Genomic DNA, 461,373 nt, shown 5'->3' on the forward strand with positions numbered 1-461,373 from the left:
CTTTGTACCGTAATATTAGCTAAAAATTGTTCATATAAAACGCGTTGATGTGCTTTGTTTTGATCTACAACCAACATTCCCGATTTAATAGAACTTACTATATATTTTTTATGAATTTGATAAGTTGTAGTAGTCTTTTCTACTTCAGTTTCATCAAACAACGAACCTGTTACTTCTTCGCTTTCAAATGAAATGGAAACAACTTCCTCTGTATCCGACTTTAAATCTACATACAAACTTTCCCACGAAGCCGATTCGCGTTTAGGAAAATTACTTTTAAAACCAAACGAACTAGAGCTAGATGTAGTCGTAGTAGCTTTAGTTGAAACTTCCTCAGCAAATGGATTAAAATTAGCATCGACTTGAATAATAGGCATCGACGAATCTTTATCTTTATACTCATAGGGAGTATCTAGATTAGGATCGCGTTCAAAATCTAAAACTGGAGCTACATTAAACTGACCTAAACTATGTTTTACTGATGCTCTTAAAATAGCATACAACGATTGCTCATCGTCAAACTTAATTTCCGTTTTAGTAGGGTGAATATTAATATCTATGGTATGTGGTGGTACTTGTAGATATAAAAAGTAACTAGGCTGATTTCCTTCTTTCAATAAACCTTCATAGGCACTCATTAAAGCATGATGCAAATAACTGCTTTTTATGAAACGATCGTTTACAAAGAAAAACTGTTCGCCTCTACTCTTTTTTGCAAATTCGGGCTTGCCTATAAATCCGCTAATTTTTACAATCTCCGTTTCTTCAGTTACTGGAACTAACTTTTCATTTGATTTTCCTCCTAAAATGTTTACAATTCTTTGTCGGTAATTAGAAGCTGGTAAATTAAATACTTCACTTCCATTATGAATCAAGGTAAAATAAATATTAGGGTGTGCCAAAACTACTCGTTGAAACTCATCAATAATATGACGCATTTCTACCACATCTGATTTTAAAAAATTGCGTCTTGCCGGAATATTAAAAAATAAATTCTTAATTAAAAAAGAAGTGCCTTTTGGTAATACTGCTACTTCTTGAGAAACAAACTTGCTCCCTTCAATTACTAAATGAATTCCTAATTCTTCTTGATCTTGTTTTGTTTTTAATTCAACATGAGCAATTGCAGCAATTGATGCTAGAGCTTCTCCTCTAAATCCTTTGGTATGCAAATCAAACAAATCTTCGGCATGGCGAATTTTTGAAGTTGCATGACGCTCAAAGCACAAACGAGCATCGGTAACATTCATACCAACACCGTTGTCTATAACTTGGATTAGAGTTTTACCAGCATCTTTAACTACTAGTTTAATATCTGTTGCTTTTGCATCGATACTATTTTCTAGTAATTCTTTTACTACTGAAGCTGGTCGTTGCACCACTTCTCCAGCAGCTATTTGGTTCGCTACATGATCTGGTAATAGTTGAATTACATTAGGCATTTATTTTCTTTTGAAGATCGATAAATCAAAATCAATTATAAATAAAAAAATCAATAACAAGATTCCAATAATAATTAAAATTCGGTTATTTGCTTCTTTGTTTTTATTGTATTTATAATCATTTAGTGCTTTTATAAATTTAGTTTTCAAACCTTTATTAGAGCCAATAGTAACACGATAATCGTCGAATTTTTGTTTAATTTCAAACGGACTACCTTCTCCATCTTGTTCGTAATACCTTGGTTGGTAACTAAACTTTTTATTTTTTCTTTTTGCCAAAAGTCCCATTTTGTTCAGTTTTAATTAATATACATGTCTAATGCATAAATCCCAAGCAATAATAATACCAATAAAAGTAGTAACGACCACATGGGCAAAACCGATTTCACTTTTCTGTTTTGTTTATGCTCTTCTTTCCATTTTGAAACAAAATCATTTTTCGATTCAGAATCGCTGGTATTCAAACTCTTATTTTCACCAGAAAACCTCGGTTGATAGTTAAAAGTTCTATTTTTAGACGACTTTATTAATTTCATTCCAAACGTAAAAATATGATATTGGTAAAGATTTTCAAAAATACGGATTTTTGAGCGTTATTCTCTCAATTATTTGTTAACAAAAAATCCCGAACAAGTCGGGATTTAGCGTTTTGAAAACGAATATTTTTTAAATCGACTTATTTAAAGCTACCATTTTAATTGCAGCGATAGCCGCTTCAGTTCCTTTGTTACCGTGTTTACCACCACTTCTATCGATAGATTGTTGCATGTTGTTATCGGTTAACACACAAAAGATTGTGGGAATATCGTATTTAATATTCAAATCTTTAATTCCTTGTGTTACGCCTTCACATACAAATTCGAAATGCATCGTTTCTCCTTTAATAACACTCCCAATAACAATAACGCAATCTACATTTTGAGTTTGAATCATTCTGTTAGCTCCAAAAGTTAATTCAAAACTTCCAGGTACATTCCAACGCACAATATTTTCCTCTAAAGTACCGCAATCTAAAAGTGCTGCTTTAGCACCATTAAACAATCCTTCTGTTATGGTTTCATTCCACTCTGAAACAACAATCCCAAACCGAAAATCTTTCGCGTTTGGGATTGTGTTTTTATCGTATTGTGATAAATTTTTATTTTCTGTAGCCATTATAGCTTATTTTGTCATTTCAATATAAGCATCAACATTCATTGATTCTCTCATACCTTCATAATTTTCTTTAATTTGAGTGTATAATTTATGAGCTTCTTCTTTTTTATTGTTTAAGAATGCCAATTGAGCCGCTTTTAATAAGAATCTTGGAGATGTATAATCATTCTCGTTCATTGAAGCCGCTTTTTTATAAGCTTCAATTGCATCTTCTACTTTATTTAATTCTGAATACACATCACCTAAAGCTCCTTGTGCCATTGCTCCTAAAACTGCATCGTCTGATTTAAATTTCAATAAAAATGTTTCAGCATTTTTGAAGTCTTTTAATTGTAAATAAGACATCCCAGCGTAGTAATTAGCTAAGTTTCCAGATTTTGTTCCAGAATATTGTTCAGCTACACCAACAAATCCTAATTTACCTTCACCACCTTTAAGTGCTAAATTAAATAATGAATCTTTAGCCGTATCTGTAGCAGCCAATGCATCATTAAAATAAGTTTGTGCTTGGTAAATATCGTTTAAAGCTTTATCTTCTTTAGGTTCTACAGCAAACTTGTTGAAAAAGAAGTATCCCAATGTTAAAATTGCGATTGCTCCAACAACTCCTAAAATAACTTTTTGATTTTTAGCTACCCACTCCTCTGTTTTGTTAGCAGTTTCATCTAATGTATCAAAAACCTCTGCAGTAGTACTTTCACCAGTTTCTACAACTTCTTCAAATTCATTGAACTCATTTTCAACGTTTTCATCTTTCGGTTTTGGTGCTTTATACCCTCTTTTGTTATATGTTGCCATTTATTAGAAATTTATTGAGGTGCAAAAATATAATTTTTATTGAAACTCGCACAAAAAATTAATTCAAAATTCAAAATCAAATTAAATTTAAATCAAATAATTATATAATCTGTTACTTTTGCATTTAAAATCGCATCATTTTGTTTTTAAAAGAACTCCATTTAATTAATTATAAAAATATAAGCCAACAAGATTTTATTTTCGACAGTAAAATAAATTGTTTTGTAGGTAAAAATGGTATTGGTAAAACCAATATTTTAGATGCTATTTATCAATTAGCTTACACCAAAAGTTATTTTAATCCGCAAGCCGTTCAAAACATTAAACACGATGAAGATTTTTTTGTTATCGACGCTGCATTTAACAAAGAAAGTAAAGAAGAAAAAATAACGTGTAGTTTAAAAAGAGGGCAAAAAAAAGTTATTAAGCGCAACAACAAGCCCTATGAAAAATTATCAGAGCACATCGGATTAATTCCTCTTGTTATGATTTCTCCTGCCGATAGTGATTTAATTTCAGAAGGAAGTGAAACGAGAAGAAAATTTATAGATGGCGTTATTGCTACTTCAGATAATTTATTTTTAAACGAACTATTACAATATCAAAAGCTTATTGCTCAACGCAATGCATTATTAAAATATTTTGCTGTAAATCATGTTTTCGACCAAGATAATTTAGCGATTTACGACGAACAAATTATTCCGTTAGGAAATCAAATTTTCGAAAAAAGGAAAAGTTTTTTAGCTCAATTTGTTCCTATTTTTAAAAAATATTACGCAGAAATTTCAAACGAAGCCGAAGAAGTCGATTTAGTGTATCAAAGTCAGTTATTAGAAAAATCTTTTGACAACCTTTTAAAGGAAAATCTAAACAAAGATCGAGCACTTCAGTACACGAGTTCAGGAATACACAAAGACGATTTAAACTTCGAAATAAGCGGTTATCCAGTTAAGAAATTTGGTTCTCAAGGTCAACAAAAATCGTTTTTAATAGCATTAAAGTTGGCACAATTTGAATTTTTAAAACAGAAAAGTGGCGCTGCTCCTATTCTACTTTTTGACGACATTTTTGATAAATTAGATGCTTCAAGAGTAGAAAAAATTGTAACTATGGTAAACAATGATGTTTTTGGACAAATTTTTATTTCAGACACACATGAAGAACGTACTGAAACCATTGTAAAACAAACACATCAATCTTATAAAATATTTAGACTTTAGATTGTTAGATTTAGAGATTGAATGATTAAATAATAAAAAATATAATTTTAATTCCAACTTGTCACTTCGAGCGGAGTCGAGAAGTAAAAAAATAAAAAACATGAACTACCAACATAATTTCTCTTTAAAAAGCTACAATACCTTTGGAATTGAAGCTTCGGCGCAATCTTTTATTGAAGTTACAAATGAGCAAGAATTAGCAAAAGTTTTAAAGGAAAATCAAAATATTTTTGTTTTAGGAGGCGGAAGTAATATGCTTTTAACTCAAAACATTAATCAATTAGTTGTTCATGTAAATTTAAAAGGTATCGAAATTGTTCAAGAAGATGCAGATTTTGTTTGGGTAAAAGGAAATGCTGGCGAAAACTGGCACGAATTTGTACAATGGTGTATTACAAAAGACTTTGGTGGTATCGAAAATTTATCGCTAATTCCTGGAAATGTAGGCACTACTCCTATCCAAAATATTGGTGCTTATGGTGTGGAAATTAAAGACACCATGTTTAGTTGCGAAGCTATGGAAATTGCAACTCAAAAAATGCGAATTTTCACCAATGCGGAATGTGAATTTGCTTACCGCGAAAGTATTTTTAAAAACGAATTAAAAGGACAATTTATCATTACATCGGTAATTTATAAATTAACAAAAAAGAACCACAACCTCAACACTTCTTATGGTGCTATTGATGCCGAATTAGTAAAAATGAATGTTGAAAAACCTACTATAAAAACAATTAGCGAAGCGGTAATCGCCATTCGTAGTAGTAAATTACCAAACCCTAAAGACCTTGGAAATAGCGGAAGTTTCTTCAAAAACCCAATTATTTCTAAAGCACAATATGACAAAGCTGTGGAACGATTTCCTGAAATGCCACACTATAAAGTTTCAGATAATGAAGTTAAAGTTCCTGCGGGTTGGCTTATTGAGCAGGCTGGTTTTAAAGGAAAACGTTTTGGCGATGCAGGAATTCATAAAAACCAGGCTTTAGTTCTAGTAAATTATGGTGGCGCTACAGGAAAAGAAATTTACGATTTATCGAAACTGATTCAAAAAACGGTTTTAGAACAATTTGGAGTTGCTATTGAAGCCGAAGTGAATATTATTTAAATAATAAGCAAAACGTTATTGTATAAAATTTTTTATTATTTTTATTGGCAACATATTACCTGTGAAAACTATAAAAAACATTTATTTATATCTATTACTCTTCCCTATTTTAAGTCTTTCTCAAAGTTTTCAGTGGATTCAAAATGGAGGAGGCAATAATACAATTAGCGGGAGTTTCTACTATCAAAAAGAACAAGTAATTGATATAGCTACAGATAGTCAACGAAATGTTTACATTATTTCAATTGTTAGTAAGGATGGAGCATTAGTTAATGAAAATCCTATAACAACGTATGAAGCAAATTCAAACAATTATGATTTTTTATTAGTCAGTTATTCCTGTGATGGAAACTATCGTTGGCATAAAGTTTTTGGAGGTGGAAGCTCAGAATATCCTTCTTGTATTGAAGTTGATAGCCAAGATAATATATTCATAATTGGTTTTTTTGCAGAATGTGACTTACCATCGGACTTGTATTACTCTACAGCTCGAATAGGAGATAATAATGGTATTGATTATACATCACCTAATACCCCTACTTCTTGTCAAAGAACATTTTTAGCTAAATTCAATTCAAATGGTACTTTTCAATGGATACATTTTCCTTATTCTGCAATAGATAATTTCCCTTATTCCTCACATCCGTTCTCTAGTAGAAATTTTTATATCATAGACGATGAAATTTATTGGATAGCTAGTATTCCTCCAGGTAGTTATGAAGGAGGCTCATTTAGTAATACTAACAATAGTTTTCCATTCTTGTATTATCTATTAAAATATGATACTTCTGGTAATTTTATAAGTGCTACTCCTTTTGATTTAGAACTTTCAAACTATACTTCGGCAGAGTTACGATGGTATCGAAACCCTTATAATGGGTATTATTATGCTTTATATTTAAACAACTCTAGCAATAACATTACAGTATCAGCTGGCGGTAATAATCTCGATTATACTTTACCTAAAATAATTTGTTTTAATGAACTAGGACAATACCAATGGCATAGAGAATCAACAGGTACAAATTTCAATTTTTTAGCAATTGATTTCGATTCTAGTAATAATGTTTTTATATCCGGAGCTACAAAAGGCACAACTACTGACAGTTTTTTAGGTTGGACATTAAATGGTTTATTTACAGGTGCATCTTCTTACATAATGAAATGTAACCCAAATCTTACTGCATATAATTGGGTAACTTATTATACAACCCCAGGCTTTATTGCAGGATATATTCAACAACCATTAACTTCAATATATTACGACACATTTAATAATGAGCTTGTTTTTGGTGGTAGTATTGCTACTTCAACATTTTCTTGGAATCCTGTAACATTAACTGGGCCCGGATCGAACAATAGTAGCGATCCTTTACTTGCAAGATTTGACCCTTCAAATGGTAGTTGTTTAGGTATGCATAGAATTATTGGCACTAATGGTTATCAAGATGCTTTTACTTCTATTGAACAAGATATAGCAGGCGATTTAATTGTTGGTGGTTATATGGGTTTAGATTTAACAGACAGCTATGGCAATACTAGTTTTACTAGTGGTGGAAACTCCGATTTTTTTGTAACTAAATTTGCTAATCAAGTTTGCCAATCGTTAAGTAATGAAAGTTTTGAGAGTGACACCATTGAAATATATCCAAATCCGACTAAGAACATTCTGAATATTATTAATCTATCTGAAAACTGTGAATATACAATTTTCAATATAATGGGTTCAAAGGTGCTTTATGGTAAAGTTACTCGAGAATCAAATTCTATCGATTTATCTGAACTTCAATCTGGATATTATATTTTAAATTTAAATAAATCAAATGGTTTGAATAAAACTTTAAAAGTTATAAAAGAGTAATTTAATTTGAATTTTAAACTATACATAATAGTAGTAATCTTTCCTCTTTGTTGCTTTTCCCAAAGTTTTCAATGGTTGCAAAATGGAGGAGGAAATAATTCGGTTAGTAGCAACAAAAGAGAAGAAGTGATTGATATTGCGACAGATAGTCAACGAAATGTTTATATTGTTTCTAAAATTAGTAAAGATGGTACTATGTTAAACAGTTCTTTGCCTATATCAGTATATGAATTAAACTCAAATGATGTTGATGTAATTTTGGTTAGTTATAGTTGTGAAGGTAATTATCGTTGGCATAAAGTTTTTGGAGGAGGAGATAATGATAATATTGTAGGTGTTGAAGTGGATACACAAGATAACATTTTTGTAGTTGGAAGTTTAGCACAATGTAGAAATGATGACGGTTCTTATCCTTCTTATTCTATACCCAGAATTGGCGATAATAATGGAGTAGATTTTATATCTAGTAATACTCAAGACTTTTGTAATCGTAGTTTTATAGCTAAGTTTACTAGTAATGGAGTTTATCAATGGGTTCATTTTTTTCATGACCCCGTGCCTTATGACCAACCAACTTTATTTATGATTCGCAATACATATATAGTTAATGATAATTTATTTTGTATTGCAAGAATTGCCCCAGGAAGTTATGAAGGAGGCGCATTTAGTAATACCAATAATAGTTTACCTTTTTTACATTATTTATTAAAATATGATACTTCTGGTAATTTTATTAGTGCCACACCATTTGAATTAGAACTCTCAAATTATACTTCAGCAGAGTTACGATGGTATCGTAATCCTTATAATGGGTATTATTATGCAATCTTTTTGTATAATTCTAATACTATTACTGTAAGTGCAGGAGGAAACAATTTAGATTATACTTTACCTAAAATTATTTGCTTTAATAATTTAGGTCAGTATCAGTGGCATAGAGAACCAAGTGGAAGTCAAATTAATTTTACCTCATTAGATTTTGATTCAAGTAACCATTTGTATCTATCTGGAGTAGGGAATAGTTTTATTAACGACACATTTTTAAATTGGTCAGTACCTTCAAATACAGGAGTAACTAGTTATATAATGAAATGTAACTCTGAAGTTACATCGTATGAATGGGTAACAAATTTTTCTGTACCAGGTTATCCTGTAGGATACAGTCAACAAAATAGGGTTTTATTTTTTGATCAATTCAATAACGAATTAATTTTCGCTGGAGATATTGCAGGAAATAGTTTGTACTGGAGCCCAATTACACTTACAGGTCCTGGAGTTAATAATAGTGGTGACCCATTACTTGCGAGATTCGATTCTTCTAATGGAAATTGTTTGAGCATGCATAGAATTGTAGGGACAAATGGTTTTCAAGATTCATTTACTGCAATTGAACAAGATGTTGCTGGCGATTTAATTGTAGGAGGATTTATGGGATTAGATTTAACAGATAGTAATGGGAATACCCATTATACAAGTGGAGGTAATACTGATTTTTTTGTAACAAAATTTGCTACACAAGCTTGTCAATCGTTAAGTAATGAGAATTTTGACCATCTTAAAATTGATGTTTTTCCAAACCCCACAAGAGATATTTTAAATCTAAATAATGTACCAGAAACAATGCAGTATATTATTTATAATCTTATGGGCGCTAAAATGCTAGAAGGGAATATTTCATCTGAATTAAGCAGTATTGATGTTTCAAAACTTTCTATGGGTTGTTATCTATTAAGTTTAAAAAACGAAAAGGGTTTAATAGAAACTTTTAAAATAGTAAAAGAATAAATATTGAATTTTAGACACTACATACTTGTTCTAATTTTTCCATTCATAGGCTTATCCCAAAGTTTTCAATGGTTGCAGAATGGAGGTGGAAATAATTCGGTTAGTAGCAACAAAAGAGAAGAAGTGATTGATATTGCAACAGATAGTCAACGAAATGTTTATATAGTTTCTAAAATTAGTAAAGATGGTACTATGATAAACAGTTCTTTGCCTATATCAGTATATGAATTAAACTCAAATGATGTTGATGTAATTTTGGTTAGTTATAGTTGTGAAGGTAATTATCGTTGGCATAAAGTTTTTGGAGGAGGAGATAATGATAATATTTTAGGTGTTGAAGTGGATACACAAGATAACATTTTTGTAGTTGGAAGTTTAGCACAATGTAGAAATGATGACGGTTCTTATCCTTCTTATTCTATACCCAGAATTGGCGATAATAATGGAGTAGATTTTATATCTAGTAATACTCAAGACTTTTGTAATCGTAGTTTTATAGCTAAGTTTACTAGTAATGGAGTTTATCAATGGGTTCATTTTTTTCATGACCCCGTGCCTTATGATCAACCAACTTTATTTATGATTCGCAATACATATATGGTTAATGATAATTTATTTTGTATTGCAAGAATTGCCCCAGGAAGTTATGAAGGAGGCGCATTTAGTAATACCAATAATAGTTTACCTTTTTACATTATTTATTAAAATATGATACTTCTGGTAATTTTATTAGTGCCACTCCATTTGAATTAGAACTCTCAAACTATACTTCAGCAGAGTTACGATGGTGTCGTAATCCTTATAATGGGTATTATTATGCAATCTTTTTGTATAATTCTAATACTATTACTGTAAGTGCAGGAGGAAACAATTTAGATTATACTTTACCTAAAATTATTTGCTTTAATAATTTAGGTCAGTATCAGTGGTATCGTGAAGTAACTGGATCTGCAACATTAAATACCTTAACTTTTGATGATCAAAATAATATTTATGTAGGAGGTTTTCCAGGTAATCAAATCTTACCAGGTAGTTTTAATAATTACTCCTACACTTCTGGTTATGATGGCAATTATTTTATAATGAAATGCAATTCTGATATTACATCCTATGATTGGGTTACAAGATATTCAACTCCAGGTAATATTGGAGGTTATGGGCAACTAGCATCATCATCCTTACATTATGATAGAATTAATAGTGAAATAATTTTTGGAGGTCAAATAATATTAAATACAACATGGGGAACACAAAATATTTTAGGTCCTGGAGTTAACAATACAGGAGACCCATTACTTGCGAGATTTGATTCTTCTAATGGGAATTGTTTGAGCATGCATAGAATTGTAGGGACAAATGGTTTTCAAGATTCATTTACTGCAATTGAACAAGATGTTGCTGGCGATTTAATTGTAGGAGGATTTATGGGATTAGACTTAACAGACAGTAATGGAAATACCCATTATACAAGTGGAGGTAATACTGATTTTTTTGTAACAAAATTTGCTACACAAGCTTGTCAATCGTTAAGTAATGAGAATTTTGATTATCTTAAAATTGATGTTTTTCCAAACCCCGCAAGAGATATTTTAAATCTAAATAATGTACCAGAAACAATGCAGTATATTATTTATAATCTTATGGGCGCTAAAATGCTTGAAGGGAATATTTCATCTGAATTAAGCAGTATTGATGTTTCAAAACTTTCTGTGGGTTGTTATCTATTAAGTTTAAAAAACGAAAAGGGTTTAATAGAAACTTTTAAAATAGTAAAAGAGTAAATTTTACCCTATACAAATAACAATTCATTTTTCTTTTGTAAATTTGCATCAAAATAGAATATCATGAAACTAGCATTACTTACCATAGGATTATTATTATTAGCAGTTGCCGGAATTGCCATTAAAATTTGGGGTAAAAAAGATGGTAAATTCGCAGGAACATGTGCTAGTCAAAGTCCGTTTTTAAACCAAGAAGGCGAAACTTGTAGCTATTGCGGAAGAACTCCAGAACAATACAAAGATTGTAACGAACCTTCACACTCTTAAGTTTTTCTTCTTTTATGGTTTTTGAAATTCTACTCATTGCTTTTGCAACAGTAACTTTGTTGCAATTCCTTTATTATATCGTTTTTTTCGGAAGGTTTAGTTTTGCTAAAAAGCACGAAGCTAAAACTAAGAAAATTCCTATTTCAGTTATTGTTTGTGCTAAAAATGAAGCCGAAAACGTAAAAAAGTTTGTTCCGCTACTTTTAGAGCAAAATTATCCCGATTATGAAGTTGTCCTTATCGATGATGCTTCAAGCGACGAAACTAGAGAACTTTTTGAGTATTTTGAAAAACAAAACACAAAGGTTAAACTAGTTAAAGTAGACAACAATGAAGCTTTTTGGGGTAATAAAAAATATGCCTTAACATTAGGAATTAAAGCTGCTAAAAACGAATATTTACTTTTTACTGATGGCGATTGTTACCCAAATTCAAACAATTGGATTACGGAAATGACGGCGCATTTAACCATGCATAAAACTATAGTTTTAGGTTATGGTGCTTATGAAAAAGTTAAAAATTCTTTCTTAAATAAAATTATTCGATTTGAAACTTTATTAACTGCTACGCAATATTTTGCTTGGGCAAAAATGGGGCAACCCTACATGGGAGTTGGTCGAAATTTAGCCTACAAAAAAGAAGAATTTTTTAAAGTTCGTGGTTTTATGGATCACATGAAAATTCGCTCTGGAGACGATGATTTATTTATCAATCAAGCAGCAAATAAACAAAATACCACAATTTGTTTTTCAGAAGATAGTTTTACTTATTCGGAACCAAGAAAAACTTTTAAAGAATGGTTTAACCAAAAAAGACGTCATGTTTCTACGGCTAAACACTATAAAGCTTTCGATAAATTTCAATTAGGCTTATTCTTTTTTACACAAATTAGTTTCTTTTTACTAGCTGTAATTCTTTTAGCTTTTCAATACCAATGGATGATTGTGTTACCAATTGTAGTTTTTCGCTACATTTTCACTTGGTTATCTTTAGGTTTTGCCGCTGGAAAGTTGAAAGAAAAAGATGTAATGTATTGGTTCCCATTTATTGAAATATTCCTTATATTCACACAATTAAACGTTTTCATTACTAACATTTTTTCAAAACCAGTACATTGGAAATAACATCCGAAATCATTCAAAGTAATATTGAAAAAGCAAAAAATGGCGACCAAGTTGCTTTTACTTTTTTGCTCGATTTTTATTGGAATGAAGTGTATGGTTTTATGCTAAAAAGAACTGAAAACGAACACGATACCGATGATATTGTTATTGAAACTTTTGCAAAAGCTTTCGACAAATTAAACAGTTATAATCCCGAATTTGGTTTTAATACTTGGTTAATTACTATTGCAAAAAACGTTCATATCGATATGTTGCGCAAAAAGAAATCCTCTCTATTTGTTGACCTATCAAGTGAAGATGATGAACGCGCTTTTGATGTCGTTGATGAAAGTCCTTCAGCCGAAGATGATTTAATTACAGAACAAAATCTTTCGCAATTATTGCAATACATCAAGCAACTAAAACCAGCTTACCAAGAAGTTATTCAAATGCGTTATTTTCAAGAAATGAGCTATCAAGAAATGGCAGAAAGTTTAAACGAACCATTGAATAACATTAAAATTAAATTACTGAGAGCTAAAAAATTACTAGCAGAAGTAATTACAAAAAAGGAGAAAAAAAGAAAGTAATTCTAAACTTTTTCTTTTTTCAAGGCTTAAATTCTTTTAGTAGAAATTTATAATTTCTAACTTCTAATTTCTAATTTGCATATCGTATCTTTGCATTTCGAAAAAGAATTATTATGGAAAATGTAGCTGAAAATGTATTTCCTCCTAGAGAGCCTAAACCAAAATGGTTAAGAGTTAAATTACCAACTGGAAAAAACTATAGTGATCTTCGCGGATTAGTAGATAAATACAAATTAAATACTATTTGTACTTCAGGAAGTTGTCCTAATATGGGCGAATGTTGGGGTGAAGGAACGGCTACATTTATGATTCTTGGAAATGTTTGTACGCGTTCGTGCGGTTTTTGTGGTGTAAAAACAGGACGACCAGAAACTGTAGAATGGGACGAACCAGAAAAAGTAGCTCGTTCAATCAAAATAATGAAAATTAAACACGCTGTAATTACTTCGGTAGATAGAGACGATTTAAAAGATGGCGGTTCTATTATTTGGGCAGAAACTGTAAAAGCTATTCGTAGAATGAATCCGGAAACTACTTTAGAAACATTAATTCCAGATTTTCAAGGTATTCATAGAAACATTGATCGTATTATTGAAGTTGCTCCAGAAGTTGTTTCGCACAACATGGAAACCGTTCGTCGTTTAACTCGTGAAGTGCGTATCCAAGCAAAATATGATAGAAGTTTAGAGGTTTTAAAATACTTAAAAGATCAAGGCATAAAAAGAACCAAATCGGGTATCATGTTAGGTTTAGGTGAAACTGAAGAAGAAGTTATCGAAACTTTACACGATTTAAAAGCTGCCAATGTCGATATTGTTACTATCGGTCAGTATTTACAGCCTAGTAAAAAACATTTACCTGTAAAGGAATTTATTCGTCCAGAACAATTTGAAAAATACGAAAAAATAGGAAAAGAACTTGGTTTCCGTCATGTAGAAAGTGGTGCTTTAGTGCGTTCTTCTTATCATGCCGAAAAACATATTCATTAAAACGTCAAATCGAGTGTTTTTTTGATTCGGTTCTCGATAATTTTCTTTAGAAAAACTCGAACTGACGAACCAAAAAAATGTATCGAGAATAAATTAAAGTTAGAATTTAGAACACTAAATGACGAAAATAAAAGTTGCTATAAATGGATTTGGTAGAATTGGCCGAAATGTTTTTCGCTTATTACTAAATCATCCTTCTATTGAAGTTGTTGCTATAAATGACATTGCCGATAATAAAACTATGGCACATTTATTAAAATACGACAGCATTCATGGCATATTACCACAAACTGTAACTCACGATGAAAACGGAATTTATGTTGAGAATCAGTTTGTGCATTTTTTTCATGAAAAGGAAATTAGCAATTTAAATTGGAACGATTTACAAATTGATTACGTTGTGGAATCTACAGGTAAATTTAAAACTAGAGCCACTTTAGAAAATCATATTAAAGCGGGTGCTAAAAAAGTTATTTTATCTGTTCCACCTGAAGACGATTCCATTAAAACTGTAGTTTTAGGTGTTAACGATTCTATTATTGATGGTACCGAAAACATTATTTCAAATGCAAGTTGTACTACAAATAATGCCGCACCTATGATCAAAGTTTTACAAGAACTTTGTAAAATTGAACAAGCATACATTACAACCGTACATTCTTATACAACCGATCAAAGTTTACACGACCAACCTCATAAAGATTTAAGAAGAGCGCGTGGAGCTGCACAATCTATTGTTCCTACAACAACTGGAGCTGCAAAAGCTTTAACAAAGATTTTCCCTGAACTTGATGGAAAAATTGGAGGTTGTGGTATTCGTGTTCCTGTTCCAGATGGTTCTTTAACGGATATCACATTCAATGTAAAAAAAGAAGTTACGATTGAAGAAATTAACGCTGCATTTAAAAAAGCTGCCGAAACAGATTTAAAAGGAGTTTTAGCTTATACCGAAGATCCAATTGTTTCAGTAGATATTTTAGGAAATACAAATTCTTGTTTATTTGACGCCCAATTAACATCTGTAATCGACAGAATGGTGAAGGTTGTGGGTTGGTATGATAATGAAATTGGTTACTCTTCTCGAATCGTAGATTTAATTTTATTCTTAAACAATAAATAATTTTTACTATTTTTATAACAAGTTACTCACCAACTTCACAAATAGTAAAATTGCATTGAAGAAGAAGATTTCATTTCAAATACTTTTATTCTTTTTAGTAACCTTTTCGGGTTATTCGCAATCATTGTACAAAGAAGTTGCCGAAATTAATGACAGTGTCGATTACTATTTAGAAATTGCAATTTTCAACAAAGAAGATAAAAAATCGTTTAACAAAGCAATTGTTTACACCGAAAAAGCGATTGATTTTGCTATTAACAACAAATTAGAACACAAACTTGCCGATTGTTATTTAGTTCTAGGTGGCATTTATTACGATTTAGAAAAACCAGAAACCGCAATTGAACATTTTATTCGAAGTATAAACATTTATACAAAAGAAGACGCAAACTCAAATTTAGCACTCGCCTATTATAATCTTGGAAAATGTTATTTAGAGAAAGATAAACCTGAATTATCGGAAATTTATTTTAAAAAAGCGACTTCCATTTATCAAAGTCTAGAATTTGATGATGCTATCGAACTCATAAACCTGCAAAAAGGAATACTTCAAAAAAACAAAGGAAATATTAATATTGCCGAAGAAATTTTTAAAAAAGTAATTGCTAATATTTCGGATAGTAATGCTTTAATTGAAACCAAAATTGAAGCTTATTATCAACTTGGAGAAATTTATTTTACGAAACTCAATTATGATGCCGCTATTGATGCTTTTGAAACTGCACATAAAATAAACCTCAACAACAATAAAAATATTGTACTTCAAAAAAGGTTCTTAAGAAGTTAAGTGAGGTTCTTGCAGAAACTAGCGATTTTAAAAGATCAAATATTTATCTAAACCGATACATAACAATTTCTGATTCTATTGGTGAATATTACTCAAAATATTTATCGGATAATACTTTTGAGAAGATTGAATTTGACAAACAATTAAAAACTATTGAATTACTCGATAAAGAAAAAAAGAACCAACAAAAAACGCTACGTTTTTCTAAGCTTATCAGTATTTTAAGTATTGCTTTAATTTCCATTTTATCGTTATTAAGTTTGTCTTTATACAAAAACAACAAAATAAGAATTTCGACCAATAAACTTTTAAAAGAGAAAAACTTAGAACTCACATTAGAAAAAGAAAGAGCAGAAAAAGCATCGAAAGCAAGAGCTGAATTCTTAGCAACTGTGAGTCACGAATTAAGAACTCCATTAAATGCTATTAACGGAATTACCTATCTTTTACTTCAAGAAAAACCAAGAGCTAATCAATTAAATTATCTAAAATCATTAGAGTTTTCAGGAAGTTACTTACTCAATTTCATTAACGATATCTTAGAAATTAACCGATTAGAATCGGATAAAGTAATGGTAGAAAATATTAATTTCTCCCTAACTGAACTTCTAGACAATATTAAAACTTCTTTTAAAGAATTTATACTTTCAAACAATATCAATTTCCATCAAAGTATAGATTCTAATATAAATTATAACGTTGTTGGCGATCCTACAAAACTTTCACAGGTTTTAATCAATTTAATTAATAACGCTATAAAATTCAGTAAAAATGGTGATGTTTGGTTAACCATTAATGAAGTAGAAAATGATGGTGAAAATGTAAAATTATTTTTCGAAATAAAAGATAACGGAATTGGAATTCCAAAAGACAAACAAAAAGATATTTTCGACAGTTTTAGTCAAGGTTCAGTAGAGATAAATAGAACTTACGGCGGAACTGGTTTAGGACTTTCTATTGTAAAGAAAATTTTAGAAATTCTAGGAAGCGATATTCATTTAGAAAGTGAAAGCAATCATGGAACTAAGTTTACTTTTACTTTAGATTTCAAAAAAGGAGCATCTATAAAAACAGAAAATTTACAACAATCTACAGATGAAACTATTTTTATAGACAAAAACATCCTTTTAGTTGAAGACAACAAAATTAATCAAATGATTACCAAAAAAATGCTTGAGAAAAAAGGCATGGAGTGTACAGTTCTTGAAAATGGTGAAGATGCTATCGAAAATTTAAAGGAAAATCAGTACGATTTAGTTTTAATGGATGTTCATTTACCAGGAATTAATGGAACTGAAGCCACTGCAATAATTAGAAAATTTGATTCTAAAACTCCAATTATTGCGCTTACTGCTATTTCTTTAAATGAAAACCGAGAAATGCTACTTTCTTTTGGTATGAATGATGTAATTACAAAACCATTCATCCCAGAAGAATTTTATAACACTATTTCAAATCATCTTACAGTTTCACAATAAGATTTTTAATTAAGTTTCGCACAACAGGTTCCGCTTTCTTAGCAGCTTCTAAAACCTCATCGTGATTCACTTCTTCAATATTATCTTCATCACCCATATCGGTAATTACAGAAACACCAAAACAATCCATATTCATGTGTCGTGCTACAATAACTTCAGGAACTGTTGACATTCCTACGCAATCGGCACCAAGAACTTTTACCATTTTGTATTCTGCCAAAGTTTCAAACGTAGGACCTTGTAAGGCTAAATAAACGCCTTCTTTTAAATCGAACTGAAATTCTTGGGCAATTTGTCGCGCAACTTTCATGATGCTTTTAGAATAAGGTTCGCTCATGTTTAGGAATCTTGGCCCAAAACGCTCATCATTTTTCCCACGAAGCGGATGCTCTGGCATAAAATTAATATGATCGGTAATCATCATGACATCACCCACTTTAAAACTCGGATTTACTCCGCCAGAAGCATTTGAAACCACTAATCTTTGAACACCTAAATATTTCATTACGCGAACAGGAAAAGTCACTTGTTGCATGGTATAACCTTCATAATAATGAAAACGCCCTTGCATGGCTACAACTTTTTTATTACCAATTGTTCCAAATAACAAAGCTCCTTTATGCCCTTGAACAGTCGAAATAGGAAAATTTGGTATTTCGTTATACGAAATTGCATATTCTACTTTAACATCATCTGCAAATCCGCCTAAACCAGAACCTAAAATTACTCCAAATTCTGGTGAAAAATGATTGGTTTTTTCGTTTAAAAATTGAACAGTTTCTTGAACTTTATCCCACATATTCTAAAATCTTTTTATCAAATTCTTGTTTGTTGTTTATCGCAACTTTTATTGGTAAATAATACAAATATTCCTTACTAATTTTTCCTTTCAATCGCATAAAATCTTTTTCGGTAGTAATAATTTTTTTACCATTTGCTTTCGTAATGATATTCTCAATTTCACTCTCCGAAAATTCATGATGATCAGGAAATAACATTACTTCATCATTTTCTTTTTCAAGAAATCGACAAAGCTTTTGGGTTTTGCAATTCCAGCAACTATTAATTTAGGTTCGTTTACAGCAGAAATAGTAACAGCAGATTCGCCATTATAAATTTGTTCGTCGTAAACAATGTGACTAAAAAATACCGGAACGCTAACTTTTAATTTCTTAATAATATTTTGCTGCGCAATTTCAGAAATATCATGCGGACATTTTGTGACAATTATCACATTAGCTCTTTTTTTACCAAAAGAAGGTTCTCTTAAATCGCCAAAAGGCAAAATATAGTCTTCTGAAAAAAGATTGCTATAATCGGTTAGTAAAACGGTAAAGCCAGCCGTAACTTTTCGATGTTGGTATGCATCGTCTAAAAGAATAATTTCAGGTTGTACCAATTGCATCAATTGTTGTACACCATTGGTTCTATTACCATCAACCGCAACGGAAATATTTTTAAACTTTGTAAAAAACTGAAACGGCTCATCTCCTATTTCTGTTGGTTTTACTTGTTCATTAGCTAAAATAAATCCTTTAGTTTTGCGACCATAACCTCTACTTAATGTTGCTATCTTTTTATTTTGAAGCAAGCGAATTAAATACTCTATGTGAGGTGTTTTACCAGTACCGCCCACACTAAGATTCCCAACAACAATACTCTTTACAGGAATTTTATAACTTTTAAAAATTCCAATATCATAAAATACGTTACGTAGATAAGTAATTATCCAATAAAAGATTCCGAAAGGAAAAAGTAATTTTCGTACCAATTGCATAACACGAAAGTAATTATTTTAATACAAATTCAATCTATTTAAAACAAATAAAACACTTCAAATCGCTATTAAAATAGTATATTTGATTTGTCTTTTGAGTTTAAATTGAAATTCGTCAGTTCGAGTGATTTTTGTCAATTCGAGTGAAACGAGAATAAAAAAATCTTATCGAGAACAAGAATTTAGAAAATAACATTAGTTCTCGATACAAAATTCTTTCAGAATTTCACTCGAACTGACGGACGGTTATAATAGAAATACTACTCAAAATGGAACTACACAAAATTCTTTCTGTTTTAGAAGAAATGGCGCCACTACAATACGCCGAAGACTTCGATAATGTGGGTTTATTAGTTGGAAATCCAAACGATAACATCACTGGTGTTTTGGTTTGCCATGATGCTTTAGAAAATGTAATTGACGAAGCTATAGAAAAAAAATGCAATTTAGTAGTTTGCTTTCACCCTATTTTATTTAGTGGTATTAAGAAAATTACGGGTAAAAATTATGTCGAAAGAGCTATTTTAAAGGCTATTAAAAATGATATTGCTATTTATGCCGTTCACACAGCACTAGACAATCATAAAAAAGGTGTGAACAAAATATTTTGTGATGCTTTAGGTTTAACAAATACAAAAACATTGGTTCCAAAGGCAAATTACATTAAAAAGCTGGTAACGTACACTATTTCCGAAAATGCTGAAAAATTAAGAAATGCTTTATTTGATGCGGGTGCTGGAAAAATTGGCAATTATGAAGATTGCAGTTTTAACAGCAAGGGAATTGGCACTTATTTAGGAAACGAAGAATCGAATCCTGAAATAGGCGAACGTTTTGAATTTGTAGAAAACGAAGAAGTTAAAATTGAAGTTACTTTCGAAAAACATTTGGAAACTAAAATTTTAAAAGCGCTGTTTAAAAATCATGTGTACGAAGAAGTAGCTTATGAAATTTATTCTTTAGATAATTTACATCAAAATATTGGTTTAGGAATGGTAGGCGAATTTGACACAGCACTAACTGAAACCGATTTTCTAAAATTTGTAAAAGAAAAAATGCAATGTGGTGGTATTCGTCATAGTGCTTTTACGGGAAAAACTGTTAAAAAAGTGGCGGTTTTAGGCGGTTCGGGAAGTTTTGCCATTAAGCAAGCCATCGCTTCTGGTGCCGATGCTTTTTTGACTGCCGATTTAAAATATCACCAGTTTTATGAAGCTGAAGGAAAACTACTTTTGGCCGACATTGGACACTTTGAAAGTGAAAGATTTACAAAAAATTATATTGTTGATTATCTTAAAGAAAAAATCACTAATTTTGCAATCATTTTATCAGAAGTAAATACAAACCCGGTTCAATATTTTTAAATATGGCAAACACTAAAGAACTAAGCGTAGAAGACAAGTTAAGAGCAATTTACAGCTTACAGTTAATCGATTCTAAAATTGACGAGATCAGAAGCGTAAGAGGAGAATTACCACTAGAAGTTGAAGATTTAGAAGACGAAGTTGCTGGTCTAACTAAGCGTTTAGAGAAATTTAAAAATGATTTAGACACAATTGATGCTCAAATTAAAGAGAAGAAAAATGCTATAGACGAGCATAAAGCTACTATAAAAAAATATTTAGAGCAACAAAAAAATGTTCGCAATAATAGAGAATACAACTCTTTAACAAAAGAAGTTGAGTTCCAAGAATTAGAAATTCAATTAGCAGAAAAGCACATTAAAGAAATGAAAGCTTCTGTGGAGCATAAAAAGAATTGGTTGCCCAAACTAAAGAAAAATTAGATGGTAAACAAAACCACTTAAAGCACAAAAAAGCGGAATTAAAAGATATTATGGCTGAAACTGAAAAAGAAGAAAACTTCTTAATGGAAAAATCGGCTGAATATGAAAAACAAATTGAGGAGCGTTTATTAGCTGCTTACAAAAGAATTAGAGGAAGTGTAAGAAACGGTTTAGCGGTAGTTTCTATCGAGCGTGGTGCTTCTGCAGGTTCTTTCTTTACTATTCCACCACAAACGCAAATGGAAATTGCAGGTCGCAAAAAAATTATTACTGACGAGCACAGTGGTCGTATTTTAGTAGATAATGTTTTAGCTGACGAAGTGAAAGAAGAAATGGAAAAATTATTTGCTAAGTTGTAAGAACTGGTAAATTATAGATAAAAAAAATCCCAACTCTACGAGTTGGGATTTTTTATTATGGTAGCATAGATTACGAATCTATGTTAGATAGAATAATTTTATTAATAATTTATGAACTTTACATTAGTTAGCTTTTTTTATTTTACTAAATAATAATAGAGAAAAAACAAATTGTAGAATAAAATTAATTATATAATTGTAAATTGATTTATTCATAATAGGAATTGTATAAAACAAAAAAGTCAAAACAAAAGACATAAAAAGCAAAAAGAAAAATCCATAACGGTCCCATGTCCTCCTAAACCCGTTTTAACCCTATAAATTGATAGAATAAAAAGTAAAGAACCTGATGATAAATACATCAAAATAAAAGATCTATTGTCAGTAATTTTACTTGTATTCGAATTCAAATTCTGATTTGAATTATCATTTAATAACACTACATTTTTTTTAAATTCATTTAAAAATGACAAATAATGTCTTGAAATAAGAATTTCATTTTCCATATTTCTTAAAACTCTAAGCTTATCTTCATCTTCATTATAGTTGTTTTTTAATTTATTAATCATTTCCAATTGATTTAACTTATTATTTAAAAAATAATTAAAAGTAAGATTAAACGAAAAATCAATAAACAGTAAAAAAACTAATAGACTAATAAAAAATGTAAATTTTGAAATTACTGAATTAGTTTTACTCGTAAAAATATCATAGAAAGATTTAATACCTTCAAACATTTTAAATTATAGTTTTTATTATTAACAAATATAACCAAATCAAACTTCTAATTACTTACCATAAATTTAAAATTATTTATAACTACTAAAAAGTTTATCTTTGCGATATGGAAGAAAACAAAACACGTATTAATAAATTTCTCTCGGAAAGTGGATTTTGTTCGCGTCGCGAAGCTGACAAATTAATTGAACAAGGTCGTGTTACTATTAACGGACAAATTCCTGAAATGGGAACTAAAGTTGGTCCTGATGATGAAGTACGCGTAAATGGAAAATTGATTCAAGAGAAAAAAGAAAACTTTGTGTATTTGCTGTTCCATAAACCTGTTGGTATAGAATGTACTACGAACCAAAGCGTAAAAGGAAATGTGGTAGATTACATCAACTATCCCGAGCGTATTTTTCCTATTGGTCGTTTAGACAAAGCCAGTGAAGGTTTGCTGTTAATGACAAACGATGGTGATATTGTAAATAAAATTCTTCGTGCAAGAAACAATCACGAAAAAGAATATATTGTAACAGTAAATAAACCTATTACCGATCGTTTTATTCAGCGTATGAGTAATGGTGTGCCTATTTTAGATACGATAACGCGTAAATGTAAAGTGGAACAAATTAGTAAATACACATTTCGTATTATTTTAACGCAAGGTTTAAATCGTCAAATTCGTAGAATGTGTGAATATTTAGATTACGAAGTAACGGCTTTAAAACGCATTCGCATTATTAATATTTCGCTTGATGTTCCGGTTGGAAAGTATCGTGAATTAACGAAAAAAGAACTTGCCGATTTAAATAAATTGATTGAACCGTCGAGCAAAACAGAAGAAGCGAGTTTACCTGCAAACAATAAACAAGGTTTTTCGGGAAAACGCAATTATGGAACGAGGAATCGTTAATAATGAGCAGTAACCCATTTTAGAAACTTACGCAAAATGGACCAATACGAAGAAACATTTAAAACTTGGAACAAAGTAGCGTCGTTATACGAAGAAAAGTTTATGAGCTTAAATTTGTATGATGAAACTTATGATTTTATTTGTAAATCGGTTGCTAAAAACCAAGCAAAAATTCTAGACATTGGTTGTGGTCCGGGAAATGTTTCTAAATATCTTTTATCGCAAAGAGCAGATTTTAATATTTTGGGCATTGATATTGCGCCAAATATGATTGAATTGGCGAAAAAGAATAATCCAACAGCTGATTTTTTGGTAATGGACAGCCGAAATATTAATGAAATTCAAGCAAAATTTGACGCTATTGTTTGTGGATTTTGTTTGCCTTATTTATCAGATTTAGATTGCAAAAAATTTCTTGCAGATTGCTACCATTTACTTCATGAAAATGGATTGATTTATTTAAGTTTTGTAGAAGCTGAATCGTATAAATCTGAGTTTAAAACTTCAAGCACAGGCGACCGCGTTTTCTTTTATTTTCACAACTTAAATGATTTAAAAAACCAACTTACAGCAACAGGTTTTGGAAACCAAATTGTTTTTAACGTCGATTTCAAAAGATCTGAAAGTGAAGTGGAAATGCATACCATCTTGATTGCTGGGAAGAAATAGAAACTCATCAAAATCAGTTATATCATAAAGCTATTTATTTAATTTTGAGTCCATTTAACAAATTCATTCATAACTTCTTGCCAATGTTCTTTTTCATAATTAATAGTTCCATCATTATTAATCTCAAAAAAGTTATGCTCTAAGTTTAGATATCTTTTATATGTTAGATTTTCTTTAGAATTTTGAATATAAAATAATGGTACTAAATCACATAAATCAGAAGCAATATCATTTGTACCATATGCTAAATAAGTTGGTATTTTAATTATTAACCAATCATTTATTAACGGTCTTGAAAATGATTTCCACGCAAGTAAATTAGGGCTTTTAGCTAAAGAATCTTTATTAAATGCATTTTTATACATTTCATATTTTTCCTCAATTTTTTTATCTGCTTCTTTCCAAGAAATTTGATTAAACTCTGCTTCTTTTCTATATTCTCTAATTAATTGGTCAATTCTGCCAAATGGATTAGCTGCAAAAAGACCAAGATGTGTTACTTTTTTATTATTTAACGCGATCAGAGTTGCAACTTTAGAGCCTTGAGAGTGTCCTGCAACAACTAATTTTGAATTATCTACCCATGTTTGTTTCTTTAAAAATTTCAATACTTTATTTGCTCTTCTTTCATAATTCTCTAAAAATCAGATTTAACGTATTCATCATCAAATTCATCTGGTTTATTTGAATTTGGAACAAAACAATACGATTTATTTAGATTAATTTCATTAACAATTACGGGCGTTTTTGGCATTGAAATAACAATTAAATGATAGGTTTTTCTTATTTCACTTACATCAAAATTATTTATACCTCCACCAATCATCCAAATATCTCCTTTTTCCAGTTTTACAAATAAAGGCATTGGTAAAGAACCTTGACAAAATAAAAATATAGGTTTTTTCTCGTTTATCTTTTTATCTATTAAAATGAAATCAATAGTATTATTCTTTTGTTTAAGACTAAAATGTATTGCTTCATTATTAATTATATCTTGACTTTGCGCATTTGCTTTAAAAACAAATATTATTAGTAATAACTTGATATAACTTTTTTTCATCTAATTTTTTAATTTTCCCAATTAACTTCTTTTTTAAAACTTTCTAGGAATTCCTTGTCTTCGATTGGAATTTCATTTCCATTCTTCCTAAAACTTGGCGGAATTTGATTGATTTTAAAACTATTGAATTTTTGAAACCCATTTTTTAAGTAACAATAAAATCAAAGTCTTGAAATATAACATTTGTAATCTGATTTTTCATGTAAGATTTTTTGATATATGGAAATAACAAATTCCAAGTTTTATTAGTATTCTCTCTGAAATTATGAATCAAAACCGTTCTATAATTTTGAACCAATCCAAGATTATAAGTACTTGGCAATTCATCGTATTTTTTCGAAATATAAAGTAAATCATCAATGTTTTTAAAGTAGTAGTTTGCTGTAATTTCTATAAATTTATTCTTTTGAATAGAATCTAAATTTAACTGATTTTGCAAATCGGCACTATATTTAGCAATAACTTGATCTTTAACGGGAAGTTCATTTAAAGTTTTGATATCTAATTGTTTTTCAAAATTATGCTTTAACCAATACAAATGATTTTTCAAATACATTTTTTTAAACCATTTAGAAAGCTTTCCAAACATAATTGAATTATAATAACTTTCATTTTCATTCATAAATGTTACTTGAAAACCATAATTTTTAACTAAAATTGAAAGTTCTTCTTTAAAAAAATCAAAATCTTCAAACAGAAAACTTTTATCAATCAACTTATATTTAAACTCAGGTTCATAGCCATATTCTTTTTCAAGTTTTAAAACATTTGACTTCAATATTTCATATTCCAATTTTGAAATCATTTTATTATTGATTGTGTTTAATATTGAATCTTGAATAAAAATATCTCGCTTGTTTTGGGAATAACATATAAATGTAAAAAACAGTAGTATTATATATCTCATTTAGTTTATAAATTTAACTGTTAAATCAATTTTTAACCGATCGTAAAATTTTCCTTTGTTATCATTTCCTAAATAGGAATTAAAATTCCAATTTCCCGAATTTCTATACCGAACCCAAGATTCTTCATTTTTTGATTTTCGTATTCTTTCAAAATTGATTGATGGAGCAGTAAAAGCACCCGCTAGTTTAGGTTTTTTGTATTTTGTATTAATCACTTCTACTCCAACACATATTCCGTTTTCCAAGAATGGAATATTAAAAGCTTCTACATCAATATTTAAACTATAGGTTTTATTCTTTGGCTCAACAAATATTGGTTTTGAATAAATTTCATTCCCTGGCTTTTTATTTTTAACATCATATTCATAAAACTTAATATTAAAATCGGTTATATAATCGACTTTGCAATTCCTACAATCTTTAGTTCCATCTTTTACTTCTTTTAAATCTAGTACCAAAGATTGAATTTTCCCTTTTATGCGAGAATTATTTGGAATATAAATGCAATGTTCTGTTCCTAATTGAAATGAGAAATAATTTGTCTCTTCTGCTTTTAAGTTTTCTTTTATTTTTTTGAAGAAGCGTATTCTAACTTTTCACCCAAAAGAACTATTTCATCTAATTTTTTCTTTGTTTCGGCTAAATAAAATTCTTTTGTTGATACGATATCAGAAATTCTAAATTTTTGAATTTTGTAACCAATTGTTGAAAAATATAAAGTATCATTTTCATTACTGAAATCTAATTTAAATTCACCTTTATCATTAGTAAAAGTTCCATAAGTTGTTTTCTTAAAAAAAACATTTACAAATTCTAATGGTTGTTTTGTTTCGGAATCATAAACTTTACCTTCTAATGTTTGAGATTGTAAAGTTGTAGAAAAGAATAACAAAAAGATGAGTTCCACTTGCTTCATTTAACTTATAATTTTAATTCTAAATCAATCTTTATGCAATTGTAAATTTTACTCTAATGATTTTAATTTTCTACACTTTATTCAAAGCGTTCAAAATTTGTTGGTACAATTCTTCTGCTTCAGAAGGTTTTTTAGTTGAAGGTAATACTAATTCTCCTTTTTCATTGAACAATAAATACCTAGGAATGTAAACACCATTAGGTTCGTTCAATAATTCTTGTAATGATTGCTGAATTTTATCAGAAGCAAAGAAATGATTTCCTTCTAAATTACTCCCTTTAATATTAGGATACCATTTTTTTATATTTTTTTCACTATCAATATTAATGTAAAGCATTTCAATTTTGTGTTTCATAAAGAATTCAAACAATTTTTCTGAATATGAAAATTCTTGAAAACATGGACCGCAATAAGAAGCCCATAAATCAACAAAAACTGGCTTTCCTCTAAAATTCTCTTTAATAAGATTACTTATATTTTCACTTTTAAGATGAGTTTTTATTTCAAACTTTCCATTAATATAATAACCAAAATCAAATGGTTGATATTTTATAGCTTTTTTGTCATCAATTTTATGCTCAATATAACTTGAGTATTTACTTTTTGGGAATGTTTTTTTGAATTGTAATAATTCTTCTTCTTTAAGTGCATCAACTAAAAACAAATAAGCAGCGTAATTTTCTTGATATTTAAGAGGTAGATAATTCAAGTAACTGTCTTGTTCCCATAAATTTGAAATATTGATTTTTTCGTTTCTTTTAGATTCTTTGTAAATTCTAGCAATGTTACTCAAATTCAATAAAGAAGTTAGTGATGAAAATTTTTCGTATTCTTCTTCATTCGGGTACAAAAAATCTATGTTTTGATTTAAAATCCACAAAAAATCATCTTCTGTCAATTTTGTTTCTTTATATCGTTCTCTTCTAAAATTATCTTCAATAATCGAATTAAAATTAAACAAAGCAATTGCTTGTAAATTTAAAATTGAAACTTTATAAATTTCTTCTGTAATCTTGTTTTTATCGTGAAGTTCATTTATTCTATTCAATTCTTTATCATATTCTTGCAAACAGAAATTAAACACTTCTTCTTTGGTCTTCGCATTTGTTATAATTGGAGAAAATTTTCTATTTAATAATTGATATTTATAAATGGTATCCTGATTTATGGGAATTAAAATAGAACTACTTTTCCCTCCATAATGAATATGGTATTTATTGTTATCGTTTTTTGAAACATTTAGCACTATATTATCATTAGGCTCATATAAAATATTTATACCTGGATTAGCTCTTGAAACTGAAAAATATAAATAACCTGCAGAAATTGTTGCAAAGTTTAAGACAGCACTATTATTTTTAGTGTAAATTGTATCAGTATCTTTTTGAAAATAAGCTGGATTTTCATTTATAGATTTAGAAATTAATATTGGAATCGAATCCTGTACATTCTCAAACTTTAGTTTAATAGAAACATTTTGAGAAAAACAATACTGAAACAATAAAAAAACAATAAAAAGAACTCTCATGATGAATTATGTATTAAATACAACTAACGGTTTTGAGACATAATTATTGTAATTTATTTCGTATATAAATTAAATTTTCACTTCCATAACATAATCATCCATAACATAACCGCGACCAATATCTATAACTTCTTCTTTTACGATTTTAAAATCTAATTTATTGTAAAAATGTTGGGCGTTGTTGTACTTGTTTACGTTTAAAAAAATAGCTTTTTGATTTGCTTTTAGAGCTTCTTCCCTAACCTTTTCAAATAATAATTTTCCTAAACCTATACCTTGTGTTTCGGGTAACACATATATTTTATGAATTTTGGTTTTGTGCAGTTCGCAATTCAATTCATACGAAACGAATCCTAAATAATCACCCAAATTGTTTTGGACTAAATAAAAAACATGTCCTTTTTCTAATTGCGAAATCAACGCTTCTTCAGAATAAAACATAGTGAGCATGTATTCTAATTGTTCTTGACTTAAAATATCTGCATAAGCAACTGGCCAAATTTTTCGTGCTAGTTGCTCGATTATAGAAAGAAGATTGGAATTAGCTTTTATTAACTGCATAAAATAATGTCATTCTGAACTCGTTTCAAAATCTATCAAAGATAATTATTCTAAAAGAAACTGAAACAAGTTCAGTTTGACAAAATAAATTTATTAAGCTTGTCCAGTTGGACCAAAATTTAAAGGAATATTTGGTGCTTCCCCTTCAGAAATTTCACCATGTTGTGCTTCAAAACGTTTTACATTTTCAGCTAATGCTTTTAATAAACGTTTCGCATGTTGAGGCGTTAATACAATTCTAGACTTTACCTTAGCTTTAGGAACTCCTGGCATAATAGCAATAAAATCTAAAACAAACTCGCTATGCGAATGATTAATTATCGCCAAATTAGAATAAATTCCTTCAGCCGTTTTTTCGTCAAGTTCAATATTAATTTGTCCTTGTGGGTTATTGTTGTTATTGTTATCCATAAGTTTCAAAGTTAAAAAAACCTAACAGATAACTGTTAGGTTTTTTATTATTAGACTAAAAATTAGAAATTGAATTCTTCTTTTGTAGCCATTAATTCATTGTATTCTTCTTTCGATCCAACGATTGTATTATCGTAATCTCTCATACCTGTACCAGCAGGAATTCTGTGACCAACAATAACATTCTCTTTCAATCCTTCTAAGGTATCAATTTTACCAGCAACAGCTGCTTCATTTAATACTTTAGTTGTTTCCTGGAACGATGCAGCAGAGATGAATGATTTCGTTTGCAACGAAGCTCTTGTAATACCTTGAAGAACTGGAGTTGCAGTTGCAGGAACTACGTCGCGTGCTACTACTAAGTTTTTATCTTCACGTTTTAACAATGAGTTTTCATCACGTAATTGACGAGGTGTGATAATTTGACCTGCTTTTAGGTTTTGAGAATCACCAGCATCTTCAACTACTTTCATTCCGTATAACTTATCATTTTCAACAATAAAGTCAGATGTATGAGCCAATTGATCTTCTAAGAATAGAGTATCTCCTGGATCTTGAATTCTAACTTTACGCATCATTTGACGAATTACAACTTCAAAGTGCTTATCATTAATTTTTACTCCTTGTAAACGGTAAACCTCTTGAATTTCGTTTACTAAATACTGTTGTACAGCAGAAGGTCCCATAATTCTTAAGATATCTTCTGGAGTAATTGCTCCATCAGATAACGGCATACCAGCTTTAACGAAGTCGTTCTCTTGAACTAAAATTTGGTTAGAAAGTTTTACTAAATATTTCTTCACTTCACCAAATCTTGACTCAATTGAAATCTCACGGTTACCTCTCTTGATTTTACCAAAAGTTACTACACCATCAATTTCAGAAACAACTGCAGGGTTAGATGGATTACGAGCTTCTAATAACTCGGTAATTCTTGGTAAACCTCCTGTAATATCTCCCGCTTTCGAAGAACGACGAGGAATCTTAACTAAAATTTTACCAGCTTTAATTTTTTCTCCATCATCAACCATTAAGTGAGAACCTACAGGTAAGTTGTAAGAACGAATTAATTCTCCATCTTTACCATAAATATGTAATGTAGGAATTAATTTTTTATTACGAGCTTCAGAGATAACTTTCTCTTGGAAACCTGTTTGCTCATCAATCTCAACTAAGAAAGATTCACCTTGCTTAATATCTTCATATTCTACTTTACCTGTAAATTCAGAAATGATTACACCATTATATGGATCCCATTTACAGATTGCAGTTCCTTTTTCAACAACATCTCCGTCTTTTACATAAATGTAAGAACCGTAAGGAATGTTGTGAGTATTTAATAATATACCAGTTTTAGCATCAAATAATTTTAACTCAGTAGAACGAGAAATCACGATATCTACCTCATTTCCTTCATTATCTTCGCCTTTAACAGTTTTTAATTCTTCAATTTCTAAACGACCAGCAAATTTAGTAACAATGCTTGACTCTTCAGATAAACCACCAGCAACCCCTCCAACGTGGAACGTACGAAGTGTTAACTGTGTACCTGGCTCACCAATTGATTGTGCTGCAATAACTCCAACTGCTTCACCTTTTTGAGTCATTTTACCTGTTGCTAAGTTTCTACCGTAACATTTAGCACAAATACCTTTTGTAGCCTCACAAGTTAATGGAGAACGCACTTCTACCCTTTCGATAGGAGAATTCTCAATTTTCTTAACAATTGCTTCAGTAATTTCTGTACCAGCAGGAACTAAAACTTCTGTTGTTAACGGATCGATTACATCATGTAAAGCAACACGTCCTAAAATTCTTTCTCCTAACGATTCAACAACTTCTTCATTTTTCTTAAGAGCTGTTACTTCGATTCCTCTTAATGTACCACAATCAACTGAATTAACAATAACATCTTGAGATACATCATGTAACCTTCTTGTTAAGTAACCAGCATCGGCAGTTTTAAGAGCCGTATCGGCAAGACCTTTACGAGCACCGTGTGTAGAAATAAAGTATTCTAAAATTGATAATCCTTCTTTAAAGTTAGATAAGATCGGGTTTTCAATAATTTCTCCACCAGCTGCAGTTGATTTTTTAGGCTTAGCCATCAAACCACGCATACCTGTTAACTGACGAATCTGTTCTTTTGATCCCCTCGCTCCAGAATCTAACATCATGAATACTGAGTTAAATCCTTGTTGATCTTCTCTAATGTTCTTCATTGCTAATTCAGTCAATAAAGCATTTGTTGAAGTCCAAACGTCGATAACTTGGTTATAACGCTCATTATTTGTAATAAGCCCCATGTTATAGTTCATAGTAATACCTTCTACTTGCTCATTTGCATCAGCAATTAACTGACCTTTTTGATCAGGAATTTTAATATCACCTAATGAGAATGAAAGTCCACCTTGGAAAGCGAAACGGTATCCCATATTTTTAATATCATCTAAGAATGCAGCTGTCGTAGGAACATCAGTTACTCCTAAAATTTTACCAATAATATCACGTAAAGATTTTTTAGTCAATACTTCATTGATATAACCAGCTGCTTCAGGAACTACTTCATTAAATAATACTCTACCTGCAGTTGTTTGGATAATTTTATAAACCAACTCACCGTTTTCGTTAAAATCTTTAGCTCTTACTTTTACGCGAGCATTTAAATCTAAACGACCTTCATTTATAGCAATATGAACCTCTTCAACTGAATAGAAAGTTTGTCCTTCTCCTTTAATTTTCATATCTGGAGTAGATAAACGTTCTTTTGTCATATAATATAAACCAAGAACCATGTCTTGAGAAGGTACTGTAATAGGAGCACCATTTGCAGGGTTCAAGATATTATGAGAGCCTAGCATTAATAACTGAGCTTCTAAAATAGCTTCAGGTCCTAATGGTAAGTGAACCGCCATCTGGTCACCATCGAAATCGGCGTTGAAAGCCGTACAAGTCAATGGGTGTAACTGGATTGCTTTTCCTTCAATTAATTTTGGCTGGAACGCTTGAATACCTAAACGGTGAAGCGTAGGAGCACGGTTTAGTAATACTGGATGTCCTTTAATTACATTTTCTAAGATATCCCATACTACTGGTTCTTTTTTATCGATAATTTTCTTAGCCGATTTAACTGTTTTTACAATACCTCTTTCAATTAATTTACGAATAACGAATGGTTTGTAAAGTTCAGCAGCCATATCTTTTGGTAAACCACACTCATACATTTTTAATTCTGGTCCTACAACAATTACAGAACGAGCAGAATAATCAACACGTTTACCTAATAAGTTTTGACGGAAACGACCTTGTTTTCCTTTTAATGAATCAGATAAAGATTTTAATGGACGGTTTGATTCTGTTTTAACAGCAGAAGCTTTTCTAGTGTTATCAAACAATGAATCCACTGCCTCTTGTAACATACGTTTTTCATTACGTAAAATTACTTCAGGAGCTTTAATTTCCATTAATCTTTTTAAACGATTGTTACGAATGATAACTCTTCTATATAAATCATTTAAATCTGATGTTGCAAAACGACCACCATCTAGTGGAACTAATGGACGTAATTCAGGTGGAATAACCGGAACTACTTTTAAAATCATCCATTCTGGACGGTTTTCTCTATTTTCATTAGCTTCACGGAAAGACTCAACAACTTGTAATCTTTTTAAAGCTTCTGTTTTACGTTGCTTGGATGTTTCATTGTTAGCAGCGTGACGTAATTGATATGATAATTGATCAAGATCAGTACGTGCTAATAAATCCATAATACACTCTGCACCCATCTTAGCGATGAATTTGTTCGGATCTGTATCATCTAAATATTGGTTCTCCATAGGAAGCGTATCTAAAATATTTAAATATTCTTCTTCTGTTAAGAAATCCATTGCATTTAATGTATCTCCTTCTGGATTTTTAGCAATACCTGGTTGAATTACTACGTATCTTTCGTAGTAAATAATCATATCTAATTTCTTAGAAGGTAATCCTAAAAGGTATCCAATTTTGTTTGGAAGTGAACGGAAATACCAAATGTGTGCGATAGGCACCACTAAATTAATATGTCCAACACGGTCTCTACGAACTTTTTTCTCCGTTACTTCAACACCACATCGGTCACATACAATTCCTTTATAACGAATTCTTTTGTACTTACCACAAGCACACTCATAATCTTTAACAGGACCGAAAATACGCTCACAGAAAAGACCATCACGCTCAGGTTTGTGAGTACGATAGTTAATCGTTTCAGGTTTTAAAACTTCCCCTCTAGATTCTGCTAAAATAGACTCGGGAGATGCTAAACCTATCGTAATTCTATTGAATCTTTTAATGGTATTTTTATCTTTTAATCTTGTCATTTTCTTTTAGTTTAAAGTTTCAAGTTTAAGGTTTCAAGTTCAAGGTTTAAGATTTTTCCTAAACCTTGACTTTCAACTAAAACTATTCTTCTAATCTGATGTCTAAACCTAGACCTTTTAATTCATGCATTAATACATTGAATGACTCAGGTAATCCTGGTTCTGGCATTGGTTCACCTTTTACGATTGACTCGTAAGTTTTAGCTCTACCAATTACGTCATCAGATTTAACCGTTAAGATCTCTCTCAAGGTACTTGAAGCACCATAAGCTTCAAGAGCCCAAACCTCCATCTCTCCAAAACGCTGACCTCCGAATTGAGCTTTACCTCCTAATGGTTGTTGCGTAATTAAAGAGTAAGGTCCGATAGAACGTGCGTGCATCTTATCATCAACCATGTGACCTAATTTCAACATGTAAATTACACCCACAGTTGCTGGCTGATGGAAACGCTCTCCAGTTCCACCATCATATAAATAAGTATGACCGAATCTTGGAATACCAGCTTCATCAGTTAAAGCATTGATTTCATCTAATGTAGCACCATCAAAGATTGGAGTTGCAAACTTTTTACCAAGTTTTAAACCTGCCCAACCTAAAACAGTTTCATAAATCTGACCAATGTTCATACGAGAAGGTACCCCTAGTGGATTCAATACGATATCTACTGGTGTTCCGTCTTCTAAGAAAGGCATATCTTCTTGACGAACAATTTTCGCAACAATACCTTTATTACCGTGACGTCCCGCCATTTTATCTCCTACTTTAAGTTTACGTTTTTTAGCAATGTAAACTTTAGCAAGTTTTAAGATTCCAGATGGTAACTCATCTCCTACAGTGATGGTGAATTTTTCTCTTCTTAACCATCCTTGTAAGTCGTTTAACTTGATTTTATAGTTATGAACAAGTTCGTTGATTAATTTATTTGTATGCTCATCAGTAGTCCATTGACCTTTTGTTAAGTGAGCAAAATCATCAACTGCTTGTAACATCTTTTTAGTGAATTTTTTACCTTTTGGTAATACTTCTTCACCTAAATCATTGATAACACCTTGAGAAGTTTTTCCGTCAACGATGATAAATAATTTTTCAATTAATTTATCTTTTAATTCGTTGTATTTAACGTCAAACTCCATTTCTAGTTTATCAACGTCTTCTTTATCTTTAGAACGTTTACGTTTATCTTTTACAGCTTTAGCAAATAATTTTTTGTCTAAAACTACACCGCTTAATGATGGAGAAGCTTTTAATGAAGCATCTTTAACATCACCAGCTTTGTCACCAAAGATTGCACGAAGTAATTTTTCTTCTGGTGTTGGATCAGACTCTCCTTTTGGAGTAATCTTACCAATTAAGATATCACCAGGTTTTACTTCAGCACCGATACGAATCATACCGTTTTCATCTAAGTCTTTAGTAGCCTCTTCAGAAACGTTAGGAATATCGTTAGTTAACTCTTCGTTACCTAATTTTGTATCACGTACTTCTAATGAATAATCATCAATGTGAATTGATGTAAAAATATCATCACGAACAACTTTTTCAGAAATTACAATTGCATCCTCGAAGTTATATCCTTTCCAAGGCATGAAGGCAACTTGTAAGTTTCTACCTAAAGCTAATTCTCCGTTTTGAGTTGCATAACCTTCACAAAGAACTTGGCCTTTAACAACTCTATCACCTCTTCTTACGATTGGTTTTAAGTTGATAGAAGTACTTTGGTTGGTTTTTCTGAATTTAATTAAGAAATAAGTTTTATCGTCTTCGTCAAAACTTACCATTCTTTCTTCTTCAGTTCTATCGTATTTAATAGTTACTTTTTCAGCATCTACATAAGTTACAACTCCATCCCCTTCAGCGTTAATTAAAACTCTTGAATCTGAAGCAACTTGTCTTTCTAATCCAGTTCCAACAATTGGAGCTTGAGGACGTAATAAAGGAACCGCTTGACGCATCATGTTTGATCCCATCAACGCACGGTTCGCATCATCATGCTCTAAGAACGGAATTAATGAAGCCGAGATTGAAGCAATTTGGTTTGGTGCAACGTCAGTATAATGAACTGTATTTGGTTCTACAACTGGGAAATCACCTTCTTCACGAGCAATTACTCTTTCAGCAGTGATTTGACCTTCAGTAGTCATTTCAATGTTAGCCTGAGCGATTAATTTACCTTCTTCTTCTTCAGCACTTAAATAAATTGGATCGTTTTTAAGATCTACAACACCGTTTTCAACTTTACGATAAGGAGTTTCGATGAATCCCATTCCGTTTACTTTTGCATAAACCCCTAAAGATGAAATCAAACCAATGTTTGGTCCCTCTGGAGTTTCAATTGGACATAAACGTCCGTAGTGCGTATAGTGAACGTCACGTACCTCGAAACCAGCTCTTTCTCTAGATAAACCTCCAGGTCCTAAAGCAGATAAACGACGTTTGTGAGTAATCTCTGCTAATGGATTCGTTTGGTCCATAAATTGAGATAACTGGTTTGTACCAAAGAATGAATTGATAACTGATGATAATGTTTTAGCATTAATCAAGTCGATTGGTGTAAACACCTCATTATCACGAACGTTCATTCTCTCACGAATAGTTCTTGCCATACGTGCTAAACCAACACCAAACTGAGCTGATAATTGCTCACCTACTGTTCTTACACGACGGTTTGATAAGTGGTCGATATCATCAATCTCAGCTTTTGAATTGATTAACTCAATTAAATACTTAACGATAGTAATAATATCTTCCTTAGTTAATACTTGTTTATCCATTGGGATATCTAAGCCTAACTTTTTATTCATTCTGTAACGTCCTACATCACCTAAATTATAACGTTGATCAGAGAAGAATAATTTATCAATTATTCCTCTTGCTGTCTCCTCATCAGGTGGTTCAGCATTACGTAATTGTCTATATATATGCTCAACAGCTTCTTTTTCAGAGTTTGTTGGGTCTTTTTGTAATGTATTGTGAATAATTGTGTAATCAGCTGCATGATTATCTTCCTTGTGTAATAAGATAGCTTTTACATCTGCTTCAATAATTTCCTCTACATTGTCTTTATCTAAAATTGTATCACGATCTAAGATAATTTCGTTACGCTCGATAGATACAACTTCTCCTGTATCCTCATCAACGAAATCTTCATGCCAAGTATTTAAAACACGAGCAGCTAACTTACGACCGATATATTTTTTAATTCCTGATTTAGAAACTTTGATTTCCTCAGCAAGGTCAAAAATTTCTAAGATATCTTTATCACGTTCAAAACCAATTGCACGGAATAAAGTAGTTACAGGTAATTTTTTCTTTCTATCAATATAAGCATACATTACGCTATTGATATCTGTTGCGAATTCAATCCAAGATCCTTTAAAAGGAATAATTCTTGCAGAATACAACTTAGTACCATTAGCATGGAAAGACTGTCCAAAGAATACACCTGGAGATCTGTGTAACTGAGAAACTACCACACGCTCAGCACCATTGATAACGAATGTACCACTTGGCGTCATGTAAGGTATTGTTCCTAAATATACATCTTGAACAATAGTTTCGAAATCTTCGTGCTCTGGATCAGTACAGTATAATTTTAAACGTGCTTTAAGAGGCACACTGTAAGTTAAACCTCTATCGATACACTCTTCAATAGTATAACGAGGTGGGTCGATAAAATAATCAAGAAACTCTAATACGAATTGATTTCTTGTGTCTGTGATTGGAAAATTTTCCATGAAGGTATTATAAAGACCTTCATTGCTTCTTTCATCCGATTTCGTTTCCAACTGGAAGAAGTCTCTAAACGATTTAATCTGAATATCAAGAAAATCCGGATAATTCGGAATGTTCTTTGTTGAAGCAAAATTGATTCTTTCAGTCTGATTAGCAATCATCAATGGACAATTTTTTGATTTAAAAAAAGTAATTTTGTGTTTAAAAACACTAATTTATTTATACTTCCTTTTATACATAATCAATACATCTTTAAAAATAAACCAGGAAAGTTAGTTTATTTTCTTTCTTCGTATTGACTACTTTTTTTGTATTTAAAATACGATATTTTTATATATGCAAAATGGTTTAGGCCTTTGGGAAAGATTCCCAAGGCCTAAACCTAGCTTTTTGCTTTGTTTAGCTTATTTAAGCTCAACTACAGCTCCTGCCTCTTCTAAAGCTTTCTTAAGACCTTCTGCCTCATCTTTAGAAACTCCTTCTTTTACGTTAGCTGGAGCAGCATCTACTAAATCTTTAGCTTCTTTTAATCCTAATCCAGTTAATTCTTTAACAGCTTTAACTACACCTAATTTAGAAGCACCAGCATCTTTTAATACTACTGTAAATTCTGATTGCTCAGCAGCAGCATCACCACCAGCTGCACCACCAGCTACAACTACAGCTGCAGCAGCAGGCTCGATACCATACTCGTCTTTTAATATTGTTGCTAATTCGTTAACTTCTTTAACTGTTAAGTTAACTAATTGTTCTGCGAATTGTTTTAAATCTGCCATTTTTTCCTATCTTTTAATGATTTTGTAAAATATAATAATTTATTTGTGCGTTCTTTTCTAAAAGAAAATTATTCTGCAGCGTCTTCTTTTCCTTCTTGGTTTTGAAGAGCAGCGATAACTCTTTGCGCTGGAGACTGAAGTAATCCGATGATTTCTGCAATAACTTCTTCTCTAGATTTAATAGCTACTAAGCTATCTAATAAGTTATCTCCAATATAAATTTCTTCGTTAATAAAAGCTCCTTTTAATAAAGGCTTATCACTTTTTTTACGGAATTCTTTGATAATTTTTGCAGGCCCATTAGCAGCTTCTGCAATCATAATTGAAGTATTTCCTTTTAAAACTGAAGGTAATTCACCATAGTTTGTTTCAGAAGCTTCCATTGCTTTTTCAAGTAATGTATTCTTAACAACCTCTAATTTAATACCCGCTTTAAAACAAGCTCTTCTTAAGTTTGAAGTAGTTTCTGCATCTAGTCCTGAAGTGTCTGCTAAATAAATAACATTCACACCCGCTAACTTTGCAGTTAAATCTTCAATAGCAATTGCTTTTTCTTCTCTAGTCATGATACTAAAAATTTTTAACTACCAAATTATACTGCCTTAGGATCTAAAGCAATAGCAGGACTTTGAGTACTTGATAAGTGAATAGACTTAATATAAGTACCTTTAGCTGCAGTTGGTTTTAATTTTATTAATGTTTGAATAATTTCGTGAGCGTTGTCATAGATTTTGTCAGCTTCGAAAGAAACTTTACCTATACCAGCGTGAACGATACCAGTTTTATCAACTTTGAAATCGATTTTACCAGCTTTTACTTCTTGAACAGCTTTAGCAACATCCATAGTTACTGTACCTGTTTTAGGGTTTGGCATTAAACCACGAGGACCTAATACACGTCCTAATGGACCTAATTTACCCATAACAGCAGGCATAGTGATGATTACATCAACATCTGTCCAACCATCTTTAATTTTTTGTAGATAGTCATCTAAACCTACGTGGTCAGCACCAGCAGCTTTAGCTTCAGCTTCTTTATCTGGAGTAACAAGCGCTAAAACACGAACATCTTTACCAGTTCCGTGAGGTAACGTTACAACACCTCTTACCATTTGATTCGCTTTTCTAGGATCTACACCTAATCTTACAGCGATATCTACAGACTCATCAAATTTTGCAGAAGCTACTTCTTTAATTAATGCAGAAGCATCTTTTAAAGTATATAGTCTGTTCTTTTCAATTTTTGATGCAGCCTCTTTTTGTTTTTTTGTCAATTTTGCCATTTGTCTAATTCATTTAACGATTAAAAAGGAGCATTTCCTGTAACTGTTATACCCATAGATCTAGCTGTACCAGCAACCATACTCATAGCTTTCTCAATCTCGAAAGCATTTAAGTCAGCCATTTTGTCTTCAGCAATAGTTCTAATTTGATCCCAAGTAACGTTCGCTACTTTTTTACGATTTGGTTGACCTGAACCAGACTTGATTTTAGCTGCCTCTAATAATTGAATTGCAGCTGGTGGCGTTTTAACAACAAAGTCGAAAGACTTATCTTTGTACACAGTAATTTGTACTGGTAAAACTTTGCCAGGTTTATCTTGTGTTCTAGCATTAAATTGCTTACAGAACTCCATGATGTTAACCCCAGCAGCCCCCAAAGCAGGTCCAACCGGTGGCGACGGATTCGCAGCACCTCCCTTAACTTGTAGTTTAACTACTTTACTAACTTCTTTTGCCATTTTAAAAAAATTTAGCACATCTATCAATTGGAAGCGATTGATGTGATTTATAATGTAACTTATATTATACTTTTTCTACTTGCATAAAACTTAACTCTAATGGCGTCTTTCTTCCAAAAATTTTCACCATCACTTCAAGTTTACGCTTTTCCTCATTTACCTTTTCAATAGTTCCATTAAAACCATTGAAAGGACCATCAATTACTTTTACTGTCTCACCAACAGAATAAGGTATTGCAACATTATCAACTTTAACCGATAATTCATCAACCTTACCTAACATTCTATTTACCTCGGCTTGACGCAAAGGAACTGCATCACCTCCTTTTGTTTCACCTAAAAAGCCGATAACACCAGGAATTGATTTTATAATATGAGGAATTTCTCCAGTTAAGTTAGCTTCAATCATAACATAACCTGGAAAATACACTCTTTCTTTAGTAATTTTTTTACCTTCTCTTACTTGCACCACTTTTTCAGTTGGAACTAGAACTTGAGAAACATAATCTGACATGCCCAGACGCGCAGTTTCAGTCTCGATATAATTTTTAACCTTATTCTCTTGACCACTAACAGCTCTTACAACATACCACTTTTTAACATTATTGTCTGCCATAACAAGAGACTATTTTATTAAATTAAAAAAACCTTCCAATGCTTTAACAAACAACTGATCAACACCCCAAGTTAATAAAGCAAAGATTACTGAAAATAGAGCAACAATAATAGTTAACTTTTGAACTTCCGACCATTCTGGCCAAGAAACATTATTTTTCAATTCCTGAAAAGCTTCCGTTATGTAAGAAACAAATTTTGTCATTTTTCTATCATTTGCACGGGCGGAGGGATTCGAACCCCCATCAATGGTTTTGGAGACCACTATACTAGCCCTTGTACTACGCCCGTTTGTTAAAAAACCAGCAGCTTGACTGCTGGTTTTATTTATTATTGACTTATAATTAGTCTAAAATTTCAGTTACCTGACCAGCACCTACTGTTCTACCACCTTCACGAACAGCAAAACGTAAACCTACTGATAAAGCGATTGGACTTAATAATTGAACTTCAATAGTTAAGTTATCACCAGGCATAACCATCTCTACACCAGCTGGTAAAGAAATAGTACCCGTTACGTCAGTTGTACGTACGTAAAACTGTGGACGGTAGTTATTGTGGAATGGAGTGTGACGTCCACCTTCTTCTTTTTTCAAGATATAAACCTCAGCTTTGAAATGAGCGTGTGGCTTAACAGAACCTGGCTTAACAATAACCATACCTCTTTTGATATCAGCTTTGTCAATACCACGTAATAATAAACCTACGTTATCACCAGCTTCTCCTCTATCAAGGATTTTACGGAACATCTCAACCCCTGTAATAGTAGAAGTTAATTTATCAGCCCCCATACCAATGATTTCAACAGCATCACCTGTATTAGCAACTCCAGTTTCGATACGACCTGTAGCAACAGTTCCACGACCTGTAATTGTGAATACATCCTCAACTGGCATTAAGAAAGGCTTATCAACATCACGAGCAGGTAATTCAATCCAGTTATCAACAGCTTCCATTAAAGCTAAAACAGTATCAACCCATTTTGGCTCACCATTTAAAGCTCCTAAAGCAGAACCTTGAACAACAGGACCATTATCACCATCATATTGATAGAAAGATAATAAATCTCTAATTTCCATTTCTACTAACTCTAATAACTCAGCATCATCAACCATATCCACTTTGTTCATGAATACAACCATTCTAGGCACACCAACTTGACGACCTAATAAGATGTGCTCACGAGTTTGAGGCATAGGACCATCAGTAGCAGCAACCACTAAGATAGCACCATCCATTTGTGCAGCACCAGTAACCATGTTCTTAACGTAATCCGCGTGACCTGGACAGTCAACGTGAGCGTAGTGACGGTTAGCTGTAGAATATTCTACGTGAGATGTATTAATAGTAATACCTCTTTCTTTTTCTTCTGGAGCATTATCAATCTGATCGAATGATTTAGCTTCTGATAAACCAGCATCTGCTAATACTTTAGTAATCGCAGCAGTTAAAGTTGTTTTACCGTGGTCAACGTGTCCGATAGTACCAATATTTAAATGGGGCTTCGAACGATCAAAGGTTTCTTTTGCCATGACTTAATAATTTAATCTTAGTTATATATTAGTGTTCAAATTTAATACTTTTTATAAGAGCCAATGACGGGATTTGAACCCGTGACCCCTTCCTTACCAAGGAAGTACTCTACCCCTGAGCTACACCGGCTTAAACCTGTCATCGACAGGAAAATAATAGTGGGGAGAGCAGGATTCGAACCTGCGAAGGTGAAAACCAGCAGATTTACAGTCTGCCCTCGTTGGCCGCTTGAGTATCTCCCCAATCCATTAATTTTCAATATTTTATAGAACTTGAGCCGATGGAGGGACTCGAACCCACGACCTGCTGATTACAAATCAGCTGCTCTAGCCAGCTGAGCTACACCGGCGGCTTTCAATAAAAAAGTCCGCTATTTCTAACGGACTGCAAATGTATATAATTTATTTTTTATTCAAAACTTTTTTTGATTTTTTTTTCTATTAAACATGTGCTCTTATTTTTTCTTTGTATTTAACAAGCATTCTTTCTAGCGATTGTTCTGCCGAATCCACTGCTTCTTCAAAAGTTTTACATGTTTTTTTGATTACCAATTCATCTCCTGGAACCTGAACTTTAATCTCTACTTCTTTATTTTCTTTGTCACTTGTATTTTCAACCCTCAAATAAACATTCGTCGATACAATTTTATCAAAATACTTTTCTAATTTACTTAATTTTTCTTCAACAAAAACGACTAATTTTTTGTCAACATTAAAGTTAACCGCCTGAACATTTACTTTCATAATAAAAAATGTTTTGTATTAAACAATAGAACTATTAACCTCTTGGGTGCGTCTCTTTGTATACTTTTTGCAATTCAGCTAAACTGCTGTGCGTATAAATTTGAGTTGACGACAAACTTGCGTGACCTAATAGTTCTTTTACTGAATTTAAATCGGCTCCATTATTCAACAAATGCGTTGCAAATGTATGCCTAAGAACGTGTGGACTCTTTTTTACTTTTTGAGACACACTACTAAAGTAATAATTAATCAAACGATAAACAAAAGATTGACTCAATTTATTTCCTTTTTTGGATAAAATTAACACCTTATCGTCTTTAATTATATCTAGCTTGTTTCTGAAATTTAAATACTCTAAAATTAATTTTTTAGTTGACAATAGAATAGGAATTACTCTTTCTTTATTTCTTTTACCCAAAACCTTAATTTGATTTAATTCAAAATCTACATGATGTAATTGTAATTCAATTAATTCACTTTTTCGAATTCCAGTCCCATAAAATATTTCAACAACCAATCTGTCTCTAATTCCATCGAAGTCATTTGGGAAATCATTAAAATCAAATAAATCACTAATTTCTTTTTCAGAAAAAGAGACCTGAACTTTTTTAGACACCTTTAAAGATTTATGCTTTACTAAAGGATTAACTGAAATAACTTTAACTTTTAGCAAAAATTTAAAAAAGGATTTTAAAGAGGATATCTTTCTATTTATTGATTTATTCGCAATTCCTGCATCAACCAAACTTACAATCCAATTTCTAACAAAAACATATTGTGTTTCTTCTAACTTAATTCCACAAGAAACTTCTAAAAAATCATTAAACTCTAATACATCTTTAATATAAGCATTAATAGTATGGATAGAATAATTCTTTTCTTTACTTAAATATTCTTTAAACGAATCAAGATTTGACATATAAAAAATCAAGTTTAATCAAATATATAAAAAAAAGCCGCTAACAAAAGTTAACGGCTTCTTATAATATAAGTAACTAAGATATTAAGACTCTACAGAATCCTTTAATCTTTGAATATACTGCGCTTTTTGAATTTCAGCTCTTCTAGCAACAGAAGGTTTTGTAAACTGCTGACGAGATCTTAATTGACGTACAGTTCCAGTTTTATCGAATTTTCTTTTGTAGCGTTTTAACGCTTTATCGATGTTTTCACCGTCTTTAATTGGAATAATTAACATAATTTAGGCACCCCCTTTCATTTAGGTTGCAAACTTATAAAATAATTTTGAATTACAAATTACAAATTACGAATTATTTTATTTTTTGCTTTTAGCCCTGATGGCAGCGGCATCCTGTTATTGCGATTTTAAGATTGCTTTGTCCCTCGCAATGACAGATACAGCGAACAGCAGGAATAGCTTCTAAAAATTATTTTACAGCAGGCTCATAATCTTTATTATCGATTATCATTTTAGACAAAATCTCTTTTAGAATTTCTGAAGTACCTCCACCAATTGGTCCCAAACGACTATCTCTAAACAAGCGCGCTAACGGATATTCTTCCATATAACCATATCCACCTAACATTTGCAAACAATCGTATATAGCATCATCAGCAACTTTAGTTGACTTTAATTTAGCCATTGTAGCTTCTTTTACCACATATTCTCCTTTATCTAATCTATAAACAGCAGCATAATTAAACAACTTACAGTGTTCAATTTCAGTAGCATGTTCTACTATCTTGTGACGTAAAGCTTGAAATTTATCGATTGTTTTTCCAAAAGCTTCACGTTGCGACATATATTCTAACGTATAATCGATAGCATATTCAGCTCTTGCATGTGCATTGATTGCCATAATTAATCTTTCTAGCGCAAAATGCTGCATAATGTACGCAAAACCTTTACTTTCTTCTCCCATTAAATTTTCTAATGGAATTTCTACATTATCAAAAGCAATCTCAGCAGTATCAGAAGCTCTCCATCCTAATTTATCTAATTTAGTAGCGGATACCCCATTACTTTTACTATCTACAAGAAAAATACTAATTCCTTTGTTCCCTAAATCAGGATTTGTTTTTGCTGCTACAACATAATAATCGGCATACACACCATTTGTAATAAATGTTTTAGAACCATTAATTACATACTTATCACCTTTTTTGATAGCTGTAGTTCTCATACCAGCCACATCACTCCCACCAAAAGGTTCTGTAATACACAATGCTCCAATTAAATCTCCAGAAATACTTGGTGCTAAATATTCTTGCTTAATTCGTTCATCTCCTTCTGCATTTAAATGAGTCATCGCTAAATAAGAATGTGCCCACATAGCTGCAGCAAAACCTGCAGATTTAATTTTTTGAAGTTCTTCTAAGAATATTACGGTATAAAATAAGTCTAAGTTTAAACCGCCATAAGCTTCAGGATATCGGATTCCAAAAAAGCCCATTTCTCCGAATTTTTTCCAAATAAAGCGCTCGATAGTTCCTGTTTTTTCCCATTTTTCGATATGGGGAACCACTTCTTTATTTAAAAAGTCACGTAAACTTTCTCTAAATAGTTGATGTTCTTCTGTAAAATATAACGAATTCATAGTTTGTATTGAAGTTGATTATTTGGTTTTTACGCTTTTTTAATCAAATTCCAAATATAAAACTATTATTTTTATTTTATCAACAGAAATTCCTTTAATTTTTGTTAAATCCTCAATGTTTCTAATTTCGCCATTCATACTTCTATAAGTAACAATTTCTTTAGAAATAGCATAATTGAAATATGGAAATTGAGAAAGTTCTCTAGAAGATGCTGAATTTATTTTAATCTTCTTTAATTCGCCAGAAATTGGCTTAACAAAAAATTGCTTTTTTACATTTTCAAATGTTTCTGGAGTAATGCCCCACATCCAAGAAATTTGATCAATAGAAACAAATTCTCCTAATTTACTCTTTTCATTTAAAATATTATCAGAAAGTTTTTCGCCTATTCCATAAACTTTCATCAACTCTTCTTTTGTCGCAGAATTTAAATTGATTTGAACAACTGATTCTTTCTTAACAAAACTATGGGCAGTACGAGTTGAATTTTGCTTATTAACTACCCAATCTGGAAACTTAAAAAACGGGGAAATCTTAGCTAAAAGTTCGTTTGAAACTTTTGTTACTTGTTGAAACTCTTTAGCAGAATTTACAAATTTATTTTGTGAACGAAATTTATGAAGCCTATCAATTTCTTCAATTGACATTCCTAACATATAGCCTTTATAATCGGTTATATAATTAGGATTAAACGGATAAATTTTATTGGTACTTGTCTCTTTAACTTGAAGTAAACTATCGACTTCTTTTTTAAATTGGAGTTCCGCTTGAGATCTACTCACGTCAGTTTTATCATCAAAAAAATTATAAATTCGATTAAAATTCAAAATTATAATTTGAAGAAAAACTATTATTCCCAATAATAAAAAAATCCCATTTCGGTGCTCCGATGAAAACACGAAATAGGATTTTATTTTTTTCATTTTATATAATAATTAGTCTTGTTGTCTTACTAGTTCATCATCATTCTCGCTGTAAGAATCTGGTTCTTGTTTAGGCGGAATAGTAAGTACTTTATAGAAAAAAATGATGCAAAGGCAATAACAATACCTTGAGCACAAACCATAGTTATAATTGCTGTTGAATTCATAATGTTGCTCTCCCTTCTTTAACTCTTTTTTTGTAGGCTAATAATACCACGATTGAAATAAATATAAACAATGCTAATAATAACATTCTACCTAAGAATTTGTATAAAGTATTGTTTGTAAACTTACCGGTAGCAATTTTATCTGCTGGAGAAATTATTTGATCTACCTTAACTATTACTTCTTGATTATTTTCAGCTTTGAAATTATATTCTTTATAATCTGTAAATGGCACTTTTACAACTTCCCCAGTTGCTTTATCAAAAACTTTTTTCTCATTATCAAATGCAATTTTTAAATATTGAGAGGTAGCTTCAACAACTTTGCCAGTCACTTTACCCGTTGATTCAAAATTTTCTGCAAAATAAGCATCTGCAAACCATTCTTTGTTATGAGTGTCGTTATCTTTTATCTTATCAACCCAATCTGGAATACTTGATATTAAAACCCATCCTAATAAAGCTGGAGTAACAATTAAAATTATATACTTATAAAAACCTGGAAGCTTAATATCGGCACCTTTATTGATTTCAGCCCAACCTTTCTTAATCCCAAATATATAAGAAAATAATATAGTTTCTAAAAACGCAAAAACTACCAAACTTACTGTACCTGCCCAATAATCGTACTGATCAAACAATCCTTCATTAAAAAATATTACTGTTGGCAATCCCATTGTTAATGCTAAAAATCCAAAAGACCAAGCTCCTTTGTTTTTACTCCAATTGAACTCATCTCTCATAAAGCCCATCCATGGAGTTCCCATTGCTAACGAAGAAGTAATACCAGCAAAGAACAATAATCCAAACCAAAATACTCCAGCAAAAATTGCTAATACTTCACCCCATTGTTGAAATAAATAAGGCATTGTTTGGAACGCCATACCGAAACCAGCATTTTGAATAACCCAGTCTAAACCTAAATAACCCGCAGCAATTGGAATAACAATTAAACTTCCTAAAACCACTTCTACGAATTCATTCATAAAACCAGCAGAAACAGCATTTAAAGCAATATCATCTCTCTCTTTTAAATAAGCAGCATAACAATGAATTGTTCCCATTCCTACAGAAAGTGTAAAGAAAATTTGTCCGGCTGCCGCTAACCAAACTTTAGGATTACTTAAAGAATCAAATTGTGGTGTCCATAAAAAGTTTAAACCATCCCAAGCATTAGCATTAGGGAAAATATCTGATGCACCTGAAGTCCCTAGTGTTAACCCTCTAATTGCTAATACCACACCAAATAATATTAATAATGGCATACCAATTTTAGCTACCTTTTCTATTCCACCTAAACCTTTAGACAAAATATAAGTATTTAAAAGTAAACATATTACATAGAAAACAACTGCTTCATAAGGAATTCCTGTAGTTGAATGAGCTACGTCAACATAAGAATTGAAAAAATTAGCAACATCACCCTGAGACATTCCATTAAAAGTACCAACGATTGAATGGTATACATAAGACATTGTCCAAGATTCGATATAACAATAGTAGGCAGCAACAGCTATATTGGTAAAGATTCCGAAAACACCAATGTATTTCCAAATTCTTCCTTTTGCCATTGTGTCTAATATATATGGTGTACTATGGTTACCAAATTTACCTCCATATCGACCTGTAGACCATTCGATAAACAATAGTGGAATTCCCATTACTAGGAAACAAACTAAATATGGAATAATAAATGCTCCTCCTCCATTTTGAACTGCTTGAACCGGAAATCTTAAAAAATTCCCTAATCCTACAGCATTTCCAGCCATAGCTAAAATAAGGCCAACTCTTGAACCCCAAGATTCTGTTTTTGTAGACATAAGTTAATTGGTTGATAATTTTCCAAAGATAAGAAAAGTAACCTAATTACAAAGAAAAGTTAAAAAATGCCGCTATTACAAATCAAAAACTGAGCTTCTCTTAGTATGGATCATATCTTTTAAGCGTAAAAGAAAAGCCAAAGTAAGATAAAAGCCAAAACCTAAACCAATTGTTATAAACGAAATGTAAATAAAGAACAAACGTACATTTGTTGCTCTAATTCCTAACCTTTCTGCTAGTCTTTGTGCAACAAAAAATCCGTGTTTTTCAAAAAAATGTAAAAGATTTGTAACCATTTATTTTTTTTCAAATGTATTAAATTTTACCCAAAACATCTAATCCAATTGAACATTTCAAACATTCATTTTTATTACAATAATTTTGTTTCAGATGTAGTAAAGCTTGCGAATCGAAAGCATTTTCATTTGAAACACCAATTTCTTCAAAACGAGAAGTAATTGAATTTCTTTCACTTTTCAATTCTTTTATTAAATTTAAAGAATCGTCATTAAAATCTAAACCAAGTTGTTTTGCATAAACATACTTCAAGGGCAAAATTGTATTGATAATTACCAATTGAATAAATTCTTTAGATAATTTCCGTTTATTTGAGTTTTTTATTGATTTATCAAAATTAAAATGATTCAGCCAATATTCAGAAACTTCAATTTCAAAAATTTTATAAAAGTTTTCTAAATTATTGCTTTCTATAATTCGTGCAAAAACATCAACACATTTTACATACAAAGCACATAATTGAGCAATTCTAATAGTAGGAAAATTATCAGGTCGCAATTTATAAAATTGAAAAGTCGCGTTTTTATATTCGGAAATTCTGTATTTCGCTTTTTGATAATTCCAAATATCCTGAAGTTCTTTCGCGTAATTATCTTCAAAATGAGCATTTAAAAAATTTCCACTTCCAAAAAATAAAGCTTCAAGATTTTTACTATTAACTGCCTCTTTTCTTATTATTGAAAATGGTATTTTAGAAAACAATTCGTAAAAAGAGTTCCCATTTATATTAAGACCAAAATTCTTTGCTAGCATTACAAAACAAGTAGCTTCCCAATTTTTTTCTTGATTTTCAAAAACTTCTAAAATAAATTTTGATTTCTCTTCTAAGCGTTCAAAAAATAATCTTTCTTTCCAAATCGCCAACTTTAAATTAGGAACTTCACTAATTTGATTTTCACAATTAATCCAAGATTTACTTACAAACAAAGTATCTATTTTGAGAAGTAAATCCGAATCTACACTATTTTTTAGTTCTAAAACGGGAATTTCATTATTATTGGTATAAAAAACTTCCTGATCGTGTTCCCAAACCACATGAAGAATAACATTATTATAAGCCAAATCTTGTTCGTGATGATGCACATACCAATCTGAAGACTTAACATGCATTTCTACATTTCCAGCCCATTTTTGATTACCAATAACAATTTGGGCATTAAAAAAATCAGGACCTGCAGTTTCTAAATATTGACCGAAATTTAAAATTTGGAGACTTTCTCCTTTTGTAGTTACTAATTGACGAGCATCAATTTTCTTATGCAACCACAAATAATGTAATACATTTTCTTTCATAAATTAATTTGTATGGCGTATATAATTGAAAAACAAATATAAAAAAATATATATCTATATAAACTTGTTATTTATGAAAAAATCAAAATCCTTAAAATCATATTTTATTTTCAAATGAATTAAATAATAAAAAAATTAAAAAAGGAATAAATGATAAATAAAAAAAGACGTTCAAATGAACGTCCTTTTTTAGAAACTGAAATTACTTCAGTTTGACAAAAGTATTATTTTATCGAATTGATAATATCGTGTTTTGTAATAATGTGATGTTTACCATTTCCTAAATCAATTAAAACAGCTTGATTATCTTTTGTAATTAATCTTGAAACATCTTCAATTGGAGTTCCTAATTTCACAATTGGAAAAGGTTTACCCATAACTTCTCTAATTGGTCTTTCCGCTGTGTTTTTATCGGTGATATAACTTTGGAATAAATCAGACTCATCTACAGAACCTACAAATCCGTTTACATCAACTACTGGAATTTGAGAAATTTTATATTTTCTCATTCTTTCGATAGCGTGCGATACTAATTCTTCTGTACGAACAATTACTAATGGTTTTTCGATATGTTCTTTGATTAAATCTTCTGCTTTTGTGATTTCTTCTTCAAGGAAACCTCTTTCGCGCATCCAATCATCGTTAAACATCTTTCCAACATAACGGCTTCCAGAATCGTGAAATAAGACCACAACTACATCGTCTGGACCAAAATGTTCTTTTAACTGCAGTAAACCCTTTACAGCGGCTCCAGCAGAGTTTCCAACAAAAATCCCTTCTTCTAAAGCTATTTTTCGAGTATAAACCGCAGCATCTTTATCAGTAACTTTTGTAAAACCATCGATTAATGAAAAGTCAACATTCTTAGGTAAAATATCTTCACCAATACCTTCAGTGATGTAAGAATAGATTTCGTTCTCGTCAAAAATTCCAGTTTCGTGGTATTTTTTGAAAACTGAACCATAAGTATCGATTCCCCAAATTTTGATGTTTGGATTTTTCTCTTTTAAATATTTTGCAGTTCCAGAAATTGTTCCTCCAGTTCCAACACCTACTACAAAATGCGTAATCTTTCCTTCTGTTTGTTCCCAAATTTCAGGACCAGTTTGTTCGTAATGGGCTATAGCATTACTTGGATTATCGTATTGGTTAACATACCAAGCATTTGGAGTTTCTTCTGCTAAACGCTTTGAAACTGAATAATAAGAACGAGGATCGGTAGGCTCAACATCTGTAGGACAAACTACAACTTTTGCGCCAACAGCTCTAAGAATATCCATTTTCTCTTTAGACTGTTTGTCCGAAATAACACAAATTAGTTTATAACCTTTAACAATAGCAGCTAAAGCCAAACCCATTCCAGTATTTCCCGAAGTTCCTTCGATAATTGTTCCACCTGGTTTTAAACGACCATCTGCTTCTGCATCTTCAATCATTTTAACAGCCATTCTATCTTTAACAGAATTTCCAGGATTAAAAGTTTCCACTTTTGCCAATACCAAAGCATCAACTTCAGATGTAACTTTATTCAATTTAACTAATGGCGTATTTCCAATAGTTTCTAGTATGTTTTTAGCGTATTTCATTAAAATTTAGTTTAAAAATCGGTATAATTCCGATTAATACGTAATTATCGACAAAGGTATTTATATTTTTTGGAATAATTATCTAGGGTAATTACAAATAAGAAATTTATAGTTACCAAACAATCAAAAGTAAAACTACTATCTGAAGAAATTCCAAACTAATCCGAAACGCACTATAAAATCGCGGTAAGGATAATTTGGAGCTGAATAAAAGTTATAACCTGTCCAAGCCGAATTAAAATGTTCAGCTTTTAAAAATATTCTTGCTTGGCGCACTTTAGCATTTACAAAGAAATCAAACATTGGGAAACCACCAATTTTAGTCTGATTTTGTACGTAAAACTCACCTAACAAAGGGTTATAATCATTAGCATAATATTCGGTAAAGTAATTGAATATTACACCAGTTTGTAAAAACATCGCTTTCTTAAATACGTGATCGCTAAAATACAAGGTATTTCGAGTAACAATTTGTGGAACATTAAGAATGTTATCACTTTGTTCTACATTTTGGTAAAGAATTGTATTATCTAAAGCAAATTTCCAAAGTTTAATTTCTTTATTTGCTTTAACTGAGAAATAATTGATTGTATTCGAATATTGTGCTGGAGCTACTAATAAATTTTCAATATCATTTGTAGTATTATAAAAATACAAATGATCGTTAAGCACTTTACAATTCGCTTCAACATTCAACCATTTGGTATCCACTTTAAAAAGAAAGCATTTAGTTTTTCATTTTTAAAATTATTCTTCCAATTATAAAACACATAATCACTTTGATATAAATTATAATTTAGATTTGGAAGAGAATTGAGTTTCTGATATTTAAATTCGAATTTAATATTATCGTTTAAAGCATATTTAGCAATTGCTTCTATATTAGATACAGATTGATTTGTAATTGAATTTGAAACATTTAAAAACATGTTAATTCCATTCAAATTATAATTATAGTTAGCACCAAATGAAGAAATTTGATCATTAATTGAATTAGGAACTAAAACTCCTGAGGTGCTATAAAGAACATTTCTATAAAAATAATTATAGTTGTTATTTTCCACATAAGCGATTATGTCACCAAACTTCTTTGTTGTAAATCCAACACCAATTTTATTATATAGATGATTGTATCTTGTTTTATTATTTATTTTATTACGAAATGCATCACCAAACCTTTCACTAACCGTAGGTTGGTTAAACTCGAAGAATTTATATTCATGATTAAATTGATGGTAAATCATTAAACTATTTGGGTTCGATTTACTCAACTTATAATTATGATCTACAAAAAATCGATTCCCTTTTAATAAGGAAGTAGCATCTGTAAAATAAACTTCTAAACGATTTCTTTCTTTATAAGGATCTTCACTAGATTCAAATAAAGAGGCATCAACAATACCTCCATTTTCTTGATTAGAGATATCTTGACCTGTAAAATGAGCATTTATATGGTAACGTTTATCTTTTGTAAAATAACTCGTTGTAAATCTGAAATTTCCAGAGCTTGTTATATTATTGATATACTTGCCATTCGAACGTAATCCTTTATATGCAATAGAAAAATTTAAATTTGGTTTGGTATTAACTGTAAGAAAGGCATCTAATGATTGACCTTGTTCCATAACTGTTTTAAAATACAAATCAGTTAATGGTGTAGGTACATTATAATAGTTAATATCATTAAATTCTAAATAATTGAAGTGTTTAGCAGTAAATCCCATTTTTGGAAATGTACTACTTTTATACCAATTATAATCAAGTGTATTATATGTATGCCCTTCATTAGCAAAAGCAATCAAACCGAATATATCTTTTCTAAGTAGATTGTATTTATATTCTTTTTGAATAGATAAAGTAGTATCAAGAAATGTAGTATCTCTTTCTAAAGTATAGATTTTATATAAATCTATTGGAGCTTTATTATCTCCTAAAGATTTTCCTTTAAATACTTTTGTAGTATCATTAATATTGCCAGAAGATTTAGTAATTAATTTACTATCATCAATATCCTTAGCAGGCTTTTGAGCAAATGAACTAACAGTTATAAAAAATAAAATGAAGCAAATAAATAATCTCATTATCAAAAAATATCGACAAATGTAATGAGAAATAATAGATAAAAAAAACCCTCTCAAATTGAGAGGGTTTTACGTTTTAAAAAAATAATATTAATATTATTTTTTTAAACTTTTTGCTCTAGCATTTGCAAAAGCAGCTTTAATCTTATCGTGGTTTACTGCAAATCTAGCAGAACCTAAAACAGAATTATTACTATCTAAAACAGAGATAACACCACTGTTTATTTCTATTGTTAAAACATAGTCTTCAGCTCCTGAACCATATGTAGAATCAGGAATATAAGCACTTTCTTGATCGAAATTAAGTGGATTTAATAGACCTGGTCTATAAAATTCAACTGAAGTAGGTATAGTAAATACATCGTGATATAAACCTGAAAGACCTCCATCATCCCAAACACTATAGAAAATATAATAAGTCCCATCTGGTAAATAGTTAGGGTGTGAAGGATCAACAGAAACTGATAAACTTTCTGTAGGACAAGCGCCAGTTGCACCATCATAAATTCCAGTATCATCAAAGTTTGAATCAAAAACTAAATAGTCCATATCATACTCAAAATCACAAGTAGTTGTCATTTCTCCTTGATAATAAAACTCTTTACCATAATTTAATTCAAAAATCATTTCTGAACTATCGTAATCTTCGATAGCAAAATTTACTACTTCATACTGCATCGTAGCATTAGCCAAAGATTGATTACCTATTTGAATTGATAAAGTTTTAGTATCTTCTACATAAATATCACTCAAGATTTTAATTTTACCTGAAACAGTTGTTTCTCTAGCTGGAATATCTAAGAACTCTATAGATTCATCACTAAGGTTTAAGATTTCATAATCTTCACCTAAAACAGCATCTCCGCCAATTTGCACAATTCTAAAACGAGTAGCAATCGAAGAAGGTTTATTTAATGTGATTGTAAAAGGAAATTCCTCTTCATCGTATTCATTAAGTGTAATGGTAGCTGAATTATCAAAATCTGTGGTTACTGATGCAACTACACCTTCCGTTACTTCAAATACCGAATCACCTGTTGCGTCATCTTGATTATCACAAGATACAAAACCTAAAGCTAGAGCTAAAAGAGATGACATTAAAATTTTATTCATATTATTTTTTCTCATACTATTAATAATTAAATTTTGATTAAAGTATATGCTCTGCCTGAATAAACATCCGATACAAATACATCAGTGAAAGTAATATTACCATTTGGTTGAACCGTTCCAGTTCCACCAATATCATTAGAAAACTGCCAGTCATTCAAAATTGTACAAGTACCACACAAATCTGTAATTTTTACTTTGTATCCAGCTGTTGGCCATCCAAACATTGAACTCATTTCATATAAACCATCTCCAATCTCTGTTAAAGTATGAATTTGAGGACCACTTAAATAATTAACATAATAGTTACCTGCTAAATATGAACCACAAGCTACATTTACTTTAGTAAAATTTCTATTTAAATGAACCGTTGTTCCATCAGTAAGATAAGCAACATAAGTTAATTTCCAATAATCTCCAATATTTAATGTTGAATCGTCTAATGGAAGAGAACCTCCATTAAAAGTTAAACCTTCAATAAGATCTGTATAGTCAAATTGATAAGATTTACTTTCATATTGATCAACTAAAGGCATATCAAAAGAGAAAAACAATAAATTGTTAGATGAAATCATTTCTTCTTGATCGGTACCTACATTTATTAAGCCAAAATATTGCTTGTAAACTTCTACTTTTTCAATCTCATCACGACCTTGAAATACAGAAAAGTTTACTGACATAGTTTCATCATTAGGTTGACCTTGTTTGTAAGTAAGAGAAGAAGTCATCTCCGCTACTAGTCCACCTGTATTTTTGTTCCCTGTTAAAGTATCTTCATCATCAGAACATGCAAAAGACAAAAATAACAAAGAAAATAAAGATAATTTTAATAAATTTTTCATATTCTATTTTTTTTTAGTTCATCCACCAAACTTTCGATAACATAGTATCTCCTTGATCTAATGTTGCTACTGCAGCGGCATAACTTGCTTGGTTAAAGTTTTGCTCATCAGTAGAGTAATAAAATCTTCTTGGAATTGCTGAAATAGCAGCATTAGCAACTGGAGATAAAGCAGGGTATCCTGTTCTTCTCCACTCAGTCCAAGCTTCAATACCTTGACCGTAAAGTGCTAACCACATTTGAGTACCTATTTTTTCTCTTGCATCAGCCTGAGTATTAAAATCTACCACAGAATTTGACAAATAAGCTGGACTAACTGATAAACCATTAAAAGAAAAATTAGCAGCTATACCTTTATTATAGTGAATCTTTGCTTCAGCAAGACCACCAGAAATAATACCTTCATTAGCTGCTTCTGCTAAATAAAATTCAACTTGAGCATAAGATAACATTACACCTGGTAACTCAGGATCTAAATAAAACTCACCTGGTGATGAAAAATTATTATAACTACCAGAATTCTCAGTACCAGGTACATTACCTACATAAGCTCCAGAATTATTAACTTGAGCAAATACCTCTAATCTATCGAAATCAAATAACGAATTTAATTTATCAACTAGAACCGAGCTTACTTTATACTCATTTCTTGTACTGAAAACAATTGTTTCATAAATTGGATTAGCATCAGGTTGAGAAGCTGTGTATGCTAACTGAGCACTGTCATCGTTAGAAGACATTAATAAACCAGAATTTACTAAAGCCTGTACATCAGTAGAAACATTTCTAACTTTAGAAATTCTCATTAAGGCTTTTAATTTTAATGAAGCGGCTAATTTTCTCCATTTAGCAACATCACCACCATATAATAAATCTGCAGAAACCGTTATATCACCAGAACCTGAAGCAAATAAATTCTCAGCTTGATCTAACAAATCTAAAATTCTATCATAAACTTCTTCTTGTGAATTATATGCAGGCTTAAAAACTGTAGGAATACCAACTTCATCAAAAGGTACAGGACCATATAAATCAGTTAAAATTTGGAAAGCATTTGCTTGCATTACTAAAGCAGCTCCTTGTAAATTAGTATTACCCTCATCTCCAGCTAAAGTGTAGGCAGCTTTTGCCTCACCAATGACACTAGCATACATAGATGTCCATACTGAGTTCATTAAAGCTCTACGAGGAATATATTTTTCTTCATCGTTATATTGAACTTTTGACCAATGTTGTGCCCAACATAATCCCATATCACCACCAACTTGAGCATTATACAATACATTCTGAGTTGAAATTATTGTAGTAGCTAATAATAAGTTAGGGTCTGTTACTTGTGAGTCATTCGGCGATTGATTGATTGACTCAAAGTCTTTGTCACAACTAACAGTTAGCGCTGCTAAAGCTGTAACAAAAAATAAACCTATTCTCTTCATAGTAATTTAATTAAAATTTAACATTAATATTAAATCCGTAAGTTCTAGCAGACGGTAATTGACCAAATTCTTGACCTTGCTCACCATTTGAACTACTGAAACCAGTTTCAGGATCAATATGAGGAACTTTAGAGTATAATAATGCAAGGTTTCTACCTACAACAGATACTTTAAAATCTTGAATAAATGTTCCTCTTAACCAGTTTTTAGGTAAAGAATAACCTAAAGACACTTGTCTTAACTTAACATAAGATGCATCAAAAATTCCAGATTCAGTAAAGTTAGAATAGTTGTAAGCATATTGGTTGAAAGTTTTAGCATCCACAACTACGTTGTTTGGTTGCCATCCTCCGTTTCCGTCAGACATTACACCATTTCCAACTACTCCTGTTTCTCTACCAATTGTAGTTTCAGCTAAAGTACCAGCATATCTACCCCACATGTAAGTCATTGAGAATAACTCTCCACCCATTTTAGCATCTATTAAAGTACTTAAGTCAAAGTTTTTATATTTGAAAGTAAAGTTAGCACCACCTGTCCAATCTGGAGTAATGTTACCTAATACAGCTAATTGCTCATTATTTGTAACTGGCAATCCATTTTCATAAACAATTTGACCTTGATCATTACGTAAATAAGGAAAACCAACTATGGCACCATAAGCTTGTCCTGGAATAGCTTGTAATTCCATACCCCATTGACCACCTAAAACATATGAATCTTGTCCACCTAAATCAACAACCTCATTTTTGTTTTTAGCAAAGTTTAAATCAACATCAAAACTAAAGTTCTCATTTTTAACAACTGTAGCTCCTAATTGTAATTCAATACCTTTATTTGTCATTGTAGCAGCATTTAACCAAGCATTTGTAAAAGTTGAAGCAGAAGATACCTGAGTTGGTAAAATTAAGTCTTCACCTTTTTGGCTATAATAAGTCGCAGCAAATCTAACACGGTTTTTAAACGCATTAACATCTAAACCAACTTCAATACCTGTAGTAGATTCTGGTTTAATATCTGGATTCCATTGTGTATTAGGAACACTTGAAATAGTACCAAAATTATTATTAGATAATCCATAAGTAGTATTTAAAGAGTACTCAGATAAAGGACCTACACCCCTACTTTAGACCATCCACCTCTTACTTTTGCGTAATTGATAGTTGAATTACTGAAACCTAACATATCTGATAAGATAAATGATGCAGTAACTGATGGATAGAAGAATGAGTTATTCTCAGGTGAGAATAATGAAGACCAGTCATTTCTAGCAGTAAAATCTAAGAACGCATAATTTTTGAATGATAATTGACCAAAACCAAAAACACTGTTGATTCTTTGCTCGTAGTAGTTACTATCAATAACTGGAGTAGTTCCAGATTTAACGTTTGATAAAGTAAATAAACCTGGTAACTCTAAACCACCTGTTAATTCTCCGATAGCATTTGAACGAACTCTTTTTAAACTATTTAAACCTCCGTTTAAAGTTAATTTAAAACTTTCAGACAAATCTTTATTCCAAGTTAAAATAGTTTCAGCATTTATTTCAGAATATCTTCTGTTAATATCTGCATAGTAACCATCTTGATACTCATTAGTACCAATTTCTTTTCTTAAAGTCTCTCTTTGAGAGTATTGATCTAACGAAACTTTTCCATTAATAGACCAGTTATCATCAAATTTAAAGTTTAATCCAAAACTTCCAACAATTCTATCTTGATCTAATGTACTTCTATTTGTTTCTAAAGCCCAATAAGGGTTATTTTGGAATACTGTATTCCAGTTTAACGGAGTACCTTCTGCAGCAGTTCCAACAGCAGCTAACGGCAAGTTTCTCCAATCTCTTAAAGCTGGGAAATTAACGTTTCTTGCAGACCATAAAAACTGTTGAACTGGATTTTCAGAAGTATAACCCACGTTAGGTAAGTTATTACTTTTATTATTGAAATAGTTAACATTAACATTTGCAGTTAATTTATTACCCAATTTCATACTTCCATTTAAACCTACATTAAATTTTTTGAAGTCAGTAAAAGGGATCATACCTTTTTCACTTGTGTTACCAATTGACATTCTAAAGTTAGAAAACTCATCACCTCTTGACAACGTTAAAGTATTACTTTGAGACAAACCTGTATCATAGAAATTTTTAACATTATCCTTGTAAGATCTCCAAGGAAGTGGAGCACCACCAACTTTGTAAGAATCCCATTGAACAAACTCTAAACCTCTGTCTAAAGCAGGCCCCCAACTCTCATCAACACTGTCATTGTATCCACCACCTGCACCATCAACGAATTCGAAGAAATCACTAGTAGCTCCTTGACCGTATGAATTTTGATAAGAAGGTAATCTTAAAGGATTTGAAAAAGTTGTATTATTATTGAAAGCAACTTCAATTTTACCATTTTTATTTTTACCAGATTTAGTGGTAATTAAAATAACCCCTTTACTAGCACGGATACCATATAAAGCAGCAGCAGTTGGCCCTTTCAACACAGTTACTGATTCTACATCATCAGGATTGATACTTGCAGCACCATTTGGCAAATCACGTCCACCACTAGACCCTGCATTACCATAACTTGTATTATCGTAAGGAATACCATCGATAACAAATAACGCTTGATTATTACCTGTAATTGTTGAAGCACCTCTTAATACAATTCTTGAAGAAGCTCCTACAGCACCTGAAGAACTCGTAACTTGTACACCCGCAATTTTACCAGATAATGAATTAACAATATTTGACTCTCTAGCCTCTGTTAAATCTTCACCTTTTACTGATTGCGCAGCATAAGTCACCGCTTTTTCAGATTTTTTAACACCTAACGCAGCAGTTACAACCACCTCTTCAAGTTGAGCCGCTTTAATTGTAACATTGTAAGAGCTAGCCGCGCCCACAGTTACTTCTTGGTTAGCATAACCAACATAAGAGACAACTAAAACATCTCCTTGTTTAGCACTGATGGCATAATTACCATCAAAATCTGTAGTAGTACCACGTGTTGTTCCTTTTACAACTACGTTAGCACCAGCAATTGGGCCTAGTTCATCAGACACAACCCCTGTAATAGTTTTCTCTTGAGCAAAAGAAAACTGCATTGTTAACGCTACTAAAAGCGTAAAAATCCATTTAAACTTCGATCTCATATTAAATTTATTTGAGTTAGTTATTCCGCAAACTTCTTAATTATTTCTTAAATAAACAAATAATACTTCGGAATATTACTAATTTATTTATGTTAAATTTTTCACCAAATAATTTAAGTTTTGCAAATAGTTCTCTTCTAAGAGATGCATTTTTATCAAAAAGGTTGCGTAAAAAATTATATTTTTGATAAAAAATTCAATGTTAAGTAAAAGTTACGGCAATTTTAAATTAGAGTGCGGAACCGATGAAGCAGGCCGAGGATGTTTAGCTGGTCCAGTAACAGCAGCAGCTATCATTTTAGATACAAATTTCGAGAATCAAACTTTAAATGATTCTAAACAGTTATCAGAAAACAAGCGCTTTCAACTTCGTCCAGAAATAGAATCGCAAGCCATAACTTTTGCCGTTACTCATATATATAATGAAGAAATAGACGAAATCAACATTCTCAACGCTTCCATGAAAGCCATGCAGGAATGTATTTTAAAACTGTCTCAAAAACCCGAACATATTATAGTAGACGGCAACCGAGGTATTTTTAGAAAACTTGGGATTCAAAATACCGTTGGAAAAATTTTCACTCAAGAAGAAATTGAGTATTTAAAAGATATTCCCAACCAAAGTATTATAAAAGGAGATGCTAAATTTTTAAGTATTGCCGCCGCTTCGGTACTAGCCAAAACGTATCGCGACGAATTTATGGACAAAATCCACGAAGAATATCCGATGTACAACTGGAAAAAAAACAAAGGTTACCCCACAAAAGAACATCGCGAAGCAATTGCCAAGTATGGCCCATGCAAATACCACAGAATGAGCTTTCGATTATTGCCCGAACAGTTGATTTTGGATTTATGATTGAAGATTTCAGATTTAAGAAATAACACCTCGAGTTCTGAATAGCATTTGAAAGTGATTAAAAGGTAAAACTCGAAAATCACAATAAATCCCCATAGAAAATATATGAGATATGTACGGGATATGTACGGGATATGTACGGGATATGTACGGGATATGTATGGGATAACTATACCATTTCTGCTTCAAATAAATTTTGAAAATGTTTAAGAATTTTTTCGCGCACTTCGTTTTCATCTACTTCCCTACCTAATTCTACATGCAAAGATGTTACTCCTTTTCCACGAATACCACACGGAATAATATTATCAAAATAACCTAAGTCTGAATTTACATTTAATGCAAAACCATGCATGGTTACCCAGCGACTCGCACGCACACCCATAGCACATATTTTTCGAGCAAATGGTGTTCCTACATCTAACCACACTCCGGTTTCCCCTTCACTGCGTACGCCTTTTAAACCATAATCGGCTAAAACCAAAATAATAGTTTCTTCAAGCAAACGTAAATACTTATGTATATCGGTAAAGAAATTTTCTAAATCTAATATAGGATAGCCTACAATTTGCCCAGGACCGTGATAGGTAATATCTCCACCTCTGTTAATTTTATAAAAAGTAGCTCCTTTATCTGCCAGTTGCTTTTCGGAAAGCAACAAATTAGAAACATCTCCACTTTTCCCTAAAGTATATACGTGTGGATGTTCTACAAACAAAAAATAATTATCGGTTTCAACATCGGGGTTTTCTCTTTTTTGCTTTTTTTGTTCCACAACTTTAGCAAATATTTCTTCTTGGTAGTCCCAAGTATCTTTATAGTCTTTAGTTCCTAAATCTTGAAGGAACACTTTTTTATTTTGAACGCTTACCATAGCATCATTAATTAGACTACAAATATACAAATAGTTTACCGTTTAGCCCTGATGGAAGTGATATCCTTTTTTGTTCCCGATTCTACTCAAACTAACAAAAAAGATAAAACGAACAGCAGGAACACCGCAAGCAAAAAAACGCTAGCCATTCGCTTCAAATGGCACTAAAAATTTCAAAATTGTAAATTGACTCATTATCAAATTATAACTATCTTTGCCGGCTTAAAATAAAAATGTATGCAACTTTCAGAACAAGAAATCATTAGAAGAGAGAAATTGACCAAGTTAAGAGAGCTTGGCATTAATCCGTATCCTGCCAATTTGTATCCTGTTAATCACACTTCGAAACAGATAAAGGACGATTTCTCTGAAGGCAAGCAAGTTACTATTGCCGGACGTTTAATGAGTGTTCGTGATCAAGGGAAAGCTTCGTTTGCTGAATTACAAGACAGCGAAGGTAGAATTCAGTTGTATTTTAACCGCGATGTAATTTGCGAAGGCGAAGACAAAACATTATACAATACCGTTTTCAAGAAATTAATTGATTTAGGTGATTTTATTGGTATTGAAGGCGAATTGTTCACGACTAAAGTAGGCGCAAAAGCCGTTCGTGTTTCCAATTTTACTTTCTTAAGCAAAACCCTTCGTCCGTTACCGTTACCAAAAACTGACGAACAAGGTCATGTTTTTGACGCTTTTACCGATGCTGAATTGCGTTACCGTATGCGTTATGTAGATTTAGTGGTGAATCCGCAAGTAAAAGACGTTTTTGTAAAAAGAACTAAATTATTCAACGCTATGCGTTCTTTCTTTAACGACAAAGGATACATGGAAGTTGAAACTCCAATATTACAATCGATTCCCGGTGGAGCTGCTGCCCGTCCGTTTATTACGCACCACAATTCGTTAAACATTCCATTGTACATGCGTATTGCTAACGAATTGTACTTAAAACGTTTAATCGTAGGTGGTTTTGAAGGTGTTTATGAGTTTTCTAAAAACTTCCGTAACGAAGGAATGGACAGAACACACAATCCGGAATTTACCGCTATGGAAATTTATGTAGCTTACAAAGACTACAACTGGATGATGGAGTTCACTGAGAATTTATTAGAACATTGTGCCTTAGCCGTTAACGGAACCACAGAAGCTACTTTTGGCGAACATAACGTAAACTTTAAAGCGCCTTATGCTCGTGTTACGATGACTGACGCTATTAAACAATTCACTGGTTTTGATATTACCGGTAAAAGCGAGGACGAAATTCGTGCGGCTGCAAAATCAATGGGAATTGAAGTAGATGATACAATGGGTAAAGGAAAATTGATTGATGAGATTTTTGGTGAAAAATGCGAAGGAAACTTCATTCAACCGACTTTCATTACTGATTATCCAAAAGAAATGTCGCCTTTATGTAAAGAACACAGAGATAATCCGGAATTAACGGAACGTTTTGAATTGATGGTTTGTGGTAAAGAAATTGCGAATGCGTATTCGGAATTGAATGACCCAATTGACCAAAGAGAGCGTTTTGAAGCGCAATTAGCTCTTTCGGAAAGAGGTGATGATGAAGCAGGACAATTTATTGATGAAGATTTCTTAAGAGCTTTAGAATATGGTATGCCACCAACTTCTGGTTTAGGAATTGGAATGGACCGTTTAATTATGTTCTTAACAAACAATCCGTCTATCCAAGAAGTATTGTTTTTCCCGCAAATGAAACCAGAAGCAAAACCATTAGCCATTAGCGATGAAGCAAAAGCTATTGTGGAACTTTTAAAAGCAGAAAACAATCAGGCTTTGGCACAATTAAAAGAAAAAGCAGGATTGAGCGGTAAAAAATGGGATGCTGCAATGAAAGAATTAGCAAAACACAATTTAACTAAAGTAATTGTGGAAGGTGATAATAAAACAGTAGAGCTTATAAAGTAATTTAAATTATTTGTTTATTTTAGCGTCTGTTAATTTTTACATAAAAAAAACTATTGGTTTTAAACCTTCTATTTTTTTTAATGTCTTAAGACTATAAATCAAAAAAATATAAAAGATGAAAAATTTATTAATCATTGCAGTAATGCTAATCAGCACAATTTCTTTTTCTCAAAATGAAAGAAAAGGAAAGCTTTCTAAAGAAGAGCAAGTTGAAGTTCAATTAAAAAAAATGACAACTGATTTAAATTTAGACACTAAACAACAAAAAGAAGTAAAAGCATTTTTAGTTGAAAAAGCAGACAAACGAGAAGCTAAAAGAGCTGAAATTCAAGCAAGAAGAGAAGCTGGAAAACCAAGACTTTCTGAAGAGGAAAGAGAAGCATTAAAAGCTGAACTTCAAAATGAAAAAGCTCATGATAAAGAACGTCTTGGAAAAATTTTAAGTGAAGACCAAATGAAAAAATGGGATCAAATTCAAACTGAAAAGAGAGAAGAAAAAAAGGCTCATTTAAGAGAAAGAGAATGTCTAAAAAATAAAATGGGTTAAAAAATTTGCCAAAACAATTTTTTTAATTTAGATTTGGTAATATTTTAAACCTTTTAACTACTATGAAAAAACTTTTATTAGCATTAGTATTTATATTTTCAGTAAGTTTTGCTTCTAACGCGCAAGAGAGCGATGTAAAAGCAAAAGAAACTACTTATAAAATTAAAGAATATTTAAGTTTAGACGACACAAAAACTCAGGCTGTTTATGAAATTTTGGTTCATAAAAACAAAACTGTAGCTACAGAGCCTAATTTAGATGAAGAAAGAAAAATCTTGATTAGAAGAAAATTTGACAAAAAATTGGAATCTGTATTAAGTGAAGCTGAATATAAAAAGCTAAAAGCAAACAAGACATTATGTTTTGAAATTGAAAATTAAAAAAAAATCCCAGTTTAAAACTGGGATTTTTTTTACCATTATTTAGTGACTTTTTCAACAGCTTTAACGGTATTATCTAAATCTTCATACGTTAATGCATCGGTTAAAAACCAAGTCTCATAAGAAGATGGCGCTATATAAACACCATTATTTAGCAAGCCATGGAAAAAGTCTTTGAATTTTTGATTGTCTCCATTTTTAGCGGTTTCAAAATCGACAACTGGATTTTTATCAAAATGCACAGAAATCATAGAACCTACTCTATTGATAGTAAACTCTACTTTATTTTTTTCTAGTACACTGCGCATTCCTTTTCTAAATAAGCTGTTTTTTCTTCCAAACGCTTGTAAATATCTAGATCTGCATTTAAAGCTTTCAACATTTCATATCCAGCAGCCATTGCTAATGGATTCCCTGACAACGTTCCTGCTTGATAAACCGGACCAAGAGGCGCTAAGTGATTCATAATTTCTTCACCACCTGCAAATGCTCCAACAGGCAAACCACCACCAATAACTTTACCAAAACAAACTAAATCGGCTTTTACGTTATATAGTTCTTGAGCTCCTCCTTTTGCTAAACGAAATCCCGTCATTACTTCATCAAAGATCAACAAAGTATTATTATTAGTACAAACTTCTCTTAATTGAGCTAAAAAGTTATTCAAAGGCGGTATACAACCCATATTACCCGGAACAGGCTCCACTATTACAGCAGCTATTTCGTTTTTATTTGCCTCGAAAATTGATTTTACATTTTCAATATCATTAAACTTAGCTAACAAAGTATCTTTAGCAGTTCCTTGTGTAACTCCGGGGCTATTTGGCACACCAAAAGTACTCAATCCACTTCCAGCTGCAATCAAAAATGAATCGGAATGACCATGATAACAACCCGAAAATTTAATAATCTTATCTCTTTTTGTATATCCTCTTGCTAAACGAATAGCACTCATACATGCTTCAGTTCCTGAATTTACAAATCTAATTTTATCAATATTAGGTACCATAGAAACTGCTAATTCAGCAATTTTAGTTTCTAATTCTGTAGGTGTACCAAATGAAGTTCCTTTTTTTGCTCTTTCAATAACTGCATTTACCACAGGTTCAAAAGCATGGCCTAAAATCATTGGGCCCCATGAATTGATATAATCAATAAATTGATTACCATCTTCATCATACAAATAAGCACCTTTAGCTTCTTTGATAAAAATAGGCGTACCCCCTACTCCTTTAAACGCTCTAACAGGCGAATTAACGCCACCAGGTATAACTTTTCCTGCTTCGATAAACAAAGCACTACTTCTAGTGTAATTCATTATTTTACTTTAATTATTTGCCCAATAGACAAACTATTATCATTTAATTTATTTAATCGTTTAATTTCTTCTACAGTTGTATTGAACTTCTTTGATAATGAGTACAAAGTATCCCCTTTTTGAATGGTATACATACTTGCATCAGCAACTGAATTATCTACTACAACTACTGTATTACTTCTCCCAGAAGTTCCTGTAACTTCTTCGTCAAACAAGTTTAACTGATATCTTTCTATTAAACCAATTAATTTAGAAGGATATTTTGGATCTGTAGCATAACCCGCTTTTTTAAACCTTCAGCCCAACCTTTATAATCTAATTTATCTAATTGAAACAAACTATTGTATCTGCTTCTTGAAGTTAAAAACAAAGCATGATCGTGATAAGAATCTGCTGGATCAGAATATTTTCTAAAACATTCCTGAGCAGCATCGTCGTCATGAGTAATTGTTGGACCCGTCCATTCTTTATGACATTTAATTCCAAAATGATTATTTGCTTCTAAACACAATCTTCCTTTTCCTGCACCTGATTCTAATATACCTTGTGCTAAAATAATACTCGCCGGAATTCCATAAGTTTTCATATTTCCTTGTGCAACTCCCTTAAACTGATTAATATATTCCGTTACAGTTATTGTTGTAGCACTAACTTTTGAAGTTGCCTCCAGCGTTTCATTACTACTCTGTGTACTCGATTTTACAGGTTCTGTTTTCTTTTCTGTTGTAACTACAGGTTTATGAGTAACAGTCCTTGTAGTTTTCTTGTTGGTACTTGTTGTTCTCACAACTTTTTTAGACGAACCACAACTTGTTATAATTAAACCAAATAGTACTATTGCAAAAAATTTAATCTTCATAAATAATAATCTCTTTATTTTTTTCTTTTAGAATCTTGTTAACTCCTTTAATTCCTTGTAAACCTCCGGTATGAATAGCTAAAATTTTAGAACCCGATGGAAAATAATTCTTGGCTATTAAATCTATTATACCGAACATCATTTTACCATTATACAATGGATCTAATGGAACATTTGTTTCTAAATAAAACTTATTTAAAAACGTTATCAATTCTGGCTTTATTTTACCATATCCACCGAAATGATAATCTAAAATCAAATCCCAGTTATTTTGATGGACAAATTTACGAATATCGTTGTATAAAAAATCACCTTTTAATGCAGGAAAACCTAATATTTTTTGATTTGTTTTTGAAGCATTAATAATTCCAGAAATTGTTCCCCCAGTTCCTACTGCACAACATACAAAATCGAAACTAGAATCATCTTCTTCTAAAATTTCTTCACATCCTTTTATTGCCAATTCATTTGTTCCTCCTTCAGGAACCAAATAAAAAGAACCGAACTTTTCTTCTAATTCTTTTAAAAAAACCTCAGAGTCTTTATTTCTATAAATTTCTCTTGAAATAAAATAGAACTTCATCCCAAGATTACGTGCCTCACGCAAAGTTGGATTGTCGTCAATTTGATTGATTAATTCCTCACCACGAATAACTCCAATAGTTTCAAAACCAAATTCTTTTCCAGCGGCAGCAGTTGCTAGAATATGATTTGAAAAAGCACCACCAAAAGTTACAATTTTAGAAAAACCTTTTTCGCTTGCTTCAATTAAATTGTACTTTAATTTACGAAGTTTATTACCCGAAATAAGCGGATGATTTAGATCGTCTCTTTTGATATACAATTCAATATCAGTTCCAAAATCTAATGCAATTTTCTGATTCACATTACAAAGTAAGGGAAAAATCAGATAAGGACATTGCCTTCTTCTCAAATCTTCTCTTACTTCCAGAGTAAATTTATGGTTAAAGTTAGCTGAATTTAGGTCGAAAAATTGCTTTTCTTACAACTTAAAAGCGATTTTATAACAATTCATTAACATTTTATCAGCAAAAAATCGATTTTGCATCATTTTTATCAAAAAACAAGGCTTGTTCGGATATAAATTCAATAAAATACAATAAAAAAGCTTTTTTACCAAAAATAAATCATTAAAATTTGCTAAAAAACTAAATATCTTGCAAAATTCCCATTAAAAAACAAAAATATTGACTTACAAGTAGTTAGCTTAAAAATCGAGTTTTGGTTATTTCATCATAAAAAAAAAACTATTATGCAAGCATAGCATTTCATAATCAGCAATTTATCTTTGCATCAAAATTCGGAATAACTGTATTGGTTTTCGGAATAACTGTATTTTAAAAAGAACTCTCTATTAAATTATGAAAAAAATTACTTTACTTCTCTTAATTATTTTCCCTGCATTATTTTTTCACAATCAGTTTCTTTAACCAATAACGTTACTTGGGGTAACAATTGTGGTAATGGAAATACTCAAACTATCATAATTGATGGTGACTTAAATTTGAATGGTAAAAATTTAACTCTAAAAAATGTAAGTATAATCGTTACTGGAAACTTAAATGGTGGGGGTAAAATTCTGAATCACTGTAATAACAACCCATCCACTTATTGCGTTAGAGGTGCTGTTCAAAACAATCCAACTATTTCTGTAACTAGAAACTATGATTGTGTTCCTCCTTCTTGTACCAAAACTTGGAATGGTTCTGTAAGTACTAATTGGAATGTAGCAAACAACTGGACGCCATCTGGTGTACCCACTATTAATTGTGATGTTCTAATTAACAACACGGTTCCTTGTATTATTAGTACAAACAATGCAGAAGCTAAATCTATTACGGTTTCTAATGCAGGTTCTTTAAATATCAATAATTCTGGTATTGCCAAAGTGAAAGGAAAAATTGATGTTGCTGCTACTGCTAACTTTATCTTAGAAAACGCTTCTAGTTTAATTAAAATTGATGATGTGGTCAATGAAGGTTCTATCACTATGAAGCGAACCACTTCTATTACTAAAATGGATTATGTGTATTGGTCATCGCCAGTTGAAAGTTTTAATGTTTCCAATGTTTCTCCCAATTCTAGTTTAATCTACAAATGGATTCCAACGATATCAACCAATTTGAATGGATTTGGAAACTGGGCAGGTGCTGCTAATGAGGTAATGGTAAAAGGAAAAGGATATATCGTAAGAGGTCCAAATAACTTTAGTACTACTACACCACAAAATTTTACTGCTATCTTTACAGGAAAAGCAAACAACGGAACTATTTTAACACCAATTGCAAGAGGTACTTACAGCGGACCTAACTACTTTAACGGAGGAACTAAAGTAACTAGTAATGATGACAACTGGAACTTAATAGGTAATCCGTATCCATCTGCAATTGATGCAATTGACTTTTTAACGGCAAATCCCTCAATTGATGGATACATTATGTTATGGACACACGGAACATCACCAAGTAGTGCTTATTCTGACCCATTTTATGAAGGATTTGTTTATAATTATTCCATTGCAGATTACATTAGATATAACAATCTTGGAGCTTCAAACGGACCTGACGTATTTAATGGATATATTGCTGCTGGACAAGGTTTCTTTGTTTCAATGCTTGATGGTGGTCCAGATACTCAAAACTTAAACTTTACAAATGCTTTAAGAAGTAATACTTACGACAACGGTCAATTCTACAGAAACACTAATAATAGTGTTACATCAAACGAAAAGCACCGTATTTGGTTAGATATTATAAATACAACAAACAACTCTTCAATGACAGCTCTAATTGGTTATGCTGATGGTGCGTCAAATAGCAGGGATCGTTTATATGACGCTGAAACCGATAACAAAGTAACTTTAAATTTATTTTCTTTAATTGACGATGTAAAATTTGCTATTCAAGGAAGACAAACACCTTTTGATGATAATGATGTTGTTCCTTTAGGATTTAGAACTCCAAGCAGTGGTATTTATTCAATAGGAATTAAATCGATTGATGGTCTATTTGAAACAACAGCTCAAGCAATATTTTTACACGATTTAGAGTTAAATATTATTCATGATTTAAGAAGCATGCCTTATTCTTTCCAAGCAAATGAAGGAACTAACAACAATCGTTTCAATTTAATTTTCAAAAATACTTTAAGCGAAAATACAACAGAACTTAACGATAATTCTGTTTGGGTTTCTTCGTCAACTGGATTAACTGTACATTCTTCTATTGAAAATATTAGTTCAATTAAAGTTTTTGATATTCTAGACCGAGTAATTACAAATAAAGAGAAGGTTACTTCTAAAACTATTGTATTAGACCAAATTCTAAAAACAAATAGTGGTTTAATTTTAGAAATCACTCTTGAAAACAATAAAGTTTTATACAAAAAAGTAGTTTATTAATTCTATAACTCTTTAATCTTTTAGAAAAGCCTTCAAAATTTTGAAGGCTTTTTTTGTTACTAAACACTTTAACAAAAATACAACTTACTAAAAAGCAATATATTAGAAAATATTTTTGTAGATGAAAAATATCCTTTAAAAGTCTTCATTCAGCTAGAAGGTGATTGTAATGGTGTTTTTGTAACCAACAAATCAGCAAATGGTTTTACAGTAAAAGAATTGCAAAATGGAAATAGTAATGTTTCCTTTTATGCAAATTGTTGCTAATAGAGCAGACACTAAAGATGATAACGGAGAAATTATTTCAAATTTTGAAAATTTAAGACTCCCAATTGGGCCTACTTCTTTAAAAGAAAAACAGTTAAGTTCAAAGAAAATGGAAAGAAAGGAATAAGACTAAAAATATTTCAAAAAACTCCAAAAAGACCTCTTCTTTAAATAGTCGAAGTTTTTTTCATTTACATAAGCTTCACGTTCAAATGAAATGTTTCGGTATGCCCTACTCCAATTTTTATATTGTAACAATCGAATTAAAAACTCTATTCCATACCAAATGAAAAAAGGAAGAACCAATAACTCTAATTGTTGTCTTATGTGAATTTTTTCATGATTTATTAAAACTTCATTTCGCTTATCTTCATTTCGCAACAAGAAAATAAATGGAAACAAAGTTATTCCTCTGTAACCTTTTGGTAATAAATATTTGAAAACAATTATAAACATTTACTGCAAAGTTGCTAAATTTCTTCATAACAAACTATTTAATCTTAGGAAAGAAGTAATCTTGGTCAAAAATATTTATTTTTGTAAAACTTAAAATAACTATTTTTAAGTCGATTTGTAGTGATGAATAACGAATTAAATCCGAATAATTTAAAAGAAGGCGAAGATTTCTATTACACGCCCGAAGGGTACAAGTGTTTTACAGAGAAATACCACTTAAAAAGAGGTTATTGTTGTAAAAGTGGCTGTCGTCATTGCCCCTACGGATTTGATAAAAATACGGGAACTGTTTCAAGAGAGAAAAGAACAAAGAGAAAAGAATAAAGAATAAAGAATAAAGAGAAAAGAAGAAAGATGCAAGAGTTTATCGAAATTTTCATACTGAGCCTCTCAAAATTATCAAACTGAGCTTGTCGAAGTAACTTTTTTTTTAAACTATAAACAACCAAGAAATAAAATGGATATCCATTTACAAAATTACCGAATCAAAATATACAAGTCTTACCATAGGTCAGACATTCGTTATCCATAGTTTTTAGTTTAGGGCGTGTCCACGAATTTCGTGGTCGGGCTGTCCGTGCTACACGGTAGCTCACTCCCATCCCTCACGCAAACAATAAATTAAAAACAAGCGCTTATTGCTAAATGCATAAAGCTTAAAGCACAAAAAAATGACATTTAAAGAACAAATATTAGAAGGAATTCCTTCAGTTTTACCACAGCCAAAAGTTTACGAATCGCATATTAATCATGCGCCAAAACGCAAAGAAATTTTAACCGACGAAGAAAAGAAATTAGCATTAAAAAATGCATTGCGCTATTTCGAACCTCAACATCATGCTACTCTAATTCCTGAGTTTAAAGAAGAATTAGAAAAATACGGGCGTATTTATATGTATCGTCTTCGTCCAGATTACGAAATGAAAGCAAGAAACATTAACGATTATCCGGGTAAAAGCTTACAAGCTAAAGCCATTATGTTAATGATTCAAAATAATTTAGATTATGCTGTGGCGCAACACCCACACGAATTAATTACCTATGGTGGTAACGGAGCCGTATTTCAAAACTGGGCACAATATCGCTTAACGATGAAATACTTGGCCGAAATGACTGATGAACAAACATTAGTTATGTATTCGGGGCATCCCATGGGATTATTTCCTTCGCACAAAGAAGCGCCAAGAGTTGTAGTTACAAACGGAATGATGATTCCTAATTATTCTAAACCAGACGATTGGGAAAAATTCAATGCTTTAGGTGTAACACAATACGGACAAATGACTGCCGGAAGTTATATGTACATTGGTCCGCAAGGAATTGTTCACGGAACAACCATTACTGTCTTAAACGGATTTAGAAAAATAAAGAAAAATCCTAGCGGAAGTTTATTTGTTACTTCTGGTTTAGGCGGCATGAGTGGCGCCCAACCAAAAGCAGGAACTATTGCAGGATGTGTTACCGTTTGTGCCGAAGTTAATCCTAAAATTACCAAAATTCGTCACGAACAAGGTTGGATTCATGAAGTAATTGAAAACATCGACGAATTAGTTACAAGGACTAAAAAAGCTTTAGAAAACAAAGAAGTAGTTTCCATTGCATATTTAGGAAATGTGGTAGAGGTTTGGGAAAAATTTGATCAAGAAAATTTACATATCGATTTAGGTTCCGATCAAACTTCTTTACACAATCCTTGGGCTGGTGGCTACTACCCTATCGGATTTACCTTTGAAGAATCGAACGAAATGATGGCTAACAATCCTGAACAATTTAAAGTTGAAGTTCAAAAAACATTACGTCGTCATGCAGATGCTATTAATAAACACACGGGAAAAGGAACTTATTTCTTTGACTATGGCAATGCTTTTTTATTAGAATCTTCAAGAGCTGGCGCTGATGTGATGAATGACCATCCAACACTAGGTAGAGAATTTAAATACCCAAGTTATGTTCAAGACATCATGGGACCAATGTGTTTCGATTATGGATTTGGTCCATTCCGTTGGGTTTGCGCTTCAAACAATCCAGAAGATTTAGCTAAAACTGATAAAATTGCTTGTGATGTTTTAGAAGAAATGATGCAAAGTGCTCCAGAAGAAATTCAGCAACAAATGGCGGATAACATTCAATGGATTAAAGGGGCACAAGAAAACAAATTAGTTGTAGGCTCACAAGCTCGAATTTTATATGCCGATGCCGAAGGAAGAATTAAAATTGCAGAAGCGTTTAATCAAGCAATTGCTAAAGGTGAAATTGGTCCGGTTGTTTTAGGGCGCGACCACCACGATGTTTCTGGAACCGATTCACCATATAGAGAAACTTCAAATATTTATGATGGTTCTCGTTTTACAGCAGATATGGCGATTCACAACGTAATTGGAGATAGTTTTAGAGGGGCAACTTGGGTTTCTATTCACAATGGTGGTGGCGTTGGTTGGGGCGAAGTAATAAACGGAGGATTTGGCATGCTTCTTGATGGTAGTAAAGAGGCGTCAAGACGCTTAGAATCAATGCTTTTCTGGGATGTAAACAACGGAATTTCTAGAAGAAGTTGGGCAAGAAACGAAGGAGCTATTTTTGCAATAAAAAGAGCTATGGAGACGCAACCTTTATTAAAAGTTACCATCCCTAATATAGTAGACGAAAATTTATTATAATTTCAAGTTAATTTATTTGAAGTTTTTCAAACTTAAACTTGGAATCACTAACTTTAAATAAAATTGTATTATGAAAACAATAAAATTAGTATCGCTATTATTTTTATTTGCACTTGCTTCATGTAGTTCTGTTCGTGTAAATGCTGATTATGATAAGAAAGCCAGTTTCGATTCTTATAAAACTTTTGCTTATCTAAAAAGTGGTGTCGATAAAGCTGAAATTTCAGATTTAGATAAAAAACGAATACTATACGCCATTGATGAAGTAATGCAAACTAAAGGTTTTTCAAAATCAGAAAATCCAGATGTTTTGGTTAGCATATTTACTAAAGAAAGTGAACGCGTAGATGTGTACAACAACTCAGGTTTTGGCTGGGGATACGGTTGGGGTGGTCCATTTTGGGGAATGGGTTATAGTAGTGTTTCAACAACACCTGAAGGTGTACTTTTTATTGATATAATTGATGCAAAAACAAAAGAATTAGTTTGGCAAGGTCAAGGTGCTGGATATTTAACAACTAATCCAGAAAAGAAAGATGCCCGAATTAAGGAGTTTGTATCTAAAATTTTGGAGCAATATCCTCCAAAAATACAATAACAATAAAAATCATGTTTATTTTTATCAATATTTAAAATAAAAATCAATTTTACTGATTATTTAATAAAAACAATATTTTTTTATTCATTAAACAAAAACATTAATTACATTTGTCCCTACGAATTTAAAGAAAGAATGAAAAACTTATTTATCATTATCGCTGCGATTATTATTGTGATTCCTCAATTGCAGCGGATTGGTATATAGTTATATAAAATATTTAAAAACAATAAACCTTCCGCAAACCGGAAGGTTTTTTTTTGCAATAAAACTAACTTATAGATATTATGTATTTTGATGACAAAACCATTTTGTATTTTGATGGCCAATTCACAAAAGCTGTAGAAGCCACAACTAACTTATACACACAAACCATGCACTATGGTTACGGAGTGTTTGAAGGTATAAGAGCTTATGAAACTGCAAACGGAACTAAAATTTTCAAAGCAGAAGAACATTTTGAGCGCTTAAAAAATTCGTGCGAACAAATTCACATTCCTTATAAATACAATAATGAAGAACTCATTCAAAAAACGTACGAAGTTCTAAAACTGAATAATCTCACCGACGCATATATTCGTCCATTGGTTTTCTGTAGCCCAAACATGGGAATCAGTCGTCCAAACGAAGTTTCTATTATGATTTGCGCTTGGGAATGGGGTGCATACTTGGGCGAAAAATTATTAAATCTCAGCATTTCTTCCTATTGCCGACCTCATCCTCGTTCAACAAAAGTTGAAGCTAAAGTATGCGGACATTACGTCAACTCAATTTTAGCATCAGTAGAAGCCAAAGACAAAGGTTTTGACGAAGCTTTACTTTTAGATTCTGATGGCTTCTTAGCAGAAGGTCCAGGTTCTAATCTTTTCTTCGAAAAAGATGGTAAATTATTCACACCGCAAAGAGGCAACATTCTTCCAGGAATTACTCGTGCTACTGTTATCGAACTTTGCAAAGAATTAGAAATTTCCGTCGAAGAAGGTTTATTTAAACCTGAAGATCTTCAAAATGCAGACAGCGCCTTTTTATGCGGAACAGCGGCCGAAATCATTGGTGTTTCTTCTTTAGACGGAAAAGATTTTCCAATAAAATGGGAAAACTCTTTAGGCAAAAAATTACAATTGACATATAAAAATTTAGTATTGGATAAACCACTGCTTCAAACACAATTCTAATGATTTTAAACAAACACAGTAGAATAGTAACTCAAGATCCCACGCAACCAGCCACACAAGCTATGCTGTATGGAATTGGTCTAACCGAAGAGCAATTGAATTTACCTTTTGTCGGTATTGCATCTATGGGATATGACGGAAACACCTGTAACATGCACCTTAATCATTTGGCTACTTACATCAAACAAGAAGTAAACGAAGCCGAAATGGTTGGTCTTATTTTTAACACCATAGGAATCAGCGACGGAATTACCAACGGAACTGATGGTATGCGTTATTCCTTAGTCAGCAGAGAAATTATTGCCGACAGTATAGAAAGTGTTGTTGACGGACATTATTACGATGGTGTCATTGCTATTCCGGGTTGCGACAAAAACATGCCGGGAAGCATCATTGCCATGGGACGTTTAAACCGACCTTCAATTATGGTGTATGGCGGAACTATCGCTCCGGGAAAATACCACGGAAAAGACCTAAATATTGTTTCCGCTTTTGAAGCTTTAGGCGAAAAAATAGCAGGTAAAATAACCGAAGAAGAATACAAAGGTATCATTAAAAATGCTTGTCCGGGTGCAGGTGCTTGCGGCGGAATGTACACTGCTAATACTATGGCTATTGCTATCGAAGCTTTAGGAATGAGTCTTCCCTACTCGAGCAGCAATCCAGCTGTAAGTCATGAAAAAATAGAAGAATGCAAACAAGCAGCGCATTACATGAAAATTCTTTTGGAAAAAGATATTTGCCCCAAAGACATCATGACTTTTGAAGCCTTTGAAAATGCGATTACAACTTTAATTGCTTTGGGCGGAAGTACAAATGCGGTACTGCATGTTATTGCTATGGCAAAAAGTGTGGACATCAAAATAACCTTAGAAGATTTCCAACGCATTAGCGATAAAACGCCATTGATTGCCGATTTTAAACCGGGCGGAAATTACTTAATGCAAAATCTTCATGAAAAGGGGGAGTTCCCATGGTTTTAAAGTATTTGTTATCCAAAGGAATGTTACACGGCAATTGTTTAACAGTTACCGGAAAAACATTAGCCGAGAATCTTGCAGCAATAGAAGACATCGATTTTGAAGCACAAAACATCATTAGTCCTTTAGAAAACCCAATTAAAGTAAACGGACATTTACAAATGCTATATGGTAATTTAGCAGAAAAAGGTTCGGTAGCCAAAATAACCGGAAAAGAAGGCGAATTCTTCAAAGGTCCTGCGAAAGTTTTCAATGGCGAAAAAGAACTGATAAAAGGCATAGCCGATAAAAAAATAGAAAAAGGAGATGTTGTGGTTATCCGATATGTGGGACCGAAAGGCGGTCCGGGAATGCCGGAAATGTTGAAACCTACTTCGGCTATCATAGGTGCCGGATTAGGAAAAAGCGTGGCCCTTATTACGGACGGAAGGTTTAGCGGCGGAACCCACGGATTTGTCGTCGGACACATAACACCCGAAGCGTTTGAAGGCGGAACTTTAGCTTTCGTTCAAAATGGCGACTTAATTGAAATTGATGCCGTCAACAACACTTTAACGCTTCAAGTTAGCGAATCTGAATTAGCAAAACGAAAAGAGAATTGGGTAAAACCGTCTTTAAGTGTTAACCGAGGCGTGCTGTACAAATACGCAAAAATGGTTAAAGACGCATCAGAAGGCTGTATTACTGACGAATAAAAATCTAAAGTTATGGAAACAATCAAACAACATACCAAAACAACAGAAAACCAAAAGGCTCATCAGGCTTCTGGAAGCATTGCAGTAATTGACGCACTACTTTCTGAAAACGTAGCTACCATTTTTGGCTATCCCGGTGGCGCCATTATGCCTATTTATGATGCTTTATACGATCATAGAGATAAACTTCATCACATTTTAGTTCGTCACGAACAAGGTGCTATTCACGCAGCGCAAGGTTATGCTCGAGTGAGTGGAAAAACCGGAGTTGTTTTTGCAACCAGCGGTCCAGGCGCAACTAATTTGGTTACAGGTTTAGCAGACGCCATGATCGACTCGACTCCTGTTGTGTGTATTACAGGACAAGTTTTTGCACACCTTTTAGGAACCGATGCCTTTCAGGAAACCGATATTGTAAACATTACAACACCAGTGACCAAATGGAATTATCAGGTTACGGATGCTCATGAAATTCCAGAAGTTTTGGCCAAAGCTTTCTACATCGCCAAATCAGGAAGACCTGGTCCAGTTTTAATTGATATTACCAAAAATGCTCAACTTCAATTGTTTGAATATAGCGGTTACAAATCGTGTATTCACGTTAGAAGTTACAGACCGAAACCTGTTGTTAAACCGGAATATATTCAAGCAGCTGCTGATTTAATTAATCAGGCAAAAAAACCACTTGTTGTTTTCGGTCAAGGTGTAATTTTAGGCAACGCCGAAAAAGAATTTCTTCAATTTATTGAAAAAGCCAATTTACCAACAGCTTGGACCATTATGGGAATGAGTGCTATTCCAACTAATCATCCGCTTGGTGTAGGTATGGTGGGCATGCACGGCAATTACGGCCCCAATTATTTAACTAACGAATGTGATGTTCTAATTGCTATTGGAATGCGATTTGACGACCGAGTTACCGGAAGATTGGACAAATATGCCAAGCAAGCAAAAATTGTTCACTTAGACATCGATCCGGCTGAGGTAGACAAAAACGTACTCACAACCGTTCCAGTTTGGGGCGATTGTAAAGAAACGCTTCCTCTTTTGACTGCTGTTTTAGAACCAAAAGAACACAAAACTTGGTTGCAAGAATTCCAAGACAAAATGAAACATGAAGAAGAAGTTCTGATTAGTAAAGAACGTTTTCCAGAAACCGAAGAACTAACTATGGGCGAAGTTTTATTTGAACTTAACGAATTAACGCATGGCGAAGCTGTTTTCGTTAGTGATGTAGGCCAACATCAAATGGTGGTTTGCCGCTATGCTAAACAAAATCAGACCAGAAGTAACATTACCAGTGGTGGTTTAGGAACCATGGGATTTGCTTTACCCGCAGCCATCGGAGCAAAATTTGGTGCTCCCGAAAGAACCGTTGTCGCCATTATGGGTGACGGAAGTGCGCAAATGAATATACAAGAATTGGGAACGATTATGCAATTCCAACCCAATGTAAAAATCATTATTCTGAACAATCAATTCTTAGGAATGGTACGCCAATGGCAAGAATTATTTCACGAAAGAAGATATTCATTTACGGATATTACCAGTCCCGATTTTGTTCAGGTAGCCAAAGGATATCACATCAAAGGTCAAAAAGTAGCTGAACGTTCCGAACTTAAAAAAGCTTTAACAGAAATGCTAGCTTCAAACGAATCGTATTTACTTGAAATTATGGTAGCCAAAGAAGACAACGTGTTTCCAATGGTGCCACAAGGAAAAGGAGTTTCAGAAATTGTATTAAGTAAAGACCAAATTTAAGAACTCATGAAACAGGAATATACCATAACCGCTTACACGGAAAACCAAGTGGGATTGATTAACAAAATCGCCATTATGTTTTCTCGTAGAAAAATCAGTTTGGAGAGTTTTAACACGTCTCCTAGCGAGGTTGAAAACATTTACCGATTCACAATTGTAGTTCAAGAATCAGAATCTGTTATTAAAAATTTGGTCAAACAAATTAGCAAAATAGTCGATGTTCTTAAAGTATATGTCAATACCAACGACGAAATTATTTGGCAACAAATTGCACTGTATAAAGTTCCTACCGAAATCATTATGAAAGAAGCAAAAGTGGAACGCTTATTAAGAACATACGGAGCCAATGCAGTAGTAATCCGAAACGATTATACAGTTTTTGAATCTACAGGTCAAGATGAAGAAATCAATAAATTATTATCCGAATTACACAAATACGGCTTAATCGAATTCGTCAGAAGTTCAAGAATTGCCATTATGAAAGCCAGCGAAGGAATTCATAAAAGCATTTTGGAACTCGAAAAAAATGATCCTACCAAAGATCCGATCAACAATGAGTTCTTAAGCCTAAAGAGCAAAATATTTCAAATGTAATTAACAAACCAAAAAATAAATAAATTATGGCACAAATCAATTTTGGAGGTGTAGTAGAAAATGTAGTAACTAGAGAAGAATTTCCATTAGCAAAAGCATTAGAAACCTTGAAAAACGAAACTGTAGCAGTTATCGGTTATGGTGTTCAAGGTCCAGGACAAGCGTTAAACTTAAAAGACAATGGTTTTAAAGTAATTGTAGGACAAAGAAAAGGCGGAAAAACTTGGGACAAAGCAGTAGCTGACGGTTGGGTTCCGGGCGAAACATTATTTGAAATTGAAGAAGCTTTAGAAAAAGGAACTATCATCCAATATTTATTGTCTGATGCCGGACAAATTGAACTTTGGCCAACCGTTAAAAAATATTTAACTCCAGGCAAAACGTTATATTTCTCTCACGGTTTTGGTATCACGTACAAAGAAAAAACAGGAATCATCCCTCCTGCTGACGTTGACGTTATCTTGGTAGCTCCAAAAGGTTCAGGAACTTCATTGAGACGATTATTTTTAGAAGGAAAAGGATTGAATTCGTCTTTTGCAATTGAACAAGACGCAACCGGAACAGCACGCGAAAAAGTAATTGCTTTAGGAATTGGTGTAGGTTCTGGGTATTTGTTTGAAACTAATTTTTACAAAGAAGTAACTTCCGATTTAACCGGAGAACGTGGTACATTAATGGGGGCTATCCAAGGAATTTTTGCTGCCCAATACGAAGTATTACGCGAAAACGGTCACACACCATCTGAAGCTTTCAACGAAACCGTGGAAGAATTAACGCAAAGTTTAATGCCCTTAGTTGCTGAAAACGGTATGGATTGGATGTATGCCAATTGTTCGACTACTGCGCAAAGAGGTGCATTAGATTGGTGGAAACCATTCAAAGAAGCGACTAAACCTGTTTTTGAACAATTATACAGCGAAGTAAAAGCCGGAAACGAAGCTCAAAAATCTATTGATTCGAACAGTAAACCGGATTACCGTGAAAAATTAGAAGCCGAATTAAAAGAATTAAGAGAAAGTGAAATGTGGCAAGCCGGCGCAACGGTTCGTCAATTGAGACCCAAAAATTAACAAAATGAACTTATACAATGAAATTCTAAAAGCCAAAGAACAACTTAAAGATGTGGTACCGTCGACACCTTTGAGTGAAAACATGAATTTATCAGAAGAATTTCAGGCTAAAATTTTATTAAAAAGAGAAGATTTACAAATTGTGCGCTCCTATAAAATCAGAGGAGCGTACAATAAAATCAAATCGCTTACTAAAGCGGAAAAACAAAATGGAATTGTGTGTGCCAGTGCAGGAAATCACGCGCAAGGTGTGGCTTATTCGTGCAACTTATTGAAAATTGAAGGTCGCATTTACATGCCTAAAACCACTCCAAAACAGAAGATTAAACAAGTACAGTTATTTGGAAAATCTTTTGTGGAAATCATTTTAACAGGCGACACTTTTGACGATGCGTATGCAAGTGCCAAAAAAGACGCCGAAGAAAATCGCAAAACATTTATCCATCCGTTTGATGATGAAAAAGTAATTGCCGGACAAGGAACTGTGGCCATAGAAGTTTTGGAACAATGCAAAGAACCTATTGATTATGTTTTTGTGCCAATTGGCGGCGGCGGGTTGCTTTCGGGCGTGTCAACCTATTTAAAAACGGTTAGCCCTAATACTAAAATTATTGGCGTAGAACCACTTGGCGCTCCTTCAATGAAAACTGCTTTAGAAAAAGGCGAAAATATAGCTTTGGAAAGCATCGATAAGTTTGTAGATGGTGCAGCTGTAAAACAAGTGGGAAACTTAACTTACAACATCAGCAAAAATTTGGTTGACGATATCATTTTGGTTCCCGAAGGAAAAGTGTGTTCTACCATTTTGCGTTTATACAACGAAGAAGCAATGGTTGTAGAACCTGCCGGCGCTTTGTCTATTGCTGCATTGGATTTTTACAAAGATCAAATTCAAGGAAAAAATGTTGTTTGCATTGTTAGCGGAAGTAACAATGATATTTTACGAACCGAAGAAATCAAAGAGCGTTCGCTTTTATACGAAGGATTGAAACATTATTTCATGATTCAGTTTCCGCAGCGTCCGGGTGCTTTAAAAGAGTTTGTCAACGAAGTTTTAGGCGAAGAAGACGATATTACTTATTTTCAGTTTGCTCAAAAAAACAACCGCGAAACCGGACCTGTAATTGTAGGATTGGAAATTAAAAAACAAGAAGATGTAGTTCCGTTAAAAGAGCGAATGCTTCAAAAAGGCTATCAATATCGCTATTTGAATGAAAAAGAAGATTTGTTTACCCAATTGATACGTTAAACTTGAAGAGGCTTTTGAGCCTCTTTTTTTTTGAACGTTAACTAATTTTTTAAAACTTTATACCTTTCTACGTTGTAACTTTGCACACTAATAAAGAAATTTCGGATGAAATCATCTAAAGAAAAAATTGTGAAAATTGTAAAAATTGCAGCTATTAGTATTTTATTATTAATAGCTTTTACTTTATCACTTCCATTTATTTTTACTGATACTATTACTCAAAAAGTGAAAGCAACAGCTAACACTCATCTAGATGGTGAACTCAATTTCAAAGAAACTAACTTGTCTTTTTTCAAGCATTTTCCTTCTTTAACGCTAACGTTAAACGAATTAAATTTAAATGGATCTGCTCCTTACAAAAAAGAATCTTTGATTAATGCGAAAGAAGTTTCTTTAGGAATCAATGTCTTCAGTTTAATTTTTGGAAGTGAAACCGAAATTGACGAAATTTATTTGGACAACGCAAAAATCAACATTCAAGTCAATCGTTTTGGTGAAGCGAATTACAATGTGTACAAATTGAATGGTGATACGACGAAAACATCATCAAATGAAAGCCAATTAAAGTTAGAACGAATCATCATAAACAACAGCGAATTGGTATATTTTGACCGTTCGGCTAAAATTGAAATTAAATTAAAAGGTCTGAATTATAGAGGAACCGGAGATTTACAAAATTCAAATTTCGATTTAAAAACCAGAGCTCAAATTGACCAACTTTCATTGACATATGATAAAAACGAATATCTGAAAGACAAAAAAGTTAAAGCCGATTTAATTACTAAAATCAACACCAATTCCCTTTCGTTTATTTTCGAAAAAAATGATTTGATCATCAATAAATTACCGATAGAATTCAGTGGATTTTTCGACTTTATTGCCAACGGTTACAAAATGGATTTCAAAGTCAAAACCACAAATAGTAATTTAGAAGATGTTTTTTCGGCTTTACCACCCGAATTTGGAAATTGGGTTAAAGACACCAAAACTAAAGGAAAAACAGATGCTTCTTTTAATTTAACTGGCGATTATATTGTTTCTGAAAACAAACAACCCGAAGTCAATTTTGCTATTAAAGTTCGTGATGGTTATGTAAAGCATAAAAATGCACCGTTTCCTATTGAAAATTTGTATTTGAATTTGGAAACCAAATTACCGAATCTAGACGTTACCCAACTACAAGTTAAATTAGATTCGCTCTATTTTGATGTTAACAAAAACAACCTGAGTGCTATTTTAAAATCGACTGGTTTTGGCGATGTCATGCAAGTAGACACTAAAATTAAATCGAATTTAGATTTAGGATTTGTTTCTTCTGCTTTGCAAATTCCGAACTTTGAATTGGGTGGGAAATTAAATGCCGATGTAGTGGCCAACGGAACTTACGACACTAAAAAGCGACTATTTCCAAAGGCTAAAGGAACTTTTAATTGGGAAAACGGAACTATCAAAACGGCTTATTACCCAAATCCTATACAAAATATTCAGCTTGATGCTAAATTAGATAACCCTAGTGGTTATTTTAAAGACGCTTCTCTAGACATTACAAAAGGTCATTTTACTTTTGAAAACGAACCGTTTCAATTGGCTGCTCATTTCCAAAACTTTGATGACGTTGCGTATAACATTGTAGCAAATGGAACGTTGAATGTAGGCAAAATTTATCAAGTTTTTAAAATAGATGGAATCGATGTCAACGGAAAAGTTTCGGCTAATGTTCATTTGAAAGGAAAAGAAAGCGACGCAACCAGCGGAAATTATGCCAACTTAAATAACAGCGGAACGATTTCGGTTCAAAAAATAGCGACTAAAACTTCGTTTTTCCCTTTGCCATTTGTTATTGAAAACGGAACTTTCACTTTTCATCAAGATCATTTAAATTTTGAGAATTTCGTTGGAAAATATGGAACTTCAGACATTAACATGAATGGATATTTCCAAAATGCTATCAACTTTTTCTTAGCCGATAAAGAAATCTTAAAAGGAAATTTCAAACTGAATTCGTCTTTATTAAACACTAACGAATTCTTTTTCACGAAAGAAGTTCAAGTTGAAAAAGAAACCGGGAAAACGGTAGAAAACACAATTCACCAAGTAATGGAAGTACCTACAAATCTTGATTTAGGATTTGATTTGGATGCCCAAAAATTGGTTTACGAAGATATTAATGTGAAAAATATTTCCGGTAGAGTTACCATTGAAAACGGAAAAATTTCATTGACTAATGGGAAACTCAACATTATTGATGCCAGCGCTTTAATGAATGGTTCATATGAAAATATGGGTACGCAAAAAGCGAATTTCAATTTCAAAATGAAAGCTGCCGAATTTGACATTAAACGAGCGTACAACGAAATCAAAATGTTCCGTGAACTAGCTTCTAGTGCCGAAAATGCTGAAGGAATTATCGGAATGGATTACGACATTAAAGGTGTTTTGAACAACAAAATGGAACCTATTATGCCTTCGTTAGAAGGTGGCGGAACGATTTCGGTAAAAAAAGTAAAAATGAACAACTTTAAATTAATGAATGTTGTTTCAGAAAAAACAGATTTTGACAACTTAAAAGATCCAGATTTGTCGGAAATTACTATAAAATCAAACATAAAAAACAACATCATCAATATCGAGCGTTTTAAAGCAAAAGTGTCATTATTCCGTTTACGCTTTGAAGGACAATCTAGTTTTGATGGTAACTTGAATTTAAAAATGCGTGTAGGTTTACCGCCTTTAGGAATTATTGGAATTCCAATTAAAGTAACCGGAACTCAAGATGAGCCCAAAATTCAATTAGGTAAAAAATCTGAAGATTTGGAAGAAACGGTGTATGACGAAAATGCAACACCAACTGATTCTATTTCAACACAAACAATTGATTCAACTTCGGTAACAAAACCTATAATAAAAGATACTATTAGCGCATCGATTCCTGAAAATAAAGAAATTATTTCAGATAGTATTACACCAGCACCAGCAATTGAAGTAAAAAAAGATAGTATTCGTTAAGAAGATCATGGTATGGATTCAAAAGGTTTCAAAATAATATTTTGGAACCTTTTTTTTCGGCACTACGTAATTTGAATATTTAAAAAATAGAAAACGAATCTAAATAAATTATCACCTATTTTATTTTTATTGAACATTTCATAAGAAAAAACAAAATACACATTTTTTTTTAACAAATACATAAAAACTGTTTAGAATTACTGAAAAAACTATAATACCTAATTAAAATCACGAGTTAATTTTGTAGTTTTACAAAAGCAAACACAACCAAAAATTATAATTATGTCTTTTGAAAGTAATCCTTTGATTGACAGGCTACCTGCTCATCTTAAACAGTTTATAAAACCTCAAAATTACGAGGAATACACCCCAATAAATCAAGCGGTTTGGCGCTATGTAATGCGTAAAAATGTGGACTATTTGTCTAAAGTAGCTCATGAATCGTATTTAGAAGGATTGAAAAAAACAGGAATCGATATTGAATCTATTCCTAGTATGTATGGCATGAACCGAATTTTGAAAGAAATTGGTTGGGCAGCAGTTGCTGTAGATGGTTTTATTCCGCCAAATGCTTTTATGGAATTTCAAGCCTATAATGTGTTAGTAATTGCTTCTGATATTCGTCAATTAGAACATATTGAATATACACCTGCACCTGATATTATTCATGAAGGTGCTGGCCACGCTCCTATTATTGCCAATCCCGAATATGCTGAATATTTGCGTCGTTTTGGTGAAATTGGCTGTAAAGCAATTTCATCAGCTCGTGATTATGAATTATATGAAGCCATCCGTTTATTATCTATCTTAAAAGAAGCTGAAGACACTCCTGATGCAGAAATTAAAGCAGCTGAAAATCAAGTAGATTTTCTTCAAAATAATATGGGAACTCCTTCTGAAATGGCTCGCATTAGAAACCTACATTGGTGGACTGTAGAATATGGCTTAATTGGAACCGTAGAAGAACCTAAAATTTATGGAGCTGGACTTTTATCATCAATTGGTGAAAGTGAATGGTGTATGACTGATAAAGTTAAAAAATTACCTTACGATATAACGGCAGCAGATGTTAGTTTTGACATTACAAAACCGCAACCTCAACTTTTTGTAACTCCTGATTTTGCTCATTTAAGCATGGTTTTGGAAGAGTTTGCAAATAGAATGGCTTTACGTACTGGTGGATTATCTGGAATTAAAAAATTAATCGATTCTAAAGCGCTTGGAACTATAGAACTAAGTACAGGATTACAAATTTCAGGAGTTTTCACTAATGTAATAGAAAATGAGAGCAAACCTGTTTATGTTCAATGCAGTGGAAAAACAGCACTAGCTTATCGCGAAAAAGAATTAGTGGGACACGGAACTGAATATCATGCTGAAGGATTTGGATCTCCAATTGGTAAACTAAAAGGAATTAATCTGGCAATTGAAGATATGAGTCCGCGCGATTTAAGTGCTTATGACATCTATGAGGGAGAACAAGTTACTTTAGAATTTGAAGGCGATATAAAGGTTACAGGCGAAATTATTACTGGAACTAGAAATATTCAAGGAAAAATTCTAATTATCAAGTTTAAAAATTGTACTGTTACACATGGCAATACCATTTTATTTCAACCAGAATGGGGAATTTATGATATGGCTGTTGGTAAAGATGTAGTTTCAGCATTTTCAGGACCTGCAGATGTGAATAGCTTTGATATGATTAATCATGTACCCTCTTCTCAAACTATAAAACAAAAAAAATCGGCAGAAAGAGAAGAACTAGAAACTTTATACCGAAATGTTCGTTTAATTAGAGAAAACAAACCGGCTGAAATTACTTTAAAAGAAGCTTTTGGTGCTGTTAGTGGCAATCATCCAAATGATTGGTTACTAACAGTTGAAATAGCAGAATTAGCTAACTTACAAGGTAACGAGGAATTATTAGAAAAATCGTTATTACATTTAGAAAATCTAAAATCGAAACGTCCGGAAGTTGTACACTTAATCACGAATGGAATTGAATTAATTATGCGTGAAAATGAAGCTGTTTAATTAGGTAACTTTTGTTACTTACAATACTAATTAACCACGCTAAATTTGTATAAAAATTATAAACTATGGGAATTTTAGATGTATTAGGTTTTGGAAACAAATCGAATGAAGTACAAGAATATGTTGCAAAAGGAGCAGTAATTCTAGATGTAAGAACTCCAGAAGAATTTGCAGAAGGACATATTCCTGGCTCAAAAAATATTGCTTTACAAGTTTTAAATGGTAGAGTTTCAGAAATAAAAAAATGGAATAAACCAGTTATTGCTTGTTGCAGAAGTGGAATGAGAAGCGCTCAAGCAACTTCTATATTAAAGCAAAATGGTATTGATTGTATTAATGGTGGCGGTTGGACATCACTTTCAAATAAACTTTAAACCAAAACAAAAAACGCTGATTGTGAATCAGCGTTTTTTATTTCTTATAATTTCTTAGTAAATTCAGTATCACTTTCTATCGTATTTCCATTATACTTAAGTTTCCAACCCATTGTATTCGTTAAAACTAATATCTTTGAAAGTTCAGACAGAAAACGATTTTCAGCATTTGTTTTTAAAGTCGATTTTTCCACTTTTGCTTTAATTACTTCTTTTACTTTTTTTTGAATTTTATTGTAATCAGCAGCTCCAAAAGGATTAAATCTACTTTGATTGACATCGTAAAAATTCAAATCTTGATTGATTTTCAGTTCGGGTTCGGGTAAATTGGTAATGGTAATTGTTTTATTTACTTCGTCTATTTTATATTCGAGTTGGCGCATATCGTAAGTTATAAAAACGTCTGCATTTGCTACAATGAGTGCTTTTTTCTCGAACGAAATAAGATCGAGTAAATATTTTTGTTGGTCTTTATAGGTTAAAACCTCAGCATAATGGCCTTCAGTTACAATTGACTTACTTACATTTTTAATTTGTTTTTCAATTAAACTCGAATTAAACTCAATGTTTTCTTGTTTATTCTTTGAGAAATATTGGTAACCAAAATAAAGTAAAACGCCAATTATGATGATATACACCATTTTACCAGATCTAAAAATAGCTTGAAAAATGGGAACTAAAATATTTTTAATTTGAGTTTCGTTTGAAGAACTGCGTGCCATGCTTAAAAAATTACAACACGAAGATATGAAAAGTTAAATCAAATTATTTTTTTAGCTTTTTGAATAGCCTCTAATTTAGAGTGCACCTGAAGTTTGCTGTAAATATTTTCGATATGTTTTCGAACTGTTGAGGGCGATAAAAATAGATTTTCGGCAATAATGGTATAACTTAATCCTTTACTTAGTTGTTCTAATACATCTATTTCTCTAGCCGAAAGTTTTATTTCTTCGGTTTCATTTGTGTTTTCTTCGGATTGAAACGGATTTCGTAATAATTTTAATGTTTTCATGGCAATTGATGGCGTCATAGCTGCACCACCGCTTAATGTTTCTTGAATTCCTTGATATAAGGAATTAGGATCTACATCTTTTAATAAATAGCCGTCGGCTCCCGCTTTAATGGCATTAAAAATATTTTCATCGTTATCGAAAACCGTTAGCATAATAATCTTGATTTGTGGATAACGTTGTTTGATTTCTAAAGTTGCATCAATTCCGTTCATTATGGGCATTTCAATATCCATTAGAATAATGTCAAGATTTTTATCTTGTTCTAATTTTTGAAGCATTTCTTTTCCGTTATTGGCTGCATATTTAAACACAACATCTTCAAAAAAAGACAACTTTTCTTTTATAGCATTAATTAAAAAACTATTATCATCTACAATCGCTATTTTTTTTGGATTACTCATTATTCTTCGGTTACCATTTTTAAAAATTGAATTACTTTTTCTTCTTCTAACCTTTTATCTTCATTTTTTTTATAATCTTTCATAAAAAAGTCGACTGCTTTTTGAAACATTCTTTCATCATTTTTAATTTGAGAAAGAAATATATCAACAATTGTTCGTATTAAAATTAAAACAATCGCTACAGCCAATCCGCCATTTCCAAATATGATAAAAAATCCCGGAACAATAGCTACAAACTGCTGAATAATAATTCGCACATACGGTTGAAACATATATAAACCAATTTCAACATTTTGATAGCGTTGATTATTATAAAAATTAAACCAAAATTTAAAGATATGAGAAAACAACATTAAAACCAAAGCAACTTGAATGCCTTCGAATTGCAAAACAGTTATAATATTTGAAAGTCCAAAACTATCTGAAATTCTGTCATCACCCATTGATAAAAACACAAAAAGAAAGTCGTTTGAATGAATACAAAAAATCCATAATGCACTAAAAAAAACAATGTTAATCCAACTCCTTTAGCTTTATCATTTTTCATGTAATTTGAACCAAATGTTATAGTTAACATCTTTATTGCATGAAAAATTCCAATTATAATTGTTTCTAAAGCGTAAACAATTACAAATTCTGTTGCACTTAACCGACCAATTACAATTAAAGCAATGTAAAATAAAGCTGTTAGCCAAACATTTTTGTTATCTAAAGTAAATAAGTCTTTTAATTTCATTTTATAACTCAATAATTACAAACTCTACTCTTCTATTTTGTTGTTTTCCTTCTTCGGTTTCGTTTGTAGCAATAAATTTAGTTTCTCCGTAACCTTTTGAAGTTAAACGTTCTTTTCCTATTCCTTTTGTTACTAAATATTGCATTACGGCATTAGCTCTATTATTAGAAAGTGTCATGTTATTAGCATCGGAACCCACTGTATCAGTATGACCTGCAATTTCAATTTTAAGTTTTTGATTTTCTTTTAAAACGTTATACAATCGATCTAACTCGGCATTTGATTCTGGCAACAAATCATATTTTCCGGAGCCGAAGAAAATATTGTTTAAGCGAATAGTTTGTCCTTTTTCAATTGGATTTAAATACAAATCAACTACTATTTCCTTATAATCTGTTAAAGATGAGACATCTACATTTTCAGTTACTGCGTAATAGCCTTCTTTTTGAGCCATAAAACTGTAACGTTGACCGTAAGGCAATACTATACTATAAGCACCCGTAGTAGGATCTGAAATTGCAGTTCCTAACTCTTTATTGGTTAACAAATTATTATAAACGATTGGCGCCGATAATACTTTTTTAGTTTTACTATCGAAAACTTTCCCTTTAATTAAAACTACAGGATCTTGTTTTACGGTATTATCAATTTCCCAAATATCCATTTCTTTTCCAATATATGCCTTGTCTCCTTTTGCTGATAAAAAAATACTTAGTTCCGTTTTGTCAGAATTTATAACATTACCTAGATTTTTAGGTTTTGACCAATTTTGCCAAGTATCGTCTAAGCGTTTAGAAACAAACAAATCATAATCACCATAACCGGGATGCCCCTTTGAAGCAAAATAAAGTGTTTTACCATCTGATGCTAGAAACGGATTGGTTTCGTCTTCAAAAGAGTTTACAGTATTTCCTAAGTTTTTTGGTTTAGACCAAATACCTTCTTCATTTAAAAAACTTACGTATAAATCTTTTTTCCCTTCTCCTTGATCTGTACGTTCAACTGACATTATTAAATATTTGTTGTCATTTGCCAAAAAACAACCTAAATGCTTGTTTACATTTTGATAATTTTGAATTTCAACATCTTTAGGAATTTCCCATCCATTTTCTGTTCTATTTGATATAGACAATCCATTCCCTTTTGAACTAACACCATCAGAACTATATTTATTTCCTAAAAGTAGTGTGTTATTATCTGGAGAAACTGAAATAACAAAGTTATAATCCTTATTATTTAATGGTCTTCCTATATTTTCTGCGGGTTTCCAATTTCCATTTTTATCTTTCTCAGAATACCAAATATCATCTTTGTTCGTTTCAATATTTAATTCACAATCTTTTCTGACAAAATAAAGTACTTTACCATCTGCTGAAATTACTGGATTAGTTTCTTCAAACTTTTCAGTTGAAATTGTAATTGGCAATTTTTTCATTTTTAAATTTGGGTTGAAAGAATCGACTACATCTAATGAAAACGGGTATTCTTTAACTGTAAACTCATCTACAGCAATTTTCATATTCGCATCTAAAATAAATCCAACTTTTGAGCCATAATAACGATTCCATTGTTCCTGATACACAAGGGTTTTATTAACAAAAATTTTTAAAATATTTGCTCTTTTTTGAACTAAAATAATATTTGATTTTTTCTTTTTATTTATTTCCTTTAGTTCTTTCCAATCAACATATTTATTAATTACTGCCCCTCCAAAACTCATTTCATATAGTTGAACTTTTTGTTCGTTATTAAAATTAACAACATCATAGTATTTATGATTATTGTAGCATGACCACACTAAACCAAATGAAGATTTATCATTTTTTGTACCTAATAGCGTTATTGTGGCTTCTACATCAAAATCGACTTCATCTGGTGTTTCTATAATTTTTTTTAATAACCATTTCGTTTTGGTTTCACTGTTATTCTCTATTATAAGTTTACCATTTTTTACATACGCCGAAAAATCTTCTTCCTTTAAACTCCAATTGTTATTATCATTATCAAAAGTATCGTGATGAATTGTTTTTTGAGCCGACAAAGTGTTGACCAATACTACCAATAAGAAAAGTAATTTTAACTTTTGCATAATTCTATGTTTAGAAAACAAAAATGCACTAATGTTAACTCTAAATCAATACGACAAATGCCCTATTTTAATATACCAAAGAAACGGTAGTTCCCGATGAATTAGAATCAATTTTTAATTCACAATTACTTTCTAACGCTCGCTTTTTAATAGAATTTAATCCATTACCGAATGAGCTATTTTCAATATCAAAACCATTTCCGTTATCTTTGACAATTACTTCAATTTGTTGATTTACTTTGCTCACAACGACTTCAATTTTTGTAGCTTTTGCATGTTTAATTGCATTGTTTACACTTTCTTGAATGATGCGGTAAATATTCATACCGTCTTTTGAGTTGAATGAAGTTTCTTTTGGTAAATGACACGTAAATTCGAACGAAATTCCTTGTAGAGAAACTTTTGCTTGTTCGATAAAATTAGAAATTCGGGTTTTGAAATCTTCTACTAGAATTTCATCTTTATTCATCGCCCAAATGGTATCGCGTAGTTCGGTTATGGTTTCTTTGGTAAACTGACTAATGTTAGATAATTTTTGAACTACTTTTTCTTCGCCATTGGTTAAAAACATTTTTAAACTATCAATAGATGAAATAATAAAAGTTAATTGAGCCCCAACATTATCGTGCAAATCTCTTGAAATGGCCAAACGTTGTTCTTGTAATCTATTATTACTTTCAATTTTCAATAAGGCTTCCGAAAGTTCTTTCTCTTTTTGTAACTGCTTGTTTTTAAACTTTTGTTGGCTTAAAAACAACCACGATATTAATAAAATATTCAAAATTACAAAACCTGATATCAACAATAAATTATTCTTATTTTTTATGCGAAGTTCTCGTTCGGCAACCTTAACTTTTTCTTGGGCCAAATCTTTTTCTTTTTTTTCCGTTTCGTATTTCACTTCAAGTTCTTGAAACGATTTAGCACTTTCTTCTTTAAATTTTTCGGTAGTTTTTTTATAGAATTCTGCATTATAAAACGATCCTTTTTCGATATTGCCAATCAAATAATACGCTTCGGCTAACGATTTGTAAACCTCAACTTCATATTCTTTGTTTTCGCTTGAAAGTTCTAGTTCACTTAAACACAATTCACCATATCGAATCGCTTCTTTGGGTTGTTTTATATTTACATAAACAGCAGCCAAATTACTATACAAATGAACTTTTTCTTTGGAATTAAGTGGTATTTCTTTTGGGCGATGTAACGATTGTAAAAATAAATCGAGAGCTTTTTTATAATTTCCCTCTTTATATTCAATGGAAGCCAAACCTTCTATTGCGATATAATATTCATTACCTGGATTGATTTGATTAGCCAGAACAATTGATTCTTCGAAAGATGCTTTTGCTTTTTGCATTTGGTCTAACTCCTTGTAGCAAATTCCTAAATTATTGTAGCTATGAATTTGAGCCGAAATATACTTTCTTTTCTTGCGTAATTCCAAGGCTTTTAAATGATAGGTTATAGCTTTATCAAACAGATGCATTTCTTGATAAATGAGACCAATATTATTGTAGTTTGCATCTAAATTTCCCTTTTTTTCTTCGGGAATTTTTTGGTTCACTTTTATCGATTCGAAGTAATATTGAAGTGCTTTTTCGAAGTTACCTTGGTTCCAATTATACATTCCAAGATTAGTGAGCGTATGTTCTTCGTGCACTAAAAAATGATGTTTTTTACTGTATTCCAGAGATTTTTCAAAAAAGTATTTAGCAGAATCCGAATTTCCGTTTACATCATAATAAATTCCTTTAATTCCTAATAGCGAATTATAGCCGAATTTTTCATTTGAAGCGAGTGCAACTTTTTCTGAGATATCGATTAACTCTTTAGCTTTATTTTTATCGCTAAACAAATACTTCCAAACTAATTGATTATAAACTGCAACTTTTGTAGAGTCGTTTTTGGTTGTTTTTATAATTTGATACAAACTATCAATTTTAGCTTGTTGCGAAAAACTAAAAGTAAAGCAAAATAATGCTAAAGTTAAAAACCGAAACCTCATCGCTGTAATTCTTAAAATAATGTTAAACGAGGTTAAAGTAGTTATTTTTCTGCAATAAATCAATTTGAAAATTTATTTTTATAACAGTTGCTTCTTTAAGTCAAGTGAAACAGTTGTTCCTTGATGATTGGAAATCATTTCAAGATTTCCGTTTAATTCAGAAGCTCGTTTTTGAATTGAATTTAAACCATTTCCTTTTTCTACTTCTTGAATATTAAAACCGCTGCCGTTATCTGTTATTTCGACTAAAATTCTTTTATTAACTTCTTGAATTGAAACTTCAATTTTAGAAGCATTTCCATGTTTTATTGCATTATTTACACTTTCTTGAATGATGCGGTAAATATTCATTCCGTCACGTGACGAAAACGGTTTTAAGTCGGTTGAATTTAAATTACTTATAAAATTAAATTGGGTTCCTGTTAATGAAATTTTAGCATTTTCAATAAAATTTGAAATGCGAGTTTCTAAATCTTCAACCGTAATTTCTTCTTTATTCATGGCCCAAATGGTATCGCGAAGTTCTACAATAGTTTCGCGTGTAAACGAACTTATTTTGGTTAACTTCTCATCCACTTTTGGATTTTGATTTCCCAGCGCAAATTTTAAATTATCGATAGATGAAATAATAAATGTGAGTTGGGAACCAATGTTATCATGCAAATCTCTGGAAATTTGCAAACGTTGTTCTTGAAGTTTATTTTGGGTTTCAATTTTCAATAAAGCGTCTTGCAACTCGCGTTCTTTTATGAGTTGAAGGGTTTTCATTTTTTGTTTGCTATAAAGAAAATAACCTAGAAGTACACTTAATAATAACAACGAAATGACACTAATTATAATGGTGTTTTTCTCGGCTATTTTGGCTTTTTGGACTAAAATTTCTCTTTCTTTTTTCTCGGTTTGATATTTAACTTCTGTTTCATGAAGAACATTTAAATTATTTCTATTGAGAATACTATCATTTACTTTTATATATTCTTTATAATATTTACTTGCTTTTTTATAATCTTCTATACTTTCATTATAAGCTATATAATTATTAAGACTAGTTAATAAATCTTCAGAAACTTTATACTTGGTTGCGTAAAAATAAGCGCTATCAATATATTTTATTGCTTGTGAAGATTCTTTAAAATCTAAAAATACCTGAGCAATATTATTGTATGTTGAAGCAACTCCTCCATAATTTTTTATTTCTTTTTCAACATCTATTACCTTTAAAAAGCTTTCTAAAGCTTTATCTAAATCCCCTTTGTAATAATAAATACCACCAACGTTATTTAAAGATTCTGAAATTCCTTTTTTATCATTAAGAGATTCTTCAATTTTTAGAGATTTATTGAAATAATTCAATGCTAAATCTAAACTATCTTGATTAGCTGAGGCAATTGCATAGTTATTGTATGACTCTGAAATTCCTTTTAAATATTTAATCTTATCAAATTTCTGTATTGCTTTTAAATTGTATTCTTTTGCTCTTTCATATAGTTCCATTGATGTATACACCATTCCTATATTATTACAAACTGTTCCATACTCTTTTTCATTACTATTTTTCTCATAAATAGACAACGCTTTTAAATAAAATTTAATTGATTCTTCATACAAACCTAAGGATCTATTACATGCTCCAATGTTATTATATGCAGAAGATAAAATTTTTAAATCTTTGGTTTGTAAAGATTTTAATGAAAATTTTTTAGCCTTTTCAAAATCATTTAAAAAACGATAAACAATACCAAAATTATTATTAGTTAGTTCATAATCAATTTTACTATTACTTTTAGACAATGCTTCCTCAAGTAATTCAATTGCTTTCTCTGAATTTTCTCTGTAAACATTAATTGCATTATCATTTAATTTTTGCACTTTGCTACTTTGAGAATTCATTTGAAAACCAAGCAAAAGAAAAAACACTACTAAATATTTCATTATAAAAATTATTAAGTACAAATTTTTTTAAATTATAGTACAAAAAAAATACGGCAGTTGCCGTATTTTAATCTTATCGTCCATTGTAAAGAAATGGCGCCCAAAACTGTGGATGTTTAAATTCTGATCCAAAATCTCCTTTTATAAACGATCGTTTAATTTGATTTAAAGTTTCGGTAGTATTACCATTTTGTTGCACTACTTTTTTAAACAAATTTTGCATGGTTAAAGCTGTTCCGGCATCGCTTACTGGCCATAAAGACAACATTGTTGCATTTGAGCCTGCTACTAAAAACGCCGAATTTAATCCGTTTATTCCTTCTCCTCCATATAATTTACCGATTCCGGTATCGCAAGCACTTAAAATGACCAAATCCGTATTTAAACTTAAAATTGAAATTTCCGGCACTAATAAAAAAGTGTCTTCATTTCCATCACCTCCATTGGGTTGAGAAAACATTACCCCGCTAAACTCAGGAATAATATCACTGGTAAATCCGTGGGTAGAAATTAATAGATTTTTATATTGCTTTAATTCTCCTGAAGCATTTGCTTTTTTAAAATTACTTTCACTCATATCAAACCCTTTATAGACTTTAATATCGCTAGACAAGTTGCCTACAAATTCTACTTCCTGTAATGTTCCTGCCAAATAATTAGCGCCTCCAAAACCTAGTGCTTCTAATTCGGGTTTAAAATTGTAAATTCCTTTGCTAATTTTTTGATTTACAGCATCAGAAACTTTATAGAAATCTTCAATTCCTCTGACCCTTGGTTTTACATTTCCGGATGGTTGATATTTTGCTCCTCCAAATGCTAAAACAGATTTTCGATTAGACGAATAATTTCTGTTTGCAATAATTTTCCAAATAGTGGTATTAGGAATATATCGAACGTCATGAGTTGAAACAAAATACTGATTTTTGGGTGATAAAAAGGTTTCAAAAGGTAAATAATTTAACTCGGCTGAAGCGCTAATTATTACTTTAGAGTAGTTGTTTAAAACATCTTGAACCGGTTGTAGAGTTAAATCGTACCAAAGATGTAGAAAATCGTTTTGAACATTTTGCAACTGTGGATTTTCCTGTTCTAATAATTGACGTGTCCATTCGACAAGCATCACAAAATCATCTTTTTTATACGCGGATTGCTTAGATGCATAACGCACTAATTGACCGTCTTTATAATCGACTTGTAAGTCTTTCATATAAGGATTTAGTTGGGCTGGTATTTTTTTAACTTTATCAGTATATACTTTTTTTAATGCCAGTAGCTGGTCAATTGGATAGTTGTAACGAATTTCAGCTTTGTTTTTTGTAATAACGGTAATAATAATTTCACCCGGTTGACCAATAGTATAGGTTAACAAAACCTCATTTGGTTTTAAAAGATTTTGAGCATCAACAATAGTTGCTGTAGTTAGATTACTATTTAACATTTCTTTTAAGTAGCCGCTTCTGCTCTGCTCTTGTAATTGAAATAGTTTTTCTACATTATTGGTTTGCTTATAACTCATTATCAGCCCGGTGTAAACTCCCGAAATATCATTCATATATTTCAGCTTTTGTTTAGAATTAAGTGTACTTTTAACTTTTTCGGCTAAAGCAATGCTTTTTTCAAACTGGATAATGGCGTTCTTATAATCTTTATTATTGTAAAAAATAAAACCCAAGTTATTGTATAAATTTTGTGCATGATCAAATACCTTGTCGGAGATATAACCTTGAGCAGTTTCTTCCGTAATTTTTGCAGCATCAGTATATAAACCCTGTTTTGCTTTTATAATGATATAATTTGAGTTAACTTCTCTGCTTAAATCTTTATCGTTAATACTTTTTGCTAAATTGAAAGCTTTGGTAAGATATTCACCTGCTTTATTCATTTCGGGTTGTGGTCCGTCTAACAAATAATGTGCTCCGATGGAGTTGTAAGCTTTCGCTTTATAATAGTTATTGTTTAAAGCGTTTGCCGTTTGTTCTAATTGATAAGCCATTTGTAGCTTTTCTTGTTCTTTATCTCCAAAATTATCTAAAACATGAATTTTATGCAATTGCATGTTTGCTAATTGGTAAGAAGAAAAACCTAAATTTTGATATTCCTCTAAAGCAGCATTAATGTCTAAAAAAGCACCTCTTTCGTCAAAACTATCTCTTTTTAAAATAGATAAGAACCAATAAGCATAACTTCGTTGCCAATATAATGCTTGATTTGCTTTTGAGTTATTTAAAAAGGTTTCAAATTGCTTTTTACACTCCGTTATATTTCCTTTAGCATAAAAACTTGTAGCTTTTACCAATGGAGCTAACTTTGAAATTAAGGGATTTACAGGTTGTAACGTATTGTATTTTGCAGCCAACTGATCTATTTTATCACAAGGTGTTCCTTTGATAGCTTCATTGAAACATTGATCGAATTGTAAGGCTAAATCTGGATTATTATACGTATGAAATATTTTGCTGTATTTTCCTTTTAAAGACGAAATATCTTTACTCAGGAAATAGCCTATTACATCCATATCTTTAAAAATCGCATCCGGATTTTTATCTGTATTCAATTGAACTGCAAAATTCAAACTCTTTTCAGCTTCGCTTACATTGTTATTAAGGTAGTGAATATAGGCTTGCGTATAATAAGAATAAGGTAACAAAGGCTGGATATTAAGCGCTTTGTTAGATTCAACTTGTGCTTGTTTTAAATTTCCTGAACATATATGGTAATATGAATTTAGATAATATCCAGCAAATTCATCCGGAAAGTTCAGTATTAACAATTCACTACCTTCTTTCATTTTTGGAAGGTTTTTATTGTTGTAACCTTCCATAAAAACAGCATAATAATCATTAAAACCATTGGGCTGTGCAAAAGAAAAGCACACAACCAAGAGAAATATTGAAGCTAAAAAAGATTTCATAAAATTAAAGTGGCGTTTTAATTACATTATCCTCATAATATCCTTTTTCAATAATATTTCCATTTTTATCAATTTTGAAACCTAAGCCTTCTTTGTAATTTTTATGCCAAAAACCTACATATTTACTTCCGTCTTCATAAAAATATACGCCAAATTCTTTTCTTAAACCTTGAATATGTTGTCCCATGTATTGTTCCCCATTTTTCCAAACTTGAATTGCAGGAAATGATCTTTTTGAAAACAGAAAGTAGCCAACTGCATAAGAGCCATTATCGTACTTTTCCACATTAAATCCGTTAAATCCATTTGAATTTTGACCATAACCATAATCGGTCACTTTTGCTTTATAACCATTTGGATCTTCCTTATCATTTGCAAATTGCTTTTTCCATTCCACATTTCCATTTGCAATTTTAAAAGCAGGTCCGTCTTTTTGATCTTTTCTATAGGTATACAACTCAATTGTTCCTTGTTGTTTGTTCATTTCAACTAAAGTCCCGTCTTTTTGATGATCTTTATTATAATTTACATAAGTAGTTTTACCGTCAGTATGTAAAATCATATTAGGACCTACTATGAGTCCGTCCATTCTAAAACCATAGGATACATCTCCATTTTCTGCAGTAAAAGTTTCAAATGAAATTAATCCTTTTTTACCTCTTTTTTTCCGGCTTGGTTACCAAAATTTTGCTGTGCAAAACAAAATGAGGTAAAAACTAAAACAACTAATTGAGCAAAATTTTTCATGTTTTCTATATTTTCTATTTAATGATAAAACTATTCCAGAATGAATTAAAAAAAATAGGGCAAATGCCCTATTTTCAATAGTCTCACAATTAAATTGCAAGCCCAAACCACTTATAACTATTGTAATTATTTATGAAAACTATTATTTTAAATTGTATGTATAGATTGTTTTATCGTTTGCTTTATAGAATAAATATCCACCTGTTTCATCAACTTCATATTCTGGTTTTTTATCGTTCAAAATAATTTCTTTTTCTACAACTCCAGAATCTTTATTCACTTTTACTAACCCAACACCATCATTTAATTTTGTTAAAATAAATTGTGAATTTTCTGTGGCAGCAGTTGCTTTAAAACGTTTTGATAAATAATCGAAAGAAGCTCCTGCAATTCCAGAGAACATGTCGGCAGCACGTTTAGCCTCTTTCCCATAATCGTTATAAGAATCCAAATCATTCATACTACCAAAACCAGTACGATTTGCTCCTGCAGCAGCACTCATAGAAACCGCCATAGTTGTTGACGCTACCGCCATTACACCTCCCATAATCTTGCCGAATGTACTTCTTCCTGGCGATTTATGATATACTTTATAGCTTTCTGAACCATTGAAATCGTACATTGCCATGTTTTGACTAGAAGAAAGGAAAATTCCGCCATTTCTTATTTGCATTGAACTTGGATCTTCTTTTTCTTCAAAATTACATTGCGCAAAATCAGTAACATTACCAGAGTTTGCATCAATTGCCATTATTTTACCATCGGCCGCAATCATATAACGATTGTTTTTACTATCGTATGTTGAAGCTACAGATGAAGCTCTTTTATATTTTAATGGTTTAGACCAAACTTGGTCTCCAGAAGATAAATTCACAATATTCGCATCTTCTCCCGTTATATAGAGTAACCCTTGAGGTGTGTGAGCCATTACCATAATGTTTTCGCCTGTTTTTAAAGGCTTTTTAAATAATGGGGTTCCGTTAAAAGCAATTTTATTAATCCCACCTTCATACAAACCAAATAAAATTCCGTCATCCATAATGTAGAAATGTTGAACATATCCATTTGTTTTTGGTGCTTTTTCCCATAAATCTTCTCCAGAAGATGCACTTAAAAAAGCAATGTGACTTTGTTCTTTTGCAGCCATTAGTTTGCCTAAACCTTTCTCTCCAGAAGGCTTAACATTACTCACAACTGCAATTCCTTGTGGTAAAATTTCAAAATTAGAAACAATCCCTTTTACTTTTCTATCATCTGCCCATAAAGCCGCACCATCTTTATCTCCAATTTTGTGAATTCTTGTATTATTGCCGTTATTTACACTTTCAAAAGCATAAATTTCTTTACCTGTTTCGTCGGCAACCATCCAAGTAACATCTTTTATTTTGCTTTTCCATAATTCAGCTCCTGAATTTGACATCGCAATAATACCTTGTGCTGTAGGAACTAATATCGAGTTTTTTAACAATAATGGTGTTCCAGTAACACTAAAATCTTTAGCCATTCCTACGCGACCAGGTTTGTCTAAGAAAAATGAAAAATCGTTTTTACCACTATCTAAATCATACACCGCTACTTTAGGAACTTGGCTTTCAAATTTTGCATCACTTTTTTGCAATCCACTTACAACTAATTTATTCTGCGGCAACATTACATTGCAAGTATAAATTTGAGTCCATTTTAAATCTTCAGAATTGAATAAAACTTTTCCTTTTACATAATCGAAAACAGCTCTTTTTGTTTTACCAATTCCCGAAAAACTACCAGTAGCTCCTTGTGAAACCACTATGTAAGGAGTCATTGGAATAAACTCTGTTTCTTCAGGTTTTAATTGACCAAAATTGTTGAAAGTGAATATAGGTTTAGATTCATTAGGGTTTATACCTGCTAATCCATCGTTTGTAGCTACAACTAAGATACCTCCAACAGTTAACGTCATTTCGTTAATTTTTGCTCCTAAATTATAAGTATTTTCAGGAGCCTCAGCTTTTTGTGCATATGTTGTACAAATTGACATCAATATTGAAAAAAGCATTAATTTATACCATCTATTTTTCATAAAATACAAGTTTATAAATTGTTAAAATTGATTTAATAGCATTATGTAATTGTAAATATTCAATAATAAGAGAACTCCAATAAAAAATATTAGAATAATTTTCCAATTAATTTTATTTATGGAGTTCATAATTTATTTGATTAACATTTCAGTATCTTTTGCTAAACTTAAATTCAAAGCATTTTTGTATAATTTTAATGCTCCTACTAAAGATTTTTGGGTAAAACCTCCTTCAATGAAGAAATAATAATAGTAACCAATATTATTGGCTTTTTCAGAATATACAATTTTAATAAGCGCTACTTCTCCATTAATCTTATTCATTAATTCTAATACTTTTTCTTTACTAGCGCCGTCAACAATTTGGTAAACACCAGAAAGAGTAACATATCTTTTACTTGGATCAATATCTACAAATACAGAATAAGAATCTTTTACTTTTATATAAGTATCTGCTACTTGTTCAACTTCAATATACGCATTTTCAAAAGTCTCTTTTAAAAATTGAGGCGTTACTTCATTTGCTTGAACCAATCGTTGAGCAGTTGCTTCAGTTGATAGTAAAGCAATTATAAAGAATGAGAAAATAATAACTTTTAAAGTTTTCATAATGTTTAAGTTTATAGGTTTTTATAATTTTAAGGTAATCGGCTTTATTTAAAAATATTAATAAGTGGTAATATCTACGTTGAAAGAACCTTCTGTAATGTTCTTTATAGAACTGTCATTAGGGTTTTTACAAGTAAATTCAAAAGTTCCAATAGCTTTAGAATCTGTTAAAGTTGATATTTTTACCTCACCTCGAGCCGAATTGTCATCATAAGGTGCAGTCCAAGTTTGCGTGTCCATAGGACTTGTTGCATTACCTTCAATATAGCTCACAACATTGTAAACCAAAGCACTTCCTCCTATTTCATAAGTTCCTTCTCCATCAACAGCATTTAAAGTAATTTGAAATCCTTTACCATCCATGTTTGTTCCTTGAAGGGTCAAAGCAAAAGTGCCAGTACCATTATTAACTTTTGAACCTACTGTTAACATTTCTGTAGATGTTAGCCTTGTTCCATTAACTTTAGCAGTTATTGTTCCAGATGCAGCATTACCTCCAGAACCGCCATCATCATCTTTTGAACAAGAAATTATTGATACCGATAATGCCAATAATAAAGTAATCCCAATGTTTTGAATTTTTTTCATAATTTATAGATTTTGTTAAACTTTTCAGTATCACAAAATTTGTTTAAATTAAATCATGAAAAAATAAGGCAATTGCCTTATTTTGATTCAAAAGACAATTGAGGCAATGAAATTTGAAGGTTTTGTATTTTATTTTGAAGATTTTTTAAAAACTTTTGATGCGCTTCAGCATCGGGATTAGATGGTCGATGTGCCAAACCTTTTTGGATCTCTTCAACTTGTTTCATTACAGCAATGGTTTCCGAATGGAAATAACTTTGTGAAAACTTTTCCCAGATATAATCTACTGCTTGCTGATTAGGATGTAACATATCGGTTTCAAAAAAACGATAATCACGAAGTTCATCCATGACAATTTCGTAGCTCGGAAAATAGCCGAAAGTCGAAAGTTGAAAGTCGAAAGAATTGTGCAATGCAGAAAACAAATTTCCTTTACTCACATTATTTTCGAAAAAACCATCTTTTGTATGTCGAACAGGCGAAACTGTAAACACAAATTTCACATGAGGATTTATAGATTGAATAAGTGAAACTATATTTTGTAAGCTTTCTTGTATTTGTTGTGTTGAAAGTAGTTCTTTTGTAAATTCTTTTTGAGGAACTTTATGGCAATTAGCAATAATGCTACAATTGTCAGACTGAGCTTGTCGAAGTCTATATACCCAACTTGTACCTAATGTTATTAAGCAATGGGTTAAGTTGTTTATTTGTTTATTCGTTAAGTCTATTATTTGATTTAAATTATCTAAAAATTCATCTTTATTCAAATTTGATAGTTTTGAATGCACTTCATAGCTATGCCATAAATCATTGTGAAAGAAAATATCTTTTTCGGTAAAATAATTCTTTTCTACTACTCTTTTAATCAACTTTTCTAAAGAAACTGCATTAAAAATAATTCCGAAAGGATTTATAGTTGCTTGGAATTTATAATACTGAAATTTTTTACCAATATTCTCTGAAAAACAAGAACCTAATAACAAAATTTTTGAATGATAATCAATTGGAAAATCACTTTTTAAAATTGGTATTTCAGTTCTGAAATTCATTTATTTTAGACTTTAGATTTTTAGATTCTAGATTTCAAAAATAGTGATAAAAAGAAAACCCGATAATTAAAAATTATCGGGTTTCTTATATTTTTTAAATAATTTATTGATTATAGAAATATTGTGCATTTGTTACTTCAAAACTAGTTTCTACTGAAGTTGCAGGATAGTCATTACTATTATATGTATAAGTAGTTGATATATTCTCAGAAATATCAGTATAAACTTCTTGAGTTACATTATGGAAAACTCCAGACCCTTCTTGATTACAAATATTTATTTTATCAAAACCTGTTACATTCTTAAATGGATTATTCATATTGTCATATGTATATGTAATTGTTTGTCCATCCGAAAATGAAAATTCGTTTACTTCACCATTTAAAAAAGTAACTGTTGCAGTTTTGTCAAAATTTGTTTGCGAAACAGCATCACCATAATAATAATTTATCAACACTGTTCCATTAGAGTTATAAGTATATGTTTCCCTATTTCCCCAATCTGTATCAATATTATCAACAATAATATAAGTGGTTACTCTTCCACTCGCATCATATTGATAAGTTTCTGTTTGTAGCAAAGTATTAGATTCATAATATTTTACTTGTGTTATTAAATCATTTGTATAAGTAAATTCGAAACGTCCCTCATCATCAGTCATTCTTATTAATTTGGTTCCTGAATACTCATATTCTGTAGTTAAAGTAGAATTATCTTCAAAAGTTTCTATTAACTTAGTTAATAAAACAGGAGTTGAAGCACTTTTTGAAGAATCATCACTAGAACATGATGTCATAAACATTGCCAAACCGGCAGCTAATAGAAGAATTTTTTTCATAATTTTAAAAAAGTTATTTTATGCGAATTAAAAGAAAAAAAGTATTTAATAAAAGTACTGTATTTAATTATCTGTATCTAAATAATAAACTTCCACAGAATAATTAGTCCCATCAGTAGATTGTTGAACTGTCATGGAATGTTCTTCAACATCAGTAAACTTTAGCCAAACTGTTGGAATAGTTTGTCCTAAACCTGTTAAATTTTCTATTTTAAGAATTGAATTCTGCTCTATCCAAGTCCAACTACCTGATCCTGGTATGTTAGTTCCTAACAAATTTACAACTTGCTGATATTCTCCATTAGAATTAAAATAAATATTTCCAGCGTAATTGTTGGAATCATACCACCATTTATCTAAAATGGAAATAGAAGAAGGAGTTGAGTTGTTGTCATCATCACTAGAACATGATGAAAAAAATAAAACCAAAATGGTTGTAGCTAATAGTAACGTTTTTTTCATTTTTATTAATTAATTATACTTTGAAAATGTTGTACGATAAACGTACGTTCCTTCGCTAGTTTGAATTGTTTGTTTTAGAATTAATTCTGTAGTTGTTAGTTTCTCAACTATATAAATATATTCATATATAGAAGGATCAAAATTTGTATTTGAAATTGTTAATTGATTTCCCTGTAATTCCCATAATGATGGTTCAACTTCAACCAAATTACAAGAATAATCATATCTATTAAAAGTAAGACTTCCATTATCAAAAAACTCCTGAAAATCTTTTCTATCATTACAATCATGCTCATAAAACTCAAAACTATTTCCGTTTACTGTTCCTCCAATTATTTCCCATTTCCCAAGTAAATTCTGTTTTGTAATTCCTGAATTAGAATCGTCACTTGAACAAGAAATGAAAAAACAAGAAATAAATAATAGAAAAAATATTTTTTCATAATTTATAAAAAGTTGTTTTTTTTACAAATTAAAACAAAAAAACGGGAATTTAAAATTCCCGTCTCAATTAATTATTTTATAAATTGGATTGCTTTTTCTAATGCTTCCTTAATTCCATCAACATTTTTACCTCCAGCAGTCGCAAAAAATGGCTGTCCGCCACCGCCACCTTGGATATATTTTCCAAGTTCACGAACCACTTGTCCTGCGTTTAGGTTTTTGCTAGCTACTAATTCTTTAGAAACATAACATGTTAACATTGGTTTTCCTTCTTCAGCAGTGGCTAAAACTAAGAATAAATTAGTTTCGTTATTACCTAATTCATAAGCCAAATCTTTTGCTCCTTCAGGATTTAAATCTACTTGAGTTGCTAAGAATTTAACTCCGTTTACTTCTTGTATTTGAGAAGCTAATTCACCTTTAAGGTTTTTCGCTTTTTCTTTTAATAATTGCTCAATTTGTTTTTTCAATTTAGCGTTGTCGTCTTGTAAAGCAACAACAGCTTTCATTGTATCTTGAGGATTTTTTAATACTTCTTTGATTTCAGCTAATGTGCTTTCCTGATTTTTATAGAAATCTTTCACCGCATCACCAGTAATTGCTTCAATACGACGAATTCCGGCCGCTACAGCTCCTTCTGAAATAATTTTGAAATGCCAAATATCAGCGGTGTTTTTCACGTGAATACCACCACATAATTCTTTGCTATCGCCAAATTCAATCATACGAACAGTATCGCCATATTTTTCTCCAAACAAAGCCATGGCACCTTGCTCCATTGCTTGTTGAATTGGAATATTTCTATGTTCTACCAGTTGCAATTGCTCTTCAATTCGAGCATTAACAAAAGCTTCCACTTGACGTAATTCTTCGTCTGTAACTTTAGAGAAGTGTGAAAAGTCGAAACGCAAATAATTTGGATTTACCAACGAGCCTTTTTGTTCCACATGTGTTCCTAAAATCGTTCTTAAAGCCAAATGCATCAAATGCGTAGCCGAGTGATTTTTAGAAGTCGATGTTCTTAAATCGGTATTTACTTTTGCCACAAATCCTGCTTCAACATTCTCAGGAAGTTGTTTTGCGAAATGTAATATTAAGTTGTTTTCTTTTTAGTGTCGATAATTTCGATGGTTTCATTAGCCGAAACTAAAGTTCCTTTATCACCAACTTGTCCACCACCTTCTGGATAGAATGGTGTAGCATCTAAAACGATTTGGTATAAAACCCCATCTTTTTTAGAATCAACTTTACGAATACGTGTGATTTTAACATCATTTTCCGTTTTGTCATAACCAACGAAAGTTTGCTTCGCCTGTTCGCTATCGCTCGAGTCAACATTTCCTTGGTTTAAAAAAGTCCAATCATCAGTCGAAACTTCTGAAGCCGCACGAGAACGTGCTTTTTGTTTTTGTAATTCGGTTTCGAATTCCGTCTCGTTAAACGAATAGCCTTTTTCTTTTAAAATTAAAGCCGTTAAGTCTTTCGGGAAACCAAAAGTATCGTACAATTCGAATACTTTTTCTCCCGAAACTTCTTTTCCAGCTGTTTCAGCAACTACTTTATCTAATAATTGTAATCCTTGTTCTAAAGTTCGTAAGAAAGAAGCTTCTTCTTCACGGATTACATTGGTAACCAATTGTTGTTGCGATTTAATCTCTGGGAAAAATTCTCCCATTTGGTTCGCTAAAACTTCTACCAATTTATTGATGAAAGGTTCTTTCGTTCCTAAAAACGTAAATCCGTAACGAATCGCACGACGTAAAATACGACGAATTACATAACCTGCTCCCGTGTTTGAAGGTAATTGTCCGTCAGCAATTGCAAAAGCTACTGCACGAACGTGATCTACAATTACACGAATCGCAATGTTCGTTTTGTTTTGTTCTTGAGATTCTTCACTTTCGTTCAGAATGACATTATTAGGTGTATATTTTAATCCAGTAATTTCCTCAACTTTCGCGATAAGCGGTGTGAAAACATCTGTATCGTAATTTGAAGTTACGTTTTGCATTGCCATACACAAACGCTCAAATCCCATTCCGGTATCTACGTGTTGTGCTGGTAATTTTTCTAACGAGCCATCGGCTTTACGATTGAATTCCATGAATACGTTGTTCCAAATTTCCACTACTTGCGGATGATCAGCATTTACTAAATCTCTTCCTGAAACAGTTGCACGTTCTGCATCGGTTCTCAAATCGATATGGATTTCTGAACATGGACCACACGGACCTTGATCTCCCATTTCCCAGAAGTTATCTTTTTTATTTCCTAAGATAATTCGGTCTTCAGAAACGTATTGTTTCCAAATATCAAATGCTTCTTGGTCAAACGGAACATTCTCAGCTGGATTTCCTTCAAAAACAGAAACATACAAACGGTCTTTGTCTAACTTTAAAACTTCTGTAAGAAATTCCCAAGCCCAAGCAATAGCTTCTTTTTTGAAATAATCGCCAAAAGACCAGTTTCCTAACATTTCGAACATCGTGTGATGGTAAGTATCAAAACCTACATCTTCTAAATCGTTGTGTTTTCCTGAAACACGAAGACATTTTTGCGTATCGGCTATTCTTTTACTTTTTGGTGTTCCGTTACCTAAGAAAAACTCTTTAAATTGAGCCATACCTGAGTTATTGAACATTAATGTAGGATCGTCCTTTAATACAATAGGTGCTGAAGGCACAATTAAGTGACCCTTACTTTCAAAAAACTGTAAAAACGACTTGCGAATATCTTGTGATTTCATCTATAAACTTTGTTTATTAATTTTCCTAAAAACCTTGTTTTATAAAATATTTCCCAATTTCATTAAAAAATAGTTTCAGAATGAAACATTTCTTAAATTTGTTCGTATAAGTATTATAACAAAATTTTTGCAAAAATAGTAAAATTAGAACATGTCTAAGGTAAAATATTATTACGATTCTGAAAATTTAGCCTATAGAAAAATTGAAACGAAACGACGTAAGAAGTTTGCCTACATTATGCTTTTTTTACTTTCTTCGGCTTTGTTTGGCTTTTTGTGTTTGGTAGCGCTTATAAACACGCCTTATTTTGAAACTCCAAAAGATAAAATTTTAACGAGTGAATTAGAAAACATGAAAATTAACTACCAACTTTTAAATAAAAAAGTTGAAGTTATGGATGAAGCTTTGACAGCAATTGAAGAAAGAGATAACAATATTTACAGAATTTACTTTAATACTTCTCCAATTTCTGACGAAGAACGTAAATCGGGTTTTGGTGGAATTAATCGCTATAAAGATTTAGAAGGTTTTAATAATTCTGAATTGGTAATTAATACATCTAAAAAAGTAGACCGATTGATGAAAGAATTGGCCATTCAATCGAAATCGTTAAATGAAATTGTAGAATTAGGAAAACAAAAAGAAAAACTTTTGGCTGCAATTCCTGCAATACAACCTGTAAAAAATGAAGATTTAAAACGAATGGCCTCGGGTTATGGATACAGAAGTGACCCGTTTACTAAAATTAGAAAATTCCACTACGGAATGGATTTTACTGCTAAAACTGGAACTCCGGTATTTGCTAGTGGAGATGGCGTTGTTTTAAAAGCCGACAATTCATTGTCGGGCTATGGTAATCATATAGAAATAAATCATGGTTATGGCTATGTAACTTTGTATGCCCATTTAAGCAAATATAATTGTCGCCCTGGACAGCGTGTAAAGAGAGGAGATATAATAGGCTATGTAGGAAGTACTGGTCGAAGTGAAGCTCCACATTTACATTATGAAGTAATTAAAAATGGAGAAAAAGTAAATCCGATTAATTTCTATTATGGAAGTATTTCGGCTGAGGAATATATAGCAATTTCAAAACTTGCCAACCAAGAAAACCAATCTTTAGACTAATGCATTTAGACTTACCAGAAGGAAAATTATACTATAGTATAGGAGAAATTGCTACTGCATTTAATGTAAATGCATCGCTAATACGTTTTTGGGAAAAAGAATTTGATATTTTAAAACCAAAAAAGAACGCAAAAGGAAATAGAAAATTTACACCCGAAGATGTAAAAAATCTACAATTAATTTATCATTTGGTTAAAGAACGTGGTTTTACTTTAGAAGGAGCAAAAACTCATTTAAAAGAAAATCAGAAAAAAACTTTAGACAAGTTTGAAATCATTAGAAAATTAGAAACAATTAAATCACAATTAATAGAACTTAAAAATCAACTTTAAATTTATAACTATGAGAAAATTTGCACCATTATTAATAATCTTAGGTTTAGCTGCAATTTTATTTTTTTGGTATATTGGAATAAAAAATGGAGCGGTTCGTGAAAACCAAGCCGTTTCTAAAGAATGGGGTAATGTAGAAACTGCTTACCAACGTAGAAATGACCTTATTGGTAACTTAGTTAAAACTGTTAAAGGAGCTGCTGATTTTGAAAAATCGACTTTAGAAGCTGTAATTAACGCTAGAGCAAAAGCTACTTCTACAACAATCGATCCATCTAATATTACACCAGAACAATTGCAACAATTTCAACAAGCTCAAGGAGGTTTAAATAGTGCTCTATCTCGTTTATTAGTAACTGTAGAAAAATATCCTGATTTAAAAGCAAATCAAAATTTCTTAAAATTACAAGACGAATTAGCAAGTACAGAAAATCAAATTTTAACAGCTCGTACTCGTTTTAATGAAGCGGTTCAACAATACAACAATTACATTTTAATTTTCCCTAATTCAATGTTTTTAGGAAATTATAAAGAAAAACCATATTTCGAATCTGAAAAAGGTGCTGAAAAACCTGTAGATGTAGAATTCGATTTTGGTACTAACGAAAAAGCAGCTACAGAATAATGTCGCAAACCGAAGATTTTTTAACAAAAGCTGAAGAACAAGCCATTGTTGAAGCCATTGTTGAAGCCGAAAAAAACACTTCGGGTGAAATTCGTGTGCATTTAGAAGAACATTCAGAAAAAGATCCTCTTGTGCGTGCGCAAGAGGTTTTCTTCACTTTAAATATGCAAAACACTAAAGCTCGAAACGGAGTTTTAATTTACATTGGAGTAAAAGACAAAAAACTAGCTATTCTTGGCGATGAAGGCATTAACAACTTAGTGGAAGCCGATTTTTGGGATTGCACTAAAGATGTTATTATTACTCATTTTAAAGAAGGAAAATACAAACTTGGTTTAGTAGAAGGTATTTTAAAAGCTGGGGAACAATTAAAAAAATATTTCCCTTATCAGTCTGATGATACTAACGAACTTTCAAACGAAATATCTAGAGGATAATGATTAAAATTATAATAAAATTTGTTCAAATACTATTTTTGATATTATTCCTTTTATTTCAAAATTTAGGTTGGGCACAATTTGATATTCCGAAAAAACCTAGCTTTCAAACATCAGTTTACGACTATGCTAAAGTATTAAGCGCATCAGAATTTAAACAATTAGAAGAAAAATTAGTTCGCTATTCTGATACTACGACAACTCAAATAGTTTTTATTTCGATTGATGACTTAAAAGGAGAAGATATTGGAATTTTAACTCCAAAATGGGCTCACGAATGGGGAATTGGTCAAGAGAAAGAAGACAATGGCGTTTTAATTTTATTAGCTAAAACGATAGAAAGATTTGGATTTCTCCTGGTTATGGAGTTGAAGACAGATTAACTGCTGGAATTACGGGTGAAATTGTGCGAAATATTATTATTCCCGAATTTAAAACAGGAAGTTATTATAATGGTTTAGACAAAGGAACCGATGCAATTATTGATGCTTTAAAAGGTAAATATCAAGGAACTCGAAAAAGTAACGATGGTAGCATTTTACCTTTTTTAATTTTCATTGGCGTATTCATTTTAATCATAATACTCGCTGCAAAAAACAACAAAGGTGGCGGAAATGGTTCAGGTGGAAGATTCTCTGGTCCCGATTTAGCTGATATGATTATCTTAAGTCGTATGGGACGTTCTGGTGGATTTGGCAACAGCGGAGGATTTGGTTCTTCTGGTGGTGGTTTCGGCGGAGGCGGCTTTGGTGGTGGCTTCGGTGGTGGAGGTTTCTCAGGAGGAGGAGCTGGCGGAAGCTGGTAAACCCAAAAATTATCAATTATCAATTATCAATTATCAATAAACAAAATTAAATGGCTTCAGGATTTTTTGCCGTATTAGATGACATTGCTTCTTTAATGGATGATGTTGCTTCGGCAAGTAAAATTGCAACACAAAAGACAGCGGGAATATTAGGTGATGATTTGGCAGTAAATGCTGAAAAAGCAACTGGATTTTTAGCATCAAGAGAAATTCCTGTATTATGGGCAATTACAAAAGGTTCTTTTTTAAACAAAATTATAATAGTTCCTTTAGCTCTAACACTAAATGCTTATTTCCCAATTGCAATTAAATTTATTTTAATTTTTGGCGGAATTTTCTTGGCTTATGAAGGTGCTGAAAAAATTATCGAATTTCTTTTTCATAGAAATAAAGAGGAAGAAACAACAGTATTAGTGGAAACTACAAATGCTGAAGACGAAGAGAAGGCAAAAATTAAATCGGCAATTACAACTGATTTTATATTATCGGTAGAAATTGTAATCATAGCTTTAGGAACAGTTTTAGACCAAAGTTTAAATGTTCAAATTATAACAGTTTCTGTGGTTGCTTTCTTAGCTACTATTGGTGTTTACGGAATTGTAGCACTAATTGTAAGAATGGATGATTTTGGTTTTAAATTAATCAAACAATCAAACAACACAGGTTTTCTAACTTCTTTAGGTAACACTTTGGTTAAAGCTTTACCTTATGTCATTAAGTTTTTAGGTTTTATAGGAACTATTGCTTTAATACTAGTTGCAGGTGGAATTTTTGCTCATAATATTGATTATTTTCATCATTTTTTACCGCAAATTCCTGCTACATTAAAAGAAGTAATTTTAGGATTAACCATAGGAACATTAGCTTTCTTAATTATTAGTCTCACAAAAAAGACAATTCAATTAGCAAAAAAATAAATTATAAAAAAAGCTCGAAAAATCTCGAGCTTTTTTTATTACTTCTGTCTGAAATAAATATCAATTGGTACCCCCGAAAAATTATAAATATCACGTAATTTATTTTCAATAAATCTTTTATACGGATCTTTAACATACTGAGGCAAGTTAGCAAAAAACACAAACTGAGGTGTTGGTGTTGGCAATTGCATACAATATTTAATTTTAATATATTTTCCTTTAATTGCTGGCGGCGGAGTGTGTTCTATAATAGGCAACATTGTTTCATTGAACTTAGAAGTAGCAATACGTTGCTTTCTATTTTCGTAGACTTCAACTGCCATTTCTAAAGCTTTTAATAAACGTTGTTTTGTTAAAGCAGAAACGAAAATAATAGGCACATCAGTAAAAGGTTCTATTTCTTTTCTAATTATTGCTTCATATTCTTTTGCACTATTGGTGTCTTTATCTACTAAATCCCATTTGTTTACTAAAATAACAACACCTTTACGATTCTTTTGTGCCAACCAAAATATATTTTGATCTTGACTTTCAAATCCTCTTGTTGCATCAATCATTAAGATACAAACATCAGAATGTTCAATAGCACGAACCGATCGCATTACCGAATAGAATTCTAAATCTTCTTTTACTTTTGCTTTTCTACGAATTCCTGCTGTATCTACTAATTTGAATTCGAAACCAAAACGGTTATAAGTTGTATCGATAGCATCGCGAGTTGTTCCTGCAATATCAGTTACTACAAAACGATCTTCTCCAATTAAAGCGTTAATAAAAGAAGACTTACCTGCATTTGGTCTTCCTACCACTGTAAATCTTGGTAACGGATTTTCTTCTTCTTCAACTTCAGGCATTTCTGGTAAAACCTCAACTAATTTATCTAAAAGTTCACCTGTTCCACTTCCGTTCATTCCAGAAATTGTAAAATATTCTCCTAAACCTAAAGAATAAAATTCTACCGCATCTGCTGCACGCATAGCATTATCAACTTTGTTAACTACCAAAATAACAGGTTTGGTAACTTTACGCAATAATTTTGCAACAGTATCATCCATTGGTGTAATACCTTCTTCAACATCTACAACAAATAAAATAGCATCTGCTTCGTCAATAGCTAATTCTACTTGACGGCGGATTTCTCCTTCAAAAACATCATCAGAACCTACGATATATCCACCAGTATCAATTACTGAAAACTCTTTTCCATTCCATTCACTTTTTCCATAATTACGATCTCTTGTAACACCACTTACCGAGTCTACAATGGCATCGCGACGCTTAATTAATCGGTTAAAAAAAGTTGATTTTCCAACATTAGGTCTTCCTACTATGGCTACAATATTGTTCATCTTGTTATTTTTGAGTCTGCAAAGATACTTTTAAAATTTTAAATTATGAATTTTGAATTATGAGTTTTAGGTTATTAGTTAAGTTATGGAGTTGTTTATGCGTTAATTTGTTAGGTTTTTCACTTTTTACTTTTCACTTTTTGTTTCAATTCGCATTAGCGATTGAGCCAAATACCATGTATTAGCGAAAGCGCGACCCGAAATATTTTGAGGGAAATGCCAACAATTTAAAAAATTTAGTATTTTAGTCTTAAATCTATTTACATGCAACCCGAAAAAGAACTTCAATTAAGATTACGTTTTTATAAAACTAGTACGAAAAGTGTTGAAGACATTATAAAAACTTGTGATGCTTTGAAAGATGAAGTGGCTCCCGATTTTCATATTAAATACATGGAAAACCATATTTGGTTAAATATTGGAGCTCGAAGAAGAGAAAAGCATTCACCGCATTTACATGTTGAACTCGACAAAATGGAAGATGGAAATACTGCTGTTAATGGGTTATTTGGTCCTGATCCTGTTTTATGGACAATGTTTATGTTTTTACATTTTATTGTTGCGGGTGTCTTTATCATTTTTTTAATGATTGCTTATTCTAAATGGACATTAGAACAAAATTTTGGATTTGATATTGTGATAATGACACTTATGATTGGTTGCTGGGCAGCATTATATTACATTGCGAGAACAATGAGAAGAAAAGGAATTCCGCAAATGCATGAACTTGAGGATTTAATGGATAGAATTTTAAGTTAGAGAAAAAAAATATTTCTTTTTTAAGAATTTTATTTAATACATTTGGAGGTTATATAACAAGCCTCAATTTTGATAAAAAAATACACCATATTCTTTTTAATTGTATTTATACTACTTCAAACAGTGGGCATGTTTTATTTTGCTACGGTTTCGCATAAAATTTTTAAAAAAATTGCGGAATCTAATAAAAATCCTCATTTAGTTGTAACAAAAACAATTTCTAAAAAGATTATTTCGCAATGAAAATTGCTGATCATGAAATTGTTATGGATGAAGAACTTTATGACATCTTAGAAGAAACTTTTGTAGGTGATTTTATAAAACTAAAATTATATAAAGACAAAAAGAGAAAAACTTTGCTTTAAAAATTAAAAATATTCAGAAGAAAAATCAGTCTTCTAAAAGTAAAAGTATTTTCAAAACCAAAATTGCTTGTTTAGAACAAACTAAGTATTTTATTTCAAAATCTACAAAAAATGAATCTTTAAAAAAGATGCCATTTAGCTTTATTCATATAAAAGAAATTTACCTTTCAATTATAGTTCCTCCTCCCGAATTAGTTTAATAATTTCAATTTTATACTTAGGTGTACTTTTCAGTTCACCCTATAGTTGCTATTATTAATCTAAATAAAAAATAAAATGAATTTATTCAATAAAATGGTAGTTCTTGGAGCTATCGTTAGTTCGGCTGTGAGTTATAGTCAAGAAATAAAAAACGACACGGTTACTAAAGTAAACTATTTAAAAGAAGTTGAAGTAACTGCCACTTCAAATACAAATAAAACTATTCTAAGTCAGCCACAATCTATTTCTAAACTTGGAGAAAAAGAGTTGAATAGAAGTACTGGTTTGTTCTTAGATGATGCTATCAATACAAATGTTCCAGGAGTAAATATGCAAAGAAGAACAGTTTCTGCTGGTCAACAATTTAACATTCGTGGATATGGTAACGGAGTTAGAGGTACAAATGGTACCAATAGTAACTTTGACACTCAAGGAACAAAAGTATATTTAAACAATATTCCAGTAACAGATGCAGAAGGTATTACGTTAATGGATGATTTAGATTTTTCATCAATTGGAAATGTAGAAGTTGTAAAAGGACCGTCAGGTTCATTATATGGTTTAGCTATTGCTGGTGTTGTAAACTTAAAAACAATCCAGCCAGAGTTAAACAAATTCTCACTAGCTCAAAATACTTTATTTGGTAGTTATGGATTAAAAAGATTAACTACTCAAGCTCAAATTGGAGGAAAAAATGGCGCTTTGTTAGTAAATTACGGAAACCAAAAATATGATGGTTTTATGAAACATACTGCTTCAAGCAAAGATTTTGTAAACATTTTTGGCACTACTACTATTAGCGAAAAACAAAAAGTTAATGCTTATTTAGGATATAGTGATAGTTATGATGAAAGAAATGGTGAGTTAACAAGAGAACAATACGAAGATTTTGATTATTCTGGCAATCCAAATTACATAAAAAACGACGCACATTCGCATGTAGTAAGCTTTAGAGGTGGTTTAAACCACGATTATCAATTTACTAAAAACATTGGAAATTCATTCTCTGTTTTTGGTTCAAGTGTAACAAGCGACGTAAGTTCTGCTGGTGGTTGGACAGATAAATCGGCATTAAATTATGGGTTTAGAACTGCTTTCAATTTAAATTTTGACTTAGGAACTGCTTTTAAACTTTCTGGAATTACTGGAACTGAAATGCAACAACAAAACTCACAAGCTATTAGTTATGCCATGACAACTAATACAGCAGATCCTGACGGTTATAATATTATTGGTACACAAAGAAGTAACAGATATTCTATTTCAAAAACGAATCATTTGTTTACAGAATGGACATTAAATATGCCTTATGATTTTTCTGTTACTGCAGGAGTTGGAAGCAGTTATATGGGAATTGAATCGCAAGACAGAATGAGTCCAAGTACTTTAACTGCGTCTTATAAAGATATGATATCGCCTAAGTTTGCAATTAATAAAGTTTTCAATAAAGCTGTTTCTGTATATGCTTCATTTAACAAAGGTTACAAAGCTCCAGTGAGTTCTTATTTTTACATTCCTTACACAGGAGAAGTAAATAAAGATTTAAAAGCAGAGGTTGGAACTCAATTTGAAATTGGTTCGAAAGGTAATTTATTACACAACAAATTGACTTACGAATTAGCAGTTTTCCAAACAAATTTCAAAGACAAAATGACTTCAGTAGCTGTGCCAGATGCTACTAATACAGCAACTTTATATTCTTATGTTGTAAATGCTGGAGAACAAGTTCATAAAGGAATAGAAGCTTCTGTAAAATATGAATTAATTACTGCTGAAAATGGATTCTTTAAAAGTGTAAGTCCGTTTGCAAATGTTACTTATTCAGATTTTAAATACAAAGACTACATCTATCAAAGAGCTTATAATACTTCTTTTGATTTTTCAAATGAAAAAGTTTTAGGAACACCTCCAGTAGTTTTTAATGCTGGTGTTGATTTTGCTATTAAATATGGTTTATATGGAAATGTAACTTATAATTATAGAGATGCTATGTTCTACAGTTATGTTCCAGAATCAAACGCTACTGATCCATATACAAAAGTTCATTATGAAACAGCTAGTTATAGTTTGTTAAATGCTAAATTAGGTTACCAAAGAAATATTACAAACCACTTATCATTAGATGCTACATTTGGTGTAAACAATATTACTAATACGCAATATTACCAAATGGTATTCTCTAACCAGTTACCAGATGCTTATATACCAGCACCTTATAATGCAACTTTCTTTGGCGGATTAAATTTAAAATATACATTCTAATTAATAAAAGAGCGGTTTTATGCCGCTCTTTATTTTGATAATATGAAAACTATAAAATATTTAGTATTGTTGCTTGTTGTTTCGAGTTGCGAAAGGTTTTCTAAGGAAGACAAAAAGCAAGAAGCTACTACAAGAATTGTTTGTATTGCAAAGCAATATAATGAAATTATTTGTGCATTAGGCGCTCAAAAAGATTTAGTTGCTGTAGATGTATCGAGTACTTATCCGGCTGAATTAAAAGAATTACCAGCAGTTGGTTATCATAGAGCATTGAGTTTGGAAGCTATTTTAGCTAACAAACCAACTATTATAATTGAAGATGATAATATTGGTCCGGAAACTGTGGTTGATCAATTAAAGAAGTTGAAAGTTCCGATGAAGCAATTTGGTAAGTATGAACAAACCATTGCAGGAGCCGATTCTCTAATTCATGAAATGGGTCGTTATTTTAAAAGAGAAAAAGCGGCTGATTCTCTTTGTGTTAAGTTGAAAAAAGAATTTGATGCAGCTATTGAAAAAACAAATTCTTTTACAAAAAAACCTAGAGTATTAGTAATTCATTACGGACAAGCTTCAAATGTGTATTTAGTAATGACTAAAAATAGTACTGGTGGTAAAATGTTAGAATGGGCTGGTGGCGAAATTGCTATTGATGAAGAAAAAGGAATGAAACATCTTTCTCCTGAACTTGTAGCAGCTGCAAACCCTGATGTGATTTTAATTACCGATTTTGGTTATGATAAACTGGCTGGTTCTTATGAAAAAATAGGAGAACTTCCTGGAGTTTCAAGTACAAAAGCATACAAAGACAAGAAAATTTACAGAATAGAAGAACATGATTTGGTGTATTTAGGTCCAAGAACAGGTCAAAACATTCAACTTATTCAAAAATTAATTCATCAATAATGTTTTTTACAAAACGAGATAGCTTTTTATTGATTACGCTACTATTATTGCTAGTTGTGGTTTTCTTATTATCCATAGGATTGGGAGCAGTTAAAATTTCACTTGATGAGATTTTATCCTCGTTTTCTAATTTCTTTTATGGAAATGAATTTACAACCTTGAACGAACGAATTTTTATTGATATAAGATTACCAAGATCAGTTCTAAGTGTTTTAGTTGGTGCTACATTAGCAGTAGGAGGAATTTTGGTTCAAGCACTATTTAGAAATCCAATCGTAGAACCTGGCTTAATAGGAACTTCAAGTGGAGCAGCTTTTGGCGCTTCATTTTTTATTGTATTGGGAAATACTTTTGCTTTTGCAACTAACAATATTTCGTTACCATTAATTGCTTGTATCGGTGGAATAATTGGAACATTTTTGGTTTTTTCGTTATCTAAAATTAACGGAAACAACAACTCGGTAACAGTTTTGTTATTAATTGGAGTTGCTGTAAATGCATTGTTTTTAAGTGGAATTGGATTTCTGTCTTATATAGCTCGTGATCCACAAGCACGTTCTATTACATTTTGGAATTTAGGAACACTTTCAGGAGCTAATTGGCAAGCAGTTCAAATGGTGGCTGTTTTTTCTGTTTCAGGTTTAATTTTATCCTATTTTTTAGGAAAGAAATTGAATACTTTAATTCTTGGAAACGATGAAGCTAGCTATTTAGGAATCAACGTGAATTCATTAAAATATCAAGTTTTAATCATTAATGTTATTATGGTTTCGGTAGCTACATCATTTGTTGGAGTTATTGGTTTTGTGGGATTAATTGTTCCTCACATTATACGAATGATAAGTGGTTCCGATATTCGAAAACTTATTATTTTCGGTTCCTTATTTGGTGCTATTTTTCTTTGCTTTGCCGATTTGGTTGCACGACTATTATTAAGTCCGGCTGAATTGCCAATCGGAATTGTAACTTCATTTGTAGGAGTTCCAGTATTTATTATTTTATTGCGAAAATCTAATTACTTTTTTTAATATGCTTACAACTAAAAATTTATCTGTTGGTATTGCCAATAAAGTAATTCTAGAAAATGTTTCGGAAGCATTTGAAGCTGGAAAAATATCGTTAATTATTGGTCCAAATGGCGCCGGTAAATCAACTTTTATAAAAGCAATTTGCGGTCAGTTGAAGTTGAACCAAAAAGGAACAGTGGATTATGATACTGAAGTTTTATCTATTTCGGAATTAGCAAAAGTAAGAGCTGTTTTATCTCAAAATAGTAAGTTGAACTTTCCATTAACCGTTCGTGATATCGTAATGATGGGAAGATATCCGCATTTTAATAATTATCCATCGGAAAAAGATAAACGAGCTTGTAACGAAGCTATTCAGTTTTTTGAATTGGAAAATTTTATAGATAGAAATTACTTGACTTTAAGTGGAGGCGAAATGCAACGCGTTCATTTTGCTCGAGTTTTGGCTCAAATTTGGTTTTCCGAAGAAAATAAAACACGCTATTTAATTTTAGATGAACCTCTGACATTTCTAGATGTGCATTTTCAATATAGTTTTATGTACAAAATGCAAGAATTGGCAAAAGAAAATAATATTGTAATTATTGGCGTTTTACACGATTTGAATTTAACTGCAAAATTTGCCGATAAAATTATGTTGCTTAGCCAAGGAAAAGTAATTGCATCTGGAAATAAAACCGAAGTCTTGACTAAAGAAAATATATTGGAAGCTTTTAAAATGGAAGCAAAAATCCATACAGTAGAAAACGAAATCTTCATTCATTTTTAAAAAATAAAGCCTGATAAATTTATCAGGCTTTATTTTTATTTTTTTTGATTGTAACCAAAACGTTTTAACTGTCTTTCATTGGTACGCCAATCTTTATTTACTTTCACGTAAGTTTCTAAAAAGATTTGTTTTCCAAAGAATTTCTCTAAATCTTCTCTTGCTTGAATTCCTACTTTTTTAATAGCTGCACCTTTGTGACCAATTATGATTCCTTTTTGAGTATCACGCTCTACCATAATTACGGCACGAATTCGGATAATATCATCATCTTCCTTAAATTCTTCCGTTTCAATTTCTACGGCATAAGGAATTTCTTTATCGTAGTTTAATAATATTTTTTCACGAATAATTTCATTTACAAAGAAACGCTCTGGTTTGTCTGTTAAAGCATCTTTCGGATAAAACGGTGGCGATTCTGGTAATAAATCGATAATTCTATCAAAAACGGTTTGTACATTGAATTTTTCTAAAGCCGAAATAGGAATAATTTCTGCATTTGGCACTTTTTCTTTCCATAAATTAACGTGCTCTTCTAAATGCTCTTGATTCGATTTATCAATCTTATTTAATAATAATAAAACTGGAATATTAGCATGAATAATACGCTTAAAAAATGCTTCATCTTTTAACTCCTTCTCTCCTATTTCAACCATATAAATTAAAACATCAGCATCCTCAAAAGCATTCTTTACAAAATCCATCATGGAACTTTGTAACTCATAAGCGGGTTTTATAATTCCTGGAGTGTCGGAAAACACAATTTGAAAATCGTCTCCGTTTACAATTCCAAGAATTCTATGACGAGTTGTTTGTGCTTTACTAGTAATAATAGACAATCGTTCGCCCACTAATGCGTTCATCAGGGTTGACTTTCCTACGTTAGGATTGCCAATAATATTTACGAAGCCTGCCTTATGCATGATTTTTAGTTTTTAAGGTTAACATTTTAAGCCGAATGTCCACTGGACATTCTCCTCTTAATATCAAATCTATAATATTAACAAAACCTGCTTTGTGATTCATAATCTATAATTTATAATGCAAAGGTAGTTCAAATATTACAACAATGCTAAAATTAGAAGTAGAGTATCATGTAATGTAATTTTAATTTGAAGCTCAGTAAAATAGTTGTTTTTAAATTTCTTAACCTAGATTAACTTTTTAATTAAACTCAAATTCCGTAATTTGCAATCATAAAACTTAAAAAATAATTAATATTAGGACTATGAAAAAAAATGGTTTATTCGCTTTAGTAGCAGCTGGTTTAATTTTGGCATCATGTGGTGGTAAATCTACTGAAACTACAACATCAGCAGAACAAGAAGTTGCCGCAACTACAGAAAATGTATTTGCAGTAGATACAACTGCTTCAGTTGTAAAATGGAAAGCATTTCACAAAGGTGGTTTTGCACCACGTTGGGGTACTTTAAGTATCCAAAATGGAGAAATTTCGGTGTTAGGTGATGCCGTTAATGCAGGTAGTTTTGTAATTGATATGCAATCGTTAAAAGTTGATCCAGCTTCTGTAACTGAAGAAGGAAAAAAAGCTACTGATCTTGAAGCACACTTAAAAAATGCTGATTTCTTTGACGTTGAAAACAACAAAACTGCTGAATTTAAAATTACTAAAGTTGAAGATTTAGCTGCGCCTTTAGCAGAAGGTGAAGGTGTAAAAGATGCAAACAAAATGTTAAGTGGTAATTTAACATTATTAGGAAATACCTTAAATGTTTCTTTTCCAGCTAAAATTGATGTAGTTGATAACACAGTAACTATTCTTGCTGATTTTACTGTAAATCGTGCTGAGTGGGGAATCAAATTTGGTACTACTGAAGCAGATCCAGCTGAATGGATGATTAGTAAAGATATCGAAATTAGTGTTGATGTAAAAGCAACAAAATAAGTTTTTAAAACAACTTTTTCTTACTTAAAAAGGTGCCTTTCGGCACCTTTTTTTAATTAAAAATCATTGAACCATTGAAAATTTGATTTAATAATTAAAGATTTATTTTCTTTTAAATGCTCTAAAAATGCTTTTGCTACTGGAGCTAACGATTTTTGGCTGTTCCAAATTAGGTTCCAATTTGTGTTAAGGGGTAATTCTTTTAAATTGATAATTTTTAAATCTCCGTTAAGCATTTCATTTTTAATACCAATTAGCGGCATTAACGAAATTCCTAAACCTGCAATAACTGCTTGTTTAACAGCTTCGTTTGAAGTGAGTTCTAGTCGTTTATTTATTTTAATTTTATTAACATCAAAAAAGCGTTCCATTTTAAATCTTGTACCTGAGCCTTCTTCTCTAAAAATAACGGGTAAATTTTCTAAATCTTTTAATTTTAGATTTCTTAAATTTTTGTACATATCATCATTACATACAAGAAAAATTTTATTCAGTAAAAGTTCTTCATTAAATACCATTGGCTTGTCCGGAATAATTGATACAAAACCAAAATCAACTTCATTCTTTTCTACACTATCAATTACTTTTGACTTGTTTGTTACATCTAAAATTAGCTCTATACCTGGGTTTTCAGTAATGAATTTACTTAGAAAATAGGGGATTACGTATTTTCCTGTAGACACTGAGGCAATTTTTAATTTACCAGTAATTAATCCTTTATAAGAATTGGTTTTGTTTTTTATGTCTTCTGTTTTTTCGAAAATTTCTTTAGCAATGGAAGCAATATCATTTCCGAAATCGGTTATAAATAATTGCTTTCCAATTATTTCAGTTAATGGAATTTCAAACTGATCTTGAAAGTTTTTTAATTGAATTGAAACTGCAGGCTGCGTTAAGTTTAACTCTTCAGCTGCCTTTGTTATATTCTTAGTTTCTACAATTTTTAAAAAGATGCTTAGCTGATGCAACGTATAATTCATAAAATATTTTTATGATAAAAATATAAAATATAAATAAAAATATATGATTATTTGATTGGATATTTGTAAAAAAATAAATCACAATGAAAAAAGTAACTATTGCAAAAGGGGATGGAATTGGTCCTGAAATAATGGAAGCAGTTCTTAGAATTATTAAATCGACAAACGCTAGTATCGATTTTGAAGAAATTGAAATTGGTGAAAAAGTGTATTTATCAGGAAATAGTTCTGGTATTTCTGATGCTTCATGGGACATTATTAGAAAAAATAAAGTGTTGTTAAAAGCACCCATTACTACTCCGCAAGGTGGCGGTTATAAAAGCTTAAATGTAACCATGAGAAAAGCTTTAGGATTGTATGCCAACATTCGCCCATGTGTTGCCCTTCATCCATTTGTAAAAACTAAATTTCCAACTCTAGATGTAGTTATTGTTCGTGAAAATGAAGAAGATTTATATGCTGGTATAGAACACCAACAAACTGATGAAGTTGTTCAATGTTTAAAGTTAATTAGCCGACCAGGTTGTGAGAAGATTATTCGCTATGCTTTTGAATATGCTAAAAATTATGGACGCAAAAAAGTGACTTGTTTTAGCAAAGACAACATTATGAAGCAAACTGATGGTTTGTTTCACAAAGTGTTCAAAGAAATTGCAGTTGAATATCCTGAGATAGAATCAAATCATATGATAATTGATATTGGTACGGCCTATTTAGCCGATCATCCAGAAAAATTTGATGTTATTGTAACCTCAAACTTATATGGTGATATTATATCGGATGTAGCGGCTCAAATTGCGGGTTCTGTTGGGCTTGCAGGTTCTGTAAATATAGGAAACGAATGTGCCATGTTTGAAGCTATTCACGGTTCGGCTCCAGATATAGCAGGCAAAAACATTGCTAATCCTTCTGGTTTATTACAAGCCGCTGTCTCAATGTTAAACCATTTGGGATTTGTAACTGAAGCTACAAAAATTCAAAATGCTTGGTTAAAGACAATAGAAGATGGAATTCACACTGCCGATATTTATGATGAAACTACGAGTACAAAACTTGTGGGCACGAAAGAATTTGCTGCTGCTGTTATTGCAAATTTAGGTGAAGTACCTCAACAATTAAAGCCTGTTCTTTCTCCTAAACAAAGCCTTATTCAACTTCCTAAATATGAAAGAAAGAAACGTTTACAAAAAGATTTATTAGGAGTTGATTTGTTTGTTCATTGGGACGGATACAATGCGGATACTTTGGCAACAATTTTACAAAAAATAGAACAAGAAAACTTAAAACTTGTGATGATTACTAACAGAGGTGTAAAAGTTTGGCCCAATGGATTTGACGAAACGTTTTGTACTGACCACTGGAGATGTAGATTTCAAACTCAGGATGGTTCTCCAATAACTTCTTTGACGGTTGTAAAACTGCTAACTGGTGCGATAGATTTTGGTATCGATGTTATCAAAACTGAAAATTTATATCAGTTTGATGGTGTGAAAGCTTTTTCAATGGGACAAGGACAATAAGAGTTGGTTAAATTTAAAAGTACTGAATGATGCCTATTATAATGGAACAATTGATCTTATCTGGATTAATCATTTTAATTCTTTTATTATTATTGTTAATCTCTAAAAAGAAGTGTTATGAAAAAAGGTAGTTTTAATCTCTTAAACGGTACTTTTTCTGTTAAAGAGGCTTTATATATTTTAATGGAATTATATTCTAATAAAATAACTTTTCACCAAAGGGATGTTTTTAGTAAAGAAGAACGTAACCAGGGTGATGTAACCCATTCAAAAAATAGAATTATAGAATTGACAGAAGATAAAAATAGAATTCGCGAAATTTTGACTTCTTCTGAAAATCTAGAACGTAAGGTTAAAATTAATGGGGAAATATTTTTAGAAATAATTGATTAAAAATTGAGATGTTTAAAGGTAGAACGTTACTAATTGCAACAATTCACGGTAAAGAAAAAGTTATGCAACCGCTTGTTGAGCGCGCACTTGGTGTTAAGGTTGTAAAAAATACTGCATTCAATACCGATACATTAGGAACTTTTACTGGAGAAGTTGAGCGAAAAGGAAGCGCCATAGAAACTTTAAGAGCGAAGTGTTTGATTGCTATGAGAAAGAGTCAGGTTGATTTGATTTTAGCTTCGGAAGGTTCTTTTGGCGCTCATCCTTTTTATTTTTTTACTGCTGCCAATGAGGAATTTGTTATGCTTAAAGATTTTAAAAACGACATTGAAATTGTAGCGAAAGTTTTGAGCACTACTACTAATTTTTCTACAAAAGAGATAGATGACTTTAATTCGTTGCTAACTTTTGCAGAAGCAGTACAATTTCCCTCTCATGCTATTATTTTAAAATCGGATTATACAAATTTTAAATATTGTTTTAAAGGCATTACCGATACCAAAACCCTGAAGGATAAATTTGATTTTTTACAACTAAAAGGTACAAAAATTATTGCTGAAACCGATATGCGAGCCCAATATAACCCTAGTAGAATGCTCGTAATTGAAGAGGCTACAAAGCATTTAATTACAAAATGCAAATCGCTTTGTCCAAATTGTAATTTTCCAGGTTTTGATGTTGTTGAAGTGCTTTCGGGGTTGCCTTGCAAATGGTGCTCCTCTCCTACTGAGAGTACATTAATGCATTTATACGAGTGTAAAAAATGTAGTTTTAAATTGGAAAAAAAATATCCACACGATAAAAAATTTGAAGACCCTATGTATTGTAATACTTGTAACCCATAATGATGAGAATTGGTAACGATATAGAAGAAGCTGCTTACTGGCTTAGAAAAGGAGAAGTTGTAGCTATTCCTACAGAAACTGTATATGGTTTAGCTGCTAACATTTACAACGAAAAAGCCGTTGAAAAAATTTATACACTAAAAAATAGACCCAAAAACAATCCTTTAATTGTTCATTTAAAATCGGATAAGGAATTGTCTAAATATGCCGTAAATATTCCTGTAAAAGCAAAAATTTTAGCTCAAACTTTTTGGCCTGGCCCCTTAACCCTAGTATTGGAAAAATCAGCACAAATACCATCTCACATAACGTCAGGAAAAGACACAGTAGGTTTAAGAGTGCCTGCAAAAAAAATACTTTTAGAACTGTTGCATGAACTTGATTTTCCACTTGCTGCACCGAGTGCCAACCCATCAAATAGAACAAGTGCAACTTCTACCGATCATATTATTGAATATTTTAAAGGAAAACCTTTAGCTTATGCTTTAGAAGGTGGAGCCTGCGAAAAAGGTTTAGAATCAACCATTATAGGATTTGATAAAGGCGAACCTGTTATTTATAGACTGGGTGCCTTATCTATTGAATTAATTGAAAAAGTAGTAGGCAAAGTAACTGTTTTTAATAAAGCTACTGAAATAATACTTGTACCGGGAATGTTTTCTAAACATTATGCTCCCAAAACAAAATTGCTTCCCGTTGAGGATTGGAAAGATTACTGCAAAAATAATCCAAATAAAAAATTGCTTTATTAACCTCGGGTACACTTTTAGAAACAATTCCAAATTATGTTAGCCTTTTTAATCTTTCTGTAACCCATGATTTAGATGAAGTGGCTCGTAATTTATACAAAACACTTTTTGAAATAGATCAACTAGAATTTGATGAAATTATATTTCAATATTTCCCTGAAAATCAATTAGGAACTACTATAAATGATCGTTTAACTAGAGCTTCAAATATATGAATATCGATTTATTAATTGAGAACCTTAAAAATCCTGCTTTATTATTTTTATCTTGGGATTTATTGCCATTCGACTTGAGAGTGATTTGAGAATTCCTGAAAATTCTTCCAAATTTATATCGATTTATTTACTTTTCTCCATAGGATTTAAAGGAGGTCAAGAGCTAGCACATAGTACGTTTGATATGGAAATTGTTTGGAGTGTTATTTTAGGAATTTTATCGGCTGTAGTAATACCTATTTACTCATTTTTCTTATTAAAAAGGAAACTTTCTATTGAAAATTCGGGAGCCATTGCAGCCGCTTATGGTTCTGTGAGTGCAGTTACCTTTGTAACGACCATTTCATTTTTAGAGTTACAAAATATTTCTTTTAGCGGACATATGGTTGCTGTTATGGCACTTATGGAAGCTCCAGCAATTATTGTAGGTGTCATTTTAATTCGTTTGTTTTCTCAACAAAAAACAATTGAAAACTATTCTATTTTAAAGATCTTTAAGCATTCTGTTACAAATGGAAGTGTTTTGTTAATAATAGGTAGTTTAATTATAGGTTTTATCTCTAGCGAACAACAAGCGATGGGTATTAAACCTTTTACAACAGATATTTTTAAAGGATTTTTAGCAATTTTTTTATTGGATATGGGGATATCTAGTGGAAAAAATTAAAAGATCTAACAAAATTTGGAAGATTTACATTTTTATTTGCAATTATTTTCCCACTGCTAAATGGTTGTATAATGGCAGTTTTAAGTCAATTTTTTCTTAATGAAATAGGCGATAGGTTATTACTTTCAATTTTAGCTGCAAGTGCATCATACATAGCTGTTCCTGCAGCTATGAAAATAAGTGTACCTTCTGCAAATCCTGGACTATACATACCTATGGCTATAGCAATTACTTTTCCTATCAATATAACCATAGGGATTCCAATATATTTTCAATTGATTTTGTAATTTAAATTATACTAGTAATGATATAAAAAAAGCCACTCAGTTTTGAGTGGCTTACTTAGTAGCGGGAACTGGACTCGAACCAGTGACCTTCGGGTTATGAGTTTAAAACTCATCAATTGTTAATTTTTAAAAACCTGAAAATCAATAACCTAATATTTTATTTTCCACTATAAAAAGTAAAAACGTTTACGTTTTTGTTTACTTTTATTTGTGCAAATATAGTTTTTTATTTCTAATTTCAAAAAAACGACTCACTTTTATGCTAGTTTTTTTTAAAAAAAGAGCTCTTTTTGTAGCTCTTTTTCTTTAAAAATTAGCACCTTTTGCACACCTTTACCTCTTTAACCCTTATAAATAAAGAGAAGTAAAATATTGTATCAGCAAAATAGAAAGGTTTTCTTACAAAAAAGTTTATAATACAAATGTTATATCAGTTTGTTTTTCTATAACTCCAAACTGCTAATCCATTTATAGTAATAGCAAATGCAGTAATTATTGATAAATTTATCAAAACCTCTTGTAAACCTGCTCCTTTAAGGAGAACCATTCGAATAAATTCAACAAAATAACGAATTGGATTAAAGAGTGTTATATTTTGAGCCCATTTAGGCATACTTTCAATCGGTGTAAATAAACCGCTCATTAGAATAAAAATCACCATAAAAAACCAAGCAATAAACATAGCTTGCTGTTGTGTTTCGGTATGGTTAGAAATAAACAAACCAATTCCTAAAATGAGTAATAAATAAATTGCAGTAAATAAATACACTAAAAATATATTTCCTAACATAGGAACGTTAAAAACTAATTTTGCAATTAACAACCCAATTGTTAAAATAACCAATCCTAATACCCAAAAAGGAAATAATTTACCAATTATGAATTGATGTTTTTTTATTGGTGTAACGTTGATTTGTTCTAAAGTTCCTAATTCCTTCTCTCTAACAATATTCATTGAAGAAAGGAATAAAGTAAGCATGGTAACTAATAACACTAAAATACCTGGAACCATAAACGTTTTATAATTTAAAGTATTGTTGTACCAAAATGAAGGAATTACTTCTATTCTACTCAGATTTTTATTGCCAGTAAGTGATTGATTCTCAACTAATATATTTTGATTGTATTGTTGCACAATTTGAGCTATATACACATTTTGAACTCCTGCTGTTGCTCCGTCAATTGCATTAATAAGAACTTGAATTGACGTTTTGTTTTCGTTTGTTAACTGTTTTTCAAATTGTTTCGGAATTTCAATAACTGCATCTGTTTTTCCTTTATTTATGTATTCAATTCCTTCATTTGAAGAGTTTAAAAGTTTCGTTTCAGCAAAATATGAATTTGTTTGAAATTTTTCGATTAAGGCTCTCGATTGCATGGAATGACTATGATCTACAATCGCAACTTTAATGTTTTTTACATCGAATGTAGCTGCATTTGACAATACCAAAAGTTGAAAAATTGGCAAAATGAAAATTAATCGAAGCATACCTTTATCTCTAAAAATTTGCTTGAATTCTTTTTGTATGATATAACGAATGATTCTCATTTTACTCTAATCTTGTTTTGTATTTTTTTATACTTAAACCAATGAAAACTGATGTCATAACTACTAAAATCATGGTTTCTTTGGCAATATATTGTAAGCCAACTCCTTTAAGCATAATCGATTTCACTATAATGATGAACCATTTTGCAGGAATAATGTTACTCATTACTTGCATGGGTAAAGGCATTGAGGCAATAGGAAAAATAAATCCTGAGAGAATGATAACAGGAAGCATTAATCCCATTAAAGAAATCATCATGGCGGTTTGTTGCGTTTTAGAAATCGTAGAAATAAAAATACCTAATGAAAGAGCGGTAACAATAAATAATATACTTTCAAATGCTAATAAAAAGAGACTTCCGTTTATTGGCATTCCGAAAATAAAATAGCCCATACTAACAATTACAATAGCATTAATTATTGATAAAAATACATATGGAAAAACCTTGCCAATAATTACTTGAAATGGTTTTAAAGGCGAAACCAATAAAACTTCCATTGTACCTAATTCTTTCTCTCTTGTAATAGAAATTGAAGTCATCATTGCAGAAACCAGCATTAAAATAACTGTCATTACGCCTGGAACAAAATTGAAAACACTCTTTAATTCTGGGTTGTACAACATTCGGGTTTGAATATTTATCCCAATATTGTTTGCACTAGAATTTTGATTTTGATAATTTAATAGAATTGATTGTGTATAATTAGCGATTGTATTGGCAATATTAGGTTCAGTAGCATCTGTTATTACTTGAATAGTTGCCTTTTTTTCGGTTTGCAGTTTTTTTGTAAAATCTTTCTCAAATAGTAAAACGGCTTTTATTTTTCCTTTTTTAAATTCAGAGGCAATTGCTTTTTCGTTTGTTATTTCATTTTCAATATTGAAATAATCTGAAGCTTTTAACTTTTCAATAATTTTTTCAGATTCTGAATCTTTCGCATAATCTAAAATGGCTACTTCTACATTATTAATTTCATTAGTAATGGCAAATCCAAATAATAAAATTTGAGCAATAGGCATTCCGAAGAGAATAAAAAGTGAACGTTTATCTCTAAAAATGTGAAAGAATTCTTTTTTTACAAAACCTCTAAATCGCTTCATTACTATTTAATTATTCTATGTTACGAGCCAACTTTAAAAACACTTCATTCATAGATTCAACACCAAATTGTTTTTTCAAATTCTTTGGCGAATCTAAAGCTTCAATAACACCTTCAACCATTATCGAAACTCGATTACAATATTCGGCTTCATCCATGTAATGTGTTGTAACAAAAATGGTTGTTCCTTTATGAGCTTCGGCATAAATTAATTCCCAAAATTGTCTTCTCGTAATTGGATCAACGCCTCCTGTAGGTTCATCTAAAAAAACAATTTTAGGTTCGTGTAATAGTGCAACCGAAAACGCTAATTTCTGTTTCCAACCTAATGGCAAATCGCCAACTTTAGTTTTTGTGATATTTCCCAATTGGAGATTTTCAATTAAAGTTTCTGTTTTTAATTTAATTTGATTTTTTGATAAACCATAAATACCACCAAAAAATGTAATGTTTTCTTGTACCGATAAATCGTCATAAAGTGAAAATTTCTGGCTCATATAACCAATACTTTTTTTCACCAATTCACTTTGTGATTGCACATTATAACCTGCAACAATTGCGTTACCACTTGTAGGATTTGAAATACCAATTAGCATTTTCATAGCCGTAGTTTTTCCAGCACCATTTGCACCTAAAAATCCAAATATTTCGCCTTTGTTTACGTGAAAAGAAATACTTTTTACAGCTGTAAAATCTCCAAACTTTTTGGTTAGGTTTTCTACTTCTATGATTTTTTGTTGGTTCATTGTCTGTTCCATTTATAAATCCATAAAAACATCTTCAATACTTGTTTTTGCTTTTTGAATGGTAATATTTTGATGCCCTTTTTCGGCTAAATAACTCATTAAGTTTTCAATTTTAAATAAATCGCCTTTATCAGTATAATGAACAAATTCACCAAAAGCATACACGCTATAACTTGATGGAAATGCTTTTAAATCTTCAATTAATTGATACATCGTATCTGATTTTACTTCGTAAATTGCTTTTTCATACGAATTCACAATGTTTTCAGGCGAATCTATTTTTAATATTTTTCCTTCTTGAATTAAAGCAATTCTATCACACAAAGCGGCTTCATCCATATAAGGAGTAGATACTAAAATTGTAATTCCTTTTTGTTTTAATCGCTTGAGCATTTCCCAAAATTCCTTTCTCGAAACAGGATCAACTCCAGTTGTAGGTTCGTCTAAAAACAAAACTTTAGGTTTATGAATCAAGGCGCAGCATAATGCCAATTTTTGTTTCATTCCACCTGATAAGGCTCCAGCTCTTCTATTTTTAAAAGGTTCAATCTGCACATAAATATCTTCGATTAAATCGTAATTTTCTTCTACAGTTGTACCAAAAATGGTTGCAAAAAACTCTAAATTTTCTGCTATGGTTAAATCTTGATATAAAGAGAATTTACCTGGCATATAACCTACAGCATTTCTAATTTCTTTTACATTTTTTATAATGTCATATTCGGCTACTGTTGCATTTCCTTCATTAGGAATAAGTAAAGTAGTGAGTAAACGAAAAAGAGTAGTTTTGCCCGCTCCATCTGGACCAATTAATCCAAAGAGTTCCCCTTCATTTACTTCAAAACTAATGTTTTGTAGCGCCTGAACCTCTTTGTAACTTTTGGATATATTTTGAACCGAAATACTCATAAATTATTTTATCAATAAAAAATTACTTTTTTCATGTGCATCTACCCAATGTTTTACATTTACAGGAATATTGAAATAATCTCCCGATTGTAATTGAACAGATGTTCCATTTTCGTCATTATAAGTAGCATTTCCATTTACACATACTAACAAAGCTGGAACTTTTGTTATGTGTTCTTTTAATTGTTCGTTTTTAGCAATTTGCAATGAAATCACTTTAGCTTCACTTGGTTGAAACAATAGGTTTGTTTGAACAGCTTTATCTTCGGTATGTAAGTTGTTTAAGTTCATAGTTGTTGATTTTGAATTTGTTTTGGTTGATTTGCATCCAATTGCAATAGATAACATTGCGATAAATAATACTTTTTTCATTCTGAATCTAATTATTAATTAAGCCATACTTCAGCTGGCATTCCTATTTTTAAACTTCCGTCGTTTTTTACTTTTACTTTTACAGCGTAAACTAAATTGGTTCTTTCTTCTTTGGTTTGAATTACTTTTGGTGTAAACTCGGCTTGCGAACTTATCCAAGAGATTGTTCCGTTGTAGGATTTTGTGCTATCATTAGAATCGATAACAATTTTTACATGCTGACCAATTTTTATTTGTGGTAACTGTGTCTCTGAAAAATACACACGAAGCTCCATTTCATTAAGATTGGCAATTTTATAAAGTGGTTTTCCAAAGGCCGTAATTTCTGATGCTTCGGCATATTTTGTTAAAACTGTTCCGTCAATTGGATTAATAACTTGCGATTTTTTTATCTGGTCTTCTAATTTTGCAATTTGAACTTCAATAGATTTGACTTCATTTAAAATAGGTGCATTTTGCGTTTGAACACTATTAATTTGTTTGTTGATTACATTAACTTTTCCTTCAATTTCATCTACTTGTCTTTTTGTTGCTGCATTTTCGTTGAACATGTTTAAAATTCTATTCTGTTCAATTTTAGCGGTTTTTAATTGTTCGTTTAAAACAGATATTTGTGATAAAACCGAAGCTGATTTGGATTGAACCGTTGCTATAGAAGCTTTAAGTTGTTCTTTATTAAAATGCAATTGAAGCGTATCGATTAAAGCTACAACTTGACCTTTTTTGATTTCATTTCCTTCTTCAATATTTAAAAACTCAATTTTACCGTTTGCTTCAGAGGAAACGGTAACTTCGGTAGTTTCAAAATTTCCGTATGCATCAGCATTTTCGTTGTTTTTATTACAACTTGACAATACTATTGAAACAAAAATTATTTTTATGAATGTTTTCATTTTATGTCGATTTAATTTCCTTTAATAATTTGATAATTCGCTTTTGCCAATTCTAATTGAACTTTATGTGTTTGTTCGTTGATTTTAGCTTCAAAAAGTTGAGTAACTTCATTCAAATAATCTGATGAAGTAATAACACCATTTTTCATTTGCGCTTCGGCTGAAAGAACAATTTTTTCTCGTAATTGAATAATCTCAGCATCACTTATAATTTGTTGCTCAATTCGCTCTATTTCAAAATTAACTTCTTGTAATTGGCTATTGATATTTAATTCAAAAGTTTCTTTTTCGGTTTCAATTAGTTGTTTTGAAATCTCTAAAGCCTCTTTTTCTTTTTTGGTTTTATTCCAATCGAATAATGTCCAGTTTAATCGAATTCCAGCCATGTAAAAAGTTTCAAATGAATTATTCAACATATTTAAAGCAGGATTTCCATAGCCACCTTGTGCAAAAGCATTCACTTTTGGGTAATTAGTTTTAGAAATAAGGCTTTTATTCGCATCTATTTGTTGATTTTGCAATTCAAATAATTTGTATTCTGGACGACTACCTTCTTGACTTATAATTGATTTTTCTACTACTAATACAGTATCTTCATTAAAGTTTGAATCAGTTAATTTATTTAGATAATTGAAGAGTTTTAATTTTTCGTATCGAATATCGTTAGATTGCTGATTAATTTTAATAATCTCAGCTTCAATTACTTGTTCAGAAGAAGGCAAAACGGCATCAAACTTAACAGCCGCTTGAATTTCTTTAATTTTCTCGAGAAGTAATACTTTTTTTGCCGTTACTAATTCTTGTTTTTTCTGTAACAATAAGATTCCAAAATAATATTGATTTACAACACTTTTCAATTGATATAATGTAACTTTTACCTGTTGCTGTTGCGTTTTGGTTTGTGCTGTTTTTAAATTAGTTTGCGCTTCTATAACATTTCCGTTATAAATAAGTTGGTTCACATCTAAAGTTGCACGATATTGATCTTTGTTTAGTGGTTCAATTGTAGCGTTGGGTAAAGAAAAAGGAACTTGAGTAACTTCCGATTGATAAGTAGCTTGAGCATTTAACGAAATTTTTGGTAATTTATCTTTATTAAAAGCTTCTGTTTGAACTTCAAGCTGATTTGCTAAAATTGAATTTTGTTTCGCTAATGGATAATTAGTTTCCACCAATTGATAACATTTTTCTAATGTCAATTGCTCTTGAGCAGTAACTATTTGGAAAAGAAAAAAACTTATTATTACTATTTTATACTTCATCATTTTTAATTGCCATAATTATTTGATTACTTATATGTTTTTTACGTTCAATCATTAGATATTTAAAATCTTCTTCTGTTAGCTGTAACATGCCTTTTACTAAACCTTGTGCTGCAAATGAGAAAATTGTCATGGAGAAAATATCTAATAATAATTGTTTAGGATTGATTGGTTTTATTATTCCCAATTCAATTTCTTTTTCAATTTGAGCGATAAGTTTAATAGGATTAGGTCGGTTTTCAACATTTAAAAACTTAGATACAAATTCACTATTATTATTCATTTCTTGGACAATGAATTGTGGTAAAAATGGATATTCAAGAACAAAATTGATGTAGCTTTGTGTAAACTTTTCAATCTTAGCAAAAACTGAATCTTCAGAGTTAAAAATAATATTAACCTGTGGTGCCAATTTTCCAAAAGCATTTAAGAATACGGCTTCAAATAGTTTTTCTTTGCTTCGAAAGAAATAATGAAGCATGGCTTTATTAATCTCAGCTTCATCAGCTATTTCTTGCATTCTTGCACCACTAAACCCTTTTCTTTGAAAAACTTTAAATGCAGCTTCGAATATTTTTTCTTCAGTTGACATAAATTAACTTTTTAGATTAACCAAATGGTTAACAAAGATAGGAACTTTATTATAAAACTTTTTTTATTTAGAAAAGTTTAACATTTTTTTTCAAAAATGATATAAATCATATTAAAAGACATTTTTGTCCTTTAAATTTGTTGTATCAATAATTCTAAAAAAAATGAAATCAAATTTAAAATTTTTCGTAATGAGTGCATTGTTAGCATTTGTTGTTTCGTGCAAGAAGGATCAAACATTAAAATTGACTCCTGTAGATATGAAAGTAAACGGAGAGATGGTAGCAGAATTAACAGCCCCACCATTTGTACCTAAACCTGTGGGAAACAGACCTGCTAAAAAGCTAATTGTTAAAATGGAAATTAAAGAGCAAGAAGGTGAAATGTCAGACGGTGTTAAGTATGTTTACTGGACTTTCGGCGGAAGCGTTCCTGGTAGCTTTATTAGAACAAGAGTTGGTGACGAGGTAGAGTTTACACTAAGTAATCATCCTGATAATAAGTTACCGCACAATATCGATTTACACGCAGTAACAGGTCCTGGTGGTGGAGCAACATCTTCATTAGTAGCGCCAGGTCAAGAAAAAACATTTAATTTTAAATGTATTAATCCTGGTTTATATGTGTATCATTGTGCCACAGCTCCAGTTGGAATGCACATAGCAAATGGTATGTATGGTTTAATTTTAGTTGAACCAGAAGGTGGTTTACCTCCTGTAGATAAAGAATATTATGTAATGCAAGGAGATTTTTACACTAAAGGAAAGTATGGAGAACCAGGTATGCAACCTTTTGACATGACAAAAGCGGTTGATGAACACCCAGATTATGTTGTATTTAATGGTAAAGTTGGGGCTTTAACAGGTGATGGGGCTTTAACAGCAAAAAAAGGAGAAACGGTTAGGCTATACATGGGTAATGGTGGTCCAAATATTGTGTCTTCGTTCCACGTTATTGGAGAAATATTTGATAAAGTACATGTTGAAGGAGGTGATTTAATTAATGAAAACGTTCAAACCACTTTAATTCCTGCAGGAGGCGCTACAATAGTTGAGTTTAAGGTAGATGTACCTGGTACTTTTATATTAGTTGATCATTCAATTTTCAGAGCATTTAATAAAGGTGCTTTAGGAATGTTAAAAGTTGAAGGTGATGAAGACAAAAAAATCTATTCAGGAACAACTCAGGAAGGTATATATCATCCAGAAGGAGGAACTATTCAAAATATGCCTTCGGTTAATGGTAAAGAAATTATTGTAGCCAAAACTTTAGAACAACAAATTGCAGATGGTAAAAATATTTATGGCAGAACTTGTTTTGCTTGTCACCAATCTGAAGGACAAGGAATACCAGGTGCTTTCCCTCCTTTAGCAAAATCAGATTATTTAAATGCTGATTCCAATCGAGCAATTAGTGCTGTTTTACACGGATTAACAGGAGAAATAACTGTAAATGGAAACAAATTTAATTCGGTAATGACTAGTCAAAATTTAACTGACCAAGAAATTTCCGATGTATTAACTTATGTGTATAATAGTTGGGGTAATAATAAAACGAATGTAACTCCAGAAATGGTTAAAACTGAAAGAGCGAAACCAGTTAAAAAAGCTAAAGATATTCACGAATAATGAACTAAAATTATAAAGAGATGGAATTACATAATTTAAAAAAATATCTTTACGCCCTTTTATTATTCTGTTCTTCTGTCTCTTTTTCTCAAAAAAACAACAATAAAATGGTACAAATAAATGAAGGCACATTTATACCATTATATGGTTCAACAGAAGACAAAACAGTTAAGGTAAATACTTTTTTAATTGATATTTATCCAGTTACCAACAAAGATTATTTAGAATTTGTAAAAACTAATCCAACTTATTCGAAATCCCAAATAAAACGATTATTTGCAGATTCAAATTATTTGTATCAATGGAAAAATGATTTTGATTTTGGAGTTTTAAATCCAAATGCACCGGTTACAAATATTTCGTGGTTTGCAGCAAAAAAATATTGCGAATGTCAAGATAAAAGATTGGTTACACTAGACGAATGGGAATATGTTGCCATGGCAGATGAAAAACGAAAAGACGCTCGCCCACGAGAAGAATTTAATGAATACATTTTAAGTTGGTACGAAAAAAACAACTCTTCAAATCAAGCTGTAGGAAGTACTTTTAAAAATTACTGGGGCGTTTATGATATGCACGGACTAATTTGGGAATGGACATTTGATTTTAATAGCATTTTTCTTTCGGGAGAATCTAGAAAAGATAAAGATACCGACAAAAATTTGTTTTGCGGCAGCGGTTCTGTAAATGCAACTGATTTAATGAATTATGCCGCATTTATGCGCTATGCTTTTAGAGGCAGCATAAAAGCAAATTATACCACAAAAAACTTAGGTTTTAGGTGCGCTAAAACAATAAATTAACTATTAACAATGAGAAAAATTATCATATTACTCGTTACTTTTTGCATTTTTGTAAGTTGTAAAAAAGACCATCAATCTCAAAAAATAAAAAATGGTGTTGAAATTGAAAAACCAATCTCAGATATGTCTATTTACAATTTACCCGAAAACTGGACAAATCAAAATGGCGAAAATATAGAATTAAAAGATTATAAAGGAAACGTTCTTGTAATGGTAATGATATATACATCATGCAAAGCTGCTTGTCCAAGATTAGTAGCCGATATGCGAAACATTGAAGAGCAAATTAGTACTGAACTAAAACAAAATGTAAAGTTTATTTTAGTAAGTATTGATCCAGAAGTTGACACTCCAGAGCGTTTAAAAGAATTTTCAATTGAGAATAAAATGACAGATGATCATTGGGTTTTTCTTAGTTCAAATGAAAATCAAACTAGAGAATTTGCAGCTGTTTTAGCGGTGAATTATAAAAAAATTTCACCTATAGATTTTTCTCATTCAAATATTATAAGTGTATTTAATAAAGAAGGAGAAATGGTTTATCAACAAGAAGGATTAGGCGTTAGCTATGATAAAACTGTTGAAACAATAATAGCAGAAGCTAAAAAATAATTTAATATGAAGAACATATATAGAATTGTATTCAGTTTATTCTTTTTAAATATGTCTATGATTTCATTTGCCCAAGAATTTGACGCAAGTATACAATTTAGACCAAGATATGAATACAGAAATGGATATAAAGAATTAATACCAGATAATGAATTACCCACATCTTTTATCTCGCAACGTTCTAGATTAAACTTAAATTTTAAGCACGAAAAATTATCGGCAAATATAAAACTTCAAAATGTTAGAGTTTGGGGCGATGTTAAAACTACCACTACTTCCGATAAAAACGGTGTTATGCTATTTGAAGCTTGGGGACAATACGATTTCAATTCAAATTGGAGCGCACGTTTTGGTAGACAAGTTATAAGTTACGACAATCAAAGAATTTTAGGCGAAATAGATTGGGCTCAACAAGGACAAAGTCATGATGCACTTGTGGTTTCATACAAAAAAAATAAAATGAAATTAGATATAGGTACGGCGCTAAATGCCGATGCCGAAAATTTGTATCGCGATTTGTACACTACTAATTATAAAAACTTGCAATATGCTTGGTTTCATACAGTTGTAAAAGATTTTCAAGTAAGTCTTTTAGCTTTAAACACAGGTTTTCAATATGAAGATTCTGTAACCAATGAATTAGAAACTGATTATTTGCAAACTTTTGGAACATTTTTAAAATATAAAAAGAGTAAGTTTAATACCGATTTAAGTTTCTATACACAAACAGGAAAATCGTCAAGTAATACTGTATTTGCTTACAATGTTGACTTAAATATGAATTATAATTTTACAGCAAAGTTTAGCACTAGTTTAGGTTATGAAATACTTTCTGGAAAAGCTCAAAACGATTCTAGCAACAAAGTAAAATCGTTCGCACCACTTTTTGGAACAAACCACGGATTTAATGGATATATGGATTATTTTTATGTAGGAAATCATAAAAATTCTGTAGGATTGCAAGACCTTTATTTGAAATTGAATTATACAGCTAAAAATTGGAAATTTAGTTTAATTCCACATGTATTTATGACGGCGGCAGATGTTATTGAACCTTTAAATGTAACTCAAACTATGGATTCTTATTTGGGAACCGAAATAGATTTTACAACATCATATCAATTGCATAAAAACGTTGGATTAACTGCGGGATATTCACATATGTTTGCAACCAAAACTATGGAAGTTTTAAAATCAGGAAATAGAAACAATAATAATAATTGGGCTTGGGTAATGCTTTCATTTAACCCTCAAATTCTATCATTTTCTAAATAATTCAATGTTTTATTAATTCAAAAAGGAGATTATTTTCATAATCTCCTTTTCTTTTTGACAACATAGTTGTCACCAACCTAAAAACTAATTAAACTTTGATTGTAAATCAATCGCCTTTGGAAATAAAATGTTATTTTCAAGATGAATATGAGTATGTAAATCTTGTTCAAACTCTTCTAACATTTGAAAAGTAACTTTATATGTGCTGCAAGCATCTGCAGGTGGATTATAATTATTTGATAGAGCTTTAATTTTTTCATAACGCTCCCCTTCATTTTCATGTTCATGTTTCATCATAGCAATTGGATTTTCAACAGAACCAAAACCAGGCATTTCAAGCGTAGTATTTTTTTTATTTGCTGAAACCATATTCTTTATAAATGGGAAAAGAATTAATTCTTCTTTTTTCATATGTTGAGCTAATTCTCCTGCTCCTTGATAAAAAAGTTTATTAATTTCAAATAATTCAGGATGTTTTGTACCATGCACTTTTGTAAGTTTGTCTAAAAACGCTAACAATACAGGCGTTTTTTCTTCTACATAACGATGGTGTTTTTTCTCAATATAATCAATTAACAAATCTAATTCCCATGATTTAAAATCAATTTCTTTATTGTTAATGTTAGCCGTCACACGTTCTAATTCGTCCAAAAGCGCATATTTATCGATGCCTTTTTTTGTACATACTTCATCTATTGTTCTATTTCCTTTACAGCAAAAATCAATACCTAATTGACTAAAAACACCTGCTGTTCTAAAATCATTAGCTACAATATCTCCTATAGTTTTATTATTATCTATTACCATATTTTTTATTTATATAAGATTAAAGGACAAAATTATCTTTAATTATTTTGTTTATCTATGATTCAAATCATATTAAAAATTATTTATTGATGTTTATTTTGCAATAAATAAAAAAGGATAAAAATATCCTTTATAATTTCTAACTAACACCTAAAATATGTTATCAAAATCACAAGCACGAGCATTTTTTTTAGGAGGAACTGTAGTAACCTTTTTAGTCTTTATAGGCTTAACCGTTTATTCGTTCATGCCTAAAAATGATCAAACTTATCATGATAAGATTGATGCAAAAGTTATTCGAGGAAAGGAAATTTGGGAATCGAATAATTGTATGGGTTGTCATACCATACTTGGGGAAGGAGGCTATTATGCTCCTGAACTTACAAAAGTAATCGAACGTCGAGGCGAAGGTTATGTAAAAGCAGTTTTACAATCACCTGTACCGTGGGCACCGAAAGGACGAAAAATGGTAAAATATCAAATGAACGATGCCGATGCAGAAGCTATGATTGCTTACTTTAAATGGATTGGTAATATAGATTTGAATGGTTTCGACCGTGTAGTATCACCTTTAGCGAAAGATAAATAATAATCCAAAAAATATAGAAAGATGAAATATAAATCACAAAAAGTAGCGTATTGGTTCTTTGGATTGTGTATGTTATTATTTGCATTACAAATTATCTACGGTTTTATAATGGGCTTTGCCCGTATTGGAATGGATGGTCTTCACGATTTTATACCGTTCAATACAGCGAGAGCCGTTCACACAAATTTATTAGTAGTTTGGTTGTTAACTGGTTTTATGGGGGCAGCTTATTACATTATTCCTGAAGAAGCACAACGCGAATTAATCAGCGTAAAATGGGCGTATGTTCAGTTAATTTCCTTAGCTGTTGTTGGTGTTTTAGCCATCGTTGGCTATCATTTTAATATTTGGGAAGGAAGAAAATTTCTTGAGATTCCAAGAGAATTAGACTTTTTAGTTGTCGTAAATGTACTATTGTTTTTAGGACTAATTTTAGGGACACTCTTTAAAGCAGAAAGACGAACAACAACTGCTTTAGTACTCTCAATGGGATTGCTTTTTGCAGCCTTGTTGTATTTACCAGGAATGATTTGGTTCGATAGCCAAGTAACCGATTCATTTTTTCGTTGGTGGGTAGTTCACTTGTGGGTAGAAGGTGTATGGGAATTGATTATGGGCGGTATTTTATCGTACTTATTAATCAAATTAACCGGAGTTGACCGTGAGGTTATTGAAAAATGGTTATATGTAATTGTAGGTTTAACTTTCCTTTCAGGTTTATTAGGAACAGGACATCACTATTATTATATCGGAGTAAACAAAATTTGGTTAATTGTCGGTGGAATCTTTTCGGCATTAGAACCGTTAGCATTCTTAGCAATGGCATTATTTGCAGTATATATGTATAGAAAAGGTGAAAAATCGCATCCAAATAAAATTGCTTTATTCTGGACAATTGGTGCTTCAATTGTATCTTTCATTGGAGCTGGATTATTAGGATTTGCGCATACTTTACCACAAACAAATATTTATACACACGGAACATTAGTAACCGCTATGCACGGACACTATGCGTTTTGGGGAGCTTATGCTATGATTGTTTTAGCAATTATTAGTTATGCACTTCCAAATATAACAGGGCGTAAATTATACGATAGCACAAGAGGTCATATGGCATTTTGGTTGTCAAATATCGGAATGTTAGGAATGACTGTAGCCTTTGGTGTTGCTGGTGTTGCTCAAGTATACATGGAACGTAAAATGAAAATGGATTTCATGGATGTACAAAACGAAATCAGTATTCACTTTGTAGTATTGTTGCTTTGTGCCACATTATTTACAACCGGAATTACCTTATACATCTTAGAGTTTATCAAATATGGTAAACCTACAGATGAAGCTCTAGTAAAAGAATAGTAAAGGTTAGTTTTTAATCTTTGATTAGCGTTTAATAACTAACCCTGCCGAAACCAATTGCCCAGAGTTGTCACTGCCCGCTTTTGGTTTCGGTTTTTTTAAAAATAAATTGCCATGAAAGTAGCTGAAAAAACCATTTTTTACAAAGCAGTTTGCTCTGAAATTGAAATTTTTAATCAAATCAACCAATTGCGATTGCCTTTATTATTGAAAGGACCAACAGGCTCTGGAAAATCTCGATTTATCGAATATATGGCAAATGAAGTTAACAAAACATTAGTCACTGTAAGTTGTCACGAGGAAACTTCTGCAACCGATTTAATAGGACGTTTTATTATTAAAGGAAGTGAAACGGTTTGGATTGACGGACCATTATCTATCGCTGTAAAAAACGGTTATATTTTATATCTAGATGAAGTTGCCGAAGCACGTCCAGATGTTATTGTAGCCATTCACTCTTTAACCGATCATAGAAGGGAACTTTTTATTGATAAATTAGGTGAAACCATTAGGGCACATTCTGATTTTCTACTAGTAGCCTCTTTCAATCCAGGATATCAAAAAGGTTTTAAAGAATTAAAACCTTCAACACGTCAGCGTTTTGTTGCGCTTTCATTCGATTATCCAAAGCCTAAAATTGAAGCAGAAATTTTAGTGAATGAAACAGGAATTCAAGCAGATATTGCTCAAAAATTAGTCGCAATCGGAACTAAAATCAGAAATCTTACCGAATTAGGGCTAACCGAAACCGTTTCCACTCGATTATTAGTGGACGCCGCGAAACTTATCAATAACGGATTACCAAAACGATTAGCCGTTCACGTTGCCGTTGTTGAACCTTTAACAGATGAGCAAGAAACCATTCAAGCTTTAAACGATTTGTGCGATTTAATGATTTAAAGATTTGAGATATGGGCTTAGAATTAGACGAGATTATCTATAAAAGAGTACTCAAGTACTTTAAAAATAAACGACTCAATGATGCCGAAATTCTGAGCCGTCAAATCAACTTATCTGATATCAAACCGCGATTGACTCTTTTTGCAAGAGCGATTTGTGGTGCGCCAATCGAAATTTTTCCAGCCGAACGAGAAGGTGGTTATAAAAACAAAAACTTCTTTCTTCCAATAAATTGTTCGCTTTTTCCAACAAAAGAGGAAAATCTGAAATTTTATTTTTTCAGAACGGTGTATTTGAGTATTCAGAAACAACTGAATTTGAATTGGGATAACCAAGATAATTCACCAGAACTTTCTTTGGAAAAAGCCTTTGAAACAGCGCCATTAGTCATTGGTGAAATGTTTGAAAAATATCCATCCATGCAAGAGTTTTATTATGATGCGGTTCCAAAATTACCCGTTAATAAAAAAGACCAATCCATTGATTATTCTTGGCTGTACGGAAAATGGATGAAAAACACTCAAGAAATTGAAGATGAAAATGTGTTACAAAACTTTGATGACAATACTAAGAAAATAAAAAATAATGTTGTAGCCGAAACTACGCTTCATGCAAAAGCTGTTGAAGAAATTGAGTCGCTTACTATTGACAAAAAACAACAAGAAGATTATGTGCTTATGCACAGTTTCGAGAAAATTGAAACTGCAGAAGAATTCAACGGAAATTGGCGCGATTTTGATGGAAAAGATGATTTAAAAGATCATCAAGAAGCCTTGGAAGAAATGAACATGAAGTTTACGGTTCGGGTTGATGATATGGTGCATTCTGTATATCAAGCAGATTTTGTTGAAAACACTTCTATAGCCGAAAGTGCTGAAATAGATGAAAAGGGTTTTCATTTAAAATACGACGAGTGGGATTTTAAAAAACGAAAATACTTAACAGATTTCTGTAAAGTATATCCGAAAACCCAACTTAAAACACATTCGCCTTATTATAAAAACACGATGGCGAAGTACAAAACCACTTTAAATGGTTTACGAAAAATGCTGACCAGTGTCAATAATAAAATGCAGCAACAACGAAGACAATCACAAGGTGACGCTTTCGATTTAGATGCATTAACCGATTTATATACCGACATTCATTCTGGAAAATCGCCAGACGAACGCATTTATTTATCTCAAAGAAAGAAAGATAAAGACCTTACTATTTTGGTTTTGCTAGATATTAGTCTTTCAAGCGATGGTTATGCCGCAGGAAATCGTGTGATTGATGTAGAAAAAGAAGTTTCCATTTTATTTGGGGAAATCCTGCACGAGTTCGATATCGATTTTGCTATTGACGGATTTTATTCCAAAACTAGAAATTTCACAACTTATCTCACTTTGAAAGATTTCAACGAAAGTTGGAACAAAGCCAAACATAAAATCGGAGCTGTTGAGCCTAATGGATATACTCGAATTGGTCCCGCTTTACGTCACGCTGGAGCAAGAATGGATCAATTGGATGCTAAAAATAAATGGATTATCGTGCTTTCCGATGGAAAACCAAACGATTACGATAAATACGAAGGACAACATGGCATTCAAGATATTAAACAAGCATTACGAGAATTGAACGAGCGAAAAATTAATTCGTATGCCTTAGCTATTGAAGCACAAGCCAAATATTATTTACCGCAAATGTTCGGTCAAAATCATTATCAAATACTAACATCTCCCGTAGCTTTACTAAAATCATTAGTAAAACTATATGAGAAAATCAAACATCAATAAAATGTCAACATCAGAAACACATACAAAAGTGATTGAAGGACATCCTATTCATACTTATTTTGTAGAAACCGATTTGATTCATCAATTATTAGAAGAATTAAATAGTATTAATCCAAAAGAAGAATTTCAGAAATTTTATAACATTTTCAATCATTTAGCAACTGTTGAAAGACGATTTGAACGAAAAGAAAATCAATTATTTCCGTTTTTAGAACAAAAAGGCTGGACAGGACCTTCTCGAAATATGTGGTCGTTTCACGATACGATTAGAGAAATGTTTCGAATTGTTAGAAAAAATTTAGAAGACCAAGATTTTACTTCAGCCAAGCATAATACCAATTTGATTTCTCAAAATTTATATCGTCTATTAGAAGTAGAAGAAAACGTTTTATTTCCGAATGCTTTAGAAATGTTATCAGATGAAGATTGGATAAAAATGCGAAAAGGTGAAGACGAAATTGGTTGGATGTTGACAGAAACTCCACCAAAATTTCCAAAAGAATCAGAATACATTCATCCTTCTCAAGATACAGAATGCAGAACCGATGTGGTTTTCAACGAAAACGCAACGCATTACGATGAAGGCTTTATGACTGTTGAACAAGTGAACTTACTATTCAAAACATTACCAATTGATTTAACGTATGTAGATGAAAACGATAAAGTAATTTTCTACAATCGCGGTGAAGAACGTGTTTTTCCGAGAAGTGCTGGAATTATTGGTAGAGAAGTTCGTTTTTGTCATCCGCCTAAAAGTGTGGATACCGTTTTGCAAATTTTAGAAGCGTTTAGAAAAGGCGAACAAAACGAAGCTTCTTTCTGGATTAACTACAAAGAGCGTCTGATTTACATTCGTTATTTCGCAGTTCATGATGCTCAGAAACATTACAAAGGCGTAATCGAAATGTCACAAGATATTACCGACATCAAGCAAATTAATGGAGAAAAAAGATTGTTAGAATGGAGATAAAAGAAAAATCAATATACTATCCGCCAGGTGGCATTTTAATTTGGATTATTACTTATTTGGAGCTTATCACTTTCGGAATGGCAATTTTAGCATTAGCGTATTACGGTTCAGAAGAGCGTGAATTATTTCATAACAGTAGTTTAAAACTGAATAAAAAAATTGGAACAATAAATACGATTTTGTTGTTAACTAGTGGTTTTTTTGTAGCCAAAGGAATTCATTTTTTTAAAGCCGCTAATATCAAAAAGACGTTGTTTTATTTCAATTGTGCAATGGTTGGAGGTCTTGGATTTTTAGTTTTAAAATCATTTGAATATTACGAAAAATTAGACGCCGGATTACACATGGATTACAATTCGTTTTTTAGATTTTATTGGCTATTAACGGGTTTTCATTTTATACATGTAGTTGTTGGATTGGTAATTTTATTAGTAATTACGTTTTCCATTAGAAAAAAACAAACAGAAGCAACCTTTGAAAACATCGAAGCTAGCGCCAGTTTTTGGCACATGTGCGATTTAATTTGGTTGCTTTTATTTCCAGTACTTTATTTACTTTTTTAAATGATAGATTATGAAAGATACAATTTCTTCTACGTTTATTTTGTTGTTGGCACTAACTGTAATTGCTGCTTTTTTAGCATTAAATGTAAGTGCAGAGATTATGGCAACAACGGTTGTGACTTTAGCTTTAATTAAGTTTTGGTTGGTAGCTTTTCAATTTATGGAATTAAAAAAAGCGCATCCTTTTTGGAAATATATGATTTTAGGTTTTGGTAGTTTAATGATGATAATTTTGATCATTTTACTTTAATGTTTTGAGTGATGATAATAATCATATATCAAACTAACTAATTTAATTCTATTTGTAATTGGTTTTTATTAAGTAGATAGAAATTAACAATTAAAACAATATGACTTTACAACAAAACGTACACACTTTTCACATTCCTGTTATGGGATTGGCTTTTACTATTGATAGTCCAATACGTGTGGCACAATACGGAATTGATTCTGTAATTTCGATTATGGATGACGATTTGATTGAAAAAATGACTGCTTTTTATGCTAAAAAATTCAAGCAACCTTATGAAGAAATCTCGCAAAAAGTAGAAGATTTTAGAGCGATAAGAATTACCAATTATTTGAATTTACTCGATACAGTTGTTACTCAAAAGTTCGAAAGTTTCAAATCTGAATTAATTGAAAAAAGAACCCAATTAGAAGATTTCATCGCCATTTTGCCAACAACATCAGAATTGAAACTCAAATTAGAACATTTAATCGATTCAAGAAAAAACAATATGGTGGAATTAAAAACAATTCTTGACCATCATTTTGCACCAGGAAGTATCGATGTGAATATCATGACTAAAATTGATAAAGATAATTTTAGTGAAGACGAACAATTGCCAGTAATTTATAACGATGCGCATGCCGCTTTACGAGGTTTTGTAAACAGTACCACAAATTCATCGATAGTTTTTTCTGCCGGAATGAACCCAAGATTGTATAGTTACATGGAAACTTTCGATGCATTTTACCCCAATGCAAACGGACAATTTCAAAAGAAAATCATTTTGAAAGTAAGCGATTTTCGTTCGGCAATGATTCAAGGAAATTTTCTAGCTAAAAAAGGACTTTGGGTTTCTGAATATCGAATCGAATCGGGACTAAATTGTGGTGGTCACGCTTTTGCCACGGATGGATTTTTATTAGGTCCAATTTTAGAAGAATTCAAAAACAAAAAAGACGAGTTGATTCAATCGGCTTATTTGCTATTGATAAATGCTTTAACTTCAAAAAATAAGGAAGTACCAAACGAACCACCTATTTTAAAAATTACAGTTCAAGGTGGCGTAGGAACAGCAGAGGAACATCAGTTTTTATTAGACCATTATCAAGTGGATGCTGTAGGTTGGGGCTCACCATTTCTTTTAGTTCCAGAAGCTACTTCAGTTGATGCTGAAACTAGAAAATTATTGGCTGATGCGAAAGAAAAAGATTTGTATTTGAGTAACATTTCGCCTTTGGGAGTTCCGTTCAATACGATTAAAGGCATGACAAATGATTTCTTTAAAAGCCAACGCATCGCTTCGGGAAAAGCAGGAAGTTCTTGTCCAAAGAAGTATTTAGCGTTAAGTAAAGAATACAAAAAAGAAGGCACTTGTACCGCATCTAAAAAACATCAAGATAAGAAAATAGAAGAATTAGAAGCAAAACGCAATAGCATTACGTTCGAAGTTTACAACAAAGAATATAATTCAATTACAGAAAAATCATGTTTGTGTGTGGGATTAGCAAATGCAAGTCTTATCGAATTAGGAATTCCAATTAAGGGTCAAGCACAAGGCGTTGTGATTTGTCCTGGTCCAAATATGGCTTATTTTTCTAGAGAATTTTCATTGAAAGAGATGATTCAGCACATTTACGGCAAGAAGGAAATCGAAAAAAATACCAATAGACCTAATATGTTTGTGAAAGAATTAGGTTTGTATGTTTCCTATTTGTCCAACCAAATTACTGATGCTTTCGAAATAACACCCCAACAAATAAAAAAATGGGAGGCTTTTCAAAATAATTTAATTCAAGGGATTTCGTATTATGAAAGCTTGTTCAAAAATAAATTCATTCAAAGCGCAAACGAGATACAGAATGATCTTTTGGTTTTAAAAGAGAAATTAAATAATTTACAATTAAACACATTTAAATATGGAAAAGCATCAATATAATTTAGATTTAGAGTGGATTGGAGAGCGCAAAGGAGTACTTTCATCTCCTGAATTTTCATCTACAATTGAAGTAGTAACACCGCCAGAATTCGATAAAGGAATTGCTGGATTTTGGTCGCCAGAACATTTATTTACTGCAGCAGTTCAAAGTTGTTTTATGACTACTTTTTTAGCAATTGCCGATTTTTCAAAATTAGAAGTTTTAAATTTTAACTGTAAAGCAACAGGTATTCTAGAAAAAGTTGAAGATAAATTTCTCATGACAGAAGTAATTTTAGAGCCTTCACTAAAATTAAAAAACAATGAAGAAAAAGAAAAGGCTAATAAAATCATCGCAAAAGCAGAAAAGGCATGTCTTATTTCTAATTCAATATTAACAAATGTTATTTTAAAAGAAACAAAATTCTAAATTCAATTTCTTTTACTGTTTTAAACCTTCAATAATTACATTGAAGGTTTTTGTGTTTATGATTGTAATCATACCACAATTTGTTTAATTAAAGGAACTTTGTATTATAATTTATTAAAATCAAATTCAATTATGAACAAATTAGTATTATTAGCATTAACGTTTGCAATGTTTATTGCTTGTGGTAAAAAAGAAAATCAAGATGATTTTTCAAAACCAGCTGCATCAGAATCTAATGAAACAACTACTGAGACAAATTCTTCTTCTGATTATGATCCACATCGAGGAGAAGGGAAATTTGAAAATGTAGACTTAGGCACTGGTTTAAATGGTGCAATGGCAGATGCTGGACAAAAAGTGGCTGAAGTTAAATGTACTTCATGTCATAAATTAACAGAAGAGAAATTAGTTGGACCAGGTTGGAAAGGAGTAACTGAAAGAAGAAAACCAGAATGGATTATGAACTTTATCACAAACCCCGACCCAATGATAGACAAAGATCCAGAATTACAAGCTCAATTAGAAATTTGTTTAGTAAGAATGCCTAATCAAGGTGTTGGTGATGATGAAGCAAGACAAATTTTAGAATTTATGCGTAAAAATGATGGCGTAAATTAAAACTAACAATTTATTGTAATTGTAAATTGGGTGAAAGCGGTTTACAATTAAATAAAAAAATAAATTTTATAAGTATGAAAAATAGTTTTATTAAATTAAGTATGTTTTCCTTGCTTACACTAGCTTTTCTAGATTCTTGTAAGCCAAAAAACACAAGTGATGCAGTTACAGGAGATGCCGCTTCAAAAGTATATGTGGCTCCTGGGAAATATGATGAATTTTACAATTTTGTATCGGGTGGATTTAGTGGACAAATGAGTGTTTACGGTTTGCCTAGTGGAAGAATGTTAAAAGTTATTCCAGTTTTTTCACAAGATGCGGAAACAGGTTGGGGATATAGTGAAGAAACCAAAGCGATGTTAAATACTTCTTATGGCTATATTCCTTGGGATGATGCTCACCATCCGGAATTATCTCAAACAAATGGAGAGGTTGATGGGCGTTGGGTATTCATCAATGGAAATAATACGCCACGTATTGCAAGAATTGATTTAAAAAGATTCAAAACTGCTGAAATAATAGAATTACCGAATTCAGCAGGTAATCACTCTTCTCCTTTTATAACAGAGAACACAGAATATGTGGTTGCTGGAACTCGTTTTGGAGTCCCAGGTGATTATGAAAATGGTGATGTGCCTATTAATACGTATAAAGAAAATTATAAAGCACACGTAAGTTTTGTAAAAGTTGAAGACGACGGGAAAATGGATATTGCTTTTCAATTACGCTTGCCAGCCGTTAATTTCGACTTGTCACATGCTGGTAAAGGTAAATCTCATGGTTGGTTCTTTTTCTCTTGTTACAACTCTGAGCAAGCAAACACTTTATTAGAAGTTAACGCTTCTCAAAAAGATAAAGACTTTATCATGGCAGTTAACTGGAAAAAAGCCGAGGAATATATTAAAGCAGGTAAGGGTAAAAAGAAAAAGCTAAATATGCGGTTAATAGATGGAATGATGAAACTCATTCTGCAACATCTACTATAAAAGAAGAAGTTCTAGTTTTAGATGCAACTGAGTTTGAAGATATTTGTTACATGATTCCTTGTCCAAAATCTCCACATGGTTGTGATGTTGACCCTACTGGTGAATATATTTGTGGAAGTGGAAAACTTGCTGCATTAATTCCTGTTTTCAGTTATACTAAAATGTTGAGTGCAATTGAAAACAAAAATTATGAAGGTGATTATTTTGGATTACCAGTTCTTAAATATGACGCAGTTCTACATGGTGAAGTACAAAAACCAGGTCTAGGACCTCTACATACTGAATTTGACGGAAAAGGTAACGCTTATACAACAATGTTTGTTTCTTCAGAAGTTGTTAAATGGGATATTAAAACACTTAAAGTATTAGATAGAGTGCCTACTTATTATTCAGTTGGTCACTTAACTATACCAGGTGGTGATACAAAAAAACCATTCGGTAAATATTTAATTGCTTATAACAAAATAACTAAAGATAGATATCTGCCAACTGGCCCGGAATTAACTCAATCCGCTCAATTATATGATATAAGTGGTGATAAAATGCAGTTGCTTTTAGATTTCCCTACTATTGGAGAACCACATTATGCACAAGCTGCCCCTGCCGATTTAATCAGAAATAATGGACAATTAAAATTCTATAAATTAGAAGAAAACAAACATCCATTTGTAACTAAAGGCGAAAAAGAATCTAAAGTTGTTAGAGAAGGTAATAAAGTTCATGTTTACATGACCTCAGTTCGTTCTCACTTTGCTCCTGATAACATTGAAGGAATTAGAGTTGGAGACGAAGTTTATTTCCACGTAACAAATTTAGAGCAGGATTGGGATGTACCTCATGGTTTCTCAGTAAGAGGAGCTAAAAATGCTGAGTTACTAATTATGCCAGGTGAAACATCTACTTTAAAATGGATTCCAGAACGTGTAGGAACTTCTGTATTCTATTGTACAGATTTTTGTAGCGCTTTACACCAAGAAATGCAAGGTTACATTAGAGTATCTCCTGCTGGCAGTAATGTGCCACTAACGTATAGTGTTGGGACTAACCTTCCTAAAGCTTCAGAATAGATTAAATAAGATTTAAAGGGAGCTAGTGCTCCCTTTTTTAAACCAATAAAACAAACGATTTCATTTAAAAAAATAAATTTAAAAAATTATGAAAAAAATAGTTTATCAATAATTACAAAAGTTGTATTAGTAATTATTGCCTTATTGTTTGTTGGCTCTCTCTTTTATCCAATGTGGCGAATTGAATTAGATGCGCCTCAATATCCTGAAGGGTTGGTTCTTCAACTTCATGCTAATAAAATTGCAGGAGATGTAGAAATAATTAATGGTTTAAATCATTATATTGGAATGGCAACTTTGCATACAGAAAACTTTTTTGAATTTAAAATTATACCATATATAATGGGCTTTTTTTCTTTACTGTCTTTAGTAATAGCTTTTCTTAATAAGAAAAAAGGGTTAATTGTTTTTGGAGTTGTGTTTGTACTGTTTGTAATTTTAGCTGGAATTGATTTTTACAGATGGAATTATGAATATGGACATAATTTAGATCCAAATGCAGCTATTAAAGTTCCAGGGATGGCCTATCAACCTCCAGTTTTAGGATATAAAGAATTATTAAATTTTGGGGCGTACTCAATACCAGACACAGGTGGTTGGCTTTTGGTTACAGCTGGTTTCCTCTTATCTTTAATTATAATTAAAGAATATAAATTTTCAAAATAATTAATATGCGATATTTAATTTTATCATTTTTTCTAATTACTATTGGTTGTTCTAAAAAGAAGCCGAACCAATAAAGCTTAATGTTGATCAATGCGAATTTTGTAAGATGAAGATTTCAGATGGTAAATTCGCTTCGGAAATTATCACAACTAAAGGAAGAGTTTATAAATTCGACGACATAAGATGTATGGTTTCTTATAATAATGAAAATAACATTTCCGTTGATAAATCTTATGTAAACGACTTTTCACAAGAAAATTCTCTGATTTCAATTGATGAAGCTTTTTTTTTAAAAGGAGGAAATATTTCAAGTCCCATGAGAGGAAACATTGCTGCATTTAAAGATGAGTTAGAGTTTGAAGAATACATAACAAAATTAAATGCTACTAAAACTAATTGGAGTGAAATTAATAATCTCTTTAAATAAAGTAATTTAAATGACGCGCTTTATTATTTTAATACTATATATTAATCTAACTTTTACTTATGGGAATACTATTAATGTAGGTTCAAATCATGCCATAAAATCATTAACTAAAGCTATTTCATTTGCAAAAGATGGTGATACAATATTTGTCCATAAAGGAATTTACAGAGAAGGGAATATTATAATTAATAAAAGACTCATTTTAATTGGTAAAGGCTATCCTACATTTGATGGGGAAAAAAAAGTTGAAGTTTTTTCCATAAAACATGATAGTGTAATTTTTAAAGGTTTTAAAGTAATAAATGGTGCTTATGGAACGATCACAGATCCTGCGGCAATAAAAACTTACACAGTTAATAATGTAATTATAGAAAATAACATCCTCGACAATAACTTTTTTGGCATATATATTCAAAATGGAGACAAATGCATTATTAAAGACAACCAATTAAAAGCTTATGGAAAAGAAGAACAACAATTAGGAAATGGAATTCATTGTTGGAAAAGTACTAATATTCAAGTAATGAATAATAAAGTACAAGGTCATAGAGACGGAATTTATTTTGAATTTGTTTCTGAGTCGTTAATTTGGAGAAACATAGTTGAAAATAATATTAGATATGGATTACATTTTATGTTTTCACACAACAATTCTTACATTACAAATGTATTTAGAAATAATGGAGCTGGAGTGGCAGTTATGTACACAAGAAATGTAACCATGATGAATAATTTATTCGACGAAAATTGGGGACAATCAGCTTATGGTCTTTTGTTAAAAGAAATAACCGATAGTAATATTTTAAATAATTATTTTGTAAAAAATACTACAGCGGTATATATGGAAGGATCAAGTCGAATAAAATTCAAAAATAACGATTTTAAAGATAATGGTTGGGCTGTAAAAATTCAAGCTAGTTGTGATGATAATACTTTCAATCACAATAATTTCATTAATAATACTTTTGATATGGGGACTAATGGAAGTTTGGTGCTTAATAACTTTAATTATAATTTTTGGGATAAATATGAAGGTTATGATCTAAATAAAGATAATTTAGGTGATGTCCCTTTTCATCCTTTAAGTTTATTTTCTGTTTTAACCGAAAACACCCCTTCAGCAATGTTACTTTACAGAAGTTTTATGATTACCTTATTAGACAAATCAGAAAAAGTATTACCAAGTATAACCCCAGATAATTTTGCTGACAATTATCCATTAATGAAGCCAATAAAAAGATGATAGAAATTCGACAATTGAATAAAAGTTTTGGAAAATTTCAAGTTCTAAATAATATAAATTTAAGCTGCCATTCAGGCGAATGTATTGCTCTTATTGGGCCTAATGGTTGTGGGAAAACCACAATAATTAAATCTATTTTAGGAATGGTTTTACCTAATTCGGGTACAATTACAGTTGATGGAATCAATATTAAAGGTCAAAATGAGTATAGAAACGATATTGGATATATGCCACAGATAGGTAGATATCCCGAAAATATGACTATTGGACAAGTTATAGAAATGGTAAAGACTATTCGTAATCAAAATGATAATTTAGATACAGATTTGTTAAAAGCATTTAATCTTGAAAATATGTTTCAAAAACAAATGCGTACACTTTCTGGTGGAACTACTCAAAAAGTAAGTGCTGTTTTAGCTTTTTTATTTAATCCTAAAATATTAATCTTAGATGAACCAACAGCAGGATTAGATCCTTTAGCTTCTGAAATTTTAAAAGAGAAAATAATTAAGGAAAAGCAAAATGGTAAATTAATTTTAATTACATCTCATTTACTTAGTGAATTAGACGATTTAATTACTGAAATTATTTTTATGCAAGATGGGAATTTACATTTTCATAAAAAAATTCATGAATTAAAAGAGCTTACAAATGAAGATAAAATATCAAAAGCAATAGCTAAAATTTTAAAAGAAAATAACAATGAAAAAGCTCATTAAAATAATTTTAATAGACATTCTTAAGAATAAAATTGTTATTGCTTATACATTTATTATTGCAATATTAGCATGGAGTTCTTTTTTATTAGAAGATAATAGCTCAAAAGGACTGTTAACTATTTTAAATATTATATTATTTACAGTTCCTTTAGTTACTATTCTTTTTGCTACTATTTACATTTATAATAGTTCAGAATTTATAGAATTAGTTGTAAGTCAGCCCGTTAAAAGAAGTAAAATTTGGACAAGTTTATTTATTGCTGTAACAACTGCACTTGTAATATCATTTCTAATAGGTGCGGGTTTACCTTTACTAATATATTCATCTAATTTTGTAGGTTTTATGATGCTCATTGTTGGAACTTTAATCACATTAGTTTTTACAGCATTAGCGTTTTTATCATCTATATTAACTAGGGATAAAGCAAGAGGAATTGGTTTAGCTATTTTAACCTGGTTATTTTTTGCTTTAATTTTTGATGGCATCGTTCTATTTTTACTCTTCCAATTTTCAGATTATCCAATAGAAAATGCAATGGTAGGAATTACAGCTCTTAACCCTATAGATTTAGCTCGAATACAAATCTTACTTCATTTAGATGTTTCTGCAATGATGGGATATACTGGGGCTATTTTTAAAAATTCTTTTGGAACACAAACAGGATTATTTATATCTTTTTTCTTATTGATTCTTTGGGCTATAATTCCTTTTCTTATTTCTCTTAAAAAGTTTAATTCTAAAGATTTATAATTATGAATAATAAAACAGATATTGCTAATAGAGATGATATTATTTTATTAGTAAATACTTTTTACGATAAAATTAAAAAAGATGATGTAATAGGTCATTTTTTTACTGATGTTGCAAAAGTAGATTGGAATAAACATTTGCCAATAATGTATAATTTTTGGGAGAATATTCTGTTTTATACTGGAAATTATTCAGGTAATCCCATGCAAGCACATAAAAAAGTTCACAACTTAAGTCCTATGAACCAAAAAGATTTTAATCATTGGGTTAAAGTCTTTACTAAAACTGTCGATGAACTATTTGAAGGAAAAAAAGCTGAAGAAATTAAAGAAAGAGCCACAAATATTGCACAAGTAATGATGTTTAAAACGCTTTCTCATTAAAATGAGGCATCATATATTATTAATAATTCATTTAATTACTGCAACTATTTGGGTTGGCGGCCATTTAATTTTATTAATTAGATATGTTCCAAAATCATTAAAATTAAAAAAAATCTATCCTATAAATAATTTTAGAAAAAACTTTGAACCTATTGGTATGCCTTCATTAATTATATTGTTTTTTACTGGAGTTTTATTGGCAAATGATTATGATATTACATATACAAAATGGTTCAGTTTTAATGGTGGAATTGAAACTATTATTAGTCTTAAATTATTTTTATTTCTTATAACTATAATTTTAGCCTTAAGTGCAGTCAAATTTATTTTTCCAAATTTAAAAGGAAAACCAACATTTTTGCTAATTGTTTTTATAACAATTGTAACTCTTATCGCAACTACAATGTTAATTTTAGGTTCATTTGTAAGACTAGGTGGTTTTTAAAAAAAAGAGATTATTTTTTAAAACAATCTCTTTTTCGAATTAAAAATCAACCTCAACTTTTATTTTGGAAGCAATACATCGTTAATTACTAGTATTAACCCATTTGAAGTTTCTATTGTTGCTGTTATTTCAGAACCATTAACAAAAGTTTTGTCTCCATCTTTTGTGATTTTTACTTTTTTAGGCGTTACCATTTCGTATTCTCCTCCATCTTGCATATATTCTGGTTTCAATACACCTACATAAGTATGGTATCCTAAAATATCTACTAATTTATCTTTGTTTTCAGGCTTTAATAAATCTTCTACCGTACCTGCTGGAAGTTTGTCAAAAGCTGAATTTGTTGGAGCAAAAACGGTAAACGGACCAGCATTACTTAATGAAGTTACTAATCCAGCTGCTTTAACTGCAGCAACTAATGTAGTATGATCAGGGCTTCCAGATGCCACTTGAACAATATTTGGATTAGAAACCTCATCTTGAACGCCTTCTTGCCCAACACTTAAATCGACTGATTCTTCAGTTGTATTAGAATTTTGGTTTTCTGTACTTGAATCAGTTTCACTTTGTTTACAACTAATTTGAAATAATAGTAACAAAGCAACTAAAGTTTTAATGGTTACTTTCATAAAAATCTATTTAAATTAACTATAACAAAGTACTTGAAAATCAAACATTGTTTTTATGAGTTCAATCATAAGCTATACTTTTTTTTGAAAAAAGTATAATAAAAATGCACCGACAACTAATATTATAGCTGCAATTAATAGAAATTCATTTATAAATGGAATTGAAATGTATTCTATAGATGCAAAACCTTGAGTAGCAAGTAAAGTTTCATTTAATAAAACTCCAGATGAAAAATTGTTAGGCTAATTTTTATTTTCTTTTGATTATTTAATAAAAATTCATCAGCTAGTAAAAATAATAATGAGAGTGTAATAATTGCTAATAAAACTAAATGTAAATAAGCAATAATTACGGGTCTTGTACCAAAAGCAAATTTACTTAAAGCAGGTATAGTTGAAAGTGTCTGTAAAATGAATTTTATACTTATTGAAAACAAAACGAATTTTAAAATAAGATTTAGAAAATGTTTTTTTAAAGAGATGTTCTTTTTTACTTTAAATAGAAATAGGAACCAAAAAATAGTTTGAATTGAAATAGCTATAATTGAAATAAAATATATACTTGAAGGAATTTTTAACCACAATAATGAAAGCACATAGATTGGGATGCAAGTCCAAATCGTAATTTTCTGGAATAAAACTAAAAATTTTGAACTGGAGATTTTAAAATAATCAAAAAACAAACCAAAACACGCTAGTATAAACCAACCATTGTATTGAAAATGGAGATAATAGTAAATGGAGGATAGATATAAATCTTGATTGAAATTTTTACTTGCCATCATGTAAGCTAAATAAAAAGTACCAAAAGAAGAAATTATATTATAGAATAAGGCTGCCTTAAACCAGTTAGTTACAATTTTGTTTGTATTGAGAACTTTTAAATCTTTATAAAAATAAATTGCAAAAAGAAAGAAATAAAAATTGAAGCAGTTGAAAAAAATATTGATATAAAATCATAACCATTAGTTGTAAAGGATATTAACATTCCATAAGCGCAAATTAAATTTAATAGTAGTAATTTTTTATACCGTTTAAAAACATTTATTTTTAAGTTTCTTTTATCTAAATAATTAACTAAAAGAAAGAAAAGAGTTTGAGTAACCCAGCCAGCAAATGCAAAGTGTGAATGAGCATGTTGAATATTTTTTTGATGCAATAGCGGGAATTCAAAACTAATTTTATATCGCATTAAAACCCCTAAAAAAGCAACAATAAATAAATTAAATAATGAAATTCTTATCCAAGACTGTTTTGTAATTAACATTAATAATATAATTTATGATCAATAATATCTACAATTTTGTTTTTTTTCATTTTAGACAATTCTCGAATTACTGTTTCAACTCTCAACCCTGTAAAATTTGCGATTTCTTGTCGAGTATAAGGGACAAGTTTCTTTTCAATAGAATTTTCATCTTTCTTAGATTCTAAAAAGCAAATGATTCTATGCTCGGGTGATTGATTAATAATGTCGCGAGATGTTTTTGCTTTGGCTAAATTTCTTTGCGCCATCAAATTCAAAAACTTTTTTTGATACGAAGGATATTCTTCTAAAATTTTTAAAAATTTATCTTTAGATAGCTTAATAATTTTTGAAGATGTACATGTTTGGGCTGTCGATGGATAGAAGTCATCAACAAAAAGAGGAGGCTCTCCAAAGCTTTGGCCATCAAAAAAAACACCTTGTGTAAATTCTTTCCCTTCTTCATTCAAATTAAACATTTTTACACTACCTTCTATTAATTGATAATAAAAATTGGCATGCTCCCCAGCTTCAAATATAATTTCATTTTTTTCATATTCTTTAGCTATTGCGCCCCAAGTAAAAAGCAAATCGATGTCTAAAAACATATCTTTAAATCTTAAGCAAAATTATTTTTATAAAAATATAAAAAATATGACTACAATCATATTCAATCAATTTAAGCTATTGTAAATTTACACCATGAAAAGTTTTGTATTCATAATTGCTTTTTTATTCTTGGTAAGACCACTTATTCCAGTGATTGACTATGTAGTTAATTATGAATATATATCAACTAAATTATGTGAAAATAAAGATAAACCAGAGTTAAATTGTAACGGTAAATGTCATGTAGCTAAAAAAATTAGTGAAAGTACAAATTCTGATAATACAAATAAATTAAAATCTAATTCTGAAGTTGAAATATTATTTTTTCAGACAGATAATTTTGATTTTAGAAAGTTTATTTTTCATACTAAATCTATTACAAAATTTCACTACGAAAACCTATACTTTCACATGAGTAGTAGTGATTATTTTCATCCTCCTTGTTAATTCGATTAATTTCAATTTTATACAACTAATAAATTAAATCGAATAATCAAAATTTTAAAAATGAAAAATATATTAAAATTGCTCTTATTAGGGCTAGGAATTCTTATGTCTTTAACATTGGGTTCATGTTCAAACGATGATAATGAAACAACTATTAACGAGTTAGACAGTCTTGTTAAATTTAAAGAGATTGTTAATAATAATCATACCATTGAATTATTTTCTGTCAAAGGAACTTTAGAACAAGGATATAATGAAATTAATTTAAGAATTAAAAACAATACTTCAAACGAATATTTTAAAAATGCTGAAATTTCTTGGACACCAATTATGCACATGACTTCAATGTCACACTCTTGTCCATTTTCTTCAGTAAATAAAATTACTAATGAAGGGACATTGTATAAGGGTTATATAATGTTTCAAATGGCTCAAAATGATACGGAATATTGGGATTTAAAAATAGATTATACTATTGATGAAATTGATTATTCGGTAACATCTGTTATAGATGTGCCTGCTTCAGAAAAGCGAGTTGTAAATACTTTCATGGGAACTGATGGAACAAAATATCTTTTAGCTTTGATTGAACCATCCAATCCTAAAGTTGCAATTAACGACATCAAAATTGGAGTATGGAAAATGCAAAATATGATGACTTTCCCTATAGTTGATGGTTACACGGTTAAAATTGATCCAAGAATGCCTAGTATGGGTAATCATAGTTCTCCTAATAATGTTAATGCAACGCAAATGAACTCAAATTCATTTTATGATGGTAAATTATCATTAACTATGACAGGTTATTGGAAAATTAATTTACAACTAGCTAATACAAATGGAGATATTTTAAAAGGAGAAGAAATTTCTGATACCGTAGAATCGAGCAGTATCTTTTTTGAAATTGAATTTTAAATTATCTTAAAAAGGTCGTTATGAAAAAAAAACGACCTTTTTAAAACTTACATGAGTTGAATTTTGCATTCAACAAAAATCCTGTATACTTAATAGAAACCAAATGAAAAATAATATTGTCATAATACTATTAGTATTTTGTTTTGGAAATTTATTAGCTCAAGAACAAGATTCTATTATAAAAAAAGAATTAAAGGAAGTAATTTTAATAGGCACAAAATCTCAATTACACGAAAAAGAATCTAAAACATTAGCTACAGTTGATGAGTTTTTACAAAAAGCATCTAAAGTAGATTTAATTAAAAGAGGAGCTTACGCCTGGGAGCCAATTATAAATGGAATGGCTACAGAACGAACTGTAATTACAATAGATGGAATGCGAATCTTTGGTGCTTGTACAGATAAAATGGACCCAGTTACGTCTTATGTTGAAATTTCAAATTTATCAGAAGCTACCATTTCTTCTGGTCAACAAGGTAGTTGTCATGGAAATACTATTGGAGGTACTTTGAATTTAAAAAGAAACCAGCAAAATTCTGCTAACAAAGGTTGGAATTTTGGAATAAATTCAGGATACGAAACAAATAATAAGCAAAAAATAGCAGGTTCTTCAATAAATTATGCGGATAGTTTGTTTTATGTAGATACTGATGTTATGTTTCGAGATGCTGAAAATTTTAAAGCAGGAAATGATAAAGAAATTCAGTTTTCCCAATTCAGAAAACTTAACCTTTCCACTACATCTGGTTTTCAATTAACATCAAATAAAAATTTTGAAGCTTCTATTATTTATGATAAAGCAACAGACGTTGGTTACCCAGCATTACCTATGGATGTTTCGTTGGCGGAAGCTTTGATTACTTCAGTAAAATTTAATTACAAACCAAGTTTTGAATCAATCGATAACTGGGAAACAAAATTATATTTCAATACCATTACACACATTATGGACGATACAAAACGTCCAAATGTTCCAATACATATGGATATGCCAGGTTGGAGTGATACTTATGGTTTTTACTCAAAAATTAATGGAAAATTAAATGAACATCATTTTTTGGCTAATATAAACGGATTTTATAATCGTTCACTAGCTGAAATGACGATGTATCCTTCTGATCCAAGCGAAAACTTAATGTTCATGTATACTTGGCCTGATGTTCGTACGTTGTATTCTGGAATTTATTTTGAAGATAACGTGTCATTAAATTGCCACTCTGGTTTAAAAATTACTACTACTTTAGGAATGCATAATAATAAAGTTGCGAGTAATTTTGGATTAGAAAGTTTGCAAATATTTTATCCAGAATTGGGATCTATTAAAAACCGATTTTTAAAAAGTTTCTCCGCAACTTATTCATCAGATAAAAACGGATTTCAATATGGCCTTGGAATTGGATATGGAGAAAGAGCACCATCAGTTTCTGAAGGTTACGGATTTTATTTATTTAATAGCTTTGATAATTTTGATTATATCGGAAATCCTAATTTAAATAATGAACAATCGCTTGAGGCAAATGCGAATTTGGGCTTAAAAAAAGATAAATGGAAAGTGCAGTTTACTACATCATACTTTCATATATCAAATTATATCATAGGAATTCCAGACGAAACAATTGCTCCTATGACAATTGGAGCTAATGGAATTAAAATTTATACAGCTTTAGATTATGCAACAATTTGGTCTAATGATGTATCTGTAAATTATAAATTCCACGCTAATTGGAGCTGGGATGGAAAATTTGGATACAATTTAGGAAAAGATAATAAAAATGATGGCTTACCATTTATGAGCCCAATGCGATATTTATCTAGCATACGTTTTAATCAAAGAAAATTAAATGCTGAATTAACAATTAAAGGGAATACTACTCAGACTGAATTTAATTCTTTCTATGGCGAAGACAAAACACCTAGTTATGCAATCTTAAATCTTAATTTGGGATATAAATGGAATCTTGAAAAAACCAAGATATTGTTCAATTGTGGAGTAGAAAATGTATTAGATGCTACCTATTCAACTTATACTGATTGGAATAATTTACCACGAATGGGAAGAAATGTATTTTTGAATGTATTATTTAAAATATAATTAAAAAGGTTTTAGGAATTAATATTTGAGAAAAGTTTCTCCAGATTTAATTCCTAAAGCCAATTCTTCTAAATTAGTGGTTTCAAGCATATTTGATAATGCATTTCTGATATCTTTAAATTTATCATGAACAGGGCAAGGATGATCTTCCGAGCAATGAGAAAGTCCAATACCACATCCTTTAAAAACAGCATCGCCATCTATCGCACTTACAATTTGAGATAAATAAATGTTTGAAATTCTTTTTTTAGGAATATAAAATCCTCCATTTACTCCTTTAGCCGAATCTATAATTCCTTCTTTTACAACTAATTGCAAAATTTTTGCAGTAAACGCTTGTGGAGAATCTATTTCTTTTGAAATATCAATAAAACCTACTTTTTTATCTTCTAAAGATTGTTTAGCAATAAAAATACATGCTTTTATAGCATAATTACAAGATTTTGAAAACATAAATTTTATTACTTTTTATCTATTGTTATTTCGTAAAATTAAGAATTTATCTTTTTCCAAGATTTAATAAATAGATAAATAACAAAATATCCTAAAGTAAACATTAAAATTGTTCCAAATAGAATAAACAATGTTGTCCAAAAACTGTTCTCATTCATCATTTCTGAAAAAGTATTATCATCTAATCCAGCTTGCCATAATGCTTTTTTTATTCCCATAGCTACTAAAGAAATTAAAAAGAATAATAATGTATATTGTACTATCCAGAATATTAAAGAATTAAAATTTAAAACTTTATTGGAAATAAAAGATGGCTTTATAAAATAGAAACAAGCTGCTAAAATTATCATAGTGTTAATTCCAATTGTGGTTCCCATTGCGTGAGCAACAGTAATATGTGTTCCGTGTGTATATAAATTTATAGCAGGAATAGATATTAATAAAGCCAATCCTAAATTTAGCATAACCCAATAATCTGCTGCCATTAAAAAGCGATACGGGAAAAAATTATAATACGTTGTATTTTCTTTAAGTTGATTATTCCAATTGTAAAATATTTTGATGAATATTATCCATTCAGTCATGCTCACTGCATAAGCTATATAATGAATTACTTTTTCTGTTGGAAGTAAATAAATATGATGTCCCCAATTGAATATTAGATTAAATAAACCTAAAAAATACATCGCAAATGATAGTTTATGGAAAGACGTTTTAGTGTCTTTGCTAATTTTTTCCATTAAGTAAAAAGCAATACCATATATAATTTGATTAACAGCTCCTACCAAAGCACCGTTTGCTTTCCATTGAATGGTCATATCTGTTATAAAATGAGAACGAAAGTATGAGAAAATCCATAAATAATTTTCAATGAAAGTAAAGATGAAAAAGAGAATTCCTGTGAGCCACATCCAATAATATACTGGCCATTTTTCTTTAAATCCCATTTGGTGTAAATAATAAATAAGATATACAATAAATGAAATGAGAATAGGTAATGCCCAAAATGGGTTAAATTCCCAATATTCTCTTCCTCCGAAATCACCTGTTAAATAACTATAAAAAATACCAAATAAAGCAATTATCCAAAGTGAAAAATGAAGATATTGTAAAAGTGTCCCAAATAGAGTAGTCTTCCTCTTCGCAATAATCAAAGTTAGAAAACCAAGACCAGCAGTAATAATACTTAAATAAACGCTGCTTACATGAAGCGGACGAAGTGATAAAAATCCCATGACGCCCGATTTGGGTTCGGTAATACGATAACTTTCGGAAGCTAAATGACCAAAAACAAGCCTAAGAGAAGAAGAATTAATGCAATTCGTATTAAATATATTCCGTGATTCTTCATTTTGTTTCTAAATTAAAAGTTCCAGTAATTTCAGGAGAATATTTTTTAACATCAGCCGTTCCAGAAGTATCTATGTTTTTTAGAAAAGAGATTAGTGCTTTCATTTCTTTTTCATTTAAATTAAAAGCGGGCATTTGTTTAACACCAGATGTTATTATGCCTTTTATGTATGATTCATTTTTACCTGTCCTAGAAAACACATTAGTTAAATCGGGGCCTAAATATCCACCTAAACCATATAATTGATGACAAGTATGACAATTGTTTTGTTGCCAAACTAATCGACCTTTATTACTTAGTTCAATATCTTGATTATTCGTATGATTGTTAGAAAATAAAGGCAATAAATAAATTGATAGACTATATAAGATGAAACTTAGGATTAAGCCTATAAAGACATATTTAGGATAGTTAAAAATATTTAATATTGAACTTAATTTATTTTTTAGTAGTTGTTTCATTCATTTTATCCTTTAAAATAATTAATGCTGTTTGAATTAAATTATAGGTTTCACATAAGTATGGATGGAAATTATAATCTTTAAATTTTTTTAAAAATCTATTTTCAATTTCGATTATTGATTGATATTTACTTTCAAGATTTTCAGTTGCTCTAAAGATTGTATCATACGTCATAAACTTTTGAATTAGATTTCTAAACTCTAATATATCTTCATGACGAATGTACTTATTAACTATTTTAATGTTGTTAGTTGTTTTTATTCTTGTTTTGAGAATGTTATTTGTTAAATAATTTGCCAAACTATGGGAATAAACCATTGCTTCTAATAATGAATTCGATGCCAACCTATTTGCACCATGAAGTCCAGTATGTGAACATTCTCCAATGGCAAACAATTGTTTAACTGATGTTTTTCCATTACTATCTACATCAATTCCTCCGCATTGATAATGTGCTGCTGGAGCAATTGGTATTAAATCTTTAGAAATATTAATCCCATTTTCAAGGCAATAATTATAAACCTTTGGAAACTTCATTTTAAAAGTTTGTATTGGTAAATGCCTTACATCGAGCCAAACGTGATTTGAATGTTCCTTTTTCATTTGATCAGAAATGGCTTTCGAAACAACATCTCGTGTGGCTAATTCACCATCAGGATGGTATTGAGATACAAAACGTTCCATTTTATTATTCAAAATATGAGCTCCAAATCCTCGAATTGCTTCAGTGATTAAAAAAGCCTGACTTTTATTTGGTTCGTATAGAGCTGTAGGATGAAATTGAATATATTTCATATTAACTAATTTAGCTCCTGCTCTAAATGCCATAGCGACTCCATCACCTGTAGAAACAAAGGGATTGGAAGTTACACCAAATACTTGTCCCGAACCTCCTGTTGCTAAAACTACTGCTTTTGTATAAATTGTTGTAGGTTCATTTTTATCATCAAAGCCTACAACTCCAATGCAAGTATTGTTTTTAATTAATAAATCTGTTGCAAAAAAAGAAGTCTTAATTGATGTATTAGGAAGATTTTTTATTAATGGAACTAATTTGGTTTCGATTTCATATCCTGTTTTATCTTTATAATGGACAATGCGGTTTTGAGAATGACCGCCCTCTAATCCCAAATCTAATTCACCACTTTGATTTTTATCTAATTCAATTCCCCATGAAAGTAATTCTTTTAATCTATCAGGAGCTTGTTTAACCACACTATTAACCACATCAACATCACAAAATCCTTTTCCAGCTTTTAGAGTGTCTTCAATATGTTTTTCATAACTATCCTTAATAAAATTATGTACAACAGCAATTCCGCCTTGAGCATAAAAGGTATTACATTTATCAATTGATGTTTTAGTAAGTAAAGTAATTTTAATTTTAGGATTTATTTCATTTATATATTTTGCTAATGATAAACCTGCTAGTCCGGTTCCTAAAATAAGTATATCGGTTTTTAAAATTTGCATTCTTATTTTATTTTAAATCCAACATTTTATAAATTGGTATTCTTGCTTTTTCAATTATTTCATTATTTAGTTTTACTTCTGGACTTTCATCTTTTAAACATTGATAGAGTTTTTCTAAGGTATTGACTTTCATAAAAGCACACTCGCTGCACGCACACGTATTGTCTTCTTTTGAAGGTGCTGGAATTAATATTTTGGTTGGATTATCCAATTGCATTTGGTGTAAAATTCCAGCCTCTGTGGCTACGATGAAAGTGTCGTTTGAACTGTTTTTTACATGATTCAACATGCCAGAAGTCGAACCTATGTAATGTGCTACCTTCAAAATATGCCTTTCCGATTCTGGATGTGCAATGATAGTAGCAGTAGGATGTTTTTTATATAAATCGATTAATTTTTCTAAAGAGAATGCTTCATGAACAATGCAAGAACCTTCCCATAAAACCATCTCTCTTCCAGTTTCTGAAATTAAGTATTTGCCTAAATTTTTATCAGGAGCAAAAACAATAGGTTGGTCATCAGGAATAGATGTGATTACTTTTTTAGCATTGGAAGAAGTACAAACTATATCTGTTAAGGTTTTAACTTCGGCTGTGCAATTGATGTAGGTTACAACGATATGATTCGGATAATTTTCTAAGAAAGTTTTGAATTCATCTGGCGGACAACCATCGGCAAGAGAGCAACCTGCTTTTACATCGGGAACTATTACTTTTTTATTAGGGTTGACAATTTTAGCGGTTTCTGCCATGAAATAAACACCAGCAAAAACGATAATATCAGCATCAACTTGTGATGCTTTTCTTGATAATTCTAAACTATCACCCACAAAATCAGCAATTTCTTGAATGGCTTCTTCTTGATAGTAATGAGCCAAAATAACTACATTCTTTCTTTTTTTCAATTCAAGAATTTTCTCTTTTAAATCCGAAGTTGTTTTCATTAGAGGATATTTTTGTCTTTTATTTAATTAAATTTTTTAAAGCTTAAGGAAAGTCTCTCCGGTGTTGAATTCACTAATTAAATCCAAGAGAGAGGTTTCTTTCAGCGTTTTCTTTAAATTTTCACGTAATGGTTTGTACTTATGATGAAAAGGACACGGTTGTTTGTCGGAACAATTATGAAGTCCTAAACTACATCGGTCAAATAAGTCATTTCCGTCGATAGCTTTTACGAGCTGTTCCAACTTTATGTGTTTCAATTGTATCTTATCTATTTCAAATCCTCCGCCATTTCCTTTAATCGATTTTATGATGTCGGTTTTTACCAAACGTTGTAAAATTTTAGCTGTAAAAGGTTCTGGCGATTCAATTTTTCTGGCAATGTCTCGAATACCGCATCGCTTGCCCGCAGAGGATTCTGAGGCAATGTAAATGGTAGCTCGTATGGCATATTCACAGGTTTTTGAAAACATTGATAAAATTTGCACAAAGTTAGTCATTTTAAATTATCGAAATATGATTTTAGTCATATTGTGATGGATATCCTTTTCAGAAATTAATTGCGAATCCGGTAGTGGTACAATCGTGTTTTGATAATTTCTGAAATTTTGAATGTAATAGTTTTTATCGTAACCTAATTCTAATAAAACGTTTTGCATAGAAGCAATATCATCAAAATTTAATAAAGAGGAATGATAAGTAGTTCGAACTTCAAACGGAATAGAACTCGCTTGAAGCAATTCCAAACAACTTAGAAATTGGGCATAAAAATGAGCTTTTGTAATATCAAAAAATTTCTCTTTCGGACCTTTAAAATCCAAAGCCACATAATCGATGAGCTGTTCTTCTATTAGTTTTTCGAGCACTTTGGGCTGACTTCCGTTGGTGTCCACTTTGATTAAAAAACCTAAACTTTTGACGAATTTGATGAATGGAATAACGGCTTTGTGAATCAAACATTCTCCACCGCTAAAAACTACTGCATCCAACAAATTTCTTCTCGATTTTAAAAACGAAACAATTTCGGAAAAGTAAAAAGAGCCTTTTCCGAAAACTATTTCGGGATTGTAACAATAATCACATTTCATGTTACACCCTGCAAACCATAAGATACAAGCCGATTTATCGGGATAATCTAACAGTGTGAAGGGTGTAAAACTATGAATGGCTTTTTTGTTTAGAAAATCAAGATTTACATTCTCTAAAGTGGGTTCGTTGTTTATGTTCACCTTTTTTTCCAATATTAAAACTTTCTACGGGTCTGTGATAGCCCATTACTCGTGTGTAGACCAAACATTTGGTTCTTTTTTCATTGTATTGAAGCAAAGCTTCAGTGGTTTGTGTTTGCATAATAAGTTGTATTTAAGGTTACTAATAATTCTTCGTCGCATTTTGGACAATATTCGTGTTCGCCATTCAAATAGCCGTGTTTCGGACAAACGCTGAAAACTGGGGTTACCGTGATGTAAGGCAATTTAAAATTCGTAATCACTTTTTTAATGAAATTACGACACGCTTCTACCGAACTCAATTTTTCATTCATATACAAGTGTAAAACTGTTCCTCCAGTGTATTGACATTGTAAATTGTCTTGTAATAACAAAGCTTCGAAAGGATCCTCGGTGTAATCAACTGGCAATTGCGAACTGTTTGTATAGTAAATATTTTCGCCTTCTCCCGCTTGAATAATATCGGAATAACGTTTTTTATCTTCTTTAGCAAAACGATATGTAGTTCCTTCTGCTGGAGTTGCTTCTAAGTTGTATAAATTGCCTGTTTCTTCTTGATAATTTCTCATTTTGGTTCGAATGTGTTCCAAAATTTCGGTTGCGAATGCCATTCCGTAATCCGAAACGATATCTTCTTTTCCATCGGTGAAATTTTGAATCATTTCGTTAATTCCGTTCACACCAATTGTAGAAAAGTGATTTCTGAAATGAGGCAAATAACGTTTGGTATACGGAAATAATCCTCTATCATACATTTCCTGAATGAAAACGCGTTTTTTCTCTAAAGTTGCTTTCGAAATTTCTAACAAACGATCTAAATCGGAATATAATTTGGCTTTATTGCCTTTGTTCAAATAACCCAAACGCGCCATATTAATAGTTACGACACCGATACTTCCGGTCATTTCTGCACTTCCGAATAAACCGTTTCCTCTTTTTAATAATTCGCGTAAATCGAGTTGGAGACGGCAGCACATGCTTCGTACGGCATTCGGTTTGTAAGCATTTGGATTTTCAACTTTATTGCCGTTTTCATCATATGTATATTGACTTCCGATGAAATTCTGGAAATAAGACGAACCAATTTTCGCTGTATTTTCAAAAAGAATATCGGTGTTTTCTCCGTACCAATCAAACTCTTCAGTAATATTAACTGTTGGTATAGGGAAGGTAAACGGTTGTCCATGCGCATCGCCTTCGGTCATAACCGTATAATAGGCTTTGTTGATGAGATTCATTTCTTTTTGAAAATGTTCGTAACGCATTTCGGTTATGTCTGAAACGCCTCTTTCTTTGGCTCTTTTTATAAAATCTTCTGAAGTATTGCCCTTGAAAAGATGCTGTTCGTTTCGAGTTGGGATTTGCTCTTTTAAGTCGTCAGGAACTACCCAATCTAAAGTAATATTCGTAAACGGCGATTGTCCCCAACGTGCTGGGACATTCAAATTGTAAACAAAACTTCGAATCGCTTTTAAAACATCCTCATACGATAAATTATCTTTGAAAACATAAGGCGCCAAATACGTATCAAATGAACTAAACGCTTGAGCTCCGGCCCATTCGCTTTGTAAAATTCCAAGGAAATTCGCCATCTGTCCTAATGCTTCTCTAAAATGATTAGGAGGACGACTTTCCACTCGGCCACGAACACCGTTAAACCTTCATTTAATAAAACGCGCAAACTCCAACCCGCACAATAACCTGTCAAGCAATCTAAATCGTGAATGTGAATATCGCCATTACGATGCGCATAGCCTTCCTCTTTCGAATAAACTTTGTCTAACCAATAATTCGCAATGATTTTTCCAGCGACATTATTGACTAAACCTGCGTTGGAATACGAAGTATTAGCGTTGGCATTGATGCGCCAATCGGTTTGGTTGGTGTATTCTTCTATGGTTTGAGTGCTACCGACATAAGTGGTATCGTCATTTAATCCTAAAACGTGTTCGCGCTGCAGTTTTCGAGTATGACGGAACAACATGAAAGAACGCATCACTTCATAATGACTGTATTCGTAAAGCGTTTTTTCAATCTTATCTTGAATATCTTCAACTGCCCAAGTGTCCTCATGCGATAACAGTTGGAACACCGTTTCAATAACTTTTAGATTTAAAGTTTCGCTTACACTGGCAAAAGCTTTTGTGATGGCTTCTTCTATTTTGAAAGGTTCAAATGGTAAATACGTGCCATTTCTTTTGATTACAAATTTGTTCATACTGCTGAATTTTAATTGTGGTATTTAACAAATTTAAATATTAAAAAGACTTTTTAGTCTTGTTTGAATAAATAGTAATCAACAATTTAAACTTAAATTTTGTTAATAAATATATTTAATACGATTTTAATTAGTAAATTATTTATTCAAAAGCTATAAACTTGTTATTTTGAATTAAATAAATTAGCTTCAAAATTTAAATAGTTGTAAAGCTAAGTAGTCAGTATGAAATTATTTAGGAGATTTTTTAACTTATTTTATCAAAAACTTAGGAAAAAATATAACTTTATAAGAAGTGATTGCTAATAGGTATTATGATTTTATTTAAAAATATAATTATTAACTATTTGAAACCAATTTTTCAAAATCTACTTCAAATAATTCCGCAAATTTTATAATAGTAGATAATTTTGGCTCCTGAAGCCCCTTTTCATATTTTCTAATATTTTCCCTATCAATTCCTAAAGCAGCTCCCACATCCATCTGTGACATCTTCCTTTCTAAGCGTAATTCTTTTATTCGTTTGCCAAATAAAACTACAATTTCAGGTATTGGATTTTTTCTTGTTCTAGACATAGAACAAAAATCAACAAAAAACATTGTTTACAAGTGATTGTATTTTAGGGGTTGTTTGCAAGGCATTTTTTATTATATTTGAAAATATAAACTTCAAATATTTTCATCATGTTAGAATTTATTCACATTAATTACAAAATAGTAGAACCCATAATTAATCAAATCTTATTTGACAAATTTGATGAACCAAAATTTGAAAATGGAAAAGCAGATTTATGTAAAGGTTTTCTAGATACAAAGAAGAATACTAAAGCTGATTTTACATTGGTTGAAACATATATAAATGATCATTCAGAAAGTATTTTAAAGGATTTTGATCTAAACGATCGATATACAGTAATCCAAATTATTTTAAGTAATGATGCATTTATTGGAACTATGATTTATGATGTACAGCATGGAGTTTCTAATTATGATATCAATTATATTTCAGCAATTAGAAATGGTATAATGGATAAAATTGCAGAATATTATACTCAAAATGATGTCAATTATTTCGTTAAAAAGTTTTTCGCTATCTTTTTATCAGACCTATTTTTAACTAACTTTATAAATGATAGCGAAATCACTGAGAATGAATATTTAGATATACTTTCCCAGTGCACAAGAGACAAAACTTTGGTTTAATATTAAGTTGAAACATATGATTACGGTAGATGAAAAATTAATTGTTACTAAACAGATTAATGAAGTATTATGTAGATACGCAAAAAGAAATTTAATAAAAGAGTTTCTATTCACTTTTTCATTTCCCAATTGTTCTAAAGAAAATTCAAAACTTAAAGCAAAACATATTAATCCATTACTAGAAACAATATATTATTACCAAGGAGATATTTATCCAGACACTTTAGTAGAAGTTGAAAATTATATTAATACATTTTTAAATGAATTAGATGAAAATGATTTAACAGCACTTCAGTTTTTAACTTTAAATGAAAACTACCTAATTCATATTGATGATTTTGAAAATGAAGATGGCTCTAAATACACTAAAGAAGAGTTCGAAGAAAAGCTAGGAAGATATTTTGCTCATAAGTTATATGAGCCTGAAAAAAACGGTTTGAATGAAGAGCTACAAGAAATGTTACAAAATCAAATTTCAAGATTAGCAAACGAAATTGATTTAAGCGTTCTAAACAAAGAATCAATTTCAGAAATCTTAGATGCAATAGAACTAATTACAGAGTAATTTCCTATTCGTTTTAAATACAATCAAATGACCAAAACTGAGGAACTCCAAACTTTCGGGTTGTCATGAAGCAAGCCATGTTTTCGCTAGCGAAAACGTGCTCCCTTCAGTCGCAGGCTTGGCAGGGTTGCACCCCACACCCCAATATTTTTAACTTCTATAAATTCAAACAAGTAGATGTTGAATTTTCGCTGTTTACATTTTGAAATTAGATACTATTTTCATTTCAATTAAAAAAAATCAGAAAAAAATTATTTGATTTTTACAAGGTTTTATTTACACACTTTTATCTAGTGCTTATTCCTAAATAATTGATGCTTAATTCTTTATTTAAAAAGTATGTCTTTATGCTTTTAAAAGATATATAAATATTATTTATATTTTAATTTTTTTATAAACATTTTATATATATGTATTTGATTTTCAGGTTTTTATATTTAAAATAATTATTTATTTTTGATTTAAAATCTATTTATATGCATGTAAAATTATTAGAAAGTAAAGACTACAATCGAGTTAGTTATAATGAAATTTCAACTCGATTAAAAGAGCAAAATTCAACCTCAATTCGATTGAATTTGGATGAGTTGAAATCTATTATTTCATTAATTTTTTCTTCACAATTTCATTTTTTAGAAGATAGGGAAAAATGGGATGAACTTAACGATTTTATTGCTTCTGAAAGATCTGAAATAATGAATACCACCAGAGACTTCGGAAGACAAATATTAGAAAATCTTGACGGCTTTAAAAAGGATTGGCTGGAATCTTTTGCAGAAATGAAATATGATCCAAATTATGTTTTCAATCATCCAGAAATACATGAATTCATATCCGTTGCCATGTTAGATTATATGCCAATTAGAAGTTTTGAATATGGTGAACTTTTTATAAAAAATTTTTCTAATGTCATTATAGATGGTAGAGAATTAAACTTTTATGGTACTAAAATTCAAAATGCTTTGAAGAAAGAAGAAGATCCTATGGAGAAAATAGCGCAACAAATAATGAAGGCAGATGACTATAATTTTCCACTTTCGGAACAGTTTTTAATTGGGTTGTCCTTAAAAGAAAGATTGACAAATTCAAAGGGTAATAAAATGGAATACGGTTTGGTAACTAATGTAGCTAGAGAAAAAATGCATAAGCTAATAATCAATCAAAATGTATACAAAAAGATCCTAAATAAATCTTTCACGCTACGTTGGAACAACAATAAAGGTATGGGAGGGCCAAAATTATAATGGACTTAGTAACACTTTTTGAAGTTTTAAAAAAATATGATGTAGAATATCATTCAATAATTAATGGTGATTCTTCGTTTAACTTAAAACTTCTTCAAAAATTTCTTTCAGAACTTAAAGATGCTGCAAACAGGCTTGACGGTTTTACTATTAAATCATTTTTATCAAGACGAAGAGCTCTTGTTGTTATACTTCAAGAACGATATTATAAATTAAAAAGCTACGATAAAGAACAGATAGTTTTTAACGATATTGAAGAAGAAGCTAAACGAAGGTTTAAGATAAAAAACAGAGCTAAATCAAAATTTAATACGCCACAAGTGACACATCCAAAAAATCCATTAAATTATTATGGTAATGATAAGAATTCCTTAAATGAATATCGAGAAACAATAGGATTACTAGCAAGTATGCCAGATTTTTATATTGTAGGTGATGAAGCTCAAGATGACATTAAAAAACTTTATCATAGAATAGAGGAATAGAATTTGACGTACAAACATCTGTACGGCAACTATAGTATACAAATGATAGCCCATTTAAATTTGTTCTAACGAATGAATTTAGATGGGTTTTCTTTTTCATGTTATTGCTATCGAAAACCTGAAATTTTAAAACTAATAGTATGGCAAGACCAAAATCTGATGTAGAAAATTTAAGAGTATTTCAGGTCAATATCCGCCTGACTTTTGATCAGCAAATTCTGATTGAAAGTCTAGCTCAAACCTACGGTCTATCTGTTGTGGAATATGTTCGAAAAAGAGCATTGAATAAACAGTTACCCAAGCATGCTTTGTCTCCAATTAATCGTGAGTTATTGATTGAACTTAGTCGCATTGGAAATAATGTAAATCAGCTAGCGAAAAAAAGCAATCAAAACTTTTTGGATAAATACGTGTTCAATCGTGATTTAAGAGAATTGAAAGAAATTTTAAATCAAATTAAAACAGAACTTTTAGAATGATAGCAAAACAAGGAAAGGGCAAGGATTTTTTTCATGTTTTGAAATATAATCAAGGTAAAGTCAAAAAAGGTTTTGGAGTTGTTTTAGAGACTAACTTAGCTTCAGATAAAGTAGTTATGCAAACAAAAGAATTTAATGTAGTTCGACAATTACGACCAAATTTATCTAAAGCAGTTTATCATACATCGCTTAGTTTACCCTATACCGATTCGCTTTCAGATAAGGGATTCACAGACCTAGCTCGAGAGTATTTAGAAGGAATGGGGTTTGACGATAATCAATACATCATTTACAAACACACCGACCAAGATCATGCCCATGTTCATATTGTGGCGAATCGCGTGAAGTTCTCTGGTGATGTAGTAAGTGATTCACAAGATTATAAACGAAGTGAAGCATTGGTAAGAAAGTTGGAGTTGAAATACAACTTAACTGTTTTAGAAAAAAATAAAGAATCGAATGTACTTTCTAAAGGAGAGATTGAAAAGTGTTTACGAACAGGCGAAGTTCCTGAAAGATTAGAACTTCAAAGAATCATAAATGAAATTATAAAACATAATCTCTCCATTTTTGAATTTGAGAAGAAGCTTAAAGAGAAAAAAGTCAATATAAAACTTAATGCGAGCCTAGAGGGAAAAATATCAGGTATTTCCTTTGAGTACAAAGGAAAAACATACAAGGGAAGTCATGTAAATCGTAACAACCTATCATGGAATAAACTTAAAACAAAATTATATGAACAAAACAGAATCGATCCAGTTATTCTCAAAAATACTGGAAGAATTAAAGAAAATCAACGAGAAACAACAAGATTTGTCCAATCAGTTAACAGAAACAGCCAAAGTTTTAATCAAGAATCAACACATACTTTTAAAGAAAATCGAGGAAATGAAATAAAGAAAAATCCTAGACCAAGACGATAATTAAACAAAAACAATGAAAGCCGAAACAGCATACAACGTAATACAAGCACTTCCTCAACAGGAAGTCGAAAGGCTGTATAAAATGTTGGGTGTTGTTTCAGCTTCTTTTACTACAACAAAAAAAGCTAAAAAGAAACCGCTAATCTCCGATGCGGAAGCTACTGAATATCTTTTGAGGAAATTGAGGAAACTATAGTATTCATTTTTTAGTTTAATAATCTTCTTAAATAGTTTGCATTTTAGAATTCACTCAATATAATTAATTGTTTTATTACATAATTGATCAAGCTCTTTAAAAAGTTCAACGAAATTAACGAATCTCTCCTTCTTTCCAAGCCTTAGAATTTTATCATTAAAATCTGATTTGGAACCTGTAATTTCAAATACACCTGGAATTGAAGTTTGTGTTACCATATTGTTTTCTTGGAGAATTTCTATAGGAAAGTAATGTTCTATCTCGAAAAATTTGAATGCTTGTTTTTCTTGATGATATGCTTTGTATGTCTCTTGTTCGGGGATAGGTAACATTATAGCATAAATATTCATATCTTTTACTTTTTTTACTATCCCATTTGTAGTTTCAAAAATTTTAGGTAAACCATTGAATTCTTGGTATCCTTTTGCATCGTTGTCAAATATTCCAATAACTGTTTTACTTTTGTCAAAATCAGTTTCTAAGTCTTCAGCTAATCTCATTAAAAATGCTGAAAGTTGTTGTGCGCCTCCAGCTTTTGCACTTAAGATATTTTCAATTGCTGTTATGCTCCAATATGGCTCATCATTCATGGTTAAAACTCTAAAAGCATGGCTAATTATGGAAGCATCAGTCTTACCTTCAGTGAATAATTCTACTTGTTTTATTGGATTTAACCTTTCAAACGTTGTATGTCTTAAATTTTCTGATGGATTTTCAAGTAAAAATCTAATACTTCTTGTATATTTTTTCTTCTTTGATGCTAATTTGTAATCTTTACGCATTTTAGCTTCATTACCATACTCAAGAATATCAATCGCTTCATCAAAAAGATATACAAATAAAGGAATTGTTAGAAGCTTTTCTTCTTCAAATAATATATCCAGTTTGGTTGTGTCTTTAACCCTTCCTGTATTCAATGTAGCAGCTATGCAGAAAAGTTGATATAGTCTTGTAAGTTTATCTTTTTCAAATTGAGTCCCTTGGAGGTTTTTCATTTCTGAATGCAATTCATCAAACGCTAATTGTAAAGGATCTCTAAGAGTTATCGAATTGTAATGTATAAAAAACCAAGCAAGATTCGCGACAGCAATATCTGTATCCTTTATTCCTCGGAAAAAAGGAAACTTCTGTTCTGCTAATTGTTTAACTCCAGAGTCAGCTCTTATTAATAAGTCTAATGCAGCTAGTACTGCATTTTTACGATTATCAGAATGTGTCATCCATAGTGATTGAAGTATATATCCCAAACCAGAAACAGCTAATAAATGCTCATGAAGCAACTTGTACTTTTTGACTCTCACTACGAGTGAATCTAAGAAATTTTTCATGTTCTTGGTGCGTCCAGTATAGAAAATCGCTGTATTTTGCCAGTTATATTCACAGAATTTTTCAATTATTTCCTTTTCAAGGCCCTGTCTATCTTCATCGTCAAAAATCTCCCTTGACGCATAATACTCTAAAAAATGATCGTGTTGATATGTAACGAACTGTTGTTCATCTACATACAGAACACCAGTTCCATCGGTCATTGATTTGATCAAATCAGGAATTACATGTTCCTCAATCGTTATAGACTGTCCTTTAAAATAGTCAACAACATACTTTATAAAATCATCAAGTTTTAATCTAGTTCTGTTTGTAGACTGTATTATTTTTAGAGCATACATTTGTAAGATTTTTTCTTTGACGTCAAGTCGAAGAAATTCTAAATTTGAATTAACATTTAATCTACCAAGGAGAAATGTATTGAAGTTATCATAAACGTCTGTTATAGTTGCTGGAACCTCGTATCCATTTTCTTCAAACAAAACCGATACAAGTGATATCGTTAATGGGGTAGAGGGAATACGTTCCAGTATTTTATTGTCTTGTAAACTATTCCATAATTCTTCAGATTTCTTTAAATCACGTTTAAAAAAGGTATCTAAATATTGTTGAACTTGATGGAGATCAAAATTTGATAACATAGTGTGGATATGTTCACATATTTCGCACCCTTTTGTTAAATTCTCATAATTCCTAGTTGCAATTACAAAACTTAAATTTTCTTTCTCAACAATGTTATTTAATTCGCTGAATATTCCCTTCTGTTTTTCAGTTTCAAACTCGTCAATAGAATCAATAAGAACCAGAACTCTGTAATCATCAAATACTTTATCAAGACCTTCTTTACCTACTAGATTTTCAATTTCTCTTTCTATGGCTTTATCAATTGAATATTCTGTGTTCGCAATCAGACTGGTTTTGATTCTAATTGGTAAAATTTTATCTATTGAATTCTGATTGTGTTCAATAGCTAATTTTCCAATTTCTTTTAAAAGAGTGGTTTTTCCAGTTCCAGCATCTCCAGAGAGAAAATAATTATTACTGTCTAAATATTGGTCTTTTTTAAACTTAATCCTAAGAAGTCTACCTGTTTTATCATCATCCTTGAATCTATAAATTTTTGGTTCTATAAAGATGTTTAATAACTCTTCAAATTTTTTATCTAGTTTTAATGCTTTTTGTAGTTCGCCATTTGATTCAAGATTATTGATGAAAGCATCTTCAAAGCTTTTTAAAAAAACATCATTATGTCCCCAATATTCTGGTAGATGTTTGTCAACAAGTTGTACTAAAAATGATTCTTCCCAAAAAATAATTTTATCTGTATTTAATTCCTCTTTTAGCCAATTTTTAAAATAATTAGAAATTTTCTTTTCATTGGAACTAACGACAATAATTTCATCATTCGGTATAATGTTTTCTTTTAATTGATCTAAAATTAATTGCAATTTCCCTCCAAGTTCACTTAGAGTGCAAAGAATTTTAATATCACGATGACCAAGTGCTGAGTCTTCTGTGGCTGAAAGCATGTATTGATTTATGGACTTTATTTCATTTAGGCCAAGTTTTTCTGCTATTTTAGTTACAAGTGTTACTAAACTTTGAATGTCTGGGATGTTTTTTACTGTTTTTTTTCTCATGATTTTTTATTAATCAATTCGTTTTTTTAAAACTTAAGTATTATAAACTAAAATAGTAATGGGTTTATTATATAAAAAAATGATAATCAGCTAATTTAAAAACCTTCTGCGGATTAGCAAATACTTTTTAAAATTATTTTCTTACTCTAGTAAATTAGAATAATCCTCGGGTAATTCTGCATCAATATCACGTAAATATTGTTCTAGAGCTGTCATAGTATTATGTCCTGTAATATGAAGTAGTTTACTCTTTGTTTCAAATGGAGAAAGTGTTTTTCTCATTTCGCGGTAAATTTTAGTAATGTAGGTATGACGAAATGAATAAATACCGTAATTACTATCCAAAATAAAATAATCTTTATCGCCCTCTTTTGCTTTTTGCGTGAAGAAATCTTTTACTTCTTTAAAACGTTTAGTAAAGTAATCTCTTCTGTTGTCATCTGTTGCTTCCCAAGTGTCAGGTTTTCCGCTTGGAGTAAAAATGTAATTATCAATTTGGTAATCTGATAAAAATGAAAGTTCATCCGCTAGTATAGAAGGGATAATCTTTTCTTTAACGAGTTTATTTTTTGCTTTTACAGTTAGTTTGTTTTCTCTAAGATTAATATCTTCAACTTTTAAGCGACACACCTCTATTGGACGTAAGAAATTGTACGACACAAATTTTATAAAGAGTAAAAGATTTGGATCATTTTCTTTTAAATATTCTAATATGCGTTCCAGTTTAAAATCCGAATATGATTTGTTTCGTTTAGGTGGTGCTTTTATTACTTTTATTTTCGATATAAAATTAGAAGGAATTATTCCATTATCCTCAAACACTTGAAACAATGTACTAATATCGGTTCTAGTGTTATTTCGATTTCGTGGAGAAGATGAAAGTAACACTTCGTTAAGATAATCAAGTACAATGGTTTTATCTACAGATGTAATGAATCTATAACTAAAACCTCTACTTTCTAAATATTTTTCAAATCGTTTAATTCTAGATTTAAAACGAATATACGAGTTTTCAGTAATGGAGCTTTTTTTAATGTTTAAACCAAATTCAAAAGCGTCTTTAACCGACATCGTTTCTTTTTGCGATTCACTATTTTCGTAAGGATTATAACCTTCTTTTAAAATTCTGGAAAGATTTCGGCGATAGGTTTCTAAAATCTCTAATCGTTCCCCTTTGGTTTTATAATAGTTAACGCCACCTTTAATAAAAGGTTGTTTTTCTAAAAGTCCAGTTTTGGGATTGCGAAAAGAAAAATACACAAACCATTCTTTTTTAAGGGCATTTTCTTGCTCCTCTTTGGTGTATTTGCTCCAAGTAGCCACATTTAGTCCACCTGTATAGATCTTTGGTTCGGAATATTTTCGTTTTGGCTTCAACTGAAAATCGTTTACGTTTTGGTTTACGATTTCTAAAATACGGAGAATTTTGGACATAAAAAAACGGCTTTGAAAAGTATTCAAAACCGTTAATTTACTGACCTTGAGGGTCTTTTTTCTACTTAGTAGCGGGAACTGGACTCGAACCAGTGACCTTCGGGTTATGAGCCCGACGAGCTACCTACTGCTCTATCCCGCGATTTGTGAGTGCAAATATACAAACTTTTTTTAAACTACAAAAAGAATTTAAAAAATTATGTAAATTATATATTTTCACTAAATTTGATTCATAAATTACTTCAGATGAAATCTAAAATAACTCTAAAGCAAATAGCAAAAGAACTTGGCGTTTCTGTTTCAACAGTATCTAAAGCTTTAAATGATAGTCCAGAAATTGGTGATGCAACTAAAGCTCGTGTTGTTGAGTTTGCTCAATTAAATAATTTTAAACCAAATGCCCTCGCAAAAAGTTTAAAAAACCAAAAATCTTTTACGATTGGAGTTATTTTACCAAATATCCTTAATCCGTTTTTTGCTAAAGTTTTTAAAGGAATTGAAGAAAAAGCGACAAAAATGGGTTATAATGTGGTAACAGCTATTTCAAACGAATCAAGACAGAAAGAAGCTTTAATGTTAGATATCCTAAATAATGGTATTATTGATGGTTTTATATTAGCATTGGCTGAAGAAACTCAAGAAAAAGAAGACTTCTTTCATCTTAACGAAGTAATGAAAAGTGGTACACCAGTTGTTTTATTTGACCGTGTATCTGAAAGCATAAAATGTGATAAAGTAATTGTTGATGATTACGAATCTGCAATAGATGCGACAAATCATTTGCTTAAAACTACCAATAAAAAAATTGCTTTAATTTCTACTATCGATAATCTAAGTGTAGGTAAATTACGTTTTTCAGGCTATAAAAAAGCTTTAGAAGATGCTAATCTTGCTCTAGATGAAAACTTAATTATTATTGATAACGATTTAGATACGTTTGATGAAAAACTTGAGCAATTAATTAAATCTAAAAAAATTGATGCTATTTTTGCTGTCGATGAATATGCAGCAACAAGTTGCCATAAAAAAGCAATTAAAAATGGCATTAAAATCCCCGAAGAATTATCGATAATTGGTTTTGCTGATGGTGTTTTTTCTAGAAGATTAACTCCAAGTTTATCTACTGTTAGTCAACACGCTCCAGAAATTGGCGAAAAAACAGTTGAACTATTACTTGCGAGAATTAATGAAAAAGATGAAACGGAGCGCTATAAATACAAAACTGAAATTATAAAAACTGAACTTCGCCATAGAGAATCTACAAAAAAATAACAGGTATCCCTACCGTTTTATTTTGTAAAGCTTTATAAAAATTTTATAAGCATATTAGTACTTTATAAACTATTTTAGCGTTCTATATGTCTTGTGATTTTAATGAAGCCAATTAAATTTTATAATACATTTCTAATCTTACTACTTTTATTTACATGTAGTGTTTCTTTTGCGCAAAATAGTGATGAGCCAAAAGACAGTGCACGAGTTTATAAAAATATTTATGATTTTTCTAAAAAATCAAAGTTTTCAAAGTTTGTTTATGAACTATTATTCGATAAAAATGCATTAAAAACAAATAAAATAAACTTTAAAAAGAAAAACAAACCTACTATTGAACACGAATTTCATAATGGGAAAATAATTCGAAATATTACCGTAATAAGTTATGATCCTTTTGGCTATTCGGTCACTGATTCTTTAAAAAAGCCAGATAAAAAATTAGAAAACGTTGGAAATTCAATTCACATTAAAACAAAGGAGTTTACTTTAAAAAACTTACTTTTATTTAAAGAAAATGAAGCCTACGATTCGTTAAAAGTTATTGAATCGGAACGTTTAATAAGAAGACAACGCTATACTCGAAGAACTCATATCGATATTTTACCGACAAGTTCAAACGACTCAATTGATGTTGTATTAAAAGTGTTAGATTCTTGGAGTTTATTGCCAAACGGAAGTTTATCAACTAGTCAAGGAGAAGCTCGGTTAACGGAAAGAAATATTTTAGGTCTTGGACATCAAATTAGTGGTTTATATAAATATAGATTTGATGATAACCAAAAAACAATTTCCAGTCGCTATTTGATTAACAACATCAAAAACACTTTCTTATCACTTGAGTTTGGCTACGACAATGATTTTGATAATAACAGTAAACGAACAATCGAATTAAAAAGAGAATTCTTTTCACCATTAACAAAATGGGCTTTTGGTGTAAGTTTTCAAAACACAACTCAGAAATATAATTTTTATCAAATTATTCCTGATAGCACTTTAATACAAGATACAAAATCGGAATATGAAGATTATTGGATAGGACGATCGTTTAAGATTTTCAAAGATAATTCTTATAAAAGCCGAACAACTCGACTCATAACTTCTTTAACTTACAACAAAAAAATATTTAAACAGAAACCTGAAGATTTTGTCGATTTGTATGATTATTATTCGAACGAAAAAAATGTAATAGGATTAATAGGAATTTCTTCTCGTCAATATTATCAAGATAAATTTCTTTTTAACTATGATATCATTGAGGATATTCCTTATGGTAGAACATTGGCTTTAACAATCGGAAATCAAGAAAAATTTAACACAAATCGACTGTATTTAGGTTCCAAAATTGCGTTTGGTCAAAAATACACTTTTGGTTATTTAAGTAGTTCAGCAGAATTTGGTTCCTTTTTCAGAAATAAAAAGTCGGAACAATCGGCTTTTCGATTTGAACTCAACTATTTTACCGATTTAATTCCTTTAGGAAAATGGAGTATGCGCCAATTCATAAAACCAACATATATTTTAGGAAACAACCGTTTAAATTCTGAGAAAGATTTACTTACATTAAGTGAAAATATGGGAATTCAAGGTTTTAACAGTCCTATTACTGGAAACCAAAAATGGGTTTTAAATTTACAAACACAAACTTATTCTCCAGGTAGTTGGCACGGCTTCAGGTTTAGTCCATATTTCAACGCAACTTTTGGTTCGCTTATGAATAAAAACACTGCTTTTTTAAATACTAAAATTTACTCTAAATTTAGCGTAGGATTATTAATTAACAACGATTATTTAGTATTCAACAGTTTCCAAATTTCATTTTCATATTATCCTTCTATTCCATTTGAAGGAACTAATGTTCTAAAAACAAACTCGTTTGAAAATACCGATTTATCAATTTCCGATTTCCAAGTGAGTAAACCGGCTTACATTAGATATGATTAAAGGTTAAATATCGTTTAGCGTAATTAATTTACATTTTAAAGCATATACTACAACTCCAATAATATTTTTAGAATTTGTCTTCTCAATTATATGACGTCTGTGCGCTTCAACAGTTCTATGCGCAATATTAAGTTCATCAGCCATTTCTTTACTACTCAATTCTTTGGCTGCCAATTTAATAATATCGATTTCTCTTGATGTTAATTGTGCGCTATCTTCCATGTAAGACATTGTAGATTCGTTTGCCTTTTTCTCCCATAATAAAGCTTCACGCAAAACTGAACCAAGTTCGTTACCAAAATAATAACCTTTATCTCTTACACTTCTTATAGCTTCTTCTAATTGATCTGGGTTTGAATTTTTAGTAAAAAATCCGTGTGCGCCCATTTCCATAACTTTATGAATACTCTCTTTTGTAGTTAACTGAGAAATAATAATAATAATAATATGTAAATCGGGATAATTTTCTCTCAGAATTTTACAAGTTTCAAAACCATCCATTTGTGGCATTTGAATATCTAACAAAACTAAATCAATAGGATTTGATTCTAATTTTTCTAAAAATTCTATACCATTTTCAGCCTGAAAAGCCACTTCAATCCCTTCAAAAGAATTTACTAAAAGGGCTAAACTCTTTCTAAATAATTGATGGTCATCAACTATAGCTATTTTCATCGATTATTTTTTTACTGAAATTACAAATTTATTACCCTTCTCTTGCAAGATTTGTTCAAAATTTGCTTCGATAACTTTAATTCTAGAACTAATATTTTTTAAACCTGCTCCTTTCGATGTTGCATAAAGTTCTTTAAAATTATAAGGAATTCCGTCGTCTTCAATTTGTAAAACATAATTATCTTCAATTTCTTGCAATTGCATATTACAAATTGAAATTTTTCCGTATTTCATCATATTCGAAGTAAATTCTTGACTAATACGGAATAATTCGTAAGCTTTATCTTGAGGAATTTCGTACTTAAACTCGTTTGCGTTTAAAACGAATTTCGCTTCACTTGTTTTATTAATTCTATCTAAATAATCTTGTAATGCTGGTACAAAACCTGCTTTTTCTAGAAGTGGTGGCATTAACTTATAAGAAACCAATCGAGTATTTTCTAATGCAGCTTCTACTCCATTATTAATTTCTGTAAACATTTCTCTTTTATCGGCATCGGTTTCTATTTTTAATAGAATGGAAATAAAATTGCGCACTGCATTTAAATCGCCCGAAACTCCATCATGAATATCAGCAGCAATACGTTGACGTTCATTGTTTTCACTTTCTAAGGAAGTCTTCAAAAGCAATTCGGCTTCTTTACGTTTCATTTTTAAAAGGTAGGTTTGATAAAAAACCTCTAAAAACAAAAGCACTAACACTAATATAACAATTAGCGCTGTTCCTATAATGATTAATGAACCTACTTGATTATTTTCCAATAAATTACCTTTTACAATGCTGATATCGCTAGTTATCGTACATATGTTTTACAACGTAAAGGTATTAAAATTGTTGTAAGAATAAATTGATTTTTTGAAAAAACTAAATTCTTTTATATGATGATTTACAGACTACTACTATCACAACTATTTGGACATGATTCAGTTCGATCAATTAAAGCATAAGAAACTTTAAAATTTACTTTCATTTTTATCAAATTTTAAAAACTTTAGTAAAGTTACTGTTATAATAATTCTTGATATAGTATTAAATGATAAAATTATATTCCTTAATATAAAAGCATTTTCTCTATTATTTTTCCAAAAATACTCGGTAAATAAAAATGATAAAGAAGTACTTAAAATATAAAATAAAATTACACCTATTATATAAAACCCTGTCCTTTTATACAATGGAGTTTCTTCAAAATTTTTAAAAACATTAATAAACCACAATATTCCACTTACTAAAACTAAAAGTATAGTAAAAATCACAAGTGGTTGGTCTGCAATTTTTGTATTATCCCAAGTAATAATTAAATAAATATAAAGTAACAAGTAACTTAACGAAAAAAAACTATAAAGCTTTTTTAACTTTATTTCTTTATAAAAAAACCATAAAAGAGTATAAAACTCTAAAAAGTCATATAGTCTTATCCATTTTTTGACACTATATTTAAAAAAATGACATTCAACAAAAGTTGCAAAAAACATCAACACAATGAAAGGAAGAAAATTGAAAATACTTTTTTCAATTTTTCCTCCTTTAAAATAATAAAATAAAAATACTATTAAAGGCAAAAAGCCTGTAATTTTATAACATATTCTTAATAGCTCAATATTCAACTTAGTTAGTATAAAGGACTTGTTATATCACAATTATTAGGGCAATCTTCACCTTTATCTACAAGAATAGCCGTCATATCTTTACCTGTACTATCAACTCCTACTAAAACTACCGCTATTTTTTTTGCAACTGAATCGTAGCCATAATAAATACGTACACCTATAATTCCTTCTTGATTTAATATTAAGTTAAGTGTTTCTATTCCATAAAAACTTGCTTTGATTTCTCCTGGAAATTTTGCTTGGAAATTTTGAATTAATTTTTGTGCTTCTTCTAAAGAGATTTCTGCACCTGAATTAGGGGTAATAGCCATAATAAGTTTGTTATTAAGGTTAATAATGTTATAAAAATAAAAAGATTTTTTAATAAAAAAGAAAAAAATACTGGATTATGATTAAAATTTTGATAGGTATAGAAACTATCGAATAACTAGCGAAATAAACTACTTTTTAAAAAAAGCAGATGAAAAAACTGCCCAAATTATTCTTATTGCTAAGAATAAAAAGGCATAGGCAATGAAATGCCCAAAATCATAATCCAGTATATAATTTATTAAAAGTGCACAAGACAAATAGCCTATTGAACAAATCATAGTACTAATAAATAAGTCTGGTTCACTTTTTCTTTTATTTTGAAGCTTGTAAATCAATAAAAAATGAGTTAAAAAGTAATTCATTAAAAACCACGAAAATGATAACAGTATACTAATGAATACAATAAAGTAAAAATCTAAATCTAATAACAATGGACTTTCAACTTTATCAACTAAATCAACTCTAAACAAGAAAATAGCAATTAAAAAATAATATGCTAAACCCAATATAGACAAGAAAAATGTCTTTGGACTCACTATCATTTTATTATTAACTGCTACTTTCATCTGTTTTTACATTATTTTTGTAGAAATGACTTGTAAATAATAACCCATACCTAACCAAAAATTACTTTGCCATTTCTACATCTTAAAGTTAGTTTCAAGTTTTAAAAAAAACAATACGTAAAAACACCTATTTTTATACGTAGAAACACCTATTTTTTAACTTATTTTAAAATTTTATCTTTTAAAAGCATGTTTTATACTTTTCAAAATAATCAAAAAAATCTTCTTTTTTGTTATATTTGATACACTAACCAATTAATACTATTTATTATGTTATTTAATCTAATTGCTGTTGTTCTAGCAGCTTTATCTACTTTCGTAGTAGGCTTTATTTGGTACAACCCAAAAGTTTTCGGAACTATCTGGATGCAAGAATCGGGAATGACTGAAGAAAAAGCAAAAAAAGGTAATATGTTAAAAATTTTCGGACTTACCTTTATTTATTCTTTATTAATTGCTTTTGTAGTTCCTTCAATTGTAATTCATCAAGTTGGCGTTTTACAAGCGGCTGGTGGAAATATGGAAGATGAAGCTTACAAAGCTTTTATGATGGTTCATGGTGAAATGTTTAGAAGTTTTAAACATGGAGCTTTACACGGACTTATTTGCGGAATTACTTTTGTATTACCAATTATTGCCATCAACGGTTTATTTGAACAAAAATCTTGGAAATATATGCTCGTAACTGGTGGTTACTGGGTAGTCTCTTTAACTATTATGGGAGCCATTATTTGCGGATGGAAATAAAAATATGTTAGTTTTTTAACATTTAATTATACACTAATCGTCTTACTTTTGTGTGAGACGATTATTTTTTTGCCCTTGGAAAACATTTCTTTTAAAATTTATAAATCTACTACCGAGCTTCCTGAAAACTGGGATTATGTATCGCATGATAACCATTTTTTACAAACTCCTTATTTAAATGTTTTAGAAAAATCGGCTCCTGTTAATATGGAGTGTTTTTTTATTGGTATTTTCGAAAACAACGAATTAATAGGAACTTCTCTGGCTCAATATCTCGATTTAAATAAATTAGAATCTTTTGGGGAACGAGATAATTGTTTCAAAACAAAAATTAGAAATTTTGTTTTTAGAAATTTTGCCTCACACGTTTTGTTTATTGGTAATAATATGATAACTGGTCAAAACGGTTATACATTTATAAAACCTATAGACTTTAAGCATGTAAGCGATGTTATGATGCAATGTTCAAAAGCACTAATTCAATATTTTAAAGAAAAGAAAATTACCATTCATATTGTAAGTTTTAAAGATTTCTATACAGAATGTTCTGTAGAATTAAAAAAATATGATTTTGGTGCTTTGTACGAATTTTCGGCACAACCTAATATGATTTTTTATTTGAATAAAAATTGGAAAACTAAAGAAGATTACATTCAAGCTTTTTCAAAAAAATACAGAGACCAATATAAAAGAGCGCATAAAAAAATTGAAGGCATTGACGTTAGAGAATTATCTTATGACGATGTATTAAAATATGAAACCAACATTTATAACTTATATTATTATGTTGCTAAAAATGCGCCTTTCAATACTTTTTTCTTAGACAAACATCATTTTTCTACTTTTAAAAAACAATGTGGCAATAGATTTAGAATTTGTGGCTATTTTTTAAATGAAAAATTAGTTGGTTTTCATACCATTCTTTTAAACGGAGAAACCTTAGAAACTTACTTTTTAGGTTACGACGAAACCATTCAAAAAGAAAGCATGCTTTATTTAAACATGCTTTATAATATGACCGAATTTGGTATTGAAAATGGCTTTAAGAAAATTATTTTTGGCCGAACTGCGCTAGAAATTAAAAGTTCAATTGGTGCCGAACCCGTTAATATGTCGGGGTTTATTTTACACACTAATAAATGGGTAAATAAATTTATGGATAAAATTTTTCCAAAACTAGAACCCGAAGTTCACTGGCAACAAAGACATCCGTTTAAATAGTTAGCAGTATTCAGTCACAGTATTCAGTTTTTTTACTTAGACTGAAAACCGATTAATATTATAGCCCTGATAGAGCCAAGCACCGTGTGCAGGCGAAAGCTGGAAATAGCTTCTAATTAAAATCTTCGATTTCCATTTGAACGTTTTCCCAATCTTCCATTAATTGTTCCAAATCTTTTTTCTTTTTCTCGTAAGCCGAGAAGAAATTTACATCTTCGATTAACTTTTCATAATTCTTAGCTAAATTTTCATCGTCTTTTTGAATTGCTTTTTCTAACTCATTAATTTGACTTTCTATTTTACTAAGTTTATTTTGTAACGATTTTTGTCTTTTTTGATCTTCGTAACTAAGGTTTGTAGTTTGTAGTTTATGGTTTGTAGTTTTTATTTCTATATTATCTTTTTTCTCAATTTCACGCATATTTTGAGCATTGCGCTGTTCTAAAAAGAAATTGATATCGCCTAAATATTCTTTAATTTTTTGATCTTTGAACTCATAAATTGTATTTGCTAAACCTTGCAAGAAATCACGATCGTGCGAAACCAAAAGCAAAGTTCCTTCAAAGTTTTTTAATGCCTCTTTTAAAACGTTTTTCGATTTAATATCTAAGTGATTCGTAGGCTCATCCATTAATAAAACATTTATAGGCTGCAATAACAATCGACACAAAGCCAATCTGTTTCGTTCTCCTCCAGATAAAACTTTTACTTTTTTCTCTACGTCGTCGCCTCTAAATAAAAATGCACCTAACATGTCGCGTACTTTTGATCTATTGCTATCGTTTGCCGCTTCAATCATAGTGTCTAACAACGTTTTTTCACCATCTAAATATTCAGCCTGATTTTGAGCAAAATAACCTAATTGAACGTTATGTCCGAGTTTAATTTCTCCATCATATTTAAATTCGTTCATAATCGCTTTTGCAAACGTAGATTTTCCTTGACCATTTTGTCCTACAAATGCTATTTTACTTCCGCGTTCAACTAGAATTGAAATATCGCTTAAAACTTTTTTATCGCCATAATGTTTAGAAACGTGCTCTGCTTCTACTACTACTCTTCCTGGTGTAACAGATACTGGAAAAGAAATATTCATTACTGAATTATCGTCTTCGTCTACTTCAATACGTTCTACTTTGTCTAATCTTTTGATTAACGATTGCGCCATTGCTGCTTTTGATGCTTTGTAACGAAAACGCTCAATTAATTTCTCGGTTTCTTCAATTTTCTTTTGCTGATTTTTTTGCGTTGCCAATTGTTTCTCGCGAAGTTCTTCGCGTAAAACTAAATATTGCGAATAAGGCTTACTGAAATCGTAAATTTTACCAAGCGAAATTTCGATAGTACGATTGGTTACATTATCTAAAAACATTTTATCGTGAGAAACGATTACTACAACTCCAGGGAAGCCTTTTAAGAAGTTTTCAAGCCAAATGATACTTTCGATATCTAAGTGATTGGTTGGCTCATCTAGAAGCAAAATATCGTTGCTTTGTAATAACAATTTTGCTAATTCGATACGCATACGCCATCCTCCTGAAAAAGATTCGGTTGGATTATTAAATTCTTCGCGCTTAAAACCAAGCCCTAATAAAATTTTCTCGGTATCGCCTACATAATTATAACCACCTAATATTTCATATTGATGTGTAACTTCACTTAACTCATCTATCAAATCATGATAACTTTCACTTTCATAATCGGTTCTATTCGCTAACTGATGGTTAATTTCATCAATTCTAAACTCGGCACGTTTAATTTCCTCAAAAGCCTGATAAGCTTCTTCTAAAACTGTTCTACCTTGTTCAAAGTCGATATCTTGCCGTAAAAAACCTAATTTAATTTCTTTTTCTGTTGCTATAACTCCAGAATCAGGTTGAATGTCTCCTGCTAAAATTTTTAACATTGTCGATTTACCCGCACCATTTTTACCAACTAAACCTACTCTATCTCCAGCACCAAGTCTAAAGGTTACTTCATCAAATAAATATGTTCCACCAAAAGAAACCGATAAGTTATGTATATTAAGCATATTTTGTTACAATTGTTACACATATCAAACTATCCTGTAGTATCTTTGTGTAAATATTTTTGCAAATGTTAAAAAAGGAACGAAACTCAATAGCATTTTAACAGGAAGTTGTCCAAAATGTCAAGAAGAAAGCATGTATGAAGACAATAATCCTTACAATTTAGGTAAAATTTACAAAATGCATGAAACTTGTAGCCATTGTCATACAAGATATAAAATTGAACCATCATTTTTTTATGGCGCTATGTATGTAAGTTATGGCTTAGGTGTAGCATTAGGAATTGCCGCCTTTATTATTTCATATGTTTTTATTGGAACATCTCTGAAAACGGCTTTTATTTCGATAATTGTAACTTTAGTTTTATTGTTTCCGTTAATGATGCGAATATCCCGAAATGTTTGGATTAACTTTTTTGTAAGTTATGACAAAGATTGGAAAGATCATTTAAAAGAAAAAAAGAGCTAAAATTTAGCTCTTTTTTTATAATATCTATCAATGTTAATTTCATCATCTAACTCTATATTATTTTCTAAATAATTAAATAGATTTAAAGCTAAATAAGGAGCTAGCATAACACCACGGGTTCCTAAACCGTTTAAAACATGCAATCGTTTATAAGTGTAATGCGTACCTACTAAAGGTCGTCTGTCATTAACTGTAGGTCTTACGCCAGCTAAATGTTCGATTATTTCGAAATCACAATTGATAACTTCTTTTAGTTTTTCTACTAGCTCAGTTTTTCCAGCCTCAGTTGGGAGATTTGTTTTGTCTTTCCAATCATAAGTTGCACCAACCTTATAAATATCATTACCAATTGGTAGAATAAAAACACCTGATTTTACAATTTTATCAAGTTTCAAGTTTGGCGCTTTAATATGTAACAATTCACCTTTTGTTCCATCTAAAGGCAAATCATTAAAAAAAGGATTTTGATGTAAACCAAAACCTTCAGCGAAGATTATTGATCTAGCTTTTATTTCCATATATTGAACATAATCTTTTTCAATTATAAGACTATTATAATCAAAAGTTTCAGATGAAAAACAATTTATATTTTTTAAAAAATCTTGATAAAAATTAACAAGTGTTTTGATATCTAAGTAACCCGAACAAAAAACATCTCCAAAACCAAACGATGAATCGATGGCTTGAAAAGTCTCATAATTAATTTTAGAGTTTAAAAATGGTGAAAGTGAAGGTTTATCACAAGCAACAAACCAATTGTTTTGCTCTTCTATAGAAGCAAACTTTCTCAGCAATTGCAATGGATAATCAAATTTAACCTCAAGCTTTTTTTCAAGTTTTGGATAGAAATCTTGACAAATATCAACTTGCTCTTGAGCCTTCCAAATCTCAGTAAAACGTTTTAAAACAACTGGATTATACATACCACCTGCAACAGTAGAAGACGGTTGTGAATAGTTATCAAAAACAAAAACACTTTTACCATTATCTAAAGCAATATTTGCAAAAGAAACTCCTGCTAAACCACTACCAACAATAATATAATCTATCATGATACAAAAATAAAAAAACTCTCATCTTTATAGATGAGAGTTTTACAATAAATTGGAGGAAAATTTATATTAATAGTTCCACATATCTTGTTCGAAGTCGCGGATCTTTTCTTTTACTCGCTCAGATTCTAATAACTGCATTTGAGCGTTTTCTTTTAAATAATCTTTGATTTGTCTATCTGCATAAACATTTTCTTCTTGGTAAATTACCGCACCAAAACGTCTTGCATTTAAAACATGGTCAAAGCTAAAAGGCATTGCTGAGTTTCTATTATTGAAGGCTTTTGATTTGTGTAACACATCTCTAGCAGCTGGGAAATAAACCCAAAATAATTCAACCATTTCATCAGTATCAGGATTATCTTTATAAACCTGTACATCAGGAACAACAGGACAAATTCCAAGCATTCTATACTTTAATTCACCTTGTCTTTTATCAAAATACCAATATCCAACAATTTTGTAAGCTTTTACTAAATCAGCTTCAATCTCATATTTATTGATATATTGCTCGTCAATTTTTTTTGTTCCAGCTCTATAAGCTTCATAATCCTCGTTCATTTGCTCTCTACCAGCATCAGTAGTATCGATTGCAAATAATGAAGACTGAATATCTTTAAGAGTCTTTTTTGTAGTAAAATAACTATCGTCATAAACTTCAGTTATAATACTGTCTTGAATAGCTTGCTTTAAAACATCATAAAGAGGTTTTCTATCGGGACCTAAATCTTTCTCAACTGGGTAGTATAATGGAAAGTTAATTCTTTCATCAAGGTCAACTATTTCCCACACTCTTTTACCCATTAAGATATCTCTATCCATAACATAGCCATAAGGTAACGGCATGTCATTTTCAGCAACTAATTCAGCTTCAGTTTTTTTCCCGATTTGGTCAGGAGTCTTTGCATTTAATAAATTAGATTGTGCAAAAGTCAAAGTTGAACTTAAACCTATTGCTGCTACTAATATAAATTTTCTCCAATTCATTGTTAAGTCTTAATTTATTTGGTTTTGTATAATCAGAAATTATTATAAAATTTCAAATGTACAAGGTGAAACTTTTTTAGGAATTTGGTTAATACCCTCAAATCTTGTTTTGATATCAGAGATAACAATAACATCACCTTTTTGTGCTTTTTGTACAGCCGAACGCGCTCTACTATCTAATCTGTTTCCAGATACAACGATAGTTGGTTGCCCAGGTACTTTAATATTAAATCCAGTTACTGTACAAGTTACAGGAAAATCAAAGTCTTCTAACATAGCAGAAACTTGAGCTACTTCTAAACTTGATTTTGGACCTTTAGCTTTATCCTCACCTCTAATTAAACCTGTTGGTGAAGGAATTCCTTTAATACGGAATACTTTTTTATCTACAACGTTACCAGTAGGTAGTTTACCAGTTACATTAATAGTAACTTCAGTACCAGAACCTGGGTTTAATGTATATTTTCCACCAGTTCCTTGTTTAGTTAAACCAGGAGCAGAAGCTGTAACATCAGAATCAGCGATACCAGCGAAAGTAATTGTCATAGGGTTAGGAACACCTCTATAAACTACGTTCATTTTATCTGCTGAAACGTTAGCACTCTTAGGTCTCGGTACAACAACATATTTACCATTGAAAGGAATTTCAATTGGTTTGCTATCTTCCATGAAAGTAAATGTACCAGCAACAGGGTGCTCACCAATTCCACCAGCAGTAGTTTCGATTACAGCTTGACCATTATCAATTTTACCAGGCCCTTTGAAAGCAGTTGGAACAGTAGATGCATCATATTTACCTAACACAACTTTACCTGTAACTTTTTCACCTTCGAAGAAAACATTTTTATCTAAAGCTACAATAGCTTGAAAATTTTTCATTGACGCAGCTGCTTGTAATGAATTTCCTAAGAATAAATTATAAGCACTAGCTTCAGTATTCTTAACATCATTTTGTAAAGCTGTAACAAAAGTTAAAGTAGATACTGCAGGGAAACCTTTAGTTTTATAATCTAAATATTTAACTTTTACACCTTCATTATTAGTTATATCAGCTGTAGAAAATTTCTTTTCTAATTCAGTAACAAATGGTTTATACTTAACGTCAACACCAATTACTTTTTTGATATCAGCAACGTATTTTTCAATTTTACCAACGATTTCAGTACCTCTTGGAGAGTATCCATCTCCTTGGAACCATTTCTCATCGATAGTTGATTTATCCATAGCTTCGAAAGGTAATTTACCAGTTTTTTCGTCTACTTCAAAACCTTCAGTTACTTCAGCCTTAACACCATCTAAGAAAGTGATAAAATCTTTAGAGATTTTTGCAACTTCTTGTGCTTTTTTAGCAGGTTCACCATATTTAGCTGGTTCATCACTTGCTTTTGTATTTAAAGCTGATAATAATTGTTCATTTGATTGATCAGTCAATTTATTTGACTCATCGAATTTATCATTAAAGTTACCAAAAGCGGTTAAAACCTCTTTTGACATATTTAAAGCTAGCATCGCGATGAAAACCAAGTACATTAGGTTAATCATCTTCTGTCTAGGGGTTAACTTTCCTCCTGCCATTTCTTAAAATTGTTTAAATTTAAATTAATAAAAATTGAATAATAAAGTGATAATAAAATTATCCTCTGTTACTCATAGCAGAAAGCATTCCTCCGTATACTGCATTTAAAGAAGCAATATTTGAAGTCATTGATTGCATTTGCTCTTTTAACTTAGAAGCATTTTCAGCGATTTCAGCATTAGCTTGAGCATTTTTCTCAGCACCAACTAATTGCGCTTGATATAAACTATTTAAAGATTTTAAGTTATCAGCAGCCGCTACCATTTCTTGAGCATATTGTTTTTGAGAAGCAATAGCATCAACAGTTGGAGCGATATTTTTTGCAGCACCTTCAAAGTTTTTAATACTGTTTCCTAAACTAGCCATTAACTCACCGTCAATTTTAGCTTCTTTTAACATGTTGTCTAATTTTTGAGATAATAAACCTTGAGCATCTTCTGGTTTCTCAGCTTTTTTATCTTTTGGTTTAGTTTCACCACCCGCTAATTCAGGGTAAACTAAAGACCAGTCTAATTCTTTTTCAGGAGCTTCAAACGCTGACAATCCGAAGATGAAAGCCTCAGTTAATAATCCAATGATAAGCATAGGTCCTGCACCTGGCCAGTGCATTAATTTGAATAATGCTCCTACAATTACTACCGCCGCACCCATTCCGTAAAGGAAATTCATTACTTTTTTACTTAAAATTGCCATAATAAATAAATTTTAGTTAGTTAAGTTAAATATAAATTAATTGGTTAAATACTATTTTGGTCTAGTTCCAGTTGCTGCTGTTCCCATGTAATCTTGAACAGTTCTGAAACCAATGTAACTTCTTGCTGAATCTGCATACTCGAAATCTCGCGTTCCTACTTGTAAAAAGTAACCTACATCTTTCCAAGAACCACCTCTAACCACTTTTCTTTGGTTTTTATGATCTGGAACATTTGGATTCATTGTAGAAACAAATTCATATGAAGAAGGACTGTAAGCTGACTGAGTCCACTCAGAAACATTACCTGCCATATTGTATAAGTTGTAATCATTAGGCTCATAAGATCTAGCTTCTACAGTATATAAAGCACCATCAGCAGCATAATCCCCTCTATTTGGTTTAAAGTTAGCCATAAAACAACCTCTATCATTTTTAGCATAAGGACCTCCCCAAGGGAATGTTGCAGACTCAATACCACCTCTTGCAGCATATTCCCATTCAGCCTCAGTTGGTAAACGGAATGAATTTACTTGATCTCTACCTTTTTTCTTTTAATATAAGAATTCTTATATAAAGTTCTCCAAGCACAAAAAGCTTTTGCTTGATTCCAACTTACACCAACTACTGGATAAGCATCATAAGCAGCATGCCAAAAATAATCATTATGCATTGGCTCATTATAAGAATATGCGAAATCTTTAATCCAAACCGTAGTATCAGGATAAATTTCGATAGGAGGATTATCATCATAAAGACCTTTTCTTCCTTTTTTCTTAACTGCTTTATTCCAATCAACCTCTTTATATCTGAATTGTAATTTTGACACATCCATAGTCTTTAACCCATTATATGACTCAGATTCTGGCAAATACATTGAATCCATTACCTCAACATAATATTCGTCAGGATATTTTTGAGGATCATCGATCAATTTCATTTTACGATTCAATTTTCTTCCTGCATACATGTCATCATCTGTACCTACACTGTAATAGTTTTCATACATATATTTGTCGTACGGAGACATTTCTTCAACGTTTGCATCAGCGAAAGCATAATCACCAATACTTCCTCCATCTTTACCTCCACGACCTCCTTCAGCGGGTTTTTGACCCACTTCATCAGCAAGAATAGCCAATCTTGTTCTAACAATTGAGTCTTTTACCCAATTAACAAATTGACGATACTCAGCATTTGTAATTTCGGTCTCATCCATGTAAAATGAACGAACCGTTACTGTTTTCGTAGGAGCATCTTGAATGTTCGCTAAATCATCATCTGATTTACCCATAATAAAAGCACCTCCTGGAACCAAAGTCATTCCATAAGGTTTTTCAGGATGCCATTTTCTACTTTTAGCACCCACAAGTTCACCTCTGTCGCCTTTACTACAGCTAACTAATAATGACAAAATTGCCGAAAATGCAACTAACTTCTTCATATAAAATTTGGGTTAAATGTATTTTACTTTTTAAGGGCGTAAACCTATTCATTAATTTTGAGAAAAACAATTTTTTTTCAAAAAAACCTTAAAAAAATCTTAAAAACCTTTTTGATATCACAAATAGACTCTTAAAAGATATCTTTTACAATAAGTTACGCCTTTGTGCCTTCCACCATCTTTCAGGCATTTCTTGCTCGCACGCCGCTAAATAATCGTCATGAGTGCAAGGTAATAACGTATTTCTTTTATTTTATTATTATTGTTTGTTAGAAATGGTATTTCTATCCACCATCTTCCTGTTTTATTACTCTTATAAAAGATTAACTCTTCTTCTTCTATCAGAACAATATATTTTAAAAAGTTTTCTTTTCCTCCAAATGGATATTCATTCGACCTAAAACAATAACCTTCTAAAAAATACCAGATTATCTGGGAAGCCAAAGATACTTCTTTTATTGAATTATGAAAGTTAAAAATACCGAAGCTTGAAACTTTATCACTTATCCCGGTATACCTAGCTAAGGCACATATTTCTTTACCAGAAAATCCATTTGGATTGAAGGTTTGAAAATTACCTGAATGAGAAAATTCCACTGACATTAAATCAAAAGTAACTAAATCAGCATCTCTTAACACTGGTTCTGCAATTGCTAAATTATTTGATACTTCACCTAAGCGATATGCTTCAAAAAACAACTTCTCAACTAAATCAATTTCCTCTTGAGAATTAAAATAGGTTTGATAACCTAAATTAGCAAAATTGAATAAATTATTAGGTTCTTCAACAACAATACTTGACAAATAAGAATTAAAAGGTAAACCATTTTCTTTTGCAAAATCAAACTTACTATCAACAGCAACCAAATTAACCATTTGATCTAAATTATCGTAAGCACGATACATAGGATAAGTTAGATCTTGAGTGCCACCAATTATTATTGGAAAAATGTTTTTTCTATGTAATTCTTCACAAATAGACTTTACCAAAAAATATGTGTCTTCTAAAGAAGCACCAGCTTGAATTGTTCCTAAATCGGCTAATGCAAATTTCCAATTCCCTGGATAAAGAGCATAAAAATATTTTCTAAAGTCATTAAAACTATTTGTATCGTTTTCTAATTCTGCACCTCTGTATTCATTAACAGTGATTAAAGCGATAGAGGTATTATCTAAATTAGGAAACTCATCACAAGTATGCAAAGCAATTTTTTTTCCGATTGTTTGAGAAGACAAACTGCTTACAAATTCAAAAACTTTATCTTCAATTGGTACTAAAAATTCAAAAACCATAGTTATTTCTTTTTAGCAGTAGCCTTTTTAGGCGTTGATTTTTTTGCTGGTGCTTTTTCTCAATTAACTCTTTCACTTGATCTAGAGTTAATTTTTCTGCATCTACATCTTTACTTAATTCAATTTTGGTTTTACCTTTTAAAATAACCGATCTTCCCCAACGTGCTTTTTCAACACGAATTCCTTCATCTTCCCAGTTATGAATTAACTTATCTTGCTCTTTTTGCAATTTATCTTCAATTAACTCTTTAACATCTGCTTGAGATAAATTATCGAAATCATACTTCTTATTAACATTAATAAACATTCCATTCCATTTTATAAATGGACCAAAACGACCAACACCTTTTTGCACCGGCAAACCTTCATGCGTTGCAATGGGTGCATCGGCTTGTTGCTTCTCTTTTATAAGCTCAATTGCTCTTTCTAAAGAAACGTCCAATGGCTCCTCTCCTTTTGGTAACGAAATAAATGTTTTACCAAAACGAACATAAGGTCCAAAACGACCATTGTTAACTTTAATTTCTTCTCCTTCATAATTACCTAAAGATTTTGGCAACATAAATAAAGAAAGTGCTTCATCTAATGTAATAGTAGAAATATTTTGTTCAGGCAATAAACTTGCAAACTGCTTTTCTTCTTCATCAATACTTCCAATTTGAGCCATTGGACCAAACTTACCTAAACGAACAGACACTTGTCTTCCTGTTTCTGGATGATTTCCTAAAATTCTTTCACCAGTTTCTCTTTCGGCATTTTTTTCAACATCTACTACATTAGGATGAAAATGAGTATAAAAATCTTTCATCATTTTTACCCAATCTACTTTTCCTTCTGCAATTTCATCGAAATCTTGTTCGACTTTAGCGGTAAAATTATAATCTAAAATTGTTTCGAAATTTGAAACTAAGAAATCATTTACAATCATTCCAATATCAGTTGGTACCAATTTTCCTTTATCGGAACCTGTCGTTTCTTTTAAAACAACTGATTTAATATCTGAACCTTCTAATGTAATTTGATTATATTTTCTCTCTACACCTTCACTTGCTCCTTTTTCAACATAATTACGAGCAATAATAGTAGAAATAGTTGGCGCATATGTTGAAGGACGACCAATCCCTAATTCTTCTAATTTTTTAACTAAAGAAGCTTCAGTATATCGACTTGGTGGACGAGAAAAACGTTCCGTAGCAATAATATTTGTATTAGAAAGCTTTTCACCAATAACCATTTGAGGCAACATTCCTTCTTGTTCTTCCTCATCGTCATCGTGACCTTCTAAATATACTTTTAAGAACCCTTCAAACTTAATTACTTCACCTGTTGCAGCAAAAAGTTCTTTATGATTTGAAGCTTCTACTTTTACATTTGTACGTTCTAATTGAGCATCGCTCATTTGAGAAGCAATTGTTCTTTTCCAAATTAAATCGTATAATCTCGATTCATTTCTATCTAAGTCTACTGTATGGCGACTCATATCTGTTGGACGAATAGCCTCGTGAGCCTCTTGTGCTCCTTTAGCTTTCGTCGCATAATTACGTGTTTGAGAAAATTCTTTTCCGTAATAACTTTCAATTTCTGCTTTTGCAGCATCTAAAGCTTCATTAGACAAGTTTACACTATCCGTTCTCATATAAGTGATTAAACCGGCTTCATATAAACGTTGTGCGACCTGCATAGTAATCCCAACAGGTAAATATAATTTTCTTGCTGCTTCTTGTTGTAATGTTGAAGTTGTAAAAGGAGCTGCCGGAGATTTTTTTGTTGGCTTAGTTTCTAAATCGGCTACTTTATATTGTGACCCAATATTTTTTGCAGAAAATCTTCCGCTTCTTTTTTAGATTCAAAATTTTTAGGCAAACGCGCTTTAAAAGATTTTCCTTTTTCATTTACAAATTCCGCAACTATGCTATATGATGCTTCTGCATTAAATCCTTGAATTTCTCTTTCACGCTCTACAATTAATCGAACAGAAACCGATTGCACACGGCCGGCCGAAAGTCCGCCTTTAACTTTTTTCCATAAAACCGGCGAAAGTTCGTAACCCACTAGTCTATCTAAAACCCTTCTTGCTTGTTGTGCATTTACTAAATCGTAATTGATTCCTCTTGGATTTTCAATTGCTTTTTGTATCGCCGTTTTAGTAATCTCATGAAAAACGATACGTTTTGTCTTTTCAGGTTTTAATTTTAATTCTTCTGCTAAGTGCCAAGAAATAGCTTCCCCCTCACGGTCTTCATCGGATGCTAACCATACAACCTCTGCTGATTTTGCTAAATCTTTAAGTTTTTTCACCAAAGCTTTTTTATCACTCGAAACCTCATATTTTGGCTTAAAACCATTTTCAACATCTACTCCAATTTCTCTAGAAGGCAAGTCGGCTATATGCCCAAAACTTGATTCTACTTGAAAGTCTTTCCCTAGAAATTTCTCGATTGTTTTTGCCTTAGCTGGCGACTCAACGATTACTAAATTCTTTGCCATTTCAACTTTTTGTTTGTCGCAAAAGTATAAGTTTTTTTTCAATTTCTAATTTTTAGCCGTTTTTCAGTAAAATATTTTGTTAAAGAAAGTCTGACAAGTTGTCATATTTTACATTTTAGTATTATCTTTGCAACCCGAATTATATAAAATCGCATTCGGCATTTGATTATATGGAAAAGATAATTGAAGAAAACAAACAGGGAACAAGTTTAGTTCAAGAACAAAAGGAAGGCAATACTAAAAAACTTTTTATTGAAAGTTATGGTTGCCAAATGAATTTTTCAGACAGTGAAATTGTTGCTTCTATTTTAGCAAATCAGGGGTATAACACTACTCAAAATTTAGAAGAAGCCGATTTAGTTTTGGTAAACACATGTTCTATTCGAGATAAAGCAGAACAAACGGTTCGTAAGCGTTTGGAACAATATAATGCTGTAAAAAAAATAAATCCTTCGATGAAAGTTGGGGTTTTAGGCTGTATGGCTGAACGTTTAAAAGAAAAATTTTTAGACGAAGAAAAAATTGTAGATATGGTCGTAGGACCAGATGCATATAAAGACATTCCGAATCTTTTAAAAGATGTGGACGAAGGTCGTGATGCAATTAACGTAATCTTATCTAAAGAAGAAACGTATGGCGATATTCAACCGGTTCGTTTAAGCAGCAATGGTGTTACCGCTTTTGTATCCATAACTCGTGGATGTGATAACATGTGCACATTTTGTGTTGTTCCTTTTACAAGAGGAAGAGAGCGTAGCCGTGACCCACAAAGTATATTAGAAGAAATTCAAGATTTATGGAGCAAAGGTTTTAAAGAAGTTACTTTACTTGGTCAAAATGTAGATAGTTTTTTATGGTATGGTGGCGGACTAAAGAAGGATTTCGATAAAGCTAGCGAAATGCAAAAAGCAACCGCTGTAGATTTTGCTCAGTTATTAGATATGTGTGCTACACAATTTCCAAAAATGCGTTTTCGTTTCTCTACTTCAAATCCGCAAGATATGCATGTGGAAGTAATTGAAGTGATGGCAAAACATCATAACATTTGTAAATACATTCACTTACCGGTTCAATCTGGAAGCACACGTATTTTAAAAGAAATGAATCGTCAACATACTCGTGAAGAATATATTGCTTTAGTTGATAAAATCTATGAAATTATTCCAGACATTTCATTATCACAAGATATGATTTCTGGTTTCCCAACAGAAACTGAGGAAGATCATCAAGATACTTTATCGTTAATGGAGCACGTTCGTTACGATTTCGGATTTATGTTTGCTTATTCTGAAAGACCAGGAACTTTAGCTGCTAGAAAAATGGAAGATGACGTTCCTGAAGAAGTTAAAAAACGTCGTTTAAATGAGATTATCGATTTACAACAACGTATTGCTTTAGAAAGAACACAACGTTTCGTAGGTCAAACCGTTGAAGTTTTAATTGAAAAAGATTCAAAACGTTCGGACAAACATTGGAGCGGAAGAAATTCTCAAAATACAGTTGTGGTTTTCCCTAAAGAAAATTACAAAACAGGTGACTTTGTTAATGTAAAAATTACTGATTGTACAGCAGCAACACTTATTGGTGAAGCGGTTGGATATTCAGAAATTATGCAATCAAATTAATTACTATATATTAAGGTATAAATGGAATCAGTACAAGCCATAAAACAACGCTTTGAAATTATTGGTAACGATCCAAAGTTAAATCGTGCTCTTGAAAAAGCAATTCAAGTTGCCCCGACGGATATTTCTGTTTTAGTTACTGGAGAAAGTGGTGTTGGTAAAGAAAGTATTCCAAAAATCATACATGCTCTTTCACATCGTAAACACGGAAAGTATATTGCAGTGAACTGTGGTGCAATTCCTGAAGGAACTATTGACAGTGAACTTTTCGGACACGAAAAAGGAGCTTTTACAGGAGCAACTTCCACTCGTGAAGGATATTTTGAAGTAGCCGATGGTGGAACAATTTTCTTAGATGAAGTTGGTGAGTTGCCCTTAACGACACAAGTTCGTTTACTGCGTGTTTTAGAAAACGGCGAATTTATAAAAGTTGGTTCTTCTCAAGTTCAAAAAACGAATGTACGTATTGTTGCAGCTACCAACGTAAATATGGCAGACGCAATTGAAAAAGGAAAGTTTCGTGAAGATTTATATTATCGTTTAAGTACGGTCGAAATTCAATTACCACCATTACGTGAAAGAAAAGAAGATATTCATATTTTATTTAGAAAATTTTCTTCAGATTTTGCACACAAATACAAAATGCCTCCTATTCGTTTAACTGATGACGCTGTTCAGTATTTAATTCGTTATCGCTGGAGTGGAAACATTCGTCAATTGCGAAATATTGCCGAACAAATTTCGGTTTTGGAAACCAATAGAGAGATTTCAGTTGCTACTTTACAAAGTTATTTACCTACTGAGGGAACTAATTTACCATCAGTAATCAATCATACAAAAAAAGATAGCGACTTTAGCAACGAAAGAGAAATTTTGTACAAAGTGCTTTTCGACATGAAAGCTGATTTGAATGATTTGAAAAAGCTGACATTAGAATTGATGCAAAACGGTGGTGCTAAAGTTCAGGAAACCAATAAAAATTTAATTCAGCGAATTTACGGACAAAAAGAAGATAATGTTATCTTTGACGAGCAACCTAAAACAGAACTTTATCCAGTTCAACCTGAAATAGTTCAAGAAGAAATTCATGATGATGACTTGGAAGATGATGATTTCTTATTTGCAGAAACAGTCGAAGAGGAAGAGACTTTGAGTTTAGAAGCAAAAGAAATTGAATTAATTAAAAAAGCACTAGAACGTAACAAAGGGAAAAGAAAAGCAGCGGCTGATGAATTAGGAATTTCTGAAAGAACTTTATACCGAAAAATAAAACAATACGACTTATAATAATGAGTAAGACATTAAAAATATTTGCTTTATTACTTTTATTTGCTACTTCAGGTTGTAAATATTACAATTTTACAGGAACAGGTCAAATTGACGCCAATACTTTTCAAGTAAATTATTTTCAAAACAATGCTGAATTAGTTGAGCCCGGAATTGAAAGAACATTCACTTTACAATTACAAGACATAATACAAAGTCAAACCAATTTGAATTTGGTTAATCAAGGTGGTGATTTGTTATATGAAGGAGAAATTGTAGAATACAGAATTACTCCAATGACCGCAACTGCCGATCAAAGAGCTGCTCAAAACAGATTGACAATTGGCATAATGGTGCGTTTTACAAATCAGAAAAAAGAAGACGATAATTTTGAAAAACGTTTTTCTTTCTATCACGATTATCCTGCAAATGAGCAAATGACAGGAAGCCGTTTAACAACTGCTTTAGAAGAAATTTACACAAGAATTACACAAGACGTTTTCAACGAGTCTTTAGCAAAATGGTAGTAAATTGAATATAACTGAATTAACATATTTACTAAACAAACCAGAAGCGGTTAACGAAAAACAAACTCTTGCACTTGAACAAGTTTTGCAAGAATATCCTTTTTTTCAATCCGCTAAAGCATTATATCTAAAAGGATTATACAACCAAGAAAGTTTTAGATACAACTATGAATTAAAGAAAACCGCAGCATTAACTCAAGATCGCGCTATTCTTTTTGATTTTATAACTTCGAAAGAATTTAAAACAATTCAAAAAAGTAATATTGAAGAAACCGAAGAAATTATTTCCAATATTGATGTAAATGAAGCGGAAAATATAGCAATTGAAAACATTACTAAATTAACTGAAATTGAAGAAATTGAAGAAAAATTAGAAATTGGTAAACCTTTACATTTTGAAAATAGTGAAAAACACTCATTTAGCGAATGGCTTCAATTAACACAAATTTCCCCTATCGAACGTTCTTTAGATGAGATAGATAAAAAAAATACAGAAGAAAAGACCAAAAAATTTGACTTAATTGATAAATTTATAGAAAGTAACCCAAAAATTTCACCTGTAAAAGAAACCACTTCAACACCTTCAAATATCGCGAAAAGTACCGAAGAACCAACACATTTAATGACCGAGACTTTAGCTAAGATATTTCTAGAACAAAAAAATATCAACGTGCAATACAAGCTTATGAAATTTTAATTTTGAAATATCCAGAAAAAAGTAGTTTCTTTGCAGACCAAATTGAAAATATTAAAAAAATACAACAAAATAATAACTAGATTATGTTTACAGGATTTTTAATTGCAATAACAATTGTTTGTTTCTTATTGATTTTAGCAATCATGGTGCAAAACCCTAAAGGTGGTGGATTGTCTTCTACTTTTGGTGCAGGTGCGGGCCAACTAGGTGGTGTACAAAAAACAACTGACTTTTTAGATAAAAGTACTTGGACACTTGCGGGTGTATTATTAGCATTAATTTTATTATCATCATTATCTTTTGGATCTAGCTCTACAGATTCTAAGGTTTTAGGAACTGATGATGTTACAATTCCTGCAGTTCAAACTCCTGCAGCACCAGAAGCAAATACTGCAACTGGACAAACTACTGATAATGCAGCAACAACTTCAGAAGCTACTGAAGAAGCAGCAAAATAAAATATAACAGAAATAATTTCAAAAATGCCAGCATGTCAGTGCTGGCATTTTTATTATAAGCAAAATTGTCAGAAATTACATTTGGCACAATTTCTGAAAAATAAGGAAACGTAAATTATTAATTTAAATATTAAAAATATGTCATTAAACATTAAACCTATTTCAGATCGTGTAGTTATCGAGCCAATGGCTGCTGAGACAACTACTGCTTCAGGAATCATTATTCCTGACACTGCAAAAGAAAAACCACAAAAAGGAACTGTTGTAGCTGTAGGTAGTGGAAAAAAAGACCACACAATGACCGTAAATGTAGGCGATATTGTACTTTATGGCAAATATTCAGGTACAGAGTTTAAGTATGAAGGTAAAGATTACCTAATTATGCGTGAAGAAGAAATTTACGCAATACTTTAACTAGCTTTAGGCTAATAGCAGAAAGCATAAAGCGTGAGAAATTTCAAAAAATATGATATTTGGCAATTAAGTCACAATTTAACTTTGGACATTGATGTGTTAACCTCGAATTATCCAAAAGAAGAATTATACGGACTGGTTAGTCAAATTAGAAGAGCTAGTTCTTCAATTCCTACTAATATTGCAGAAGGTTGTGGAAGAAGCTCTGATAAAGAATTCAATCAATTTCTCAATATAGCTTTAGGCTCTGCTAATGAAACAGAATATTTAATTATTCTATCAAAGGATTTGAATTACATTTCTTTAGAAAAATTCAATGAAATAGAAACTCAAATCAATATAATAAAAAGTAAAATTTACAATTTAAAAGAAAAGTTAAACTCGCTTTAGGCATAAAGCCTTAAGCATAAAGCTTAAATAAAATGGCAAAAGAAATAAAATTCGATATTGAAGCACGCGATGGTTTAAAACGTGGTGTAGATGCATTAGCAAATGCAGTAAAAGTTACTTTAGGTCCAAAAGGTAGAAATGTAATTATTTCAAAATCATTTGGCGGCCCAACAGTTACTAAAGATGGTGTTTCTGTAGCTAAAGAAGTAGAATTACAAGATCCATTAGAAAATATGGGTGCTCAAATGGTTAAAGAAGTTGCTTCAAAAACAAATGATTTAGCTGGTGATGGAACTACAACTGCAACAGTTTTAGCGCAAGCTATTGTAAAAGAAGGTTTAAAAAACGTTGCTGCTGGTGCTAACCCAATGGATTTAAAAAGAGGAATTGACAAAGCTGTAGAAGCTTTAGTTGGTGACTTAGGAAAGCAAGCGCAAGCTGTTGGTGATTCTTCTGAAAAAATTAAACAAGTTGCTTCTATTTCTGCAAACAACGATGAAACTATTGGTGAATTAATTGCAACCGCTTTCTCAAAAGTTGGTAAAGAAGGTGTAATTACTGTTGAAGAAGCAAAAGGTACAGATACTTATGTTGATGTTGTAGAAGGAATGCAATTTGACAGAGGTTATTTATCTCCTTATTTTGTTACCAATGCAGACAAAATGATAGCTGAATTAGACAATCCTTATATCTTACTTTACGATAAAAAGATTTCTAATTTACAAGAATTATTACCTATACTTGAACCTGTAGCGCAATCGGGTCGTCCTTTATTAATTATTGCTGAAGATGTAGACGGTCAAGCATTAGCTACATTAGTAGTAAACAAATTACGTGGAGGATTAAAAATTGCAGCTGTAAAAGCTCCAGGTTTTGGAGACAGAAGAAAAGCAATGTTAGAAGATATAGCTATTTTAACTGGTGGAACAGTAATTGCTGAAGAAAGTGGATTCTCTTTAGAAAATGCAACATTAGCAATGTTAGGTACTGCTGAAACTATTACAATTGACAAAGATAACACTACAATTGTTAATGGAAATGGAGATGCAGAAAACATTAAGGCTCGTGTAAACCAAATTAAAGCGCAAATTGAAACTACAACTTCTGATTATGACAGAGAAAAGCTTCAAGAGCGTTTGGCTAAATTAGCTGGTGGTGTTGCTGTTTTATATGTTGGTGCTGCTTCTGAAGTAGAAATGAAAGAGAAAAAAGACAGAGTTGACGATGCTTTACACGCGACAAGAGCTGCTGTTGAAGAAGGAATTGTTGCTGGTGGTGGTGTAGCTTTAGTAAGAGCTAAATCTGTTTTAAACGACTTAAAATCAGAAAATGAAGACGAAGCAACAGGTATTCAAATTGTAAATAGAGCTATTGAAGCTCCATTAAGAACAATTGTTGAAAATGCTGGTGGCGAAGGTTCAGTAGTAATTTCAAAAGTTTTAGAAGGTAAAAACGATTTTGGATTTAATGCTAAGACTGGAGAATATGTTGAAATGTTAAAAGCAGGAATTATCGATCCTAAAAAAGTAACACGTGTAGCTTTAGAAAATGCTGCATCAGTTGCTGGAATGATTTTAACAACAGAATGTGCTTTAATTGATATTAAAGAAGACACACCTGCAATGCCAATGGGCGGAGGAATGCCAGGTATGATGTAATTAAAACAAACCTCAATAAAAAAATCCGATTAGAATTTCTAATCGGATTTTTTATTACCTATAATTTTTAAATTATTCGATAATGGTCATTTCATCAACAATGTGTTTTGCACCTGAAAACTTATCGATTAACCATAATACATAACGAATATCTACATTGATAGTTCTTTGTAAATTATGATCAAAAATAACATCTCCAGCCATTGCTTCAATATTTCCATCGAAAGCTAAACCAATTAATTCTCCCTTTCCATTTAATACTGGCGAACCTGAGTTACCACCTGTAATATCATTATCTGTTAAGAAGTTAACGGGCATGTAACCAGCTTTATCAGCATAACGACCGAAATCTTTGTTATTGTACATTTCAATCATTCTTTTTGGCATATCAAATTCTGGATCATTTGGCTTATATTTAGCAATCATACCTTTCATAGTAGTATAATTATTAATCTTTGCATCATTTCTCTTATCTGCAGGTAAAGCTCTTACTTTCCCATAAGTTAAACGCAATGTTGAATTTGCATCTGGATATAAAACTGTAGATAATTTAGATTTTCTTAAACCATCTACTAATAAACGATAAGACTTTTGGAATTTTTCCTCAGCAGCCGTAACCTCATCAGATTTTGATGAATAATGTTTAATTAAATCATCCGTTAATAAATAAATAGGATCGTTCTCAACAAAATTCAAATTTGGAAAATCTAAGAATGCTAATGCTTTTTCTTTTGAACCAAATAAACTCAATTCAAAAATTGCATTTACATAATTTGTAAAATCTCCATTATTAGCTTTTAATTCTTCTTCTACTATTGGCGATAATTTATAACCCGCTTTTTTTGCATACAATCCTAATTGAGCTGTTAAGATATCTTTTTCAGCTGGCAAATACATTTCTGCATAAGCTTCTTCAATTTGTGCTTTTAACCCTTCTTTTAATGCTTCTCTTTTTGAAGGTTCTGTTTTAGCATAATTCACAAATTGACGTCCTAATCTTCTTGGCAACATTACCATTGAACTCGTACGAATCATTGTCATTAAGTAATTATCATGACGTGCTTTTTCGTTTGTTAACTTGTAATAAGCATTAATATCTTCGATAACAGAACCATAAGTCGCTTTGTTTTCAGCTTTATTAGCCCATTTATTAAATTTAGCTTCGTTTTTAGATTTAGTTGCTGCTGTTTTGTGCTTTGTTAAAGCATCAATCATACCTTGACGGTTTTTCCAATAATTAGCAACACCTGCATATTTTGAAGCATACATTAAACGAACTGCATCGTCTTTATCCATGTATTTCTTCATCATATCCATACCCATTTTTGAGCCTTCAACCCAAGCTGGATAAGCATATTTTACATTTTGATCGATTCCACCAGCTGGCATCCAACGGTTTGTTCTTCCAGGATAACCTAAAATCATAGCAAAATCATTCTCTTGAACTCCTTTTAAGTTTACTGGTAAATAATGCTTAGGCTTTAAAGGAACATTGTTTGGAGAATATTCTGCAGGATTTCCATTTTGATCTGCATATACACGGAACATTGAAAAATCTCCAGTGTGACGAGGCCATTCCCAGTTATCGGTATCTCCACCAAATTTACCAACACTTTCTGGAGGAGTTCCTACTAAACGTACATCTTTATAATCTTGGTAAACGAAATAGTAATATTCATTACCTTGGAAAAACGATTTTACTGAAACTGTATATTTACCATTTTCAGAATTTTCTTTTTCAATTAAAGCAATTTCTTTATTAATAGCCGCTTCTCTTTCTTTTTCAGTCATTGAAGGAGTCACTTTTGATAATATTCTTTTTGAAACATCATCCATTCTAACAAAGAAACGCACAAATACGCTTTTTGGCTTTAATTCGGCTGCTCTATTTGCTGCCCAATAACCATCTCTTAAATAATTTGCTTCTGGTGTAGATAATTCAGCAATAGCATCGTAACCACAGTGATGATTTGTTAACACTAAACCATCTTTTGAAATAATTTCAGCCGTACAACCTCCATCAAATTGAACAATAGCGTCTTTTAAGCTATGGTTGTTAATGCTGTAAATCTCATCTGCAGTAAGTTGCAGTCCCATTTTTTGCATATCGCGATGATTTAATCGCTCAATAAACATTAAAAACCACATTCCTTCGTTAGCAAAAAGTAAACTTGGTGCTGCGAAAAAAGCGATTAATAATGACAGTACTATTTTTTTCATAAATAAATAATTTTGACAGCTACGAAGATACTTCTATTTTCAGAATTCTTCAATTTGAAGCTGGTTTTTAATCGTAATTTTAAAGTATTTTTAACAAATAGTAGTGTAAAATAAAAAAGCAGCTATTTAAGCTGCTTTTTTATTTAGTTTAACATTTTCCAAAGTTTATCCTTTAACTCTTGTAATCCTTGATGGGCGACAGATGAAATAAACATGTAATCGTGCCCTTTAAATGCTTTATCTAGTTCTACTTTCATTTCAGCTTTTAGCTCTTCATCTAACATATCCGATTTAGAAATTACAATTAATCGGTCTTTATCTAACATTTCTGGATTGTAGCGACGTAATTCATCTAATAAAATATCATATTCTTTTTTAATATCAGGAGCATCTGCTGGAACCAAAAACAATAAAGTAGAATTACGTTCAATATGACGCAAGAAATAATGTCCTAAACCTTTTCCTTCTGCGGCTCCTTCAATAATACCCGGAATATCTGCAATTACGAAAGATTGAAAATCGCGATAAGCTACAATTCCTAAATTCGGTTTTAATGTTGTAAACGGATAATCGGCAATTTTTGGTTTTGCCGCTGTTAAAACTGAAAGTAACGTAGATTTTCCTGCATTAGGAAATCCAACTAAACCAACATCAGCTAAAACTTTTAATTCTAAAATTACATCTATCTCTTCACCAGGTAATCCGGGTTGCGCATAACGTGGCGTTTGATTAGTTGCTGTACGAAAATGCCAGTTTCCTAAACCTCCTTTTCCTCCTTTTGCTAATACTTTTTCTTCTCCGTCTTCTGTAATTTCAAAAAGTAAATCCCCTGTTTCTTTATCTTTAACGACTGTTCCTAAAGGTACTTCTAAATATTTATCTTCACCATCAGCTCCAGTACTTCTGCTACTACCACCATCGCCACCATGACCCGCTTTTACGTGTTTTGTAAATTTTAAATGATAAAGTGTCCACAAATTTTTATTTCCTTTTAAAATAACATGACCTCCACGACCACCATCTCCTCCATCTGGACCACCTTTTTCAATAAACTTTTCACGGTGTAAGTGAGTAGAACCTTTTCCACCTTTACCCGAAGCCACATATATTTTTACGTAATCTACGAAATTTCCCTCTGTCATAACTAAGTTAGAAGTTAGAAGTTAGAAGTTAGAAGTTAGAAGTTAGAAGTCTTCTTAACTTTTAATTTTTGCAAAGATACTATAATTAGTTGATTTTGAAATTTTGATTTTATGCATAAAAAAAGCGTCCTGTTTGGACGCTCTTATATCTAATTGAATTGTTCCTATAAACTATCTAGAACAGTTGATAAACGCTCTGTTACTTCAGCTATTGAACCAATTCCATCTACTGAATGAAATTTATCTTGTGCTTTATAATAATCGATTAGCGGAGCTGTTTTTTCATTGTATTCTTGGTAACGATTACGGATTTTCTCTTCATCTTGATCGTCTGCTCTACCAGAAGTTTTACCTCTTTCTAACAAACGTTGTACTAAAATTTCATCATCTGCTTCTAAAGCAACTGTTGCAGTGACCTCCCAACTTTTAGTTTTTAAGAACGCATCTAAAGCATCTGCTTGTGCAATAGTTCTTGGGAATCCATCAAATAAAAAACCTTTTGCATTTGGATTTTTCTCAACTTCATCTTGAAGCATTTTGATAGTAACTTCATCAGGAACTAAATCACCTTTATCCATATATGATTTTGCTAGTTGACCTAACTCAGTATCATTTTTATATTGAAACGGAATATATCTCCTGTTGACAAGTGTACTAAATTGTATTTGTCTTTTAAAAATTCAGCTTGTGTTCCTTTGCCTGCTCCTGGTTTCCCAAAAAGTACAATATTAATCATTTCGTTTTTAGTATTTTGTGTTGCTAATTGATAAACTTCTTTTAAATTTCTTCCTAATCCATCGTAATCTAAACCAAAGCCAACAATAAATTTGTTTGGAATATGAATACCTACATAATCTAATTTGATGTCTTTTGTATAGGCTTCAGGTTTAAAAAATAAAGTAGCTATTTTAAAATGTTTTACTCCTTTTTCTTTAAAAATATGTTTCAATTCTTCAACTGTATTACCAGTATCTACAATATCTTCTACAATAATTACACTTCTTCCTTCTAAATCTTGATTTAGTCCAATTAATTGTTTTACGTTGTTAGTCGATTGTATTCCCTCATATGAAGATAATTTTACAAATTCTACTTCACACGGTTGGCTATAATATTTCATCAAATCCGACAAAAACATAAATGAACCATTTAAAATTCCAACAAAAATTGGAACCTCATCGTAAAAATCGTCTTCTATTTGCTTAGCTAAGTTTTGAATAGCATAATCTAGCTCCTTTTCTGAGATAAAAGCTTCGAAATGTTTATCGTGTAGTTGAATCACTTGTGTTGTTTTTTAAAAATAAACAACAAATTTAAGGAAGTAAGCTGTATTTATTTGTAACACATTATACTTTTTTTGCAAATTAGGTATATTTACATCATGTTAACCGAATTAGAAATTAAGTTATTAGAAAGCGATGCGCACAGAACAAGTCGAATAAGCGCTTGCAACTATGCAATTCGTAAAGAAAAAATTGAGGAATTAACGCAGATTGCATTTAATCTTTATCATCAAAGTCATGTTATGGCATTTTGGACACTTGAATTTGTTTGTGAAAAAAAATTAAAATCGTTTGTCCCTTTTATTAATTCATTTTGTGAAGTTTTACCAACTTTAAAAAATGATTCCGCAATTCGTCCTGCAACAAAAATTTGTTTTTTCTTAGCTAAAAGTAACCATCGAAAAAATGGTATTTCACTTACTCATGATCAAGAACATAATCTTATTGAAACTCTAATTGACCGACTCATTCAGGATGAAAAAGTTGCAGCTAAAGTGTATTGTATGAAAGCTCTTTTTGTTTTTGGAAAAAAGTACGACTGGATTAACAATGAATTGAAAGAAATTTTAGTTCAAGACTTTCCAAATCATTCAGCAGCATATAAATCGGCGTCAAGAAATTTACTTAAGAAACTCAACAAATAACAAATTGTTAATTATCAATTGTTAATTATCAATTGTCTAAGTATCTTTGCAGACAAACAACACATAACTAATGAACTATTTTTCATCAGACTTTAAATTAGGTATTTTAGGTGGAGGGCAATTAGGAAAAATGCTACTTACCGAAACAAGAAAATTCGACATTCAAACTTTAGTAATCGACCCAAGTGAAGAAGCTCCTTCACGTTTTGGTTGTAATGCTTTTTACAGAGGAAGCATTGTTGATTATGATACTGTTTACCAATTTGGGCAAATGGTAGATGTTTTAACTATAGAAATAGAAAATGTAAATTTAGATGCATTAGACGCTTTAGAAGCTGAAGGAAAAAAAGTTTTTCCATCGCCTAAAACTATTCGTTTAATTCAAAATAAAGGAAAACAAAAAGACTTTTACGTTAAAAACAACATTCCTACCTCAAAACACTTGCGTTTTGTTGGTCTAGATGATTTAAGAGAAAGTTTAGCTAAAGATGAGATTGAATTTCCTTTTGTTTGGAAAAGTGCTACTGGTGGTTATGATGGAAATGGCGTTAAAATTTGTCGTTCAACACTAGATTTAGTTAATCTCCCAGATGTAGAATGTATTGCGGAAGATATGGTTCCGTTTAAAAATGAATTAGCAGTAATAGTGACTAGAAGCGAATCGGGAGAAGTTAAAACTTATCCTGTTGTTGAAATGGAATTTCACCCAGAAGCTAACCAAGTGGAATATGTAATTTGTCCGGCTCGTATAGATGAAAAAGTTGCTCAAAAAGCACAAGAAGTTGCTTTAAAAGTTTCAGAAGCTTTTCAACATGTAGGATTATTAGCTGTTGAAATGTTTCAAACAGAAGATGATGAAATATTGGTTAACGAAGTTGCTCCAAGACCACACAATTCGGGACATTATTCTATTGAGGCAAGTTATACTTCTCAATTTGAAAATCATATTCGTGCAATTTTAAATTTACCATTAGGAAACACAGATAGTAAAGTAGCTGGAATTATGGTTAATTTAGTTGGAGAAGAAGGTTTCAACGGACAAGTAGTTTATGAAAACATTGAAAAAATCATGGCAATTGATGGCGTAACACCACACATTTATGGAAAACGTGAAACACGACCTTTCCGTAAAATGGGACACGTAACTATTGTTAATGAAAACATGACAGAAGCCAGACGTATTGCTGAAGAAGTCAAGAATAGTATTCGAGTGATTAGTACTCAGTAGTTAGTGTCTAGTCGAAGTAAGTAGTATATGTCATTAGCTTTGCTCAGTTCGGCTTTGCCTCGAGTCTGAACAAAGTGAAGAATCTCATAATTTCAAAACAATAAACAACAAACCATAAACAACAAAAATGAGTAAAGTAGCCGTAGTAATGGGAAGCATTTCGGATATGCCGGTAATGCAAGATGCCATAGAAATATTAAAAGGATTCGATATTGAAGTAGAAGTTGATATCGTTTCTGCACATAGAACACCGGAAAAATTAGTAGATTTTAGCAGTAATGCACATAACAGAGGAATTTCTGTAATTATTGCTGGAGCCGGTGGCGCTGCACATTTACCTGGAATGGTTGCTTCTATGAGTCCGCTTCCTGTAATTGGTGTTCCAGTAAAATCGAGTAATTCAATTGATGGTTGGGATTCAGTTTTATCTATTTTACAAATGCCAGGCGGAGTTCCTGTAGCAACTGTTGCATTAAACGGAGCAAAAAATGCTGGAATTTTAGCCGCTCAAATTATTGGTTCAAATGACAAATGCGTTTTAGATAAAATTGTAGCTTATAAAGAAGGATTAAAACATGCGGTTTTGAAAGCTGCCGAGGATTTGAAAAACTCATAAAAACAGAAACCCCAACCGAAGTTGGGGAAATCTATTCACAATTAAGTGACAACTATAAAAAAAATTCTACTCTTTCAGGGCAAATAAGGAATGACTCTCACATCATTTCATCGACAAAATTATACACTTTATCGGTAAAAACAAATTTTTTATGCTATTTTTAGTAAACTTTAACACAAAATATCAAACTACACCGTTTTCGCAAATTAAGTTGTCAGATTATAAAGACAATTTTAAAGCGTGTATAGAACTAGCTAAATCTGAGATTGATCAAATTATTCAAAATTCAGATGAGCCAACTTTCGAAAATTGTATTGCTGCCTTAGATTTTTCAGGTCAACAATTAGATCGTTTATCAAGTACTTTTTTTAACTTAAATTCAGCAGAAACTTGTGATGAAATGCAAAAAATTGCACAAGAAGTTTCGCCTTGGTTAACTGAATTTAGTAACGACATTACTTTAAACGAAAATTTGTTCCAAAAAATCAAAGCAGTTTACGACAAAAAAGATACTTTAAATTTAACTACTGAACAACAAACACTTCTTGATAAAAAATACAAAGGTTTTGTTCGAAATGGTGCTTTATTAAATGAAGAACAAAAAACAAAACTTCGCGAAATTGATACTCAATTAGCGAAATTAAAACTAACTTTTGGCGAAAATGTTTTGGCAGAAACCAATAATTACCAACTTCATGTTACTAATGAAGATGATTTACAAGGTTTGCCAGAAGGCGCAAAAGAAGCTGCAGCAGATTTGGCGAGAAGTAAAAATGTAGAAGGTTGGATTTTTACATTAGATTTTCCAAGTTATTTACCTTTTATTACTTATGTTGACAATCGTGAATTGCGTAAAGAAATTTCTATTGCTTACGGGAAAAAAGCGTTTCAAAATAATGAGTTCGATAACCAACAAAATGTAAAAGACATTGTCCGTTTACGCCACGAGCGCGCTAACTTATTAGGTTATAAATCACATGCCGATTTTGTTTTAGAAGAACGAATGGCAAAAAATCCAGAAAAAGTAAAAACGTTTTTGAATGATTTATTGGAAAAAGCAAAACCTGCAGCCGATAAAGAGTTTGCTGAATTATCTGCTTTTGCAAAAGAATTAGATGGAATTGAGCAATTAGAAAAATGGGACAGCGCGTATTATTCGGAAAAATTGAAACAGAAAAAATTCAATTTAGACGATGAAAAGCTAAAACCATATTTCAAATTAGAGAATGTTTTAAACGGAGCATTTACAATTGCTGAAAAATTATATGGCATTACCTTCAAGGAGGTTTTTGATATCGATAAATATCACGAAGATGTAAAAACCTATGAAGGATTAGATTTTGAAAATAATTTAGTTGCTGTTTTTTACGCCGATTTCTTCCCTAGAAAAGGAAAAAGAAATGGAGCTTGGATGACTTCATTTAAATCACAATATATTAAAGACGGAATCAATGAGCGTCCACATATTTCGAACGTTTGCAACTTTACACCACCAACAAAAACGAAGCCTTCACTCCTAACCTTTAACGAAGTAACTACTTTGTTTCACGAATTTGGTCATGGGTTACACGGCATGTTAGCCAACACAACCTATCCAAGTTTATCGGGAACTTCTGTATTTTGGGACTTTGTAGAATTACCAAGTCAGGTGATGGAAAACTGGTGCTACCAACCCGAAGCATTAGCTTTATTTGCAAAGCATTATGAAACAGGCGAAATTATTCCGCAAGAATATGTAGAAAAAATTAAAGAAAGTGCCAACTTTTTAGAAGGATTAGCAACCGTTCGCCAATTGAGTTTTGGATTATTAGACATGGCGTATCATGGAAAATCGCAAACAATTGACGATGTAAAAGCATTTGAATTGGCTGCTTTTGAAAGCACAAAATTATATCCGGATGTTGCCGAAAATTGTATGAGTACTTCATTTTCGCACATTTTCCAAGGCGGTTATTCTTCTGGATATTACAGTTACAAATGGGCTGAAGTTTTGGATGCTGATGCTTTTGCTTATTTTGAAGAGAAAGGAATTTTCAACAAAGAAGTAGCAACCAAGTTTAAAGAATATATCCTTTCTAAAGGCGGAACAGAACATCCTATGGAATTGTATAAAAAATTCAGAGGTCACGAACCTACACCAGATGCTTTGTTGAAACGTGCTGGGTTGATTTAACAAATAGAATTTTAAATAATAGAAGCCGAAGCAAATTAAACTTCGGTTTCTATTATGATATCAATAATAACACTAACCAAAAAACGGGTAAACTTTCAACCCAAAAGAAGTATAATATTTATTTCTTTTTTTGGAAGCATAATAAGTAAAAAGACCAAGGATTATAGAAAAAACTAAATTTATTAAAAACACTTTTAATGTAAACTCTGGTTTCAATAAGTCTAATAAAATAAAAACAACAAGTAAAATATATGCCAAAAATTTAGTCTTCTTCTCTCCTAGTTGTTGAGGAATCGTTTTTAAATACAAATCGTCGAACTGTAAATCCACAATTTCAAAAATCAGCATTAAAACGAAGACTAAAATAAACCGTTGTAAACTTTTTAAAACTACAAGAATATCAATTGGATAATGTGCATTTATAACTGGAAGCCAAACGGTTACTGCAACCCAAGCTACTGCAACCAAAAATATTTTAATTCCGCTCCAATTTCTCATGTTTGATTTATTTGGAATGAAGGGAATCGTATATAAAACTGTTAAAAACAAAGCTCCTATTCCTAATAGTTTTGTTATGGTTTCAAGTTGCCAAAAATAATAGAGCGTAATCCAGAAACAAATAAAACTCAATCCAATTATAGCTTTAAATCGTTTGGAAAGCGCTACTCTTCTCACTCGAACTAATTCGTCATATTTTATAAAATTATACCCTACAATAGTACCGTAGAAACCAAAATAAGCTACGGGTTCATCATATGCCAAATTTAATTTTAAAAATGTAATTCGAATAAGTGCATAAACAGCAAAAGCAACATGTAAACTGCTTTCAATATAAAAGTCGAGAAGTTTGTAGAAGTACTTCATTTAGCAAAAATAATGAATGTGTTAATAACAAGCCGATTTTGTTCAAAAAATAACAAAAATTAGAACTTTAAAAAGAAATTATTACAAGATTAATAATTACATTTGCGTACCAAAATAACAACACAAACATTAGACCCTATTTATTTGTAAATGAGAACAGATGCTTTTGCTTTAAGACACATTGGGCCAAGAGAAACTGACCTAGAACACATGTTCAAAACAATTGGTGTTACTAACATGGACCAATTACTTTACGAAACTTTTCCAGACGGAATTCGTTTAAAAAAAGATTTAACACTTGCTCCTGCCATGACCGAATATGAGTACGCAACTCACATCATGGAATTAGGTAAAAAAAATAAAGTTTTCAAATCGTATATTGGTTTAGGGTACCACCCAACAATAGTTCCCGCTCCTATCCAAAGAAACATCTTTGAAAATCCAGGTTGGTACACTGCTTACACGCCTTACCAAGCTGAAATTGCACAAGGACGATTAGAAGCTATTTTAAATTTCCAAACTATGGTTATTGAATTAACAGGAATGGAAATTGCTAACGCTTCTTTATTAGACGAAGGTACAGCTGCCGCTGAAGCAATGGCTTTATTATTTGACGTTAGAACAAGAGATCAAAAGAAAAATAATGTAAATAAATTTTTCGTTTCTGAAGAAATATTACCACAAACTTTATCGGTTTTACAAACACGTTCAACTCCAATAGGAATAGAATTAGTTGTAGGCAACCATGAAGATTTCGATTTTTCAAACGATTTTTTTGGAGCTATCCTACAATATCCTGGAAAATACGGACAAGTAAATGATTACAGTGCTTTTATAGCTAAAGCTACTGAAAACGAAATTAAAGTTGCTGTTGCTGCTGATATTTTATCATTAGCTACTTTAACATCACCAGGTGAAATGGGTGCTTCAGTGGTTGTAGGTACTACGCAACGTTTTGGTATACCAATGGGTTATGGCGGACCGCACGCGGCTTACTTTGCTACTAAAGAAGAATACAAACGTTCAATGCCAGGTCGTATCATTGGTGTTTCAATCGATGCAAACGGAAACAGTGCATTACGTATGGCTTTAGGTACTCGTGAGCAACACATCAAGCGTGAAAAAGCAACTTCAAACATCTGTACTGCTCAAGTATTATTAGCGGTTATGGCTGGTATGTATGCGGTTTACCACGGGCCAAAAGGATTACAATACATCGCAAATAAAGTACATGCTTCAGCTGTAACAACTTCAGATGCTTTAAATAAATTAGGTATTTACCAAACGAATTCAGCTTTCTTCGATACAATTTTAGTAAAAGCTGACGCTCAAAAAGTAAAAGCTGTTGCTGAAAGAAATGAAGTTAACTTCTTTTATGTAGATGCAGAAACTATTTCGATCTCATTCAACGAAACAACTTCTATCAACGATATCAACCAAATCATCGCGATTTTTGCTGAAGCTACAGGTAAAGAAGCTTTCACAGTTACTGAATTATCAACTGCTAGCCAATTACCCGGTTCTTTAGAGAGAACGTCGTCTTTCTTAACCCACGATGTATTCAACAACCATCACTCTGAAAGTCAGTTGATGCGTTATATTAAAAAATTAGAGCGTAAAGATTTATCATTGAACCATTCAATGATTTCTTTAGGTTCTTGTACTATGAAGTTAAATGCTGCTTCTGAAATGTTGCCATTATCAATGCCGAACTGGAACAGCATTCACCCATTTGCTCCAATTGAACAAGCAGAAGGATACATCACAATGCTTAAAAAATTAGAAGAGCAATTAAACGTAATCACAGGATTTGCTGGTACAACGTTACAACCAAACTCAGGAGCTCAAGGAGAATACGCTGGTTTAATGACTATCCGTGCTTACCATATGTCACGCGGTGAAGGCCATAGAAATGTATGTTTAATTCCATCATCAGCACACGGAACAAACCCTGCTTCTGCTGCAATGGCTGGAATGAAAATTATCGTTACCAAAACAACTCCAGAAGGAAACATTGATGTTGAAGATTTAAGAGCAAAAGCTATCGAACACAAAGATGATTTATCTTGTTTAATGGTAACTTATCCTTCAACTCACGGAGTTTACGAATCTTCAATTATCGAAATTACTCAATTAATCCACGATAATGGCGGATTAGTTTATATGGATGGTGCAAATATGAATGCTCAGGTAGGTTTAACTAACCCTGCAACAATTGGCGCTGATCTTTGTCACTTAAACTTACACAAGACTTTCGCTATCCCTCATGGTGGTGGTGGACCTGGAGTTGGACCAATCTGTGTGAATGAAAAATTAGTTCCTTTCTTACCAACTAACCCAATCTTAAACGTGGGTGGAGAACAAGCAATCACAGCTATTTCATCTGCTCCTTATGGGTCTGCATTGGTATGTTTAATCTCTTACGGATACATCACTATGATGGGAGCTGAAGGATTAAGAAATGCAACTGAATTTGCTATCTTAAATGCTAATTATATGAAAGCTCGTTTACAAGAACACTACCCTGTTTTATACTCAGGTGAAATGGGAAGAGCTGCTCACGAAATGATTTTAGATTGTCGTGCATTTAAAGAAAAAGGAATTGAAGTGGGTGATATTGCAAAACGATTAATGGATTACGGTTTCCATGCGCCTACTGTATCTTTCCCTGTTGCCGGAACATTAATGGTTGAACCAACAGAATCTGAAGATTTAGCTGAATTAGATCGTTTTTGTGACGCTATGATTTCGATTAGAAAAGAAATTGAGGAAAGTACTAAAGATGAAGCTAATAATGTATTAAAAAATGCTCCTCATACATTAGCAATGTTAACAGCTAATACTTGGGAATTCCCTTATTCTAGAGAAAAGGCAGCTTACCCATTAGACTATATTGCTGAGAATAAATTTTGGCCTTCTGTACGTAGAGTAGATGATGCTTACGGAGACAGAAACTTAGTTTGTTCTTGTGCTCCAATTGAAGCGTATATGTAATTCAGTAGTTAGTCACTAGTAATTAGTGATCAGTATAATATTAATTGTCATTTCGAACAAAGTGAGAAATCCCATAAAAATAATGCGATTTTTCAACCGAGTAAATTCGGTTTCGAAATGACAATTTTCTTTTTAAGAGATTTAAAATGAAAGACATTCAAACCAGAGAAGATATAATTTTAGTGATGCGAAAGTTTTACGATAAACTTTTAGCAGACGATTCGATTAGTTTTTTCTTCACGAAAGTGACTTTAGTTGACCAACATTTAGAAGAACACTTTGAAATATTAGCTACATTTTGGGAGCAATCTTTGTTTTTAAAAGGCGGTTATTACAACAATATGTTTTCGATTCATAAAGAGGTTCACGACAAGCATGCTTTTTCAAAAGAGCATTTTAATACTTGGCTATCACATTTTAATTCTACGATAGAAGAGAATTTTATTGGCCCTTATGCCGAACAAATGAAAACTCAAGCTTTAAGCATGGCAACTATTATGCAGATTAAATTCCAATGATTTTTACATCTATTTTTACCTTTTTGATATTTTTACTCATAAAAAAATAACAAATTCATAATTATACTCAAAAAGTAGACTTTTTTAAAAGAGAGCATTTGATTAATAAGTAATTTAGATTATCAAATTACTAATTTAATTATGAATATTAAAATAACTGGCTCTGGATCATATATCCCAACTGAGAGAGTAACCAACCATGACTTTGCTCAGCATAACTTTTTAAATGAAGATGGCTCACAATTTCCTCAACCAAATGAAGTTGTGGCTCGAAAGTTTTTAGAAATTACTGGTATCGAAGAAAGACGATACGTAACCGATAATTTATTAGCTTCTGATATTGGTGCAATTGCAGCACAAAGAGCTATAGAAGATGCAAAAATTGACCCTGAAACATTAGATTATATCATTTTAGCACACAATTTTGGTGACGTTAAAAAAGGCGCTATTCAATCTGATATTTTACCAAGTTTAGCTTCACGTGTTAAACATAGTCTTAAAATTAAAAACCCTAAATGTGTTGCCTACGACATTTTATTTGGTTGTCCGGGTTGGGTAGAAGGTGTAATTCAAGCACAAGCATTTATAAAAGCTGGAATGGCAAAAAGATGTTTGGTAATTGGAGCCGAAACACTTTCAAGAGTTGTAGATATGCACGATAGAGATTCTATGATTTATTCTGATGGTGCTGGAGCTACAATTATTGAAGCTACGGAAGATGAAGGCGGAATTCTAGCTCATGAATCTGCAACTTTTGCACATGATGAAGCATACTTCTTATTCTTCGGAAACTCTTTCGACAAACAATTAGACCCAGATGTTCGATACATTAAAATGTATGGAAGAAAAATATACGAATTTGCGCTGTCAAACGTTCCAAAAGCAATGCAGGAATGTCTAGAAAAAAGTGGAATTGGTATCGATAAAGTGAAAAAAGTTTTAATTCATCAAGCTAATGAAAAAATGGACGAAGCTATTATTCAACGTTTTTTCAGATTGTATAAACAAACTCCTCCTGAAGGTGTTATGCCAATGAGTATTCATAAACTTGGAAACTCAAGTGTTGCTACTGTACCAACATTATATGATTTATTAATTAAAGGACAGTTAGAAAATCAAAATTTAGAAAAAGGAGATATTATCATTTTTGCTTCTGTGGGGGCAGGAATGAATATTAATGCATTTGTGTATCAAATGTAATTAATTCTTTAAAAATCGGTTCACCCAATAATTAAAAGAGGGAATCGATTGGGTAAAGTAAACAACAATTAATGAAGCAATCAAAACAAAACCAACTTTTGAAATTGTTTCTAGCCAAAGATTTTTAAAAGAAGGCAATAAAACTCCAGTCACAATTATTATACCCATGACTATAATAAGAAGGGCATAGTTTCGATCAAAAGGAATTATGCCTATTTTTTTATAAATAAAAACCAACTTTGAAACATTAAACAAAACTAAAGATATAAAAGTTGCTAAAGAAACACCCACAATTTCAAGCTCTGTTTGAGTAAGAAAAACATAATTAAGTAACACATTTACAACAACTAAAATTAAAACCGCTATAATGTTAAATTTATAATATTGTGAATAGGAAATAATTTCCGAATTAAAACCTGTTGCCATATTAAATAAAACATTAGCTCCTAGAATATAAATTACGGGTAATATGGTTACTAATTTATCTTTGGTTGCTAATAAATTAAAAAAAGGTTCAGCTCCAACTAATACACAACCCAAGATTACAGCTCCTATAAAAAACAACAACTTCGCTGTTTCGGTGTACTTCATTTGTAACGTTTCAAAATCTTTATTCTTAATAAAAGCAGAAATTTGTGGCGAATAAATAGTAAACAATCCTGTTGCAGGAATTGCCATTGCTGCCGCAAAATTTACTGCATTGCGATATGCTCCATTTGCATCAAAATCTAAAAATTCGGGAATCATTAAGCCATCAACTCTAAAAGCTAAAAAAGAACCAAAGCTTCCTAAAAATGAATAAAAACAGTAATTGAAATATTCCTTCTTTGAAACATCTGAAAAAAATGAATCTTCTTTACTAGCAAATGAAATTGGGAATTTTCGACTTACATATTTGGCAACAAAAAAAGCTAAGAATAAATAAAAAACTATAAAAACAGCATACGCCACATTATCTGATACATATCCTAAATAGAAAATTCCAAAAACAACAACCATTGCTATTTTAGGAATTATTTTTTCGTAAAATGTGGGAACAGCGATCTTTTGTAAATTAGCCGCTTGACGTTTAAAAACTTCTATTAAAGCCATTAAAACTGCTAAAGGCATAGCATAATATAAATATGTTTTTTTATCCCAATCAAATATTATTACTGCCAGTATCAAAAAAACAGTCAACACTATAAATAACTTGAAAACTGTTTTAATTGTAAATTGGAACAAACTCTTTTTATTTTCTAAACTCAATGACGGATAAAAATGTATTAACGCTTGTGAACCTCCAAAAACCATAATAGGATATAGAATTTGCGCTAACGAATCGATGTAAGCAATTTCACCATAAAATCCGTAATCATAAGGATATAAAAATAATGTTGAAAGCAACCCTATAACTATTCCAATATAATTGATAATAGTAAACCAAAAAGCTTGTTTATGTGATTGTGAATCCTGCATTATTTATAGCTTTTTCTAGCTTTGAACAACGTAAAAAAATGAAACTTTAAAAGTATATAATAGCCTAATAATTGCCAAAACATTGAAAATACTTTTGAAGTAGAATAATATTTTGAAAAATATTTAGGCAACCCAATTACATTTCTAAAAGCGTTCAATAAACCATCAATATAATTATGATTTACATTTAAAACTTCAGCAAGCATTTTGTATTTCGACTGATTTACATCTTTTTGAAAACTTCTAGTTATAATTCTATCGTGATAAATTTTTGAGTTCTTTACTACTACCGTTTTAAAACCATGATAGTGAACACGATCTGTATAATTTCGATCTTCTCCATAATGATTAAAGAGCGGTTCAAAATAGCCCACTTTCTCAATAACTTTTCTCGACAATAGCCAAGCGGCAGCATTTATAAATGGAACCTCATCAATTTCACTAGAAATCGAATTCGTTTTTCTGTTCCAATACATTTCAAAATTGACATCTAAAGAAATTTCATCTGGCGAAAAATGCATCGGACTTACAATTCCAAAATTTTCATTTTGTGAGGCAACCTCAACTAAATTTTGAATAGCATCTGATTCAATCCAAGCATCTTGATTTAGTAAAAAATAATAATCGAAATTTTGTTCCAAAGCTTTTTGAATTCCAATATTGTTAGCTTTTCCAAAACCTAAATTAGTTTCAGATTGAATTACCTCAACAAAAGAAAATTGCTTTAAAATTTCAACTGAATTATCAGTAGAAGCATTATCAACAGCTATAACTGAAATTGGCATAACCGATTTTTGCAACGATTGCAAACATTTGTTCAACCAATTACTTCCGTTGTAAGTTACTATAATAACGACTACTTTTTGCTGCACGAAAACTGAAATTATCAAACAAAAATAAGGATAATTCTTGTGTAACTGAGGTTTTGTTTATTTTTGTTGAGAATTATCAAAATCAAATGAATTATTACGTTGTAATACCCGCACATAACGAAGCGCAACACATTGCACTTACTTTAGAATCTCTTGTAAAGCAAAGTGTTTTACCAACTAAAGTTGTGGTTGTAAACGATAATTCTACTGATAAAACCGAAACAATTGTAAATTCATTTATTGACAAATACAATTGGATTTCTATAGTTAATAATTCATCTGAAGCGAAACACTTACCCGGAAGTAAAGTTATCTTAGCTTTTAACAAAGGCTTAGAGACTTTAGACCAAAACTTTGACATTATTGTAAAAGCTGATGCCGACTTGATTTTCCCAGAAAATTATTTTGAAACTATAATCAATCATTTTCAAACTGATACTCAAATTGGAATGGCTGGTGGATTTTGTTATATCGAAAAAAATGGTGAATGGATTTTAGAAAATTTAACCGATAAAGATCATATTCGTGGTGCTTTAAAAGCCTACAGAAAAGAATGCTTTGAGCAAATTGGTGGGTTACGAACTGCTATGGGTTGGGATACTGTCGATGAGTTGTTGTGTAAATTTTACAATTGGAAAGTAAAAACTGATGAAACTTTACAGGTAAAACATTTAAAACCAACTGGTGCTAACTACAATAAAGCTTCTCGTTACAAACAAGGCGAAGCTTTTTACACTTTAGGTTACGGATTTTGGATTACCGCAATTGCTTCATTAAAACTAGCATTACGAAAAGGTAAACCGTTTCTTTTTATCGACTATATAAAAGGTTTTTGGAAAGCTAAATCCAATAAAAAACAACTTTTAGTAACCGACGAACAAGCTAAGTTCATTAGAAATTATCGTTGGAAGAAAATGAAAGAAAAAATTTTGAATTAGTCAATATATAACAATGTGCCAATTCAACATTGAATTATTATTAATTTTTAAAAATTGACTTATTGACAAATTACTGAATTGACACATTAATTTAGTATTTTAGCCAATATTTAGCGATTAGATAAAAATGTTTGTAATTAGAATTTTAGAACAAACCGGAAAATATTTCATGATGCTCAAAGAGGTTTTTAACCGACCGGTAAAATGGAGTGTTATGAGACAATTAATTTTTAAAGAAGTCGACGATTTAATTATCGATTCGCTAGGAATTGTATCGTTCATCTCATTTTTTGTGGGTGGAGTGGTTGCCATTCAAACTGCATTAAACTTAACCAATCCGTTAATTCCCAAATATTTAATTGGTTTTGCCACGAGGCAATCCGTAATATTAGAGTTTGCTCCTACTTTTATTTCCATTATTATGGCTGGTAAAATGGGGTCTTTTATTACTTCAAGTATTGGAACCATGCGTGTAACTGAGCAAATTGATGCTTTAGAAGTCATGGGTGTAAATGCTTTAAATTATTTAGTGTTTCCAAAATTAATAGCACTGTTACTTTTCCCATTTGTAATTGGACTGAGTATGTTTTTAGGAGTTGTAGGTGGTTATTTAGCTGCTGTTTACGGCGGTTTCGCTTCTAGCAATGAATTTATCACTGGAATTCAAGAAGACTTTATTCCTTTTCATATTACTTATGCTTTTATCAAGACTGTTGTTTTTGCTATTATATTGGCAACGATTCCTTCTTTTCATGGTTTTTACATGAAAGGTGGAGCACTTGAAGTTGGTAAAGCAAGTACGATTTCCTTTGTTTGGACTTCAGTAGTGATTATTTTAATGAACTATATTTTAACCCAATTACTTTTGAGCAAATGATAGTAGTTAAAGATTTAGAAAAAACATTTGGCACTCAAAAAGTTTTAAAGGGTGTTTCAACTCGTTTTGAAGCTGGAGAAACAAGTTTAGTTATTGGACAAAGTGGTTCAGGAAAAACCGTATTCTTAAAATCTCTACTAGGAATTCACACACCTGAGAGCGGAACTATTTCTTTTGATGGACGTATTTATTCTACTATGTCGAAAGATGAAAAACAAGATTTAAGAACCGAAATTGGAATGGTTTTTCAAGGAAGTGCACTTTTTGATAGTATGACTGTAGAAGAAAATGTTGGATTTCCTTTGAAGATGTTTTCTAAAAAAACTCCGAAAGAAATAAAAGAACGTGTCGATTTTGTTATTGAACGCGTTAATTTAGTAGATGCGCATCATAAAAAACCATCGGAAATTTCAGGTGGAATGCAAAAACGTGTGGCTATTGCTAGAGCCATTGTTAATAATCCTAAATATTTATTTTGTGATGAACCCAACTCGGGTTTAGATCCAAAAACAGCAATTGTAATTGATAATTTAATTCAAGAAATTACGAAAGAATACAACATTACTACAGTTATTAACACGCACGATATGAACTCGGTAATGGAAATTGGCGAGAAAATTGTGTTCTTGAAAAATGGATTATTAGAATGGGAAGGTTCGAACAAAGAAATCTTTAAAACCGACAATGAAGCAGTAACCGATTTCGTTTATTCTTCCGAATTATTTAAACGAGTAAGAAAAATGTATCTTGAAGATGATAAATAACACCGTTTTTTGTCACTCCTAATGAAATGAGGAGTCTTATAATCAAATAATGAGATTTAGCTACGCTGAACTTCCGTTTCTCGACTACGCTCGAAATGACAATAAATAACTATTCTGATTTTACAACCACTTTTTGATTTTTAAGTTTAGATTGTAACCATTTTTTATATTTAGCGACTTCTTCTGCTATAATTTTATTAGAAACCTCTTTTTTAAATTTAATTACAAAATGCGGAACTGTATCGATGCTTTTAAAATTGGTATGTAAAATATTATAATACGAAACTTCTTCTATATTATCATTTAAACTTTGAATTTCGTTTGCAACATCGACAAAAGAAACGGTTGAACCATTACTTAATTTATTCTTTAAATCTAAAATTTCTTTATCCTTTAAAAGCAATTGCTCTTCTTTTTGAGACAACAATTGTTGCGTTGTTAAATATGAATTTTCGATTTCTGAAAGTCGAGACAATGTTTTTTGATTCTGTAAATCTTGAACACAATGAATGATGGTATTATCGTACCCAAAGTCTTTCATTTTCTTCTCTAATTTCTCAATTTCGCTACGCTCTAAATTGGTTCCCAAAACAGCAAAACTCACTTTCTGTTTTGAAAAATCTTTTTGAATATCGAAAACTCCAATTCCCTTTTCATCTTTTAATTCAGCCAGAACTAAATCTACTTTTTGTTCAAAATCTGACTTTTTATACAATTGATAAAAGAAATAAACACTCGGAATAAAAATTGCCAATGCTATAAAAGTTAATATTTGCGAAATACGTTTTTTTCTTTGAACATCGGCATATTCTTTTAATGGAAAACGCAAAAACTTAACCACCAAATAGGTAGCTGTTGCGATAAAGATAGTATTGATTGTAAATAAAAATAATGCGCCTCCAAAGAAATTCCATTTCCCCGTTGCTAAACCATAACCTGCTGTACAAAGCGGTGGCATTAGTGCAGTTGCAATAGCTACTCCTGCTAGAGTGTTTGTCGATTTATTTCTTCTACTTAAAGCTACAATTAAAGCTAAACCACCAGAAAGTGCTATAATAATATCAAGCACATTTGGAGAAGTTCTTGCAATTAATTCTGGTGTTTCATTTTGGAACATTGGCACACTAAAAAACAAAAACGATGTTACCAAACTCAAAACAACCATTACTCCAAAATTCTTTAACGACTTTCTAAGTAAATCTAAATCGTAGATACCTAATGACAGTCCCATTCCTAAAATAGGTCCCATTAAAGGCGAAATTAACATGGCTCCAATTACAACTGCGGTAGAACTTGTATTTAAACCTGTAGATGCAATTAAAATTGAAAAAATTAAAACCCAAGCGTTTTGACCTTTCATGTCAACACCAGCTTTAATATCGTCTATAGTAGCATTTCTATCAGTATCGTTATAGATATCAAATATTTCTTCTAAAAACTTTTTAAAACTCGCAACAGATTGGCTAAAAGTACTTTTGTTTTCGTCTTGCATATTATTTTATTTTTCCGACAATTTTTTTAATGTCTTGTTCTTTACTTTTTGGATAAATTAAAAGTGTATCATCTTTATCTACAATAATATAATCGTCTAAACCATCAATAACTACCAATTTCTTCCCTTCTGCACGAATAATATTATTTGAAGCATTTTCTAAAAGAACTCTGGCATTTACAACAGCATTATTATTTTCGTCTTTATCTAATTTTTCGTGTAATGAACCCCAAGTTCCTAAATCGTTCCAATCGAAAGTTGCAGGAAGAACAAAAACATTATGTGCTTTTTCTAAAATTGCATAATCAACTGAAATATTTTCGGCCAAAGGATAATTTTCTTTAATAAACTGTGTTTCGTTTGTAGTGTTATAAACATCATATCCTTGCATAAAATGATCGTACATAACTGGTTGAAATTCTTGAAACGCATTCAAAACCGATTTTACACTCCAAACAAAAATACCCGCATTCCATAAAAAGTTACGACTTTGAATAAACTTACGAGCTGTTGCATAATCAGGCTTTTCTCTAAATTGTTTTACCTTTTTAATGGGTCTCGAATCTAATTTATCATACTCGATATAACCATAACCTGTATTTGGGAATGTTGGAAGAATTCCTAGAGTCATTAAGTTATCTTCTCTTTCGCAAAAATCAAAAGCGTGTTGTAAGTTGGCACAAAACTGAACCTCATCTTCTATCCAATGGTCAGATGGCGCCACAACCATAACAGCATCTGGATTTTCCTTTTTTATCTTTAAAGAAGCATATAAAATACAAGGCGCTGTATTTCGCATTGCAGGCTCTAAAATGATTTGCTCTTGTTTTACCATTGGTAATTGTTCCAAAACAATATCATTATAAACCTCATTTGTTAAAATAAGAATATTCTCTTTTGGAATAATTTGAGAAAGCCTTGTAAAAGTTTTCTGAATTAAAGTATCACCTGTTCCAAGCATATCATGAAATTGCTTAGGAAAATCGGTTGTACTAACTGGCCAAAAACGAGAACCAACTCCGCCAGCCATAATTATGGCATAATAATTTTTATTCATACAATTAACTTGGTAATAATTCTACTTCAGCATTAGGCTGAAATAAATAAACTCTTCCAGATTGCAACTCAATACATTCGTATCGTTTCACTCGTAAAGCAATTTTTTTAAAAACTTTCCCGTTGTGAATACGAAATTTGGCTCCAATTGGTATTTCAAAGATATAATTTTTTATTCTTTCTTTATCATCATACTCCTTTAAAGCTACAGATAACAAAGCATCTGTATCGCTACTCGCAGATGGATTTCTAAAATGTCGGGCAATTAAAGGTAATACTTTATTAGGAAAAATTTCGGGGCGAATAAAAGGCACCATCAATTGTTGGAAAGTATATTTCCATTCTTTTCCATGAGGTTTAATATTTCTACCAAACTTTTCAAAAGCGACTAAATGAGCAATCTCATGAACTAGCGTCATTAAAAATCGGTATTTATTTAAACTTGCATTGACTGTAATTAAATGATAGCCTTGAGCATCTTTTCGATAATCGCCATGACGCGTATGTCTTTCACTAACAATTTTAAGATGCACGTGATTAGCTTTGATTAATTCAAAGCAAGGTTGAACAGCGTGTTCAGGAAGGTATTTTTGGAGGATTGTTATCAATTTCTTGTTCTCGATATATTTTTTGCTCGTCAGTTCGAGTTTTTTCTGAAAGAAAAAGTATCGAGAATCGAGCAAAAAACACTCGAACTGACGAAATAGAATAATTAAAACTACGGAGTAGTTGAACTTACTTGTAAAACTTTGCCGTTGTAATACTTATTTCCGTTTAAACTAAAATCGAAAATATAATTTGCCATTTCTTTTGCCGATAAAGGTGCTTCATAACCCGGAAAAGCTTCTTGAAGCATTTCTGTATTAACTGCTCCTAACGCTAAGACATTAAAAGCAATTCCGCTTTCTTTATACTCTTCAGCTAATAATTCAAATAGTGTAATTACAGCTCCCTTACTAGAAGAGTAAGCCGCTAAACCTGGAAATTTCATACTTCCTTGTATGCCACCCATCGAACTTATTGTTACGACATGACTTCCTTTTTTCATAAATGGAATGCAAACTTGTGTTAGCGCTGCAACTGCAAAAACGTTCACTTTATAAACTTGTTCAAAATCGCTAGTGGTTAATTGTTCAAATGGTTTATTGACTAACAATCCAGCATTGTTTATTAATACATCGACTTTATTGCTCCAAGAATCTTTTACAAACTTTTCAACTTGTTCCATTTCATTTTCATCAGAAATATCTATAGACAAACAAGTTATATTTGAATGCTCCATTAAGCTTTTTGGCATTTTACGGGAAATTGCCAATACTTGATGTCCAGCATCGGCAAATTGTAAAGCTAATTCGAAACCTATACCTCTTGAAGTTCCTGTAATAATAATGTTTTTATTTTCCATTTAGTTCAATCTCTTTAGTTGGTGCATTCATCATTTGTTCCAAAACAGGAATCATTTTATTAACTACTTTTGCCATATGTTCTGGCTTCATTAATTCGAACTCATCATCAGGTTGATGGTAAAATTCAAAGTTTTCAAAATCAAATGTTGAAACCGTTTGAGCCGGCACATTAAATTCTGTATAAAATGGATAATTATCTGAGGCTCTAAATAATTGATATTGGGTTTGCATTGGAATATATCCAACTAAATTTTCGCCTGCAATCTCATTTATTTTCGAAGCCATGTTACTTTTTCCGAATCCTGTAATATACATTAACATATCTGTTCTTTTCATTGGTACACCAATCATTTCAAAATTGAACATGAAATACAAATCCATTTTTTATCATGAAGTTTTTTCGCCAAATGTTTTGAACCCAACAATCCTTTTTCTTCTGCCGAAAAGAAAACAAACAACAAACTTCTTTTATTTCCTTTATTCTTTCCAAAATATTTGATTAACTCAGTAACTGCTGTAGAACCCGAAGCATTATCATTTGCTCCATTTCCAATATCATCTCCGTTAACCGCTTTAATTCTACCAATATGATCGTAATGCGCACCAATGATTACAAATTCATTTTTTAAATTTGGATCATTTCCTTCTAAATATCCTACAATATTATAAGCGGGTTTGTCAAAATTAGATAAAGTATCGCGATAAGTCTTAAAATAAGGTTTTACTCCATTTTTCTTCATTAAATCTTCTAAGAAAGCTGCCGCTTTTTCAATCCCTTCACTCCCGGTATCTCTTCCTTCTAATTCATCTGAAGCTAAATAAAATAATGTCTTACCCACACTTTCAGATGTAGAAAAAGTTACAGAACTAGACCTTGATTGATTAGAAGTATCATTTTGAACTTGTACTGATCTACAAGACGTGATTAATAGAGCTATTAAAATTAATTGAATAAATTTCATGTAATGAGTTTTTGTAAAAATAAAAAAATCCCAACAATTGTTGGGATTCTCTATATAAATATTAACTTTTATTACGCTAACATAGTTACTGGATTTTCCATAAACGCTTTTAACGTTTGTAAGAATTGAGCTCCAGTAGCTCCATCAACCGTTCTATGATCACAAGCTAAAGTAACTGTCATAGTATTACCTACTACAATTTGACCATTTTTAACTACTGGTTTTTCAATAATTGCTCCAACAGATAAAATTGCTGAATTAGGCTGATTAATAATTGATGTAAATGATTGAATACCAAACATTCCTAAGTTAGAAATTGTAAAAGTACTTCCTTCCATTTCAGCTGGTTGAATTTTCTTAGCTTTAGCTCTTCCCGCCATATCTTTTACATTAGCTCCAATTTGAGACAAACTCATAGCATCAGTAAATTTCAACACAGGAACCACTAATCCATCTTCAACGGCTACTGCTACACCAATATTTACATGGTGATTTAAAACCATCGCATCTTCTCTCCATTGAGAGTTAACTTGTGGATGTTTCTTTAATGCCATGGCACAAGCTTTAATAACCATATCGTTGAAAGAAACTTTAGTATCTGGTAACGAATTAATCATTCCACGAGAAGCAATTGCATTATCCATATCTAACTCAATAGTTAGATAATAATGTGGTGCAGTAAATTTAGATTCTGCTAAACGACGCGCAATAGTTTTACGCATTTGAGAATTTTTAATTTCCTCTTGGAAAACTTCACCTGCAGGAACAAATGGTTTAACCGCAGCAACTGCTTGAGATGCTTCTGCAACCGCTTGAGCTGGAGTTGAAGTCGACGATGGAGTAAAGTTCTCCACATCACTTTTTACAATTCTACCATTTTCACCACTTCCTTTTACTTGAGAAAGGTTAATTCCTTTTTCTTCAGCAATTTTCTTAGCTAAAGGAGAAGCAAAAATTCTTCCTCCTGTATTTGTATTTTGAACTGTTGCAGCAGACTCTTCTACTTTTACTTCAGTTTTAACTTCTTCTTTTTTAGATTCTTCAGATGAACCGTCAGCTTTATAATTAGCAACCACACCAGAAACATCAGTTCCTGCAGGCCCTAAAATAGCTAAAATAGTATCTACTGGAGCTGAACCTCCTTCTTCTACACCAATATACAATAATGTACCCGCGTTGAAAGATTCAAATTCCATTGTAGCTTTATCAGTTTCAATCTCTGCTAAAATATCTCCTTCTTTAATTGCGTCACCAACTTTCTTTAACCAAGTTGCAACTGTACCAGTAGTCATAGTATCACTTAAACGTGGCATTGTAACTACTTTTACTCCTTCAGGCATTTTAAATTCAGCAGTAGCAGCAACTTTTGGTTCTTCTTTAACTTCAGCTTTTGGCTCTTCAGTTGGAGCAGAAGCTCCTCCACTCAATAAAGCAGAAATATCTTCTCCTTCGTTACCAATAATTGCTAAAAGCGAATCAACTGGTGCAGATTGTCCCTCTTGAATACCAATATGTAATAAAGTTCCAGCATTGAAAGACTCAAACTCCATTGTAGCTTTATCAGTTTCAATTTCAGCTAAAATATCTCCTTCTTTTACTTTGTCGCCTACCTTTTTCAACCATGTTGCTACGGTACCTTCTGTCATGGTATCGCTTAAACGAGGCATTGTAATAACTGTAGCCATAATGCTTATAATTTATGAGGTAAAAATGGATAATTCTCTTGTTCGTATACTACGTCATACATTACGCTTAAATCTGGATATGGAGATTCTTCAGCGAATTTCTCACATTCTGCAACTAAATCAGAAACTCTTTGATCCATAGCTTCAATTTCAGCTTCTGTTGCGTAATTATTCTCTTTGATAATATCTAGAACTTGAGTAATAGGGTCAATTTTTTTGTATTCTTCTACCTCTTCTTTTGTTCTGTAGTGTTGCGCATCTGACATAGAGTGACCTCTATAACGATACGTTTTCATTTCTAAGAAAGTTGGTCCATCTCCGCGACGTGCTCTTTCAATTGCTTCATGCATAGCTTCAGCAACTTTAATTGGATTCATTCCATCAACTGGTCCACATGGCATTTCGTAACCTAAACCTAATTTCCAAATATCTGTATGGTTTGCAGTTCTTTCTACTGAAGTTCCCATTGCATAACCATTATTTTCAACGATAAAAACCACTGGTAATTTCCAGTTCATCGCCATATTGAAAGCTTCGTGTAAAGAACCTTGTCGTGCAGCACCATCACCAAAATAAGTTAAAGTAACTCCACCTGTTTCAAAATATTTATCAGCAAAAGCAATACCTGCTCCTAAAGGAATTTGACCACCAACGATACCGTGTCCACCATAAAATCCTTTTTCTTTAGAAAAAATATGCATAGAACCACCTAATCCTTGAGAAGTACCAGTTGCTTTACCTAAAAGTTCTGCCATTACTCTACGCGGATCTACACCCATACCAATTGGCTGTACGTGATTACGATAAGCAGTAATCATTTTATCTTTAGACAAATCCATAGCGTGTAAGGCACCCGCTAGAACAGCTTCTTGTCCATTATATAAATGAAGAAATCCTCTAACTTTTTGTTGGATATATAATGCAGCCAACTTGTCCTCGAATTTTCTCCAAAACTGCATTTCTTCATACCACTTTAGGTATACTTCTTTTGTGATTGGTTTCATGTTTAGTTTGTTTTTTAAAAAAATTTTTTTTGCAAAAAATTTATAATTAGCAAAAATACTACTTCAAAAAATATTGAAAAAATTAATCTTCAATATTTTTCCTGCTTTTTGTTAATTTTTATCAATTTTATCAACGAAATCGTTATAGATAATTCTTGTCGAACAGTAACGGCAATAAATTCCTCAATGAATCACTCTTATATACCTCTCCTGTGCCTCCCATAAAATAAATTTCTATTGGAGTTTCTTGTTTAATTTCATACTCTGCAATAGATTGCCTGCAAGCTCCACAAGGTGGAATTGGTTTTGCTAATAATTGATCTTCAGGTGAGGCAGAAATAAACAATTTTTTAAATCCAACATTTGGATAATTTGCACCTGCGTAAAAAATCGTAACACGCTCTGCACATAAACCTGAGGGATAAGCTGCATTTTCTTGATTTGAACCTACCACAACTTCATTATTTTCTAGTAATAAAGCAGCCCCTACCTTAAATTTTGAGTAAGGTGCATAAGCTTGTTCTCTTGCCGAAATGGCTTTTTTCATTAATTCTTTTTCAACCTCATTAAGTTCATCAATAGAACTATAAACGGTAAAATTTGCATTAACAGAAATTTGCTTCATATTTAAGGAAAAAAAATCCAAATTCTTTAGAATTTGGATTCAGTTAAAGTTATACTTTTTTATAATTCATCGTAATCATCACCAAAGTTAAATGTAAGAGAAAAACGCAATGTGTTTTCCAATGGATTTCTAACTTTCGATGCAGAGAACAAATAAGAAACATCTACTTTTACAATATTATATTTAAATCCTGCTCCTAAAGTAAAAAATTTACGAGCTCCTTTTTGTTCGCTTTCATGAAAATAACCCGTTCTTAATGCAAATGAATCTTGGTACCAATATTCTGCTCCTAAAGCCCATGTTACTTCTTTTAATTCTTCTGAAAAACCATCAGGAGCATCTCCAAATGAATTAAACATTCCGCTTACCCAACCTGTTTTTCTGTAATCTAAAATTGCATCACTATTCATTTGATCTACTGCTGCTTCATCAGTGCCATCAATATCACCATCTTCATCAACATCATAATCTTGAATTTTAGCTGGAGGTGTTGGCACCATTAATTTAGTAACCTCTCCTGTTACGCAAACTTTATTGTATTCGTCTAGAATAAAATCGAAACCAGCCCCTAAACGTAAATTTGCTGGTAAAAAGTTTGCATTCTCATCTAAATTATCTTTATTATAATTAATTTTTGGCCCCATGTTTTGCAAGTTAATACCTGCTCTCCAACGACCGTTAAAATCATTATAAGCAATTTCTTCTGATTGATAATAAGCCGCCACATCTACTGCAAAACTAGAAGCTGCAGAAGCATCATTTGTACCATCGTTAATTTGTAAATTAGAACGAATATATCGACCCGCAACAGCCATCGAAAATTGATCACTTAACTTTAATGAATATGAACCATCTACTGCAAATTCATTTGGGTTTACATTAGTGGTTGGATTTCCATTACTATCTGTTAATTGAATATCTCCTAATCCAAAATAACGAAAAGAACCTGCAAAAGCACTCTGTTCGTTAATTCTATTATAATATGTTAATTGTGCTAATTTAATATCATTTGCAATTGACGCTAAATAAGGTGTATAACTCACTGAAAAACCTTGTTTTTTTAATGAGAAAGCATATTTTGCTGGGTTGTATTGTTGAGAGAAAGCATCTGCAGATGTTGCTACTCCCATATCTCCCATACCCGCTGAACGAGCATCGGCAGCAATTAATAAGAATGGTACACCAGTAGTTACTACTCTTCTATCTCCATCTTGAGCTTTTAAAAACTGAACTGAAACAATTAGAGTTAAAAAAACCGCTATTTTTTTCATTATAAAAATTATTAAGTTGACAAATATACTATTTTATTATAGGATTACAAGTTTCTCGTGTTTTTCTACTTTCTTGCCAGTTAGACTAGAACGAACCGTCAATTTATAAACATAAACTCCTTTACCAATTTTATCTCCAAAATCATCTCTACCATCCCAAGTTACTTCACGAGACAAGAAACCTTCGGTAGTTACTTGTTGGTTAATTGTTTTTACTACTTTACCAGTAATTGTAAAAATTTGTACTTGAACATCGAGTGGTTCAAACGGCATGTTATGTGTAAACCAAAATTCTGTATAAGTAGAAAAAGGATTAGGATAATTTAAAACTTTATCAATTTTTAATCCGTCGTTTGAACAAACAGCATTAAACTGAATTTCCATTGTTATTAAATTATTATAAACATCCCAAGCTTTAAATAAGATGGTATGCATTCCAGGTTCTAAATCGCGAAGTGGAAAACGAACATAACCACGAGTAAAATCATCTAATTCCGTTTCGTAATAATCGTTTAATATATATGGATTTGTTTCGTCGCCGTCTAAAATCGCTACAATATCATGTCCAATTCCACTTGCTGTATTAATTCCACTTTCATCAAATAAATGTGCCAATAATATTGGAGAACAATTTGTAACACCTCCACTTACAAAACTCTCATCATTCATATACAATTGAACTGTTGGCGGTGTATTATCAACCGGAGCATTCGTATTCACTCCGCCCACTTGAATATCTAAATTATAACCCGTTTGATCTTCTAACAACGGTGCATTACGTTTTGCATAAAAACTAACCTTTCCATTGCCCACAGGAATACGAATATCTTGAGGAACAATAAAATTAAATTCAAAATTACCATTTGTTACCGAAGCATTTCCTCTCACAACTGTTTCTCCTAAAGTAACAAAATCCATAATAATTACTTGACCAGAACCATTTGTTGCATTGTTATTTCCTAATGTAGAACGGTTAATATCTTTATCAAAAACTTGAATTGCAACATCTCCATTATAATTTGAAATTAAAACATCGTTTTCATCAACAATTTGCCCTTCAATTTTCATTGGTTGTAACGCTTGGAATACTGGCATACTTTGATTTACAGGAACATCATTAACTTCAGTTAGTACAACTTTAGGCTTTGGAATAGCCAAATGCAAAGCTGGATCACCAATATAAGCGACTACCCTTCTATCTGAAGATGGTGTTAATAATTTTGCTCTTCGTACAGCTTCTGCAACTGTTGGATATTTAGTTTCACCATATGCGTAAATTCGCTCGGTAATTAAACCACTCATTAATATTCCCGTTGTAACAGAGATTTCTCTATTTGTTGCTACCAAACTTATTCCTCCACCTTTTGTGTTTAGATAAGCATATTCTCCACCAGATATTCTACTAGGATCATCAAATCTTGTGAAATCACAAGTTACTAAGACAATCAATGGATATCTATATTTGTTATTTAAATTTTGAGCCTCTAACCTTTCAAACAATCTTTCTCTAGCCAAAAACTCTTCATTTCCATGACCTAAATAATTTGCAACAAGTACACCTTTTTCTATATTATCAATAAAATCTCGTTTTGCATCTGGATAACGTTCACCTCCAGCACTTACTTGCTGAATATAAGAATCTGTATGGATTTTAACAACATTCACAAATGGTCTTTCCTGAGTTAATTCATCTGCTACATCATCAATTTGAAATTGTAAATTAGCATCACTTGCATCGTCTGCATCATCAGAATAAATCAAATAAGAATTTCGCCATCTGCCATAAGAATTTTCATCATAATACTCAAAAACTTTATTCACCATTTCATCAGCCTGTTGAGTTGACGAAACGACCATTCTTCCTATTGCGATATCTAGTCCATCAAAACCACTTGTCATGGTTCCTTCAGAATCATCCATTAAGACAAAAAAATCATCCGAAACAAAACTACCCGACATCGAAAAAGCAGGTGACAAAGCATGAAAAATTGGAACTATATTCGTATTGTTTGAAACTCTATCTTTAAAATCATAAGAAGCATCTCCAAACATGTTAATATACTTCACTCTTTTATCAGGACTTGATGCATTCCAATACACATATTTGATAAAATTTCTAATAGCAGCAACATCTTGATTACCTGAAGAAAATTCGTTATAGATTTCTTCTAACTTTACCACTTTGACATTTAAACCGGCATTAGTTCTATGAAAATTTGCTAATTTTTCTGCTTGATTTACTAAAAAACTTGGTGTGATTATCAAATAATCAATATCCTGAAATGCCCCTTGGTTATTTTGAAAAATTGTTCCTTTTAAATTTTGATTTACAATTTTAGAATTATTTTCTTTTAAAGGTGTATAATAATCAGAATTATCTACTGCAACATATCTTCCATTGAAACCTAGACTTACTTTAAATGAATAATTAGCACCAGAAACAGTATATTTCTTTGCATTATAAATATCGGTAACATCCCAAACTTCTGAAATACCAGAAGCATTAGAAATTTGATATTCTCCTACACCAATTGAAGTAGCTTGTTGCGAATTATAAAATAAAAATTGTTCTCCATAACCTCTTAAATTATTAGTAGCTTTTAACTTTATATAGTTTAAATATCCATTTGAGGTTGGCACACCTCCGTTATTATAAGCAAGCTTTACTTGTACTGTGGTATTACTTGAATTTACAGAAAATGTTCTCGTGCTTTCTAAAGTTGTTAAACCTAGTGAAGGTAAAACAGTAAAACTTGAATTTCCAACATTTTGACCATTGATTGAATATTGAAAATCAGTACTCGTCAAAGACTTTGATGCAACATTAACCTCAAACTGTAAAGATGAAGTAGTATCTAAATTCGGAAAATTAAAATTAAATGTTTGTTCATCATCAATATTAAATTCTTCCCCAAACCATTTTCTACTAATTTTAGCGATATTCACTAGATCTTGTTCGTGATATTGTTCTGAATTATATTTCGTAAAAACAACATCTGGAGTTGCTGTTGGTTCAGAGGCTGTTTCAATTCTTTTTCCTGAACCAGCATTAGCAGTTACATAATAATAAGTCTTATCCGTATATAAATTTAAACTTGTTAAATTTTCTTGACTCCAATTATCAACACCTTCAGCATAAAACAAAATATAATCACCATCATCAAACGAACCATCATCTTCTCCAATAAAAGAAATTGCGTTTTCAGTTAAATCAACAGGATAGGAAACACTATTTAATAAAGGCAACATTCTTCCACCGTTACCATAAATTTTAATAGTTCGTGGGTCTACATTAACATTTAAACCTAAACTTTGGAGAAAAGATTTTGACAATTTATAAACTCCTGATTTTTCAATATAAAAACGATACCAATCACCACTCGCTAAAACCGAATTCTGAGCGGCAAAAACGTTTTGAGATTGACTGATGTTTCTTAAACCAGTTGTTTCATTATAATTGTAACTTATTTTTTTTACTCTTTTAATAGAATTACCTTCCTTAATATAAGGTGAAAACGAAAATAAACAATAATGTTCTCCTCTAGCATTTGCATATTCTAATTTTGCATTGATTGTTGGTTTTATTTCTCTTATATCTAAATCATAAACTTCAATAGTGTTGACAGATTCATATTCAACTGAAATAATTTTTAAAGAATTTTCATCAATTTTAGAATTTGATTTAAAAACCTCTTTAATATATATTGCTTTTTTATCTAAATTTACATCAGTATAATTACCTCCATAAGGATATTTAAAATAAACGCCTTCTGTAATTTCATGCGATCTAAAACCACTCCAATCCAAAGCAATTTCTCTTCTATTTTGTGACCACAGAAAAGAACTTAAAAAAAGTAAGAGTAAAAATTCCTTTTTCATACAGCTATAAAACGTATTTATTTTCTTAATATTACAAAGAGATAAAAATATTTTCTATTATACTAATTCACAAACAATAAATACATAATTTACACGTTATTAAAGTGCATTTTAACATAAAATTAATTTTTTTTAGATTTTTTTAAATTCATGTTGCATTTTAATTCATAATTATTATCTTGCACCACTAAAATTATTACCTACTAAAGTATGAAAATTAAGAAAATGATGGCTTTAAAGTTGTTATTGGCACTGTCGGTAGCAATAGGTTTATCAAGCTGTAGTAAAGGGTCAAGTTCTAAAGGTGGTTCTAAAGCTACTGGCTGGAAAATTAATGACAAGAACGGTGGTTTTCAATACAACACCAAGTACAAAAAACAAGAAACTCCTCCAGGAATGGTTCCTGTAGAAGGAGGAACATTTACAATGGGTAAAGTTGCTGATGATCCAATGCACGATTGGAACAACACACCTACTCAACAACATGTTCAATCATTCTTTATGGATGAAACTGAAGTAACCAATTTAATGTATACCGAATACTTATTTTGGGTTAAAACTGTATTCCCTCCAACAGACGAAAATTATAAAAACATTTACACAGGTGCAATTCCTGATACTTTAGTTTGGAGAAACCGTTTAGGTTACAACGAAACTATGACAAATAACTATTTAAGACATCCAGCTTATGCAGAATATCCAGTAGTAGGTGTTAATTGGATTCAAGCAATGGAGTTTTGTAAATGGAGAACGAATCGTGTTAACGAAAATATTTTAGAGAAAAACGGCTACTTGAAAAAAGATGCAAAAATTGATTTTGCAGAATCAGTAACTGCAACTTCTACTTTTGATACTGAGACTTATTTAGCAACTCCTAACAAAAGTTATGGCGGAAATGAGGAAATCGTACTTAAAAAAGGTATGAGTGGAAGAAAAGAAGCTACTGAAGAAGAGAAAAACGTTTACGCTCAAAGAAGCTCTGGTTTAATTTTACCAGAATATAGACTTCCTACTGAAGCTGAATGGGAATATGCTGCCTTGGCTCTTGTTGGTAACAGAGAGTTCAACATATACAAAGGACAAAAGAAATACCCTTGGAGTGGACAATATACACGTTCATCTAAACGTCAATATAGAGGTGATCAATTAGCAAACTTTAAACAAGGTAAAGGTGATTACGGCGGGGTTGCTGGATGGTCTGATGACGGTGCTGATATCACAAACAAAGTTAAATCTTATGCTCCAAATGATTTTGGTTTATATGATATGGCTGGTAACGTTGCAGAATGGGTTGCTGACGTATATAGACCAATGGTTGACGACGAAGTAAATGATTTCAACTATTTCAGAGGTAACGTTTACATGAAAAACAAAATTGGTGAAGACGGAAGTACTGAATTAGTTACTGCTGACAACATCACTTACGATACATTGAGCAACGGAAAAATTATGGCTAGAAATTTCCCTGGTCAAATTGCACAAATTCCAGTTGATGAAAACGAAACTTATTTAAGAACACAATTCTCTACTTCTGACAACAGAAATTATAGAGATGGTGATAGAGCTTCAACACGTTACTTCCGTTTTGGTGGAGATGAAGAGGAAGCTGAAGAAGGTGGAAACGAAAAATATACAATGTATGATGCACCAAAACACAAAATTCAAGCAGACAGCTTAGGTGAAATGGTTAAAACATACGATAAGTCTGATAAGAGAACGACTTTAGTTGACGACAATGTAAGAGTTTACAAAGGTGGTTCTTGGAGAGACAGAGCATATTGGTTAGATCCTGCTCAAAGAAGATATTTCCCTCAAGATATGGCAACTGACTACATTGGATTTAGATGTGCAATGTCTAAAGTAGGTCCTAAGTCTAACAAAAAGACTCCTAGAGGAAACCCTAAAAAATAATTTTCATACTTCATACAAAAAAGCCCTTTCAATTGAAAGGGCTTTTTATTATATTCGCCATATGAAAACAAGTCAACTTTACGAGAAATTTCTTGAAACAAAAGGCATAACTACAGATACTAGAAATATTCAAAAAGACAGTATGTTTTTCGCCTTAAAAGGAGAAAAATTCAATGCAAACGAATTTGCAAAAGAAGCTTTAGAAAAAGGCGCAAAATATGTAGTTATTGACGATAGTAATTATCATATTGATAATAGGACTATATTAGTTAACAATTCATTAGAAGCACTCCAAAAACTTGCAAACTTTCACAGAAAGGAAATTAACCTAACCATTGTTGGTTTAACTGGCAGTAACGGAAAAACTACAACCAAAGAATTATTCAATGTTGTACTTTCAAAAAAGTTTAAAACAAAAGCTACTATAGGCAATTTGAATAATCATATTGGAGTTCCTTTAACATTATTAAGTTTCACTAGTGAAACTGAGATAGGAATTGTTGAAATGGGCGCCAATCACCAAAAAGAAATAGAATTTTTATGTTCTATAGCAGAACCAAATATTGGCTATATTACAAATTTTGGAAAAGCTCATTTAGAAGGTTTTGGAGGAATTGAAGGCATCATTAAAGGGAAAAGTGAACTTTACGACTATTTACAAAATAACAATCAAAAGTGTATTGTAAATTTAGATGATCCAATTCAAAAAGAAAAAACCAAAAACATTGAACGCTATACTTTTTCAACTAAAGAAAAAAACAGCAATGTTTTGATAGATAACATTACAGCAAATCCAATGGTTGCTATTGAATTTGAGAATACTATTATACAATCAAACTTAATTGGAATTTACAATTCAAATAACATTAATGCAGCAATTACGCTTGGTAAATATTTCAATATATCCAATGAAGATATTAAAAATGCAATTGAATCATATATTCCCAACAACAACAGATCACAAATAATAGAGAAGAATTCCAATAAAATAATTTTAGACGCTTACAACGCAAACCCTAGTAGCATGGAAGCCGCTTTGCTAAACTTTTTTCAGCTAGCTGAATTAAACAAAACAGCAATACTTGGTGACATGTTCGAATTAGGAGAAGAAAGTGCTTTAGAACACAAAAAAATAATAGCATTATGCACTTCTCAAAAAGATGTAAAATTTTGGCTAGTCGGTAAACATTTTTACGAAAACCAAAATGACTCTAACAACATTAAGTTTTTTAAAGATTTTGATTCCTTTAGTAGTGAATTTAAAGAAGAAAAAATAAAAAATGAATTGTTCCTCATAAAAGGATCAAGAGGCATGAGTTTAGAAAGAACTTTAGATATACTTTAATAAAAAAGCGAACTTAAATAAGTTCGCTTTTTTACTTGAATTAACAATTAAATGAAATAAAAAAACGCTTAAGAAATCTTAAGCGTTTTTTTAATTTTAGTGGGCGATGAGGGATTCGAACCCCCGACCCCCTCGGTGTAAACGAGGTGCTCTGAACCAACTGAGCTAATCGCCCTTACAGTGATTACTTCTGTAATGCGGGTGCAAATATAAGACAGTTTTTTATTATTCCAAATCTTTTTAAATAAAAAAATGTATTTTTTTATTTCTGCTTAAAATCACACAACCTCAGCCACAACAAAAGTACTTCCGCCTACATATATAACATCTTCATTATCTGAATCTTGAATTGCTGTTTTATAAGCCTCAGCTACCGAATTAAAAATTTTACCAACTAAATTATTTTTTTGAGCCAATTCAAATAATTTATCCGTTTCTAGACCACGAGCTACATTTGGCTTACAAAAATAATACTGAGCATCTTTTGGAAACAGTGTTAAAATCTCATCCAAATCTTTATCATTTACAAAACCTAACACAAAACGAAGTCGCTTAACATCTAGTTTTTTTAATTGATTAATTACAATTTTTAACCCATGTTCGTTATGCGCAGAATCGCAAACTATAAAAGGATTATCTTCTTGTAAAACTTGCCAACGTCCTAACAAACCAGTATTTACCACAACATTCTTTAATCCGTTTTCAATATCTTTTTTAGTAACCGAAAAATGAATTTTTAACAATGAAATCGCTGTTAAAACCGTTTTGATATTATGTTCTTGATAATCTCCTTTAAATGCACATTCATAATGAGGAAAGCTCTTTGTTTCAGCAAAATGCAATTCCGATAAATTTAAAGCCGCAATGGCCTCAAAAACTCGCTTTGTTTCTTTAGTTGTTTCTCCCACAACTACTGGAACACGAGGTTTAATGATTCCCGCTTTTTCATAAGCAATCATATCAAGTGTATCGCCAAGAAATTGTTTATGATCAAACCCTATATTTGTTATTACAGAAAGTATAGGCTCAACAATATTGGTAGAATCTAAACGACCTCCCATACCAACTTCAATAATTGCAACATCAACCTTTTCTTTATGAAAATATGAAAATGCTAACCCGGTGGTCATTTCAAAAAAACTCAGTGAGTTTTCTTCAAAAAAAGTTTTGTTAGTTGCAACAAAATCGACGACAAACTCTTTTGAAATTTTTTCCCCGTTAATTTTAATTCTTTCACGGTAGTCTTTTAAATGAGGTGAAGTAAACAAACCTACTTTATAACCTGCTTCTTGTAAAATAGAAGCTAACATAGAGCTTGTTGAACCCTTACCATTTGTACCTGCTACATGAACAATTTTAAAATACTTTTGTGGACTATTTAAATGATTGCTTAACGCAAGAATATTTTTTAGGTCAGCTTTATAAGCTTTGGCCCCTTGCTGTTGAAACATGGGCAATTTATTAAAAAGCCATTCTGTTGTTTCTTTATAATTCATTTGGAGCAAAATTTTGGTGTATTGGTAAATGTAATTCCCGCCATTCGCACTACACGGTAGTTAGCTACTGTCGGGGCTAAAAAAAGCAATCGATACCGATTGCTTGTTATATAATTGTTTTATTCTCCTACTGTAAAATTAACCTCAATCCAACCTATTTGTGTGTCAGGTGCGTTACTATCTGCTTTCCATTTATAATTTCTTGCAGTTCTATAAGCTGCATCCAATACACATGGAGTTGTATTAGTTGTGCCTTTAACATACTGAGTTTTAATTACGTCACCACTTCTATTAACTGTGATTTGAACTATAACCTTGCCCGTTTCGTTCCCGCATTGTTGAACTTTTTCACCCTTTTTGGCAAGATTTCTTCCATTCAAACCATAACCTCTTCCTCCACCAGTTCCATTCCCACTTCCGCCACCATAGAAACTGTTGGCATAAATACTTCTGTTAGGATCTCCTTTATCTCCAGGTAAACCATCATCTCCATGACCACCAGTAGTATTTCCATCTGATTTTGGTCCATTAATTAATGCATCTAAAGCATTTGTAGTGGAGCTAGACGGTTTTGGAGTTTCAACCTTAGGTTTAGGAGTCTCTTTAGGAGTTTCTGTTTTTGGTTTTGTATTATCTTTTTTTGGTGTTACCACAACTGGCGAATCGTCGTCTTGAGTTAATGTATTTTCTTCATTAGACGTTACAGGCTCACTTACAGTTGGAGTTGGCGCACTCTTTATAGGCTCTGTAGGCTGAATTTCACCTTGTCCTACATCGCTAGTACCAAAATTTATAGCAATACCATTTTCTGGCGGAGGATCCATGTAAGTCATCCCAAAGAAAAGCACTATTAATAAAAGTACAGCGAAGATTGCGCTTGTAATAGCAAACGACTTTTTTCTTCTGTTGTTTCTAAAAACTTCATAATTGTACTTTTTAGCCCTGATGGAAGCGACATCCTTTTTTGTTCTCGATTTAACCAAAACTTACAAAAAAGATACAGCGCACAGCAGGAATTAGCTTCTTATTTTTATTTTGGATTAACTGCTACAACCATTTTTATTTGATTGCGGTATGCGATATCCATTACATAAACTACTTTTTCGTGAGGTACCGATTTCTCGGCACGTAAAACAATAGCTTTATTTTCACTTCCTTGCATTTGAGCTAGCAAAAGCTCTTCAAGTTGAGTTTCGTCGACTTTATTTTTGTCGATAAAAAAGTTCAAATCTTTATCAATACTTACCGACAAACTTTTGTTACTATCTGTTTTTCCTTTTCCTTTAGGTAAAACTAAGTCTAAGGCATTTGTAGTAACCATTGTGGAGGTAAGCATAAAAAATATAAGCAACAAGAAAACAATATCCGTCATTGACGACATATTGAATTCTGTTGATACTTTATTTTTGTTTTTACCAATTCTCATACTATACTGGCTCGTTTAATAAATCTAAGAACTCTACTGCATTTGCTTCCATTTGGTTTACCACTTTGTTTGTTTTAACAACTAAGTGATTGTATCCCATATAAGCAATAATACCTACAATTAAACCTACAACTGTAGTCGTCATTGCAGTATAAATACCTTCTGCAAGCGCACCAACTTCTATTTGCCCTCCTCCACTTGCCATTTTATGGAAAGCAAGAATCATACCTAAAACTGTTCCAAGGAAACCAATCATTGGTCCAGCTCCAGAAATAGTAGCTAGCATACTTGTATTTTTCTCTAGTTTATATAATTCTAAGTTACCCGCATTTTCAATAGCCGTATTTATATCTTCAAGTGGTTTACCAATGCGAGAAATTCCTTTCTCAATTAAACGAGCAACTGGGGAATTAGTTTGAGCACAAAGCATTTTAGCACTATCTATTTTACCTGACATAATATTCATTTTAATATTATTCATGAAATTTGCATCAATTTTACTTGCTTTATTAATTGCCATTAAGCGTTCGAAATACAAGAACAAAGCTAAAAACAACAAAATAAAAAGCACTAAAATAATGGCTTGACCACCAATTCCTCCACTAGTTAAAAGCTCCCAAATTGATAAGGTTTTTTCTACTGGTTGATCATCAGTTAAAACTTCGTTAGCAATTGCTAAACTATCTGCTTGAAGAAATAAACTCATATTTATATTTTTATTATTGTAACGAAAATTCTTTTAAAAAATTATATTATGGAGCAGCATTTAAAATTACATCTCTAATAATTATAAAACCAGCCGATCCTGCTAAAAATCCAATTAAGGCTAACCAACCAATTTTTTTCAAATACCAAAAGAAATCAATTTTTTCCATTCCCATTGCTACTACACCCGCAGCAGAACCAATAATTAAAATACTTCCTCCTGTTCCTGCAGCATAAGCAATAAAATGCCAGGCTGGTTCATCCATACCAATTTGGAACATTCCAATACTTGCTGCTACTAAAGGCACATTATCAATAACAGCTGAACCCGCTCCTAATAACAATACAACTAAATCAGAAATTTTTGTTGAATGGTGTTCTGTTCCTAAATTTGGGACATAAGCTTCTAAAATTCCAGCAAAATCAAATAACATTCCTAAAGATTCTAAAGCAGCAACCGCCATTAAAATACCTAAGAAAAATAAAATACTTGGCATCTCAATTTTAGAAAGTGACTTATGAACTGGGCTATGATTATGAGAACCTTCACCAGCTGTTGCTCCACCCATGCTGAATTCACGATTACTCAAAAATTCTGCAATAGCCGCAACGATAGCTAAAGATAACATCATACCAACGTATGGTGGTAAATGTGTAATTGTTTTAAAGATAGGAACAAACATAATAGCACCCAATCCAAGGTAAAACATTACAGAACCATATTTTGACGAACTTTCTTCTTCTTCAGTTGTATCATCCTCAACTTTACCTTTAAAAATTGCCATACGAGAAGCAATTACTACAGGAACTACATAACAAAGAATTGAAGGAATTAATACGTGTTCGATTAAAGAAGCAGCTGAAACCTTATTAGCAATCCAAAGCATTGTAGTAGTAACGTCACCAATTGGTGACCAAGCACCACCAGCATTAGCAGCAATAACAATTAAACCGGCAAACCAAAGTCTAACTTCTTTGTCTTTAATGATTTTTTGTAAAATTGTGATTAGAACAATTGTAGCAGTAAGGTTATCGATAATAGCCGATAAGACAAACGCTAAAGTAGTGAACAACCAAAGTAATCTTGTTTTACTTTTTGTTTTAATAAATGACTTAATAGTTGAAAAACCGTCAAAATAGTCTACAATTTCAACAATAGTCATAGCTCCCATTAAGAAAAATAAAATTTCAGCTGTTTTTCCTAAATGATGTAACAACACACCTTCTACATGATGCGCTTCTTTACCAACTCCTGGTAAAATTTCATAAACCTGCATGTGATTTACAGCAATAATAGCCCATAAAATAGCCATCATTCCTAAAGCAGGGATTAATTTATCTATTTTAAAAGTATGCTCCATAGCAATACCTAAATATCCAAGAATAAAAATTACAATTAATAAAGTTTCCATTAAAAATTAGATTAGTTGTTTTAATGCAATTTCAAAAGCTCTAGCACTGATGTTTTTCTTATCAGCATTTGAATCGTAAACTTTTTGAATTGCGTTTTTAATAATATTTGAAGTATCAGAGAAAATAGCTTCATCTGTCATTTGAACTTTACATTCCATAAAATAAGCAAATACTCTAGCCATACCGCAGTTAGCAATAAAATCTGGCAATAAACTTACTTTTTTATCTGTTTCTTCCATAATTGGACCAAAGAAAATTTCTTTATCTGCGAATGGAACGTTTGCACCACTTGAAATTACTTCAAGTCCAGAAGCTATCATTTGATCTACTTGCTCTTTTGTTACTAAACGAGAAGCAGCGCAAGGTGCAAAAATATGCGCTTCAGTTGACCAAATTCTTTTATTTAATTCTTCAAACGGAATCATATTAGCCGCTACTAATTTATTTCCATCTTTGTTTAAGAATAATTCTTTAATTTCTTCGAATGAAAATCCGTTTTCGTTGATTAAACCACCATCTCTATCTATAATACCAACTACTTTAGCTCCCATTTGAGATAAGTAATAAGCTGCAGCTGAACCGACATTACCAAATCCTTGTACAATAGCTTTTTACCTTTAACATCACCACCAAATGTAGTATAATAATGACGAACAGCTTCTGCTACACCATAACCCGTAATCATATCTGCAACTGTATATTTACGGTTTACATCTGGTGAAAAGTTAGGATTTTCAATAACTTTAATTACGCCTTGACGTAATTGACCAATTCTGTTAATTTTATCAGCTTCAGTAGGTTTAAAATGTCCATTAAAAACACCTTCTTGTGGATGCCAAACACCACAATCTTCTGTCATTGGAATTACTTCATGAATTTCATCAACATTTAAATCGCCACCTGTACCATAATAATTTTTTAATAAAGGTGACACTGCTTTGTACCAACGCTCTAAAACGCCTTTCTTGCGAGGATCATTTGGATCAAAGTTAATTCCTGATTTAGCTCCACCAATTGCTGGACCTGAAACAGTAAATTTTACTTCCATAGTTTTTGCCAAAGAAAGTACTTCATTCATATCTAATCCTTTACGCATTCTAGTTCCTCCTCCAGCAGCACCACCACGAAGAGAATTTATTACTGTCCACCCTTCTGCATCGGTTTCAGGATCTTTCCAATTAAATACAATTTCTGGTTCTTTATTTTCAAATTTTTGAAGTAAATCTTTCATTAGTTTGGGTTAATTTTAAGTTTCACAAATATACATATTATAAGTCGTTCTAATAGTTGAAACAAAATATTTTAGCGATTTCCTAACAATCTTTTTGAGGATAGTGAAAAATATTTCCTGAAGAATGATTTTTAGACGCTCCAGTAACTGAAGCCAAAACATTAATTTCGTTTCTTAACTTCAAAACACCTAAAAATCCAAATATTAGAGCTTCTTTAAACTCGATTAATTTTTTATTTGGGATTATCCAATTTGCGGTTGGATTTAGTTCTTTTAATCTTTCAATTAAAAAAATATTATAAGCGCCTCCGCCAGTAATTAAAACGCTCGAATTATCTTTTATTTCTTTTACAAGCTGAATAGCTATATGTTCAACGAATGTTCTTAAAATATCATTAATCGATATTTCATATTTGTTTATTATAGGTAGAATTTCTTTTTGTACAAACTCTTTTCCTAGCGATTTAGGATATGATTTCTCATAAAAATCTAAAGCATTTAGCTCTTTTAATAATTGATTATTAATAACTCCTGATTTTGCTAATTCCCCTTCGTTGTCATATTGAAAACCAATTTTTTCAGTAAAATAATTCAGCACTATATTAACAGGTGAAATATCAAAAGCTATACGTTTTCCGTTTTCATTAAATGAAACATTAGAAAAACCACCTAAATTCAAACAATAATCATATTCTGAAAAAAGTAATTCATCTCCAATTGGCACCAATGGTGCTCCTTGCCCACCTAATTTCACATCTTGAACTCTAAAATTACATACAACAGTTTTCTTTAATATAGTGGCTATTTCAGGTAAATTTCCAATTTGTAATGTTAGCCCTTTTTCAGGTTGATGTAAAATAGTATGTCCATGACTACAAACCGCATCAACATCTTCTATTTTATTTTTATCAATAAATAATTGAATTTGGCCTGCTAAAAATTGAGTGTAATTTTTATTTAAAACATCTAATTCTTCCTTTTTTAAATAAAAGGCACTATTTAAAGTTTCTTTCCAGTTCGAATTGTAAGAAAATGTTTCAACATTAAGAACCTCAAAATTCCATTTTTGGTCCTTTTTATAGAATTTTAAGTAAGAAAAATCAATTCCATCCAAGGAAGTTCCTGACATTACGCCTATAACGTTGTAGTTTTCTTTAATCATGGGGTTAAAATTACAAATTCATATTGAAAATTTGATAGCAAATGACTACATTTGGGAACTTTTTTTAAACAAAACACAAACTTTTTATTTAAATACTATGGATTTTAAATTAAGCGAAGAGCATTTAATGATTCAACAAGCAGCAAGAGATTTTGCTCAAACAGAATTATTACCTGGCGTTATTGAGAGAGATGAACATTCAATTTTCCCTACTGAGCAAGTTAAAAAAATGGCTGAACTAGGATTTTGGGTATGATGGTGGATCCAAAATATGGTGGAGCTGGTTTAGACAGTATTTCGTACACTTTAGCTATGGAAGAGATTGCTAAAGTAGATGCATCTGCTGCTGTTATCATGTCTGTAAACAACTCTTTAGTTTGTGCTGGTTTAGAAAAATATGGATCAGAAGAACAAAAAATAAAATATTTAACTCCTCTTGCAAAAGGTGAAGTAATTGGAGCTTTCTGTTTATCAGAACCAGAGGCGGGTTCTGATGCAACTTCTCAAAGAACAACTGCAATAGATATGGGTGACCATTATTTATTAAACGGAACAAAAAACTGGATTACAAATGGTGGAACTGCTTCTACTTATTTAGTAATTGCTCAAACTGACGCTTCAAAAGGACACAAAGGGATTAACGTTCTTATTGTAGAAAAAGGAATGCCAGGTTTTGAAGTTGGTCCAAAAGAAAAGAAAATGGGTATTCGTGGTTCTGACACGCATACTTTATTATTTAATGATGTAAAAGTTCCAAAAGAAAACAGAATTGGTGCTGATGGTTTCGGTTTTGCTTTTGCCATGTCTACTTTAAATGGCGGACGTATTGGAATTGCTTCTCAAGCATTAGGTATTGCTCAAGGTTCTTATGAATTAGCTTTAAAATATGCTCAAGAAAGAGTTGCTTTTGGTAAACCAATTTTTCAACATCAAGCAATTGCATTCAAATTAGCTGACATGCACGTAAAAACTACAGCAGCTAGATTATTAGTGCATAAAGCAGCATCTGAAAAAGATCAAGGTTTAGATATTGCGCACTCTGGTGCAATGGCAAAATTATATGCTTCAGAAGTAGCTTTAGAAGTAGCTAATGAAGCGGTTCAAATTCACGGTGGAAACGGTTACGTTGCAGAATATCATGTGGAACGTATGATGCGTGATGCTAAAATCACTCAGATTTACGAAGGAACTTCAGAAATCCAACGAATTGTAATTTCAAGAGGATTAGTAAAATAATCTTTCACAATAAATTTTAAAAGAGTTCAGCAAAAACTGAACTCTTTTTTTTTGCATTTTTAATAGCACTTTTTTCAATAAAGCTTATTTTTTACAACATTATGTTATATTTTCAATAATTCTTTTCAAAATACTACTGTGTTTGCTGTTTTTTTCATAACTTAATAGTTCCGATTTTATAAAATCGACCATTTACAAACTACTTTTTGTAAATGAAATCAGAATTAAATTATGGAAGATCAAGGTTTATATAGAAGTTCATTTGAACACGATTCATGCGGAATAGGATTCATTGCTCAAGTTCACGGCGAAGCCAATCATCAACTAGTTGCCGACGGAATTACCATGTTGGAAAATATGGAACATCGTGGCGGAACAGGAATCGATTCTTGTTCGGGTGACGGTGCCGGAATTTTAACGCAAGTTCCAGATGAATTTTTCAGAAGCGAATTGACAAAAATAGGAATTGAATTACCCGAAAAAGGACATTATGGCGTGGGAATGATTTTCTTTCCAAGAGATAAAAAATTACGTGCTCTTTGTCGGGAAACCATCAATGCTATTTTAGAAAACAGAGGTTTTGATTTGTTGGGCTACCGAAAAGTTCCCGTAAATAACGAATCTTTAGGAAATGCACCTAAAGAAACCGAACCTGCTATCGAACAACTTTTTGTTTCTCATGAAGAATTCTCTGGCGATTCTCGTGAATTTGAACGTCGTTTGTATGTGCTGCGAAAAGAAATCACAAAAACAATCCACTTGCGATTTAGCCTAACGGACGAAAATTTCTACATCGCTTCGTTTTCGTCTAAGACTATTGTATACAAAGGTCAATTGACTACTTTCCAAGTGAAAGAATATTTTTTAGATGTGTCCAATCCGTTGTACAAATCGAAAGTTATTTTAATTCACTCCCGATTTTCTACCAATACATTTCCGAAATGGCATTTGGCACAACCGTTCCGCTTTTTGGCACACAATGGCGAAATTAACACCATTCAAGGAAATGTAAACTGGATGCAATCCTTCCAAAATCATATTGAATCTTCGCATTTTTCTCCCAAAGATATTGCAACTTTAAATCCTGTGGTTAATCATAAAAATTCCGATTCTGCCAATTTAGATAATATGTTAGAATTGCTCTATCAAGCCGGAAGAAGTATGCCGTATAGCATGATGATGTTAATTCCAGAAGCTTGGCAAGAAGATAAAAATATGGACGAAGCCAAACGCAATTTTTACCAATATCACGCTTCGTTAATAGAACCTTGGGACGGTCCGGCTTCCTTGTGTTTTACCAATGGTGATTTTGTAGGCGCAACTTTAGATCGAAACGGATTACGTCCGTCACGATTTTGTTTTACCAAAGATGGTCGAATCATTTTATCATCGGAAGCAGGCGCTTTACCCATAGAAGAAGAAAATATCGACCGTAAAGGGCGTTTGGAACCGGGAAAAATATTTTTGATCGATTTAAACAAAGAGCGTTTTATTGAAGACGACGAAGTAAAAGCGGAAATCGTCAACCAAAAACCCTATAAAACTTGGATTTCCAATAACGAAATCAGTATTGAACAACTTCCGAAACGCAACAAATCGTATGCAATTGAAAATCCGGAAGACTTGTTTGTAAAACAGAAAATGTTTGGCTTTAGCGAAGAAGATATCGACCGCCATTTAGTGGAAACGATTACTTCTGGCAAAGAGCCTATTGGTTCTATGGGATTCGATTCGCCTTTGGCAATCCTTTCCGATAAACCCCAACATTTGAGTAATTATTTCAAGCAACATTTTGCGCAAGTCAGCAATCCGCCCATTGATCCGCTTCGCGAACGCATCATGATGTCGCTGAATACGAGTATTGGTCGCTCGTTTAATATTTTATCGACAACTCCGGCACATTGCAAACAAATTACTTTTGAACATCCGGTTGCCACAAACGAACAATTAGAAGCTGTTCGCCAAGTTGATCATACCAATTTTAGAAGTAAACAAATCAATGCTGTTTTTGAGGCTGATGGAAAACCAGGACGATTGCGTGAAGCACTTCGAAAAATTTGCAAAGAAGCAGACAAAGCCTTGTTAGACGAAGGAATCAATATTTTAATTATTTCCGATAGAAATTCTAGTGATAAATGGGCTCCAATTCCATCCTTATTAGCAGTCGGAACCATTCATCATCATTTAACTCGTAAAAAATTACGCGTTAGAACCGGAATAGCCGTTGAAGCTGGCGATGTTTTAAATTCGCATCATTTCGCTACTTTAATTGGTTACGGAGCTAATGTGGTCAACCCATACATGGCTTTTGCTTCCATTGATGCTTATTGCAAAAAATATCAAAAAGAAGACGAAAAAGCCTATTACTATAAAAATTTTACTAAATCAATTAATGACGGACTATTGAAGATTTTCTCTAAAATGGGAATTTCAACATTACAATCTTATCATGGTGCTCAAATATTTGAAGCAGTTGGTATTCACAATGAAGTCATTCAATATGCTTTCACAGGAACCGTTTCGCGCATTGAAGGTTTAAACTTTGATGATATTGCGAAAGAAATTTTGCAAAAACACCACTATGCTTACGATTTCAACGAACATTATTTAACAACTGGTGGTTTTTTCCAATGGAATAAAGAAGGTGAAAAACATTTACTTTCGCCAGAAGTTATTCATTTATTACAACAATCGGCTTGGAAAAACGATTACCAACAATATAAACAATTTGCCGAATTAGTCAATTCAAGCGAAAAAATTTCACTTCGCAACTTATTAAAATTCAGAAAACGAATCAGCGTTCCATTGGAAGAAGTCGAATCTGTAACTTCGATTTTAAAACGATTTTCAACCGGAGCTATGTCTTTTGGTTCATTGTCGTGGGAAGCACACACTTCCCTAGCAGTTGCCATGAATAGAATTGGCGGAAAATCCAATTCAGGTGAAGGTGGCGAAGATCCTATTCGTTACGAAAAAACAGAAATGCGATCTGCGGTTAAGCAAGTTGCTTCCGGAAGATTTGGTGTAACTATCGAATATTTAACGGAAGCCAACGAAATCCAAATTAAAGTTGCTCAAGGCGCAAAACCAGGCGAAGGCGGACAACTTCCGGGTTATAAAGTAGACGAATGGATTGGGAAAGTGCGTCATTCCACACCGGGCGTGAGTTTGATTTCACCACCACCACATCACGATATTTATTCTATTGAAGATTTAGCCCAACTTATTTATGATTTAAAATCAGCTAATCCTTCGGCGAGAATCAATGTGAAATTGGTTTCCAAAGCTGGCGTAGGAACAATTGCAGCCGGAGTGGTAAAAGCAAAAGCCGAAGCTATTATGATTTCGGGTTACGATGGCGGAACCGGAGCTTCACCAATTAGTTCTATTCAACACGCGGGTTTACCGTGGGAACTAGGTTTGGCAGAAGCCAATCAAACTTTGGTAATGAATGGTTTACGCGATCGTGTCGTTTTACAAACAGATGGTCAATTGCGCACGGCTAAAGACATTGCTATTGCTACACTTTTAGGTGCCGAAGAATGGAGTATTTCTACTGCTGCTTTGATTACGCAAGGTTGTATTATGATGCGCAAATGTCATACGAATACATGTCCGGTTGGTGTTGCAACCCAAAACAAAACATTGCGTGAATTATTCAAAGGCAAACCCGAATATGTCATCAATTATTTCACACATATTGCTACGGAACTTCGCGAAATTATGGCTTCTCTTGGTTTCCGAACCATTAATGAAATGGTTGGTCAAGTAGATGTTTTAAAAGTAGATCCGAATAGCAGCACCATTTGGAAAACCAAAACACTAAACTTAGACGCTCTTTTGTATAAAGCGCACAACACTTACAACATTCCAAATCATATTTTTAGTTGTCAGGCTTTTAATTTGGAAGGAAGTTTAAACCAAAGAATTGTTGACGAAATTTTCCCGCGTTTCAAAGGCGAGAATTTCATTGAAAAAAATTACACGATTTTTAATTTAGACCGAAGTGTTGGAACTACCTTATCGCATTACATGGTAAAATATGAAAAGGAAAATCTTGAAAAAACACCATATATTAAATTGAATTTCATTGGCTCTGCCGGACAAAGTTTTGGTGCTTTTGCGCATGCTAATTTGTTCTTAAATTTAATTGGTCAAGCCAACGATTATTTTGGAAAAGGACTTTCGGGCGGTCAATTGGTCGCTAAAAAAGCAAAAGAAGCAACCTTTTTATCGCGAGAAAATTCCATCGTGGGTAATGTTGCTTTATATGGTGCAACTTCCGGAAATATTTTTATCAACGGACGAGCCGGCGAACGCTTTGCAGTTCGTAATTCGGGTGCCGATGTGATTGTGGAAGGCGTTGGTGCACATGGTTGCGAATATATGACCGGAGGAAAAGTGATTGTCCTAGGAACCATTGGTAAAAATTTTGGTGCCGGAATGAGCGGAGGAATTGCGTATCTCTACAAAACGCAAGAAAATTTAGAAGCTATGGTGAATTTCGAAATGCTAGAATTCGATGAAATTACTACTAACGAACATGAATTTCTATTCGATAAAATTCAGGAACACATTCGATTAACCAATAGTACACTTGGGAAAGAAATTTTAGCCGATTGGAACGTTACAAAACATCACTTAGTGAAATTAATTCCTAACGAATACAAAAAAATCATTTTGGCAACCCAAACAAAAGTTGCAGAATACTAAATGAAACTGAAATGGACGGATTTTTAAAATATAAAAGAGAATTACCTCAAAAACAAGAAGTTGCAGAAAGAGTAAAACATTTTACCGAATTCACTTCTCCTTTTGACTCAAAAAACGAACAAGAACAATCGGCTCGTTGCATGGATTGTGGCGTTCCGTTTTGCCATTACAAATGTCCGTTGGACAATAATATTTCCGATTTTAACAAAGCGGCTTTTGAAGGTCGTTGGCTAGATGCCTATCATATTTTGTCGAAAACCAATCCTTTTCCCGAGTTTACCGGAAGAATTTGCCCGGCTCCATGCGAACAAGGTTGTGTTTTAGGCATTAATAGTGATGCCGTAACCATTGAAGAAATTGAAAAAACGATAATCGAAAAAGCGTTTGAAAACAATTGGATTATCAACGAAGAACCGAAAGAGCGAAACGGAATTAAAATTGCCATCATTGGTTCCGGCCCCTCGGGTTTAGCTGCTGCTTACTATTTAAATTCGTATGGTTATAGTGTTGCTGTTTACGAAAAAGATAAAGAATTTGGTGGTTTGTTGACCTACGGAATTCCCGATTTTAAACTGAACAAATCGGTAGTCAAAAGAAGAATCGAGCTGTTAAAAGAAGTCGGAATTGAATTTCATTCTCAAACGGAAATCGGAAAAGACATTCCGCTAACGGAACTCGAACAGCAATTCGACAAAATCATATTTGCTATTGGAGCGCAAAAAGAACGTCAGTATGATATTTCTTTAGAAAATTTCAGCAACGCGCATTATGCCATGGAATATTTAACGGAAACCAATAAATTAGTTTCTGGCGAAATCAACTCAAAAGAAATCAATGCCAACGGAAAACACGTTGTGGTCATTGGCGGTGGCGATACCGGTTCTGATTGCATTGGAACAGCCAATCGAGAAGGTGCTTTATCTGTCACCGAATTGGATTATCATGAAAAGCCTCCTAAAGATCGTTCCGAAAAAACGCCTTGGCCTTTAGATGCTTACCAATATAAAGATTCGACTTCTCACGAAGAAGGCAGCCAACGCATTTTTAAAAATTATGCCACCCAATTCAATGTTGACGAAAACAAAGCGATCGTTTCCATAACCATTAGCGAGGTAACTCTTGGTTTTGACCAAAACGGCAACCGAACCAAAGAAATTGTTGCCAACACTAGCCGAACCATTCCTTGCGATTTGGTTTTAATCGCCATCGGGTTCACGGGTTCTATTGCTATTTCTGGAAACCACATTAATTGGAACAGAGAAAAATTTGCTCGTAAAAATTACAGTACTTCAAATTCTAAATATCTCACTATTGGCGATGCCCGAATTGGCGCTTCGTTGGTAGTAAACGCTATTGCCGATGGTAGAAATTTAGCGCATTCACTTAATAAAAATAATTAGCACACAATCGCTTAAAAATAAATAGTTGTCCCGCTGTTCGCTGTATCTTTTTTGTTTTTTTGTCAGTTCGAGCTAAATGGAAGTAACTCAAAAAAGGATGCCGCTTCCATCGGGGCTATATTTTGGGATAACAGATCCAAAAAAAAGAAAAGTTTATAAAACAAAAAACCCTATCCGATATGGATAGGGTTTTCAAAAGAAAGGCAGCGACCTACTCTCCCACAGTTATGCAGTACCATCGGCGCAATCGGGCTTAACTTCTCTGTTCGGAATGGGAAGAGGTGAGCCCCGACGCAATAACCACCTTAAGTTTTTAGTTTTCAGTTCACAGTTTATAGTTTACAGTTTTAAAAACTCTTAACTTATAACTCAAAACTCATAACTGCAACTTTGTTGCAATATTTTAACATATTGAGAAAAGAATCTATTTTATAATTCAGAAAGAAAGTTCCCCCGCAAAAATGCGGGGGAGACGCGTACATAAGCTTACGGGTTATTAGTACTACTCGGCTATGACATTACTGCCTTTACACCTATAGCCTATCAACGTGGTCATCTTCCACGACCCTTAAAAGAAATCTCATCTTGTGGTGGGTTTCGCGCTTATATGCTTTCAGCGCTTATCCCTTCCCGACGTAGCTACTCTGCAGTGCCCCTGGCGAGACAACAGATACACTAGAGGTCAGTCCAACTCGGTCCTCTCGTACTAGAATCAGATCCACTCAAATTTCTAACGCCCGCAGTAGATAGAGACCGAACTGTCTCACGACGTTCTGAACCCAGCTCGCGTGCCACTTTAATGGGCGAACAGCCCAACCCTTGGGACCTTCTCCAGCCCCAGGATGTGACGAGCCGACATCGAGGTGCCAAACCCCCCCGTCGATGTGAGCTCTTGGGGAGATCAGCCTGTTATCCCCGGCGTACCTTTTATCCTTTGAGCGATGGCCCTTCCATGCGGAACCACCGGATCACTATGCTCTACTTTCGTACCTGATCGACCTGTATGTCTCTCAGTCAAGCTCCCTTATGCCATTGCACTCTACGCACGGTTACCAAGCGTGCTGAGGGAACCTTTAGAAGCCTCCGTTACTCTTTTGGAGGCGACCACCCCAGTCAAACTACCCACCAAGCAATGTCCCCCGCATCCGCGGGGTTAGGCCTCAGACAAGCAAAGGGTGGTATTTCAACAATGACTCCACGAATCCTTGCGAACCCGCTTCAAAGTCTCCCACCTATCCTACACATCACGTGTCCAAGGTCAATACTAAGCTATAGTAAAGGTGCACAGGGTCTTTTCGTCCCACTGCGGGTAATCGGCATCTTCACCGATACTACAATTTCACCGAGCTCATGGCTGAGACAGTGTCCAGATCGTTACACCATTCGTGCAGGTCGGAACTTACCCGACAAGGAATTTCGCTACCTTAGGACCGTTATAGTTACGGCCGCCGTTTACTGGGGCTTCAATTCAATGCTTCTCCGAAGATAACATCTCCTCTTAACCTTCCAGCACCGGGCAGGTGTCAGGCCCTATACTTCATCTTACGATTTTGCAGAGCCCTGTGTTTTTGATAAACAGTCGCCTGGACCTTTTCACTGCGGCCAGCTTGCGCTGGCGACCTTTCTCCCGAAGTTACAGGTCTATTTTGCCTAATTCCTTAGCCATGAATCTCTCGAGCACCTTAGGATTCTCTCCTCAACTACCTGTGTCGGTTTACGGTACGGGTACTTATAATCTAAGTTTAGAAACTTTTCTTGGAAGCCCTTAGGCACACTATCCCATCGTCCGAAGACTCCGAGTACTATCGCATTTCACCATCTTCTACGGATTTGCCTATAAAAGATATAGCTAAGTGCTTTAACGAACTATTCCGTCAGTTCGCGGTGCTTTCATCACTCCGTCATTCCATCACAATTATAAGTAGTACGGGAATATTAACCCGTTGGCCATCGACTTCCCCCTTCGGGTACGCCTTAGGACCCGACTAACCCTCAGCTGATTAGCATAGCTGAGGAAACCTTAGTTTTTCGGTGTGCGGGTTTCTCGCCCGCATTATCGTTACTTATGCCTACATTTGCTTTTCTAAACAGTCCAGCAATCCTCGCAGATCACCTTCAACCCAGTTTAGAATGCTCCCCTACCACAGATTAATCTGTCCATAGCTTCGGTAGTATACTTATGCCCGATTATTATCCATGCTCGTCCGCTCGACTAGTGAGCTGTTACGCACTCTTTAAATGAATGGCTGCTTCCAAGCCAACATCCTAGCTGTCTAAGCAGACAAACCGCGTTTTTTCAACTTAGTATACATTTGGGGACCTTAGCTGATGGTCTGGGTTCTTTCCCTCTCGGACATGGACCTTAGCACCCATGCCCTCACTGCTTATGAGCATTTATTAGCATTCGGAGTTTGTCAGGAATTGGTAGGCGGTGAAGCCCCCGCATCCAATCAGTAGCTCTACCTCTAATAAACTCCATAAGCGCTGCCCCTAAAGGCATTTCGGGGAGTACGAGCTATTTCCGAGTTTGATTGGCCTTTCACCCCTACCCACAGGTCATCCGAAGACTTTTCAACGTCAACCGGTTCGGTCCTCCACTATGTGTTACCACAGCTTCAACCTGCCCATGGGTAGATCACACGGTTTCGCGTCTACCATTACTGACTATGGCGCCCTATTCAGACTCGCTTTCGCTACGGATCCAGTACTTAATACCTTATCCTTGCCAGCAACGGTAACTCGTAGGCTCATTATGCAAAAGGCACGCCGTCACCCCACTAAAGGGCTCCGACCGCTTGTAAGCGTATGGTTTCAGGATCTATTTCACTCCGTTATTCACGGTTCTTTTCACCTTTCCCTCACGGTACTGGTTCACTATCGGTCTCTCAGGAGTATTTAGCCTTAGCGGATGGTCCCGCCAAATTCACACAGGGTTTCACGTGCCCCGCGCTACTCAGGATACCACTATCCTTATCTTCTCTTACTTATACAGGACTATCACCTTCTTTGGTTAACCTTTCCAGGTTATTCTAATTCAATCCGCAAGAAATGTCGTGGTCCTACAACCCCAAAATTGCCGTAACAACTTTGGTTTGGGCTAATCCGCGTTCGCTCGCCACTACTTACGGAATCACTTTTGTTTTCTTCTCCTCCGCCTACTTAGATGTTTCAGTTCAGCGGGTTCGCCCCCTATCGGGTACTATGTCTTCAACATAGTGGGTTGCCCCATTCGGATATCTGCGGATCAATTCGTATGTGCCAATCCCCGCAGCTTTTCGCAGCTTATCACGTCCTTCATCGCCTCTGAGAGCCTAGGCATCCCCCATACGCCCTTATTTTGCTTATTGTACTTATTAGTCTTACATTTAAATGCAAAACTGTGCTTTCTATTCTACTTATGTTTTTCTTTTCTCAATATGTCAATGAACTTTTATCACCTAAGTGATTCGTGGAGAATATCGGAGTCGAACCGATGACCTCCTGCGTGCAAGGCAGGCGCTCTAGCCAGCTGAGCTAATCCCCCAATTTTTATTAATTGTGAATTACGAATTACGAATGTTATAATTCATAACCTCTCAACTTCTAAAATTTCCTAGTATCTTAAAATTAGTAGTCCCGGGCAGACTCGAACTGCCGACCCCTACATTATCAGTGTAGTACTCTAACCAGCTGAGCTACGAGACTCTGTATTTAAAACTTATTTTTTGAACTAACAGCGAGAGTAAAAGCTCTTTTTTATTAACCATCTTATCATTTCTCTAGAAAGGAGGTGTTCCAGCCGCACCTTCCGGTACGGCTACCTTGTTACGACTTAGCCCCAGTTACTAGTTTTACCCTAGGCAGCTCCTTACGGTCACCGACTTCAGGTACCCCCAGCTTCCATGGCTTGACGGGCGGTGTGTACAAGGCCCGGGAACGTATTCACCGGATCATGGCTGATATCCGATTACTAGCGATTCCAGCTTCATAGAGTCGAGTTGCAGACTCCAATCCGAACTGAGACAGGTTTTATAGATTCGCTCCTTATCGCTAAGTGGCTGCTCTCTGTACCTGCCATTGTAGCACGTGTGTGGCCCAGGACGTAAGGGCCGTGATGATTTGACGTCATCCCCACCTTCCTCACGGTTTACACCGGCAGTCTTGCTAGAGTTCCCGACATTACTCGCTGGCAACTAACAACAGGGGTTGCGCTCGTTATAGGACTTAACCTGACACCTCACGGCACGAGCTGACGACAACCATGCAGCACCTTGAAAGACGTCCGAAGAAAGTCTAGTTTCCTAAACTGTCGTCTCCCATTTAAGCCCTGGTAAGGTTCCTCGCGTATCATCGAATTAAACCACATGCTCCACCGCTTGTGCGGGCCCCCGTCAATTCCTTTGAGTTTCACACTTGCGTGCGTACTCCCCAGGTGGGATACTTATCACTTTCGCTTAGCCACTCAACTTGCGTCAAACAGCTAGTATCCATCGTTTACGGCGTGGACTACCAGGGTATCTAATCCTGTTCGCTCCCCACGCTTTCGTCCATCAGCGTCAATCGTTTGTTAGTAACCTGCCTTCGCAATTGGTATTCCATGTAATATCTAAGCATTTCACCGCTACACTACATATTCTAGTTACTTCACAAAAATTCAAGCCCTACAGTATCAATGGCAGTTTCCTAGTTGAGCTAGGAGATTTCACCACTGACTTATAAGACCGCCTACGGACCCTTTAAACCCAATGATTCCGGATAACGCTCGCATCCTCCGTATTACCGCGGCTGCTGGCACGGAGTTAGCCGATGCTTATTCTTACGGTACCGTCAAGCTCCTACACGTAGGAGGGTTTCTTCCCGTACAAAAGCAGTTTACAACCCATAGGGCCGTCTTCCTGCACGCGGCATGGCTGGGTCAGTCTTCCGACCATTGCCCAATATTCCTCACTGCTGCCTCCCGTAGGAGTCTGGTCCGTGTCTCAGTACCAGTGTGGGGATCTCCCTCTCAGGACCCCTACCCATCATCGTCTTGGTGTGCCGTTACCACACCAACTAACTAATGGGACGCATGCTCATCTTGTACCGTTGGAACTTTAATAATCAAATGATGCCATTCGAAAATACTATGAGGTATTAATCCAAATTTCTCTGGGCTATCCCTCTGTACAAGGTAGATTGCATACGCGTTACGCACCCGTGCGCCGGTCTCAAGGAAGCAAGCTTCCTCTACCCCTCGACTTGCATGTGTTAGGCCTGCCGCTAGCGTTCATCCTGAGCCAGGATCAAACTCTTCATCGTAGTATTTTTAATATTGTACGATAAGTGCTAGGTTAATTCTAATCGAGTCTTACTCTCTTAATTTTGTATGCTGTCAATCCAATATGTCTATGAACGTATTCTTCTATGTCTTTCGCTATTCTTTCGTTTAGCGGGTGCAAAAGTACAACTTCTTTTTTAACTCGCAAATATTTTTGAAACTTTTTTTTAATTTTTTCAAACCTATTTTTTTGTCATTTTTCTAAAAGAACTTCCTCGTTTTACTTCACTAAAACCTATCTTTAAATTGTGTTCAGTGAATTCGTCTAACGACTCATTTGCGGACGGCAAAGATACTATCTTTACTTCTTACAAACCAAATCTTTTTTAAACTTTTTTTAAAAATTTTTTAATCCGTTTTTCAGTATTTCTATGAACTCTTTGCCTTATCAAAGCGGGTGCAAAAGTAGAACTCTTTTCCGTATTCGCAAACTTTTTATAACCTTTTTTTATCCTTTTTTGCAAAGTTTTTTTCTTACCACTGAATTACAATAACTTACAAAAAAACTTTTTTTTACCTTTTTTTATAAACCCTTTATTAAGGCTTTTAATACTGTTGTATATTTAGTAGCTCTACTATATAATATATAAGTATAAGGATTTTTTTTGCACACGTTTTTTCAGCCCCGATGGCAATGACATCCTTTTTTTAGCCTAAAAAAAGCTCTTAAAACAAAATGTCTGATTCTAAAACTGTCGTTTCAGCCTAAAAAAAAGACCAAATAAAAAAAGATATAATGAACAGCGGGTACAATTTCACTATGAAAAAATATAAATGTGCTGCTTAAAAATGAAAATTAATCGAATCGGATAACTTTAACCGGTGATATCTTCGTAATAATGTATGAAGGAATTATTAATACCATTATACATATTAATATTGTACCTATGTTTAATACTATTATATAAGGTATATCTATATAAACAGGCGCAACATTTACATAATAGTTTTGTGGATTTAGTTTTATTACTTCGAAATACTTTTGAATAACTAGTAAGAATATCGCAACAACATTTCCCCAGAGAAGTCCGCGAGCTATTAAATGAAATGCATTGTAAAGAAAAACTTTTCTAACACTCCAATTTGTAGCACCTAATGCTTTTAAAATACCTATCATTTGTGTGCGCTCTAAAATAAGCACTAATAAAGCTACTACCATATTAATAGTAGCCACCACAATCATTACTATTAATATTACAATAATATTAAAGTCGAAAAGTTTGAGCCACTCAAAAATGCTGTAATACTTTTCTGCAATTGTTATACTATTATATGTAGGAGGAATGGTTTTGTAAATTTCATTCCCTTTTTCTTCTATTTTATCAAAGTCGTTTAAAAAAACTTCGAATTGTCCTACTTGGTCTTTTTGCCACTTATTTATTTTCTGAACATGCTTAATATCTCCTATAATATAATTAGCATCGAACTCTTGAAATCCGGAATTAAAAATCCCGACTACTTTAAAACTTCTTAGATTATAGCCTTTTCCTCCTTCTTTTAAGAAATAGGTTCGGCAAACATCATTTAACTTTACTTTCAATCTACTTGCAAGAAATTCTGAAATTATAATTTCGTCCGTTAATTGATCAGAAATTTTAGGTAATTTACCTTGTACTAAATACTCCTTAATATTATTCCAATCATAATCTTGACCAACACCCTTTAAAACAATTCCTTCAACCGTTTCTTCTGTACGAATTAATCCGGTTTTATTTGCTACAGCTTGAATGTGTTTAATACCATCAACTAAATTAAACTTTGGATAAAAATTTTGATTCGTAGAAATAGGAACAGTATTAACCTGAGATTGATTATCGTCGAAATTAGAAATAATAACATGTCCATTAAAAGCTGATACTTTTTCGCGTATTTTTCTTTGCAAACCAATTCCTGTTGCAACAGAAATAATCATCATTAAAATTCCTAATGCAATAGCAACAGTTGCAATTTTAATAATTGGAGAAGAAACACTACTTTTATGGCTCTTAGCAGCGGTAAGTCGTTTGGCTATGAAATATTCTAAATTCAATGGTTATGATTCCGAAATTATTCTTCAAAAATACATTTTTATTCTTGGTTTTAGTTGTTTTTTCATGTGGAAATTCGATTTCAAGTAAAAAGGCAAAAGGTAAAAGGCAAAAGGCAAATATTGAAGTTCTCAACTCCGCTCGAACTGACAATAATATAAATTTAGAGAAACCAATAATTTTAGGAGCTGATAATTCCGTAAAGTATTTGTCAATTCTCAAAAACAAAAAAGTTGGCATTGTAACCAATCAAACTGGGATTCTTTCTGATGGAACACATTTAGTTGATTTTTTATTGGACCAAAAAGTTGAAGTTACTAAAATCTTCGCTCCAGAACATGGTTTTAGAGGAACTGCCGATGCTGGCGAACATGTTGCAAATGGAAAAGACAGCAAAACTGGTTTACCTATTATTTCACTTTACGGAAACAACAAAAAACCAAAACCCGAACAATTAGAAGGAATAAATGTTGTGATATTCGATATTCAAGATGTTGGTGCGAGATTTTACACTTATATATCTACACTACTTTATGTAATGGAAGCTTGTGCCGAGCAAAATATTCCGTTATTAGTTTTAGACCGTCCAAATCCTAATATTGCTATTGTAGATGGACCAATTCTTGAAGAAGAATTTAAAAGTTTTGTAGGAATGCATAAAATTCCGGTTTTACATGGCATGACCATTGGTGAATATGCTAAAATGATAAATGGTGAGAAATGGCTTGATCCTTCGACAGGCTCAGGACGGGGAATTCAATGTAAACTAACTGTAATTCCTTGCGAAAACTACAATAGAAATATGAGTTATACTTTACCTGTAAAACCTTCACCCAATTTACCAAATGATCAATCTATAAATTTATATGCGAGTTTATGTTTTTTTGAAGGAACGAATGTAAGTGTTGGTCGTGGCACCAATAAACAATTCCAAATTTATGGTTCTCCTTTTTTACCAATTCAAAAATTTAGTTTTATTCCGAAACCAAATGAAGGAGCAAAAGATCCTTTATATAATAATAAGGAGTGTTACGGAGAAGATTTGAGTGGAATTAAAAAAATAAATCGTTTAGAATTGAATTGGTTATTAAAAGCTTACAATGAAACAGCCGATAAATCGAAATTCTTTAATTCGTTTTTCACCAAACTTGCCGGAACCAAAAAACTACAACAACAAATTGAAAGTGGAATTTCAGAAAAAGAAATTAGAGCTTCTTGGCAAGAAGGTTTAAAACAATTTAAAGAAATGAGAAAACAGTATTTGATTTATGAATAATAGAGGATAGACTTTTTTAAACTTCAACTTCAATTTCAGAATTCTGTTTCAACAATTCTTCAATAAATTCTTTTCTATCTTTTGGAGAAATAATAATAGATTTTTTGCTTTCATATAAAACTTCAATCCTTTCCGTTAGTGAAGAAGCTGGTGCGCTTAAAAGACTATCTGTTTTCCTTATACATTTTATTTCAGAAATTGGAATATTTTTATTGACTATGAATCCCGAATGCACTTTTAAATTACCTTCAGTTATCGTATAATTTGTATCATATAATAAATACATCATGAACCCAAATGTTGCAATCATTATTACAAAAACCATCAAATCTTTATCTCTTACTCCAACCACAATTGCAGGAATAGAAGTTACAACGAATAGAATTGGTAAAGCAATATCAACTTTTGAGGGAAATATTTTTTTCATTTTACAAAGGCAATTTCTTTTTCATTTCTTCTACAATATTATATGCTGCCGGACAAATTGCAACATTTTTCAGAGTTAGATTTGAAATTTGATAGAACTTATTTCTATCGGTATGCGGAAATTCGCGACAAGCTTTCGGACGAACATCGTAAATAAAACATTTATTATCGCTATCTAGAAAAGTACAAGGAACACTTTGCAATACATAATCTTTATCTTCATCAATTCGAAGATATTGCTCAATAAATTGTTGGGGTTTTAATCGTAAATGTTTTGCAATGCGTTCAATATCAGCCGTAGTAAAAAGCGGTCCAGTTGTTTTACAGCAATTCGCACAATCTAAACAATCAGTTCGTTTAAATTCTGCATCGTGTAAATCTTGCATTATATAATCGAGATTTTTAGGCGCTTTCTTTTTTAGTTTATCGAAATACTTTTTATTCTCGTTATGCTTATCTTTGGCTAACTTTTGTAATATGTCAATTCGTGGATTTGTCAATTTGTTTTATTTGGATGTAAAATTAAAAAAACGACTTAACAAATAACCATATAAATACATAAACTTGAAATGAAAGATTTATTCGGAAAAGCCATTTTAGATTTCCAAACCAATAATAATCCTGAAGATTTAATTACTGAAACTTCAATTAGTGAAGCTGATGAAATGAGTGTTGCGTATTTGTTTCGTGATTATAACGAAATGCCAAAAATGGAACAAAAAGCATTACAATTGGCAAAAGGAAAAGTGCTTGATGTAGGTTGCGGCGCGGGAAGTCATAGTCTGTATTTACAAAACGAAAGAAATCTTGATGTCACTTCTATTGATATTTCAGCAAATGCCATTGAAGCTTGTCAACTTCGAGGCTTAAAAAAAGCTTTCGTTCAAGATGTAATGAAGATAGATGCTGAAAGTCTTCAGCATGACAAATATGACACTATTTTATTATTGATGAATGGTGCTGGAATGTGTGGCAAACTGAAAAACATTTCGAAGTTTTTAGTAAAACTGAAATCACTTTTGAACGAAGGCGGTCAAATTCTATTAGATTCTTCTGATATTATTTATATGTTTGACGAAGATGAAGATGGCGGAAAATGGATCCCTACTGATGTGGATTATTATGGTGAAGTAGTTTTTGATATTTCTTATAAAGGTGAAAAAGAAGAACCATTTAATTGGATGTACATCGATTATAATACGTTACAAAATGCGGCTCATGCTAATGGTTTACAATGTGAACTAATTCTTGAAGGAGAACATTTTGATTATTTAGCGAAAATATCAGTTTAAATTATACGAAATAATTTACATATCTTTATACAAACACAATTACAACATGCCATTAATCTTAGATAACATCAGCAAACACATTACTTTAACTGAAGAAGAAAAAACATTATTTTTATCTAAGACCGAAACCAAAAAGTAAAAGCTAAAACCATGCTTTTAAATGCGGGCGAAATCAGCAAGTATTCCTATTTTGTTAACGAAGGTATTTTAAGAAGTTTTACCATAAACGATAATATTGTTGAACATATTTTAAGTTTTGCTTGTGCTGATTGGTGGATTGGCGATATGTATAGTTTAATTTCCAAAAAACCAGGACATTTATTCATCGAAGTTATTGAAGATGCCGAATTAGTTTTACTTTCCCGTGAAAATCAAGAAGAATTATTTCATAAAATTCCAAAACTTGAACGTTTTTTCAGAATATTAATTGAAAATTCATTAGTTGCCAATCAAGAACGCTTAATGGATAATTTAAGTTTAACAGCTGAAGAACGCTTTGAAAAATTTTGTCAAAAATACCCGAGCTTAATGGCTAGCATTCCTCAAAAATATATAGCAGCATATATAGGTGTTACGCCCGAGTTTTTTAGTAAGATGAAATCTAAAATGCTAAGAAACAATTCCTTTTAACATTTTTTAACTACTTTTTTATCAATACATTACATTTCTTAACCTAGATTAAGTATCCTAGGCATAACCTCATTGTAACTTTGTTGTATAAAAATTCAGGATATGAAAAGAGCCGATTTTATACGAAATGGATTATTTGCTTCAAGTCTGCTATTAGGTAGCACTTTTACAAGTCAAGAAAAAGAAATCGAAGATAATAATCACGTTGGCTTTAATCATATTCCTAACACCAATTCAAATGTTATGAAAAATGCTGTTTTACACAAAGCCGATAGTAGAGGAATTGCTGATCATGGTTGGTTAAAAAGTTTTCACACTTTTAGCTTCGCTAATTATTACAATCCCGATAGAGTAAATTTTGGAGTATTGCGCGTTTTAAACGATGACACTGTTTCATCAGGAATGGGTTTTGGAACGCATCCTCACGAAAATATGGAAATCATTTCTATTCCACTTGAAGGAGATTTAGAACACAAAGACAGCATGGGAAACACCACTGTTATTAAGCATGGTGACATACAAGTAATGAGTGCAGGAACTGGTGTAATGCATAGTGAATATAATAAAAACAAAGACTCACTAGTAAAGTTTCTTCAAATTTGGGTTTTCCCAAACAAACGAAATGTAACACCTCGTTATGATCAAATTACATTAAATGTTGAAGACCGACATAATAAGCTGCAACAAATACTATCACCCAATGCTGATGATACCGGAGTTTGGATTCATCAAAACGCTTGGTTTCACATGGGAAATTTTGACAAAGGTTTTACAACCGATTACAAAATTCACGATACTAAAAACGGGCTATATGTTTTTGTTTTAAAAGGAAACGTTACGGTTGGTGAACAAAATTTGGAAACTAGAGATGGTTATGGAATCTGGGATTTTGATTCAGTTAAAATCACTGCGGATTCTGACGCTGAACTTCTATTAATGGAAGTACCTATGTATTAATTACAAAACTAAATATTAACAAAAAAATTATATTATGGCTAAGACAAATTGGACTATTGACACAACCCATTCAAAAGTGGGTTTTAAAGTTAAACACATGATGTTTACTAATGTTTCAGGAAAGTTTAATACTTATGGAGGTTCTTTTGAAACTGAAGATGATGATTTTACAAATGCTTCAATAGTATTTACAGCTGATACAAATTCTATTGATACTGCAAATGTTGACCGTGATAACCATTTAAAAAGCGCTGACTTTTTTGATGCGGAACAATTTCCAAAATTAACTTTTAAAGTAACCTCTTTTGCCCCTAAAGGAGACGACTATGAAGTAACTGGTGATTTAACTATTAAAGATGTTACGAAAAGTGTTTCTTTCCCAGCAGAATTTAGTGGATTAATGAAAGACCCTTGGGGAAATACTAAAGCAGGATTAAATGTTTATGGAAAAATTAACCGTAAAGAATTTGGTCTAAACTGGAACGCTGCTCTAGAAACTGGAGGGGTACTAGTTGGAGAAGACGTTAAACTTGAAGTTGAATTACAACTTTTAAAACAATAAATTATTTTTCATAATAAGTAGTTTTTGGTTTCGTAGTGAAAAACACCACATTATAAAATGCGGTGTTTTTTATTTTTTAAAAGAAACAAGTGATGCTTAGCCGTGGGTGAAGCGTTACCTTGTATAGCGAAACACACGACAAGTTGTGTTTTAAAAAGCAAAATGAGTGCTTCTCGTGAAAAAAATGTATTTTTGCTGTCTAAATTTTTGAAAACATCATGAAAGCATACGTATTTCCTGGCCAAGGAGCTCAATTTACCGGAATGGGTAAAGATTTATATGAAAGCTCAGCCGAAGCTAAAGAATTATTTGAAAAAGCTAACGAAATTCTAGGTTTTAGAATTACTGATATTATGTTTGAAGGTTCTGCCGAAGAATTAAAAGAGACAAAAGTTACACAACCTGCTGTTTTTTTACACTCGGTTATTTTATTTAAAACCTTAAACGCTACTCCGGATATGGTTGCTGGTCATTCTTTAGGTGAATTTTCTGCTTTGGTAGCCAATGGTGCATTGTCTTTTGAAGACGGATTAAAATTGGTTTCTCAAAGAGCTATGGCCATGCAAAAAGCTTGTGAAATTACACCTTCGACTATGGCGGCTGTTTTAAACTTAGATGACAAAATTGTTGAAGATATTTGTGCACAAATTGATGGTGTTGTAGTTGCTGCCAATTATAACTGTCCGGGACAATTAGTAATTTCTGGCGAATACAAAGCGGTGGAAGCTGCATGTGAAAAAATGAAAGAAGCAGGTGCAAAGCGTGCCTTAATTTTACCTGTTGGTGGAGCTTTCCACTCTCCTATGATGGAACCAGCTAGAGAAGAATTAGCAGCAGCTATCGAAGCAACTACTTTCTCAACTCCAAGTTGTCCAGTTTATCAAAATGTTACAGCTAGTGCTATTTCTGATGCAAGTGAAATTAAGAAAAACCTAATTGCTCAATTAACTGGAGCGGTTAGATGGACACAATCTGTTAACCAAATGATTGCTGATGGAGCTACTAGTTTTACGGAAGTTGGTCCAGGAAAAGTATTAGTTGGTTTGGTAAACAAAATCAATAAAGAAGTAGAAACAATATCTGCATAAAACTTTAAAAACTCCGAAATTCAATCGGAGTTTTTTATTTAACTTTATTTAAAAGTTTTAAAATATGTCATTTAAACATTTCGCAGCGATTCTTTTCTTTGTAGCATTCCAAGTGGTAACTGCACAAACCATTTACAAGGACAGTGTTTTTTCTAAAGTTACTAAAACTACGTACACTTATGGCAAAGTAGAAAACGAATCACTTCAGTTTGATTATTATAAAGCGGACAATTCTCAGAAAAATTTACCATTAGTAATATTTGTACATGGTGGCGGATTTTCAGGCGGAACAAGAAATGATTACTATACTATGGCATTTGCCAACAAACTTGCGCAACGTGGTTATGCTGTTGCTTCTGTTTCGTATCGATTAACGATGAAAGACATTGGTTTTGGTTGCGATGTGGAAGCCACTAAAAAAATAGAAGCTTTTAATTCGGCTTCGCACGATGTGAGTTTAGCGATAAGATATATTCTCGACAACAATAAAAAATTCAACATCGACTCTAACAAAATAATTCTCGCAGGTTCAAGCGCTGGTGCTGAAACGGTTTTGAATATGGTTTATGTGTATGACAACAACATGCTACCTACTAACTTTAAATATGCTGGGGTAATAAGTATGGCTGGAGCTTTATCAACGTTAGACAAAATAAACTACAACAACGCAATTCCTACACAACTTTTTCACGGAACTGCTGATAATTTGGTTCCTTATAATTTTGCGCCCCATCGTTTTTGTAATGCAAATGACAAAGGCTACATCATGTTATATGGCTCCGAGTCAATTGCTGAACATTTAAAAAATTTAGAAACGCCTTATTATTTTCATACTATAAAAGGTGGTTCTCATGATTGGTCGTATTTACCTATGACGACTTATTTCGAAGAAATCATTGATTTTTATATCACGATGTCGTTCATGTAACTACTACAAGACAAACAAACCGAACTACAAACAATTAATTCACAAGGTAATTAGACCCTAAATAGCTTCGGCATTTTTTTAGTTATCTTTGTAAAAAGAAATTCCCTTTATGAATTTGGATTTACGAACAGTAAGCGTCATTCGATACATTACGCCACTACGCGAAGGTGGTTCGCTTCCTGCGTTGGCCGAAGCTGATGACGATTTTAAATATGTAATTAAATTTAGAGGTGCCGGTCACGGTGTTAAAGCATTAATTGCTGAATATTTAGGAGGTCAAATTGCGAGCTATTTAGGTTTGCCGGTTCCTGAATTGGTTTATGTTACTTTAGACGAAGCGTTTGGAAGAACTGAAGCCGATGAAGAAATTCAAGATTTACTGAAGTTTAGCGAAGGTTTAAATTTAGGACTTCATTATTTATCGGGCGCGTTGACATTTGATGCAGCCGTGAATGATTGCGATGCGCTTTTAGCGTCAAAAATTGTGTGGCTCGATGCTTTTATTACCAATGTTGATCGAACGTTTAAAAATACAAACTTGTTGATTTGGAAAAAAGAATTATGGCTGATTGATCATGGTGCTTCATTCTATTTTCATCATTCATGGAACAATTGGGAAACAACTGCCGTTACTCCGTTTGCATTAATCAAAGATCATGTTTTGTTGCCCAAAGCAAGTAAACTAGAAGAAGCACATGCTGAATTTAGTTCCAAACTGAATCCTTCGATTTTAAAAGAAATTGTAGATCGAATTCCAGAAGAATGGTTGCAATGGGATGAAACCGATTTATCGGCAGACGAAATCAAATTGGTTTACTTAAAATTCTTATCCCTTCGATTAGAAAATGCTTCAACTTTTTTAAAACAAGCTCAAGATGCACGAAAAACACTTATATGATTACGCTGTCATTCGTGTAGTACCAAGAGTAGAACGCGAAGAATTTATAAACATTGGTTTGATGTTGTTTTGCAAACGCCAAAAGTATTTGCGCATTCAATACCAAATTCCGACAGAGAAAATAACACTATTTTGTCCAGAATTTGATGTGGAACAATTAGCAATAAACTTGGCTGCCTATACCAAAATTTGTTCGGGCAAAAAAGAAGGCGGACCAATTGCTGAATTTGAATTAGCTGAACGTTTTAGATGGCTAACCGCTATAAAAAGTTCTAGTATTCAAACCTCAAGACCACATTCTGGATTTAGCAAAGACTTAGACAAAACTTTTGACGAACTATACTACGAACTTGTTTTATAAGGAATTGTTTGTAATTTATCTCATTTTTTTTGTAACTTGAAGCTTATATAATTATAAAACTATTTTAATATGAAAAAAGTATTTTTAAGTTTTGCTTTCTTAGCAATTTTATCATTGGCGTCATGTAAAGAAGAAACCAAAGACAAAGTGGAAGAAGCTACTGAAGCTGTTGCAACTGATATAGAAACTGCTACTGAAAACGCGGTTGAAGCAATTGATTCTACAGCTCAAAAAGTTGGTGAAGAAGTAAAAGAAGAAGTAGAATATATGGATGAAAGAGTTGATTAATTCTTTATCTTAATAAAATAAAAAACTCCAATTTTAAATTGGAGTTTTTTTATAAATCTATTTTTTAATTTTTTGTTCCCATTTCCAAGCGCTTGCTAAAGCTTCTTCTAAAGAAGATTTGGCTTTCCAACCTAAAACATTGTTGGCTTTATCGGTATTAGCATACGCTTCTGTAACATCGCCTTCTCTTCTACCTACAATTTTATAGGGTAATTTTTGATTGGAAACTTTTTCAAAAGCATATATCACTTCTAAAACAGAACTTCCGGTTCCAGTTCCAATATTAAACGTTTCTACTTTGTCCAAATTTTTATTTTCCAAAAGTCGCTGTAAAGCTACAACATGTGCTTTTGCTAAATCAACAACATGAATGTAATCACGTATCGCTGTTCCATCAGGCGTTGGATAATCGTTACCAAAAACGGATAATTCTTTTCGTAAACCAACAGCTGTTTGTGTTATAAATGGCACTAAGTTTTGTGGAACTCCTAGAGGTAATTCTCCTATTTCAGCTGAAGGATGTGAACCAATTGGATTAAAATAACGTAATAAAATAGCATTGATATTAGAAACTTTGGCAACATCTAAAATAATTTCTTCACCAATTTGCTTGGTATTCCCATAAGGAGACATGGCCTGTTGAACCGGTGCATTTTCAGTAATTGGCATGGTTTCAGCTTGACCGTAAACTGTGCATGACGAACTGAAAATAAAATTGGCCTTTGCCTTAGCTTGTAATTCTTGTAAAATATAAACTAAAGCATTGATGTTATTTTCGTAATACAACAACGGATTTTCAACACTTTCGCCAACCGCTTTACTCGCTGCAAAATGAATTACACCATCAATATCTTGATGCTTTACAAAAAAATCTTGAACCGATTTTTTATCGCGTAAATCTATATTCTCAAAAAGTGGTTTTTTGTTTGTGATTCTTTCAATTCCGTCTAAAACTTCAATAGATGAATTTGATAAATTATCTACAATAACAACTTCAAATCCTTCATTTTGTAATTCTACAACCGTATGCGAACCAATAAAACCTAAACCGCCTGTAACTAGTATCTTCATATTTTAGTTTTCAGTTGCAGTCGCAGTAAACAGTAACTGAGACTGAATACTGAGACTGAACACTATTATACGTATTCTAAAACCGAATCTGTAATAAATTTAATTTGCTCATCGTCTAATTCTGTGTGCATTGGCAATGCAATAACTTCATCACACAATTGATTGGTTACTCCGAAATCTTCTTCTTTATAACGAGAATCTAAATACGCTTTTTGTTTATGTAGAGGAATTGGATAATAAATAGCACAAGGAATTCCTTTTTCTTGTAAATGAGCTAACAATCCATCTCTTTTTCCATTTAGAACTCTAAATACATATTGATGGAAAACATGGCAATCACAATTCTCGCAAATGGTTGGCACCCACAAATTAGTATTTACACCTAAAGCAACCGAATACTTTCTTGCTGCTTCTTGTCTTGCTTTATTGTACGTATCTAAGTGTGGCAATTTAGCCTTTAGAACACCTGCTTGAATACTATCTAAACGTGAATTCACTCCCACTACATCGTGATGATAACGAACATACATACCGTGATTTACAATTCCTCTTAACGTATGTGCTAATTCATCATCATTTGTAAAAATTGCACCACCATCACCATAACATCCTAGGTTTTTTGAAGGAAAAAATGAAGTTGCTCCAACATGGCCTATAGTTCCAACTTTTTGTTTTTTTCCATCTTTATTGGTGTAATCTGCACCGATAGCTTGGGCGTTATCTTCAATAACATACAAATTGTGTTCGTTTGCAATTTCCATAATGGCGTCCATATTTGCTGCACGTCCAAATAAATGTACTGGAACAATTGCTTTTGTTTTTGGCGTAATTGCTTTCTTAATTGCTTCAATTGAAATATTCATATTATTCATATCAACATCCACTAAAACTGGAGTTAATTGTAATAATGCGATAACTTCAACTGTAGCAGCAAACGTAAAATCGGCAGTAATGACTTCGTCACCTGGTTTTAACCCTAATCCCATCATGGCAATTTGTAATGCGTCTGTTCCATTAGCACAAGGAATTACGTGTTTTACACCTAAATATTTTTCTAAATCAGCTTGAAACTGGTGAACCAATGGTCCATTTATGTATGTATTTGTATCTAAAACTTCTTGAATAGAAGCATTAACTTCGTCTTTTATTTTTTCGTATTGACTTTTTAAGTCAACCATTTGTAATTTTCGCATTGTAATAAAATTTAGCTTAACAAAAGTAAGAAATAATGTGCTACTTTTTAGCATAAAGAAAAAGAAACGTATTTTAGCATATAAATTGTGAGCATGCTATTTTTCTATAACATTTTAATACACATTGCTAGTTTAATATTAAAGCTATTAGCCCCTTTTAGCCCGAAACTAAAACTTTTTGTTAATGGTCGAAAAGATGTTTTTTCAACTTTAAAAAGTAAAATTAACTCTGGTGATAAAGTAATTTGGGTTCATGCCGCTTCTTTAGGTGAGTATGAGCAAGGCATTCCGGTTATGGAAGCTTTAAAAAAGGAATTCCCTAATCATAAATTAGCTGTAACATTCTTTTCACCTTCAGGCTATGAAATTAGAAAAAACAACACGTTAGCCGATGTAACTGTTTATTTACCACTTGACACTAAATCAAATGCAAAAGAGTTCATAAAAACTCTTCATCCTGAATTAGTGCTGTTTATTAAATATGAATTTTGGCCAAATTACCTTAACGAGTTGAAGCGTATGAATATTCCAACTTATTTAGTTTCAGGAATTTTTAGAGAAAAACAAGCGTTCTTTAAATGGTATGGCGGATTTTATAGAAAAGCGTTAAAAACTTTCAATCACTTTTTTGTTCAGAATGATTCCTCAAAAAAATTGATTCAATCTATTGGTTTTGAAAATGTTACTATTTCTGGTGACACACGTTTTGATAGAGTAGTTGATATTTTAAATAGAGATAATTCGCTAGATTTTATTGATAATTTTAGATTTCTAAACTCCGCTCGAACTGACAAGTCAACTCTAATAGTTATTGGAAGTTCATGGCCAAAAGATGAAGAATTGTTAGTTAATTATATCAATCAGAGTTCAGAAAGTGTAAAGTTTATTATTGCACCTCATAACATTAAACAAGAACAGATTTTAAATCTGAAATCAGTGATAAATAAAAAATCGATTCTTTTTAGTGAATATCAAAATGAGATTTCTCGTTTCACTCGAAATGACAATGAGGAATTGAAAAAAACACAAGTTTTCATAATCAATACCATTGGTATTTTAACCAAAATTTACAGCTATGCGGATATTGCTTATGTAGGTGGTGGCTTCGGAAGCCCAGGTATTCACAACATATTGGAACCAGCCACTTTTGGTATTCCAATTATAATTGGTCCAAATTATGCTCACTTTGCGGAAGCAACGGCTCTAGTTCATCAAGAAGGTTGTATTTCAATTCAAAATGAAAATGAACTAAAATTGGCTTTCGATTCGCTTTTATACAATTCAGACGAACGATTAGAGAAAGGTCATATTTGCAAAACTTTTGTTCAAATGAATAAAGGAGCAACTTCAAAAATAATCAATCACATTCTTAACAAAAACCTAAATAATTAACGCTAATTTATATTTTCCGTAAATTGCGACATTAAAACCTATTAAAAAATGAGAATTTTAAAATTACTTATCGTTTTACTTTCATTCCCAATTTTTGCACAACAAGGTGGAATGTGGATTCCAAGTATGTTAAAAGGAATGAACGAAAGCGAAATGCAACGCTTAGGCATGAAAATTTCTGCCGAAGATATTTACGACGCCAACAATTCTAGTATTAAAGATGCTATTATTCACTTTGATGGCGGTTGTACTTCTGAAATTATTTCGCCAAAAGGATTATTACTTACAAATCACCATTGTGGTTATGGTGAAATTCAAAGTCATTCTACTGTGGAACACGATTACTTACAAGACGGTTTCTGGGCGATGTCTATGGATAAAGAATTACCTAATCCTGGAATGGTTGCTACTCTAATAGTAAGCATTCACGATGTTACCAACACGGTTTTAGAAGGCGTTGCACAACTTTCTTCAGAAACAGATAAACAAAAGAAAATTCAAGAAAATATTTCAAGAGTTCAAACTTCATTTCCAAAAGAAGCTTGGCAAGAGAATAAAATCAAGACTTTCTATGAAGGAAATCAATACATTTTATTTGTAACTGAAACTTTCAAAGACATTCGTTTAGTGGGCGCACCACCAAGTTCAATTGGTAAGTTTGGTTCTGATACTGATAACTGGGTTTGGCCTCGTCATACTGGAGATTTCTCTATTTTCAGAATTTATGCCAATAAAGACAATAAACCTGCAGAATATTCAAAGGATAACGTTCCTTATACACCAAAACACTTTTTACCTGTTTCAATCGACGGAATTTCTGAAGGTGACTTCACAATGGTTTTTGGTTTCCCTGGAAGAACACAAGAATATTTACCTTCATTTGCTGTAGAGCAAATTGTTAACACTTTAAATCCTGCTAAAATTGAAGTTCGCGATGCGGCTTTAAAAGTTCAAGACGGATTTATGCGTAAAGATCAAGCGATTAAAATTCAATATGCTTCAAAATACGCAAGTGTAGCTAATTATTGGAAAAAATGGATTGGAGAAAGTCAAGGTTTAAAAAAATCAAATGCTATTCAACTTAAAAAAGAATATGAAACCGAATTCTTAAAACAAGTTACTAAAAATGGTAAACAAGGCGAATATGGTAATTTACTTTCAAGTTTTGAAAAAAATTATTCTGCTATAAACGATTATGCTTTAGCAAGAGATTATTTTATTGAAGTTGCTTTAAGAAATACTGAATTGTTAAGTGCTGGTTTTAAATTATATCAATTAGAACAAGTTTACAAAGCTAAAGGTGAACAAGCATTTAATGATAGAAAAGATAATACCGTAAAAGGATTTGAAAGTTTCTACAAAGATTTTAATGCTCAAGTTGATGAAAAAGTTGCTGAAAAATTAATTGCACTTTATTTAGAAAAATCACCTTTACTTTCATCTGATTTAAAAGCATTAGATAAAAATAAAATTGTAAACGAAGTATATTCAAAATCAAAATTAACATCGTACAACGGATTAAAATCTTTAATGGAAGGTGATGCAAAAAAAGTATTCAAAAACTTAAATAAAGATAAAGGATATTTATTAGTTAAAAAATTAGCTGATAATTACTATGCTAATATTGCACCAAAATATGATGCATTAAATTTAGAAATTGGTGCATTACAACGCGAGTATATGAAAGCTCAATTAGAAATGTTCCCTAATGGAAGATTCTTTCCAGATGCTAATAGCACTTTAAGAATTACTTACGGACAAGTAAAAGGTTACAACCCAAGTGATGCTGTTTATTACGAACCAGTTACACATTTAGAAGGTGTCATGGAAAAATACGTTCCTGGTGACTACGAATTTGATGTTCCAGCTAAATTATTAGACCTGATTAAAAATAAAGATTACGGTCAATATGCAGAGAACGGAAAGATGCCTGTTTGTTTTATTGCTACAAATCACACAACAGGAGGAAACTCTGGAAGTCCAGCTTTAGACGCAAACGGAAACTTAATAGGTTTAAACTTTGACCGTGTTTGGGAAGGTACTATGAGCGACATTCATTACGATCCAGAAATATGCAGAAACATTATGGTTGACATTCGTTATGTATTATTTATTATCGATAAATATGCAGGTGCGAAGCATTTAATTGACGAAATGAATTTGGTTCATCCAAAAAAAGGTAGTAATTAATAAAATTAGGCTTATATTTTATCTTGATAACCCTTTGAAAATGAGGTTTTATAAAAAAAATAAAATATTTTAAAAAAAAATTGTAAAAACATTTTGTCAAGTCAAAAAATTTATATCTTTGCTACGAATTAATAATTAACCTTTTATAATTTAGTAAGATGAAAAAAGTTGTTTTAAGCTTAGCATTAGTTGCTATGACATTCGTATCTTGTAAAGAAGCTGCTCAAGAAACTGAAGCTACTACAGAACAAGCTGTTGAGGCTGTTGAAACTACAACTGAAGAGGCTGTTGAGGCTGTTCAAGAAGTTGCTGATTCTGCTGTTGCTGCTACTGAAGAAGTTGCTACTGAAGCTAAAGAAGCTGTTGAAGCTGCAAAATAATCTAAGCTTTTAGAAAAAAATAAAGCTCCACAAGGTGGAGCTTTTTTTATGCCGTTTCGCCAAATATATCGTTATTTAAAGAAAAATCTAAAACCTCAGCTGTAGAAACATATTTTTGTACCTCATTTATTCCTTTTTGCAACAACAACTGAGTGGTATATTTTCTACTTTTTGCAATTTCTTTTTCATGCAAAATTACTCTAAAGAAAAACTTTCCGTTTCCAGAACGAAATCGCAGAAAAACTAAATCTTCAACATGACGTTTTAAGTATTCAATTTCTTCCTCACATTCAAAACGCAACTCAAAATCATTACCTGTGAAAATAGGTTTCGCTTTACGTGAAAGCAATTCATATTTATAAAACCCATTAAGTCGTTTAGTGATAACAAAAGTAGCCATTTGTGTTTTTTATAGTTAATGCAAAATAAACAATTGTGTGTAATCTTTAACTAAGAATCTAGAAAAGTTATTAAGATATAAATTCTATAAAAACAAAAAAGCTCCTAACTAAGTTAGAAGCTTCTTGTACTCAAGGCGGGACTTGAACCCGCACGGACTAATGTCCACTGGATTTTAAGTCCAGCGTGTCTACCAATTCCACCACTCGAGCGTTGGATTATTTGAAAATTTAAAAAATAAAGCCTTTTTGACTAAGCAAAAAGGCTTTTGTACTCAAGGCGGGACTTGAACCCGCACGGACTAATGTCCACTGGATTTTAAGTCCAGCGTGTCTACCAATTCCACCACTCGAGCAAAATTTAAATTTTCATAGAGCGAAAAACGGGGTTCGAACCCGCGACCTCAACCTTGGCAAGGTTGCGCTCTACCAACTGAGCTATTTTCGCATATAAATAAGAACGTTTTTCTTGATTGCGAGTGCAAATATATAATATATTTTTCTTTCTACAAGTACTTTTTAATAAAAAAAATAACTTTTTATAATGCTTTGATTACGAATAAATTATTTTTTACCTAACATTCGTTTTATTTCGTTTAGCTTCATTAAAGCCTCCACAGGTGTTAATGTATTGATATCTAAATTCACAATTTCTTCTTTAATTTCCTCTAAAAGTGGATCATCTAAATTAAAAAAACTTAATTGTAGTTCATCATCTGTTGATTTTAATCCACTTAGTTCTTCAGCAGAATGATCTTTCTCTAATTTCTTCAACATTTTCTGTGCTTTTTGAATCACCGTTTGTGGCATTCCAGCCATTTTAGCAACATGAATACCAAAACTATGTGCACTGCCACCTTTGACTAATTTACGAATAAATAAAACCGTATCTTTTAATTCCTTAACCGAAACATTAAAGTTTTGAATACGCTCAAAAATTGCCTCCATTTCATTTAACTCGTGATAATGCGTAGCAAAAAGCGTTTTTGGTTTATGCGGATGTTCGTGTAAATATTCGGAAATAGCCCATGCAATTGAAATTCCGTCATACGTAGAAGTTCCGCGACCAATTTCATCTAACAGCACTAAACTTCTATCGGAAATATTATTCAAAATGGAAGCAGTTTCATTCATTTCAACCATGAAAGTCGATTCGCCCATTGAGATGTTATCGCTTGCTCCTACTCTCGTAAAAATCTTGTCTACAATTCCCATTCGAACACTTTCGGCAGGAACAAAGCTACCCATTTGAGCCAACAATACAATTAAAGCTGTTTGGCGCAAAATTGCCGATTTACCCGACATATTCGGTCCGGTAATCATAATGATTTGCTGACTTTCTCTATCCAAATACACATCATTTGAAATATAGGGAACACCAACAGGCAATTGTTTTTCAATTACTGGATGACGACCTTCTTTAATTTCTAAATCGAAAGAATCGTCAAGAATTGGTCGGGCATAATTATTTTCAATTGCTAATTGCGTGAACGATTGTAAACAATCTAATTGCGCTACTAAATTCGCATTATGTTGCACGGGTTTTATATACGTTGCCATCCAGTTAATCAACTGTTCAAAAATTTGATTTTCTAACAATTGAATCTTTTCTTCGGCTCCTAAAATTTTGGCTTCGTATTCTTTTAATTCTTCGGTAATATATCGCTCTGCACTTACTAAAGTTTGCTTACGAATCCATTCTGAAGGAACTTTATCTTTATGAGTATTTCGAACTTCGATATAATAGCCAAAAACATTATTGAAAGCAACTTTTAAAGAAGGAATTCCAGTGGTTTCACTTTCGCGCTGCTCTAGATCTTCTAAATACGCTTTTCCGTTTTGAGAAATATTTCGTAGTTGGTCTAACTCTTCACTAATTCCAGTTGCAATTGCATTTCCTTTATTAATGTTTACAGGTGCATCTTGATTTAAAGTATTTCCAATTTTCTCACGAAGTAATTCGCAAGCATGTAAACTATCACCAATAGTTTTCAAAGCTTCATTCGAACTTTTTAATGCTAATTCTTTAATGGGAACAATAGCGTCTAAAGATTCTTTTAAATAAACGACTTCTCTTGGTGAAACTTTTCCAGCAGCCACTTTAGAAATCAAACGCTCTAAATCGGAAATTTGTTTGATTTGATATTGAATCGATTGTAATGTTTCACTATTCTCTTTCAAATACGAAACGACTTCATGACGACTTTCGATTCGACTTGCATCTTTTAATGGCAAAGCCAACCAACGTTTTTGCAAACGCGCGCCCATGGGCGACAAGGTTTTATCAATGACATCTAAAAGCGTTACCGCATTTACATTCGTAGAATGATACAACTCTAAATTTCGAATCGTAAAACGATCCATCCAAACGTAAGCATCTTCCGCAATACGCTGAATATTGGTGATGTGTTGAATTTTATTATGTTGGGTTTCCGATAAATAATACAAAACCGCACCAGAAGCAATAACGCCTTCTTGTAATTCTTCAATTCCAAAACCTTTTAGTGAATTGGTTTGAAAATGCTTGGTTAAACTTTCAACGGCATAATCTTCTTTAAAAATCCAATCTTCTAAATAAAAAGTATGATAATCTTCGCCAAAAACTTCTCTAAATTTCGTTTTGAATTGCTTTGGAACTAAAATTTCACTTGGACCAAAATTTTGCAATAACTTATCGACATATTCTTCGTTTCCTTGAGCCGTTAAAAACTCACCTGTAGAAACATCTAAAAATGAAACTCCTAAATATTTCTTACCAAAACTAACGGCAGCTAGGAAATTATTTGATTTAGCTTGTAAAACCTCATCATTCATTGCAACACCAGGTGTTACCAGTTCTGTAACTCCACGTTTTACAATAGTTTTAGTCATTTTTGGATCTTCTAATTGATCACAAATAGCTACTCGAAGTCCAGCTTTTACTAATTTAGGCAAATAGGTATTTAAAGAATGATGTGGAAAACCCGCTAAAGCTGTTTCACTATCAGAACCAGCACCTCTTTTAGTTAGAGTAATTCCTAAAATTCCAGCGGCTCTTACAGCATCTTCACCAAAGGTTTCATAAAAATCGCCCACACGAAACAACAAACAAGCATCAGGATATTTTGCCTTGATACTATTGTATTGCTGCATTAATGGAGTTTCCTTTTTTTCTTTAGTTTTCGTTGCTTCTTTCTTAGCCACAATTCTTAAATTTTAGTGTAGTTGCGAAGGTAATAAAATCGTGTGCAATGACAATATTTAAATAGACTGTAATTTGAAAATTTCTTTAGACAATTTAATTTGTTTTCCTCTTTCATTTTCTTTGCTTGTCCAAAGAAAACGAAACAAAAGAAAGGACACTTTTACGAGGAATTTTTAATCATAGATTAAAACCGTTTGAAAAACTCTGCGTCGCTTCACTCCTGTTTTTCAGAGCTTTTTCAAACTATTCTTGCGTAAAAGAATGCAAAGCTTCGCTTTGCCAAAATACTGAAAATTGACACATATTCAAATTGTCTAATTGACACTTTATATCTATTTTTGCAACATGAGAAAATTAGCCAACGAAGAATTAAATCGCATTAGTAAAGACGAATTCAAAGAATCTGAAAAAACACCAATTATTGTAATTCTAAACGACATTAGAAGTTTACACAATATTGGCTCTGTTTTTAGAACGAGTGATGCGTTCTTGTTGGAAAAAATTTACTTGTGTGGTATTACAGCTACGCCACCAAATAAAGAAATTCATAAAACTGCTCTTGGCGCAACAGATACTGTTGCTTGGGAATATGCAAAAGATGTTTTAGAAGTTATTCAAAAACTAAAAGCGGAAAAGCTAAAAATTTATTCTGTAGAACAAACGGAAAATTCAATCATGTTAAATGATTTTCAAGTGGAAACAAACGAACGTTATGCTTTAATTTTTGGTAACGAAGTTAAAGGTGTTTCGCAAGAAGCAATTAATTTAAGTGAAGGTGTTATTGAGATTCCACAATTAGGAAGCAAACATTCGCTAAATATTTCGGTTAGTGCTGGAATTGTAATTTGGGATTTGTTTCAGAAGATATTTGAGAAAAAAGAGTAAAGAAAATAGAAAAGAGATTTTTAATTTTTACTCTTATTAAAATCTCTTAATTTTTTATTCAAAATTTTCAATAATTCATCATGATTTATATCTAAAAAAATGGTTTGAATACTGTATTTTGAGTTAGTAATTTTTTTGGAAATAATTCCATTCAAGAGTTTACACAACCAACCCTTTGAGGGTGTTATTGAAGTCTCTTTTAATTCAATAAATATATTTCTATTAGAAACAAAACCTCGATGATATGTTTCAACTAAAAAAAATGATTCTATCTCTTCAAACTTAACAACTCTATTTTCCTTAAGAAAATAGATATTATAATTTCTTCATCTTTTATAATTAACATTGGTGTTTTTTTTGATAACAGATAAACAGAATGAACAATCCCAAAGCTAAAAAGTAATAAACCTAATAACAGCATAATACTTTTAAGAGGTTTAATATCAAAATTTATCATTTCATCAATATAAAAAACACCTATAAACACAAAAAAACATCCAATTGAGAAAGAAATAGCCGCTTTCTCCTTATTTACAAATATGTTTTTAATATTTTCCAAAACGAAATTCTATTTTCTATATTCTATTATCTATCTTCTCTTTAATCTCACTTAAAATCTTCACATAATCTTCTTGGTTTTTTACAAAATCAAAATCGGAGACATCGATAATTAAGACATTTAAATCGGTTTGCGTTTTGATGTAATCTAAATAACCACGATTGATTTTTTCTAAATACTCGGCTGGAATTTCTTGTTCGTAATTTCGACCGCGTTTTTTTATGTTGGCCAATAATCGTTCTGTATTTTGATACAAATACACATACAAATCGGGTTTTGGCATTTCTTTATGAATAATGTCAAACATGGTTTTGTACAATCGAAATTCATCTTCTTGTAACGTAACTTTGGCGAAAATCAATGATTTTACAATGTGATAATCGGAAACAATAAAATCTTTAAACAAATCGAACTGCGATAAATCGTCGGTTAATTGTTGGTAACGATCGGCTAAAAAAGACATTTCTAACGGAAATGCATAGCGATTTTGGTCTTTATAAAATTTTGGCAGAAAAGGATTATCAGCAAAACGTTCTAAAACCAATTTTGCATTTAAATCTTCAGAAATTTTAGAAGAAAGTGTGGTTTTTCCCGCACCTATATTTCCTTCAATTGCAATGTAATTGTAGTTGTCGAATTGTAAATCTTGTAAAGGTGATTTTAATTTTCCAAAAACCGTACAATCTGAATTGTCTTGAGTAATTTCTAAAAGTTCTTGAATTGATTTTTTGAAAACAGGATGCTTCCATTGAAAATTCAAATCGGAGAACGGTAACAAGACAAATTTTCTATCTTGCATTCTTGGATGTGGCACTTGCAATTCGTTTGCTTCTGTAATTTCTTCATTACAAGCAATCACATCTAAATCAATTTTTCGTGATGTATATCCTTTTTCATTAGAACGAATGCGACCTAAATCTTTTTCTAATTTTAATAATTGTTTTAAAACCTTTGAAGCAGACTTAGAAGTATGAACCAAAACAACAGCATTTAAAAAAGCGTCGCCTTCAAAACCTAAAGCTGGTGTTTCGTAAACTCTTGAAGTTTGAACAACTGTAGCAATGTTATGATGAATTGCGGCTATAGCTTGTTCTAAAAAATCGAGACGATTTCCTTGATTGCTTCCTAATGCTATTACAATTTGATTTTGATTCATTGAGAGCAAAATAACAAACAATTTTACACTTTAAACCTAACAAATTTATTTTTTTATGAACATGTAACATTTTTAACAATTCACGGACTAACCATTAAATAAAATTACTGATAGAATGAAATTTTTAGGAAATGTATTAGCAACTGTAATTGGAATTTTTGTCTTTTGCATGTTGTTCTTTTTTGGAATTATGTTTATTGGACTACTTTTTGGTGGTGATACTGAAACTGTTACAGTAAAAGAAAACTCTGTTATTGAATTAGACTTATCTGAAGTAGAATTAGATTATGGCGGAAAATTTGAAGTTAACTTCTTAAATTACAAAGATTTTGAAACCAAATACAATGGACTTTCAGATGTTTTAAATGCTATTGATTATGCTAAAAAAGATGAAAAAATTAAAGGTATTTCCATTTTAAATAATTTTTCAAGATTAGGATTAGCACAAAGTAAAGCGTTACGCGATAAACTTGAAGATTTTAAATCTTCAGGTAAATTTGTTGTTGCCTATTCTAATTATCTTACTCAAAAAGACTATTATTTAAACTCTGTTGCCGATACTTTATACTTAAACCCTGTTGGTGAACTAGATTTTAAAGGTTTAGCTTCTGAGATAATTTACATGAAAGAACTTCAAGAAAAAACTGGAGTTAAAATGGAAGTTATTAGACATGGTAAATACAAAAGTGCTGTTGAACCTTTCTTAGCTCAAGAAATGAGTCCAGAGAACCGTGAACAAATGACTGTTCTATTGAATTCGGCATGGGAAACAATTGTAAATGATATTTCTAAGAGTCGAAAAATTTCTGTTGATAGTTTAAATAGTATTGCTAACTCACTTGGTGGAAGAACGCCAGAATTAGCTTTAGCTAAAAATATGATTGACAAGATTGCTTATGAAGATGAATTTCATAACGGTATTAGAAAAAATTAAGCGTAGATAAAAAGAAGAATACAACAAAATTGCCATTTTAGATTATGCTAAAAATGTAGCTACAACAGCAACTGATTTCAGTAAAAAAGACATTGTCGCGGTTATTTATGCTCAAGGAGAAATTCAAGGTGGCGAAGGCGATGTTAATATTATTGGTGAAGGTTCTATAAGAAGATCGCTTGAGGAAGCAAGAAATGATGATGATGTAAAAGCAATTGTTTTACGTGTTGACAGTCCGGGTGGAAGCGCTTTAACTTCAGAATTAATTTGGAGAGAAATTGAATTAACTAAAAAAGTAAAACCAGTTGTAGTTTCTATGGGTAATTTAGCGGCATCTGGTGGTTATTATATTTCTTGTAATGCTGATAGAATTTTTGCTGAACCAAGTACTATTACTGGATCTATTGGAGTTTTTGGTATGCTTCCAAATTTCAAACAATTGGCAGATAACATCGGTATTAATGCAGAACAAGTAAAAACACATCAAAATGCTAGTGGTTATAGCGTTTTTGAACCTGTAGACGAAAACTTTAAAAATATAACTTTAGAAAGTATCGAATCTATTTATTCAACTTTCTTAAATAGAGTTGCAAGTGGTAGAAAAATGACCACTTCTCAAGTAGACAGTATTGCTCAAGGAAGAGTTTGGACAGGTTTAGATGCTGTAAAAATTGGCTTAGTAGATGAGTTAGGTGGTTTAGATAATGCTATTGCTTATGCCGCTAAATTAGGTAAAACAGATTCTTACAAACCAAAAATTTCCCAGAATATGAAAAGAATTTCGATGATATTTTGGCAAAATTTGGAATGGCAAAAATGAACTTATCTAAAGAAGCCATTTTAAAAGAAGAATTAGGCGAAGAAAATTATAAAGTTTTAGAACAAATTAAGAGAGCAAACCAACTTAAGGGTGTTCAAGCTTTAATGCCATACAGTTTAAACATCAATTAAACAATTATCAATAAAAACTTAAAAAGGAGCTGCTAAATTACTAGTAGCTCTTTTTTTATTTACTTTTGTGTAACTATGAATCAAAAAGACAAGTTTTTAGCACAACGTATCTATTTTATTTTAAGCGGACTTTTTATTTGTTCTCTTGTTGTGTCCAATTTAATTTTTCAAAAGTTTTTTTACTGGTATCCATTTGGAAAATCAGAATTCTTGGGAGCTAAATTTTTTGAAATATCAGTTGGCGTACTTCCTTATCCTATTACATTCTTAATTACCGACTTAATCTCTGAAATTTATGGGAAAAACAAAGCTAATCAAGTAGTTACAAGTGGTATTTTTGCTTCAATATTTTCTTTAGGAATTGTATATGTTGCCAATCATGTTCCCGCAATAGAAGGTTCTCCTGTCGATGATGTTTTGTTTACAAAAGTATTTGGACAAACCGCTCTTGCTGTTTTAGCTTCTATGTTAGCTTATTTGGCAGCACAGTATATAGACATACAAGTTTATCATTTTTGGAAAAAAGTAACCAGTGGTAAAATGCTTTGGGTAAGAAACAATTTCTCAACCATAACTTCTCAAGCTGTAGACACATTTACAGTATTGCTTTTATTGTGCTTTTTTGAAATTTTACCTTGGAATGTTTTCGGGAAATTATTCATCAGCGGATTTGCTTTTAAATTATTCATTGCATTGTTAGACACTCCATTTTTATACCTTTTTGTATTTATTTTTAGAAAAAGGTTTAATTTAAAGTTGAACGACGAAATTTCAATCGATTAAGTTATTTTTTTAACGAAAAGTTAAACCTTTTTGGGTAATTTGGCCTTAAATTTGAAATTAAATTCACCATTAATAACAATTTTATGGCAAAAAAAATCCTGAAAATAGTTGGTATTTTCTTACTTGTAAGTGTTGTTGCACTTGCTGCAGCTCCATTTATCTTTAAAGACAAGATAAAAAGTATGGTATTAAAAACCATTAACGAAAATGTTGATGCTAAAGTTGCTTTTACAGATGTAGATTTAAGTTTATTAAAAAGCTTTCCGCAAGCAAATGTTACTATTGAAGAGTTAAGCATTATTAACAAAGCTCCTTTTGAAGGTGATACTTTGTTTTATTCTGGTGAATTGAATTTAAAAATGAGCATTAAAAAACTTTTCAAAAGTGAAAACGAAACTATGAATTTAGAAAGTTTTAGCTCTTCTAATGCTGTTATAAATGTTATTTTAACAAAGATGGCGTAGCCAACTATGATATCGCATTAAAAACTGATGAAAAGAAAGAAGAAAGTGAGAGTTCGCCTTTTAATTTGAGCATTCAAAACTACGAAATTGAGAATCTTAAACTAACTTATTTAGATGAAGGTTCTAACATGAAATTAGCCCTAAATGAATTAAATCATAAAGGAAAAGGAAACTTTGCAGCTCAAAAACTAGATTTAGATACTGAAACTACTACCCGTTTATCATTTGAAATGGATGGCGCTAAATACATGAATAATGTAATGTTGAATTTAGATGCTGTTTTAGGAATCGATTTAGATAAAATGAAATTCGAGTTTAAAGAAAATAAAGCTTTAATTAATCAGTTACCATTAGAGTTTAATGGTTTTCTTCAAATGTTAGAAGATGGTCAGTTATATAATTTAACATTTAAAACACCAACTTCAGATTTCAAAAACTTCTTAGGATTAGTTCCAGAAGCTTATGCAGGAAACATTAGTCAAGTTAAAACAACTGGTGAATTTAAAGTTTCTGGTAAAGTTGATGGAAAATTAACAGAAACTACGATTCCAAAATTTAATATTGAATTAGCTTCTAACAATGCTTCGTTCCAATATCCTGATTTACCAAAATCGGTTAAAAATATTGTTATTGATACTCACATTGTAAACGAAACAGGTTTAATGAGTGATACCTATGTGAATTTAGATCAATTATCTTTCGCCATAGATCAAGATGTTTTTAATGCTAAAGCAAATGTTAGAAATCTTGACACAAATCCATTAGTTAATGCTGAACTTAAAGGTGTAGTTAATTTAGCTAATGTTACAAAAGCATATCCTGTAAAATTAGAAAAACCTTTAACAGGTATTTTAAAAGCAGATGTTACTACAAAATTTGATATGAATTCTGTTGAGAAAAGTCAATATCAAAATATTCAAAACTCAGGAATTATTCAATTAAGTGGCTTCCAATATGAAGGCGAAGAAATGGCAAAACCATTCAAAATTAATAATACTGAAGTAGTATTTAATACAAGCCAAATTCGTTTAAATGCTTTCGATGCTAAAACAGGTGATAGTGTTTTACAAGTTAATGGTAGTTTAGATAACCTTTACGGATTCTTGTTTAAGAATCAAGTTTTAAAAGGAAACTTCAATATGAATTCTAGAAAACTTGTAGTTTCAGATTTTATGTCGCCAACTACTACAACTAACGAAGAAGGTAAAAAAACTACTGAAGCCGTAAAAATTCCTTCATTCTTAGATTGTTCTTTAACTGCAAAAGCTGGAACTGTTGTTTATGATAATTTAAACTTAAAAAATGTATCTGGGAACTTAGCTATTAAAGATGAAGCAGTAACGCTTTCAAATTTAAAAATGGATATTTTTGGTGGGAACATTGGTTTAACTGGTACCGTTTCTACAAAAGGTGATACACCAAAATTCAATATGGATTTAGGATTAAATGCGGTTAACATTGCCGAATCGTTTACGCAATTAGACATGTTAAAAAGTATTGCTCCTATTGCCAATACAATCAATGGAAAATTAAACTCAACAATTAAATTATCAGGAGACTTAAAGCAAGATATGACACCGAATCTAAAAACTATTTCTGGTGATTTAGTAGGGCAATTATTATCGACTTCAATTAACGAAAGTAATTCGAAACTATTAAGTTCATTAAGTTCAAATGTTAAGTTTGTAGATGTTAGCAAATTAAATTTAAACGATGTTAAAGCTTCACTTTCTTTTAAAGATGGAAAAGTAGCGTTAAAACCAATGAACTTAAAATACCAAGATATTAACATGACTATTGGTGGAACACACGGTTTTGACCAAAGCATGAATTATGATGTAAAATTTGATGTTCCTGCTAAATATTTAGGAACTGAAGTAACTTCATTAATTTCTAAATTAACTCCTGCAGATCAACAAAAAATAGAGAGTGTTCCAGTAACTGCAAACTTAACAGGTAGCTTTACAAGTCCGGCTGTTAAAACAGATTTAAAAGCTGCAACCACTAATTTAGTTACACAATTAGTTAAAATGCAAAAAGACAAATTAATTAATCAAGGAACTGGAGCGTTGAGTAATTTATTAGGAGGAAATAGTTCATCTACTACTTCAAATGCAACAAGTACAACTGATACTACAAAAACAACGACTACAACTGCACCAAAAGAGCAAATTAAAGACGGTGTTAAAAACGCTTTAAATGGTTTACTTGGCGGGAAAAAGAAAAAAGAATAAGACCACAAAATCAAAATAAATTCAAATAAAAAAAGCCACTCAAAAGAGTGGCTTTTTTTATTTATAAAATAGATTATTTTTGACCTAATTTATCAATTGCTGCTTGAACTTCTAAATCATCTCCTTCAAAAACATACTCTTCTGTTTTTACTTCTCCATTAACATCTGTTGTTAACGTCACTACAGCTTTCACTTTTCCATCATCACTTTTCTCTTTGGTAACTTTCATATCAACAATTTTCATTTCTGTACCATGATTACAATTTGGTCCATGAACATGATGTCCTTCACCAATATATTTTCCATTCTCATCATATTGAGCCATACATTTAGCTTTACAAGCTTCTGAACAACCATTTGATTCACAAAATGCTGCACACTCTTCTTTAGTCATTGTTGCACATTTCGATAAATCACATTGACCATGAGCTCCACTAGTCATTTCAGTTTTTGCACAACAAGCTCCTTTTTCTGTAGTAGCAGAATGACCTCCTAAAATTGGAGCAATTACTAAACCAATTAAACACGTTAATTTAATTAAGATGTTCATAGATGGACCAGAAGTATCTTTAAATGGATCTCCTACAGTATCTCCAGTTACAGCTGCTTTGTGAGCATCTGATCCTTTAAAAGTCATTTCTCCGTTAATTTCTACACCAGCTTCGAAAGATTTTTTAGCATTATCCCAAGCACCACCAGCATTATTTTGAAATACAGCCCAAAGTACACCTGAAACAGTAACACCCGCCATATAACCACCTAACATTTCAGCTACTAACTGGTTATTATCTGCATAAACTAATTTACCTAATAACACAATAGCAATAGGGAAACCAATAGTTAAAATTCCTGGTAACATCATTTCGCGTAAAGCCGCTTTTGTAGAAATTTCAACACATTTACCATACTCAGGTTTACCAGTACCTTCCATAATCCCAGCAATTTCTTTAAACTGACGACGTACCTCGAAAACCATATCCATTGCTGCTTTACCAACTGAATTCATTGCTAAAGCTGAAAAAACAACGGGTATCATACCTCCAACAAATAACATCGCTAAAACTGGAGCTTTAAAAATGTTAATTCCGTCAATTCCAGTAAAAGTAACATACGCTGCAAATAATGCTAAAGATGTTAACGCTGCTGAAGCAATTGCGAAACCTTTTCCAGTTGCTGCTGTAGTATTACCTACTGAGTCTAAAATATCTGTTCTTGTACGAACTTCTTTTGGTAATTCACTCATTTCAGCGATACCACCTGCGTTATCGGCAATTGGTCCAAAAGCATCAATAGCTAATTGCATTGCTGTTGTAGCCATCATAGCTGACGCTGCTAATGCAACTCCATAGAAACCTGCTAATGCATATGAAGCCCAAATAGCACCACCAAATAAAAGTACTGTTGGAAAAGTAGAAATCATACCTGTTGCCAAACCAGCGATTACGTTAGTTCCTGCTCCAGTAGCTGATTTTTGTACAATAGCTAAAACTGGCTTTGTTCCTAAACCTGTATAATATTCTGTTACTGATGAAATAACACCACCTACAAATAAGCCAACGATAGTAGCATAGAATACTCGCATTGATGAAATTTCTTTTAAACCTTCACCATAAAACTCCATTTTCATAGTTTCTGGTAACATATACTGTACTAAGAAATAACATGACGCTAATGTTAAAGCAATTGAAAGCCAATTTCCTTTATTTAAAGCTCCTTGTACTTGAGCTTCTTTGGCATCATCTGAAGAAATATTTACTAATAATGTTCCAATAATTGAAAATAAAATTCCAAAACCAGCAATTGCCATTGGTAATAAAATTGGTCCAATTCCACCAAAAACGTCATCAATGGCACCACCCATATCTTTAATTACATAATTTCCTAGTACCATAGCTGCTAAAACTGTTGCAACATAAGAACCGAATAAATCGGCACCCATACCCGCAACGTCTCCTACGTTATCTCCTACGTTATCGGCAATTGTTGCAGGATTACGAGGATCATCTTCTGGAATACCAGCTTCAACTTTACCAACTAAATCGGCTCCAACATCAGCTGCTTTTGTATAAATACCACCACCTACACGTGCGAATAATGCAATAGATTCTGCTCCTAATGAAAAACCTGCTAATGTTTCTAAAACGATTGTCATATCTTCAGAAGATGTCCAACCACCGTTCATAAATACTTGATATAAAACAATAAAGAATGTTGTTAAACCAAGAACTGCTAAACCAGCAACTCCTAATCCCATAACTGTACCACCACTAAAAGAAACTTTTAATGCTTGAGGTAAACTTGTACGTGCAGCTTGTGTAGTTCGTACATTTGATTTAGTTGCAATTTTCATTCCCATATTTCCTGCTAAAGCAGAGAAAATAGCTCCAAAAATAAAAGCTACAACAATTAAAATGTGAGTAGTTGGAACAAAATATGAAATTGCTGCTAAAGTAATACTTGCTCCAATTACAAAAAAGGTTAATAATTTGTATTCTGCTTTCAAGAATGCTAAGGCGCCTTCGTAGATATAATCTGAAATTTCTTTCATTTTACCATCGCCAGCATCTTGCTTTAAAACCCAAGCTCTTTTATAAGCCATGAATGCTAAACCCAATAGTGCCATAATAATGGGCACATATATCATTATTTTATCCATAAAAATTTGGTTGTTAAAATTAATTTTTAATAATATTACAAAAAAAATATAAAAAAAAGGCAAAAATCCTAGGATTTTTGCCTTTTAAAAACTTGTAGCTTTTAAAGAATTATTTGATACTAAATAATCCTTCTGGCTTATTTTCTAATTCGTTGAAACGGTTTGTACATTTCACTAAAATTTCTTTTGCTTCGTTAACATCTCCCCAACCTTCAACATCAACTTTTTTGTTTTCTAAGTCTTTATATACTTGGAAGAAATGTTCGATTTCTTTAATTAAGTGAGGATTTACATCTTTTAAATCGTTTAATTTATTCCAAATTGGATCTGAAACTGGTACACAAATTACTTTTTCATCTGGTCCTTTATCATCTGCCATGTGGAAAACACCAATTGGTTTTACTTCCATAACACAACCTGGGAAAGTTGGTTCATTTACTAAAACTAAAACATCTAATGGGTCACCATCTAAAGCTAAAGTTTCTGGAATGAAACCATAATCTGCAGGATACATCATTGACGAAAATAACATTCTGTCAAAACGCATTCTTTTTAATTCAAAATCGTACTCGTATTTGTTTCTGCTTCCTCTTGGAATCTCAATCAATACATCAAATGTAGTAATTTTATCTGCTGTCATTATCTTATATTTTTAAAGCGGGTCCAAAGTTACCATTATAAAACATTAGAAACAAAAGAGTTTTGCAAAAAAAGTATAGATTTTACATAGATTTAATATGTAATCTTTCTACCTCTTTTTTGTAAATAATAATGCCATAGAAAATACGTTGCAAAAGAACGATATGGTTTCCATTTTAAAGCATATTCTTCCATTTCTTCTCTTGTATGGATATCGAGAAGTTCTTTCATAGTATTTACAACAGCGATATCTCCTAGAGGAATAATATCAGGAGAATTTAAACAGAACATCAAATAGATATCTATAGTCCAATTACCAATCCCTTTTATCTTAATAAGCTCTTGTCGAACACTATCAGGATGTTTAAATTCTAAACTCGCCAAATCTAATTCATTTGAAATTACAGCATCTGAAAGTGCTTTTATATATTTCACTTTTTGACGACTTACACCACAAGTTCTAAAATTTTCATCGGGAAAAAGAGAAAGGTTTTCCGGGTAGAATTCAGGAATTGCTTGCTTGAGTCTTAAAAATGTAGCTTTAGCAGAATCTATTGAAACTTGTTGTTCTAAAATAAGTAAAACTAAGGTTTCAAACCCTTGAGGTCTTTTAGGTTGAACAGGGATTCCGTATTCTTGAATAATTTTTTCAAAAATAGCATCAGCATCTAAAAGATAAGCAACAGCTTGTTTCATTAAAAGTAGAATCCGAAAGAAGCTCTTACAGCAAATTTTCTTGCATTTGGCATATCTAAATAACTACCTCTCCAAGCAAAATCAATGCGCAAAACTTTGAAAATATTTCCTACACCTGCGTGATATTCCCAATATAAATTTTCTGGCGAAACATAATTTAACCCCGAAGCATTAATCATGATATTTTCATCAGAAACACTTCCTACAACTCCTTTAACACCAATAATTTCTCTTAAATTAAGTTTTCTTAAATAAGGAACTCTTGAAAACAATCTTCCTCCAAAATTATGTTCAAAATGTAAAGAAGCATATTGATCGGCAACAAAATCATAATAATCTAAAAGATTATATGTGTTTTCGATTGAAAAATAAGATTGATTTCCTGGAATTACTCCCATTAAACCAAGTGGAACTTCACCAAATATTTTACCAGCTTCAAAAGTTGTAAACAAACGTCCAAAACCACCAATTAAAACAGGTTGTCTGTAATAAAACTGTACTTTTTGATAATTAAAATCACTATCAAAAACACCTTTCATTCCGTTGCTATAGCTCAGAAAAAGGCGAGCATAATTATTATCTACTTCTAATCTATCTACACCATAACCCACTGTTTTTCTTTTTGGCGTATACTCTGCTACTAAATTAATTTCAGCTTGTTTAACTTCACTTTTAATTTCTGTTTGCGTTAAATCGGTATAATAATCTAAACTAAATTCATTAGAAGCAGATTTTAATGTTCTATAAGAAAATTGGTTTGGAAAATGAAGTTCTTAACAGGTTCCATTTCAAAACCAAGTGTAGTTAAATTAATTGAAGTTAATTTATTATTAGTTCCGGATGAAAACAATGATGATGATGCAAAACTTCTTCCTAAAACATCATTTGAAGTTGTTAAACTTACTCCTATTTGCTCTACATCTCTTCTGTTTCCTAATGATAGGATGATTCTATTTTTAGTATCAACCATCCATTTTCCTAACAAACCATATTTAACCTTGTTGTCTTTAAAACCATACGCAGCATACCCTTGTAATCTCCATTTGTCATTAGGGCCAAAATAAGTTCTGCCTCCCGCTCTTACTCTTAACCCCTCAACATCATTATATCCAAACGTTGAGAAAATTGGTCCGTAATCAAATTTACCAACCTGAATATAACCACTACCAAGTATGGTAGCTAAATTGTATATTTTTTTAAACTTTGGAACAGTTTGTAGTGTATCGAGCATTTTGTAAATACCTGATTCATTTTCATTTAACCCTTCAAATCTATTTTCATTCCAAAATTCATCAGTTTTAGCAAAAACTTCATTATCATAAAAATTAACTTCCTCCCTATAGAATTTATCGTCTTTAGGTTCATTAAAAACATGATTTTTTACAACAGTTGTTCGCTTCCCATAAACACCCTTTGACTCTTCTTTTTTAGATAAACTAAAATCGGACATCATATAATCCCTTTTCAACAAGAAAACAGAATCATTTAAAACATCAAATTCTTGCTCAATGTAGATTTCTTTTACCCAGTTTATATTTGCACTTTTACTTGCTTCTAGGTTAATTTTTTTAATTGCCCATGTAGAATCGTTAACCCAAAAATCGCCTTTAAATGTTAATTCATTTTTTCTTCTTGGATAATACACAATATTGTAACACCATTTATTATCTATATAAGCACTATCACTTAAGACATAATTATAAACATCAATACCAGTTCTAGATAAAGGGCTTACAAATGATTTATCAAAAAACTTTAAATAGTTATTGTAAATATTATAATCAGCATATAAATCTTTAATAAATGTATTTACTCCATCTCCGTTTCCAAAACCAGAATTTTTATTTGCCTTTAAAATTTCTTTTTCTTCTTTTTTAAATTATCACCATAAACCTCGAGTAAACTCTCATTTATAAATATTGGTAAATATGTTTTTCCTGTAATTCTCGAAGTATCAATATTATCGAATATAAATTCCATTCCTTTAAATACTTTACTATTCATAAAAGCACTGTCGATGGTATTCATATCAAATTCAACCTTCTCATATTTGTCATATTTATATTGATCAAACATGTAAAGTCCGTTTTTCTTTTTTCTAGCCCAAATTTTTCTTAAAATATCAATAGCAGGATTATTCTTTTTAGAAGTTTTACCTGTGTAAACAATTACTTCTTTTAATGTAGTTCCTTCTTTTAAAACTATTTTAAGATTGCTATTTAACCCTTTTTTTAAAGGAATTTCTTGCGTTTCAAAACCAACAAACGAAACTACTAACGTTGAATAATTTTCATCGGATTCAAAATAGAAATTTCCGTTTTCGTCAGTTATAACTCCAGTTTTAGAATTTTTAAAAAACACATTAGCAAAAGCAACAGGTTCATCAAATTCATCAATAACCTTACCGCCTACCTTTGTTTGTGCAACAGTAAGTGACGTGAAAAACAAAAAAAGCAATATTTTCTTTATCATAAGCTATCAAAAAAAACTTCATCAGTTTTTGCTGATGAAGTTTCAAATATAAGAAGTTATATTTTATTTATATGCTACTTTTTTTACAGCTTTAATTACATCATTTGCATTTGGTAACCACTCTTTTAATAAAACTGGAGAATATGGCGCAGGAGCATCTGCAGTTGTGATTCTTTGAACTGGAGCATCTAAATAATCAAAAGCTTTTTCTTGAACCATATAAGTAATCTCTGAAGCAACTGAAGCAAAAGGCCAAGCTTCTTCTAAAACTACTAATCTATTTGTTTTCTTTACTGAATTGATAATCGCGTCATAATCCATAGGACGAACAGTTCTTAAATCAATTACTTCACAAGAAATTCCTTCTTTAGCTAATTCTTCAGCCGCAGTTAAAGCTTCTTTAATAATTTTACCAAAAGAAACAATCGTTACATCTGTACCTTCTCTTTTGATGTCTGCAACACCAAGTGGGATTGTGTATTCTCCTTCAGGCACTTCTCCTTTATCACCATACATTTGTTCAGATTCCATGAAAATAACTGGGTCATTATCACGAATAGCTGATTTTAATAATCCTTTTGCATCATATGGATTTGAAGGAACTACTACTTTTAAACCTGGACAGTTTGCATACCAGTTTTCAAAAGCTTGAGAGTGAGTAGCTGCTAACTGACCAGCAGAAGCCGTTGGACCTCTAAATACAATTGGAATATTGAATTGTCCACCAGACATTTGACGCATTTTTGCTGCGTTATTAATAATTTGATCAATACCAACTAATGAGAAGTTAAATGTCATAAACTCAACAATTGGTCTGTTACCATTCATTGCAGAACCAACTGCAATTCCAGCAAAACCTAACTCAGCAATAGGTGCATCGATAACTCTTTTTGGACCAAACTCATCAAGCATTCCTTTAGATGCCTTGTAAGCTCCATTATATTCAGCAACTTCTTCTCCTATTAAATATATAGACTCATCGCGACGCATTTCTTCACTCATTGCCTCGCAAACAGCTTCTCTAAATTGTATTGTTTTCATTGTTTTAATTTCTATGAATGGCAAAAATAAAAAAAATAGCCGATTAAAAATAACTCTATTGTCTTAAAAATAACTATAACGGTTTCGTAAATTTACTTTTTTTAAAAAATATTATGCACGCATAGTATTTTTTGGATTATTTTTATTAATTTCGTAACCATTATTGATAATTAAACATAAACTATTTAAGTGATGAAAATACTAGTTTGCATCAGTCATGTGCCTGATACTACTTCAAAAATCAACTTTACAAATGGAGACACTGAATTTGACACTAATGGTGTTCAATTTGTAATCAATCCAAATGATGAATTTGGTTTAACTAAAGCAGTTATTTTAAAAGAACAAACAGGAGCAAATGTTACTGTAGTTAATGTTGGCGGAGCTGATGCTGAAGCTACATTAAGAAAAGCATTAGCTATTGGTGCTGATGAAGCTATTAGAGTAAACGCAAATCCTACAGACGGAATGTTTGTAGCAAAACAACTAGCAGAAGTAGTTAAAGAAGGTGGATATGACCTAGTGATTGCGGGTACCGAATCTATTGATTATAACGGAGGTATGGTTCCTGGTATGTTAGCTGCCATGTTAGGTTATAATTTCGTTAATTCTTCTATTGGTCTAGAAGTAACTGGAAATGAAGCTAAAATTGTTCGTGAAATTGACGGAGGAAAAGAAACTGTTTCGACAAGCTTACCTTTAGTTATTGGAGGGAAAAAAGGTTTAGTTGAAGAGAAAGATTTACGTATTCCAAATATGAGAGGAATTATGATGGCGCGTTCAAAAGCTTTAACAGTAAAAGAACCAACAGGTGACACTGTAGCAACTAAAGTTGTAAAATTTGAGAAACCAGCTCCAAAATCGGCTTGTAAAATGATTAGTCCTGACAATATTGACGAATTAATCAGTTTATTACATAACGAAGCTAAAGTAATCTAATTTTAAAAATTAAATTTTAAGAAATCATGTCAATTTTAATATACGCAGAATCTTCTGAAGGGAAATTTAAAAAAGTTGCATTAGAATTAGCTTCTTATGCAAAAAAAGTTGCTGACAGTTTAGGAACTACAGTTACTGCAGTTACTGTAAACAACTCAAATGTTAGCGATTTATCAAAATACGGTGTAAGTAAAGTTTTAAAAGTAACTAACGATAAATTAAACAACTTTAATGCAAAAGCTTATGCAGATATAATTAAACAAGCTGCAGAAAAAGAAGGAACAAAAGTTGTAGCATTATCATCAACAACTGATAGTTTATATTTAGCTCCACTTCTAGCAGTTGCTTTAAATGCAGGATACGCTTCTAATGTTGTAGCACTTCCTGTAAGTACTGCTCCTTTTCAAGTAAAAAGAACTGCATTTTCTAATAAAGCTTTCAATATTACAGAAATCAATACTGATGTTAAAGTTATTGGTTTAGCTAAAAACTCATTTGGTTTAGCAGAAGATGCTGTTTCGTTAACTGAAGAAGATTTTAGTCCATCATTAAACGATGCAGATTTTTCAGTAAAAACTGAGAATGTAGAAAAAGTGACTGGTAAAGTAACTATCGCTGATGCTGAAATCGTAGTTTCTGCAGGTCGTGGTTTAAAAGGACCTGAAAATTGGGGAATGATTGAAGATTTAGCTTCAGTTTTAGGAGCAGCTACTGCTTGTTCTAAACCAGTTTCTGATATTGGATGGAGACCTCACAGCGAGCACGTAGGTCAAACCGGTAAACCTGTTGCAGCAAATTTATACATTGCTGTAGGTATTTCTGGAGCAATTCAACATATTGCTGGTATCAATGCTTCTAAAGTAAAAGTTGTTATTAATACAGATGCCGAGGCGCCATTCTTTAAGGTTGCTGATTATGGTATTGTAGGCGACGCTTTTGAAGTTGTACCAAAATTAGTAGAGAAATTAAAAGAATTTAAAGCTAATAATGCATAATTTTTAGATTTATTTCAAATATAATATTAGAAAATTAGAGTTATCTTTGTTTAGATAGCTCTTTTTTTTATTTTTGACCCCTTATTCAAATTTGCTATCATTTATAATGATTTTGATTTATGAGTTTAGTTAAACTTACTATAAAAGGAATTTCTTACAGCCAAACACAAAATGGAGCTTATGCCCTAATTTTGAACGAAGTTGATGGCGAAAGAAATCTTCCTATCGTAATTGGTGCTTTTGAAGCGCAATCTATTGCTATAGCATTAGAAAAAGAAATAAAACCACCTCGCCCATTAACGCACGACTTATTTAAAAGTTTTGCCGATAGATTTGATATTGTGGTAAAACAAGTTATCATTCACAAGTTGGTAGATGGTGTTTTCTTTTCAAGTATTATTTGCGAAAGAGACAAAATTGAAGAAATTATTGACGCTCGTACTTCAGATGCAATTGCATTAGCCATTCGATTTAATGCTCCTATTTTTACTTACAAAAACATTTTAGATAAAGCTGGTATTTATTTAAATATGAATAGTTCCGACAAAGATAACGAAGACGAGGATGGTGACGAAGCCTTATCTACACCAGAAACTTTTGGCATTGAAAGCGAAAAAAATATAAATCCAGGCGATTTTAGCCATTATACAATTGAAGAGCTTTATGCTAAACTCGATGAAGCAGTTCAAAATGAAGACTATGAAAAAGCTGCTAAAATTAGAGACGAAATTTCAAGAAAAGAATCATAATATAACCTATACTAATCAAATGATTAAAAAAATATTACCACTATTTTTTTCGCTATTTTTTGTTTTTTCTTTCGGTCAAGAAATTGAAAAAAAATGGCAATTAAGCTCTTCTAATGGCGACTTTTTAGAACTAAAAGAAGGAAGTTATAATTTAAAATTATCAAACGACAGTATTTCACAAAATGGTGATTATTTAGTTCAAGATAATTTTTTATTCTTATTCGAAAATGGTTCAGATTCTCCAACAAAGCGTTTTAGAATTGAAACCAAAACCGACTCCACACTTACATTAAAAAAAGGAGAAAAAGCCTATTCGTTTTTTTCTTCAAATAAAATTAAAAAGGAAACAAAATCTTCTGAATTAGTTCCAAATCAAGGTTTAACAGCTATTGGTTTAGGTAGAGGAATTTTAGGAATGCTTTGTTTATTAGCAGTCGCATTTATTTTTAGTTCAAATAGAAAAGCTATCAATTGGAAAACAGTTGGATTAGGGCTTTCGGCTCAATTAGTTTTAGCGGTAGGTGTTTTAAAGGTTCCTTTTGTTAAAGCTGCATTCGAATTTGTTGGTAATCTTTTTGTATTAGTACTAGATTTCACGAGAGCAGGTAGCGAATTTTTATTAGGTGGAATGATGAATGTAGAGAGCTTTGGCTTCATCTTTTTGTTCCAAGTTTTACCTACAATTATTTTCTTCTCTGCTTTAACTTCGGTATTATTCTATTTAGGTGTAATTCAAATTGTAGTAAAAGGAATGGCTTTAGTTTTAACTAAAATCTTACAAATTTCGGGGGCAGAAAGCTTATCTGTTGCAGGTAATATCTTTTTAGGACAAACAGAAGCACCTTTAATGATTAAAGCTTATTTAGAAAAAATGAATAAAAGCGAAATTCTATTAGTAATGATTGGCGGAATGGCAACTGTTGCTGGTGGAGTTTTAGCTGCATACATTGGATTTTTAGGTGGAAACGACCCTGTATTGCGTTTAGAATTTGCGAAACATCTTTTAGCTGCATCTGTAATGGCTGCTCCTGGTGCTATTGTGGTTTCTAAAATTTTATATCCTCAAACCGAAAGTATAAATACTAATGTTGAAGTCACAAAAGATAAAATTGGTTCAAACATTCTTGATGCTATTGCTACAGGAACTACTGAAGGTTTAAAATTAGCTGCTAATGTTGCTGCTATGCTATTAGTTTTTATTGCTTTTATTGCCATGATTAATTATACTTTAGGTTGGATTGGAGATTGGAGCGGACTAAATGAAGTTATTGCCAATAATACTCCTTACTCTAAATTCTCTTTAGAAACTATTCTAGGAATTGTATTTGCGCCATTAATGTGGTTAATAGGTGTTGCAACTGAAGACATGATGTTGATGGGACAATTATTAGGAATAAAATTAGCGGCATCAGAGTTTGTTGGATACATTCAATTAGCCGAATTAAAAAATGCAGCAAACGAAATACATTTCACTTATGAGAAATCTGTAATTATGGCAACTTATATGTTATGTGGATTTGCCAACTTTGCTTCAATTGGAATTCAAATTGGAGGAATTGGTTCATTAGCTCCAAATCAAAGAAAAACATTATCAGAATTCGGATTAAAAGCAGTAATTGGAGGAAGTTTAGCTTCGCTATTATCAGCTACTATTGCTGGAATGATTATCGGGTAATTTTTGGTCAAAGGCGAATGGTTAAAGGTTAATGGATGAGAAACTTTAGAGATTTAGACATTTGGAAAGATGCAAGAATTCTTGTCAAAGAAATTTACATTTTAACTGAATCCTTACCTGAAAATGAGAAATTTGGATTAATTTCTCAAATTAATAGATGTGCTATTTCAATTCCTTCAAATATAGCAGAAGGTTGTGCTAAAAGTTCTAACAAAGATTTTTGTAGATTTTTAGAAATTAGTCTTGGTTCTTGCTATGAATTAGAAACACAACTTATATTATGTTCTGATTTAGAATTTATTTCTTTGGAAATAGCTGAAACAAAAATTATATTTATAAAAATTTAGAAAGGAAAATTGGTTCGTTTATCAATTTTTTAAAGAAAAACAACCCTTGACCCTTTACCTTTCAACCTTAACCAAAAGTTATGAAACAATACCACGACTTAGTAAAACATGTATTAGAGAATGGTCATCAAAAAGGTGACAGAACGGGAACAGGAACTATTAGTGTTTTTGGATACCAAATGCGATTCGATTTAAGTGAAGGTTTCCCAATGGTAACAACAAAAAAGTTACACTTAAAGTCAATTATACATGAATTGTTGTGGTTTTTAAAAGGTGAAACTAACATCGCTTATTTAAAAGAAAATGATGTTAAAATTTGGGATGCTTGGGCTGATGAAAATGGCGATTTAGGTCCAGTTTACGGACATCAATGGCGTAACTGGAACAGCGAAGAAATTGATCAAATTACAGAATTAATTGAAACCATAAAGAAAAATCCAAATAGCAGAAGAATGTTAGTTTCTGCATGGAATCCAAGTGTTTTACCTGATACTTCTGTTTCATTTGCTGAAAATGTTGCCAATGGAAAAGCAGCGCTTCCTCCTTGTCATGCTTTCTTTCAGTTTTATGTTGCCGATGGAAAATTAAGTTGTCAGTTGTATCAACGTAGTGCTGATATTTTCTTAGGTGTTCCTTTTAATATTGCTTCTTATGCTTTATTAACGATGATGATCGCACAAGTTTGCGATTTACAACCTGGAGATTTCGTACATACTTTTGGAGATGCTCATATTTACAACAATCATATTGAACAATTAGAATTACAACTTTCTAGAGAATGTCGCCCTTTACCAACTATGAAAATGAATCCAGAAGTGAAAAATATTTTCGATTTCACTTACGACGATTTTACTTTAGAAGGTTATGACCCACATCCACATATTAAAGGTCAAGTTTCGGTTTAATTATGAAATATATTTATTTACTCACTCTCCTATTTCTTAGTGCCAATTCATTTTCTCAAGAAGAAAAAGAAGTTAAAAAAGCTATAATCAAGAGTAATGATTCTTTAAATGGAAAAGAAATTGATGTTCCATTCTCTATAATAGAAGATATTCCTATAGCTCCAGGATGTGAAAGTGTTGAAAAAAATAAAAGAATGGAATGTTTTAATGCATATATGACAGAACACATTCAAAAACATTTTAAATATCCTAAAGCTGCTGCAAAAAAGAATATACAAGGGAAGGTTTTGGTAACCTTCATTATAAACAAGGATGGTTTTGTAGAACAAATTGAAACCAATGGAGGTCATGAACTTTTAAGACAAGAAGCTTATAGAATCATTGATAATTTACCGCAATTTAGGCCCGGATTACTCAGAGGTAAACCTGTAAAAGTCCAATATGGTCTTCCCATAACTTTTAGACTTAGGTAATTATAAACTAATTTTTACTACATAACCTTCATACGAACGAACATTAAAAACGGTTCCATCGTTGAAGATTAAGTATTGCCCTTTTATTCCTGCTAAAGTTCCAGAGTAATTTGGTGTTTTATCTAAATTTAAACTTGTTACTTTTGTTGGATATTGTTCCACAGGATAATCAAGATTATACAACTGAGGTGCATTTAAAAAATAAGGCTTTACTTCTTCTGGTAAAACAGTTTCTATTTTCAATCGTTCAGCAATTAAATCGGCATGAGAAACATCATTTTTCAGCATTTTTTGCCAACTCGTTTTATCGGTAAAATAATCTTTTAAAGCCACCTCAGTAATTCCTGCCAAATATCTATTAGGAACCTCAACAATTGGAATTGCTTGTATTGCGCCTTGATCGATCCATCGAGTAGGAACTTGAGTTTTTCTTGTCACTCCCACTTTCACTTCACTAGATAAAGCCAAATACACAATATGAGGTTGTAACTGTACTCTTTTCTCATATTCTAAATCCCGATCTTCTATATCTAAATGTGCTGTACTTAATTCTGGCTTCATAATCCAATCGCCCACAGCTGGACTACTCATAAAACAGTCATAACAAAACCCTTGCCGGAAAATCTTTTTGGGCTGCCCACAATTTAAACATTGATAACCCACAAATTCCATTGAAAAATTCTTTCCTATTGCCTGATTTACATGTATAAAACTATCTTCAAAAACTAAATAATATTGAATAGGGTTTCCTAATTCTGTTTGCATTTTTTGAAGTGTTCCTTGGTAATCCATGATTGAATTTTAATTGAGATGAATTAATAAATTAAAAAAAATGTTATTTTTGGTAAAGTTATCATTACTATTTTGATAATCATAATTTGACAGAATAAAATGCCATTACCCATAATAAACTCAATAGCGTCATGGATTTTAAAGAAACGAATTCATCAAATGGAATTGTTTCTAAAATATCCGCATGAAGTTCAAGAAGAGCTTTTACATAGCTTATTAAAATCGGCTGAGAATACGGTTATTGGCAAAAAATATGATTTTTCAAGCATTAAAAATTATAAAACTTTTGCAGAAAGAGTTCCCGTTTCTACTTACGAAGATTTAGAACCTTTAATTGAACAAACCAGAAAAGGAGCGCAAAACGTTTTTTGGAACACACCTATCAAATGGTTTGCAAAATCGAGCGGAACAACCAATGCAAAAAGTAAATTTATACCTGTTAGTAGTGAAGCATTAGAAAATTGTCATTATAAAGCCAGCAAAGATTTGTTGTGTTTATACTTAAACAATAATGAAGAATCTCAATTATTTACTGGTAAAAGTTTACGTTTAGGCGGAAGTAAACAATTATATGAAGATAACAATACATTTTTTGGCGACTTATCAGCTATTTTAATTGACAATATGCCCATTTGGGCCGAATTTAGTTCAACTCCAAGTAACAAAGTTTCTTTGATGGGAGATTGGGAAACCAAGCTTCCAGCCATTATCAACGAAACCATTCAAGAAAATGTAACCAGTTTAGCCGGAGTTCCAAGTTGGATGATGGTTTTACTCAATAAAACTTTGGAAACTACTGGAAAACAAAGTTTACTAGATATTTGGCCTAATGCCGAAGTATATTTTCACGGCGGAGTGAGTTTTGAACCATATAGAGATCAGTACCAAAAATTGTTTCCAAAGGATAATTTCCGCTATTATGAAATCTATAATGCATCTGAAGGTTTTTTTGCCATCCAAGATTTAAACAACTCCAACGAATTGCTTTTAATGCTCGATTATGGCATTTTTTATGAATTCATTCCAATGGATACCTTTGGTTGCCCAAATCAGAAAGTAATTCCTTTAAGCGAAGTTGAACTTCATAAAAACTATGCGGTTGTAATTACTACAAACTCAGGATTATGGCGCTATTTAATTGGTGATACCGTTCGCTTTACTTCCATTAATCCTTATCGAATTGTTGTTAGTGGCCGAACTAAACATCATATAAATGTTTTTGGCGAAGAATTAATGGTTGAAAATACTGATAAAGCTTTAGCTAAAACTTGTAGTGAATTGGGTTGCGAGGTTATTGATTATACTGTAGCACCAATTTTTATGAAAGAACAAGAAAAAGGTGCTCACGAATGGATTGTCGAATTTAAAACATTACCATCGAATATAGAAAAGTTCTCTATTTTACTAGATGAAAATTTACAAAAATTAAATTCAGATTATGAAGCCAAGCGATACAACAATATGACATTAAATCCGTTAAAGTTAAATGTTGCCAGAACAAATTTATTTTACGATTGGTTAAAAGAAAACGATAAATTAGGTGGGCAACATAAAATTCCTAGGTTATCGAATGAGCGAAAACACTTAGAAGAACTTTTAAAAATGCAACTGATTCATATTTAATAATAAAGCATGAAAAAAATAATAACCTTTTTATTAGTAAGTACATTTATATTCTCGTCTTGTGGACCAAGAAGATATAAATGTGGACCTTATAGGAGATGTGAAAATTCTACAAAATTTATTCAAAAATCTACACTAATAGAAAATCCTATTGTCAATAACGCTTGCTAACTATTTATAAACTATTGCTTTAAATTGCGCAACTTATTTAACCGAAAATCGATTTTTTTGACATTTTATCGAATTTTATAACATTTTTTATGAATAAATATGTAATTCTTTCAAACAAAAAAGAAGACATTACACAACAACTTATAACGATAGCACTAAAACTTTCAACAATAATTTATATTGTGTAAATGTAGACCAAGAAGGAAATTTATCATTCCCATTGTTGCTTTCAAGTGCTTTAGATTCTGAAAAAGAAGAAGGTTCAATTGCTTTTACTCCAAGTCAAAAAACAATTTTCTACACGCAAGAAGACACTTCTAATTCAGGAACATTTGATTTATATAAAGCCGAATTAGATTTAAATTCTAAAGATTATTGGACAAATGTTCAAAAAGTTGAAAATATAATCCCTGTAGGTTATTCAATTGAAACACCAACAGTTTCTGCAGATGGTAAAAAATTATTCTTTGCTTCAAATATGCCTGGTAGTTTTGGAGGATTCGATTTATATGAAGTAGCTATTAATGAAAAGGCTCTCTTGCAATTTAAAAAACTTAGGTTCAAACATTAATCCTAAAGAAGACGAAAAATTTCCTAATACTACAAAAGATAACAAATACTTATTTTTCTCTTCAAAAGGTCATTTAAATACTGGAGGTTTTGATGTTTTCAAAAGTTCTATTGTAAATAATGAATATTTAACAGCTTTAAACCTTGGAACTTCTATTAATACACGAAAAGACGATCAAGCTTTTATTTTAGTTGATGAAGATAAAGGTTATATTTCATCTGAAAAAGCTCCTGGAGATTTTGATATTTTAAAATTCAAAATTAACCGATATGAAACTCCAAATAAAACCTATCAAGTAGTAGAAAAAGAAACATTAACGCCACTACCTAATGCTAAAGTTGTTTTAAAAGATGAATTTGGAAACATTGTTTCAGAAACTATCGCTAATGATAAAGGGGAAATAAAACTTCCATTAAATCCAATTTCTTACAATACAATTTTAGTCAACAAAGAAGGTTATTTACCAGTAGAAACCATGTTTACTTCGGAAAACATTTTGTCTAATCCTATAAAATTAGAACAAGACAAACCAGTTGTTACTGAAGATGCTATTGTAATCGAAAGCATTTATTTTGAATTCAACAAAGCTACAATTACAAAAGAATCACAACTTTCTTTAAATAAAATTGTAAATGTATTAAACGAATATCCTGAAATGAAATTGGCAATTGGTGCACATACCTACAATAAAGGTTCTGATAAATACAACATGGTTTTGTCTCAAAAAAGAGCAAAATCTACAGTTGATTATTTAACTGCTAAAGGCATTTCTAAAGAACGCTTAACTTACAAAGGTTATGGAGAATCGAAACCTCTAATTGATTGTGGTGGAAAATGTACAGCGGAAGAAGATCAGAAAATAGACGTGTAGAATTCAACATTGTAAAAAATACTACAAATTCAATTTAAGACAACTATAAAAATCTTTGCAATGAAAAAAGCAAAATTAGTTTTAGCAATTTCAGCATAAACATTAACTTCTTGCTCAAGTGGATGGAGCTGTAAAGCAAGCTACGTAAAGACAAGTAAAAAGACTGAAGTTGAAAAAACTCAAAATGCATAAAAAAAGCGACTCAAAATTGAGTCGCTTTTTTTTATTACAAAAATCTTAACAATAAAGACAATCGTTTTTCGTATTTTAACAATTATTTTTAAGTAAAACGAAATGACAGAATTAGAAGAAGCTCTAAAGGAAAGAGTGAAAGAACTTACATGTTTATATGAAGTAACTTCTTATATTTCTAATGATAAAGAAAGTACAAAAAAAACACTTACCGCAATAGCTTTCAGCATTAAAAAAGCATTAAAAGATGAAACTAACACACAAGTATTAATAAGAATAAACAAAACTAAAATAATAACCATAAACAGTATTGTTAACCTAAAAGAGACTTACAAAACACCTATTACGATATTTAATAAAAAAAATGGTTCTATACATATTTTTACAGAAAATAATATTATTCTAGAAGAAGAAAAAGATCTTTTAAAAGATATTGCCTCAAAAATTTCAAACTACATTGAGCGAATTGAAGATCGCAAAAGAGAAAAAGAAATAAAAAGAAAAATGGAACAAGCTGATAGGCTTGTTATTTTGGGCGAAATTACTGCCGGAATTGCACACGAACTAAATACCCCACTAACAAATATTTTAGGCTTTTCAGAACTTTTACTAGATGAATTTAAAAATAATAAAAATGTTTCTGAAGACATAAATAAGATAATAAACAACGCTATTTTTTCAAGAGAAATAGTAAAAAAATTGATGTTTTTCTCATGTGAAATGCCACAAAAAATGAGAAAAATAAACATTGTTCCTACAATTAAGAATGCCATTGATTTTTTGAATCCCATTTTTAAAAAGCAACAAATTAAGCATATTATTTTAATAGATAAAACTGAGATTTATTTAAACGCAGATTCCGTTCAACTTACTCAAATTATATTTAATTTATTGATGAATGCCGTATATTTTTCTCCTCAAGAAGGTTTAGTTACTATATCTGTTCATGATGAAGAAAAAAATGTAATTTTAAAAATAGCTGATGAAGGAAAAGGAATTCCAATTAATATTCAGAGAAAAATATTCCAACCCTTTTTCACTACAAAACCTATTGGAGAAGGTTCAGGACTAGGTTTAAGTGTAGTTCACGGAATTGTATCTTCTCATAAAGGAAATATCACTATTGAAAATAACTCAGAAAAAGGAGTTACTTTTGTTATTTCATTACCCAAAAACAACAAATAACTATGGCTTTTTTAAAAGAAAATATTCTCATTGTTGACGACGATATTAATATTCTTGAAGTGTTATACAGACACTTAGCCAGCTATAATTATCATGTTTATAAGGCAATTTCTGTAAAAGAAGCAGTTTCTATTTTACGCGACAATACTATAAACTTATTAATTACCGATTTAAAAATGCCGGAAATTGATGGGTTCGAACTTATAAAGTTTACAACTAATCATTATCCTAAACTTCCCATATTAGTAGTAACAGGTTATCCATCTATTCAAGATTCTCTTCTAGCAATAAAATCTGGTGTTGTAGAATATTTAACAAAACCATTTACAAAAGAAGAACTTAAAACTGCTGTAAAAAAAACACTAAAAACTAAGAATAAAACAATTACCAATAATTCAGAAACCCTAAAATCTACCTTAATAAATGAAGAACTAATTGGAAATTCTAAAAAAATATTAGAAGTTTTTGATATCATTGAAAGAGTAAAAAATAATAAAGCTACCATTTTAATAAATGGTGAAAGTGGTACTGGTAAAGAATTAATTGCAAGAGCAATACATTATCAAGGAAAATTTTCAGCAAAACCATTTATAGCTGTTAACTGTGGCGCCATTCCAGAGAATCTTCTTGAATCGGAGTTGTTTGGATATACAAAAGGTGCTTTCACTGGTGCTGATAAAGACAGAAATGGTTTTTTTCAGGCTGCTAACGGTGGTACAATCTTTTTAGATGAAATTGGAAATGCATCTTTAGAAGTTCAGGCAAAATTATTGCGTGTACTGCAAGAAAAGGAAGTGGTAAAAGTAGGTAGTCAAAAACCTGAGAAAATAGATTTAAGAGTAATTGCTGCAACCAATAGCAATATTAAAGAAATGATTACCAATAAATCATTTCGTGAAGATTTATACTACAGATTATCAGTAGTTGAAATTACACTACCTCCTTTACGAGAGAGAAAAGAAGATATTTCTATACTAATTGAAAGATTTCTGTTTAAATATGGAATTGAATATAAAGATCAAATTATAAAAATAACTCCAAACGCCATAAAAGCTTTAGAAAATTATTCTTGGCCTGGAAATATTAGAGAATTAGAAAATGTTATTCAGCGCGCTGTTATTATGTGTGATAAAATCGTTGATGTTGAACATTTACCAATCAATTTAAAGTATACTATTAATTTCCCTGAAGAAGAATTAGTTCCTCTAAAAATCATGGAGAAAAATTATATAAACAAAGTGCTTTCTGCAACTGGTAACAATAAAACCAAAGCTGCTAAAATTTTACAAATAGACAGAAAAACACTTCGAGATAAAATCTCAGACTCAAATAAAAACGAGTAATAATTCCTCAGTTGATTAATAAATAACCAGCTCATGTTTTTAATAAAAAAATATAAATAGCTGTAAATCAAAAATTTAATCTTAATTCAACTTTACTGTTAAAAATTGGCATATCTATTGTCTTAGTTATTATTAAATAATAAATAGTAATATGACAAATAGTCTTTGCCTTAATTGTAGCAATTCTAAAACTTGTTCTTTAACAACTGATAAAGATAAAGTTTGGGATTGTAGTGAATATAAAACTCAAACAACAGCATAAATTATAAAAAAGAATGTTAACAGTAAAAAATGAACCCAAAAAAGGGATGATGGAAAATGTTATGGAGCAATTTAATAAAGCTGCAAACCATATTGAATTACATCCTAACATTAGAAAAATATTAAGTATAACTAATAACGAAATTGTAGTAAACTTTCCAGTAAAAATGGATGACGGTAGTGTCGAGGTCTTTAGAGGATATCGCGTACAACATAATAATGCTTTAGGCCCTTATAAAGGAGGACTTAGATACCACCCAACAGTAGATATTGATGCTGCAAGAGCATTGGCAATGTGGATGACCTGGAAAACTTCATTAGCAGGATTGCCTTATGGCGGAGGAAAAGGAGGAATTCAAATCGATCCAAAAAAATATTCAACAAGTGAATTGGAACGCATTACTAGAAGATTTACTTATGCACTAGCCGATAATATTGGCCCAGAGCATGATATTCCTGCACCAGATGTAAACACAAATAGTCAAACTATGGCATGGATTGCCGATACTTACATGAGTACATGTCCTCCTGCAGAACGTTCAGCTAATCAACATGTTGTTACAGGAAAACCAACTGAAAGTGGTGGACTAGAAGGTAGAGATAGAGCAACTGGATTTGGTGTGTACTTGACAATTAAATTTTGGGCTAATAAAAACAACATCGATTTAAAAGGTAAAAAATATATCGTTCAAGGATTTGGAAATGTAGGTTACTGGGTTTCTTATTTTTTAGAAAAAGAAGGCGCAATTTTAGTTGCTGTTCAAGATGCTTTTTCGAGTATTGAAAACCAAGAAGGAATAAATGTTGACAGTTTATTTAAGCATATTCAACAAACAGGAAGTGTTTCTCAATTTGAAAATACTATTGAAATAGAGAAAGATAATTTCTTTAAAACAGAATGTGATATTTGCATTCCTGCTGCATTAGGAAATCAAATTACTGAAGAAAACGCCGGCGATATTAAAGCTAAATTAATTGCTGAAGGTGCAAATGGTCCTACAACAACTGAAGCCGAAAAAATTCTACTAGAGAACAACGTTACAATAATCCCAGATATTTTATGTAATTCGGGTGGTGTGATAGGTAGTTATTTTGAATGGTTACAAAACAGAAATGGTGAGTTGTGGCAACTTGATGAAGTAATGCTAAAATTAGAAAAGAAAATTAAAGAATCTTTTGAAAAGGTTTATGATTATTCGAAAAAAGAAAACATTGATTTTAGAACCGCTGCTTATTGTATCGCTATTAAGAGAATTGAAAAAGCCTACATTCAAAGAGGTATTTTCCCATAATTAATATTTACTCATGAATTACGGAAATTTATTAATTGAAAAAAAGAATATGCTTATTTAAAAAGAATTATTTCTGCTTCAGAATATTCTTCTGATACTGAATCAAAGAAATCACTAAAAAAATTAGGCGAAGAATTATCGAAATCAAAAGTTTTAGAAAATACAGAAATTCCTACAGATATCATTAGAATAAATAGTTTAGTCACGGTAAGCTCAGAAAAAGGATGGAGTAAAACTTTACAAATTGTTATTCCAAAAGAGAAAAATTTGGTTACCAATAAAATATCAATTTTAACACCAATGGGTTCAGCGCTTATTGGATATTCTAAAGGCGATGAAATTATTTGGGATTTACCAGGAGGAAAGCAAAATTTAAGAATTATTGATGTTGTTCAAGGTGAACAATTTGATGAAAACAACATTTAAAACATGAATAACAAAAATAATTTATATGCTAACGATATAGATTTAGACACGTATCATAAAATTAATTCTCTAGAATTAAACAGTTGGATGCACCAATTAAATTTTATAAAAATTGATTTAGAAAACTTAATTGAAATTTGCATGGTTCTAAATGAGAAAAATTTTATTGAAGAGTTGAAAACAAGAACTGTCGAGAATGATTATTTGTTAAATAAGCTTTTAAATTATTCTTCAAACAGAACAAACTTAATTGAATGTGAAGACATTCATTGTGATATAGCTTTTATAAGTGAACATAAAAACTTAAAAAAAATCTATATCAATCACCTAATAGAATATCAGAACTTAAAAAATGATATTCTTAAAAAGTCAATTTAAATAATCTTTCTTTAAATTGTGTTTAATTTCAAAAAAAAGCGACTCAAAATTGAGTCGCTTTTTTATTTTATTATGATGCCGATTTAAGTCTTTGTAAAAGGTTCTTATTTAAACTGTGTTCCGCAAATTCTTTAGTAACAACTAAATCTTTCTCTGATGAACTTGGTAATTCAAACATTACATCAGTTAAAATAGCCTCACAAAGTGAACGCAATCCTCTTGCTCCTAATTTGTATTCTAAAGCTTTATCTACAATAAATTGTAAAGCATCTTCCTCGATAGAAAAATCTACGTCGTCCATTTCAAAAAGCTTTTTATACTGCTTAATTAAAGCGTTTTTAGGCTCTGTTAAAATAGCTCTTAAGGTTTTTCCATCTAAAGGATCCATGTGAGTTAAAACTGGTAAACGGCCAATAATTTCAGGAATCAAACCAAACTCTTTTAAATCTTTTGGAATAACATATTGTAATAAATTTTCTTTATCGATTACTTCGTTATTTTTAGACGAACCATAACCTACAGCTTGACGATTTAATCGTTTTGAAATAATACGCTCAATTCCATCAAATGCTCCACCAGCAATGAATAGAATATTTTGTGTGTTTACTTCTACAAACTTTTGATCTGGATGTTTACGGCCTCCTTTTGGTGGCACATTAACTACAGTTCCTTCTAATAATTTTAGCATCGCTTGTTGCACTCCTTCTCCAGAAACATCTCTAGTAATTGAAGGATTATCACTCTTACGTGCAATTTTATCAATTTCATCAATAAATACAATACCACGTTCTGCTTTAGCCACGTCATAATCGGCAGCTTGTAACAATCGAGTTAAAATACTTTCAACATCTTCTCCAACATAACCAGCTTCCGTTAAAACTGTAGCATCAACAATAGCTAATGGAACATTTAACATTTTTGCAATAGTTTTAGCTACTAATGTTTTTCCAGTTCCTGTTTGTCCAACCATTATAATATTACTTTTCTCAATTTCGACTTCATCGTCTAATTGTTTTTGTAATAATCTCTTATAATGATTGTAAACTGCAACACTCATTACTTTTTTCGTTTGATCTTGACCAATAATATATTGATCTAAAAACGATTTTATTTCCTTAGGTTTCATTAAAATCAAATCGGAAAGCATTTCGCTTTTTCCACTTTGTTTTAATTCTTCTAAGACAATTCCGTGTGCCTGTTCAATACATCGATCACAAATATGCGCATTGATCCCTGCAATCAATAAATTAGTTTCTGGCTTTTTTCTACCACAAAACGAACATTCTAATACTTCTTTAGCCATTTTTATAAGGTAATTGGTAATTGGTTAAGGGTAATTGGTAACAACAAGGTTTTATTTCTTTTACCATTTACCTTTCTCCATTTACCCAAAAAATTATCTAGTTAACACTTCATCAATCATTCCATACTCTTTTGCCTCACTAGCAATCATCCAGTAATCTCTATCACTATCGTGATGTACTTTCTCCATAGATTGACCAGAGTGTTTTGAAATGATTTCATATAACTCGTCTTTTAATTTTAAAATTTCACGAGCTGTAATTTCGATATCTGAGGCTTGTCCTTGCGCTCCACCTAATGGTTGGTGAATCATAACTCTTGAGTGTGGCAATGCACTTCTTTTACCTGCCGCTCCAGCACATAATAATACCGCACCCATTGAAGCTGCCATTCCTGTACAAATTGTAGCTACATCAGGCTTAATAAATTGCATTGTATCATAAATACCTAAACCAGCATAAACACCACCTCCCGGAGAGTTTACATAAATTTGAATGTCTTTTGACGCATCTAAACTTTCTAAAAACAATAATTGAGCTTGTACGATGTTTGCAATTTGATCGTCTATTCCAGTTCCTAAAAGATAATTCTATCCATCATTAAACGAGAGAAAACATCTAATTGAGTTACGTTTAATTGACGTTCTTCCATAATGTAAGGCGTCATACCAACTGGAGTAACACGACTAACAATTTTATCGTAATATAAACTATTTATTTTATGATGCTTAGTAGCGTATTTTTGAAATTGCTGCGCCATTTCGAGCGTAGCTCTCGGGTCTTTACCAAAATTCATACTATATTTTATTAAGGTTATAAACTAAAAACGCCAAACAAAATTGTTTGACGTTCAAAGATAATTATTTTTGTGAGAAATTATTCTCCGTACATTTCTTTAACGAACTCTTGATAATTTACTTTTTTAGCTTTACCAGAAACTTTTTCTTTAAATAAATCTAACATTTTTTCACTCATCACTTGTTCTGATAAACGTTTTACCTCATCTTGGTTAGATAAAACTCTAGCAACAATTCCTTCAACTTCTTCGTCAGTTGGATTTAATTGACCAAATTGAGCCATTTGCTTTTTAATTAATTCAGCAGTGTGAGATTTTAAATCTTCAAACTGAATTTGTAAATCATTTTCAGCAATGATTTTATTTTCGATTAATTGGTAACGTAAACCTTTTTCTGATTTTTCGTACTCAACCTCAGCTTGTTCAGCAGATAATGGAGTTTCACCTACATTTTGAATCCATTTTTTTAAGAACTCAGCAGGTAAATCAAATTTTGTGTTTTCAATTAAACCTTCGATAACATCGTTTAAGAATTTTTGATCTGCTTGTTGTGCAAATTGAGCTTCAGCATCTTCTTTAATTTTTGCTTTTAACTCTTCTACAGAAGAAACAACTCCTTCACCAAACAATTTATCTAATAATTCTTGATTGATTTCAGCTTTTTCAATTGCATTAATTTCTTCAATTTTGAAATCAACAGTAATATCTAAACCGTGAATACCATCGTGACCTACTTTTAAGTAGTCCATTAATTTATGGTCATCATCAAATAATCCTTTAGTACCTAAAGCAACAACATCACCAACTTTTTTACCTACAAATTGTTTAGCAGTTTTTTTATCGTTAAAGATATCTAAAGTAATTGTTGTTGTATTGTTGATTCCGTTTTCTTCATTTGAGAAAGTACCTAATACAGTTGTATCTTCAGTAACTTTATCTTGAGGAATCATTTTACCATATTGCTTTTGAATACGCTCAACTTGTTCGTCTAACATTTTATCATCAGCAACGATTTCAAATTTAGTTACTTTACTTTTTGCTAAATCAACACTAAATTCTGGAGCAAGACCTAATTCGAATTCAAAAGTAAAATCATCGCTATCCCAATTAAAATCTTCAGTAACTTTTGGAAGTGGATTACCTAAGATATCTAATTTTTCCTCTACTAAATAATCGTTTAAAGAAGTTTGTAATAATTTATTTACTTCTTCTGCTAAAATTGCTCTTCCGTATTGTTTTTGGATTAAGCTCATAGGAACTTGACCTTTTCTAAAACCTGGAATATTAGCATTTTTTCTATAATCTACTAATACTTTTTCTACTTTATCAGCATAATCTTCCTTTGAAATAGCTACTTTAACAATAGCGTTTAATGCATCAACTTGCTCTTTTGAAATGTTCATTATCTTTTAAATTTAATGTCCTAAAATTTGGGATGCAAAATTAGGCAATTTTTACAACCCAAACAAGTTTTTAATACATTGAATTTCATATTATTATATTAGCCCTGATTTAGACCTAAGTACAATTCCTTTTCTTATTATTTAACAGACGACTAATTATTTCTCATCTACAAGGATTTTATTCAACACAGATTGAAATACTGATAACACTATACTAAACAAAAAGGCTATCCAAAAACCATTTACATGAAAACCATCTACAAAATAATCCGCTAACATAATTATTACCGCATTAATCACTAGAAGAAACAAACCCAAAGTGAGAATAGTAGCTGGTATTGTAAATAAAACCAGAATTGGTTTTATAAACACATTTAGTAAACCTAAAACTACAGCAACAATCAATGCTGTTGAAAAATTATCTACAGAGATTCCTGGAAAGAAATGCGCAATTACCACTATTAAAACTGTAGTAATTAAAAGTTTAATTAATAAATTCATTTTAGAATAGTTTTTAATTACATAAAGTTAACAAAAAAAGGCACCAGATGGTGCCTTTTTAAAAAATAAAATATTTCTTAGTTACTAGGAACAATATGAATTCCTGGATAATCATTTACATATTTTAAAGGAATATTAGCATGGTATTTTGCGTTAATTACATTGATAAATGCATTTGCAATAACCGCATATCCTCTAGCATTTGGATGTACGCCATCTAAAGAAAATAATACTTGTCCTTCAGTTTGTACACCACTAAAATAATTAGCAGTATAAATTTGGCCTGTTTCAATTTGTAATCCACTTACTAATTGATTCATTAATGCGTTCATATCTGCTACAGCTAAATCATGCATTGCAGCTAATCCAACTATAGTATTATTATAAGCTGTTGTAGCATTTGCAACTCTTGTTCTTTCTGTAGCTGTTAACACCCATTTATTAGCCATCGGATAAGTTACACCATTTATATTAATTGCAGGTGATGGAGCAGCAGCATTAGTTGTACCAATTACTGAAGAAGCTGGCAAAACAACTAAATCTTGAGAAGTTGCCTGACGTGCCTTACCATAAACCATTCCAAAAGCAGTAGCAGTTGGAGCTCCTAATACTGGAGTTAAAGCTCCAGTAATTTGAGCAGTTCTATCTGTAGCATCCGCATCATAAATTAAAATTGGATTCGCAGAAGTTGTAGATAAAAGGTTAACTCTATTAGGCTCACCGTAAGCTGTAAAAATATTATCTAGAGGACCATAAATTTGTGCATTTAACTGCGTAATATTTGCATCTCCACCTAAAGCAGCTGGAGATAATGGTGCATAAGGAACCGTTGTAAAATAAGGAATTGAAGTAACACTAGGAATAGTTGCTACAACACCTTTTGCTCCATTAGCTGTTAATGTAGAAAGTATAGTTGAATACGCATAAGCAAAAACATTTGCATTTGTGATATCATTTCCACCATAAGTTGTAGGATCTGTATTTCCTGTTGCATTGTGATCAGCTGCAGGTGTTGTTGATAAACTTTCATCTACAGTTGGTGTTGTTGGGTCATCAGGAATTGCTCCACCATTTGTAGCATAAGAAAGTACATCATTTGCTCCAATCCAATTCGTAAAGAAAGTAGGGTTTAAAGACATTGCATCTCCTAAAACTGTTGCCGAAGCTGAAGTCGCTGTTCTAGCAAAGTACGGATTTGCTTGCCCTAATGCTACACCAGCCACGTTTCCGTAGCCTGGCGCAATTAAATGGAAAGATTTTGCCCCTGGAACACCCGCATTATTATAAGCTGTAGTCTGCAAATCTGAAACTTCAATGGTTGGAGTTCCTGTAATATTTTCAGGACGTCCTTGTGAAGCATCAATTACTAATCTAGTATTGCCAATTTGCATACCTCCCAACATTAAACCTCCTAAATTATTCACATCGTCCTCGTAAGAAGGTTGTGTAAAAGCACCACCGCCTACTAAAGCAAACTGTTGCGCCAACATATTAGGATAAGAGTTCATTTGTCCTGATCTATAAACCGTACCGTCCATATAACCAGCAGTTAATGAATTACCAATTGCTACATAAGTCGTAAAATCCGCATCTCCAGCAGAATAATTTGCATCTACCGAATTTTCAAATTCTGGCTCACAAGATGCAAACACAGCTGATAAAACAGCTAAATATATAAATTTATTATTTTTCATTTTTAAAGCCTTTATTTTATTAGAAACCATAAGTAATACCAATACCAGGAGAGAAAACTACTGATTTATACGTTCCACCAAAACTTGGATTTGCTTGTCCAGAAATAGGATCAGTTGAATGGTCATAAGAATTATCAATCTCATCAAAGTGAATATATAAGAAAGATACATCAATTCCAAACTTATCATTTAACTGATATGTTAAACCACCAGTAAACGCATTTGAATCATTTCTTGGAGTTTCTGGAGCAAAATAACCATCTTGTACTGGACTCTCATCAAAATAATAACCCGCTCTGAAAGTAAATTTATCATTTGCTTTATATTGAGTACCAAATCTATAAGTTGAAGCGTCTTTGTAATTTCTTGGATTGATTGACTCTGTACCATTTCCAAATTTAACATCTAATGCTTTGTATGCACTCCACATAGTATGATTAATATCAAAAGCAACCATCCATTTATTAGTAATTTGTACGGATAAACCTGCTGTAAATTCAGCTGGTAATGGTAAATCTGCATCAAACGTTGTATTTGTTAACGGATTAAAAGCAGGTGCATCATGATAAGTTGCATCACCATCTCTAGCTTCCATAACTATTTTTGAACGGTAGTTCATACCTAAACGAATTTTATCTGTAGGATTGAACATCATACCTACATTATAACCCCAAGCTGTAATTCCTTTTGCATCAATTGTTACATCTGAAGGTTGACCATCATCAGAAAGCAATGGATTCATTGAAAGATTTCTATTAAAATTAACTGAACCAGAAGCATAAATAACACCCCGCCTAAACTAAAGTGCTCTCCCATTCTAATTGAAACCGAAGGTTGAACAAAAATTGCTTGTAAATCAATATTATTAACTAAATGAGCCCCTTCCCAATCTTGATCCCAATCAACTGCACTACCATAAGGAGTGTACACCGCTAAACCAGCAGTTAACCAATCGTTCAATTTATAAGTTGCATAAACACTAAATGGAGTTCCTACATTTTTACTTTCTGCAGTCCAATTATAAGTCGAATTTTGAAATTTAACATTAGCAAATAAAGCATTAGCCCCAACTGATACATTAAATTTTTTATCTAGGTAAGCCATCCCAGCAGGATTAAAAAAAGCTACCTCAGCACTATTAACCACGGCAACACCTGTATGTCCCATCGCTAATTGCTTTTGACCCTGCATAGCTACTCTATATCCACCAGCAAACATAGACGACCCTGCTAAAGCCATTAAAGTTAAAGAAAGTAATTTTCTCATAATAAATAAATGTTAGTTTATTTCTAAAATTAAAGTTAGTATCCCAAAATTATAACAAAATATGGAATTTGCAATTTTTTGAGCAAAAATATTATGCATTCATAATATTTTCTGTTTTAATTTTTCAAAAACTCAACAACGTTTTCATAAAACGCTATAGGGTTTTCTGCATGTAGCCAATGTCCAGCATTGTCAATTGTTTTAATTATTGCTTGCGGAAAGAAATGAATTATCCCAATGAAATCTTCGTCTAAAATATAACTTGACTTTGAACCTCTAAGAAATAAAACAGGTTTATCAAATTCAGCATCTACATTTAAAGCCTTTCCTATTTCTTCTATTTTTTCATTAAAAACAGGCAAATTGAATCGAAAACCAAGTTGACCTGTTTCTACCCAATATAAACTTTTTAATAGAAACTGACGTGTACCAAAATCGTGAATATAATCCTTTAAAATATCTTCAACCTCTGATCGGGAAGGTTTTAATGTAAAATTAACTGCATTTAAACCAGCCAATATGGTTTGATGATGTGGCGCATAATACTTTGGACCAATATCTGCTATGATTAATTTTTGAACCAACGAAGGATTTTCACAAGCAACCTGCATCGCAACTTTTCCACCCATTGAATGTCCTAAAAGCACAATATCCTGCAAATTATTCACTTCACAATAATTCATCACATCTTGTGCCATTACTTCATAATTAAAATTATCGGAATGAAAACTTCTACCGTGATTTCTTAGATCTAAAAGATGCACTTGATAACCTAACTCCGAAAACTGACTTCCTAGTGTTTTCCAATTATCAGACATTCCTAAAAAACCATGAAGAATTAGAAACGGCTTTCCTACTCCTTCTACCTTTGAATATAGTTGCTCCATTTTATTTTAGTCTTTGTAAATACATATTAACTGTGTTTTCTAGACCTAAATACAAGGCTTCAGAAATTAATGCATGACCTATTGAGACTTCCAATAAACCCGGAATATTATCTTTAAAAAACTTAATATTATCTAAGCTTAAATCATGTCCCGCATTTATACCTAAATTTAATTCATTTGCTTTAATGGCTGCTTTTACATAAGGCTCAACTCCCTTTTCATTACCAAGTCCATACTCATGAGCAAAACTTTCGGTATATAATTCGATTCTATCTGTTCCTGTTTCTTTTGCGCCTTCCACCATTTCAATTATAGGATCAACAAATATTGAAGTTCTAATATTATTTCTTTTAAACTCTGCTATTACCTCTTTTAAATATGCTTGATTTTTAATAGTATCCCAACCAGCATTTGAAGTTAAAGCTCCAATTGCATCAGGAACCAGCGTTACTTGTGTAGGTTTACATTCTAAAACTAAATCAATAAAATTATGTTGAGGATTTCCTTCAATATTATATTCTGTATAAACAACCGAAGATAAGTCGCGAGCATCTTGATAACGAATATGTCTTTCATCTGGTCGAGGATGCACCGTTACACCTTCGGCTCCAAATTTTTGAACATCTTTTGCAACTTGAAGTAAATTAGGCACATCGCCTCCTCTTGAATTTCTTAAAGTCGCTATTTTATTAATATTCACAGATAATTTTGTCATAATTCATCTAAATTTCTTTACAAAAATACAAAGTAAAAATAGCTTTAATAGCGGATTTTTGATTATTTTGCATAAAATTAGAGCTTTTAAAATGCATAATATAATTGACTACATAAATAAAGACATTAAACCTCTAGATATAGATAAAACTGTTTATGATGCTCAAGATTTCTTCTTGGATTTAAATTACAGTCACTTCCCTATTCTCGAAGACGGAGTATTTGTAGGCAGTATTAGCAAAGACAACACTGATATATTAGACGGAAATTCTAAATTATCGGACAACAAATACGAGTTTGATCGATTCTACGTAAGAGCAAATATGATTTGGCTTGATGTTTTAGAAGTTTTTGCTCAAAATGAAACGAATATTGTCCCAGTATTAGATAACAGCAACAACTATGTGGGCTATTATGAATTAGAAGATGTTATCCGTTTTTTACATGAAACACCTTTTTTAAGAGAAGAAGGAGGAATTATTGTAATTAAAAAAGAAACATCAAAATTTTCTATGAGTCAAATTGCACAAATTGTTGAAAGCAACAACGCAAAACTTTTAGGTTTGTTTATATCCAAAATAGAAGGAGACTCAGTAGAAATTACGGTAAAAACTACTCAAAGTTCCTTAAATGATATTATTCAAACTTTTAGAAGATATGAATATGAAATAATTTCAGAACATCAAGAAGATAGTTATTTGCAAAATTTAAAAGATCGATCGGATTATTTAGATAAATACTTAAATATTTAATTTTACGCTATGAAATTTGCCATTTACGGTCAATATTATCAAAACAACACTGATGAAATTGTAGAAAAAGTACTTTCTTTTTTTCATAGACATAACATTGAAGTAATTATTGAAGAGCAATTTTTAAATTCTTTAAAATTACCAACAGCAAAAAAATGTCAAAGCTTTTCTAATCATTGTGAGTTAAATGAGAATATTTTTGCTCTAATAAGTATAGGCGGCGATGGAACTATTTTAAGAGCGGTAACTTATGTGCGTGATAAAAATATTCCTATAATAGGTATCAATGCTGGAAGATTAGGTTTTTTAGCAACTGTTCAAATTGAAAACATAGAAAATTCATTAGAAAAAGTACTAAAAAAAGATTACATATTATCTAAAAGATCGTTATTAAGCCTTAGTTGCACACCAAAAAATCCAGACCTAGTTGATTTAAACTTTGCTCTAAATGAAGTAACTGTATCTAGAAAGGATACTACATCGATGATTACCATTGAAACACATTTAGATGGTGAATATCTAAATTCCTATTGGGCTGACGGACTTATTATTTCAACCCCAACAGGATCAACAGGTTATTCTTTAAGTTGCGGTGGCCCCATTTTAACACCAGAAGTAAGTAGTTTGGTTATAACCCCAATCGCTCCGCATAATCTTAATGCAAGACCTTTAGTAATAAAAGACGACACAATAATTGATTTAAAAATATCAGGACGTGAAGACGAATATTTAGTATCACTTGATTCAAGAATTACATCTGTTACTAACGAAACTATATTACATATCGAAAAATCTCCTTTCGAAATCAATTTAATCGAATTTAAAGAAGAAAGTTTTTTGAAAACCATACGTAAAAAACTTTTATGGGGAGAAGACAGAAGAAATTAATAAATTAAATACCACAATCTCTTTTTCTACGTTTTAAAATAAAATTACCATAAAACATGGTAAAGAAATCTATATTGTTATATTTGCAAACTATTTTAAAAATGAGGTATTTATTCATTTACATATTAGTGTTTTTCAGTCTCTTCGAAGCAAAAGCTCAAATTAACGAGCTTGGTGTGTTTTTAGGAGGTGTAAATTATATTGGAGATGTAGGCCCAACTGACTATATATCGCCAAACGAACCTGCTATAGGTTTGGTTTACAAATGGAATCGTAGCCCAAGACATGCATGGCGTTTTTCTTATCAATATGGAAAATTAAGCAGTAAAGATATCGATAGTGATGTTCCTGGCAGAGAATTAAGAGGCTATAGCTTTAAAAACCATGTACATGATTTTTCTGCAGGTTTAGAATTTAATTTTTTCGATTTCGATTTACACGAATCTGGTTTTGTAATGACACCTTATATTTTTGGTGGCGTTAGTTATTTCATTTACAACGAAATTTACATCCCAGTAGATGAAAGTGAAATTGATTATAGAGATAGTGCTTTTGCTATTCCAATGGTTGTAGGTTTTAAAGCGCGTTTATACGATAGTTTAATATTAGGTTTAGAAGTTGGTGCTCGTTATACATTTACTGACAATTTAGATGGAAGTAATCCAAAAAATGATAATTTTGAAAATCTACGTTTTGGAAATCTAAATAGTAATGATTGGTATGTATTTACTGGTTTTACAATAACTTACACATTTGGTCAAAATCCATGTTTTTGCGCAGAATAAAATGAATTTATTAGAACAAATAAATACAGACAAATTACCAAAGCACTTAGCCATCATAATGGATGGCAATGGTCGTTGGGCAAAACAAAAGGGATTCCTTAGAACAATTGGACATGAAAGTGGCACCAAATCTGTAAAAACAACTGTTGAAACTTGTGCAAAATTAGGTATTGAAAACCTTACTCTTTATGCTTTTTCAACAGAAAACTGGAACCGCCCAAAACTTGAAGTAGACACACTTATGAAGCTTTTAATTTCCTCGCTTAAAAAGGAATTAAAGACTTTAAATAAAAATAATATCCGCTTAAATGCTATAGGAAATTTAACAAATTTACCTGTAAAAGTACAAGCAGAATTACAAGAAGTAATTCAAAAAACATCAGAAAACACTAGGATGACACTTAATTTAGCACTGAGTTATGGAGCTAGGGAAGAGCTTGTTCAAGCTGTTAAAAAAATTAGCGATAAAGTTAAAAATAATATAATTTCAACTGACACTATTGACGAAACAATTATTAATCAGCATCTTTACACCCATGATTTGCCAGATGTTGACTTAGTAATAAGAACAAGTGGAGAGCATAGAATCAGTAATTTTTTATTATGGCAAATTGCTTATGCTGAATTTTATTTCACAGAAGTATTATGGCCTGATTTTAATGAAGCAAATTTATATGAAGCTATTATTAGCTATCAAAATAGAGAGAGAAGATTTGGTAAAACAAGTGAACAATTATCATAAACAAAATTAAGTTCGTGAAGAAATATACTTTTTTAATTACTGTATTAGTTTTAGGTTTTATAAATAATGCATTTTCACAAGATATAAAATTTGAAAATGGAAAATATTATACTTTAGCAGACATTAGTGTTACGGGTAAAGTTGATTACAACGAACAAACTGTTGTAACATTTACTGGCCTTGAAAAAGGCCAAAGAATACTTATTCCAGGAGAAGAAATAAGTGGTGCTATCAAAAAACTATGGAAACTTGGTTTATTTAGTGATGTAAACTTCTATGTTAATAAAATTGAAGGAGACAGCATTTATTTAGAATTAAATCTGAATGAATTACCTAAACTTCAAGATGTTAAATTACAAGGAATAAAAAAAGGGAAAGCTGAAGAACTTTTAAAAGAAACTGACCTTAAAAAAGGAAAAGTAGTAAATGAGAACTTAATAACTACTACTAAAAATTATATAGAAAATAAGTATAAAAAAGACGGTTTTTATAACACAAAAGTTTTCATTTCTACAACTCCAGATTCTACTGACAATAATGTAAAAATGTTAGTAAATATTGATAAAGGCGAAAAAGTTAAGGTTAAATCTATAACATTTAATGGTAATGAAAAACTTAGTGATAGTAAATTAAAGAAAGCCTTCAAAAATACAAAGCAAAAAATCCATTACATATCTTCAAAAGATCTAAATATATTAAAGAAAAATACAAAGAGGATTTAACCGCTGTAATAGACAAATACAAAGAGAACGGATACAGAGATGCCAGAATTACTTCAGATTCTGTTACTTACAACAAAGAAAAGAACGATATTAGCATAAAAGTTAACTTAGAAGAAGGAAATAAATATTATTTTGGAAACATCCGTTTTGTTGGTAATACTATTTATACCGAAAGACAACTAAATCAAATGCTAGGAATCAAAAAAGGTGATGTTTACAACGGTGTTTTATTACAAAAAAGAATTGCAGACAATTCTAAGCCCGATGCTGAAGACATAACAAATCTTTATCAAAACAACGGTTATTTATTTTCAAGTATTAACCCCGTTGAAGTAAAAACTTACAACGATACAATTGATTTTGAAATTAGAATTACTGAAGGTCCTATTGCTTATTTTAATAAAATTACAGTTGTTGGAAATGATAAAACTAACGATCATGTAATTTATCGTGAATTAAGAACAAGACCAGGACAAAAATATAGCAAAGAATTATTAGTAAGATCAATTCGTGAAGTTGGTGCATTAGGCTTCTTTGATGCTGAAAATATTAAACCCGAGTTCAAAAATGTAGATCCTCAAGCAGGAACTGTAGATATCGAGTATAGTGTAGTTGAAAGAGGATCTAGTCAAATTGAACTACAAGGTGGTTATGGTGGTGGTGGCTTTATAGGTACTTTAGGTTTATCTTTTAACAACTTCTCGATTAGAAATATCTTTAACAAAGAAGCATATAAACCATTGCCAATGGGAGATGGTCAAAAATTATCTTTAAGATTGCAAGGAAGTACTTATTTCCAAACTTATAGCTTATCATTCTCTGAACCTTGGTTAGGGGGTAAAAAACCAATAAATTTCTTTACCTCTTTATCTCATAGTAAACAATTTTTGTACAACTACTCAAATAGAGATGTAAACAGAAATAGAAGTTTTAATATTACATCAATTAGTGCGGGTGTTGGAAAGCGTCTTAAATTTCCAGATGATTATTTTTATTTAACATCGAGTGCTTCTTTTCAATATTATGATTTAAACAACTACCAAACTGGTTTATTTACATTTGGAAATGGTGCTTCTAGAAACTTTGCAATTACATTAGGCCTTTCAAGAAATAGTAAAGGTAGCAACCCTATTTACCCAACATATGGTTCAGAATTTAGTGTATCAGCTAAATTTACTCCTCCATATTCATTATTTAACGGAGTAGATTATGCTGATTTACAAAACGATCCGAATTATAAGATGACGTACAACCCAGATGACAATTTAAATGTTATTGAAAACGACCTTAATGAAGATCCCGCACCAGGTGATTGGATAGCTGTTAGTGGTTATGATGCTAATGGAAATATAATTTCAGTTTATAAAGTAGACACTGCAGATGAAGCGACACTAAATAGAAGTAAGTACGATCAAAAAAGATTTAATTGGTTAGAATATTATAAAATTAAGTTTAGTGGAGATTGGTACACTAGAATCTACGAAAAACTTGTTTTAAGAACAAAAGGTGAGTTTGGTTTTATGGGAGCCTATAATAGCGCAAGAGGATTAGTGCCGTTTGAGCGTTTTTATGTAGGTGGGGATGGTTTGGCTAACTATTCATTAGATGGTAGAGAAACAATACAGTTAAGAGGATATCCTAACAACTCACTTTCTGGAATAAATGGTGGTATTGTTTATAACAAATTCTCTTTAGAATTACGTTATCCAATCACTTTAGCACAATCTGCTTCAATTTACGGATTAACATTCCTTGAAGCTGGTGCAGCTTTTGAAGATTATAAAAATTATAATCCATTTGCTATGCAACGTTCTGCTGGTTTTGGTTTAAGAGTATTCATGCCTGCATTTGGTTTATTAGGAATTGACTTTGCACATGGGTTTGATGCTATACCAGGATCGGGTAGTACTCAAAAAAGTGGATGGCAAACTCACTTTATCATTGGACAACAATTTTAACAACATAGCGTTATATGAGTGTTAAACTCTCGAAATATTTCTTATCTTTCGAGAGTTTTTGAGAAATTATCCAAAACGATAAAAGTTACAACATGAAAAAATTACTCTTTTTATTATTGATTTCAACCATTTCATTTTCTCAATCAAGAGGAATTCGAATTGCGTATATTGATATGGAATACATTTTAGAGAAAGTTCCTAGTTATGCTGAAGCTAAAAATCAACTAGAACAAAAAACTGTAAAATGGAAACAAGACATTGAAGTTAAAAAAAATGAAATCAATAGATTAAAAGATAACTTAAAAACTGAAAAAGCTTTTTTAACTAAGGAATTAATTGAAGAAAGAGAAGAAGAAATTTCTTATTTAGAGAAAGAACTTTTGGATTATCAAGAAAAAAGATTTGGCCCAAAAGGTGATTTAATTATTCAAAAAACAGTTTTAGTAAAACCTATTCAAGATCAAGTTTTTACTTCAATTCAAGATATTGCTGAAAAAAAGAAATATGATTTCGTTTTCGATAAATCATCTGATTTAACCATGTTATTTGCTGCTCAACGTCATGATATTAGTGATTTAGTAATTAGAACTATTACAAGAGCAGAAAAAAGAGAGCAGTTAACCAAAAAACAGTTAAAAGAACAAGAAAATCAAGAAGCATTAGAAGATATGCAAGATGAAAATCCTGCACTAGCTGAAAGACAAAAAATTCTTGACGAGAAAAAAGCTGCTAGAGAAAAACTATTAGCTGATAAAAAAGCTACAAGAGACAGTTTAATTGCCGCTCGTAAAAAAGAAATGGAAGATAGAAGAGCAAAAACTCTTGAAGAGCGAAATAACAAAAAAAATGGCACGGTAATTGAAAATGATGATACAGACGATGCTAAGGATAAAATAAACAATAACGAAGAAGCCAAAACTGGTGACTTAAAAGAAGAAGATCCTGAAGCTAAAACTGAATTATCTGCTGAAGAGAAAAGGCAAAAGCTAGAAGAAGAGAAACAAAAGAAAATAGAAGAACGTAAAAAAGCTCTCGAAGAAAAAGAAAAAAAATACTTGAAGAACGAGAAGCTGCTAAAAACAAAAAAGAATAATTTTAAAACAAACCTTATATTAATTTAGAATAAACATGAAACAATTAAAAACTTTAGTTATTGCATTAGTAATGTTTGTAGGTGCACAAGCATCTGCTCAATCAAAAGTTGCTCATATTGATGTACAAGCTTTAATGACAAACATGCCGGAAATGAAAGCTGCTCAATCGCAATTAGACAAAATCAAAGAAAACTACGACAAAGAATACAAAACAATGGTTCAAGAATACCAAACTAAAATGCAAAAATATGAGCAAGAAGCGCCAACAGCTGGTGAAGCTTTAAACGAGTCTCGTTCAAAAGAAATGCAAGAAATGGGTGGACGTATTCAACAATTCCAACAAAGTGTTCAAACTGACTTAGGTAAAAAAGAAATGGAATTATTAAAACCTATTTTAGAAAAAGCTCAAAAAGCAATTCAAAAAGTTGCTACAGCTAAAGGTTTTGATTATGTTTTAGATGCAACTACTGGTGGTGGTGTTTTAGTAGCAAACGGTCCAGATATTTTAGCTGATGTTAAAAAAGAATTAGGTTTCTAATAAAATATTAAAACAAACTTTCAAACTGCTCATTTTACTAATCTAAAATGAGCAGTTTTTTTATACATTTGTTTCATGAGTAATACAAACGTAATTGGCCTTTTCGATTCAGGTGTTGGTGGAACTTCTATATGGAGAGAAATCAATACATTGTTACCAAACGAAAATACTTTGTACTTAGCTGATAGTAAAAATGCCCCTTACGGTTTAAAATCAAAAGAAGAAATCATAGAGTTATGCTACAAAAACACCGAATTTCTTTTAGAACAAAATGCTAAACTCATAGTAGTAGCTTGTAATACTGCAACTACTAATGCAATTAAAGAATTGCGCGCAAAATATGATGTTCCCTTCATCGGAATTGAGCCCGCAATAAAACCAGCCGCAAATTCTACAAAAACACACACAATAGGTATTCTCGCTACAAAAGGAACTCTTAACAGCGATTTATTCCATGAAAAGGTAAAAAGCTTCACTAACATTAAAATAATTGAGCAAATTGGCCATGGATTGGTTCAGCTTATAGAAAATGGAGATATTGAATCGGCTGAGATGATGGAACTTCTAGAAACGTATCTAAAACCAATGGTAGCACAAAACATAGATTATTTAGTTTTAGGTTGTAGTCATTATCCTTATTTGGTTCCTCAAATCAAGAAAATAATTCCGAGTTCAATTAAGATTATAGATTCGGGAGAAGCCGTTGCTAAACAAACCAAGAAAATACTTGAATTAAACGGAATTGCAAATACTTCTCAAGAAAAAGGTAAAAACGTATTCTATACAAATAACGAACCAAGCATACTAGAGAATATACTTGGTTTTCATCACAATGTATTTTATTTAGATTTCTAAACTATTCTTCTTTAAACCAAGAAGAATACATTACATAGTTATTTGATATTCTTTGTATTTCTCCGGCAAAATCACTTGCATTTAATTCTTTCACTTTTTTAGCAGGAATTCCAGCATATATAGTCCCGCTTTCCACAACTGTATTTTGTGTTACAACAGAACCTGCAGCAACTATTGAATTGCTTTCAATAACACAATTATCCATAACTATTGCTCCCATTCCAATCAAAACATTATCGTGAACTACGCAACCATGTACAATTGCATTATGACCGATAGAAACATTGTTACCTATTAAAGTTGGATGCTTTTGATAAGTACAATGGATTACGGCTCCATCTTGAATATTCACTTTATTACCAATAGTAATAGAATTAACATCTCCTCTTACCACTGCATTAAACCAAACACTACATTTTTCACCAAAAGTTACATCACCAACAATAGTTGCGTTTTCTGCTACATAACAATCCTCAGGAACTTGAGGATATTTTCCGTTTACTTCTTTAATCAACATAATTAATTAGAAAAAAAAGTCCCGACGAATCGGGACAATATATTATTAAAATAATTTTTAATTTACAGCAGGACAGTTACAATCCCAAGCCTTATCTCTACAGAAGATATCGATACCTAAAGTAATTTGGTGAAACCCTCCGTTATCAAACTTAATATCTCCCATAATGTGAGAATAAGTATAAGAGAACATAAATTGTTTGTAATTAACACCAACAATTGGAGTAATCCATTGAAGTTTTTGCTCTTCTAAACCTCCATTTGAATTATATTGACCACCATCGAAACTTCTTCTATAAGAAAGTCCTCCCCAAAGACGACCAAAATCCATTCCTTTGTAAACTTTCATATTTAAGTCAATCGCTTTTTCAGTAGTTTCTTCAGTATATTGAAACATAAATGAAGGCTCAAACAATAATCTATCTTCATCTCCAAAAACAGCACCAGCACTCCACAAATATTTTCTTAGATTATCTGATTCAACATCAGTGTATAATTCTCTTTTATTAGCTAAGAAATTTTTAATGGTAAAGTGTGTAAAGAAATCTTGGTAAAAATAAGATGCTCCAAGATCAACATTAAAATAAGAATCTTTTGTAATAACTCCAGGAACAACATTTGGATCAAAAGGTTGATTAATAAAATCAGTACCATCTAAAACACTTTGTACAAATCCTGCGCTTAAACCAAAAGATAACTGATTTAAGTCAATTTCATTTCTTGAGAATCTTAAATGGTGTGCATAAGTTAACTTTGCTCCTTTTTGAGAATGATATCCATTTTTATCATTAAAAGCAATAATACCAACACCCGAAATACCATCTTCGTCTAAAGCTGTATTAAAACTTAAAGTTTGAAGTGCAGGCGCATCTTCTTGCCCAAACCATTGTTGGCGACCAGTTAATCTAACTTTTCCACAGTTAGACGCTCCAGCCATTGATGGGTGAATTAAATAATAATTATCGGATAAATAATCTGAGTAAACTGCAATACCTTCTTGCGAAAAAGAAACTTGTAGTATAAAAAAGGTGAAAATTAATAAACTTTTTTTAAGATTCATCATTGTAATTGTTAGCGATTATTGTCTAATTTTAAGAAAAATATTAAGACCTAATTCGCCAAAGATATAAATTTTTGTACAAGAAAAAATACATTATCATAAAGTTTTTTTAATATTAACATCAATCAATCCGATACTTGTATCTTTGCAAAAAAAATTATGTCTAGAATTGAAATAAAACCAACAAATAACCCTGCTATTGTTAAATTTGAAACAGAAGATTTCATTGTAAAAGGGAAAAGCTATGAGTTTAAAAATATTGATGACACTAAAAACTCTCCCCTTGCAATGCAACTGTTTTATTTGCCTTTTGTAAAAACTGTTTTTATCTCTGGTAATTTTATTGCAATTGAAAAATTTTCAATAGTTGAATGGGAAGATGTTCAAGAGGAAGTAGCAAATCAAATTGCCGATTTCATTGAAAAAGGTGGCATAATTATAAAAGAAGAAGAAACTAAAAAAGTTCCTATTACAATTTATGGCGAAACTACTCCTAACCCAGCCGTTATGAAATTCGTTAGTAATAAACTACTAACCAAAACAATGGTTGAATGCAAAAACATTGAAGAAACTAAAGCCTCTCCGTTAGCTAAAGAATTATATAACTTTCCTTTTGTAAAAGAAATATTTATCGATGAGAACTACATTTCTATTACAAAATATGACATTGTTGAATGGGAAGATGTGACTTTTGAAATTAGAAATTTTATCAAAGAATATTTAGAGCTAGGAAATGTCGCTGTAGATGAAACTAAAATTGTAGAAACTGTAAACCATCAAAAACAACAAGATGTTTATTTTGATAAATTAGATACAACTTCTCAACAAATTGTAAATATTTTAGAAGAGTATGTTAAACCAGCTGTTCAAAGCGACGGAGGAAACATTATGTTTGACTCTTACAACGAAGAAGACAAAACTGTAAAAGTAATTCTTCAAGGTGCTTGCAGTGGTTGCCCTTCTTCTACTTTTACTCTTAAAAACGGAATAGAAAACATGCTAAAACAGATGCTTCATGATAATGAAATAAAAGTTGAAGCATTAAACGCATAAAAAAAGGAGGTTTTAAAACCTCCTTTTTTATTTATTTACTTTTTACATGTGTATCAAAATCTTGAAACAATTCTAATAAATTCATAGTTGCTTTTATTAAATCATTTGTTTCTAATAATAAACCAAAATACAACTTACTATTTTTAGGACTGTTTTCAGTTGTTCTAATTCTTAAAATTTGTTTTTGAATTAAACCAGAAATAGTACCCAACAATTGATCTTTTTCAGATATTACAGTTTGTAAACCTGTAAAATCTTCTTTTTGAAAACTTGATTCTAACCTATCAAATAAATGCTGCAATTGCTCGTCTACAAGTTTTAAATCTCTAATTTGATTGAATTTCAAACCTTTATGGTTGTTATTAACATGAGAATAACTATTATTTGTAATATAGCCAATTGACTGAACCATATCTTGCAAATAACCTAAAATTAAAATATAAAATTCACTTCCTTCTACTGATGATTCATCTAAGTTTCTAATGAAATAAAATAAGTTTCCTTTTAAATCATCAACACTTTTTTCAAGTTTTTTAAGTTTCTTTCTGTTTTCTTTTAACTTATTTAAATCTTGTAAACCTAAATTATCTACTACATCAGAATACAATAAATTTGTCTTATTAATTACTCGAGCAATTTGAACAGAACTTTCTGATATAACTTCTTTAATTGTTGCAACATCTGCTCTTGAGTATTTTTCTTCTTCTTCAGCTTCTTTTGTTTTTGCAATATATTTTCTTCCACTTCTGTAAAGTAAAATACCTACTAAAATCATTATTGCAACAAAAGAAAACACTTTACCTACTTTAAGTAATAATGCTACTATTGAAGCCATAGAAAAAGCAACAAAAGCTGTTACGAACCATCCACCAATTACATTAAAAACTCCAGCAACTCTATACACAGCACTTTCTCTATCCCAAGCTCTATCTGCAAAAGAAGTACCCATTGCCACCATAAAAGTTACATATGTAGTAGATAATGGTAATTTTAAAGAAGTTCCTAAAGCAATTAAAATACTCGCTACCATTAAATTTACAGAAGCTCTAACCATATCAAAAGCTGGCGCTTCTTCTTTTTTAGCGTAAGTACGTTTTTCAAATTGTTTATCAATTTTGATTTCTAATGATTTTGGCATCACATAATTCAAAATTTGACCAACATATATACTTCCTCTAACTATAATTCTTGATAAATTATTTGCATCAAACTTCTCTGAACCTTCACTTTGTCTCGATAAATCGACACCAGTTTTAATAACTTCTCTAGCTTTTTTAGAAGTCCAAAGTGTATAGACCATAATCGATCCACCAAATAATAACAACCAAAAATTTGCTTTCAATTCTCCCGAAGCTAATTCACCCATCAACATTGTTGCATCTCTTCCACCAGCTACATAAATTTCATGCGATTGTAAAGCTGCAATTGGCACACCAATAAAGTTCACTAAATCGTTACCCGCAAAAGCAAGTGCTAATGCAAAAGTTCCCACAATAATAATGACTTTAAAAATATTTTGTTTTAGTGTAATTAATATTTGAGAAATTATTGTCCAGAAAATTAAACTTCCTAAAACAATATACATTTGGTTAGCATTCATCAATTCTTTCAAATCAGAAGTCATAAATGCAGAACCTTTAATTCCTTTAAATAAAATAAAATAAGTAATAAAAGTAATTCCTAAACCACCAAAAATGGCACCGAAAAACTTTGTGCGATTTTCATAATGGAAAGAAAACAATATCCTTGAGATATACATTACAAATGCACCAATTGTAAACGAAATTATTACAGAAAGTAAAATACTAGATACAATTTCTGTAGCTTTAGCAGTATTAATGTATGAAGATAATGTTCCAAAATCGCCATCTGAAGTTATAATCTTATAAATCCCTAAACAGACTGCTCCTCCTAACAATTCGAATACAACAGAAACAGTTGTAGAGGTAGGAAAACCAAGTGAATTAAAGATGTCCAGCAATAATACATCGGTTATCATTACTGATAGAAAAATAATCATTACATCTTCGAAGGTAAACATTGCAGGAACGAAAATTCCACTTCTAGCAATTTCCATCATTCCGCTTGAGAATAACGCACCAAGTGCAATTCCAATACTAGCAACAATCATTAAAGTTTTAAACGAAACTGCTTTTGAACCTATTCCTGAATTTAAAAAGTTAACTGCATCATTGGCTACACCAACCATCAAATCAATTATCGCTAATATGGCAAGAGCCACAAGCATTACAATGTAAATTTGATCCATTATATAATTTTATTTTTTTGCAAAGTTGGTTCAAGAAATTTTATTCAATGTTAAGTTAATGTTATGAATTTTGAATACACTTAAAAATGGGCTTGGGCAATTTCTTGATTTTTAGTAAATTTAAGAATTATTAACTAAAGTTTTATAATTATGGCAGTATTAAAAGTTATTGAAGTTTTAGCAAACTCAGAAAAAAGCTGGGAAGATGCTACAAAAAAAGCCGTTTCTCAAGCGTCAAAATCGTTAAAAAATATTCGCTCTGTGTATGTACAAGAACAAAGTGCGGCTGTAAGTAATGGTGAAGTAACTGAATTTAGAGTGAATGTAAAAATTACATTTGAAATTGATTAAATTTTATGAAAATTTTAAAAATCGTATTTATTCTAAAGCGCTCATTTTAAATTAACTTTGTGAAAAATAATATTTTTCTTATATTATTACTCAATTCATAAACAAAAAACTATGTATCCAGAAAAAATTGAAAACTATTTTGAACTCATTAAAAATTTACTAATTGAATATTCGCCAAAAGTAATTACCGCTTTAATATTATTATTTGTTGGACTTTGGGTTGTTAGCATAATTACCAAAGCATTCAAAAAAATAATGGTAAAAAAAGAAGTAGAGATTACTTTAGCAAATTTCTTAGGCAACATTGTTTTCTGGACTTTGCGCGTACTCCTTTTTGTAATTGTAATTTCTAAATTAGGATTTGAAACTTCCTCATTAGTAGCAATTCTTGGTGCTGCTGGTTTAGCTATTGGTTTAGCACTACAAGGTTCGCTTTCAAATTTTGCAGGTGGCGTTTTAATTATTCTATTTAAACCTTTTAAAGTAAATGATGTAATTGAAGCACAAGGAGAAATTGGTACCGTTCAGGAAATTCAAATATTTAATACTCGTTTGTTAACTGCAAACAATCAAACTATTTACATTCCAAATGGCATTTTATCTAATGGAATTATCAAAAACTATACGCAAGAAGGTATACGTAGAGCCGATTTAAATATAGGAATTGCTTATAATTCTGATATCAGAAAAGCAAAAGAAGTTATTATGGAAGTATTGAACAATCATCCAAAAATATTAACTGAACCCGCACCAAGCGTTATTGTAAAAGAATTGGCTGATAGTGCAATAAATCTTGGTATTCGCCCTTGGTCTAAATCAGAAGACTTTTTAGAAGTTAGTTCTGAAACATTGATTGAATGTAAATTAGCTTTAGATAAAGTTAACATTTCTATTCCTTTTCCTCAAAGAGAGCTAAGAATTATTAACGAAGACAAATAGATTATTTATTCAAAACAAAATCTTTTAAATAAAAAGGTTCAAAATAAGCGACATCTTCAAAGTCGCTTATTTTGAATTTATCAAACGACAATTGGCACATTTCTAAAGCAGATGGATATAAAATTTCATCATAAAAGTTAAACTTTGTATCGGTTAAAACTGATTTTAATTTAATGGCGCCATCACCAACTAAATGCATTGGTACTTGAACTTCAAAAAATGAATTTTCATCAATAACTTTAGCTTCAGTTTCAGAAATTTTAGTATAATCATTACCAAAAAAGGCAGTGTAAACCTCCATTCTTCTAGCATCAATCATTGGAACAATAATTCCGTTTTCAATCGTAACTTTTTTAGCTAAAAGTTCAAGTGTATCAACTGAGATTAAAGGAATATTTAAGGCATAGCAGAAACCTTTTGCAGCAGAAACCCCAATGCGCAATCCTGTATAAGAACCTGGACCTTTACTTACTGCTACGGCATTTATATTTTGAAAAGTAAGATTTGCTTCCTGTAAACATTCTTCAATAAAGACGTGCAATTTTTCGGCGTGAGAAAAATTTTCTGTAGCTATTTCTCTAACTGCTAAAACTTTTCCTCCATTCGCAATTGACACTGAACAGTTTTTAGTTGCTGTTTCTAAATTTAAAATATATGCCATTTCTTTAATTTGAATTGCAAAATTACAAACTTTAAACATTTAAAAAATAAAAAGGCACGAAATACTTCGTGCCTCCTTAACCCAATTTAACAAATCTACTAGTCTTTGTTACTAGACTTTTTTTCTTCTAGTTTAACCTTATCGTTACTATTTAATTCTTTTGAGACAGTTGTATAAGGTCCAATAATAATTTCTTCTCCAGGTTTTAATCCTTCAATAATTTCAATATTAGTATCATCTTGAATACCTGTTTTAACTACTTTAAGTTTTGCGACATCTCCTACTTTCACAAAAACACATTCAAACTTTTTGTCAGGATTATAAGTTCCTTTGTTTTGTTTATCTTCTTTTTCTAACTCAGCAATGATATCTTTTTTAGTTGATGTTGTATCATCTTTTATAACAACAGCGCTAATTGGCACACCAATAACTTTTTCTTTTCTTTTTGTAATGATATCTACAGTTGCAGTCATTCCAGGTCTAAATGGCGAATAATTTTCTGGTTTTCCTTCTAATAAATCTTGGTATGATTCTTTTAAAATGCGAACCTTAACTTTAAAATTTGTTACCTGATCTGCTGTTAAAGTAGAACTTGCAGAATTTGAAATACTAGTAACAATCCCTTTAAATTCTTTTTTCAAATAAGCATCTACTTCAATTTTAGCCGAATCGCCAATGCTAACTTTTACAATGTCGTTTTCGTTAACATCTACTTCAACTTCCATGTTATTTAAATTGGCTACACGCAATAACTCAGTACCAGCCATTTGTTGAGTTCCTAAAACTCTTTCACCTAATTCTACTGAAAGCAACGAAATAGTTCCATCTGCAGGTGCGTAGATTGTTGTTCTACCTAAATTATCACGAGCTTCAGTTAAAGTTGCAGAAGCACTTTGAACATTATAATAAGCCGATTGTTTGTTAGCCACAGCAACTTCATAAGTTGAAACTACTTTATCCCATTCAGATTTTGAAATAATTCCTTTTTCAAATAAAGTTTTGTTTCTATCATAGTTTGCTTTTGCTTCTTTTACCTGCGCATCAGCCTGGCTTAATCCTGCTTTTGTTGTTGATAAAGATGCAGCAGTACGGTTTACTCCAGATTCATAAATATCTGGGTTAATTTTTACTAACAAATCACCTTTTTTTACTTGTTGACCTTCTTTGATAGGTAAGTCAATAATTTCGCCTGAAACTTCAGAAGATATTTTAACTTCAATTTCTGGTTGAATTTTTCCAGTTGCAGAAACTGTTTCAATAATTGTCATTTCAGCTGCTTTAGAAATTTCAACGATTTTAGAATCGTCATTACCTCCTATTACACCAGCTTTCTTTAATCCAATTAAACTTATTAGTAAAATAGCTACTGCTACCAGTATGTATATTGTTTTCTTAGACATAATTAATTATTTTGTATTAATGGAATACCAAAGTAAAATTCTAAAATTTTTGTTTTGAAAATATAATCGTATTTAGTTCTTAAAACTTCTGATTGAGCGTTTTCATAAGTCATGTTTGCTTGAGAATAATCAAATGAATTCATAAGACCAACTTGATATCTCTCTTTAGCAAAATCATAAGCTTGTTGTCGTGCTTCTAATGTTTTTTGTGCAGCCTCATAAGATTTTGCTGCATTTTTTACATCATTATAAGCTTGGTAAACATTTCGTTCTAAATCTAGTTCAGCTTGTTTTAATTGAAATTCAGTTCTTTCTTGATTAATCTTAGCTCTTTGAACTCTTCCTCTTGTAGTAAAACCATTTAAAATTGGAACATTTAATTGTAACCCTACAGCTGTTCCATCAAATAATGTAAGCTGATCAATAAAATTAAAAGGAGTACTTTCAGACCAACGTGTATTGTATCCAACAAAACCACTTAAAGTTGGCAAATATGAAGAACGAGAGATTGACAAATCTTTCTTCGCAATATCTACATTAGAAAGAGCAATTTTAAGATCGTTTACCGATTCTTTCGATTTTTGTAAAATCTCTTCTTGTGATTTATTTGTTACTTCACTTACAGGCACATCAACAATTTCTTCGATTACATCAAAACTCACATAATCATCTAACAACATTGTTTGACACAAAGCAATTTTAGAAATCAAAACTGCATTTTCTGAAGCAATAATTTGTTGTTCTTGACTAGCATTTGTAGCTTCTAAATCGAAAATGTCTCCAGCAGGTAATACACCAGCATCAATTAATTCTCTTGTTCGCTTTAAATTCTCTTTTGTGATGTTATTTTGATTAATTTGAACTTTAAGTTGTTCTTTATTGAATAAAATTTGCAGATAAGAATTAGCTATTGATAATGCAATATCATCCTTCATTTTGTCTAAACGATAGGTGTTTGCAATTTTATTCAATTTTGCTCTTTGTAGAGTTTTCCAATTTGCCAAACCATTAAACAAAGTAATTCCTGAATTTGCTTGAGCAGAAAAAGACTTAAACGTAGTGTTTTGAAACTGGTTCGTTACTGGGTTAATACTTGCTCCTGTATTTATGCTATAATTTGCATTTCCGCTAAGTGTAGGTAAGAAACCACCAATAGCTTCCAATTTTTCTACACTTGAAGTTTCCAAATCTAATTCTGATTGTTTAACAGAAATATTATTTTGAATAGCATAATCTACACACTCTTGAAGCGTCCACTTTTTTTCTTGTGCTTGCGCACTTATCGTTAAGATACCAACTAGAAAAAAGACAATTCTTTTAAATGACATTATCATTTTATTTTTCGATTACAGTAATAAGACCACAATTGTAAATTTTTGTTACAGTATTTACTTAAAATTTTAATTTTACAGAAATTTTCTATTCAAATGAAATACATAATAATTGCTATAACGCTATTAAGTTTATTTGTAATACTTGCAAGTTGCTCTTCGGGTAAAAAAATTGAAGCTTTAAAACCAGCTCCATCAAATACAACATCTACTGCATACAAAACCAAAACTTCGTTTTTAGCTTTACCAGTTGAAATCACCATAAAAGACATAGAAAAACAACTCAATAAAAACTTAAAAGGATTGATTTACAACGATTCTATTTTAAGTGACGATAAAACTCAAATGAAAATTTGGAAATCGAACGACATTGAACTTTCCGATAAAAATGGCGTTATTGTTTCTAAAATTCCATTAAAAATTTGGACTAAAGTAAAATATGGAACAGATTTTTTAAACCTAAATGACACTAAAGAAATATTCTTAGACGGAGTTATTACTTTAGAAAGTAAACCACATTTAACTAACTGGAAACTTTCTACACAATCTCAAATTACCGATTTTAAGTGGAATGAAAGTCCGGCTATATTAATTGCAGGAAAAATGGTTCCCATCACATACATCATTAATCCAACATTAGGCTATTTTAAGAAAACTATTGCAAAAGAAATTGACAAAGCTATTGATGCTTCATGCGATTTTAAACCTTATGTTTTAGATGCTCTTGAAGGAATTAGCAAACCTGTTTTAACTGATGAAGGTTATGAAACTTGGTTTAAAGTTGCTCCTATAGAACTTTATGCTACAGATGCTGTTTTGAAAAACAGTAAAATTACTATGGATATGGGATTAAAATGTAATCTTCAAACCATGGTGGGACAAGAACCCAAAAACTCATTCGATAGTAAAAAAATTGTACTTAAACCTGTAACACAAATTCCAAATAAAGCGGAAGTTTCACTTGCTATTGTTTCAACTTATGAAAGCGCATCCAAAGTAATTACTAAGAATTTTAAAGGTCAAGAATTTGGTTCTGGAAGTAAAAAAATAACAGTTCAAAATGTTTCTATTTGGGAAAAAGACAACAAACTAATTATAGCATTAGATATGACAGGAAGCATAAACGGCACTATTTATTTAAATGGTTATCCTAATTATAATGCTATTACTAAAGAAATTTATTTTGACCAATTAGATTATGTTTTAAACACCAAAAGTGTCTTATTAAAATCAGCAAACTGGTTAGCACAAGGAACAATCTTGAGGAAAATTCAAGAAAACTGTCGTTATTCTATTAAAGAAAATTTAGAAGAAGGAAAAAACACTTTAACCGGTTACTTGAGCAATTACTCTCCTATGAAAGGTGTTTTTGTAAATGGAACACTTAGCGATTTAGAATTTGAAAAAGTAGAATTAACCAACAAAGCAATTATAGCCTTTATCACGACATCAGGAAAAGTTAGCGTTAAAATAGATGGATTAGATTAATTCTCTTCCTTCTTTTTAGAATATTTCAATTTGTAAATGGCATAAAAAGCAGCTCCAACTAAAACATAAGGAATAACCATTAAATAAACTATTCCATCGTTAATAGCTTCTGCTTGTGTACCGCTTTCTTCACTTTCTAGTGCAGCTCTACACATAGCACATTGGGCTTCTACAAAGAAAGGTAAAAGCAAAAAGGTAAAAGTGAGAAATGCTCTTTTTAAAACACCCAACTTTAAACTTTTTACTTTTAATTTTTTACTTTTAACTCTAGTTTGCATAATAAGGAGAAATCATAATGTAAACAAAAACACCAGTAACTGCAACATAAAGCCAAATTGGGAATGTTATTTTGGCTATTTTTTTATGTTTGTCAAATCGTTGTGCCAATGCTTTAACATAAGTAATCAATACTAATGGAATTATGGCAATAGACAATAAAATGTGCGTAAATAAAATAAAATAATACACATAACGGAACGAGCCTAAAACTTCCTTTTCAGATTCTTCTAAAACTCCATTTAGATTAGCATCTCCAAAATAAGTAGTATCTGAAGTCATATGATATGCTACATACATTACTAAAAAAGCTAATGAACATGCAATCGCTACTTTCATTAATAATTCGTGTAATTGTCTGTTTCCGTTTTTAATTGCCATAACCGCAAAAACTAAAACTGCAGCAGTAATTCCATTAATTGTAGCATAAATTGGAGGTAAAAAACTTAAGGGCTCCACATCGAATCCCATTTTTCTTAGATTTACACCAAATAAAACTGCAACTGCAACTGGTATTATAACTGATAAAGCAATAATCAGTTTATTGTATTTTGTTTCAATAGTATTATTTTCCATAATTATTCTTGCAATAACTTTTTAATATCTTCAATAATGTTTTCAACTCCAGTTTGATCAATTCCATCATAATATAAAATTGGATTTCCGTATTGATCCGTTCTACAACGAATATTTCCTTCTTTGTCTACAAGTGCAAACATTCCAGAGTGTTCAAAACCACCCATTGCTTTTTTATTTTCACCCGCATACATATTGAAACCTTTATTCGCTAAATCAAAAATATAGGCTTTATCTCCAGTTAGAAAATTCCAATTAGGATGTTTTACTCCTAATACATGAGCATGTTCTTTTAAAACTTCCGGTGTATCATAATCAGGATTAATTGTAATGGATACAATTCCAAAATCTTTTTCATTTAAAAACTCATCTTGAATTTTTAACATGTTTTGATTCATTTTTGGGCAAATAGTAGGACAAGTAGAAAAGAAAAATTCAATTACATGAACTTTACCTAAATAATCTTTATCAGAAATCTTTTTATCATCTTGATTAGTTAGTTCAAAACTTGGTGCTGAGCCAATCTCATACAAATCAGATTTAGAATAATAACGTGCATTTATTTCCTTAACTACCCAGATTCCAAAAATTAAAATAATAAACGCTAAACCTATATATGACTTTTTCATCTTATTTATTTTCTAATTCCTCTGTAATTTTATCTCTAAACTCGTCTTTACGAGAATTCTTTTTTAAAGCAAGTCGATATTCTCGCAAAATAATCTTTACATCATCAGACATTTCATTATGAAGATCAGCCGAAGACATAGTATTATAACTTTCTCTGTACTCTTCTTCCCCTTTTTTATTTTTACCTTTTCTACCGCGATGATTAATATTCTTATCGAGTATTATAACATTTGGTGTTCCCAAATTATGATCTAAAGTAGTTTGTAACTTAAATGAATTATAATATTCTTGAATGTCTTCTTTCGATGCAAAAACAAAATGCCAACCCGAAAGATCATCTGATACTAATTTAAATTTATCTAAAATTTCTTTACAATCCTTTTCAGTTCCAATGGGCGCTATCATTACAAATTGAAAATCTTTGAAACCAAAATATTTATTATAAATTTTTTGATTTAAATTAAAAAGGTTGGTTTTATTCTCAAAAACTTCGGCACCAACAAATCCTAAGATGGTGATTTTATCTTTTAATTGAACAGTCTCTCCGTCAAGAGTTTTCCATGTTGCTGGAATTTCTTTATTACTTTCCGATAAAGTAGGCAAAAACAAAGCGTTGTGTTTTGCAGAAGAAAAAATTAAATAAGTAACTATAGGAAATATAAAGAGAATTATTAAGACAATTTTATTCTTATTCATTGAGTAATATTTCTCACAAAAATACAAAAAAAAATCCCGATTAAATCGGGATTTTATATGTTAAATTCTAATTAGAATATCCATTTTAAATGTCCATGTTTGTAAACTTCAAAAACATAGTCTCCCTCTACTAAAAGAATAAATGATAAATAAATAATTAAGAAAACTGCAGTCCAAACCACTGATCTTCTAAACCATTTTTTTTCACCTTCCATGTGCATGAAAGCCCAAGTAATAAAATAAGCTTTAACTATTGTTAAGATTAAGAAAATCCAGTTAAGTGGGCTAGTTCCTAAAACACTAGTCATATGTAAACTATCTGGTTTAACAATACCTAATGCTACTTCAACAATTGTAACAAGAGATAAAATCCCAAAAACAACCCAAATTCTTTTTGTATTTGATTCGTGTGCGTGTGCCATAATCGATAAATCTTAATAAATTAAACTAGGTAGAAGAATGTAAATACGAACACCCATACTAAATCGACAAAGTGCCAGTATAATCCAACTTTTTCAACCATTTCATAACTTTTTCTTTTCTCGTAAGTTCCTAATAATACATTAAAGAAAATGATTACATTAATTACAACTCCAGAGAATACGTGGAAACCGTGGAAACCAGTAATAAAGAAGAAGAAGTTAGCAAATAATTTATGACCGTACTCATTTCGAACTAAATTAGCACCTTCAACAACATATTTTGCATCGCCTAATCTTTTTAAAGATTCCTCACGATTTAAAACTACTTTCTTTTTATCTACAATTTGCTCAGTTCTTATTAATAAATCCGGGTTTGCTTTAAATCCTTCAACAATTTCATTCACTGAGTATGAAGGCAAATTAGGCTCACTCATGAACCAAACACCTTTATCACGGCTTAAATGTTCTCTTTCTTCTGGTAATACCTTTGCAAATTCAGCTAAAGAAACTCTCTCACCTTCTTTAGTTACAAATTGTAAAATTGATCCTCCTTTAGTTTCAATTGCACCAAACTCTCCATTGATGAAATTTTTCCACTCCCAAGCTTGAGAACCTAAGAATATTAAACCTCCAACGATAGTTAATGCCATATAAATTGCAACTTTTGTCTTCTTTAAATGATGTCCAGCATCTACAGCAAGAACCATAGTTACTGAAGAAAAGATAAGTATAAAAGTCATCAACGCCACATAATACATAGGTGCATCTACACCGTGTAAAAATGGAAAGTGCGTAAACACTTCGTCTGCAATAGGCCAAGTTTCAATAAATTTAAATCTTGAAAAACCATAAGCTGCTAGAAACCCTGAAAATGTTAATGCATCTGATAAGATGAAATACCACATCATCATTTTTCCATAGGTTGCTCCTAATGGTCCTGGACCGCCATCTAATATTGCGTGTTCATCATGAGTAGTAACTGTCGCTCCCATAAAATTTTTAAGTTGTTAAAAAGTTCCCAAATTTATTATTTTTTTTCTATTTGAAAAAATAGAAAAATAAAAACAAATATAACCAAATAAAATCCATAAAGTGCCAGTACATCGCACTTAGTTCAATACCAAGGGTTTGAGTTGGTGTATATTTTTGTTTAAAATGATTATAAATTACAAAAAAAAGCGAGAAAAAACCGCCAACAAGGTGAGCAATGTGAACAATAACAAACGCATATAAAAACGAAATTGTTACCGATCCTGTTGGCCCAGTTGGCACTAATCCTTCTGTAAATAAAATACTGAATCCTTTAAATTGAAAAATTACAAACAAGATTCCCAAGCCTAATGTCGCTAATAAAAAAATCATTCCTTTAGGATTATCTCCTTTTTTTACCATTTTTTTAGCCATCCAAAAAGTTAAACTACTTACTAATAGCAAAATGGTGCCATACAAAAAAGTATCGGGCATTTCAAAATTTTGCAACCAATCTTTTCTCGATTTACTAACCACAAATCCGCTTGTTAATCCTGCAAAAATCATGACAATACTTATCATGGCAAAAATCAACAACATTTTATAGGTTTTACCTTTTTGAAGGTATAGTTCTTGTTCTTGAGTTGTTTTAATATTTTCCATTTTTATCTTAAAAACTTATCTACAATATAAACAATTTGCAATAGCGTAATATAAGAAACACTTACAATCATTAATTTTCTAGCCGCCATTTTATCCATTTCTCTATACAATTTTAAAGCATAATAAAGCATCCAAAATCCTAAAAGCACTACAATTACTGCCGAAATTTTAGTTAAAAACAACTTACCTGTAAAACCGAAAGCTGGAATTATTGAGGCTAAAATTGTCCAAATAGTATAGAATATAATTTGAAACGCTGTTTTCTTATCTTTTTTACCTGTAGGCAACATAAAAAAACCAGCCTTTTCATAGTCTTCATACAAAAACCAACCGATAGCCCAAAAATGTGGAAATTGCCAAAAAAACTGAACTATAAAAAGTGTTCCAGCCTCTATTCCAAAATGACCTGTTGCAGCAACCCAACCTAACATAAAAGGTATTGCTCCTGGGAAAGCCCCAACAAAAACAGACAAAGGCGTTTTTGTCTTTAAAGGCGTATATAAAAATACATACATAAAAATAGAAATAGCTCCAAACATTGCTGTTTTTGGATTTACTGCAAATAAAATTGATAATCCCAATACAGTTAAAACTATTCCTAAAATTAAAGCATTTTGTGTTGAAATTAAACCTGCAGGTAATGGTCTATTTTTGGTACGATCCATTAAAGCATCTAAATCTTTTTCAATAATTTGATTGAAAACATTTGAAGCGCCAACCATACAGTAACCACCCACTACAAGCAACAATAAAGTTATCCAAGAATTTTGATTCCAATATTCTAAACCAAGCACAAAACCAGCCACAGTAGATATTACAACACTAATAGACAATCTTGCCTTAGTGATAGCAACAAATTTTGAAAAAAGAGTTGGTTGAGATATTGTGTTATTATTAGAGCTCAAAACAGTAATAAACCTTATTTTTTATTGGGCGCAAAGATACTAAATTAGTGAATAGTAATCAGTAAATAGTTCTTAGTTTTTTTAGGGACACTTTATAATATTTGATAAAATAAAAAAATCCTACAATTGCTGTAGGATTTTTTAGTATTTTAATAATCGAAATACCAGTTAAATAAATCGCTTCTAATTCCAACAGAAATCCAAGTTGTGTTAGATTTAACTGTTGTTGCAGTTTCAGCCGTTGGATCAAAATTACGATATAAGAAACTTCCGAATACTTTTAAGTTAGATGAAGGATTTACTAAATAACCTAATTGTAATTCGGTAATAAAAATATTGGTCTTATTTCCTTGAGCAATTGTAACACCTGTGTCTCTTGGACGATCATCGTTATAACTTAAAAATATATTTCCTCCGTAATTATAATTATCTGTTCCATCATTAAAATCAAATCCTTTTTGTCCAAAAGTCACTTTCATTTCTCCGTAATATCTTCCTTTATAATATCTAGCAATTCCAACTAATTCTCTGAAGTTACCGCCCCATTGATGCCCCATACTTAAATTGTTATGTGCATAATTTGTTAACGGATTACTATGCGAATAAACATATGGTCTTACATGATTATATTCTAACTGAAGCGTTAAGTTTTTAACTTTAAAAGCATCGTAATATTTAGCTCCTAATTGGTAACCAAATTTATTTTTCCAACTTTTATCTCCTGCTTTAACATCTCCAATTGAAAACTCATCTAATAAAAACTGACCGTATAAATTTACTTTATTGTTCCATTTATATTTAGCTGTGGCACCTAAAACAGCATTTCCTGCTTTAGATGAAGACGAGAACTCAACTGCTCTGTAAAAAATAATTGGATTAACAAAATTCACATCAAAACCTCTATCATTAGTATTGGTCCAAACTACATTTTCAAATAAACCAATATTTAATTTTTTAGAGACATTATAACTTAAATAATGACTTGCCATATATTTAGTAGCATAAGTTCCATCTACAGTAACATCTGGACGAACATCTTTTAGCCACATATATGTATTGGTATATTTAATTTTCCAAAAAGTAGTATTTATTTTAAAATAAGGATACGGACTTACCCCATCTCCTTGTAATAAAGAACGATATCCATCACCAATAAAATTTCTTCCATAACCTAATTGTAAGTCAAAAATTTCACTTGGTTTAAACTTAATATTAGCATCTGCCATTGGAAAATCGTAAGCGTCATCTTTAAAACTTTTAGCAATACCAATACCAGGAATAATCGCAGGGTTTCCACCTGATGGTTTTATACTTTCCGAATAAGCATTATAATAATCTGCAAAACGTCCTTGACTTTCATAAATAGATGCTGAAAATGTAATTTGTTGTCCTAAACCACCTTGCACATTTAAACCTCTTGTATTTACAAATGTGTTTGAAGCTTCACTTTTTGTATCTTTTCCAATTCTAAAATCTACAATTGGATTTAAAGTAAACCAATAATTTTCTCCTTGAATAGCAATTAAGTTTTCGTTCCAAAATTTTCTTCCCAACCAACTTTCTTGTGTTTTAGCTAATGACTGATAAACTGCTTCAAAATCATAATATTTTGCAACTTCTGCATAAGAATAGGGCTTTGTTGCCGTATGATTATTACTACCCACTTGGTTTATTAACGCGTCGAAAACCGCATAATTTTGATGAGTAAATGCTAAATTTAAAGAACTCTTAAATTGAGGATTGTCGAATTTCTTGTAATTTTTAGCTACATCTTCAAATTCAGTTAACTCTTTAGAATTATCAATCAACTCTTTATTAGTTCTATCTTGACCTTTATTAAAATCTGTTTCTGCTTTATACTTTTTAGGTTCTTGTAACGGAATATCAATTTTTAAATTAAACTTTGCATAGGTTTTTCTTCCAGAAAAAGTTGCCGGTTTTACTTTTGGTAACGATGCAAATATTCTTTCTGTTTCTTTTTTCAAATCATCTGTTGGAGCATCGATATATAAAGGTTTAAAAACACCTGTTGTATCGACTTCAAAAACAGCATTAATAGTTCCTTTCACCTTATTATCAGCTTCAGAAACTTTAAAATTTTGAAAAACAAATTGCTGAATCGTATTATTAAAACACTCTTGTTCTTGTTCTACAGCTACACTTTCGCATTCAGAAAATATAGGAAAATGTTAATTTTTTTCTTGAGCAAAAACAACATTTGACAAAACAATTAAACTAAAAACTACTAAAAAATTTCTCATATTAATAATCCGATTCTGAAACTTCTCCATTTGCTATAGCTTTTGCAGAAGAAGTACCAATTCTTTTTACACCTAATTTAATCATTTCAACCGCTTCTTCATAAGTTCTTACTCCGCCTGCCGCTTTTACTGGAAGTGGACAAGAATTTTCTATCATCAATTTAATTGTAGCAACAGTTGCACCATTTGGCTTACCTTCTTCTGTTTTATAAAATCCTGTTGAAGACTTTACAAATACATTTTCATAAACATTTTCTTTGAAATTTGCTATTACTACATTTTTAATTAATGCTGATAAACGCACAATTTCTTCATTTGTTAAAGCTGCAACTTCGATTATCCACTTTACAATTTTACCTTGAGCCAAACCAACTTTAGTACATTCTAAAACTTGATTTTTAACATAATCAATTTCACCTCTTTTGAATGCTTCATAATCTACAACAAAATCTAAATCATCAACATTATCTTCAATAGCTTTGTTGGCTTCTGAAATTTTTTCTTCAACCGAGGATTGCCCGTTTGGAAAATCAATTACAGTTCCAACTGTTACTTTAGAATTAGCATTTTGAATCATTTCTTTAGCTAATTTTACAAACTCAGGACGAATCATAATTAACTTAAAATCGTTATCAATTGCTTCTTGAATTGCAGCTGTTACAACTTCTTTATTCTCTTTCTCCGACAAACCTGCTTGAGCGGCTGTTTTTAAATATGTTGAATCTAAATATTGCTTGATATTCATTTCTATTTTTATTAGATGGTAAAAATAAAAAAATCCCAACGAATTGGGATTTTTTTGTGTTATTAATTTATTTGTTTTAATTCAATCTAAATGAAACTGGAAGTGTATATTTTACTTTTACAGCTTTTTGTCCTTGCTTCGCTGGAATTAATTTTGGTAATTTTTTTATTGCTTTAATAGCCGCTAATTGCATTTCAGGTGTAGCTCTTTTATTGTCTAAAGCTTTTACGTTAGTAATTTCACCTTTTTCGTCTATAATAAATTCTACTAAAGCAGTACCTTGTTTTCCATTTTCTAGATCATCACCTGGATATACAACATTTTTTATTACTCTTTTAGACAATTGTGTTTCAAAACATTCTTTTTGTTCAGCACGAGAAAGTCCTTTACACTCTGGAAACATTGGCAACTGCTCTACTGAAAAAACTGTTTCAAATGGTCTACTTAAAGGAACTTCAGTAATAGTAGTATTATTAGTTTCTGTAGGAGTATCATTGTTATTAGTTGTATCTGTAAAATTATCTTGAGTTGAAGTATTATTACTATTTGTTATTACATTATTATCTTTTACTTCAAAATCGTTAACTACATCTGGCAATGTTTTTGCCGGAAGAGGATTTTTAATTATAGGTTCGCTAGCTTGTGGCAAGCGCTCAATAATTCTATACACTTTATCTTCTGGTTCATCATCGATACCAATTGTCGGAATTACTGCTGCTACTTCATGTTTAATTGTTTTAAACTGAAATTCTAAAATAAAAAGAATTACCAACATAGAACCAATTAATCCTAATTGAAAATAGATAAAACTATTTTTACTTCTAGACTTTAAATTTGCATTTGTTTTCATAATGTATAGTATTTAATTGTTAACAACTCTTTAACAGTTAACATTATACAATATGCATGCCAAAAAAAATCCCTCCGAATTTGGAGGGATTTTATATAATTAAATTATTGTAATTTAAATGTAATTGGTAAACCATATTTAACTTTTACTGGTTTCCCTCTTTGTTTACCTGGAGTAAATTTAGGAAGCTTTTCGATAATTCTTTTTGCTTCTTTCTCAAGATCTGCTCCTCCTTTAGGACCTCTCATTTGGATATCAGTAACATTTCCTTGTTTATCAATAACAAACTGAACTACTACACGTCCTTGAATTCCTTCCTCAGCAGCGCTTTCTGGGTAAGTAAAATATTTTTTAATGTGCTTGTTCATTTGCTCATTAAAACATTCCATTCTTTTTGCTTTTGGTACATTTTCACAACCAGGGAACAATGGAATATCTTCAATAACTGCAAAAGGAACTTCAGCATCTAAATCTTCTAGAGCATCTCCTCCAGTACTTCCTACATCTGATGCTTTAACAACCACAACTGGTTTGTTTTCTTGCACTTCAGTAGTTTCGATTTTTTTCTCTTCAATTTTAATTTCATCCTTAACCACTTCGATAACTTCTGGAGCTGGCGGTGGTGGCGGTGGTAATTGTTGAACAGGAGGTAATGTTATAATTGCTTCTTCGTCATCTACAACTAAATTGTCTGTTACAAATCCTTCTTCTTTTTCTTGAATAGGATCCATTGACTTTAATTCAATACCCAAATAAGACAATAACAAGATCGCCATTAATCCTACTTGAAAATACAGCAAGCTATTTCTTTTCGGGTCAACATTAGGATTTTTCTTTAATTCCATATTCTAAATTTTGAGGTGCTAATATAGTTAATAATAGATTTGTTTAAAAATTTTAGGTTATTTTTTTTATAAAAAGTAAAAGTAAACCTAGTAAAGCTCCAAATGTATTTGCTAAAACATCGAAAAAATCTGCCGATCGCGTTTCTGTAAACACACCCTGAAATATCTCAATAATTATGCCATAAAGAATTGCAAATACAAATACTTTAAAAAAAGTTTTAGAATTCTTTGTAAAAGCATTTCCCCACAAAAAAACAAAAACAAAATAAAACATTGCATGCGTTATTTTGTCTTTATTTTGGATTGAAACCGAAGGTAAATCATTTACGCTAACCAAACAAAGAACAGTAATGAATAATGTCCAAATAATAGCCAGCCAAAAAAAATTACGCTCCGATAAGTGCTTTATAATCTTCACTCGAAAGTAAATCTTCTACTTCTGCAGGGTTATCTATTTTGATTTTAATCATCCAACCATCTCCATAAGGATCTGAGTTCACTTTTTCAGGTTCTGTTTCTAAATTTTCGTTGAATTCGATAATTTCACCTGTTAATGGTAAGAATAAATCAGAAACTGTTTTTACTGCCTCTACAGTACCAAAAACCTCATCTTTATTTAAAGTTTGATCTAGTGTTTCTACTTCTACATATACGATATCACCCAATTCTTTTTGAGCAAATTCAGTAATTCCTACAGTTGCAACATCTCCATCAATAGAAACCCATTCGTGTTCTTTAGTGTACTTTAAGTTTGAAGGTATATTCATTTTGTATTGTTTATTATTTCCGACAAATGTAATTTAAAAAAAATAATTTTTAAAGCGTCTTTTGTTAATTTCCGAAATTATATCGCAATGTGAATCCGCCTCGAATATTTGTTATTGGGAACGAAGTTGAAATTACTGCTTTTGAGAACTGATGATCGTAAAATAATATAGCCGTTAAGTTTTTACTAAACGAGTAATCTGCTGTGAACTTGATTGACCATAAATTTTGCCCACCTGCTAATTCACTATTATCATAATCTAAATAACGAACTATAGTTGTATTTTTTCTTAGAGTAAAATCGGCTTTTAAGTTGATATCGCTTTTAATTACGCCCATTGGGTTATCAGCTAAAGTTGAGTTTATCGTTACATCTTTAATTCTATAGCCCAATCCTAATGTATATTCGTTTCCACTAACTTCAGTTAATAAGTTATTATCGAAACTCATATTTAAAGTTCTATCTTTTTTCATTTCAGCCAAAACACGAATCGAGTTCTTCATTTCAAAATCAACACGCATCAACGGATTAAACTGCTCGGTTAAATTCACATTTGAAACTAATGTTTTAGAATAGAAATTACCATTAGCATCTAGCGGTGTATTGTTTAAGTTTGAAGTAAATGCATTAACATTATAACTCGCTCTATAACCATGTTGTAATGAGAACCTTTTAAAAGTATCTTTAAAGAACTTATAACGCATTAAACCTGTATATTTAATATTCCAGTTTGGTAACGGAACATTTTTAAAGATCCCTGTTGATGTTTTAGCGGCATCGGTTCCAGTGTAAGCTGCTAAAAATGCTGGCAACAATACTTGTTGACTATTTCTACCGAAACCAACTGGATAACCATTTACATCGACAGGGTAATTATTATTTCCGTAATATTTTTCAGCCAATCTATTTGCAACTATCAATCGATTATCTCTAAAATCTTGGAAAGCTTCAGAGAAATTAGCATCACTTTGTTTGAATGAAGTTTTAATTAAAATGGTTGAAATATTAAAATTACCAGTATTATATGGCGAACGAGAATTATATTGCCCATTTACCACATCAAACTGTTCTGAGTAATTTTCCATATACATTCTTTCACCTGTTAAATCAATCTTTAAATCAGGAAACACTTCTAACTGCGCCGTAAAATTCAATTGTTTATTTTTTACCTGAGTAAAGTTTTGATTGAATTCTGGATATTCTGTTAACCAACCTCTTTTTGCCGCTTCATAACGAACATCAGATTGACTACCCATTACGAAACCTAGAGTTGGCCTAGAGGTTCCAAAGAAACCTAAACCTGGTAAATAACCTGGCAATACAGTACCGTTTGTTTCTTTGTAAGTACCTTGTATATTTTTAACACTCATTAAAACTCCTTTTAGACCTTTAACAAATACATTATCTTCTTTTTGAGTGTTATTTTTATTTGTGGCAGTTACTTTTTGTCCTGGTTTTGGAGTTGCATTTTTATTATTTGTAGGTGCGTTATTTTTCTTTTTATCTTTTAATAAACCAATATATCTATAAAATATATCCATATTTAAGTTCCCGTTCAAAGTATGAGAGCTTGCATTTTGAATGGTATTTCCAAGATTCCAAGTAGTACCGCTTTCGTCAACAAAATTTGCAAAAGCATCTGTTGCTCTTTGCCAATTATAATCTCCTGTATAAGTATAATTTGATTTTAAAAATGATAAAAATGGTAATTTATTTAATGGCAATTCATAATTAACCACAATTTGTTGATTGTGCTGATTAGACTGACCAATATCCCAATAACCATCCCAAATATCTAAATTGTCATCTACAATACCATTAGCGTCAAAATAATTACGCACAATATTATTTGTAGCAGCAGTATAATTTACTTTAAGTGATTTTGTAATGTTATAATTAAATCCATAGTTATAATTAAAGAAATAATTTCTTCTATATAATGGATCTAAACCTAAGCCTTGTACATCTACTAGGCGAAATTCTTGTCTGTTATACTGTCTAATAATATTAGAACTAAACGAAATATTATTAGGTAAAAAGTTGAAATTAAAATCCTTCAAAATTTGATAATAACGACTTTTTGATAATTTTTTTGATTTTTTCAGCGGTTCTATACTTAGTGGTTTAAAACTATAAGCATAATCAACCGCGGTTCTATTTTGTTGATCTAGCAAACTTTCAATTTCATAATCATGATGTTGCATTTCATTGAATGAATATGATAATGTTAAATTCTCTACATCATAAAAATGTTGTTTTTGCTCTGGTGCTCTTTCTTTTTTAACACCAATAAAATTAATACTTGTTCTTTTTGTGTAGTCAATCGCTCTATTTTCGATATTAGCTTTAGTAGCAGCATCTGTTGTATTATCTAATAACTGTTGCAACTCAATATCTTGATAAAACGGATCATATTTAGGAGTTATAGTTTCTTCTCCAACCGCATAGTTGAATGGTAAATTAATTCCCCATTTTTTTGGCAATAATTGTCCTAAATTAAAATTGGTCACCAAATCATATTGAAACATATCTTCTCTACTTCTCTCATTTGGACCTTGTTCTAGGCCTCCAAAACCAATAGTACTTATCCTTGTTGTTGCAGAAATATTAGCAAAATCGGCAATATTTGTATCTAAACTAGCAACCGCAGCATAACCGCCTTTATTGTCCATATCAGACAAACGAAGTTCATTAAACCAAACTTCACCACGAATTACTTTTCCTGTAGTATTGTTTTTTAATCCGAGCATAATAGTTCTTACTAAACCAAAATTAGGATTACCTTTAATACCTATATTCATTCTGCTATTAGAAGAACCTAAATCCTGCTCATTTAAAAATCGAATTCCATTTACATCTAGAGCAACAGAATTAGGATCACCAATAATTTTTGATTTTAATTCAGTTAATAATTTTAGTGGTAATTCAATTTCATTCTCAACCGGCCAAACTTCCTCAGGAGTTCTAGATGAAGGACTAGAAACTTTTAAAGGCATCTCTACCTGATAAAAGTTTTCTGTAAAATCGTTACCAAAACGAATGAACGCTACCATTTCGTCATCAAGCAAAGGTTGATTTTCAGGTGTTGGAAGCGCCTCCGCATGCAAAAACATTCTCAGTTTTTTAAACTGACGCATATCTACGTTTACATTCTTAAAAACTCCTCTTGCATCATTGATTTCTAAACCGTTATTATAATTCCCATTAGTTAAATCACCATCATAAACTCTTAAAGACAAAGATTGTTCATTTTGATTGATTACAGTATTGTTATTATATAATTGTTCTCTTGTAACCCCCGGAGGTGTAACATACGGAATTGGAGTTCTATCTGAATTTTCTTGAACATTTAACGAAACAACATCAAAACCAGTTCCATCATTTGTTGGATCAGCATCATTTGCATCTAAAGTATTTACATAACGTCTCCATTCACCACGAACTAAATCTAAAGAACCAAAACGCAATGTAATTTCGTCTTTAAAGCCAGCCATATACATTCTTATAAATCGTATAGAACGTAAATCTTCTATTGGCCCAATTTTTCTGTCTGGATCAGTTGTCCCAATTACTTCTTGTATAGGAATTTTATATAAAACCCATTGAGCTGATCCTGTTGTACCATTTGGCAAACTTGCAGGTCGCTCTCTGGTATCCACAACATAGTTTTGACCAACTTGTGGATTTGGCACCAAAGGAACTTCATAGATATAATATGAATTGATAGTATTCATAGTGTTATCTCTATTAATGTCTTCAACATCAGGATAAGTGGTATTTCCTCTATTTGTATCGGTTACATTTACTGGAGAGTTTCCTTCATAGCCATTATAATTTTTATAGCGTTCAATAACACCACCTGTAGCACTTAAATAAAACTGATAATTATCGGCTGCTGGATCTGAATAAGTAGCATAATCTGTATATTTTAAAGCTTCTTCAGCATCTAATAATCCATCAAAACCAGCATCTTGTACATTTCTATTATTCTCATTTGTATCGAATGCATAGATTAATGATTGAGAAGAAGGAATTTGCCCCCATTCAGTTTGAATAGTTGGAGTTGAAGAACCTGCTTCTGGCAAACCATTTTCATATAATTTTCTTCCGTCTTTTAATATATCTTCAGAGATTTCTCCTAAGTTAAACACTAACTTCCCTGTATTTGTTGGATCAACATAATCATCAGGATTGCCATTATTGTAATAAGGATTCATCATCCAGAATTGTATATACTCTACGTTTGCTTGTTCAAAATTTGTAGAAGTAATAGAACGCATTATTCCTCCCCAGTTATCAACAGCCTGAGTATCATTAAAAACTCCACCATTTGAAGCAATAACATTGTTAAAATTGTAAGGTCCTCTTTCTTTTGGGTAATACGTTAAATCTAATGTATTTACTACAGTTGCTTGTCCTTGAGCAATATCAGTGTCGGGATAAAGTTCACTGTAATAAATTCTTCTAACTCTATTTAAAGATAAATCGTCATTTGAAATACCTCCAGGTGTTTGGGAATAAAAAACTGGGTCTATGGTATACCAAGACAATTTTGCTCTTTTATAACCAATACTTAAGTCATCGGAAGCAGGTTCGTCATTTGTAGGAGTATTATCATAATTATCTTCCAAAGGCACACTTGACAATGTCCACGCGGTAGGTGTTCTTAAATCTATTGTTGATTGCGACCCTTCAAAATCATCTACATAAGTAGTTGCTTCACCATTAAATTGATCTGCTTTTGAGGCATTAGGTAGTAAGTAAGCAATTTCACCTCTAAATGAAAGATTAGACGGAACATCAGTATCTATATTTGGCAATTTATTAACCATTCTTGTTAAGAATGGAATTTCAGTAGAAAAATTAGTATTTACACCAAAAATAGTATTGTTTACGGATTCTTGCCCGTAGTTGGATTTATTTGTAAAAGGTCGTTCAGTTAATCTTAATAAAGTAGCACCAACCAAGAAATTTTTGTTAAACTTATGCTCTACATTTACTCCCCAAAAACGTCTTGTTTGTTGCCCAAAAACAGAATTATTTTCGAGAGAAATTTCAATTGGTGTATTTGAAGCTTGTAAAGATGGATCAAGAAATTGTACCGTTCCCATTTGGTAATTTACTGTATAATCTACACCTTCAATTAAAACTCTACCACCTGCAGTTACTACAACTGAGCCTTGAGGTACATTAAAAGCCCCTATTGAAATTCCATTACCTCCTGTTGATTTAAAACGACCTCTTAACTTAAATTTATTTTTCTCACTTTCTTGTAAAGAAGCCGCTTGCGTTTTTGTATATAATGTTCTGAAAACATATTTTGCTTGATTTTCATTATAAGCACCAATATTAGATGGGTTGTTATAATCCTCTGTTGGAGCTCCAGTACTTAATTTATCAAATAATAATTTACCAAATGGTTCTTTTGTAGTAAAAATAATCCTACCATATTGAGGATCAATAGTAATACCTGGAACATAATCAAAAAAACCATCTCCATACCTATTATTCTCTGGGTCATTTGTATTATTTAATTGATCTACATTAAACACTTTTAGCAAAGGAACGTTATCTACATCTGCTGGCAAATTTGGTGCTGAAGCAGATGCTTTAGTAATATAGTTTAATGGTGAAGGGTCAACATATAAAATGTTTAATCTAAAATCGTCTTGTTGTAATTGATAGGCTCCCGGAACTTGATAAATGTTTTTCATCATTAAGTTCCAAACTGGCATTGTGTAATCTATTCCTCCAACAGTATTCTTAACGATTGTTAAGTTACTTTTTAGCATTTTTAAAATTAAAGCTTGTGTTGTTGGTACTGCTACACCTGTAGTACTATTTACGTTAGTTGCATCAATACCATCTGTACCAAATTCTCCAACCTGATACACTTCATCTCCAATTGTATATTGAAATGCAACCGCTAAAACTTCATCATTTTGAAGCTTTTGATTTAATGAAATATAACCTAACTGTGGGTGGTATGAATATTCTGATGCAGATAATTTTCTTGCATTTTCTAATTTAGCATAATCGGTTCCTTCTTCCATTCCTGAAATATTGAAACCATTATTTGCTGTTGCGACCTCTCGAATATTATTATTTAAAAAATTACTCCCAATATTATTTGGATTAAACTGATTATTCTTATTATCTGTGGGAGTGCCTATTTGTGTTGAACCAAAAAATCCCGGCTGAGCACCCAAATCCATAGCTACAATTTCTTGTGAGTCTAAATTATTGAGTGGTCCTTCACCTAAATCCTGAAGCGCAACAATGTTCCTAATATTATTTTCGGTTGTATTTATTCGATTTTGCTTATTCGTTACCCAAACTTCTAAACGCGTAATTTGAACACGACTATTCACATAAGGATAATTTTCTAATGCTTTATCATATTTATCTCTAAAATATTGTGATAAGAAAAAGTGACGATCAGCATCATAATCTAAAGCGAATAATTCGAAGTCTTGTAAAGTTCCACCACCTTGAGAAGTTACGGTTTTCGTTTGAGATTTTTGCTCAGAGAAAACTCCTGTAACAGTAGTTTTACCAAATTGTAATTGCGCTTTTACACCAAATAAACTTTGTGCTCCACGAATTAATGAATTGGATAAAGGAAAACTTACGTTACCTACTTCCAATTTTTGTAAAATATCGTCTTCATTAGAAAAATATTCTAACTTAATCATATTTTGGAAGGCAAAAGTAGACTGCGTATCGTAATTGATGTTTACACCAAGTCGAGTCCCTACTTTTCCTTGCAAGCCCATACTTATTCGCTGGTCAAAATCGAAAGTTGTCGTTTTTCTATTTCGAGGTGAAAATGAAGGATTATCTTGCTTGGTAAATCTTACTCCTAAATCAATTTCAACCGAACCTGTAGGCTTAACATCAATTGTATTGCCACCAAAAATTGTTTCAAAAAACTTAGAATTTACATAATACCTTGGTAACAAATCTTTTTTAGCTTCTTCGGAACCATCTTTTTTCCCATCTATTGCTGCCGATTTCTCTTGATAATATTTACGCATTTCTTCACGCAACACTAACTCTTGATATTGCGCTGGAGTTAAAACAATGGGATAATTAATATTAAAATCATCAACCGTATTACTGTAAATATACATATCGGTTACAGGATCATAAGTATAAGCCTCAACTATACTCGAAGGGTTTGGAACGTCCAATTTTCCAAGATCGACTCCAGTTTTAATACTATCTTGTTCTTCTTCCACTTGAGCGAAAGTCAAAACAGGAAAGAGTAAAAGTAATTTTAATATATTTTTAAATTTCACAAAGAATTTATTGTTAATTTGTTCCAAATTATAAACTTTTTAATGCTTGCTTAATTAATTGTTCTACAGAGGCATTTGGGACATCTCTTATGATTTTTTCGATAACTTTTTCAGCAGATTTTCGGGCAAAACCTAAAACCTCTAATGCAGATAACGCTTCATCTTTGTTTGTATTGTTTGAAACCATAGAAACGTCATCTAAATCATAAATTTTTAACACTTTATCCTTCAAATCAAGTATTACTCTTTGCGCTGTTTTGGCTCCAATTCCTTTTACTCCTTGAATTGTTGCTACATCATTTGAAGCTATTGCTTGAATAATATGAGACGGTGCCAATGAAGAAAGCATAGTCCTAGCTGTACTTGCTCCTACACCCGAAACTGAAAGCAATAATTTAAATAGTTCTCTTTCTTGTTTTTCAACAAAACCATATAAACTATGTGCATCTTCTTTTATTTGAAGGTAAGTATATAATTTAATACTCTCACTATCTGGTAATAATGAAAATGTATGTAACGAAATATTAATATGATAGCCAACACCTCCACAATCTATAACTACATCTGTTGGTGTTTTTTCTACTAATCTTCCTTGAATATGTGCAATCATATTTTCTTAATATTGCGTTAAAAATAGCAAAAATTATTTTACTGTTTATTTCTCTTTCTTTCTTTTTCTTGAGCATCAACAACAGCAACGGCTGCCATATTTACCATTTCTTCAACACTTGCTCCTAATTGAAAAATATGAACAGGCTTATCAAGCCCCATCATAATTGGGCCAATAGAATCCGATTTATTTAATTCTTTCAGCATTTTGTAGGTAATGTTTGCTGAATCTAAATTTGGAAAAACTAATGTGTTTACCTTTTTATTAACTAATTTAGAAAAAGGAAATTTACTTTTTAACATATCAGGATTTAGTGCAAAATCTGTTTGAACTTCTCCATCAACAATTAAATCAGGATAGTACTTATGTAAATATGCAACTGCTTCTCTAATTTTTTTAGGATTTTCATTTGAAGATGAACCAAAGTTTGAAAAAGAAACCATTGCAATTACAGGTTCCATACCAAACATTCTTACTGTTTTTGCTGTCATTAAAGCAATTTTTGCTAAATCTTCAGCTGAAGGATTTGGGTTAATTGCAGTATCTGATAAGAATAATGGTCCTCTACTGGTCATCATTAAGTTAGTTGTAGCAATTCTACTAACTCCATGTTGTTTGTCAATTAATTCCATTACTGGTTTCACAACTGAAGGATAGCTTCTCGAATAACCCGTAACCATAGCATCTGCTTCACCTTCGTTTACCATCATTAAAGCAAAATAATTACGTTCACGCATCCATTTTTCTGCATCTAATTCGGTTACTCCTCTTCTTTGTCTAAGTTGCCATAAAGATTTTGCATAACGTTTTCTAGTTGCAACTTCTTCTTTTGTTTTAGGATCAATAATGGCAACTTTAGCATCAAAACCAATTTCTTCTTTTAATTCTTGAATAATTTCTTTGTCACCTAATAAAATTGGAGTTCCAATTCCTTCCTCATAAACAATTTGTGCTGCTTTTAAAACGTCTAAATGATCTGCTTCGGCAAAAACAATACGTTTAGGTTCTGTTTTAGCACGATTCATCAATAATCGAATTAACTTATTATCTGAACCAAGACGTTCTAACAAATCTAATTCATATTTATCCCAATCGTGAATTTCAATTTGAGCAACACCTGAATCGATAGCAGCTTTAGCTACAGCAGGCGCTACTACTCCAATTAATCTTGGATCAAAAGGTTTTGGAATTATATATTCTCGACCAAAATTTAATTTAGTTTCTCCGTAAGCAATATTAACTTGTTCAGGAACTGGCAATTTAGCTAAACTTGCTAAGGCATGAACCGCAGCCATTTTCATTTCTTCATTAATCTTAGTTGCTCTAACATCAAGAGCGCCTCTAAAAATATATGGAAATCCTAAAACATTATTAACTTGATTTGGATAATCAGAACGACCAGTAGCCATAATAATATCTTCTCTAGTATTTATAGCTAATTGATAATCAATTTCAGGAACAGGATTTGCCATTGCAAAAACAATTGGATTTTCATTCATTGTCAATAACATTTCAGGCTTTAAAATATTACCTACTGATAATCCTAAAAACACATCGGCTCCTTTTAGAACTTCTTGCATTGATTGTACTTCACAATCTTTTGCAAAAATTACTTGAGCTCCTGCTAAATCGGTTCTTGAAGTAACCAACATTCCGTCTTTATCAAACATAAAAACGTTTTCAACTTTTACACCTAATAAAACATATAATTTAGCACAAGCTAATGCTGCAGATCCTGCTCCAGAAACTACAATTTTAACTTCACTAATTTTTTTATTTGCCAACTCTAATGCATTTAACAAGGCAGCTGCAGAAATAATTGCTGTTCCGTGTTGATCGTCATGCATTACTGGAATATTAAGCTCTTCTACTAATCGTCTTTCTATTTCAAAAGATTCTGGAGCTTTAATATCTTCTAGGTTAATTCCACCAAAAGTTGGTGCGATATTTTTTACAGTAGCTATAAATTCTTCAATGTCTTTTGTTCCAACTTCAATATCAAATACATCGATATCAGCAAAAATTTTAAACAAAAGCCCTTTTCCTTCCATTACAGGTTTAGAAGCTTCCGCACCAATATCACCTAATCCTAAAACTGCAGTTCCGTTTGAAATAACAGCTACTAAATTTCCTTTAGCAGTATATTTGTAAACGTTATTTACATCTTTTGCAATCTCTAAACAAGGTTCTGCTACTCCAGGAGAATAAGCTAACGACAAATCTCTTTGTGTGGCATACTTTTTTGTTGGTACTACCTGAATTTTTCCAGGAGTTGGCTTTGCGTGGTATAATAATGCTTCTCTGCGTTTTGTGTCTTTATGCATGAATTCTTTTATTAGAACTTACAAAGTTAAAATAACACCCGAAACAAAAAAATTTTAGGCCTACTCTTTTAAAAATAAAATGTTGCGTTTTAGTCCTTCGAATTTTGTTCGTTTCACTGCAGACTTTTGAAAAATTTTTTGAAAAACATCATGAGTTATTTCCTCCCAATCTTTTTTATTGAAGTTTAATAATTCAGGATTTGGCGTAAAAAAGGCTCAGAATTTGGTTTAGAAAATCTATTCCAAGGACATACATCTTGGCAAACATCACAACCAAACATCCAGTCATCAAATTTATTTTTAAATTCATTTGGAATATTATCTTTTAACTCGATTGTAAAATAGGAAATACATTTACTTCCATCAACAACATAAGGCGATACTATTGCTTGCGTAGGACAAGCATCAATACATGCTGTACAGGTACCGCAATGATCTGTTGTTGGCAAATCATAGTCTAATTCAATATCTAAAATAAGTTCTGCTATAAAATAAAATGAACCAACTTTTTGAGTAAGTAGGTTTGAATTTTTTCCAATCCATCCTAAACCAGATTTTGCCGCCCAAGCTTTGTCTAGAACTGGAGCTGAGTCTACAAAAACGCGTCCATTAACCTCACCAATCTCATTTTGAATAAATTGCAAGAGGTCTTTTAATTTATCCTTTATAACATGATGATAATCTTGACCATAAGCATATTTAGAAATCTTATAGGAATCTACATTTTGAATTTCATTTGGATAATAATTCAATAATAAAGAAACAACACTTTTAGCACCATCAACTAACAATCTTGGATCAAGTCTCTTATCGAAATGATTTTCCATATAAGACATTTGACCGTTAAAATTATTATTAAGCCAATTTTCTAATCGGGGAGCTTCAACTTCTAAAAAGTCGGCTTTAGATATACCACAAGAAAGAAAGCCGAGTCTTTTAGATTCGGCTTTTATTAAATGAGCATATTTTTCTTTATTATTAATCAAAATATAAGAAATTAAAACAATTCTCCTTGATTACCAGATTTCATTCTACCAAGATGCTTATAAGCTAACTCTGTAACTTCTCTTCCTCTTGGCGTCCTTACAATGAATCCTTCTTGAATTAAAAATGGCTCGTAAACTTCCTCAATAGTTTCACCACTTTCAGAAACCGCAGTTGCTAATGTTGTTAAACCTACAGGACCCCCTTTAAACTTATCAATGATAGTGGTTAGAATCTTATTATCCATTTCATCTAAACCATGCGCATCTACATTTAACGCTTTTAATGCAAATTGAGCTATTTCAATATCAATTGAGCCATTACCTTTAATTTGAGCAAAATCTCGAACACGTCTTAATAATGCATTAGCAATACGAGGAGTACCACGGCTACGACCTGCAATTTCTATTGCCGCTTGATCAGAAATTGGAACATTTAAAATCGAAGCACTGCGCTCAATGATTGTTGACAAAAGTTCTTTATTATAATATTGTAAGCGACTTTGAATCCCAAAACGGGCGCGCATAGGTGAAGTTAGCAAACCTGAGCGTGTTGTAGCTCCAACAAGAGTAAAAGGATTTAAATTAATTTGAACAGTTCTAGCATTAGGACCAGACTCAATCATGATATCAATTTTAAAATCCTCCATAGCAGAATACAAATACTCTTCTACAACTGGACTTAAACGATGAATCTCGTCAATAAATAATATATCTCGTTCCTCAAGATTTGTAAGTAACCCTGCTAAATCTCCAGGTTTATCTAATACAGGACCAGATGTAATTTTGATTCCAACACCTAACTCATTAGCTAAAATATTTGCCAAGGTAGTTTTTCCCAAACCTGGTGGACCATGGAATAAAGTATGATCTAAAGCTTCATTTCTTAAATTAGCAGCTTTAACGAAAACTTGAAGATTTTCTAAAACTTGTTCTTGTCCAGCAAAATCATCAAATGAAAGAGGCCTTAGTGCTCTTTCAATATCCATATCTTGTGGAGAAAATCTTTCTTTATTAGGATTTAAATTCTCGTTCATATAGCAAATATAAAACAAAAAAACCTTTCCAAAAGGAAAGGTTTTTATATTTAGAAATTAATATCTTAATGATGTAATTCTTCTTCTCCGTCTTGCATTGGAACAACCTGAGGAACGAAGTCTTCAGCATGCCCAGGTTTGCTATAATCATAAGCCCAACGGTGCACTTCAGGTAATTCTCCTGGCCAGTTACCATGAATATGCTCAACTGGTGTTGTCCACTCTAATGTATTAGATTTCCATGGGTTTTGAGTTGCTTTTTTACCGTAGAACATACTGTAGAAGAAATTCCAGAAGAAAACAATTTGGAAAACTGCACCAACAATAGCAAATACAGTAATTAATACGTTAACATCAGCTAAATCATCAAATAATGGAAATGCAGAGTTTGTATAGTAACGACGTGGTAAACCAGCCATTCCAATAAAGTGCATAGGGAAGAATACTCCATAAGCACAAACTGCAGTTACCCAGAAGTGAGCATAACCTAAATTTTTATTCAACATTCTACCATACATTTTAGGGAACCAGTGGTAAACACCAGCAAAGAAACCGTATAATGCAGAGATACCCATTACTAAGTGGAAGTGAGCCACCACGAAATATGTATCATGAACGTTGATATCTAAAGTACTATCTCCTAAAATGATTCCTGTTAAACCTCCCGTGATAAAAGTAGAAACTAAACCAATAGAGAATAACATTGCTGGATTCATTTGTAAATTACCTTTCCATAATGTTGTAATATAGTTGAATGCTTTTACAGCTGATGGAATTGCAATTAATAAAGTCGTAAACGTGAATACCGAACCTAAGAAAGGATTCATACCCGAAACGAACATATGGTGACCCCATACAATTGTAGATAAGAAAGCAATTGCAATAATTGAAGTTACCATCGCTCTATAACCAAAGATTGGTTTTCTAGCATTAGTAGCAATAATTTCAGAAGTAATACCTAAAGCTGGTAATAATACGATGTAAACTTCAGGGTGTCCTAAGAACCAAAATAAATGTTCAAATAAAACTGGAGATCCACCTTGGTAGTGTAAAACCTCACCTGAAATAAAGATATCTGATAAATAGAATGACGTACCGAAACTTCTATCAAAAATTAATAATAAAGCCGCAGAGAATAATACTGGGAATGAAACAATACCAATAATAGCAGTTACAAATAAAGCCCATACTGTTAAAGGTAATCTTGTCATTGTCATACCTTTTGTTCTTAAGTTAATTACTGTAACTACATAATTTAAAGATCCCATTAATGAAGATGCAATAAATATAGCCATAGAAACTAACCAAAGTGTCATACCTAAACCTGATCCAGGAATAGCTTGTGGTAAAGCACTTAGAGGAGGATAAATTGTCCATCCAGATGCTGCAGGACCTGATTCTACGAATAATGAAATAATCATAATTAAGGAAGACAAAAAGAACAACCAATATGATAACATATTCATGAAACCTGAAGCCATGTCTCTAGCTCCAACTTGCAATGGAATTAACAAGTTACTAAAAGTACCACTTAAACCAGCTGTTAATACAAAGAATACCATAATAGTACCGTGAATTGTAACTAACGCTAAGTATATATCGTTACGCATTACACCACCTGGTGCAAAATTTTCACCTAGTAATGTTTTAAAAATACCAAAAGATTGTTCTGGCCATGCAATTTGCATACGGAAAAGTATTGACATAAGTACACCAATAACTCCCATAATTAAACCTGTAATTAGATATTGCTTAGCAATCATCTTGTGGTCAAGACTAAAGATGTATTTAGTTATGAATGTTTCTTTGTGATGACCGTGTTCGTGTGCTGACATAATCTTATTCTATTATTTGATGATATCTATAATTATTCAATAACTTGTGCAACAACTTTAGTAGTATCTGCAACAACTTCTATAACTTCTGGTTGAGCTGGTGTTTCAGCAGGTTTGTTTGCTTCTGCCCATTGAGATGATAAAGTTGGTTTTTCAGCTAACCATTTTGTAAACTCGTCTTGTTCCTCAACAACTATTTTCATTTGCATATTGTAGTGAGATGCACCACAAATTTTATTACATAATAATAAGTAATTGAATTCGTAAGGATCTAAAGCAGATTCACCGTTTGCAACCAACTCTTTGCTTTTTTCAGTTCTAATTTTGTTGATATTAGCTACTTTCTTTTGTATTGCTTCGTTCTGACGCATTTCAGAAGTAGTAACTGTGGGAACAAAAGTAAATTGTGTAATCATACCAGGAACACAGTTCATTTGAGCTCTAAAGTGAGGCATATAAGCTGAGTGTAAAACATCTTGTGAACGGAACTTGAAAACTACTTTCTTTCCTTTAGGCAAATGTAACTCATTTGTTACTTTATCGTCTTGAGCTGCAGGATCAGATAAATCAACACCTAATGTATTAACACCTTCAATATAACGAACGTTTGCTTTACCTAATGTATTATCTTCACCTGAGTAGCGTACTTCCCAACCAAATTGTTTCGCATAAACTTCAACATATAATACATCCTCTTCTGCATCAAAATACATGATGTTATTCCAAGTGTACAAACCGTAAAGAATTAATCCTGCTAAAACAACTACAGGAATACCTGTCCAAATTGCTTCTAATTTATTATTATCAGCATAATACATTGCCTTTTGATCTTTCTTACCACTATATTTAAAAGCAAAATAATGTAATAAGAACTGAGTTAATGTTTGCACGATGAAAATAATAACAAAAGAAATATTCATTAGGTTATCATAATCAGGACCGTGTTCAGAAGCGGGAGTTCCTAAAACTAAATGCCCCCATTTAACAATTGAATAAATTGTAAATAAATATATAAACCCAACGAATGCAAACATTAAGTAACCATTAACCTTATTGTCATTGTCATTAGCTACTTCAGTATTTTCTGAAGCTCCAATTTGAGTTAATGCAAAAATTTTAGTTAATTGCCAAATTGCAATTCCAATTAAAACTAAAACAAAGAATATCAATAAACCCGTCATTTGTTTATTTCTTTAAATATTAATAATGAAAATGTTTGCTCTCTTCCATTAAAGGATTTCCTTTTGCTACAAGAGGTGCTTTTGTTAAAGCTGTAAATACAACAAATATGAATAAACCTAAGAAGAATAATACTGCACTAACTTCTGGTAAACCAATGAACCATTGATCACCAACAGTAGCAGGCATAATCATATTGTAAAAATCAATATAGTGACCCATTAAGATAACAGTACCAGCAGTTACAATAATCCATGATAGACGTTTGAAATCTGTGTTAACTAAAATTAATAATGGGAAAACAAAATTCATAACTAACATTCCAAAAAATGGAAGTTTGTAATGTTCAATTCTTGTTACGAAGTAAGTTACCTCCTCTGGTATATCAGAATACCAAATTAACATAAATTGAGAGAACCATAAATAGGTCCAGAAAATACTCAAACCAAACATAAATTTAGCTAAGTCGTGTATGTGACTTGTATTCACTTGCTCTAAATATCCTTTTGATTTTAAATAAATAGTAACTAAAGCGATTGTAGTAATAGCACTTACAAAGAAACTTGCAAATACATACCAACCGAATAATGTACTATACCAGTGAGGATCTACAGACATAATCCAATCCCAAGACATAATAGATTCTGTAACAATGAAGATAACTAGAAAAGTAGCAGATAATTTAAAAATACTTTTATAAATAGAAGCGTCGTCAGAGTTTTCTAAAGCTAATGAATTTTTTCTAATTTTGAATCTGAAAAAATTCCATAATAATAAGAATATTGCAGCTCTACCTAAAAAGAAAGGCACATTTAAATAACCTGATTTTCCTTGAATTAAATGGTCGTTTGCTACAACTTCAGGATCCATCCAAACAAATAAATGATTAAAATGTAATCCAGACAATACTAGTACACCAAAGAAAATTACTGATCCAGGTAATAAGTAAGCACTAATACCTTCCATAACACGGAATAATATTGGTGACCAACCTGCTTGTGCAGCATATTGGATAGCATTAAAAACGAAAGCTCCTAAACTGATTAACATGAAGAATATACATGCTACATAAAAAGCTGCCCAAGGCTTGTTTTGCAATTGGTGCAAAACGTGCTCTAAATGTGCTTTATGTTCAGTATCATGAGTTGCTTCTGTTGCATGTGCAGCATGTTCGTCGTGCGTAGCGTGAGCATCATGTGTTGCGTGTGCTTCATGAGTTGCTTCTGCATGATGTCCGTGAGAATCTGCTGAAAGGATTGTTTCAACTTCTTCGATAGTCTTTGGAGCACTCCAAAAACCAATACCAATTCCAATGGCACCAACTACCATTAAAATTAGAGAAAAAGTTTTTAATTTACTTGAAAACGTGTACATATCAATTATTTTCAAAAAAGTGTTTTACAATTATAATTCTGATCTAAGTTTTAAAACGTAATCTGCAATTTGCCATCTTTCTTCTTGAGAAAGTTGGTTTGCATGAGAACCCATAGAATTTAATCCATAAGTTTCTACGAAATAAATACTTCCTTCTGTAATTTCCCTGTCTTTATAGCTAGGAACCCCTAAGAATTTTTCTCTCTTAACTAAATTTCCTTTTCCATCTCCTTTTTCACCATGACAAATAGCGCAATAAACATTAAATAGTTCTTTTGCTTTTTCAGGATTTCTAGAAATTGAATCTAAAGGCGATTTTAATGTCGCTTTGGCTAACTCATAACCTTCAGTTGTATTAGGAATTTCAAATGGAACAAAACCTCTTTTAATAGTTCCTTCTACAGGTAATTGACCTTCTTTACCACCTTTAAATGCTTCATGCTCTGAATACGTTTCATAAGGAACCGCTTCATACATATTTGGCATGAACTGGTAGTTAGGCTTTGATTTATCGAAGCAAGAAGTTGCTATTACAGATAATCCAACAACTGCTACTATTTTATATAAGCTTTTCATATCTTGATATTAATGCTTTTCAATTACTTTAACTTCAACTGCACCTGTTCCTTGTAAAAAAGAAACTAACTCTTCTTCATTTCCATGAACTCCAATTTCCATTAAGAAATGATCATCAGTAGTTCTTACATCTGGATTTTCTGCTTGTTTAAATGGCCATAATTTACTTCTCATGTAGAAAGTAATAACCATTAAGTGAGCAGCAAAGAAAACAGTTCCTTCAAACATTACTGGTACAAAAGCCGGTAAATTATCAATAAAACTAAAACTCGGTTTACCACCAATATCTTGAGGCCAATCATTAATCATGATATAGTTCAACAATGTTGTATAAATTGCAAGTCCTGTTAAACCATAAAGAAATGAAGCAATCGCAATACGCGTTGGAGCTAATCCCATCGCTTTATCTAAACCGTGAACCGGGAAAGGTGTATAAACCTCTTCAATATGATGATGAGCTGCTCTAGTTTTCTTTACAGCATCCATTAATACATCATCATCATTATATATAGCGTGTACTACTTTATTACTCATGATATTAGTGATTATCTGAATGATTATGACCGTTTAATTCTCTTTCTCTTTTGTAATTGTCACCAGAAGACTTTAAAATTGTTTTAACTTCTGCCTGAGCAATTACAGGGAAACTTCTTGAATATAATAAGAATAATACGAAGAAGAATCCAATAGTTCCTATATAAATACCTGCATCAACAAATGTTGGTTGGAACATTGTCCAAGATGATGGTAAATAATCCCTGTGTAATGATGTAACGATAATTACAAAACGCTCGAACCACATACCCACGTTTACCACAATTGAAATGATAAATGAAGCCATGATACTTGTTCTAATTTTCTTAAACCACATAACTTGCGGAGAAATTACGTTACAAGTCATCATTAACCAGTAAGACCACCAGTAAGGACCTGTAGCTCTATTTAAGAAAGCGTATTGTTCATATTCTACACCTGAATACCAAGCAATAAATAACTCAGTAATATAAGCACATCCTACAATTGAACCAGTAATCATAACAACTAAGTTCATTAATTCGATATGCTGTAATGTAATATAATCTTCTAAGTTTGATACTTTTCTCATGATGATCAACAAGGTTTGAACCATTGCGAATCCTGAGAAGATTGCTCCTGCAACGAAATAAGGAGGTAAAATTGTAGTATGCCATCCTGGAATAACCGAAGTTGCGAAGTCAAAAGATACAATCGTGTGTACAGAAAGTACAAGTGGAGTTGCTAAACCAGCTAAAACTAATGAAACTTCTTCAAAACGTTGCCAGTCTTTAGCTCTACCACTCCATCCGAAAGATAAAGTTGAATAGATTCTTTTTGTAAAAGGTGTTACCGCTCTATCACGTAACATAGCGAAGTCAGGTAATAAACCAGTCCACCAAAAAACTAATGATACTGATAAATAAGTAGAGATTGCAAATACGTCCCATAATAATGGAGAGTTGAAGTTAACCCATAAAGATCCAAATTGATTAGGGATAGGTAACACCCAATATCCTAACCAAGGACGACCCATGTGAATAATTGGGAACAAACCTGCCTGCATTACTGAGAAAATCGTCATTGCTTCTGCAGAACGGTTAATTGCCATTCTCCATTTTTGACGGAATAATAATAATACTGCAGAAATAAGTGTTCCGGCGTGACCGATACCTACCCACCAAACGAAGTTAGTGATATCCCAAGCCCAACCAACTGTTTTATTTAATCCCCATGTTCCAATACCAGTAGATACTGTGTAAATCATACAACCTAATCCGTATAGGAAAGCAGCTAGTGCTATTGAAAACACTATCCACCATTGTTTGTTAGCTCTTCCTTCTACAGGGCGAGCCACATCTACCGTAACATCATGGTAAGATTTACTTCCTACTACTAAAGGTTTTCTAATGGGTGCTTCGTAATGAGACGACATAATCCTTTATATTGTTTCTGTTAATTAATATTTTATTTTTCGTTTCTAATTTTAACGTGATAGAACACATTTGGTTTAGTTCCGATATGCTCTAATAAATGATACATTCTTTCAGAATTTGCTAATTCAGCAACTTTACTTTCTTTATCATTTACATCTCCAAAAATCATGGCCCCACTAGTACAAGCAGCCGAACAAGCCGTTTGGAATTCTCCATCTTTTACTGGTCTTCCTTCACGCTTAGCTTTTAACTTAGTAGCTTGAGTCATTTGGATACACATTGAACATTTCTCCATAACTCCACGAGAACGAACGTTTACATCTGGATTTAATACCATACGACCTAAATCGTCATTCATATGATAATCAAACTCTTCGTTTTTGTTATACAAGAACCAGTTGAAACGACGCACTTTATATGGACAGTTGTTTGCACAATAACGAGTACCAACACAACGATTATAAGCCATATGGTTTTGACCTTCTCTACCGTGAGATGTAGCTGCTACAGGACAAACTGTCTCACATGGTGCATGGTTACAGTGTTGACACATTACAGGTTGGAAAGCAACTTGTGGATTCTCATTAGGATCTTCCATACCAAAGAAAGTCTCTCTTGAGTTCATTAATCCTGATGCACTTTCTTTTAATTCAATATCACCATCAAATGATTCGCTAGAAGAATAATATCTATCGATACGTAACCAATGCATATCACGGCTTCTTCTAACTTCAGATTTACCTACAACTGGTACATTGTTTTCAGCATGACAAGCAATAACACAAGCTCCACATCCTGTACAAGCATTTAAGTCGATAGATAAATTAAAATGATGTGCCACGCTTCTATCGAAAGACCCCCATAAATCAACTTCTGTTGCAGGAGTTTCAGCGTGATCTAAAGATACCATTGGAATAGGATTCCATTCCTCAGCATTTTTAGTATTGAAAATCTCAAGGGTAGTTTCTTTGATGATATCACCTCTACCCATTAATGTTTTATGTAACTGAACACAAGCAAATTCATGTTCACCTTCTTCTTTTGTAATAGAAACAGATTGGTTAGCGTTAAAATCTGCATATAATTCGTATGCATTAACACCAACTTGCATTTCTTGTTTCATAGCAGCTTTTTTGCCATATCCAAAAGCAAGACCAACTGTTCCAACTGCTTGACCTGGTTGTACAACTACAGGAACTTGACTTAAAGTAGCATTACCAACTTTTAAAGTTACATAACTACCATTCATTCCTCCATTTGCAACATTCCAATTTTCTAAGCCTAATTTTTCAGCATCTTTCTTAGAAACAGTAACGTAGTTATCCCAAGAAACTCTTGTAATTGGATCTGGAAACTCTTGTAACCAAGGATTGTTCGCTTGTTGTCCGTCTCCCATTCCTGTTTTAGTATACAATACTAAATCTAAACCATTTGATTTAGCATTAGCTAACTTAGAAACCGAAGCACTTAAATCAACTGGATTTGCATTTAAAGCAAATGTCTCAGTTTTAGCAAAACCATCATGAACTGTTTGATTCCAAGATTTACCGGCTAATTTAGTACTAGCAAAGTTCTTTAAGTAATCAATATATTCAGAACTATTATCTGTCCAAGACAATAAAGCATCTTGGAATTGTTTTGTATCAAATAAAGGACGTATTGTTGGTTGCATAACGCTATAATGCCCTCTTTGTAAAGAAACATCACCCCAAGACTCTAAATAGTGTGGAGCTGCAGCAGCAACTGAAGCCAAACTAGCTGTTTCATCTTCTTTCATTGAGAAAGCAACAGATAATTTAACTTTTTTCAATCCTTCAACAAAATCTTTTGAATTTGGTAAAGTATAAACTGGATTAACACCACTCATAATTAAAGTATGAATAGCACCAGATTTCATGTCAGCAACTAATTGCGCAACATCTTTAGCATTACCTTTACGAGTTAGTTTAGCAGCATTAGGATTAAAAGCAGCAGATTGTAAAGCTTGATTGATTCCAATTGCAACAATTTGCGCATCAAAATCATCTAAACCTGTTACAAGTACACCTTTATTACCAGCAGACTTTAACTGTTTAGCAGCTTTCGCCACTTCAGCGTTTTTAGGAGTAGCTCCACCAACAACTGCATTATATAAATCTGCAAGTGCTTGCTTTTGTTGAGCAACCGTCATTGGAATTCTCTTATCAGCATTAGCACCAGCTAATGACATATTAGCTTCAATTTGAATATGCTTAGACATTTTCCCGTTTTTAGGAATACGTCCTTTAGCATAAGATGCGTCATATCCACCACCTTGCCAATCTCCTAGGAAATCTGCACCAACAGATACAATAACATCAGCTTCAGAAAAATCATATCCAGCTAAAGCTCTTTCACCATAAACAGCTTCGAATGCATCTAAAGCTTTACTTTCAGAAACTGAATCGTAAACAACTTGTTTTACATTTGGATATTTAGCTTGTAATTCAGCAATTAAAGCATTTGTTGATGGACTTGCCATAGTATTTGTTAACAATACCACATTTCCACCTTTTGCTTTTGCATCCTCTAAACTTGATTTTACTTTAGTATTAACTTCAGCCCAAGTTGCATCTTTACCAGCAATTTTAGGTTGTTTTAATCTTAAGCTATCATATAAAGAAAGTACTGAAGCATGAACTCTTGCATTTGCACCTGTTAAAGCACCTTTTAAATTATTATTTTCAATTTTAATTGGACGACCTTCTCTTGTCTTAACTAAAATATTTGCAAAATCAAAACCATCCGCAATTGTTGTAGCGTAAAAATCTGCAACACCCGGAATAATCTCCTCAGGCTGTACCACATAAGGAATCGATTTAACAACAGGACCTTCACAAGCAGCTAATGAAGCAGCTGCAGTACTAAATCCTACATATTTTAAGAAGTCACGACGAGTTGTAGAAGAACTTGATAACGCATTATCATTCCCTAAAAATTCATTTACAGGAATTTCTTCGATAAACTCATTGTTTCTTAGCGTCTCAACAATAGAGCTATTTTCGTTTAGCTCCTCAACACTTTTCCAGTATTTTTTGTTTGATGCCATATTATATCTTGATATTAGCTTCTAAAATTATTATTAATAGTGGCATTTACCACACTCTAAACCTCCCATTTGAGCAGCTGTCAACTTATCAACACCATACTTTTTAGAAAGTTCGTCATGAATTTTTTTGTAGTACTCATTGTCTTCAACTTTCACATTAGTCTCTCTGTGACAGTTGATACACCAACCCATCGTTAATGAAGAATGTTGTCTCATAATTTCCATTTCCTCAACAGGCCCATGACAAGTTTGACACTCTACACCAGCAACAGATACGTGTTGCGAGTGGTTGAAATAAACAAAATCAGGTAGATTGTGAATTCTAACCCATTTTACTGGCTTAGTTTTTCCAGTATATTTAGTACCGTCCCAACCTACTGCATCATATAATTTTTGAATTTCACCATCATAAAACTCTTTTGAATAATCCTCAGTAGCCGTAGTTTCAGCAACCTCACTGATATTCTTATGACAGTTCATACAAACATTTAAAGAAGGAATATTTGAATGCTTACTAACTCTTGCAGCCGAGTGACAGTATTTACAATCAATACCATTGTCACCAGCGTGAATTCTATGAGAATAATGAATTGGCTGAATTGGCTCATAACCTTGATCTACACCAATTTGCATCAAGTAACCATAAGCAAAATATGCCGCAATCAGTAAAAAGAATATTGCAGATACCAATACTAAAAATTGATTCTTTGCAAATGCTTTCCATAACGGAAGTGATTTTTCACTTGGAGCAGCTTCAATACCATTTGCTTTAGCAATTTTAGTTAACACGTTATTCACTAAGAACAACATCACAATTAACATAACTAAAACTAACGATAATGCAGCTAAAATTGCATTGTTAGAAATTCCTGAATTATCAGCAACCACTTCAGTACCTGGACCAGCAGTTGGAGCAGGAGCAGTTGTTGGTTGTTCAGAAGTATAAGCTAATATATTATCTATATCAGCACGAGATAATTGAGGGAAAGCTGTCATTGCAACTTTATTAAATTCCTCAAACACCTTAACAGCTTGAGCGTCACCAGACTTTACTAACTCACTACTGTTGTTAATCCACTTATACAACCATTCTCTTTCATATTTATCCGCAACACCACGTAAAGCAGGCCCTGTTGCAACTTTATCAAGTTTGTGACAAGCCGCACAGTTTGCATTAAACAATTCTTTACCTTTTGCAGGATCTCCACCCCTGTAGCAGCAGCTTCAGCAGGAGCAGCATCTTGAGCAAAAACTGATAAAGAAAAAGATAGCGAAAGCGCTAAACTGAAGAAAATCTTTGTAAACGATCTATGGTTACCCACCTTTTTCATATTAATTTATGGTTATCGTATCTATTTTTGGTATGGTTTTAGCTTCTTTGAATTGAAGAATAACTAAAACATTATTTTTTTAAACTCCGACAAAAATACGACATTCGAGTTATTATCAAAACCTTAATTTTATCTTAAAATGTAATTTATATTTATTCTAAATAATTAGTCAGGTTCGATACTAAAAATATAATTGTATTTTTGTTCAAATATTCATTCAAAATGAGAAATTTACATTTAAAATTCAGCCAAACAACCTTATTTTTTTTGCTTTTATGTTCATCTCAAATTTTTCCTCAAGAGGGAAAAACTACAGTGAATCAGAGTCCGAAATTTGAAGAATTACTTAATGAAAAAAGAAAAGTAAACTCGACATTAGCTATAAATGATGGTTATAAAATTCAAATTTTTAGTGGTAGTAGCACCGATTGTAAAAAGCAACTAAACGACTTTAAAAAAGAGTACAAAGAACTAGACGGAACTATCGTTTTTTCGAGTCCACAATACAAAGTTTACATAGGTCCATTCCGTTCAAGATTACACGCCGAGGGAACTTTAAACAAGATAAAAGACAAATACCCAACATCGCTTTTAATAAAGCCTTAAAAATAAAAAAGCCCAATTCAAAAATTGGGCTTTTTCTTTATTTGTAAGTTTAAGACTATAATTTCTTTTTAACTTCAACTTCTTGGAATGCTTCAATGATATCATACTCTTTAATATCATTATAGTTTTTAACCTGCATACCACAATCGTATCCTTTAGAAACTTCTTTCACATCGTCTTTGAAACGTTTTAACGCTGCTAATTCACCTGTGTAAATTACAACACCTTCACGAATTAATCTAATTCTTGAGTTTCTAAATATCTTACCATCGGTAACCATACATCCAGCAATTGTTCCCACTTTAGAAATTTTGAACAACTCTCTAATTTCAGCAGAACCTGTTATCTCTTCTTTTAATTCAGGAGACAACATTCCTTCCATTGCATCTTTAACATCATCAATTGCATCATAGATGATTGAGTAGTTACGGATATCGATTTCTTCTTTTTCAGCCAACATCTTCGCGTTGCCTTGAGGACGAACGTTGAATCCGATAATAATAGCATCAGAAGCAGAAGCTAACAATACATCAGATTCTGTAATTGCTCCAACACCTTTATGAATAATATTAACTTGAATTTCTTCAGTAGATAATTTAGAGAATGAATCTGATAAAGCTTCAACTGAACCATCCACGTCACCTTTAAGGATAATGTTTAATTCTTTAAATTGACCTAAAGCAATACGACGACCAATCTCTGCCAATGTAATATGCTTTTGGGTTCTAACCGATTGCTCACGAATTAACTGCGTACGTTTTGCAGCAATTTGTTTCGCTTCTCTTTCATCTTCATAAACATTGAACTTATCACCTGCTGTTGGTGCACCATCTAAACCTAATACTGAAACTGGCGTAGAAGGACCCGCTTCTTTAATGTTGTGACCACGCTCATCGAACATTGCACGAATTTTACCGTGATGTTTACCTGCTAATACATAGTCTCCAATTTTTAAAGTACCGTTTTGAACTAAGATTGTAGTTACATATCCACGACCTTTATCTAACTGTGCTTCTACAACAGTACCTTGCGCTAATCTATCTGGATTTGCTTTAAGCTCTAATAATTCAGCCTCGAGTAAAACTTTTTCTAGTAATTCTTTAACTCCTAAACCAGTTTTAGCTGACACATCATGAGATTGGTACTTACCACCCCACTCTTCAACTAATAAGTTCATTGCAGCTAATTTTTCTTTAATTTTTTCAGGGTTAGCTGTCGGTTTATCCACTTTATTGATAGCAAAAATCATTGGCACACCAGCCGCTTGAGCGTGACTAATAGCCTCTTTAGTTTGAGGCATGATGTCATCATCGGCAGCGATTACAATAATCGCAATATCTGTTACCTGTGCACCACGAGCACGCATAGCAGTGAAGGCTTCGTGACCTGGTGTATCTAAGAAAGTAATTTTTTGACCATTTTCTAACTCTACTGCATAAGCACCAATGTGCTGTGTAATACCTCCAGACTCACCCGCGATAACATTAGTATCACGCACATAATCTAAGAAAGATGTTTTACCGTGATCTACGTGACCCATTACCGTAACAATAGGCGCTCTTTCTTGTAAATCTTCTGGACTATCTTGTACTTCTTCAGCAGCTTCTTCGATATCAGTAGTAATAAACTCAACTTGGTAACCAAACTCATCGGCAACAATTGATAATGTCTCAGCATCTAATCTTTGGTTCATGGTAACCATGATTCCTAAAGACATACAAGTTCCAATTACTTTTGTAATAGGCACATCCATCATCGTAGCAATTTCTCCAACAGTAACGAATTCTGTTACTTTTAAGATTTTGCTTTCTAAATCTTGCTGTTGTTGTTCTTCATCTAAACGCTGACGGTGAGTTTCTCTCTTATCTTTACGATATTTTGCCGCTTTAGACTTATTACCTTTACCTTGAAGTCTTTCAAGAGTTTCTTTAATTTGATTTTTAACCTCTTCTTCAGTAGGCTCAACCTTTTGAATAACCGGTTTTTTACCTTTATTGAAACGATCTCTGTTAAAATCTTTTTTTACACCGCCTTGACCTTGGTTATTGTTGTTATTAGCTCCGCCACCAGGTGTAGGTTTTGTAATTCTTTGACGCTTTTTCTTTGCTTCACCATTATCTTTCTTAGCAGCGCCTTGTTGGTTTTGATTATTGTTATTACCTCCTGGTTTCTTGAAGTCTTTCTTATTGTCTTCTTTTTCTTTTTAGGTTTATTAAATTGAGATAAATCAATTTTTTGACCTGTAAATGTAGCCCCAGAAAGTTTTTGATATTGTGTTTCAATTTTAACTGGTTCTTGAGAAGCTTCTTCTTGACTTTGATCAGATTGTTGTTTAACATCTTTTTCTACCTTAGGTTCTTTTTTGAATTCTTTTGGAGAATTATTTTGAGCTACAGGAGTTTGTTTAACTTCTTTAGCTTGTTCTTTAACAACCTCTTGAACAATTACTGGAGTTTCTTTAACTTCTTCAGTTTTAACTTCTTCATGAACAGGAGTTTCTTGTACAGGCTTTTCTTCAACTGGTTTAGATGGATTTAAATCTATTTTACCAACTGCTTTAGGACCAGAAATAGTAGCCTTAGCTTTAATTACTTCTTGCTCTTTTTTAAGTTTTTCTTCTTGAAGTTTTTTAATCTCAAGTTCTTTTTCAATCTCTTTCTTTAAAGCCTCTTTTTCCTTTTTCTTTTCCTCACTAACTTCAAGAGAAGCTTCCTTCTTACCTTTATCGGCCGAAAATTGATTGCAAAGCAAATTATATTCTACTTGAGAGATTTTTGCATTAGGACTTGATTCAATGTCATGATGACCTTTCTCTTTTAAAAAATCCACAGCTCTATCAAGAGAAATATTTAGCTCCCTTAAAACTTTATTGATTCTTATAACTCTATTTTCAGACATATAATCTAATTATGTTTTCTTTGTAATTTGTGTGTTGTTTATTTTTAGAGTTATTAGTCTTCTAATTCTTCTTTTAAAATTCTAATTACATCTAAAACAGTTTCTTCTTCAAGATCAGTTCTTCTAACTAAATCTTCAACATCTCGATCTAGTACACTTCTAGCTGTATCTAAACCAATTTTTTCAAATTCTTCGATTACCCATCCTTCGATTTCATCAGAGAACTCTCTTAATTCTACGTCGTCGATTTCTTCAACGCCTTCTCTAATTACATCTAATTCGTAACCTGTAAGCATACTTGCTAAACGAATATTATGACCTCCTCTACCGATTGCTTTTGAAACTTCTTCGATTTTCAAAAACACTTCAGCTCTCTTAGTTTCTTCATCAATTTTAACTGAAGAAACTTTAGCAGGACTTAACGCTCTTGTAATATATAATTGCGCATTGTTTGTAAAGTTGATAACGTCGATATTTTCGTTATTTAACTCACGAACAATTCCGTGAATACGAGAACCTTTCATTCCCACACAAGCTCCAACTGGATCAATACGATCGTCGTAAGAATCAACAGCTACTTTTGCTTTTTCACCTGGAATACGCGCAACTTTTTTGATATTAATTAAACCATCAAACACCTCTGGAATTTCTTGCTCGAATAATTTCTCTAAGAAATCTGGAGAAGTTCTAGACATTATGATTTGAGGCTTATTGCCTTTTAATTCTACATTTTCAATAATTCCTCTAACGTGATCTCCTTTTTTGAAGTAATCGTTTGGAATTTGTTTTTCTTTTGGCAACACAATTTCATTTCCATCATCATCCATTAAGACAATCATTTTAGGTCTTACGTGATGTACTTCAGCTGTATAAATGTCTCCAATTAAATCTTTAAATTGCTTGTAAAGATTTGTATTATCGTGCTCGTGAATTTTTGAAATTAAGTTTTGACGTAGCGCTAAAATAGCACGTCTTCCTAAGTCTATTAATTTAACTTCTTCAGAAACCTCTTCACCCACTTCAAAATCAGGTTCAATTTTTCTTGCTTGAGATAATGCAATTTCAGAATTTGGATCTTCAACCTCTCCATCTTCTACTACAGTTCTGTTTCTCCAAATTTCCATATCTCCTTTATCAGGATTAATAATGATATCGAAATTATCATCTGAACCAAACTTTTTCTTCAACGCATTGCGAAATACATCTTCCAAAATCGCCATTAAGGTAACTCTATCGATAAGTTTATCGTCTTTAAACTCAGAAAACGATTCAATTAACGCAATATTCTCCATGTTAATTTTCTATTTAAAATGTAATTATAACCACCGCTTGTTTAATATCTGTATAAGGTAAAACCTCCTTTTTGTCTACAGTTTCTTTTCCTTTACCAATTTTTTTGGGTTCTCTAGCCTTCCACTCTAGAGTCACTCCATTTTCATCTGCTTCAATTAAAGTAGCTTCAATTACTTCATCAGAAATCTTTACAACCTTAATTTTTCTTCCAATATTTTTTTTATACTGACGAGGCATTTTCATTGGACTCGTAGCTCCCGCAGATGCAACTTCTAAAGCGAAATCCACTTCCTCTCGATCCAAATTATGTTCAAGTACTCTACTTACATCAATACAATCTTGTAAGTTCACTCCATTATCACCATCTAAAATTACTGAAATTTTATTATCATCTGTAATTTTTAGATCAATTAAAAACAAGCTTGGACGCTCCATTAGAGCTTCTTGTACTAATTGATTTACTTTTTCTTTAAACAACATAATTTATAAAAAGAGGCACGCGTAGCGTGCCTCATTATTGATTATTCAAATAACTGCTGCAAATATACAAATAATTTTTAAACTAAAAAAAATTGTTAATTTCCAATTAATTACTACCTTTATAGTGTAAAAATTTTACTACCAAAACTTTAATCTAAATTTATGAAACGAATTTTAGTACCAACTGATTTTTCAAAACATGCAGAATATGCATTAAAGGTAGCCGCTCAAATTGCAAAAAAAAATGATGGCGAAATCTTCTTAATACACATGTTAGAATTACCAACATCTGGCAACGATGCAATTTCTAGCGCACACGATATACCCGAATTAATGTTATTTAAAAATGCCGCTTTAACCAAGTTAGACGAATTAATGAATGCTCCTTACTTAGAAGGTGTTAAGGTTTCAAAAATTATTCAATTTGAAATGGCATTTGACGGAATTATTAAAAACGGAGAGTCTCACAATGCTGATTTAATTGTTATGGGATCTCATGGAGCAAGTGGCTTCCAAGAAATGTTCATCGGCTCGAATGCTGAAAAAGTAGTAAGAAACTCAAATGTTCCCGTTTTAATCATTAAAAATGATAACGAAAGTTTTTCTGCTGATAAATTTGTATTTGCTTCAGATTTTTCAGATGAAGTAAAAAAACCATTTGAAAAAGTAATTTCTTTTGCAAACAAATTTAACTCACACATACATTTGGTAAATATCAACACACCAAACAATTTTAAATCTACAAAAGTTGCCCAAAAAGCAATGGATGAGTTTATGTCTAGTTTTGATTTCAAAAACTTCTCAACTCATATTTACAACGATATTAATGTAGAGAAAGGGATTTTACATTTTGCAAAAAGCATTGATGCTGACTTAATAGGAATGAGCACACACGGAAGAAAAGGACTATCTCACTTCTTCAACGGAAGCATTAGTGAAGACCTAGTAAATCATGCAAAAAGACCTGTAATTACTTTCAAAATCTAATTTTAAGATTTTCCTTATAAAAAAGACCACTCATTGAGTGGTCTTTTTTATATATATTATTACTTAAAACTAAACCTGTAAAAATAAAAAAACTCCGATATTTCTATCGGAGTTTTTTTGTTGGCCCACAAGGACTCGAACCTTGAATGACGGTACCAAAAACCGGAGTGTTACCATTACACCATGGGCCAATTCCCATGCAACTTTGTTATTGCGAGTGCAAATGTAGTACATTTTTTTAACCCTGCAAATTTTTTCAAAAAAATATTAAAATTTTTTTTTAGCATTTCTTTAAGTAAAAAAACAGTTTCTTTGTATAACTAAACATAAAAGCCAATTGAAATATATGAATTCGTTCAATTTTAAAAAGTGGAATACAATTTTAGGTTGGGTAGCTTTCTCAATCGCATTAATTACTTATACTTTAACCGTTGAACCTACAATAAGTTTTTGGGATTGTAGCGAATACATTGCAACTTCTTCGAATTTAGAATTAGGTCATCCACCAGGAGCTCCATTATTCCAAATGATGGGAGCAATTTTTTCAATTTTTGCAACAGCTCCTACTCAAATTGCTTTTATGGTTAACATGCTATCTGTTTTCTCAAGTGCATTTACCATTTTATTTATGTTTTGGTCACTTACTTTAATAATGAAGAAAGTTTTTCTTAACGAAGAATCTGCCAAAGAGAATGTAATAATGGTTTTAGGAAGTGCTTTTGTAGCATCTCTTGCTTTTACTTTTACAGATAGCTTTTGGTATAGTGCTGTTGAAGCCGAAGTTTATGCCATGGCCTCTTTATTTTTAGCATTATTATTTTGGCTTGGACTACGTTGGGAACAAGACATGAACAACCCAAAAGGAAACAGATGGTTACTTTTAATATCATTTGTAGCAGGACTTTCATTTGGCGTTCACTTAATGGCTTTATTGGCCATTCCTTCAATAGTGTTACTTTATTTATTTAAAAATACTACAGAAGTAACAATCAAAAAAATTATTATAAATAGTTTAATAAGTGTTGGTGTTTTATTGTTTATATTCAGTTTATTAATACCATTCGTATTAGAATCTTTTGGTAGAACAGAAATTTTTGCAGTAAATTCTTTAGGATTACCTTTTAACTCTGGGGTAATTTTGTGTTTCGTTTTATTTATAGCAGCGTTTTATTTTGCTTTAAAATACACTAAGAAAAAAGGTTATGTAAAATTAAATACTTTAATCTTGTCAATTGCTTTTGTATTAATTGGATTTTCAAACTGGTTAGTTTTACCAATTCGAGCTAATGCAAATCCACCTATTAACGAAAACAAACCTTCTGATGCTGCAGCAATTTTAGCTTATTATAATCGTGAACAATATGGCGATCAAAGTTTACTATATGGACCACAATTCTCTGATGCTTATTCTGGTCTAGATGAAGAACAACCTTATTCAGATGCAAAACCTATTTATGAAAGAGATTATGATTCTAAAAAATATATAATTACAAATAATTTTAAGAACGCAAAACAAAATAGCGACAACAATCATAAAGGATTCTTACCAAGAATGTGGAGCAATGAACACAATGTAAATTACATGAAGTTTACTGAACCGTTAGATTTCAGAATTCACCCAGATTATGCACATGAACAAGAACTTGTAGAAATAGTTGCCGATTTTAGAAATGCATTCAATCAAGGAAAACTAGATTTAGAAGACTACGATTCTTTCTTAAAAAACTATAGCGATTATTTAATTGTTGAAAAACCATCTTTTTCAAGTAACATGAAGTTTATGTTCCAATATCAATTTGGATACATGTATTGGCGTTATTTAATGTGGAACTTCGTTGGAAGACAAAGCGACAACCAATGGAAAGGAGATGTTTTAAACGGAAATTGGTTAAGCGGAATCAAACCTATTGATGAAGCAAGATTAGGAACTCAAGACAACTTAACTTCAGATATGCTAAATAACAAAGGAAGAAACACTTATTTCTTTTTACCTTTTATTTTGGCTGTTATAGGAATAATATTTCATGCAAAAAGAGACATTAAGAGTTTTTATGTTCTTTTGGTGTTGTTTTTATTTACAGGTTTAGCACTTAAAGTATATTTAAATGAAAGACCGTTTGAACCTAGAGAACGCGACTATGCTTTAGTAGGTTCATTTTATGCATTTGCAATGTGGATTGCCTTTGGAGTTTATTCTTTTTATGAAGGAATTAAAAAATATTTACAACCTAAAGTAACTATTCCATTAGTCTTAGTTATTACAACACTAGCAGCTCCAGTTTTAATGGCAAAAGAAAACTGGGACGATCATGATAGAAGTAATAAATACACTGCTTTATCTGTTGCAAAAGCCTATTTAGATTCTTGTGAGAAAAATGCTATTCTATTTACAATTGGTGATAATGATACTTTCCCGTTATGGTATTTACAAGAAATTGAAAAATATAGAACCGATGTGCGAATTGTAAACACACAGTTGTTTATGACAGATTGGTACATTGACCAAATGAAACGTAAAGCTTGGGACTCTGACCCTGTGCCAATTTCATTTAAAAGAGAGCAATATCGTGGTTCAAATCGTGATTATAGCTTCCATGTTGAAAGAACAAAAGATTCTATTTCGCTTGACGAATTAATGACATTTATGCACTTTGATGACGAAAGAGCTAAGATTCAATTAAGAAGTGGACAAAGTGTAAATTATTTCCCAACTCAGAAAATTTTTATCCCAATCGACAAACAAAACATTATCAAAAATAAAGTTGTTGCTGAGAAATATTATGATTCAATTGTTCCTGTTATCAATTTAAAGATAAATAATGAAGCACTTTATAAAAATAGACTATTAATGTTAGATATCATCAATGAAAACAATTGGAAACGTCCAGTATATTTTACTGGAGGAAGTTTTGGTGAAGACGACTATTTATGGATGAAAGACTATTTACAATTAGACGGAATGTGTTTTAAATTGGTTCCTATTTTAACACCTCAAAAAGGAAAACCAAATCCTCTTGAAATGGGTTATATCGATACTGACAAAATGTATGATATGGTTATGAAATGGGAATGGGGTAATGGAGAAGATCCTAAAATTTATCACGATCCAGAAACTCGTAAAAATTCAATTACTTTTAGAACAAATCTTGCACGATTAACTGAAACATTATTAATTGAAGGCAAAAAGATAAAGCTGAAAAAGTTGTTGAATTGGCTATGACAAAAATGCCTATAGAATTTTTTGATTATTATACTTTAGTTGAACCTTTTGCACATGCTTATTATGAATTAGGCAAAAAGGACAAAGCGAGAGAAGTATTGTCTAAACTTATCAAAAAATATCAAGAAGAGTTAACTTTCTACAAAGGCATGAGTGCTAGCGAAAAATACGATTATAGATATGATATTGTTTCGAGCATTGAAAGATATAGAAGCTTACTTTTCTATATGGATGAAGCAAATGATACCGACTTCTACAATCAAGAAAGAGAAAAGTTCAATAATTACAACAAACTGTTCCCTGAGTTTGGAAGAGATATGGAATAACAACTAACCACGAACATTGTTCGTGGTTTTTTCATTATGAATTGGATTAAAACAAATAGAATTACCAAAATATTATTCTCAAATTATATCTGGGAAATTCCAAATAAATCGAAAAAGGTTTACCTTACTTTTGATGATGGACCTATTCCGGTAGTTACCGAATGGGTTTTAGATACGCTTAAAAAGGAAAACATTAAAGCTACTTTTTTTGCATTGGAGATAATATTAAAAAACATCCTGAAATTTTTAAAAGAATTATTAACGAAGGCCATTCTATAGGAAATCATACCTTTAATCATCTAAAAGGGTGGGAAACCAACAAAAATGTGTACTTAGAAAACTTCAATTTATGCGAGGATGAGATTCTAAAAAATTGGGCAAAAACACCAATCTTTTTCGTCCTCCTTATGGTAAAATAAAATTTTCACAAAGTAATTTAATACGCAAAAAAGGCTATAAAATTATTATGTGGGATATTATCAGTTTCGATTTTGACGCCAATACAAGTCCTGAAAAGTGTTTTTCTAATGTAAATGAGAATGTAGCCTCAGGAAGCATTATTGTTTTTCACGATAGCTTAAAAGCAGAAAAAAACCTTAGGTATGCTTTACCCAAAACTATAGAAGCAATAAAAGAGAAAGGATATATTTTTGATGTAATTAGTTAGGCTTGATCTTGTACTAAAGAAATAAGTGTATTTGCATCTAATTCTCCGCTTTGACGCCAAACCATTTGCCCTGATTTATAAATCATCAAGGTAGGGAGTCCTTTAACACGAAGCGCTTCTGCTAACTCTCTGTTTTTATCAACATCAATTTTAATTACTCTAGCTCTATCTCCTAATGCAGCCGCTACATCACGAATGACTTCATTCATAGCCACAGAAGGTGAATCCCATTCTGTAAAAAAGTCAATTAGAACGGGTACTTGAGCATCAATTAATTCTCCAAATTTTGACATAAAATTTCAATTTTTATTCGGAAACACTATACAAATTTAGCATTTTAATTGAATTATTAATCAATTTAACCTTTTTTTAGCTCAATTACTGTTATTTCGGGCATAATACCTACTCTGCCAGGATAAGCATGAAAACCAAAACCTCTGTTTACATAAACATAACGGCCTAAGTTTTCGTACAAACCAGCCCACTGTTTATAAACATATTGAACCGGACTCCATTTTATCCAACCTGGAATTTCAATTCCAAATTGGAACCCATGTGTATGCCCCGAAAGTGTTAAATGATAATGATTGTTGTCGTGTTGTACTTCAGCATCCCAATGACTGGGATCGTGACTCATTAAGATTTTAAAATCTTCTTTAGCAACTCCTTTTGAAGCCAATTTTAAATCGCCAGCTTGTTTAAATTTTACACCCCAGTTTTCTACACCAATTAATTTTATTGAATCGTTACCTTTTTAATTTCAACATTTTCATTCAGCAAAAGTTTAAAATCAATTTGACGGTGTAAATCTTTAATTTCGGTAAAATTTTGTTCTTTTTCTTGTTTAGAATTCCATTGATAATATTCACCATAATCATGATTTCCTAAAACCGAATATTTTCCTAAAATAGGGTTATGAATTCGTTTAAAAGTATCAATCCACGGATACATTTCATCCGCTTTTGTGTTTACGATATCGCCTGTAAACATAACCAAATCGGATTGCTGTTCGTTGATTAAATCAATCGCATATTCAATCTTTTCTTTATCGTCAAAACTGCCGCTGTGAATATCTGAAATATGAGTAATCGTAGTTCCATCAAAACTATCTGGCAAATCAGGAAAAAACAAAGTCTGTTTCATTACTTTAAAATTGTACTTCCCTTTTGTCATTCCATAAATTAATGATGTAAAAGGAATTGCAGCTAAACCAAGCGCAACCTGACTGATAAACTTTCTTCTTTCGGGTAGAAATTTTTCTGTAGAATCACTATTAGAAATGTATCCAAATAATCCAGCAAAAAATCGGAAAACGTCTTCAGAAAACAAAACTAAAGTCAGTATAATTTTTGGTAAATAAATCAATAAAAAAATACCAATCGTCCACTGAAAAACATGCGATTGCGCATCATTTCTATTGTGGGTAGTGATATAATAAATTAAATATCCAATAAAAACTAGTGAAGTGATAATGTAACCAATCAAAATCAATTTCGATTTAGTAGCAGTTCTTATAGCTTGGAAAGAATAAAATTCAATAATAGAAAATAGTAGTATGGGGATTAACCAGCGTAGCATTTTACTTTTTTAAGCAAATGTAATTAACAAGAAATCAAATCGCTATAAATTTATATTTTTTTAACACCTTAACATTTCGTAAAGAATTGTATTTTTACGTTTTAAACTCAATTACATGTCACAAAAACGATTATTTCTACTCGATGCTTACGCTTTAATTTTTAGAGGATATTACGCTTTTATTAAAAACCCAAGAATCAACTCAAAAGGCATGGATACTTCAGCCATTATGGGTTTTATGAACTCTTTGATGGACGTAATTCGTCGTGAAAAGCCCGATCATTTGGCAGTAGCTTTCGACAAAGGCGGAAGTGATTATCGTTTAGAAATGTTTCAAGAATATAAAGCTAATCGTGACGAAACGCCGGAAGCCATTAAAATAGCCGTTCCCTATATTCAAGAATTACTGCGTGCCATGCAAATTCCCATCATGGAAAAAGCAGGTTTTGAAGCCGATGATTTAATTGGAACTTTGGCCAAACAAGCTGAAAAACAAGGCTACCAAGTTTTTATGGTGACGCCTGATAAAGATTTTGCGCAATTAGTTTCTGAAAATATTTTTATGTATCGTCCAGCTCGTATGGGGAACGATATAGAAATTTGGGGAATTCCTGAAGTGCAAGCAAAATTTGAAGTAGAACACCCTTTACAAGTAATTGACTTTTTAGCGATGATGGGCGATGCTGTCGATAACATTCCTGGATTACCAGGTGTAGGTGAAAAAACAGCTAAAAAATTCTTAGCACAATATGGTTCTATCGAAAATCTTTTAGCCAACACTCACGAGCTGAAAGGCAAAATGAAAGAAAACATTGAAGCAAATAAAGAAAAAGGAATTCTTTCAAAAAAATTAGCTACTATCCTACTCGATTGTCCAGTTGAATTTGATGAGAAAGACTTTGAATTTTCAAAACCTGATGTTGAAAAAACGGATGCTATTTTCCAGGAATTAGAATTCCGTCAAATGAAAACACAATTCGACAAGCTTTTTGGTTCTGGTAAAGAATATGATGAGATTGACTCTAATGGAAATGGAAATACTGCTGAACCTGCTAAAAAAGTAGCTCCAAAAAAATCTGCCGAAAATCAAATGGATTTATTTGGTTTTAGCGATGAAGAAGAAACACCAACCAACTCTTTTTACGCCACTTTAGAATCAACGGAGCACTTTTATCAAATGGTACAAGGCGATTTAGGCTTAAAGTTGTTTTTACAAAATTTAGAAAAGCAAACTTCGGTTTGTTTTGATACCGAAACGACAGGAATTGATGCTTTAAACGCCGAATTGGTTGGAATTGCTTTTTCGTGGGAAAAAGGAAAAGGTTTTTACGTTCCATTTCCAGAAAATCAAGAAGAAGCCAAAGCTTTAGCCGAAAAATTTATTCCGTTTTTCTCTAATGAAAGTATTGAGAAAATTGGTCAAAACATGAAATACGATATTAAAATTTTGGCGAATTACGGAATTGAAATCAAAGGAAATTTATTCGACACCATGATTGCGCATTATTTGATAAATCCAGACATGCGTCACAATATGGATGTGTTAAGCGAAACCTATTTAAAATATTCGCCTAAACCTATTGAAAATTTAATCGGTAAAAAAGGAAAAAACCAATTATCAATGCGTCAGGTTGAATTAGAAGCGGTAAAAGAATATGCAGTGGAAGATGCTGATATTACGTTACAACTAAAACAACACTTTCAACCCATTTTAGAGCGTGTTGGAACCAAAAAATTATTCGACGAAATTGAAATTCCATTAGTTGAAGTTTTAGCAGCTATGGAGCGCGAAGGTATTCGTTTAGATGTCGATTTCCTAAAAGCAATGTCAACTGATATGGCGAAAGAAATTGCCGCGTTCGAACAAAAAATATACGAAGAAGCCGGTGAAACTTTCAATTTGGCTTCACCAAAACAATTAGGTGATATTTTATTTGACAAACTTAAAATTGGCGGAAGTAAACCTAAGAAAACCAAAACCGGTCAATATGCAACAGGCGAAGAAGTCTTGAGTTATTTGGCTAAAGACAACGAAATCGTGCAACATATTTTAGAATGGCGCCAAATGGTGAAATTACAAAACACGTATGTTGATGCGTTACCAAATCAAGTCGATGCTAAAACCAATCGCGTGCATACCGATTATATGCAAACAGTTGCCGCAACAGGTCGTTTGAGTTCTAACAATCCCAATTTACAAAATATTCCTATCCGTACCGAACGTGGTCGTCAAATTCGTAAAGCTTTTATAGCTCGTGACGAAAATTACACCTTGTTAGCTGCCGATTATTCTCAAATTGAATTACGCATTATTGCAGCTTTATCGGGTGAAGAAAATATGATTAAAGCCTTCCAAAATCACGAAGATATTCACCGAAGCACCGCTGCAAAAGTTTTCAATGTAGCTTTAGAAGATGTTACCAAAGAACAACGTAGTAATGCCAAAACGGTAAACTTCGGAATTATTTATGGAGTTTCTGCTTTTGGTTTAAGTAATCAAACCGATTTAACTCGAAGCGAAAGTGCAGCTTTAATTGATGCGTATTACAAAACCTATCCAAGATTGAAAGCCTATATTCAAGAACAAATTGAATTTGCTCGCGAACATGGTTATGTGGAAACCGTATCGGGAAGAAGACGTTATTTAAAAGATATTAATTCGGCGAATGCTGTGGTTCGTGGTGCTGCAGAACGAAATGCAGTAAATGCGCCAATTCAAGGAAGTGCTGCCGATATCATTAAAATTGCGATGATTAACATTCACAAACGCTTGAAAGTGGAAAATTGGAAATCAAAAATGTTGCTACAAGTACATGATGAGCTTGTTTTTGATGTTCATAATAGTGAATTAGAAAAAATAAAACCAATGATTCAACACGAAATGGAAAATGCATTTAAACTAGAGGTTCCACTAGTAGTAGATATGGGAGAAGGAAACAATTGGCTAGAAGCGCATTGATTTAGTTTTCAGTTGATAGCAAACAGTAAACAGTTTGATTGACTTGTCATTTCGAGCGGAGTGAGAAATCTCATAAAATTATTTAGATAATGTGATTTCTCTTGCTAGTCGAAATGACATAAACAAAACAAAATTTGCAAATTCAAAATAATATTTAGATATTTGTCTAAATATATAATTAAAATGAATACGATTTTTAAAGCATTGAACGACGAAACACGAAGGGAAATTCTAGAATTACTTCGTAAAGGTGACATGACTGCTGGCGAAATTGCAGATCATTTTAATATTTCTAAACCTAGTATTTCACATCATTTAGATTTGCTCAAACAAGCTGATTTAGTTACAAGCGATAAACAAGGACAATTTATCATCTACTCACTTAATACCACTATTGTTGATGATATTTTAAAATGGTTACTAACTCTAAAAAGACAAAAATGACAACTTTAAGAAAAGAACTTCCGTACATTCTAATCGCCTTAATTCCGTTTATTTATTTGGCATTTATTTGGAATCAATTGCCGGAAACAATCCCTATACATTGGAATGGAAAAGGCGAAATAGACGGCTATGGCTCAAAAATAGATTTATTAGGAACAGTTTCAATGCTCTCTGGTTTAAGTTATTTTTTAATACTCGTGTTTCCAAAAATTGATCCGAAAGGAAAATTAAATGGCATGGGTTATAAATTGAATCAAATTCGAATATTATTAACTACTTTTATGTCAGCATTATCAATATATATTATATATAATACTCAACAAGCTGAATCACAACCTACAATTGCATTCGCATTAATTGGCTTACTTTTTGCTGGTTTAGGAAATTATTTTAAAACTATTAAACCAAATTATTTTATTGGAATTAAAACCCCTTGGACATTAGAAAATGAAGAAGTTTGGAAAAAAACACATCTATTTGGTGGTAAATTATGGTTTATTGGCGGTTTGTTAATTTTTATTTTAAGTCTAATAATTCCTGATAATTATTCGTTTTATGTATTAATAACTGTAACAGTAATTATATCAATTCTACCAATTATATATTCCTATCTAGAATTTAAAAAATTAAAAGCTTAAATCATGAAAAAAACTATTTTCCTTTTTTGTCTACTTTTTTCATCAGTAATCTTTTCACAAGAGCGTTTTGAAAAAATCGACGAGTATTTAAACTATCTATATAATAACGATAAGTTCATGGGAAGTCTTTGCATTCGTGAAGGCGAAAATGTTGTTTTCAATAAAGCATATGGCTATGCCGATGTTGATAAAAAAATTGAAGCTGATAGATTAACAAAATATAAAATTGGTTCCATTACAAAAACTTTTACTGCAGTAATGGTTTTACAGTTAATTGAAGAAAAAAAGTTGCGTTTAGAAACTAAACTTTCAAAATATTTTCCAAAAGTTGCTAAAGCCGATAGTATTTCTATTTCCGATTTATTGTACCAAAGAACCGGAATTCCAGACTATATTAATCATGATAGTTTAACTCAAGCAGAACTAAATGCTCCAAGTATTAAAGAAGCTATTTATGCTAAAATTGAAAAGCACGAATCGCGTTTTAGTCCAGGAAGTAAATTTGAATATAGTAATTCTAACTATTATTTATTAGGAGGAATTATTGAAAAGGTAACCAAAAAATCATTCTCCGAAAATTTACAAGAAAGAATTGTTAAAAAAGCCGATTTAAAAAACACGTATTACAAAACTTCAACTACAGATGCTAGTGTTAAAGAAAGTTATTCGTACACCTTTAATGAAAAATGGGAAGTAACACCAGAATGGAAAAATGAAACTGCATTTTCTGCGGGAGCCATTATTTCAAATCCTGCCGATTTAACTCGATTCATGAGAAATTTATTTACTGAAAAATTAATTTCAAAAAAGTCATTAGACATCATGACCGATTTAAAAGATGGTTATGGTGCCGGATTACTACAAGCTCCTTTTGGTGATAGAAAATTTTACACCCATACAGGAGGAATCGAAAACTTTAGATCAGTTGTAGGATATAATGTTTCAGAAAATCTAGGTATTGGTTTAATTGTGAATGGAGATAATTATAATAGAAATGATATTATGATTGGCGTATTAAGCATTTATTACAAACTACCATTTCCTTTTCCAAGTTTTGAAAAACTTGACAGCGAATTAATTACTAAATACACTGGAACTTATGCTTCTGCTGAAATACCTATTAAATTAACAATTTTTGAAAAAAATGGAGACTTAATGGCTCAAGGAACAAATCAACCTGTATTTCCATTAACACTTAAAGACAAAAAAACATTTATCTTTGCTACAGCTGGAATTGAAATAGATTTTGAAGAAAATAGTTTGATTCTTAAACAAGGCGGAATGAAAATTAATTTTTCTAAAGAATAATGCAAAGTAGTACAACAGAAATTACTCCTCCTATAATTACAAAAATTAAAAAGATAACTAACAGTCAATATCTTGATGTAGTAGGAGTAATTCTCGTTGTTTCAGTCTCAATATATTTAGAATACTACAAAACCACTTATAGTTTTTCATTCAACAACAAAAACTATATTTTCTTTTTAGGATATTTCTCTATTTTAAATACTTGTTTTTCCATGATGGCTACACGATTAGTAACCAAAAAAAACAACTTTGGTAACCTAATTGGAACTTTAAATACATCTTTGAGTGGAACTATAGATTATTTATTGGGAAACATTGGAGCAATTTTAACCTATCCGGTTTCCTTCTTTGGTAATTTTATCGCTTACCGTATTTGGAAAAAAAAGAAAAAACTAAATAGTATCGACTTTATTTTCTTTAGAAATATTGGATTAGGTCTTTTATTATCCTTGCTGTTAAATTATATTGCCTTTACTTCTTTTTCAAATCAAGCAATAGATTGGAAATTATTTTTTGCCATCGCTATTCCTGCTGGAATAAGTTTTGGCGGAACCTTTAATCTAGGAAGAATGTATCCAGACAATTGGATCAACTGGCAAGTCTATAACCTATTTAAAATTGTACAAAACTTAATGCTCATGAACATCGCTAACACAGTTAAATATGTCTTTTATTTAATCAATGCAGCATTAGGTTTAATAACTTGGAAACACGATTTTAAAGTCACTCAAAAAAATATTTAAAAAAATAGGTTTGTATAATTAATAATAAATTGTACTTTTGCACTCCCTTAATTGGGAATGGAATGTTTAATTTAAATTAATTATTGTGAACACATTAAGCTACAAAACAGTATCGGCTAACAAAGCTACTGCAGACAAACAGTGGATTGTTGTAGACGCTGAAGGGCATAATTTGGGTCGCTTTGCTTCAAAAGTAGCCATGCTATTAAGAGGTAAGTACAAGCCAAATTATACACCGCACGTTGATTGTGGAGATAACGTAATTGTTATCAACGCAGAAAAAATCAACCTTACTGGTAACAAATTAGACGACAAAACTTACGTTCGTCATACAGGTTACCCAGGAGGGCAAAGAAGTTTAACTGCTAGAGTACAACAGCAAAAAAATCCAGCTGTTATAGTAGAGAAAGCTGTAAAAGGAATGTTACCTAAAAACAAATTAGGTGCTGAATTATTCCGCAATTTAAATGTATACGTAGGTGCAGAGCACAAGCATGAGGCTCAAAAACCTAAAATGGTAAACTTAAACGATCTTAAGTAATGGGAGTTATTCACAAAATCGGTAGAAGAAAATGTGCTGTTGCGCGTGTTTATCTAACTGAAGGTACAGGAAAAATCACTGTAAACAAAAGAGAATTTGCTAACTACTTCCCTACACCAACATTACAGTACAAAGTAATGCAACCTTTAGCTATGACTGAAAATGCAGAAAACTTTGACGTTAAAATTAATGTTTATGGTGGTGGTTCAACTGGTCAAGCTGAAGCTGTACGTATGGCTATTGCTAGAGCTATGTGTGAAGTAGATGCTGAAAACAGATTAGTTTTAAAACCAGAAGGATTACTAACAAGAGATCCTAGAATGGTAGAACGTAAGAAATTTGGTCAGAAGAAAGCACGTAAGAGATTCCAATTCTCTAAACGTTAATCTTATCCAATTCGTTCATTTATTTTTATTAAAATTAGAAACAAAGTTGCCCGGATTTTCTTTTTATAAAAGAAATTTAGTTTAGCATCTAAATGAAGCCTAAAGTTTAAAGCAAACTGCTTAAAACGAACGGAACATTGCTAATCAACGGAACGTAAACTATTTAAAAAAATGGCAAACAAAATAGACGTTAAAGAATTATTGGAAGCAGGTGTTCACTTTGGACACATGACTCGTAAGTGGGATCCAAACATGGCTCCTTACATTTATATGGAGCGTAATGGTATTCATATCATTAACCTATATAAAACTGCAGCTAAAATTGAAGAAGCTAACGAAGCTTTAAAGAAAATTGCTGCATCTGGTAGAAAAGTATTATTCGTTGCTACCAAAAAACAAGCTAAAGACATCGTTGCTGAAAAAGCTGCTGCTTGTAACATGCCTTACATCACTGAAAGATGGCCAGGTGGTATGTTAACTAACTTCGTTACTATCCGTAAAGCTGTTAAAAAAATGGCTTCTATCGATAGAATGAAAAAAGACGGTACTTTCGATACTTTATCTAAAAAAGAGAAATTACAAATTGAGCGTTTAAGAGCTAAGTTAGAGAAAAACTTAGGTTCAATTGCTGATATGACAAGATTACCAGCAGCTTTATTTGTAGTTGACGTAAAAGCAGAACATATCGCTGTTAAAGAAGCTCAAAAATTAAACATTCCAGTGTTCGCAATGGTAGATACGAATTCAGATCCTCGTCCGATCGATTTCGTAATTCCTGCAAATGATGACGCTTCTAAATCAATCGATAAAGTGCTTTCATTAGTTTCTTCTGCAATTGTTGACGGTTTATCTGACAGAAAAGCAGAAAAAGAGGATACGAAAGAAACTGAAGCTAAAACAGAAGCTACAGCTAACGAATAAATAATATTTTAATTCCAAAAACAAACTCCAAATTCCAAAAAAGCTTATTTGAAACAAAAGTTGATAATAATTTAAAATTGGAATTTGGTTTTTGAGTTTTGGAATTTTTAATTTTAAAAAAAATAAAAAATCATGGCAAATATTACTGCTGCAGACGTAAATAAATTAAGAACTATCACTGGTGCTGGAATGATGGATTGCAAGAAAGCATTAGTGGAAGCAGAAGGAGATTTCGATTTAGCGATTGAAAACTTAAGAAAAAAGGTCAAAAAGTTGCTGCTAACCGTTCAGATAGAGAATCTACTGAAGGAGCTGCTGTTGCTGTTATCAATGCTGACAACACTGCTGGAGTTGCAATCACTTTAAACTGTGAGACTGACTTCGTAGGTAAAAACGAATCTTTCGTAAAATTAGCTAACGATTTAGCTAACCAAGCATTAAACTATGCTACTAAAGAAGAATTATTAGCTTCTGATTTCAACGGAATCACTGTAGCTGAGAAATTAATTGAGCAAACTGGAGTAATTGGTGAGAAAATCGAAATTGGTGCTTTCGAAAGATTAGAAGGTGCTTTTGTAGGTTCTTACATCCACGCTGGTAAAATTGCTACTTTAGTTGCCTTATCTGCAAACGTTGCTGGTGCTGAAGAAGCTGCTAAAAATGTAGCTATGCAAGCAGCTGCTATGAACCCAATAGCTTTAAACGAAGCTGGTGTTGATGCTGCTATCATTGAAAAAGAAATCGAAATTGCAAAAGAACAATTAAGAGCTGAAGGAAAACCAGAAGCAATGTTAGATAACATTTCTAAAGGTAAAATTCAACGTTTCTACAAAGACAACACTTTAGTAAACCAAGATTATATTAAAGATGGTTCTATGAGTGTTGCTGCTTATGTTAAAACTGTTGACGGTGGCTTAACTGTTACTGGTTTCAAAAGAGTTGCTTTAGGATAATTTTTCCCAAAAGACATCATAAAAAAAGCCAGCTAAAAGCTGGCTTTTTTATTGTTTCAAAATTTTCAATAGTTTATTCTCACTTTTAAGTTTTAACAAGTAACATCCTTTTGAAAGTTCTTGTATGTTTATCGAATTTTCATTCACTGATAAACTGCCAATTTTTACTAATTGACCTGTTACATTATATAGTTCATATTTTGTGTTTTCAGTAACAGATACAGTTATAAATTCATTAGCAGGATTAGGATATATTCTTATTTGACTCTCATCAAAACTTTCATTGCTTAATGGTGTACAAGCTTGTGTAGAAAACTTTGCTAAGAAAAAATCGCTTGGACCACCTTCATTTGTGGAAACATTATTGTTCATGTCATAAATATAATGACCAAAACCACCTCCAACAATATAATCACCTGATGCATCAACAGCAATTGCATTACCAAAATCAGTACTTCCCACATCGCTATTAATTTTATTTAAACTCAAACAATTTCCCGTTGTACTATCAAAACGAGCAAATAAAACGTCTTGACCTTCATTTGTATTTGTAATATTAATAGTTTGTGAACCCCAAGTAAAATTAGTACCAAAACCCCATCCCGTATATGCAATCTCACCACCATTATATTTTATTGCTCCAAAGTCATTTGCATTTGTATTTGATTTTGTTGCCCATATATAATTTGTGCCAGTTGAATTTATTTTCATAATATATGGATAACTACCACCTGCAGAATTGCTATACCCTAATATACTGTCGTAATTAAAAGGTGCAATTCGTCCACTTAAGTATATGTTATTTGAAGAATCAAAATCTACACCATAAAACCGCATAGCGCTTGCTGTAGAATTAGTATTTTCAATTTTCCATTGATACTGCCCCAAATTATCATAACAAATTAATGCCGCAGAATTAACTATTGACAGACCATTAATCGAAAAAGTCCCTCCAGAATTAACTTTTCTATAAGTCATATAAAAATATCCATTATATGGGTTTCTATAATAATTTGCTACAACTGGATAATTATTTTGAACAGTTCCTAATTGTATTGCTTCCATAAAAGTTCCATCTGGATAATATTTTAATACATAAGGAGTCTCTGGATCTGGATTACTATTTGTAAAAGCTCCATCTGCATAAATGCCTGGTGGCAACCAGACTGACCAATAAATGATATCATTATGTATTTCAACATTATAACTGGCTGTATAAGCTCCAGCTAGAGAGGGAGTTGTGGGCAACTGCGGACGTTTTACATATTGTATAATTCCATTAGTATCAAATTTAGCTAAGAAAATTAATGTACAAGCAGAATCTGTATTAATAAACTCGTATTCATCATCTATTCTTGCATAATAAAAATTTCCTGCTCCACCACCATTACAAGTGGCAACATTTCCCGCTACATAAACATTATCTTGGCTGTCTACCTGAACAGCATTAATATTTTCAGTACCATTACCACCTATAATTTTACTCCACCTATAAGTACCATTGCAACTAAAACTAGCCAATACTACATCACTAGGAGTTGAATAGCCGTAGGTAGCTTTAGAGTTACCGTCTATTTCAACATCACTTCCTCTAACTCTAGATAATATATAAATATTATTTTGACTATCCGTAACCATACTATACACTTGCTCTTGTGTATATGTATCGGCCGTTCCTGTTCCGCCTCCTTCTTTGATCCATTGCCAATCTTGTGCTCTAGAAAAAGTACCTATCAATAAAAATAGTAGTAGTTTTATTTTCATAACGTTTTATAAGTTTTACTAAGATACTTTTTTTAGAATTGGTTGCGTAAAAACTTAACTAATTTGTTCTCAATACGCTTCGCTATTAGAACTGACGGAACAAAATGTTACTTTTCTCGAACTGCATATTTAAAACTGAAATCCGTCACTTCGAGTAAATTTTGAAAAAATTGTATCAAGAAGTCGCGAAAAAATAGTTCTCGATACGCTTCGCTACTCGAACTGACGATATGGAGTATTACTTTTTCTGAAACTGACGAAAACAAAAAATCCCGCCAAAAGCGGGATTTTTTCTATTCTCTATATTCTATTTTCTTTTATCTAAAAGAAACTATAAATCAAATTTAATTCCTTGTGCTAAAGGTAATTGATCAGAATAGTTAACTGTGTTGGTTTGTCTTCTCATGTATACTTTCCAAGCATCTGAACCTGATTCACGTCCACCACCAGTTTCTTTTTCTCCACCAAAAGCACCACCAATTTCAGCACCAGAAGTTCCAATATTTACATTTGCAATTCCACAATCTGAACCTGCAAATGATAAGAATTTCTCTGCTTCTTTCATGCTGTTTGTCATGATAGATGAAGATAAACCTTGAGCTACACCATTTTGTATCTCAATGGCATTTTCAACTTCTCCACTATATTTCATTAAGTATAAAATTGGTGCGAAAGTTTCGTGTTGTACAATTTCAAAATGATTTTCAGCTTCAATAATTGCTGGTTTTACATAACAACCACTTTCGTATCCTTCTCCTTCTAAAACACCACCTTCAACTAATACTTTTCCGCCTTCCGCTTTGGCTTTTTCAATAGCCGCTAAATATGTATTTACCGCATCTTTATCGATAAGCGGACCTACATGGTTTTTCTCATCTAAAGGATTTCCAATTTTAATTTGCTTGTAAGCCCCAACAATTGCATCGCGAACGGTATCATAAACCGATTCGTGAATAATTAAACGTCGCGTAGAAGTACAACGTTGTCCGCAAGTTCCTACTGCTCCAAAAACTGCTCCAGGAACCACTACTTTTAAATCAGCTGTTGGTGTAATGATAATGGCATTGTTTCCACCTAATTCTAATAATGATTTCCCGAAACGTTCTGCAACCTTAGCACCAACAATTCTACCCATTCTTGTAGAACCTGTAGCAGATACTAAAGGAATACGCGTATCTGTAGTAATCATTTCACCTACTCTATAATCTCCGTTTACAATACAAGAAATACCTTCTGGTAAACCATTAGCTTTTAAAATATCGGCAATAATATTTTGGCAAGCAACAGAACATAAAGGTGCTTTTTCTGAAGCTTTCCATACACAAACGTCACCACAAATCCATGCTAAAGCGGTGTTCCAAGACCAAACAGCCACTGGGAAGTTGAATGCAGAAATAATTCCAACCACTCCAATTGGGTGCCATTGCTCACGCATAACGTGTCCTGGACGCTCTGATGGAATTACTTGTCCGTTTAACTGACGAGATAAACCTACAGCAAAATCACAGATATCGATCATTTCTTGAACTTCTCCGTAACCTTCTTGTAGTGATTTTCCCATTTCGTAAGAAACTAATTTCCCAAGAGGTTCTTTTAATTCTCTTAATTTATTCCCAAACTGACGCACAATTTCTCCGCGTTGAGGAGCTGGCATCGCTCTAAACGTTTTAAAAGCTTCAGTTGCTTTTTGCATTACTCTTTCATAATCTTCAGCAGTTGTCGCTTTAACTTTTCCAATTAATTGACCATCAACTGGAGAATAACTTTCGATAATTTCTCCATTTGAAAACCACTCACTTCCTGTAGAAGTACCTTCATTTAACTCTTTAATACCTAACAATTGTAAGGCTTCTTTCATCCCAAATTGTTCAGCAACTGACGATTGTGTTATTGTTGACATTTTAACTTTTTAATTTCTAATTGTTATATAATACAAATGTATAAAATTTTATTATTCTTTAAAGTAACAAGATTTACTTAATAAATTTTTTATCTACCTCCATAATTTCACCACATTTTTGACAAGTTCGCAATTTTTCGGAACTGTAAAAATCTTTAAAGTGAGGCAAAAAATCTTTTTCTATGTTGTGTAACTCAAAATACACTTCGTGCAAAGGGTTGTTACAATTATCGCAAAACCAAAGTAAACCATCATTAAAACCTTTACCTGCTCTTTTACGCTCTATAACTAATCCAACTGAACCTTCTGTTCTTGCTGGAGAATGTGGCACTTTTGCAGGATGCAAATACATATCACCAGCACTTAACTTCATGGCTTTTTTCTTTCCATTCTCTTGAATGTAAACTGTTATTTCACCTTGTAGTTGATAAAATAATTCTTCTGTTTCGTTATAATGGTAATCTTTTCGTGCATTGGGTCCTCCAACAATCATTACAATATAATCTTCAGATTCTATGTAAAGGTTTTTATTTGAAACTGGAGGTTGTAATAAATGCTTATTTTCTTCAATCCATTTTTGAAGATTGAAAGGCTTCGCTATAGACATAATATTTTTTTATAAAAATACAAAGAAAAAAGGTTAGCCTAAATTTTGACTAACCTTTTCTTATAATTATTTATACTCTTTAATTAAGTAAACATATACTGGGAAGTGATCACTATAACCCGGAACTCCGTTTGAATTACGTTTTGGATATCCTTTCCATGGACCTTCATTTTGAATTAAATAAGGCTTAATGAATCTACCAGCTTTCCAATATGTCCAAGTAGTAAATTCTTTTTTCTCATATTTCTCTTTTCTTACTAAAGGTTCAGAAAGCATGATTTGATCGAATAAATTCCAAGCATCTCTATATCCTAAAGTTCCTTCACCATTTTTATACATTTTCTCCATAGGGTTATACATACCAAATGGTTTGATGTCTTCTTTATTTGCAACAGTACCAATTTCCTTTTTAACACTTTTATTAACTGGGTCATCATTTAAATCTCCCATTGTAATAATGTTTGCATTAGGATTAATTGCGTATAATGAATCGATAATCTTGCGATTTAATTTACCAGCTGCTTCACGATATGGACTACTTCTTTTTTCTCCACCAGAACGAGATGGCCAGTGATTCACAATAAAACTAATTTCTTCACCATCTAATAATCCTGTTACTAATAACTGATCACGAGTGTAAACTCTTTTAGATTTACCTTCAGCTTTAGCATGATCATCATCAGCTTCGTTAGTCTCTTCAGCTTTTCCTTTTTTACTATCTAACATATCAGAAGTAATATATAAAGGAATGTTTGTATAAGATGTAGGTGTAAAATGCTTTGGTTGATACAGAAAACCAACGTCAATCCCTCTTTTATCTGGTGAATCAAAATGAACAATCTGATATCCTAAATCTTTGATTTTTGGATTTCTAACTAAGTCTTCTAAAACCCCTCTATTTTCAATTTCACATGTTCCTATTATAGTAGGTGCACTTTTTTGAACATCACTTGTTCCTAATTCAGAAATTACACGAGCTAAATTATCTAGCTTTTTATTGTAATTTTTTGACGTCCATCCTTTTACAGGAAGATACTCTTCGTCATAATTTGGACCTTTTATAGTATCAAAAAGGTTTTCAAAGTTATAAAATGCAACCGTGTGCAATTTATATTTTTTCTCTTGCGCTATTGAATTAATCGCAATAAAAACGGCCAAAACAAGGCCAAATTGTTTAAATTTCATAATGAGAATGTTATGTTATTGTCAACTTTAAAACAAATTGGGTGCCAAAGGTATAAAATAATAACAAAAGTTGTACATTTGTGGGCTGTTAAGATTTTAACACTTAACAATTAATTTAATATTAATTATTTAATCTGTTTATGAAGAAACTTTTATTCAGTGCTATTTTGACCCTTGTAAGCTTAACAATGCTTGCACAACAAAATCCTGCGCTAAAAGGTAAAGTGGTTGATTCTAAATCACAAAAACCATTACAAAATGTAGTGGCAACTATTCAAAGCACTAACACTTCAGTTGTAACTGGAGTAGATGGTTCATTTGTTATTCAAGAATTTCCAAATGACCAACCTGTATTAGAAATTACTTACACAGGTTACAAATCTCAAACTTATGTTTTAGAACCAGTAAAAGGAGAAACTTTAGATTTAGGAGTTTTATCTTTAGAAGAAGATATTACGTCTGAGTTACAACTAAGTTTGGTTACTATTACGGAAAATGATTTAGGAGACGAAAATACAGGTTCTGAGAGTACATCAGGACTTTTACAAGCTTCTAGAGACACTTACCAACAAGCTGCTGCTTTTAACTGGGGACAAGCACGATTTAGAATTAGAGGTTTGGATAATCAATACGGAACTACAATGATCAATGGTATCGTAATGAACAAACTTTATGACGGTAGACCACAATGGAGCAATTGGGGCGGTTTAAATGATGCTACTCGTAACCAAGAATTTACAATGGGGTCAGCTCCTTCAGATTACACATTTGGAGGAATACTTGGAACACAAGAAATTAACACGAGAGCGTCTCATTACAGACCAGGGACAAGAATTTCAATGTCTGGAACCAATACAAATTACAATTGGAGAACTATGGGAACTCATGCATCAGGCTTTAATAAAAAGGGTTGGGCATTTGTAGTTTCTGCATCAAGAAGATGGGCAAAAGAAGGCTACTTTGAAGGAACTGATTACAGTGCGAATTCTTTATTTGCTTCAGTTGAGAAGAAATTTAATGACAAACATAGTTTAAACTTTACTTCAATTTATGCACAAAATAGTAGAGGTAAAAACTCACCTAATACTAAAGAAGTAACAGACTTAATGGGTATAGATTATAATTCTTATTGGGGATGGCAAGATGGTAAAAAACGTAACTCAAGAGAAAAAAACATAGAAGAACCTATAAACATGTTGTCTCACTATTGGAAAATAAGTGAAAAAACATCGTTAAATACAAATATTGCATACCAGACAGGTAAAATTGGAAATTCAAGAATCGATTACCAAGGGGTTCCAAATCCTGATCCTACATACTACAGAAATTTACCTAGTTATTTTCTTTCTTTATATGAAAACGACCCAGCTGTTGTATCGGCTCAAAATCCTTCGGCATATTTACCAGGTGGTTTAGGCGGACTTTATACACCGGATTTACTTGGTGCATACAATGCAGAATTCTACAAACAGCAACAAATAGATTGGCAAAAACTTTACGATACAAACAAAGCTGCAGGAAGAAGTGTTTATGTGTTATATGAAGACAGAACAGATGACAAATTATGGAATGCCAATACTATTCTAAATAGTGTATTATCTGATAATATTGTTTTAAATGCAGCTGTTAACTATAAGAATTTAAGATCTCACAATTTCCAATACATGTTGGATTTGCTTGGAGGAGATTATTTCCTAGATGTTGATAATTTTGGAACAAATGCAGATCAACAACAATCTAACTTGAATAATCCAAATAGACAAGTAAGAGAAGGTGATAAATATGGTTACAATTACAAATTGAATGCTAATGTTATTGATGCTTTTACTCAATTCAAATTTAAGTATAAAAAAATTGATTTTTATTTAGCACAACAATTCTCAAGATCTGAGTATCAAAGAGAAGGTCTTTACAGAAATGGATATTATCCAACTAACTCTTACGGCAAAAGTAAAAAAGTTGAATTTGATAATTTTGGATTTAAAGGTGGTTTAACTTACAAAATTAATGGCCGTCATTTAATTGACTTTAATGCAATTTACATGAGTAAAGCTCCTGACTTAAGAAGCTCTTTTTCTAATGCTAGAGTAAATAACAATGTAACTGTAGACTTAAAAAGTGAAACACTTTCAAATGTTGATTTAAGCTACATAATTAGAGCTCCAAAATTTAAATCAAGATTAACTGGTTTCTTCTCTCAACAAAAAGATGTAACAGAAGTTAGCTTCTTTTTCTCTGAAGGTACAGTAGAAGATTTCTCAGGAGAAGGAGACACTAATGCTTTTGTTAATGAAGTTGTTACTGGTTTAGACAAAAGTAATTATGGACTAGAATTAGGGTTAGAATATCAAATTACTTCTACAATTAAAGCTATGGCATCTGCTACTTATGCAGAATATATATATTCAAACAACCCTAATGTTTATTTATCTGTTGATAATCAAGGTTCTGCAACAAATACTAATACAGCAAGAAGCTATGGAAAAGCTTATTTAAAAGACTATCACTTACCTGGTGTTGCTAATAATGCCGCTTCAATTGGATTAGAATATCGCGACCCTAAATTCTGGTGGGTTGGGGTAAACTACAACTATCTAAGTGGGTCATACTTAGATATTTCTCCTTTGCTAAGAACTAATAACTTCCTTAAAGACCCAACAAGTTATAGTGGAAGTGCATTTCCTGAGATAACTCAAGATAGATTAAGACAATTATTAAAACAAGAACAACTTGACGATATTTATTTATTAAATTTACAAGGAGGTAAATCTTGGAGAATAAGCAATAAAAACAGAAATACGTTTGGTTTCTTCGCCTCTATTAATAATGTCTTAGACAAGCGTTATAAAACTGGTGGTTATGAACAAGCAAGAAACGCTAATTATAGAGAACTTAACCAAGATGTGTCAAGTGGAAATCCTGCTTTCGCTCCAAAGTATTTTTATGGATACGGAAGAACTTATTTTGTTAACTTTTACATTAATTTCTAAAAAAATAGCATAACAATATGAAAAAAACAATTTTTAAAACAGCAATTTTAATCGCATCTGTATCTTTATTTACAGCGTGTGTTAATGGTGATGATTATGACACACCATCATTAGAATGTAATGAAACTTCCCTTGTTAAAAACTTAGAAGTATCGGCAATCCCTTTCAGTTCTACAATTACACAATACACTGATGAGGATATTGTTGAAGCATATGTAACCTCAAGTGATAGAGATGGGAATTTCTTTAAATCTATTTCGATGCAAACTTTAGACGGAAGTGATGCATTTAGTATTTCAGTTGATGTAAATGCTACTTTCGTAAATTTTGAGCCAGGCAGAAAAGTATTGTTAAATTTAAAAGATTTATATTTGTTAAATAATGTAAGTGGATTTGGAAATGGTGGTAAAGTAATCGGATCACTTTATATCTCACCTACAAACGGATCTGTTTCAATTGGAAGAATTCCTCAAGCTCAATATTTAACCGCATTAAACAGAAGTTGTACAGTTGTAGATGAAGATCAACTTGTACAAACTGTAACTATTGCTCAAGCTACTTCTAGCGATGCTTATTTAAATAAATTGATTGAAATCGAAAATGTACAATTCAACAACTCTTCAATCAATACTACATATTATGACCAGTATAACGCTATAGGTGGTTCGACTAATCATACAATAGAAGATGCAGATGGTAATTCAATGATTTTTAGAACTAGTAGCTATGCTACATTTGCACACCATAATGTTGCTGAAGGAAATGGTAAAATAAGAGGTGTTATCACAAAATATGGTAACGATTATCAATTCTTTGCTAGATATGAAAGTGATATTATGTTAGACAACCCAAGAATTGTTCCTTTATTTGAAGAATCTTTCACATCTAATTGGAATAATTGGACAAAATATAGTGTTGTTGGAGCTCAAGTTTGGACGTTAGACACACAATATGGTAACCCAGGAAATTGTGCTAAAATGTCTGGTTATTCTGGTGGAAATCAAAACAATGAGGACTGGTTAATTTCTCCTTCAATCGACTTAACATCAATTACTACGGCAAGTTTAAAATTTGATACTTCTAGTAAATTTGCAGGTAACCTATTAGAAGTTTACATTTCAACTGATTATGTTTCTGGCGATCCAAATGCTGCTACTTGGACACAATTAACTGGTTTTAATTTGGACACAAATACTGGCTCTTATATTTGGACTGCTTCTGGTGCAATTGATATTTCAACTTTTGCAGGAAACAATGTTTATTTAGGTTTCAAATATACTTCAACTACTTCAGCGGCTACAACTTGGGAAGTTGACAACGTAAAAATTGAAGGACAATAATTCTATATACTAATGAAAAATAAAATTTTAATTTTTTTACTATCGTTTATTACTTTATCAATAACATCATGTGATAACAATGATGAGACAAAAGAAATAAACAATAAAAAAAATCCTATAGAAGGTAAATGGACAATTCAACAAATTGGTGAAATTCAAATAATTAATAGCACAAATATTGTTGTATATGAAGATTATCAATCAAGTGGAAACTGTGAAAACGATTTTTATATCTTCAATACAGATTTTACATATTCTTTTAATGAAGTCTTAGATTCAAACAACTGTACTCCAACAGAAGTTGAAGTTGGTGAATACGAAATTGGAGAAGATACAATTACGTTATATTACTCTGTAGAAGAAAATGGTTCAACTGTAGATTATCAATCTAGTGCAACTGTTATTAATTTAACTTATGAAACTATGGAATTAGCGTTAGGTAATGATACTAATGGAGTTTCTTTTTTAAAGTTATCAAAACAGTAATAAAACAATAGATTTAAAAATAAAAACCCCGCAAATGCGGGGTTTTTATTTTTTATAAAGTTCCTAAAATCTTAATTTTTTTTGAAGTTGAAATGCCTCCAGGATTACAACCAAGTTGACCTTCTGGAATTTCAATATTTAAATTTTTATAATATTCTGCCCAAACATTGAAAAATTCTTTAGAATTTGGAGCCTTAAATGTCATGGGATACAAAACAAAGAATGGCTCTTTATTCGCTTCTTTAAAACAATCATAAATCAACTCTGAGCAATAATACTTTCCATTATTGTAAATATATTCATTATCGTAGGGTACTCCTAACTGATTCTTACCAAATGAAACTGCTTCTGGAATTAATTTTTTAAAACGCTTCTTTACTCTTCCTACATACATTGGCAAATCAGTATAAGAAGTAAAAGTTTGATAAGGTGTTAATTTAACGCTATTTCCCGATGCTTCCAACACAAAAACACTATCATTCTCAATAACAACCATTCCCATGTGGTTAAAATCTATTCCTTTGTAGCCTTCTGTTACCTGATTAATTGCTTCACATAATTCGCCACAATTCATCGATTGAAAAATTAAATCACCCGTTTTCAATTCAATCTTTTGTGCTAAAACTATGTTAGCAAAAAGTAAAGCAGCTGTGATAAACTTACGATTCATTAGCAATCATTTCTTCAAACTCCGTGGGACTCATTGAATTCTCGACATTGTAATCACCAATTTTAGTCCTTCTTAAAACAGTTAAATGTCCACCCGAATTTAACGCTTGTCCGAAATCGTGAGCTAACGAACGGATATACGTTCCTTTACTACAAGTTACTCTAAAATCGACTTCTGGAAGGTCAATTCGAGTTAATTCAAACTCGTAAATCGTAGTTTTTCTTGCTTCTATTTCCACCTCTTCACCAGCACGAGCATGCTCATACAAACGCTTTCCATCCTTTTTTATTGCTGAAAAGACAGGTGGCTTTTGCATAATTTCACCTGTAAATTGTTGTAAAGTTTCTTTAAGCAATTCTGTTGTGATATGTTCCGTTGGAAAAGTTTTATCTATTTCAGTTTCTAAATCATAAGAAGGTGTAGTTGCCCCTAATTTAATTGTTCCAATGTATTCTTTTTCTTGCGCTTGAATTTCATTGATACTTTTGGTAAACTTTCCTGTGCAAATAATTAACAATCCTGTTGCTAATGGATCTAAAGTTCCTGCATGACCTATTTTAAACCGCTTCGGCAAATTGAATTTACGCTTTAAAACAAACTTTAACTTATTCACTGCTTGAAACGAACTCCAAGTAAGTGGTTTGTCGATTAGGATAACTTTTCCGTTTGTAAAATCTTCGGCTTGCATATTAGATTACCGTTAATTTTTGAATAAAGAAATGAATTAAAAGAATAGCAATTCCAGCAATAATACGGTAATAACCAAATAATTTAAATCCATGCTTTTGTAAAAAACCAATGAATGATTTAATCGCAATCATGGCTACAATAAAACCAACAACATTACCAATAATTAATAAGTTTACTTGGTCGTTTGTTAATTCAAATCCTGCTTTATAATAATCATAAGATTTCTTAACGGTTGCACCAAGCATTGTGGGTATGGCTAAAAAAAACGAAAATTCAGCAGCGGTTGTTCGTGATAATTTTTGCGACATTCCTCCTGCAATACTTGCTCCACTTCTTGAAACACCTGGAATCATCGCTAGACATTGAAATAATCCAATTTTAAAAGCAGTTGCATAAGAAATTTGTGTTCCTTCTGCATTTCCAAACCAATCGTCGATTTTTAAAAGTAAAATTCCACCAATAATTAGAGAAATTGCGACTGTAATTGGATTTTCAAGTAAACTATCAATAAAATCACTTAACAATAATCCGAAGAAAACTGCAGGAATAAAAGCAACAAATAGTTTATAATAAAAATCTAAACTTTGAAAGAACCTTTTAAAGTATAAAACAACTACCGAAAGAATAGTTCCCAATTGAATTACTATTGTGAATAATTTTGTAAAATCGTCTTGAGCAATTCCAAAAAATGAAGAAGCAATAATCATATGCCCAGTTGAAGAAACTGGTAGAAATTCAGTTATTCCTTCAATAATAGCAAGAATAATAGCTTGAAGTGTATTCATGTTTTAGTGATTCGTTATTAGTAAAGAGTAATTAACGTTTAATAAAAAACTAATTACTATTATCTTTTTACTATTTACTACTGTTATCTTTTTTAAAAATAGAATAAATAACTACAATAAAACCTGATACAACTACTATTGGAGCTAAACGAATTCTTCTAAAACTAAAAATTTCATCGCTAAAAACGTTTGGATCATCACTTCCTCCTCCACTCATTAAAATAAATCCAAAAGCTATAAGCACCAATCCTATTAATAGGAAGGTATAATTAGACTTACCAAATAAAAATTCTTCGTTGTTATTATTGTTTTTCATAATTTGAAATCAAAATCTTTAAAAATTAATATAAATCGTCTGTTCTTAAATTTAAGAAACGTTGTGTAGCAAAAAAAGTACTAATCCAAGTGATTAATATTCCTACCAATAAAACTCCACCAAAAACTATTCCTAGTGAAACATAATCTTTTGCCAAATGTAATTGCGGAAGCAGTCCATCAACATAACTTACTAGAGCTATCAAGGCAATTATGGCTAATACAGAACCTGTTAAGCCCAATTTAATACTTCTCCAAATGAATGGCTTTCTGATAAACGATTTTGTAGCACCTACCATTTGCATCGTTTTAATTGTAAAACGGTGTGAATAAATCGACAAACGCATAGAACTATTAATTAGCAACATCGCAATTAATGCAAAAAAGCCACTAATAATTAAGATCCAAAAACTTATTTTTTTTATGTTATTATTTACTAAGTCTACCAAAGTCTTATCATAAATGATTTCAGATACAAACTCGTTTTTCTTAATTCCGCTTTCAATTTTTTTAATACTATCTGCTACAACATAATCTCCTTTCAGGTTGATATCGAAAGAATTTTGAAGCGGATTGAACCCTAAAAACTCCATAAAGTCTTTACCTACAATATCTACATTGTTTTTAGCAGCACTATCTTTATGAACAAATGCATATTCTTTTATATAACGTGCATTTTTTAAATCGGTATCGAAAGCATTTAAAATACTATCATTTGCCTCATTCTTAAAAAAAACAGTCATTGGAATATCTTCTTTAAAATCATTCGTTATCTTTTTAGAGTTAATAACAAACAAGCCTAGAGCTCCTAGTAAAAAAAGCACTAAAAAAATACTTAAAACAACTGAAAAATAAGATGAGATTAAACGTCTTTTTTGATATTGTTCAAAAGATGAAGCCATATATTGTAAATTATTCGGTAAAAATAATAAGAAATTCCCTATCTACAGAATATAACGTATAAAGTTTTGGTTTTCGTACAATAAACGTAAATTTGTGACTTAATTTTTAAGTTAATAGTTATTTGTTTATGGTTTATTATCAACAATAAACTACAAACTAGAAGCAACAAACAAACGAATGAAATACCATCACGAAAAAATCGAAGCCAAATGGCAACAATATTGGGCAGAAAACCAAACGTTTAAAGCTGAAAACAATAGCGAATTACCGAAGTATTATGTGTTAGATATGTTTCCTTATCCATCAGGAGCAGGTTTACATGTTGGGCATCCACTAGGCTACATTGCTTCTGATATTGTAGCGCGTTATAAAAGACATCAAGGATTCAATGTTTTACATCCACAAGGTTATGATTCTTTTGGATTACCAGCAGAACAATATGCAATTCAAACAGGACAACATCCAGAAAAAACAACAAAAGAAAATATTGCGCGTTACCGTGAGCAATTAGATAAAATTGGTTTTTCATTCGATTGGAGTCGTGAAGTGCGTACTTCAAATCCTGATTATTACAAATGGACACAATGGATTTTTATCCAATTGTTCAATTCGTGGTACAACAACGATACCAACCAAGCGGAAGATATCGCTACGTTAGTAGAAAAGTTCCATGCGGAAGGAAACGCAAATGTAAATGCAGTTTGCGATGATAACATTGCGCCATTTACAGCAGCTGAATGGAATGCATCTTCTTCTGAACAACAACAAAAAATCTTATTACAATATAGATTAACGTATCTAGCTGAAACAGAAGTAAACTGGTGTCCGGCTTTAGGAACTGTTTTAGCAAATGACGAAATCGTAAACGGTGTTTCAGAACGTGGTGGACATCCTGTTATTCGTAAAAAAATGACGCAATGGTCAATGCGAATTTCAGCTTATGCAGAACGTTTGTTACAAGGTTTAGAAACGATTGATTGGAGTGAATCAATTAAAGAATCGCAACGTAACTGGATTGGGAAATCGGTTGGTGCTGCGGTTACTTTCAAAGTAAAAAATCACGATGCGGTTATTGATGTTTTCACAACGCGTCCTGATACAATTTTTGGTGTTACGTTTATGACGTTAGCTCCAGAGCACGAATTGGTTGCCCAAATTACAACTCCAGAACAAAAAGCAGCAGTTGAAGCGTATATTGAAGCTACTGCAAAGCGTTCAGAAAGAGAGCGTATGGCTGATGTAAAAACCATTTCAGGTGTGTTTACAGGAGCGTATGCAGAACATCCATTTACAAAAGAACCTATTCCAATTTGGATTGGCGATTATGTTTTAGCGGGTTACGGAACGGGTGCTGTTATGGCGGTTCCTTGTGGTGATGAGCGTGATTATGCTTTCGCAAATTTCTTCAAAGGAACAAACGGAATGCCTGCGATAAAAAATATTTTCAATCAAGATATTTCTGAAGCAGCTTTTGGTGAAAAAGGTGGTTTCGAACTAGTAGAGTCTGATTTCTTAAACGGATTGGATTACAAAAACGGAACTAAAAAAGTTATCGAAGAGTTAGAAAAAATAGGAGCAGGAAAAGCAAAAGTAAATTACCGTTTACGCGATGCGGTTTTCTCTCGCCAAAGATATTGGGGTGAACCTTTCCCGGTTTACTACGTAAATGGTTTGCCACAAATGATTGACAAAAAACACTTTCCAATTGTTTTACCAGAAGTTGAAAAATACTTACCAACAGAAGACGGTCAACCGCCATTAGGAAATGCAACGGTTTGGGCTTGGGATACGGAGAAAAATGCAGTAGTTAGCAATGATTTAATTGATAACACAAAAGTTTTCCCATTAGAATTAAACACCATGCCAGGTTGGGCAGGTTCGTCTTGGTATTGGATGCGTTATATGGATGCAAAAAATGAAAATGATTTTGCAAGCGAAGACGCATTAAAATATTGGGAAAATGTAGATTTATATATTGGAGGAAGTGAGCACGCAACTGGACATTTATTGTATTCTCGTTTTTGGAACAAATTCTTAAAAGACAGAGGTTTCGCACCAACAGAAGAGCCATTCAAAAAATTAATCAATCAAGGAATGATTTTGGGAATGAGTGCTTTTGTTTACAGAAGTGAAGATTCAAAAACATTATATTCTAAAGGATTAATTAAAGATAAAAATGTTCATCCAATTCACGTTGATTTATCGTGTATTAATGACATCACCAACGAATTAGATATTGAAAAATTCAAAGCACATCCTTTATATTCAGATTATAAAAACGCTGAATTTGTGTTAGAAGATGGAAAATACATTGTAGGTCGTGAGGTTGAAAAAATGTCGAAATCGAAATACAATGTAGTAAACCCAGATGATATTTGTGAAGAATACGGTGCCGATACCTTACGTTTATATGAAATGTTCTTAGGACCATTAGAACAAGCAAAACCTTGGAATACTGCTGGTATTACTGGGGTTTCTGGTTTCTTGAAAAAGTTATGGCGTTTGTATTTTGATGATAATGGATCTGTTGTAAAAGAAGACGAACCAACGGCTGACATGTACAAATCGTTACACAAAACCATTAAAAAAGTAACAGAAGATATCGAGAATTTCTCGTTTAATACTTCGGTTTCACAGTTTATGATTTGTGTAAACGAATTATCGCAATTAAAATGCAATCACAGAGCTATTTTAGAGCCGTTAGCGGTTTTAGTTTCGCCTTATGCGCCTCACATTGCTGAAGAATTATGGAGTACTTTAGGTCATGAAGGTTCAATTGCAACCGTTGCTTTTCCAAAATTTGAAGAAAAATATTTAGTGGAATCGGAGAAAGAATATCCAGTTTCATTCAACGGAAAGATGCGTTTTACAATTAAATTACCTTTAGATTTAACGGCAGCTCAAATTGAAGAAATTGTAATGGCTGATGAAAGAACACAAAATCAATTACAAGGAAGAACACCTAATAAAGTAATCATCGTTCCGGGGAAGATTATTAATTTGGTGGGATAATTTCTTCCAGAAACAAAATATCTAAAAACAAATCTTTACGAAAATCCTATCAAAATTGATAGGATTTTTTTATAAAATCACTTTTTGTTACATAAAATCTGTATCAAATGTTAAAATATTGATTTTTAATTACTTAATATTAGGTTTTATATTTTATTTTTTTCTATATTTAAAAACCAAAATAAATTTTGGCTGTACTATAGAAAAAATCTACTAGTTTAATTAACCCCAAATCAATTAACTATGGAGAGCACCTTTAAAAAATTAGCTTTATTGTGGCTATTGGTTATTGCAAATATTTTAACCTCTCAGTCACAAGAAATGAACGTAACTTCAACAAAAAACCATCAAAAGTTAATGTCAAGCTTTGTTTCATTGTTAGACCAATCCTCTAACTATAAAAATTTTAAAGTTATCGATAGATCGGGAATTTCAAGTTTCCAAAGCGATTTAAATAGTTTTATCTCCTCGGTACAAAATTTTACAAATCAAAATAAGTTACAAATTCAAGAAAAGAATAATCGCATTTCTTCATTAGAAAATGAATTAGCTGAGTTAAAAGATTTAAACACAGATTTAACAAATCAGAAGAATGCACTTACCTTTTTAGGAATTTCAATGAATAAAACCGTTTATAATATAATTTTATGGACATTGTTATTGGCTTCAGCAAGTTTAGGAGCAGTTTTATTTTTAAAATTCAAAAGAGCCAATGAAATTACCCAAAGTTCGAAAACAATTTTAAAAGATTTAGAAGACGAATATGAATGTTATCGAAGAGCGTGTATTGAAAGAGAAATGAACTTGAAAAGACAACTTTTTAATGAGTCAAAAAAATTACAAGAACTTAAAAATGCCTCGTAATAAATTCATTTGAATTAAGAGCCTCTCGTAAAAAGGAGGCTTTTTTTTATTTAGAACTGTAACTTTTTCGAAAATTTACGTATAATAAGTGTAATTATAAATTTCGTAAAAATGTCAAAATGACATTAACATTTTGTAAAGAATCTTTGGTTCAAAATTTGATTACCTTTAAACAATAAATTTAAAAAAAATGTTTGGATATTATATTTTAATTGGTGGAATTGCCTTAGTAAGTTGGTTGGTAAGTAATCGACTTCAGTCTAAATTTGAATTTTATTCTAAAGTTCATCTAAGAAATGGCATGAGTGGTGCTGAAATTGCACAAAAAATGCTACACGATAATGAAATTTATGATGTAAAAGTAATTTCAACACCAGGCCGTTTAACAGATCATTACAATCCTACAGATAAAACAGTTAATTTATCAGAAGCGGTTTATAATCAAAGAAACGCTGCAGCGGCAGCTGTAGCAGCTCACGAATGCGGTCATGCTGTTCAACACGCAACAGCTTACAATTGGTTAACTATGCGTTCAAAAATGGTTCCTATGGTTCAAATTTCTTCAACTCTTTCACAATGGTTGGTAATGGGTGGATTAATTTTAGGGATTGCCGCTAAAGGACTTTCATTTGGATATATTATTGCAGTAATTGGTTTAATAATGATGTCTATTGCTACAGTGTTTTCTTTAATAACATTACCAGTAGAATATGACGCTAGTAATCGTGCATTAGCTTGGTTAAAAAATAAAAACATGTTGTCGCAACAAGAATATGCTGGCGCAGAAGATGCTTTAAAATGGGCTGCTAGAACATATTTAGTAGCTGCAATTGGAGCTATTGCATCACTTTTATATTGGGCATTACAAGTTTTTGGAAGAAGAGATTAATATGTTTCTTAAAATATTAAAACCCCAAATTCTAAATGAATTTGGGGTTTTGTTTTTTTTATTCCGAATGCAAAATTTAGTTTACAATTGAATTTGCCTTTCGATTTGTTGTTCTAATGAAATAAAAGTTTCAGTTCTAGAAACACCATCTATACTTTGAATATTATGATTCAATAATTGCATTAAATGTTCATTATCTCTACAAATAATTTTAATTAAAATACTCCAGTTTCCAGTGGTGTAATGACATTCTAAAACTTCCGGAATTTTCTTCAATTCTCTAACTGTAGCTGGGTTGCTTGATGCTTTGTCTAAATAAATACCCACAAAAGCCATTGTACTATAGCCCAAAACTTTTGTGTCTACTACAAACTTTGAACCCGAGATAACTCCTGCTTGTTCTAATTTACGCAATCGCTGATGAATTGCAGCGCCTGAAATTCCTATTTTATTCGCAATTTGTAAAATCGGTTTACGAGCGTCTTCCATTAAATCGCGAAGAATTTCTTTGTCGATACCATCAATTTCTATTTGTAGCTGATTTATTTTCATAAGTCTGTAAAATTTAAAAATGCAATTAATTACCGAATGTCCACTGGACATTCTCCTCTTAATATCAAATCATCAATTTCTATCTGTAGTTGATTTATTTTCATAGCTTAAATATTGTTATCAAAATTACATGTTTGATATAAATTTAAAACAAAAAATCCCGAATTTTAATAAAATTTGGGATTTTAAAATAATTCAATATTTTTCTAACTACTTACATTAAGTGGGTTATATCCTAAATAAGGCACATCTATTTCTTTAAATATTACCCCATATTCTTCCAATTCTTTTAATATAGGCAAATAAACTTCTTTGGTGATTGGTAATTGTACGCCTGGTGTTTTAATTTCACCATTTAGAATTTTTAAAGTTGCAATAGCTACAGGTAAGCCTACAGTTTTTGCCATAGCTGTATAAGTTTGATCATCACCGATACAAACCATAGTCGCATCAATTTGATGTTTTTCTCCGTGCAATTCGTAACCAAACTTATGGTACATAACAATCATATCTTTATCATCGGGTTGTAAACTCCATTTTTCTGATAAAATCTTCTCTAAAATTTGAGCAGGAGTAGCATTTTTAAGTTCCACTTTCTTTTCGCCATTAAATAAATCTAACTCTAAAAGCTTATCCCAAATAATATCATCTTGATCTATCTTTTGCGCATGACGTAACTTAATTTCAACAGTATCTGTTGGATGATAAGGTAAAAATGAATTCGTAAATTCTCTATAGGTCATATTCTCAGAATTTTCTATCGTATAAGAATCATCTGTCATTCCTAATTGCACCAAAATGTCCCAAGCACGAGAATACCCAACTCTTCTTATTGTTCCTCTATAAACTGTTAAAGCATCATCTAAACCATAAACACTTCTATATTTTAAAGAATCTCTGTTAGCATAGGCTTCAAATCTACCATAACCTTCAACACTTAAAAATTCTGTTCTTCTAAATAATTTGTTATATGGAATATATTTGTAAGTTCCTTCTTGAATAAATTTTGCAGCTCCACCTTGACCTGCTAAAACAACATTTCTAGGATTCCAAGTAAATTTATAGTTCCAAAGATTAGTATCGCTTTCAGGTGCAACTAAACCTCCGCAAAATGACTCGAATAAAATTACATGTCCACCTTTTGCTCTAATTTCGTCTAAAACCTTCATGGCACTCATGTGATCGATTCCTGGATCCAGCCCAATTTCATTCATAAAAATTAAGCCTTTAGCCTTTGCTGCATCATTAAGTTCCTGCATCTCTGGACTTATATAAGAAGCAGTTACCATGTGCTTTCCAAACTTCAAACAATCTTTGGCGACATCGATATGCATGTGAGCGGGCAACATTGAAACGACAATATCGGCTCTTTGTATTTCTTCTTGTCTTTGTATATCGTTAAAAATATCGAAAGCAATTGCTCGTGCATTAGTGTGATTTTTTACTTTCTTTTGTGCTAATTCTAAAGATAAATCACCAATTGTTATATTTAAATTTTCTTGTTCAGATTTAGTTAACAAGTATTGTATTAATGAAGATGCGGAACGACCGGCTCCTATGACTAAAATATTTCTCATTACGGCAGATTAAAAATCACACGAAGATAATCAAATGTTATTTTTGAAGAAAGAAATAAGTGATTATTATCATAATTTAACATTTCTAAAAGCCCTATATTTGCTACAAGAATTTAAGACATGGAAAAAAAGATAATTATCACTGCATTAATTTTAGGAATGATTTCAATAATCCTTGGAGCCTTTGGTGCGCATGCTTTAAAAAAAGTATTACAACCCGAGCAATTAACTTCATTTGAAACAGGTGTGAGATACCAAATGTACCATGCTTTATTCTTATTATTTATTGCGACAACTAACATGATTGCTTTAAAAGAAAAAGCAGTCGTTTTTTACTTAGCATTAGTAGGAGTTATCTTATTTTCTGGATCAATATATCTTTTAAGTACAAGTGCAATAAGTGGCTTAAAATTGCGTTTTATAGGTCCAGTAACACCTTTAGGAGGCTTATTATTAATTGGTTCGTGGGCTTATTTACTATATGCTTTATTGCTAAAAAACAACAATTAAGAATACTATCTAAAATATTATTTATACTTTTGCACTTTAATTAAAAAACAACATAACAAATAAATTAAATGGAGAACTACACTCAAAATACGAAAACGATTTCGTTAGAAAAATACGGGATTACAAATGTAAGTGAGATTATCTATAATCCTACTTATGACGAATTGTATGATGCAGAGTTAAACTCTAATTTACAAGGTTACGAAAAAGGTCAATTATCTGAGCTTGGTGCTGTAAATGTAATGACAGGAGAATTCACAGGAAGATCTCCTAAAGACAAATACATCGTTAAAGATGATGTTACTAAAGAAACCATTTGGTGGACTTCTGAGAAAGCTGCTAATGACAACAAACCCATTTCTACGGAAACTTGGAATGCTTTAAAAGAAGCTTCAGTAAAACAATTATCAGGAAAAAAACTATATGTAGTTGATGCATTTTGCGGTGCTAACGAAAACACACGTTTAAAAGTACGTTTTATAATGGAAGTTGCTTGGCAGGCACATTTTGTTAAAAACATGTTTATTCGTCCTACTGAAGAAGAATTAGAAAACTTTGGTGAGCCTGATTTTATTGTGATGAATGCTTCTAAAACTTCATTTAAAGATTATGCTAAATATGGTTTAAATTCAGAAGTTTATGTAGCTTTCAACTTAACTGAAAAAATGCAATTAATTGGCGGTACATGGTACGGTGGTGAAATGAAAAAAGGATTGTTCTCAATGATGAACTATTACTTACCGTTACAAGGAATTGCATCTATGCATTGCTCTGCAAACAAAGGAAAAGATGGAGATGTAGCCGTTTTCTTCGGTTTATCAGGAACAGGAAAAACTACTCTATCAACTGATCCTAAGAGAGAGTTAATAGGTGACGATGAACACGGATGGGACAATGATGGTGTTTTCAATTTTGAAGGTGGTTGTTATGCAAAAACTATCGATTTAAGTAAAGAAAACGAACCAGATATTTTTGGAGCAATCAAAAGAGACGCTTTACTAGAAAATGTAACTTTAGATGTAGATGGAAAAATAGATTTCAAAGATGGTTCTGTAACTCAAAACACTCGTGTTTCTTATCCAATTTACCATATTGATAACATTGTAAGACCAGTTTCTAAAGCGGGGCATGCAAGTAAAGTTATTTTCTTAACAGCAGATGCATTTGGAGTAATGCCTCCTGTTTCAAAATTAACACCTGAACAAACTAAATATTACTTCTTATCTGGGTTTACTGCCAAATTAGCTGGAACTGAAAGAGGAGTAACGCAGCCAGAGCCTACCTTCTCAGCTTGTTTTGGTAAGGCTTTCTTATCACTTCATCCAACAAAATATGGCGAAGAGTTAGTAAAAAAAATGGAAGAACATAAAGCAACAGCTTATATGGTAAACACTGGTTGGAATGGAACTGGAAAAAGAATTTCAATTAAAGATACAAGAGCAATTATTGACAGAATTTTAGATGGTTCGATTGAAAAAGCTGAAACTACTATAATTCCTGTTTTTAATTTTGAAGTTCCAACTAATTTAGAAGAAGTAAACAATGCTATTCTAGACCCTAGAAACACTTATACTGAGAGTAAAGAATGGGAAGTTAAAGCTAACGACTTAGCAGGTAAATTTATCAAAAACTTTGAGCAATATACTGACAACGAAGAAGGAAAATCTTTAGTTGCTGCTGGTCCGCAATTATAATTTAATTTGTTATTATAAAAAAGGTTTCCAAATTGGAAACCTTTTTATTTTATATAATATAAAGATTATTTAGCTTTATTTGCCTCTACAATATATTTTTCTAATGCTCCAGTCATAGAAGGTGTTTCTGGTGTTGGCGCCATAATATCTACTCTTAAACCACTATCTAATGCTTCTTTTTGAGTTGTTACTCCAAAGACAGCAATTCTAGTATTGTTTTGTTTAAAATCAGGGAAATTTTTGAATAAAGATTTTATTCCTGTTGGGCTAAAAAATGCTAAAACATCATAATAAACATCTTTCAAATCTGAAAGATCACTCATTACGGTTTTATAAAAAATTCCTTGTGTCCAATCAACTTTTAAACTATTTAAAGTTTGTGGCACATCGGCATTTAATTGATCTGTATTTGGTAATAAAAATTTTTCATCTTTATACTTTTTAATTAAAGGAGCTAAATCAGTAAATTCTTTTTGCCCAACATAAATTTTTCTTTTTCTATAAACCACATAACGTTGTAAATAAAAAGCTACGGCTTCTGACTGGCAAAAATATTTTAAATCTTCAGGAATCTTATAGCGCATTTCTTCAGCAACTCTGAAAAAGTGATCTACTGCATTTCTACTAGTTAAAATAATTGCCGTAAATTTACTTAAGTCAATCTTTTGAGCCCTAACCTCTTTTGCACTTACACCTTCAACATGAATAAAAGGTCTAAAGTCAATTTTTACTTTTAATTTGTTCTGCAATTCATAGTAGGGAGAATTCTCTACTTTTGGCTCTGGTTGTGAAACCAATATTGTTTTCACCTTTAAGTTTGACATATAGTTACTTTATTATTTTGTAATCCAATAATACATGAAATAGTAGGGTGCTATTTCAAGTGTGCAAAGATATAAAATAAAATAAAATAATTTACGTGTAACTAAATTTTGATGTGCTTTTAATGTAAAAAAGTACGTTAGGAAATTCCAAACTAACAAAATGACAATCAATACAATATAAATCCAATGATTATTAAAAGAATTGTAAAACAAAACCACATTTATTGGTAATAATACAACGCCTAAATAAGTTCTATAACTAACTTTTAATAGATTAAATTGATCTGCAAATTCTTCAATATGAAAAGTAGTCGCAATAATCTTCTCAATCAAGTATTTTGACAATATAAAAACACCCAAAAATGTAGCAATTCTCAAGTAGGTTATTCCGTCTGTTTTAGTAGTTTTTCCAAAATTGGTTAACATTAACAAAATAAAAAAAGATAGCGATATTAACTGAACAGCAAACATTGAAATGGTAAAACCACTTCGCATGTTACTACTATCTTTATAAATTTTAATGTATTTATCGGAAACTCCTAATCTAACAAATTCGTTAAAACGAGCAGTAAAAACATTTTTATTAACTGCAATTACTACAAACGCGACAAAGAACAAAATAGTTGCCCAATCGTGAAAATTAAATAATCGCTCTTTAAAAATTGTTTCCATACGCAAACAAAAGTACTAAAAAGATTCTTTAGCAACTTGACTATAATCTAAATTAAAACCAAACTTGATGATTATTCATAACTATAGAAATGAACAATCCTAAAAACACAATTGACACGACAAATTTCATAAAAGTTCCTGCTAAAAATCCAACGAAAGAACCAATTGCAGCTTTTGTGGCACGAGTTGTATCTTTTCTATCAAATAAAAGCTCTCCCACTAACGCTCCAACAAATGGACCAATTATAAATCCAAATGGTATAGGCGCAAATATTCCAACAATTAAACCAATATTAGTTCCCCAAATACCATATTTACTTCCTCCAAAACGTTTGGTTCCTTTTGCAGGAATTACATAATCTAAAACAGCAATTACTATTGCAACCACTAATGTAATTCCTAAAATCCAATAATTTTTTTCCATTCCTGGACATAAATACAACAACAGCAATCCAACCCAACTTATGGGCGGACCGGGTAAAGCGGGTAATAAACTTCCAGCAATACCAAGTAACATACAGCAAAATCCTGTAATTAAGAGAAAGTATTCCATTTATTTTGACTTTAAACAAAGTTACCACATAAGTAAAAAAAGTCTAATTTATTTATCCACAAAAATGAAACTGCATACTAATTCAATTTATAAACCGTTAAAAACATAATAAAAACAACATCTATGAAACATATTTTTACTTTGTTTTGTTTTTTCAATTGTATTAATACAATCTCTCAAAATTCAAAACTTGGCGATAGTTTGGTAAGTATTGGACAATATCAAAAAGCAATTGTCGAGTACAAAAAGGAAAAACAACCCGATTTATACAAAATTGCAAAAGCTTTTGAAGCAATTGATAATTATGACGAAGCAATAGCATCTTATGAAAAAATAAGAATAAAAGACACTTTAAATTTAAAAGTAAACTTTCAATATGCATTGGCTTTACTTCACAATAACGATACAAAATCGACTAAAATATTAGAACAACTCGTTACTAAAGACAAAAACGAATCCTATTACTATTACTTAGGATTATCTTACGAAAAACAAAAAAACTACGAAAAAGCAATCGAAAATTGGAATGCATCGCTTCAACTAAATCCAGAGTATTTTAAAAGCGCCTATAAACTTTCACTTCAGTTGGCCAATATGCAACAATTTGATGCTTCATTAGAAGTTGCCAACGCTTTTTTAAAAAACAATCCTAATAATATTGATCTGCTTAAAATTCGCGGACAAATATATTATGCTTTAAAAAGAATCGAAATTGTATTCAAGATTTTGAAAAAGTAGTTGCTAAAAATGGCGCCGATGATAATATTCTAGAAAAATTAGCCAATGTTTATCTCAATACAAAAGATTATAAAAAGGCCATAACTATTTATACCGATTTAATTGAAAACTATAACGACCAAAACCCTAATTTCTATTTCAACAGAGGAAAATGTTATGGTTTTTTATACGAAATTGAAAAAGCAGAAGAAGACATCAACACATCAATTGAGCTGAGAACTTATACTTTCGATAACGAATATTTTTATTTAGGTTTCTTTTATCAGCAACTTGAAGAATATGAAAAAGCGTTGAATTATTACAAAAAAACACTAAATACTAACAGCAATCATGCGGAAGCAGCTTATCAAATCATTGCTATAAAAGATTATCACGGACAATCTCCAACGGTGCTTTTAAAAGAGTATCAAGATTATTTAGAAAAATTTCCAAATATTTCGAACCAAAGAAAACAACTCATCGCAAACCGAATTAACCAATTAGAAGAAAAATAGAGTTAAATAAAAAACTTTAGTATTTTTACAGCAAATCAAAGAATTTTGAAAAAATTTATAGTTTTAATAGTTATCATTCTTTTAAACTCTTGCCAATATTTCGACAAAAAGGCTCCCGATGAAAATGCCTTATTAAAAGAAGAATTGCAAAAAGTAAATTGGAAACAAGTCGACCAATATCCAAGTGTTGCGTCTTGCGATACAATACTAGATGTAGAAACTCAAAAAGAATGTTTTTTCCAATTTTTAACCGAAACCATTCAAGCTCGAATTGGCATCGATACCATCCATATTTTATATCCTGAATTAGATACGATTGCAGTAAAAGTTACTATAAATCCCGATGCTACATTACAATTTCAAACACAAGAACCTACCGATTCTATTAGTTACGATATTAAAGTTATTGATAGTATTTTACAAAATAGATTAACAAACTTTCCAAAAGTTGAACCTGCAATTAAACAAGGAATAAAAGTGAAGTCGCAATTTGTTTTACCTGTTATTTTAAAGGTTACGGAGTAATTTTTTGAAGCCAATCCTGCTGTACGCTATATCTTTTTTGTTTGTCATACTGAGCTTGTCGAAGTATCTAAACAAAAAAGGATGCCGCTTCCATCAGGGCTAATTCCTAAATGCGTCACTTCGAGTTTTCGCTTAACGAAAGTATAGTGAAGTAAAAAAACTATTTTCTAAAATTTCTTCCCTTCCAAGTAAATTTCCCAAACAAACTATAACAAGCGACCGCACTACTAAAAAAAGGATATAATAGCGACGCTAAAAACAACCATTGTAATTTTATTCTGAAAAAAGAAGCTGTTTTTTGTAGTAGAAACAAATCAATAATAAACTTTAAAGCCACAAATAGTGCAAACCAATTCTGATTTAGGCTTCCTAACAACCACATTACGAAAACTGCAATCCAAGTTACATTTGTGCTAAAAACTAGTAGCGCTGTTAATTTTCCAAACCACGAAGAATATCCCGTACTTTTCGCCGCCCAACGCACACGTTGTTGAAATAAATCGTTCCAAGATTCTTCGCTTTTTGTTGCAATAATACTTTCATTATTCAAGCAAAATCCAACAGCATTTTTCTCTTTTAAAACTGCTTTTTGTAGTAGAAAAACATCATCTCCACTTGCCATATTTGAGTTTCCTTCAAAACCATTTAATTCTAAAAAGAATTTCTTTTCATAAGTAAAATTAGCCCCATTGCACATAAAAGGTTTATTTAAACCAAAACTTCCAATGGTTGCACCTTGCAAACTCAGAAAATCTAAATTTTGAAAAGCATGTAAAAAACCATTTTGAGGCAAATAGCAAACCCCTGCCGCAGCCATTCTTTTCTCTTCTTTTTGAATGTATGCATCAATTGTTTTTAACCAACTTTTCTGAACCAAACAATCAGCATCCGTTGTAATAATCCAATTATGTTTAGCTACTTCAATCGCCGTTTCAATCGCATCTTTTTTAGGCGAATTTGATTTTCTTATATTCTTAATAACTGAAATAGAAAATTCGTAATTCGTAATTGTATAATTATCATCCGATTCATCATCTACTAAAATAACTTCAAACAATTCATTTGGATAATCTAAAAATGAAAGTGTGTGTAAAAGCTTTGGCAAATTTTCAGTTTCATTTCGAAACGGAACTACAATTGAAAAGCTCATTTTAGGAACAACCTCATCACTTGTAAATGGTTTCATTTTTTGAAATCCGTAAAACAACGAACCAATCAATACAATATAGATTGCTAATATGACAAAAGCTACAATCATTCGGTAGTTTTTGGTTTAAATCGCAGTACAAAATAACTTCCTAAAACAACTGGTAAAACTAAATTGAAAAACCACATTAACGAAGTTACCGTTAAAATTTTCCAATCTTCAACACCTATTTTCGAAAATAAATACAACGCCACACTTCCTTTAATGGCAACATCCATAATATGAATACTTGGTAAAATGGATGCTAAAAAATACATCGTAAAAATGGTCAAAAAAGCAGTTTTAACTTCAATTTCAGCATCAAAAAACAACAACAATATTAAAAATTGTGTAGAAAAAATTATGTAGCGAAATATAGAAAAACCAACTGTTTTAAAAAAAATGTTTTTATCTAATTTTTTGATTTTATCGATTATCTTTTGGATGGAGAAACCATAAATTTCAATTTTTCTAAAGAAAACTGCAATCAAAATAGCAATTCCAATTCCAATAAAAACAAGAATTTTGAATGTTGAATGTTGAATGTTGAATGTTGAAAAAAACATCCCGATTACACCAAACAAAGTTGTCGCCAACATCTGACTGCTATTGTGTACAAAGTTGAGCAAAACTATTCGCTTTGCATTTTCCTTTTTAAAATATAGCATTTTAGCACCATATTCCCCTATTCTATTTGGTGTGAAAATTGAAGCTGTTAGCGAACCAAAAGTTTGTTGGGCAGCTTCAAAAAAACTAATCTTTTTAAAGCTATTGACTAAATTTTGCCATTTTAAAACCTCAAAAAACCAATTGGCCGAAGTAAACAATAGTAAAATTAAAACTTCTTTGATCGATAAATACTGAATAATACTTTCTATAGAAATCGCCTTATCGCCTTGTAAATGGTGATAGATATAGAAAAATGCGAATCCTACAATCAAAACTTTGACGAGAACTAATAAGAATTGTTTAGCTTTGTGAGGAATTGCAATCATTACTACAAAGAAAAGAAAATTTGGCAAACGAACGCATCATATTAGGAATTGACCCAGGAACCACTATCATGGGATTCGGATTAATCAAAGTAGTCAACAAGAAAATGGAATTTCTTCAGTTGAATGAATTAATTCTGAATAAATATGATGATCATTACACCAAATTGAAAGTGATATTTGAAAGAACAATCGAATTGATTGAAACACATCATCCTGATGAAATTGCAATTGAAGCGCCTTTTTTTGGTAAAAATGTGCAATCGATGTTAAAATTAGGTCGCGCACAAGGTGTTGCTATGGCAGCAGGTTTATCGCGCCAAATCCCGATTACCGAATACGAACCTAAGAAAATCAAAATGGCGATTACAGGTAACGGAAATGCTAGTAAAGAGCAAGTTGCTAAAATGCTCCAACAATTGTTAGACTTAAAAACATTGCCAAAAAATCTTGACTCAACCGATGGTTTAGCGGCGGCAGTTTGTCATTTCTTTAACTCAGGAAGAGTAGAAATTGGTAAAAGTTATTCGGGTTGGGATGCTTTTGTTAAGCAGAATGAGAATCGTGTTAAAAAATAGTGTTCAGTCACGGTTTTCAGTATAAAAACTGTTAACTGAGACTGCAACTTAAAACTAAAAAATGAGCGGCATCTACATCCATATCCCTTTTTGCAAACAGGCTTGTCACTATTGCGATTTTCATTTTTCTACTTCATTGAAGAAAAAGAGGAAATGGTTTTGGCTTTAGCCAAAGAAATTCAAATGCGAAAAGATGAGTTGGGAAATGAAGTTGTAGCAACAATTTATTTTGGTGGTGGAACGCCGAGTATACTTTCTGTTGAAGAAATTCAGTTTTTGATTGATGAAGTTTATAAGAATTTTGATGTTATTAAAAATCCAGAAGTAACTTTAGAAGCCAATCCAGACGATTTATCGGATGAACAAATTATCAAATTATCGAATACACAAATCAACAGACTTTCAATAGGAATTCAATCTTTTTTTGAAGACGATTTAAAACTCATGAATCGCGCACACAATGCCGAAGAAGCTAAAAGATGTTTGGAAACGGCAACAAAATATTTTGACAATATTACCATCGATTTAATATATGGCATTCCAAATATGAGTAACGAACGTTGGTTACAAAATATTGAAACCGCTTTATCATTTGGTATTCCGCATATTTCGAGTTACGCTTTAACGGTTGAACCAAAAACGGCACTGGATAAATTCATCAAAAAAGGTTTAGTAAAACAACCCGATGATGAAGTTGCTCAAGAGCATTTTCATATTCTCGTAAACCGATTACAAGAAGAAGGTTTTGTTCATTATGAATTGTCTAACTTTGGGAAAACTGATTATTTTTCCAAAAATAATTCGGCGTATTGGTTGGGTAAAAAATACATCGGAATTGGGCCGTCGGCGCATAGTTATGATGGAATAAATAGAAGTTGGAACATTGCTAACAATACACTTTACATCAAATCGATTCAAGAAAACCAATTACCATCTGAAACGGAAACCTTAACAACCGTTGATCGATACAACGAATATATTATGACAGGTTTACGAACCATTTGGGGTGTTTCTTTAGAGCGAATAGAAAAAGAATTTGGACCAAAATATTTAGAATATCTCAACCTACAAAGTCAGAAATTTATTCAAGACGAATTACTTTTTGTTAAAAATGGAATTTTGAAAACTACTCAAAAAGGTAAATTTTTATCCGACGGAATTGCATCCGACTTATTTTTGTTAAATTTGGAGTAAACCAAATTTCTTTTTGTGGAAGAAACTAAAAACTGTATCAATTGTCACGAACCTTTAGCGGGAAAATTCTGCTATAATTGTGGTGAAAAAATTGTAGAAAAAACAGACTTTTCTATTAAAACAATTCTCCAGCAATTTGTTGATGGTTTTACCAATTTTGATTCGAAATTTATTAAAAGTTTTTGGTTTCTATTATTCAAACCAGGACAATTAACAGAAAACTATGTAAACGGACTTCGAAAGCCTTTTATGAAGCCTTTTCAATTGTTCATTGTTGTCAACGTTTTGTTTTTTATAATTTTATCTGGGGCTGATATATTCAGAATTCCATCAGGATATTTTTTTCAATAGAAGCTAATCTTAAAATCTTAGAAGAAATTGCCATTACTAAAAACGAATCGGTTGAAGTTTTAAAACAAGTTTATGATACTGATTCTTTAACCAATTCGAAACTGTATATTTTTATACTTATACCTTTTTTAAGTTTAATCATTTGGTTAATAAATTTCAAAAAAAAGCTACAATTCGGAGTTCATGCCATATTTGCAATACATTATTTATCATTCTTCATGTTGTTTTGCTTAACATTGGTTATTTTTCCTCGTGAGTGGTTTACTCCAAGAGTAACTCAATTAACTATTTTTAGTTTTAATTTTATATACTTAGCATTTGCAATAAAAAGATTTTACAATAATAATTGGAAAATAACTTTGCTGAAAACATTGATTATAGTTGTACTATTTTTTGCTTTAGTCTTTTTATATAGAGAACAAATAAGTCAGTTTACACTTTATTTTATGCATAAATAATTTATGATAGCTTCTATTAAACATAACTATAAAAATTATACAGTTGATTTTTCTCAACCTCTAGATATTTCTTTGCCTTTAACGAATGACAATCAAAATCCTATTGCGTGGTATCAAGACGAACCAAAAATTGAACCCGTAACTATGGGCGATTGGATTGGGAAAGTTTCCGAAGGAAAATCATCGACAAATTTCAACAATATTTTCTTTAATCCGCATGCACACGGAACACACACTGAATGCTTAGGTCATATTACCAAAGATTTTTATAGTGTAAACCAACATTTAAAAACCTTTTTCTTTGTAGCTGAATTAATTTCAATTGAACCAATTGCTGTTGGAGATGATTTTATCATTACAAAAGAACAAGTTGAAAAAGCACTTAACGGAAATAATCCTGAAGCAATTGTGATTAGAACGCTTCCGAATATTGACAATAAAAAGCATAAAAATTATTCCAATTCAAATCCGCCTTATTTGTCAGATAAAGCGGCTACTTACATTAGAGAAATTGGTATTAAGCATTTACTGATTGATTTACCAAGTGTAGACAAAGAACACGATGAAGGAAAATTGTTAGCACACAAAGCGTTTTGGAATGTAAAAAACATTGAAGAATTGAATAAGAATGCTCGTTTAGATTGCACCATAACCGAAATGATTTTCGTTGATAATAGTATCAAAGACGGGAGTTATTTACTAAATTTACAAATGGCTCCTTTTGAAAACGATGCAAGTCCAAGTAAGCCAATATTGTATAAATTAAACGAATAGAAAATGATTTCAGCTGTAATTCCAAAGTTGCCATTTATCAATAAAAAGAAACTATTGATTTCTATACTACAATTGGTTTTCAATTAGAAGCCGATTATGGTGAGTATCTCATTTTTTCATTGGAACAAACAGAATTACACTTTTTCTCTTTTCAAGATTTAGATCCAAAGAAATCCGATTTTATGATTTATTTGAGAGTAAATGCTGAAATTGAGCGTCTTTATCATAAATTAATCGAAAAAGGAATTGCCATTCATCCTAATGGTGCTTTAGAACAAAAACCTTGGCATCAGATAGAATTTTCGATCATTGATCCTAATGGAACATTGTTAACTTTTGGACAGTATAATTAAATTCTATTCAAATGAACATCCAACAATTATACGAATTTTGCCTATCTAAAAAAGGTGTAACCGAACATTTTCCATTTGATGAAGATACTCTGGTGTTTAAAGTTGGCGGAAAAATGTTTTGTTTAACTTCTTTACAAGATTGGGAAAAAGGAAGTCCTTCGCTTAATTTAAAATGTGATCCAGAAAGAGCTCTTGAACTTCGTGAACAATATGAAGCTATAAAACCAGGATGGCACATGAGCAAAGTGCATTGGAATACTGTAACGGTTAATAGTGATGTTTCCCAAAAACTATTGATTGAACTTATCAATCATTCTTATGATTTGGTTTTTAATAGTTTAACCAAAAAAATACAAGCTGAAATTTTAAATTCTTAGGCTTTTTATGTAACAAAAGTTGCTGTCACATTTCTATAAAAATTGGAACTTTATAGTAATAAAACTAAGAATCATGACAACTACTGTAGTAATAGGCGGAAGCTTTGCAGGAATGACAGCTGCGCTTGAGATAAAAAGAAAAGGCAAAGATCAACATAAAGTTATTTTAATTGATAAATCACCCGTTTTTATGTTTATTCCGTCTTTAATTTGGGTTCCATTTGGAAGACGTGATATTAAAGATATTTCTTTTAGAAAAGATGCTATTTTAACCAAAAAAGGTGTCGAATTTGTAAATGCAGAGGCTTTAAATGTAGATGTTAAAAATCAAACTGTAAAAACTGATAAAGGCGATTATAAATACGATCATTTGGTTGTGGCAACAGGACCAAAAGTAAAATATGATGTCGCTCCTGGCGTTGCCGAATATACACATTATATTGGTACTCCAAATGGAGCCATGAAAACACGAAAAGCATTAGAAGAATTCAAGAAAAATCCTGGACCAATTGTTATTGGAGCAACTCAAAATGCGGGTTGTATGGGTGCTGCTTATGAATTTTTATTTAATGTAGAAAAATGGCTACGTGAACAAAATATCCGTAAAAAAGTAGATTTATATTGGATTACACCTGAAGACTATTTAGGACATTTTGGAATTGATGGTATGCCAATGGCTGAAGGAATGTTAAAATCTTTCATGAAAATGTTTAACATTCATTATAAAACGCAAGTTGGAGTTGAAGAGGTAACTCCAGAAACTATTAAACTAACAAACGGAGAAATTTTACCTTATAAATTTTCAATGTTAATGCCTCCATTTATTGGGGTCGATTTTGTAAGCAATTCACCCGAATTACATGCCACACCTACTGGATATGTTCCTGTAAAAGACAGTTACCAACATGTAGATTATCCTAATGTATGGGCAGCAGGAATTGCAGTAAATGTTCCATTGCCATTTACACCAGGAAAAGTTCCGTTTGCATCTCCAAAAACAGGTTATCCTAGTGATGAAACAGGTAAAATTGTTGCCGAAAATATTATAAGAGTAACCAAAGGTGAAACCAAATTAAAAGAGAAAGCGTGGGGAAGAATTCCGGGATTATGTGTAATGGATGCTGGTAAAAAAGAAGTATTATTAGTTTCTTCTAGTTTATTTAAACCAAGAACATTCGCGATTATGATTCCAAATGTTATTTATGACATAAATAAAGTAATTCTCGAAAAGTATTTCTTATGGAAATCTAGAAATGGTTATTCTAATTTGCCGTAAATAAAACCTATACTAATTAAAAATCCCAACATTAAGTTGGGATTTTTAATTTAATTTTTAATAATTTTTTGAACTGTTTTATTAGTTCCAGAATTTATCTTTAATAAATATATTCCAGTTTTCAGAAAATTTAAATCAATATTGATATTTTGGTTTTCAAAAGAATTTGAATAGAATTCCTTTCCTAATAAATCAAAAATTTTAACATTTGTATTTTCTGAAACATTATTGATTTTTATGTTCAAATCATTCTGAACAGGATTTGGAAAAACTATGATTTTGTCATTAGTTTCGAACATCTGATTGTTTAAGTATATTGAATAATCTATTTTAAACAAACCTTTATTTGTTGAATTTTCTCCGTAAAAATAAATAAATTCATCTTTAGGAATTATTTGATTATTTAATAAAGAAAATGAATTATTATCAATTAAAGTAACTGTACCGGTATAACTTCCATCTGTCATTAATAAAGCATATGAGTTAATGCCATAATTTACTAAGCAAAAAATTAAACTATTGTGAACAAATGCAGAAGTCATAGAGTTGCTAAAAGAACTTTCAGCACCAGTAGAGTAATCAACTACTATTTCAGGATTATTAAAACCATCATAACTCCATAATTCATATCCATTATCATCTGTATACTTAATCCCGTATTGTTTGTTGTTTAATTCTAAGTTATACTGGTAAATTTCACTTAAGGAAACAGCTGGAAAAAAAACTGGAAAATTACTTAAAGTAGGTGAATTTATACCATCTGAAACGTAAAACGCTCCGTCTTTATATAGATAAACTAAATTATTGAACATCATAAAATCGTTTATTGCTGTAACATAATAGCTTCCAGAATTAAAAACAAAATTAGTATTTAATAATTGTGTGTTAAGATTAATTGAATAGAAATTCACAAATTTATTAGTATCTTTCATTAGAAATAATAAATTGTCATTAACTCTCCAGACTTCCTCTCTACTTTGATAAATATCTCCTCCACCAGAGCCAGAACTCCCTGAAATATTATTTGTCATCAAAGTTGTAATATTGTTATTTACTGGATTATATTTATAAATTGAATAAGCTAAACCTTGATAGATATTACGCCTTCCTTTAATGTAAATTATATTGTTATAAAAATAAGAAGCGTCATACATAATGCTTCTATTGCTCGAATCCTTAATTTCAGTTACTATATTTGTTAACAAATTTTTTATAAAAGTCATGGTATTATTGTTATTTTCATAAATTACATAATTACCATAAACATTAAATTTTCCAACACTTGATGTTAATGTTGAAATTACATTTGTATTTAAATCCAACTGCATCAATGCGGCACTTCCTGACTTAAATATTATTAAATTTGATGTTTTTATTGCTTTTGATAATCCACTTTGCGGAAATGTGTTAGGATAAATATATAATGAATTATCATTAACATCTACTCGAATTAAAACACTTACTTTAGATCCTGAAACAGTCTTTCTTGAATAACAATAAACATAATCTTGATCTTCAAAAAAAGGAGCCATAGCTCTATCGTCTGTCGAATTATTCAAACCAAAATTTTCTGGACCTTCAATGTAAATAGCCTGAGAGAAAATGCAATTAGTAACTAAACTTAAAAGAATAAAAAATAACGATTTCATTTTTCTTTCAAAGTTAATAAAATAGATTCAAATTTTGAGAATTAAATCTTATCATTTTGAACTTGTTTAACTTCGTTGAATCTTCGATTTCAAAATCTTATTCAAATGAGATTAGAAACTGAAACAAGTTCAGTTTGACAATTTTTTATTTATAAAGCTTTTTTCTGTTTTTCTACAAAACCATCGGCTTGAAGTTTTAATAACTCGGTTGCTTTTTGTTTTTTGTAATCATATAATTCTTTATCCGTTTTAATATCGTTGTAAACTTTGTCGTAAATTTCTGCATCTGTTTTACGCTGTAAATTGCTTTGATATTTATTTTGAGCCAAAACATTTATTGTTGCCATTTCTGCGTCTTCAATTTTAAAATCGTACTCGCCTTTTGGAGCTAATAATTTGGCAATAATTGGAGCTGTTTCTATAGCAAAAAACAACAACATAATAAAAAATGAAGGTAGAAAAGGCAACTTATTTAAAGCATTAATTCGCGCCATTAAACCATCAAAATTGTCAATTATTGGTTGGGCTTCGGTAACTTTTTTATCTAAACTAGCTTGAAGTGTTTTGGCATCGGCTTCTAAACTTTTAATTTTAGACAAGTTTGTAGCTTTTAATGTATCGAGTTCTTTTAAAGCCATATCGTGCTTTTCTCTTTTCTCTTTGTAAACCGGACCTTTTCCTAACTTTTTTGTTCCAGATGTTCCTTCTACTTCAGTAATGTAAACCGAATACAAATCGTTTACTTCTTTTTCTTTCTTAATAATATCCGATTTTAAACTGTCAATTTTTGCTTTATTTTGGTCTAAATCTTTTTTAAAGAAATTGGTCACCTGATTTTTATTCTGAATGGCTAATTCATTTTTCTCTTTCAATAAAACAGAATTTATTTCCTTTTCAAAAATCTTAATTTCTAAAGGTTTTGAAATAACAACCGCTATGATTAAGGCCAAAATTATACGCGGTGTTGCCTGAATGAATTCACTTTTAAAGTTATCGCGCTTCTTTATTGTGGAAACTATAAATCGGTCTAAATTGAAAATAAGTAAACCCCAAACCAGACCAAAACCAGCAGCTATATAGTAATTATCGAAAACTGTGTAAAGCGCATAACTAGCAGCTAAAAAAGCCATAACCGCAGTAAAGAAAACGGTTGCGCCTATTCCAGCATATTTGTTTTGTTCGCCATTGCTACAACTAGCAACAACATCTTTGTCGGCTCCCGAACAAAGGATGAAGAAATTTTTTAACATGATTTTGTTTTTTGATTGATGATGATTAGTACAAATGTAACGCCAATTGTTTCAAATTGTTGTTAATTTTTTAATAATTAGTGCGTTACACCGCTAAAGCGCTGTCACGTGTTTCGCGCTACACGGTAGCTTGCTTCACCCGTTAACGCATTAGGGATAGCAGCGGCATCCTTTTTTTTTGCGCTTCGACAAACTCAGCATGACAAACAAAAAAGATAAAGCGCATAGCCCGACCACGCTATTGCGTGGGATTGCCCAAAAACAAAAAACCTGCAAGATTTTCTTGCAGGTTTATATTTAAAATTAATGACTATTTACTAATCACTAATCACTCTTTACTATATTAATATCTATAATATTCTGGTTTGAATGGACCTTCAACAGTTACACCAATATATTTAGCTTGGTCTGGAGATAACGTTTCTAATTCAACACCAATTTTAGCTAAGTGTAAACGAGCAACTTTCTCATCTAAATGTTTTGGTAACATGTATACTTTGTTTTCATAAGCATCAGTGTTTGTCCATAACTCAATTTGAGCTAAGGTTTGGTTTGTAAACGAGTTACTCATTACAAAACTTGGGTGACCAGTAGCACAACCAAGGTTTACTAAACGACCTTCAGCTAAAATGATAATATCTTTACCATTAATGTTGTATCTATCAACTTGTGGTTTGATTTCGTCTTTAGTTGAACCATAGTTTTTGTTTAACCAAGCCATGTCGATTTCGTTATCGAAGTGTCCAATGTTACAAACAATCGTTTTATCTTTCATCGCTTCAAAATGACGACCCACAACGATATCTTTGTTTCCTGTAGTTGTAATTACAATATCTGCATTACCAACAACAGTATCTAATTTCTTAACTTCAAAACCGTCCATTGCAGCTTGTAAAGCACAAATTGGGTCAATTTCTGTAACAGTTACAATAGAACCAGCCCCGCGGAAAGATGCCGCAGTTCCTTTTCCTACGTCTCCGTATCCACAAACCACAACTCTTTTACCAGCTAACATAACGTCAGTAGCACGACGAATTGCATCTACAGCCGATTCTTTACATCCGTATTTGTTATCGAATTTAGATTTAGTAACCGAATCGTTTACGTTAATTGCAGGAATATGTAACGTTCCATTTTCCATTCTTTCGTATAAACGGTGTACTCCAGTAGTTGTCTCTTCTGATAAACCTTTAATTCCTTTAATTAATTCTGGGTAACGATCAAAAACCATATTGGTTAAGTCTCCACCATCATCTAAAATCATGTTTAACGGTTGACGATCTTCACCAAAGAATAATGTTTGCTCAATACACCAATCAAACTCTTCTTCGTTCATACCTTTCCAAGCATAAACTGGAATACCAGCAGCAGCAATAGCAGCAGCAGCATGATCTTGAGTTGAGAAAATATTACAAGAACTCCAAGTTACATCAGCACCAAGAGCTACTAAAGTTTCAATTAAAACAGCTGTTTGAATTGTCATGTGTAAACATCCAGCGATTCTAGCACCTTTTAACGGTTGACTTTCTGCATATTCTGCACGTAAAGCCATTAAACCTGGCATTTCAGCTTCTGCTAATTCAATTTCTTTTCTTCCCCAAGCTGCTAAAGAAATGTCTTTAACTTTGTATGGAACGTAAGGAATAGTTTTTGTACTCATTTATAATAATTTTTCTTTTAATAAAATTTTGGAGTGCAAAGTTAGGCAATTCCTTTTTAATTACTAAATTAATTCACGTAATTTGTGAATTGTTTAAGATGTTAAACAATTGAAAAACAATAATTAAGAATGGCATTTTATAAATCTATATCTATTAATAATAATACCACTGCATATTTTTGGAAAATAACAGAAGATTTCAATACCCTTTTTAGAGCGGTTCAATTAAAAGATACTTCACTTACAAGGTTAGAGAAAATGAAATCGGAAAGTCATCAAAAAGGTTTTTTAGCAGTGCGTATGTTGTTGCAACATTTAGGTTATTCAGATTTTGATTTATACTATGATGAAAATGGCAAACCTCATTTGAGGTCAAACAATCGTCACACTGAGCCTGTCGAAGTGTCAATTTCACATAGTTTTGACTTTTCTTGTATTTGCATCAGTACTGATTCTTTTGTTGGAATTGACATTGAAATCATGAAAACTAAGATTTTGAGAATTGCCCCTAGATTTATGGATACTAAGCATTTAGAAAATTTATCCGAATTAGATCAAATTGAAAAAGCTACTGTAATTTGGGGAATTAAAGAATCTATTTTCAAAATTAAAAACGAGCAAGGTATTAGTTTTCCCGATCATATTTTTGAAGATCCTTTTTTGCTTTCTGACTCTCGTTGTGATGCTGAATTACGATTTAATAATAAAATAGAAAAATTTGACATCCAATTTTATAAAGTAGAAGATTATATATTTGTAGCCGCTTTACCCAAACAATAATGAGTTTTTATAACGATATTATACAATCTACCGAATCAAAAAGGAAACTTTTAGCCATTTTAATTGATCCTGAAAAAATTCAATTAGATAACATTTCTTCTTTATGCGAGAAAATAAAAAAATCGCCAGCAACTCATATCTTCTTTGGCGGAAGCACTTATGACGGAAATAATTTTAATGAAATTATAAAAAGAATAAAACAGAATCTCGACTTACCTATTTTTCTATTTCCTGGCGATTACAATCAAATTTCTGAAGAAGCAGATGCTTTACTTTTTTTAAGTTTAGTTTCAGGTAGAAATCCAGAATATTTAATTGACCAACAAATTAAAGCGGTTGAAAAATTAGAACAATCTTCTTTAGAAATTATACCGACTGCGTACTTACTTATTGAAAGCGGAATTGAAACTGCAGTAGAACGTGTTAGCCAAACCAAACCTTTAAATAGAAACGACTTAAAAACAATTCAAAATACTGTAAAAGCATCTGAATATTTAGGTATGAAACTGGTTTATTTAGAAGCTGGAAGCGGTGCTAAAATTGCGGTTTCGAAAGAAATTATTGAAAGTGTAAAAGAAAAAATCAACATCCCTTTAATTGTTGGTGGTGGCATTAAATCTTCAAAAGAAATTGAAAATGCTTTTTTGGCTGGTGCTGATATGGTGGTCATTGGAACTGCTTTTGAAGAAAACCCTAATTTTTTTGAAATTTAATAAATATGTGGGATCTATTGTTTAGCCAATATAAAACTTATGATGCATTTTCTATTTGGTTAGAAATTATTGCCGTTTTGTTTGGATTAATAAGTGTTTTATTTGCTCGAGTTAATAATATTTTAGTTTACCCTACAGGCATTATTAGTACTTTAATTTTTGTTTACTTGTTATTTCAATGGAGTCTTATTGGCGATTTTCTCATCAATATTTATTATACAATCATGAGTATTTATGGTTGGATTCTATGGTCCAAAAGAAAAAATGATGATTTAGAGTACCCTATTGCCACTATGAATACCCAAGAATTTAAAAAAAGTATCGTTTTATTTACATTAACAACACTATTTGTTATCATAATTTACATTTATTTTGATAAATTTACCTCTTGGACGGCATATGTAGATACATTTACCACTGGTTTATTTTTTGTTGGAATGTGGCTTATGGCACAACGAAAAATTGAAAACTGGATCGTATGGATTATTGCAGATTTTATATCTATTCCTTTATATTTTTTAAAAGGATACACTTTAACAAGCTTGCAATACATTGTATTTACTATACTCGCTTATTATGGATATAAAGAATGGAAGAGAATTTTACAGCCTTAGATTTACAATTATTCGACGAAAGAAATATTCCTTTACAAAGAGTTATTAAACAATTACACTTCTTAAAGGAAGGTATTACCAAAATAAATTTAGTTCGTCCTGCTACCATAAATGATGGCATTCAACTTTTAAATTCTTCTGAAGAAGAAAAATACATTGAACTTTTCGATCAAGAAAAAGAGCATTATAACATCACAAAATTTGTTCCAGCTTCTGGTGCAGCTAGTAGAATGTTTAAGTTTTTAGTAGAATTTATCAATGATTTTAATCTTGGTAAAGAAACTATTAATGCTTACATAAACAGAACTAAATGTATAGAATTGGCCATTTTTATGGTTGGACTTCGAAATTTTCCTTTTTACAGAGATTTAATAGAAACTACAAAAAAATCGGTTTCAAATTTTAACGAAAAAAAGGCAGATGAAAGAGAATATTGGATTATAAAAACCATGTTACAAAATCCAAAATTTAATTTCAGTAACAAACCAAAAGCTGTTCTTCCTTTTCATTCAAAAAACGGAAGTCAAGTAACACCAATTGAAGAACACATTAACGAGTCTGTTTTTTACCAAAAAGCAAACGAAAAAACTTCAATTCACTTTACTATTTCTAAAGAGCATCAGTTTTTATTTGAAGAAATCGCTAACCAATTTCCTGATGTGGCCTTGAGCTATTCTTATCAAAGTGAAACTACCGACACCTTATCTGTTCATCCTGACAACAGATTATTTCGCTTAGAAAACGGAAAACTTTTCTTTCGACCAGGTGGACATGGAGCACTTATAGAAAACTTAAATGAGATACAAGCAGACATCGTGTATATAAAAAACATCGATAATGTTTCTCATAATGCTATAAAAGAGAATATTCATTATAAAAAATTATTAGGCGGAATTTTAATTGAAACCCAAAAGCAAGTTTTCAAATATCAAGAATTATTAGATAATCCTGAAGCTCTTTCAAGTGAAATTATAAATGAAATTATTAAATTTTGTTGCGAAAAATTAAACCGCCCCGTTTCATCAAACTTCTATAAATTTCAAAAAGATTATCAAATTCAGGCTTTAAAAGAAATTCTTAATCGCCCAATAAGAGTATGTGGTATGGTTAAAAATGAAGGCGAACCTGGCGGCGGACCTTTTTGGGTAAAACATGAAGATGGTTCCGAATCACTACAAATTGTAGAAAGTTCGCAAGTAGATCTAGATAATCCTAAACAAATTGCAGTTGTTAATGCTTTAACACATTTCAATCCTGTAGATATTGTTTGCGGTTTAAAAAACTACAAAGGAGAAAAATTTGATCTCACAAATTTTATAGATCATAACGCTGGGTTTGTTGTAAATAAAAACAAAGACGGCAAGCCTATAAAAGCTTACGAGTTACCCGGGCTTTGGAACGGCGCAATGGCTCATTGGAACACCATTTTTGTAGAAGTGCCATTAGTAACTTTTAATCCAGTTAAAACTATAAACGATTTATTAAAATCATCGCACCAACCTTATTATGAATCGTGAAATTATTGAAACTGAACTTCAATTTAAAGCCGTTAGAAGTAGTGGTGCAGGCGGACAAAATGTAAATAAAGTTTCATCTAAAGTAATTTTGTTTTATGATATTAATAACTCTTCTGGATTAAATGATGACGAAAAAAATATTGTAAATGAAAAACTTGTAAATAGAATTTCACAAGAAGGTATTTTACAACTTGCTTCAGATGAAGACAGAAGCCAAATTAAAAACAAAGAAATTGTTATAAAACGTTTTTTTGAACTTTTAACAAAAAGCCTAAAAAAGCCAAAAAAAGAAAAGAAACTAAAGTACCTAAGGCCGTTAAAGAAAAACGACTTCAAGAAAAAAAGAAATCATCTGAAGTAAAAGAAAATAGAAAAAAACCAAATTTTTAAAAATTTTCTAAATTCTGATTTCTAAATCCTAACTTTATTTTATCTTTGCAACCGTTCTCAAAGGGGTGCTCTAAATAAACGAGCTGAGATCATACCCATAGAACCTGGGCAGGTAATGCTGCCAAGGAAAAGAACAATAGTTGTAGTGCACATCAACTAGCGTTTAAACATCTATATTTTTATTAACAATTGGAATAATTGCCCCTTTTATTCGTATAATTTTTTACGAATGAAAACTTTATTCAAAAACAAAAGTCAAAATTTAAAAGTAAAAAGTTTAAAGAATTTTTTACCTATTGCCTATTGCCTATTGCCTATTGCCTCATTTGCTCAAGAAAAAGAAACAGACACTTTAAAAGTGAACCAATTAAACGAAGTAACACTTTCAGCAATTAGAGCAAAAGACAAAAATCCTATTACTTTTACAAACGTTAAAGCTGAAGAAATTGAAACAAGAAACTTGGGACAAGACATTCCAGTCCTTTTAAATTATCTTCCATCGGTAGTTACTACAACAGATGCTGGTAATGGTGTAGGTTATACTTACATGAGAGTTAGAGGTTCTGATGGTTCTCGAATTAATGTTACTTTAAACGGAATTCCTTTCAACGATAGTGAAAGTCAAGGTACATTTTTTGTAAACCTACCCGATTTTGCTTCATCACTTGAAAGTGTTCAGTTACAAAGAGGTGTAGGAACTTCTACAAATGGTGCTGGTGCATTTGGTGCTAGTTTAAACATGCAAATGAAATCTTACCAAGAAAAAGCTCATGCTGAAGTTGCAAATTCTATCGGAAGTTTTAACACTAGAAAACACACTATTTCTTTTGGCACAGGATTACATAACAATTTCGAATTCAACGGAAGAGTTTCACAAATTCATTCTGATGGATATATTGATCGCGCCACATCTGATATGTTTGGTTATTTATTTAATGTAAATTATGTAAAAGAATCTACTTTAATTAAATTAATTGCTTTTGGTGGAAAAGAAAAAACTTACCAAGCTTGGTACGGATTAGAAGACCCTTATTTATTAGAACACGACAGAACATTTAACTATGCTGGAATTTATTTTGACGAAAATGGAACTATGAAATTTTACAATGATGAAACCGATAATTATTGGCAAAATCACTTCCAATTACATTGGAGCGAAAAATGGAGCGAAAAATGGAATTCTAACCTAGCACTTCATTACACAAAAGGCAGTGGTTATTTTAAGCAATATAAAGAGGATGAAGATTTAACCGAATATAATTTACCTGCTTTTGAAGGAAATTCTATTTCTGACTTGGTTAGAAAAAGATGGTTAGACAACGATTTCTTTGGTACAACTTTTTCAATTAACTATAGAACTCAAAAACCGATGTTTTATTTGGTGGTGCTATAAATCGCTATTTAGGAACACATTTTGGAGAAGTTGTTTGGACACCAAATTACATACCTCAAACAAATCGTTATTATGACAATTTTGGCAATAAAGACGATGTGAACGTTTACATAAAAGGTTCGCAACAATTTGGGAAACTAAATGTATTTGCTGATTTACAATATAGAATGGTATTTTACCAAGCCAACAGTACAAAGTTTAGCGATGTTAATGATACTTTCCGTTTCTTTAATCCAAAAGTTGGGGTAAATTATGAACTAAACAATGAAAATTCTTTTTATGGTTTTGCCGGTATTGCCAATAAAGAACCAAGACGCGATGATTATGAAAGCGGTGCCAACAAACCAGAACGTTTATATGATCTTGAGCTAGGCTGGAAATACAATAACTCAAAATTAAGAATTCATACAAATGGATTCTTTATGTATTACATTGATCAATTAGTTTTAACTGGTTCATTAAATGATGTAGGTGCTCCAGTATTTACAAACTCAGGAGAAAGTTACCGTTTAGGTCTAGAAGTTGAATCGGTTTATAAAGTTACTGACAAGTTAAATTTACAAGCAAATGTAACTTTAAGTGAAAATAAAAATATTGACTTCTACTTTCAAAGAGATGGAATTCTTGAAGATTTAGGAAATACTAATATTGCATATTCTCCTAATATTGTTTCTTCGGGTGCTATTAATGTGTTACCGATTAAAGGAATGCAACTATCTCTTTTAGGAAAATTTGTTGGCGAACAATACATGGGAAATATTGATTCTGAATATTCAAAATTACCAGATTATTCGATAGTAGATTTTAATGCTTCTTATGAACTTAAACTAAACAAGGGAATTAAATCAATCTTATTCTCTGGATTAGTAAACAATGTTTTCGACAGAAAATACGAATCAAACGGATATTTTTACACTTATGATGATGATTCTTCTGGAAGCATCATTACTTATCAAGGAAAAGGATTATATCCACAGGCTGGCATCAACTTTTTAGCTGGTGTTACACTCAAATTTTAGTAGTTAAAAAAAGCTATCCAATTGGATAGCTTTTTTATTTAATTGTATACTCTAATTGACGTACTACTTAAGACCTCAACCCTATATTGCAACATAGGATATTGCATTTCTGGCGACTGCCCTGTAAACAAACTGTATTGAGCATCATCACAAGGACATTCTGCTTTAATTCCTACTAAATCCATAGTTGAACAACCGCTAATTTCTTGGTTTGGACAAACAGCATCAAATGCAATAAAAACATTACTGCCAGTATTCATAATAAATACTTTGCCCTGAATTCCAACTCCAGCTTCATAATATTCTATAGGATTACCTGCATTTAATAAGTTTTGATACAATGGCAAACTTAAATTAATTGGACTCGATTGAAATCTATAAGTTGGTAAATAAGGATTATTATTTCTAACAGAATCTTGCGAACAAGACATCACTAAAATCATCAAAACACTAAAGGTCAATATTTTCTTCATGGCTTTTTATTTATCATCATTCAAAAATAATTTAATTATATTTGTGGAACCAAAGTTTAACAATTAATAATTAAAAAATTAGTATATTTGTTGAAAGGAATCCCATTTTTTGTGGGATTCTTTCTATTTATATAAACGATGAAGTTATGAGTAAAGTATCTTATTACACAGCAGAAGGTTTAAAAAAATTAAAAGACGAATTAGAACATTTAAAAGCTGTTGAGCGTCCTAAAGCTTCTCAAGCTATTGCTGATGCACGCGATAAAGGAGATTTATCTGAAAACGCAGAATACGATGCTGCGAAAGAAGCACAAGGATTATTAGAAATGAAAATTTCTAAAATGGAAGAAGTAGTTGCAAATGCTCGTTTAATTGACGAATCTCAATTAGATACTTCTAAAGTATTAGTCTTATCTACTGTAAAAATAAAAAACCAAGTAAATGGAATGGAAATGAAGTATACTTTGGTTGCTGAAAGTGAAGCCGATTTAAAAACTGGAAAAATTTCAGTTACCTCACCTATTGGAAAAGGTTTATTAGGGAAAAAAGTGGGCGAAATTGCCGAAGTTAAAGTTCCTAATGGCACTATGAATTTTGAAATTTTAGAAATCACTCGCGATTAATCCTCTTAGTCATGGCTAGTATTTTTACAAAAATTGTAAACGGGGAAATTCCTTGTTATAAAATTGCTGAAGACGATAATTATTTGGCTTTTTTAGATGTTAATCCAAATGCAAAAGGACATACATTATGTATTCCTAAACAAGAGATTAACAAAATATTCGACATGGAAGAAGAGCATTATATGGGTTTAATGGCTTTTTCTAGAAAAGTTGCTAAAGCAATTGAAAAAACTATAGCGTGCAAAAGAGTTGGTGTTGCCGTTGTAGGTTTAGAAGTACCACATGTTCACGTACATTTAATTCCGCTTCACGATATGGACGATATGCGTTTTCAAAGAAAAGCTAGTCTTACAAAAGAAGAGTTTGAGAGTATTGCAAAAGAAATTGCATCGAATTTATAATAAAAAAATCCCAGCTTAAAGTTGGGATTTTTTATTAATATGTCTTTTTAAGAGAAATTTGCATCGTGGTTCCCTTCCCTATTTCAGAACTTTCTACTTTTATTTTTCCCTTGTGGTAATCTTCAACTATCCTTTTTGTTAATGAAAGACCAAGCCCCAACCTCTCTTTTTAGTAGTATAGCCTGGTTCAAAACTTGAGTAAATTGTTTTTTAGACAACCCTTTACCAGTATCTGTAATTTTAATTTTTACAGTGTCTTCAATTTCTTCTACTACAATTTTTAAAACACCTTTACCTTTCATAGCATCTATAGCATTCTTTACTAAATTTTCTATAGTCCAACTATGCAGTGCATGATTAATTTCAACAAAAATAGGATGTTCTGGTGCAGTAAATGAAAAATCGACCTGTTTAGAAGTTCTTGCTTTTAAATATTCAAAGGAAGTTCTAGTTTCTTCTACAATATTTAATTTTTCTAAAACGGGTTCACTACCAATTTTCGAAAATCTATCTGTAATAATTTGCAAACGATTGATGTCTTTTTCAATTTCAGCAATTGTAGTTTCTTCAACATTTTCAGTTTTAAGAATTTCTAACCAACCAATTAAAGAAGACAAAGGTGTTCCAATTTGATGTGCAGTTTCTTTTGCCATACCAGCCCAAAGCTTGTTTTGAGTAGCCATTTTTGTTGCTCGGTAAAAATTATAAACAACAGCAGCAAAAAGAATAATTATCAATAAAAGTGCAATAGGATAATATTTCAACTTGTTCAACAAAGGAGAATTTCCATAATAAATATATTGAAACTCTTCTTCGGAAAGTTCCATTTTAATGGGTGTGTTGTCCGATTTAATAGATTTAAACAACTTTTTTAATTCCTTGGGGTTTTGTGCAATTTCATCGGCAATATTATTGAAATTAATGATACTATCATTTTTATTCGTTAATATCATTGGAATACTAGTGTTAGTACTTATCAACTGAAAAGGTAATTCTACATCAGTAAATTCATTTGCATTTGCTAAAGTTTTTTGAGCAGTTGCCCAAAGTTCCATTTTTACACGTTCTTCATTTTTAAAAATTTGGAAAAAGTTATAGGTATTCCAAACAATTAGAATAACTATAAAAAAAGAAGATAAAATAATAAACCAGCGGGTAATATTTCGCTTGTCAGAAAACTGCATAAAAAACATTTATTAGTAAAAATAGTAAATTAAGTAAGAAGTAAAAAGGCAAAAGGCAAAAGTTACACAACACAGCATTATAGCCCCGATGGAAGTTAGCAACCATGTTGCACGAACAGCGGGAAAAAGGAATACAAAAGTTGCATTTCGATTCGCTTCAAATTTTTATCTTTGTAAAAAACATACATTTTATGTTATCGATAGATCCAAAAGAAATTTCTCCAGCAAAAGTTCAAGGTTATTTACAAGGCGCCATTGCACCTAGACCTATTGCATTTGCGAGTACAATTGATGAAAATGGAAATCCAAATTTATCGCCATTTAGCTTTTTCAATGTATTTAGTTCAAATCCACCTATTTTAGTTTTTTCTCCCGCTAGAAGAGTGAGAAACAATACTATTAAGCACACTTTAATTAATGCTCAAAACACAAAAGAAGTTGTTATTAATGTAGTAAATTATGACATCGTACAACAAATGTCATTATCGAGTACTGAATATCCTGATGGTGTAAACGAATTTGAAAAATCTGGTTTAAATATGTTAAAATCAGATGTAGTTAAACCGTTTAGAGTAGCTGAAAGTCCAGTTCAGTTTGAATGTAAAGTAAATGATATAATTGCATTAGGAGACCAAGGTGGAGCAGGAAATTTAATTATTTGCGAAGTAGTTAAAATTCATGTTAGTGAAGAAGTTCTTAATGAAGAAGGTGTAATTGATCAACATAAAATAGATTTAGTTGCGCGTTGCGGTGGCAATTGGTACAGTAGAGCAAACGCAGGTTTGTTTGAAGTTGAAAAACCACTAACCACATTAGGAATTGGTGTTGATAATATTCCTGATTTTGTAAAAGAAAGTCCTATTTTTAATGGAAACGATTTAGGAAAATTAGGCAATATTGAAGCCATACCAACTGAAGAAGAAATTACTACCTTTGTAAAAGAAGATTTTGCTGTAAAAGCAGTTTTAAGTTCAGACGATGAGCAAAAGAAAAACCAATTAGCAAAAGATTTATTAGACAAAAACGAAGTATTAAAAGCTTGGAAAGTATTATTAGCAAAACGATAAAATTTTAAAAATGGAAGTTACAGGAAGAATAAAAATGATTGGAGACGTTCAGCAAATTAGTGCTAGTTTCAAAAAAAGAGAAGTTGTTGTTACAACAGAAGAGCAATATCCGCAACATATATTAGTTGAGTTTACACAAGATAAAACCGATTTGTTAAATCAATACAATGTTGGTGAACCAGTTAGAGTTTCTATTAATTTAAGAGGAAGAGAATGGACAAATCCTCAAGGAGAAACAAGATATTTTAATTCTATTCAAGGATGGAGGGTGGAGCGTTTACAAACTGAAGCTCCTGCTGCATCATCACATCAAATGCCAGCTATGCCGCCTTCTGATGCATTTGAACCTGCAACAAACTTTAATGAAGAAGAACACGACGATTTACCATTCTAACAGAAAATAGAAGAAAGAGACAAGAAGAAAGAAACCATTCAGAATTAAGTAAGAATGGTTTTTTCTTTTCTCTTTTTTCTTTAATCTTTTTTCTTTAATCTTTTCTCTCAAAAAATGTATTTCCTAACCCAAGAATTATATTTTCCACATTTTTCTGAAACTTCTCCTGAAGGTATAATTGCTATTGGTGGCGATTTATCTCCTCAACGATTAGCATTAGCCTACCAAAATGGAATTTTCCCTTGGTTTAATGATGATGAACCTATTTTATGGTGGTGCCCGGAAGAACGAATGGTTTTGTTTTTTGAAGATTTAAAAATCTCGAAAAGCATGCGAAATGTATTAAATCAGCAAAAATTTAAAGTTACTTTTAATACTGCCTTTAGAGACGTTATTTCTAATTGTAAGAAAATCACTCGAAAAGATCAACCTGGCACTTGGATTACTGATGAAATGGTTGAAGCTTATTGCAAACTAAACGAACTTGGCTTGGCAAAAAGTGTCGAAGTTTGGCAAAATGATGAATTGGTTGGTGGTTTATACGGAATCGATTTAGGACATGTTTTTTGTGGCGAAAGTATGTTTTCAAAAGTTTCTAATGCCAGTAAAGTTGCTTTCATTCATTTAGCAAAACAGTTAGAATTAGCAAATTACAAATTACTAGATTGCCAAGTTTACAACGAACATTTAGCCTCACTTGGTTGTGTCGAAATTGATCGTGAGGATTTTATGAGTATTTTATTGAATTGAATATTTAAATTAAAAAATTAGAATAAATTATTATTTTTACTTAATATTTCTTATTTATAATAGCATTTTTTAAAAATTTAAAAGAAGTTCCCAAATTAAAAAGCCCTAAAATCAACATGAAAGATATACTTGAATTCTGTTTAAGCTTACTAGGGTTGTTTTTTTTAATACTAAATACTTTTTTGTTTTTAAAAAATAAAATAGTTCGTAAAAAAACCGAAAAAACCTTTTTAGGATATTTATTTTCCCTTTGTATTGTTGAAATTTTATGTCACTTAATTGGTTTTTTATCCTTTGGAAATAATTTTTTTATTTCACATTTTTACTTTTACTTCCAGCTATTATTTTTATCAATATTGTTTAAAAATTTAATTACAAATGCAATTTTTAAAAAATTATATTTATAACCTTAATTATACAAACGTTGATTTTAATTTTTATGTATGCTAAAACTCCAACGTCTTTTTGGGAATTTAATGTGTACGAAATAATTTGAATTTCTATAATTTTAATTTTTATGCACTTTATTATATAATTTCAAATTTATCAACAGAACATAAATACTTTAATTTTTCAATTGGTTTAATATTATATTTTGCGTGTAGTGTTACCATTTTTTCAGTGGGAAATTTGGAACTAGTATTACTCGAAGATCCTTTTATTGATATTTGGATTTTTAATATTCTTTTTTACATCATTTTTCAGATTTTTATTTTTAAAGAATATCTCTATTTAAAATCAAATAAAAATTAATGATTTATGAAAGTGTTTCTGAAAACCTTTTTAATTATTTTTTACGTAATATTATTTTTAAATACTACGTATGTTTTTTCTTCCAACAATAAGTTTTTAGAAACATTTCATTCAAAAGATGATTCATTTTTTCAAGAAAATAAACAACCAATTTCTAAACAAACTATCAATGAAATAAAGAAGAGTCAAATTCTATTAGTCATTATCATTACTTTTTTTGTTTTTGGCTTTTTGTTTTTAATTTACCACTTAAAAAAAGTTAGCATCATAAATAAACAATTAAAAAACTATGCTCAAGAAAACGAATTTTTAATTAGCGAAACTAATCATCGTGTAAACAACAACTTACAACTAATTTCACTATTAATTTCAGATGCCGTAAAAAAGAAACAAAGTGAAGAGCATAAAAATGATTTTTTAAAATTATTATCAAAAGTAGACACGATTGCTTTACTTCACCGACATCTATATCAAACTAAAAATAAAACTAGTATTAATTTAAAAAAATATTTAGAAGAAATTAAAACTAATTTTGATGAGATTTCTGAAGAGAAAAAAATAACAATAGATTTTGAAATTAGCTTCGTTGAAATAAACTCTGATACTGCAATGTATATTGGACTTTTAGTTACTGAACTTATAATAAATTCTGTTAAACACGCATTTGAAGAAAATCAAGAAAAAAATATTAGCCTTACTATAGATTCTAAAGAAGATATTCTAAACTTTAAATATTGCGATAATGGAAAAAAAGCCATTGGTAAATTTATAGAACCGAAACTAATTCATCAATTGTGTTTACAATTAGATGCCGTTCATCAAATTACAACAACGCAAGGATTTTGTCTAATTTTTGAAAAAAAACTAATTTAAATTATGCCCAAAATTTTAATAGTTGAAGATCAAGTTTTAATAGCATATCATATAAAAGGAATTTTAAATGATTGCAACTATAATAATGTTGTACTTTCCCATAAATTAAAAGACGCTACTGATAAACTAACTCAAGAAAAAGCCGACATTATTTTATTAGATATTAATGTAGAAGGACCAGATACAGGTATTGAATGGGCTAAAACAAATGTTGAAAAAGAAAAAGTGATATTTATAACAGGACAAAATGAAATGTCAACATCAGAAAAAGCATTAGATATTAATCCGGTCGCTTATTTAACAAAACCTATAAAAAGTATCGATTTACTTGCTGCAATACAAGTAGCAAAAAAAACTTTAGAGCCTGATTTTGTAATTATAAAAGATGGCTTTAGCGAAATAAAATTACAATACAACAACATTCTATTCATAAAAAGCGACAAGAATTATATTGATATTCAAACTGATGATAAAAAATATACTGTAAGAAATACACTCGATAATTTTTACAAAGATTTAAACCCAAATATCTTCTGTAAAATCCACCGCTCTTTCGTTATCAATAAAACTAAAGTAACAAAAAAGAACTCAAATTCTATCTTAATTGACAATTTTGAACTACCTCTTTCAAGAAATTGCAATCTAAATTTGTGATTCGTCCACAAACTTTTGCAGTTCGTCCCAAAGTAAATTTCTGTTTCATTTTAAAAGATATTTTTGTTTCATAACTATAAAACTTCATTTTATGAAACACAAGTACCTTTTATTAATTCTATTACTCTCAGGTTTGAAGTCTTTTTCTCAGACAGATTCGTTTTTGACTTCAACATGTATAGGAACAACTACCAATCCTCAAAACAGATTTTACCAACCTCAAGTTGCAGACTTTGATGGTGATACGGATAAAGACATTATTGTACTTGATGAGTCTGGCGTGTATCGATTGTTTACAAATGATGGCACAAACAATTTTACTCAAACTACAATTTTATCAGGATTAACTTGGAGTTCTTTAATCTCCAAAGATTTGGACAATGATGGTGATATCGATATTGTAAGTTCTGCAGGTAGAATTTTCATCAACAACGGATCTGCTGTCTTTACTGAATTACCAGGCACTTTTTTTACAGCTACAGGCTCTATTGGTGCATTTAGAGTTGCAGATTTTAACGGAGATACCAAACAAGATATTATATGGTTAAATGCAACTTCTAATTCTACTACGGTTAATCAAATTTGGTTTAACAATGGAACTACAGGTAATGCAAGTTTTGTTCTAGGAACTGAAATTCAAAACCTAAATGGGTATACAAATTTAGGGTCTGTAGCAGGTGATATTGACAACGACGGAGATATTGACTTAGTTTTTTGTCAACAAGGTGGGTGGAACGGAAGAGTCTTTAAGAACAATGGAAGTGGTGTATTTACAAATACTCAAAATTTACCTACTTATACAGGAGAAGGCTTTTTAGCTGATTGGGATAATGATGGTGATATAAATTTCTTAGCTTATGATTACTATAACAATTGGGGCTTAAGATTATGGAAAAATGATGGTACAGGAACTTTTGGCCCTGTAAGTACAAATTCTTTAATAACAATGCCTAGTGTAGGAGCGGTTGATAAAATAATTGATTTAAATGGAGATACTTGGTTAGATGTAGTTTTAAGAAATGGTACCGGTACAAGATATTTTTTAAATTCAGGTTGTCAATTAACGTTAAGTAATCAAGTCTTATCAAATTCTTGGAACGGTGTCGCGATTAGCGATTTTAATAATGACAATAAACCTGATCTTTTCAATGCAGCAAGAGATGGGCAGTCATGTATTAATATTAATGATTTAAATGTTCAATCATACGTTGCTATCACAGCACCTGTGGTATCAACAACTCAAGTTAATTATTTTGTTGGTCAATCGGCATCTCCGCTTGTTGCAACAGGTAATAATATTTTATGGTATACAACTTCTACTGGCGGAACTGGTTCTACAACAGCTCCAACTCCTTCTACTGCTGCGGCAGGATCTACTTCATATTGGGTTGTTTCAACTAATGCTAATGGTTGTGAAAGTGAAAGAATAGAAGTTGTTGTAACAGTTAGTTTAGCAGCAACACATTTAAATTTTGACGGTTCAAATGATGCTGTAACTGTAACAGGAGTTAATTTTCCTCTTGGAAATACTTCTAGAACAATTGAGGCTTGGATTAAAACTACTCAAAATAATGGTGGCGGTGCAATTATGACTTATGGAAATCTTACTACAAACAATAGATTTGCTTTATATCAAACAGGAGGAAAATTGAATTTTGTTGCTGAAAACAACGACTATAATACAAATGTGACAATTAATGATGGTAATTGGCATCATATTGCTGCTACACATGATGGAACTTCCTTAAAAGTATATTTAGATGGTGTACAAGTAGGGACTTCACAAGCAAAGACATTTAACACGACTGGAAATCAATTTAGTATTGGATACAGAGGAGTAGCATCGGAGTATTTTAATGGAAGTGTTGATGAAATAAGAGTTTGGAATCTAGCAAGAACTGCAGAACAAATTTCAGGTTCAATGAATTGTGAGTTAAACGGATCAGAAAATGGTTTGGTTGCGTACTATCAATTCAATCAAGGTATAGATCAAGCTGATAATTCAGCAATTACCACTTTAAATGCTACCACTGGACCTAACGGAACTTTAACTAATTTTGCTTTGAATGGTTCGACATCAAATTGGTTAGCGGGCTCTCCTGTTACAACAGGTTCAGTTGTGCCTGGAAATGCATCCGCTACTTCTCCAATTGTTTACAATCAAGGAGAAACAGCAACAGCTTTATCTGCAACTACTGGAACAAACGGAACTGGATTAATGTGGTATACAACTGCAACTGGCGGAACTGGATCTACAACTGCTCCAACTCCTTCTACTGCTGCGGCAGGATCTACTTCATATTGGGTTGCTTCAACTAATGCTAATGGTTGTGAAAGTGAAAGAGTAGAAATTGTAGTTACAGTTAATGCGAATGCTACTCATTTAAATTTTGATGGTGTAAATGATGGTGTTAACTTAGGTAATTCATTAACTACTGCTTTAAATGGTGCAAACTTTGTTACTGCTGAAGCTTGGATTTACATTCCAAACACAACAGGAATAAAAACTATTATCGGTAATCACGTTACTACAACACAATTTAATTTTAGAATTAATAATGATTACTTAGAAACTTTCCTAGGATTTGGATCTTATGCTTTACAATCTCCTGCAGGTTCAATTGTCGCTAATACATGGCAACATGTAGCAATGGTTTATAATGACACTACTTTAAAATTATATATTAATGGTGTCGAAGTAGCTTCTAGAGCAATTCCAGCTGCTTATGCTTTACAAAGTTCAACTCAACCTTATATGGTTGGATATTCAGGTTTTGGTGGAGAATTCTTTAATGGATCTATAGATGAAGTTAGAGTATGGAATACTGCATTATCAGAAACCGATATTCAAGTAACTAAAGATTGTGAATTACAAGCTACTCAAAATGGTATTTTAGCTTATTATAAATTTAATCAAGGATTTGACAATGCTGACAATGCTCCTGTCACAACATTAACTGATGAATTAGGTAGCTACAATGGTACATTAAACAACTTTTCTTTAACTGGAACTACTTCTAACTGGGCAGCAGGCTCTCCAGTAACAACCGGAAACACTTGTACTACTTTAAGTAATTCAGGTTTTGAAACAATTTCTAATTTTAAAGTATTTCCAAATCCATCTAATGGATTATATAACATTTCAACAACTGAATTAACTTCTATCCAAATTTATGACGTAGTTGGAAAACTTATTATGAATAATGAAGTTAATGCTGGAACAAGTACAATTAACATTCATAATTTCCCTGCTGGAGTTTATATTTTACGATATAGTGGCAAAGAAAACAATACTAACGGAACAATTAAATTGATTAAGAATTAATGAAGTTCCTCTTTAAATATAAACTCGAATTAATTTTATTAATATTGTATATTATATTAGTATTACTAGGAGTTTATATTTACAATTTATAAAAACAAAAAGGCTATCAAAATTGATAGCCTTTTTTCTTAAATTTTATTAAAATTCTTATTGTCTTGTCCAACAATCTTCAACATGATCGTTGACCATTCCTGTAGCTTGCATGTGCGCATAAACTACTGTTGAACCTACAAACTTAAAGCCTCGCTTTTTCAAATCTTTACTTAACTTATCTGAAATTTCTGTTGTTGCAGGAACATCTGATAATTTTTTTGGTTGATTATCTATTGGTTTTCCACCTACAAATTCCCAAATGTACTTTGAAAAACTTCCAAGCTCTTCTTGAATTTTTATAAAAGCTTGCGCATTTGTAACGGCTGCTCTTATTTTTAATTTATTTCTAATAATTCCTGCATCTTCACAAAGTGCAACAATTTTATCTTCTGAAAAATTAGCTACTTTTTGTACATCGAAACCTTCAAAAGCTTTTCGAAAATTGTCTCTTTTGGCTAAAACTGTGTACCAACTTAAACCTGCTTGAAAAGTTTCTAATATTAAAAATTCAAAAATGGTAGCATCATCATAAACAGGTTTTCCCCATTCGTTATCATGATAATCTCGGTACAAATCATCTTTTTCGCACCAAGCACAGCGATTTTTTGTTTGCATAGTTCATTAATAATCAGAAAAAGTGTCTAAAAATTCACTTCCGCTGTTTTCTATAGTTTTTCTAAAATTAGTTCTTGGTCTGTCTTCAAAGAGACTTTCATTTATAATACGCTCGTATATTTCTTGTAATTTACTATCGTCTTTTATAGATTCTTTCCCAAGATATTCAAATGCATTAATGTTCAATTTATCGTCATTCATTACAAAAGCTAGTGAAATTAAATAATTTTCATAAAGCTTTGGTTCTTTCTCTGTTATTTTATAAAAATAGTACATAGCTTTTTTATTGTTGTACTCTTCTACTTTCTTTTCAAGAAACACAATGCTGTCGTTTTTCTTTTTCTCATAAAAGTTTTCTAAGGCTAATGCTGCTACTTCATCATTCGATTTATGAAACGTTTTATTCTCTAATAACATAAACAAAAATGCCAATTTAGGATTTGCCAAATATTTTGCTTTATCAGTTTCCGAAAGTTTGTTATTTACACTTTCTAATCGCATTAATTCGATGTTGATTTCTGGAATATCTATCTTGTTTAAATTACCATAAAATTCCGAAACTTTAGATTGGTCACTATTATTATACAACAACGTTAAATAAGGAATCATTTCACCAGACGGATCGTTATAATCGTAACTATCATAATCATCCTCGTCGTCATCTTCTTTTGCGTTTTGCTTTTCCTTCCAACTTTTTAATCTTTTGTACTGAAGTTTAGCATTCGTAAAAATCATTTTTTGAAATGGTTTTAACTTTTTAGCTGCTTTTGGATATTCATCTACAACAGCTGCGCTAAATTCTAAAATAGGTTCGTTATATTCTGGAATGCTATAAAACTGAAATATTTTTGGCAACAACACTTTACTGTTTTCTACATCTTGCTCAAACTTATAAAACAGCGAAGTTATTTCGTATTCATTGTTAGAAATTGGTAAATCAAACTCCATTAGCTCCAATATTTTCTCGTAAGAAGATTTTGTTTTTAACGTAGCCAATGATTTTAATATATTTATTTTAGTTTCATTTGTACTCGACTCTCTTTTGTAATAATCTTCTAAGAATTTTTCAATTCTTACATCATTTTTACTAACTAATAATTCTAAAAGTTGTTCTTGAGCCGAACTTTCACTTGGTTTAAATTCAAAATCATTTAAAAACTTAATTACTTTAGTAACATATTGCTCTTTAATTGACAAATTGCGCAACGAATTCATAGCCGAATATCGAATCGTATCGCTTTCGCTATTTGCATCTTCTAAAAATACATTCCATTTATCTGAAAATATAGAAAATTGCTGCGGAGCATTTAATTGAATAGAAGCAAAAACTTCATCTACCATTTGATCGCTATTTGGGTTCGATTTATCAACTAAAGAAGTTAGCATTACATATTCGTCTTCTTTTAGCAATAACTTTGCTTTAATCGCTTGATCTGAGTTTTTGCGACCGACTAAAAAGTTTAATGTTGTTCTTTTGGTTTGTTCATCGTTCTTATAATTTTCATCTATTATATAATACAAACTTTTGTTTTCTTTATAATTGTAAAGCTCTTCGTACCATTTTGATGGATGAAATCCTTTTTTACTTTTTAATCCGCCTAAAATTGAATTTAAGCTATAATCGTAATCATAATTATTCTCTGCTAATTCTTCAATTGGATTAAACGAGTTTAAAAAATATCTTCTAATATTTGATCGAATAGAATCAATATTTTCTCGGAACTCATATTTGTTATATTGAAAAAATCCTAAATGAACATCGGTTCCGCTTTCGCTTTTAAAAGTGTAGGTTTTTGTTTTTTCGGTAAAAATATTTTTAGTATCTACTTCATTTTTCTCTAAATCGTAAAAAAGTGCTTTATTACTTTCAAACGGAATTAAAATAGAGAAATTCACATCTTTATTGGTATACAATCTTAATTCTTCGCTATAATTAAACTTTTGTGCCAAAAAGCTATTAAAAAAACGTTCTTTTTTATCTGTCGAAGCATTTACACAACCCAACAAATAATATTTTGGTCCGATAACCTTTGTTTTTAAATAGATTGTATTTCCGTTTTCTAGTGTACTTTGACTTTCAACTTCTACTCCATTTTTAATAAAATTTGGCGTAACATTATATTGCAACAAAAACTCTTTTGAATTTGTTGTAACTCAAAATTTGTTTCTTCTAAATATGAAACATCCGATTCAGTATTTTCTAAAATGAAATAATAACTCTTATCGCTAACATCATAAGCTTCAATTTCAACATTTCTATAATCGTCATTAGAATGCACTACATGATATTCTGGCAATTCTACTGTGAATTTTCCATTTGAAGGAGCATAACTCGACCAATTTGTACTTAGCTCTTTTAATTTTATAGAATTAAAAAATAAGTTTTCATACAAGTCAACATAATTTTTGGGCCCAACTAAAGAAATTGAGATTACTTCTAATGGTGTGATGTAAAAATTATAATGTTGGTTATTATTTGTCTTGGTAATATTTGAAACACTTAATAATTTGTAGTTATCTTTTTCAATAAGTTCCTTTTTTAACGTGGTTCCAGGAATGTTCTCGAAAAGTAAACTATCTAAGGTTTTCTCAGTAAATAAATTATGTTTCTTTAAGAAATTGTGTATCGGTTTGCGATTAATCTTTAAAGCAGCTCCACTGGCAAAATCGGGTGAAACTATAATGTTTCTATCTTCAAAACTCATTTCGTTGACAGGAAACGAAATAATGCCGTCTTTGGTCTGCGAAACTTTTAAAGTTGGTTTTGGAAAATTGTTTTCTAGCGATTTTTTTAATTCTTTCCCTTTATCAGTTAATGCAGTATTAATAGGTTTTACAGTGTAACCTTTACGTTTTAGAATTTCAAGCATTCCATCTTTACCTGCTAAATGCGCTGCGCCAACAGCTGCAAAAATGGTTTGTTTATTTTTCATGACTTTATCCATAGAATTTGCCATGTCTTTATTTCTACTTACAATAATTGCATCGTGTGCTTTCTCAGAAATAGTTAATTTGTAAATAGAATCGAGCAACTGAATGTTTTTTTCACGATACAAGTCATTTAAAGCCTCATTAAACGATTTATTCTTGAGCAACTTGTAAAGTATTACTTTATTCTCTTCTTTTGGCTTAGCTTCCTCCTCATTTATTTTAAATATTGGAATGTAAGAATCGATAACATCTTCGAGACCTACAATTCTTTTCCCTAATTTTTTTCCTACTTGGAAAATAAACATATCAAGAACCGTGTCTTCTTGATAATCGGAATTTAAACTGTTATTTCCCGACAGCATATTGTTGAAATACGTATTATCGGTATTAAACAAATCGTTTAAATCAGTTTTAGCAATTGGTTTTAAATAGAATTTCGCATAAAGTTTTTGGTAATCGTTTGAAAAGTTTTTGTAGAACATTTCATAAAGCTCTGTCCACGTTTGCGGATCACTCTCATTTGCGACAACCTCAACTCCGGTTAAAGCTTCAAAAAAATCGTCAGATAAATGGTAAGAGACCTTATCGTTTACATGCATTGTACCGTAGATGTACGATTTTTTAGAATTATTTCCTTTAGAGATTTCCCAAAGCAAACTATTTTCGGTTTGAGCCGATGCAATTATTGAAAATAAAGAAGCTAATAAAAGTGATAAATATTTCAAAACCTTGACATTAAATTATTGAATAATGAAAATAATAGGAAATGGAAATATAAAAAATAAAAATGATTTGATAATGAAGAATCAATAATCTTTAGAGGTTGAGAAACAAAACTCCATAAAAACAAAAAAGCCCTCCCGTGAAAACGGAACAGCTTTTCATTGGTCTAACTACTAAACCTTTCCTGATTTCTCAGGAATAAACAACACAACTATTTTAAATGTTTTAAGAGGGCAAAAAAGCCTTTCTCTTCGAAAGGCTTCCTCTTTTACTGGCGGTCTGGACGGGACTCGAACCCGCGACCCCATGCGTGACAGGCATGTATTCTAACCAACTGAACTACCAAACCAGTGCTTAATTGCGAGTGCAAATATACAACGCTTTTTCAATCTTCCAAATATTTTTACAAAAAAAATTAAACTTTTTTTTACTATTTTAACCAAAATTCTGTTTTTCAACTAAATAGGTGATTAAAATTTTTTCAAAATTTTTTCCAATTTCTACTGGTACATATTGAATTTTATATTGCAAACACGATTCTTTTATTTTTCTAAAATAGTCTTGAATCGATTTTTCATAGTCATTTTTTAAATTATCGGAAAAAACATTAATTGATTCTCCTGTTTCTAGATCAATAAATTTCTTTGGCGCATTATCGAAATCGAAAGAAAATTCGGTTTTTTGATCATATACATGAAAAACTACTACTTTGTGTTTGTTGTGTTTTAAATGTTGTAAAGCCTTAAAAATTTTATCTTCGCTTTCACTTTGAAACATATCGGTAAATAAAATTACCATTGAGCGTCGATGAATATTCTCAGCGATTTGATGTAAAAAAGAAACGGTATCTGTTTTTTTTGAAGTTTTATCAGCAACTAAAAGCGTTTCCAGTTTGTTTAAAATCATGCGATGGTGGCGATCGCTTCCTTTTTCTGGTGAATAATACTCATATTCGTCGGAATACACGCTTAAACCAACTGCATCTCGCTGCTTTTTAAGTAAGTTCATTAAACAAGCCGAGGCTAAGACCGAAAATCCAATTTTATTCTCATAAAACTCTTGGTTTGAACCTAATTCAGGATAATGCATCGAAGAAGAGTTGTCGATTATTAAATGACAACGCAAATTAGTTTCTTCTTCATAGCGTTTAGTATATAATCTATCGGTTTTAGCAAAAAGTTTCCAATCGATATGTTTGGTACTTTCTCCTGGATTGTAAATCTTATGCTCGGCAAACTCTGCAGAAAAACCATGAAATGGCGACTTGTGCATTCCTGAAATAAAACCCTCAACAATTTGGTTTGCTAAAAGTTCTAAATGCTGAAAACTTGATATTTTTTCAATTTGAGAATCTAACTTCATATCGTAAAGATAATTAAAAACCAATTCTTTGTTTAAGTTAAAACCATAAAAAAAGGACAAACTTTCGTTTATCCTTTTCATTTCTTTTTCAAAAAATCATATTACAACAATGCATCAATTGCATCTGTGTAAGTCTTTTTAGGAGCAACACCAACCTGTCTTCCTACTACTTCTCCATTTTGAAAAACTAATACTGTAGGAATGTTACGAACTCCATATTTTGCAGCAAATTCTTGGTTCGCATCAACGTCAACTTTACCAACTACTGCTTTCCCTTCATATTCTGAAGAAATTTCGTCGATAACTGGACCAACCATTCTACATGGACCACACCAAGCTGCCCAAAAATCTACTACTACTGGTTTATCTGACTTTAATACTACTTCCTCAAAAGTAGCATCTGTTATTGCTAATGCCATATCTTTTCGTTTAATCTTGTTTATTTATTACAATACAAATTTAATTATTTATTTTGAATAGAAAATGTTAGCTAAATTACTTTTTGCTATATAACAATAGTTTTAATTGATGCAATTAATTCAATTTAAAGTTAATTTGTCTATTTTCTAACTCTTGCAACAACTCGTTTGAAATTTTAATTTTCATTTTACGACTTGGCATACTTAATTTTGTTACCACTTGAACTTGTTCCACTTCAGTAACCATTGGTTCCACCTCAACTTCAATATTTTCCTCATCATCTTCTGTTTCTAAAGTTTCAACCGTAGCTTCTGAAACAACTTGTTTCATTACTTTTTCAAGTTCCAAAACTTCAATCGTAACTTGATGATCACCTTTTTCTTTTTGGAACAAATCGAATAACGATTGAATCAAATTTTCACTCAATTCGGTAATATTAAATTGTAACACTAGTTTTTTTGCAAAAGAAGGTAAAACATCTTGTAGCATTTTTACATCTAAAAACTGAATTTTAGGATCGCTTCGTTTTCCTTCTGCATTTACCCAACCCTCTTTTACAACAAATTTTAAAAAAGTAAAATTATTTTGAATCAAGAAATGACGGAACTTTAAATATTCTTCACCGAAAATTCTGAATTCATAACTTTCGTCATAACCTTCTAATGTAAACATTCCCCAACCTTTTCCATTTTTGGCTGTTCGATGCTCAACTTTAGTAATGATTCCACCAACTGAAACATTTTTACCGATAAAAGAATTTAAGTCATTTAAATGCTCTAATTTGGTGTTACAGAAATATTTCATTTCATATTTATAATCATCTAGCGGATGACCCGAAATATAAATTCCGACAACTTCTTTTTCTTGTGCCAATTTTTCCATAGTACTCCATTCCTCACAAGGCGGAACAACAGGCTCTGGAATTTGAACTTCAGAAGCATCTCCAAACAAACTTACTTGAGCAGAATTTTCATTTTCTTGAAATTTAGAACCGTAGCGCATAGCCTTTTCCAAGAAAGTTATTCCATCACCCTCATCATGAAAATATTGCGCCCGATGTGTGTCTCCAAAACCATCAAAACCTCCTGCTAATGCCAAGTTTTCAAAAGCTTTTTTATTGGCCGCTCGTAAATCAATTCTTTTCGCTAAATCGAAAATGGATTTATATTTTCCGTCTTTTCTATTCTCTACGATAGTATCAACCGCTCCTTGTCCAACACCTTTAATCGCTCCCATTCCAAAACGAACTGCGTAATCTTCATTTACCGTAAATTTGTAGTACGATTCGTTTACATCTGGACCTAAAACTTTTAATCCCATTCGCTTACATTCTTCCATAAAGAACGAAACTTGCTTGATGTCGTTCATGTTATTAGAAAGAACAGCCGCCATATATTCTGCAGGATAATGCGCTTTCAAATAAGCTGTTTGATAAGCAATCCAAGCATAACAAGTCGAGTGTGATTTATTGAAGGCATAACTCGCAAATGCTTCCCAGTCTTTCCAAATTTTCTCTAAAACAGTTGCATCATGACCTTTAGCAGAAGCTTGTTCGACAAACTTTGGTTTCATTTTATCCAAAACGTCTTTTTGCTTCTTACCCATTGCTTTACGTAAAACATCGGCTTCACCTTTTGTAAATCCGGCTAATTTTTGAGAAAGTAGCATTACCTGCTCTTGATAAACCGTAATTCCGTAGGTTTCTGCTAAATATTCTTCACAAGCATCTAAATCATAAGTAATTGGTTCTTCACCGTTTTTTCTACGAATGAACGAAGGAATATATTCTAACGGACCAGGTCGATAAAGCGCATTCATCGCAATTAAATCTCCAAAAACCGTAGGCTTTAGTTCCTTCATGTATTTTTGCATTCCGGGTGATTCGTATTGGAATATACCAACGGTTTCTCCTCTCTGGAACAACTCATACGTTTCTTTATCGTCAATTGGAAAATTATCAGGATCAAGTTCAATTCCTGTTCGATATTTTACAAGCTTAACCGTATCTTTAATCAAGGTTAGGGTCTTCAGACCCAAGAAGTCCATTTTTAGTAATCCCGCACTTTCGGCAACTGAGTTATCAAATTGGGTCACATATAAGTCAGAATCTTTTGCTGTTCTAACTGGAACATAATTGGTGATATCAGAAGGCGTGATGATTACACCACATGCGTGAATTCCAGTATTACGAAGCGAACCTTCCAAAACCTTAGCTTGCTGAATAGTTTCTCCAGCTAAGTCTTCGGAATTTGCAATTTCAATTAATTCTTTAACGCGATCA

392 protein-coding genes, 13 tRNA genes, 3 rRNA genes and 32 pseudogenes (2 of these 440 running past the window's edge) are annotated in these 461,373 nt (G+C 31.6%); 206 read left to right on the forward strand and 234 right to left on the reverse strand.

What is annotated here, in order from left to right; all coding sequences use genetic code 11:
* From mutL to GCU34_RS07260, 5 genes are all read right to left on the reverse strand, one after another.
* A protein-coding gene (gene mutL, locus GCU34_RS07240) for a DNA mismatch repair endonuclease MutL (RefSeq protein WP_072784222.1) crosses the window boundary here: on the reverse strand, positions 1–1,442 show its 5' portion. The gene continues 430 nt to the left of window position 1, outside the view; 1,442 of the gene's 1,872 nt are visible here — the first part of the coding sequence; the start codon lies at positions 1,440–1,442; the stop codon falls past the left edge of the window.
* Complete coding sequence (locus GCU34_RS07245) at positions 1,443–1,730, reverse strand: riboflavin synthase subunit beta (RefSeq protein WP_072784224.1); 288 nt, start codon at positions 1,728–1,730, stop codon at positions 1,443–1,445.
* An 11-nt stretch (positions 1,731–1,741) separates the two neighbouring features.
* Entirely contained in the window at positions 1,742–1,978 is a 237-nt protein-coding gene (locus GCU34_RS07250) for a hypothetical protein (RefSeq protein WP_072784225.1), read from the reverse strand.
* A 130-nt stretch (positions 1,979–2,108) separates the two neighbouring features.
* Positions 2,109–2,597 (reverse strand): 6,7-dimethyl-8-ribityllumazine synthase, encoded by a 489-nt coding sequence (gene ribH, locus GCU34_RS07255; protein WP_072784227.1) that lies wholly within the window; start codon positions 2,595–2,597, stop codon positions 2,109–2,111.
* 6 nt (positions 2,598–2,603) lie between these two features.
* Entirely contained in the window at positions 2,604–3,395 is a 792-nt protein-coding gene (locus GCU34_RS07260; RefSeq protein ID WP_072784229.1) for a tetratricopeptide repeat protein, read from the reverse strand.
* 140 nt (positions 3,396–3,535) lie between these two features.
* Between GCU34_RS07260 and recF the strand changes: the two genes are divergently transcribed.
* From recF to GCU34_RS13935, 13 genes are all read left to right on the forward strand, one after another.
* Positions 3,536–4,615 carry a DNA replication/repair protein RecF gene (recF, locus tag GCU34_RS07265; RefSeq protein WP_072784231.1) on the forward strand — a complete coding sequence of 360 codons (1,080 nt, stop codon included), beginning with the start codon at positions 3,536–3,538 and terminating at the stop codon, positions 4,613–4,615.
* Between the two features lie 91 nt (positions 4,616–4,706).
* On the forward strand, positions 4,707–5,723 hold the full coding sequence (murB, locus tag GCU34_RS07270; protein ID WP_262489123.1) for a UDP-N-acetylmuramate dehydrogenase: 1,017 nt from the start codon (positions 4,707–4,709) through the stop codon (positions 5,721–5,723).
* Positions 5,724–5,784: 61 nt separating this feature from the next.
* Complete coding sequence (locus tag GCU34_RS07275) at positions 5,785–7,584, forward strand: T9SS type A sorting domain-containing protein (protein WP_072784234.1); 1,800 nt, start codon at positions 5,785–5,787, stop codon at positions 7,582–7,584.
* A 75-nt stretch (positions 7,585–7,659) separates the two neighbouring features.
* Complete coding sequence (locus tag GCU34_RS07280) at positions 7,660–9,369, forward strand: T9SS type A sorting domain-containing protein (protein WP_152378402.1); 1,710 nt, start codon at positions 7,660–7,662, stop codon at positions 9,367–9,369.
* A gap of 72 nt (positions 9,370–9,441) precedes the next feature.
* Entirely contained in the window at positions 9,442–10,074 is a 633-nt protein-coding gene (locus tag GCU34_RS07285) for a hypothetical protein (protein ID WP_152378403.1), read from the forward strand.
* A 122-nt stretch (positions 10,075–10,196) separates the two neighbouring features.
* Positions 10,197–11,150, forward strand: a complete 954-nt coding sequence (locus tag GCU34_RS07290) for a T9SS type A sorting domain-containing protein (protein ID WP_152378404.1) — start codon at positions 10,197–10,199, stop codon at positions 11,148–11,150.
* 63 nt (positions 11,151–11,213) lie between these two features.
* The gene (locus tag GCU34_RS07295) at positions 11,214–11,417 is read left to right on the forward strand and encodes a membrane or secreted protein (protein WP_072784237.1); all 204 of its coding nucleotides are present in this window, start codon (positions 11,214–11,216) and stop codon (positions 11,415–11,417) included.
* A 14-nt stretch (positions 11,418–11,431) separates the two neighbouring features.
* The gene (locus GCU34_RS07300; RefSeq protein WP_072784239.1) at positions 11,432–12,541 is read left to right on the forward strand and encodes a glycosyltransferase; all 1,110 of its coding nucleotides are present in this window, start codon (positions 11,432–11,434) and stop codon (positions 12,539–12,541) included.
* Positions 12,532–13,110: an RNA polymerase sigma factor gene (locus GCU34_RS07305; protein WP_072784241.1), complete on the forward strand. Its 579-nt coding sequence runs from the start codon at positions 12,532–12,534 to the stop codon at positions 13,108–13,110. Before GCU34_RS07300 ends, GCU34_RS07305 begins: the two co-directional genes overlap by 10 nt.
* A gap of 113 nt (positions 13,111–13,223) precedes the next feature.
* Positions 13,224–14,099 carry a lipoyl synthase gene (lipA, locus tag GCU34_RS07310; protein WP_072784243.1) on the forward strand — a complete coding sequence of 292 codons (876 nt, stop codon included), beginning with the start codon at positions 13,224–13,226 and terminating at the stop codon, positions 14,097–14,099.
* A 118-nt stretch (positions 14,100–14,217) separates the two neighbouring features.
* A complete protein-coding gene (gene gap, locus GCU34_RS07315; protein WP_072784245.1) occupies positions 14,218–15,219 on the forward strand; it encodes a type I glyceraldehyde-3-phosphate dehydrogenase in 1,002 nt (333 codons plus the stop codon).
* Positions 15,220–15,274: 55 nt separating this feature from the next.
* A complete protein-coding gene (locus GCU34_RS13930) occupies positions 15,275–16,006 on the forward strand; it encodes a tetratricopeptide repeat protein (protein WP_227658655.1) in 732 nt (243 codons plus the stop codon).
* A gap of 260 nt (positions 16,007–16,266) precedes the next feature.
* The gene (locus GCU34_RS13935) at positions 16,267–17,484 is read left to right on the forward strand and encodes an ATP-binding protein (RefSeq protein WP_227658656.1); all 1,218 of its coding nucleotides are present in this window, start codon (positions 16,267–16,269) and stop codon (positions 17,482–17,484) included.
* On the opposite strand, the gene GCU34_RS07325 is transcribed toward GCU34_RS13935, so the two are convergent.
* The gene (locus GCU34_RS07325) at positions 17,468–18,283 is read right to left on the reverse strand and encodes a purine-nucleoside phosphorylase (RefSeq protein WP_072784246.1); all 816 of its coding nucleotides are present in this window, start codon (positions 18,281–18,283) and stop codon (positions 17,468–17,470) included. The genes GCU34_RS13935 and GCU34_RS07325 overlap by 17 nt on opposite strands.
* Positions 18,273–19,261 (reverse strand): annotated as a pseudogene (gene lpxK, locus GCU34_RS07330) (tetraacyldisaccharide 4'-kinase). The gene GCU34_RS07325 and the pseudogene lpxK overlap by 11 nt, the downstream one beginning before the upstream one ends.
* A gap of 269 nt (positions 19,262–19,530) precedes the next feature.
* Between lpxK and GCU34_RS07335 the strand changes: the two are divergent.
* Together GCU34_RS07335 and GCU34_RS07340 are read left to right on the forward strand one after the other, a co-directional pair.
* Positions 19,531–20,625 (forward strand): Nif3-like dinuclear metal center hexameric protein, encoded by a 1,095-nt coding sequence (locus GCU34_RS07335; RefSeq protein ID WP_072784259.1) that lies wholly within the window; start codon positions 19,531–19,533, stop codon positions 20,623–20,625.
* A 2-nt stretch (positions 20,626–20,627) separates the two neighbouring features.
* Positions 20,628–21,406: pseudogene (locus GCU34_RS07340) on the forward strand (zinc ribbon domain-containing protein).
* Between the two features lie 242 nt (positions 21,407–21,648).
* On the opposite strand, the gene GCU34_RS07345 reads toward GCU34_RS07340, so the two are convergent.
* Positions 21,649–21,975 carry a hypothetical protein gene (locus GCU34_RS07345; RefSeq protein ID WP_152378405.1) on the reverse strand — a complete coding sequence of 109 codons (327 nt, stop codon included), beginning with the start codon at positions 21,973–21,975 and terminating at the stop codon, positions 21,649–21,651.
* Positions 21,976–22,250: 275 nt separating this feature from the next.
* Here GCU34_RS07345 and rluF point away from each other — a divergent pair, with 275 nt between their 5' ends.
* Together rluF and GCU34_RS07355 are read left to right on the forward strand one after the other, a co-directional pair.
* On the forward strand, positions 22,251–23,042 hold the full coding sequence (gene rluF, locus GCU34_RS07350; protein WP_072784264.1) for a 23S rRNA pseudouridine(2604) synthase RluF: 792 nt from the start codon (positions 22,251–22,253) through the stop codon (positions 23,040–23,042).
* A gap of 36 nt (positions 23,043–23,078) precedes the next feature.
* Positions 23,079–23,711, forward strand: a complete 633-nt coding sequence (locus tag GCU34_RS07355) for a class I SAM-dependent DNA methyltransferase (protein ID WP_072784266.1) — start codon at positions 23,079–23,081, stop codon at positions 23,709–23,711.
* Positions 23,712–23,749: 38 nt separating this feature from the next.
* Here the strand turns inward: GCU34_RS07355 and GCU34_RS07360 are convergent, their stop codons facing one another.
* The 36 genes and pseudogenes from GCU34_RS07360 to GCU34_RS13945 all read right to left on the reverse strand — a co-directional run bounded on the left by GCU34_RS07360 (position 23,750) and on the right by GCU34_RS13945 (position 59,861).
* Complete coding sequence (locus GCU34_RS07360; RefSeq protein WP_152378406.1) at positions 23,750–24,319, reverse strand: hypothetical protein; 570 nt, start codon at positions 24,317–24,319, stop codon at positions 23,750–23,752.
* A 29-nt stretch (positions 24,320–24,348) separates the two neighbouring features.
* On the reverse strand, positions 24,349–24,771 hold the full coding sequence (locus tag GCU34_RS07365) for a hypothetical protein (RefSeq protein WP_152378407.1): 423 nt from the start codon (positions 24,769–24,771) through the stop codon (positions 24,349–24,351).
* 145 nt (positions 24,772–24,916) lie between these two features.
* On the reverse strand, positions 24,917–25,576 hold the full coding sequence (locus GCU34_RS07370) for a hypothetical protein (protein WP_152378408.1): 660 nt from the start codon (positions 25,574–25,576) through the stop codon (positions 24,917–24,919).
* Between the two features lie 102 nt (positions 25,577–25,678).
* Positions 25,679–26,137, reverse strand: a complete 459-nt coding sequence (locus GCU34_RS07375) for a hypothetical protein (protein WP_152378409.1) — start codon at positions 26,135–26,137, stop codon at positions 25,679–25,681.
* Between the two features lie 107 nt (positions 26,138–26,244).
* The gene (locus GCU34_RS07380; protein WP_152378410.1) at positions 26,245–26,595 is read right to left on the reverse strand and encodes a carboxypeptidase-like regulatory domain-containing protein; all 351 of its coding nucleotides are present in this window, start codon (positions 26,593–26,595) and stop codon (positions 26,245–26,247) included.
* Between the two features lie 70 nt (positions 26,596–26,665).
* Positions 26,666–28,123 (reverse strand): TlpA family protein disulfide reductase, encoded by a 1,458-nt coding sequence (locus tag GCU34_RS07385; RefSeq protein WP_072784273.1) that lies wholly within the window; start codon positions 28,121–28,123, stop codon positions 26,666–26,668.
* Between the two features lie 69 nt (positions 28,124–28,192).
* Positions 28,193–28,684, reverse strand: a complete 492-nt coding sequence (locus GCU34_RS07390) for a GNAT family N-acetyltransferase (RefSeq protein ID WP_072784275.1) — start codon at positions 28,682–28,684, stop codon at positions 28,193–28,195.
* 93 nt (positions 28,685–28,777) lie between these two features.
* The gene (locus tag GCU34_RS07395) at positions 28,778–29,095 is read right to left on the reverse strand and encodes a DUF3467 domain-containing protein (RefSeq protein WP_072784277.1); all 318 of its coding nucleotides are present in this window, start codon (positions 29,093–29,095) and stop codon (positions 28,778–28,780) included.
* A gap of 62 nt (positions 29,096–29,157) precedes the next feature.
* Entirely contained in the window at positions 29,158–33,456 is a 4,299-nt protein-coding gene (gene rpoC, locus GCU34_RS07400) for a DNA-directed RNA polymerase subunit beta' (RefSeq protein WP_072784279.1), read from the reverse strand.
* 82 nt (positions 33,457–33,538) lie between these two features.
* The gene (gene rpoB, locus GCU34_RS07405; protein WP_072784281.1) at positions 33,539–37,351 is read right to left on the reverse strand and encodes a DNA-directed RNA polymerase subunit beta; all 3,813 of its coding nucleotides are present in this window, start codon (positions 37,349–37,351) and stop codon (positions 33,539–33,541) included.
* Between the two features lie 243 nt (positions 37,352–37,594).
* Complete coding sequence (gene rplL, locus GCU34_RS07410) at positions 37,595–37,966, reverse strand: 50S ribosomal protein L7/L12 (protein ID WP_072784283.1); 372 nt, start codon at positions 37,964–37,966, stop codon at positions 37,595–37,597.
* Between the two features lie 68 nt (positions 37,967–38,034).
* A complete protein-coding gene (gene rplJ / locus GCU34_RS07415) occupies positions 38,035–38,532 on the reverse strand; it encodes a 50S ribosomal protein L10 (protein ID WP_072784285.1) in 498 nt (165 codons plus the stop codon).
* A 26-nt stretch (positions 38,533–38,558) separates the two neighbouring features.
* Positions 38,559–39,248, reverse strand: coding sequence for a 50S ribosomal protein L1 (gene rplA / locus GCU34_RS07420; RefSeq protein WP_072784287.1), 690 nt, complete (start codon positions 39,246–39,248; stop codon positions 38,559–38,561).
* A 20-nt stretch (positions 39,249–39,268) separates the two neighbouring features.
* Positions 39,269–39,706, reverse strand: coding sequence for a 50S ribosomal protein L11 (gene rplK, locus GCU34_RS07425; RefSeq protein ID WP_072784289.1), 438 nt, complete (start codon positions 39,704–39,706; stop codon positions 39,269–39,271).
* A gap of 64 nt (positions 39,707–39,770) precedes the next feature.
* Positions 39,771–40,322, reverse strand: coding sequence for a transcription termination/antitermination protein NusG (gene nusG / locus GCU34_RS07430; RefSeq protein WP_072784291.1), 552 nt, complete (start codon positions 40,320–40,322; stop codon positions 39,771–39,773).
* Between the two features lie 9 nt (positions 40,323–40,331).
* A complete protein-coding gene (gene secE / locus GCU34_RS07435; protein WP_072784293.1) occupies positions 40,332–40,526 on the reverse strand; it encodes a preprotein translocase subunit SecE in 195 nt (64 codons plus the stop codon).
* A gap of 14 nt (positions 40,527–40,540) precedes the next feature.
* A tRNA-Trp gene (locus tag GCU34_RS07440) sits at positions 40,541–40,612 on the reverse strand.
* 53 nt (positions 40,613–40,665) lie between these two features.
* On the reverse strand, positions 40,666–41,853 hold the full coding sequence (gene tuf / locus GCU34_RS07445) for an elongation factor Tu (RefSeq protein WP_072784295.1): 1,188 nt from the start codon (positions 41,851–41,853) through the stop codon (positions 40,666–40,668).
* A 58-nt stretch (positions 41,854–41,911) separates the two neighbouring features.
* Positions 41,912–41,983: transfer RNA gene (locus GCU34_RS07450), tRNA-Thr, on the reverse strand.
* A 30-nt stretch (positions 41,984–42,013) separates the two neighbouring features.
* Positions 42,014–42,096, reverse strand: a tRNA-Tyr gene (locus GCU34_RS07455).
* Between the two features lie 33 nt (positions 42,097–42,129).
* Positions 42,130–42,203, reverse strand: a tRNA-Thr gene (locus tag GCU34_RS07460).
* Positions 42,204–42,294: 91 nt separating this feature from the next.
* Positions 42,295–42,597, reverse strand: coding sequence for a ribosome hibernation-promoting factor, HPF/YfiA family (hpf, locus tag GCU34_RS07465; RefSeq protein WP_072784296.1), 303 nt, complete (start codon positions 42,595–42,597; stop codon positions 42,295–42,297).
* A 34-nt stretch (positions 42,598–42,631) separates the two neighbouring features.
* Positions 42,632–43,516, reverse strand: coding sequence for a tyrosine-type recombinase/integrase (locus GCU34_RS07470; RefSeq protein ID WP_072784298.1), 885 nt, complete (start codon positions 43,514–43,516; stop codon positions 42,632–42,634).
* A gap of 84 nt (positions 43,517–43,600) precedes the next feature.
* Positions 43,601–43,795 carry a 30S ribosomal protein S21 gene (rpsU, locus tag GCU34_RS07475; protein ID WP_072784300.1) on the reverse strand — a complete coding sequence of 65 codons (195 nt, stop codon included), beginning with the start codon at positions 43,793–43,795 and terminating at the stop codon, positions 43,601–43,603.
* A gap of 190 nt (positions 43,796–43,985) precedes the next feature.
* Positions 43,986–45,155, reverse strand: a complete 1,170-nt coding sequence (locus GCU34_RS07480; RefSeq protein WP_072784302.1) for an acyl-CoA dehydrogenase family protein — start codon at positions 45,153–45,155, stop codon at positions 43,986–43,988.
* Between the two features lie 39 nt (positions 45,156–45,194).
* Entirely contained in the window at positions 45,195–45,983 is a 789-nt protein-coding gene (locus GCU34_RS07485) for a ComEA family DNA-binding protein (protein WP_227658657.1), read from the reverse strand.
* 259 nt (positions 45,984–46,242) lie between these two features.
* Positions 46,243–48,063, reverse strand: coding sequence for a sodium-dependent transporter (locus GCU34_RS07490; protein WP_072784306.1), 1,821 nt, complete (start codon positions 48,061–48,063; stop codon positions 46,243–46,245).
* 75 nt (positions 48,064–48,138) lie between these two features.
* The gene (locus tag GCU34_RS07495) at positions 48,139–48,360 is read right to left on the reverse strand and encodes a PspC family transcriptional regulator (RefSeq protein ID WP_072784308.1); all 222 of its coding nucleotides are present in this window, start codon (positions 48,358–48,360) and stop codon (positions 48,139–48,141) included.
* A 19-nt stretch (positions 48,361–48,379) separates the two neighbouring features.
* The gene (locus tag GCU34_RS07500) at positions 48,380–49,654 is read right to left on the reverse strand and encodes a DUF2851 family protein (protein ID WP_072784310.1); all 1,275 of its coding nucleotides are present in this window, start codon (positions 49,652–49,654) and stop codon (positions 48,380–48,382) included.
* Between the two features lie 224 nt (positions 49,655–49,878).
* The gene (locus tag GCU34_RS07505) at positions 49,879–51,240 is read right to left on the reverse strand and encodes a pyridoxal-phosphate dependent enzyme (RefSeq protein WP_072784312.1); all 1,362 of its coding nucleotides are present in this window, start codon (positions 51,238–51,240) and stop codon (positions 49,879–49,881) included.
* Between the two features lie 138 nt (positions 51,241–51,378).
* Positions 51,379–53,321: pseudogene (locus GCU34_RS07510) on the reverse strand (putative porin).
* Positions 53,322–53,417: 96 nt separating this feature from the next.
* Positions 53,418–54,434 (reverse strand): hypothetical protein, encoded by a 1,017-nt coding sequence (locus tag GCU34_RS07515; protein WP_143146219.1) that lies wholly within the window; start codon positions 54,432–54,434, stop codon positions 53,418–53,420.
* A 26-nt stretch (positions 54,435–54,460) separates the two neighbouring features.
* Positions 54,461–55,273: a hypothetical protein gene (locus GCU34_RS07520; protein ID WP_072784318.1), complete on the reverse strand. Its 813-nt coding sequence runs from the start codon at positions 55,271–55,273 to the stop codon at positions 54,461–54,463.
* Positions 55,274–55,286: 13 nt separating this feature from the next.
* On the reverse strand, positions 55,287–56,708 hold the full coding sequence (locus GCU34_RS07525) for a SusD/RagB family nutrient-binding outer membrane lipoprotein (RefSeq protein ID WP_072784319.1): 1,422 nt from the start codon (positions 56,706–56,708) through the stop codon (positions 55,287–55,289).
* Between the two features lie 10 nt (positions 56,709–56,718).
* The gene (locus tag GCU34_RS13940; RefSeq protein WP_394367524.1) at positions 56,719–57,552 is read right to left on the reverse strand and encodes a SusC/RagA family TonB-linked outer membrane protein; all 834 of its coding nucleotides are present in this window, start codon (positions 57,550–57,552) and stop codon (positions 56,719–56,721) included.
* A 269-nt stretch (positions 57,553–57,821) separates the two neighbouring features.
* Entirely contained in the window at positions 57,822–59,861 is a 2,040-nt protein-coding gene (locus GCU34_RS13945) for a SusC/RagA family TonB-linked outer membrane protein (protein ID WP_227658658.1), read from the reverse strand.
* A gap of 199 nt (positions 59,862–60,060) precedes the next feature.
* Between GCU34_RS13945 and GCU34_RS07535 the strand changes: the two genes are divergently transcribed.
* On the forward strand, positions 60,061–60,720 hold the full coding sequence (locus tag GCU34_RS07535) for a ribonuclease HII (protein ID WP_072784323.1): 660 nt from the start codon (positions 60,061–60,063) through the stop codon (positions 60,718–60,720).
* A gap of 169 nt (positions 60,721–60,889) precedes the next feature.
* On the opposite strand, the gene lipB is transcribed toward GCU34_RS07535, so the two are convergent.
* Entirely contained in the window at positions 60,890–61,594 is a 705-nt protein-coding gene (gene lipB / locus GCU34_RS07540) for a lipoyl(octanoyl) transferase LipB (RefSeq protein ID WP_072784325.1), read from the reverse strand.
* Positions 61,595–61,831: 237 nt separating this feature from the next.
* On the opposite strand from lipB, the gene lysS reads away from it, so the two are divergent.
* The 3 genes from lysS (at position 61,832) to GCU34_RS07555 (ending at position 64,453) form a co-directional block, all read left to right on the forward strand.
* Positions 61,832–63,526, forward strand: a complete 1,695-nt coding sequence (lysS, locus tag GCU34_RS07545; protein WP_072784327.1) for a lysine--tRNA ligase — start codon at positions 61,832–61,834, stop codon at positions 63,524–63,526.
* Positions 63,527–63,641: 115 nt separating this feature from the next.
* The gene (locus GCU34_RS07550; RefSeq protein ID WP_152378411.1) at positions 63,642–64,073 is read left to right on the forward strand and encodes a hypothetical protein; all 432 of its coding nucleotides are present in this window, start codon (positions 63,642–63,644) and stop codon (positions 64,071–64,073) included.
* 62 nt (positions 64,074–64,135) lie between these two features.
* Entirely contained in the window at positions 64,136–64,453 is a 318-nt protein-coding gene (locus GCU34_RS07555) for a hypothetical protein (protein WP_072784331.1), read from the forward strand.
* Positions 64,454–64,491: 38 nt separating this feature from the next.
* Here GCU34_RS07555 and hemL read toward each other — a convergent pair.
* The 4 genes and pseudogenes from hemL to GCU34_RS07570 all read right to left on the reverse strand — a co-directional run bounded on the left by hemL (position 64,492) and on the right by GCU34_RS07570 (position 67,516).
* Positions 64,492–65,771: pseudogene (hemL, locus tag GCU34_RS07560) on the reverse strand (glutamate-1-semialdehyde 2,1-aminomutase).
* The gene (locus tag GCU34_RS14235; protein WP_317162499.1) at positions 65,771–65,986 is read right to left on the reverse strand and encodes a LysM peptidoglycan-binding domain-containing protein; all 216 of its coding nucleotides are present in this window, start codon (positions 65,984–65,986) and stop codon (positions 65,771–65,773) included. The pseudogene hemL and the gene GCU34_RS14235 overlap by 1 nt, the downstream one beginning before the upstream one ends.
* A 29-nt stretch (positions 65,987–66,015) precedes the next feature.
* Positions 66,016–66,630 carry a glycoside hydrolase family 73 protein gene (locus GCU34_RS07565; protein ID WP_317162500.1) on the reverse strand — a complete coding sequence of 205 codons (615 nt, stop codon included), beginning with the start codon at positions 66,628–66,630 and terminating at the stop codon, positions 66,016–66,018.
* Positions 66,620–67,516 (reverse strand): 1-aminocyclopropane-1-carboxylate deaminase/D-cysteine desulfhydrase, encoded by an 897-nt coding sequence (locus GCU34_RS07570; protein WP_072784336.1) that lies wholly within the window; start codon positions 67,514–67,516, stop codon positions 66,620–66,622. Before GCU34_RS07570 ends, GCU34_RS07565 begins: the two co-directional genes overlap by 11 nt.
* Before the next feature lie 639 nt (positions 67,517–68,155).
* Here GCU34_RS07570 and GCU34_RS07575 point away from each other — a divergent pair.
* Both GCU34_RS07575 and GCU34_RS13645 read left to right on the forward strand, forming a co-directional pair.
* Positions 68,156–70,051, forward strand: coding sequence for a hypothetical protein (locus GCU34_RS07575; RefSeq protein ID WP_072784337.1), 1,896 nt, complete (start codon positions 68,156–68,158; stop codon positions 70,049–70,051).
* 226 nt (positions 70,052–70,277) lie between these two features.
* Positions 70,278–70,445: a hypothetical protein gene (locus GCU34_RS13645; RefSeq protein ID WP_178138356.1), complete on the forward strand. Its 168-nt coding sequence runs from the start codon at positions 70,278–70,280 to the stop codon at positions 70,443–70,445.
* A gap of 2 nt (positions 70,446–70,447) precedes the next feature.
* On the opposite strand, the gene GCU34_RS07580 is transcribed toward GCU34_RS13645, so the two are convergent.
* On the reverse strand, positions 70,448–70,774 hold the full coding sequence (locus GCU34_RS07580) for a hypothetical protein (RefSeq protein ID WP_072784339.1): 327 nt from the start codon (positions 70,772–70,774) through the stop codon (positions 70,448–70,450).
* A 123-nt stretch (positions 70,775–70,897) separates the two neighbouring features.
* Here GCU34_RS07580 and GCU34_RS07585 point away from each other — a divergent pair, with 123 nt between their 5' ends.
* From GCU34_RS07585 to GCU34_RS07640, 12 genes and pseudogenes are all read left to right on the forward strand, one after another.
* Positions 70,898–71,098 carry a DUF5522 domain-containing protein gene (locus tag GCU34_RS07585; protein ID WP_072784341.1) on the forward strand — a complete coding sequence of 67 codons (201 nt, stop codon included), beginning with the start codon at positions 70,898–70,900 and terminating at the stop codon, positions 71,096–71,098.
* Positions 71,099–71,445: 347 nt separating this feature from the next.
* Positions 71,446–73,431 (forward strand): urocanate hydratase, encoded by a 1,986-nt coding sequence (locus GCU34_RS07590; protein WP_072784342.1) that lies wholly within the window; start codon positions 71,446–71,448, stop codon positions 73,429–73,431.
* A gap of 70 nt (positions 73,432–73,501) precedes the next feature.
* Positions 73,502–74,029, forward strand: a complete 528-nt coding sequence (locus tag GCU34_RS07595; protein WP_072784344.1) for a DUF4136 domain-containing protein — start codon at positions 73,502–73,504, stop codon at positions 74,027–74,029.
* 287 nt (positions 74,030–74,316) lie between these two features.
* Entirely contained in the window at positions 74,317–75,204 is an 888-nt protein-coding gene (locus GCU34_RS07600) for a branched-chain amino acid transaminase (protein WP_072784346.1), read from the forward strand.
* Positions 75,204–76,879, forward strand: a pseudogene (ilvD, locus tag GCU34_RS07605) (dihydroxy-acid dehydratase). Before GCU34_RS07600 ends, ilvD begins: the two are co-directional and overlap by 1 nt.
* A gap of 12 nt (positions 76,880–76,891) precedes the next feature.
* Positions 76,892–78,640 (forward strand): biosynthetic-type acetolactate synthase large subunit, encoded by a 1,749-nt coding sequence (ilvB, locus tag GCU34_RS07610; protein ID WP_072784350.1) that lies wholly within the window; start codon positions 76,892–76,894, stop codon positions 78,638–78,640.
* Between the two features lie 6 nt (positions 78,641–78,646).
* Positions 78,647–79,234 carry an acetolactate synthase small subunit gene (gene ilvN / locus GCU34_RS07615; RefSeq protein WP_072784352.1) on the forward strand — a complete coding sequence of 196 codons (588 nt, stop codon included), beginning with the start codon at positions 78,647–78,649 and terminating at the stop codon, positions 79,232–79,234.
* Between the two features lie 26 nt (positions 79,235–79,260).
* Entirely contained in the window at positions 79,261–80,304 is a 1,044-nt protein-coding gene (gene ilvC, locus GCU34_RS07620) for a ketol-acid reductoisomerase (RefSeq protein ID WP_072784354.1), read from the forward strand.
* A 4-nt stretch (positions 80,305–80,308) separates the two neighbouring features.
* On the forward strand, positions 80,309–81,553 hold the full coding sequence (gene ilvA, locus GCU34_RS07625) for a threonine ammonia-lyase IlvA (protein WP_072784356.1): 1,245 nt from the start codon (positions 80,309–80,311) through the stop codon (positions 81,551–81,553).
* 105 nt (positions 81,554–81,658) lie between these two features.
* Complete coding sequence (locus GCU34_RS07630) at positions 81,659–84,559, forward strand: AsmA family protein (RefSeq protein ID WP_072784358.1); 2,901 nt, start codon at positions 81,659–81,661, stop codon at positions 84,557–84,559.
* 282 nt (positions 84,560–84,841) lie between these two features.
* Positions 84,842–86,596, forward strand: a complete 1,755-nt coding sequence (locus GCU34_RS07635; protein ID WP_072784360.1) for an aromatic amino acid hydroxylase — start codon at positions 84,842–84,844, stop codon at positions 86,594–86,596.
* Between the two features lie 65 nt (positions 86,597–86,661).
* Positions 86,662–86,970 (forward strand): rhodanese-like domain-containing protein, encoded by a 309-nt coding sequence (locus GCU34_RS07640; protein WP_072784361.1) that lies wholly within the window; start codon positions 86,662–86,664, stop codon positions 86,968–86,970.
* Positions 86,971–87,014: 44 nt separating this feature from the next.
* Here the strand turns inward: GCU34_RS07640 and GCU34_RS07645 are convergent, their stop codons facing one another.
* The 17 genes and pseudogenes from GCU34_RS07645 to alaS form a co-directional block, all read right to left on the reverse strand.
* Entirely contained in the window at positions 87,015–87,692 is a 678-nt protein-coding gene (locus GCU34_RS07645; protein WP_227658659.1) for a DUF4230 domain-containing protein, read from the reverse strand.
* Positions 87,693–87,730: 38 nt separating this feature from the next.
* Positions 87,731–88,384 carry a response regulator gene (locus GCU34_RS07650; protein WP_152378412.1) on the reverse strand — a complete coding sequence of 218 codons (654 nt, stop codon included), beginning with the start codon at positions 88,382–88,384 and terminating at the stop codon, positions 87,731–87,733.
* Complete coding sequence (locus tag GCU34_RS14080) at positions 88,384–88,839, reverse strand: DUF6498-containing protein (RefSeq protein WP_193702235.1); 456 nt, start codon at positions 88,837–88,839, stop codon at positions 88,384–88,386. The genes GCU34_RS07650 and GCU34_RS14080 overlap by 1 nt, the downstream gene beginning before the upstream one ends.
* Positions 88,779–89,120 carry a DUF6498-containing protein gene (locus GCU34_RS14085; protein WP_152378414.1) on the reverse strand — a complete coding sequence of 114 codons (342 nt, stop codon included), beginning with the start codon at positions 89,118–89,120 and terminating at the stop codon, positions 88,779–88,781. Before GCU34_RS14085 ends, GCU34_RS14080 begins: the two co-directional genes overlap by 61 nt.
* Position 89,121: 1 nt before the next feature.
* Positions 89,122–91,209 (reverse strand): OmpA family protein, encoded by a 2,088-nt coding sequence (locus GCU34_RS07665; protein WP_084656944.1) that lies wholly within the window; start codon positions 91,207–91,209, stop codon positions 89,122–89,124.
* A 67-nt stretch (positions 91,210–91,276) separates the two neighbouring features.
* Positions 91,277–93,217 carry a tetratricopeptide repeat-containing sensor histidine kinase gene (locus GCU34_RS07670; protein WP_072784370.1) on the reverse strand — a complete coding sequence of 647 codons (1,941 nt, stop codon included), beginning with the start codon at positions 93,215–93,217 and terminating at the stop codon, positions 91,277–91,279.
* Between the two features lie 78 nt (positions 93,218–93,295).
* The gene (locus GCU34_RS07675; protein ID WP_072784371.1) at positions 93,296–95,149 is read right to left on the reverse strand and encodes a tetratricopeptide repeat-containing sensor histidine kinase; all 1,854 of its coding nucleotides are present in this window, start codon (positions 95,147–95,149) and stop codon (positions 93,296–93,298) included.
* Positions 95,150–95,222: 73 nt separating this feature from the next.
* The gene (locus GCU34_RS07680; protein WP_084656946.1) at positions 95,223–98,060 is read right to left on the reverse strand and encodes a CHAT domain-containing protein; all 2,838 of its coding nucleotides are present in this window, start codon (positions 98,058–98,060) and stop codon (positions 95,223–95,225) included.
* A 4-nt stretch (positions 98,061–98,064) separates the two neighbouring features.
* The gene (locus tag GCU34_RS07685; protein WP_152378415.1) at positions 98,065–98,649 is read right to left on the reverse strand and encodes an MORN repeat-containing protein; all 585 of its coding nucleotides are present in this window, start codon (positions 98,647–98,649) and stop codon (positions 98,065–98,067) included.
* Positions 98,650–98,949: 300 nt separating this feature from the next.
* Positions 98,950–100,866: an outer membrane protein assembly factor BamB family protein gene (locus tag GCU34_RS07690; RefSeq protein ID WP_072784377.1), complete on the reverse strand. Its 1,917-nt coding sequence runs from the start codon at positions 100,864–100,866 to the stop codon at positions 98,950–98,952.
* 132 nt (positions 100,867–100,998) lie between these two features.
* Positions 100,999–101,475 carry a hypothetical protein gene (locus GCU34_RS07695; RefSeq protein WP_072784378.1) on the reverse strand — a complete coding sequence of 159 codons (477 nt, stop codon included), beginning with the start codon at positions 101,473–101,475 and terminating at the stop codon, positions 100,999–101,001.
* A 57-nt stretch (positions 101,476–101,532) separates the two neighbouring features.
* Positions 101,533–102,063: a DUF6252 family protein gene (locus GCU34_RS07700; RefSeq protein ID WP_072784380.1), complete on the reverse strand. Its 531-nt coding sequence runs from the start codon at positions 102,061–102,063 to the stop codon at positions 101,533–101,535.
* Between the two features lie 77 nt (positions 102,064–102,140).
* Positions 102,141–103,112, reverse strand: coding sequence for a GSCFA domain-containing protein (locus GCU34_RS07705; protein WP_072784382.1), 972 nt, complete (start codon positions 103,110–103,112; stop codon positions 102,141–102,143).
* A 103-nt stretch (positions 103,113–103,215) separates the two neighbouring features.
* The gene (locus tag GCU34_RS07710) at positions 103,216–103,950 is read right to left on the reverse strand and encodes a hypothetical protein (protein ID WP_072784384.1); all 735 of its coding nucleotides are present in this window, start codon (positions 103,948–103,950) and stop codon (positions 103,216–103,218) included.
* A gap of 63 nt (positions 103,951–104,013) precedes the next feature.
* Positions 104,014–104,412, reverse strand: a complete 399-nt coding sequence (locus tag GCU34_RS07715; RefSeq protein ID WP_072784386.1) for a hypothetical protein — start codon at positions 104,410–104,412, stop codon at positions 104,014–104,016.
* 9 nt (positions 104,413–104,421) lie between these two features.
* Positions 104,422–104,862: a lipocalin family protein gene (locus GCU34_RS14385; protein WP_152378500.1), complete on the reverse strand. Its 441-nt coding sequence runs from the start codon at positions 104,860–104,862 to the stop codon at positions 104,422–104,424.
* A 65-nt stretch (positions 104,863–104,927) separates the two neighbouring features.
* A pseudogene (gene alaS, locus GCU34_RS07725) lies at positions 104,928–107,602 on the reverse strand (alanine--tRNA ligase).
* A 151-nt stretch (positions 107,603–107,753) separates the two neighbouring features.
* Between alaS and GCU34_RS07730 the strand changes: the two are divergent.
* The 6 genes and pseudogenes from GCU34_RS07730 to GCU34_RS07755 all read left to right on the forward strand — a co-directional run bounded on the left by GCU34_RS07730 (position 107,754) and on the right by GCU34_RS07755 (position 111,847).
* Positions 107,754–108,731, forward strand: coding sequence for a M23 family metallopeptidase (locus GCU34_RS07730; protein ID WP_072784398.1), 978 nt, complete (start codon positions 107,754–107,756; stop codon positions 108,729–108,731).
* Positions 108,731–109,063, forward strand: coding sequence for a MerR family transcriptional regulator (locus GCU34_RS07735; RefSeq protein WP_072784409.1), 333 nt, complete (start codon positions 108,731–108,733; stop codon positions 109,061–109,063). Before GCU34_RS07730 ends, GCU34_RS07735 begins: the two co-directional genes overlap by 1 nt.
* A 10-nt stretch (positions 109,064–109,073) precedes the next feature.
* On the forward strand, positions 109,074–109,688 hold the full coding sequence (locus tag GCU34_RS07740) for a LemA family protein (RefSeq protein WP_072784410.1): 615 nt from the start codon (positions 109,074–109,076) through the stop codon (positions 109,686–109,688).
* A complete protein-coding gene (locus GCU34_RS07745; RefSeq protein WP_072784412.1) occupies positions 109,688–110,125 on the forward strand; it encodes a TPM domain-containing protein in 438 nt (145 codons plus the stop codon). The genes GCU34_RS07740 and GCU34_RS07745 overlap by 1 nt, the downstream gene beginning before the upstream one ends.
* Positions 110,125–110,930 (forward strand): annotated as a pseudogene (locus tag GCU34_RS07750) (TPM domain-containing protein). The gene GCU34_RS07745 and the pseudogene GCU34_RS07750 overlap by 1 nt, the downstream one beginning before the upstream one ends.
* 50 nt (positions 110,931–110,980) lie before the next feature.
* Positions 110,981–111,847 carry a DUF808 domain-containing protein gene (locus tag GCU34_RS07755; RefSeq protein WP_072784414.1) on the forward strand — a complete coding sequence of 289 codons (867 nt, stop codon included), beginning with the start codon at positions 110,981–110,983 and terminating at the stop codon, positions 111,845–111,847.
* A gap of 38 nt (positions 111,848–111,885) precedes the next feature.
* On the opposite strand, the gene der is transcribed toward GCU34_RS07755, so the two are convergent.
* Complete coding sequence (gene der, locus GCU34_RS07760) at positions 111,886–113,196, reverse strand: ribosome biogenesis GTPase Der (RefSeq protein WP_072784416.1); 1,311 nt, start codon at positions 113,194–113,196, stop codon at positions 111,886–111,888.
* Between the two features lie 264 nt (positions 113,197–113,460).
* On the opposite strand from der, the gene GCU34_RS07765 reads away from it, so the two are divergent.
* The 6 genes from GCU34_RS07765 to GCU34_RS07785 all read left to right on the forward strand — a co-directional run bounded on the left by GCU34_RS07765 (position 113,461) and on the right by GCU34_RS07785 (position 119,486).
* Complete coding sequence (locus tag GCU34_RS07765; RefSeq protein ID WP_084656949.1) at positions 113,461–113,955, forward strand: hypothetical protein; 495 nt, start codon at positions 113,461–113,463, stop codon at positions 113,953–113,955.
* A gap of 239 nt (positions 113,956–114,194) precedes the next feature.
* Positions 114,195–114,320 (forward strand): hypothetical protein, encoded by a 126-nt coding sequence (locus tag GCU34_RS14090; RefSeq protein WP_262884240.1) that lies wholly within the window; start codon positions 114,195–114,197, stop codon positions 114,318–114,320.
* 276 nt (positions 114,321–114,596) lie between these two features.
* Entirely contained in the window at positions 114,597–116,783 is a 2,187-nt protein-coding gene (locus GCU34_RS07770; protein ID WP_072784428.1) for a TonB-dependent receptor, read from the forward strand.
* A gap of 42 nt (positions 116,784–116,825) precedes the next feature.
* Positions 116,826–117,689 (forward strand): heme/hemin ABC transporter substrate-binding protein, encoded by an 864-nt coding sequence (locus tag GCU34_RS07775; RefSeq protein WP_072784430.1) that lies wholly within the window; start codon positions 116,826–116,828, stop codon positions 117,687–117,689.
* The gene (locus GCU34_RS07780) at positions 117,689–118,717 is read left to right on the forward strand and encodes a FecCD family ABC transporter permease (protein ID WP_072784432.1); all 1,029 of its coding nucleotides are present in this window, start codon (positions 117,689–117,691) and stop codon (positions 118,715–118,717) included. The genes GCU34_RS07775 and GCU34_RS07780 overlap by 1 nt, the downstream gene beginning before the upstream one ends.
* A 1-nt stretch (position 118,718) precedes the next feature.
* Entirely contained in the window at positions 118,719–119,486 is a 768-nt protein-coding gene (locus tag GCU34_RS07785; RefSeq protein WP_072784434.1) for a heme ABC transporter ATP-binding protein, read from the forward strand.
* A 35-nt stretch (positions 119,487–119,521) separates the two neighbouring features.
* On the opposite strand, the gene era is transcribed toward GCU34_RS07785, so the two are convergent.
* On the reverse strand, positions 119,522–120,409 hold the full coding sequence (gene era, locus GCU34_RS07790) for a GTPase Era (RefSeq protein WP_072784435.1): 888 nt from the start codon (positions 120,407–120,409) through the stop codon (positions 119,522–119,524).
* A gap of 302 nt (positions 120,410–120,711) precedes the next feature.
* Between era and GCU34_RS07795 the strand changes: the two genes are divergently transcribed.
* Complete coding sequence (locus GCU34_RS07795) at positions 120,712–121,389, forward strand: YceI family protein (protein WP_072784437.1); 678 nt, start codon at positions 120,712–120,714, stop codon at positions 121,387–121,389.
* 56 nt (positions 121,390–121,445) lie between these two features.
* On the opposite strand, the gene GCU34_RS07800 is transcribed toward GCU34_RS07795, so the two are convergent.
* A complete protein-coding gene (locus tag GCU34_RS07800; RefSeq protein ID WP_072784438.1) occupies positions 121,446–122,369 on the reverse strand; it encodes a LysR family transcriptional regulator in 924 nt (307 codons plus the stop codon).
* Between the two features lie 83 nt (positions 122,370–122,452).
* On the opposite strand from GCU34_RS07800, the gene GCU34_RS07805 reads away from it, so the two are divergent.
* The 6 genes and pseudogenes from GCU34_RS07805 to GCU34_RS07825 all read left to right on the forward strand — a co-directional run bounded on the left by GCU34_RS07805 (position 122,453) and on the right by GCU34_RS07825 (position 127,045).
* Entirely contained in the window at positions 122,453–123,889 is a 1,437-nt protein-coding gene (locus GCU34_RS07805) for an NADP-dependent isocitrate dehydrogenase (protein WP_072784440.1), read from the forward strand.
* 117 nt (positions 123,890–124,006) lie between these two features.
* Positions 124,007–124,282, forward strand: a complete 276-nt coding sequence (locus GCU34_RS07810) for a hypothetical protein (RefSeq protein ID WP_072784442.1) — start codon at positions 124,007–124,009, stop codon at positions 124,280–124,282.
* Positions 124,283–124,290: 8 nt separating this feature from the next.
* On the forward strand, positions 124,291–125,127 hold the full coding sequence (locus tag GCU34_RS07815) for a DUF6671 family protein (protein ID WP_072784444.1): 837 nt from the start codon (positions 124,291–124,293) through the stop codon (positions 125,125–125,127).
* Positions 125,127–125,879 (forward strand): L-threonylcarbamoyladenylate synthase, encoded by a 753-nt coding sequence (locus GCU34_RS07820; RefSeq protein WP_227658660.1) that lies wholly within the window; start codon positions 125,127–125,129, stop codon positions 125,877–125,879. Before GCU34_RS07815 ends, GCU34_RS07820 begins: the two co-directional genes overlap by 1 nt.
* A 77-nt stretch (positions 125,880–125,956) precedes the next feature.
* Positions 125,957–126,091, forward strand: a complete 135-nt coding sequence (locus GCU34_RS13955; RefSeq protein WP_262884241.1) for a Sua5 family C-terminal domain-containing protein — start codon at positions 125,957–125,959, stop codon at positions 126,089–126,091.
* Positions 126,088–127,045, forward strand: a pseudogene (locus GCU34_RS07825) (sodium-dependent bicarbonate transport family permease). Before GCU34_RS13955 ends, GCU34_RS07825 begins: the two are co-directional and overlap by 4 nt.
* Before the next feature lie 430 nt (positions 127,046–127,475).
* Here GCU34_RS07825 and GCU34_RS07830 read toward each other — a convergent pair.
* The 8 genes from GCU34_RS07830 to GCU34_RS07865 are packed head-to-tail and all read right to left on the reverse strand — an operon-like array spanning position 127,476 to position 134,469.
* On the reverse strand, positions 127,476–128,594 hold the full coding sequence (locus tag GCU34_RS07830; protein ID WP_072784458.1) for an ABC transporter permease: 1,119 nt from the start codon (positions 128,592–128,594) through the stop codon (positions 127,476–127,478).
* 1 nt (position 128,595) lies between these two features.
* A complete protein-coding gene (locus tag GCU34_RS07835) occupies positions 128,596–129,696 on the reverse strand; it encodes an ABC transporter permease (RefSeq protein WP_072784469.1) in 1,101 nt (366 codons plus the stop codon).
* A 10-nt stretch (positions 129,697–129,706) separates the two neighbouring features.
* The gene (locus GCU34_RS07840) at positions 129,707–130,441 is read right to left on the reverse strand and encodes an ABC transporter ATP-binding protein (protein WP_072784666.1); all 735 of its coding nucleotides are present in this window, start codon (positions 130,439–130,441) and stop codon (positions 129,707–129,709) included.
* A gap of 12 nt (positions 130,442–130,453) precedes the next feature.
* Complete coding sequence (locus GCU34_RS07845) at positions 130,454–131,350, reverse strand: ABC transporter ATP-binding protein (RefSeq protein WP_072784471.1); 897 nt, start codon at positions 131,348–131,350, stop codon at positions 130,454–130,456.
* 3 nt (positions 131,351–131,353) lie between these two features.
* The gene (locus tag GCU34_RS07850; RefSeq protein ID WP_227658661.1) at positions 131,354–131,722 is read right to left on the reverse strand and encodes a cupin domain-containing protein; all 369 of its coding nucleotides are present in this window, start codon (positions 131,720–131,722) and stop codon (positions 131,354–131,356) included.
* 14 nt (positions 131,723–131,736) lie between these two features.
* A complete protein-coding gene (locus tag GCU34_RS07855; RefSeq protein ID WP_072784473.1) occupies positions 131,737–132,615 on the reverse strand; it encodes an HlyD family secretion protein in 879 nt (292 codons plus the stop codon).
* Positions 132,616–132,626: 11 nt separating this feature from the next.
* Positions 132,627–133,880, reverse strand: a complete 1,254-nt coding sequence (locus GCU34_RS07860; RefSeq protein ID WP_227658662.1) for a TolC family protein — start codon at positions 133,878–133,880, stop codon at positions 132,627–132,629.
* Entirely contained in the window at positions 133,867–134,469 is a 603-nt protein-coding gene (locus GCU34_RS07865; protein WP_072784477.1) for a TetR/AcrR family transcriptional regulator, read from the reverse strand. Before GCU34_RS07865 ends, GCU34_RS07860 begins: the two co-directional genes overlap by 14 nt.
* A gap of 163 nt (positions 134,470–134,632) precedes the next feature.
* On the opposite strand from GCU34_RS07865, the gene nirK reads away from it, so the two are divergent.
* The 4 genes from nirK to GCU34_RS07885 all read left to right on the forward strand — a co-directional run bounded on the left by nirK (position 134,633) and on the right by GCU34_RS07885 (position 138,786).
* Positions 134,633–136,096, forward strand: coding sequence for a copper-containing nitrite reductase (nirK, locus tag GCU34_RS07870; RefSeq protein WP_072784478.1), 1,464 nt, complete (start codon positions 134,633–134,635; stop codon positions 136,094–136,096).
* A gap of 107 nt (positions 136,097–136,203) precedes the next feature.
* Complete coding sequence (locus GCU34_RS07875; protein WP_143146221.1) at positions 136,204–136,899, forward strand: formylglycine-generating enzyme family protein; 696 nt, start codon at positions 136,204–136,206, stop codon at positions 136,897–136,899.
* Between the two features lie 9 nt (positions 136,900–136,908).
* Positions 136,909–137,511: an SCO family protein gene (locus GCU34_RS07880; RefSeq protein WP_072784482.1), complete on the forward strand. Its 603-nt coding sequence runs from the start codon at positions 136,909–136,911 to the stop codon at positions 137,509–137,511.
* Between the two features lie 6 nt (positions 137,512–137,517).
* Positions 137,518–138,786: an alginate export family protein gene (locus GCU34_RS07885; protein WP_072784484.1), complete on the forward strand. Its 1,269-nt coding sequence runs from the start codon at positions 137,518–137,520 to the stop codon at positions 138,784–138,786.
* 84 nt (positions 138,787–138,870) lie between these two features.
* On the opposite strand, the gene ric is transcribed toward GCU34_RS07885, so the two are convergent.
* Positions 138,871–139,593: an iron-sulfur cluster repair di-iron protein gene (gene ric, locus GCU34_RS07890; protein ID WP_072784486.1), complete on the reverse strand. Its 723-nt coding sequence runs from the start codon at positions 139,591–139,593 to the stop codon at positions 138,871–138,873.
* A 157-nt stretch (positions 139,594–139,750) separates the two neighbouring features.
* Here ric and GCU34_RS07895 point away from each other — a divergent pair, with 157 nt between their 5' ends.
* The 18 genes and pseudogenes from GCU34_RS07895 (at position 139,751) to GCU34_RS07980 (ending at position 155,631) form a co-directional block, all read left to right on the forward strand.
* Entirely contained in the window at positions 139,751–140,182 is a 432-nt protein-coding gene (locus tag GCU34_RS07895) for a c-type cytochrome (RefSeq protein ID WP_072784487.1), read from the forward strand.
* Positions 140,183–140,203: 21 nt separating this feature from the next.
* Complete coding sequence (locus GCU34_RS07900; protein ID WP_072784489.1) at positions 140,204–141,538, forward strand: cbb3-type cytochrome c oxidase subunit I; 1,335 nt, start codon at positions 140,204–140,206, stop codon at positions 141,536–141,538.
* 114 nt (positions 141,539–141,652) lie between these two features.
* A complete protein-coding gene (locus GCU34_RS07905) occupies positions 141,653–142,438 on the forward strand; it encodes a CbbQ/NirQ/NorQ/GpvN family protein (RefSeq protein ID WP_072784490.1) in 786 nt (261 codons plus the stop codon).
* An 11-nt stretch (positions 142,439–142,449) separates the two neighbouring features.
* Positions 142,450–144,216: a nitric oxide reductase activation protein NorD gene (locus tag GCU34_RS07910; protein WP_072784492.1), complete on the forward strand. Its 1,767-nt coding sequence runs from the start codon at positions 142,450–142,452 to the stop codon at positions 144,214–144,216.
* Between the two features lies 1 nt (position 144,217).
* Positions 144,218–145,186, forward strand: coding sequence for a DUF438 domain-containing protein (locus tag GCU34_RS07915; protein ID WP_072784669.1), 969 nt, complete (start codon positions 144,218–144,220; stop codon positions 145,184–145,186).
* Positions 145,177–145,749, forward strand: coding sequence for a cytochrome c oxidase subunit 3 (locus GCU34_RS07920; RefSeq protein ID WP_072784494.1), 573 nt, complete (start codon positions 145,177–145,179; stop codon positions 145,747–145,749). Before GCU34_RS07915 ends, GCU34_RS07920 begins: the two co-directional genes overlap by 10 nt.
* A 10-nt stretch (positions 145,750–145,759) precedes the next feature.
* Positions 145,760–145,999: a cytochrome C oxidase subunit IV family protein gene (locus tag GCU34_RS07925; RefSeq protein WP_084656955.1), complete on the forward strand. Its 240-nt coding sequence runs from the start codon at positions 145,760–145,762 to the stop codon at positions 145,997–145,999.
* Between the two features lie 100 nt (positions 146,000–146,099).
* Positions 146,100–147,917, forward strand: coding sequence for a hypothetical protein (locus GCU34_RS07930; RefSeq protein WP_072784496.1), 1,818 nt, complete (start codon positions 146,100–146,102; stop codon positions 147,915–147,917).
* Positions 147,898–148,326 carry an OsmC family protein gene (locus GCU34_RS07935; protein ID WP_072784498.1) on the forward strand — a complete coding sequence of 143 codons (429 nt, stop codon included), beginning with the start codon at positions 147,898–147,900 and terminating at the stop codon, positions 148,324–148,326. The genes GCU34_RS07930 and GCU34_RS07935 overlap by 20 nt, the downstream gene beginning before the upstream one ends.
* Positions 148,327–148,458: 132 nt before the next feature.
* Entirely contained in the window at positions 148,459–148,944 is a 486-nt protein-coding gene (locus GCU34_RS07940) for a c-type cytochrome (RefSeq protein ID WP_072784500.1), read from the forward strand.
* Between the two features lie 74 nt (positions 148,945–149,018).
* Positions 149,019–150,997, forward strand: a pseudogene (gene nosZ / locus GCU34_RS07945) (Sec-dependent nitrous-oxide reductase).
* A gap of 171 nt (positions 150,998–151,168) precedes the next feature.
* A complete protein-coding gene (locus GCU34_RS07950; protein WP_227658663.1) occupies positions 151,169–151,663 on the forward strand; it encodes a hypothetical protein in 495 nt (164 codons plus the stop codon).
* A gap of 106 nt (positions 151,664–151,769) precedes the next feature.
* Positions 151,770–152,090, forward strand: coding sequence for a nitrous oxide reductase accessory protein NosL (locus tag GCU34_RS07955; protein WP_152378417.1), 321 nt, complete (start codon positions 151,770–151,772; stop codon positions 152,088–152,090).
* 10 nt (positions 152,091–152,100) lie between these two features.
* A complete protein-coding gene (gene nosD, locus GCU34_RS07960) occupies positions 152,101–153,333 on the forward strand; it encodes a nitrous oxide reductase family maturation protein NosD (protein ID WP_072784512.1) in 1,233 nt (410 codons plus the stop codon).
* Entirely contained in the window at positions 153,330–154,052 is a 723-nt protein-coding gene (locus tag GCU34_RS07965; RefSeq protein ID WP_072784513.1) for an ABC transporter ATP-binding protein, read from the forward strand. Before nosD ends, GCU34_RS07965 begins: the two co-directional genes overlap by 4 nt.
* A complete protein-coding gene (locus GCU34_RS07970; protein ID WP_072784514.1) occupies positions 154,036–154,803 on the forward strand; it encodes an ABC transporter permease subunit in 768 nt (255 codons plus the stop codon). Before GCU34_RS07965 ends, GCU34_RS07970 begins: the two co-directional genes overlap by 17 nt.
* A gap of 2 nt (positions 154,804–154,805) precedes the next feature.
* Complete coding sequence (locus GCU34_RS07975; protein WP_072784515.1) at positions 154,806–155,186, forward strand: group III truncated hemoglobin; 381 nt, start codon at positions 154,806–154,808, stop codon at positions 155,184–155,186.
* Position 155,187: 1 nt separating this feature from the next.
* Positions 155,188–155,631 carry a copper resistance protein CopD gene (locus GCU34_RS07980; RefSeq protein WP_072784516.1) on the forward strand — a complete coding sequence of 148 codons (444 nt, stop codon included), beginning with the start codon at positions 155,188–155,190 and terminating at the stop codon, positions 155,629–155,631.
* A gap of 59 nt (positions 155,632–155,690) precedes the next feature.
* Here the strand turns inward: GCU34_RS07980 and GCU34_RS07985 are convergent, their stop codons facing one another.
* From GCU34_RS07985 to GCU34_RS07995, 3 genes are all read right to left on the reverse strand, one after another.
* Entirely contained in the window at positions 155,691–156,260 is a 570-nt protein-coding gene (locus GCU34_RS07985) for a fasciclin domain-containing protein (RefSeq protein ID WP_072784517.1), read from the reverse strand.
* Positions 156,261–157,140: 880 nt separating this feature from the next.
* On the reverse strand, positions 157,141–157,527 hold the full coding sequence (locus GCU34_RS07990; RefSeq protein WP_152378418.1) for a hypothetical protein: 387 nt from the start codon (positions 157,525–157,527) through the stop codon (positions 157,141–157,143).
* Positions 157,527–158,114: a Crp/Fnr family transcriptional regulator gene (locus tag GCU34_RS07995; RefSeq protein ID WP_072784519.1), complete on the reverse strand. Its 588-nt coding sequence runs from the start codon at positions 158,112–158,114 to the stop codon at positions 157,527–157,529. Before GCU34_RS07995 ends, GCU34_RS07990 begins: the two co-directional genes overlap by 1 nt.
* Positions 158,115–158,244: 130 nt before the next feature.
* Between GCU34_RS07995 and GCU34_RS08000 the strand changes: the two genes are divergently transcribed.
* The 3 genes from GCU34_RS08000 to GCU34_RS08010 all read left to right on the forward strand — a co-directional run bounded on the left by GCU34_RS08000 (position 158,245) and on the right by GCU34_RS08010 (position 161,569).
* Entirely contained in the window at positions 158,245–158,562 is a 318-nt protein-coding gene (locus GCU34_RS08000) for a hypothetical protein (protein ID WP_152378419.1), read from the forward strand.
* 60 nt (positions 158,563–158,622) lie between these two features.
* Positions 158,623–159,477 carry a hypothetical protein gene (locus GCU34_RS08005; RefSeq protein ID WP_227658664.1) on the forward strand — a complete coding sequence of 285 codons (855 nt, stop codon included), beginning with the start codon at positions 158,623–158,625 and terminating at the stop codon, positions 159,475–159,477.
* 103 nt (positions 159,478–159,580) lie between these two features.
* Positions 159,581–161,569 carry a TonB-dependent receptor plug domain-containing protein gene (locus GCU34_RS08010; RefSeq protein ID WP_072784522.1) on the forward strand — a complete coding sequence of 663 codons (1,989 nt, stop codon included), beginning with the start codon at positions 159,581–159,583 and terminating at the stop codon, positions 161,567–161,569.
* 18 nt (positions 161,570–161,587) lie between these two features.
* Here the strand turns inward: GCU34_RS08010 and GCU34_RS08015 are convergent, their stop codons facing one another.
* The 11 genes from GCU34_RS08015 to GCU34_RS08060 form a co-directional block, all read right to left on the reverse strand.
* The gene (locus GCU34_RS08015) at positions 161,588–162,022 is read right to left on the reverse strand and encodes an RrF2 family transcriptional regulator (RefSeq protein WP_072784523.1); all 435 of its coding nucleotides are present in this window, start codon (positions 162,020–162,022) and stop codon (positions 161,588–161,590) included.
* 38 nt (positions 162,023–162,060) lie between these two features.
* On the reverse strand, positions 162,061–163,257 hold the full coding sequence (locus tag GCU34_RS08020; protein WP_394367525.1) for a cbb3-type cytochrome c oxidase subunit I: 1,197 nt from the start codon (positions 163,255–163,257) through the stop codon (positions 162,061–162,063).
* A gap of 112 nt (positions 163,258–163,369) precedes the next feature.
* Positions 163,370–163,834 carry a c-type cytochrome gene (locus GCU34_RS08025; RefSeq protein WP_084656958.1) on the reverse strand — a complete coding sequence of 155 codons (465 nt, stop codon included), beginning with the start codon at positions 163,832–163,834 and terminating at the stop codon, positions 163,370–163,372.
* Positions 163,812–165,308, reverse strand: coding sequence for an L-aspartate oxidase (nadB, locus tag GCU34_RS08030; RefSeq protein WP_084656961.1), 1,497 nt, complete (start codon positions 165,306–165,308; stop codon positions 163,812–163,814). The genes GCU34_RS08025 and nadB overlap by 23 nt, the downstream gene beginning before the upstream one ends.
* A gap of 7 nt (positions 165,309–165,315) precedes the next feature.
* Positions 165,316–166,251 carry a quinolinate synthase NadA gene (gene nadA / locus GCU34_RS08035; RefSeq protein ID WP_072784525.1) on the reverse strand — a complete coding sequence of 312 codons (936 nt, stop codon included), beginning with the start codon at positions 166,249–166,251 and terminating at the stop codon, positions 165,316–165,318.
* Between the two features lie 36 nt (positions 166,252–166,287).
* Positions 166,288–166,722, reverse strand: a complete 435-nt coding sequence (locus tag GCU34_RS08040) for an RrF2 family transcriptional regulator (RefSeq protein WP_072784526.1) — start codon at positions 166,720–166,722, stop codon at positions 166,288–166,290.
* Between the two features lie 33 nt (positions 166,723–166,755).
* Positions 166,756–167,478 carry an anaerobic ribonucleoside-triphosphate reductase activating protein gene (locus GCU34_RS08045; RefSeq protein WP_227658665.1) on the reverse strand — a complete coding sequence of 241 codons (723 nt, stop codon included), beginning with the start codon at positions 167,476–167,478 and terminating at the stop codon, positions 166,756–166,758.
* A complete protein-coding gene (nrdD, locus tag GCU34_RS14390) occupies positions 167,435–167,599 on the reverse strand; it encodes an anaerobic ribonucleoside-triphosphate reductase (protein ID WP_072784527.1) in 165 nt (54 codons plus the stop codon). The genes GCU34_RS08045 and nrdD (GCU34_RS14390) overlap by 44 nt, the downstream gene beginning before the upstream one ends.
* Positions 167,580–169,115, reverse strand: a complete 1,536-nt coding sequence (locus tag GCU34_RS08055; protein ID WP_262489114.1) for a ribonucleoside triphosphate reductase — start codon at positions 169,113–169,115, stop codon at positions 167,580–167,582. The genes nrdD (GCU34_RS14390) and GCU34_RS08055 overlap by 20 nt, the downstream gene beginning before the upstream one ends.
* Positions 169,076–169,696, reverse strand: a complete 621-nt coding sequence (gene nrdD, locus GCU34_RS14095; protein WP_262489115.1) for an anaerobic ribonucleoside-triphosphate reductase — start codon at positions 169,694–169,696, stop codon at positions 169,076–169,078. Before nrdD (GCU34_RS14095) ends, GCU34_RS08055 begins: the two co-directional genes overlap by 40 nt.
* Positions 169,697–170,035: 339 nt before the next feature.
* Positions 170,036–170,296 carry a helix-turn-helix domain-containing protein gene (locus tag GCU34_RS08060; RefSeq protein WP_084656964.1) on the reverse strand — a complete coding sequence of 87 codons (261 nt, stop codon included), beginning with the start codon at positions 170,294–170,296 and terminating at the stop codon, positions 170,036–170,038.
* A gap of 84 nt (positions 170,297–170,380) precedes the next feature.
* On the opposite strand from GCU34_RS08060, the gene GCU34_RS08065 reads away from it, so the two are divergent.
* From GCU34_RS08065 to GCU34_RS08090, 6 genes are all read left to right on the forward strand, one after another.
* Complete coding sequence (locus GCU34_RS08065) at positions 170,381–170,899, forward strand: hypothetical protein (protein WP_072784529.1); 519 nt, start codon at positions 170,381–170,383, stop codon at positions 170,897–170,899.
* A gap of 16 nt (positions 170,900–170,915) precedes the next feature.
* Positions 170,916–171,464, forward strand: a complete 549-nt coding sequence (locus tag GCU34_RS08070) for a hypothetical protein (protein WP_072784530.1) — start codon at positions 170,916–170,918, stop codon at positions 171,462–171,464.
* A 476-nt stretch (positions 171,465–171,940) separates the two neighbouring features.
* Positions 171,941–172,708, forward strand: a complete 768-nt coding sequence (locus tag GCU34_RS08075; RefSeq protein ID WP_072784531.1) for a hypothetical protein — start codon at positions 171,941–171,943, stop codon at positions 172,706–172,708.
* Entirely contained in the window at positions 172,708–173,193 is a 486-nt protein-coding gene (locus GCU34_RS08080; protein ID WP_072784532.1) for a hypothetical protein, read from the forward strand. Before GCU34_RS08075 ends, GCU34_RS08080 begins: the two co-directional genes overlap by 1 nt.
* A 140-nt stretch (positions 173,194–173,333) precedes the next feature.
* Entirely contained in the window at positions 173,334–173,672 is a 339-nt protein-coding gene (locus GCU34_RS08085) for a plasmid mobilization protein (RefSeq protein ID WP_072784533.1), read from the forward strand.
* Positions 173,669–174,595, forward strand: a complete 927-nt coding sequence (locus GCU34_RS08090) for a relaxase/mobilization nuclease domain-containing protein (RefSeq protein ID WP_072784534.1) — start codon at positions 173,669–173,671, stop codon at positions 174,593–174,595. The genes GCU34_RS08085 and GCU34_RS08090 overlap by 4 nt, the downstream gene beginning before the upstream one ends.
* Before the next feature lie 246 nt (positions 174,596–174,841).
* Here the strand turns inward: GCU34_RS08090 and GCU34_RS08100 are convergent, their stop codons facing one another.
* From GCU34_RS08100 to GCU34_RS08110, 3 genes are all read right to left on the reverse strand, one after another.
* A complete protein-coding gene (locus tag GCU34_RS08100) occupies positions 174,842–177,757 on the reverse strand; it encodes an NACHT domain-containing protein (protein ID WP_072784537.1) in 2,916 nt (971 codons plus the stop codon).
* Between the two features lie 141 nt (positions 177,758–177,898).
* Positions 177,899–179,191 carry a tyrosine-type recombinase/integrase gene (locus tag GCU34_RS08105; protein ID WP_072784539.1) on the reverse strand — a complete coding sequence of 431 codons (1,293 nt, stop codon included), beginning with the start codon at positions 179,189–179,191 and terminating at the stop codon, positions 177,899–177,901.
* A gap of 69 nt (positions 179,192–179,260) precedes the next feature.
* Positions 179,261–179,333: transfer RNA gene (locus GCU34_RS08110), tRNA-Met, on the reverse strand.
* 104 nt (positions 179,334–179,437) lie between these two features.
* Here GCU34_RS08110 and GCU34_RS08115 point away from each other — a divergent pair.
* Positions 179,438–180,463, forward strand: a complete 1,026-nt coding sequence (locus GCU34_RS08115; protein WP_072784540.1) for a LacI family DNA-binding transcriptional regulator — start codon at positions 179,438–179,440, stop codon at positions 180,461–180,463.
* Positions 180,464–180,565: 102 nt separating this feature from the next.
* Positions 180,566–182,407, forward strand: coding sequence for a BamA/TamA family outer membrane protein (locus GCU34_RS08120; protein ID WP_072784542.1), 1,842 nt, complete (start codon positions 180,566–180,568; stop codon positions 182,405–182,407).
* Positions 182,408–182,410: 3 nt separating this feature from the next.
* On the opposite strand, the gene GCU34_RS08125 is transcribed toward GCU34_RS08120, so the two are convergent.
* The 5 genes from GCU34_RS08125 to GCU34_RS08145 form a co-directional block, all read right to left on the reverse strand.
* A complete protein-coding gene (locus GCU34_RS08125) occupies positions 182,411–183,082 on the reverse strand; it encodes a response regulator transcription factor (RefSeq protein WP_072784544.1) in 672 nt (223 codons plus the stop codon).
* A gap of 3 nt (positions 183,083–183,085) precedes the next feature.
* Positions 183,086–183,844 carry a sensor histidine kinase gene (locus GCU34_RS08130; RefSeq protein ID WP_072784545.1) on the reverse strand — a complete coding sequence of 253 codons (759 nt, stop codon included), beginning with the start codon at positions 183,842–183,844 and terminating at the stop codon, positions 183,086–183,088.
* 192 nt (positions 183,845–184,036) lie between these two features.
* Entirely contained in the window at positions 184,037–184,690 is a 654-nt protein-coding gene (locus GCU34_RS08135) for a hypothetical protein (RefSeq protein WP_072784546.1), read from the reverse strand.
* A gap of 5 nt (positions 184,691–184,695) precedes the next feature.
* Complete coding sequence (locus GCU34_RS08140; protein ID WP_072784547.1) at positions 184,696–185,004, reverse strand: hypothetical protein; 309 nt, start codon at positions 185,002–185,004, stop codon at positions 184,696–184,698.
* Positions 185,005–185,133: 129 nt separating this feature from the next.
* Complete coding sequence (locus GCU34_RS08145; protein ID WP_072784548.1) at positions 185,134–185,571, reverse strand: hypothetical protein; 438 nt, start codon at positions 185,569–185,571, stop codon at positions 185,134–185,136.
* A gap of 270 nt (positions 185,572–185,841) precedes the next feature.
* On the opposite strand from GCU34_RS08145, the gene GCU34_RS08150 reads away from it, so the two are divergent.
* Together GCU34_RS08150 and GCU34_RS08155 are read left to right on the forward strand one after the other, a co-directional pair.
* Positions 185,842–186,318: a DUF1761 domain-containing protein gene (locus GCU34_RS08150; protein WP_072784549.1), complete on the forward strand. Its 477-nt coding sequence runs from the start codon at positions 185,842–185,844 to the stop codon at positions 186,316–186,318.
* A 75-nt stretch (positions 186,319–186,393) separates the two neighbouring features.
* Complete coding sequence (locus GCU34_RS08155; protein WP_072784550.1) at positions 186,394–187,539, forward strand: GNAT family N-acetyltransferase; 1,146 nt, start codon at positions 186,394–186,396, stop codon at positions 187,537–187,539.
* Between the two features lie 112 nt (positions 187,540–187,651).
* On the opposite strand, the gene GCU34_RS08160 is transcribed toward GCU34_RS08155, so the two are convergent.
* Positions 187,652–189,571, reverse strand: a complete 1,920-nt coding sequence (locus GCU34_RS08160; RefSeq protein WP_072784551.1) for an ABC-F family ATP-binding cassette domain-containing protein — start codon at positions 189,569–189,571, stop codon at positions 187,652–187,654.
* A 133-nt stretch (positions 189,572–189,704) separates the two neighbouring features.
* Between GCU34_RS08160 and GCU34_RS08165 the strand changes: the two genes are divergently transcribed.
* Positions 189,705–190,037 carry a DUF983 domain-containing protein gene (locus GCU34_RS08165; RefSeq protein ID WP_152378421.1) on the forward strand — a complete coding sequence of 111 codons (333 nt, stop codon included), beginning with the start codon at positions 189,705–189,707 and terminating at the stop codon, positions 190,035–190,037.
* On the opposite strand, the gene GCU34_RS08170 is transcribed toward GCU34_RS08165, so the two are convergent.
* The 7 genes and pseudogenes from GCU34_RS08170 to topA form a co-directional block, all read right to left on the reverse strand.
* Complete coding sequence (locus GCU34_RS08170; protein WP_072784553.1) at positions 190,034–191,089, reverse strand: NAD(P)/FAD-dependent oxidoreductase; 1,056 nt, start codon at positions 191,087–191,089, stop codon at positions 190,034–190,036. The two genes, GCU34_RS08165 and GCU34_RS08170, sit on opposite strands and share 4 nt — an antisense overlap.
* A 69-nt stretch (positions 191,090–191,158) precedes the next feature.
* On the reverse strand, positions 191,159–192,076 hold the full coding sequence (gene porN, locus GCU34_RS08175) for a type IX secretion system ring subunit PorN/GldN (RefSeq protein WP_072784554.1): 918 nt from the start codon (positions 192,074–192,076) through the stop codon (positions 191,159–191,161).
* Positions 192,077–192,118: 42 nt separating this feature from the next.
* A complete protein-coding gene (gene porM / locus GCU34_RS08180) occupies positions 192,119–193,651 on the reverse strand; it encodes a type IX secretion system motor protein PorM/GldM (RefSeq protein ID WP_072784556.1) in 1,533 nt (510 codons plus the stop codon).
* 58 nt (positions 193,652–193,709) lie between these two features.
* Positions 193,710–194,345: a type IX secretion system motor protein PorL/GldL gene (gene porL, locus GCU34_RS08185; RefSeq protein WP_072784559.1), complete on the reverse strand. Its 636-nt coding sequence runs from the start codon at positions 194,343–194,345 to the stop codon at positions 193,710–193,712.
* Between the two features lie 51 nt (positions 194,346–194,396).
* A pseudogene (gene porK, locus GCU34_RS08190) lies at positions 194,397–195,787 on the reverse strand (T9SS ring complex lipoprotein PorK/GldK).
* A 145-nt stretch (positions 195,788–195,932) separates the two neighbouring features.
* Positions 195,933–197,080: pseudogene (locus tag GCU34_RS08195) on the reverse strand (formimidoylglutamase).
* A gap of 2 nt (positions 197,081–197,082) precedes the next feature.
* Positions 197,083–199,567, reverse strand: a pseudogene (topA, locus tag GCU34_RS08200) (type I DNA topoisomerase).
* A gap of 170 nt (positions 199,568–199,737) precedes the next feature.
* Between topA and miaB the strand changes: the two are divergent.
* The 8 genes and pseudogenes from miaB (at position 199,738) to groL (ending at position 206,602) form a co-directional block, all read left to right on the forward strand.
* The gene (gene miaB, locus GCU34_RS08205; protein ID WP_072784564.1) at positions 199,738–201,192 is read left to right on the forward strand and encodes a tRNA (N6-isopentenyl adenosine(37)-C2)-methylthiotransferase MiaB; all 1,455 of its coding nucleotides are present in this window, start codon (positions 199,738–199,740) and stop codon (positions 201,190–201,192) included.
* A 21-nt stretch (positions 201,193–201,213) separates the two neighbouring features.
* Entirely contained in the window at positions 201,214–202,479 is a 1,266-nt protein-coding gene (locus tag GCU34_RS08210) for a sigma-54 interaction domain-containing protein (protein WP_072784566.1), read from the forward strand.
* A gap of 2 nt (positions 202,480–202,481) precedes the next feature.
* Entirely contained in the window at positions 202,482–202,985 is a 504-nt protein-coding gene (lptE, locus tag GCU34_RS08215) for an LPS assembly lipoprotein LptE (RefSeq protein WP_072784568.1), read from the forward strand.
* A gap of 4 nt (positions 202,986–202,989) precedes the next feature.
* Positions 202,990–203,762: pseudogene (locus GCU34_RS08220) on the forward strand (tetratricopeptide repeat protein).
* A 3-nt stretch (positions 203,763–203,765) separates the two neighbouring features.
* Entirely contained in the window at positions 203,766–204,140 is a 375-nt protein-coding gene (gene secG / locus GCU34_RS08225) for a preprotein translocase subunit SecG (RefSeq protein ID WP_072784571.1), read from the forward strand.
* 138 nt (positions 204,141–204,278) lie between these two features.
* Positions 204,279–204,554 carry a co-chaperone GroES gene (locus GCU34_RS08230; RefSeq protein WP_072784572.1) on the forward strand — a complete coding sequence of 92 codons (276 nt, stop codon included), beginning with the start codon at positions 204,279–204,281 and terminating at the stop codon, positions 204,552–204,554.
* A gap of 33 nt (positions 204,555–204,587) precedes the next feature.
* Positions 204,588–204,944, forward strand: a complete 357-nt coding sequence (locus GCU34_RS08235) for a four helix bundle protein (protein ID WP_072784573.1) — start codon at positions 204,588–204,590, stop codon at positions 204,942–204,944.
* A gap of 32 nt (positions 204,945–204,976) precedes the next feature.
* Complete coding sequence (gene groL / locus GCU34_RS08240; protein WP_072784574.1) at positions 204,977–206,602, forward strand: chaperonin GroEL; 1,626 nt, start codon at positions 204,977–204,979, stop codon at positions 206,600–206,602.
* Positions 206,603–206,674: 72 nt separating this feature from the next.
* On the opposite strand, the gene GCU34_RS08245 is transcribed toward groL, so the two are convergent.
* The 3 genes and pseudogenes from GCU34_RS08245 to GCU34_RS13960 form a co-directional block, all read right to left on the reverse strand.
* Positions 206,675–208,822 carry a S46 family peptidase gene (locus GCU34_RS08245; RefSeq protein ID WP_072784575.1) on the reverse strand — a complete coding sequence of 716 codons (2,148 nt, stop codon included), beginning with the start codon at positions 208,820–208,822 and terminating at the stop codon, positions 206,675–206,677.
* Positions 208,823–208,965: 143 nt separating this feature from the next.
* Positions 208,966–209,964 (reverse strand): GTPase ObgE, encoded by a 999-nt coding sequence (gene obgE, locus GCU34_RS08250; RefSeq protein WP_072784576.1) that lies wholly within the window; start codon positions 209,962–209,964, stop codon positions 208,966–208,968.
* Positions 209,965–210,128: 164 nt separating this feature from the next.
* Positions 210,129–211,246, reverse strand: a pseudogene (locus GCU34_RS13960) (adenylate kinase).
* A gap of 99 nt (positions 211,247–211,345) precedes the next feature.
* Between GCU34_RS13960 and GCU34_RS08265 the strand changes: the two are divergent.
* The 4 genes from GCU34_RS08265 (at position 211,346) to GCU34_RS08280 (ending at position 215,908) form a co-directional block, all read left to right on the forward strand.
* Positions 211,346–211,891 carry a hypothetical protein gene (locus tag GCU34_RS08265; protein WP_072784579.1) on the forward strand — a complete coding sequence of 182 codons (546 nt, stop codon included), beginning with the start codon at positions 211,346–211,348 and terminating at the stop codon, positions 211,889–211,891.
* A 70-nt stretch (positions 211,892–211,961) separates the two neighbouring features.
* On the forward strand, positions 211,962–213,119 hold the full coding sequence (locus tag GCU34_RS08270; protein WP_072784580.1) for a 5-(carboxyamino)imidazole ribonucleotide synthase: 1,158 nt from the start codon (positions 211,962–211,964) through the stop codon (positions 213,117–213,119).
* 127 nt (positions 213,120–213,246) lie between these two features.
* Positions 213,247–213,735: a 5-(carboxyamino)imidazole ribonucleotide mutase gene (purE, locus tag GCU34_RS08275; protein WP_072784582.1), complete on the forward strand. Its 489-nt coding sequence runs from the start codon at positions 213,247–213,249 to the stop codon at positions 213,733–213,735.
* 151 nt (positions 213,736–213,886) lie between these two features.
* Positions 213,887–215,908: a M3 family metallopeptidase gene (locus GCU34_RS08280; protein ID WP_072784584.1), complete on the forward strand. Its 2,022-nt coding sequence runs from the start codon at positions 213,887–213,889 to the stop codon at positions 215,906–215,908.
* 72 nt (positions 215,909–215,980) lie between these two features.
* On the opposite strand, the gene GCU34_RS08285 is transcribed toward GCU34_RS08280, so the two are convergent.
* Positions 215,981–216,772: a UbiA prenyltransferase family protein gene (locus tag GCU34_RS08285; protein ID WP_152378422.1), complete on the reverse strand. Its 792-nt coding sequence runs from the start codon at positions 216,770–216,772 to the stop codon at positions 215,981–215,983.
* Between the two features lie 150 nt (positions 216,773–216,922).
* Between GCU34_RS08285 and gcvP the strand changes: the two genes are divergently transcribed.
* The 3 genes from gcvP to GCU34_RS08300 all read left to right on the forward strand — a co-directional run bounded on the left by gcvP (position 216,923) and on the right by GCU34_RS08300 (position 221,484).
* Complete coding sequence (gene gcvP / locus GCU34_RS08290; RefSeq protein ID WP_072784588.1) at positions 216,923–219,766, forward strand: aminomethyl-transferring glycine dehydrogenase; 2,844 nt, start codon at positions 216,923–216,925, stop codon at positions 219,764–219,766.
* A 146-nt stretch (positions 219,767–219,912) separates the two neighbouring features.
* Positions 219,913–220,284, forward strand: a complete 372-nt coding sequence (locus GCU34_RS08295) for a group III truncated hemoglobin (protein WP_072784590.1) — start codon at positions 219,913–219,915, stop codon at positions 220,282–220,284.
* Positions 220,285–220,425: 141 nt separating this feature from the next.
* A complete protein-coding gene (locus GCU34_RS08300) occupies positions 220,426–221,484 on the forward strand; it encodes a 3-oxoacyl-ACP synthase III family protein (protein WP_072784592.1) in 1,059 nt (352 codons plus the stop codon).
* Here GCU34_RS08300 and GCU34_RS08305 read toward each other — a convergent pair whose 3' ends face one another.
* Together GCU34_RS08305 and GCU34_RS08310 are read right to left on the reverse strand one after the other, a co-directional pair.
* A complete protein-coding gene (locus GCU34_RS08305) occupies positions 221,485–222,942 on the reverse strand; it encodes a lipopolysaccharide biosynthesis protein (RefSeq protein WP_072784594.1) in 1,458 nt (485 codons plus the stop codon).
* Positions 222,942–223,814, reverse strand: a complete 873-nt coding sequence (locus tag GCU34_RS08310; protein ID WP_072784596.1) for a glycosyltransferase family 2 protein — start codon at positions 223,812–223,814, stop codon at positions 222,942–222,944. The genes GCU34_RS08305 and GCU34_RS08310 overlap by 1 nt, the downstream gene beginning before the upstream one ends.
* Before the next feature lie 86 nt (positions 223,815–223,900).
* Between GCU34_RS08310 and GCU34_RS08315 the strand changes: the two genes are divergently transcribed.
* The 3 genes from GCU34_RS08315 to GCU34_RS08325 all read left to right on the forward strand — a co-directional run bounded on the left by GCU34_RS08315 (position 223,901) and on the right by GCU34_RS08325 (position 226,393).
* Positions 223,901–224,752, forward strand: a complete 852-nt coding sequence (locus GCU34_RS08315) for a glycosyltransferase (RefSeq protein WP_072784597.1) — start codon at positions 223,901–223,903, stop codon at positions 224,750–224,752.
* Between the two features lie 127 nt (positions 224,753–224,879).
* Entirely contained in the window at positions 224,880–225,629 is a 750-nt protein-coding gene (locus tag GCU34_RS08320; protein WP_072784599.1) for an MlaE family ABC transporter permease, read from the forward strand.
* A complete protein-coding gene (locus GCU34_RS08325; protein WP_072784601.1) occupies positions 225,626–226,393 on the forward strand; it encodes an ABC transporter ATP-binding protein in 768 nt (255 codons plus the stop codon). The genes GCU34_RS08320 and GCU34_RS08325 overlap by 4 nt, the downstream gene beginning before the upstream one ends.
* A gap of 109 nt (positions 226,394–226,502) precedes the next feature.
* Here GCU34_RS08325 and GCU34_RS08330 read toward each other — a convergent pair whose 3' ends face one another.
* The 10 genes and pseudogenes from GCU34_RS08330 to porU all read right to left on the reverse strand — a co-directional run bounded on the left by GCU34_RS08330 (position 226,503) and on the right by porU (position 239,773).
* Entirely contained in the window at positions 226,503–227,885 is a 1,383-nt protein-coding gene (locus tag GCU34_RS08330) for a DUF389 domain-containing protein (protein WP_072784603.1), read from the reverse strand.
* 1 nt (position 227,886) lies between these two features.
* Entirely contained in the window at positions 227,887–228,942 is a 1,056-nt protein-coding gene (locus tag GCU34_RS08335) for a mannose-1-phosphate guanylyltransferase (RefSeq protein WP_072784605.1), read from the reverse strand.
* Between the two features lie 4 nt (positions 228,943–228,946).
* Complete coding sequence (locus GCU34_RS08340) at positions 228,947–229,549, reverse strand: SprT-like domain-containing protein (RefSeq protein WP_072784617.1); 603 nt, start codon at positions 229,547–229,549, stop codon at positions 228,947–228,949.
* 110 nt (positions 229,550–229,659) lie between these two features.
* A complete protein-coding gene (locus GCU34_RS08345; protein WP_072784619.1) occupies positions 229,660–230,346 on the reverse strand; it encodes an SDR family NAD(P)-dependent oxidoreductase in 687 nt (228 codons plus the stop codon).
* A pseudogene (locus GCU34_RS14395) lies at positions 230,336–231,309 on the reverse strand (M20/M25/M40 family metallo-hydrolase). Before GCU34_RS14395 ends, GCU34_RS08345 begins: the two are co-directional and overlap by 11 nt.
* A gap of 71 nt (positions 231,310–231,380) precedes the next feature.
* Positions 231,381–232,994 (reverse strand): pyruvate dehydrogenase complex dihydrolipoamide acetyltransferase, encoded by a 1,614-nt coding sequence (locus GCU34_RS08355; RefSeq protein ID WP_072784623.1) that lies wholly within the window; start codon positions 232,992–232,994, stop codon positions 231,381–231,383.
* Positions 232,995–232,999: 5 nt separating this feature from the next.
* Positions 233,000–233,998 carry a pyruvate dehydrogenase (acetyl-transferring) E1 component subunit alpha gene (gene pdhA, locus GCU34_RS08360; RefSeq protein WP_072784625.1) on the reverse strand — a complete coding sequence of 333 codons (999 nt, stop codon included), beginning with the start codon at positions 233,996–233,998 and terminating at the stop codon, positions 233,000–233,002.
* 142 nt (positions 233,999–234,140) lie between these two features.
* Entirely contained in the window at positions 234,141–234,623 is a 483-nt protein-coding gene (gene cdd, locus GCU34_RS08365; protein ID WP_072784627.1) for a cytidine deaminase, read from the reverse strand.
* Between the two features lie 59 nt (positions 234,624–234,682).
* A complete protein-coding gene (gene porV, locus GCU34_RS08370; RefSeq protein WP_072784628.1) occupies positions 234,683–235,894 on the reverse strand; it encodes a type IX secretion system outer membrane channel protein PorV in 1,212 nt (403 codons plus the stop codon).
* A 36-nt stretch (positions 235,895–235,930) separates the two neighbouring features.
* On the reverse strand, positions 235,931–239,773 hold the full coding sequence (gene porU, locus GCU34_RS08375; protein ID WP_072784630.1) for a type IX secretion system sortase PorU: 3,843 nt from the start codon (positions 239,771–239,773) through the stop codon (positions 235,931–235,933).
* A 210-nt stretch (positions 239,774–239,983) separates the two neighbouring features.
* Here porU and gldJ point away from each other — a divergent pair, with 210 nt between their 5' ends.
* Together gldJ and GCU34_RS08385 are read left to right on the forward strand one after the other, a co-directional pair.
* On the forward strand, positions 239,984–241,684 hold the full coding sequence (gene gldJ, locus GCU34_RS08380; RefSeq protein WP_072784632.1) for a gliding motility lipoprotein GldJ: 1,701 nt from the start codon (positions 239,984–239,986) through the stop codon (positions 241,682–241,684).
* Positions 241,685–241,745: 61 nt separating this feature from the next.
* Positions 241,746–243,029 (forward strand): UDP-N-acetylmuramoyl-tripeptide--D-alanyl-D-alanine ligase, encoded by a 1,284-nt coding sequence (locus GCU34_RS08385; protein ID WP_072784633.1) that lies wholly within the window; start codon positions 241,746–241,748, stop codon positions 243,027–243,029.
* A 100-nt stretch (positions 243,030–243,129) separates the two neighbouring features.
* Here the strand turns inward: GCU34_RS08385 and GCU34_RS08390 are convergent.
* The 8 genes and pseudogenes from GCU34_RS08390 to GCU34_RS08425 form a co-directional block, all read right to left on the reverse strand.
* Positions 243,130–243,204: transfer RNA gene (locus GCU34_RS08390), tRNA-Val, on the reverse strand.
* 103 nt (positions 243,205–243,307) lie between these two features.
* Positions 243,308–244,525: a bifunctional folylpolyglutamate synthase/dihydrofolate synthase gene (locus GCU34_RS08395; RefSeq protein WP_072784635.1), complete on the reverse strand. Its 1,218-nt coding sequence runs from the start codon at positions 244,523–244,525 to the stop codon at positions 243,308–243,310.
* A 119-nt stretch (positions 244,526–244,644) separates the two neighbouring features.
* Positions 244,645–245,349, reverse strand: coding sequence for an energy transducer TonB (locus GCU34_RS08400; RefSeq protein WP_227658667.1), 705 nt, complete (start codon positions 245,347–245,349; stop codon positions 244,645–244,647).
* A 206-nt stretch (positions 245,350–245,555) separates the two neighbouring features.
* A complete protein-coding gene (locus GCU34_RS08405) occupies positions 245,556–245,951 on the reverse strand; it encodes an ExbD/TolR family protein (protein ID WP_072784637.1) in 396 nt (131 codons plus the stop codon).
* A gap of 1 nt (position 245,952) precedes the next feature.
* Positions 245,953–246,657 (reverse strand): MotA/TolQ/ExbB proton channel family protein, encoded by a 705-nt coding sequence (locus GCU34_RS08410; RefSeq protein ID WP_072784639.1) that lies wholly within the window; start codon positions 246,655–246,657, stop codon positions 245,953–245,955.
* A 46-nt stretch (positions 246,658–246,703) separates the two neighbouring features.
* On the reverse strand, positions 246,704–248,068 hold the full coding sequence (nhaD, locus tag GCU34_RS08415) for a sodium:proton antiporter NhaD (RefSeq protein ID WP_072784641.1): 1,365 nt from the start codon (positions 248,066–248,068) through the stop codon (positions 246,704–246,706).
* 6 nt (positions 248,069–248,074) lie between these two features.
* Positions 248,075–249,300, reverse strand: a pseudogene (locus GCU34_RS08420) (Glu/Leu/Phe/Val dehydrogenase dimerization domain-containing protein).
* 82 nt (positions 249,301–249,382) lie between these two features.
* On the reverse strand, positions 249,383–250,462 hold the full coding sequence (locus GCU34_RS08425) for an anhydro-N-acetylmuramic acid kinase (RefSeq protein WP_072784645.1): 1,080 nt from the start codon (positions 250,460–250,462) through the stop codon (positions 249,383–249,385).
* Positions 250,463–250,559: 97 nt separating this feature from the next.
* Here GCU34_RS08425 and GCU34_RS08430 point away from each other — a divergent pair.
* The 3 genes and pseudogenes from GCU34_RS08430 to GCU34_RS08440 all read left to right on the forward strand — a co-directional run bounded on the left by GCU34_RS08430 (position 250,560) and on the right by GCU34_RS08440 (position 257,811).
* Positions 250,560–251,698: pseudogene (locus tag GCU34_RS08430) on the forward strand (acyl-CoA dehydrogenase).
* Between the two features lie 231 nt (positions 251,699–251,929).
* Complete coding sequence (gene gltB / locus GCU34_RS08435; protein WP_072784647.1) at positions 251,930–256,411, forward strand: glutamate synthase large subunit; 4,482 nt, start codon at positions 251,930–251,932, stop codon at positions 256,409–256,411.
* An 11-nt stretch (positions 256,412–256,422) separates the two neighbouring features.
* Positions 256,423–257,811, forward strand: a complete 1,389-nt coding sequence (locus GCU34_RS08440; RefSeq protein WP_072784649.1) for a glutamate synthase subunit beta — start codon at positions 256,423–256,425, stop codon at positions 257,809–257,811.
* A 198-nt stretch (positions 257,812–258,009) separates the two neighbouring features.
* Here GCU34_RS08440 and rrf read toward each other — a convergent pair.
* The 6 genes from rrf to GCU34_RS08470 form a co-directional block, all read right to left on the reverse strand.
* Positions 258,010–258,119: ribosomal RNA gene (rrf, locus tag GCU34_RS08445) — 5S ribosomal RNA — on the reverse strand.
* 168 nt (positions 258,120–258,287) lie between these two features.
* Positions 258,288–261,158 (reverse strand): 23S ribosomal RNA (locus GCU34_RS08450).
* Positions 261,159–261,260: 102 nt separating this feature from the next.
* Positions 261,261–261,334, reverse strand: a tRNA-Ala gene (locus GCU34_RS08455).
* A gap of 87 nt (positions 261,335–261,421) precedes the next feature.
* Positions 261,422–261,495, reverse strand: a tRNA-Ile gene (locus GCU34_RS08460).
* 78 nt (positions 261,496–261,573) lie between these two features.
* Positions 261,574–263,088: ribosomal RNA gene (locus GCU34_RS08465) — 16S ribosomal RNA — on the reverse strand.
* Together the 16S, 23S and 5S rRNA genes with 2 tRNA genes alongside form the textbook arrangement of a ribosomal RNA operon.
* An 815-nt stretch (positions 263,089–263,903) precedes the next feature.
* On the reverse strand, positions 263,904–265,136 hold the full coding sequence (locus GCU34_RS08470; RefSeq protein ID WP_072783318.1) for an ABC transporter permease: 1,233 nt from the start codon (positions 265,134–265,136) through the stop codon (positions 263,904–263,906).
* A gap of 5 nt (positions 265,137–265,141) precedes the next feature.
* Between GCU34_RS08470 and GCU34_RS08475 the strand changes: the two genes are divergently transcribed.
* Positions 265,142–266,410: an exo-beta-N-acetylmuramidase NamZ family protein gene (locus tag GCU34_RS08475; RefSeq protein WP_072783438.1), complete on the forward strand. Its 1,269-nt coding sequence runs from the start codon at positions 265,142–265,144 to the stop codon at positions 266,408–266,410.
* Between the two features lie 16 nt (positions 266,411–266,426).
* Here the strand turns inward: GCU34_RS08475 and GCU34_RS08480 are convergent, their stop codons facing one another.
* Positions 266,427–266,837, reverse strand: a complete 411-nt coding sequence (locus GCU34_RS08480; RefSeq protein WP_072783316.1) for a PH domain-containing protein — start codon at positions 266,835–266,837, stop codon at positions 266,427–266,429.
* Position 266,838: 1 nt separating this feature from the next.
* Entirely contained in the window at positions 266,839–267,336 is a 498-nt protein-coding gene (locus GCU34_RS08485) for a YkgJ family cysteine cluster protein (RefSeq protein ID WP_178138341.1), read from the reverse strand.
* A 69-nt stretch (positions 267,337–267,405) separates the two neighbouring features.
* Between GCU34_RS08485 and GCU34_RS08490 the strand changes: the two genes are divergently transcribed.
* From GCU34_RS08490 to GCU34_RS08530, 9 genes are all read left to right on the forward strand, one after another.
* Positions 267,406–268,128 (forward strand): class I SAM-dependent methyltransferase, encoded by a 723-nt coding sequence (locus GCU34_RS08490; RefSeq protein ID WP_072783314.1) that lies wholly within the window; start codon positions 267,406–267,408, stop codon positions 268,126–268,128.
* A 150-nt stretch (positions 268,129–268,278) separates the two neighbouring features.
* Positions 268,279–268,758 (forward strand): Crp/Fnr family transcriptional regulator, encoded by a 480-nt coding sequence (locus tag GCU34_RS08495; RefSeq protein ID WP_227658668.1) that lies wholly within the window; start codon positions 268,279–268,281, stop codon positions 268,756–268,758.
* 243 nt (positions 268,759–269,001) lie between these two features.
* Positions 269,002–269,715 carry a pirin family protein gene (locus tag GCU34_RS08500; protein ID WP_072783435.1) on the forward strand — a complete coding sequence of 238 codons (714 nt, stop codon included), beginning with the start codon at positions 269,002–269,004 and terminating at the stop codon, positions 269,713–269,715.
* A 34-nt stretch (positions 269,716–269,749) separates the two neighbouring features.
* Positions 269,750–270,277, forward strand: coding sequence for a YceI family protein (locus GCU34_RS08505; RefSeq protein WP_072783310.1), 528 nt, complete (start codon positions 269,750–269,752; stop codon positions 270,275–270,277).
* 218 nt (positions 270,278–270,495) lie between these two features.
* Positions 270,496–271,365 carry an ACP S-malonyltransferase gene (gene fabD / locus GCU34_RS08510; RefSeq protein ID WP_072783308.1) on the forward strand — a complete coding sequence of 290 codons (870 nt, stop codon included), beginning with the start codon at positions 270,496–270,498 and terminating at the stop codon, positions 271,363–271,365.
* 64 nt (positions 271,366–271,429) lie between these two features.
* Positions 271,430–272,293: a carboxylesterase family protein gene (locus tag GCU34_RS08515; protein WP_152378423.1), complete on the forward strand. Its 864-nt coding sequence runs from the start codon at positions 271,430–271,432 to the stop codon at positions 272,291–272,293.
* A 109-nt stretch (positions 272,294–272,402) separates the two neighbouring features.
* Entirely contained in the window at positions 272,403–273,191 is a 789-nt protein-coding gene (locus GCU34_RS08520) for a HipA family kinase (RefSeq protein ID WP_072783305.1), read from the forward strand.
* Positions 273,169–273,552, forward strand: coding sequence for a DUF3037 domain-containing protein (locus GCU34_RS08525; protein ID WP_072783304.1), 384 nt, complete (start codon positions 273,169–273,171; stop codon positions 273,550–273,552). Before GCU34_RS08520 ends, GCU34_RS08525 begins: the two co-directional genes overlap by 23 nt.
* Positions 273,553–273,621: 69 nt before the next feature.
* Complete coding sequence (locus GCU34_RS08530; RefSeq protein WP_072783302.1) at positions 273,622–273,840, forward strand: hypothetical protein; 219 nt, start codon at positions 273,622–273,624, stop codon at positions 273,838–273,840.
* 57 nt (positions 273,841–273,897) lie between these two features.
* Here the strand turns inward: GCU34_RS08530 and galE are convergent, their stop codons facing one another.
* Positions 273,898–274,911, reverse strand: a complete 1,014-nt coding sequence (gene galE, locus GCU34_RS08535) for a UDP-glucose 4-epimerase GalE (protein ID WP_072783301.1) — start codon at positions 274,909–274,911, stop codon at positions 273,898–273,900.
* A 65-nt stretch (positions 274,912–274,976) separates the two neighbouring features.
* Entirely contained in the window at positions 274,977–276,104 is a 1,128-nt protein-coding gene (locus tag GCU34_RS08540; RefSeq protein ID WP_072783299.1) for a DegT/DnrJ/EryC1/StrS family aminotransferase, read from the reverse strand.
* Positions 276,105–276,197: 93 nt separating this feature from the next.
* On the opposite strand from GCU34_RS08540, the gene GCU34_RS08545 reads away from it, so the two are divergent.
* The 3 genes from GCU34_RS08545 to GCU34_RS13650 all read left to right on the forward strand — a co-directional run bounded on the left by GCU34_RS08545 (position 276,198) and on the right by GCU34_RS13650 (position 280,066).
* Positions 276,198–277,496, forward strand: a complete 1,299-nt coding sequence (locus GCU34_RS08545) for a 3-deoxy-D-manno-octulosonic acid transferase (protein ID WP_072783297.1) — start codon at positions 276,198–276,200, stop codon at positions 277,494–277,496.
* Positions 277,497–277,544: 48 nt separating this feature from the next.
* Positions 277,545–279,686 (forward strand): S46 family peptidase, encoded by a 2,142-nt coding sequence (locus tag GCU34_RS08550; protein ID WP_072783296.1) that lies wholly within the window; start codon positions 277,545–277,547, stop codon positions 279,684–279,686.
* A gap of 158 nt (positions 279,687–279,844) precedes the next feature.
* A complete protein-coding gene (locus tag GCU34_RS13650; protein WP_072783294.1) occupies positions 279,845–280,066 on the forward strand; it encodes a hypothetical protein in 222 nt (73 codons plus the stop codon).
* 46 nt (positions 280,067–280,112) lie between these two features.
* On the opposite strand, the gene GCU34_RS08560 is transcribed toward GCU34_RS13650, so the two are convergent.
* The 5 genes from GCU34_RS08560 to mutS all read right to left on the reverse strand — a co-directional run bounded on the left by GCU34_RS08560 (position 280,113) and on the right by mutS (position 283,596).
* Positions 280,113–280,466 (reverse strand): YegP family protein, encoded by a 354-nt coding sequence (locus GCU34_RS08560; protein WP_072783292.1) that lies wholly within the window; start codon positions 280,464–280,466, stop codon positions 280,113–280,115.
* 127 nt (positions 280,467–280,593) lie between these two features.
* Positions 280,594–280,677: transfer RNA gene (locus tag GCU34_RS08565), tRNA-Leu, on the reverse strand.
* Positions 280,678–280,736: 59 nt separating this feature from the next.
* Positions 280,737–280,820: transfer RNA gene (locus GCU34_RS08570), tRNA-Leu, on the reverse strand.
* 19 nt (positions 280,821–280,839) lie between these two features.
* Positions 280,840–280,912: transfer RNA gene (locus GCU34_RS08575), tRNA-Gly, on the reverse strand.
* A gap of 116 nt (positions 280,913–281,028) precedes the next feature.
* Entirely contained in the window at positions 281,029–283,596 is a 2,568-nt protein-coding gene (mutS, locus tag GCU34_RS08580; protein WP_072783433.1) for a DNA mismatch repair protein MutS, read from the reverse strand.
* Positions 283,597–283,993: 397 nt separating this feature from the next.
* Between mutS and GCU34_RS08585 the strand changes: the two genes are divergently transcribed.
* Positions 283,994–284,533, forward strand: coding sequence for an RNA methyltransferase (locus tag GCU34_RS08585; protein WP_072783291.1), 540 nt, complete (start codon positions 283,994–283,996; stop codon positions 284,531–284,533).
* 268 nt (positions 284,534–284,801) lie between these two features.
* On the opposite strand, the gene GCU34_RS08590 is transcribed toward GCU34_RS08585, so the two are convergent.
* Positions 284,802–285,092, reverse strand: coding sequence for a hypothetical protein (locus tag GCU34_RS08590; RefSeq protein ID WP_152378424.1), 291 nt, complete (start codon positions 285,090–285,092; stop codon positions 284,802–284,804).
* A gap of 16 nt (positions 285,093–285,108) precedes the next feature.
* Complete coding sequence (folK, locus tag GCU34_RS08595) at positions 285,109–286,248, reverse strand: 2-amino-4-hydroxy-6-hydroxymethyldihydropteridine diphosphokinase (protein WP_072783288.1); 1,140 nt, start codon at positions 286,246–286,248, stop codon at positions 285,109–285,111.
* Between the two features lie 115 nt (positions 286,249–286,363).
* On the opposite strand from folK, the pseudogene sppA reads away from it, so the two are divergent.
* The 4 genes and pseudogenes from sppA to GCU34_RS08610 all read left to right on the forward strand — a co-directional run bounded on the left by sppA (position 286,364) and on the right by GCU34_RS08610 (position 291,614).
* Positions 286,364–288,133 (forward strand): annotated as a pseudogene (gene sppA, locus GCU34_RS08600) (signal peptide peptidase SppA).
* 75 nt (positions 288,134–288,208) lie between these two features.
* The gene (locus GCU34_RS08605) at positions 288,209–288,916 is read left to right on the forward strand and encodes a queuosine precursor transporter (protein ID WP_072783284.1); all 708 of its coding nucleotides are present in this window, start codon (positions 288,209–288,211) and stop codon (positions 288,914–288,916) included.
* A gap of 83 nt (positions 288,917–288,999) precedes the next feature.
* Entirely contained in the window at positions 289,000–289,380 is a 381-nt protein-coding gene (locus GCU34_RS14250; protein WP_317162503.1) for a hypothetical protein, read from the forward strand.
* Between the two features lie 65 nt (positions 289,381–289,445).
* Positions 289,446–291,614, forward strand: coding sequence for an AsmA family protein (locus GCU34_RS08610; RefSeq protein ID WP_317162504.1), 2,169 nt, complete (start codon positions 289,446–289,448; stop codon positions 291,612–291,614).
* Positions 291,615–291,687: 73 nt separating this feature from the next.
* Here the strand turns inward: GCU34_RS08610 and GCU34_RS08615 are convergent, their stop codons facing one another.
* The 5 genes and pseudogenes from GCU34_RS08615 to GCU34_RS08635 form a co-directional block, all read right to left on the reverse strand.
* The gene (locus GCU34_RS08615; protein ID WP_072783431.1) at positions 291,688–294,270 is read right to left on the reverse strand and encodes a sodium-translocating pyrophosphatase; all 2,583 of its coding nucleotides are present in this window, start codon (positions 294,268–294,270) and stop codon (positions 291,688–291,690) included.
* Positions 294,271–294,379: 109 nt separating this feature from the next.
* Positions 294,380–294,910: an inorganic diphosphatase gene (locus tag GCU34_RS08620; protein WP_072783280.1), complete on the reverse strand. Its 531-nt coding sequence runs from the start codon at positions 294,908–294,910 to the stop codon at positions 294,380–294,382.
* A gap of 92 nt (positions 294,911–295,002) precedes the next feature.
* Positions 295,003–295,605, reverse strand: a complete 603-nt coding sequence (locus GCU34_RS08625) for a DNA-3-methyladenine glycosylase family protein (RefSeq protein WP_072783278.1) — start codon at positions 295,603–295,605, stop codon at positions 295,003–295,005.
* Positions 295,605–298,077: pseudogene (locus GCU34_RS08630) on the reverse strand (DUF5686 family protein). Before GCU34_RS08630 ends, GCU34_RS08625 begins: the two are co-directional and overlap by 1 nt.
* Positions 298,078–298,140: 63 nt before the next feature.
* Positions 298,141–299,118 carry a pyruvate dehydrogenase complex E1 component subunit beta gene (locus tag GCU34_RS08635; protein WP_072783274.1) on the reverse strand — a complete coding sequence of 326 codons (978 nt, stop codon included), beginning with the start codon at positions 299,116–299,118 and terminating at the stop codon, positions 298,141–298,143.
* A gap of 192 nt (positions 299,119–299,310) precedes the next feature.
* On the opposite strand from GCU34_RS08635, the gene GCU34_RS08640 reads away from it, so the two are divergent.
* From GCU34_RS08640 to GCU34_RS08670, 7 genes are all read left to right on the forward strand, one after another.
* Positions 299,311–300,057 (forward strand): electron transfer flavoprotein subunit beta/FixA family protein, encoded by a 747-nt coding sequence (locus GCU34_RS08640; RefSeq protein ID WP_072783272.1) that lies wholly within the window; start codon positions 299,311–299,313, stop codon positions 300,055–300,057.
* Between the two features lie 26 nt (positions 300,058–300,083).
* Positions 300,084–301,052, forward strand: a complete 969-nt coding sequence (locus GCU34_RS08645) for an electron transfer flavoprotein subunit alpha/FixB family protein (protein WP_072783270.1) — start codon at positions 300,084–300,086, stop codon at positions 301,050–301,052.
* A gap of 119 nt (positions 301,053–301,171) precedes the next feature.
* Complete coding sequence (locus tag GCU34_RS08650) at positions 301,172–301,801, forward strand: bifunctional nuclease family protein (protein WP_072783268.1); 630 nt, start codon at positions 301,172–301,174, stop codon at positions 301,799–301,801.
* Positions 301,802–301,823: 22 nt separating this feature from the next.
* Positions 301,824–303,476, forward strand: coding sequence for a NupC/NupG family nucleoside CNT transporter (locus tag GCU34_RS08655; RefSeq protein ID WP_449403953.1), 1,653 nt, complete (start codon positions 301,824–301,826; stop codon positions 303,474–303,476).
* A gap of 35 nt (positions 303,477–303,511) precedes the next feature.
* The gene (locus GCU34_RS08660; protein ID WP_152378425.1) at positions 303,512–303,823 is read left to right on the forward strand and encodes a four helix bundle protein; all 312 of its coding nucleotides are present in this window, start codon (positions 303,512–303,514) and stop codon (positions 303,821–303,823) included.
* An 80-nt stretch (positions 303,824–303,903) separates the two neighbouring features.
* Positions 303,904–304,728: a thymidylate synthase gene (locus GCU34_RS08665; RefSeq protein ID WP_072783264.1), complete on the forward strand. Its 825-nt coding sequence runs from the start codon at positions 303,904–303,906 to the stop codon at positions 304,726–304,728.
* 2 nt (positions 304,729–304,730) lie between these two features.
* A complete protein-coding gene (locus tag GCU34_RS08670) occupies positions 304,731–305,201 on the forward strand; it encodes an energy transducer TonB (protein WP_072783262.1) in 471 nt (156 codons plus the stop codon).
* Here the strand turns inward: GCU34_RS08670 and GCU34_RS08675 are convergent, their stop codons facing one another.
* The gene (locus GCU34_RS08675) at positions 305,202–305,993 is read right to left on the reverse strand and encodes a DUF2797 domain-containing protein (protein ID WP_072783255.1); all 792 of its coding nucleotides are present in this window, start codon (positions 305,991–305,993) and stop codon (positions 305,202–305,204) included.
* Between the two features lie 99 nt (positions 305,994–306,092).
* On the opposite strand from GCU34_RS08675, the gene GCU34_RS08680 reads away from it, so the two are divergent.
* The 6 genes from GCU34_RS08680 to GCU34_RS08705 all read left to right on the forward strand — a co-directional run bounded on the left by GCU34_RS08680 (position 306,093) and on the right by GCU34_RS08705 (position 313,502).
* Positions 306,093–307,616 (forward strand): GH3 auxin-responsive promoter family protein, encoded by a 1,524-nt coding sequence (locus GCU34_RS08680; RefSeq protein WP_072783243.1) that lies wholly within the window; start codon positions 306,093–306,095, stop codon positions 307,614–307,616.
* 391 nt (positions 307,617–308,007) lie between these two features.
* Entirely contained in the window at positions 308,008–308,358 is a 351-nt protein-coding gene (locus tag GCU34_RS08685; protein WP_193702236.1) for a TolB-like translocation protein, read from the forward strand.
* Complete coding sequence (locus GCU34_RS08690; RefSeq protein WP_072783239.1) at positions 308,312–309,229, forward strand: OmpA family protein; 918 nt, start codon at positions 308,312–308,314, stop codon at positions 309,227–309,229. The genes GCU34_RS08685 and GCU34_RS08690 overlap by 47 nt, the downstream gene beginning before the upstream one ends.
* A gap of 294 nt (positions 309,230–309,523) precedes the next feature.
* The gene (locus GCU34_RS08695; RefSeq protein WP_072783237.1) at positions 309,524–310,606 is read left to right on the forward strand and encodes a sensor histidine kinase; all 1,083 of its coding nucleotides are present in this window, start codon (positions 309,524–309,526) and stop codon (positions 310,604–310,606) included.
* A gap of 2 nt (positions 310,607–310,608) precedes the next feature.
* The gene (locus GCU34_RS08700; RefSeq protein ID WP_072783235.1) at positions 310,609–311,949 is read left to right on the forward strand and encodes a sigma-54-dependent transcriptional regulator; all 1,341 of its coding nucleotides are present in this window, start codon (positions 310,609–310,611) and stop codon (positions 311,947–311,949) included.
* A 275-nt stretch (positions 311,950–312,224) separates the two neighbouring features.
* Complete coding sequence (locus tag GCU34_RS08705; protein WP_072783233.1) at positions 312,225–313,502, forward strand: Glu/Leu/Phe/Val family dehydrogenase; 1,278 nt, start codon at positions 312,225–312,227, stop codon at positions 313,500–313,502.
* Positions 313,503–313,555: 53 nt separating this feature from the next.
* Here GCU34_RS08705 and GCU34_RS14100 read toward each other — a convergent pair whose 3' ends face one another.
* The gene (locus GCU34_RS14100; RefSeq protein WP_262884242.1) at positions 313,556–313,687 is read right to left on the reverse strand and encodes a hypothetical protein; all 132 of its coding nucleotides are present in this window, start codon (positions 313,685–313,687) and stop codon (positions 313,556–313,558) included.
* 4 nt (positions 313,688–313,691) lie between these two features.
* On the opposite strand from GCU34_RS14100, the gene GCU34_RS13965 reads away from it, so the two are divergent.
* Entirely contained in the window at positions 313,692–313,928 is a 237-nt protein-coding gene (locus GCU34_RS13965; RefSeq protein WP_262884259.1) for a GreA/GreB family elongation factor, read from the forward strand.
* Between the two features lie 3 nt (positions 313,929–313,931).
* Entirely contained in the window at positions 313,932–314,306 is a 375-nt protein-coding gene (locus GCU34_RS08715) for a hypothetical protein (RefSeq protein WP_072783229.1), read from the forward strand.
* 70 nt (positions 314,307–314,376) lie between these two features.
* Here the strand turns inward: GCU34_RS08715 and clpX are convergent, their stop codons facing one another.
* The 8 genes and pseudogenes from clpX to GCU34_RS08755 all read right to left on the reverse strand — a co-directional run bounded on the left by clpX (position 314,377) and on the right by GCU34_RS08755 (position 322,869).
* The gene (gene clpX / locus GCU34_RS08720) at positions 314,377–315,609 is read right to left on the reverse strand and encodes an ATP-dependent Clp protease ATP-binding subunit ClpX (RefSeq protein ID WP_072783227.1); all 1,233 of its coding nucleotides are present in this window, start codon (positions 315,607–315,609) and stop codon (positions 314,377–314,379) included.
* A gap of 93 nt (positions 315,610–315,702) precedes the next feature.
* Positions 315,703–316,367: pseudogene (gene clpP / locus GCU34_RS08725) on the reverse strand (ATP-dependent Clp endopeptidase proteolytic subunit ClpP).
* Between the two features lie 116 nt (positions 316,368–316,483).
* The gene (gene tig, locus GCU34_RS08730) at positions 316,484–317,806 is read right to left on the reverse strand and encodes a trigger factor (protein ID WP_072783223.1); all 1,323 of its coding nucleotides are present in this window, start codon (positions 317,804–317,806) and stop codon (positions 316,484–316,486) included.
* Positions 317,807–317,962: 156 nt separating this feature from the next.
* A complete protein-coding gene (locus tag GCU34_RS08735; protein ID WP_072783222.1) occupies positions 317,963–318,307 on the reverse strand; it encodes a phage holin family protein in 345 nt (114 codons plus the stop codon).
* Positions 318,308–318,384: 77 nt separating this feature from the next.
* A complete protein-coding gene (locus tag GCU34_RS08740; protein ID WP_072783427.1) occupies positions 318,385–320,001 on the reverse strand; it encodes an SGNH/GDSL hydrolase family protein in 1,617 nt (538 codons plus the stop codon).
* A gap of 19 nt (positions 320,002–320,020) precedes the next feature.
* A pseudogene (locus GCU34_RS08745) lies at positions 320,021–321,267 on the reverse strand (OmpP1/FadL family transporter).
* 116 nt (positions 321,268–321,383) lie between these two features.
* Positions 321,384–322,154, reverse strand: a complete 771-nt coding sequence (locus GCU34_RS08750; RefSeq protein ID WP_072783219.1) for an alpha/beta fold hydrolase — start codon at positions 322,152–322,154, stop codon at positions 321,384–321,386.
* Between the two features lies 1 nt (position 322,155).
* Entirely contained in the window at positions 322,156–322,869 is a 714-nt protein-coding gene (locus GCU34_RS08755) for a pyridoxine 5'-phosphate synthase (protein WP_072783217.1), read from the reverse strand.
* 91 nt (positions 322,870–322,960) lie between these two features.
* Here GCU34_RS08755 and GCU34_RS08760 point away from each other — a divergent pair, with 91 nt between their 5' ends.
* The 8 genes and pseudogenes from GCU34_RS08760 (at position 322,961) to murI (ending at position 331,202) form a co-directional block, all read left to right on the forward strand.
* Positions 322,961–323,620: a CBS domain-containing protein gene (locus tag GCU34_RS08760; protein WP_072783215.1), complete on the forward strand. Its 660-nt coding sequence runs from the start codon at positions 322,961–322,963 to the stop codon at positions 323,618–323,620.
* A gap of 9 nt (positions 323,621–323,629) precedes the next feature.
* Entirely contained in the window at positions 323,630–324,508 is an 879-nt protein-coding gene (locus tag GCU34_RS08765; RefSeq protein WP_072783213.1) for an NAD kinase, read from the forward strand.
* 101 nt (positions 324,509–324,609) lie between these two features.
* Complete coding sequence (gene porG, locus GCU34_RS08770; protein WP_072783211.1) at positions 324,610–325,293, forward strand: type IX secretion system protein PorG; 684 nt, start codon at positions 324,610–324,612, stop codon at positions 325,291–325,293.
* 1 nt (position 325,294) lies between these two features.
* Positions 325,295–326,035 (forward strand): isoprenyl transferase, encoded by a 741-nt coding sequence (locus tag GCU34_RS08775; RefSeq protein ID WP_072783209.1) that lies wholly within the window; start codon positions 325,295–325,297, stop codon positions 326,033–326,035.
* A 35-nt stretch (positions 326,036–326,070) separates the two neighbouring features.
* Positions 326,071–328,715: pseudogene (gene bamA, locus GCU34_RS08780) on the forward strand (outer membrane protein assembly factor BamA).
* A 92-nt stretch (positions 328,716–328,807) separates the two neighbouring features.
* A complete protein-coding gene (locus GCU34_RS08785) occupies positions 328,808–329,836 on the forward strand; it encodes an OmpH family outer membrane protein (RefSeq protein WP_152378427.1) in 1,029 nt (342 codons plus the stop codon).
* A 7-nt stretch (positions 329,837–329,843) separates the two neighbouring features.
* Positions 329,844–330,347 carry an OmpH family outer membrane protein gene (locus tag GCU34_RS08790; protein ID WP_072783203.1) on the forward strand — a complete coding sequence of 168 codons (504 nt, stop codon included), beginning with the start codon at positions 329,844–329,846 and terminating at the stop codon, positions 330,345–330,347.
* Positions 330,348–330,422: 75 nt separating this feature from the next.
* The gene (gene murI, locus GCU34_RS08795) at positions 330,423–331,202 is read left to right on the forward strand and encodes a glutamate racemase (protein ID WP_072783201.1); all 780 of its coding nucleotides are present in this window, start codon (positions 330,423–330,425) and stop codon (positions 331,200–331,202) included.
* 1 nt (position 331,203) lies between these two features.
* Here the strand turns inward: murI and GCU34_RS08800 are convergent, their stop codons facing one another.
* The gene (locus GCU34_RS08800) at positions 331,204–331,719 is read right to left on the reverse strand and encodes a gamma carbonic anhydrase family protein (protein WP_072783199.1); all 516 of its coding nucleotides are present in this window, start codon (positions 331,717–331,719) and stop codon (positions 331,204–331,206) included.
* Between the two features lie 57 nt (positions 331,720–331,776).
* Positions 331,777–332,778 (reverse strand): PorP/SprF family type IX secretion system membrane protein, encoded by a 1,002-nt coding sequence (locus tag GCU34_RS08805; RefSeq protein ID WP_072783425.1) that lies wholly within the window; start codon positions 332,776–332,778, stop codon positions 331,777–331,779.
* A gap of 159 nt (positions 332,779–332,937) precedes the next feature.
* Here GCU34_RS08805 and GCU34_RS08810 point away from each other — a divergent pair, with 159 nt between their 5' ends.
* Positions 332,938–333,831, forward strand: a complete 894-nt coding sequence (locus tag GCU34_RS08810) for a NifU family protein (protein ID WP_072783197.1) — start codon at positions 332,938–332,940, stop codon at positions 333,829–333,831.
* A gap of 31 nt (positions 333,832–333,862) precedes the next feature.
* On the opposite strand, the gene GCU34_RS08815 is transcribed toward GCU34_RS08810, so the two are convergent.
* Positions 333,863–336,100 carry an inorganic phosphate transporter gene (locus GCU34_RS08815; protein ID WP_072783196.1) on the reverse strand — a complete coding sequence of 746 codons (2,238 nt, stop codon included), beginning with the start codon at positions 336,098–336,100 and terminating at the stop codon, positions 333,863–333,865.
* A gap of 150 nt (positions 336,101–336,250) precedes the next feature.
* Here GCU34_RS08815 and GCU34_RS08820 point away from each other — a divergent pair, with 150 nt between their 5' ends.
* Positions 336,251–336,451: a dodecin family protein gene (locus tag GCU34_RS08820; protein ID WP_072783194.1), complete on the forward strand. Its 201-nt coding sequence runs from the start codon at positions 336,251–336,253 to the stop codon at positions 336,449–336,451.
* Positions 336,452–336,562: 111 nt separating this feature from the next.
* Positions 336,563–337,390, forward strand: a complete 828-nt coding sequence (locus GCU34_RS08825; protein WP_072783192.1) for a mechanosensitive ion channel family protein — start codon at positions 336,563–336,565, stop codon at positions 337,388–337,390.
* A 1-nt stretch (position 337,391) separates the two neighbouring features.
* On the opposite strand, the gene tsaB is transcribed toward GCU34_RS08825, so the two are convergent.
* The 3 genes from tsaB to GCU34_RS08840 all read right to left on the reverse strand — a co-directional run bounded on the left by tsaB (position 337,392) and on the right by GCU34_RS08840 (position 340,779).
* Positions 337,392–338,051 (reverse strand): tRNA (adenosine(37)-N6)-threonylcarbamoyltransferase complex dimerization subunit type 1 TsaB, encoded by a 660-nt coding sequence (gene tsaB, locus GCU34_RS08830; RefSeq protein WP_072783423.1) that lies wholly within the window; start codon positions 338,049–338,051, stop codon positions 337,392–337,394.
* A 98-nt stretch (positions 338,052–338,149) separates the two neighbouring features.
* Positions 338,150–339,451 carry an efflux RND transporter periplasmic adaptor subunit gene (locus GCU34_RS08835; protein ID WP_072783190.1) on the reverse strand — a complete coding sequence of 434 codons (1,302 nt, stop codon included), beginning with the start codon at positions 339,449–339,451 and terminating at the stop codon, positions 338,150–338,152.
* Positions 339,452–339,453: 2 nt separating this feature from the next.
* Positions 339,454–340,779, reverse strand: a complete 1,326-nt coding sequence (locus tag GCU34_RS08840) for a TolC family protein (RefSeq protein WP_072783188.1) — start codon at positions 340,777–340,779, stop codon at positions 339,454–339,456.
* 99 nt (positions 340,780–340,878) lie between these two features.
* Between GCU34_RS08840 and GCU34_RS08845 the strand changes: the two genes are divergently transcribed.
* Positions 340,879–342,270, forward strand: a complete 1,392-nt coding sequence (locus tag GCU34_RS08845) for a DUF4403 family protein (protein ID WP_072783186.1) — start codon at positions 340,879–340,881, stop codon at positions 342,268–342,270.
* On the opposite strand, the gene GCU34_RS08850 is transcribed toward GCU34_RS08845, so the two are convergent.
* The 27 genes and pseudogenes from GCU34_RS08850 to GCU34_RS08980 form a co-directional block, all read right to left on the reverse strand.
* Positions 342,267–342,548, reverse strand: a complete 282-nt coding sequence (locus tag GCU34_RS08850; RefSeq protein WP_227658669.1) for a hypothetical protein — start codon at positions 342,546–342,548, stop codon at positions 342,267–342,269. The genes GCU34_RS08845 and GCU34_RS08850 overlap by 4 nt on opposite strands.
* The gene (locus GCU34_RS08855) at positions 342,538–343,122 is read right to left on the reverse strand and encodes a DUF420 domain-containing protein (RefSeq protein WP_072783184.1); all 585 of its coding nucleotides are present in this window, start codon (positions 343,120–343,122) and stop codon (positions 342,538–342,540) included. The genes GCU34_RS08850 and GCU34_RS08855 overlap by 11 nt, the downstream gene beginning before the upstream one ends.
* Before the next feature lie 2 nt (positions 343,123–343,124).
* A complete protein-coding gene (locus GCU34_RS08860; RefSeq protein ID WP_072783182.1) occupies positions 343,125–343,751 on the reverse strand; it encodes an SCO family protein in 627 nt (208 codons plus the stop codon).
* Position 343,752: 1 nt separating this feature from the next.
* The gene (locus tag GCU34_RS08865) at positions 343,753–344,448 is read right to left on the reverse strand and encodes a hypothetical protein (protein WP_072783181.1); all 696 of its coding nucleotides are present in this window, start codon (positions 344,446–344,448) and stop codon (positions 343,753–343,755) included.
* Positions 344,449–344,519: 71 nt separating this feature from the next.
* A complete protein-coding gene (locus GCU34_RS08870) occupies positions 344,520–344,870 on the reverse strand; it encodes a cytochrome C oxidase subunit IV family protein (RefSeq protein WP_072783179.1) in 351 nt (116 codons plus the stop codon).
* Between the two features lie 20 nt (positions 344,871–344,890).
* Positions 344,891–345,862 carry a cytochrome c oxidase subunit 3 gene (locus tag GCU34_RS08875; RefSeq protein ID WP_072783177.1) on the reverse strand — a complete coding sequence of 324 codons (972 nt, stop codon included), beginning with the start codon at positions 345,860–345,862 and terminating at the stop codon, positions 344,891–344,893.
* A gap of 46 nt (positions 345,863–345,908) precedes the next feature.
* Positions 345,909–346,502, reverse strand: a complete 594-nt coding sequence (locus tag GCU34_RS08880) for a cytochrome c oxidase subunit 3 (RefSeq protein WP_072783176.1) — start codon at positions 346,500–346,502, stop codon at positions 345,909–345,911.
* Positions 346,503–346,504: 2 nt separating this feature from the next.
* On the reverse strand, positions 346,505–347,407 hold the full coding sequence (gene cyoE / locus GCU34_RS08885) for a heme o synthase (protein WP_084656855.1): 903 nt from the start codon (positions 347,405–347,407) through the stop codon (positions 346,505–346,507).
* 149 nt (positions 347,408–347,556) lie between these two features.
* On the reverse strand, positions 347,557–349,476 hold the full coding sequence (locus GCU34_RS08890; RefSeq protein ID WP_317040807.1) for a gliding motility protein RemB: 1,920 nt from the start codon (positions 349,474–349,476) through the stop codon (positions 347,557–347,559).
* Between the two features lie 193 nt (positions 349,477–349,669).
* Positions 349,670–350,413, reverse strand: a complete 744-nt coding sequence (gene deoC, locus GCU34_RS08895) for a deoxyribose-phosphate aldolase (RefSeq protein WP_072783172.1) — start codon at positions 350,411–350,413, stop codon at positions 349,670–349,672.
* A gap of 76 nt (positions 350,414–350,489) precedes the next feature.
* Positions 350,490–351,263: an energy transducer TonB gene (locus GCU34_RS08900; RefSeq protein WP_072783171.1), complete on the reverse strand. Its 774-nt coding sequence runs from the start codon at positions 351,261–351,263 to the stop codon at positions 350,490–350,492.
* A gap of 104 nt (positions 351,264–351,367) precedes the next feature.
* Complete coding sequence (locus GCU34_RS08905) at positions 351,368–352,108, reverse strand: energy transducer TonB (RefSeq protein WP_072783169.1); 741 nt, start codon at positions 352,106–352,108, stop codon at positions 351,368–351,370.
* Positions 352,109–352,160: 52 nt separating this feature from the next.
* A complete protein-coding gene (locus GCU34_RS14400) occupies positions 352,161–352,526 on the reverse strand; it encodes a VanZ family protein (protein WP_152378428.1) in 366 nt (121 codons plus the stop codon).
* Positions 352,495–352,875 (reverse strand): glycine cleavage system protein GcvH, encoded by a 381-nt coding sequence (gcvH, locus tag GCU34_RS08915; RefSeq protein ID WP_072783167.1) that lies wholly within the window; start codon positions 352,873–352,875, stop codon positions 352,495–352,497. Before gcvH ends, GCU34_RS14400 begins: the two co-directional genes overlap by 32 nt.
* A 64-nt stretch (positions 352,876–352,939) precedes the next feature.
* The gene (gene sov / locus GCU34_RS08920; protein ID WP_449403952.1) at positions 352,940–360,160 is read right to left on the reverse strand and encodes a T9SS outer membrane translocon Sov/SprA; all 7,221 of its coding nucleotides are present in this window, start codon (positions 360,158–360,160) and stop codon (positions 352,940–352,942) included.
* A 43-nt stretch (positions 360,161–360,203) separates the two neighbouring features.
* Positions 360,204–360,785 carry a Holliday junction branch migration protein RuvA gene (ruvA, locus tag GCU34_RS08925; RefSeq protein WP_072783165.1) on the reverse strand — a complete coding sequence of 194 codons (582 nt, stop codon included), beginning with the start codon at positions 360,783–360,785 and terminating at the stop codon, positions 360,204–360,206.
* 38 nt (positions 360,786–360,823) lie between these two features.
* Complete coding sequence (locus GCU34_RS08930; RefSeq protein WP_072783163.1) at positions 360,824–363,109, reverse strand: NADP-dependent malic enzyme; 2,286 nt, start codon at positions 363,107–363,109, stop codon at positions 360,824–360,826.
* 60 nt (positions 363,110–363,169) lie between these two features.
* Positions 363,170–364,095 (reverse strand): annotated as a pseudogene (queG, locus tag GCU34_RS08935) (tRNA epoxyqueuosine(34) reductase QueG).
* 11 nt (positions 364,096–364,106) lie between these two features.
* Positions 364,107–365,129: a Holliday junction branch migration DNA helicase RuvB gene (gene ruvB / locus GCU34_RS08940; RefSeq protein WP_072783159.1), complete on the reverse strand. Its 1,023-nt coding sequence runs from the start codon at positions 365,127–365,129 to the stop codon at positions 364,107–364,109.
* Between the two features lie 65 nt (positions 365,130–365,194).
* On the reverse strand, positions 365,195–366,964 hold the full coding sequence (locus GCU34_RS08945; RefSeq protein WP_072783157.1) for a cytochrome c oxidase subunit I: 1,770 nt from the start codon (positions 366,962–366,964) through the stop codon (positions 365,195–365,197).
* A gap of 32 nt (positions 366,965–366,996) precedes the next feature.
* The gene (locus GCU34_RS08950) at positions 366,997–368,145 is read right to left on the reverse strand and encodes a cytochrome c oxidase subunit II (protein WP_072783155.1); all 1,149 of its coding nucleotides are present in this window, start codon (positions 368,143–368,145) and stop codon (positions 366,997–366,999) included.
* 19 nt (positions 368,146–368,164) lie between these two features.
* Positions 368,165–369,517, reverse strand: coding sequence for a quinol:cytochrome C oxidoreductase (locus GCU34_RS08955; RefSeq protein ID WP_072783154.1), 1,353 nt, complete (start codon positions 369,515–369,517; stop codon positions 368,165–368,167).
* Positions 369,518–369,547: 30 nt separating this feature from the next.
* Positions 369,548–370,093: a c-type cytochrome gene (locus GCU34_RS08960; protein WP_072783152.1), complete on the reverse strand. Its 546-nt coding sequence runs from the start codon at positions 370,091–370,093 to the stop codon at positions 369,548–369,550.
* Positions 370,094–370,102: 9 nt separating this feature from the next.
* Complete coding sequence (locus GCU34_RS08965; protein WP_072783150.1) at positions 370,103–370,627, reverse strand: DUF3341 domain-containing protein; 525 nt, start codon at positions 370,625–370,627, stop codon at positions 370,103–370,105.
* 4 nt (positions 370,628–370,631) lie between these two features.
* Positions 370,632–372,041, reverse strand: a complete 1,410-nt coding sequence (gene nrfD, locus GCU34_RS08970; RefSeq protein WP_072783148.1) for an NrfD/PsrC family molybdoenzyme membrane anchor subunit — start codon at positions 372,039–372,041, stop codon at positions 370,632–370,634.
* A 32-nt stretch (positions 372,042–372,073) separates the two neighbouring features.
* Positions 372,074–375,109, reverse strand: coding sequence for a TAT-variant-translocated molybdopterin oxidoreductase (locus GCU34_RS08975; protein WP_072783146.1), 3,036 nt, complete (start codon positions 375,107–375,109; stop codon positions 372,074–372,076).
* Between the two features lie 33 nt (positions 375,110–375,142).
* A pseudogene (locus GCU34_RS08980) lies at positions 375,143–376,440 on the reverse strand (c-type cytochrome).
* A 315-nt stretch (positions 376,441–376,755) separates the two neighbouring features.
* On the opposite strand from GCU34_RS08980, the gene GCU34_RS08985 reads away from it, so the two are divergent.
* Positions 376,756–377,046, forward strand: a complete 291-nt coding sequence (locus GCU34_RS08985; RefSeq protein WP_227658670.1) for an SPOR domain-containing protein — start codon at positions 376,756–376,758, stop codon at positions 377,044–377,046.
* A gap of 55 nt (positions 377,047–377,101) precedes the next feature.
* On the opposite strand, the gene infB is transcribed toward GCU34_RS08985, so the two are convergent.
* The 4 genes and pseudogenes from infB to rimP all read right to left on the reverse strand — a co-directional run bounded on the left by infB (position 377,102) and on the right by rimP (position 381,717).
* Complete coding sequence (gene infB / locus GCU34_RS14405) at positions 377,102–378,802, reverse strand: translation initiation factor IF-2 (RefSeq protein ID WP_394367534.1); 1,701 nt, start codon at positions 378,800–378,802, stop codon at positions 377,102–377,104.
* 413 nt (positions 378,803–379,215) lie between these two features.
* A pseudogene (locus GCU34_RS14410) lies at positions 379,216–379,944 on the reverse strand (translation initiation factor IF-2); the annotation flags it as partial.
* A 53-nt stretch (positions 379,945–379,997) separates the two neighbouring features.
* Positions 379,998–381,236, reverse strand: a complete 1,239-nt coding sequence (nusA, locus tag GCU34_RS08995) for a transcription termination factor NusA (RefSeq protein WP_072783138.1) — start codon at positions 381,234–381,236, stop codon at positions 379,998–380,000.
* A 13-nt stretch (positions 381,237–381,249) separates the two neighbouring features.
* Positions 381,250–381,717 (reverse strand): ribosome assembly cofactor RimP, encoded by a 468-nt coding sequence (gene rimP / locus GCU34_RS09000; RefSeq protein WP_072783136.1) that lies wholly within the window; start codon positions 381,715–381,717, stop codon positions 381,250–381,252.
* 162 nt (positions 381,718–381,879) lie between these two features.
* On the opposite strand from rimP, the gene GCU34_RS09005 reads away from it, so the two are divergent.
* Positions 381,880–382,704 carry a universal stress protein gene (locus GCU34_RS09005; RefSeq protein WP_072783134.1) on the forward strand — a complete coding sequence of 275 codons (825 nt, stop codon included), beginning with the start codon at positions 381,880–381,882 and terminating at the stop codon, positions 382,702–382,704.
* Between the two features lie 120 nt (positions 382,705–382,824).
* Here the strand turns inward: GCU34_RS09005 and GCU34_RS09010 are convergent.
* Positions 382,825–382,895, reverse strand: a tRNA-Gln gene (locus GCU34_RS09010).
* A gap of 155 nt (positions 382,896–383,050) precedes the next feature.
* On the opposite strand from GCU34_RS09010, the pseudogene GCU34_RS09015 reads away from it, so the two are divergent.
* The 3 pseudogenes from GCU34_RS09015 to GCU34_RS14420 all read left to right on the forward strand — a co-directional run.
* Positions 383,051–386,250 (forward strand): annotated as a pseudogene (locus GCU34_RS09015) (protein O-mannosyl-transferase family).
* A 36-nt stretch (positions 386,251–386,286) separates the two neighbouring features.
* A pseudogene (locus tag GCU34_RS14415) lies at positions 386,287–386,669 on the forward strand (polysaccharide deacetylase family protein).
* A gap of 119 nt (positions 386,670–386,788) precedes the next feature.
* Positions 386,789–386,890: pseudogene (locus GCU34_RS14420) on the forward strand (polysaccharide deacetylase family protein); the annotation flags it as partial.
* 23 nt (positions 386,891–386,913) lie between these two features.
* On the opposite strand, the gene GCU34_RS09025 reads toward GCU34_RS14420, so the two are convergent.
* The 3 genes from GCU34_RS09025 to GCU34_RS09030 form a co-directional block, all read right to left on the reverse strand.
* Positions 386,914–387,210 (reverse strand): thioredoxin family protein, encoded by a 297-nt coding sequence (locus tag GCU34_RS09025; protein WP_072783118.1) that lies wholly within the window; start codon positions 387,208–387,210, stop codon positions 386,914–386,916.
* 65 nt (positions 387,211–387,275) lie between these two features.
* Complete coding sequence (locus GCU34_RS14425; RefSeq protein WP_394367526.1) at positions 387,276–387,596, reverse strand: metallophosphoesterase; 321 nt, start codon at positions 387,594–387,596, stop codon at positions 387,276–387,278.
* A 56-nt stretch (positions 387,597–387,652) separates the two neighbouring features.
* Positions 387,653–388,495, reverse strand: a complete 843-nt coding sequence (locus tag GCU34_RS09030; RefSeq protein WP_394367527.1) for a metallophosphoesterase — start codon at positions 388,493–388,495, stop codon at positions 387,653–387,655.
* Between the two features lie 115 nt (positions 388,496–388,610).
* On the opposite strand from GCU34_RS09030, the gene polA reads away from it, so the two are divergent.
* From polA to tsf, 9 genes and pseudogenes are all read left to right on the forward strand, one after another.
* Positions 388,611–391,454: a DNA polymerase I gene (polA, locus tag GCU34_RS09035; protein ID WP_072783114.1), complete on the forward strand. Its 2,844-nt coding sequence runs from the start codon at positions 388,611–388,613 to the stop codon at positions 391,452–391,454.
* 183 nt (positions 391,455–391,637) lie between these two features.
* Entirely contained in the window at positions 391,638–391,898 is a 261-nt protein-coding gene (locus GCU34_RS09040) for an autorepressor SdpR family transcription factor (protein ID WP_072783111.1), read from the forward strand.
* Complete coding sequence (locus GCU34_RS09045) at positions 391,895–392,536, forward strand: SdpI family protein (protein ID WP_072783109.1); 642 nt, start codon at positions 391,895–391,897, stop codon at positions 392,534–392,536. The genes GCU34_RS09040 and GCU34_RS09045 overlap by 4 nt, the downstream gene beginning before the upstream one ends.
* A gap of 3 nt (positions 392,537–392,539) precedes the next feature.
* Positions 392,540–393,844 carry a serine hydrolase domain-containing protein gene (locus tag GCU34_RS09050; RefSeq protein WP_072783107.1) on the forward strand — a complete coding sequence of 435 codons (1,305 nt, stop codon included), beginning with the start codon at positions 392,540–392,542 and terminating at the stop codon, positions 393,842–393,844.
* Positions 393,844–394,587 carry a nicotinamide mononucleotide transporter family protein gene (locus tag GCU34_RS09055; RefSeq protein WP_072783105.1) on the forward strand — a complete coding sequence of 248 codons (744 nt, stop codon included), beginning with the start codon at positions 393,844–393,846 and terminating at the stop codon, positions 394,585–394,587. The genes GCU34_RS09050 and GCU34_RS09055 overlap by 1 nt, the downstream gene beginning before the upstream one ends.
* Before the next feature lie 85 nt (positions 394,588–394,672).
* Positions 394,673–395,128 carry a 50S ribosomal protein L13 gene (gene rplM, locus GCU34_RS09060; protein ID WP_072783103.1) on the forward strand — a complete coding sequence of 152 codons (456 nt, stop codon included), beginning with the start codon at positions 394,673–394,675 and terminating at the stop codon, positions 395,126–395,128.
* Positions 395,128–395,514, forward strand: coding sequence for a 30S ribosomal protein S9 (gene rpsI / locus GCU34_RS09065; RefSeq protein ID WP_072783101.1), 387 nt, complete (start codon positions 395,128–395,130; stop codon positions 395,512–395,514). The genes rplM and rpsI overlap by 1 nt, the downstream gene beginning before the upstream one ends.
* Before the next feature lie 171 nt (positions 395,515–395,685).
* Positions 395,686–396,435 carry a 30S ribosomal protein S2 gene (gene rpsB, locus GCU34_RS09070; protein ID WP_072783099.1) on the forward strand — a complete coding sequence of 250 codons (750 nt, stop codon included), beginning with the start codon at positions 395,686–395,688 and terminating at the stop codon, positions 396,433–396,435.
* A 132-nt stretch (positions 396,436–396,567) separates the two neighbouring features.
* A pseudogene (tsf, locus tag GCU34_RS09075) lies at positions 396,568–397,388 on the forward strand (translation elongation factor Ts).
* Positions 397,389–397,436: 48 nt separating this feature from the next.
* On the opposite strand, the gene GCU34_RS09080 reads toward tsf, so the two are convergent.
* The 4 genes from GCU34_RS09080 to GCU34_RS09095 all read right to left on the reverse strand — a co-directional run bounded on the left by GCU34_RS09080 (position 397,437) and on the right by GCU34_RS09095 (position 402,844).
* Positions 397,437–399,152 (reverse strand): T9SS type A sorting domain-containing protein, encoded by a 1,716-nt coding sequence (locus tag GCU34_RS09080; RefSeq protein ID WP_084656850.1) that lies wholly within the window; start codon positions 399,150–399,152, stop codon positions 397,437–397,439.
* Positions 399,153–399,483: 331 nt separating this feature from the next.
* Entirely contained in the window at positions 399,484–401,052 is a 1,569-nt protein-coding gene (gene amaB / locus GCU34_RS09085; RefSeq protein WP_072783093.1) for an L-piperidine-6-carboxylate dehydrogenase, read from the reverse strand.
* 73 nt (positions 401,053–401,125) lie between these two features.
* The gene (locus GCU34_RS09090) at positions 401,126–401,659 is read right to left on the reverse strand and encodes a 3-hydroxyanthranilate 3,4-dioxygenase (RefSeq protein WP_072783091.1); all 534 of its coding nucleotides are present in this window, start codon (positions 401,657–401,659) and stop codon (positions 401,126–401,128) included.
* A gap of 66 nt (positions 401,660–401,725) precedes the next feature.
* The gene (locus tag GCU34_RS09095; protein WP_072783089.1) at positions 401,726–402,844 is read right to left on the reverse strand and encodes an endonuclease/exonuclease/phosphatase family protein; all 1,119 of its coding nucleotides are present in this window, start codon (positions 402,842–402,844) and stop codon (positions 401,726–401,728) included.
* Positions 402,845–402,984: 140 nt separating this feature from the next.
* Between GCU34_RS09095 and GCU34_RS09100 the strand changes: the two genes are divergently transcribed.
* From GCU34_RS09100 to GCU34_RS09110, 3 genes are read left to right on the forward strand one after another with little or no spacing between them, the layout of a single operon-like run.
* Complete coding sequence (locus GCU34_RS09100; protein ID WP_072783087.1) at positions 402,985–405,834, forward strand: carboxypeptidase-like regulatory domain-containing protein; 2,850 nt, start codon at positions 402,985–402,987, stop codon at positions 405,832–405,834.
* Between the two features lie 17 nt (positions 405,835–405,851).
* Complete coding sequence (locus GCU34_RS09105) at positions 405,852–407,174, forward strand: DUF5689 domain-containing protein (protein ID WP_072783086.1); 1,323 nt, start codon at positions 405,852–405,854, stop codon at positions 407,172–407,174.
* Positions 407,175–407,186: 12 nt separating this feature from the next.
* Positions 407,187–407,660, forward strand: a complete 474-nt coding sequence (locus GCU34_RS09110; protein ID WP_072783084.1) for a lipocalin family protein — start codon at positions 407,187–407,189, stop codon at positions 407,658–407,660.
* 52 nt (positions 407,661–407,712) lie between these two features.
* Here GCU34_RS09110 and GCU34_RS09115 read toward each other — a convergent pair whose 3' ends face one another.
* The 5 genes from GCU34_RS09115 to GCU34_RS09135 form a co-directional block, all read right to left on the reverse strand.
* Positions 407,713–408,330 (reverse strand): YiiX/YebB-like N1pC/P60 family cysteine hydrolase, encoded by a 618-nt coding sequence (locus GCU34_RS09115; RefSeq protein WP_072783083.1) that lies wholly within the window; start codon positions 408,328–408,330, stop codon positions 407,713–407,715.
* Complete coding sequence (gene truB, locus GCU34_RS09120) at positions 408,320–409,018, reverse strand: tRNA pseudouridine(55) synthase TruB (protein ID WP_072783081.1); 699 nt, start codon at positions 409,016–409,018, stop codon at positions 408,320–408,322. Before truB ends, GCU34_RS09115 begins: the two co-directional genes overlap by 11 nt.
* Before the next feature lies 1 nt (position 409,019).
* Complete coding sequence (locus GCU34_RS09125) at positions 409,020–409,805, reverse strand: undecaprenyl-diphosphate phosphatase (RefSeq protein WP_072783079.1); 786 nt, start codon at positions 409,803–409,805, stop codon at positions 409,020–409,022.
* Between the two features lie 70 nt (positions 409,806–409,875).
* Positions 409,876–410,121: a DUF3098 domain-containing protein gene (locus tag GCU34_RS09130; protein WP_072783077.1), complete on the reverse strand. Its 246-nt coding sequence runs from the start codon at positions 410,119–410,121 to the stop codon at positions 409,876–409,878.
* Positions 410,122–410,146: 25 nt separating this feature from the next.
* Positions 410,147–411,022: a cell division protein FtsX gene (locus GCU34_RS09135; RefSeq protein ID WP_072783075.1), complete on the reverse strand. Its 876-nt coding sequence runs from the start codon at positions 411,020–411,022 to the stop codon at positions 410,147–410,149.
* Between the two features lie 178 nt (positions 411,023–411,200).
* Between GCU34_RS09135 and leuS the strand changes: the two genes are divergently transcribed.
* The 3 genes from leuS (at position 411,201) to GCU34_RS09150 (ending at position 415,788) form a co-directional block, all read left to right on the forward strand.
* Positions 411,201–414,035: a leucine--tRNA ligase gene (gene leuS / locus GCU34_RS09140; RefSeq protein WP_072783073.1), complete on the forward strand. Its 2,835-nt coding sequence runs from the start codon at positions 411,201–411,203 to the stop codon at positions 414,033–414,035.
* 243 nt (positions 414,036–414,278) lie between these two features.
* On the forward strand, positions 414,279–414,899 hold the full coding sequence (locus tag GCU34_RS09145; RefSeq protein ID WP_072783071.1) for a hypothetical protein: 621 nt from the start codon (positions 414,279–414,281) through the stop codon (positions 414,897–414,899).
* 190 nt (positions 414,900–415,089) lie between these two features.
* Positions 415,090–415,788 (forward strand): zinc metallopeptidase, encoded by a 699-nt coding sequence (locus tag GCU34_RS09150; RefSeq protein ID WP_072783069.1) that lies wholly within the window; start codon positions 415,090–415,092, stop codon positions 415,786–415,788.
* Positions 415,789–415,869: 81 nt separating this feature from the next.
* Here the strand turns inward: GCU34_RS09150 and GCU34_RS09155 are convergent, their stop codons facing one another.
* Both GCU34_RS09155 and GCU34_RS09160 read right to left on the reverse strand, forming a co-directional pair.
* Entirely contained in the window at positions 415,870–416,340 is a 471-nt protein-coding gene (locus GCU34_RS09155) for an Lrp/AsnC family transcriptional regulator (RefSeq protein ID WP_072783067.1), read from the reverse strand.
* A 206-nt stretch (positions 416,341–416,546) separates the two neighbouring features.
* The gene (locus GCU34_RS09160; RefSeq protein WP_072783065.1) at positions 416,547–417,917 is read right to left on the reverse strand and encodes a saccharopine dehydrogenase family protein; all 1,371 of its coding nucleotides are present in this window, start codon (positions 417,915–417,917) and stop codon (positions 416,547–416,549) included.
* 120 nt (positions 417,918–418,037) lie between these two features.
* Between GCU34_RS09160 and GCU34_RS09165 the strand changes: the two genes are divergently transcribed.
* Positions 418,038–418,427, forward strand: a complete 390-nt coding sequence (locus GCU34_RS09165) for a DUF423 domain-containing protein (RefSeq protein ID WP_072783063.1) — start codon at positions 418,038–418,040, stop codon at positions 418,425–418,427.
* Between the two features lie 68 nt (positions 418,428–418,495).
* Positions 418,496–420,121: a phosphoenolpyruvate carboxykinase (ATP) gene (gene pckA / locus GCU34_RS09170; RefSeq protein WP_072783061.1), complete on the forward strand. Its 1,626-nt coding sequence runs from the start codon at positions 418,496–418,498 to the stop codon at positions 420,119–420,121.
* 65 nt (positions 420,122–420,186) lie between these two features.
* Here the strand turns inward: pckA and GCU34_RS09175 are convergent, their stop codons facing one another.
* Genes GCU34_RS09175 through GCU34_RS09185 form a run of 3 tightly spaced genes read right to left on the reverse strand, consistent with a single transcriptional unit; the run spans position 420,187 to position 422,170 of the window.
* Positions 420,187–420,945, reverse strand: a complete 759-nt coding sequence (locus tag GCU34_RS09175; protein ID WP_072783059.1) for a uroporphyrinogen-III synthase — start codon at positions 420,943–420,945, stop codon at positions 420,187–420,189.
* Between the two features lie 12 nt (positions 420,946–420,957).
* A complete protein-coding gene (locus tag GCU34_RS09180) occupies positions 420,958–421,617 on the reverse strand; it encodes a DUF4271 domain-containing protein (RefSeq protein WP_072783057.1) in 660 nt (219 codons plus the stop codon).
* A gap of 52 nt (positions 421,618–421,669) precedes the next feature.
* Entirely contained in the window at positions 421,670–422,170 is a 501-nt protein-coding gene (locus tag GCU34_RS09185) for a DUF456 domain-containing protein (protein WP_072783055.1), read from the reverse strand.
* Positions 422,171–422,293: 123 nt separating this feature from the next.
* Between GCU34_RS09185 and GCU34_RS09190 the strand changes: the two genes are divergently transcribed.
* From GCU34_RS09190 to GCU34_RS09205, 4 genes and pseudogenes are all read left to right on the forward strand, one after another.
* On the forward strand, positions 422,294–422,908 hold the full coding sequence (locus tag GCU34_RS09190; protein ID WP_152378429.1) for a tetratricopeptide repeat protein: 615 nt from the start codon (positions 422,294–422,296) through the stop codon (positions 422,906–422,908).
* A gap of 26 nt (positions 422,909–422,934) precedes the next feature.
* Positions 422,935–423,009 (forward strand): annotated as a pseudogene (locus GCU34_RS14430) (hypothetical protein); the annotation flags it as partial.
* A gap of 189 nt (positions 423,010–423,198) precedes the next feature.
* Positions 423,199–423,402, forward strand: a complete 204-nt coding sequence (locus GCU34_RS14105; protein WP_152378430.1) for a hypothetical protein — start codon at positions 423,199–423,201, stop codon at positions 423,400–423,402.
* 45 nt (positions 423,403–423,447) lie between these two features.
* Complete coding sequence (locus tag GCU34_RS09205; RefSeq protein ID WP_072783051.1) at positions 423,448–423,927, forward strand: hypothetical protein; 480 nt, start codon at positions 423,448–423,450, stop codon at positions 423,925–423,927.
* Positions 423,928–424,087: 160 nt separating this feature from the next.
* Here GCU34_RS09205 and GCU34_RS09210 read toward each other — a convergent pair whose 3' ends face one another.
* Both GCU34_RS09210 and GCU34_RS09215 read right to left on the reverse strand, forming a co-directional pair.
* Entirely contained in the window at positions 424,088–425,185 is a 1,098-nt protein-coding gene (locus tag GCU34_RS09210; protein WP_072783049.1) for a glycosyltransferase family 2 protein, read from the reverse strand.
* Positions 425,182–426,054 carry a lysylphosphatidylglycerol synthase domain-containing protein gene (locus tag GCU34_RS09215; protein ID WP_178138339.1) on the reverse strand — a complete coding sequence of 291 codons (873 nt, stop codon included), beginning with the start codon at positions 426,052–426,054 and terminating at the stop codon, positions 425,182–425,184. Before GCU34_RS09215 ends, GCU34_RS09210 begins: the two co-directional genes overlap by 4 nt.
* Positions 426,055–426,128: 74 nt before the next feature.
* Here GCU34_RS09215 and ruvC point away from each other — a divergent pair, with 74 nt between their 5' ends.
* From ruvC to GCU34_RS09250, 7 genes and pseudogenes are all read left to right on the forward strand, one after another.
* Positions 426,129–426,683 carry a crossover junction endodeoxyribonuclease RuvC gene (ruvC, locus tag GCU34_RS09220; protein ID WP_072783045.1) on the forward strand — a complete coding sequence of 185 codons (555 nt, stop codon included), beginning with the start codon at positions 426,129–426,131 and terminating at the stop codon, positions 426,681–426,683.
* Between the two features lie 61 nt (positions 426,684–426,744).
* Positions 426,745–427,877: pseudogene (hemW, locus tag GCU34_RS09225) on the forward strand (radical SAM family heme chaperone HemW).
* A 15-nt stretch (positions 427,878–427,892) separates the two neighbouring features.
* Positions 427,893–428,228, forward strand: a complete 336-nt coding sequence (locus tag GCU34_RS09230) for a DUF3667 domain-containing protein (RefSeq protein ID WP_152378432.1) — start codon at positions 427,893–427,895, stop codon at positions 428,226–428,228.
* 461 nt (positions 428,229–428,689) lie between these two features.
* Positions 428,690–429,460 (forward strand): cyclase family protein, encoded by a 771-nt coding sequence (locus GCU34_RS09235; protein ID WP_072783028.1) that lies wholly within the window; start codon positions 428,690–428,692, stop codon positions 429,458–429,460.
* Between the two features lie 53 nt (positions 429,461–429,513).
* Positions 429,514–429,813: a VOC family protein gene (locus tag GCU34_RS09240; RefSeq protein WP_394367535.1), complete on the forward strand. Its 300-nt coding sequence runs from the start codon at positions 429,514–429,516 to the stop codon at positions 429,811–429,813.
* An 11-nt stretch (positions 429,814–429,824) separates the two neighbouring features.
* Positions 429,825–430,190, forward strand: coding sequence for an MmcQ/YjbR family DNA-binding protein (locus GCU34_RS09245; RefSeq protein WP_072783024.1), 366 nt, complete (start codon positions 429,825–429,827; stop codon positions 430,188–430,190).
* A 73-nt stretch (positions 430,191–430,263) separates the two neighbouring features.
* On the forward strand, positions 430,264–431,466 hold the full coding sequence (locus tag GCU34_RS09250) for an NAD(P)/FAD-dependent oxidoreductase (protein WP_072783022.1): 1,203 nt from the start codon (positions 430,264–430,266) through the stop codon (positions 431,464–431,466).
* Between the two features lie 50 nt (positions 431,467–431,516).
* Here the strand turns inward: GCU34_RS09250 and GCU34_RS09255 are convergent, their stop codons facing one another.
* The 3 genes from GCU34_RS09255 to ahcY all read right to left on the reverse strand — a co-directional run bounded on the left by GCU34_RS09255 (position 431,517) and on the right by ahcY (position 436,025).
* Positions 431,517–433,115, reverse strand: coding sequence for a T9SS type A sorting domain-containing protein (locus GCU34_RS09255; RefSeq protein ID WP_072783020.1), 1,599 nt, complete (start codon positions 433,113–433,115; stop codon positions 431,517–431,519).
* A gap of 149 nt (positions 433,116–433,264) precedes the next feature.
* Complete coding sequence (locus tag GCU34_RS09260) at positions 433,265–434,365, reverse strand: DUF4407 domain-containing protein (RefSeq protein ID WP_072783018.1); 1,101 nt, start codon at positions 434,363–434,365, stop codon at positions 433,265–433,267.
* A gap of 343 nt (positions 434,366–434,708) precedes the next feature.
* On the reverse strand, positions 434,709–436,025 hold the full coding sequence (gene ahcY, locus GCU34_RS09265) for an adenosylhomocysteinase (RefSeq protein WP_072783016.1): 1,317 nt from the start codon (positions 436,023–436,025) through the stop codon (positions 434,709–434,711).
* 129 nt (positions 436,026–436,154) lie between these two features.
* Here ahcY and GCU34_RS09270 point away from each other — a divergent pair, with 129 nt between their 5' ends.
* From GCU34_RS09270 to GCU34_RS14260, 7 genes are all read left to right on the forward strand, one after another.
* On the forward strand, positions 436,155–436,805 hold the full coding sequence (locus GCU34_RS09270) for a 4'-phosphopantetheinyl transferase family protein (RefSeq protein ID WP_072783014.1): 651 nt from the start codon (positions 436,155–436,157) through the stop codon (positions 436,803–436,805).
* A complete protein-coding gene (locus tag GCU34_RS09275; RefSeq protein ID WP_178138338.1) occupies positions 436,805–437,518 on the forward strand; it encodes a phosphoglycerol geranylgeranyltransferase in 714 nt (237 codons plus the stop codon). Before GCU34_RS09270 ends, GCU34_RS09275 begins: the two co-directional genes overlap by 1 nt.
* Before the next feature lie 5 nt (positions 437,519–437,523).
* On the forward strand, positions 437,524–438,132 hold the full coding sequence (gene pnuC / locus GCU34_RS09280; RefSeq protein WP_072783011.1) for a nicotinamide riboside transporter PnuC: 609 nt from the start codon (positions 437,524–437,526) through the stop codon (positions 438,130–438,132).
* Positions 438,108–439,649, forward strand: coding sequence for a DUF4301 family protein (locus tag GCU34_RS09285; RefSeq protein WP_072783009.1), 1,542 nt, complete (start codon positions 438,108–438,110; stop codon positions 439,647–439,649). The genes pnuC and GCU34_RS09285 overlap by 25 nt, the downstream gene beginning before the upstream one ends.
* Positions 439,639–440,010 carry a peptide chain release factor-like protein gene (locus GCU34_RS09290; protein ID WP_317162505.1) on the forward strand — a complete coding sequence of 124 codons (372 nt, stop codon included), beginning with the start codon at positions 439,639–439,641 and terminating at the stop codon, positions 440,008–440,010. The genes GCU34_RS09285 and GCU34_RS09290 overlap by 11 nt, the downstream gene beginning before the upstream one ends.
* 258 nt (positions 440,011–440,268) lie before the next feature.
* The gene (locus GCU34_RS14255) at positions 440,269–441,432 is read left to right on the forward strand and encodes a TonB-dependent receptor (RefSeq protein ID WP_317162506.1); all 1,164 of its coding nucleotides are present in this window, start codon (positions 440,269–440,271) and stop codon (positions 441,430–441,432) included.
* Positions 441,429–442,451 (forward strand): TonB-dependent receptor domain-containing protein, encoded by a 1,023-nt coding sequence (locus GCU34_RS14260; RefSeq protein ID WP_394367536.1) that lies wholly within the window; start codon positions 441,429–441,431, stop codon positions 442,449–442,451. Before GCU34_RS14255 ends, GCU34_RS14260 begins: the two co-directional genes overlap by 4 nt.
* A gap of 38 nt (positions 442,452–442,489) precedes the next feature.
* Here the strand turns inward: GCU34_RS14260 and GCU34_RS09300 are convergent, their stop codons facing one another.
* Positions 442,490–442,924 carry a Rieske (2Fe-2S) protein gene (locus GCU34_RS09300; RefSeq protein WP_072783003.1) on the reverse strand — a complete coding sequence of 145 codons (435 nt, stop codon included), beginning with the start codon at positions 442,922–442,924 and terminating at the stop codon, positions 442,490–442,492.
* A gap of 146 nt (positions 442,925–443,070) precedes the next feature.
* Between GCU34_RS09300 and greA the strand changes: the two genes are divergently transcribed.
* Both greA and GCU34_RS09310 read left to right on the forward strand, forming a co-directional pair.
* The gene (greA, locus tag GCU34_RS09305) at positions 443,071–443,547 is read left to right on the forward strand and encodes a transcription elongation factor GreA (RefSeq protein WP_072783001.1); all 477 of its coding nucleotides are present in this window, start codon (positions 443,071–443,073) and stop codon (positions 443,545–443,547) included.
* A gap of 11 nt (positions 443,548–443,558) precedes the next feature.
* Positions 443,559–443,948, forward strand: coding sequence for an HIT family protein (locus GCU34_RS09310; protein WP_072782999.1), 390 nt, complete (start codon positions 443,559–443,561; stop codon positions 443,946–443,948).
* Between the two features lie 34 nt (positions 443,949–443,982).
* Here the strand turns inward: GCU34_RS09310 and GCU34_RS09315 are convergent.
* Positions 443,983–445,132: pseudogene (locus GCU34_RS09315) on the reverse strand (sensor histidine kinase).
* Between the two features lie 191 nt (positions 445,133–445,323).
* On the opposite strand from GCU34_RS09315, the gene GCU34_RS09320 reads away from it, so the two are divergent.
* From GCU34_RS09320 to GCU34_RS09345, 6 genes are all read left to right on the forward strand, one after another.
* Positions 445,324–446,199, forward strand: coding sequence for a flavin reductase family protein (locus GCU34_RS09320; RefSeq protein WP_072782997.1), 876 nt, complete (start codon positions 445,324–445,326; stop codon positions 446,197–446,199).
* A 10-nt stretch (positions 446,200–446,209) separates the two neighbouring features.
* The gene (locus tag GCU34_RS09325; protein WP_072782995.1) at positions 446,210–446,593 is read left to right on the forward strand and encodes a DUF3127 domain-containing protein; all 384 of its coding nucleotides are present in this window, start codon (positions 446,210–446,212) and stop codon (positions 446,591–446,593) included.
* Positions 446,594–446,707: 114 nt separating this feature from the next.
* The gene (aat, locus tag GCU34_RS09330) at positions 446,708–447,343 is read left to right on the forward strand and encodes a leucyl/phenylalanyl-tRNA--protein transferase (protein ID WP_072782993.1); all 636 of its coding nucleotides are present in this window, start codon (positions 446,708–446,710) and stop codon (positions 447,341–447,343) included.
* Between the two features lie 759 nt (positions 447,344–448,102).
* Positions 448,103–448,969 carry a sensor histidine kinase gene (locus tag GCU34_RS09335; protein WP_072782989.1) on the forward strand — a complete coding sequence of 289 codons (867 nt, stop codon included), beginning with the start codon at positions 448,103–448,105 and terminating at the stop codon, positions 448,967–448,969.
* 3 nt (positions 448,970–448,972) lie between these two features.
* On the forward strand, positions 448,973–449,623 hold the full coding sequence (locus GCU34_RS09340) for a LytR/AlgR family response regulator transcription factor (RefSeq protein WP_072782987.1): 651 nt from the start codon (positions 448,973–448,975) through the stop codon (positions 449,621–449,623).
* Positions 449,624–449,714: 91 nt separating this feature from the next.
* The gene (locus GCU34_RS09345) at positions 449,715–452,948 is read left to right on the forward strand and encodes a LamG-like jellyroll fold domain-containing protein (protein WP_072782985.1); all 3,234 of its coding nucleotides are present in this window, start codon (positions 449,715–449,717) and stop codon (positions 452,946–452,948) included.
* Between the two features lie 147 nt (positions 452,949–453,095).
* Here GCU34_RS09345 and GCU34_RS09350 read toward each other — a convergent pair whose 3' ends face one another.
* The 7 genes from GCU34_RS09350 to dnaE all read right to left on the reverse strand — a co-directional run.
* Complete coding sequence (locus GCU34_RS09350) at positions 453,096–453,656, reverse strand: DNA-3-methyladenine glycosylase I (protein ID WP_072782983.1); 561 nt, start codon at positions 453,654–453,656, stop codon at positions 453,096–453,098.
* Between the two features lie 6 nt (positions 453,657–453,662).
* Positions 453,663–455,783: a hypothetical protein gene (locus GCU34_RS09355; RefSeq protein WP_152378434.1), complete on the reverse strand. Its 2,121-nt coding sequence runs from the start codon at positions 455,781–455,783 to the stop codon at positions 453,663–453,665.
* On the reverse strand, positions 455,741–457,312 hold the full coding sequence (locus tag GCU34_RS09360) for a TraB/GumN family protein (protein WP_152378435.1): 1,572 nt from the start codon (positions 457,310–457,312) through the stop codon (positions 455,741–455,743). The genes GCU34_RS09355 and GCU34_RS09360 overlap by 43 nt, the downstream gene beginning before the upstream one ends.
* Positions 457,313–457,582: 270 nt before the next feature.
* Positions 457,583–457,659, reverse strand: a tRNA-Asp gene (locus GCU34_RS09365).
* Between the two features lie 86 nt (positions 457,660–457,745).
* Positions 457,746–458,672: a DUF58 domain-containing protein gene (locus GCU34_RS09370; protein ID WP_072783414.1), complete on the reverse strand. Its 927-nt coding sequence runs from the start codon at positions 458,670–458,672 to the stop codon at positions 457,746–457,748.
* Positions 458,673–458,773: 101 nt separating this feature from the next.
* A complete protein-coding gene (gene trxA, locus GCU34_RS09375) occupies positions 458,774–459,091 on the reverse strand; it encodes a thioredoxin (RefSeq protein WP_014389486.1) in 318 nt (105 codons plus the stop codon).
* 115 nt (positions 459,092–459,206) lie between these two features.
* On the reverse strand, positions 459,207–461,373 hold the end of the coding sequence (gene dnaE, locus GCU34_RS09380) for a DNA polymerase III subunit alpha (protein WP_072782979.1). It continues 2,342 nt past the right edge of the window; 2,167 of the gene's 4,509 nt are visible here — the last part of the coding sequence; the start codon falls outside the window, past its right edge — the gene reads right to left on this strand; its stop codon occupies positions 459,207–459,209.

It is taken from the genome of Flavobacterium haoranii (genome assembly GCF_009363055.1).
Taxonomy (GTDB): domain Bacteria; phylum Bacteroidota; class Bacteroidia; order Flavobacteriales; family Flavobacteriaceae; genus Flavobacterium; species Flavobacterium haoranii.

Excerpts from the sequence above, each read along its gene's own strand:
- GCU34_RS07685 (WP_152378415.1), bottom strand. The coding sequence starts at position 98,649 with ATGGACGGACTCATAGTAGGTCCTAATATGATTTTACATACTGACGGT.
- GCU34_RS07830 (WP_072784458.1), bottom strand. The coding sequence starts at position 128,594 with ATGAGAATCATTCGTTATATCATACAAAAAGAATTCAAGCAAATTTTT.
- GCU34_RS07505 (WP_072784312.1), bottom strand. The coding sequence starts at position 51,240 with ATGAAATACGCTAAAAACATACTAGAAACTATTGGAAATACGCCATTA.
- GCU34_RS07815 (WP_072784444.1), top strand. The coding sequence starts at position 124,291 with ATGTTTAAAGGTAGAACGTTACTAATTGCAACAATTCACGGTAAAGAA.
- GCU34_RS07490 (WP_072784306.1), bottom strand. The coding sequence starts at position 48,063 with ATGTCTACAAAAACAGAATCTTGGGGTTCAAGAGTTGGCCTTATTTTA.
- GCU34_RS08005 (WP_227658664.1), top strand. The coding sequence starts at position 158,623 with ATGAAAAATATATTAAAATTGCTCTTATTAGGGCTAGGAATTCTTATG.
- GCU34_RS14100 (WP_262884242.1), bottom strand. The coding sequence starts at position 313,687 with ATGATATCTGTAGGAATTTCTGTATTTTCTAAAACTTTTGATTTCGAT.
- GCU34_RS08860 (WP_072783182.1), bottom strand. The coding sequence starts at position 343,751 with ATGAAAAAGTCATATATAGGTTTAGCGTTTATTATTTTAATTTTTGGA.
- GCU34_RS07700 (WP_072784380.1), bottom strand. The coding sequence starts at position 102,063 with ATGAAAAAAATTCAAAACATTGGGATTACTTTATTATTGGCATTATCG.
- porN (WP_072784554.1), bottom strand. The coding sequence starts at position 192,076 with ATGAATTGGAGAAAATTTATATTAGTAGCAGCAATAGGTTTAAGTTCA.
- GCU34_RS07795 (WP_072784437.1), top strand. The coding sequence starts at position 120,712 with ATGAAAAAAAATGGTTTATTCGCTTTAGTAGCAGCTGGTTTAATTTTG.
- ilvA (WP_072784356.1), top strand. The coding sequence starts at position 80,309 with ATGAACTTATACAATGAAATTCTAAAAGCCAAAGAACAACTTAAAGAT.
- GCU34_RS08670 (WP_072783262.1), top strand. The coding sequence starts at position 304,731 with ATGAAATATATTTATTTACTCACTCTCCTATTTCTTAGTGCCAATTCA.
- GCU34_RS09185 (WP_072783055.1), bottom strand. The coding sequence starts at position 422,170 with ATGGAATACTTTCTCTTAATTACAGGATTTTGCTGTATGTTACTTGGT.
- GCU34_RS09175 (WP_072783059.1), bottom strand. The coding sequence starts at position 420,945 with ATGTCAAACTTAAAGGTGAAAACAATATTGGTTTCACAACCAGAGCCA.
- GCU34_RS09100 (WP_072783087.1), top strand. The coding sequence starts at position 402,985 with ATGAAGAAACTTTTATTCAGTGCTATTTTGACCCTTGTAAGCTTAACA.
- GCU34_RS07900 (WP_072784489.1), top strand. The coding sequence starts at position 140,204 with ATGAAATATAAATCACAAAAAGTAGCGTATTGGTTCTTTGGATTGTGT.
- GCU34_RS09345 (WP_072782985.1), top strand. The coding sequence starts at position 449,715 with ATGAAACACAAGTACCTTTTATTAATTCTATTACTCTCAGGTTTGAAG.
- porM (WP_072784556.1), bottom strand. The coding sequence starts at position 193,651 with ATGGCAGGAGGAAAGTTAACCCCTAGACAGAAGATGATTAACCTAATG.
- GCU34_RS07910 (WP_072784492.1), top strand. The coding sequence starts at position 142,450 with ATGGGCTTAGAATTAGACGAGATTATCTATAAAAGAGTACTCAAGTAC.
- GCU34_RS09285 (WP_072783009.1), top strand. The coding sequence starts at position 438,108 with ATGGAAGAGAATTTTACAGCCTTAGATTTACAATTATTCGACGAAAGA.
- GCU34_RS08880 (WP_072783176.1), bottom strand. The coding sequence starts at position 346,502 with ATGGAAAATATTAAAACAACTCAAGAACAAGAACTATACCTTCAAAAA.
- GCU34_RS09050 (WP_072783107.1), top strand. The coding sequence starts at position 392,540 with ATGAAAAAAACTATTTTCCTTTTTTGTCTACTTTTTTCATCAGTAATC.
- GCU34_RS09005 (WP_072783134.1), top strand. The coding sequence starts at position 381,880 with ATGAAACGAATTTTAGTACCAACTGATTTTTCAAAACATGCAGAATAT.
- GCU34_RS08300 (WP_072784592.1), top strand. The coding sequence starts at position 220,426 with ATGAATATTAAAATAACTGGCTCTGGATCATATATCCCAACTGAGAGA.
- GCU34_RS08400 (WP_227658667.1), bottom strand. The coding sequence starts at position 245,349 with ATGGATCCTCCGCCAGAAAATGGTATTGCTATAAATTTTGGTACTAGC.
- GCU34_RS08705 (WP_072783233.1), top strand. The coding sequence starts at position 312,225 with ATGTTAACAGTAAAAAATGAACCCAAAAAAGGGATGATGGAAAATGTT.
- GCU34_RS07355 (WP_072784266.1), top strand. The coding sequence starts at position 23,079 with ATGGACCAATACGAAGAAACATTTAAAACTTGGAACAAAGTAGCGTCG.
- GCU34_RS08395 (WP_072784635.1), bottom strand. The coding sequence starts at position 244,525 with ATGAATTATAAAGAAACAACAGAATGGCTTTTTAATAAATTGCCCATG.
- GCU34_RS13650 (WP_072783294.1), top strand. The coding sequence starts at position 279,845 with ATGAAAAAAGTTGTTTTAAGCTTAGCATTAGTTGCTATGACATTCGTA.
- GCU34_RS07535 (WP_072784323.1), top strand. The coding sequence starts at position 60,061 with ATGTTAAGTAAAAGTTACGGCAATTTTAAATTAGAGTGCGGAACCGAT.
- GCU34_RS08010 (WP_072784522.1), top strand. The coding sequence starts at position 159,581 with ATGAAAAATAATATTGTCATAATACTATTAGTATTTTGTTTTGGAAAT.
- GCU34_RS07335 (WP_072784259.1), top strand. The coding sequence starts at position 19,531 with ATGGAACTACACAAAATTCTTTCTGTTTTAGAAGAAATGGCGCCACTA.
- ruvB (WP_072783159.1), bottom strand. The coding sequence starts at position 365,129 with ATGAACGAGAATTTAAATCCTAATAAAGAAAGATTTTCTCCACAAGAT.
- GCU34_RS08280 (WP_072784584.1), top strand. The coding sequence starts at position 213,887 with ATGCTATTTTTAGTAAACTTTAACACAAAATATCAAACTACACCGTTT.
- GCU34_RS07345 (WP_152378405.1), bottom strand. The coding sequence starts at position 21,975 with ATGATTAATAAATTAAAAAACAACTATAATGAAGATGAAGATAAGCTT.
- amaB (WP_072783093.1), bottom strand. The coding sequence starts at position 401,052 with ATGTCAACAATAACACAATCGTCAGTTGCTGAACAATTTGGGATGAAA.
- GCU34_RS07565 (WP_317162500.1), bottom strand. The coding sequence starts at position 66,630 with ATGAAGATTAAATTTTTTGCAATAGTACTATTTGGTTTAATTATAACA.
- GCU34_RS07880 (WP_072784482.1), top strand. The coding sequence starts at position 136,909 with ATGAGAAAAATTATCATATTACTCGTTACTTTTTGCATTTTTGTAAGT.
- GCU34_RS08785 (WP_152378427.1), top strand. The coding sequence starts at position 328,808 with ATGAAAAAATTACTCTTTTTATTATTGATTTCAACCATTTCATTTTCT.
- aat (WP_072782993.1), top strand. The coding sequence starts at position 446,708 with ATGTATTTCCTAACCCAAGAATTATATTTTCCACATTTTTCTGAAACT.
- GCU34_RS08410 (WP_072784639.1), bottom strand. The coding sequence starts at position 246,657 with ATGAGTTTATTTCTTCAAGCAGATAGTTTAGCAATTGCTAACGAAGTT.
- GCU34_RS08335 (WP_072784605.1), bottom strand. The coding sequence starts at position 228,942 with ATGAATAAAAATTATTATGCCATAATTATGGCTGGCGGAGTTGGTTCT.
- GCU34_RS08295 (WP_072784590.1), top strand. The coding sequence starts at position 219,913 with ATGAAAGACATTCAAACCAGAGAAGATATAATTTTAGTGATGCGAAAG.
- GCU34_RS09110 (WP_072783084.1), top strand. The coding sequence starts at position 407,187 with ATGAAAAATAAAATTTTAATTTTTTTACTATCGTTTATTACTTTATCA.
- GCU34_RS09245 (WP_072783024.1), top strand. The coding sequence starts at position 429,825 with ATGAACATCCAACAATTATACGAATTTTGCCTATCTAAAAAAGGTGTA.
- GCU34_RS07580 (WP_072784339.1), bottom strand. The coding sequence starts at position 70,774 with ATGTTTATAATTGTTTTCAAATATTTATTACCAAAAGGTTACAGAGGA.
- nadA (WP_072784525.1), bottom strand. The coding sequence starts at position 166,251 with ATGAAAACAACTTCGGATTTAAAAGAGAAAATTCTTGAATTGAAAAAA.
- GCU34_RS08480 (WP_072783316.1), bottom strand. The coding sequence starts at position 266,837 with ATGAAAAAAATATTTCCCTCAAAAGTTGATATTGCTTTACCAATTCTA.
- GCU34_RS08825 (WP_072783192.1), top strand. The coding sequence starts at position 336,563 with ATGTATCCAGAAAAAATTGAAAACTATTTTGAACTCATTAAAAATTTA.
- GCU34_RS13645 (WP_178138356.1), top strand. The coding sequence starts at position 70,278 with ATGGAAATAGTAATGTTTCCTTTTATGCAAATTGTTGCTAATAGAGCA.
- rluF (WP_072784264.1), top strand. The coding sequence starts at position 22,251 with ATGGAAGAAAACAAAACACGTATTAATAAATTTCTCTCGGAAAGTGGA.
- GCU34_RS08140 (WP_072784547.1), bottom strand. The coding sequence starts at position 185,004 with ATGGCTATTACCCCTAATTCAGGTGCAGAAATCTCTTTAGAAGAAGCA.
- GCU34_RS07600 (WP_072784346.1), top strand. The coding sequence starts at position 74,317 with ATGTATTTTGATGACAAAACCATTTTGTATTTTGATGGCCAATTCACA.
- lipB (WP_072784325.1), bottom strand. The coding sequence starts at position 61,594 with ATGGTAAGCGTTCAAAATAAAAAAGTGTTCCTTCAAGATTTAGGAACT.
- GCU34_RS07755 (WP_072784414.1), top strand. The coding sequence starts at position 110,981 with ATGGCTTCAGGATTTTTTGCCGTATTAGATGACATTGCTTCTTTAATG.
- GCU34_RS07855 (WP_072784473.1), bottom strand. The coding sequence starts at position 132,615 with ATGAAAACATTCATAAAAATAATTTTTGTTTCAATAGTATTGTCAAGT.
- GCU34_RS09125 (WP_072783079.1), bottom strand. The coding sequence starts at position 409,805 with ATGAATACACTTCAAGCTATTATTCTTGCTATTATTGAAGGAATAACT.
- GCU34_RS08815 (WP_072783196.1), bottom strand. The coding sequence starts at position 336,100 with ATGGATCAAATTTACATTGTAATGCTTGTGGCTCTTGCCATATTAGCG.
- GCU34_RS14085 (WP_152378414.1), bottom strand. The coding sequence starts at position 89,120 with ATGAAATTAAAAGACTTATTTACTTTAGATAACAAAAATGTTTGGCTA.
- GCU34_RS09190 (WP_152378429.1), top strand. The coding sequence starts at position 422,294 with ATGAAACATATTTTTACTTTGTTTTGTTTTTTCAATTGTATTAATACA.
- GCU34_RS08330 (WP_072784603.1), bottom strand. The coding sequence starts at position 227,885 with ATGCAAGACGAAAACAAAAGTACTTTTAGCCAATCTGTTGCGAGTTTT.
- GCU34_RS07885 (WP_072784484.1), top strand. The coding sequence starts at position 137,518 with ATGAAGAACATATATAGAATTGTATTCAGTTTATTCTTTTTAAATATG.
- GCU34_RS07585 (WP_072784341.1), top strand. The coding sequence starts at position 70,898 with ATGAATAACGAATTAAATCCGAATAATTTAAAAGAAGGCGAAGATTTC.
- GCU34_RS07715 (WP_072784386.1), bottom strand. The coding sequence starts at position 104,412 with ATGAAAAAAACGTTACTATTAGCTACAACCATTTTGGTTTTATTTTTT.
- ribH (WP_072784227.1), bottom strand. The coding sequence starts at position 2,597 with ATGGCTACAGAAAATAAAAATTTATCACAATACGATAAAAACACAATC.
- GCU34_RS07295 (WP_072784237.1), top strand. The coding sequence starts at position 11,214 with ATGAAACTAGCATTACTTACCATAGGATTATTATTATTAGCAGTTGCC.
- GCU34_RS09150 (WP_072783069.1), top strand. The coding sequence starts at position 415,090 with ATGTTTGGATATTATATTTTAATTGGTGGAATTGCCTTAGTAAGTTGG.
- GCU34_RS08550 (WP_072783296.1), top strand. The coding sequence starts at position 277,545 with ATGAGAATTTTAAAATTACTTATCGTTTTACTTTCATTCCCAATTTTT.
- GCU34_RS07850 (WP_227658661.1), bottom strand. The coding sequence starts at position 131,722 with ATGAAAAAAGTATTATTTATCGCAATGTTATCTATTGCAATTGGATGC.
- GCU34_RS08845 (WP_072783186.1), top strand. The coding sequence starts at position 340,879 with ATGAAATACATAATAATTGCTATAACGCTATTAAGTTTATTTGTAATA.
- der (WP_072784416.1), bottom strand. The coding sequence starts at position 113,196 with ATGAACAATATTGTAGCCATAGTAGGAAGACCTAATGTTGGAAAATCA.
- GCU34_RS08650 (WP_072783268.1), top strand. The coding sequence starts at position 301,172 with ATGAGTTTAGTTAAACTTACTATAAAAGGAATTTCTTACAGCCAAACA.
- GCU34_RS08265 (WP_072784579.1), top strand. The coding sequence starts at position 211,346 with ATGTTAACCGAATTAGAAATTAAGTTATTAGAAAGCGATGCGCACAGA.
- GCU34_RS08585 (WP_072783291.1), top strand. The coding sequence starts at position 283,994 with ATGAGAAAATTAGCCAACGAAGAATTAAATCGCATTAGTAAAGACGAA.
- GCU34_RS09250 (WP_072783022.1), top strand. The coding sequence starts at position 430,264 with ATGACAACTACTGTAGTAATAGGCGGAAGCTTTGCAGGAATGACAGCT.
- polA (WP_072783114.1), top strand. The coding sequence starts at position 388,611 with ATGTCACAAAAACGATTATTTCTACTCGATGCTTACGCTTTAATTTTT.
- GCU34_RS08020 (WP_394367525.1), bottom strand. The coding sequence starts at position 163,257 with ATGGGATTTTTATCACTTCGTCCGCTTCATGTAAGCAGCGTTTATTTA.
- GCU34_RS08950 (WP_072783155.1), bottom strand. The coding sequence starts at position 368,145 with ATGACGGGTTTATTGATATTCTTTGTTTTAGTTTTAATTGGAATTGCA.
- murI (WP_072783201.1), top strand. The coding sequence starts at position 330,423 with ATGAGTAATACAAACGTAATTGGCCTTTTCGATTCAGGTGTTGGTGGA.
- GCU34_RS09155 (WP_072783067.1), bottom strand. The coding sequence starts at position 416,340 with ATGAAAATAAATCAGCTACAAATAGAAATTGATGGTATCGACAAAGAA.
- trxA (WP_014389486.1), bottom strand. The coding sequence starts at position 459,091 with ATGGCATTAGCAATAACAGATGCTACTTTTGAGGAAGTAGTATTAAAG.
- GCU34_RS08800 (WP_072783199.1), bottom strand. The coding sequence starts at position 331,719 with ATGTTGATTAAAGAAGTAAACGGAAAATATCCTCAAGTTCCTGAGGAT.
- gcvP (WP_072784588.1), top strand. The coding sequence starts at position 216,923 with ATGAGAACAGATGCTTTTGCTTTAAGACACATTGGGCCAAGAGAAACT.
- GCU34_RS09055 (WP_072783105.1), top strand. The coding sequence starts at position 393,844 with ATGCAAAGTAGTACAACAGAAATTACTCCTCCTATAATTACAAAAATT.
- GCU34_RS07840 (WP_072784666.1), bottom strand. The coding sequence starts at position 130,441 with ATGAACCAACAAAAAATCATAGAAGTAGAAAACCTAACCAAAAAGTTT.
- GCU34_RS08930 (WP_072783163.1), bottom strand. The coding sequence starts at position 363,109 with ATGCATAAAGACACAAAACGCAGAGAAGCATTATTATACCACGCAAAG.
- GCU34_RS08160 (WP_072784551.1), bottom strand. The coding sequence starts at position 189,571 with ATGCTTAATATACATAACTTATCGGTTTCTTTTGGTGGAACATATTTA.
- GCU34_RS08440 (WP_072784649.1), top strand. The coding sequence starts at position 256,423 with ATGGACGGATTTTTAAAATATAAAAGAGAATTACCTCAAAAACAAGAA.
- GCU34_RS08635 (WP_072783274.1), bottom strand. The coding sequence starts at position 299,118 with ATGAAAACAATACAATTTAGAGAAGCTGTTTGCGAGGCAATGAGTGAA.
- GCU34_RS08115 (WP_072784540.1), top strand. The coding sequence starts at position 179,438 with ATGAAATCTAAAATAACTCTAAAGCAAATAGCAAAAGAACTTGGCGTT.
- GCU34_RS07245 (WP_072784224.1), bottom strand. The coding sequence starts at position 1,730 with ATGGGACTTTTGGCAAAAAGAAAAAATAAAAAGTTTAGTTACCAACCA.
- GCU34_RS08025 (WP_084656958.1), bottom strand. The coding sequence starts at position 163,834 with ATGAAACAACTACTAAAAAATAAATTAAGTTCAATATTAAATATTTTT.
- GCU34_RS08385 (WP_072784633.1), top strand. The coding sequence starts at position 241,746 with ATGAAAACAAGTCAACTTTACGAGAAATTTCTTGAAACAAAAGGCATA.
- nrdD (WP_072784527.1), bottom strand. The coding sequence starts at position 167,599 with ATGCAAACACAAACCACTGAAGCTTTGCTTCAATACAATGAAAAAAGA.
- GCU34_RS08150 (WP_072784549.1), top strand. The coding sequence starts at position 185,842 with ATGTTATTTAATCTAATTGCTGTTGTTCTAGCAGCTTTATCTACTTTC.
- GCU34_RS08325 (WP_072784601.1), top strand. The coding sequence starts at position 225,626 with ATGATAGTAGTTAAAGATTTAGAAAAAACATTTGGCACTCAAAAAGTT.
- tuf (WP_072784295.1), bottom strand. The coding sequence starts at position 41,853 with ATGGCAAAAGAAACCTTTGATCGTTCGAAGCCCCATTTAAATATTGGT.
- GCU34_RS08900 (WP_072783171.1), bottom strand. The coding sequence starts at position 351,263 with ATGAAAACAAATGCAAATTTAAAGTCTAGAAGTAAAAATAGTTTTATC.
- GCU34_RS09165 (WP_072783063.1), top strand. The coding sequence starts at position 418,038 with ATGGAAAAAAAGATAATTATCACTGCATTAATTTTAGGAATGATTTCA.
- ric (WP_072784486.1), bottom strand. The coding sequence starts at position 139,593 with ATGGTAATAGATAATAATAAAACTATAGGAGATATTGTAGCTAATGAT.
- ilvN (WP_072784352.1), top strand. The coding sequence starts at position 78,647 with ATGAAACAGGAATATACCATAACCGCTTACACGGAAAACCAAGTGGGA.
- secG (WP_072784571.1), top strand. The coding sequence starts at position 203,766 with ATGTTTACAGGATTTTTAATTGCAATAACAATTGTTTGTTTCTTATTG.
- GCU34_RS07785 (WP_072784434.1), top strand. The coding sequence starts at position 118,719 with ATGCTTACAACTAAAAATTTATCTGTTGGTATTGCCAATAAAGTAATT.
- GCU34_RS08605 (WP_072783284.1), top strand. The coding sequence starts at position 288,209 with ATGAATCAAAAAGACAAGTTTTTAGCACAACGTATCTATTTTATTTTA.
- rplL (WP_072784283.1), bottom strand. The coding sequence starts at position 37,966 with ATGGCAGATTTAAAACAATTCGCAGAACAATTAGTTAACTTAACAGTT.
- GCU34_RS08525 (WP_072783304.1), top strand. The coding sequence starts at position 273,169 with ATGCACGAAAAACACTTATATGATTACGCTGTCATTCGTGTAGTACCA.
- GCU34_RS08850 (WP_227658669.1), bottom strand. The coding sequence starts at position 342,548 with ATGCAAACTAGAGTTAAAAGTAAAAAATTAAAAGTAAAAAGTTTAAAG.
- GCU34_RS14255 (WP_317162506.1), top strand. The coding sequence starts at position 440,269 with ATGAAAACTTTATTCAAAAACAAAAGTCAAAATTTAAAAGTAAAAAGT.
- GCU34_RS07745 (WP_072784412.1), top strand. The coding sequence starts at position 109,688 with ATGTCGCAAACCGAAGATTTTTTAACAAAAGCTGAAGAACAAGCCATT.
- GCU34_RS08405 (WP_072784637.1), bottom strand. The coding sequence starts at position 245,951 with ATGAGAATTGGTAAAAACAAAAATAAAGTATCAACAGAATTCAATATG.
- gcvH (WP_072783167.1), bottom strand. The coding sequence starts at position 352,875 with ATGAATATACCTTCAAACTTAAAGTACACTAAAGAACACGAATGGGTT.
- GCU34_RS08700 (WP_072783235.1), top strand. The coding sequence starts at position 310,609 with ATGGCTTTTTTAAAAGAAAATATTCTCATTGTTGACGACGATATTAAT.
- GCU34_RS08790 (WP_072783203.1), top strand. The coding sequence starts at position 329,844 with ATGAAACAATTAAAAACTTTAGTTATTGCATTAGTAATGTTTGTAGGT.
- nhaD (WP_072784641.1), bottom strand. The coding sequence starts at position 248,068 with ATGGAAACTTTATTAATTGTAATTTTTATTCTTGGATATTTAGGTATT.
- GCU34_RS08040 (WP_072784526.1), bottom strand. The coding sequence starts at position 166,722 with ATGTTTTCAAAAACCTGTGAATATGCCATACGAGCTACCATTTACATT.
- GCU34_RS09095 (WP_072783089.1), bottom strand. The coding sequence starts at position 402,844 with ATGAAATTTAAACAATTTGGCCTTGTTTTGGCCGTTTTTATTGCGATT.
- GCU34_RS08680 (WP_072783243.1), top strand. The coding sequence starts at position 306,093 with ATGCCATTACCCATAATAAACTCAATAGCGTCATGGATTTTAAAGAAA.
- GCU34_RS07990 (WP_152378418.1), bottom strand. The coding sequence starts at position 157,527 with ATGTTAATTACAAAACAGTCTTGGATAAGAATTTCATTATTTAATTTA.
- GCU34_RS09030 (WP_394367527.1), bottom strand. The coding sequence starts at position 388,495 with ATGCTACGCTGGTTAATCCCCATACTACTATTTTCTATTATTGAATTT.
- GCU34_RS07635 (WP_072784360.1), top strand. The coding sequence starts at position 84,842 with ATGTCTTTTGAAAGTAATCCTTTGATTGACAGGCTACCTGCTCATCTT.
- GCU34_RS09255 (WP_072783020.1), bottom strand. The coding sequence starts at position 433,115 with ATGAAATCGTTATTTTTTATTCTTTTAAGTTTAGTTACTAATTGCATT.
- miaB (WP_072784564.1), top strand. The coding sequence starts at position 199,738 with ATGGAAAAGATAATTGAAGAAAACAAACAGGGAACAAGTTTAGTTCAA.
- GCU34_RS08270 (WP_072784580.1), top strand. The coding sequence starts at position 211,962 with ATGAACTATTTTTCATCAGACTTTAAATTAGGTATTTTAGGTGGAGGG.
- GCU34_RS08695 (WP_072783237.1), top strand. The coding sequence starts at position 309,524 with ATGACAGAATTAGAAGAAGCTCTAAAGGAAAGAGTGAAAGAACTTACA.
- GCU34_RS07390 (WP_072784275.1), bottom strand. The coding sequence starts at position 28,684 with ATGCAGTTAATAAAAGCTAATTCCAATCTTCTTTCTATAATCGAGCAA.
- GCU34_RS09325 (WP_072782995.1), top strand. The coding sequence starts at position 446,210 with ATGGAAGTTACAGGAAGAATAAAAATGATTGGAGACGTTCAGCAAATT.
- GCU34_RS08120 (WP_072784542.1), top strand. The coding sequence starts at position 180,566 with ATGAAGCCAATTAAATTTTATAATACATTTCTAATCTTACTACTTTTA.
- GCU34_RS08955 (WP_072783154.1), bottom strand. The coding sequence starts at position 369,517 with ATGTACACGTTTTCAAGTAAATTAAAAACTTTTTCTCTAATTTTAATG.
- rimP (WP_072783136.1), bottom strand. The coding sequence starts at position 381,717 with ATGTTGTTTAAAGAAAAAGTAAATCAATTAGTACAAGAAGCTCTAATG.
- GCU34_RS07975 (WP_072784515.1), top strand. The coding sequence starts at position 154,806 with ATGAATAATAAAACAGATATTGCTAATAGAGATGATATTATTTTATTA.
- mutS (WP_072783433.1), bottom strand. The coding sequence starts at position 283,596 with ATGCAGCAATACAATAGTATCAAGGCAAAATATCCTGATGCTTGTTTG.
- GCU34_RS08675 (WP_072783255.1), bottom strand. The coding sequence starts at position 305,993 with ATGGATTACCAAGGAACACTTCAAAAAATGCAAACAGAATTAGGAAAC.
- GCU34_RS08320 (WP_072784599.1), top strand. The coding sequence starts at position 224,880 with ATGTTTGTAATTAGAATTTTAGAACAAACCGGAAAATATTTCATGATG.
- GCU34_RS09290 (WP_317162505.1), top strand. The coding sequence starts at position 439,639 with ATGAATCGTGAAATTATTGAAACTGAACTTCAATTTAAAGCCGTTAGA.
- GCU34_RS08520 (WP_072783305.1), top strand. The coding sequence starts at position 272,403 with ATGAATTTGGATTTACGAACAGTAAGCGTCATTCGATACATTACGCCA.
- GCU34_RS08620 (WP_072783280.1), bottom strand. The coding sequence starts at position 294,910 with ATGACAGCAGATAAAATTACTACATTTGATGTATTGATTGAGATTCCA.
- GCU34_RS07500 (WP_072784310.1), bottom strand. The coding sequence starts at position 49,654 with ATGAAAGAAAATGTATTACATTATTTGTGGTTGCATAAGAAAATTGAT.
- GCU34_RS07915 (WP_072784669.1), top strand. The coding sequence starts at position 144,218 with ATGTCAACATCAGAAACACATACAAAAGTGATTGAAGGACATCCTATT.
- rplA (WP_072784287.1), bottom strand. The coding sequence starts at position 39,248 with ATGGCAAAATTGACAAAAAAACAAAAAGAGGCTGCATCAAAAATTGAA.
- lptE (WP_072784568.1), top strand. The coding sequence starts at position 202,482 with ATGAGTAAGACATTAAAAATATTTGCTTTATTACTTTTATTTGCTACT.
- GCU34_RS09105 (WP_072783086.1), top strand. The coding sequence starts at position 405,852 with ATGAAAAAAACAATTTTTAAAACAGCAATTTTAATCGCATCTGTATCT.
- GCU34_RS08835 (WP_072783190.1), bottom strand. The coding sequence starts at position 339,451 with ATGTCTAAGAAAACAATATACATACTGGTAGCAGTAGCTATTTTACTA.
- GCU34_RS08870 (WP_072783179.1), bottom strand. The coding sequence starts at position 344,870 with ATGGCACACGCACACGAATCAAATACAAAAAGAATTTGGGTTGTTTTT.
- GCU34_RS07780 (WP_072784432.1), top strand. The coding sequence starts at position 117,689 with ATGTTTTTTACAAAACGAGATAGCTTTTTATTGATTACGCTACTATTA.
- GCU34_RS07395 (WP_072784277.1), bottom strand. The coding sequence starts at position 29,095 with ATGGATAACAATAACAACAATAACCCACAAGGACAAATTAATATTGAA.
- GCU34_RS08500 (WP_072783435.1), top strand. The coding sequence starts at position 269,002 with ATGAAAAATGCTGTTTTACACAAAGCCGATAGTAGAGGAATTGCTGAT.
- GCU34_RS08285 (WP_152378422.1), bottom strand. The coding sequence starts at position 216,772 with ATGAAGTACTTCTACAAACTTCTCGACTTTTATATTGAAAGCAGTTTA.
- GCU34_RS08080 (WP_072784532.1), top strand. The coding sequence starts at position 172,708 with ATGGACTTAGTAACACTTTTTGAAGTTTTAAAAAAATATGATGTAGAA.
- greA (WP_072783001.1), top strand. The coding sequence starts at position 443,071 with ATGAGTAAAGTATCTTATTACACAGCAGAAGGTTTAAAAAAATTAAAA.
- GCU34_RS08905 (WP_072783169.1), bottom strand. The coding sequence starts at position 352,108 with ATGGAATTAAAGAAAAATCCTAATGTTGACCCGAAAAGAAATAGCTTG.
- GCU34_RS08315 (WP_072784597.1), top strand. The coding sequence starts at position 223,901 with ATGAATTATTACGTTGTAATACCCGCACATAACGAAGCGCAACACATT.
- GCU34_RS09080 (WP_084656850.1), bottom strand. The coding sequence starts at position 399,152 with ATGAAAATAAAACTACTACTATTTTTATTGATAGGTACTTTTTCTAGA.
- GCU34_RS09370 (WP_072783414.1), bottom strand. The coding sequence starts at position 458,672 with ATGAAGTTAGATTCTCAAATTGAAAAAATATCAAGTTTTCAGCATTTA.
- GCU34_RS08495 (WP_227658668.1), top strand. The coding sequence starts at position 268,279 with ATGCTTTTAAATGCGGGCGAAATCAGCAAGTATTCCTATTTTGTTAAC.
- GCU34_RS07380 (WP_152378410.1), bottom strand. The coding sequence starts at position 26,595 with ATGAAGCAAGTGGAACTCATCTTTTTGTTATTCTTTTCTACAACTTTA.
- GCU34_RS07730 (WP_072784398.1), top strand. The coding sequence starts at position 107,754 with ATGTCTAAGGTAAAATATTATTACGATTCTGAAAATTTAGCCTATAGA.
- GCU34_RS08125 (WP_072784544.1), bottom strand. The coding sequence starts at position 183,082 with ATGAAAATAGCTATAGTTGATGACCATCAATTATTTAGAAAGAGTTTA.
- GCU34_RS07595 (WP_072784344.1), top strand. The coding sequence starts at position 73,502 with ATGAAAACAATAAAATTAGTATCGCTATTATTTTTATTTGCACTTGCT.
- GCU34_RS07820 (WP_227658660.1), top strand. The coding sequence starts at position 125,127 with ATGATGAGAATTGGTAACGATATAGAAGAAGCTGCTTACTGGCTTAGA.
- GCU34_RS09160 (WP_072783065.1), bottom strand. The coding sequence starts at position 417,917 with ATGAGAAATATTTTAGTCATAGGAGCCGGTCGTTCCGCATCTTCATTA.
- GCU34_RS08865 (WP_072783181.1), bottom strand. The coding sequence starts at position 344,448 with ATGAATAAGAATAAAATTGTCTTAATAATTCTCTTTATATTTCCTATA.
- porG (WP_072783211.1), top strand. The coding sequence starts at position 324,610 with ATGAGGTATTTATTCATTTACATATTAGTGTTTTTCAGTCTCTTCGAA.
- GCU34_RS07675 (WP_072784371.1), bottom strand. The coding sequence starts at position 95,149 with ATGAAATATTTAGTAGTGTTTTTTCTTTTGCTTGGTTTTCAAATGAAT.
- GCU34_RS08960 (WP_072783152.1), bottom strand. The coding sequence starts at position 370,093 with ATGAAAAGCTTATATAAAATAGTAGCAGTTGTTGGATTATCTGTAATA.
- GCU34_RS09115 (WP_072783083.1), bottom strand. The coding sequence starts at position 408,330 with ATGAATCGTAAGTTTATCACAGCTGCTTTACTTTTTGCTAACATAGTT.
- GCU34_RS08515 (WP_152378423.1), top strand. The coding sequence starts at position 271,430 with ATGTCATTTAAACATTTCGCAGCGATTCTTTTCTTTGTAGCATTCCAA.
- truB (WP_072783081.1), bottom strand. The coding sequence starts at position 409,018 with ATGCAAGCCGAAGATTTTACAAACGGAAAAGTTATCCTAATCGACAAA.
- GCU34_RS07980 (WP_072784516.1), top strand. The coding sequence starts at position 155,188 with ATGAGGCATCATATATTATTAATAATTCATTTAATTACTGCAACTATT.
- GCU34_RS08345 (WP_072784619.1), bottom strand. The coding sequence starts at position 230,346 with ATGGAAAATAAAAACATTATTATTACAGGAACTTCAAGAGGTATAGGT.
- GCU34_RS08475 (WP_072783438.1), top strand. The coding sequence starts at position 265,142 with ATGATTCCGAAATTATTCTTCAAAAATACATTTTTATTCTTGGTTTTA.
- GCU34_RS07695 (WP_072784378.1), bottom strand. The coding sequence starts at position 101,475 with ATGAAAACTTTAAAAGTTATTATTTTCTCATTCTTTATAATTGCTTTA.
- GCU34_RS07645 (WP_227658659.1), bottom strand. The coding sequence starts at position 87,692 with ATGGCACGCAGTTCTTCAAACGAAACTCAAATTAAAAATATTTTAGTT.
- GCU34_RS07300 (WP_072784239.1), top strand. The coding sequence starts at position 11,432 with ATGGTTTTTGAAATTCTACTCATTGCTTTTGCAACAGTAACTTTGTTG.
- GCU34_RS07810 (WP_072784442.1), top strand. The coding sequence starts at position 124,007 with ATGAAAAAAGGTAGTTTTAATCTCTTAAACGGTACTTTTTCTGTTAAA.
- GCU34_RS07260 (WP_072784229.1), bottom strand. The coding sequence starts at position 3,395 with ATGGCAACATATAACAAAAGAGGGTATAAAGCACCAAAACCGAAAGAT.
- clpX (WP_072783227.1), bottom strand. The coding sequence starts at position 315,609 with ATGGCTAAAGAAGTATTAGAATGTTCGTTTTGTGGTAGAAAAAAGCCA.
- GCU34_RS08145 (WP_072784548.1), bottom strand. The coding sequence starts at position 185,571 with ATGAAAGTAGCAGTTAATAATAAAATGATAGTGAGTCCAAAGACATTT.
- GCU34_RS07895 (WP_072784487.1), top strand. The coding sequence starts at position 139,751 with ATGTTATCAAAATCACAAGCACGAGCATTTTTTTTAGGAGGAACTGTA.
- GCU34_RS08100 (WP_072784537.1), bottom strand. The coding sequence starts at position 177,757 with ATGAGAAAAAAAACAGTAAAAAACATCCCAGACATTCAAAGTTTAGTA.
- GCU34_RS09335 (WP_072782989.1), top strand. The coding sequence starts at position 448,103 with ATGAAAGTGTTTCTGAAAACCTTTTTAATTATTTTTTACGTAATATTA.
- GCU34_RS08690 (WP_072783239.1), top strand. The coding sequence starts at position 308,312 with ATGAAAAGGCTCTCTTGCAATTTAAAAAACTTAGGTTCAAACATTAAT.
- nadB (WP_084656961.1), bottom strand. The coding sequence starts at position 165,308 with ATGCAAATTTTAAAAACCGATATACTTATTTTAGGAACCGGACTAGCA.
- GCU34_RS08760 (WP_072783215.1), top strand. The coding sequence starts at position 322,961 with ATGCATAATATAATTGACTACATAAATAAAGACATTAAACCTCTAGAT.
- GCU34_RS08740 (WP_072783427.1), bottom strand. The coding sequence starts at position 320,001 with ATGAAAAATAATAAATTTATATATTTAGCTGTTTTATCAGCTGTGTTT.
- GCU34_RS09320 (WP_072782997.1), top strand. The coding sequence starts at position 445,324 with ATGTTATCGATAGATCCAAAAGAAATTTCTCCAGCAAAAGTTCAAGGT.
- GCU34_RS07950 (WP_227658663.1), top strand. The coding sequence starts at position 151,169 with ATGTGGCGAATTGAATTAGATGCGCCTCAATATCCTGAAGGGTTGGTT.
- GCU34_RS08070 (WP_072784530.1), top strand. The coding sequence starts at position 170,916 with ATGATTACGGTAGATGAAAAATTAATTGTTACTAAACAGATTAATGAA.
- nrdD (WP_262489115.1), bottom strand. The coding sequence starts at position 169,696 with ATGAACAAATTTGTAATCAAAAGAAATGGCACGTATTTACCATTTGAA.
- GCU34_RS08755 (WP_072783217.1), bottom strand. The coding sequence starts at position 322,869 with ATGACAAAATTATCTGTGAATATTAATAAAATAGCGACTTTAAGAAAT.
- GCU34_RS08805 (WP_072783425.1), bottom strand. The coding sequence starts at position 332,778 with ATGAATCTTAAAAAAAGTTTATTAATTTTCACCTTTTTTATACTACAA.
- GCU34_RS07925 (WP_084656955.1), top strand. The coding sequence starts at position 145,760 with ATGAAAGATACAATTTCTTCTACGTTTATTTTGTTGTTGGCACTAACT.
- GCU34_RS07845 (WP_072784471.1), bottom strand. The coding sequence starts at position 131,350 with ATGAGTATTTCGGTTCAAAATATATCCAAAAGTTACAAAGAGGTTCAG.
- deoC (WP_072783172.1), bottom strand. The coding sequence starts at position 350,413 with ATGAATATCAAGCAATATTTAGATTCAACATATTTAAAAACAGCCGCT.
- GCU34_RS07630 (WP_072784358.1), top strand. The coding sequence starts at position 81,659 with ATGAAATCATCTAAAGAAAAAATTGTGAAAATTGTAAAAATTGCAGCT.
- GCU34_RS08765 (WP_072783213.1), top strand. The coding sequence starts at position 323,630 with ATGAAATTTGCCATTTACGGTCAATATTATCAAAACAACACTGATGAA.
- GCU34_RS08230 (WP_072784572.1), top strand. The coding sequence starts at position 204,279 with ATGTCATTAAACATTAAACCTATTTCAGATCGTGTAGTTATCGAGCCA.
- nusG (WP_072784291.1), bottom strand. The coding sequence starts at position 40,322 with ATGGCAGACAATAATGTTAAAAAGTGGTATGTTGTAAGAGCTGTTAGT.
- infB (WP_394367534.1), bottom strand. The coding sequence starts at position 378,802 with ATGATGGATGTGCCTATTACAAAAGTAATTGGAACTTGTATGTCTTTA.
- GCU34_RS09090 (WP_072783091.1), bottom strand. The coding sequence starts at position 401,659 with ATGTCTATAGCGAAGCCTTTCAATCTTCAAAAATGGATTGAAGAAAAT.
- GCU34_RS09130 (WP_072783077.1), bottom strand. The coding sequence starts at position 410,121 with ATGAAAAACAATAATAACAACGAAGAATTTTTATTTGGTAAGTCTAAT.
- GCU34_RS07740 (WP_072784410.1), top strand. The coding sequence starts at position 109,074 with ATGAGAAAATTTGCACCATTATTAATAATCTTAGGTTTAGCTGCAATT.
- GCU34_RS08665 (WP_072783264.1), top strand. The coding sequence starts at position 303,904 with ATGAAACAATACCACGACTTAGTAAAACATGTATTAGAGAATGGTCAT.
- tig (WP_072783223.1), bottom strand. The coding sequence starts at position 317,806 with ATGAACATTTCAAAAGAGCAAGTTGATGCATTAAACGCTATTGTTAAA.
- GCU34_RS07555 (WP_072784331.1), top strand. The coding sequence starts at position 64,136 with ATGAAAAAACTTTTATTAGCATTAGTATTTATATTTTCAGTAAGTTTT.
- GCU34_RS13940 (WP_394367524.1), bottom strand. The coding sequence starts at position 57,552 with ATGACAAATAAAGGTATTGAATTACAATTAGGAGCTACAGTTGTTAAA.
- rplJ (WP_072784285.1), bottom strand. The coding sequence starts at position 38,532 with ATGACTAGAGAAGAAAAAGCAATTGCTATTGAAGATTTAACTGCAAAG.
- pnuC (WP_072783011.1), top strand. The coding sequence starts at position 437,524 with ATGTGGGATCTATTGTTTAGCCAATATAAAACTTATGATGCATTTTCT.
- GCU34_RS08660 (WP_152378425.1), top strand. The coding sequence starts at position 303,512 with ATGAGAAACTTTAGAGATTTAGACATTTGGAAAGATGCAAGAATTCTT.
- GCU34_RS08615 (WP_072783431.1), bottom strand. The coding sequence starts at position 294,270 with ATGGATAAAATAATGATATATGTGCCCATTATTATGGCACTATTGGGT.
- GCU34_RS07940 (WP_072784500.1), top strand. The coding sequence starts at position 148,459 with ATGAACAAATTAGTATTATTAGCATTAACGTTTGCAATGTTTATTGCT.
- tsaB (WP_072783423.1), bottom strand. The coding sequence starts at position 338,051 with ATGGCATATATTTTAAATTTAGAAACAGCAACTAAAAACTGTTCAGTG.
- GCU34_RS08085 (WP_072784533.1), top strand. The coding sequence starts at position 173,334 with ATGGCAAGACCAAAATCTGATGTAGAAAATTTAAGAGTATTTCAGGTC.
- GCU34_RS08840 (WP_072783188.1), bottom strand. The coding sequence starts at position 340,779 with ATGTCATTTAAAAGAATTGTCTTTTTTCTAGTTGGTATCTTAACGATA.
- ruvA (WP_072783165.1), bottom strand. The coding sequence starts at position 360,785 with ATGATTGCACATATTCAAGGAAGATTAGTAGAAAAAACACCAACAGAT.
- GCU34_RS09045 (WP_072783109.1), top strand. The coding sequence starts at position 391,895 with ATGACAACTTTAAGAAAAGAACTTCCGTACATTCTAATCGCCTTAATT.
- folK (WP_072783288.1), bottom strand. The coding sequence starts at position 286,248 with ATGAATCAAAATCAAATTGTAATAGCATTAGGAAGCAATCAAGGAAAT.
- GCU34_RS08530 (WP_072783302.1), top strand. The coding sequence starts at position 273,622 with ATGAAAAAAGTATTTTTAAGTTTTGCTTTCTTAGCAATTTTATCATTG.
- GCU34_RS13945 (WP_227658658.1), bottom strand. The coding sequence starts at position 59,861 with ATGAGATCGAAGTTTAAATGGATTTTTACGCTTTTAGTAGCGTTAACA.
- GCU34_RS07480 (WP_072784302.1), bottom strand. The coding sequence starts at position 45,155 with ATGAATTCGTTATATTTTACAGAAGAACATCAACTATTTAGAGAAAGT.
- GCU34_RS08640 (WP_072783272.1), top strand. The coding sequence starts at position 299,311 with ATGAAAATACTAGTTTGCATCAGTCATGTGCCTGATACTACTTCAAAA.
- GCU34_RS08875 (WP_072783177.1), bottom strand. The coding sequence starts at position 345,862 with ATGGGAGCGACAGTTACTACTCATGATGAACACGCAATATTAGATGGC.
- rpoB (WP_072784281.1), bottom strand. The coding sequence starts at position 37,351 with ATGATTGCTAATCAGACTGAAAGAATCAATTTTGCTTCAACAAAGAAC.
- GCU34_RS07670 (WP_072784370.1), bottom strand. The coding sequence starts at position 93,217 with ATGAGGTTTCGGTTTTTAACTTTAGCATTATTTTGCTTTACTTTTAGT.
- GCU34_RS08490 (WP_072783314.1), top strand. The coding sequence starts at position 267,406 with ATGAAAGATTTATTCGGAAAAGCCATTTTAGATTTCCAAACCAATAAT.
- GCU34_RS08945 (WP_072783157.1), bottom strand. The coding sequence starts at position 366,964 with ATGTCAGCACACGAACACGGTCATCACAAAGAAACATTCATAACTAAA.
- GCU34_RS09300 (WP_072783003.1), bottom strand. The coding sequence starts at position 442,924 with ATGAAGAAAATATTGACCTTTAGTGTTTTGATGATTTTAGTGATGTCT.
- GCU34_RS07875 (WP_143146221.1), top strand. The coding sequence starts at position 136,204 with ATGGTACAAATAAATGAAGGCACATTTATACCATTATATGGTTCAACA.
- GCU34_RS08505 (WP_072783310.1), top strand. The coding sequence starts at position 269,750 with ATGGCTAAGACAAATTGGACTATTGACACAACCCATTCAAAAGTGGGT.
- rplK (WP_072784289.1), bottom strand. The coding sequence starts at position 39,706 with ATGGCAAAAGAAGTTAGTAAAGTAGTTAAACTACAAGTTAAGGGAGGT.
- GCU34_RS08165 (WP_152378421.1), top strand. The coding sequence starts at position 189,705 with ATGTATGAAGACAATAATCCTTACAATTTAGGTAAAATTTACAAAATG.
- GCU34_RS09145 (WP_072783071.1), top strand. The coding sequence starts at position 414,279 with ATGGAGAGCACCTTTAAAAAATTAGCTTTATTGTGGCTATTGGTTATT.
- GCU34_RS09275 (WP_178138338.1), top strand. The coding sequence starts at position 436,805 with ATGAGTTTTTATAACGATATTATACAATCTACCGAATCAAAAAGGAAA.
- GCU34_RS07920 (WP_072784494.1), top strand. The coding sequence starts at position 145,177 with ATGGAGATAAAAGAAAAATCAATATACTATCCGCCAGGTGGCATTTTA.
- GCU34_RS07930 (WP_072784496.1), top strand. The coding sequence starts at position 146,100 with ATGACTTTACAACAAAACGTACACACTTTTCACATTCCTGTTATGGGA.
- GCU34_RS07865 (WP_072784477.1), bottom strand. The coding sequence starts at position 134,469 with ATGTCAACTGAAGAAAAAATATTCGAAGCTGCATTTAAAGTTTTTCAA.
- GCU34_RS07525 (WP_072784319.1), bottom strand. The coding sequence starts at position 56,708 with ATGAAGAGAATAGGTTTATTTTTTGTTACAGCTTTAGCAGCGCTAACT.
- GCU34_RS07325 (WP_072784246.1), bottom strand. The coding sequence starts at position 18,283 with ATGTGGGATAAAGTTCAAGAAACTGTTCAATTTTTAAACGAAAAAACC.
- porU (WP_072784630.1), bottom strand. The coding sequence starts at position 239,773 with ATGAAAAAGGAATTTTTACTCTTACTTTTTTTAAGTTCTTTTCTGTGG.
- GCU34_RS08965 (WP_072783150.1), bottom strand. The coding sequence starts at position 370,627 with ATGAGTAATAAAGTAGTACACGCTATATATAATGATGATGATGTATTA.
- GCU34_RS07640 (WP_072784361.1), top strand. The coding sequence starts at position 86,662 with ATGGGAATTTTAGATGTATTAGGTTTTGGAAACAAATCGAATGAAGTA.
- purE (WP_072784582.1), top strand. The coding sequence starts at position 213,247 with ATGAGTAAAGTAGCCGTAGTAATGGGAAGCATTTCGGATATGCCGGTA.
- GCU34_RS14090 (WP_262884240.1), top strand. The coding sequence starts at position 114,195 with ATGAAAATTGCTGATCATGAAATTGTTATGGATGAAGAACTTTATGAC.
- GCU34_RS09235 (WP_072783028.1), top strand. The coding sequence starts at position 428,690 with ATGATAGCTTCTATTAAACATAACTATAAAAATTATACAGTTGATTTT.
- GCU34_RS08750 (WP_072783219.1), bottom strand. The coding sequence starts at position 322,154 with ATGGAGCAACTATATTCAAAGGTAGAAGGAGTAGGAAAGCCGTTTCTA.
- porV (WP_072784628.1), bottom strand. The coding sequence starts at position 235,894 with ATGAAAAAAATAGCGGTTTTTTTAACTCTAATTGTTTCAGTTCAGTTT.
- GCU34_RS07800 (WP_072784438.1), bottom strand. The coding sequence starts at position 122,369 with ATGAATTATACGTTGCATCAGCTAAGCATCTTTTTAAAAATTGTAGAA.
- GCU34_RS07650 (WP_152378412.1), bottom strand. The coding sequence starts at position 88,384 with ATGAGTAATCCAAAAAAAATAGCGATTGTAGATGATAATAGTTTTTTA.
- GCU34_RS07520 (WP_072784318.1), bottom strand. The coding sequence starts at position 55,273 with ATGAAAAATTTATTAAAATTATCTTTATTTTCTTTGTTATTTTTGTCT.
- secE (WP_072784293.1), bottom strand. The coding sequence starts at position 40,526 with ATGACAAAATTTGTTTCTTACATAACGGAAGCTTTTCAGGAATTGAAA.
- GCU34_RS08105 (WP_072784539.1), bottom strand. The coding sequence starts at position 179,191 with ATGTCCAAAATTCTCCGTATTTTAGAAATCGTAAACCAAAACGTAAAC.
- GCU34_RS08855 (WP_072783184.1), bottom strand. The coding sequence starts at position 343,122 with ATGGAAAATAATACTATTGAAACAAAATACAATAAACTGATTATTGCT.
- GCU34_RS07765 (WP_084656949.1), top strand. The coding sequence starts at position 113,461 with ATGCAACCCGAAAAAGAACTTCAATTAAGATTACGTTTTTATAAAACT.
- GCU34_RS09040 (WP_072783111.1), top strand. The coding sequence starts at position 391,638 with ATGAATACGATTTTTAAAGCATTGAACGACGAAACACGAAGGGAAATT.
- GCU34_RS08645 (WP_072783270.1), top strand. The coding sequence starts at position 300,084 with ATGTCAATTTTAATATACGCAGAATCTTCTGAAGGGAAATTTAAAAAA.
- GCU34_RS08560 (WP_072783292.1), bottom strand. The coding sequence starts at position 280,466 with ATGGCTACTTTTGTTATCACTAAACGACTTAATGGGTTTTATAAATAT.
- GCU34_RS07805 (WP_072784440.1), top strand. The coding sequence starts at position 122,453 with ATGAAAAAAGTAACTATTGCAAAAGGGGATGGAATTGGTCCTGAAATA.
- GCU34_RS08015 (WP_072784523.1), bottom strand. The coding sequence starts at position 162,022 with ATGTTTTCAAAATCTTGTAATTATGCTATAAAAGCATGTATTTTTATT.
- hpf (WP_072784296.1), bottom strand. The coding sequence starts at position 42,597 with ATGAAAGTAAATGTTCAGGCGGTTAACTTTAATGTTGACAAAAAATTA.
- GCU34_RS07470 (WP_072784298.1), bottom strand. The coding sequence starts at position 43,516 with ATGTCAAATCTTGATTCGTTTAAAGAATATTTAAGTAAAGAAAAGAAT.
- nrfD (WP_072783148.1), bottom strand. The coding sequence starts at position 372,041 with ATGTCGTCTCATTACGAAGCACCCATTAGAAAACCTTTAGTAGTAGGA.
- cdd (WP_072784627.1), bottom strand. The coding sequence starts at position 234,623 with ATGAAGCAAATTTCTGTTAATGCAAATTTTACCGTTTATAGTTCTATT.
- rpsU (WP_072784300.1), bottom strand. The coding sequence starts at position 43,795 with ATGTTAATTATTCCAATTAAAGACGGTGAAAACATCGATAAAGCGTTA.
- lipA (WP_072784243.1), top strand. The coding sequence starts at position 13,224 with ATGGAAAATGTAGCTGAAAATGTATTTCCTCCTAGAGAGCCTAAACCA.
- nirK (WP_072784478.1), top strand. The coding sequence starts at position 134,633 with ATGAAATCAAATTTAAAATTTTTCGTAATGAGTGCATTGTTAGCATTT.
- GCU34_RS08065 (WP_072784529.1), top strand. The coding sequence starts at position 170,381 with ATGTTAGAATTTATTCACATTAATTACAAAATAGTAGAACCCATAATT.
- GCU34_RS08170 (WP_072784553.1), bottom strand. The coding sequence starts at position 191,089 with ATGATAGATTATATTATTGTTGGTAGTGGTTTAGCAGGAGTTTCTTTT.
- GCU34_RS14250 (WP_317162503.1), top strand. The coding sequence starts at position 289,000 with ATGGCAAAAAAAATCCTGAAAATAGTTGGTATTTTCTTACTTGTAAGT.
- GCU34_RS08545 (WP_072783297.1), top strand. The coding sequence starts at position 276,198 with ATGCTATTTTTCTATAACATTTTAATACACATTGCTAGTTTAATATTA.
- GCU34_RS08735 (WP_072783222.1), bottom strand. The coding sequence starts at position 318,307 with ATGAATTTATTAATTAAACTTTTAATTACTACAGTTTTAATAGTGGTA.
- ilvB (WP_072784350.1), top strand. The coding sequence starts at position 76,892 with ATGGAAACAATCAAACAACATACCAAAACAACAGAAAACCAAAAGGCT.
- GCU34_RS09260 (WP_072783018.1), bottom strand. The coding sequence starts at position 434,365 with ATGTTAAAAAATTTCTTCATCCTTTGTTCGGGAGCCGACAAAGATGTT.
- rpoC (WP_072784279.1), bottom strand. The coding sequence starts at position 33,456 with ATGACAAGATTAAAAGATAAAAATACCATTAAAAGATTCAATAGAATT.
- GCU34_RS07690 (WP_072784377.1), bottom strand. The coding sequence starts at position 100,866 with ATGAAAAATAGATGGTATAAATTAATGCTTTTTTCAATATTGATGTCA.
- GCU34_RS09340 (WP_072782987.1), top strand. The coding sequence starts at position 448,973 with ATGCCCAAAATTTTAATAGTTGAAGATCAAGTTTTAATAGCATATCAT.
- groL (WP_072784574.1), top strand. The coding sequence starts at position 204,977 with ATGGCAAAAGAAATAAAATTCGATATTGAAGCACGCGATGGTTTAAAA.
- GCU34_RS07970 (WP_072784514.1), top strand. The coding sequence starts at position 154,036 with ATGAAAAAGCTCATTAAAATAATTTTAATAGACATTCTTAAGAATAAA.
- GCU34_RS08775 (WP_072783209.1), top strand. The coding sequence starts at position 325,295 with ATGAATTTATTAGAACAAATAAATACAGACAAATTACCAAAGCACTTA.
- GCU34_RS07860 (WP_227658662.1), bottom strand. The coding sequence starts at position 133,880 with ATGATGAAGTATAAAATAGTAATAATAAGTTTTTTTCTTTTCCAAATA.
- GCU34_RS07590 (WP_072784342.1), top strand. The coding sequence starts at position 71,446 with ATGACATTTAAAGAACAAATATTAGAAGGAATTCCTTCAGTTTTACCA.
- GCU34_RS07985 (WP_072784517.1), bottom strand. The coding sequence starts at position 156,260 with ATGAAAGTAACCATTAAAACTTTAGTTGCTTTGTTACTATTATTTCAA.
- GCU34_RS07370 (WP_152378408.1), bottom strand. The coding sequence starts at position 25,576 with ATGATTTCAAAATTGGAATATGAAATATTGAAGTCAAATGTTTTAAAA.
- GCU34_RS07710 (WP_072784384.1), bottom strand. The coding sequence starts at position 103,950 with ATGAAAAAAATTCTTCTATTAGCTGCCGGTTTGGCAATGTTTATGACA.
- gltB (WP_072784647.1), top strand. The coding sequence starts at position 251,930 with ATGGAAGATCAAGGTTTATATAGAAGTTCATTTGAACACGATTCATGC.
- lysS (WP_072784327.1), top strand. The coding sequence starts at position 61,832 with ATGCAACTTTCAGAACAAGAAATCATTAGAAGAGAGAAATTGACCAAG.
- GCU34_RS08210 (WP_072784566.1), top strand. The coding sequence starts at position 201,214 with ATGGAATCAGTACAAGCCATAAAACAACGCTTTGAAATTATTGGTAAC.
- GCU34_RS08975 (WP_072783146.1), bottom strand. The coding sequence starts at position 375,109 with ATGGCATCAAACAAAAAATACTGGAAAAGTGTTGAGGAGCTAAACGAA.
- GCU34_RS08540 (WP_072783299.1), bottom strand. The coding sequence starts at position 276,104 with ATGCGAAAATTACAAATGGTTGACTTAAAAAGTCAATACGAAAAAATA.
- GCU34_RS07385 (WP_072784273.1), bottom strand. The coding sequence starts at position 28,123 with ATGAGAGTTCTTTTTATTGTTTTTTTATTGTTTCAGTATTGTTTTTCT.
- GCU34_RS08060 (WP_084656964.1), bottom strand. The coding sequence starts at position 170,296 with ATGTTTTTTGTTGATTTTTGTTCTATGTCTAGAACAAGAAAAAATCCA.
- GCU34_RS09310 (WP_072782999.1), top strand. The coding sequence starts at position 443,559 with ATGGCTAGTATTTTTACAAAAATTGTAAACGGGGAAATTCCTTGTTAT.
- GCU34_RS07735 (WP_072784409.1), top strand. The coding sequence starts at position 108,731 with ATGCATTTAGACTTACCAGAAGGAAAATTATACTATAGTATAGGAGAA.
- GCU34_RS08810 (WP_072783197.1), top strand. The coding sequence starts at position 332,938 with ATGTCTAGAATTGAAATAAAACCAACAAATAACCCTGCTATTGTTAAA.
- GCU34_RS07550 (WP_152378411.1), top strand. The coding sequence starts at position 63,642 with ATGAAAAATTTATTAATCATTGCAGTAATGCTAATCAGCACAATTTCT.
- GCU34_RS07515 (WP_143146219.1), bottom strand. The coding sequence starts at position 54,434 with ATGAATAAAATTTTAATGTCATCTCTTTTAGCTCTAGCTTTAGGTTTT.
- GCU34_RS07965 (WP_072784513.1), top strand. The coding sequence starts at position 153,330 with ATGATAGAAATTCGACAATTGAATAAAAGTTTTGGAAAATTTCAAGTT.
- GCU34_RS08075 (WP_072784531.1), top strand. The coding sequence starts at position 171,941 with ATGCATGTAAAATTATTAGAAAGTAAAGACTACAATCGAGTTAGTTAT.
- ilvC (WP_072784354.1), top strand. The coding sequence starts at position 79,261 with ATGGCACAAATCAATTTTGGAGGTGTAGTAGAAAATGTAGTAACTAGA.
- GCU34_RS07905 (WP_072784490.1), top strand. The coding sequence starts at position 141,653 with ATGAAAGTAGCTGAAAAAACCATTTTTTACAAAGCAGTTTGCTCTGAA.
- GCU34_RS09025 (WP_072783118.1), bottom strand. The coding sequence starts at position 387,210 with ATGTCAAAATTTGGAGAATTAATTGATGCTCAAGTACCCGTTCTAATT.
- pdhA (WP_072784625.1), bottom strand. The coding sequence starts at position 233,998 with ATGAAACCAATCACAAAAGAAGTATACCTAAAGTGGTATGAAGAAATG.
- GCU34_RS08245 (WP_072784575.1), bottom strand. The coding sequence starts at position 208,822 with ATGAAAAAAATAGTACTGTCATTATTAATCGCTTTTTTCGCAGCACCA.
- GCU34_RS08305 (WP_072784594.1), bottom strand. The coding sequence starts at position 222,942 with ATGCAGGATTCACAATCACATAAACAAGCTTTTTGGTTTACTATTATC.
- nosD (WP_072784512.1), top strand. The coding sequence starts at position 152,101 with ATGACGCGCTTTATTATTTTAATACTATATATTAATCTAACTTTTACT.
- GCU34_RS08820 (WP_072783194.1), top strand. The coding sequence starts at position 336,251 with ATGGCAGTATTAAAAGTTATTGAAGTTTTAGCAAACTCAGAAAAAAGC.
- GCU34_RS09270 (WP_072783014.1), top strand. The coding sequence starts at position 436,155 with ATGGCATTTTATAAATCTATATCTATTAATAATAATACCACTGCATAT.
- GCU34_RS08425 (WP_072784645.1), bottom strand. The coding sequence starts at position 250,462 with ATGATTAAAGAAAACTACAACGTTATAGGCGTAATGTCAGGAACTTCC.
- GCU34_RS07495 (WP_072784308.1), bottom strand. The coding sequence starts at position 48,360 with ATGGTTACAAATCTTTTACATTTTTTTGAAAAACACGGATTTTTTGTT.
- galE (WP_072783301.1), bottom strand. The coding sequence starts at position 274,911 with ATGAAGATACTAGTTACAGGCGGTTTAGGTTTTATTGGTTCGCATACG.
- pckA (WP_072783061.1), top strand. The coding sequence starts at position 418,496 with ATGGAGAACTACACTCAAAATACGAAAACGATTTCGTTAGAAAAATAC.
- GCU34_RS07775 (WP_072784430.1), top strand. The coding sequence starts at position 116,826 with ATGAAAACTATAAAATATTTAGTATTGTTGCTTGTTGTTTCGAGTTGC.
- ahcY (WP_072783016.1), bottom strand. The coding sequence starts at position 436,025 with ATGAGTACAAAAACTATTCCTTACGTTCCATACAAAGTTAAAGACATT.
- GCU34_RS08090 (WP_072784534.1), top strand. The coding sequence starts at position 173,669 with ATGATAGCAAAACAAGGAAAGGGCAAGGATTTTTTTCATGTTTTGAAA.
- GCU34_RS07995 (WP_072784519.1), bottom strand. The coding sequence starts at position 158,114 with ATGTTTTTAGACATCGATTTGCTTTTTACTTGGGGCGCAATAGCTAAA.
- obgE (WP_072784576.1), bottom strand. The coding sequence starts at position 209,964 with ATGACAGAGGGAAATTTCGTAGATTACGTAAAAATATATGTGGCTTCG.
- nusA (WP_072783138.1), bottom strand. The coding sequence starts at position 381,236 with ATGGAGAATATTGCGTTAATTGAATCGTTTTCTGAGTTTAAAGACGAT.
- GCU34_RS08715 (WP_072783229.1), top strand. The coding sequence starts at position 313,932 with ATGAATAACAAAAATAATTTATATGCTAACGATATAGATTTAGACACG.
- porL (WP_072784559.1), bottom strand. The coding sequence starts at position 194,345 with ATGGCAATTTTAAGTAAAAAAGTAATGAATTTCCTTTACGGAATGGGT.
- GCU34_RS09210 (WP_072783049.1), bottom strand. The coding sequence starts at position 425,185 with ATGATTGTAGCTTTTGTCATATTAGCAATCTATATTGTATTGATTGGT.
- GCU34_RS09350 (WP_072782983.1), bottom strand. The coding sequence starts at position 453,656 with ATGCAAACAAAAAATCGCTGTGCTTGGTGCGAAAAAGATGATTTGTAC.
- rpsB (WP_072783099.1), top strand. The coding sequence starts at position 395,686 with ATGGCAAACAAAATAGACGTTAAAGAATTATTGGAAGCAGGTGTTCAC.
- leuS (WP_072783073.1), top strand. The coding sequence starts at position 411,201 with ATGAAATACCATCACGAAAAAATCGAAGCCAAATGGCAACAATATTGG.
- GCU34_RS07835 (WP_072784469.1), bottom strand. The coding sequence starts at position 129,696 with ATGAAGCGATTTAGAGGTTTTGTAAAAAAAGAATTCTTTCACATTTTT.
- GCU34_RS07955 (WP_152378417.1), top strand. The coding sequence starts at position 151,770 with ATGAAGATTTCAGATGGTAAATTCGCTTCGGAAATTATCACAACTAAA.
- GCU34_RS08625 (WP_072783278.1), bottom strand. The coding sequence starts at position 295,605 with ATGAAACAAGCTGTTGCTTATCTTTTAGATGCTGATGCTATTTTTGAA.
- gldJ (WP_072784632.1), top strand. The coding sequence starts at position 239,984 with ATGAAAATTAAGAAAATGATGGCTTTAAAGTTGTTATTGGCACTGTCG.
- GCU34_RS07365 (WP_152378407.1), bottom strand. The coding sequence starts at position 24,771 with ATGAAAAAAAGTTATATCAAGTTATTACTAATAATATTTGTTTTTAAA.
- GCU34_RS07665 (WP_084656944.1), bottom strand. The coding sequence starts at position 91,209 with ATGCAAAAGTTAAAATTACTTTTCTTATTGGTAGTATTGGTCAACACT.
- GCU34_RS09180 (WP_072783057.1), bottom strand. The coding sequence starts at position 421,617 with ATGGAAACAATTTTTAAAGAGCGATTATTTAATTTTCACGATTGGGCA.
- fabD (WP_072783308.1), top strand. The coding sequence starts at position 270,496 with ATGAAAGCATACGTATTTCCTGGCCAAGGAGCTCAATTTACCGGAATG.
- GCU34_RS09135 (WP_072783075.1), bottom strand. The coding sequence starts at position 411,022 with ATGGCTTCATCTTTTGAACAATATCAAAAAAGACGTTTAATCTCATCT.
- GCU34_RS07705 (WP_072784382.1), bottom strand. The coding sequence starts at position 103,112 with ATGAATTTCAGAACTGAAATACCAATTTTAAAAAGTGATTTTCCAATT.
- GCU34_RS07680 (WP_084656946.1), bottom strand. The coding sequence starts at position 98,060 with ATGAAATCTTTTTTAGCTTCAATATTTCTCTTGGTTGTGTGCTTTTCT.
- GCU34_RS08355 (WP_072784623.1), bottom strand. The coding sequence starts at position 232,994 with ATGGCTACAGTTATTACAATGCCTCGTTTAAGCGATACCATGACAGAA.
- gap (WP_072784245.1), top strand. The coding sequence starts at position 14,218 with ATGACGAAAATAAAAGTTGCTATAAATGGATTTGGTAGAATTGGCCGA.
- GCU34_RS07250 (WP_072784225.1), bottom strand. The coding sequence starts at position 1,978 with ATGAAATTAATAAAGTCGTCTAAAAATAGAACTTTTAACTATCAACCG.
- rpsI (WP_072783101.1), top strand. The coding sequence starts at position 395,128 with ATGGGAGTTATTCACAAAATCGGTAGAAGAAAATGTGCTGTTGCGCGT.
- GCU34_RS07770 (WP_072784428.1), top strand. The coding sequence starts at position 114,597 with ATGAATTTATTCAATAAAATGGTAGTTCTTGGAGCTATCGTTAGTTCG.
- GCU34_RS07935 (WP_072784498.1), top strand. The coding sequence starts at position 147,898 with ATGGAAAAGCATCAATATAATTTAGATTTAGAGTGGATTGGAGAGCGC.